430 protein-coding genes, 7 tRNA genes and 2 pseudogenes (2 of these 439 only partly in view) are annotated in these 458,582 nt (G+C 63.3%); 169 read left to right on the top strand and 270 right to left on the bottom strand.

The window, feature by feature from the left end; all coding sequences use genetic code 11:
* The 11 genes from parC to rpoZ all read right to left on the bottom strand — a co-directional run.
* Positions 1-1,961, bottom strand: the 5' portion of a protein-coding gene (gene parC / locus QA645_RS19215) for a DNA topoisomerase IV subunit A (RefSeq protein WP_254131963.1). It extends 298 nt beyond the left edge of the window; 1,961 of the gene's 2,259 nt are visible here — the first part of the coding sequence; it begins with the start codon at positions 1,959-1,961; its stop codon lies off the left edge, out of view.
* A 59-nt stretch (positions 1,962-2,020) separates the two neighbouring features.
* The gene (locus QA645_RS19210; protein ID WP_283052239.1) at positions 2,021-2,299 is read right to left on the bottom strand and encodes a hypothetical protein; all 279 of its coding nucleotides are present in this window, start codon (positions 2,297-2,299) and stop codon (positions 2,021-2,023) included.
* Between the two features lie 146 nt (positions 2,300-2,445).
* The gene (gene recO / locus QA645_RS19205; protein WP_254131965.1) at positions 2,446-3,198 is read right to left on the bottom strand and encodes a DNA repair protein RecO; all 753 of its coding nucleotides are present in this window, start codon (positions 3,196-3,198) and stop codon (positions 2,446-2,448) included.
* A 139-nt stretch (positions 3,199-3,337) separates the two neighbouring features.
* Positions 3,338-3,718, bottom strand: coding sequence for a hypothetical protein (locus tag QA645_RS19200; RefSeq protein WP_283052237.1), 381 nt, complete (start codon positions 3,716-3,718; stop codon positions 3,338-3,340).
* Positions 3,719-3,739: 21 nt separating this feature from the next.
* Positions 3,740-4,666, bottom strand: coding sequence for a GTPase Era (era, locus tag QA645_RS19195; protein ID WP_254131967.1), 927 nt, complete (start codon positions 4,664-4,666; stop codon positions 3,740-3,742).
* Entirely contained in the window at positions 4,656-5,564 is a 909-nt protein-coding gene (gene rnc / locus QA645_RS19190; RefSeq protein WP_254194044.1) for a ribonuclease III, read from the bottom strand. The genes era and rnc overlap by 11 nt, the downstream gene beginning before the upstream one ends.
* The gene (gene lepB / locus QA645_RS19185; protein WP_254131969.1) at positions 5,561-6,325 is read right to left on the bottom strand and encodes a signal peptidase I; all 765 of its coding nucleotides are present in this window, start codon (positions 6,323-6,325) and stop codon (positions 5,561-5,563) included. Before lepB ends, rnc begins: the two co-directional genes overlap by 4 nt.
* A 261-nt stretch (positions 6,326-6,586) precedes the next feature.
* Positions 6,587-7,006, bottom strand: coding sequence for a holo-ACP synthase (gene acpS / locus QA645_RS19180; RefSeq protein WP_254131970.1), 420 nt, complete (start codon positions 7,004-7,006; stop codon positions 6,587-6,589).
* Complete coding sequence (locus tag QA645_RS19175; protein WP_283052233.1) at positions 7,003-7,755, bottom strand: pyridoxine 5'-phosphate synthase; 753 nt, start codon at positions 7,753-7,755, stop codon at positions 7,003-7,005. The genes acpS and QA645_RS19175 overlap by 4 nt, the downstream gene beginning before the upstream one ends.
* A 42-nt stretch (positions 7,756-7,797) precedes the next feature.
* Complete coding sequence (locus tag QA645_RS19170; protein ID WP_283052231.1) at positions 7,798-10,089, bottom strand: bifunctional (p)ppGpp synthetase/guanosine-3',5'-bis(diphosphate) 3'-pyrophosphohydrolase; 2,292 nt, start codon at positions 10,087-10,089, stop codon at positions 7,798-7,800.
* A 210-nt stretch (positions 10,090-10,299) separates the two neighbouring features.
* Positions 10,300-10,692, bottom strand: coding sequence for a DNA-directed RNA polymerase subunit omega (gene rpoZ / locus QA645_RS19165; protein ID WP_014494742.1), 393 nt, complete (start codon positions 10,690-10,692; stop codon positions 10,300-10,302).
* A gap of 331 nt (positions 10,693-11,023) precedes the next feature.
* Between rpoZ and QA645_RS19160 the strand changes: the two genes are divergently transcribed.
* Positions 11,024-11,668: an NYN domain-containing protein gene (locus QA645_RS19160; protein ID WP_011087827.1), complete on the top strand. Its 645-nt coding sequence runs from the start codon at positions 11,024-11,026 to the stop codon at positions 11,666-11,668.
* Positions 11,649-12,323, top strand: a complete 675-nt coding sequence (locus QA645_RS19155) for a uracil-DNA glycosylase (protein WP_283052229.1) — start codon at positions 11,649-11,651, stop codon at positions 12,321-12,323. The genes QA645_RS19160 and QA645_RS19155 overlap by 20 nt, the downstream gene beginning before the upstream one ends.
* A 55-nt stretch (positions 12,324-12,378) precedes the next feature.
* Here QA645_RS19155 and QA645_RS19150 read toward each other — a convergent pair whose 3' ends face one another.
* Genes QA645_RS19150 through dapA form a run of 4 tightly spaced genes read right to left on the bottom strand, consistent with a single transcriptional unit; the run spans position 12,379 to position 14,877 of the window.
* Positions 12,379-12,972, bottom strand: coding sequence for a peroxiredoxin (locus tag QA645_RS19150; protein WP_283052227.1), 594 nt, complete (start codon positions 12,970-12,972; stop codon positions 12,379-12,381).
* Positions 12,973-12,980: 8 nt separating this feature from the next.
* Positions 12,981-13,454, bottom strand: coding sequence for an SsrA-binding protein SmpB (smpB, locus tag QA645_RS19145; RefSeq protein WP_035709956.1), 474 nt, complete (start codon positions 13,452-13,454; stop codon positions 12,981-12,983).
* Between the two features lie 59 nt (positions 13,455-13,513).
* A complete protein-coding gene (mscL, locus tag QA645_RS19140) occupies positions 13,514-13,927 on the bottom strand; it encodes a large conductance mechanosensitive channel protein MscL (RefSeq protein ID WP_283052226.1) in 414 nt (137 codons plus the stop codon).
* A gap of 59 nt (positions 13,928-13,986) precedes the next feature.
* A complete protein-coding gene (gene dapA, locus QA645_RS19135; RefSeq protein WP_283052223.1) occupies positions 13,987-14,877 on the bottom strand; it encodes a 4-hydroxy-tetrahydrodipicolinate synthase in 891 nt (296 codons plus the stop codon).
* A 296-nt stretch (positions 14,878-15,173) separates the two neighbouring features.
* Here dapA and QA645_RS19130 point away from each other — a divergent pair, with 296 nt between their 5' ends.
* A complete protein-coding gene (locus QA645_RS19130) occupies positions 15,174-17,615 on the top strand; it encodes a transglycosylase SLT domain-containing protein (protein ID WP_283052221.1) in 2,442 nt (813 codons plus the stop codon).
* A gap of 460 nt (positions 17,616-18,075) precedes the next feature.
* Here the strand turns inward: QA645_RS19130 and QA645_RS19125 are convergent, their stop codons facing one another.
* Positions 18,076-19,626, bottom strand: a complete 1,551-nt coding sequence (locus QA645_RS19125) for a porin (RefSeq protein WP_283052219.1) — start codon at positions 19,624-19,626, stop codon at positions 18,076-18,078.
* An 873-nt stretch (positions 19,627-20,499) separates the two neighbouring features.
* On the opposite strand from QA645_RS19125, the gene QA645_RS19120 reads away from it, so the two are divergent.
* A tRNA-Ser gene (locus tag QA645_RS19120) sits at positions 20,500-20,592 on the top strand.
* Between the two features lie 125 nt (positions 20,593-20,717).
* Here the strand turns inward: QA645_RS19120 and QA645_RS19115 are convergent.
* On the bottom strand, positions 20,718-20,927 hold the full coding sequence (locus tag QA645_RS19115; RefSeq protein ID WP_283052217.1) for a hypothetical protein: 210 nt from the start codon (positions 20,925-20,927) through the stop codon (positions 20,718-20,720).
* Between the two features lie 107 nt (positions 20,928-21,034).
* Positions 21,035-21,301: a hypothetical protein gene (locus tag QA645_RS19110; protein ID WP_234678771.1), complete on the bottom strand. Its 267-nt coding sequence runs from the start codon at positions 21,299-21,301 to the stop codon at positions 21,035-21,037.
* A gap of 394 nt (positions 21,302-21,695) precedes the next feature.
* On the opposite strand from QA645_RS19110, the gene QA645_RS19105 reads away from it, so the two are divergent.
* On the top strand, positions 21,696-22,406 hold the full coding sequence (locus QA645_RS19105) for a hypothetical protein (RefSeq protein WP_283052214.1): 711 nt from the start codon (positions 21,696-21,698) through the stop codon (positions 22,404-22,406).
* Positions 22,407-23,537: 1,131 nt separating this feature from the next.
* Here QA645_RS19105 and gatB read toward each other — a convergent pair.
* From gatB to QA645_RS19070, 7 genes are all read right to left on the bottom strand, one after another.
* Complete coding sequence (gatB, locus tag QA645_RS19100; RefSeq protein ID WP_254131980.1) at positions 23,538-25,016, bottom strand: Asp-tRNA(Asn)/Glu-tRNA(Gln) amidotransferase subunit GatB; 1,479 nt, start codon at positions 25,014-25,016, stop codon at positions 23,538-23,540.
* Entirely contained in the window at positions 25,013-25,315 is a 303-nt protein-coding gene (locus QA645_RS19095; protein ID WP_254131981.1) for a hypothetical protein, read from the bottom strand. The genes gatB and QA645_RS19095 overlap by 4 nt, the downstream gene beginning before the upstream one ends.
* A complete protein-coding gene (gatA, locus tag QA645_RS19090; RefSeq protein ID WP_254131982.1) occupies positions 25,306-26,781 on the bottom strand; it encodes an Asp-tRNA(Asn)/Glu-tRNA(Gln) amidotransferase subunit GatA in 1,476 nt (491 codons plus the stop codon). The genes QA645_RS19095 and gatA overlap by 10 nt, the downstream gene beginning before the upstream one ends.
* The gene (locus tag QA645_RS19085) at positions 26,778-26,990 is read right to left on the bottom strand and encodes a hypothetical protein (RefSeq protein WP_283052209.1); all 213 of its coding nucleotides are present in this window, start codon (positions 26,988-26,990) and stop codon (positions 26,778-26,780) included. Before QA645_RS19085 ends, gatA begins: the two co-directional genes overlap by 4 nt.
* An 83-nt stretch (positions 26,991-27,073) precedes the next feature.
* On the bottom strand, positions 27,074-27,361 hold the full coding sequence (gene gatC, locus QA645_RS19080) for an Asp-tRNA(Asn)/Glu-tRNA(Gln) amidotransferase subunit GatC (RefSeq protein ID WP_157330292.1): 288 nt from the start codon (positions 27,359-27,361) through the stop codon (positions 27,074-27,076).
* Between the two features lie 76 nt (positions 27,362-27,437).
* Positions 27,438-28,514, bottom strand: a complete 1,077-nt coding sequence (locus QA645_RS19075; protein WP_283052207.1) for a nitronate monooxygenase family protein — start codon at positions 28,512-28,514, stop codon at positions 27,438-27,440.
* Between the two features lie 17 nt (positions 28,515-28,531).
* On the bottom strand, positions 28,532-29,509 hold the full coding sequence (locus QA645_RS19070; protein ID WP_283052205.1) for a nitronate monooxygenase: 978 nt from the start codon (positions 29,507-29,509) through the stop codon (positions 28,532-28,534).
* A 96-nt stretch (positions 29,510-29,605) separates the two neighbouring features.
* Here QA645_RS19070 and QA645_RS19065 point away from each other — a divergent pair, with 96 nt between their 5' ends.
* On the top strand, positions 29,606-30,496 hold the full coding sequence (locus QA645_RS19065) for a LysR family transcriptional regulator (RefSeq protein ID WP_283052203.1): 891 nt from the start codon (positions 29,606-29,608) through the stop codon (positions 30,494-30,496).
* Here QA645_RS19065 and QA645_RS19060 read toward each other — a convergent pair.
* Positions 30,483-30,698, bottom strand: a complete 216-nt coding sequence (locus QA645_RS19060; protein WP_283052201.1) for a hypothetical protein — start codon at positions 30,696-30,698, stop codon at positions 30,483-30,485. The genes QA645_RS19065 and QA645_RS19060 overlap by 14 nt on opposite strands.
* A gap of 46 nt (positions 30,699-30,744) precedes the next feature.
* On the opposite strand from QA645_RS19060, the gene ruvX reads away from it, so the two are divergent.
* From ruvX to QA645_RS19045, 3 genes are read left to right on the top strand one after another with little or no spacing between them, the layout of a single operon-like run.
* Positions 30,745-31,224 (top strand): Holliday junction resolvase RuvX, encoded by a 480-nt coding sequence (gene ruvX / locus QA645_RS19055; RefSeq protein ID WP_254135435.1) that lies wholly within the window; start codon positions 30,745-30,747, stop codon positions 31,222-31,224.
* Between the two features lie 13 nt (positions 31,225-31,237).
* Positions 31,238-31,693 (top strand): hypothetical protein, encoded by a 456-nt coding sequence (locus QA645_RS19050; RefSeq protein ID WP_283052198.1) that lies wholly within the window; start codon positions 31,238-31,240, stop codon positions 31,691-31,693.
* Between the two features lie 4 nt (positions 31,694-31,697).
* The gene (locus tag QA645_RS19045) at positions 31,698-32,630 is read left to right on the top strand and encodes an AEC family transporter (RefSeq protein WP_283052196.1); all 933 of its coding nucleotides are present in this window, start codon (positions 31,698-31,700) and stop codon (positions 32,628-32,630) included.
* Here the strand turns inward: QA645_RS19045 and QA645_RS19040 are convergent.
* The 3 genes from QA645_RS19040 to QA645_RS19030 all read right to left on the bottom strand — a co-directional run bounded on the left by QA645_RS19040 (position 32,627) and on the right by QA645_RS19030 (position 35,123).
* Positions 32,627-33,385, bottom strand: a complete 759-nt coding sequence (locus QA645_RS19040; protein ID WP_283052194.1) for a type II CAAX endopeptidase family protein — start codon at positions 33,383-33,385, stop codon at positions 32,627-32,629. The two genes, QA645_RS19045 and QA645_RS19040, sit on opposite strands and share 4 nt — an antisense overlap.
* 149 nt (positions 33,386-33,534) lie before the next feature.
* A complete protein-coding gene (locus tag QA645_RS19035; protein ID WP_283052193.1) occupies positions 33,535-34,338 on the bottom strand; it encodes a type II CAAX endopeptidase family protein in 804 nt (267 codons plus the stop codon).
* 20 nt (positions 34,339-34,358) lie between these two features.
* Entirely contained in the window at positions 34,359-35,123 is a 765-nt protein-coding gene (locus QA645_RS19030) for a M15 family metallopeptidase (protein ID WP_283053256.1), read from the bottom strand.
* A 224-nt stretch (positions 35,124-35,347) separates the two neighbouring features.
* Between QA645_RS19030 and QA645_RS19025 the strand changes: the two genes are divergently transcribed.
* The 4 genes from QA645_RS19025 (at position 35,348) to QA645_RS19010 (ending at position 39,584) form a co-directional block, all read left to right on the top strand.
* Positions 35,348-36,295: an aspartate carbamoyltransferase catalytic subunit gene (locus QA645_RS19025; RefSeq protein ID WP_200515468.1), complete on the top strand. Its 948-nt coding sequence runs from the start codon at positions 35,348-35,350 to the stop codon at positions 36,293-36,295.
* A gap of 5 nt (positions 36,296-36,300) precedes the next feature.
* The gene (locus tag QA645_RS19020) at positions 36,301-37,602 is read left to right on the top strand and encodes a dihydroorotase (protein ID WP_283053255.1); all 1,302 of its coding nucleotides are present in this window, start codon (positions 36,301-36,303) and stop codon (positions 37,600-37,602) included.
* 53 nt (positions 37,603-37,655) lie between these two features.
* Entirely contained in the window at positions 37,656-38,252 is a 597-nt protein-coding gene (gene plsY, locus QA645_RS19015; protein WP_254135437.1) for a glycerol-3-phosphate 1-O-acyltransferase PlsY, read from the top strand.
* A 150-nt stretch (positions 38,253-38,402) separates the two neighbouring features.
* Positions 38,403-39,584, top strand: a complete 1,182-nt coding sequence (locus QA645_RS19010; protein WP_283052188.1) for a patatin-like phospholipase family protein — start codon at positions 38,403-38,405, stop codon at positions 39,582-39,584.
* On the opposite strand, the gene QA645_RS19005 is transcribed toward QA645_RS19010, so the two are convergent.
* On the bottom strand, positions 39,576-40,820 hold the full coding sequence (locus QA645_RS19005; protein WP_283052186.1) for an amidase: 1,245 nt from the start codon (positions 40,818-40,820) through the stop codon (positions 39,576-39,578). The two genes, QA645_RS19010 and QA645_RS19005, sit on opposite strands and share 9 nt — an antisense overlap.
* Positions 40,821-40,910: 90 nt before the next feature.
* Here QA645_RS19005 and dprA point away from each other — a divergent pair, with 90 nt between their 5' ends.
* Positions 40,911-42,053: a DNA-processing protein DprA gene (gene dprA / locus QA645_RS19000; RefSeq protein ID WP_283052184.1), complete on the top strand. Its 1,143-nt coding sequence runs from the start codon at positions 40,911-40,913 to the stop codon at positions 42,051-42,053.
* Here dprA and QA645_RS18995 read toward each other — a convergent pair.
* The gene (locus QA645_RS18995; RefSeq protein WP_283052182.1) at positions 42,050-42,460 is read right to left on the bottom strand and encodes a helix-turn-helix domain-containing protein; all 411 of its coding nucleotides are present in this window, start codon (positions 42,458-42,460) and stop codon (positions 42,050-42,052) included. The genes dprA and QA645_RS18995 overlap by 4 nt on opposite strands.
* Before the next feature lie 84 nt (positions 42,461-42,544).
* Here QA645_RS18995 and QA645_RS18990 point away from each other — a divergent pair, with 84 nt between their 5' ends.
* Positions 42,545-43,153 (top strand): NAD(P)H-dependent oxidoreductase, encoded by a 609-nt coding sequence (locus QA645_RS18990; protein WP_254131997.1) that lies wholly within the window; start codon positions 42,545-42,547, stop codon positions 43,151-43,153.
* Between the two features lie 57 nt (positions 43,154-43,210).
* On the opposite strand, the gene QA645_RS18985 is transcribed toward QA645_RS18990, so the two are convergent.
* Together QA645_RS18985 and QA645_RS18980 are read right to left on the bottom strand one after the other, a co-directional pair.
* Complete coding sequence (locus QA645_RS18985; RefSeq protein ID WP_254131998.1) at positions 43,211-43,393, bottom strand: hypothetical protein; 183 nt, start codon at positions 43,391-43,393, stop codon at positions 43,211-43,213.
* 172 nt (positions 43,394-43,565) lie between these two features.
* On the bottom strand, positions 43,566-44,339 hold the full coding sequence (locus tag QA645_RS18980) for an SDR family oxidoreductase (RefSeq protein ID WP_283052179.1): 774 nt from the start codon (positions 44,337-44,339) through the stop codon (positions 43,566-43,568).
* Between the two features lie 121 nt (positions 44,340-44,460).
* Between QA645_RS18980 and QA645_RS18975 the strand changes: the two genes are divergently transcribed.
* Both QA645_RS18975 and QA645_RS18970 read left to right on the top strand, forming a co-directional pair.
* Positions 44,461-44,928, top strand: a complete 468-nt coding sequence (locus QA645_RS18975) for a helix-turn-helix domain-containing protein (RefSeq protein WP_283052177.1) — start codon at positions 44,461-44,463, stop codon at positions 44,926-44,928.
* 92 nt (positions 44,929-45,020) lie between these two features.
* Positions 45,021-45,575, top strand: a complete 555-nt coding sequence (locus QA645_RS18970; protein ID WP_283052174.1) for a flavodoxin family protein — start codon at positions 45,021-45,023, stop codon at positions 45,573-45,575.
* 188 nt (positions 45,576-45,763) lie between these two features.
* On the opposite strand, the gene QA645_RS18965 is transcribed toward QA645_RS18970, so the two are convergent.
* Complete coding sequence (locus QA645_RS18965) at positions 45,764-46,003, bottom strand: hypothetical protein (protein ID WP_254132002.1); 240 nt, start codon at positions 46,001-46,003, stop codon at positions 45,764-45,766.
* 226 nt (positions 46,004-46,229) lie between these two features.
* On the opposite strand from QA645_RS18965, the gene topA reads away from it, so the two are divergent.
* Genes topA through QA645_RS18945 form a run of 4 tightly spaced genes read left to right on the top strand, consistent with a single transcriptional unit; the run spans position 46,230 to position 52,566 of the window.
* Positions 46,230-48,989 carry a type I DNA topoisomerase gene (gene topA, locus QA645_RS18960; RefSeq protein WP_283052172.1) on the top strand — a complete coding sequence of 920 codons (2,760 nt, stop codon included), beginning with the start codon at positions 46,230-46,232 and terminating at the stop codon, positions 48,987-48,989.
* A gap of 8 nt (positions 48,990-48,997) precedes the next feature.
* Positions 48,998-51,349: a ribonuclease R gene (gene rnr, locus QA645_RS18955; protein ID WP_283052170.1), complete on the top strand. Its 2,352-nt coding sequence runs from the start codon at positions 48,998-49,000 to the stop codon at positions 51,347-51,349.
* Complete coding sequence (locus QA645_RS18950) at positions 51,343-51,783, top strand: DUF983 domain-containing protein (RefSeq protein WP_254132005.1); 441 nt, start codon at positions 51,343-51,345, stop codon at positions 51,781-51,783. Before rnr ends, QA645_RS18950 begins: the two co-directional genes overlap by 7 nt.
* 33 nt (positions 51,784-51,816) lie before the next feature.
* Entirely contained in the window at positions 51,817-52,566 is a 750-nt protein-coding gene (locus QA645_RS18945) for an NUDIX domain-containing protein (RefSeq protein ID WP_283052167.1), read from the top strand.
* Positions 52,567-52,584: 18 nt separating this feature from the next.
* On the opposite strand, the gene QA645_RS18940 is transcribed toward QA645_RS18945, so the two are convergent.
* Together QA645_RS18940 and QA645_RS18935 are read right to left on the bottom strand one after the other, a co-directional pair.
* Positions 52,585-53,955, bottom strand: a complete 1,371-nt coding sequence (locus QA645_RS18940) for a metallophosphoesterase (RefSeq protein WP_349253185.1) — start codon at positions 53,953-53,955, stop codon at positions 52,585-52,587.
* 66 nt (positions 53,956-54,021) lie between these two features.
* A complete protein-coding gene (locus tag QA645_RS18935) occupies positions 54,022-54,561 on the bottom strand; it encodes a hypothetical protein (RefSeq protein ID WP_254132008.1) in 540 nt (179 codons plus the stop codon).
* Between the two features lie 203 nt (positions 54,562-54,764).
* Between QA645_RS18935 and QA645_RS18930 the strand changes: the two genes are divergently transcribed.
* The 4 genes from QA645_RS18930 (at position 54,765) to QA645_RS18915 (ending at position 59,827) form a co-directional block, all read left to right on the top strand.
* The gene (locus tag QA645_RS18930; protein ID WP_283052162.1) at positions 54,765-56,090 is read left to right on the top strand and encodes an LLM class flavin-dependent oxidoreductase; all 1,326 of its coding nucleotides are present in this window, start codon (positions 54,765-54,767) and stop codon (positions 56,088-56,090) included.
* Between the two features lie 124 nt (positions 56,091-56,214).
* The gene (gene rpmG, locus QA645_RS18925; protein ID WP_057756569.1) at positions 56,215-56,382 is read left to right on the top strand and encodes a 50S ribosomal protein L33; all 168 of its coding nucleotides are present in this window, start codon (positions 56,215-56,217) and stop codon (positions 56,380-56,382) included.
* Between the two features lie 213 nt (positions 56,383-56,595).
* Positions 56,596-58,449, top strand: coding sequence for a tetratricopeptide repeat protein (locus QA645_RS18920; protein WP_283052160.1), 1,854 nt, complete (start codon positions 56,596-56,598; stop codon positions 58,447-58,449).
* Positions 58,450-58,588: 139 nt separating this feature from the next.
* A complete protein-coding gene (locus QA645_RS18915) occupies positions 58,589-59,827 on the top strand; it encodes an acyltransferase (protein WP_283052158.1) in 1,239 nt (412 codons plus the stop codon).
* A 1-nt stretch (position 59,828) separates the two neighbouring features.
* Here the strand turns inward: QA645_RS18915 and QA645_RS18910 are convergent, their stop codons facing one another.
* The gene (locus QA645_RS18910) at positions 59,829-61,067 is read right to left on the bottom strand and encodes an MFS transporter (protein ID WP_283052156.1); all 1,239 of its coding nucleotides are present in this window, start codon (positions 61,065-61,067) and stop codon (positions 59,829-59,831) included.
* A gap of 141 nt (positions 61,068-61,208) precedes the next feature.
* On the opposite strand from QA645_RS18910, the gene QA645_RS18905 reads away from it, so the two are divergent.
* From QA645_RS18905 to QA645_RS18895, 3 genes are all read left to right on the top strand, one after another.
* On the top strand, positions 61,209-61,820 hold the full coding sequence (locus tag QA645_RS18905; RefSeq protein ID WP_283052154.1) for a TetR/AcrR family transcriptional regulator: 612 nt from the start codon (positions 61,209-61,211) through the stop codon (positions 61,818-61,820).
* A 273-nt stretch (positions 61,821-62,093) separates the two neighbouring features.
* Positions 62,094-62,507 (top strand): hypothetical protein, encoded by a 414-nt coding sequence (locus QA645_RS18900; RefSeq protein ID WP_283052152.1) that lies wholly within the window; start codon positions 62,094-62,096, stop codon positions 62,505-62,507.
* 324 nt (positions 62,508-62,831) lie between these two features.
* Complete coding sequence (locus QA645_RS18895) at positions 62,832-63,686, top strand: arylamine N-acetyltransferase (RefSeq protein ID WP_283052150.1); 855 nt, start codon at positions 62,832-62,834, stop codon at positions 63,684-63,686.
* Positions 63,687-64,112: 426 nt separating this feature from the next.
* On the opposite strand, the gene QA645_RS18890 is transcribed toward QA645_RS18895, so the two are convergent.
* Together QA645_RS18890 and QA645_RS18885 are read right to left on the bottom strand one after the other, a co-directional pair.
* On the bottom strand, positions 64,113-65,486 hold the full coding sequence (locus tag QA645_RS18890; protein WP_254132016.1) for a PleD family two-component system response regulator: 1,374 nt from the start codon (positions 65,484-65,486) through the stop codon (positions 64,113-64,115).
* Between the two features lie 14 nt (positions 65,487-65,500).
* Positions 65,501-65,866, bottom strand: a complete 366-nt coding sequence (locus tag QA645_RS18885; protein ID WP_008566616.1) for a response regulator — start codon at positions 65,864-65,866, stop codon at positions 65,501-65,503.
* A gap of 263 nt (positions 65,867-66,129) precedes the next feature.
* Between QA645_RS18885 and QA645_RS18880 the strand changes: the two genes are divergently transcribed.
* Together QA645_RS18880 and QA645_RS18875 are read left to right on the top strand one after the other, a co-directional pair.
* A complete protein-coding gene (locus tag QA645_RS18880) occupies positions 66,130-66,441 on the top strand; it encodes a DUF3572 domain-containing protein (RefSeq protein WP_254132017.1) in 312 nt (103 codons plus the stop codon).
* Positions 66,438-67,727 (top strand): DNA polymerase IV, encoded by a 1,290-nt coding sequence (locus QA645_RS18875; protein ID WP_283052145.1) that lies wholly within the window; start codon positions 66,438-66,440, stop codon positions 67,725-67,727. Before QA645_RS18880 ends, QA645_RS18875 begins: the two co-directional genes overlap by 4 nt.
* Before the next feature lie 16 nt (positions 67,728-67,743).
* Here QA645_RS18875 and QA645_RS18870 read toward each other — a convergent pair whose 3' ends face one another.
* The gene (locus tag QA645_RS18870; RefSeq protein ID WP_254194075.1) at positions 67,744-67,899 is read right to left on the bottom strand and encodes a hypothetical protein; all 156 of its coding nucleotides are present in this window, start codon (positions 67,897-67,899) and stop codon (positions 67,744-67,746) included.
* Positions 67,900-68,098: 199 nt separating this feature from the next.
* Here QA645_RS18870 and QA645_RS18865 point away from each other — a divergent pair, with 199 nt between their 5' ends.
* Positions 68,099-68,503: an ACT domain-containing protein gene (locus QA645_RS18865; protein WP_283052142.1), complete on the top strand. Its 405-nt coding sequence runs from the start codon at positions 68,099-68,101 to the stop codon at positions 68,501-68,503.
* A gap of 154 nt (positions 68,504-68,657) precedes the next feature.
* Here QA645_RS18865 and QA645_RS18860 read toward each other — a convergent pair whose 3' ends face one another.
* The 3 genes from QA645_RS18860 to QA645_RS18850 form a co-directional block, all read right to left on the bottom strand.
* Complete coding sequence (locus QA645_RS18860) at positions 68,658-69,068, bottom strand: NUDIX domain-containing protein (RefSeq protein ID WP_283052140.1); 411 nt, start codon at positions 69,066-69,068, stop codon at positions 68,658-68,660.
* Positions 69,069-69,079: 11 nt separating this feature from the next.
* The gene (locus tag QA645_RS18855) at positions 69,080-69,481 is read right to left on the bottom strand and encodes a RidA family protein (protein ID WP_254194078.1); all 402 of its coding nucleotides are present in this window, start codon (positions 69,479-69,481) and stop codon (positions 69,080-69,082) included.
* Between the two features lie 71 nt (positions 69,482-69,552).
* Positions 69,553-70,395: a cell envelope integrity EipB family protein gene (locus QA645_RS18850; RefSeq protein ID WP_283052137.1), complete on the bottom strand. Its 843-nt coding sequence runs from the start codon at positions 70,393-70,395 to the stop codon at positions 69,553-69,555.
* Positions 70,396-70,650: 255 nt separating this feature from the next.
* Between QA645_RS18850 and QA645_RS18845 the strand changes: the two genes are divergently transcribed.
* The 4 genes from QA645_RS18845 to QA645_RS18830 all read left to right on the top strand — a co-directional run bounded on the left by QA645_RS18845 (position 70,651) and on the right by QA645_RS18830 (position 73,662).
* The gene (locus QA645_RS18845; RefSeq protein WP_008130072.1) at positions 70,651-71,118 is read left to right on the top strand and encodes a RidA family protein; all 468 of its coding nucleotides are present in this window, start codon (positions 70,651-70,653) and stop codon (positions 71,116-71,118) included.
* 10 nt (positions 71,119-71,128) lie between these two features.
* Positions 71,129-71,881 (top strand): glycerophosphodiester phosphodiesterase, encoded by a 753-nt coding sequence (locus tag QA645_RS18840; RefSeq protein WP_283052135.1) that lies wholly within the window; start codon positions 71,129-71,131, stop codon positions 71,879-71,881.
* Positions 71,882-71,929: 48 nt separating this feature from the next.
* Positions 71,930-73,171 carry a GNAT family N-acetyltransferase gene (locus QA645_RS18835; protein WP_283052133.1) on the top strand — a complete coding sequence of 414 codons (1,242 nt, stop codon included), beginning with the start codon at positions 71,930-71,932 and terminating at the stop codon, positions 73,169-73,171.
* A gap of 65 nt (positions 73,172-73,236) precedes the next feature.
* Complete coding sequence (locus tag QA645_RS18830) at positions 73,237-73,662, top strand: HIT family protein (RefSeq protein ID WP_283052131.1); 426 nt, start codon at positions 73,237-73,239, stop codon at positions 73,660-73,662.
* A 3-nt stretch (positions 73,663-73,665) separates the two neighbouring features.
* Here the strand turns inward: QA645_RS18830 and tsaA are convergent, their stop codons facing one another.
* The 4 genes from tsaA to QA645_RS18810 all read right to left on the bottom strand — a co-directional run bounded on the left by tsaA (position 73,666) and on the right by QA645_RS18810 (position 76,334).
* Entirely contained in the window at positions 73,666-74,157 is a 492-nt protein-coding gene (tsaA, locus tag QA645_RS18825; protein ID WP_254132028.1) for a tRNA (N6-threonylcarbamoyladenosine(37)-N6)-methyltransferase TrmO, read from the bottom strand.
* A 32-nt stretch (positions 74,158-74,189) separates the two neighbouring features.
* Positions 74,190-74,540: an AzlD domain-containing protein gene (locus QA645_RS18820; protein WP_283052128.1), complete on the bottom strand. Its 351-nt coding sequence runs from the start codon at positions 74,538-74,540 to the stop codon at positions 74,190-74,192.
* Positions 74,537-75,277 (bottom strand): AzlC family ABC transporter permease, encoded by a 741-nt coding sequence (locus tag QA645_RS18815; RefSeq protein WP_283052126.1) that lies wholly within the window; start codon positions 75,275-75,277, stop codon positions 74,537-74,539. The genes QA645_RS18820 and QA645_RS18815 overlap by 4 nt, the downstream gene beginning before the upstream one ends.
* A gap of 100 nt (positions 75,278-75,377) precedes the next feature.
* On the bottom strand, positions 75,378-76,334 hold the full coding sequence (locus QA645_RS18810) for a lytic transglycosylase domain-containing protein (RefSeq protein ID WP_283053253.1): 957 nt from the start codon (positions 76,332-76,334) through the stop codon (positions 75,378-75,380).
* Between the two features lie 102 nt (positions 76,335-76,436).
* Between QA645_RS18810 and QA645_RS18805 the strand changes: the two genes are divergently transcribed.
* Both QA645_RS18805 and QA645_RS18800 read left to right on the top strand, forming a co-directional pair.
* On the top strand, positions 76,437-77,453 hold the full coding sequence (locus tag QA645_RS18805; protein WP_283052124.1) for a TRAP transporter substrate-binding protein: 1,017 nt from the start codon (positions 76,437-76,439) through the stop codon (positions 77,451-77,453).
* A gap of 72 nt (positions 77,454-77,525) precedes the next feature.
* Positions 77,526-78,164, top strand: a complete 639-nt coding sequence (locus QA645_RS18800; protein ID WP_283052122.1) for an HAD family hydrolase — start codon at positions 77,526-77,528, stop codon at positions 78,162-78,164.
* Here the strand turns inward: QA645_RS18800 and QA645_RS18795 are convergent.
* Positions 78,161-79,201, bottom strand: a complete 1,041-nt coding sequence (locus tag QA645_RS18795; protein ID WP_283052120.1) for a phenylacetaldoxime dehydratase family protein — start codon at positions 79,199-79,201, stop codon at positions 78,161-78,163. The two genes, QA645_RS18800 and QA645_RS18795, sit on opposite strands and share 4 nt — an antisense overlap.
* 27 nt (positions 79,202-79,228) lie before the next feature.
* A complete protein-coding gene (locus QA645_RS18790) occupies positions 79,229-80,245 on the bottom strand; it encodes a carbon-nitrogen hydrolase family protein (protein ID WP_283052118.1) in 1,017 nt (338 codons plus the stop codon).
* A gap of 196 nt (positions 80,246-80,441) precedes the next feature.
* On the opposite strand from QA645_RS18790, the gene QA645_RS18785 reads away from it, so the two are divergent.
* The 3 genes from QA645_RS18785 to QA645_RS18775 all read left to right on the top strand — a co-directional run bounded on the left by QA645_RS18785 (position 80,442) and on the right by QA645_RS18775 (position 82,871).
* A complete protein-coding gene (locus QA645_RS18785) occupies positions 80,442-81,398 on the top strand; it encodes a helix-turn-helix domain-containing protein (RefSeq protein ID WP_283052116.1) in 957 nt (318 codons plus the stop codon).
* Between the two features lie 104 nt (positions 81,399-81,502).
* Positions 81,503-81,730, top strand: coding sequence for a hypothetical protein (locus tag QA645_RS18780; RefSeq protein ID WP_254132037.1), 228 nt, complete (start codon positions 81,503-81,505; stop codon positions 81,728-81,730).
* A 115-nt stretch (positions 81,731-81,845) separates the two neighbouring features.
* Positions 81,846-82,871 (top strand): aldo/keto reductase, encoded by a 1,026-nt coding sequence (locus QA645_RS18775; RefSeq protein WP_283052113.1) that lies wholly within the window; start codon positions 81,846-81,848, stop codon positions 82,869-82,871.
* Positions 82,872-82,882: 11 nt separating this feature from the next.
* On the opposite strand, the gene QA645_RS18770 is transcribed toward QA645_RS18775, so the two are convergent.
* Positions 82,883-83,836, bottom strand: a complete 954-nt coding sequence (locus QA645_RS18770; protein WP_283052111.1) for a helix-turn-helix domain-containing protein — start codon at positions 83,834-83,836, stop codon at positions 82,883-82,885.
* Positions 83,837-84,108: 272 nt separating this feature from the next.
* Between QA645_RS18770 and QA645_RS18765 the strand changes: the two genes are divergently transcribed.
* From QA645_RS18765 to QA645_RS18745, 5 genes are all read left to right on the top strand, one after another.
* Positions 84,109-84,402, top strand: coding sequence for a hypothetical protein (locus tag QA645_RS18765; protein WP_283052109.1), 294 nt, complete (start codon positions 84,109-84,111; stop codon positions 84,400-84,402).
* 191 nt (positions 84,403-84,593) lie between these two features.
* Positions 84,594-84,998, top strand: a complete 405-nt coding sequence (locus tag QA645_RS18760; RefSeq protein ID WP_283052107.1) for a hypothetical protein — start codon at positions 84,594-84,596, stop codon at positions 84,996-84,998.
* Positions 84,999-85,065: 67 nt separating this feature from the next.
* Positions 85,066-85,227, top strand: a complete 162-nt coding sequence (locus QA645_RS18755) for a hypothetical protein (RefSeq protein ID WP_283052105.1) — start codon at positions 85,066-85,068, stop codon at positions 85,225-85,227.
* 148 nt (positions 85,228-85,375) lie between these two features.
* The gene (locus tag QA645_RS18750; RefSeq protein ID WP_254132043.1) at positions 85,376-86,797 is read left to right on the top strand and encodes an MFS transporter; all 1,422 of its coding nucleotides are present in this window, start codon (positions 85,376-85,378) and stop codon (positions 86,795-86,797) included.
* Between the two features lie 127 nt (positions 86,798-86,924).
* Positions 86,925-87,383, top strand: a complete 459-nt coding sequence (locus QA645_RS18745) for a PEGA domain-containing protein (RefSeq protein ID WP_283052102.1) — start codon at positions 86,925-86,927, stop codon at positions 87,381-87,383.
* Positions 87,384-87,452: 69 nt separating this feature from the next.
* Here the strand turns inward: QA645_RS18745 and clpA are convergent, their stop codons facing one another.
* The gene (gene clpA, locus QA645_RS18740) at positions 87,453-89,861 is read right to left on the bottom strand and encodes an ATP-dependent Clp protease ATP-binding subunit ClpA (RefSeq protein ID WP_254132045.1); all 2,409 of its coding nucleotides are present in this window, start codon (positions 89,859-89,861) and stop codon (positions 87,453-87,455) included.
* A 292-nt stretch (positions 89,862-90,153) separates the two neighbouring features.
* Positions 90,154-90,486, bottom strand: coding sequence for an ATP-dependent Clp protease adapter ClpS (gene clpS, locus QA645_RS18735; protein ID WP_015685564.1), 333 nt, complete (start codon positions 90,484-90,486; stop codon positions 90,154-90,156).
* 483 nt (positions 90,487-90,969) lie between these two features.
* Here clpS and QA645_RS18730 point away from each other — a divergent pair, with 483 nt between their 5' ends.
* Positions 90,970-92,625 (top strand): pilus assembly protein, encoded by a 1,656-nt coding sequence (locus tag QA645_RS18730; protein WP_254194094.1) that lies wholly within the window; start codon positions 90,970-90,972, stop codon positions 92,623-92,625.
* A 93-nt stretch (positions 92,626-92,718) separates the two neighbouring features.
* Here QA645_RS18730 and QA645_RS18725 read toward each other — a convergent pair whose 3' ends face one another.
* Complete coding sequence (locus tag QA645_RS18725; protein ID WP_148754857.1) at positions 92,719-93,057, bottom strand: phasin family protein; 339 nt, start codon at positions 93,055-93,057, stop codon at positions 92,719-92,721.
* A gap of 387 nt (positions 93,058-93,444) precedes the next feature.
* Here QA645_RS18725 and QA645_RS18720 point away from each other — a divergent pair, with 387 nt between their 5' ends.
* Positions 93,445-95,265, top strand: a complete 1,821-nt coding sequence (locus QA645_RS18720) for a serine hydrolase (protein WP_283052098.1) — start codon at positions 93,445-93,447, stop codon at positions 95,263-95,265.
* Between the two features lie 222 nt (positions 95,266-95,487).
* Here QA645_RS18720 and QA645_RS18715 read toward each other — a convergent pair whose 3' ends face one another.
* Positions 95,488-96,213, bottom strand: coding sequence for a DnaJ domain-containing protein (locus QA645_RS18715; RefSeq protein WP_254194096.1), 726 nt, complete (start codon positions 96,211-96,213; stop codon positions 95,488-95,490).
* A gap of 181 nt (positions 96,214-96,394) precedes the next feature.
* Between QA645_RS18715 and tehA the strand changes: the two genes are divergently transcribed.
* Positions 96,395-97,387, top strand: coding sequence for a dicarboxylate transporter/tellurite-resistance protein TehA (gene tehA / locus QA645_RS18710; RefSeq protein WP_283052094.1), 993 nt, complete (start codon positions 96,395-96,397; stop codon positions 97,385-97,387).
* Between the two features lie 4 nt (positions 97,388-97,391).
* Here the strand turns inward: tehA and QA645_RS18705 are convergent, their stop codons facing one another.
* From QA645_RS18705 to QA645_RS18695, 3 genes are all read right to left on the bottom strand, one after another.
* Complete coding sequence (locus tag QA645_RS18705) at positions 97,392-98,147, bottom strand: VWA domain-containing protein (protein ID WP_283052092.1); 756 nt, start codon at positions 98,145-98,147, stop codon at positions 97,392-97,394.
* Positions 98,148-98,273: 126 nt separating this feature from the next.
* Complete coding sequence (locus QA645_RS18700; RefSeq protein WP_254194099.1) at positions 98,274-99,134, bottom strand: alpha/beta fold hydrolase; 861 nt, start codon at positions 99,132-99,134, stop codon at positions 98,274-98,276.
* A 344-nt stretch (positions 99,135-99,478) separates the two neighbouring features.
* Positions 99,479-100,402, bottom strand: coding sequence for a division plane positioning ATPase MipZ (locus tag QA645_RS18695; protein WP_148754852.1), 924 nt, complete (start codon positions 100,400-100,402; stop codon positions 99,479-99,481).
* A 272-nt stretch (positions 100,403-100,674) separates the two neighbouring features.
* On the opposite strand from QA645_RS18695, the gene panC reads away from it, so the two are divergent.
* The gene (panC, locus tag QA645_RS18690) at positions 100,675-101,529 is read left to right on the top strand and encodes a pantoate--beta-alanine ligase (RefSeq protein WP_283052088.1); all 855 of its coding nucleotides are present in this window, start codon (positions 100,675-100,677) and stop codon (positions 101,527-101,529) included.
* A 73-nt stretch (positions 101,530-101,602) separates the two neighbouring features.
* Positions 101,603-102,352, top strand: coding sequence for a hypothetical protein (locus QA645_RS18685; RefSeq protein ID WP_283052086.1), 750 nt, complete (start codon positions 101,603-101,605; stop codon positions 102,350-102,352).
* A gap of 10 nt (positions 102,353-102,362) precedes the next feature.
* On the opposite strand, the gene QA645_RS18680 is transcribed toward QA645_RS18685, so the two are convergent.
* The 5 genes from QA645_RS18680 to QA645_RS18660 form a co-directional block, all read right to left on the bottom strand.
* Complete coding sequence (locus tag QA645_RS18680; protein WP_254132054.1) at positions 102,363-102,803, bottom strand: DUF1489 domain-containing protein; 441 nt, start codon at positions 102,801-102,803, stop codon at positions 102,363-102,365.
* Positions 102,804-102,845: 42 nt separating this feature from the next.
* Positions 102,846-103,841, bottom strand: a complete 996-nt coding sequence (locus tag QA645_RS18675) for a hypothetical protein (RefSeq protein ID WP_283052083.1) — start codon at positions 103,839-103,841, stop codon at positions 102,846-102,848.
* Positions 103,842-103,995: 154 nt separating this feature from the next.
* Entirely contained in the window at positions 103,996-104,199 is a 204-nt protein-coding gene (locus tag QA645_RS18670) for a hypothetical protein (RefSeq protein ID WP_148773938.1), read from the bottom strand.
* Positions 104,200-104,385: 186 nt separating this feature from the next.
* A complete protein-coding gene (locus QA645_RS18665; protein WP_254132056.1) occupies positions 104,386-104,754 on the bottom strand; it encodes a YidB family protein in 369 nt (122 codons plus the stop codon).
* 137 nt (positions 104,755-104,891) lie between these two features.
* The gene (locus QA645_RS18660; protein ID WP_254132057.1) at positions 104,892-105,554 is read right to left on the bottom strand and encodes a glutathione S-transferase family protein; all 663 of its coding nucleotides are present in this window, start codon (positions 105,552-105,554) and stop codon (positions 104,892-104,894) included.
* 123 nt (positions 105,555-105,677) lie between these two features.
* Between QA645_RS18660 and QA645_RS18655 the strand changes: the two genes are divergently transcribed.
* The 3 genes from QA645_RS18655 to QA645_RS18645 all read left to right on the top strand — a co-directional run bounded on the left by QA645_RS18655 (position 105,678) and on the right by QA645_RS18645 (position 109,041).
* Positions 105,678-106,394 (top strand): DUF599 domain-containing protein, encoded by a 717-nt coding sequence (locus tag QA645_RS18655; protein WP_283052078.1) that lies wholly within the window; start codon positions 105,678-105,680, stop codon positions 106,392-106,394.
* A 111-nt stretch (positions 106,395-106,505) separates the two neighbouring features.
* Complete coding sequence (locus QA645_RS18650; RefSeq protein ID WP_283052076.1) at positions 106,506-107,360, top strand: hypothetical protein; 855 nt, start codon at positions 106,506-106,508, stop codon at positions 107,358-107,360.
* Between the two features lie 301 nt (positions 107,361-107,661).
* On the top strand, positions 107,662-109,041 hold the full coding sequence (locus tag QA645_RS18645; protein ID WP_283052074.1) for a hypothetical protein: 1,380 nt from the start codon (positions 107,662-107,664) through the stop codon (positions 109,039-109,041).
* Between the two features lie 26 nt (positions 109,042-109,067).
* Here the strand turns inward: QA645_RS18645 and QA645_RS18640 are convergent, their stop codons facing one another.
* The 4 genes from QA645_RS18640 to mgtE all read right to left on the bottom strand — a co-directional run bounded on the left by QA645_RS18640 (position 109,068) and on the right by mgtE (position 112,888).
* Positions 109,068-109,967: a hypothetical protein gene (locus QA645_RS18640; RefSeq protein ID WP_283052072.1), complete on the bottom strand. Its 900-nt coding sequence runs from the start codon at positions 109,965-109,967 to the stop codon at positions 109,068-109,070.
* Between the two features lie 49 nt (positions 109,968-110,016).
* Entirely contained in the window at positions 110,017-110,835 is an 819-nt protein-coding gene (locus QA645_RS18635; RefSeq protein WP_254194105.1) for an aldo/keto reductase, read from the bottom strand.
* 109 nt (positions 110,836-110,944) lie between these two features.
* On the bottom strand, positions 110,945-111,256 hold the full coding sequence (locus tag QA645_RS18630; RefSeq protein ID WP_254132063.1) for a helix-turn-helix domain-containing protein: 312 nt from the start codon (positions 111,254-111,256) through the stop codon (positions 110,945-110,947).
* Between the two features lie 210 nt (positions 111,257-111,466).
* A complete protein-coding gene (mgtE, locus tag QA645_RS18625) occupies positions 111,467-112,888 on the bottom strand; it encodes a magnesium transporter (protein ID WP_254194106.1) in 1,422 nt (473 codons plus the stop codon).
* Between the two features lie 77 nt (positions 112,889-112,965).
* Here mgtE and QA645_RS18620 point away from each other — a divergent pair, with 77 nt between their 5' ends.
* Together QA645_RS18620 and QA645_RS18615 are read left to right on the top strand one after the other, a co-directional pair.
* Positions 112,966-113,772 (top strand): polysaccharide deacetylase family protein, encoded by an 807-nt coding sequence (locus QA645_RS18620; protein WP_254194107.1) that lies wholly within the window; start codon positions 112,966-112,968, stop codon positions 113,770-113,772.
* A 163-nt stretch (positions 113,773-113,935) separates the two neighbouring features.
* On the top strand, positions 113,936-115,192 hold the full coding sequence (locus tag QA645_RS18615; RefSeq protein WP_283052066.1) for a polysaccharide deacetylase family protein: 1,257 nt from the start codon (positions 113,936-113,938) through the stop codon (positions 115,190-115,192).
* 120 nt (positions 115,193-115,312) lie between these two features.
* Here the strand turns inward: QA645_RS18615 and QA645_RS18610 are convergent, their stop codons facing one another.
* Positions 115,313-115,687, bottom strand: coding sequence for a hypothetical protein (locus QA645_RS18610; protein WP_254132067.1), 375 nt, complete (start codon positions 115,685-115,687; stop codon positions 115,313-115,315).
* Between the two features lie 226 nt (positions 115,688-115,913).
* Here QA645_RS18610 and QA645_RS18605 point away from each other — a divergent pair, with 226 nt between their 5' ends.
* Entirely contained in the window at positions 115,914-116,171 is a 258-nt protein-coding gene (locus tag QA645_RS18605) for a hypothetical protein (RefSeq protein ID WP_254132068.1), read from the top strand.
* A 190-nt stretch (positions 116,172-116,361) separates the two neighbouring features.
* Here QA645_RS18605 and QA645_RS18600 read toward each other — a convergent pair whose 3' ends face one another.
* The 3 genes from QA645_RS18600 to QA645_RS18590 all read right to left on the bottom strand — a co-directional run bounded on the left by QA645_RS18600 (position 116,362) and on the right by QA645_RS18590 (position 117,129).
* Positions 116,362-116,436: a hypothetical protein gene (locus QA645_RS18600; RefSeq protein WP_283053252.1), complete on the bottom strand. Its 75-nt coding sequence runs from the start codon at positions 116,434-116,436 to the stop codon at positions 116,362-116,364.
* A gap of 224 nt (positions 116,437-116,660) precedes the next feature.
* Positions 116,661-116,745: transfer RNA gene (locus tag QA645_RS18595), tRNA-Leu, on the bottom strand.
* A 141-nt stretch (positions 116,746-116,886) separates the two neighbouring features.
* Positions 116,887-117,129, bottom strand: a complete 243-nt coding sequence (locus QA645_RS18590) for a FliM/FliN family flagellar motor switch protein (RefSeq protein WP_008141759.1) — start codon at positions 117,127-117,129, stop codon at positions 116,887-116,889.
* 82 nt (positions 117,130-117,211) lie between these two features.
* On the opposite strand from QA645_RS18590, the gene lipB reads away from it, so the two are divergent.
* Both lipB and QA645_RS18580 read left to right on the top strand, forming a co-directional pair.
* Positions 117,212-117,949 (top strand): lipoyl(octanoyl) transferase LipB, encoded by a 738-nt coding sequence (lipB, locus tag QA645_RS18585; RefSeq protein WP_283052065.1) that lies wholly within the window; start codon positions 117,212-117,214, stop codon positions 117,947-117,949.
* Between the two features lie 197 nt (positions 117,950-118,146).
* Complete coding sequence (locus QA645_RS18580) at positions 118,147-118,860, top strand: DNA helicase (RefSeq protein WP_254132070.1); 714 nt, start codon at positions 118,147-118,149, stop codon at positions 118,858-118,860.
* A 44-nt stretch (positions 118,861-118,904) separates the two neighbouring features.
* Here the strand turns inward: QA645_RS18580 and QA645_RS18575 are convergent, their stop codons facing one another.
* Entirely contained in the window at positions 118,905-119,327 is a 423-nt protein-coding gene (locus QA645_RS18575; RefSeq protein WP_283052064.1) for a 4-oxalocrotonate tautomerase family protein, read from the bottom strand.
* A gap of 111 nt (positions 119,328-119,438) precedes the next feature.
* Between QA645_RS18575 and QA645_RS18570 the strand changes: the two genes are divergently transcribed.
* On the top strand, positions 119,439-120,290 hold the full coding sequence (locus QA645_RS18570) for a LysR substrate-binding domain-containing protein (RefSeq protein WP_283052063.1): 852 nt from the start codon (positions 119,439-119,441) through the stop codon (positions 120,288-120,290).
* Between the two features lie 416 nt (positions 120,291-120,706).
* Here QA645_RS18570 and QA645_RS18565 read toward each other — a convergent pair whose 3' ends face one another.
* Genes QA645_RS18565 through QA645_RS18555 form a run of 3 tightly spaced genes read right to left on the bottom strand, consistent with a single transcriptional unit; the run spans position 120,707 to position 123,379 of the window.
* The gene (locus QA645_RS18565; RefSeq protein WP_283052062.1) at positions 120,707-122,143 is read right to left on the bottom strand and encodes a TIGR01777 family oxidoreductase; all 1,437 of its coding nucleotides are present in this window, start codon (positions 122,141-122,143) and stop codon (positions 120,707-120,709) included.
* Positions 122,140-122,805: a DUF4166 domain-containing protein gene (locus QA645_RS18560; RefSeq protein WP_283052061.1), complete on the bottom strand. Its 666-nt coding sequence runs from the start codon at positions 122,803-122,805 to the stop codon at positions 122,140-122,142. The genes QA645_RS18565 and QA645_RS18560 overlap by 4 nt, the downstream gene beginning before the upstream one ends.
* Positions 122,806-122,821: 16 nt before the next feature.
* Positions 122,822-123,379 carry a MarR family transcriptional regulator gene (locus QA645_RS18555; RefSeq protein WP_254132075.1) on the bottom strand — a complete coding sequence of 186 codons (558 nt, stop codon included), beginning with the start codon at positions 123,377-123,379 and terminating at the stop codon, positions 122,822-122,824.
* Positions 123,380-123,531: 152 nt separating this feature from the next.
* Between QA645_RS18555 and QA645_RS18550 the strand changes: the two genes are divergently transcribed.
* Positions 123,532-125,052 (top strand): PAS domain-containing sensor histidine kinase, encoded by a 1,521-nt coding sequence (locus tag QA645_RS18550; RefSeq protein WP_283052060.1) that lies wholly within the window; start codon positions 123,532-123,534, stop codon positions 125,050-125,052.
* A gap of 7 nt (positions 125,053-125,059) precedes the next feature.
* Here the strand turns inward: QA645_RS18550 and QA645_RS18545 are convergent, their stop codons facing one another.
* From QA645_RS18545 to QA645_RS18530, 4 genes are all read right to left on the bottom strand, one after another.
* Positions 125,060-125,359 carry an acylphosphatase gene (locus tag QA645_RS18545; RefSeq protein WP_254194115.1) on the bottom strand — a complete coding sequence of 100 codons (300 nt, stop codon included), beginning with the start codon at positions 125,357-125,359 and terminating at the stop codon, positions 125,060-125,062.
* Positions 125,356-126,222, bottom strand: a complete 867-nt coding sequence (locus QA645_RS18540) for an isocitrate lyase/PEP mutase family protein (protein ID WP_283052059.1) — start codon at positions 126,220-126,222, stop codon at positions 125,356-125,358. Before QA645_RS18540 ends, QA645_RS18545 begins: the two co-directional genes overlap by 4 nt.
* Before the next feature lie 183 nt (positions 126,223-126,405).
* Positions 126,406-128,421 (bottom strand): acetyl/propionyl/methylcrotonyl-CoA carboxylase subunit alpha, encoded by a 2,016-nt coding sequence (locus tag QA645_RS18535; RefSeq protein ID WP_254194117.1) that lies wholly within the window; start codon positions 128,419-128,421, stop codon positions 126,406-126,408.
* Between the two features lie 173 nt (positions 128,422-128,594).
* The gene (locus QA645_RS18530) at positions 128,595-129,677 is read right to left on the bottom strand and encodes a putative zinc-binding peptidase (RefSeq protein ID WP_283052058.1); all 1,083 of its coding nucleotides are present in this window, start codon (positions 129,675-129,677) and stop codon (positions 128,595-128,597) included.
* 226 nt (positions 129,678-129,903) lie between these two features.
* Between QA645_RS18530 and QA645_RS18525 the strand changes: the two genes are divergently transcribed.
* The 4 genes from QA645_RS18525 to QA645_RS18510 all read left to right on the top strand — a co-directional run bounded on the left by QA645_RS18525 (position 129,904) and on the right by QA645_RS18510 (position 135,546).
* A complete protein-coding gene (locus QA645_RS18525) occupies positions 129,904-132,369 on the top strand; it encodes a PAS domain S-box protein (protein ID WP_283053249.1) in 2,466 nt (821 codons plus the stop codon).
* Between the two features lie 120 nt (positions 132,370-132,489).
* Positions 132,490-132,930, top strand: coding sequence for an EamA family transporter (locus QA645_RS18520; protein ID WP_254132081.1), 441 nt, complete (start codon positions 132,490-132,492; stop codon positions 132,928-132,930).
* 65 nt (positions 132,931-132,995) lie between these two features.
* The gene (locus QA645_RS18515) at positions 132,996-134,273 is read left to right on the top strand and encodes an MFS transporter (RefSeq protein ID WP_283052057.1); all 1,278 of its coding nucleotides are present in this window, start codon (positions 132,996-132,998) and stop codon (positions 134,271-134,273) included.
* 22 nt (positions 134,274-134,295) lie between these two features.
* The gene (locus tag QA645_RS18510) at positions 134,296-135,546 is read left to right on the top strand and encodes an arsenic transporter (RefSeq protein ID WP_283052056.1); all 1,251 of its coding nucleotides are present in this window, start codon (positions 134,296-134,298) and stop codon (positions 135,544-135,546) included.
* Between the two features lie 165 nt (positions 135,547-135,711).
* On the opposite strand, the gene QA645_RS18505 is transcribed toward QA645_RS18510, so the two are convergent.
* The 4 genes from QA645_RS18505 to QA645_RS18490 are packed head-to-tail and all read right to left on the bottom strand — an operon-like array spanning position 135,712 to position 140,796.
* Positions 135,712-137,592 carry a TRAP transporter large permease subunit gene (locus QA645_RS18505; RefSeq protein ID WP_254194121.1) on the bottom strand — a complete coding sequence of 627 codons (1,881 nt, stop codon included), beginning with the start codon at positions 137,590-137,592 and terminating at the stop codon, positions 135,712-135,714.
* 4 nt (positions 137,593-137,596) lie between these two features.
* Complete coding sequence (locus QA645_RS18500; RefSeq protein WP_254194122.1) at positions 137,597-138,607, bottom strand: TRAP transporter substrate-binding protein; 1,011 nt, start codon at positions 138,605-138,607, stop codon at positions 137,597-137,599.
* A 38-nt stretch (positions 138,608-138,645) separates the two neighbouring features.
* Positions 138,646-140,010 (bottom strand): MFS transporter, encoded by a 1,365-nt coding sequence (locus QA645_RS18495; RefSeq protein ID WP_254194123.1) that lies wholly within the window; start codon positions 140,008-140,010, stop codon positions 138,646-138,648.
* Between the two features lie 24 nt (positions 140,011-140,034).
* Positions 140,035-140,796: a GntR family transcriptional regulator gene (locus QA645_RS18490; RefSeq protein WP_283052055.1), complete on the bottom strand. Its 762-nt coding sequence runs from the start codon at positions 140,794-140,796 to the stop codon at positions 140,035-140,037.
* 195 nt (positions 140,797-140,991) lie between these two features.
* On the opposite strand from QA645_RS18490, the gene QA645_RS18485 reads away from it, so the two are divergent.
* From QA645_RS18485 to QA645_RS18475, 3 genes are read left to right on the top strand one after another with little or no spacing between them, the layout of a single operon-like run.
* Positions 140,992-142,191, top strand: a complete 1,200-nt coding sequence (locus tag QA645_RS18485; RefSeq protein WP_254132088.1) for a mandelate racemase/muconate lactonizing enzyme family protein — start codon at positions 140,992-140,994, stop codon at positions 142,189-142,191.
* Positions 142,192-142,203: 12 nt separating this feature from the next.
* On the top strand, positions 142,204-142,971 hold the full coding sequence (locus QA645_RS18480; RefSeq protein ID WP_254132089.1) for an SDR family oxidoreductase: 768 nt from the start codon (positions 142,204-142,206) through the stop codon (positions 142,969-142,971).
* Between the two features lie 22 nt (positions 142,972-142,993).
* A complete protein-coding gene (locus tag QA645_RS18475) occupies positions 142,994-144,025 on the top strand; it encodes an L-idonate 5-dehydrogenase (protein WP_254132090.1) in 1,032 nt (343 codons plus the stop codon).
* Between the two features lie 17 nt (positions 144,026-144,042).
* On the opposite strand, the pseudogene QA645_RS18470 reads toward QA645_RS18475, so the two are convergent.
* Positions 144,043-144,474, bottom strand: a pseudogene (locus tag QA645_RS18470) (DUF2380 domain-containing protein); the annotation flags it as partial.
* Positions 144,475-144,661: 187 nt separating this feature from the next.
* Between QA645_RS18470 and QA645_RS18465 the strand changes: the two are divergent.
* Together QA645_RS18465 and QA645_RS18460 are read left to right on the top strand one after the other, a co-directional pair.
* Positions 144,662-146,047, top strand: coding sequence for a HAMP domain-containing sensor histidine kinase (locus QA645_RS18465; protein ID WP_283052054.1), 1,386 nt, complete (start codon positions 144,662-144,664; stop codon positions 146,045-146,047).
* Positions 146,044-146,697 (top strand): response regulator transcription factor, encoded by a 654-nt coding sequence (locus QA645_RS18460; RefSeq protein ID WP_254132092.1) that lies wholly within the window; start codon positions 146,044-146,046, stop codon positions 146,695-146,697. The genes QA645_RS18465 and QA645_RS18460 overlap by 4 nt, the downstream gene beginning before the upstream one ends.
* A gap of 12 nt (positions 146,698-146,709) precedes the next feature.
* Here the strand turns inward: QA645_RS18460 and QA645_RS18455 are convergent, their stop codons facing one another.
* Positions 146,710-147,693, bottom strand: a complete 984-nt coding sequence (locus QA645_RS18455) for a VOC family protein (protein WP_283052053.1) — start codon at positions 147,691-147,693, stop codon at positions 146,710-146,712.
* A 147-nt stretch (positions 147,694-147,840) separates the two neighbouring features.
* Between QA645_RS18455 and QA645_RS18450 the strand changes: the two genes are divergently transcribed.
* Positions 147,841-148,632, top strand: coding sequence for a DNA-binding transcriptional regulator (locus tag QA645_RS18450; protein ID WP_283052052.1), 792 nt, complete (start codon positions 147,841-147,843; stop codon positions 148,630-148,632).
* Here QA645_RS18450 and QA645_RS18445 read toward each other — a convergent pair.
* From QA645_RS18445 to QA645_RS18435, 3 genes are all read right to left on the bottom strand, one after another.
* Positions 148,629-149,807, bottom strand: coding sequence for a cytochrome P450 (locus tag QA645_RS18445; RefSeq protein ID WP_283052051.1), 1,179 nt, complete (start codon positions 149,805-149,807; stop codon positions 148,629-148,631). The genes QA645_RS18450 and QA645_RS18445 overlap by 4 nt on opposite strands.
* Positions 149,808-149,829: 22 nt before the next feature.
* Positions 149,830-150,978, bottom strand: coding sequence for an ABC transporter substrate-binding protein (locus QA645_RS18440; protein WP_283052050.1), 1,149 nt, complete (start codon positions 150,976-150,978; stop codon positions 149,830-149,832).
* 571 nt (positions 150,979-151,549) lie between these two features.
* Complete coding sequence (locus tag QA645_RS18435; RefSeq protein ID WP_254132097.1) at positions 151,550-152,149, bottom strand: TetR/AcrR family transcriptional regulator; 600 nt, start codon at positions 152,147-152,149, stop codon at positions 151,550-151,552.
* A 231-nt stretch (positions 152,150-152,380) separates the two neighbouring features.
* Between QA645_RS18435 and QA645_RS18430 the strand changes: the two genes are divergently transcribed.
* From QA645_RS18430 to QA645_RS18420, 3 genes are read left to right on the top strand one after another with little or no spacing between them, the layout of a single operon-like run.
* Positions 152,381-153,877 (top strand): bifunctional 3-(3-hydroxy-phenyl)propionate/3-hydroxycinnamic acid hydroxylase, encoded by a 1,497-nt coding sequence (locus QA645_RS18430; RefSeq protein WP_283052048.1) that lies wholly within the window; start codon positions 152,381-152,383, stop codon positions 153,875-153,877.
* A 24-nt stretch (positions 153,878-153,901) separates the two neighbouring features.
* Positions 153,902-154,753 carry a fumarylacetoacetate hydrolase family protein gene (locus QA645_RS18425; RefSeq protein WP_283052046.1) on the top strand — a complete coding sequence of 284 codons (852 nt, stop codon included), beginning with the start codon at positions 153,902-153,904 and terminating at the stop codon, positions 154,751-154,753.
* Positions 154,754-154,794: 41 nt separating this feature from the next.
* Positions 154,795-156,006 carry an ABC transporter substrate-binding protein gene (locus QA645_RS18420; protein WP_283052044.1) on the top strand — a complete coding sequence of 404 codons (1,212 nt, stop codon included), beginning with the start codon at positions 154,795-154,797 and terminating at the stop codon, positions 156,004-156,006.
* 4 nt (positions 156,007-156,010) lie between these two features.
* On the opposite strand, the gene QA645_RS18415 is transcribed toward QA645_RS18420, so the two are convergent.
* The 3 genes from QA645_RS18415 to QA645_RS18405 form a co-directional block, all read right to left on the bottom strand.
* Positions 156,011-156,853 (bottom strand): hypothetical protein, encoded by an 843-nt coding sequence (locus QA645_RS18415; protein ID WP_283052042.1) that lies wholly within the window; start codon positions 156,851-156,853, stop codon positions 156,011-156,013.
* 198 nt (positions 156,854-157,051) lie between these two features.
* Positions 157,052-157,534 (bottom strand): SRPBCC family protein, encoded by a 483-nt coding sequence (locus tag QA645_RS18410; RefSeq protein WP_254132102.1) that lies wholly within the window; start codon positions 157,532-157,534, stop codon positions 157,052-157,054.
* Positions 157,534-157,953: a metalloregulator ArsR/SmtB family transcription factor gene (locus tag QA645_RS18405; RefSeq protein ID WP_283052039.1), complete on the bottom strand. Its 420-nt coding sequence runs from the start codon at positions 157,951-157,953 to the stop codon at positions 157,534-157,536. The genes QA645_RS18410 and QA645_RS18405 overlap by 1 nt, the downstream gene beginning before the upstream one ends.
* 278 nt (positions 157,954-158,231) lie before the next feature.
* On the opposite strand from QA645_RS18405, the gene QA645_RS18400 reads away from it, so the two are divergent.
* Entirely contained in the window at positions 158,232-159,308 is a 1,077-nt protein-coding gene (locus QA645_RS18400; protein ID WP_283052037.1) for a serine hydrolase, read from the top strand.
* Positions 159,309-159,372: 64 nt separating this feature from the next.
* Here the strand turns inward: QA645_RS18400 and QA645_RS18395 are convergent, their stop codons facing one another.
* Positions 159,373-160,206, bottom strand: coding sequence for an outer membrane protein (locus QA645_RS18395; RefSeq protein ID WP_283052035.1), 834 nt, complete (start codon positions 160,204-160,206; stop codon positions 159,373-159,375).
* A gap of 275 nt (positions 160,207-160,481) precedes the next feature.
* Positions 160,482-161,186, bottom strand: a complete 705-nt coding sequence (locus QA645_RS18390; protein WP_283052033.1) for an SDR family oxidoreductase — start codon at positions 161,184-161,186, stop codon at positions 160,482-160,484.
* A 148-nt stretch (positions 161,187-161,334) separates the two neighbouring features.
* On the opposite strand from QA645_RS18390, the gene QA645_RS18385 reads away from it, so the two are divergent.
* Both QA645_RS18385 and QA645_RS18380 read left to right on the top strand, forming a co-directional pair.
* Positions 161,335-162,177, top strand: a complete 843-nt coding sequence (locus QA645_RS18385) for a GNAT family N-acetyltransferase (RefSeq protein WP_283052031.1) — start codon at positions 161,335-161,337, stop codon at positions 162,175-162,177.
* A gap of 155 nt (positions 162,178-162,332) precedes the next feature.
* The gene (locus QA645_RS18380; RefSeq protein ID WP_254194139.1) at positions 162,333-162,647 is read left to right on the top strand and encodes a hypothetical protein; all 315 of its coding nucleotides are present in this window, start codon (positions 162,333-162,335) and stop codon (positions 162,645-162,647) included.
* A 25-nt stretch (positions 162,648-162,672) separates the two neighbouring features.
* Here QA645_RS18380 and QA645_RS18375 read toward each other — a convergent pair whose 3' ends face one another.
* From QA645_RS18375 to QA645_RS18345, 7 genes are all read right to left on the bottom strand, one after another.
* On the bottom strand, positions 162,673-163,122 hold the full coding sequence (locus tag QA645_RS18375) for a hypothetical protein (protein ID WP_254132108.1): 450 nt from the start codon (positions 163,120-163,122) through the stop codon (positions 162,673-162,675).
* A 187-nt stretch (positions 163,123-163,309) separates the two neighbouring features.
* Positions 163,310-163,600 (bottom strand): hypothetical protein, encoded by a 291-nt coding sequence (locus QA645_RS18370; RefSeq protein WP_254132109.1) that lies wholly within the window; start codon positions 163,598-163,600, stop codon positions 163,310-163,312.
* A 20-nt stretch (positions 163,601-163,620) separates the two neighbouring features.
* Positions 163,621-163,959, bottom strand: a complete 339-nt coding sequence (locus tag QA645_RS18365) for a curlin (protein WP_254132110.1) — start codon at positions 163,957-163,959, stop codon at positions 163,621-163,623.
* A 149-nt stretch (positions 163,960-164,108) separates the two neighbouring features.
* Positions 164,109-164,519, bottom strand: a complete 411-nt coding sequence (locus tag QA645_RS18360; protein WP_254132111.1) for a curlin — start codon at positions 164,517-164,519, stop codon at positions 164,109-164,111.
* Positions 164,520-164,563: 44 nt separating this feature from the next.
* Positions 164,564-164,956, bottom strand: a complete 393-nt coding sequence (locus QA645_RS18355) for a curlin (protein ID WP_254132112.1) — start codon at positions 164,954-164,956, stop codon at positions 164,564-164,566.
* Between the two features lie 142 nt (positions 164,957-165,098).
* A complete protein-coding gene (locus tag QA645_RS18350; protein WP_283052026.1) occupies positions 165,099-165,491 on the bottom strand; it encodes a curlin subunit CsgB in 393 nt (130 codons plus the stop codon).
* Between the two features lie 166 nt (positions 165,492-165,657).
* The gene (locus QA645_RS18345) at positions 165,658-166,314 is read right to left on the bottom strand and encodes a response regulator (protein ID WP_283052024.1); all 657 of its coding nucleotides are present in this window, start codon (positions 166,312-166,314) and stop codon (positions 165,658-165,660) included.
* Positions 166,315-166,924: 610 nt separating this feature from the next.
* Here QA645_RS18345 and QA645_RS18340 point away from each other — a divergent pair.
* The 5 genes from QA645_RS18340 to QA645_RS18320 all read left to right on the top strand — a co-directional run bounded on the left by QA645_RS18340 (position 166,925) and on the right by QA645_RS18320 (position 173,161).
* Complete coding sequence (locus QA645_RS18340) at positions 166,925-168,355, top strand: efflux RND transporter periplasmic adaptor subunit (RefSeq protein ID WP_349253184.1); 1,431 nt, start codon at positions 166,925-166,927, stop codon at positions 168,353-168,355.
* Positions 168,352-169,077: an ABC transporter ATP-binding protein gene (locus QA645_RS18335; protein WP_283052019.1), complete on the top strand. Its 726-nt coding sequence runs from the start codon at positions 168,352-168,354 to the stop codon at positions 169,075-169,077. The genes QA645_RS18340 and QA645_RS18335 overlap by 4 nt, the downstream gene beginning before the upstream one ends.
* Positions 169,074-170,297, top strand: a complete 1,224-nt coding sequence (locus tag QA645_RS18330) for an ABC transporter permease (RefSeq protein ID WP_283052017.1) — start codon at positions 169,074-169,076, stop codon at positions 170,295-170,297. The genes QA645_RS18335 and QA645_RS18330 overlap by 4 nt, the downstream gene beginning before the upstream one ends.
* Before the next feature lie 53 nt (positions 170,298-170,350).
* Positions 170,351-170,668 carry a LuxR C-terminal-related transcriptional regulator gene (locus tag QA645_RS18325; RefSeq protein WP_283052013.1) on the top strand — a complete coding sequence of 106 codons (318 nt, stop codon included), beginning with the start codon at positions 170,351-170,353 and terminating at the stop codon, positions 170,666-170,668.
* A gap of 636 nt (positions 170,669-171,304) precedes the next feature.
* Positions 171,305-173,161: a nucleotide pyrophosphatase/phosphodiesterase family protein gene (locus QA645_RS18320; RefSeq protein ID WP_283052011.1), complete on the top strand. Its 1,857-nt coding sequence runs from the start codon at positions 171,305-171,307 to the stop codon at positions 173,159-173,161.
* 68 nt (positions 173,162-173,229) lie between these two features.
* Here the strand turns inward: QA645_RS18320 and QA645_RS18315 are convergent, their stop codons facing one another.
* Positions 173,230-173,808, bottom strand: coding sequence for a hypothetical protein (locus QA645_RS18315; protein ID WP_254132120.1), 579 nt, complete (start codon positions 173,806-173,808; stop codon positions 173,230-173,232).
* A gap of 392 nt (positions 173,809-174,200) precedes the next feature.
* On the opposite strand from QA645_RS18315, the gene QA645_RS18310 reads away from it, so the two are divergent.
* A complete protein-coding gene (locus QA645_RS18310) occupies positions 174,201-174,860 on the top strand; it encodes a peroxiredoxin (RefSeq protein WP_283052008.1) in 660 nt (219 codons plus the stop codon).
* A gap of 4 nt (positions 174,861-174,864) precedes the next feature.
* On the opposite strand, the gene QA645_RS18305 is transcribed toward QA645_RS18310, so the two are convergent.
* Both QA645_RS18305 and QA645_RS18300 read right to left on the bottom strand, forming a co-directional pair.
* Entirely contained in the window at positions 174,865-175,260 is a 396-nt protein-coding gene (locus QA645_RS18305) for a DUF2177 family protein (RefSeq protein ID WP_254132121.1), read from the bottom strand.
* 94 nt (positions 175,261-175,354) lie between these two features.
* Positions 175,355-177,085, bottom strand: coding sequence for a Cache 3/Cache 2 fusion domain-containing protein (locus tag QA645_RS18300; protein WP_283052005.1), 1,731 nt, complete (start codon positions 177,083-177,085; stop codon positions 175,355-175,357).
* Between the two features lie 170 nt (positions 177,086-177,255).
* Here QA645_RS18300 and QA645_RS18295 point away from each other — a divergent pair, with 170 nt between their 5' ends.
* Both QA645_RS18295 and QA645_RS18290 read left to right on the top strand, forming a co-directional pair.
* Positions 177,256-178,647 (top strand): deoxyribodipyrimidine photo-lyase, encoded by a 1,392-nt coding sequence (locus QA645_RS18295; RefSeq protein WP_283053247.1) that lies wholly within the window; start codon positions 177,256-177,258, stop codon positions 178,645-178,647.
* A 68-nt stretch (positions 178,648-178,715) separates the two neighbouring features.
* Entirely contained in the window at positions 178,716-179,000 is a 285-nt protein-coding gene (locus QA645_RS18290) for a histone (protein WP_283052003.1), read from the top strand.
* A gap of 57 nt (positions 179,001-179,057) precedes the next feature.
* Here QA645_RS18290 and QA645_RS18285 read toward each other — a convergent pair whose 3' ends face one another.
* The 3 genes from QA645_RS18285 to QA645_RS18275 all read right to left on the bottom strand — a co-directional run bounded on the left by QA645_RS18285 (position 179,058) and on the right by QA645_RS18275 (position 181,302).
* The gene (locus tag QA645_RS18285) at positions 179,058-179,801 is read right to left on the bottom strand and encodes a hypothetical protein (protein WP_283052001.1); all 744 of its coding nucleotides are present in this window, start codon (positions 179,799-179,801) and stop codon (positions 179,058-179,060) included.
* 88 nt (positions 179,802-179,889) lie between these two features.
* Positions 179,890-180,768 (bottom strand): DMT family transporter, encoded by an 879-nt coding sequence (locus QA645_RS18280; RefSeq protein ID WP_283051999.1) that lies wholly within the window; start codon positions 180,766-180,768, stop codon positions 179,890-179,892.
* Between the two features lie 87 nt (positions 180,769-180,855).
* Positions 180,856-181,302 (bottom strand): hypothetical protein, encoded by a 447-nt coding sequence (locus QA645_RS18275; RefSeq protein ID WP_254132126.1) that lies wholly within the window; start codon positions 181,300-181,302, stop codon positions 180,856-180,858.
* 299 nt (positions 181,303-181,601) lie between these two features.
* Between QA645_RS18275 and QA645_RS18270 the strand changes: the two genes are divergently transcribed.
* The 4 genes from QA645_RS18270 (at position 181,602) to QA645_RS18255 (ending at position 184,245) form a co-directional block, all read left to right on the top strand.
* Entirely contained in the window at positions 181,602-181,865 is a 264-nt protein-coding gene (locus QA645_RS18270; protein ID WP_283051996.1) for a hypothetical protein, read from the top strand.
* 431 nt (positions 181,866-182,296) lie between these two features.
* Positions 182,297-182,584 carry a hypothetical protein gene (locus QA645_RS18265; RefSeq protein ID WP_254194151.1) on the top strand — a complete coding sequence of 96 codons (288 nt, stop codon included), beginning with the start codon at positions 182,297-182,299 and terminating at the stop codon, positions 182,582-182,584.
* Between the two features lie 442 nt (positions 182,585-183,026).
* Positions 183,027-184,031, top strand: coding sequence for a helix-turn-helix domain-containing protein (locus tag QA645_RS18260; RefSeq protein WP_283051993.1), 1,005 nt, complete (start codon positions 183,027-183,029; stop codon positions 184,029-184,031).
* Positions 184,032-184,092: 61 nt separating this feature from the next.
* Positions 184,093-184,245 carry a hypothetical protein gene (locus tag QA645_RS18255; protein ID WP_187437379.1) on the top strand — a complete coding sequence of 51 codons (153 nt, stop codon included), beginning with the start codon at positions 184,093-184,095 and terminating at the stop codon, positions 184,243-184,245.
* 50 nt (positions 184,246-184,295) lie between these two features.
* Here QA645_RS18255 and QA645_RS18250 read toward each other — a convergent pair.
* From QA645_RS18250 to QA645_RS18240, 3 genes are all read right to left on the bottom strand, one after another.
* Positions 184,296-184,372, bottom strand: a tRNA-Arg gene (locus tag QA645_RS18250).
* Positions 184,373-184,526: 154 nt separating this feature from the next.
* Entirely contained in the window at positions 184,527-184,997 is a 471-nt protein-coding gene (locus QA645_RS18245) for a hypothetical protein (RefSeq protein ID WP_254132131.1), read from the bottom strand.
* Between the two features lie 162 nt (positions 184,998-185,159).
* A complete protein-coding gene (locus QA645_RS18240) occupies positions 185,160-185,717 on the bottom strand; it encodes a hypothetical protein (protein ID WP_283051989.1) in 558 nt (185 codons plus the stop codon).
* Positions 185,718-185,869: 152 nt separating this feature from the next.
* Between QA645_RS18240 and QA645_RS18235 the strand changes: the two genes are divergently transcribed.
* On the top strand, positions 185,870-186,256 hold the full coding sequence (locus tag QA645_RS18235) for a VOC family protein (RefSeq protein WP_254132133.1): 387 nt from the start codon (positions 185,870-185,872) through the stop codon (positions 186,254-186,256).
* A 50-nt stretch (positions 186,257-186,306) separates the two neighbouring features.
* Here the strand turns inward: QA645_RS18235 and QA645_RS18230 are convergent, their stop codons facing one another.
* Positions 186,307-186,795, bottom strand: coding sequence for a hypothetical protein (locus QA645_RS18230; RefSeq protein ID WP_254194156.1), 489 nt, complete (start codon positions 186,793-186,795; stop codon positions 186,307-186,309).
* A 263-nt stretch (positions 186,796-187,058) separates the two neighbouring features.
* On the opposite strand from QA645_RS18230, the gene QA645_RS18225 reads away from it, so the two are divergent.
* On the top strand, positions 187,059-187,412 hold the full coding sequence (locus tag QA645_RS18225; protein WP_254132135.1) for a GrlR family regulatory protein: 354 nt from the start codon (positions 187,059-187,061) through the stop codon (positions 187,410-187,412).
* Between the two features lie 8 nt (positions 187,413-187,420).
* Here QA645_RS18225 and QA645_RS18220 read toward each other — a convergent pair whose 3' ends face one another.
* From QA645_RS18220 to QA645_RS18185, 8 genes are all read right to left on the bottom strand, one after another.
* Positions 187,421-190,108, bottom strand: coding sequence for a PAS domain S-box protein (locus QA645_RS18220; RefSeq protein ID WP_254132136.1), 2,688 nt, complete (start codon positions 190,106-190,108; stop codon positions 187,421-187,423).
* 90 nt (positions 190,109-190,198) lie between these two features.
* Positions 190,199-191,113 carry an EamA family transporter gene (locus tag QA645_RS18215; protein ID WP_283051984.1) on the bottom strand — a complete coding sequence of 305 codons (915 nt, stop codon included), beginning with the start codon at positions 191,111-191,113 and terminating at the stop codon, positions 190,199-190,201.
* An 80-nt stretch (positions 191,114-191,193) separates the two neighbouring features.
* Entirely contained in the window at positions 191,194-191,988 is a 795-nt protein-coding gene (locus QA645_RS18210) for an NUDIX hydrolase (RefSeq protein WP_283051982.1), read from the bottom strand.
* Between the two features lie 4 nt (positions 191,989-191,992).
* Positions 191,993-192,946 carry a dihydrodipicolinate synthase family protein gene (locus QA645_RS18205; protein ID WP_283051981.1) on the bottom strand — a complete coding sequence of 318 codons (954 nt, stop codon included), beginning with the start codon at positions 192,944-192,946 and terminating at the stop codon, positions 191,993-191,995.
* 132 nt (positions 192,947-193,078) lie between these two features.
* Complete coding sequence (locus QA645_RS18200) at positions 193,079-193,957, bottom strand: SDR family oxidoreductase (protein ID WP_254132140.1); 879 nt, start codon at positions 193,955-193,957, stop codon at positions 193,079-193,081.
* A 165-nt stretch (positions 193,958-194,122) separates the two neighbouring features.
* Positions 194,123-194,983: a MaoC family dehydratase gene (locus QA645_RS18195; RefSeq protein WP_283051978.1), complete on the bottom strand. Its 861-nt coding sequence runs from the start codon at positions 194,981-194,983 to the stop codon at positions 194,123-194,125.
* A 207-nt stretch (positions 194,984-195,190) separates the two neighbouring features.
* Positions 195,191-195,580: an OB-fold domain-containing protein gene (locus QA645_RS18190; protein WP_028154920.1), complete on the bottom strand. Its 390-nt coding sequence runs from the start codon at positions 195,578-195,580 to the stop codon at positions 195,191-195,193.
* Entirely contained in the window at positions 195,580-196,737 is a 1,158-nt protein-coding gene (locus tag QA645_RS18185) for a thiolase domain-containing protein (protein ID WP_283051975.1), read from the bottom strand. Before QA645_RS18185 ends, QA645_RS18190 begins: the two co-directional genes overlap by 1 nt.
* Here QA645_RS18185 and QA645_RS18180 point away from each other — a divergent pair.
* Positions 196,730-197,059 (top strand): hypothetical protein, encoded by a 330-nt coding sequence (locus tag QA645_RS18180; RefSeq protein ID WP_283051973.1) that lies wholly within the window; start codon positions 196,730-196,732, stop codon positions 197,057-197,059. The genes QA645_RS18185 and QA645_RS18180 overlap by 8 nt on opposite strands.
* A gap of 119 nt (positions 197,060-197,178) precedes the next feature.
* Here the strand turns inward: QA645_RS18180 and QA645_RS18175 are convergent, their stop codons facing one another.
* The 3 genes from QA645_RS18175 to QA645_RS18165 form a co-directional block, all read right to left on the bottom strand.
* Complete coding sequence (locus tag QA645_RS18175; protein ID WP_283051971.1) at positions 197,179-197,649, bottom strand: hypothetical protein; 471 nt, start codon at positions 197,647-197,649, stop codon at positions 197,179-197,181.
* 126 nt (positions 197,650-197,775) lie between these two features.
* The gene (locus QA645_RS18170; RefSeq protein WP_283051969.1) at positions 197,776-198,462 is read right to left on the bottom strand and encodes a hypothetical protein; all 687 of its coding nucleotides are present in this window, start codon (positions 198,460-198,462) and stop codon (positions 197,776-197,778) included.
* 31 nt (positions 198,463-198,493) lie between these two features.
* Entirely contained in the window at positions 198,494-201,985 is a 3,492-nt protein-coding gene (locus QA645_RS18165; RefSeq protein ID WP_283051968.1) for an indolepyruvate ferredoxin oxidoreductase family protein, read from the bottom strand.
* A 281-nt stretch (positions 201,986-202,266) separates the two neighbouring features.
* Here QA645_RS18165 and QA645_RS18160 point away from each other — a divergent pair, with 281 nt between their 5' ends.
* Positions 202,267-203,493: a cytochrome c gene (locus QA645_RS18160; protein ID WP_283051966.1), complete on the top strand. Its 1,227-nt coding sequence runs from the start codon at positions 202,267-202,269 to the stop codon at positions 203,491-203,493.
* Positions 203,494-203,679: 186 nt separating this feature from the next.
* On the opposite strand, the gene QA645_RS18155 is transcribed toward QA645_RS18160, so the two are convergent.
* Positions 203,680-204,324, bottom strand: a complete 645-nt coding sequence (locus QA645_RS18155) for a trimeric intracellular cation channel family protein (protein WP_283051964.1) — start codon at positions 204,322-204,324, stop codon at positions 203,680-203,682.
* A 167-nt stretch (positions 204,325-204,491) separates the two neighbouring features.
* Here QA645_RS18155 and QA645_RS18150 point away from each other — a divergent pair, with 167 nt between their 5' ends.
* The gene (locus QA645_RS18150; RefSeq protein WP_283051962.1) at positions 204,492-204,914 is read left to right on the top strand and encodes a hypothetical protein; all 423 of its coding nucleotides are present in this window, start codon (positions 204,492-204,494) and stop codon (positions 204,912-204,914) included.
* Positions 204,915-204,974: 60 nt separating this feature from the next.
* Here QA645_RS18150 and QA645_RS18145 read toward each other — a convergent pair whose 3' ends face one another.
* From QA645_RS18145 to QA645_RS18135, 3 genes are all read right to left on the bottom strand, one after another.
* A complete protein-coding gene (locus QA645_RS18145) occupies positions 204,975-205,784 on the bottom strand; it encodes an isocitrate lyase/phosphoenolpyruvate mutase family protein (RefSeq protein WP_254194167.1) in 810 nt (269 codons plus the stop codon).
* A gap of 71 nt (positions 205,785-205,855) precedes the next feature.
* Complete coding sequence (locus QA645_RS18140; RefSeq protein ID WP_254194168.1) at positions 205,856-206,206, bottom strand: antibiotic biosynthesis monooxygenase; 351 nt, start codon at positions 206,204-206,206, stop codon at positions 205,856-205,858.
* A gap of 23 nt (positions 206,207-206,229) precedes the next feature.
* Entirely contained in the window at positions 206,230-206,538 is a 309-nt protein-coding gene (locus tag QA645_RS18135) for an NIPSNAP family protein (protein WP_254132147.1), read from the bottom strand.
* Positions 206,539-206,760: 222 nt separating this feature from the next.
* On the opposite strand from QA645_RS18135, the gene QA645_RS18130 reads away from it, so the two are divergent.
* The 3 genes from QA645_RS18130 (at position 206,761) to QA645_RS18120 (ending at position 209,020) form a co-directional block, all read left to right on the top strand.
* Positions 206,761-207,459 (top strand): winged helix-turn-helix domain-containing protein, encoded by a 699-nt coding sequence (locus tag QA645_RS18130; protein ID WP_283051959.1) that lies wholly within the window; start codon positions 206,761-206,763, stop codon positions 207,457-207,459.
* A 101-nt stretch (positions 207,460-207,560) separates the two neighbouring features.
* Positions 207,561-208,568, top strand: coding sequence for an alpha/beta hydrolase (locus QA645_RS18125; protein WP_283051957.1), 1,008 nt, complete (start codon positions 207,561-207,563; stop codon positions 208,566-208,568).
* 206 nt (positions 208,569-208,774) lie between these two features.
* A complete protein-coding gene (locus QA645_RS18120) occupies positions 208,775-209,020 on the top strand; it encodes a hypothetical protein (RefSeq protein ID WP_254132150.1) in 246 nt (81 codons plus the stop codon).
* A 185-nt stretch (positions 209,021-209,205) separates the two neighbouring features.
* On the opposite strand, the gene QA645_RS18115 is transcribed toward QA645_RS18120, so the two are convergent.
* Entirely contained in the window at positions 209,206-209,502 is a 297-nt protein-coding gene (locus QA645_RS18115; protein ID WP_283051955.1) for a twin-arginine translocation signal domain-containing protein, read from the bottom strand.
* Positions 209,503-209,753: 251 nt separating this feature from the next.
* On the opposite strand from QA645_RS18115, the gene QA645_RS18110 reads away from it, so the two are divergent.
* The 4 genes from QA645_RS18110 (at position 209,754) to QA645_RS18095 (ending at position 213,403) form a co-directional block, all read left to right on the top strand.
* Positions 209,754-211,712, top strand: coding sequence for an alpha/beta hydrolase domain-containing protein (locus tag QA645_RS18110; protein WP_283051953.1), 1,959 nt, complete (start codon positions 209,754-209,756; stop codon positions 211,710-211,712).
* Positions 211,713-211,763: 51 nt separating this feature from the next.
* Positions 211,764-212,222: a hypothetical protein gene (locus QA645_RS18105; RefSeq protein ID WP_283051951.1), complete on the top strand. Its 459-nt coding sequence runs from the start codon at positions 211,764-211,766 to the stop codon at positions 212,220-212,222.
* 193 nt (positions 212,223-212,415) lie between these two features.
* Entirely contained in the window at positions 212,416-213,060 is a 645-nt protein-coding gene (locus tag QA645_RS18100; RefSeq protein WP_283051949.1) for a glutathione S-transferase family protein, read from the top strand.
* A gap of 190 nt (positions 213,061-213,250) precedes the next feature.
* On the top strand, positions 213,251-213,403 hold the full coding sequence (locus tag QA645_RS18095) for a hypothetical protein (protein ID WP_254132157.1): 153 nt from the start codon (positions 213,251-213,253) through the stop codon (positions 213,401-213,403).
* A 9-nt stretch (positions 213,404-213,412) separates the two neighbouring features.
* Here QA645_RS18095 and QA645_RS18090 read toward each other — a convergent pair whose 3' ends face one another.
* The 3 genes from QA645_RS18090 to QA645_RS18080 all read right to left on the bottom strand — a co-directional run bounded on the left by QA645_RS18090 (position 213,413) and on the right by QA645_RS18080 (position 215,782).
* The gene (locus QA645_RS18090; RefSeq protein WP_283051947.1) at positions 213,413-213,760 is read right to left on the bottom strand and encodes a hypothetical protein; all 348 of its coding nucleotides are present in this window, start codon (positions 213,758-213,760) and stop codon (positions 213,413-213,415) included.
* A gap of 19 nt (positions 213,761-213,779) precedes the next feature.
* A complete protein-coding gene (locus QA645_RS18085) occupies positions 213,780-214,142 on the bottom strand; it encodes a hypothetical protein (RefSeq protein ID WP_283051945.1) in 363 nt (120 codons plus the stop codon).
* A gap of 107 nt (positions 214,143-214,249) precedes the next feature.
* The gene (locus QA645_RS18080; RefSeq protein WP_254132159.1) at positions 214,250-215,782 is read right to left on the bottom strand and encodes an acyl-CoA carboxylase subunit beta; all 1,533 of its coding nucleotides are present in this window, start codon (positions 215,780-215,782) and stop codon (positions 214,250-214,252) included.
* Between the two features lie 149 nt (positions 215,783-215,931).
* Here QA645_RS18080 and QA645_RS18075 point away from each other — a divergent pair, with 149 nt between their 5' ends.
* The 3 genes from QA645_RS18075 to QA645_RS18065 all read left to right on the top strand — a co-directional run bounded on the left by QA645_RS18075 (position 215,932) and on the right by QA645_RS18065 (position 218,159).
* A complete protein-coding gene (locus QA645_RS18075) occupies positions 215,932-216,336 on the top strand; it encodes a DUF4260 domain-containing protein (protein ID WP_283051941.1) in 405 nt (134 codons plus the stop codon).
* Between the two features lie 162 nt (positions 216,337-216,498).
* Complete coding sequence (locus QA645_RS18070; RefSeq protein WP_283053245.1) at positions 216,499-217,095, top strand: hypothetical protein; 597 nt, start codon at positions 216,499-216,501, stop codon at positions 217,093-217,095.
* A gap of 71 nt (positions 217,096-217,166) precedes the next feature.
* Complete coding sequence (locus tag QA645_RS18065; RefSeq protein ID WP_283051939.1) at positions 217,167-218,159, top strand: dienelactone hydrolase family protein; 993 nt, start codon at positions 217,167-217,169, stop codon at positions 218,157-218,159.
* Positions 218,160-218,302: 143 nt separating this feature from the next.
* Here the strand turns inward: QA645_RS18065 and QA645_RS18060 are convergent, their stop codons facing one another.
* From QA645_RS18060 to QA645_RS18045, 4 genes are all read right to left on the bottom strand, one after another.
* Positions 218,303-218,959 (bottom strand): carboxymuconolactone decarboxylase family protein, encoded by a 657-nt coding sequence (locus tag QA645_RS18060; protein WP_283051937.1) that lies wholly within the window; start codon positions 218,957-218,959, stop codon positions 218,303-218,305.
* A 77-nt stretch (positions 218,960-219,036) separates the two neighbouring features.
* On the bottom strand, positions 219,037-219,300 hold the full coding sequence (locus QA645_RS18055; RefSeq protein WP_254132163.1) for an EscU/YscU/HrcU family type III secretion system export apparatus switch protein: 264 nt from the start codon (positions 219,298-219,300) through the stop codon (positions 219,037-219,039).
* Positions 219,297-220,925 (bottom strand): flagellar hook-length control protein FliK, encoded by a 1,629-nt coding sequence (locus tag QA645_RS18050; protein ID WP_283051935.1) that lies wholly within the window; start codon positions 220,923-220,925, stop codon positions 219,297-219,299. Before QA645_RS18050 ends, QA645_RS18055 begins: the two co-directional genes overlap by 4 nt.
* Before the next feature lie 56 nt (positions 220,926-220,981).
* A complete protein-coding gene (locus QA645_RS18045; RefSeq protein ID WP_283051933.1) occupies positions 220,982-221,776 on the bottom strand; it encodes an ATP12 family protein in 795 nt (264 codons plus the stop codon).
* Between the two features lie 89 nt (positions 221,777-221,865).
* Between QA645_RS18045 and QA645_RS18040 the strand changes: the two genes are divergently transcribed.
* A complete protein-coding gene (locus QA645_RS18040; RefSeq protein WP_283051931.1) occupies positions 221,866-222,312 on the top strand; it encodes a hypothetical protein in 447 nt (148 codons plus the stop codon).
* A 140-nt stretch (positions 222,313-222,452) separates the two neighbouring features.
* Here the strand turns inward: QA645_RS18040 and QA645_RS18035 are convergent, their stop codons facing one another.
* Genes QA645_RS18035 through QA645_RS18025 form a run of 3 tightly spaced genes read right to left on the bottom strand, consistent with a single transcriptional unit; the run spans position 222,453 to position 226,457 of the window.
* Positions 222,453-223,667: an RluA family pseudouridine synthase gene (locus QA645_RS18035; protein ID WP_254132167.1), complete on the bottom strand. Its 1,215-nt coding sequence runs from the start codon at positions 223,665-223,667 to the stop codon at positions 222,453-222,455.
* Positions 223,668-223,719: 52 nt separating this feature from the next.
* The gene (locus tag QA645_RS18030) at positions 223,720-225,057 is read right to left on the bottom strand and encodes a replication-associated recombination protein A (protein ID WP_283051929.1); all 1,338 of its coding nucleotides are present in this window, start codon (positions 225,055-225,057) and stop codon (positions 223,720-223,722) included.
* Positions 225,054-226,457: a DegQ family serine endoprotease gene (locus QA645_RS18025; RefSeq protein WP_283051927.1), complete on the bottom strand. Its 1,404-nt coding sequence runs from the start codon at positions 226,455-226,457 to the stop codon at positions 225,054-225,056. The genes QA645_RS18030 and QA645_RS18025 overlap by 4 nt, the downstream gene beginning before the upstream one ends.
* A 316-nt stretch (positions 226,458-226,773) precedes the next feature.
* On the opposite strand from QA645_RS18025, the gene QA645_RS18020 reads away from it, so the two are divergent.
* Positions 226,774-228,387 carry an OprO/OprP family phosphate-selective porin gene (locus QA645_RS18020; protein ID WP_283051925.1) on the top strand — a complete coding sequence of 538 codons (1,614 nt, stop codon included), beginning with the start codon at positions 226,774-226,776 and terminating at the stop codon, positions 228,385-228,387.
* Positions 228,388-228,552: 165 nt separating this feature from the next.
* Entirely contained in the window at positions 228,553-229,566 is a 1,014-nt protein-coding gene (locus QA645_RS18015; protein ID WP_283051924.1) for a zinc-binding alcohol dehydrogenase family protein, read from the top strand.
* Positions 229,567-229,686: 120 nt separating this feature from the next.
* On the opposite strand, the gene hisC is transcribed toward QA645_RS18015, so the two are convergent.
* The 36 genes from hisC to rpsL form a co-directional block, all read right to left on the bottom strand.
* A complete protein-coding gene (gene hisC, locus QA645_RS18010; protein ID WP_283051921.1) occupies positions 229,687-230,751 on the bottom strand; it encodes a histidinol-phosphate transaminase in 1,065 nt (354 codons plus the stop codon).
* Positions 230,748-232,064 (bottom strand): chloride channel protein, encoded by a 1,317-nt coding sequence (locus tag QA645_RS18005; protein WP_283051919.1) that lies wholly within the window; start codon positions 232,062-232,064, stop codon positions 230,748-230,750. Before QA645_RS18005 ends, hisC begins: the two co-directional genes overlap by 4 nt.
* Positions 232,065-232,121: 57 nt before the next feature.
* Positions 232,122-232,418, bottom strand: a complete 297-nt coding sequence (locus QA645_RS18000) for a DUF1330 domain-containing protein (protein WP_283051916.1) — start codon at positions 232,416-232,418, stop codon at positions 232,122-232,124.
* Positions 232,419-232,508: 90 nt separating this feature from the next.
* The gene (locus tag QA645_RS17995; protein WP_283051914.1) at positions 232,509-233,297 is read right to left on the bottom strand and encodes an SDR family oxidoreductase; all 789 of its coding nucleotides are present in this window, start codon (positions 233,295-233,297) and stop codon (positions 232,509-232,511) included.
* 139 nt (positions 233,298-233,436) lie between these two features.
* The gene (locus QA645_RS17990; RefSeq protein ID WP_283051912.1) at positions 233,437-234,273 is read right to left on the bottom strand and encodes a c-type cytochrome; all 837 of its coding nucleotides are present in this window, start codon (positions 234,271-234,273) and stop codon (positions 233,437-233,439) included.
* 120 nt (positions 234,274-234,393) lie between these two features.
* Complete coding sequence (gene rplQ, locus QA645_RS17985; RefSeq protein ID WP_212324938.1) at positions 234,394-234,810, bottom strand: 50S ribosomal protein L17; 417 nt, start codon at positions 234,808-234,810, stop codon at positions 234,394-234,396.
* Between the two features lie 122 nt (positions 234,811-234,932).
* The gene (locus tag QA645_RS17980; RefSeq protein ID WP_254132177.1) at positions 234,933-235,964 is read right to left on the bottom strand and encodes a DNA-directed RNA polymerase subunit alpha; all 1,032 of its coding nucleotides are present in this window, start codon (positions 235,962-235,964) and stop codon (positions 234,933-234,935) included.
* A gap of 112 nt (positions 235,965-236,076) precedes the next feature.
* Complete coding sequence (gene rpsK, locus QA645_RS17975) at positions 236,077-236,466, bottom strand: 30S ribosomal protein S11 (RefSeq protein WP_007603045.1); 390 nt, start codon at positions 236,464-236,466, stop codon at positions 236,077-236,079.
* 122 nt (positions 236,467-236,588) lie between these two features.
* On the bottom strand, positions 236,589-236,957 hold the full coding sequence (gene rpsM / locus QA645_RS17970; protein ID WP_014494511.1) for a 30S ribosomal protein S13: 369 nt from the start codon (positions 236,955-236,957) through the stop codon (positions 236,589-236,591).
* A gap of 188 nt (positions 236,958-237,145) precedes the next feature.
* A complete protein-coding gene (locus tag QA645_RS17965; protein ID WP_283051906.1) occupies positions 237,146-238,024 on the bottom strand; it encodes an adenylate kinase in 879 nt (292 codons plus the stop codon).
* Between the two features lie 278 nt (positions 238,025-238,302).
* Positions 238,303-239,634: a preprotein translocase subunit SecY gene (gene secY / locus QA645_RS17960; RefSeq protein ID WP_254132179.1), complete on the bottom strand. Its 1,332-nt coding sequence runs from the start codon at positions 239,632-239,634 to the stop codon at positions 238,303-238,305.
* Between the two features lie 150 nt (positions 239,635-239,784).
* Positions 239,785-240,270 carry a 50S ribosomal protein L15 gene (gene rplO, locus QA645_RS17955; protein ID WP_283051903.1) on the bottom strand — a complete coding sequence of 162 codons (486 nt, stop codon included), beginning with the start codon at positions 240,268-240,270 and terminating at the stop codon, positions 239,785-239,787.
* 13 nt (positions 240,271-240,283) lie between these two features.
* The gene (gene rpmD / locus QA645_RS17950) at positions 240,284-240,478 is read right to left on the bottom strand and encodes a 50S ribosomal protein L30 (RefSeq protein WP_011088137.1); all 195 of its coding nucleotides are present in this window, start codon (positions 240,476-240,478) and stop codon (positions 240,284-240,286) included.
* Positions 240,479-240,503: 25 nt separating this feature from the next.
* Positions 240,504-241,097 carry a 30S ribosomal protein S5 gene (rpsE, locus tag QA645_RS17945; protein WP_194482266.1) on the bottom strand — a complete coding sequence of 198 codons (594 nt, stop codon included), beginning with the start codon at positions 241,095-241,097 and terminating at the stop codon, positions 240,504-240,506.
* Between the two features lie 47 nt (positions 241,098-241,144).
* On the bottom strand, positions 241,145-241,507 hold the full coding sequence (gene rplR, locus QA645_RS17940) for a 50S ribosomal protein L18 (protein ID WP_007603036.1): 363 nt from the start codon (positions 241,505-241,507) through the stop codon (positions 241,145-241,147).
* Between the two features lie 11 nt (positions 241,508-241,518).
* Positions 241,519-242,052: a 50S ribosomal protein L6 gene (gene rplF / locus QA645_RS17935; protein WP_254132181.1), complete on the bottom strand. Its 534-nt coding sequence runs from the start codon at positions 242,050-242,052 to the stop codon at positions 241,519-241,521.
* A 16-nt stretch (positions 242,053-242,068) separates the two neighbouring features.
* The gene (gene rpsH, locus QA645_RS17930; RefSeq protein ID WP_254132182.1) at positions 242,069-242,467 is read right to left on the bottom strand and encodes a 30S ribosomal protein S8; all 399 of its coding nucleotides are present in this window, start codon (positions 242,465-242,467) and stop codon (positions 242,069-242,071) included.
* A 14-nt stretch (positions 242,468-242,481) separates the two neighbouring features.
* Positions 242,482-242,787, bottom strand: a complete 306-nt coding sequence (gene rpsN / locus QA645_RS17925; protein ID WP_057745473.1) for a 30S ribosomal protein S14 — start codon at positions 242,785-242,787, stop codon at positions 242,482-242,484.
* Between the two features lie 46 nt (positions 242,788-242,833).
* The gene (gene rplE / locus QA645_RS17920; protein WP_011088141.1) at positions 242,834-243,391 is read right to left on the bottom strand and encodes a 50S ribosomal protein L5; all 558 of its coding nucleotides are present in this window, start codon (positions 243,389-243,391) and stop codon (positions 242,834-242,836) included.
* Complete coding sequence (rplX, locus tag QA645_RS17915) at positions 243,384-243,698, bottom strand: 50S ribosomal protein L24 (RefSeq protein WP_212235942.1); 315 nt, start codon at positions 243,696-243,698, stop codon at positions 243,384-243,386. The genes rplE and rplX overlap by 8 nt, the downstream gene beginning before the upstream one ends.
* Positions 243,698-244,066 (bottom strand): 50S ribosomal protein L14, encoded by a 369-nt coding sequence (rplN, locus tag QA645_RS17910; RefSeq protein WP_007603030.1) that lies wholly within the window; start codon positions 244,064-244,066, stop codon positions 243,698-243,700. Before rplN ends, rplX begins: the two co-directional genes overlap by 1 nt.
* 84 nt (positions 244,067-244,150) lie before the next feature.
* The gene (rpsQ, locus tag QA645_RS17905) at positions 244,151-244,399 is read right to left on the bottom strand and encodes a 30S ribosomal protein S17 (protein ID WP_057745481.1); all 249 of its coding nucleotides are present in this window, start codon (positions 244,397-244,399) and stop codon (positions 244,151-244,153) included.
* Between the two features lie 13 nt (positions 244,400-244,412).
* Positions 244,413-244,619 carry a 50S ribosomal protein L29 gene (gene rpmC / locus QA645_RS17900; protein ID WP_027535297.1) on the bottom strand — a complete coding sequence of 69 codons (207 nt, stop codon included), beginning with the start codon at positions 244,617-244,619 and terminating at the stop codon, positions 244,413-244,415.
* A gap of 5 nt (positions 244,620-244,624) precedes the next feature.
* Positions 244,625-245,038: a 50S ribosomal protein L16 gene (gene rplP / locus QA645_RS17895; RefSeq protein WP_027535296.1), complete on the bottom strand. Its 414-nt coding sequence runs from the start codon at positions 245,036-245,038 to the stop codon at positions 244,625-244,627.
* A 29-nt stretch (positions 245,039-245,067) separates the two neighbouring features.
* A complete protein-coding gene (gene rpsC / locus QA645_RS17890; protein WP_254132183.1) occupies positions 245,068-245,793 on the bottom strand; it encodes a 30S ribosomal protein S3 in 726 nt (241 codons plus the stop codon).
* Between the two features lie 18 nt (positions 245,794-245,811).
* Complete coding sequence (gene rplV, locus QA645_RS17885; RefSeq protein WP_057745488.1) at positions 245,812-246,201, bottom strand: 50S ribosomal protein L22; 390 nt, start codon at positions 246,199-246,201, stop codon at positions 245,812-245,814.
* Between the two features lie 10 nt (positions 246,202-246,211).
* Positions 246,212-246,490 (bottom strand): 30S ribosomal protein S19, encoded by a 279-nt coding sequence (gene rpsS / locus QA645_RS17880; RefSeq protein WP_008136357.1) that lies wholly within the window; start codon positions 246,488-246,490, stop codon positions 246,212-246,214.
* Between the two features lie 12 nt (positions 246,491-246,502).
* On the bottom strand, positions 246,503-247,336 hold the full coding sequence (gene rplB, locus QA645_RS17875) for a 50S ribosomal protein L2 (RefSeq protein ID WP_254132184.1): 834 nt from the start codon (positions 247,334-247,336) through the stop codon (positions 246,503-246,505).
* A 12-nt stretch (positions 247,337-247,348) separates the two neighbouring features.
* Positions 247,349-247,651, bottom strand: coding sequence for a 50S ribosomal protein L23 (locus tag QA645_RS17870; RefSeq protein WP_027535292.1), 303 nt, complete (start codon positions 247,649-247,651; stop codon positions 247,349-247,351).
* Entirely contained in the window at positions 247,648-248,268 is a 621-nt protein-coding gene (gene rplD, locus QA645_RS17865) for a 50S ribosomal protein L4 (RefSeq protein WP_011088150.1), read from the bottom strand. The genes QA645_RS17870 and rplD overlap by 4 nt, the downstream gene beginning before the upstream one ends.
* Before the next feature lies 1 nt (position 248,269).
* On the bottom strand, positions 248,270-248,986 hold the full coding sequence (rplC, locus tag QA645_RS17860) for a 50S ribosomal protein L3 (protein ID WP_254132185.1): 717 nt from the start codon (positions 248,984-248,986) through the stop codon (positions 248,270-248,272).
* A gap of 52 nt (positions 248,987-249,038) precedes the next feature.
* Positions 249,039-249,347, bottom strand: coding sequence for a 30S ribosomal protein S10 (rpsJ, locus tag QA645_RS17855; protein ID WP_002712302.1), 309 nt, complete (start codon positions 249,345-249,347; stop codon positions 249,039-249,041).
* Positions 249,348-249,429: 82 nt separating this feature from the next.
* Positions 249,430-250,620: an elongation factor Tu gene (gene tuf, locus QA645_RS17850; protein WP_212301602.1), complete on the bottom strand. Its 1,191-nt coding sequence runs from the start codon at positions 250,618-250,620 to the stop codon at positions 249,430-249,432.
* A 40-nt stretch (positions 250,621-250,660) separates the two neighbouring features.
* Positions 250,661-252,733 (bottom strand): elongation factor G, encoded by a 2,073-nt coding sequence (fusA, locus tag QA645_RS17845; protein ID WP_283051888.1) that lies wholly within the window; start codon positions 252,731-252,733, stop codon positions 250,661-250,663.
* Between the two features lie 30 nt (positions 252,734-252,763).
* Positions 252,764-253,234, bottom strand: a complete 471-nt coding sequence (gene rpsG / locus QA645_RS17840; RefSeq protein ID WP_283051886.1) for a 30S ribosomal protein S7 — start codon at positions 253,232-253,234, stop codon at positions 252,764-252,766.
* 15 nt (positions 253,235-253,249) lie between these two features.
* Positions 253,250-253,621: a 30S ribosomal protein S12 gene (rpsL, locus tag QA645_RS17835; RefSeq protein WP_007603006.1), complete on the bottom strand. Its 372-nt coding sequence runs from the start codon at positions 253,619-253,621 to the stop codon at positions 253,250-253,252.
* 667 nt (positions 253,622-254,288) lie between these two features.
* On the opposite strand from rpsL, the gene QA645_RS17830 reads away from it, so the two are divergent.
* Complete coding sequence (locus QA645_RS17830; RefSeq protein ID WP_283051883.1) at positions 254,289-255,527, top strand: NAD(P)/FAD-dependent oxidoreductase; 1,239 nt, start codon at positions 254,289-254,291, stop codon at positions 255,525-255,527.
* On the opposite strand, the gene QA645_RS17825 is transcribed toward QA645_RS17830, so the two are convergent.
* The 12 genes from QA645_RS17825 to QA645_RS17770 all read right to left on the bottom strand — a co-directional run bounded on the left by QA645_RS17825 (position 255,455) and on the right by QA645_RS17770 (position 273,791).
* Entirely contained in the window at positions 255,455-257,479 is a 2,025-nt protein-coding gene (locus QA645_RS17825) for an ABC transporter ATP-binding protein (protein ID WP_283051881.1), read from the bottom strand. The genes QA645_RS17830 and QA645_RS17825 overlap by 73 nt on opposite strands.
* 135 nt (positions 257,480-257,614) lie before the next feature.
* Complete coding sequence (locus QA645_RS17820; protein ID WP_283051879.1) at positions 257,615-259,675, bottom strand: FAD-dependent oxidoreductase; 2,061 nt, start codon at positions 259,673-259,675, stop codon at positions 257,615-257,617.
* A gap of 192 nt (positions 259,676-259,867) precedes the next feature.
* Complete coding sequence (gene rpoC, locus QA645_RS17815) at positions 259,868-264,064, bottom strand: DNA-directed RNA polymerase subunit beta' (RefSeq protein ID WP_254132190.1); 4,197 nt, start codon at positions 264,062-264,064, stop codon at positions 259,868-259,870.
* Between the two features lie 129 nt (positions 264,065-264,193).
* Complete coding sequence (gene rpoB / locus QA645_RS17810) at positions 264,194-268,312, bottom strand: DNA-directed RNA polymerase subunit beta (protein ID WP_254132191.1); 4,119 nt, start codon at positions 268,310-268,312, stop codon at positions 264,194-264,196.
* A 473-nt stretch (positions 268,313-268,785) separates the two neighbouring features.
* The gene (rplL, locus tag QA645_RS17805; RefSeq protein ID WP_212092210.1) at positions 268,786-269,163 is read right to left on the bottom strand and encodes a 50S ribosomal protein L7/L12; all 378 of its coding nucleotides are present in this window, start codon (positions 269,161-269,163) and stop codon (positions 268,786-268,788) included.
* Between the two features lie 54 nt (positions 269,164-269,217).
* Positions 269,218-269,736 carry a 50S ribosomal protein L10 gene (rplJ, locus tag QA645_RS17800; RefSeq protein WP_254194196.1) on the bottom strand — a complete coding sequence of 173 codons (519 nt, stop codon included), beginning with the start codon at positions 269,734-269,736 and terminating at the stop codon, positions 269,218-269,220.
* Between the two features lie 581 nt (positions 269,737-270,317).
* Complete coding sequence (locus tag QA645_RS17795; protein WP_283051875.1) at positions 270,318-271,271, bottom strand: 2-hydroxyacid dehydrogenase; 954 nt, start codon at positions 271,269-271,271, stop codon at positions 270,318-270,320.
* A 106-nt stretch (positions 271,272-271,377) separates the two neighbouring features.
* Positions 271,378-272,070, bottom strand: a complete 693-nt coding sequence (gene rplA / locus QA645_RS17790) for a 50S ribosomal protein L1 (protein ID WP_063682741.1) — start codon at positions 272,068-272,070, stop codon at positions 271,378-271,380.
* A gap of 6 nt (positions 272,071-272,076) precedes the next feature.
* Entirely contained in the window at positions 272,077-272,505 is a 429-nt protein-coding gene (gene rplK, locus QA645_RS17785) for a 50S ribosomal protein L11 (RefSeq protein ID WP_027554142.1), read from the bottom strand.
* A gap of 133 nt (positions 272,506-272,638) precedes the next feature.
* Positions 272,639-273,196, bottom strand: a complete 558-nt coding sequence (nusG, locus tag QA645_RS17780; RefSeq protein WP_092294124.1) for a transcription termination/antitermination protein NusG — start codon at positions 273,194-273,196, stop codon at positions 272,639-272,641.
* Positions 273,196-273,387, bottom strand: coding sequence for a preprotein translocase subunit SecE (secE, locus tag QA645_RS17775; protein WP_007611620.1), 192 nt, complete (start codon positions 273,385-273,387; stop codon positions 273,196-273,198). The genes nusG and secE overlap by 1 nt, the downstream gene beginning before the upstream one ends.
* 328 nt (positions 273,388-273,715) lie before the next feature.
* Positions 273,716-273,791: transfer RNA gene (locus tag QA645_RS17770), tRNA-Trp, on the bottom strand.
* A 165-nt stretch (positions 273,792-273,956) separates the two neighbouring features.
* Here QA645_RS17770 and QA645_RS17765 point away from each other — a divergent pair.
* Positions 273,957-275,189 (top strand): serine hydrolase domain-containing protein, encoded by a 1,233-nt coding sequence (locus QA645_RS17765; protein WP_283051868.1) that lies wholly within the window; start codon positions 273,957-273,959, stop codon positions 275,187-275,189.
* Positions 275,190-275,384: 195 nt separating this feature from the next.
* On the opposite strand, the gene QA645_RS17760 is transcribed toward QA645_RS17765, so the two are convergent.
* Both QA645_RS17760 and QA645_RS17755 read right to left on the bottom strand, forming a co-directional pair.
* Positions 275,385-276,152 carry an SDR family oxidoreductase gene (locus QA645_RS17760; protein ID WP_283051866.1) on the bottom strand — a complete coding sequence of 256 codons (768 nt, stop codon included), beginning with the start codon at positions 276,150-276,152 and terminating at the stop codon, positions 275,385-275,387.
* Between the two features lie 82 nt (positions 276,153-276,234).
* Positions 276,235-276,933: a histidine phosphatase family protein gene (locus QA645_RS17755; RefSeq protein ID WP_254132195.1), complete on the bottom strand. Its 699-nt coding sequence runs from the start codon at positions 276,931-276,933 to the stop codon at positions 276,235-276,237.
* Between the two features lie 134 nt (positions 276,934-277,067).
* Between QA645_RS17755 and QA645_RS17750 the strand changes: the two genes are divergently transcribed.
* Entirely contained in the window at positions 277,068-277,853 is a 786-nt protein-coding gene (locus tag QA645_RS17750; RefSeq protein WP_283051863.1) for an SDR family oxidoreductase, read from the top strand.
* A 393-nt stretch (positions 277,854-278,246) separates the two neighbouring features.
* Here the strand turns inward: QA645_RS17750 and QA645_RS17745 are convergent, their stop codons facing one another.
* Positions 278,247-278,741, bottom strand: a complete 495-nt coding sequence (locus tag QA645_RS17745; RefSeq protein ID WP_283051861.1) for an anthrone oxygenase family protein — start codon at positions 278,739-278,741, stop codon at positions 278,247-278,249.
* A gap of 93 nt (positions 278,742-278,834) precedes the next feature.
* On the opposite strand from QA645_RS17745, the gene QA645_RS17740 reads away from it, so the two are divergent.
* A complete protein-coding gene (locus tag QA645_RS17740) occupies positions 278,835-279,485 on the top strand; it encodes a TetR family transcriptional regulator (protein ID WP_283051859.1) in 651 nt (216 codons plus the stop codon).
* A gap of 104 nt (positions 279,486-279,589) precedes the next feature.
* Positions 279,590-280,777 carry an acetylornithine deacetylase gene (argE, locus tag QA645_RS17735; RefSeq protein WP_283051857.1) on the top strand — a complete coding sequence of 396 codons (1,188 nt, stop codon included), beginning with the start codon at positions 279,590-279,592 and terminating at the stop codon, positions 280,775-280,777.
* A gap of 72 nt (positions 280,778-280,849) precedes the next feature.
* On the opposite strand, the gene QA645_RS17730 is transcribed toward argE, so the two are convergent.
* The 3 genes from QA645_RS17730 to QA645_RS17720 all read right to left on the bottom strand — a co-directional run bounded on the left by QA645_RS17730 (position 280,850) and on the right by QA645_RS17720 (position 283,750).
* Positions 280,850-281,194 carry an NIPSNAP family protein gene (locus QA645_RS17730; RefSeq protein WP_254132200.1) on the bottom strand — a complete coding sequence of 115 codons (345 nt, stop codon included), beginning with the start codon at positions 281,192-281,194 and terminating at the stop codon, positions 280,850-280,852.
* 136 nt (positions 281,195-281,330) lie between these two features.
* A complete protein-coding gene (locus QA645_RS17725) occupies positions 281,331-282,389 on the bottom strand; it encodes a phosphotransferase family protein (protein ID WP_283051855.1) in 1,059 nt (352 codons plus the stop codon).
* A gap of 125 nt (positions 282,390-282,514) precedes the next feature.
* Complete coding sequence (locus QA645_RS17720) at positions 282,515-283,750, bottom strand: acyl-CoA dehydrogenase family protein (protein WP_283051852.1); 1,236 nt, start codon at positions 283,748-283,750, stop codon at positions 282,515-282,517.
* Positions 283,751-283,967: 217 nt separating this feature from the next.
* On the opposite strand from QA645_RS17720, the gene QA645_RS17715 reads away from it, so the two are divergent.
* Positions 283,968-284,630: a TetR/AcrR family transcriptional regulator gene (locus tag QA645_RS17715; protein WP_283051851.1), complete on the top strand. Its 663-nt coding sequence runs from the start codon at positions 283,968-283,970 to the stop codon at positions 284,628-284,630.
* A gap of 4 nt (positions 284,631-284,634) precedes the next feature.
* Here the strand turns inward: QA645_RS17715 and QA645_RS17710 are convergent, their stop codons facing one another.
* From QA645_RS17710 to QA645_RS17675, 8 genes are all read right to left on the bottom strand, one after another.
* On the bottom strand, positions 284,635-285,027 hold the full coding sequence (locus tag QA645_RS17710; RefSeq protein ID WP_283051849.1) for a RidA family protein: 393 nt from the start codon (positions 285,025-285,027) through the stop codon (positions 284,635-284,637).
* A gap of 153 nt (positions 285,028-285,180) precedes the next feature.
* On the bottom strand, positions 285,181-285,396 hold the full coding sequence (locus QA645_RS17705) for a hypothetical protein (RefSeq protein ID WP_148778652.1): 216 nt from the start codon (positions 285,394-285,396) through the stop codon (positions 285,181-285,183).
* A 166-nt stretch (positions 285,397-285,562) separates the two neighbouring features.
* Positions 285,563-286,441, bottom strand: coding sequence for a 3-keto-5-aminohexanoate cleavage protein (locus tag QA645_RS17700; protein ID WP_283051847.1), 879 nt, complete (start codon positions 286,439-286,441; stop codon positions 285,563-285,565).
* 216 nt (positions 286,442-286,657) lie between these two features.
* Positions 286,658-287,887 (bottom strand): CaiB/BaiF CoA-transferase family protein, encoded by a 1,230-nt coding sequence (locus QA645_RS17695; protein ID WP_283051845.1) that lies wholly within the window; start codon positions 287,885-287,887, stop codon positions 286,658-286,660.
* Between the two features lie 165 nt (positions 287,888-288,052).
* The gene (locus QA645_RS17690) at positions 288,053-289,261 is read right to left on the bottom strand and encodes an MFS transporter (RefSeq protein WP_283051844.1); all 1,209 of its coding nucleotides are present in this window, start codon (positions 289,259-289,261) and stop codon (positions 288,053-288,055) included.
* Positions 289,262-289,395: 134 nt separating this feature from the next.
* Positions 289,396-290,223 carry a 3-keto-5-aminohexanoate cleavage protein gene (locus QA645_RS17685; protein WP_283051842.1) on the bottom strand — a complete coding sequence of 276 codons (828 nt, stop codon included), beginning with the start codon at positions 290,221-290,223 and terminating at the stop codon, positions 289,396-289,398.
* A gap of 112 nt (positions 290,224-290,335) precedes the next feature.
* Positions 290,336-291,724, bottom strand: a complete 1,389-nt coding sequence (locus QA645_RS17680) for an MFS transporter (protein WP_254132209.1) — start codon at positions 291,722-291,724, stop codon at positions 290,336-290,338.
* Positions 291,725-291,968: 244 nt separating this feature from the next.
* On the bottom strand, positions 291,969-292,697 hold the full coding sequence (locus QA645_RS17675) for an NUDIX domain-containing protein (protein ID WP_283051839.1): 729 nt from the start codon (positions 292,695-292,697) through the stop codon (positions 291,969-291,971).
* A gap of 102 nt (positions 292,698-292,799) precedes the next feature.
* Here QA645_RS17675 and QA645_RS17670 point away from each other — a divergent pair, with 102 nt between their 5' ends.
* Both QA645_RS17670 and QA645_RS17665 read left to right on the top strand, forming a co-directional pair.
* Positions 292,800-293,843, top strand: coding sequence for an SPFH domain-containing protein (locus QA645_RS17670; RefSeq protein WP_254194212.1), 1,044 nt, complete (start codon positions 292,800-292,802; stop codon positions 293,841-293,843).
* Positions 293,827-294,762: a sugar kinase gene (locus QA645_RS17665; RefSeq protein WP_283051837.1), complete on the top strand. Its 936-nt coding sequence runs from the start codon at positions 293,827-293,829 to the stop codon at positions 294,760-294,762. The genes QA645_RS17670 and QA645_RS17665 overlap by 17 nt, the downstream gene beginning before the upstream one ends.
* Before the next feature lie 3 nt (positions 294,763-294,765).
* Here the strand turns inward: QA645_RS17665 and QA645_RS17660 are convergent, their stop codons facing one another.
* Both QA645_RS17660 and gmd (QA645_RS17655) read right to left on the bottom strand, forming a co-directional pair.
* Positions 294,766-295,722 carry a GDP-L-fucose synthase gene (locus tag QA645_RS17660; RefSeq protein ID WP_283051835.1) on the bottom strand — a complete coding sequence of 319 codons (957 nt, stop codon included), beginning with the start codon at positions 295,720-295,722 and terminating at the stop codon, positions 294,766-294,768.
* A complete protein-coding gene (gmd, locus tag QA645_RS17655; protein WP_283051833.1) occupies positions 295,703-296,773 on the bottom strand; it encodes a GDP-mannose 4,6-dehydratase in 1,071 nt (356 codons plus the stop codon). Before gmd (QA645_RS17655) ends, QA645_RS17660 begins: the two co-directional genes overlap by 20 nt.
* Before the next feature lie 339 nt (positions 296,774-297,112).
* Between gmd (QA645_RS17655) and QA645_RS17650 the strand changes: the two genes are divergently transcribed.
* Entirely contained in the window at positions 297,113-298,159 is a 1,047-nt protein-coding gene (locus tag QA645_RS17650; RefSeq protein ID WP_283051831.1) for a hypothetical protein, read from the top strand.
* A gap of 16 nt (positions 298,160-298,175) precedes the next feature.
* Positions 298,176-299,359, top strand: a pseudogene (locus tag QA645_RS17645) (TCR/Tet family MFS transporter).
* A 46-nt stretch (positions 299,360-299,405) separates the two neighbouring features.
* Here QA645_RS17645 and QA645_RS17640 read toward each other — a convergent pair.
* From QA645_RS17640 to xylB, 4 genes are all read right to left on the bottom strand, one after another.
* A complete protein-coding gene (locus tag QA645_RS17640) occupies positions 299,406-300,353 on the bottom strand; it encodes an ABC transporter substrate-binding protein (RefSeq protein WP_254132216.1) in 948 nt (315 codons plus the stop codon).
* A 94-nt stretch (positions 300,354-300,447) separates the two neighbouring features.
* On the bottom strand, positions 300,448-301,488 hold the full coding sequence (locus tag QA645_RS17635) for a ribose ABC transporter permease (protein ID WP_254194218.1): 1,041 nt from the start codon (positions 301,486-301,488) through the stop codon (positions 300,448-300,450).
* Complete coding sequence (locus QA645_RS17630) at positions 301,481-303,004, bottom strand: sugar ABC transporter ATP-binding protein (protein WP_254132218.1); 1,524 nt, start codon at positions 303,002-303,004, stop codon at positions 301,481-301,483. Before QA645_RS17630 ends, QA645_RS17635 begins: the two co-directional genes overlap by 8 nt.
* A 124-nt stretch (positions 303,005-303,128) precedes the next feature.
* On the bottom strand, positions 303,129-304,574 hold the full coding sequence (gene xylB / locus QA645_RS17625; protein WP_283051828.1) for a xylulokinase: 1,446 nt from the start codon (positions 304,572-304,574) through the stop codon (positions 303,129-303,131).
* A gap of 240 nt (positions 304,575-304,814) precedes the next feature.
* Between xylB and QA645_RS17620 the strand changes: the two genes are divergently transcribed.
* The 5 genes from QA645_RS17620 to QA645_RS17600 all read left to right on the top strand — a co-directional run bounded on the left by QA645_RS17620 (position 304,815) and on the right by QA645_RS17600 (position 311,180).
* Positions 304,815-307,190 (top strand): glucose/quinate/shikimate family membrane-bound PQQ-dependent dehydrogenase, encoded by a 2,376-nt coding sequence (locus QA645_RS17620; protein WP_283051826.1) that lies wholly within the window; start codon positions 304,815-304,817, stop codon positions 307,188-307,190.
* 723 nt (positions 307,191-307,913) lie between these two features.
* Positions 307,914-308,234 carry a Wzz/FepE/Etk N-terminal domain-containing protein gene (locus tag QA645_RS17615; RefSeq protein ID WP_283051824.1) on the top strand — a complete coding sequence of 107 codons (321 nt, stop codon included), beginning with the start codon at positions 307,914-307,916 and terminating at the stop codon, positions 308,232-308,234.
* Positions 308,231-309,301 (top strand): GDP-mannose 4,6-dehydratase, encoded by a 1,071-nt coding sequence (gene gmd, locus QA645_RS17610; protein WP_283051822.1) that lies wholly within the window; start codon positions 308,231-308,233, stop codon positions 309,299-309,301. The genes QA645_RS17615 and gmd (QA645_RS17610) overlap by 4 nt, the downstream gene beginning before the upstream one ends.
* A complete protein-coding gene (locus tag QA645_RS17605) occupies positions 309,282-310,265 on the top strand; it encodes a GDP-L-fucose synthase (RefSeq protein ID WP_283051819.1) in 984 nt (327 codons plus the stop codon). Before gmd (QA645_RS17610) ends, QA645_RS17605 begins: the two co-directional genes overlap by 20 nt.
* Before the next feature lie 195 nt (positions 310,266-310,460).
* Entirely contained in the window at positions 310,461-311,180 is a 720-nt protein-coding gene (locus tag QA645_RS17600; protein WP_283051818.1) for a transglutaminase-like cysteine peptidase, read from the top strand.
* Positions 311,181-311,215: 35 nt separating this feature from the next.
* Here QA645_RS17600 and QA645_RS17595 read toward each other — a convergent pair whose 3' ends face one another.
* The 3 genes from QA645_RS17595 to QA645_RS17585 form a co-directional block, all read right to left on the bottom strand.
* Positions 311,216-311,581 carry a helix-turn-helix domain-containing protein gene (locus QA645_RS17595; RefSeq protein WP_254194224.1) on the bottom strand — a complete coding sequence of 122 codons (366 nt, stop codon included), beginning with the start codon at positions 311,579-311,581 and terminating at the stop codon, positions 311,216-311,218.
* 535 nt (positions 311,582-312,116) lie between these two features.
* A complete protein-coding gene (locus tag QA645_RS17590) occupies positions 312,117-313,379 on the bottom strand; it encodes an oligosaccharide flippase family protein (protein ID WP_283051815.1) in 1,263 nt (420 codons plus the stop codon).
* A gap of 217 nt (positions 313,380-313,596) precedes the next feature.
* Entirely contained in the window at positions 313,597-315,909 is a 2,313-nt protein-coding gene (locus QA645_RS17585) for a polysaccharide biosynthesis tyrosine autokinase (RefSeq protein ID WP_283051813.1), read from the bottom strand.
* 217 nt (positions 315,910-316,126) lie between these two features.
* Here QA645_RS17585 and QA645_RS17580 point away from each other — a divergent pair, with 217 nt between their 5' ends.
* From QA645_RS17580 to QA645_RS17545, 8 genes are all read left to right on the top strand, one after another.
* Complete coding sequence (locus tag QA645_RS17580) at positions 316,127-317,476, top strand: O-antigen ligase family protein (protein ID WP_283051811.1); 1,350 nt, start codon at positions 316,127-316,129, stop codon at positions 317,474-317,476.
* A complete protein-coding gene (locus QA645_RS17575) occupies positions 317,449-317,592 on the top strand; it encodes a hypothetical protein (RefSeq protein WP_254132228.1) in 144 nt (47 codons plus the stop codon). Before QA645_RS17580 ends, QA645_RS17575 begins: the two co-directional genes overlap by 28 nt.
* 10 nt (positions 317,593-317,602) lie before the next feature.
* Positions 317,603-318,733, top strand: coding sequence for an FAD-dependent oxidoreductase (locus QA645_RS17570; protein WP_283051808.1), 1,131 nt, complete (start codon positions 317,603-317,605; stop codon positions 318,731-318,733).
* Positions 318,730-319,737, top strand: coding sequence for a hypothetical protein (locus QA645_RS17565; RefSeq protein ID WP_283051806.1), 1,008 nt, complete (start codon positions 318,730-318,732; stop codon positions 319,735-319,737). The genes QA645_RS17570 and QA645_RS17565 overlap by 4 nt, the downstream gene beginning before the upstream one ends.
* Positions 319,738-319,807: 70 nt before the next feature.
* Entirely contained in the window at positions 319,808-320,755 is a 948-nt protein-coding gene (locus QA645_RS17560; protein WP_283051804.1) for a hypothetical protein, read from the top strand.
* The gene (locus QA645_RS17555) at positions 320,752-321,585 is read left to right on the top strand and encodes a sugar phosphate isomerase/epimerase family protein (protein WP_283051802.1); all 834 of its coding nucleotides are present in this window, start codon (positions 320,752-320,754) and stop codon (positions 321,583-321,585) included. The genes QA645_RS17560 and QA645_RS17555 overlap by 4 nt, the downstream gene beginning before the upstream one ends.
* Positions 321,582-322,007 carry a GtrA family protein gene (locus QA645_RS17550; protein ID WP_283051800.1) on the top strand — a complete coding sequence of 142 codons (426 nt, stop codon included), beginning with the start codon at positions 321,582-321,584 and terminating at the stop codon, positions 322,005-322,007. Before QA645_RS17555 ends, QA645_RS17550 begins: the two co-directional genes overlap by 4 nt.
* A gap of 50 nt (positions 322,008-322,057) precedes the next feature.
* Positions 322,058-322,858, top strand: coding sequence for a glycosyltransferase family 2 protein (locus tag QA645_RS17545; RefSeq protein WP_283051798.1), 801 nt, complete (start codon positions 322,058-322,060; stop codon positions 322,856-322,858).
* Positions 322,859-322,893: 35 nt separating this feature from the next.
* Here QA645_RS17545 and QA645_RS17540 read toward each other — a convergent pair whose 3' ends face one another.
* The 4 genes from QA645_RS17540 to QA645_RS17525 form a co-directional block, all read right to left on the bottom strand.
* On the bottom strand, positions 322,894-324,486 hold the full coding sequence (locus QA645_RS17540; RefSeq protein ID WP_283051796.1) for a hypothetical protein: 1,593 nt from the start codon (positions 324,484-324,486) through the stop codon (positions 322,894-322,896).
* Between the two features lie 145 nt (positions 324,487-324,631).
* On the bottom strand, positions 324,632-325,651 hold the full coding sequence (gene galE, locus QA645_RS17535) for a UDP-glucose 4-epimerase GalE (protein ID WP_254135445.1): 1,020 nt from the start codon (positions 325,649-325,651) through the stop codon (positions 324,632-324,634).
* 285 nt (positions 325,652-325,936) lie between these two features.
* Positions 325,937-338,407 carry a filamentous haemagglutinin family protein gene (locus QA645_RS17530; protein WP_283051794.1) on the bottom strand — a complete coding sequence of 4,157 codons (12,471 nt, stop codon included), beginning with the start codon at positions 338,405-338,407 and terminating at the stop codon, positions 325,937-325,939.
* Between the two features lie 293 nt (positions 338,408-338,700).
* Positions 338,701-340,200, bottom strand: coding sequence for a substrate-binding domain-containing protein (locus QA645_RS17525; RefSeq protein WP_283051792.1), 1,500 nt, complete (start codon positions 340,198-340,200; stop codon positions 338,701-338,703).
* Between the two features lie 694 nt (positions 340,201-340,894).
* On the opposite strand from QA645_RS17525, the gene QA645_RS17520 reads away from it, so the two are divergent.
* The 3 genes from QA645_RS17520 (at position 340,895) to QA645_RS17510 (ending at position 344,024) form a co-directional block, all read left to right on the top strand.
* On the top strand, positions 340,895-341,821 hold the full coding sequence (locus tag QA645_RS17520; protein ID WP_283051791.1) for a peptidylprolyl isomerase: 927 nt from the start codon (positions 340,895-340,897) through the stop codon (positions 341,819-341,821).
* Positions 341,822-341,918: 97 nt separating this feature from the next.
* Positions 341,919-342,797, top strand: a complete 879-nt coding sequence (locus tag QA645_RS17515; RefSeq protein ID WP_254194236.1) for a WecB/TagA/CpsF family glycosyltransferase — start codon at positions 341,919-341,921, stop codon at positions 342,795-342,797.
* Positions 342,798-342,959: 162 nt separating this feature from the next.
* A complete protein-coding gene (locus tag QA645_RS17510) occupies positions 342,960-344,024 on the top strand; it encodes a glycosyltransferase family 4 protein (protein WP_283053243.1) in 1,065 nt (354 codons plus the stop codon).
* A gap of 59 nt (positions 344,025-344,083) precedes the next feature.
* Here QA645_RS17510 and QA645_RS17505 read toward each other — a convergent pair whose 3' ends face one another.
* Both QA645_RS17505 and QA645_RS17500 read right to left on the bottom strand, forming a co-directional pair.
* Complete coding sequence (locus QA645_RS17505; RefSeq protein ID WP_283051789.1) at positions 344,084-345,061, bottom strand: hypothetical protein; 978 nt, start codon at positions 345,059-345,061, stop codon at positions 344,084-344,086.
* Between the two features lie 38 nt (positions 345,062-345,099).
* A complete protein-coding gene (locus QA645_RS17500) occupies positions 345,100-346,227 on the bottom strand; it encodes a glycosyltransferase family 4 protein (RefSeq protein WP_283051788.1) in 1,128 nt (375 codons plus the stop codon).
* A gap of 218 nt (positions 346,228-346,445) precedes the next feature.
* Between QA645_RS17500 and QA645_RS17495 the strand changes: the two genes are divergently transcribed.
* A complete protein-coding gene (locus tag QA645_RS17495) occupies positions 346,446-347,234 on the top strand; it encodes a polysaccharide deacetylase family protein (protein ID WP_254194238.1) in 789 nt (262 codons plus the stop codon).
* Positions 347,235-347,384: 150 nt separating this feature from the next.
* On the opposite strand, the gene QA645_RS17490 is transcribed toward QA645_RS17495, so the two are convergent.
* From QA645_RS17490 to QA645_RS17435, 12 genes are all read right to left on the bottom strand, one after another.
* A complete protein-coding gene (locus tag QA645_RS17490; RefSeq protein WP_283051787.1) occupies positions 347,385-349,298 on the bottom strand; it encodes a hypothetical protein in 1,914 nt (637 codons plus the stop codon).
* A 360-nt stretch (positions 349,299-349,658) separates the two neighbouring features.
* Positions 349,659-350,408: a ChbG/HpnK family deacetylase gene (locus QA645_RS17485; protein ID WP_283051786.1), complete on the bottom strand. Its 750-nt coding sequence runs from the start codon at positions 350,406-350,408 to the stop codon at positions 349,659-349,661.
* A complete protein-coding gene (locus QA645_RS17480) occupies positions 350,405-352,147 on the bottom strand; it encodes an HAD-IIIC family phosphatase (protein ID WP_283053241.1) in 1,743 nt (580 codons plus the stop codon). Before QA645_RS17480 ends, QA645_RS17485 begins: the two co-directional genes overlap by 4 nt.
* Before the next feature lie 273 nt (positions 352,148-352,420).
* On the bottom strand, positions 352,421-354,358 hold the full coding sequence (locus tag QA645_RS17475; RefSeq protein ID WP_283051785.1) for a right-handed parallel beta-helix repeat-containing protein: 1,938 nt from the start codon (positions 354,356-354,358) through the stop codon (positions 352,421-352,423).
* A gap of 154 nt (positions 354,359-354,512) precedes the next feature.
* Positions 354,513-355,961, bottom strand: a complete 1,449-nt coding sequence (locus tag QA645_RS17470; protein WP_283051784.1) for an undecaprenyl-phosphate glucose phosphotransferase — start codon at positions 355,959-355,961, stop codon at positions 354,513-354,515.
* Positions 355,962-356,158: 197 nt separating this feature from the next.
* Positions 356,159-357,181 (bottom strand): peptidylprolyl isomerase, encoded by a 1,023-nt coding sequence (locus QA645_RS17465; RefSeq protein WP_283051783.1) that lies wholly within the window; start codon positions 357,179-357,181, stop codon positions 356,159-356,161.
* Positions 357,178-357,771 (bottom strand): hypothetical protein, encoded by a 594-nt coding sequence (locus QA645_RS17460; protein ID WP_254132249.1) that lies wholly within the window; start codon positions 357,769-357,771, stop codon positions 357,178-357,180. The genes QA645_RS17465 and QA645_RS17460 overlap by 4 nt, the downstream gene beginning before the upstream one ends.
* Positions 357,772-357,773: 2 nt before the next feature.
* Positions 357,774-359,564 (bottom strand): putative porin, encoded by a 1,791-nt coding sequence (locus QA645_RS17455; RefSeq protein WP_283051782.1) that lies wholly within the window; start codon positions 359,562-359,564, stop codon positions 357,774-357,776.
* 80 nt (positions 359,565-359,644) lie between these two features.
* Complete coding sequence (locus QA645_RS17450; RefSeq protein ID WP_254196270.1) at positions 359,645-360,358, bottom strand: energy transducer TonB; 714 nt, start codon at positions 360,356-360,358, stop codon at positions 359,645-359,647.
* A gap of 21 nt (positions 360,359-360,379) precedes the next feature.
* Positions 360,380-360,784 carry a biopolymer transporter ExbD gene (locus QA645_RS17445; protein WP_027559757.1) on the bottom strand — a complete coding sequence of 135 codons (405 nt, stop codon included), beginning with the start codon at positions 360,782-360,784 and terminating at the stop codon, positions 360,380-360,382.
* 4 nt (positions 360,785-360,788) lie between these two features.
* On the bottom strand, positions 360,789-362,732 hold the full coding sequence (locus QA645_RS17440; protein WP_283051775.1) for a MotA/TolQ/ExbB proton channel family protein: 1,944 nt from the start codon (positions 362,730-362,732) through the stop codon (positions 360,789-360,791).
* Positions 362,733-364,361, bottom strand: coding sequence for a ShlB/FhaC/HecB family hemolysin secretion/activation protein (locus QA645_RS17435; RefSeq protein WP_283051773.1), 1,629 nt, complete (start codon positions 364,359-364,361; stop codon positions 362,733-362,735).
* A 452-nt stretch (positions 364,362-364,813) separates the two neighbouring features.
* Between QA645_RS17435 and QA645_RS17430 the strand changes: the two genes are divergently transcribed.
* Positions 364,814-365,473 carry an RNA polymerase sigma factor gene (locus QA645_RS17430; RefSeq protein ID WP_283051772.1) on the top strand — a complete coding sequence of 220 codons (660 nt, stop codon included), beginning with the start codon at positions 364,814-364,816 and terminating at the stop codon, positions 365,471-365,473.
* A 277-nt stretch (positions 365,474-365,750) separates the two neighbouring features.
* Here the strand turns inward: QA645_RS17430 and QA645_RS17425 are convergent, their stop codons facing one another.
* The 13 genes from QA645_RS17425 to QA645_RS17365 form a co-directional block, all read right to left on the bottom strand.
* Positions 365,751-366,623 (bottom strand): transglycosylase SLT domain-containing protein, encoded by an 873-nt coding sequence (locus QA645_RS17425; protein ID WP_283051771.1) that lies wholly within the window; start codon positions 366,621-366,623, stop codon positions 365,751-365,753.
* Positions 366,624-367,219: 596 nt separating this feature from the next.
* On the bottom strand, positions 367,220-368,320 hold the full coding sequence (locus tag QA645_RS17420) for a polysaccharide biosynthesis/export family protein (RefSeq protein ID WP_254194251.1): 1,101 nt from the start codon (positions 368,318-368,320) through the stop codon (positions 367,220-367,222).
* 340 nt (positions 368,321-368,660) lie between these two features.
* Positions 368,661-368,873: a hypothetical protein gene (locus tag QA645_RS17415; protein ID WP_283051768.1), complete on the bottom strand. Its 213-nt coding sequence runs from the start codon at positions 368,871-368,873 to the stop codon at positions 368,661-368,663.
* 382 nt (positions 368,874-369,255) lie between these two features.
* Positions 369,256-370,020 (bottom strand): hypothetical protein, encoded by a 765-nt coding sequence (locus QA645_RS17410; RefSeq protein WP_283051767.1) that lies wholly within the window; start codon positions 370,018-370,020, stop codon positions 369,256-369,258.
* A gap of 137 nt (positions 370,021-370,157) precedes the next feature.
* Positions 370,158-370,706: a type II secretion system protein GspM gene (gene gspM / locus QA645_RS17405; protein ID WP_254132259.1), complete on the bottom strand. Its 549-nt coding sequence runs from the start codon at positions 370,704-370,706 to the stop codon at positions 370,158-370,160.
* Positions 370,707-370,711: 5 nt separating this feature from the next.
* The gene (locus QA645_RS17400; RefSeq protein WP_283051766.1) at positions 370,712-371,785 is read right to left on the bottom strand and encodes a PilN domain-containing protein; all 1,074 of its coding nucleotides are present in this window, start codon (positions 371,783-371,785) and stop codon (positions 370,712-370,714) included.
* A complete protein-coding gene (locus tag QA645_RS17395) occupies positions 371,782-372,714 on the bottom strand; it encodes a type II secretion system protein GspK (RefSeq protein ID WP_283051764.1) in 933 nt (310 codons plus the stop codon). Before QA645_RS17395 ends, QA645_RS17400 begins: the two co-directional genes overlap by 4 nt.
* Positions 372,711-373,370, bottom strand: coding sequence for a general secretion pathway protein GspJ (locus QA645_RS17390; RefSeq protein WP_283051762.1), 660 nt, complete (start codon positions 373,368-373,370; stop codon positions 372,711-372,713). Before QA645_RS17390 ends, QA645_RS17395 begins: the two co-directional genes overlap by 4 nt.
* Before the next feature lie 44 nt (positions 373,371-373,414).
* Positions 373,415-373,825 (bottom strand): prepilin-type N-terminal cleavage/methylation domain-containing protein, encoded by a 411-nt coding sequence (locus QA645_RS17385; protein ID WP_283051761.1) that lies wholly within the window; start codon positions 373,823-373,825, stop codon positions 373,415-373,417.
* The gene (locus QA645_RS17380) at positions 373,791-374,306 is read right to left on the bottom strand and encodes a prepilin-type N-terminal cleavage/methylation domain-containing protein (protein WP_254132264.1); all 516 of its coding nucleotides are present in this window, start codon (positions 374,304-374,306) and stop codon (positions 373,791-373,793) included. The genes QA645_RS17385 and QA645_RS17380 overlap by 35 nt, the downstream gene beginning before the upstream one ends.
* Positions 374,251-374,721, bottom strand: coding sequence for a type II secretion system major pseudopilin GspG (gene gspG, locus QA645_RS17375; RefSeq protein WP_254132265.1), 471 nt, complete (start codon positions 374,719-374,721; stop codon positions 374,251-374,253). Before gspG ends, QA645_RS17380 begins: the two co-directional genes overlap by 56 nt.
* A 16-nt stretch (positions 374,722-374,737) precedes the next feature.
* Positions 374,738-375,955, bottom strand: coding sequence for a type II secretion system F family protein (locus QA645_RS17370; protein WP_283051759.1), 1,218 nt, complete (start codon positions 375,953-375,955; stop codon positions 374,738-374,740).
* A gap of 4 nt (positions 375,956-375,959) precedes the next feature.
* On the bottom strand, positions 375,960-377,513 hold the full coding sequence (locus QA645_RS17365) for a GspE/PulE family protein (RefSeq protein ID WP_254135448.1): 1,554 nt from the start codon (positions 377,511-377,513) through the stop codon (positions 375,960-375,962).
* Between the two features lie 496 nt (positions 377,514-378,009).
* On the opposite strand from QA645_RS17365, the gene gspD reads away from it, so the two are divergent.
* From gspD to QA645_RS17345, 4 genes are all read left to right on the top strand, one after another.
* Positions 378,010-380,334, top strand: a complete 2,325-nt coding sequence (gene gspD / locus QA645_RS17360) for a type II secretion system secretin GspD (RefSeq protein ID WP_283051757.1) — start codon at positions 378,010-378,012, stop codon at positions 380,332-380,334.
* Positions 380,335-380,350: 16 nt separating this feature from the next.
* Positions 380,351-380,848 (top strand): tetratricopeptide repeat protein, encoded by a 498-nt coding sequence (locus QA645_RS17355; RefSeq protein WP_283051755.1) that lies wholly within the window; start codon positions 380,351-380,353, stop codon positions 380,846-380,848.
* Between the two features lie 717 nt (positions 380,849-381,565).
* Positions 381,566-381,748 (top strand): hypothetical protein, encoded by a 183-nt coding sequence (locus QA645_RS17350; RefSeq protein WP_166815552.1) that lies wholly within the window; start codon positions 381,566-381,568, stop codon positions 381,746-381,748.
* Between the two features lie 539 nt (positions 381,749-382,287).
* Entirely contained in the window at positions 382,288-382,458 is a 171-nt protein-coding gene (locus tag QA645_RS17345) for a hypothetical protein (protein ID WP_283053679.1), read from the top strand.
* Between the two features lie 390 nt (positions 382,459-382,848).
* On the opposite strand, the gene hemA is transcribed toward QA645_RS17345, so the two are convergent.
* Genes hemA through QA645_RS17315 form a run of 6 tightly spaced genes read right to left on the bottom strand, consistent with a single transcriptional unit; the run spans position 382,849 to position 389,416 of the window.
* Positions 382,849-384,078 carry a 5-aminolevulinate synthase gene (hemA, locus tag QA645_RS17340; RefSeq protein WP_283051751.1) on the bottom strand — a complete coding sequence of 410 codons (1,230 nt, stop codon included), beginning with the start codon at positions 384,076-384,078 and terminating at the stop codon, positions 382,849-382,851.
* The gene (locus QA645_RS17335; RefSeq protein ID WP_283051749.1) at positions 384,075-384,518 is read right to left on the bottom strand and encodes a heme-binding protein; all 444 of its coding nucleotides are present in this window, start codon (positions 384,516-384,518) and stop codon (positions 384,075-384,077) included. Before QA645_RS17335 ends, hemA begins: the two co-directional genes overlap by 4 nt.
* A 48-nt stretch (positions 384,519-384,566) precedes the next feature.
* Positions 384,567-385,889, bottom strand: coding sequence for a cytochrome c (locus QA645_RS17330; RefSeq protein WP_349253192.1), 1,323 nt, complete (start codon positions 385,887-385,889; stop codon positions 384,567-384,569).
* 11 nt (positions 385,890-385,900) lie between these two features.
* The gene (locus QA645_RS17325; protein WP_283051745.1) at positions 385,901-388,060 is read right to left on the bottom strand and encodes a xanthine dehydrogenase family protein molybdopterin-binding subunit; all 2,160 of its coding nucleotides are present in this window, start codon (positions 388,058-388,060) and stop codon (positions 385,901-385,903) included.
* An 8-nt stretch (positions 388,061-388,068) separates the two neighbouring features.
* Positions 388,069-388,533 (bottom strand): (2Fe-2S)-binding protein, encoded by a 465-nt coding sequence (locus QA645_RS17320; RefSeq protein ID WP_283051743.1) that lies wholly within the window; start codon positions 388,531-388,533, stop codon positions 388,069-388,071.
* Positions 388,534-388,591: 58 nt separating this feature from the next.
* The gene (locus QA645_RS17315; protein WP_283051742.1) at positions 388,592-389,416 is read right to left on the bottom strand and encodes a type 1 glutamine amidotransferase domain-containing protein; all 825 of its coding nucleotides are present in this window, start codon (positions 389,414-389,416) and stop codon (positions 388,592-388,594) included.
* A gap of 383 nt (positions 389,417-389,799) precedes the next feature.
* Here QA645_RS17315 and QA645_RS17310 point away from each other — a divergent pair, with 383 nt between their 5' ends.
* Positions 389,800-390,816 (top strand): aldo/keto reductase, encoded by a 1,017-nt coding sequence (locus QA645_RS17310; protein WP_283051740.1) that lies wholly within the window; start codon positions 389,800-389,802, stop codon positions 390,814-390,816.
* Between the two features lie 317 nt (positions 390,817-391,133).
* The gene (locus tag QA645_RS17305) at positions 391,134-391,634 is read left to right on the top strand and encodes a DNA starvation/stationary phase protection protein (RefSeq protein WP_283051738.1); all 501 of its coding nucleotides are present in this window, start codon (positions 391,134-391,136) and stop codon (positions 391,632-391,634) included.
* A gap of 190 nt (positions 391,635-391,824) precedes the next feature.
* Here the strand turns inward: QA645_RS17305 and QA645_RS17300 are convergent, their stop codons facing one another.
* From QA645_RS17300 to QA645_RS17280, 5 genes are all read right to left on the bottom strand, one after another.
* Positions 391,825-392,583 carry an alpha/beta hydrolase gene (locus tag QA645_RS17300; protein ID WP_283051736.1) on the bottom strand — a complete coding sequence of 253 codons (759 nt, stop codon included), beginning with the start codon at positions 392,581-392,583 and terminating at the stop codon, positions 391,825-391,827.
* Positions 392,584-392,817: 234 nt separating this feature from the next.
* Positions 392,818-393,375, bottom strand: coding sequence for an FUSC family protein (locus QA645_RS17295; RefSeq protein ID WP_283051735.1), 558 nt, complete (start codon positions 393,373-393,375; stop codon positions 392,818-392,820).
* A gap of 52 nt (positions 393,376-393,427) precedes the next feature.
* On the bottom strand, positions 393,428-394,084 hold the full coding sequence (locus tag QA645_RS17290) for an NAD(P)H-binding protein (protein ID WP_283051734.1): 657 nt from the start codon (positions 394,082-394,084) through the stop codon (positions 393,428-393,430).
* A gap of 68 nt (positions 394,085-394,152) precedes the next feature.
* Positions 394,153-395,586: an NAD-dependent succinate-semialdehyde dehydrogenase gene (locus tag QA645_RS17285; RefSeq protein ID WP_283051733.1), complete on the bottom strand. Its 1,434-nt coding sequence runs from the start codon at positions 395,584-395,586 to the stop codon at positions 394,153-394,155.
* 108 nt (positions 395,587-395,694) lie between these two features.
* A complete protein-coding gene (locus QA645_RS17280) occupies positions 395,695-396,360 on the bottom strand; it encodes a sensor histidine kinase (RefSeq protein WP_283051731.1) in 666 nt (221 codons plus the stop codon).
* Positions 396,361-396,629: 269 nt separating this feature from the next.
* Between QA645_RS17280 and QA645_RS17275 the strand changes: the two genes are divergently transcribed.
* The 7 genes from QA645_RS17275 to QA645_RS17245 all read left to right on the top strand — a co-directional run bounded on the left by QA645_RS17275 (position 396,630) and on the right by QA645_RS17245 (position 404,147).
* Complete coding sequence (locus QA645_RS17275) at positions 396,630-397,220, top strand: AraC family transcriptional regulator (RefSeq protein ID WP_283051729.1); 591 nt, start codon at positions 396,630-396,632, stop codon at positions 397,218-397,220.
* 83 nt (positions 397,221-397,303) lie between these two features.
* Complete coding sequence (locus tag QA645_RS17270) at positions 397,304-398,404, top strand: HlyD family secretion protein (protein ID WP_283051727.1); 1,101 nt, start codon at positions 397,304-397,306, stop codon at positions 398,402-398,404.
* The gene (locus tag QA645_RS17265; RefSeq protein WP_283051725.1) at positions 398,401-400,035 is read left to right on the top strand and encodes an MFS transporter; all 1,635 of its coding nucleotides are present in this window, start codon (positions 398,401-398,403) and stop codon (positions 400,033-400,035) included. The genes QA645_RS17270 and QA645_RS17265 overlap by 4 nt, the downstream gene beginning before the upstream one ends.
* A 166-nt stretch (positions 400,036-400,201) precedes the next feature.
* Complete coding sequence (locus QA645_RS17260) at positions 400,202-401,590, top strand: cytochrome ubiquinol oxidase subunit I (protein WP_283051723.1); 1,389 nt, start codon at positions 400,202-400,204, stop codon at positions 401,588-401,590.
* Positions 401,587-402,594 (top strand): cytochrome d ubiquinol oxidase subunit II, encoded by a 1,008-nt coding sequence (locus QA645_RS17255; protein ID WP_283051721.1) that lies wholly within the window; start codon positions 401,587-401,589, stop codon positions 402,592-402,594. Before QA645_RS17260 ends, QA645_RS17255 begins: the two co-directional genes overlap by 4 nt.
* A 29-nt stretch (positions 402,595-402,623) precedes the next feature.
* Positions 402,624-403,775, top strand: a complete 1,152-nt coding sequence (locus QA645_RS17250; protein WP_283051719.1) for an NADH:flavin oxidoreductase/NADH oxidase — start codon at positions 402,624-402,626, stop codon at positions 403,773-403,775.
* 63 nt (positions 403,776-403,838) lie between these two features.
* Positions 403,839-404,147, top strand: a complete 309-nt coding sequence (locus QA645_RS17245) for a UBP-type zinc finger domain-containing protein (RefSeq protein WP_283051716.1) — start codon at positions 403,839-403,841, stop codon at positions 404,145-404,147.
* Position 404,148: 1 nt separating this feature from the next.
* On the opposite strand, the gene QA645_RS17240 is transcribed toward QA645_RS17245, so the two are convergent.
* Positions 404,149-405,705, bottom strand: a complete 1,557-nt coding sequence (locus QA645_RS17240) for a winged helix-turn-helix domain-containing protein (protein ID WP_283051714.1) — start codon at positions 405,703-405,705, stop codon at positions 404,149-404,151.
* Positions 405,706-405,918: 213 nt separating this feature from the next.
* On the opposite strand from QA645_RS17240, the gene QA645_RS17235 reads away from it, so the two are divergent.
* Both QA645_RS17235 and QA645_RS17230 read left to right on the top strand, forming a co-directional pair.
* Positions 405,919-406,548: a response regulator gene (locus tag QA645_RS17235; RefSeq protein ID WP_283053238.1), complete on the top strand. Its 630-nt coding sequence runs from the start codon at positions 405,919-405,921 to the stop codon at positions 406,546-406,548.
* A 42-nt stretch (positions 406,549-406,590) separates the two neighbouring features.
* The gene (locus QA645_RS17230; protein WP_283051712.1) at positions 406,591-406,944 is read left to right on the top strand and encodes a response regulator; all 354 of its coding nucleotides are present in this window, start codon (positions 406,591-406,593) and stop codon (positions 406,942-406,944) included.
* A gap of 22 nt (positions 406,945-406,966) precedes the next feature.
* Here QA645_RS17230 and QA645_RS17225 read toward each other — a convergent pair whose 3' ends face one another.
* From QA645_RS17225 to QA645_RS17210, 4 genes are all read right to left on the bottom strand, one after another.
* The gene (locus QA645_RS17225) at positions 406,967-412,501 is read right to left on the bottom strand and encodes an ATP-binding sensor histidine kinase (protein ID WP_283051708.1); all 5,535 of its coding nucleotides are present in this window, start codon (positions 412,499-412,501) and stop codon (positions 406,967-406,969) included.
* A gap of 293 nt (positions 412,502-412,794) precedes the next feature.
* Entirely contained in the window at positions 412,795-413,004 is a 210-nt protein-coding gene (locus QA645_RS17220) for a hypothetical protein (RefSeq protein WP_349253183.1), read from the bottom strand.
* Complete coding sequence (locus QA645_RS17215; RefSeq protein ID WP_283053235.1) at positions 413,001-413,225, bottom strand: hypothetical protein; 225 nt, start codon at positions 413,223-413,225, stop codon at positions 413,001-413,003. Before QA645_RS17215 ends, QA645_RS17220 begins: the two co-directional genes overlap by 4 nt.
* A gap of 75 nt (positions 413,226-413,300) precedes the next feature.
* Positions 413,301-413,513, bottom strand: a complete 213-nt coding sequence (locus tag QA645_RS17210) for a hypothetical protein (protein ID WP_283051706.1) — start codon at positions 413,511-413,513, stop codon at positions 413,301-413,303.
* A 784-nt stretch (positions 413,514-414,297) separates the two neighbouring features.
* Here QA645_RS17210 and QA645_RS17205 point away from each other — a divergent pair.
* The 6 genes from QA645_RS17205 (at position 414,298) to QA645_RS17180 (ending at position 421,190) form a co-directional block, all read left to right on the top strand.
* Complete coding sequence (locus QA645_RS17205; protein WP_283051704.1) at positions 414,298-415,479, top strand: PAS domain-containing sensor histidine kinase; 1,182 nt, start codon at positions 414,298-414,300, stop codon at positions 415,477-415,479.
* The gene (locus QA645_RS17200; protein ID WP_283051702.1) at positions 415,476-415,931 is read left to right on the top strand and encodes a response regulator; all 456 of its coding nucleotides are present in this window, start codon (positions 415,476-415,478) and stop codon (positions 415,929-415,931) included. The genes QA645_RS17205 and QA645_RS17200 overlap by 4 nt, the downstream gene beginning before the upstream one ends.
* On the top strand, positions 415,928-418,348 hold the full coding sequence (locus tag QA645_RS17195; protein WP_283051701.1) for a PAS domain S-box protein: 2,421 nt from the start codon (positions 415,928-415,930) through the stop codon (positions 418,346-418,348). The genes QA645_RS17200 and QA645_RS17195 overlap by 4 nt, the downstream gene beginning before the upstream one ends.
* Positions 418,349-418,554: 206 nt before the next feature.
* Positions 418,555-420,117 carry a sensor histidine kinase gene (locus QA645_RS17190; protein ID WP_283051699.1) on the top strand — a complete coding sequence of 521 codons (1,563 nt, stop codon included), beginning with the start codon at positions 418,555-418,557 and terminating at the stop codon, positions 420,115-420,117.
* Positions 420,114-420,503, top strand: coding sequence for a response regulator (locus QA645_RS17185; protein WP_283051697.1), 390 nt, complete (start codon positions 420,114-420,116; stop codon positions 420,501-420,503). The genes QA645_RS17190 and QA645_RS17185 overlap by 4 nt, the downstream gene beginning before the upstream one ends.
* Before the next feature lie 267 nt (positions 420,504-420,770).
* On the top strand, positions 420,771-421,190 hold the full coding sequence (locus tag QA645_RS17180; protein WP_283051695.1) for a tautomerase family protein: 420 nt from the start codon (positions 420,771-420,773) through the stop codon (positions 421,188-421,190).
* Between the two features lie 247 nt (positions 421,191-421,437).
* Here the strand turns inward: QA645_RS17180 and QA645_RS17175 are convergent, their stop codons facing one another.
* The gene (locus QA645_RS17175; RefSeq protein ID WP_283051693.1) at positions 421,438-422,133 is read right to left on the bottom strand and encodes an alpha/beta hydrolase; all 696 of its coding nucleotides are present in this window, start codon (positions 422,131-422,133) and stop codon (positions 421,438-421,440) included.
* A gap of 377 nt (positions 422,134-422,510) precedes the next feature.
* Between QA645_RS17175 and QA645_RS17170 the strand changes: the two genes are divergently transcribed.
* Positions 422,511-424,133 carry an inorganic phosphate transporter gene (locus tag QA645_RS17170; protein WP_283051692.1) on the top strand — a complete coding sequence of 541 codons (1,623 nt, stop codon included), beginning with the start codon at positions 422,511-422,513 and terminating at the stop codon, positions 424,131-424,133.
* Between the two features lie 110 nt (positions 424,134-424,243).
* Here the strand turns inward: QA645_RS17170 and QA645_RS17165 are convergent, their stop codons facing one another.
* Positions 424,244-429,733, bottom strand: a complete 5,490-nt coding sequence (locus QA645_RS17165) for an ATP-binding sensor histidine kinase (RefSeq protein ID WP_283051690.1) — start codon at positions 429,731-429,733, stop codon at positions 424,244-424,246.
* Positions 429,734-430,041: 308 nt separating this feature from the next.
* Here QA645_RS17165 and QA645_RS17160 point away from each other — a divergent pair, with 308 nt between their 5' ends.
* Complete coding sequence (locus QA645_RS17160) at positions 430,042-431,010, top strand: amidohydrolase family protein (protein ID WP_283051688.1); 969 nt, start codon at positions 430,042-430,044, stop codon at positions 431,008-431,010.
* A 255-nt stretch (positions 431,011-431,265) separates the two neighbouring features.
* Entirely contained in the window at positions 431,266-432,603 is a 1,338-nt protein-coding gene (locus tag QA645_RS17155; RefSeq protein ID WP_283053233.1) for an extracellular solute-binding protein, read from the top strand.
* A 407-nt stretch (positions 432,604-433,010) separates the two neighbouring features.
* Here QA645_RS17155 and QA645_RS17150 read toward each other — a convergent pair.
* Positions 433,011-433,084, bottom strand: a tRNA-Gly gene (locus QA645_RS17150).
* A 358-nt stretch (positions 433,085-433,442) separates the two neighbouring features.
* A complete protein-coding gene (locus tag QA645_RS17145; protein ID WP_283051685.1) occupies positions 433,443-435,839 on the bottom strand; it encodes an ATP-binding protein in 2,397 nt (798 codons plus the stop codon).
* Positions 435,840-436,174: 335 nt separating this feature from the next.
* On the opposite strand from QA645_RS17145, the gene QA645_RS17140 reads away from it, so the two are divergent.
* The gene (locus tag QA645_RS17140) at positions 436,175-436,888 is read left to right on the top strand and encodes a transporter substrate-binding domain-containing protein (protein WP_254132270.1); all 714 of its coding nucleotides are present in this window, start codon (positions 436,175-436,177) and stop codon (positions 436,886-436,888) included.
* A gap of 9 nt (positions 436,889-436,897) precedes the next feature.
* Here the strand turns inward: QA645_RS17140 and QA645_RS17135 are convergent, their stop codons facing one another.
* The gene (locus tag QA645_RS17135) at positions 436,898-437,083 is read right to left on the bottom strand and encodes a hypothetical protein (RefSeq protein ID WP_254132271.1); all 186 of its coding nucleotides are present in this window, start codon (positions 437,081-437,083) and stop codon (positions 436,898-436,900) included.
* A 205-nt stretch (positions 437,084-437,288) separates the two neighbouring features.
* Here QA645_RS17135 and QA645_RS17130 point away from each other — a divergent pair, with 205 nt between their 5' ends.
* Positions 437,289-437,675 carry a YciI family protein gene (locus tag QA645_RS17130; RefSeq protein ID WP_254132272.1) on the top strand — a complete coding sequence of 129 codons (387 nt, stop codon included), beginning with the start codon at positions 437,289-437,291 and terminating at the stop codon, positions 437,673-437,675.
* A gap of 9 nt (positions 437,676-437,684) precedes the next feature.
* Here the strand turns inward: QA645_RS17130 and QA645_RS17125 are convergent, their stop codons facing one another.
* Positions 437,685-438,275 (bottom strand): TMEM175 family protein, encoded by a 591-nt coding sequence (locus QA645_RS17125; RefSeq protein ID WP_254132273.1) that lies wholly within the window; start codon positions 438,273-438,275, stop codon positions 437,685-437,687.
* A 129-nt stretch (positions 438,276-438,404) separates the two neighbouring features.
* Between QA645_RS17125 and QA645_RS17120 the strand changes: the two genes are divergently transcribed.
* The 3 genes from QA645_RS17120 (at position 438,405) to QA645_RS17110 (ending at position 442,630) form a co-directional block, all read left to right on the top strand.
* Positions 438,405-440,462, top strand: a complete 2,058-nt coding sequence (locus QA645_RS17120; RefSeq protein WP_283051681.1) for an ATP-dependent helicase — start codon at positions 438,405-438,407, stop codon at positions 440,460-440,462.
* A gap of 56 nt (positions 440,463-440,518) precedes the next feature.
* Positions 440,519-441,499 carry an NADPH:quinone oxidoreductase family protein gene (locus tag QA645_RS17115; RefSeq protein ID WP_283051679.1) on the top strand — a complete coding sequence of 327 codons (981 nt, stop codon included), beginning with the start codon at positions 440,519-440,521 and terminating at the stop codon, positions 441,497-441,499.
* 96 nt (positions 441,500-441,595) lie between these two features.
* Positions 441,596-442,630 (top strand): LLM class flavin-dependent oxidoreductase, encoded by a 1,035-nt coding sequence (locus tag QA645_RS17110; RefSeq protein WP_283051677.1) that lies wholly within the window; start codon positions 441,596-441,598, stop codon positions 442,628-442,630.
* 109 nt (positions 442,631-442,739) lie between these two features.
* Here the strand turns inward: QA645_RS17110 and QA645_RS17105 are convergent.
* Positions 442,740-442,825: transfer RNA gene (locus QA645_RS17105), tRNA-Tyr, on the bottom strand.
* Positions 442,826-443,032: 207 nt separating this feature from the next.
* Between QA645_RS17105 and rlmB the strand changes: the two genes are divergently transcribed.
* Entirely contained in the window at positions 443,033-443,863 is an 831-nt protein-coding gene (rlmB, locus tag QA645_RS17100; protein WP_283051675.1) for a 23S rRNA (guanosine(2251)-2'-O)-methyltransferase RlmB, read from the top strand.
* Positions 443,864-443,916: 53 nt separating this feature from the next.
* Here the strand turns inward: rlmB and QA645_RS17095 are convergent, their stop codons facing one another.
* Positions 443,917-444,408 (bottom strand): hypothetical protein, encoded by a 492-nt coding sequence (locus QA645_RS17095; RefSeq protein ID WP_283051673.1) that lies wholly within the window; start codon positions 444,406-444,408, stop codon positions 443,917-443,919.
* 44 nt (positions 444,409-444,452) lie between these two features.
* Complete coding sequence (locus QA645_RS17090; protein ID WP_283051671.1) at positions 444,453-444,938, bottom strand: hypothetical protein; 486 nt, start codon at positions 444,936-444,938, stop codon at positions 444,453-444,455.
* 317 nt (positions 444,939-445,255) lie between these two features.
* On the opposite strand from QA645_RS17090, the gene QA645_RS17085 reads away from it, so the two are divergent.
* Complete coding sequence (locus QA645_RS17085; protein ID WP_283051669.1) at positions 445,256-445,708, top strand: hypothetical protein; 453 nt, start codon at positions 445,256-445,258, stop codon at positions 445,706-445,708.
* A 171-nt stretch (positions 445,709-445,879) separates the two neighbouring features.
* Positions 445,880-445,954, top strand: a tRNA-Thr gene (locus QA645_RS17080).
* Between the two features lie 1,875 nt (positions 445,955-447,829).
* On the opposite strand, the gene QA645_RS17075 is transcribed toward QA645_RS17080, so the two are convergent.
* Positions 447,830-448,084, bottom strand: coding sequence for a hypothetical protein (locus QA645_RS17075; RefSeq protein WP_283051667.1), 255 nt, complete (start codon positions 448,082-448,084; stop codon positions 447,830-447,832).
* Between the two features lie 156 nt (positions 448,085-448,240).
* Here QA645_RS17075 and QA645_RS17070 point away from each other — a divergent pair, with 156 nt between their 5' ends.
* Entirely contained in the window at positions 448,241-448,474 is a 234-nt protein-coding gene (locus QA645_RS17070; RefSeq protein WP_283051665.1) for a helix-turn-helix transcriptional regulator, read from the top strand.
* A 3-nt stretch (positions 448,475-448,477) separates the two neighbouring features.
* Here the strand turns inward: QA645_RS17070 and QA645_RS17065 are convergent, their stop codons facing one another.
* Both QA645_RS17065 and QA645_RS17060 read right to left on the bottom strand, forming a co-directional pair.
* Positions 448,478-449,032: a hypothetical protein gene (locus QA645_RS17065; RefSeq protein ID WP_283051663.1), complete on the bottom strand. Its 555-nt coding sequence runs from the start codon at positions 449,030-449,032 to the stop codon at positions 448,478-448,480.
* A 63-nt stretch (positions 449,033-449,095) separates the two neighbouring features.
* Positions 449,096-449,512, bottom strand: a complete 417-nt coding sequence (locus QA645_RS17060; protein WP_283051662.1) for a hypothetical protein — start codon at positions 449,510-449,512, stop codon at positions 449,096-449,098.
* A 294-nt stretch (positions 449,513-449,806) separates the two neighbouring features.
* Here QA645_RS17060 and QA645_RS17055 point away from each other — a divergent pair, with 294 nt between their 5' ends.
* Positions 449,807-450,661 (top strand): DUF3800 domain-containing protein, encoded by an 855-nt coding sequence (locus QA645_RS17055; RefSeq protein WP_283051661.1) that lies wholly within the window; start codon positions 449,807-449,809, stop codon positions 450,659-450,661.
* Between the two features lie 43 nt (positions 450,662-450,704).
* Here the strand turns inward: QA645_RS17055 and QA645_RS17050 are convergent, their stop codons facing one another.
* From QA645_RS17050 to QA645_RS17035, 4 genes are all read right to left on the bottom strand, one after another.
* Complete coding sequence (locus tag QA645_RS17050) at positions 450,705-452,417, bottom strand: hypothetical protein (protein ID WP_283051660.1); 1,713 nt, start codon at positions 452,415-452,417, stop codon at positions 450,705-450,707.
* 68 nt (positions 452,418-452,485) lie between these two features.
* Positions 452,486-454,636 carry a hypothetical protein gene (locus QA645_RS17045; protein WP_283051659.1) on the bottom strand — a complete coding sequence of 717 codons (2,151 nt, stop codon included), beginning with the start codon at positions 454,634-454,636 and terminating at the stop codon, positions 452,486-452,488.
* A gap of 81 nt (positions 454,637-454,717) precedes the next feature.
* Positions 454,718-456,469 carry a hypothetical protein gene (locus tag QA645_RS17040; RefSeq protein ID WP_283051658.1) on the bottom strand — a complete coding sequence of 584 codons (1,752 nt, stop codon included), beginning with the start codon at positions 456,467-456,469 and terminating at the stop codon, positions 454,718-454,720.
* A gap of 158 nt (positions 456,470-456,627) precedes the next feature.
* Positions 456,628-456,948: a hypothetical protein gene (locus QA645_RS17035; RefSeq protein WP_283051656.1), complete on the bottom strand. Its 321-nt coding sequence runs from the start codon at positions 456,946-456,948 to the stop codon at positions 456,628-456,630.
* Between the two features lie 14 nt (positions 456,949-456,962).
* Between QA645_RS17035 and QA645_RS17030 the strand changes: the two genes are divergently transcribed.
* Positions 456,963-457,196, top strand: coding sequence for a hypothetical protein (locus QA645_RS17030; protein WP_283051655.1), 234 nt, complete (start codon positions 456,963-456,965; stop codon positions 457,194-457,196).
* Between the two features lie 463 nt (positions 457,197-457,659).
* On the opposite strand, the gene QA645_RS17025 is transcribed toward QA645_RS17030, so the two are convergent.
* Positions 457,660-458,582 carry the 3' portion of an AAA family ATPase gene (locus QA645_RS17025; RefSeq protein WP_283051654.1) on the bottom strand. It continues 508 nt past the right edge of the window, so only the last 923 of its 1,431 coding nucleotides appear in the window; its start codon lies beyond the right edge, outside the window — the gene reads right to left on this strand; the stop codon is at positions 457,660-457,662.

The following is a 458,582-nucleotide window of genomic DNA, read 5'->3' as shown; positions in this document are numbered from 1 at the left end:
AGCACCTCGGTCACCGTGCGCGCCTCGTTCGGCATGTCGACGTTGAGGATCTGCTTGCCCTTCTTGGTGGTGCCGACGCAGTCGTCCTCGTTGACGACAAAGCCCTGGCCTTCACTGCTTGCGACCAGGAATTTGCGACCACCCTTGTTGACGAACAGAGCAACGGGCGCCGCTTCCTGTTCGAGTTCGATGAACAGGCGGATCGGCTCACCATGACCGCGACCGCCCGGGAGCTTCGCGACATCGAGCGAGTAAAACTTGCCGTTGGTGGCGAACAACAAGAGCTTCGAGGTCGTCTCCGCGAAGAACGCGAAGCCGAGCTTGTCGTCCTGCTTGAAGGCCAGCCCCGAGAGATCCTCGACATGGCCCTTCATGGTGCGGATCCAGCCCTTGTCGGAGACGACCACCGTCACCGGCTCGCGCTCGACGAGGGCTTCCTCCATCGCGGCGAGATCGTGCTCGGGTGCGTCGGCGAAAGTGGTACGGCGCTTGCCGAGCGGCGTCTTCGGTCCGAACATGTCGCGGACCTTGCCGACCTGCTCGCCGACCTTCTTCCACTGCTCGGGTTCCGAGGCGAGCACCGCGTTGATGCCCTTGAGCTCGGCGCGGAGGTTCTTGTCCTCGGTGCGGATCTCCATCTCTTCGAGCTTGCGCAAGGAGCGCAGGCGCATGTTGAGGATGGCTTCGGCCTGCACCTCGGTGAGCTTGAACGCCTTCATCAAGGCCGGCTTTGGCTCATCCTCGGTCCGGATGATCCTGATCACCTCGTCGAGATTCAGATAGGCAACCAGCAGGCCGCCGAGGACTTCCAGCCGGTGCTCGATCTGCGCCTTGCGGAAGTTGGTCCGCCGGATCAAGACATCGCGCAGATGGTCGAGCCACTCGCGCAGGCACTCCGCGAGCCCCACCACCTTGGGGATGCGGCCCTTGATCAACACGTTGAGGTTCAGCGGAATCTTGTTTTCGAGCTCGGTGAGCCGGAACAGCGATTCCATCATCAGGGCCGGGTCGACGTTCTTCGACTTCGGCTCGATCACGATACGGACGTCTTCGGCCGACTCGTCCCTGATGTCGCCGACCAGCGGCAGCTTCTTCTGGTCCAGCAGCTCGGCGACCTTCTCGATCAGCCGCGACTTCTGCACCAGGAAGGGAATCTCGGTGACGACGACGACCCAGGTGCCGCGTGCGCCCTCTTCGTGCGACCACCTGGCGCGGACTCGGAACGAGCCACGGCCGGTCGTGTAGGCTTCAGCGATGGCCTGCTTGGAATCGACGCAGATGCCGCCGGTCGGGAAATCGGGTCCCTTGACCCACTTCATCAGCGCCTTGGACTTCGCGTCGGGCTTCTCGATCAGATGCAGCGCGGCGTCACAGAGTTCGGCGGCGTTGTGCGGCGGGATCGAGGTCGCCATGCCGACCGCGATGCCCTGCGCACCATTGGCGAGCAGGTTCGGGAAGCCGCCGGGCAGCACGACCGGCTCTTTCGACTGGCCGTCGTAATTGGCGCGGAACTCGACGCCGTCCTCGTCGATGCCCTCGAGCAGAAGCCGCGCGACATCGGTCATGCGCGCTTCGGTGTAGCGGTAGGCGGCCGGATTATCGCCGTCGATATTGCCGAAATTGCCCTGGCCGTCGACCAGCGGATAGCGCGAGGAGAAATCCTGCGCGAGACGCACCATGGCGTCGTAGATCGCCTGATCGCCATGCGGATGGAACGAGCCCATCACGTCACCGACTATCTTGGCGGACTTCTTGAAGGCCGTGCCGGGATCGAGTCTGAGCAGGCGCATGCCGTAGAGGATGCGCCGGTGGACCGGCTTCAGGCCGTCGCGCGCGTCGGGCAGCGCGCGATGCATGATGGTGGAGAGCGCATACGCGAGATAGCGCTCTTCCAGCGCGTCACGCAGCGGCACCTCATGAATTTCAGCCGGTTCTTCCGGAGGAACGATTCGTTTTCCCATGCCGCCCGGTTAAACCGTGGAAGCGAATCGGGCAAGGATGGATTGTTCCCCGAGGGCTGCTACTGCCCTCCCCACCCGGCCGTTATGGTTGGCTGGACCTTGGTCGGGGCCGTCGCCGGCATATTGGCGACACAGCGGCGGGCGGCCTCGATTTCGGCTTCGGTGGCACCGTGGGATCGTGCCCATGTCTCTGCGGCCGCAGCGGAATATTTCGCCACATAGTACCGGACGACCGTGCAGGAGGCCCGGCGAAACACGCCAGGTTGCGGCTCGCCGGCCATTGCGTCAGGCGCAAAAGCAAGCAGCGCCGCGGTCAGCGCAAAACCCCTGATCAACATTTGGGCTGTCCCCGTTGTGGAACCAGCCCGGCCAACGCAGCCAGTCGGACTTGGTTCCCGGGGGAACTTCATATTTTTCTGGCGATGCTGCGGCGCGATCAGCTCATGATGCTGGTCTTGTTGCCTTTTTTGGGTGCAGAAATCTTTTAGGGTGCAGGAAGCGCCGCCCTGGCCTGCTGCCGCGTCAGGGCATTGATGAACCCGGCGCGCGCATCGGAATGGACCTGCCCCCGCGGCTCCAACACATGGCGCAGCAGGAACAGGCCGGTCAGCCGAAAGCCGTCCTGGAGATCCTCGTCGGTGAGGTCGCTCGCGGCTTCGCCATGGCGCAGGAATGGCGGCAGCCGCAACAACCGATCGCGCCACGGCTCGCCCGCGCCGCGCGACACCGCGCCGCCGGATTTGGGCGATACGTAGATCAGATCTGTCGTCTCCCCCGTCACCGCGCAGTTTTCGAGCGCCAGCCCGAAGCCGAGCTCGGAGAGCATCGCCAGCTCGAAATGAATGAGGTGCACGGCAGCGCTGCCGATGTCGTCGAAATCGTCGAGCGAATGCTCGAGCAGCGAGAAGATCTCCTCGTGCGGATCCCGTTCGGGAAGAAGCCGTGCAATCGAGGCCAGATGGGTGACGCCATAGACGCCATGGGACGAGCCCAGCAGCGTCGCCGCCCGCAGCTTCAATCCCTCGATCGCGTAGGTGCCGAGATGCTCGTCGAGCCGCGCCCGCCACACTGCGCTGACGCTGTTGCCGGGTTGAAGCAGCGGCCGCAGCCGCGAGCTGGCACCGCCGCGCACGAGACCGAGATGCCGGCCGTGCTGGCGCGTCAGCAGTTCGACGATGGCGCTACTCTCGCCATGCCGCCGCACGCCCAGCACGATGCCTTCGTCGGTCCATTCCATGGGGTGAAGTCTAGCGGATTTCGAGGTGCCGTAGGGTGGGCAAAGCGAGGCGTGCCCACGATTTTGATCGACAATGCGATGATGGCGGACACGGCGCGCAAGGGCGCGCCTTTGCCTCCCTACGGCATCGCACCCAGCCTCAGGCGTTGAACCAGCCCTGCGCGTCGCCGGTGAACGAGAAGTACAGCCCGAACATCGTCAACACGCAGGAGACGATCTCGATGACACTGTCGAGCTCGAGGCCCTTTTCGCCGATGATCTGACCGAGCGAGATCACGGACAGAACCAGCGCAGCCGCCAGCACCCAGCGCGGCCAGTTCTTGCGCCAACGGGCAGCCAGCCAGACGAAATAGACCAGCAGCAGGATCATCCCGCCGGCGAGCAGCGTTGCCGTCATGATCATCTGGTCGGTCATCTCGATGGTGGGCGTGCGGTCCTGCACCGCCACCGACACTGCATCCAGCATCAGCGATGCATAGAGCAACGCTTCGAAGCGCCGGACGTTCGTAGGCACGCTCATCAAATACCGATCTTTTCTTGCTTATTCCTTGGGAAATTCCAGGCCCATCTCGCGGTAGCGATCGGGATCGTCACCCCAGTTCTCACGCACCTTGACGAACAGGAACAGGTGCACCGGCACGCCGAGGATCTCGGCGAGCTCCTTGCGCGAGTCTGCGCCGATTGACTTGATGCTGGCGCCGCCCTTGCCGAGCACGATCTTGCGCTGGCTTTCGCGCTCCACGAAGATCGTCTGCTCGATGCGCACCGACTTGTCCTTGCGCTCCTCCCACTTGTCGGTCTCGACCGTGGACTGGTAGGGCAACTCCTGGTGCAGCTTGCGATAGATCTTTTCGCGGGTGATCTCGGCCGCCAGATGTCGCATCGGCGCATCCGACATCTGGTCCTCGGGATAGAGGAACGGACCCGGCGCCACCATCTCGGCAAGCGTGCTGCGAATGTCGTCGACACCATCGCCCGAGATCGCCGAGACCATGAAGGTCTTGGTGAAGGGCATGCGCTCGTTGGCGGCCTGCGCCAGCGCCAACAGCTTCTCGCGCTGGACCAGGTCGACCTTGTTGATCACCAGAATCTTGTCGTGATTGACGCTCGCGACCTTGGTGAGGATCGCCTCCGCCTCCTCGTCGATACCGCTTTTGGCATCGAGCAGCACGCAGACGAGGTCGGCGTCATGCGCCCCGCTCCAGGCGGTCGAGACCATGGCGCGGTCGAGCCTGCGCTTGGGCAGGAAGATGCCGGGCGTGTCGACCAGGATGATCTGCGCGTTGTTCTCGATCACGATGCCGCGGATCAGCGCGCGCGTGGTCTGCACCTTGCGCGATACGATCGTGACCTTGGCCCCGACCAGCGCATTGACCAGCGTGGATTTGCCGACGTTGGGCGCGCCGATCAGCGCGACAAAACCGCAGCGCGTCGTGGCAGGCGTCTCGCCGCTTGTTTCAGCCGTCATTGCCGCCGCCAACACCTTCACGTTCAATCATCACCGAAGCAGCCACCTTCTCCGCCGCGCGTTTGCTGCCGCCGATGCCTTCGGCCGGCGCGAGCCCTGGCAGGTCGACGGCTACGCGGAACTGCGGATCGTGGTGCGGGCCGGTGCGCTCGACCTCGCGATAGACAGGCGTCGGCAGCCCCTTCCCCTGCGCCCATTCCTGCAACACGGTCTTGGGATCGCGCAGCGGCCGCCGCGGCTTGTGCATGCGCTCGGTCCAGTTGCGTTTGACGAACTCGTCCGCCGCAGCATGGCCGCCGTCGAGGAAGATCGCTCCGATCACGGCTTCGCAGATGTCGCCGAGGATGGACTTGCGCAGGCGCGCATCGGCGCTGGAGCCGACCGAACCGAGCTTGATGTCGTCGAGCAGACCGAGCGACTTGGCGACGTCGGCGCAGCTTTCCTTGCGCACGAGCTCGGCAAGCCGCTTGGACAACTCGCCCTCATCGGCATTCGGGAAGGCATGATAGAGCATGTCGGAGACGACGAGCCCGAGCACGTGGTCGCCGAGGAACTCCAGCCGCTGATAGCTATCGCCGCGCTTGCGTCCGGACTTCAGCGCCGAGACGTGCGTGATCGCCTGCATCAGCAGGTTCGGATCGGCGAAGCTGTGGCCGATGCGCGCCTCGAGCGCCGCGTTCGCGTCGGCTGCCGCCTTGGCCTTGTCCTTGGCCTTGCTGCTTCGCGTCCGCTTCTTCGCAGGCGTCTTGGTTTCAGCAGATTTGGCTTCAGCAGATTTGGTTTCAGCAGTCTTGGTATCAGGCGTCTTGGTCGCAAGCGTCTTTGTTGCAGCTTCGCCCTCAGGAGCGGCTTGCGCCTCGATTGGTTGGGTCGCGATGTCCTTGGCTTCGTCTTTCATCGGACGATTTTGAAGAACCGATTCCAGCGCACCGCCCAGGGCCAGCGCCAGAACATCCAGGCATGCTCGCCTTCGGCGATCGAGAAGAAGATCATCTGGGCGCGGCCGATCAAATTCTCCTGCGGCACGTAGCCGACCTGACCGAGGAAACGGCTATCGGTGGAGTTGTCGCGGTTGTCGCCCATCATGAAGAAATGGCCGGGCGGCACGGTGTAGACGTTGGTGTTGTCCATGTAGCCGTTGTCGGCGCAATCGAGCGTCTCGTAGGAGACACCGTTCGGCAGCGTCTCCTTCCAGCGCTTCACGCGCGAGATGCCGCCGCCTTCGGAGCCGCAGGGATCCTCGCCGACATACTCGCTCATGCGCTGGCGCTCGACCGGGGTGTCGTTGATGTAGAGCAGACCGTCCTTCATCTGGATGTGGTCGCCGGGCAAGCCGATCACGCGCTTGATGTAATCGGTGGTGTCGTCCTTCGGCAGACGGAACACGACGATGTCGCCGCGGTTCGGATCCGAGCCCCAGATCCGTCCCGAGAACAGCGGCGGCGAGAACGGGATCGAGTAGTGGCTGTAGCCGTAGGAATATTTCGAGACGAACAGGTAATCGCCGACCAGCAGCGTGGCCTTCATCGAGCCGGACGGGATGTTGAATGGCTGGAACAGGAAGGTGCGGATCACCAGCGCGATCAGGAGAGCATGGATTACGACCCGGATCGTTTCGCCGACGCCGCTTTCAGTTTTCGTTCCCGAAGTCACGCTCATTGCTCTCTCAATTCCGGCCGGCGATCACAGAACGCCCTCCTCCCACGAACGGCCCACCGGTTCGCGGTCCAAGGAGATTGTCCTGATTCTGATAGTGAGGGCCAATTCCGGCGTAAAGCCGAATTCGCCCAGCCTGATTTGCGTCCGCGGACTTTTAGACGGTTGCCGCAGGCCACGCAATCAAGGATCGCATCAAAAACCCGTAAGACGTTGAATTTCAACACGAATTATAAAATCGCCACCCCACCCCCGAGGAATCGGTCAGGGCTTGGCCAGCGGCACGGCGGAAATGATCACGAAGGCCTGCGCCAACGGCCAGTCGTCGGTGATCGACAGATCGATCTGGGCCTCGAATCCCTCCGGCGTCAGGGCCTGGAGCCGGGCCAGCGCCCCGCCGGTCAGGCGCATCGACGGCCGGCCCCCGGGCAGGTTCACCACCCCCATGTCGCGCCACCAGACGCCCTGCCTGATGCCGGTGCCGAGCGCCTTGGAGCAGGCTTCCTTGGCGGCAAAGCGCTTGGCGTAGGTCGCCACCACCATCTTCTCGTTCTTGGCCCGCCGCTCCGCCTTGGCCCGCTCTGCCGCGGTGAAGATGCGGTCGAGGAAGCGCTCGCCGTGGCGCTCCATCACCTTGCCGACGCGTGTGATGTCGATGAGGTCTGAGCCGATGCCGATGATCATGCCCGGCTCCGTCCGACATCCATCGCCGCGCGCATCTTGCGCACCGTCTCGCCGAGACCAACGAAGACCGCCTCGCCGATCATGTAGTAGCCGATGTTGAGCTCCATGATTTCAGGCAGTGCGGCAATCGTCTCGGCGGTCGCGTAGTCCAACCCGTGGCCGGCATGGACCTCGAGCCCGGCGTCCTTGGCGACCTTCACGCCCGCCACGATCCGCCGCCATTCGGCCTCGGCCTTGTCGGCGTGGCCGTCGACCACGGCGTCGCACCAGGCGCCGGTGTGGATCTCGATCACGGGCGCGCGCAGCCGCGCCGCCATCGCGATTTGCGCGGGGTCCGCAGCGATGAACAGCGAGACGCGGATGCCGGCATCGTTGAGCCGCGCGATATAGGGCGCAAGCGCATTGTGCTGGCCGACAACGTCCAACCCGCCTTCGGTCGTCACCTCCTGGCGCCGCTCCGGCACCAGACACACCGCATGCGGCTTTGTGGCGAGCGAGATGCGCATCATGTCGTCGGTCGCCGCCATCTCGAAATTCAGCGGCTTGGAGATCTCCGCCTTCAGCCGCGCCATGTCCTCGTCGCGGATATGGCGGCGGTCTTCGCGCAGATGCGCGGTGATGCCGTCGGCGCCGGCCTCGATCGCAAGCAGCGCCGCGCGGACCGGATCAGGATGGCGGCCGCCGCGTGCGTTACGGACGGTCGCGACATGGTCGATATTGACGCCGAGGCGGAGCGGAGGTGCGGGCATTTCAGGACTCACGAGATCGGAGGAACAGGCGACGACAGAGGCCTATCCATTAACACGTTCGACACGGGCGACGACCGCCTTGGCGCGCAGCTGGGCCAGGATCGCGCTCAAATGCTTGAGATCGTAGACTTCGAGATCGATCGTCGTCTCCGTGAAGTCGGGCGAGCGGCGCTGCATGCTGATATTGTCGATATTGCCGTCGTGCTCGGCGATCACGGTCGCGATCTGCGCCAGCGCGCCGGGTTCGTTAACGTTCTCGACCTTGATGCGCGCCGGGAAGCGTTGCGGGGCGGAATCCTCGATGTCCCAGCGGGCGTCGAGCCAGCGCTCCGGCTCCTCCTCGAAATCCTTCAGCGCCGGCGACTGGATCGGATAGATCGTGATCCCCTCGCCCGGCGTGACGATGCCGACGATGCGATCGCCGGGCACGGCGCCGCCGTTCGGCGCGAACTTCACCGGCAGGTCGGAATTGTTTCCGCCAATGGGGATCGCAACCGGGCTGCGCGACGGCTCCAGCGCCTTCTCCTTGAGCTTGGCGGCAAGCCCCTGCCCCTTCTTGACGCCGTAGCGCGCAACGCGCTCCTCCTTGTAGTCGGGATACATCGCGCGCGCGACGTGGGACGCCTTGATCTCGCCCCGGCCGACCGCCGCCATGACGTCCTCGATCGAGGTGCGCGCCAGCCGCGGCAGCGCGCCCTTGAGCTTGTCGTCGGCATATTCGATCTTGGCGCGCTCGAACAGGCGCTCGACGATGCGCCGGCCGAGGCCGACATATTGATCGCGCACGGCGGTGCGGGTGGCACGGCGGATCGCAGCGCGCGCCTTGCCGGTGACCGCGAGCGTCTCCCAGGCCGAGGGCGGCGCCGACTGCGCTTCCGAGGTCAGCACCTCGACCTCATCGCCGTTCTGGAGCTCGGACGACAGCGGCGCGAACTGGCCGTTGATCTTGCAGCCGACCGCGCTGTTGCCGACGTCGGTATGCACGGCATAGGCGAAGTCGATCACATTGGCGTGGCGCGGCAGCGCGATCAGCTTGCCCTTCGGAGTGAAGCAGAACACCTGGTCGTGGAACAGCTCGAGCTTGGTGTGCTCGAGGAATTCTTCGGGGTTGGCGCTCTCCGAGAGGATGCCGATGGTATGGCGCAGCCAGGCGAACGCGGTGGATTCGCGCTTGAGGAACTCGGTCGGCGAGCCTACGCCTTCCTTGTAGAAGACGTGCGCGGCGATGCCACGCTCGGCGATCTGGTCCATCGCCTCGGTGCGGATCTGGAGCTCGACGCGCTGGTTGCCGGGGCCGATCACGGTGGTGTGGATCGAGCGGTAGTCGTTCTGCTTCGGCGTCGAGATGTAGTCCTTGAAACGCCCCGGCACGACCGGCCAGGTGGTGTGGACGATGCCGAGCGCGCGATAGCAGGCCTCGATGTCGTTGACGACGACACGGAAGCCGAAAATGTCGGACAGCTGCTCGAAGCCGACCGATTTGCGCTCCATCTTGGTCCAGATCGAAAACGGCTTCTTGCTGCGGCCATAGACCCGCGCACCAAGGCCCTTGTGGCGCAGATTGTTGGAAAGCTGCGCCTCGATCTCGCCGATCAGATTGCGATTGCGTTCGGCGAGCGCGTCGAGCCGCTGCATCACCACCGAATAAGCATCAGGATCGAGGGTGCGGAAGGACAGATCCTCGAGCTCCTCGCGCATCTGCTGCATGCCCATGCGTCCGGCCAACGGCGCATAGATGTCGAGCGTCTCCTCGGCAATGCGCCGGCGCGATTCGGTCGGCACGAAGTCGAGCGTGCGCATGTTGTGCAGGCGGTCGGCGAGCTTGACCAGGAGCACGCGAACATCGTCGGCAATGGCCAGCAACAATTTGCGCAGGTTCTCGGCCTGCTTCGCCTCGCGCGACACCAGCTCGAGCCGCTTCAGCTTAGTCAGGCCCTCGACCAGCGCGCCGATCTCGGGGCCGAACAGCTGGTCGATCTCCGCCCGCGTCGCTTCGGTGTCCTCGATCGTGTCGTGCAGAAGCGCGGCGACGATGGTGGCGTCGTCGAGCTTGAGGTCGGTGAGAATCGCCGCCACTTCGAGCGGGTGTGAGAAATACGGATCGCCCGAAGCACGCGTCTGCGAACCGTGCGCCTTCATGGCGTAGACATAGGCGCGGTTCAGCAGGTCTTCGTCGGTGTTGGGATTGTAGGATCGCACGCGTTCGACGAGGTCATATTGACGCATCATCCGCGCGCGCGGCTTCGCTGGCCGTGCCACCGGCGCAGTCGGGGCCACGGCAACCGATTCGGTTGCGCCCTGCATCTGCGTGGATCTGCGGCGTCGATACACCATTCCGTCCTGCCTTCAAACGGACCACGAAACGGCCCGTTGTATACATCCTAAGCTCCGATCGCGGGCGCGGCCGATCAATTCGATGACAGCCGCGCGGCGCAAACCGGCAACGCTATGGTAACCACGAAAACGCCAACAAAAGCAAAGGCCCGAACGCGGGTTCGGGCCTTTGATAAGATCACAAGAAGTCGACGATCGCGAGTAAGACGATTACTCGTCCTCCTCGGGCTGCTCTTCCGGCGGCGCGAGGCCTTCGAGGCCCTTCAGGAGCTCCTCTTCGGTCATGCGCTCAACAGCAACTTCGGTATCGTCGGCATCGACGCTGGCGCCGGCGGAACCGATCAACGGCACCGTATCCGGCTCGGGCTCGTCCACCTCGACGAACTTCTGGAGGGAGTGCACCAGCTCCTCGCGGAGATCCTCCGGCGAGATGGTCTCGTCGGCAATTTCGCGCAAAGATACAACAGGGTTCTTGTCGTTATCGCGGTCAACCGTTAGTTGTGAACCGGACGAAATCATGCGGGCACGGTGGGCGGCCAGCAGGACCAGGTCAAACCGGTTGTCGACCTTGTCGATACAATCTTCTACGGTGACGCGAGCCATAGACTGTCGCTCCGTTGTGGGTGGGACGAAATATGTGGATGATCGGGGCTAGTTATAGGGGCCGAGGCGGTTTCGCAAGGCAAATTTGTGATTTGGCCTCGCCAAACGCCTCTGATACCTCCACATTGGGGCTGGGACGGGTGGTTTCCCGGGTTGCCATTGAGGGCAGCGCCGGGTGTAGGAAAGTCCGCCATAACTATACCTTGATTGCCCCGACTTCTCCGGATTTGCGGTTTCGACGGGTTTCGGCAGCACTTTGAACTGCGCGGTAGGCTGCCGTCGCGCCAACAATAAAACGATCAATCACGAACACACTACGCGAGCAAACTGAATGTCACCTTCCCCTACCAACAAGATCGCGCTCTTCATCGACGGGGCCAATCTTTACGCAACGGCGAAAACTCTAGGCTTCGACATCGATTACAAGCGCCTTCTGAAGGAATTTCAGAGCCGGGGGACGCTGCTGCGGGCGTTCTATTACACAGCGATCATCGAGGATCAGGAATATTCCTCGATCCGTCCCCTGATCGACTGGCTCGACTACAACGGCTACACCGTCGTCACCAAGGCGACCAAGGAATTCATCGACGCCTCCGGCCGCCGCAAGGTCAAGGGCAACATGGACATCGAGCTCGCGGTCGATGCCATGGAGCTCGCCGAGCACATCGACCAGATGGTGCTGTTCTCGGGCGACGGCGACTTCCGCTCGCTGGTCGAAGCTGTGCAGCGCCGCGGCGTGCGGGTGACCGTGGTCTCCACCATCGCCAGCCAGCCGCCGATGATCGCCGACGAGCTGCGCCGCCAGGCCGACGTCTTCACCGATCTCGTCGAGTTGCAGTCCAAGCTTGGCCGCGACCCGTCCGAGCGCCCCGCCCCGCGTGACCGCGGCGAGCGCGAGGCACGCCACCACGCCCCGCAGTTCCTCCAGCGCGCGACCACGATGGCGCCGAGGGGCGATGACGACTTCGAGGAGTGAGGCGGCCCGGTCCAGCCGCCAGGCCCCCACCCTCGTTCCCGACCGTGACTGCCCGCTCTGTCCGCGCCTGGTCGCCTTTCGCGAGGCGAACCGCGCGCGCGAGCCGCTGTGGCACAACGCGCCGGTGCCGCCGTTCGGCGATATCAAGGCACGCCTGTTGATCGTCGGCCTTGCGCCGGGAATGCAGGGCGCCAACCGCACCGGCCGCCCGTTCACCGGCGATTATGCGGGCGACCTGCTCTACGCCACGCTGCTCGAATACGGTTTCGCCAAGGGCACCTACCAGGCGCGTCCCGACGACGGGCTGAAGCTTGTCGACTGCCGGATCGCCAATGCCGTGCATTGCGTTCCGCCACAGAACAAGCCGCTGCCGATCGAGATCAACACCTGTCGCCCGTTTCTCGTCGCCAACCTCGAGACGATGCCGAACTTGCGCGCGATCGTGGCGCTCGGACGCATTGCGCACGACACTGTGCTCAAGCCGCTGAAGCTGAAGGCCTCGCAAGCGCCCTTCGGCCACGGCGCCGAGCACCAGGCAGGCCGGTTCAAGCTCTACGACAGCTATCACTGCTCCCGCTACAACACGAACACGGGCGTGCTGACGACGGACATGTTCCGCAGCGTGTTCGCGAAGATAAGAGCCGACCTCGACTAGAGCGTTTTCGAGCGAAGTGGCCACCGGTTCGCGTAAAGAAAACGCGTCAAAATAATCAACCCTTTGCCGGAGTCTTTGCGGGATTGGCCTTCAGCCAGTCAAGCACATCGCCGGCGTTCCGATCGGGAGGGAACACCGGATAGAACACATGCGTGATCCTGGCGTCGTCGACGATCAGCGCGAGGCGCTTGATCAGCGTCAGGCCCGCGACCTCCATGGTCGGCAGATTCAGCGCGCGCGTGAGCGCAAGCTTCTCGTCCGAGAGTACCGGGAACGGAAGATGCAGCCGCGACGCCATCTCGGTCTGATAGGCGTTGCTCTGGGTCGAAAGCCCGTACACCTGGCCGGCGCCCGCGGCTTTCAGATCGGCAAACAGGTCGCGAAACGCACATGTCTGCGGCGTGCAGCCTCGCGCCCCCGGGATCATGTCCCAATCGTCGACCAGCGCGATCTTGCCGGGCTCGCCGGTGCGCGGATAGGCGAACACCACGGTGCGGCCCGGGAGCGCCGACAGATCGACCGAATTGTCATCGGTCGCACGCAGGCCGATCGCAGGCAGCGTCAGCCCCTTCAGATGCGCGGCACCGCCATCGTCGGCGGGTGCCGGGATCTGGCTCCAGTCGACCTCGAGCAGGTTTTTCTGAGACATCCCGTCCTCTACCCCCTCGCCCGCATCAGCCGGCCCTTCTCCCGGCTCCAGTCGCGCTTCTTCTCGCTCTCGCGCTTGTCGTGCAGCTTCTTGCCCTTTGCTACCGCGAGCTGCAGCTTGGCCCGCCCGCGCTCGTTGAAATAGAGCTTGAGCGGGATCAGCGTCATGCCTTCGCGGTCGACCGCGCCCATCAGCTTGTTGATCTGCCGGCGGTGTAGCAGCAGCTTTCGCGGCCGCTTGGGCTCGTGGTTGAAGCGGTTGCCCTGGAGATATTCGGGAATGGTGGCGTTGATCAGCCAGATCTCGCCGTCCTTGGAATCGGCGTAGGACTCCGCAATCGTGCTCTTGCCGTTGCGGATCGACTTCACCTCGGTTCCGGTCAGCGCAATGCCCGCCTCGATCGTATCCTCGATCGCATAGTTGAAGCGGGCCTTGCGATTTTCCGCCATGACCTTGATAGGACGTTCGTTCTTATCGGCCATGGCACAGAAACCTGATCGAGATACGCAGCGACGCTAACAGATTGGATGAAGCGCGCGCGTCACTTCTTGAGGAGATCGCGGATCTCGGTCAGCAGCACGACCTCGGCCGACGGCTTCGGCGGCTCCGCGGGCTTGACCTCTTCCTTGCGCTTGAACTGGTTCATGGTGCGGATGACCATGAACAGCACGAAGGCGACGATGGCAAAGTTCACGACCAACGTGAAGAAGCTGCCGTAAGCCAACACGGCCCCCTGCTTCTTGGCATCGGCGAGATTGTGCTCCGTGACCTTGCTCGAGAGTCCGACGAAATAGTTGGAGAAATCCAGGCCGCCGGTGATCGCGCCTATGATCGGCATGATGATGTCGTTGACCATCGACGTCACGATGGCGCCGAAGGCGGCGCCGATGATGACCGCAACGGCGAGATCGACGACATTGCCTTTCATTGCGAAATCGCGAAATTCCTTGAGCATGCGCATCCCCTATGTTTCGACGCCTTGCATTGAATTCGCTACGGCAGCCCCCGATCGCCTCAGTTGATCAGTCCGGCGTGCACCATGGCGCTGCGCACGGCAACGCGCGTCGATTCGGACACCGGCACCATCGGCAGCCGCAGCGTCTCGTCGAACTTGCCGAGCAGCGACATCGCGTACTTGATCGGCGCCGGATTGCTCTCGATGAAAAGGTTGTTATGCAGCGGCATCAGCTTGTCGTGGATCGCGAGCGCCGCCTTGGCGTCGCCCTTCTGCCAGGCGGCGTGGAACTCGGCGCACAGACGCGGCGCGACGTTCGAGGTCACCGAGATGCAGCCGTGGCCGCCATGCGCCATGTAGCCGATGATGGTGGCGTCTTCGCCAGAGAGCTGGTTGAAGTCCTCGCCGAGTGCCGCGCGCTGTTGCGACACGCGCACCATGCTGGCGGTGGCGTCCTTGACGCCGGCAATGTTCTTCAGCTCCCACAGACGCTTCATGGTGTCGACCGACATGTCGATCACCGAGCGCGGAGGGATGTTGTAGATGATGATCGGAATCCCGATCGCATCGTTGATCGCCTTGAAGTGCTGATACATGCCTTCCTGGGTCGGCTTGTTGTAGTAGGGCGTCACCACCAGCACGGCGTTGGCGCCCGCCTTCTCGGCGTGCTGGGCCAGCTCGACTGCTTCCTTGGTGGAGTTGGAGCCGGCGCCGGCAATCACGGGCACCCGGCCCTTGGCTTCCTCGATGCACCATTCGACGACCTTCTTGTGCTCGTCGTGGGAAAGCGTCGGGCTCTCGCCGGTGGTGCCGACCGGGACCAGGCCGTTGGTGCCCTCGGAGATCTGCCAGTTGACCAGGGAGCGGAACGCGGCTTCGTCCAGCGAGCCGTTTTTGAAGGGCGTGACCAAGGCGGTGAACGACCCCCGGAATTTCGTCTTGGCTGCCATGGACTTCCTCCGTACGCGGCGAGATTTTAGAGCAAGCCCCATTCTTATCGGGTCTATCCGGCCGGTAAAAGACCTGCTGCCGACTGACGCACCGTTTAGGCCGCGATTTTGCCGCGGTAGTGGTGCAAACCGGGCGAAGGTAAGCGGCTGTTGGTATTTTGTCCGCATATTCAATCAAATACAGCCAGATCTTGTACAGACAGGTCTTGAGCCAATTGACTGATTCGGGGCGACGAACCTCCGTGACCTCCTTTCCGCGTACCGCATGGCGATCCGCCGGTCTGGCCATATGCCTGATGGCCGGCCTGTCGATCGGCTGCGTCGCCCTCGCCAAGTCGAATGAGACCGCCGACGACGCCGCGAAGGAACCGGCCAAGCAGGCCGCCACGGGAACTGACAAGGGAACTAATAATAAGGGAACTGACAAGGGAACTGCGAAGCCGGCTGCCAAACCGCCCGCGAAGGACGCTTCGAAGGGATCGGCCAAGGACACAGCCAAGGGCGCAAGCAAGGGAGCAGCGGCTCCCGCCCCGGTCAAGAATGGCGCGACGGAAGCGGCGAAGAAATCCGCCAAGGATTCCGGGAAGGATGCTGGCAAGACCGCCAGCAAGGATAAGGACAAGCCGAAGCCCGCCGCTGCAGCCACCGCGCCCAAATCACGTCCAGCCGCCAGTGCTCCCGCCTCCCACGCCGCGCCGGCGGTGACGGCCACCGTCAAACCTTCCGCGCCCGCCCCCGCGAGACCGGTCGCAGCGCCGGTGCTGGCACCGGCGACCCGCCAGCACGCCGCCCCGCGCAAGCCGGTGACGCCGGCCGCCGTTGCGGCGACATCGTCGACGTCGCAAGCCGACAAGGACACGCTGGAAAACGTCATTGAGCTCGTGCGCAAGCGCAAGCCGGGCGATGCCAGCAGTTACGCGGATTCGATTTCGGACCCCGTTGCGCGGAAGCTCGCGGAATGGATCATCCTGCGCAGCGAGGACAATGGCGCGAGCGTTGAGCGCTACCGCGCCTTCCTCTCGGCCAATCCGAGCTGGCCGTCGCAGACCTTCCTGCGCCGGCGCCTGGAGGCCGCGATGTGGGACGACAGGCGCGACGATTCCGTCGGCTGGTCGTGGTTCGAGAACGAATCCCCCGTTTCGGCCAAGGGCCGCTTCGTGCTGGCCAAGGCGATGCTGGCACGCGGCGACCGCGCCAATGCCGAGCGCCTCGTGCGCGAAGCCTGGCGCAGCGATCCGATGTCGGAGGATACCGAGAACAACGCGCTCGACCAGTTCGGCGCCCTGCTCACGCCGGGCGACCAGAAGGCGCGGATGGATACGCTGCTCTATGGCAGCGAGACCGAGGCAGCGCTGCGCGCCGCGAGGCGCCTTGGCGCCGGCTATGTCGCGCTCGCCAAGGCCCGCATCGCGTCCTTCAAGAAGGCGCCGAACACGCGCGCTCTGCTCGAAGAGGTGCCGCGCGAGCTGCACAGCGATCCCGGCTTCATCTTCAGCAAGATCCAGCTGCTGCGCCGCGAAGAGAAGTTTCCTGAGGCGGCACAGCTCATGCTGGCGGCGCCGAAGGATCCGAACCGGCTCTACAATCTCGACGAATGGTGGATCGAGCGGCGCCTCCTGGCGCGCAAGATGATCGACACCGAGGACTTCCGCAGCGCCTATCTGATCGCACGCGACGCGGCGCTCCCCTCGCGCGACATCTACAAGACCGAGCAGGAATTCACGGCGGGCTGGATCGCGCTGCGCTTCCTCAATGATCCCGCGGCAGCCGCCCAGCACTTTGCCCGCATCGGCGTCGGCAGCGTCAATCCGACCACGCTGGCGCGTGCCGGTTACTGGCAGGGCCGCGCCGCGGAAGCCGCGGGCCGCCAGCAGGAGGCGCGCAACGCCTATGCCCGCGCTGCCGAGCAGTCGACGAGCTATTACGGCCAGCTCGCGCGCGCGAAGCTCGGCTTGCCGCAGATCGAGCTGAACAGCCAGCCGCGCGGCCGCGGCGCCGAACGGCTGGAGATCGTGCGCGCGGCGCAACTGCTTTACGAACTCGACGAGCGCGAGATGGCGGTGCCGATGCTTGCCGATATGGGCGAGAACGGCGATCCCGAGGCGCTCACCGGCCTCGGCGAACTCACCCAGCGCTACAGCGACGCGCGTGGCATGCTGCTGGTCGGCAAGGCCGCGCTCAACCGCGGCCTGCCGTTCGACTTCTACGCCTACCCCGTCAACGGCATTCCGCAGTTCACGCAGATCGGTCCCGAGGTCGAGCGCAGCATCGTCTACGCGATCGCGCGGCAGGAAAGCGCGTTCAATCCGGCCGTGGTCTCGCCCGCGCAGGCCTATGGCCTGATGCAGGTGACACCGGACGCCGCGCGTTACGTCTGCAAACGGCACGGCGCGACCTATGACCTGTCGCGGCTGAGGAACGATTCGTCCTACAACGCCACGCTCGGGGCAGCGGAGCTCGGCGGCCTGCTCGAGGATTATCGCGGCTCCTACATCATGACCTTTGCGGCCTACAACGCGGGCCGCGGCAGCGTGAAGAAATGGATCGACCGTTACGGTGACCCGCGCGAATCCAAGATCGACGCGGTCGACTGGGTCGAGCTGATCCCGTTCTCCGAAACACGCAATTACGTGCAGCGGATCATGGAGAACCTCCAGGTCTACCGCGCTCGCTTTGGCGGTGGCACGCGGCTCCAGATCGAGGCCGATTTGCGCCGCGGCGCCGGCAGCGTGGAATAACCGGCCTTCTCTCTCGCGCGTAAGAGGCTGCTCCCGCGACAACGGACGTGCGCCTCGCTCAGGCCGAAACGATCGTCGCCTTCGCAGCAACGAGCGTGAAGACCCGTGCCGCCGCACTCTTGCCGCGCCTTAGCCTCCAGGCCTGCGAGCTCTCCAGAACGATCTCGAGATTCTCATCCTCGGACCGGCGCCGCCCGCCGGCTCGTGTCCGCCATGTCGAGCCGTTCGACTTGGGCTCTCTTGTTCGGTGTTTGAACCCGCCCGCTTGACTGAGGCCGCGAGCCCACAATGGTGCCGGTTGATGGACCACGCTTGAAGGATAGACCTTCAGGCTTCCGAAACTCGCTCGACGACAGTCGAGTGTCGGACCAGGCTCTGCCCCAGGCACGCCACATCGCCCAACAGAAAAAGCCCCCGGCGGTTTCCCGCCGGGGGCTCTCTACCGATCGTTAGATCGATATTAGAAGGTGCGCTGAGCGCGGAGCAGCAGGGTCAGGGAGTTCTGATCCTTCAGCTCGTACGTCGCAGCCGGCTTCGCGAAGGCCGAGATGGCCGGGATCGCGATCGTGCCCGAGTACTTCTGATCCAGGCGCGACCAGCTCAGGTCAGCCGTGAAGGCCAGGTTCTTGACCGGGGTCCACACGGTGTTGACGCCGATAACGCCGAAGTTGAAGTCGGGGTTACAGGTTGCAGTGGCGGCACCGTAAGCGGCAACGAAGTTGGCGCAGATCAGAGCCTTGCCCGTATCACCGTACTTCAGCTGAGCGTAGCCACCGTAAATGGCGCTCGCCCAGTAGGGGCTCCAGTTGTGGGTGTAGCCACCACGAACGCCCCAGGTCTTGACGGTATCGATACCGGTACCGGCACCGAAGACGCCATCAGCAAGACCCGCGAAACCGAGGCTCTGATAGGCGCCGACGCCCGAGCCGCTGTACATCGAGAACTGCTGCGGGAACAGAACCTGGAAGTTCTGGCGCGTGTCGCCATCGGTGTAGACGGCCTGCAAGTTGATCGAGTCACCCGCACCAGTCGGGATGTTCTTGATCGACAACGAACCCTGGACAGCCCAACCCCACTTGTCGGAGGGATGACCGGTCGGCTCGGTGGTGCCGTAGTAGCCGGGATGCAGGTCATGCGCGGCGACCGAAATCTGGGCAAGACCCCAGGCCTGGTCAACACGAACAGCACCGACGATGTCGGGCGAGCGCGTGCCACCCCAAGCGTTGACGCCGTACTGGCCCTGGACCAGCGCGTTGCCAGCGTTCGTAGCAGCCGAGGTCGTCACGATCGCGCCAGCGCCGCTAACAGCACTGGAGGCCGTGAAGCCGTTGACGTTCCACAGGTTGCCCGCACCGTTGGACTGGGTGTCGGGGCTTTCCAACGCCAGCGAACCGGTGATGCCCTGACCGAAGTCCGCGGTGTAGGCGAACTGGTTGATACCGGTCACGTGGTTGGAGCCGCCCGGAATGGTGTCGGGACCGCCAGCCGGATAGCTGTTCCACGGAGCGTCGAAGATCGAGACGGTACGGCCCATGGTGAACCCAGCGAACTGGATGAACGCATGGTAGAGGCCGAGGCCGGGGTTGGTGCCGTTGAACGTCGCCGGGCTGCTGCCGGTGACCTGGCTCGTATCATAGCTGAAGATCATGTCAGCGTAGGTACGGACAACGCCGTATTCAGTCGCCGTGCGGGTATCGACGTTGAGGTCCATACGAGCGCGGGTGTAGTAGTAGTTCGTCAGACGGTTGTTCGAACCACCGTTCGCGGTCGCCTGGTTGTTGTTGAAGCCGTAGTCGTTGGCGCCACCGGCAACCATGTCAGCACGGACGTAACCACCCAGCTTGATGCAGGTGTCGGTGCCCGGGATGTAGTAGAAACCCGCACCGTACAGGGAGCAGATCTTCACGTATTCGACCGCCTTGGCCTTCACGGGGAGATCGGCTGCCTGTGCTCCGCCCACGGCGATCAGACCCGCCGCTGAGCCGAGCAAAAGGCTCTTAACCAACTTCATGTTAAACCTCCAAGTTGCTCTTCAGGGAAGGTCACTGACCCGAATGGCCAATTCCCCAACCCCCTTTAAATCCCCGCCTTGGTCACCTTCGCGTCTTCGGACACACCCGCATGAACGCGAGGGACTTAAGCGAAAGACCTAAACGGGACGACCTTGGGATGCCCCCCTCCGTCGCCCGATCACAATTACCGAACGTCCTTGCACACACAACAAGAGAACGCTCCGAAACGGCCCTACGACGTGTGTTTTCCGATGGGTGTTGCACAAATAACACGCAGATGTGATCGGAAGGCGCCTGCAACATATTGTTTTTACTATATTTTTTTGAGCGGTTCCATTTGCCGCCGAAATTCCCGATCCGAGGACGCGCGCGTCGGCTTACACACAGAGGCGGCTCTGACGCGCGCGAATCGTGGAATCGGGACGCAGACTCAGGGGATGTGTAACGCGCCGTAACTCTCGGTGATCCCCGGCAGTTCAGCCCCCTTTATGGTGCTGAAGTCACTTGGCCGATTGGGGAATCGGGCCGGCCTCCCCGCTGGCGAAGACCAAAGGTTCGCCGTCGATGCCTTATATAAGTGGCGAACGGCGCGGCGAGCCGGCCACTTGCCTCGCAGAGCCGGCCGCCGCAGGAAACTTCGAGTGAATTCAATTGCTTGATGGCGCAGACGCGGCGTCGCCCGCCGACGCTGTCTCTGTCACCCCTGCTCAACGCTTTGGTCCTGCACCCGCTCTTCCGGCGTGAAGTGTCTCGACCGGAAAGCAAACCATCGTTATCGGCGCGCAGCGCTGCGGAAATCGTTGGGAATTCGAGCAAAAACACACGCTTCGAAATTGACCGGCCCAAGCAATTAGATGCATAAGGCTCGCACCGGAGAGGTGGCCGAGTGGCTGAAGGCAACGCTTTGCTAAAGCGTCATACGGTCTCAAGCTGTATCGAGGGTTCGAATCCCTCCCTCTCCGCCACCCAGCAGAATCCAGATCCATTCATCTGAAAGCGATCGTCGCACCGGCTGCGACAGCCTGGCGCAAGGATTCGCGCAGCCGAGCCCAGCCCGATTCGCGCGCTCCTTATATATGTGTGCCCGCGCCTAGACGCCGGATCGCCAGATCCGCCAATGCGAGGGTGATATCAGCACCGCCTCGCCGGCCCAGACATTGAACCAGACGCCGGCCCTGCGCCGACACGGAAAGGTCAGCGGAAGAATGCCGGTCTTGTGCGGCCGTCCGAGTTCCAGATCGCAATCGTCGGGCGCGATCTGAATCGGCAGCCATTCGTCATGCTTGTCGATGTCGCTCATGCCGCGGGTCTAGGCGGCGGCGCGACTCATTGGCTTGATCCAGCGCAATCGCGTCGACCCATGAAAACACGGGCCAGTTGCGCGATTAGATTGGCGCCAGTGCCCGCTCAGTGCGCGGACACCCACGCCCTCGCGTCACGCTGCGCGGCCGAGATCTCGGACTCCGACATCTGGCCGGCCACTTCCTGGCGCAGCGCGACGGCGTCCTTGCGGCCCTTCAGCGCAGCGAGGTTGAACCATTTGTGCGCGGCGACGAGGTCGACCAGGCCCGAGCGGCCGCTCGCCCAATAGATCCCACGCTCGAACAGAACGTCCGACAGCGCGCTTGCATCGATCGGCGTTGCCGCATCGAGATCGAAAGTACCCTGAAACATAACGCATCCCCTTTTTTCTTATGCCGCCTCGTTCCCCCGAGCGCGGCTCCCGTCCAACTCTGATTTGCCTGACCCCTTCTGGGATCGTGCGCTGTTCAACTCTTCCCCAATGCCGTTTGCCGGCTTGTTGGAGGCGATGATGGCGGGCAAATTTGAATGGCAGTTTAAGTATCGCGATGAAGCAGACGTAAACGGAAGCGCCTGCCGCGCGCGCAGGGAATTCAAGAAGTCCCTGATTTGCAGGCACTTCTGCGATTCGTCAGATTTGGTTTACCGTGGGATTTTTGGACATCGATAACCATCGCGCGCAGTGGCGCGTGCCCTGTGGTTACAATTTGTGGGAGCGGCGGCGCTGGCGTGACCGCAGCCGCCTGTCGTTCCCCACGCAGGCGGGGTGATCCAAGCGGACGCCTACAAGGACTATGAGGCGCTGCGCCGGATCGGTCAGCTCCATGACGTAAAGGCCGCCATCACCGGCATGGCGGCTAACGGCGTGTGGCAGCTCGCCTGGAACACGCCGCCCCGATCCTCGCCGATCTCAAGAATGGTTCGAGGTGCAGCAGCGGCCGCTTTCCTCGAAGACCGCGCTCTACAAGGCGATTGGATATGCGGTGACGCGTTGGGATTCGCTCATCCTCCACGTCGCCGGCGGGCACGTCAGCATCGACAACAATTTGGCCGAACGGTCCCTGCGCGGGATCGCGCTCACCAGAAAGAATTTCCTGCTCCTGGCTCCGAGGGCGATGGCGATCGGACGGCCGTCCTGTACACCGTGCTGGAGACGGCGAAGCTCAACGGGCTCGACCCGATGGAAGGAGCGGTTCGATCTCCGGAGAGTTTGATGTGGACCCACGCAGACAGCTGGTCAAAGGCAGCTGAGGCGCCAGGCGTTTCGGTTTCCGGCCCTCTGATTCTGGAACTTGAAGGCGGTTCAGCTATCTCGGTCGATATGCTCGTGAGGGATTTTGGAGCGCCGCGCGGTACAGCGGTTTGCACGAGTTACGAATCCATTCGACCGTACATCGGCCAAATGCGTGAGCCGGCTACACGTTCTCTTCCTTTGGCCCTGGAAGAGAGGGATATGAGTGTTCTTGCGCTGACTTGATTGAGGTCTTGAGCGAATGGGGTTGGTGCGGGGATGGTCCAGCCCCGACATGGATCGCCCCTGCAGACGCTGAAGGCGAAGCCTAATCTCCACCACCAAATCAGGTCTGTCCCGCTGACCGTGGATCCTGGCTGACGCTTAGCGTCATTGTCAGATCAGCAATGTAGGAAAAGGGAATGCCGGCAATACCCCGGCCTCAGGGAACGAGGGCGTCGGCGAACACGTCAGGGCCAAATTCCAAATAAGCCCAAGGGCCGTCTGTGGAATTGCGGAGCCCTTGTTCAGGGAGCCGCACTGAACGAAGAAAACTTGTTTCTTCTGCCGGACCGGGCTTTGACGAGCGAGCCCGTGAAAGCTGACGATCCGACCGTTGACCTGATGTCTCGCCGACACCCTCTATCGTCGACCAGAACCTCTAGGAGGCGCTGATGACGTGCCGGCTGCGAGAGCCGGCAACTTCAGAAGCGAAGTTACTTCTTCTTCTTCGCGACCTTGCGGGTCTTCTTCGCAGTCTTCTTCACTGCGCTCTTCGCCTTCTTCGCCTTCTTCGCTTTCTTGGCCATGTTGCCCTCCGATGTGTGAGATGGCTTTAATCGCTGCGCGCATTCGGGGATCGAATGTGCACTCACCCCGAATACACCAACACGACGAAAAAAACATCTTCTCACTTAAGGAAGTGTTGACGACGCAGCGCGCGTGCGCCAGCCGCGCTTGATTTGCCGACGCGCAGAGACACGCGTCTGCAGTTGCAAATGCTTCTCGCAACATCGACGTCGGCAACAGCCGCGATTGCAAGAATATCCTATGCAGCAAGTATTATTCTGCGCGCGCACATCACGCGCGATCAACGTGATGACGTACGCTGCAATGCGCGCGAGCGCCTCGCGGAGGCGAGTCGCGGACTCTGAGTCGCGAATTTTGGCAACGAAATTATTTTCATGCTTAACGGCGGAAGCGCTCATCGGAGCGCGTGTAAGTCGCCGCTTTGTGCGAATCGCGCCCCCGCGATTCGCAACTGCATCGTGACCTCAGCGGGGTGAAGTTTGCCATCTGCGATGCGCGCGCGCGTCTCGTCTCGACGTCGCGCGAGGTGACGGCGAGCGTCTCGCCGTCTCGTCCGAACGCGTGACGTCAGACGCCGAGCTTGGACTTGAGCAGCTCGTTGACCGCCTGCGGGTTCGCCTTGCCGCCGGATGACTTCATCACCTGGCCGACGAACCAGCCGAGCGACTGCGGCTTGTCCTTCACCTGCGCGGCCTTGTCGGGATTGGCCGCGATGATGTCGTCGACAACCTTTTCGATCGCCGAAAGATCCGTGACCTGCTTCATGCCGCGGCTTTCGACCAGCGCACGGGGATCGCCGCCCTCCTGCCAGACGATCTCGAACAGATCCTTGGCGATCTTGCCGCTGATCGTGCCCTCGCCGATCAGGTCGACGATTGCAGCGAGCTGCTCGGAGGTAACAGGGGAGCCCGTAATATCCCGGCCTTCCTTATTGAGACGACCGAACAGCTCGTTGATCACCCAGTTCGCCGCCATCTTGCCGTCGCGGGCGCGGTTGGCGAGCCTGTCGAGCACCGTTTCGTAGAACACCGCGCTCTCGCGCTCGGCGACCAGCACGCTCGCGTCATAGGCCGACAGGCCGAAGTCGGCGACGAAGCGCGTCTTCTTCTGATCCGGCAGCTCCGGCAGCTTCGCCTTCAGCTCGTCGACGAAGTCTTGCGAGAATTCCAGCGGCAGCAAATCCGGATCGGGGAAGTAGCGGTAGTCGTGCGCCTCTTCCTTCGAGCGCATCGAGCGCGTCTCGCCCTTGTTGGGGTCGTAGAGCCGCGTCTCCTGGTCGATCTGGCCGCCATCCTCGAGGATCTCGATCTGGCGGCGCGCTTCGTACTCGATCGCCTGGCCGATGAAGGTGATCGAGTTCATGTTCTTGATCTCGCAGCGGGTGCCGAGCGGCGCGCCCGGCTTGCGCACGGAGACGTTGACGTCGGCGCGCAAGGACCCCTTCTCCATGTCGCCATCGCAGGTGCCGAGATAGCGCAGGATCGAGCGCAGCTTGGTCACGTAGGCCTTGGCCTGCTCGGCGTCGCGGATGTCCGGTTTTGATACGATCTCCATCAGCGCCACACCGGAGCGGTTGAGGTCGACATTCGACATCGTCGGCGACCGGTCGTGCAGCAGCTTGCCGGCATCCTGCTCCAGATGCAGCCGCTCGATGCCGATGGAGACACTGCGCCCACCGTCGAGCTCGACGACCACTTCGCCCTCGCCCACCACGGGCGATTTGTACTGGCTGATCTGGTAGCCCTGCGGCAGGTCCGGATAGAAATAGTTTTTCCGGTCGAACACCGAACGCAGGTTGATCCTTGCGTTGAGGCCAAGCCCGGTCCGGACAGCCTGCCTGACGCATTCCTCGTTGATCACGGGCAGCATGCCCGGCATCGCGGCATCGACCAGCGACACGTGGCTGTTCGGCTCTCCGCCGAACGCCGTCGATGCGCCCGAGAACAGCTTCGAGTTCGACGTCACCTGGGCATGGATCTCCATGCCGATGACCATCTCCCAGTCGCCGGTCGAGCCCTTCAGAAGCTTGTGCGTGGCCGTGCTCATGTCTTGCTCCCGAGCAGCGTGGCAGCGATCCGCTCCCACTCCGCTTCCAATGAATCCTTTGCCGCAGGCTGGCCGGCCTGGCGGTACCAATAGCCGGCATTGCCGAGATCGCCTTCGACGCGGTGCAAGTATGCGTGCACCCAGGCGGCGTCGCGGCCATTGTCGTCCTGGACGATCTTGTGCGCCTCGTCCCAATCGCCCTTCGCCGCCCACCAGAGACCGGCGAGCGGCGCGCTCAGGCCAGGCGCGGGCGCCGCGCCGCCGAGGCTCGCGATGAAATCAGCGACATTCACCACCACCTCGCGGGCGTGAAGCGGCCGGCGGCCTGCTCGATCACCTCGCCGAGCGAGAACAGCGTCTCCTCGTCGAAGGGACGGCCGATCAGCTGCAGGCCGAGCGGCAGGCCCTGCGCGTCCTTGCCGGCGGGCACCGCAATGCCCGGCAGGCCCGCCATGTTCACGGTCACAGTGAAGATGTCGTTGAGATACATCTCGACGGGATCGGCGCCGCCCTTCTCGCCGATGCCGAAGGCCGCCGACGGCGTCGCCGGCGTCAGGATCGCGTTGACGCCCTTGGCGAAGCAATCCTCAAAGTCCTTCTTGATCAGCGTGCGCACCTTCTGGGCGCGCAGATAATAGGCGTCGTAATAGCCGGCCGAGAGCACATAGGTGCCGATCATGACACGGCGGCGCACCTCCGCGCCAAAACCTTCGGCGCGGGTGTTCTCATATTGCTCGATGATGTTCTTGCCCTGCTCGCGCAGGCCGTAGCGGACGCCGTCATAGCGCGCGAGGTTGGAGGACGCCTCCGCCGGTGCCACGATGTAATAGGCCGGCAGCGCGTACTTGGTGTGCGGCAGCGACACTTCGACGAGCTCGGCGCCGGCCGCCTTCAGCCAGGCGGCGCCCTCGCTCCAGAGTTTCTCGATCTCGGCCGGCATGCCGTCGAGACGATACTCCTTGGGAATGCCGATCTTGAGACCCTTCACGGACCTGCCGATCGCAGCCTCGTAATCCGGCACGGCAACATCGACCGACGTCGTGTCCTTCGGATCGTGCCCGGCCATCGAGCGCAGCAGCATCGCGGCATCGCGCGTGGTGCGTGCGATCGGGCCGGCCTGGTCGAGCGAGGACGCAAAGGCGACGATGCCCCAGCGCGAGCAGCGGCCATAGGTCGGCTTGATGCCGACGGTCGCGGTGAACGCGGCCGGCTGGCGGATCGAACCGCCGGTGTCGGTCGCGGTCGCGCCCATGCACAACAGCGCCGCCACGGCCGAGGCCGAGCCGCCGGACGAGCCGCCCGGCACCAGCGTCGTGTTGCTGCCATCGCGCCGCCAGGGATTGCCGACGGGGCCGAAACACGAGGTCTCGTTCGCCGAGCCCATCGCGAACTCGTCATTGTTGAGCTTGCCGAGCATCACGGCACCGTCGCGCCAGAGCTGCGAGGTGATGGTGGACTCGTAGGTCGGCACGAAATTGCCGAGGATCTTCGAGCACGCCGTGGTGCGCACGCCCTTGGTCGCGAACAGATCCTTGACGCCGAGCGGGATGCCCGCGAGCGGGCCGCCCTCACCCTTGGCGATCTTCTCGTCCACGGCCTTCGCCATGGCGCGCGCCTGGTCGGGCGTCTCCATCACGAAGGCGTTGAGCACGCGCGCGGCTTCGATCGCGTTGAGATGCGCGTCGGTCAGCTCGAGCGACGTGAAAGTCTTGTCGGCGAGACCCTTGCGGGCCTCGGCGAGCGTCAGCGATGTCAAATCGGTCATTTATTGATCGGGCTGCAGAAGAACGGAGACAGGGTCTTGTCGGTGGCCGGATCGTCGTTCTTGGCAGCGGCATTCGCGGCGGCCTGAAGCTCGTCGAGCACGGCATTGACGGCGACATTGGGGTCGGCGGCCTTGCCCTGCCGCTCCATCTTGTCGAGGTAGTTCATGTAGGCCTGATAGGCCTTCTCATCGTCGCAAAGCATGCACATCGGACAGCGTCCTGAGACTCTTTAGTTTGACGCGTTTTCTTTACGCGAACCGGTATCCACTTCGCTCGAAAACGCTCTGAAAACTATTCAACAACCTTGGGCACCAGGAAGAAGTGACCTTCGGTCGCAGGCGCGTTGGCAACGATATCGTCGGCGATCTCGCCGTCATTGACCACGTCTTGCCGCTTCTTCATCTGCATCGGGGTCACCGAGGTCATGGGCTCCACGCCCTCGACATTGACCTCCGAGAGCTGCTCGACAAAGGCGAGCATGGCGTTGAGCTCGCCCTGCAGATGCGGAACTTCGTCCTCGGACACCGCAATGCGCGCCAGATGCGCGATGCGGCGGACGGTAGTGGCGTCGACGGACATTATATAAGGCCTCTCACGGCAAAACCTATGTGCCGTATAGCAGAGGCCGGTTTTGCGCCGCAACCGGCGCTGGGACCTACCCCGCCATCTGGCGGAGGCGTGCCAAGGCCGATTTCGCGAGATCCCGGGTCAATTCGGCGGCGGGAAGCTCCCTCCCCATGCCAATGGCCTGTCCGGCCCAGAGATTGGTGAAATCCACCCTGCCCTGCTTTTCGGCAGCCGTCTTCAGCGGCCCCAGCGCGGTCGCCGCATGGGGAAATGGCGGTGCATCCGGCGAGATCGGGCCCGCCTCGCGCATCAGGCGGTTCTGGACGCCACGCGCCGGGCGGCCAGTCATGACATTGGTGATGACGGTGGAATCGTCCCGCGCCTCGGCAAGCGCCTTGCGGCCACCGGCGCTGACCTTGGACTCCGGACAGCGCAAATAGGCGCTGCCGATCTGCACGCCGGAGGCGCCGAGCGCGAAGGCTGCCGCAATGCCGCGCCCGTCGGCGATGCCGCCGGCCGCGATCACCGGTACCTTCACGGCATCGGCGACCTGCGGCACCAGCGCAAACGTGCCGGGCTGCTCGGCAATCTTGTCGGTCAGGAACATGCCGCGATGGCCGCCGGCCTCGGCGCCTTGCGCGATGACGGCATCGACGCCGCGCTGTTCGAGCCAGACCGCTTCCTTCACCGTGGTCGCCGACGAAATGACGAGACAGCCCGCCGCCTTGACGCGCTTGAGCAGCGCCGCCTCCGGCAGACCGAAATGGAAGCTGACCACCTCCGGCTTCAGCTCCTCGACGACCTCGCAGAAAGAGGCATCGAACGGCGCGCGGTTCGCCGCATTGATCGGTGCCGACGGATCGAGGCCGTGCTCGGTGTAATAGCCCGTGAGCCGTTGCTTCCAGCGCGCTTCGGCTTCCGCCGTGAGCTCAATCGGCGTGTGGCAGAAGAAGTTCATGTTGACCGGCGCCTTCACACGCTGGCGAATGATGTTGACCTGCTCGCGCGCCTTCTCCGGCGACAGCATCGCACTCGGCAACGAGCCAAGTCCGCCGCCTTCCGCCACGGCGATCACCAGCTCCGCATCCATCACGCCGGCCATCGGCGCCAGCACGATCGGGAATTCGGTCTTGAAGAGATCGATCAGTCGACGGTCAGGCCACATGGTGTGTCTCTCCTGGTTCAGGCGAGCGATGCGAGCGAGTTGCGCCGGCCGGCAAGCAACTGCTCGGCTTCGGTCGCAATCCGTTCGACGATCTCGGCCGCCGGTGGAATATCATGGATCAGGCCGACCGCTTCTCCCGCAAAGACGGCCGCAATTTCGAAATCGCCCGCCATTTTTGCCGCGGCATAGTCCTTGGCAATCTGGTCAGCGCGCTGCAGCAGCTCGACCTCGCGGCCGGTCCAGCTCTTGATATGGGTGTTGATCAGCGTGCGTGCGGTGAACGGCGCCGGCCAGAACAGTTTTCGCGACCAGTCGGGAACGACGCCGCGCACCGTGTTGTTTGCATCGGACGTGCGGATGCGCTCCTTCGCTTCCGCAGCGCCATTGGCCTCGACGCTTGCGTAGAAGCGCGTGCCGATCAGCACGCCGGATGCACCCAACATCATCATCGCCGCGAGGCCGCGACCATCCGCGATCCCGCCGGCCGCGACGACCGGCACGCGCCCGGCGGCGAGATCGACGATCGCGGGCACGATATCGACGGTGGTGCGCGATGCGCCGTGGCCGCCGGCTTCCGTCCCCTGCGCGATCAAGATCTCCGCGCCGGCATCGAGCGCCTGTTTCGCCATGTCCTCGCTCTGCACCTGGCAGATCAATCGCGCGCCGCTCGCCTTGATGCGCGGCGCGAACGGCGCGGGATCGCCGAAGGACAGCATGACCGCCTGTGGGCGGGCATCGAGCGCGATGTCGAGAAGCTCGGGCTGCTTGGCCAGGCTCCAGGTGATGAATCCGATCCCGAACGGCGCAAAGCCCTTCAGCTCGGCCGCCTCGGCCTGAAGCCGGGTCCGGTCGCCGTAGCCGCCACCGAGAATCCCAAACCCACCGGCCTCGCTGACGGCGCGCGTCAGCCGGCTGCCCGCGATCGTGTCCATGGGCGCCGACAGGATCGGATGCCTGATCCCGAGAAGCTCCGTCAGCGGCGTGGTGATCGGCATGGGGTCTTCCACTCTGGACAGGGACATTAGGCGCAACTAGCATTCTCGAAAAATGAATTGTTGCGAACGCTGCCATCACAAAAGCGAAACGACGCCATGGAACTGAGCGACATCCAGACCTTTGCCGCGGTGGCCCGGACCGGCGGCATCACCCGCGCCGCCGAAGAGCTCAACACGGTGCAATCCAATGTCACCCAGCGCATCAAGGCCCTGGAGGCCGAGATCGGCACACCGCTGTTCGAGCGTCACAGCCGAGGCATGGCGCTGACGGGCGCCGGCAAGCGCCTTTTGCCTTACGCCCAGCGAATGGCCGCGCTGTCGCATGAGGCGGTGCTCGCGGCGCGAGACGATGGCGAACCCAAGGGGCCGCTGTCGATCGGCTCGATGGAGACGACGGCAGCCGTGCGGCTGCCGCCGCTGCTCGCCGACTTTCATCGCCGCTTCCCCGCCGTGCGGCTGAGCCTGCGCACGTCACCGACAGCCGATCTCGTCGCCGGCGTGCTCGAAGGCACGCTCGATGGTGCCTTTGTCGCAGGTCCCATCGCGCATGCCGATCTCAACGCGGCCAGCGCCTTCCGCGAAGAGCTGGTGCTGGTCAGCGCACGGCGCTGGGCCTCGCTCGCCGAGCTGCGCGCCGGCACGCCGGAGTCAGGCCCGACGGCACTGGCGTTCCGCGCGGGCTGCACTTACCGCCAGCGCCTCGAGCAGATCTTTGTCGAGTTCGGTTGGCCCTCGGCCGCGCGCTTCGAGCTCGGCACCCTCGACGGCATGATCGGCTGCGTCGCCGCCGACATGGGCGTGACGCTGTTGCCGCGCGCGGTGGTCGAGCGCAGCGCGATGAACGGCAGCGTGACGATGCACACGCTCAATCCGCAGCATGCGCGCGTCGAGACGCTGTTCATCCAGCGGCGCGCCGGCCATCAAACCAGCGCGCTGAGTGGCTTCTTGTCGTGCCTGACCAAGGACGACGAAATCATCGCGGCCTGATCCACCATCGCCGCAGCGCAACCAAGGCCCAGATCGCCTCGACCAGACCGAACGGCCAGGCGCCCTGCAGGAAACCGTAGGCCGAACCGAGCGCGCAGGAGGCCGCGAACAGCAGCACGAACCAATGGCTGCGATCCTCCAGGGCATAGCAGACCAGCATCGCGCTGACGGCAAACAAGCCGAATAACGTCAGTGCATCCATTGTTCCGGGTTCACTCCGCTGCGCGACGCGTGATATGCGCTACATCATGCCGGCTCTTATCCTGCCTCTCGTCGATGCTGCAACCCACTGGCCCGAACGCGGCGGGCTGATCGGCCTTGACCTCGGCACCAAGACCATCGGCGTTGCCGTATCCAATCCGGACCGCAGGCTCGCCACGGGCGTCGAGACCATCCAGCGCAAGCAGTTCAAGCAGGACGCCGCCCGCCTCCTTGCGATCGCCACGGAGCGCAAGGTCGTCGGCTTCGTGCTCGGCCTGCCCATCAACATGGACGGCAGCGAGGGCCCGCGCGCGCAATCGACCCGCGCCTTCGCCCGCAATCTGGCCAATCTGACCGCGCTTCCCATCGGCCTCTGGGACGAGCGCCTCTCGACCGCCGCCGTCGAGCGCGAGCTGATCGGCATGGACGTCAGCCGCGCCAAGCGCGCCGAGGTGATTGACGAGCACGCCGCCATCTTCATCCTGCAGGGCGCACTCGACCGGCTCGCCAATCTTCGACAAGGCTGATTGGAAGCGACGAATGCAATTGCCGGCAAGAACAAGAATATCGATCGGCGCCCTTCTCCTTGCTCTGCTCGCCGTCCAGGCTTCCTTTGCCACGGAAGATCATGCCGCCTCGGAGCTCAAGGGCATCTGGTCCGGGACGTTCAATCAATATTCGCACGACATCAACGACAGCTTCGCCGTCAAAGTGACCATCGACGCGATCTCGGGCAATGAATTCACCGGCATGATGGAGTGGCCGACCTTCGACACGACGACAAAAGTGAAGGGAGCGGTCGAGGGCTCGCTGATCAAGTGGACCGAAACTGGATACATCAAGGGCGATGACGCCGTCCTCGATGGGCTCTATGTCGCCCACTTCACCGCCGCGGACGAGATCACCGGCGACTGGATGGACCCGAAGCACACCATCACGCCAAAGGGCCCCCGCTTCGGGACGCGCGGGGCCGATTTCGTGTTGAAAAAGGAATAGGCGCATGGCCGTCGTGATCGCGGCTCTGCTGCCGGTCTTCATCCTCATCGTGCTCGGCGTGGTGCTGCGGCACAGCCTGATGCGGCTCGACACGCAATGGCACGGGCTGGAGCGGCTGACCTATTTCGTGCTGTTTCCGATGCTGCTGATCCAGACGCTGGTGAAGGCGGACCTCTCACAGGCGCCGGTCGCCGGCGTCGGCGGCGCGCTGCTGCTGTCGGCGCTCGCGATGTCGCTGCTCTGCCTCGCACTCCGTCCGGCGCTGTCGCGGCTGGACATCGATGGCCCCGCTTTCACCTCGATCTTCCAGGGCGCGACGCGCTGGCAGACCTATGTGGCGCTGTCCGTATCCGCCAATTTGTACGGCGACGTCGGGCTGGCGCTGGCCTCGGTCGCGATGGTCGCGATCATCCCGCTGGTGAACGTGTTCAGCGTCGCCGTGCTGGCGCACTACGCTTCCCCCGAGAAGCAGTCCACGCGCGCGATCATCATGACGGTAGTCCGCAATCCCCTGATCTGGGCCTGCGTCATAGGTCTCGTCATCAATGTCATCCATCTGCCGCTGCCAAGGATCTGGCACGAGGTTGCGGACGCGCTCGGCCGCTCTTCGCTCGCCATCGGCCTGCTCGTCACCGGCGCCGGCCTCCAGCTCAAGGGCCTGCTTCGCCCGAGCCTTGGCGTGACCCTCGGCGTGGCGTTCAAGCTGGCGCTGATGCCGGTGCTCGCGCTGGCGCTCGCCGTCTGGTTCGGTCTGACCGGCACCAACCTCGCGATCGTCGCGATCTGCGCCGCCGTGCCGACCTCGCCGAGCGCTTACGTGCTGGCCCGCCAGATGGGCGGCGATGCGCCTCTATTGGCACAGATCATCACGCTGCAGACGATTTTGGCGGCGATCACGATGCCGATCGCGATCGTTCTTGCTGGGGCCCGTCTTTAAACAGAGACCGGAGTGATGAATAGGACGAAAATATTCATCGCGGAATGAGCTATCACTGGTAGCCAAGTAGAACCGGTGCGGGCTCGAAAGTGCCCAAACGCAAGTCCAGAGATAAATAAGCAAAAGCGGCTGTACCAATCGTATTGGGTATGCTGCATCGCCCATATTGCCGACGCCAGAACTATCGTACCAACAGGACCGAGAAACGATTGAGACCAACCTCGGAATATAAACCCGCGAAAGAGGAGTTCCTCGATGATCGGTGCCCCGACGCACGTTCCGACGAACCAAACGATTAGGCCGACAACTCCTCCGGCAACGATAGTTCTCTGAACCGGGCTTGTCGGCACGTTCAGTTTTGCTGTTACGAACAGTTCAATGGCGAGAATCATCGTCATTATTGACAACGCTCGGATTACCTCGCCCGCACTCGGCCAATTCAATGCAAGGTATTCCGCAAATCCTCTGCGGGCCATCCGAATGGCAATCCAGAGCACCCCGATCGAAGCCGGGCCTCCAAAAAACACTCCGGAGCTTTGCCATTGCTCGTGTAGCCAGAGCGCTTGAACCTCTGCCGGAGATAGCGTCCTCGCCGCACCAGATGCGGCAAGCAAAAAGCTAAGCGCTAGTCCCCCAGTTAGAAGGTACGCAGCGGTCGCGATCAAGGCAACGAGCAGTGTCTCCCAAAAATCCCACGTCCGAGGCGCGGCCTGCGAAGCGGAGACAGGATTGCCCGTGTTTTTGAGATCTTTCATAAAGGAATTTGCGACAACTTTTCGCGAGTAGAGAAGAAAAACTCTACCCAGAGTATTTGGGCGCGTTGTCGATCGTCAACAACAAACGGCTCACGCAACGGCGGTACGCATGCGGCGCCAGGCAGAAACCCTGAGCGGCGGGACCTTGGCTACTCTCCCAGCCACATCGTCAGCACCACCGCCGTCATGTTGTTCAGCGCGTGCAGCACGATGGTGAGCCAGAGCGAGTTGGCGCGGTGGCGCATGTAGCCGAACCAGAGGCCGATGGAGAACACCTCGGCGAGGAAGTACAGATCGTATTGCAGGTGCACCGCCGTCCACACCAGTGAGGACAGGATGATCGCGCCGGGCACGCGCAGGAAGCTCGCCGACCAGCCGCGGAACAGGAAGCCGCGCGCGAGCACCTCCTCCGACATCGGTGCCGCCACGCTGAAGGCGAACAACAGCGACAGCGCCGCGCCCTTGTCGCGGCCCGATTTCAGGAGATCGGTCATGAAGCCCGGCGTGGCCTCGCGGCCGAGCGATCGCGATACGATTTCCCAGGCCATCACGACCAGGATGAGGCCGGCGGCGCCGAGCAGGAGCTGCCTCCAGGCCGGCCAGCGCAGCGCGAGATAGTCGACGAAGGATGCTTTCTTGATGCGGATGGCGAGCCACACCGCAGCTAACGTCGCAGGCAGGCCCATGATGACGGACAGCGCCAGTGCCTGCGGCTCATGACCGACCGACTGGATCGAGGCCATGTCGAGCGGCAGGGCGCGCAGCGCGACCAGCAGCAGGATCGCCCCGACCTGCCCGACGAACATCGCGACGAAGACGAGCAGGCCCCACAGCGCCGTGCCCCAGAACTTCCAGACGCGCAGCGGCGCCTGCTCCGCCGATGTTGCGGTGAGCGCCGGATGGACGGGATCGAGGGAATTGACGTCGTCGGTGATGATCGCGGGCTCTGTCATGGTGCTTCCTGCGGCCGGAATCAGTTCCGCCGCGGCTGGATCGGGAAATCATAGGCCGCCCCGCCCGCCCCCGGCAGGGAAAAATGCCACCACTCCTTCGAATAGTTCACAAAGCCTTGCTTCGCCATCGCAGCCACCAGCCGCCTGCGCCAGGCGCGCTGATCCTGTGTGATCGACGGTGCTGCGGTATGCCCCATCGCATCGGTGCAATCATAGCCGGTGCCCATGTCGACGCTGCCTTCCGGCAACCGCGCCGCGACCGGCGCCGTGCAGTCGGCGTAGGATTTTGACGGATCGATCCTGGCGGAATTGTCGGCCTTGAGATCGACCAGTGTCAGATCCAACGCCGCACCCGTAGAGTGCTGCGAGCGGCTCGCGATATAGCCGAGGCGAAACAGCTCGGTCTTGGCGATGCGCGGATTGTAGCGCCGGTCGGCGGCGGTCTCGTGGCCGTTCTGCGACCATTTCACCATATCGAGCGAGGCGCGCGCCGGCCGGTAGCAGTCGAACATCTTGAGCGACAGATTCTGTGCTGCCAGATCCTGCTGCACGGCTTTCAGCCGCAGCCCGACTTCGCGCTTCACCACGCATTCGCCGGCGCCGTAGCCGGCGATCGGGCGGCCGATGAAATTGTTGGAGCTCGCGTAGCGGATGTCCTGGATGATGGTGGGATCGACGTCGCGCAAATAGACGAAGCCGCCGGGAAGCGATTGGGCGTGGGCGGATGAGAATGTGGTTATCGCAATGGCCGCAATTAAAAATGATTTCACGAGATCTGCCCCCATCGTCATGGCCGGGCTTGTCCCGGCCATCCACGCCCTTTTTGCGGCGCCGAGGCAAGAACGTGGATGCCCGGGACATAGGCTAGCGGAAGCGACGCCGTCCTTCGAACGGCTATGCCCGGGCATGACGGAAACAATGAACCCAAACCGACAGATCGGGGGATAACTCCCCGCCCCGGCATTGGCCCTTGCTCCCCCCGCCATCCACGCCTATAGCTCTCGCTTTAATGACATCGAAATCGACCTTCGTCCTCGGCCACCGGCATTTGCTGGGCATCGAGGGCCTTTCCGCGGCCGACATCAGCGGCCTCCTCGACCTGTCCGAAGAATATGTCGAGCTCAACCGCCAGGTTGACAAGAAGCGCACCGTCCTGCGTGGACGGACGCAGGTAAACCTCTTCTTCGAGGCTTCGACCCGAACCCAGTCCTCGTTCGAGCTCGCCGGCAAACGCCTCGGCGCCGACGTCATGAACATGTCGGTGTCCTCCTCGTCCATCAAGAAGGGCGAGACGCTGGTCGACACCGCGATGACGCTGAACGCCATGCACCCGGATATATTGGTGGTGCGCCATCACGCCTCCGGTGCGGTGGAACTGCTGGCCCGCAAGGTCGACGGTTCCGTGATCAATGCCGGCGACGGTGCGCACGAGCACCCGACCCAGGCTCTGCTCGACGCGCTCACCATCCGCCGCAACAAGGGCCGGATCGAGGGCCTCGTGGTCGCGATCTGCGGCGACGTGCTGCATTCGCGCGTCGCGCGCTCCAACATCATCCTGCTCAACACCATGGGCGCTCGCGTCCGCGTCGTAGGCCCTTCCACGCTGCTGCCGCCCGGCATCGAGCGGATGGGCGTCGAGGTCGCGCGCGACATGCGCGAAGGGCTCAACGGCGCGGATATCGTCATGATGCTGCGGCTGCAGCGCGAGCGCATGAACGGCTCCTTCGTGCCGTCGACCTCCGAATATTTCCACTACTTCGGGCTCGACCAGAAGAAGCTCGGCTACGCCAAGCCGGATGCACTCGTGATGCATCCAGGCCCCATGAACCGCGGCGTCGAGATCGACACGGCCGTGGCCGACGGCGCGCAGTCCCTGATCCGCGAACAGGTGGAGATGGGCGTCGCCGTGCGCATGGCCGTACTCGAAGCGCTCGCCCGTAACCTGCCGAACGCGTGATGCCCATGCTGACCGACCGCCGCCCGATCCTGCTCGCCAACGCCCGCGTCGTCGATCCCTCCCGCGATTTCGACGGAACCGGCGACGTCCTGATTGCCGACGGCATCATCCGCGAGACCCGCCGCGGCATTGGCGCGGCCGGCGTCCCCGAGGGCACCGACGTCGTCAACTGCTCCGGCAAGATCGTGGCCCCCGGCCTGATCGACATGCGCGCCTTCGTCGGCGAGCCCGGCTTCAGCCATCGCGAGACCTTTGCCTCCGCGAGCCAGGCGGCCGCGACCGGTGGCATCACCACCATCATCTGCCAGCCCGACACCTCGCCCGTCATCGACAACTCCGCCACCGTCGATTTCGTGATGCGCCGCGCGCGCGACACCGCGATCGTCAACATCCAGCCGATGGCGGCGCTCACCAAGGGCATGCGCGGCGAGGAGATGACCGAGTTCGGCCTGCTCAAGGCCGCCGGCGCCGTCGCCTTCAGCGACGGCGACCGCAGCGTCACCAATTCGCAGGTGATGCGGCGTGCGCTGACCTACGCGCGCGATTTCGACGCGCTGATCGTGCATCACACCGAGGACCCCGATCTCGTGGGCGAAGGCGTGATGAACGAGGGCGAGTTCGCCTCGCGCCTCGGCCTGATGGGCATCCCGAAGGCCGCCGAGGCCGTGATCCTCGAACGCGACATGCGTCTGGTCGCGCTGACCGGCGGCCGTTATCACGCCGCGGCGCTGTCCTGCATCGAGTCGCTCGAGATCCTGAAGCGCGCCCGCGACGCCGGCCTTGCCGTCAGCGCCTCGGTCTCGATCAATCATCTGGCGCTGAACGAGAACGACATCGGCCCCTACCGGTCCTTCCTGAAGGTGTCGCCGCCGCTGCGCACCGAGGACGATCGTCGCGCGCTGGTGGAGGCGGTGGCCTCCGGCCTCGTCGACGTCATCATGTCCGACCACAATCCGCAGGACGTCGAGGTCAAGCGCCTGCCGTTCGCGGAAGCAGCCCCCGGCGCGATCGGTCTGGAGACCATGCTGCCGGCGGGCCTGCGGCTGGTCCACAATGACGAGATCGACCTCAAGACGCTGATCCGGGCGATGTCGACCCGGCCGGCCGAACTGCTTGGCCTGCCCGGCGGAACCCTGCGCACCGGCGCACCGGCCGACGTCATCGTGATCGACCCCGACGTGCCCTGGGTGGTCGATCCCGCCGACCTCAAATCGCCCTGCAAGAACACCCCGTTCGACGAAGCCCGCTTTACAGGCCGCGCTATCAGGACCATCGTCGGCGGGCGAACGGTTTTCGAGCATGTCTGACGTGCGGAGGGACAGACATGGGCGCTGGCTATGTCAGCCATGGAGACACCGCCATGGCGCTTGATGCATTCCTGCCGGTGGCCTTCGTCATCGGCTATCTGCTCGGCTCTGTACCGTTCGGGCTGGTGCTGACCAGGCTCGCCGGCACCCAGGATCTGCGCTCGATCGGCTCCGGCAATATCGGCGCCACCAACGTGCTGCGCACCGGCCGCAAGGGCCTCGCCGCCGCCACCCTGCTGCTCGACGCGCTCAAGGGCACCGTAGCCGTGGTGATCGCAGGCTACATCGGCGGCCCCAACGCCGCGATGCTGGCCGGCCTCGGCGCCTTCCTCGGCCACCTCTTCCCGGTCTGGCTCAAGTTCAAGGGCGGCAAAGGCGTTGCCGTCTATATCGGCATCATGCTCGGCCTGTTCTGGCCCGGCGCGGTGGTGTTCTGCCTGATCTGGCTCGCGACCGCCTTCACCACCCGCTATTCCTCGCTCTCGGCGCTGGTGGCGGCCTTCATCACGCCGCTGTTCCTGTGGTGGTTCGGCCAGCTCGCGCTCGCAGCGCTCGGCGCGGTGCTGACCATGCTGCTGTTCTACATGCATCGCGAGAACATCAAGCGATTGCAATCGGGAAAAGAAGGCCGGATCGGCGAGAAGGCGTAATTCCGGAAAAAGTACGGATACCGCCGCAAGGCCTCCGCATTATATGCCAAATCCTGTTCGCAACTCGTCGCCGGCTCGCCGGCGATAGTGGCGAACGGGTTCCATGCCTGTCATCCTGACAGCGGAGATGGCGTTACGCGGTTGCTCAGAATGAGCGAGAAGATTGACGGCACGCATGACGACGGCGGCTCGCAGGGCACTGCGGCAAGCCGGCTGCTCTCTTCGACCAACATCTGGTCCGATGCGCCCGTGCCGCCGCCCGCACCAAAACCTATCGCCGTTTCGACACCACCCGCGCCCGTCTCGCAGGCTCCTGTCCCGGTCGAGATCGTCACCGCCCCCGCGCGTGCTGCGCCTGCTCAGCTGCACGCCGATCAATGGCCGCCGCCACGACTGTCACTGGCGCTTCAGGGCGGCGGGACTTTTGCCGCCTTCACCTGGGGCGTGCTGGAGCGGTTCCTGGAAGAGCCGTCCATTGAATTCGACACGATCAGCGGCGCCAGCGCCGGCGCCATCAACGCGCTGCTGCTCGCGGGCGGTCTTGCCGAAGGCGGCCGCGAAGCGGCACGCGCGCGGCTGAACCGGTTCTGGCTCCGGCTGATGCATGAGGCCTCGTTCCGCTCGCTGATGCTGATCGGCGGTTTCTCGCCGGCGGGGAGCTCGGTCGCGTTCGGGCCGACGCTGCGCTCCGGCCAGTTCGATCCGTTCGATCTCGATCCGCTGCGGCAGGCGCTGTCGCGCGACATCAATTTCGCGGGCTTGCGTGATGCCAAATGCCCAAGGCTCCTGATCGCGGCGACGCGGATCCGCGACGGCCAGCAGCAGATTTTCGGCAATGACGCGATCACTGCCGACGTCGCTCTCGCCTCGACCTGCCCGCCGCTGGTTCACTGCGCCGTCGAGATCGACGGTGAAGCCTATTGGGATGGCGGCCTTGGCGGCAATCCGCCGCTGATAGCACTGGCGCAGCAATCGACGACCGCCGACCTGCTGCTCGTCCAGGTCACGCCCGCGCGCGACAGCTACGTACCGATCACGCTCGCTGCGATCGATCGCCGCCTCGACCAGATCGCGTCCAACGCCGCGCTCAAAGCCGAGATCGCGGCGATCGCATGGGCGCAGTCGCACGCAGCCCCCGCGCTGAGGCTCTCGACGATCGCCGCGGAAGACTCGATCGAGGGCCTTGCACAGCGCTCATCGACCGATCTCGGCCGCGGCTTCATTCGCCTGCTGCACCGGAGCGGCCGCGAGGCTGCCGAGCGCTGGCTCGGGCAAGGCGCCGGCGTCTCGCAGCCGGCGCGCGCACGCGCCGCCGAGCCGGTGCTAGCCTGATTTCGCCAGCGCGTTCTCCAAGAACCACGCCGCCGCCAACGCGACGGGATCGTTGCCGAAGCGCGCGATCACCTGCACGCCGATGGGCAGGCCACCGACCTTCATCACCGGCACGTTGACGCAGGGATTGCCCATCAGCGTCCACAGCCGGTTGTAGCGGGGCGAGCCGGTCGAGGCGAGCTCCTTGGCCGGCGCTACGCCCGGCGCCGAATAGGTCAGCAGCACGTCGAAACCTTCGAACAGCTCGCCGAGCTCGCGACGGCCGCGGCGGGCGATCCGGCGCGCGTCGTCGTATTCCTTCGACGTCAATCCGACGGTCGCATCGAGGCTTTCGCGCAGCATCGGTGCGATCTCGTCGTGATGCTGGTCAAACTCCCAGGCGAGCGCGCGATGTGCCTCAAAATCCTGGATGATCGGATGGATGCGCCAGGCCTCCTTCACCGACTCCGGCAGATCGATCGTCCGGACGCTGGCGCCGGCCTTCTCGGCCGCCTTGATCGCCGCCAGCAACCCCTCTTCCGCCGCCGGCTCGACGGCCTCGGCAAACTCCTGCCGGACCACGCCGATGCGCGGCGCCTTCGCGGGCGCAATGCCGTCGAATTCGGTCCGCCCGGTGATCCCCAAAAGTCCGCGCGCGAGATCCTCCGCACGCGATCCGAACAGACCGACCGTGTCGAGCGCCCACGAATAGCATTTCACGCCGATGGTCGGCAGCATCCGGAACGACGGCTTGATCGCAGCAGCGCCGCAATAGGCGGCGGGCCGGATCACCGAGCCGCCGGTCTGGGTGCCGAGCGCCAGCGGGATCATGCCGGCGCCGACGGCTGCCGCCGAGCCCGAGGACGAGCCGCCCGGCGTATGGCCCAGATTGTGCGGATTGAGCGTCGGCGTCGGATCGCGCGAGGCGAACGCCGTCGTCGTGGTCTTGCCGATGATGGTGGCGCCTGCCCGCTTCAGCATCATCACGACCGGCGCGTCCGCGCGCGGCTGCCAGCCGCGATAGATCTCCGAGCCCATCTCGGTCGGCATATTGGCCGTGTCGATGATGTCCTTGATGCCGACCGCGATGCCCCGCAACGGGCCGGTGGCCTGGGCTTTCGCCGACTTGTCGTGACGGACGAAGGCACGGACGTCCTTCTCGCGTGCCTCGATCGCCGCGTGCGACTGGGCGACCGCGTCATCCGGCGAAAGCTCGCCGCTCGCGATGCGGCGCTGGAGGTCGGCAAGTGAGATCATGGCAAAATCCTTCTTATTGGGACCGCTTTTAGCATCGCGACGAGGCCGTGCAAGCGCACGCTGCTGTTGCCCACGCCCTCAGGTTGTTCCATGCTGCCGCCACAAGGAGACGCCGTGGACGCCATCAACCAAAGCGTGGAGCTGACCGAGGCTGAACGGATCGACCACCTGCGGCTGATCCGCTCCGACAATGTCGGGCCGCGCACCTTCCGTTCGCTGGTCGATCACTTCGGCAACGTCCGCGCCGCGCTTGAGCGGCTGCCGGATCTGGCGCGCCGCGGCGGTGCGTCGCGATCCGGGCGCATCTGCAGTGTGGACGAAGCAAGCACCGAGCTCGCTGCGAGCCGCAAGTTCGGCATCGCCTGGCTCGCGCCCGGCGAGGACGGCTATCCGACGCGGCTCGCGACACTCGACGATGCGCCGCCGCTGCTCGCCGTGCGCGGTGACAACGCAACGCTGATGCGCCCGATGATCGCCATCGTCGGCTCGCGCAATGCCTCCGGCGCCGGCTTGAAATTCGCCGGCCAGCTCGCGCGCGAGCTCGGCGAGGCCGGCTTCATCATCATCTCCGGACTTGCCCGCGGCGTCGATCAGGCCGCGCATCGCGCCAGCGTCGACAGCGGCACGATCGCGGTGCTCGCCGGCGGACATGATTGCATCTATCCGCCCGAACATGGCGATCTGCTCACCGCGATCCTCGATCACCAGGGCGCGGCGATCTCCGAAATGCCGCTCGGCCACGACCCGCGCGCCCGCGACTTTCCCCGCCGCAACCGGCTGATCTCGGGCGCCTCGCTCGGCGTGGTCGTGGTGGAGGCCGCGCATCGTTCAGGTTCGCTGATCACCGCACGCATGGCCGCCGAACAGGGCCGCGAAGTGTTCGCCGTCCCGGGCTCGCCGCTCGATCCGCGCGCCGCCGGCACCAATGATCTGATCAAGCAGGGCGCGACCCTCGTCACCGAAGCCTCCGACATCATCAACGCGGTCCAGCCGATCATGGAGCGGCCGCTGATGAGTCCTGCGAGCGAGCCCGACAGCGAGCCGTTCGAGAACGATCCGCAAGGGCACGACCGCGACCAGATCACGAGCCTGCTCGGTCCCACGCCGATCTCGATCGACGATCTCGTGCGGATGTCCGGCGCCTCGCCCGCGATCGTGCGCACGGTGCTGCTGGAGCTCGAGCTCGCCGGCCGGCTCGAGCGCCACGGCGGCGGACTCGTCTCGTTGCTCTAACCGCCGTTGCGCTCGTCGAAGCGCGTGCGTGCGGCCTCAATTTGCATCAGATGGCCCATCGCCCACTCGCCCAGCGCCTTCACCGGCTCCTGGAGTCCACGGCCGAGATCGGTCAGCTCGTAATCGACGCGCGGGGGAATGGTCGGGAAAATCGTGCGCGTGACGAGGCCGTCGCGCTCCAGCCCGCGCAGCGTCAGGGTCAGCATCCGCTGCGAGATGCCGTTGATCATCCGCTTCAGCTCATTGAAGCGCTTCGGTCCGTCGCTCAAGTTCATGATGACGAACACGCTCCATTTGTCGCCGACACGCGACAGCACCGAGGCCACGCCGCGACAGTCGGAATGGTCGGGGTTCGGCACCCGTGGGGCAGGAAAATCGGTGTGTGCAGGTCTCAAAGATGTGCCCATGGCTCAAAAAAGTGCGTTCTTGCGGGGGTTTTGATAGTCACTCATGTAGTGCGGGTTACAAATCTATACCATGGGTGACCCCAAATGAAACTCCTCCATATCGACTCCAGCGTGCTCGGCCCCCACTCCGTCTCCCGGCAGGTTTCCGCCGCCATCGTCGACCGGCTCAGACAGGCGACGCCCTCGCTCGAAGTGGTCTACCGCGATGTGACCCAGGTCCCGCTCGCCCACCTCTCAGGACCTCACCTGGCCGTCGCACAGGGCGCACCCGCGCCTGCCGAACTCGGCCCTGACCTCGCTGCCGGCGCTGCCGCGCTGGACGAGTTCCTGGCGGCCGACATCGTCGTGATCGGCGCGCCCATGTACAATTTTACGATTCCGAGCCAGCTCAAGGCGTGGATCGACCGTGCCGTCGTCGTCGCAGGAAAGACGTTCAGCTATGGCGCGAACGGACCGCAGGGCCTTGCCGGCGGCAAGCGCGTGATCCTGGCGATCTCACGCGGCGGCTACTATGGCGCGGATACGCCGATGGCCGCGCTCGAGCATCTCGAAACCTATCTGCGTGGGGTGTTCGGCTTCATCGGCATCAATCCTGAATTCATCGTCGCAGACGGAATCCAGGTCGGTCCCGATCATCGCGAAAAGGCGCTGGCCGGCGCGCTCCAGGCGGCCACCAGCTTGCGCGCGGCGTAAGGTAACGCCGACGACAGCCGCTGCCGGACTCCGGCGGCGGCTGACAGTTCGAATGGACTAAAACCAGGCGCCCTGCACGCCCAGGATCACGGCGAGAAGCGAAATGAAAAGCCCGATGCCGGAGAAGATGGCGACCCCGATGAACTCGGACGTGTCGGAGTGCTTGGCGGGAACTGCTGAACGTTCGGTGTAAATACGCGGTGCTGAAATCGGAGAATAAATGCGTGCTGCTTTTGGCATAACGGGCTCCCTTAAATGGGTCTTATGACCCTGCCCGTAAGAAGGTCTTGGCAACCTGCGCGAAGGTTCAACGCATCACGCAAGCTTCAGAAAACATGTCTCGCAAGATGTGGGAACCGGCCGACGCAACCGTGTCTCGCGCGCCGACCGATTCAATTTTCGCAAACGTCGATCAACCGCGATAGATCGGTGCGCCGCTCGGCGACGCAACCGCGCCGCCATCGACGAAGATCTCCTGGCCCTGAATGTGACCGGCATCGTCGGAGGCGAGGAACAACACCGTCTTCGAAATGTGATCCGGTTCACCAATTCGCCCGAGCGGCGTCGACAGCCCGATACGCTTCTCGAAGGCCTTCTCCGCTTCGGGCGTCGCGATCGCAGCGCCCCAGATCGGCGTGCGGATCGCACCGGGCGCAACGACATTCACGCGGATGCCGCGCGGCGACAGTTCCGAGGCCATGATCCGCGCCATCGCCCGCACGCCGGCCTTCGCCGCGCCGTAAGCCGAATAGCCGGGAATGCCGAGCACGGAGATCACCGAGCCGTTGAGGATGATCGAGGCGTTGTCGTTGAGATAAGGCAGCGCCGACTGCACGGTGAAGAATACGCCGGTGAGATTGGTGCTGATGACTTTCTCGAACACATCGAGCGTCGCCGATCCCAGCGGCGTGCCGCCGGGGATGCCCGCATTGGCAAACAAGATGTCGAGCTTGCCGAACTTTTCGGTGCCCTTCTTGATCGCGGCCTCGGTCGCGGCGATGTCGGTGGCATCGGCGACGAGTGCGATCGCATTCGGTCCGAGTTCCTTCGCTGCGGCCTCCAGCGTCTCCTTGTTGCGCCCGGTGATGATGACCTTGGCGCCCTCGGCCACGAACAGCTTTGCCGTCGCCAGTCCAATGCCGCTGTTGCCGCCGGTAATCAGCGCCGTCTTGTTCTTCAGCCTCATGGTCGTCTCCATTGGTTGCATTATGAAACTATGTTGCCATCTAGGCCGAATGGTTTTATGATGCAACCACACAAGCGCGTGATCGGCGCCGAAATCGGGCGAACGCGACAGGACCAGGACGATGGTGAAACGAACGAGTTTTGAGGGCGACGGCTGCCCGGTCGCGCGGTCGCTGGAGGTGATCGGCGACTGGTGGACGCTCCTGATCATCCGCGAAGCGATGCTGGGCCTGCGCCGCTTCGGCGAGTTTCAGAGCAAGCTCGGCATGGCCAAGAACATCCTGTCGGTGCGGCTGCGATCCATGCTCGACCACGGCATCCTGGCGATGACCCCCGCCTCCGACGGCAGCGCCTATCAAGAGTACGTGCTGACGCCGAAGGGACGCGGCCTCTTCCCGATCCTGGTCGCGCTCCGGCAGTGGAGCGAGGAGTTCGACGACAGCCCTGAAGAGATCGACACCATCATGATTGATCGTGCCAAGGGCCGTCCGGTGAAGAAGCTCGAGCTGCACGCCGAGGATGGCCGGTTGCTCAGCCTGGCCGATATCACCTTGAAGCCGCGACCAGCACCGCGGCGACGGTCGGCGTAATGAAGGCAAAGCGCTCGCAATGACGACGCCGAGGGACTTGTACAAAACATAGACGACGTCGAAGATGGCTCGACACCCAAAGTGGCGCCACCATGCCCCTGCTCGCCGTCGTCTACTTCTCCATCTCCGGCACCACCGAGAAGCTGGCGCATGCAGTGGCGCACGGCGCGGACGGGCTGACGGAGGTCGCGCTGTGTCGGATCGCCGGCGACGACATCGTGTCGGGCCGCTTCCAGAATGGTCGATTGCTGGAGACGATCGACCGCGCCGACGCGGTCGCGTTTGGCAGCCCGACCTACATGGGCGGACCATCGGCGCAGTTCAAAGCCTTCGCGGACGCTTCAAGTGATCGATGGAGCGAGCAGCGATGGGCCGACAAGATCGCAGGCGGCTTCACGACGGGCGCATGTCCAAGCGGCGATCAACTGCACACGCTGACGTATTTTTCCATTCTGGCGGCCCAGCACGGCATGCTCTGGTGCGGGCTGGATGTCCCGGGCGGAGAGGATCCGGGCGGTCGCAATCGCCTCGGCAGCCAGCTCGGACTGGCGACGCATTTGATCGACGATGCCTTGCCGCAGAGCGATCTGAGCACGGCCGAATATCTCGGCCAGCGTTTGGCGAAGATGGCTGGGCGCAACGGCTAACCACGTCCGTGAGAGCGGCGCGCTCAACTATCTCCCCGTCACCCTGAGGTGGCCGCTTCTTCAGCGGCCCTCGAAGGGCGACGGCCTGGCTGCATCTCGGCCGCGCATCCTTCGAGGCTCCCGGCGCGATGCTTCGCATCGTGCCACTCGCACCTCAGGATGACGGGTCTGATAAAAGCACCAGCCCCTCACGACAGCTTGCGCTTGCTCCGCAGCCGCAAATGCTCGTCGGCCTCGAGCTTGGTCATCCCCAGGAGATAATGCAGCACGTCGAGCTTGTGCCGCTCGGCGAGCTTGCGCAATGCGCCCACCTGCTCGGCGATGAAGCCCACGGCCTCATCGACCCCGCCCTCCCCCGGTTCCTCGTTGCGCGAGCCTCCCCGCACGCCCGTTGCGGCGCGCGCCCGTTTCTTTCCTGGCTTTGCCACCAGCCCCACCCGAATCCATGCCCCGCAGAAACATTACGCCGACACCGGCCACAACTCCAAGGTGGTATTTCGCAACTTTCTCGATATGAAACTTTTCCCATTTGGCGGGCTTTCAACACCCTTCGATTTGACAGCGAGGGCCTCACCACCCATGTTCGGGTCGAAAGGGCCGATCCGAATCTCGTCGATTTCGGCCCCATATTTCCCCGTAAGTTACTGGAACTACATGAATATCGTCATTGTGGAGTCGCCGGCGAAAGCCAAGACGATCAACAAGTATTTGGGCTCGTCCTATGAGGTTCTGGCCTCATTCGGGCATGTCCGCGACCTGCCGGCGAAGAACGGTTCCGTCGATCCCGAGGCCAATTTCAAGATGATCTGGGAGGTCGACCCCAAGGCGGCCTCCAGGCTCAACGATATCGCCAAGTCCCTGAAGGGTGCCGACCGCCTGATTCTGGCGACCGACCCTGATCGCGAGGGCGAAGCCATCTCCTGGCACGTGCTGGAGGTGATGAAAGAGAAGCGCGCGCTGAAGGATCAGAAGATCGAGCGCGTGGTGTTCAACGCTATCACCAAGCAGGCCGTCACGGACGCGATGAAGCATCCGCGCGAGATCGACGGTGCGCTGGTCGACGCCTATATGGCGCGCCGCGCACTCGACTATCTGGTCGGCTTCACCCTCTCCCCCGTGCTGTGGCGCAAGCTGCCGGGCGCCCGCTCGGCCGGCCGCGTGCAGTCGGTCGCGCTGCGGCTGGTCTGCGACCGCGAGCTCGAGATCGAGAAATTCGTCCCGCGCGAATATTGGTCGCTGATTGCAACGCTGCTGACGCCGCGCGGCGACGCCTTCGAGGCGCGTCTGGTCGGCGCCGACGGCAAGAAGATCCAGCGCCTCGACATCGGCACCGGCGCGGAAGCCGAAGACTTCAAGAAGGCCCTGGAACTCGCGACCTACGCGGTGACGTCAGTCGACGCAAAGCCCGCGCGCCGCAATCCGCAGGCGCCCTTCACCACCTCGACCTTGCAGCAGGAAGCCAGCCGCAAATACGGCTTTGCGCCCGCGCACACCATGCGCATCGCCCAGCGCCTGTATGAAGGCATCGACATCGGCGGCGAGACCACCGGACTCATTACTTATATGCGTACCGACGGCGTGCAGATCGCCCCCGAGGCGATCACCCAGGCGCGCAAGGTGATCGGCGAGGATTACGGCAACGCCTACGTGCCGGACGCGCCGCGCCAGTACCAGGCCAAGGCCAAGAACGCCCAGGAAGCGCACGAAGCGATCCGCCCGACCGACATGTCGCGCCGCCCCGACAGCATGAGCCGCAAGCTCGATGCCGACCAGGCGCGGCTCTATGAACTGATCTGGAAGCGCACCATCGCCAGCCAGATGGAATCGGCCGAGCTGGAGCGCACCACCGTCGACATCACGGCGAAGGCAGGTGCGCGCACGCTGGAGCTGCGCGCCACGGGCCAGGTCGTCAAGTTCGACGGTTTCCTCGCGCTCTACCAGGAAGGCCGTGACGACGAGGAGGACGAGGATTCCCGCCGTCTGCCCGCCATGAGCCAGGGCGAGGCGATCAAGCGGGACTCGCTCTCCGTCACCCAGCATTTCACCGAGCCGCCGCCGCGCTTCTCCGAAGCGTCGCTGGTCAAGCGCATGGAAGAGCTCGGCATCGGCCGGCCCTCCACCTATGCCTCGATCCTCCAGGTCCTGAAGGACCGCGGCTACGTCAAGCTGGAGAAGAAGCGCCTGCACGGCGAAGACAAGGGCCGCGTCGTCGTCGCGTTCCTCGAAAGCTTCTTCAACCGCTACGTCGAATACGATTTCACGGCCAATCTGGAGGAGCAGCTCGACCGCATCTCCAACAACGAGATCTCCTGGCAGCAGGTTCTGAAGGACTTCTGGACCGGCTTCATCGGCGCCGTCGACGAGATCAAGGATCTGCGCGTCGCCCAGGTGCTGGACGTGCTCGACGACATGCTGGGCCAGCACATCTATCCGCCGCGCGCCGACGGCGGCGACATCAGGCAGTGCCCGAGCTGCGGCAATGGCCGGCTGAACCTCAAGGCCGGCAAGTTCGGCGCCTTCGTCGGCTGCTCGAACTATCCGGAATGCCGCTACACCCGTCAGCTCGCCGCCGACAGCGAGACCACCGCGGACCGTTCGCTCGGCCAGGACCCCGATACGGGTCGCGATGTCTGGGTCAAGGCCGGCCGCTTTGGCCCCTACATCCAGCTCGGCGAGCAGAAGGATTATGAGGAAGGCGAGAAGCCGAAGCGCGCGGGCATCCCGAAGGGCACCTCCCCTTCCGACATCGAGCTCGAGCTTGCGCTGAAGCTGTTGTCGCTGCCGCGCGAGATCGGCAAGCATCCCGAGACCGGTGAGCCGATCACCGCGGGCCTCGGCCGCTTCGGGCCGTTCGTCAAGCACGAGAAGACCTATGCCAGCCTCGAGGCCGGCGACGAGGTCTTCGACATCGGCCTCAATCGCGCCGTGACGCTGATTGCCGAGAAGGTCGCCAAGGGGCCGAGCCGCCGCTTCGGCGCCGATCCCGGCAAGGCGCTCGGCGATCATCCGACGCTCGGCACCGTCACCGTGAAGAGCGGCCGCTACGGCGCCTATGTCACCGCCGGCGGCGTCAACGCGACCATCCCCGCAGAGTTCGAAAAGGACACGGTGACGATCGCACAGGCGATCGCGCTGATCGACGAGCGCGCGGCCAAGGGCGGCGGCAAGACCAAGGCGAAGAAGGCGGCCAAGCCGGCCAAGGCTAAGAAGGCCGCGGCGAAGGCCGCCGACGGCGACGACGCCGCGCCGAAGAAGAAACCGGCCGCGAAGAAGGCGGCCAAGACCAAATCCGATTCCACCAGCAAGGCACGCGCAGCCGTGTCGTCGACCGCCAAGACTTCAGCAGTCAAGACGTCGCCGACCAAGGCGTCCGCCGCCAAAGCTCCGGCCAAGAAGAGTGCCGGCACGACTTAAGAGGTTAAGTGAAACGCAAGAATGACCATGGCTTTCCCGACAGGCAAGCCATCGTCGCCTTCATCAAGGCACATCCAGGAAAGGTCGGGACCCGCGACATCGCGCGCGAGTTCGGCCTGAAGAACGCCGATCGCATCGAGCTCAAGCGCCTGCTGCGCGAGCTCGCCGACGACGGCACCATCAAGAAGAAACGCCACACGGTCTCGGAGCCGGACACTCTCCCGGCGACGCTGGTCGCCGACATCACCGGTCGCGACGCCGACGGCGAACTGATCGCCTCTCCTGCCGAATGGGACGAGGTCGAGAGCGGCGAGCCGCCGAAGATCCTCATCATCCTGCCGCGCCGGCCGAAGCCCGGCACCGCAGCCGGCGTCGGCGACCGCGCGCTGCTGCGGGTCGAGCCGACCAACGAGAGCGAAGGCCCGGCCTATCGCGGCCACATCATCAAGGTCTTCGACAAGACCAAGAGCCGCATCCTCGGCGTGTTCCGTGAGCTGCCCGACGGCGGCGGACGGCTGATCCCGGTCGACAAGAAGTCCGCCGACCGCGAGCTGAACATCGCCGCCGCCGACACCAAGGGCGCGCAGGACGGCGACCTCGTCAGCGTCGACATCGTCCGCACCCGCAGCTTTGGCCTCGCCTCAGGCCGGGTGAAAGAGAAGCTCGGCTCGGTCAAGTCCGAGAAGGCGATCAGCCTGATCGCGATCTACGCCCACGACATCCCGCTGCAATTCTCCTCCGCCGCCGAGCGCGAAGCGGAGGCCGCAGAGCCGGCGAACCTCAGGGGGCGCGAGGACTGGCGCGACGTCCCCCTCGTCACCATCGATCCGCCGGATGCGAAGGATCATGACGACGCGGTGCACGCGCAGCCGGATCCCGATCCGAACAACAAGGGTGGCTTCATCGTCGATGTCGCGATCGCCGATGTGAGCTTCTACGTCCAGCCGGGCACCGCGCTCGACCGCGCCGCGCTCGACCGCGGCAACTCGGTCTACTTCCCCGACCGCGTCGTGCCGATGCTGCCCGAGCGCATCTCCAACAATCTCTGCTCGCTGGTGCCGGGCGAGCCGCGCGGCGCGCTCGCGGTGCGGATGATCATTGCCCCGGACGGGCGCAAGCGTTCGCACTCGTTCCATCGCATCCTGATGCGCTCGGCCGCCAAGCTGAGCTACGCCCAGGCGCAGGCCGCGATCGACGGACGGCCGGATGACACCACCGGCCCTCTGCTCGATCCGATCCTGAAGCCGCTCTATGCAGCCTACGCCTGCGTCAAGCGCGCCCGCGACGAGCGCGATCCGCTCAATCTCGATCTGCCCGAGCGCAAGATCCTCCTCAAGAGCGACGGCACCGTCGATCGTGTCGTCATTCCTGAACGGCTCGATGCGCACAAGCTGATCGAGGAGTTCATGATCCTCGCCAACGTCGCGGCGGCCGAGATGCTGGAGAAGAAATCGCTCCCGCTGATCTACCGCGTGCATGACGAGCCGACGCTGGAGAAGGTCCATGCGCTCCAGGAATTTCTGAAGACGCTCGACGTCCCCTTCGCGAAGGGCGGCGCACTGCGCCCCGCGCTGTTCAATCGCGTGCTGGCCCAGCTCGAAGGCCACGACCACTTCCCGCTGGTCAGCGAAGTCGTGCTGCGCGCGCAAGCGCAGGCCGAATATTCGTCGGAGAATTACGGGCATTTCGGCCTGAACCTGCGCCGCTACGCGCATTTCACCTCGCCGATCCGCCGCTATGCCGACCTCGTCGTGCATCGCGCGCTGGTCCGCGCGCTTGGGCTTGGCGAAGGCGCCCTGCCCGACAGCGAGACGGCGGAAACCCTCGGCGAAGTCGCCGCCCATATTTCGCTGACCGAGCGGCGCGCGATGAAGGCCGAGCGCGAGACGGTCGACCGCCTGATCGCGCATCACCTCGCCGACCGCATCGGCGCCAGTTTCCAGGGCCGCGTCTCCGGCGTCACCCGCGCCGGTCTGTTCGTCAAGCTGAGCGAGACCGGTGCCGACGGCCTGATTCCGATCCGATCCCTCGGCACGGAATATTTCAACTATGACGAGGGCCGTCACGCGCTGGTTGGCACGCGCAGCCGCACCATGTACCAGCTCGGCGATGTCGTCGACGTCCGCCTGATCGAAGCGGCCCCCGTCGCGGGCGCGCTTCGTTTTGAGCTGCTGTCGTCGGATAGCGCAACTGCGCCGCGCGACCGCAGGCAGGCTGGCCCGCAACGCCGTCCCTCGCTCAAGGCGCACCCCGGACGCAGCCCGGACAGAAAACGCAAGCCGTCGAAGCCAAAATCCGGCAAGCCGAAGAAGGGCAAAGGCAAGAACAAGGGCAAGAGCAAGAAGGGCAAGGCATGGTGACCATGAGCACAGCCCCGAAGATCTGGACGCGCGAGACCGGCCTCGTCGAGAAGCGCGATGTCTGGGCAGCGATGAAGCGCGGTTTTCGCAGCCGCTGCCCGCGCTGCGGTGAAGGCAAACTGTTCCGCGCCTTCCTGAAGACCGCGGACAACTGTGCGACATGCGGCCTCGACTTCACGCCGCATCGCGCCGACGACCTGCCCGCCTATCTCGTGATCGTCATCGTCGGCCACATCACCGTGCCTGCGATCCTCTGGATCGAGACCAATTACACGACGCCGGGCTGGCTGACCTTTGCGGCCTATCTGCCCTTCACCTTCTTCGCGTCCCTCGGGCTGTTGCAGCCGGTGAAGGGAGCTGTGGTCGGCTTGCAATGGGCTCTGCGCATGCACGGGTTTGACGAGAACCCGCCGGATGGTATTCCGCCTGTGTAAGCAAAATAAGCAAAAAGCGGTTTGGGTGAGGATATGAGCGATACGGCGCAGACGGCCGAGAAGGCCAAGGTCCACGAGGAAAAGGAAGCCGACCACCATCCCTATTTCCGTCCCCGGGATGCGGCGACACTGATCCTGGTCGATCGCAGCGGCGCCGTTCCGAAGGTGCTGGTCGGCAAACGCCACGACAAGGTGGTGTTCATGCCGGGAAAATTCGTCTTCCCCGGCGGCCGCGTCGACAAGGACGATTATCGCGTGCCGGTTGCAGCCCCGATCACCACCGAGCTGGAGGCCAATCTCGCCAAGGGCAGCCCGAAGACGCCGGCCTCGCGCGCAAAATCGCTGGCGATCGCCGCGATCCGCGAGGCCTGCGAGGAAACCGGCCTCTGCCTCGGGCGCAAGTCCGAGGGCAAGGCGAAGCTCGAAGGCCCCTGGAAGCCGTTCGCGGACGCAGGCCTCTTGCCTGATCCGTCCAGCCTGTTCCTGATCGCGCGCGCGATCACGCCACCCGGCCGCGTCAAGCGCTTCGACACACGCTTCTTCACCGCGGATGCATCCGCGATCACCCATCACGTCGAGGGCGTGATCCATGCCGATGCGGAGCTGGTCGAACTGGTCTGGGTCGAGCTCGGCTCAAAGCCGCTCGCCGATCTGCATCCCATGACGCGGAATGTGCTCAACGAGCTCGACACCCGCCTTGCCACCGGCCCGCTGCGCCACGACGCACCGGTGCCGTTCTTCCATTTCTATGGCGGCAAGATGCAGAAGGATATTTTGGGCTGACGTCGCCGCACGCCGCCATCAATTCCCGTCTGACGCGATGAGGACGCTCAGCGCAGCGCCTCTGAAGGCACGATCTTCGCGGCCCCCTTGTCCGTGGCCGATCGCCCAATGCCGGGGCCATGACAGCTGCTCCAGCCCCTGCGCCGTCGCGGAGGTGAAGGACGACCAGCGCGCGGAGTCGTGACGGCGATACAACAGACCGCCCGGACCCATGTCCGGGTACATCGTGACGTAAATATCGAAGCCCTCGCCCGGCGAAAGATCCGGTCCGAACCAATAGGTCGGGCTTCGCCCCGGCTGACGACCCACGATGGCTGTCAGGGTTTGCCGCGGTCCGCGCGTGCCAAGCCAGAACGGCGCGATCGAGCTGGGTTCGAAGGCCGTGAAGATCGTCTGCGCCGTTGCAACATCAGCCGCAGCGCTTTGCCCCACGAGCCTCAGCTTGATCCGGCGCCCGCTTTTCACCTCTCCGCTGAAAGGCGCTTCGACATTTCCGGGCTGTAGCTCTCTCCACCCGGCGGGATCAGCATCGGGCAGCGGCCATTCCAGCCTCTCCCTGACGACGCCGTCGGTATCGAGCACCTGGTAGCGCAGGCCTTCGTCGTCGAGCGCGGCCTGGATGCAGTGCAGATACTCCACGCCTTCCGGCATCCTGTGCGCCGTTCCCGCGCCTGCAGTACAAATCTGGAGAACGCCGCGATGTGCCTGCACGTCGAAGGCGAGGATGTGGCTGCACAGATAGGCCAGCACATTTTCGTTCACGAGGATGTTCCAGAACGGGCGGGAATATTCGTGGCCGATCTCGCGCTGATACGTCCCGGTAAAGCCATTGATGGGAAACACCGGATGATGGCCCAGAACGAGCTTATGCCGGGCATCGCGATGGTCTCGAAGCGTGGCCTCGAGCCACGCGAGTTCGACATGGCCCTCACCGCCAAGGCCGCTCCAGAGCGTGTGGACGAACACCATCAGGAGGTCGCCGCGCCGCACGAAGTACGAAAGACCGGTCTGCCCCGGTGGCCCATTGTCCGGCAGGTCGAGCACGTCGCGAAACATCGCCTCGCTCATCACATCGTAGGTCGTGTGATTGCCGGTGGTGTGCCACATCGGAATGGCGGCACGGTCGAACCAGGCCATTTCCGTGTCCAGCCAATATCGCCACTGCGCACGCAGGGCGTCCGGATCAGGCGTAAGTCCGATGATCTCGTCGCCCGGAAAGAGAATGAAGTCAGGCTGCGGCCTCAGGCGCTGTACGACTGCGTTGACCGACGCGAAGGTCTTTTCGTGCAAGGCGCCAGGCACGCCCGAACAGGCATCGCCATACAACAGAAACTGGTGGCCCTTGCTGCGCGGCAGCAGCGCGGGAATGAAATTTTTGGCGGAGGTCATGGTCTTCCATCGCGGATTCTGCCGCGAGGATGTCAATTTCCGGAATGGATCGCAACCCGGCCTTGATCACTCCGCGTCCGGCTCGGTGCCGACATAGTCGCGCGCCGGCAGTTTTAAGACGCGGCCGATCTCGCTCGCGAGCTTGTCCGCCTCCTCGCGCTTGGTAAAACTCTGAAGCGTGATCGGCTCGGTGCCCTTGTTGCCGCAGAGATTGACGTCGTAGGTCGTCAGCTCGGGATCGTAGTCGTCGGTGATGCTGATGAAGTGATAGTCGGCGAGATCACGCTGCTTGCGAATATTCAGCGGCCCGAACTGCCGCGTGATGACGATCTGGCGCAGCGCCTCGTTGAGCATGACGTAGGTGCGGAAGGTGAGCAGGATCACGCCGGGGATGCCGACGAGCAGCCCGAGCCCCGTGAACACCAGCACCGGCACGAGGTCGTCGGCGAGCCTGCCGAATCCGGAGAAATCCTGGCGCAGGCCGAGCCCGACATTCCACAGCAGATAGGCGCTCGCCGCCAGCAGCGGCAGCGACAGCAGCCGGCCGAACCAGGGCATCGGCCGGTCGATCCGGACGATGCCGTCCACGGTCATTGCAACTGCCATTGAAGTCTCCTCACGGGTCATGGCTTGGTCGGGCTGAGCGGCGGGATGGTTCGACCGCCACCGCCGCACGCCGCCCCGGAATGACGCGATTGTGCTGAGCCTGTCGCGAAAAACAAAAAATTCTTCCCGCCTGCCCCGATGGCGGAGTTCCCGAGCGTGCCTATGTCTTTGCCCAACGACACCAGAACAGGATTTTGGGCGCGATGGCACAACGGCAACTCAAGCTTGGCGCGTTCATGCGCCCGATCAGCATCCATACCGGCGCCTGGCGCTATCCCGGGGCCTGGCCCGACGCCAATTTCAACTTCGGCCACATCAAGACGCTGATCCAGAAGCTCGAGGCCGGCAAGTTCGACGCCTTCTTCATGGCCGATCACCTCGCCGTGCTGAACATGCCGGTCAACGCGCTCAAGCGCAGCCACACCGTGACTTCGTTCGAGCCGTTCACGCTGCTCTCGGCGCTGTCCGCCGTCACCGAGCGCATCGGCCTGATCGCGACGGGATCGACCACGTTCGACGAGCCCTATCATGTCGCCCGCCGCTTCGCCTCGCTCGACCATCTCAGCGGCGGTCGCGCGGGCTGGAACATCGTCACCACCTCGAACCCGGATGCGGCGCTGAATTTCGGCCTCGACGACCATATGGAGCACGCCGAGCGCTACAAGCGCGCCCGCGAGTTCTACGACGTCGTTACGGGCCTGTGGGATTCCTTCGCCGATGACGCCTTCATCCGCGACGTCGAGAGCGGCTTGTTCTTCGATCCCGCGAAGATGCATGTGCTCGACCACAACGGCAAATATCTGAAAGTCCGCGGCCCCCTCAACATTGCCCGCCCCGTGCAGGGCTGGCCGCTGATCGTGCAGGCCGGCGCCTCCGAGGACGGCAGGCAGCTCGCCGCCGAGACCGCGGAAGCCGTCTTCACCGGCGGCGGCAGCCTCGCCGACGGACAAAAGCTCTATGCCGACATCAAGGGCCGCATGGAGAAGGTCGGCCGCGATCCCGAGCACCTGAAGATCCTGCCCGGCGCCTTCGTCGTGGTCGGCGACAGCGTCGATGAGGCCAAGGAGAAGCGAGCCCTGCTCGACAGCCGCGTGCATTACGACAGCGCCATCGCCTCGCTCTCGGTGATCCTCGGCACCGATGCCTCCGGCTTCGATCCGGACGGACAGCTGCCTGACATCCCCGAGACCAACGCCAGCAAGAGCGGCCGGCAGCGCATGGTCGACCTCGCCAAACGCGACAAGCTCACCGTGCGCCAGCTCGCCCAGCGCGTCGGCGGCTATGGCGGGCTGTCCTTCGTCGGCACCGCGAAAACCATCGCCGACCAGATGGAGGAATGGCTGGTCGGCCGCGGTTCGGACGGATTCAACATCATGTTCCCGTTCCTGCCGGCCGGGCTCGATGATTTCGTCGACAAGGTCGTCCCGGAGCTGCAGCGGCGCGGGATTTTCCGGAAAGAGTATGAAGGGGCCACTTTGAGGGAGAATCTGGGCCTTCCCCGGCCGAAAAACCGCTTCTTCGAGGCCTGATGAGCCCGATTTGAGTGGTTTTCAGGGTGTAAAACCTTGACATCAGGCGGTTTCTGGCTAGGTTGCCGGCCAACGCGGGCCGTTTGGCCGGCTCCAGATTCCCCAATATTCTGAGGTTCAGAACATGGCCAAAGCGGTCACCATCAAGGTCAAGCTCGTGTCCTCGGCCGACACCGGCTTCTACTACGTCGCCAAGAAGAATTCGCGCACCATGACCGACAAGCTGGTCAAGAAGAAGTACGACCCGGTCGCGCGCAAGCACGTCGAATTCAAGGAAGCCAAGATCAAGTAAGATCTCGGACCACTGAAGACTTTTGCGGGGCCCTGACGGGCCCCGTTTTCGTTTGGGCCCCTCTCTCTCCACGCCGTCATTCCGAGGAGCTCTCCGCGCGCTGCGGGCTCGACGACGCACCGCCGTCAGCCTCGCGAAATCCTGGCGTGGTTAGAGGGAAGAGCCTCGCTGGCTTCAATTGCGAGGCTGCCTCGGATCAATCCCCAGCCGTTCATGAATCTCAGAGAGCGCCCCGCCGCGGCCACACCATCCGGACAGGTGACGCCCGCCGCGCTGTGCCAGGCGGGCCTCGCACATCTTCAATCGGGACGGATCGCCGAGGCCGAGCTGTGCTGCCAGCAGGCGCTGACGCTGGACGAGCAGCACCCGGATGCCCTTCACCTGCTCGGCGTGCTCTGTCTTCACGCGCAGCAGCCCGACGCCGCCGTGGAATGGATCGGGCGCGCCGTCCAGCAGTCGCCGAAGGCAGAGTACCTCCTGAGCCTCGCCACGGTGCTGGAGCGGCGAGGTAAGCTCGAGGACGCACGGCAGTACTATCGCCGGGCGTTGAGCCTCAGGCCTGATGATGCGGTCCTCCAAAATCACCTCGGCAATCTGCTCTGGCAACTCGGGCAGAACGACGAGGCCGTGCTGCACTATCGGCAGGCCCTGAAGCTCGATCCGCAATATTGGGAGCCGGCGCAAAACTGCGGCATGCTGCTGCTTGAGCTCGGCCGGCATGCGGAAGCCCTGGAATGCTTCGATATCGCCGAGCGGCTCAATCGAAACTCCGCAGCCCTGTACCAGATGCGGGCCGTCTGCCTCTCGAACGTCGACCGCTTCGAGGACGCGCAAGCCGACTACGAAAAATCCATCGCGCTGGACCCGAGCCTCGCCGAGACGCACAACAATCTCGGCCTGCTGCATTGGCGATTTGGCCGATTGGAGCAGGCCTTTGCCTGCTTCGATTCCGCACTGGCGCTTCGCCCCGATTTTCATGCCGTGCTCAACAACAAGGCCGTGGTGTTGCTGCATCTGCAATTGCTGGATGAGGCGTTCGCGACGCTGCACAGATCGCTCGCGGCCGCCCCCAACGATGCACAGACGCTGTTCTATCTGGCGACGCTGCAGCTCTTGACCGGAGACTTCGCGCGCGGCTGGCTCGCGCGCGAGGCGCGTTGGCGGCTTGCCTCGGTCGGCCTGATCGATCGCGGCTTTTCAAGACCGCTCTGGCGTGGCGACCTGCCGATCGCAGGCAAGACCATTTTGTTGCACTCCGACGAGGGACTGGGCGATGCGATCCAGTTCGCGCGCTACGTGCCGATGGTCGCCGCGCTCGGCGCCAAGGTCATCCTGGAGGTCGAGCCGCCGATCCAGCAGTGTCTCGGCGGCATCGCCGGGGTCGCAGACTGTGTCGGCCGATCGTCGACGCCGGCGTTCGACCTGCACTGCCCTCTGGGAACGCTGCCGTTGGCGTTCGGGACACGACTCGATACGATCCCTTATGCGCACGGCTATGTGCCTGCGCCCCCGGCGGCGCGCGTGAAGGCGTGGCAAGAGCGGCTTGAAGATCGGCTTGGCCCCCGCCCCCGCTTCCGCGTCGGCCTGGTCTGGGCGGGCAATCCCGAACACAAGAACGACCACAACCGATCGATGGCGCTGCGCGCGCTTGCACCGCTGCTCGATTGCGACGTCCAGTTCGTCTCCTTGCAAAAAGGGGGCCGGGATCAGGACCGGACCTTCCTCAGCGAACGCCCCGACATCGTCGACCTCACGCAACATCTGACGGATTTCAGCGAAACGGCCGCGCTGATGTCGTGCCTCGATCTGGTGATCTCGGTCGACACCAGCGTTGCCCACCTCGCCGGTGCGCTTGCAGCGCCCGTCTGGACGCTGGTGCCGTTCAATCCGGACTGGCGCTGGCTGCTCAAGCGCAATGACAGCCCGTGGTACCGGTCAATGCGGCTGTTCAGGCAACCCGAGCGCGGCGACTGGACGAGCGTCGTAGACGACGTTCGCGTCGAACTCGAGAAGCAGGTCGCCGCGTGGCGTGCCAGGCAGGATCGGTCGTCGCTCCTGACAGCCTGATCCGGATGCGGGCTGCGTCCGGGGCACGAGAGCTGAACCCGCCGCCCGAGCGACGAAGCAAGTGTGACCCACGTCAAAGAGCGTCATGAGGCGATCCAATATCTCCAGCGGGATCGTTGCATGAATCTGGTTCATTCCCGTGAAAAGCCATTTGCCGTTGCTGGATCCGCTGCGCTTCGCCGCCGCCCTCGGAGTCGCGATTTTTCACCAGATGTTCTGGTCCTGGGCCTGGACTTCGATCGGCGTCCCGGGTTTCGAGCGCACCGTCGCCGCCGATGTTCTGTACCCATCGGCTGCGCCCTTCACATGGTTCGGCTGGGTCGGCGTCGAGATCTTCTTCGTCATTTCCGGCTTCGTCATCGCGAACTCCGCGAGCCAGTCTTCGCCGGGCGAGTTTCTTCTGGGGCGCGCGCTCAGGCTTTATCCGGCGGTCTGGGTCTGCGCCACCGCGACTTTCCTCGTTCTGCTTCTCTTCGGAAGCGGACCGGCATCCGAACTCGTTCTGCCCTACATCCACGCCATGCTGATGGTTCCCAAGGGCGTCACGGGTGAATGGCTCGACGAGGTCTACTGGACGCTGGCGGCCGAGACCGCGTTTTATGGCCTCGTGTTTTGCGCGATGCTAACAAGGAAGATCACCTTGCGGCACCTCGCCTGGGGTCTCACCATCTACAGCGCAATTTTCAACGCCGTCGCGCTGCTGGTCGCGTCATGCACGACGCCGTCCGACCTGCCCTATCTCGTCATCTTGATGTTTCGGGTGCCGTGCGCGGCGTTCCTGCTGAGCCATGGCTGCTTCTTTGCGCTGGGCATCTGGCTGTTCATTTCCGCGAACAGAGAACTGACGGCGCTCGAACAGGTCGCGATTGCCGTCACCTGTGTTTCGGGCGCCGTCGAGATCTATGTCTTTGCCTCTTTCTTTTTGACGTCCATACCCGCCATCGCGGATCAATCAGCTCTTGTGCCGATCATGGTCTGGGCCGCCGCGGTTCTCCTCATTGCCCGTGCCGCGCACCGGAACAGGCGCTCCGCGAGCGCTGCTCCTGCCGAAGCACCAGCCTATTTGCGAACGCTTGGACTGATCACCTATCCGCTCTATCTCACCCACAACGTCATTGGCTCCGCGATCATCCGAGCCCTGGTCGAGGCCGGGGTGGATGCCACCTCGGCCGTATGGGTCGCACTCGGCATGCTCGCGCTGGTCTGCTGGTTCATTTGCGCGAGGATCGAGCCAGCCATCAGGTCCGCGCTGATGCAGACCCTGTCGCGTTTCGGACAGTTGCCGAAGCGGCAGCCGGCCTTCACGCGCCCGGCGCTGGCCCGGGGACTGCGCCTTCCGCTGCCCGTCCCTGCGAAGGTGAACGTCGTGGCGTCGTAACTTACGCCGCCTTCAACACCGGCGTCGGCGGCTGCGCCGGCCGGATCAGGGCGAAGGCGACCTGGATGATGCCGCCGGCAAGACCGAGCGCGACGCCGATGCGCCAGGCCATGTTGTAGGAGCCGAGTGCGTCGTAGATCACCCCTCCGCCATAGGCGCCGAGGAAGCTGCCGATCTGGTGGCTCATGAAGGCGAGGCCCTGGATCATGGCCTGCCAGCGCAGGCCGAACATCTCGGCGACGGCGCCCGCGACCAGCGGGCCGACGCCCATCCAGAGGAAGCCCATGATGGCGCCGAACAGCAGCGTCGAGAATGGCGTTGCCGGCAGCATGAAGTACCAGGCCAGCGCGAGCGAGCGCAGGATGTAGATGCCGCCGAGCAGCGCGAGCTTGTTCCAGCGCTGGCCGGCCCAGCCGAAGAACAGCGAGCCCAGCACGTTGAAGCCGCCGATCATGCCGAGCGTCTGCGCGCTCAGCATCGGATCGAGGCCGCAGATCGCCAGATATGACGGCAGATGCGTGGTGAGGAACACCAGCTGCATGCCGCAGACGAGATAAGCACAGGTCATCACCACGAAGGAGGCATTGCCGAATGCTGCCTTTGTCACGGACGCGGCCGTGGCGTCGCCGATGTCGTCGGCGGCCGGCTTCGGCAGCGGAACGGCGTCGACGCGCCCGGCATACCATGCGGCCGGAATCATCAGCACCGACATGACGACGAAGCCGGCGAGCCCGATGCGCCAGCCAAAGCCCTCGTTGAGCATCTGCCCGATCGGCGCCGACAGCAGCGCGCCGAGCGAGCCCGCGCCGGAGACGATGCCGAGCACGGTGGAGCGCACCGTTGCCGGCACCGCACGCGCCGCCACCGACATCGCGATCGCGGCCGCGGTGCAGGCCAGCGAGGTGCCGATCAGCACGCCGGCGCCGATCATGATGCCGACGAGCCCGTTCGCGGTCGCCATCAGGATGAGGCCGACGATATACATGAGCGCGCCGACGATCATGATCGGACGGAAGCCGTAGCGCACCGTCATCGCGCCGGCGAGCGGCTGCAGAAAGCCCCAGGCGAGGTTTTGGACGGCCAGCGCCAGCGTGAAGTCGGACACCGAGAGGTGGATGTCGTGCGTCAGCGGCTGCATGAAGATGCCGAGCGATTGCCGCAGGCCCATGCTCAGCGTCAGCATGATCGAGGCGCCGATCAGGATCGGCAATGTCGGGCGCAGGACCTGCAACAGGGGCATTTTTCTTCTCCCTCATGGGCGCTGGACGCGCGCCGGCATCTGCAATTGACGTTGATTTTGATTACACAGACCTGTGTAATTAGTCTATAGATGGCAGACGCTGTCAAGCTGAGAGAACGTAAAGAGGATGTTCGTCGCCGCATGGCTCCCCCGCCCGCCCCACAGACGATGAAAGAGCGGATCCTAGAGACCGCCGACAAGCTGTTCTATCTGCAGGGCATTCGCGCCATCGGCGTCGACACCATCGCGGCCGAGATCGGCATCAGCAAGCGCACGCTCTACAACCACTTCCCGTCCAAGGACGCGCTGATCGCGGCCTATCTGGAGCGCCGCTTCGTGCATGCCCGCCCCTCCGACAAGCCGCCGGCCGAGCAGATTCTCGGCACCTTCGATTCGCTGGAGCGGCGCTTTGCAGCGAAGGATTTTCGCGGCTGCCCGTTCGTGAACGCGGTCGCCGAACTCGGGCCCACCGACCGCGCGGTGAAGAAGATCGCCATCGCCTTCAAGGAAAGCCGCCGCGTCTGGTTTCGCGAGCGGCTGACCGAGCTCGGCGTTACGGAAGCGGACGCGCTCGCCACACAGCTCGTGCTGCTGGTCGACGGCTCGATCGCGCAGGATCTCGTCCGCGACGACCCCGCGATGGCGCGTGCGGCGAAGGAAGCGGCGAAGGTGCTGCTGCGGAATGCGGGAGTGGATGTGGGTGGTGATGCGAAGCCGGTACCTGTGAAAGGCAAGCGCGCGCCGCAATCATAGCCGTCGTCCCGGCGAAGGCCGGGACCCATACGCCGCAGCAACAGCTTGGTGAAGACTCGGAGTGACCAGCTCGCTCCATAACCCCTCCCTGGGGTTATGGGTCCCGATCCCCCGTGCGCAATTGCGCACTAGGCCGGGACGACAGCTGAGTGTGAGGCGCTGGTATTGATCTCACAACCAGTGCGCGATTGCCAGAAAGTCCTTGACGCAACAGAAGAGCATCGATTTGGATCAGTCGGGAGACCTTGATTGGTCGATAGACGGAGCCGACCCGTGAGATTTTTACTGAGAATTGTGCTCGCAACCGCTCTCGTGAACATTGCTCCAGCCGTCGCCCAGGCGCCAAAGAAAGCCGTCGCTGCTCCTGCCTTGCAAAAGGAATTCGATGGCTTCATCGAGAAGTTTCGCGCGGCGCTGAAAGCAAACGATTCCGCCGCCGTCGCTAGTATGAGCCGATTGCCGTTCATGAACGACAAGGAAATTCGCGACGCCGCGCAATTTCGCGCCAAGATCTATCAGACCGACTTCACGGCAAAAAATCGCGCGTGTATCCAGCGTGGCAAGGCGGTCTACGATCGCGATCAAGAGAACAACGACAATTACGGCATCTTCTGCGGCGACACCATCTTCGTCTTTACCAAGACGCCGGCGGGATTCCTCTTTACGGACATCGGCGTGAATGACTGATCAGACAGCTACGCGTCAGGGCTTTTGCTTGAACACGGGGGTGTAAGTGACTGCCCCTTGGAATTTCGGGCGCTCCAAAGCACTGCCATCCTCGCGCGTGGCTTTGACCGGCTCGTAAATCCAGGTGCCGATCAACTGATCCTTGAGAGACTTTGCTTGAGAAAAGCTATCGTTCGGCAATGCGATAACTGAAATCAATGCGGTGGAGCGATGCCGCTACTTCCCAGAGAAGGACCACTTTCGGACGTCACCCATCTTACGTGCCGATTGCTCACGGAACGAAGCGACCCTAGGATGGCCCCAGTCACCAGGCGGGGGCTCGCGATGTCCGACACGGTATTGGATCAGAATGCGTGGCTTGAGCGCATCGGTATCTCCAGCCCGCTTCCGCCGACGCTTGAAACGCTTAATCGGCTGATCTTTGCACACGCGCATTCGATTGCCTACGAAACACTCGACATCATGCTCGGGCGACCGCCAAGGCTCGATGTGCCAACTCTCCAGCAAAAGATGATCGCCGGCAAGCGCGGCGGATATTGCTTCGAACAGAACATGCTGTTTCGAGCCGGACTTCGATCACTCGGCTTCAAGATCACCAGCTTACAAGGGCGCGTCGTCCGCGGGCTGGCCATCGATGCGCCGCGCCCCGCAATCCATATGCTGCTGAAAGTGGATTTGCCGGAAGGTGCCTATCTCGCCGACGTCGGCTTCGGAAACCTCGCGCCGACCTCCGCCCTCCTGCTTGCGCCGCAGATCGAACAGCAGACACCCCATGAGCTGATGCGGTTCATCGATGTCGACGGCGAACTGACGCTGCAGGCAAAGCTCCGTGAGAATTGGCACCACATTTATCGCGTAATCCCGCATCCGCGCTACGATGCCGAATACGAGATCACGAACTGGTACACCGCGACGCATCCGGAGACGCCTTACCAGGGAAATATCATCGCGGCGAAGCCGGGACCAAACAAGAGCCGGATCACGATGTACAATACCCGAGTCACCGTACGCGACGCGGACGGTCTCGCCGAGAAGCGCTGGCTTGCAACAACGCGTGAATTCAAAGATGTTCTATGTGGCGAATTCGGGCTGAACCTGTCCAATCAGGAGATCGAGGACTGCATTGCAGTCATGAAACACAAAGGGACAGGGGACACTCCGCATCCGTTCTTTGCGTAGGTCTTCAAAGTTCATCTCTGGGTCAATTGCGTCGGTTCGGTCCGATCGAAGTGGCGTCCGGCTACCCCCGCGAGCCAGTCGCGATGGGCCAGCAGCAAACACGGCCCCGCGTCTGGATACGGGCTCGCCGCCTAGGTTTCGTCCGTGACGACCCCGCGGCGCGTGCGGCGAAGGAAGCGGCGAAGGTGCTGTCGCGGAATGCGGCGGGATGTGGATGGTGATGCGAAGCCGGCACCTGTGAAAGGCAAGCGCACGCCGCAATCATAGCCGTCGTCCCGGCGAAGGCCGGGACCCATACGCCGCAGCAACAGTTTGACGAAGACTCGGAGTTACCAAGTCACGCAATAACTGCACTACGTGATTATGGGTCCCGGCCTTCGCCGGGACGACAGCTGAGTGTTAGGCGTGCACCAACGTCCCCTTAGCTCACGCCGCCTGCGACACCACGCGATTGCGTCCGTCGTGCTTGGCGCGGTAGAGCGCGGTGTCGGCGCGCTTGAGGACGTCGGCCACCGCCTCGCCCTTCTGCTCCAGCGTGGTGAGCCCGATCGAGATCGTGACCTCAATGCGCTTGGTGCCCTTGTGGACGGCGAACGGCTCGCCCGCGATCGAGCGGCGCAAACGCTCGGCGACCATGCCGGCGACGTGCAGATCGGTCTCCGGCATCACGATCACGAACTCCTCGCCGCCGTAGCGGCAGGCGAGATCGATGCCACGGATCGACTTGCGGACGCGCACGGCGAACTCGCGCAGCACGTCGTCGCCGGCATCATGCCCGTAATTGTCGTTGATCGACTTGAAATAGTCGATGTCCAGAATCATCAGCGCCAGCGGCTTGCCGCGCGTCGAGGCCTGCTCGGCGAGCGTTGCCAGATGGCTCTCCATGTAGCGGCGATTGTGCAGGCCGGTGAGCGCATCGGTGATCGCCATCTCGATCGAGTTCTGCACGTTGTCGCGCAGATGATCGGTGTAGCGGCGGCGGCGGATCTGGGTGCGGGCGCGCGCCAGGAGCTCGGTCCTGTCGATCGGGCGCAGCAGGTAGTCGTTGACGCCGATCTCGAGGCCGCGCAGCAGCCGCGTGGCGTTTTCCGCTTCCGCGATCGCCAGGATCGGAACGTGGCGCGTGCGCTCCAGCGAGCGCGCCTGGCTGCAGAGCCGCAAGCCATCGAAATTGTTCAAATCGAGCGAGACGATCAGCAGATCGTAATTGCCCTCGGCGGCGTGGAACAGCGCTTCGGTCGGATTCGGCTCGACGTCGATGGTGTGCTCGGCGGCGAGGATCGTCGCCAGCCGCTCGTAGGACGACGGCCGGTCGTCGACCAGCAGAATGCGGCCGCCCTTGCCCGCATCGGCGATGGCACTGCGCTCGGGCGCCTGCATGCCGATCTCGAGCGAGGTGATGGCGCGCATGCGCAGCTCGTCCGTCATCATCTTCAGCCGCGTCAGCGAGCGCACGCGCGCGATCAGCACGACGTCGGAGACGGGTTTTGTCAGGAAATCATCGGCGCCGGCTTCCAGTCCGCGATTGCGGTCGGACGGACTGTCGAGCGCGGTGACCATCACGACGGGAATGTGGTGCGTGGCCGGATCGGTCTTGAGGCGGCGGCAGACTTCAAAGCCGTCCATGTCGGGCATCATCACGTCGAGCAGGATGATGTCGCATTCGGCGCGGCTGGCCAGCGCCAGCGCCTCGGTGCCGTTCGAAGCGGTCATCACGTCGAAATATTCGGCGGAGAGACGGGCCTCTAACAGTTTGACGTTGGCGGGAACGTCATCGACAACCAGGATACGCGCGGACACTGTGAACTCACTTCCTATCCGATAAAACGCCGGACCGTCTCAATGAATTTGCCGACCGAGATCGGCTTGGACAAATAGGCTTCGCAGCCGCCCTCGCGGATGCGCTCTTCGTCGCCCTTCATCGCGAAGGCCGTGACCGCGACGACGGGGATGGCGCGCAACTCCGGATCGTCCTTGATCCAGCGCGTCACCTCCAGGCCAGAGACCTGCGGCAATTGGATGTCCATCAGCACGAGGTCGGGCCGCATCTTGCGCACGAGGTCGAGCGCCTCGTAGCCGTTGCTGGTTCCCGAGGTCTGGTAGCCGTGCGCCTCCAACAGGTCGCGGAAGAGCTTCATGTTGAGCTCGTTGTCTTCCACGATCAGGACGGTCTTAGCCATCCCGCCCTCCTGTTTGGTCCTGAAGACCGATGCATGTGACGCCTGAGGCACCGCTTTCCGGCGCTTCGAAAACTGGATTCAAACTAGCCTCAGATTCGCTCTAGTTTCGTTAAACCCGAGGGGCCACTTTCTGCGATGTGGTTTCCAGTTGCTTGTCTGAGGCGGCAAGACTGAAGCCCAAGACTCAATCGAAGACTCAGTCCCAAGACTCGGGCATATTCCAAAGTAGACACCGAAAGTTAACGGAAAGGCAAACCGGGCCCGTGAAAAAGCCTGTTCACAACCCTCGCGAAGTCGCTGAAATCGTTGCGATTCAGGCGCTCTCCTTCGTGGCCGGCGAGCCCGAGCGGCTGGGCCTGTTCCTGGCTGAGACAGGGGTCGGCCCGGAGACGCTCCGGAACGCCGCCTCGAACCCGAATTTCCTGCTCAGCGTGCTCGATTTCGTGCTGCGCGATGACGACACCGTGAAGGCTTTTGCCAAGGTTTCGGAACTGCACCCGACCAACGTTGCCGCAGCGCGGCAGGTGCTGGGCGATGCGCTCGGCGACCGGACCTGGGAGCGCGACGTGCCGTGAGCGCCGCCGACCCGGCCGGGCCCCGCTGCTTCTGCCGGGATTGTCTGGCCGATCTGGATGTGGCCGTGCGGCGCTGTTCCGCCTGCGGCTCCCCTCGCCTCGTCCGCCATCGCGCGCTCGCGAACCTGACCATCGCCCATGTCGATTGTGACGCCTTCTATGCGACGGTCGAGAAGCGCGACAACCCTGATATCGCCGACAAGCCCGTCATCATCGGCGGCGGCAAGCGCGGCGTGGTGTCGGCGGCCTGCTACATCGCACGCACCTATGGCGTGCGCTCGGCGATGCCGATGTTCAAAGCGCTGGAGGCCTGCCCGCATGCGACCGTGATCCCGCCTGACATGGCGAAATATGTCCGGGTCGGACGCGAGGTGCGCCAGGCCATGCAGGCGCTGACGCCGCTGGTCGAGCCGCTCTCGATCGACGAGGCCTTTCTCGATCTCTCCGGCACCGAGCGCGTGCACGGCATGATCCCGGCAAAGGTGCTGGCGCGCTTTGCGCGCAACGTCGAGCGCGACGTCGGCATCTCCGTCTCGGTCGGGCTGTCCTGCAACAAGTTTCTGGCCAAGATCGCCTCCGATCTCGACAAGCCGCGCGGCTTTGCTGCGCTCGATCAGGAGGAAGCGCGCGAGATGCTGGCTTCGAGGCCGGTCGGCTTCATCTTTGGCGTCGGACCTGCGACGCAGGAGCGCCTCTTGCAACGTGGCTTCCGCATCATCGCCGATTTGCAAAAGGCCGATGAGATCGAGCTGATGCGGCAATTTCCGAGCGACGGCCGCCGGCTGTGGCGGCTCGCCCGCGGCATCGACGACCGCCGTGTCGAGGCCGATCGCGGCGCCAAGACGATTTCGAGCGAGACCACGTTCGAGACCGACATCCGCGATTTCGCGTCGCTGGAGAAGATCTTGTGGCGGCTGTGCGAGAAGACGTCGTCGCGGCTCAAGAGCAGCGAGCTCGCCGGCTCGACCGTGACGCTGAAGCTGAAGACCGCGGACTTCCGCCAGCGCACCCGCTCGCAATCGATCGCGGCGCCGACGCAGCTTGCCGCAAAAATCTTCTCGATCTGCCGCGAGATGCTGGCGAAGGAGATCGACGGCACCGCCTTCCGCCTGATGGGCGCCGGCGTCAGCGCGCTGCGCGACGGCTCCCCCGCCGACGACACCGACATGCTCGACCGCCGCGCCGCCCATGCCGAGCGTGCCGTGGACACCCTGCGCAAGAAGTTCGGCAGTGCCGCCGTGATCCGCGGCATCGCCTATGAGGGGCCGGAGAAGGCCGAGGAGTGATGGCCTCCTGCTCAAGTCAGTCGCGTTCGAAGATCAGCGCACCCGGATAGGCGCGCCGGGCATATTGAACGACCAACTGCCGATCCTGGGTTTCCAGGAACGGGGTTCGGATATGACTGGACCCGACGACGAGGTGCCACAAGCCGTTGAGCTTTCGAATGACGACGTTCATTTGAGCTTCCTCGCAGTGACCCGCGTGGACTCAGATTGTCAGAATCTTCCGCCGTCGCTCAATTGTACCAGCGTAAGATCAGCGCATCAGAAGGATTACAGAGGATATACAAAGGTATGTTGCATCTCGCTTCAACGGCCGCTGGCGCCAATCGCTTCGCAGCGGCTCAAACGATCTTGCCGATCTGGAGGCCGGCACCGTGACGGGCGAACGCGATCTCGATGCGCTTTTGAACAACATGAAGCCGGAGCTGCAGCCGGGCACATTCGTATTCTGCTCGATCGCGCCGAACGCCCCCATTCCCGCAGCACTCAATCCGCGGCTGACGTTCCGCGAGCAGGAAGGGACGACGCTGGTCGTTCTGCGTGAAGAAGCCGAAGCGGCAGGATTGCCTTACGCATTCCCCTCCAGCCTGATCACCCTCACGGTTCACTCCGCACTCGACGCCGTGGGATTTCTAGCGGCGATCACGGCGCGCCTGGCCAAGGCCGGCATCAGCGTGAACGCGGTTTCGGCGTTCCATCACGACCATCTCTTCGTGCCTGTGGATCGCGCCGACGAGGCGATAACCATGCTGCAAGCGATATCCGGGAACGCTTCGTAGCCCGGGTTCTCACCGCTTTCGGAAAAATGCCAGCATGACATCATGCCCCTGTTTTGCCCGACGCGTCAAATAGAATTCGCCAAACACGAAATCCGCGCCGGACCGCGCCTCTACTGTGCATGGGGTTGTTTTCCAGTTTTTGCTGGAGCGGAGGCTACGGGGCCGGCCGCGCGCACAGCGGGAGCAGCTTGTCGCGTGTCAGCGGTGCGAGCTTGACCGATCCAGGCGCGTTGGGGTCCAGCCAGAGAATTTCCTCGATCTCCGCGCCGGGATTGACCGACCGCGCGATGGCGATGCGAAAGATTTCCGCATCGACCAACCGGCCAGGCTCGTGCGCGGCAGGCGCGAAATATCGTCCGACATAGGTCATCTCACTCGGATCGACCTCGATCCCGAGCTCCTCGGACAATTCCCGCCTGAGCGCGGCCTGCGGATGCTCACCGGCCTCGATCTTTCCACCCGGCTGCATGAAGCTTTCCGTGGCACGCTTCCTGACCAGCAGGACATGCCCATCGCTCCGGCTCATCAGCGCTGCCGCGATCCGGATCGAATCTTTCGACATCATGGTCTTCCCACTCAATCCGTGACTGCGATCGCCTCGATCTCGATCAGCCACTCCGGCGCCGCAAGCGCGGAGACGCCGACGAGCGTCGAGGCCGGCGGCTCCATGCCTTCGAAGAAGACCGAGCGGGCCTTGCCGATGATCGGGCGCAGCTCGGGCTTGTAGCCGACGACGAAGGTCGTGATCTTCACGATGTTGGCATAGCTCGCGCCGGCCGCCTTCAATGCATGACCGAGATTCTGCATCACCTGCGTGGTCTGCGCGGCGATATCGCCCTCGCCGACGATCCGCCCCTCCTCGTCCACCGACACCTGGCCGGAGATGTAGATCGTGCGCGCACCGGAGGCGGTGACGACGTGGGAATAAGCGGGATTGTGGTGCAGGCCGCTGGGACGGAGATGGTCGAGCTTCGGCATGGGCTGGCTCCCTGAAGTTTGTCGTTAGGGGGAGCGTAGCTGGAGACGCTGTCGAGGGCTAGCCTCGGCGCTCAATTGCAGGGCTTGCTGTCCTTGACGTCGAACTTGCCCATCGCACCGGAAATGACGAAGTCGTTGTAGTCGAGCACGAGCTGGCGGGAGACGCCGTTTTCGTAGAGCTCGAACGACATCGCATAGACCGGCGTCTGCTCGCCTTCCTTCTGCTGAACCTCGCGGTCGAAATAGCTGACGGTGACCGGCCAGCGCTTCAGCGATTTCATGTGCTCGTCCGACGTCGACGGATCGGGCGACGCGGCGCGGTCGGCGGGGATCGCCTGACCGATCACGGTCAGCGTGTTGTAGACCTTCTGGCCATCGTCGGAGCCGTCATAGACGGAGAGCTCGAGGAGCGATTTGCCCTCCTTGGCGGCTGCAATGATGTGCTGGATCTGCTCGGTCGGAAACACGATCTTGCCGTCGAGGGTGAAATTCTTCGGCGCCGGCAACTTCAGCTTGACGTTGATGTGGTCGCCGTCGCGCTCGGCCGAACCGTCGACCAGGCCGGCCTCGGTCTCGTTCATCCGCGTCTCGATCTTGAAGCGGTAGCTTTTCCCTGTGGCGTCCTCCCAGGAATTCGAGCGAAGATCGCTGAGCGTGATCTTGCCCTCGCCGCTGTCGAGCTCGGAGACCTGGCGGAATTCGGAGGTGTAGCCTTCGCAGCTGCTGCCGGCGAAATTGTAGAGGATGCGGCCGCGCGCGCTGTTGATGGAATTGGAGCGCGATTTGACCAGGCTCAGATCGTAGAGCGCCTGATGCGCGAGGAACGGACCGTTCGCGGCATGGACGCCGCTGGCGCTGAGCGCGGCCGCCGCGAGCGCCATCACACCGAGTGAAGTCCGGAAAAGGTGCACCATGTCTGTTCCTTGGGAGGACGCGCAGATTCGACACTTTAATGACCGTTCCATTGCGTCGCAACTGCGGCGGTTTCACGTAAAGTTGCGCCTCTCCGTTGAACCTCCTGACCTGCCACAAGAAAATGCAATCCACCCCGGCGTCCGACCGCCCCATCGGCTTGCTTGCATGTGGCGGCATGATGGGCGAAACAGGGCGCGCCCGGCCGTCACCAGACGTGCCGGTGCGGATGATTTTTCAGACATCGAGGTCGAGACATGGCGGGCACGGTCGAGCAGAAACTGGCGGAACAGGGCATCAAGCTGCACGAGGCCCCCACCCCCGTCGCCAACTACGTGCCGTTCGTGCGCACCGGCAATCTGCTGTTCGTCTCCGGCCAGGTCTGCTTCGATCCCGCCGGCAAGCTGATCGCCAAGGGCAAGCTGGGCGCGGGCGTCTCGATCGAGGAAGGTGCTGCGGCCGCGCGCGGCTGCGCCGTCAACCTGCTCGCACAGGTCAAGGCGGCGCTTGGCGATCTCGACAAGGTTGTGCGTGTGGTGCGCCTCGGCGGCTTCATCAACTCGGCACCGGACTTCCTGGACGGGCCGAAGGTTCTCAACGGTGCCTCCGACCTGATGGTCGCGGCCTTCGGTGACAAGGGCCGCCACGCCCGCACCACCGTCGGCGTCGCTTCGCTGCCCGCTGATGCGGCGGTCGAGGTCGAAGGCGTGTTCGAGGTCGCCTGAGGTCAGCATCGTGCGTGCTCCGGATTGGCTGACAGCGCGGCCGGTCGCCCATCGCGGCCTGCATGACATTTCGCGTGGCATCGTGGAAAACATGCCGGGCGCGGTGCAGGCGGCGATCGCCGGCAACTTCTCGATCGAGGTCGACATCCAGCTCTCCGCCGATGGCGAGGCCATGGTGCACCACGACCATGCGCTCGGCCGCCTCACCGAGGCCAGCGGCCCGGTGGTCGCAAAGACCGCGGCCGAGCTGAAGGCCATCACCTTCAGGGATACGGCCGAGCGGATGATGTCGCTCGGCGACCTCTGCGCCATGGTCGCCGGCCGGGTGCCGCTGGTGATCGAGGTGAAGAGCCATTTTGACGGCGACCGCAAGCTGGTGAAGCGGATGGCCGAGGTGCTGGCGTCGTATCAGGGTCAAGCGGTCGGGATGTCCTTCGACCCCGACCAGGTGCTGGCGCTGCGCGAGCTGCTGCCCAACCGCCCGCGCGGCATCGTCGCGCAGCGGAGTTATGAGGACGAATACTGGGCCTACCTGACGCAAGCGCAGCGCGACAGCATGCTGTACCTGCGCCACGGCTTCCAGACCCAGCCGCATTTCGTCGCCTTCAAGGTCGACCACCTGCCGGCGCCCGCCCCCTGGATTGCGCGCAACGTCTTCGGCTGCGCTCTGCTCGGCTGGACCGTACGTACCCCGGAGCAGCGGACGCGGGTCGGGCAGTATGCCGACCAGATGATTTTTGAGGGGTTCGTGCCGCAGGCTTGATGTTCCCAACCCTTGAAGTCGCTGCTGCAATGCACGATCTTGGGCGCAATGGCATCATCCGACATCACGCTGGAGGCCGTACCGTCCATTGGCGAAGTATCGCCGGAGGATTGGGACGCCTGCGCCAATCCTGGCAGAGCCTGCAACGGGCATGGTATGGGAACCTCATCCGGGCTCCCAGGCGATTCGCTCGGCCTTTTAAGGCCCGCCTATAACCCATTCGTATCCCACGCGTTTCTTTCCGCCGTCGAGAAATCGGGTTCGGCCACGATCCGCACTGGCTGGGGACCGCGGCATCTGGTGGCCAAGATCGACGGTCGGGTCGCCGGCGTCGTGCCCTGCTATCTGAAATCGCACAGCCAGGGCGAATATGTCTTCGACCGCGGCTGGGCCGACGCCTATGAGCGTGCCGGTGGACGCTATTACCCGAAGCTGCAGGTCTCTGTTCCCTTCACGCCGGCAACGGGGCCGCGGCTCCTGGTCCGCGACGGCGTCGACCGTGAGCGCATCACGGAGGCCCTGGCAAGCGGGCTGGTGGCACTGTGCGGCGTCAGCAAGGCCTCCTCTGTCCACGTCACCTTCGCCCGCGAGGCAGAGTGGAAGCTGCTTGCCCAGCACGGCTTCCTCCAGCGCACCGACCAGCAGTTCCACTGGCGCAACGAAGGCTTTGCCACCTTCGACGATTTCCTGGCGACGCTGAACTCGCGCCACCGCAAATCGATCAAGCGCGAGCGACGTGACGCGCTTGCCGCGGGCATCACGATCCACTGGCTCACCGGCAAGGACATCACCGAGGATGCCTGGGACGCGTTCTTCATGTTCTACATGGAGACCGGCTCGCGCAAATGGGGCCGACCTTACCTGACGCGCGAATTCTTCTCGCTGATCGGCGAGACCATGAGCGATGACGTGCTGCTGGTGATGGCCCGCCGCAATGACCGCTGGATCGCGGGCGCGATCAACTTCATCGGTTCGGACACGCTGTTCGGTCGCAACTGGGGTGCTGTCGAGCATCACCCATTCCTGCATTTCGAGGTCTGCTACTATCAGGCGATAGATTTCGCCATCAAGCGCGGCCTCACACATGTCGAGGCCGGCGCTCAGGGCGAGCACAAGATCGCGCGCGGCTACCTGCCGCGGACCACGCACTCCGCCCATTTCATCGCCGATCCCGGCCTGCGTCGCGCCATCGACGATTACCTCAAGCGCGAGCGCGCCTATGTCGCCGAGGCCGGACGCGAACTCGCCGAGCTCGGCCCGTTCCGGAAAGGCATCGACGAGGCGCCTTGACGGTTTGCCTTCGCTGGTGACAGTAAGCGCAAAACTAAGCTCGAAAATTCCTGGGAGCCGCCGCCATGACCGCCTACGACCCGAACAACATCTTCGCAAAGATCCTGCGCGGCGAGTTTCCCTGCCACAAGGTCTACGAGGACGAGCATGTCTTCGCTTTCCTCGACATCATGCCGCGCGTGCCCGGCCACACGCTGGTGATCCCGAAGGCGCCTGCCCGCAACATCCTCGACATCAAGGCCGACGACTATGCCCACGTCGCCCGCGGCGCGCACAGAATCGCGGCCGCCGCGATGAAGGCGTTCAAGGCCGATGGCATCACCGTGCAGCAGTTCAACGAGGCCGCCGGCGGACAGGTGGTGTTTCATCTCCACATGCATGTGATGCCGCGCCATGACGGCGTGGCGATGCTGCCGCCCGCGAGCCGCAAGGAAGACGTCAAGGTGCTGGAAGAGAATGCGACCAAGCTGATCGCAGCGCTGAAGGCCTGATCGTCACTCCGTCTGAAAATCCCCCGGCTGCGGCGCAGCCAGTGGCGTGAATTCGCAGCGATCGGGCTTGATATCGATCAGCGGCGTGTTGTCGAGGCAATCGAGGCCGCGCACCAGGATCGTGCCGCCCTCGATACCGACGAGCTTCACGATCGAGGTGCCGATCGGATTGGGCCGGACCGGCGAGCGCAGCGAAAACGTGCCGCGGGTCTTCTCGTTGTTCTTCGGGCTTTGCAGCACGATGTCGCGGCGCGACTTGTCGAGCCAGTAGAGCACTTCGAGATTGCTGTAGAAATCGACGCCCTTGATCGCAGGCAGGAAGGGCTCGAAAATCTCGAGGCGACACACCGGACCGTCCGCGCGACCCTGGCGCGGCGTTTCGAGCCGCGAGGTCCAGGGCGTGCGGATGCGGCCGATGAAGACGAGGCCGGCATCCTCCGTCGACGGCAGCTCGATGGCGACCTCGCCCTCGCGGAGTTCGTTTTCGCGAACCATGTGTCCTGTTCCTTGGCTGTTCGGCGGCGGTTTTAGCCCAACCACCACCTGCCGGCCAGCAGGAAGACTTCGCCGGCGACAACGCCCGCAAAGATCGAGCGGCGGGTCAGCAGGAACACGACGAGGCCGGCAGCGACCGCGCCGTAGCGCAAGCCGTCCGGCACGCTGGCGAGCGCGCCTGGCGGCTCGACCACGATCTGGGCGATGACGCCGGCCAGGATCGCGGTCGCGACCGCCCTCACCCAGACCAGCAGTTCTGAGCCCTCGTCGATGCCGCCGCCAAACCAGAGGCCGAGCATGCGCCATATCTGGTTGGGAATGACGCCGGCGACGAACAGCACGACCAACGCCTGCCAGTCGCCGATGAGTTGCGCGGCACTCATGCGCGCACCTCGCGCCACCAGTGCACGCCATAAGCGATTGTGCCCGCCGCGAGGCCGCTGACGAGGATGTCGAGGCCGGAGTTCATCTTCGCAGCCAGCGGATAGAGCAGGACCCCAAGCGCGAGCGCGACGACATCGGCGACCTCGCGGCTGTTGCGCGCGGTCGAGAACAGGAAGGACAGCGGCGTCAGCAGCAGGATCGCCGCACCCAATGTCTGAGTCAGGTTGGCGGCGAGGAAATAGCCGATCGTGTTGGCGGTCAGGCACACCGAGACCAGACCGAAGCCAAGTCCATTGACGAAGGCGATGCGCCGCTCGCGCGGCACCTGCGGCAGGAAGCGATGACATTCGACCCACAGCGTCACGGCCGTCAGATGCGCCGCGAAGAACAGCTCGCGTCGCTTGGTCGTCGGCGTGCGCATCAGCGGCAGCACGGAGACCACCATCGGAAATAGCCGGATCGCGCTGACGGTGACCGCGATCGCCGACTGGATGACCGTCGCGCCCGAACCCAGCGTGGTGATCAAGATGATCTGGGCCGGCCCGGCCCAGACGAACAGCGTCGAGCAAAGCGCCCAGACCAGGCTGAAATGGCTGTCATGGGCAAGCGCGCCGATGCCGAGATAGGTCGCGAACAGGACGAGCGTGAGGATCGTCTGCGTGATCGAGCGCAGCCCCCAGGTAAAGGCACGCCACGGACTTTGCCATTGAGGGGAATCGAGCGGAGGAAGCGCCACGTGACGGCCGGCTGAGGTTTGCGGAATCGTGCCTGCATAACGGGCAATGCGGGCGGCCGCGTCAAGGAAGCGCGCGGCGGGGCTGGCATGCGCGCGCTCCCTACCCGCTCACGCCCCGGTTCTTCAGCACGAAGCACGCCCCACCCGCCTTCCGGATGCGATTGCAGAGATCGTCAGCTTCGGGGCGTGTGTCGGTGCCGATGCGTACCTGATAGAAGGCGTGCGAACCGCGGCTGCGCATCACCGAACTCAACAGGCTGGGATCGCGCTCACCGATCACCGCGCTCAGCCGCGTGACGGCGCGGGAGTACATCGCCAGCGCCTTGTTGCGATCGAATCCGGCGGCGAGCTGAACGCCCCAGATCTTGGCGGCGGCAAGCTCCACATGCTGCTCCAGCTCGGCAACGAACGGATTCGGCGCACGCTTCAACAGCGCCATCAGGTCGCGGCAGCTTGTCGGCGGTGAGCTCGGCGGCCCCTTGCCGGTGCTGCCGGCCTTGGCCCATGCGTCAACCGTAGCACCCGTGATGGCGTAGACGTAGTTGCGGGTCTGCTCCGGCATGCCGCCGGTGCCGGCGAGCCATTCCTGCACCCGCCGCGGGCCGGCATTGTAGGCGGCAGCGGCGAGGCCGAGATTGCCGAACTGGTTGCGCAGCTCGTTCAAGAACTCGGCCGATTTCGGAAGGGCCTGCACAGGATTGAAGGGGTTGAGAAGCCCGCGCTCGCTCGCGGTGCCCGGCATGAACTGCGCGATCCCCTGCGCGTGCTCGCCGCTGCGCGTCATCGGACCCACCGCATCGGCCTGGAAGCGGCTCTCCTGCCAGATCACGCGGGCGAAGAATTCCAGCGGCAGATTGGCATCGCGCGCGGCCGCCTCAACGATCAGGCAGATCGATTCTCGGGTGTCGCTCTCGCGCGCATCGGGCCTCTCCGGAGGATGTGCGAGCTCCTCCACGCTGGGGACGGCGACATTGGTTTTAGCCGGTGAGCTGTCCCATGCGATCGCCTGCGTCGCGGACACAAGCAGTGCGGGGATGATGCGTGATGCAATTCGCATCAGCCGTGCCCAAGTATCGCCGTGGCACATGCGGGCGCGGCATGCGACAAGATGATCTGCCATGTCGTGGCATCGTGCCATGGTTCGACGAGTTGCCAATAAATGCTGCCTGACCTGCTTCTCCCAATGCGCTTCCCCGCCAAACGGATCCGCGCCCTCCTTGCCCTCGCCGCACTCATCCTGTCCGCCGCGCCAGCTGCGGCGCAAGTGAACTGGCGGATGACCACCGAATATCCCGAGAACAACATATCCGGGATCGGGCTCAGCAGTTTCGCCGATCGCGTGGCCGCGCGCACAAACGGTTTCGTGAGCGTGACCAACGCCTTCGACAATCAGCTGAAGATCAGCTCGGGCGAAATGCCGCGCTCGGCGCTGGACGGCCGGATCGCCGGCGGCGACGCCTTTGCGGGCGCGCTTTCGGGCCTCGACCCCGTGCTCGGCCTCTCGACGCTGCCCTTCCTGGTACAATCGGTCGACATCGCTCACGCCGCCAATGCGCGCGCACGACCGCTTTACGAAAAAGCCCTCGCCGCGCGCGGCCTCAAGCTGCTCTATCTGACGATATGGCCGGCCACCGGCCTATGGTCGGACCGGTCGCTTGCAGGCGCCGACGACCTGCCGAAACTCAATCTGCGCGCTTACGATACCAATTCCAGCGAGGTGATGACGGCGGCCGGTGCCAACGCGCAGTTCCTGCCGATGGACAAGGCGCTTGTGGGCCTGAAGGAGCACCAACTGAACGCATTCCTCACCTCCGGCGACGGCGGCGCGGGGCGTAAGCTCTGGGACTTCCTGCCCTATTTCACGGCCATCAATTACGCGATGCCGGTGTCGATCGCCTTCGTCCGCACCGACGCATTTGCCGCGCTGCCAGAGCCGATGCAGCGCGAGGTGCTGGCGGCTGCAGCCGAGACCGAGCAGAGCCAGTTCGCGCTGCTGGCCCACCGCACGACCGAGAATTATGCGCGGATGCGCGACAACGGCGTCAAGATCGCCGAGCCAGCGCCGCAATCTCTCATCGCGGCGCTGCGAACGGTAGCAACGCCCACAATTGCCGCCTGGGAGGCGCAGGCGGGCGCGGAGGCCACCGCGATCGTCGAATGGGCCAAACAGCAATGAGGCGATGGGTCTTGACTTGAGACCCGATCCGACTAGCAACGGGCCGTCAATTTCAACGTGGGCCGGCTCCTGATGGCGACAATCTTCTTCGATCTCGACGGCACGCTGACCAACCCCAAACCGGGAATCACCCGCTCCATCCAGTACGCCCTGGAGCGGCTGAGCCTCGCAGTGCCGAGCGAGGACGAATTGACCTGGTGCATCGGACCGCCGCTGCATGCCAGCCTGAAGAAGCTCACCGGAACCGACGCGCTGGCCGACCAGGCGCTGCTGCTCTACCGTGAGCGCTTCAGCGACATTGGCCTGTTCGAGAACGAGGCTTATGCCGGCATCATCGACACGCTGACGACGATTGCCGCGACCGACCAGCGCATGTTCGTCGCGACCAGCAAGCCCGCTGTCTACGCCAGTCGCATCGTCGAGCACTTTGGCCTGAAGCCGTATTTCGAGCGCGTGTTCGGCTCCGAGCTCGACGGCACCCGCGTCGACAAGCGCGACCTGCTGCGCTACGCGCTCGATGAGACGGGTGTCGATGCGAGCACGTCCATCATGATCGGCGACCGCAGCCATGACGTCGTCGGCGCCCGCACCAACGGCATGACCGCGATCGGCGTGCTCTACGGCTATGGCAGCGAGGCCGAGCTCAGGGACGCCGGCGCCCATCACATCTGCGCCGCACATCCGGAGCTGCTCGGCCATTGCGTGGCCTAGGCGGTGACCGTCTCGACCGCCGCAAGCATTCCCGTCTTCGGATGGCAGTTCAGATATTCGAAGAACTGCTCATCCGCGGCCGCCACCGTAACCTCGTGATACAGCCGCAGCTTCGCTGACGGCCCCAGCGTCGAGAGATATTTCATCGCCGCACCGAAGATCTTCACGTGGGTCGGATGCGATTCCGCCCAGCGCTCCAGTGCGGCGAGACTTTTCCACCAGCTCTGGCCGTAGGATTTTTCACTCGCCTTGCCGTCAGCCGAGAGCACCTGCATGTAGCGGTTGGCATAGCAGCCGATCGCGAGCCCGTCGTCGCGCAGGAAATCCATGCCCTCGCGGAGTACCGGCTCGACATCGTCGAGATAGAGCTTGCGCTCCGACGCCTCGGTATCGCTCCAGTCCTGCCCGGAGCGGATCAGGCAGAGATTGTCGTTTGCCTGCACACGCAGCCTTGCACCATCGCGGATCAATTCCGGATGGCCGCCCGGCGACATTGGATCGGTCTGCGACAGCGGAATGCGATCGCGCATGCCGCCCCAATAGGCGTGCTCCTGCACTTCGCCGCTCATCCCGTCGGCGATCACGGCGACACCTTCGGGCCTGCCGAGCGAAGAGAACAGCGTCTCGTGCCGCGCCACCGTGGGACGCAGCGCCTCGATGAAGGTGCCGATCCCGTCGCGGTGCTTTCCAGTCCACGCCTCGCGTGCCCGCACAAACCAGGCGTCGAAACGCGCGATGTCATCCCAATACGCGACCGAGACAATGTTCGCGTGGCCGGCTTGATCGACATAGTGCGCACGGTCCCAATGCGAGGGACCACCCTCGCCGGCGAACAGTCCGGCGATTTCAGCGAGCGCTTCCGTCGCAGCCGCCGGCGTCGCCCCACGATACTGCACGCCGAAATAGGCCATCACGACACGGCCGACCGCGGGCTTGTAGCGGGCCACGAACGACGGATACGGCGGCTGGTAATCGTCCGGCACGCGCTTGTGGCGCGTGCGCTGGGTTTCGAGATGCAGAGGAATTGCGGACTCCATGATCGTGCCTCCTCTTGATCCCGGCGATCAGCTCGCTGCAGCGTTGATGTCTGTGGGCTCAATGGCGTCCACCGGCAGCGCAAACTGCTCGACGCGCTTGTACGGCTTCTTGTTGAGCAGCAACCGCGTGACGTCGGGCCGCGAATAGTGCCCGGCGGGATCGGCAGCATTCTTGGCGACGCCGATGGCGCCGAGGTCGATCTCGGCGATCAGCAGCCCCTCCTGGTCTGGCGCCAGCTTGTCGCCGATCTGACTGCCATCGGGCCCGTAGATCGCCGCAAAACCGCCGCCCACATGCAGCAGCGCGTTCTTGTCAGGCCGGTCGCAGAGCTCGTCGATCATCGCCTGAGAGACCGTCGCGCAAGGTGCGAGCACGAAGCAGGAGCCCTCCACCGCATAGACGCGCGAAGCGGCGTTGTTGACCTCGGCGCCGAGCGCCGGCGCGAAGGGATCGTAAAGCGAGAAACTCGGCCACGCCGCGACATGCACCTGCTCGTTCTGGGCGTACATGGCGTATTTCGACAGCGGCTGGAGATGCTCCCAGCAGCACAACGCACCGATACGGCCGATGTCGGGGCGCGCATGGACCGCAAGATCGCTGCCGTCGCCCTCGCCATAGACGGTGCGCTCGGCATGGGTCGGCCGCAGCTTGCGGCGTTTTGCGATCGTCTCGCCATCCGGCCCGATCAGCCATTGCGCCAGATAAAGACTGCCGCCGTCGCGCTCGGACAGGCCGATCACGGCCGTAAGCTTGGCTTTCCGCACCGCATCGCGCAGCTTCTCGGCCTGCGAGCTGTCATAGGACAGCGAATTATCGAAATAGCGTTGCACAAAGCCGCGGCCGATCGCCCAGGCAGGCGAGTCCATCCAGATGTGCCAGGGGTAACCGGGGATGAAGGCTTCCGGAAAAGCGATCAGCTTGGCGCCTTTCTCGGCCGCTTCCTTGATCAGCGCGATCGACTTGTCGATGGACGCGTCGAGGTCGAGCCAGGCGGGCGCCGCCTGCACCACTGCGACCTTGTATTTCGGATGTTCAATGCCCATTGCCGCCTCCATTGCCGGTTGATCCAGGACCACGTCCGATGCAGTCTATTGGGCCAAGCCGGGCGGCCGCGCGCTCGACCACGGCGGAACAAAAACTCGACTGGAAGGGATCGCGCCCCGGTACGGAACTTGCCTGCGGTCAGGCCGGATCTGCACCACCATGCGGTTTTGCTGGATGTGAAAGGGAGGCCTGCCGATGACAATCCAGTTCACGACAGACGGCAGCCCCGGCTACCGCCGGCTCGCCCTCTGGCAGGACATCGTCTGCGACGTCTTCGTCGGGCTCGACTGCAAGTCGGACCTCGGCAGCGCCTTTCACGGCTCGGTGACGCAGGCTTCGCTGGGCAAGGCCGTCTGCTCCGAGGTCTGCTCCGACCGTCAGCACGTTTTCCGCACGCCCTCGCGCATCGCGCGCTCGGATCAGGACTATGTTCTCGTTGCGCTCGGCCATCGCGGCGATGGCGGTGTGGTGCAGGATGGCCGGGAGACCGTGATCCATCCCGGCGAGTTCGCGCTCTACGACACCACGCGTCCCTATGAGCTGAAGTTCAAGGACGCGTTCTCCCAGACCATCTTCAAGGTGCCGCGCGAGATGTTGCAGCGCCGGCTCGGCGGCACCGAGACACTCACCGCGATCACGTTCGGAGCTGATGTCCCACTCGAGCGGCTCGCCTATGACTTCATCTTCCGCCTCTGCCAGAGCGCGGACCGGCTCGCGCCCAACAGCGCCGCTGCCCTGTCCGAGCAAGCCGTCGACCTGCTCGCGATGGCGCTGAGCGAACGGCTTGGCGGAACGTCGCTGCCGTCGTCGACCCATCGTTCCGCCCTGCTCTACCGGCTCAAGGCGCATATCCGCACACGCCTCGCCGACCCCGACCTCTCGCTGGCCGAGACCGCCGCCGCGCTCGGCATCTCCTCGCGCTACGTCAACGATCTCCTCGCCGACGAGGACACCTCGTTCCAGCGCCATGTGCTTGCGGAGCGTCTCGCCCAGTGCAAGCGCGACCTTGCCTCGCCGGTGCTCGCCCAGCGCCACATCAGCGAGATTGCGTTCGCCTGGGGCTTCAACGACCTCTCGCATTTCGGCCGCGTTTTCCGCGAGCATTTCGGAATGTCGCCGCGCGATTTCCGGCAGAGTCAGCTGCGGCACTGAGGGCCATTCCAGTCAGCCATCATTGCAAGCCTTCGTCCCAGGCGAAGGCATTGCTCGGCAATTCCAGATTGTCAGGTCGTGCAGTCTGCATCAGGCTAGCATGTATGAGGACTCACGCGACGATAAGCGGGTCGGAACTGCTGCTGGGCGTGATCGCAATTCGCCTCGCGGTGCTGGTCCTGGTGGGCTGGGGCCTGACGTTCCTGCCGCGGCAGGCCCGTGAGCCAGTCTGCGTTTCGTCCGCCACGAGGATCGAAACGCCCGCTCCTGCGACGACGATCGGTGCGCGCGTCGCAGATGCAGCATTCGATGACATGCGTCTGCACGACTAGGCCATTTTCCAAGCAAGGCGGGTATGTCAGCGCGCGGTAGGACAACGCGGCTGCTTGCATTACGATCTGCCTCCAAGGCCGCGCCAATCAATCAGCGGCCGTGAGGAGCAGTTCGATGGAATACCGACGCTTGGGCCGGTCCGGCCTCATGGTGCCCGCTTTGAGCCTTGGCACGGGCACGTTCGGCGGCGTCGGCCGTCTCGCGGCTTGGGGAACGACCGACGCCACCGAAGCGCGGCGCCTGCTGGACATTTGTCTCGAGGCCGGCGTGTCGATGTTCGACACCGCCGACGTCTATTCGCTCGGTGAATCCGAACGGGTTCTCGGCGAAGCCATCAAGGGCCGCCGCGACAAGGTGCTGGTCTCGACCAAAGCCACCTTCCGCTTCGGGGACGGCCCCAACGACATCGGCTCGTCGCGGCAGCATCTGCTCGCCGCCATCGACGCTTCGCTGGGTCGGCTCGGCACCGACTATATCGACCTGTTCCAGCTCCATGGCTTCGATGCCATGACACCGCCCGAGGAGGTGCTGAGCACCCTCGATGTGCTCGTGCGCGCCGGCAAGATCCGCTATGTCGGCGTCTCGAATTTCTCGGGCTGGCACCTGATGAAGTCGCTCGGCGTCGCCGACAAGCACGGTTTTCCGCGCTACGTCGCCAACCAGACCTACTATTCGCTGGTCGGGCGCGACTATGAGTGGGAGCTGATGCCGCTCGGTCTCGACCAGGGGCTCGGCGCCGTCGTCTGGTCGCCGCTCGGATGGGGCCGTCTCACCGGAAAGATCCGCCGCGGCCAGCCGAAGCCCGAAGTCAGCCGCCTGCCCCAGACCGCCGATTTCGGGCCGCCCGTGCCGGACGAACACGTCTACCGCGTCGTCGACGCCATCGACGAGGTCGCCAAGGAGACGGGCAAGAGCGTCTCCCAGATTGCGCTGAACTGGCTGCTGCAACGTCCGACCGTTTCGACGCTGATCATCGGCGCCCGGAACGAGACACAGTTGCGCGAAAACCTCGGCGCGGTCGGATGGTCCTTGACCAAGGACCAGATCGCGAAACTCGATGCCGCGAGCAAGGTGACGTTGCCCTATCCGTACTGGCACCAGCGGGGGACCTTCTCCGACCGCAATCCACCGCCGGTGTAAGTGCGCCGCACCTAGCGCAGATTGGCACGAAGCTCGCGCACGCCTCGCCCGAGCCGCTCGCGCAGCAGCGTGCGTAACGTCGCGCCGTCGACGTAACCGACCTCGGCGGCGATGGCGTCGAGGTCGAGCCCGCTGCCGTGAAGCAGGGACTGGGCGCGCTCGACCCGGAGATCCTGGAAATAGGATAGCGGTGATTTGCCGAGTACGGCCTCGCAGCGCCGCTGCAAGGTGCGTGCGCTCGTCGCCAATGCGTTCGCGGCCTTTTGCAGCGAAAACCCCTCCTTGAGGTGATCGCGCGCCCATCGCTCGAAGCGAAGGATGAGCGGATCGGCCTGCGCCAGATGATTGGGGATGATGTAGGGCGCCTGCGAAGAGCGGATGTCGGCAAGCAGATAGCGCGAGACCAGCGTCGACAGTTCCGGGCTCGCCTTGCGGATCAGCCAAAGCGCCAGATCGAGATGCCCCAGCGCTGCGCCTGCCGTGACGCCCACGTCCGTCGGCACCAGCATTCGGGATTCATCGAGCCTGACGTTCGGATAACGCTGCCGAAACAGTGGCGCGAGCCACCATGTCGTCGTTGCCTCGCGATGATCGAGCAGTCCGGCCTCGGCCAGAAGAAACGTGCCGATGCAGGATGCCGCGATCTGCGCACCTTCGGCGTGCCATTTGCGCAATTGCGCCTGCGCCCGAACGACGTCTCGGCGCTGGAGCGCCGCAATCAGCGGCTCGGGCCTGCCCGTGTTCAACGCCGGCACGACAACCCAGTCCGGCTTCAGGTCCGGCGATACTGGCAGTGTGGGGATCGAGAGACCCTGGCCGGACCGAACCCGCCGCCGCATCCCCACGATCGACACGTCGAAACGCGGTGTGCCGTTCGCGAAATTGTTGGCGAGCGTGAACGCATCGAGCAACACGGTGAGCCCGGTGTCGAACAGATCATCAAGCGCGAGGATCGCAAGACGCATGGCGTGAATGACCTTAAAGTTGGCAATTACGACGATACCGAAATCAGCGCATCGCGCCTACACCAATCCTGCGCAAGGTTGAAACGGCGCAGCTCGACATGGCCGAAACCGCGGCACTATCGCGTGGATAATGCCTGCTTTTCCGCCCGTCCAGCCGTCCAACCTCTCGCGGCGTAAATGACGCCAAAATTGTCGTTTCCGCCTCCATCAACGAGTCGATGGATCGGCCCACCCGATCCTCACCCGCACCTGGTCACAGAAGGAGATCACCGATGAAAGTCATGGCTGTCGCATCGATCACCAAGCCGCTCTCGCCGGAGCAGCGGCAGCAGATCATGCCGAGCGAAGTCCCCGCGACCCTCAAGCTCTATCTCGACGGCAAGATCGAGCAGTTCTGGTATCGCCAGGATGCTCCGGGCGTGATCTTCCTCATGAACGTCGAATCCGTCGAGCAAGCCAAGGCAACGATCGAAGCGCTGCCGCTGGTGACCAACGGATTCGCGAAATATGAATTCATGCAGGTCGGCCCCCTCGCCCCGCTCGGTCTGCTCATTCAGGCCAAGTGACCGGCGCCTCGGCGTCACGTCTCAGGCACAACACGCGTCGCCGCTCTTGTTCGGCGGCGACGCGACGACGACGGTCCGAGGACAGGATGGACACGTAGACTTGACAGGTTCGCGCGTGGCACGGCTCTGGTCCAGACGTCTCTTGAAAAGCACATCAATGACTCTGAATGCACGTCCCATCGGGAGGACACATGCAAAAGTCTATCACTTTCGCCTTCATCGCCTTGGTCCTGAGCTTGGCAAGTCCAATTGCCGGACATGCCCAATCCGCCAATCCACCGACACCGACAACGCATATCCTCGCGATCGGAACGCTGAACCCCGGCGCCGATCCCACGGCCGCGCGCGCGATCCTGCCGACGGAAGTCAAGGAAACCGTGAAGCTCTATCTCGATGGCAAGATCGAGCAGTGGTATTCGCTGCAGGGACGTCCCGGCGTCGCCTTCATCCTGAACGTCACGGACCCCGTGGCGGCACACGAGATGTTGGAGAAGCTACCGCTGGGTCAGGCCCATCTCATGAGCTTCGAGCTTATCCCGCTCGGCCCGCTCAATCCGCTGCGGCAGTTGCAAGGCATGGCGCCGGGCTCGCCGTAGGCGGCTTGAGCTGCATCAAGCCGGCCTCGATGGATCGTGGCATCGTGCGGCCTTGCGAGGCAGCCCGATGCGCCGATTTGCCATGAAGGCCCTGTTCGCCGTCCTCAATCTCGATCGCGCCGAGTGGACGCGGATCGATTGGGATCGCACCGCCATCGTCGTCTCCACGGCGGTGACGCTCGGGCTTGTCGCGCTCTACGTCGTCGGCAAGGCGACCTCACGCTGGTGAGCGTGCGAACGGCCCGCCGATCCATGCCTGTGGCGCCGGGAGGCCTGCTTCCGGCACAGGAACCGCCCGTGTCCTGCCGGGTTGCGATGGATAGCGCAATTTCCTAATCCGGAGAGCATTCACGGCTCGAATCAAGCACGCTTTCATTATGTCGTCTGTCCCGATCGAGCATGCCGACGGCTTGCCACAGCCCCAGCGCAATCAGGCGATCCTCACCATTGCGCTCGGCATCCTCATGGCCGTCGTCGACAGCGCCATCGCCAATGTCGCGCTGCCGACGATCGCAACCGACCTGAACGCGAGCCCGGCCTTCTCGATCTGGATCGTCAACGGCTATCAGCTCGCGATCACGATCTCGCTGTTGCCGCTGGCGTCACTCGGCGAGATCGTCGGCTATCGCCGCGTCTACCTGGTCGGGTTGGCACTGTTCACGCTCGCATCCGCCTTCTGCGCGCTGGCGCATACGCTGCCGTTGCTGACGATCGCGCGCATCATCCAGGGGTTCGGCGCGGCCGGCATCATGAGCGTCAACTCGGCCCTGGTGCGCTTCACCTATCCGCGCAACCTGCTCGGCCGTGGCATCGGGCTCAATGCGCTCGTCGTCGCCTTCTCCGCCGCGGTCGGGCCGACGCTCGCCGCCGGCATCCTCGCAGTCGGCAGCTGGCCCTGGCTGTTTGCCATCAACGTTCCGCTCGGCGTGGTCACGCTCGTACTCGGCCTGCGCAGCCTGCCGCACACGACGCCCGCGAGCCATTCCTTCGACTGGCAGAGCGCGGGGCTGTCGGCGATCACCTTCGGCGTCGGCATTGCCGCGATCGACAGCGTCGGCCACGGCGAGGCGCCGATCACCTGCCTCGTGCAGTTCGCGATCGCGATCGCCGCCGGCGCGCTGCTCATTTATCGCGAAACGCACATGAAGTCGCCGCTGCTGCCGGTCGACCTGTTGCGCATCCCGGTGTTCGGGCTCTCGATTGCGACCTCGATCGCCTCGTTCTGCGGGCAGATGCTGGCGTTCGTCGCGATCCCCTTCTACCTCCAGAGCCGCTTCGGCTATTCGGCCGTGCATATGGGCCTCTTGATCACACCGTGGCCGATTGCGGTGGCGTTCGCGGCGCCCCTCGCCGGCCGCCTGGTCGAGCACTATCCCGCCGGCCTGCTCGGCGGCATCGGGCTGACGCTGTTCGCCGGCGGCCTCGCCGGTCTCGCCTTCCTGCCCGCAAGCCCGACACCGCTCGACGTGGTCTGGCGGATGGCGCTGGCGGGCTTTGGCTTCGGCCTGTTCCAGACGCCCAACAACCGAACCATGATCGCAGCCGCCCCGCGCGAGCGCTCCGGCGGCGCCAGCGGCATGCTGGGCACCGCGCGCCTGCTGGGCCAGACCACCGGTGCTGCGCTGGTGGCACTGTTCCTCGGCCGCTATCCGGTCGAGGGAACCCGGATCGCGCTCCTCACCGGCGTTGGATTTGCTCTCTGCGGCGCCATGCTGAGCATGCTGCGGCTGTCGCCGGCGGGTGCACGCGGTGCCGAGCACGTCCGCGTGCAGGACGACCAGCGCCTGCGGGGCGAATAGCGGCACCGACCCTGGTTACCACGCCCCCAACGCGCAACCTGTGCGTGGCTTAACTATCTGTACGAATGACGTATTGCCCTCCCGCTCCGGTTGCGCTTGATTGGCGGCGGGGAACCAGGGGCATTTCATGCGTTTATTTGGAATAGCGGCGCTCAGCGTCATGCTGGGCGGCTGCGCGTCTGTCACGCGCGGGACAACCGAGAATATCAGCATCTCGTCGACACCTTCAGGCGTTGAGGCTGTCGTCAGCGGGATGGAGGTGCCAACCACCTGCACGACGCCTTGCTCGGTGGTCGTCAAGCGCAACGCCGACCTCTCCATCACCTTCCAGAAGGAAGGCTATGAACCACAGATCGTGCCGCTCAGCCGGGACATCCAGACCGGAGGGGCCGCGGGCTTCGCCGGCAATCTTCTGCTTGGCGGTGTCGTCGGCATGGGCGTCGATGCAGCGACGGGCGCGGCAACCGACCACAAACCAAATCCGGTCATCGTCACGATGCAGCCGTCGGCCCCTCCCCGCGCACGACCGCCCACCCCAAGGAAGCCGCGACCGCCGGCTGCGGCGGCTCCCGAAGCCGGCACCTAGAAGTCGGCACCGCGACGCAAACAAAAAGGCCGGCTTTTCAGCCGGCCTTTTCGATTCATGATGCGCCGATCAAGCCTTGACCAGCGGGCCCTTCGAGGTCGGCCCCTTGGAGCCGCCGGGGCCGCCCGGCTTGTTGGGCTTGCCTGGCGGGCGCTTGCGCGCTGGCAGCTTTTCCTGCTTCGGCGTGACCGGGCCCTCGACGAACTCGAAACCGATCTTCTCCTTGGTCTCGTCAGCCTCGTCCTTGACCAGGACGACGCGGACATGACCGCCGCCCTTGAGCTTGCCGAACAGCACCTCGTCAGCCAGCGGCTTCTTGATGTGCTCCTGGATGACGCGGGCCATCGGCCGCGCACCCATCTGCTCGTCATAGCCGTGCTGGACCAGCCAGGTCTTGGCGGGCTCCGACAGCTCGATGGTGACGTCGCGGTCGCCAAGCTGCGCTTCGAGCTGAAGCACGAACTTCTCGACCACGGTGCCGATCACCTCGACGCTGAGATGGCCGAACGAGACGATGGCATCGAGACGGTTGCGGAATTCCGGCGCGAACTGCCGGTTGATCGCCTCGTGGTCGTCGCCCTCCCGCTTCGAGCGGGTGAAGCCGAACGCCTGCTTGGCGAGATCCGAAGCACCCGCATTCGTGGTCATGATCAGGATCACGTTGCGGAAGTTGACCTGCTTGCCGTTGTGGTCGGTGAGCCGGCCGTGGTCCATGATCTGGAGCAGCACGTTATAGAGGTCGGGATGCGCCTTCTCGATTTCGTCGAGCAGCACCACGCAGTGCGGATGCTGGTCGACGCCGTCGGTCAGGAGACCGCCCTGGTCGAAGCCGACATAGCCGGGAGGCGCGCCGATCAGGCGCGACACGGTGTGACGCTCCATGTACTCCGACATGTCGAAGCGCAGCAGCTCGACGCCGAGCGTCGCCGCGAGCTGCTTGGCAACCTCCGTCTTGCCGACGCCGGTCGGGCCCGAGAACAGGTAGCAGCCGATCGGCTTCTCCGGCTCGCGCAGGCCCGCGCGTGCGAGCTTGATCGAAGCGGCAAGCGACTCGATCGCCTTGTCCTGGCCGAACACGGTGCGCTTCAGGGTCTGCTCGAGATGCTTGAGCACCTCGGCGTCGTCCTTCGACACGCTCTTCGGCGGAATCCGCGCCATCGAGGCGATCGTGGTCTCGATCTCCTTGATACCGATGGTCTTCTTGCGCTTGTTCTCGGCGACCAGCATCTGCGCCGCGCCGGACTCGTCGATCACGTCGATCGCCTTGTCGGGCAGCTTGCGGTCGTGGATGTAGCGCGACGAGAGCTGCACCGCGGCCTCGATCGCCTCATTGGTGTACTTCAGCCGGTGGTAGTCTTCGAAGTACGGCTTGAGGCCCTTGAGGATCGCGATCGCGTCCTCGACGGTCGGCTCGTTGATGTCGATCTTCTGGAAGCGCCGCACCAGCGCGCGGTCCTTCTCGAAGTGCTGGCGGTATTCCTTGTAGGTGGTCGAGCCCATGCAGCGGATCGTGCCCGAGGCAAGCGCCGGCTTGAGCAGGTTCGAGGCATCCATCGCCCCGCCCGACGTCGCACCCGCACCGATCACGGTGTGGATTTCGTCGATGAACAGGATGGCGTTTGGATGGGCTTCGAGCTCCTTGAGCACCTGCTTCAGGCGCTCCTCGAAGTCGCCGCGATAGCGCGTGCCGGCGAGCAGCGTGCCCATGTCGAGCGAGAACACGGTCGCAGCCGCCAGAACCTCCGGCACCTCGCTGTCGACGATGCGCTTGGCCAGGCCCTCCGCGATCGCGGTCTTGCCGACACCGGCCTCGCCCACGAACAGCGGATTGTTCTTCTGCCTGCGGCATAGCACCTGGATCGCGCGGTTGATCTCGGAATTGCGTCCGATCACCGGATCGATCTTGCCGTCACGCGCCTTCTTGTTGAGGTTGACGCAATAGGTCTCGAGCGCCTCGCCCTTCTTCTTGGCGTCCTCGGCACCCTTGGTCTCGGTCTCCTCGTCGACGCCGCGCACCGGCCGCGCCTCGGAGACGCCCGGCCGCTTGGCAATACCGTGGCTGATATAGTTGACGGCGTCGTAGCGCGTCATGTCCTGCTCCTGCAGGAAGTACGCGGCATGACTCTCGCGCTCGGCGAAGATCGCGATCAACACGTTCGCACCGGTCACCTCTTCGCGACCGGAAGATTGCACGTGGATCACCGCGCGCTGGATCACGCGCTGGAAACCGGCAGTCGGCTTGGCGTCGTCGGCGCCGTCCGTCACCAGATTTTCGAATTCGGTCTCAAGATAATTGACGAGGCTCGTGCGGAGCTTGTCGAGATCGACGCTACAGGCACGCATGACGGCGGCTGCATCGGAGTCATCGATCAAGGAGAGCAGGAGATGCTCGAGCGTCGCATACTGGTGATGACGCTCGTTGGCGATCGCCAGTGCACGATGCAGGGATTGTTCAAGGCTTTGGGAAAAAGTCGGCATTCGCGTCCTCTATGGCCCCCACCATCATGATCGCCATCGCCCGGTCAGGCAACAACAACCTTTGTCACATATAGTTATACAAGACCGCGGCAAAAGACCGGTTCCGCGACTCGATAGGCATTACGCGCCCACCGCATTCTCGATGCAAAACCCGTTCCGATTTGGGCAAAACTACCCATTTGGGCAGGATCGGCGTCGGCGCTGATTTTCGCCGGATCGCGCAGCGGTATCCGCCGGCATCACACACGCACGAACAGAACCGATCTAAAGAACGCGGGACTCGAACGCGCAGTTACTTCTTTTCCATCACGCATTGCAGCGGGTGCTGGTGCTTGCGGGCGAAATCCATCACCTGCGTCACCTTGGTCTCGGCAATCTCGTAGGTGAACACGCCGCACTCGCCGATCCCGTGATGATGGACGTGCAGCATGATCTTGGTCGCGGCCTCGACGTCCTTCTGGAAGAACTTCTCCAGCACGTGGACGACGAATTCCATCGGCGTGTAGTCGTCGTTGAGGATCAGCACGCGATAGAGGTTGGGCCGCTTGGTCTTTGGCTTGACCTTGGTGATGACGGACGTGTTCGGACCCGTCGGGCCACCGGAACGGTTCTCATCATTGCTCATCCGGGGAGCGTGGGCGGCGGCGGCCGCGGACAGGTCGAGTCTGGAAGTCAGTTGCGGCATGGCTCAGGCGTTCAAATTCCCCACGGAAGCGTATGACGGTTTACCGCGCGGTCCCGCACCGGGAGCCTCGCACGGACGCGCCGCCTTGTTGGATCGCCGCTTCCAACCGGCCCGGTCGAAGCCGGATCGATTTCAGGGAATATGGGCCCGCCCCCGGCCCGCCGCAAGCATGCAGGGGCTCAGCCGATGCGGCCGCGACGGTCCCGATTCCCGTCCGGACGATCCGGGCCAAGGTTAACCAATCCAGACTGATTTGCCAAAAATTTCCCGCTGGCCCGTTCAGAAGGTGTTGACCAGGAACCTGACGCGGGCGTGACCGCGGCGGTTTGGCGCGGGATTTCCCCGTTTTTCTACGGCCTAATTTACCCGACATTCAAAGCTGTGGCGTGAAATCGGGCAAAACCACAGATCTCGGGGCTCGTCATGTTTCGCCTACCCGCCGACTCCCGCTTCGGCCGATTGCTTGCCCGCTTTGTGTCCGCCGAGCAAGGCAACATCGCCGTCATTTTCGCCATCACCCTGCTCCCGATCCTCTGCATGGTCGGCGCCGCCGTCGACTACTCTCGCGCATCGCGCGCACGCTCGTCGATGCAGGCCGCCCTCGACTCCACCGCGCTGATGCTGTCGAAGGATTTGACGGCGGGAACGATCACGACTTCGGACATTAGCACGAAGGCGCTGAGCTACTTCTCGGGTCTCTATACCGATACCGAGGCCAAAGGCGTCAACATCACCCCCACCTACACGGCCGCGACCACGAGTGCGGCAGCCACCCTGCTGCTGACTGGCACCGGCTATATCACCTCCGATTTCATGCAGATTGCCGGCTTTCCGACGCTCGGCTTCAATACCACCTCGACCTCCACCTGGGGCAACGCGAAAATGCGCGTTGCACTTGTGCTCGACAACACGGGATCGATGGCACAGGACGGCAAGATCACGGCACTGAGAAACGCCGTGGCCGGATCCGGCGGCCTCATCGACCAGCTCAGCGCCCTCAGCAAGAACAGCGGCGATGTCTATATCTCGGTCATCCCGTTTGCCAAGGACGTGAATGTTGGATCCAGCAATTACACGCAGAGCTGGATCGATTGGACGAGCTGGGAAGCGGAGGCACCGGACCTCGTGTCGTCTAAGCCCTCGAATTGGGCGAACATCGGACCGGGCTCCAACTGCCCGTGGTCGATGTCAAATAACGGCTTCACTTGCGTGAATGGTCCGGGCAGCACATCGGCGGTCAGTACCATCCCGAATTCGGGCTCGAACAAAGGGCTGATCTGCCCCGGTACCAATGGCAGTGGCTCGTACAAGTACCACTATTTGATCAATGGCTGCTATAACAGCGTGGCGTCGGGCTCGACGTATACGCACACGTGGCAGCCGAATTCCCACTCGACGTGGAGCGGATGCATTACGGATCGGACCCAGCCGTACGACGCGCAGTCCACGGCGCCGAACTCAAGCACTGTCGCCACCTTGTTCCCGGCAGAGCAATATTACGAGAACAGCACTTCCTTTTGCAGCAGCAGCGCTTCGACCCAGCTCGAGCCGATCATCCCGCTGAGCTATAATTGGAGCACACTCAAGACCGCGGTCAACGCAATGCAGCCAACCGGCGGCACCAACCAGGTGGTGGGTCTGGCCTGGGGGTGGCTGTCGCTCTTGCAGAGCGCTCCGTTGAACGCGCCGGCGGAAAGCGGCACCAACGGCACCACCTACAACAGGGTCATCATCCTGCTATCCGACGGCCTGAACACCGAGAATCGCTGGCCGGCCTACGGCGACGGCAGCAGCCAGACCACCACCTACGGCAACAGCACCTTCCCCGGTTCGATCGACGCCAGGCAGCAAGTTCTGTGCGACAACCTGCACAACGCCAGGGACTCCGGCGGCGCACCGATGTACACGATCTACACGATCCAGGTGAACACGAGCTCGCCCGCCGATCCCACGTCGGCGATCCTGAAATACTGCGCGAGCAGTCCGGACAAGTTCTACATGCTCACCAGCTCGAGCCAGATCGTGACCACGTTCAACACGATCGGGACTGCTCTCAGCAAGCTGCGGCTGGCGAGATAATCCTGCACAATTTGCAAAGAGAAAGCCGGTTTGCAAAGAGAAAGCCGGGCTGAACCAGCCCGGCTTTCTTGATTCCAAAACCTGTCGCGCGAATTACTGGGCGGCCGGGGTGAACTTCGACACGACCGTTTCGACCGGCTTGAACGCCTGTTTGGCGAGGTCGCTGTAGAGGCCGGCGATCTTCTGCGATTCCGCGACGAAGGTCTCGTAGGCGGAACGGGCGAAATCGGTCTGGGCTTCCATCGCCTTGTCCAGCGACTTCACGCCGGAAAGCTTCTCGACGAAGGACTTGGTGTCTTCAAAAGATTTCTTGGTGTAGTCGCCATAAGCGCTGGCGATCGCCTGGAGGCCGTGCTGCACCGAGGTCGCGGAAGCAACGCACGTCTCGAAATGCTCTTTCCCGTAGTTCTGAAAGTCTTCAACCTTGAACATCTTGGAATCCTTTTCCCTGGCTCGCGTCCGGAAGCCCCGGCTCCCTGACTCTGCCCACAATTAGTGCAACGCACAAAAAAGTCAAGAATCTTGTGCGTCGCACAAAAGTCGGTGCAAGTTACGGAAATTCCCGGGCTTTCCCGCAAGGGTTTCTTAAGCTTTTGGAAACCGCGGCGCCCTACCTTGATTCCCTGGACGTGTTCACTTCCGCAGACGGTCAAAAGCCGTTTGAGAACATCACCTTAGCCAGAACAGCGGCTCAGGCCCAACGTTTCCCGCGGCGATCACCAGCGGAGAGACAGCCTGAGCAGGTAATGATCCCGGGTCCGCAGGGCACAATTTCGCCTCACGAGCCGGTGATCAAGTCACAAACGGGGACGGGGTTCCATGCTTCGTAACAACTGGTCTTCCTCGCGCTTGGCGCGGGTTGGCGTTTTCGGGCTTCTTACGGTCACCACAGCCGTCATCTTCACGACCGACGCTGCCGATGCGCGGCGCCATCGGCGCCACTATGCGCACCACCGGGTGCAGCGTGAAGCGTCCGAGAGCTCCAGCCCGAAATTCGCGTCGATCATCGTCGACGGCAATTCGGGCACGGTGCTTCAGTCGAACAGCCCCGACGGACTGCGCCATCCCGCCTCGCTCACCAAGATCATGACGCTTTATCTGCTGTTCGAACGTCTCGAGTCCGGCAAGATGAAGCTCGATACCGAGATGCCGGTATCGCAGCACGCCGCCGACCAGGATCCGACCAAGCTCAACCTGCGTGCCGGCCAGACCATCCGCGTCGAGGACGCGATCAAGGGTCTCGTCACCCGCTCCGCCAATGATGCTGCCGTTGTGATCGCCGAAGCGATCGGCGGCGACGAGGACGATTTCGCCGCGATGATGACGCGCAAGGCCCGCGCGCTCGGCATGTCCAAGACGGTCTACCGCAATGCCAACGGCCTTCCCAACGACGAGCAGGTGACCACTGCGCGCGACCAGGCCACGCTCGGCCGCGCCATCCAGGAGCGCTTCCCGCGCTACTATCGCTTTTTCTCGACCACCTCGTTCACCTGGCGCGGCGAGCAGATCCGCAACCACAATCATTTGCTCGGCAGCGTCGAGGGTGTGGACGGCATCAAGACCGGCTACACCCGCGCCTCCGGCTTCAACCTCGTGACCTCGATGCGCCGCGGCAACCGCCACCTGATCGGCGTGGTGCTCGGCGGCCGCAGCGGCGGCTCGCGCGACGCCATCATGCGCAATCTGCTGGCGGAGAACCTCGAGAAGGGCGCGACCACCCACACGGTCGTGGCGGTGACCGAGCGCAACAGCGCCGACACCAGCACCGACGTTGCCGACGCTTCGGATACCCCGGCCCGTCCGGCTACGCCGGTTCAGGTCGCGGCGGCCCCTGCTCCCGAGGCACCCGCACCGCGTCCCGCCTCGCGCCTGTCGGCCCTGGCAGCTGCAACCGCCGCAATGCCGCCGGTCCAGCCCAAGCCCGAAGCCAGGCCCATCGAGTCCAAGATCGAGCCCGCGCCGCTCACCAATGGCGTGATCTCGAGCCAGCCGCTCGCCCTCATTCCAGGCTCGTCCGAGCCAATGAAGCCGGTCCGGGTCAAGACGGTTCAGGTCAAGGCCGGCGCGGTCAAGGTCGCCTCCGCCGCCCCCGCCCAGGTCGCGCCCCAGGTCACCAACACGATTTCGTCCCGCTCCGACGTCGCCGAGACCTCCGGCGCCGTCGTCGCCAGGGCCGACATCATCAACAAGCCGGAGCCCGCCCGGGCCGAGGTTGCCCGGACCGAGATGCCGCAGCAGCCGGCGGGCTTCGGCACCGGCAACGGCATCCTCGGCGTGCTGCCGGCGACCACTGCCGCTGCCCCGGCGCCCGCCCCGGTCGCCAAGCTCGCTTCCGCCGATCCGTCACCGCAGCCGATCCAGATGAGCGCCGCCACCAAGCCGGTCGCTACCCATAGCGGCTGGATCGTCCAGGTCGGCGCGCTCGAGAGCGAGAGCGAGGCCCAGCAGCGCATTGAAGCCGCGCGCAGCTCGGCCCGCGGCCTGCTCAGCAAAGCCGATCCGTTCACCGAGCCTGTTGTCGCCAGGGACAATCGCAAGCTCTACCGCGCCCGCTTCGCCGGGCTCGAGCGCGACCAGGCCGAAGCGGTGTGCAAGGCGCTCAAGCGCGCCGACATCTCCTGCATGACCGTCCGCAACTGATCTTCCTGCCCCTCCAAGCAAAATGCCCGCGCCCTGCGCGGGCATTTTTGTTTTTGGGATGCGGTGGCGCTCGAGGCTGTTCCGCGACAACCTCTCGTCAAGGATTTACGGTTAAAACTTTACTCAAGGGATCGACCACGCCGACAATGGCGGGCATCGGGCGACGGCAGACAGAGCAAGCGGAGCTTACGCGGTACGGGCGTTTGTGGCGTGGTGCCGGAGTTAGCCGTTATGCGTACGAAGCAGAGTATCCTTGGCCTCGTTTACACGGGCAGCGAGGTACGTCGAGCCCCCCTGGTCGGGATGCAGTTTCTTCATGAGGGATTTGTGCGCCCGGCTGATGTCGTCGCGCCCCGCTCCCGGCTGCAAGCCAAGGATCTGATAGGCTTCCTCCGCCGTCATTTTGCCGCTCGACGCCGTGCGGCGCTGCCCCCCTGCCGCGTTGCCCTGCGCGTTCTGACGCCAAGCGGGAAACCGGCGGTCCAGATAGCTTTCAAGTAAGGCCACGCTCTCGGCGTCGAACGCCGGGACCATCGCCAGCAGGCTTGCAAGATCGAACTCGTCGAGGCCACGCCCGGCATGAGGTCCGGCGACGATCTGGCCTGAGAGCTGGCCGGACTCGTGATCGAGCCGCATGTCCAGGAATTGCGAGCGTACGCGCGAGCTCTGGTTGGGCGAGCGCGCAGCGCCGCCGCCGAACATGCCCCCGATATTGCCGAAGCCGGCGTTTGCCAACGGCGTCCAACCGAGCAGTCCGGCGCCAAATATCCCGAGCGGGATCGCCACCGCCAATTCACCCCTTAAGCCCGTGAAGGCCGCCACCGCGAGCGCGACCACGCCGCCCCCGACCTTGATGGCGCGCGCCAGCACGGCTGGATTGGCGGCGCGGAACATCTGGAGCAACAGATAAAGCGTGATGATAGCGACAAGGCCGGCAATCAGGGTCATGGCGGGAATATAGTCGCCCTCTTGTCAAAAAGCATGGTGTCCTTCCTTCCCGCCACGATCGGAAGATGACACGCCAGGCCGTTTTGCCGATAAGCAATCTGCCCCATCTCTCCGGCACGCGCGGCCGTAACGACGATCGCGCCATCATCGTAGGAGCGATGGCAAGGGTTTGGGGAAGACGATGAGCAGCGGATTCAAGCCACCGATCGTGCCGGCCGGGTTCTTCGGCATCGTCCTTGGCCTTGCGGGTCTCGGCAACGCCTGGCGTGCCGCGCACCAGGTCTGGCACTTGCCGGCGATCGTCGGCGAAATCATCTTCGCCTTCGCCTCGATCGTCTGGGCGGTGCTGATCGCGCTGTTCGCGCTGCGCTGGATTTTCGCGCGCGCGGAGTCGCTCAGCGAAGCCCATCACCCGGTCCAGTGCTGCTTCATCGGCCTCGCCGGCGTCTCCACCATGCTGATCGCGATTGCCGCGGAGCCCTATTCGCACCTCGCCGCCATCGTCCTGTTCAGCCTCGGCGCCGCATTCACGCTCGGTTTCGCACTGTGGCGGACGGGACTGTTGTGGCGCGGCAATCGCGACCACACGGCGACGACGCCGGTCCTCTATTTGCCGACCGTTGCGGGCGGCTTCGTCACGGCTGGCGTTTCGGCGGCCCTCGGCTACCCCGATTGGGGACAGCTCGCGTTCGGCGTGGCGCTGTTCTCCTGGTTCGCGATCGAATCCGTGCTGTTGCACCGGCTCTATACCGTCGAGACCCTTCCCACCGCGCTGCGTCGGACGCTCGGCATTCAACTCGCACCGCCCGTGGTCGGCGCGGTCGCCTATCTCGCGATCAATGGCGGTGTCCCCGACATGTTCGCGCATATTATGGTCGGTTACGGGCTGATGATGGCGCTGCTGCTGCTTCGGCTGCTGCCCTGGATCATGGAGCAGCCGTTCTCGGTGTCCTATTGGAGCTTCACCTTCGGTGCGACCGCACTTGCGATCGCGCCGATCCGCATGGTCGGGCACGGCGATACCGGCGCGATCGCAATGCTCGCGCCCTATCTGTTCGCGGCCGCCAATATCGTGGTTGGACTGATCGCGCTTGGCACGCTGCGCCTGATCGTGCAGGGTCGATTGCTGCCGCCTGTCGCCGCACCGCCCGCGGCGCAGGCCGCACGGGCCTGACCTGCTACTTCATCTGTCCGATCAGCTGCGCCGCGCCGCTCGCCGTCTTCGCCAGCTTCAACAATGCGTCGCGACCGCCGGCGGCATAGGCCGCAGCGGCCCGCAACAGCTCGCGCAGCTGCGCCGCCGCGCCCGGATCGAACCGGCACCAGGCGCCGCCGGTCAGGCGCGCGATCTCGCGAAACGCCTGTTCGGCGATCGCATCATGGCCTTCCTGAAACAGGAACACCGGCACCTTCAGCATGCCGAGCTCGCCGGCCTTGGCGCAAAGTGCGTCGACCTTCTCCTCCATGGCGTCGCCGACGAAGACCACGGCCCGCACACCCGATGCAACCGCCTCGCGCCGGGCGTCGGTCAGCACCCTGCCGATCTGGGTGTCGCCGCCACGGCAATCGATCTTGCTCATCAGCGTCGCGAGCTTGCTGCTGTCCGAAATCCACCCGGTGGCACGGCATTCGTTGAAGCCGCGATAGTAGACGAGCCGGATGTCGAGGCTGCCGAGCGATGCGGCCTCGCGAAACATATCCGCCTGAAGCGCACAGGCCATGTCCCAGGTCGGCTGCCGGCTCATTGTCGCATCCAGCGCGAAGATCAGGCGGCCCTTTGCGCCGGGTGCATGCGGCGACAACGCACGCGCCTTGGCGACGAAGGCGGCGACGTCGTCCGCGGTCGAGGTCTTCGCCTGCGGCAACGCGCCGTCGTCTTCGGCTCGCGCCGAGACGGCATCGCTACCGCGCGGTTTAACGGGGTCGCCGGACATCTGGGGTCGCACTCGGTCTCACACCACCAATGTGGATAGCGTGCCCTGCCCGGTCAATGCACAAAGCCTCCGCAGGCCGAAGGCCAACGGAGGCTTTGAAAGTAGTTCCAGCGATCGTCTGGCTGATCAGCTCTTGGCTGGCGACATCAGGGCCACGGGACCCGGCTCGAGCACCTTCGGCGGCGACGTCGAGGTATCGACCGGTGCGATCGCGCTGTCGGTGTCGCTCAGGAATTTATCGAGCATGCCCTGGATCGAGTTCTTGGCCGCATCCGGACCGGTGTCGCGCATGTCGTTGTGCTGGAATTCGGTCTTCACGACCTGAATGCCTGCCTTCTCGCACTCCTCATCGGTCGGGATCACGCCCGCGTCAGTCTTGAACTGCGGATCCTGCGAACGGAACGACAGGATCTTGAACTTGCCGGCGGTGACGAAGGGCACGCGGAGATTGTCCAGCGTCACGACCTTCTTGACCTCGTCCGGATACTGCTTGGCGAAGTACATCGTGATGTCGCCGCCCATCGAATGGCCGACCATCGTCACCCGCGAATAGTCAGCGTTGGGCTGGACCTTCTTCATCTCCTGCATCGCCAGATGGATATTGGCGACACCGCGCAGGATCTGCGGCAGGCGGCCGACATAGATTTCGCCGGGCTTGGTCACCATCGGCGGATCGGTCGGCAAATCATGCTGCGGGCTGACGACGAGATAGCCGCGCGCGGCGAAGATGTTGGCGAGGAAGCCGTACTCGGTGTTCTTGACGGTGTTGCCGTGATTGATCACTGCGACCGGCATGGTGATCAAGCCGGCATCGGCCTGCATTTCCTTGTCGCGGCGGATTGCGATGTCGACAGGCACGGGACGGTTGTCGCGGGACGCGTCGTAGAAGGTGATGGTCTCGTGCTTGATGGCCCACTTGCTCGCCGTGAAATAGGCGACGCCGCAGAGGGCTCCGACAGAAACCAGAACGGCAATTCCACGCTTCATTTTCGTCCTCAGCCTCAGGTCTTGCGACCTGATCCCTGTTGAAAATCGTGTTGTTCGAGGAGCTCTTCGGCCCCTTCGCGCCTATTCCCTAATATATGTCACAGCCGCGTGACAGGAAGGCCAAATATTGTGAACTGGCAGCCCTTTCATTGTGCGGCGCACACGTTTCTTGGGCATCCCGTTCTCACAAGGCTACGTCAGGGTGTAGGTCACCATCCGACGCAACCGGTCTAGATTGGGTTCAATTTCGCGGTAAACGTGGGATGAAAACGGTCGAACACGGCCGCAGTTCCCGCGGGAACCGGTGACTTTGATCGACTGGAAGTAGCGCTATACCGCCCGGGTCAGGCGCCGAGGATGTCGTGGACCTCGAGCGGCTTGTCGACCTGGCTGAACCACTCGGCGCGATTTGCCGCACGGCGACGGCCGCGCTCGTCGAGCGGCAGCTTGAGCTGGCGGAGCAGGCTCGTCACCTCTTCCCGCGCGGTGAGATGTCCGAGATTGGGCCGCATCCCGAGCGTGGCCTCGTCGATCTCGTCGAGCGCCGTCAGGCCGCGCGGAAAAAACTCGCGATAGACCACGCGCTCGGCGAAGCCGTCGACGTAGCGGAAGCCGAGCCGCAGTGACAGATCCTTCAGCCCCTCGGCGACGAGCTGCTTGTTGCGGGAGCCGAGCATCGACAGGCGGTTGCGCACCACGATCCAGTCGGTGGTCGAACCGTCGAGCTGGCGGCGCTTGCGCCTGACGTCGCGCACCATCTCAGCGTAATGGCTTTCCCCCGTGACCGCGTAATTGGCGGGGTCGACGGTGCCGAGCACGTCGAAATCGAGGAAGCTGTCGTTGATCGGCGTGACCAGCGTGTCGGCCATCGAATGGGCAAGCCGCATCAGATAGCTGTCGGTGCCGGGCGTATCGATGACGATGAAGTCGAAGCTGCTCTCGACCGCCGAGACTGCCTCCATGAATTGAAGGAACTCGGAGTTCTCGTTCTCGGCGACCTGCATCGTCTCGCCGAGCTTGATGCAGCGATGCATCGGCAACTCGAGGTCGAGCTTGGTGCGGCGCGCCCAGGCGGAGCGGTTGTTGATGTAGCGGGTGAAGCTTTGCTGGCGGCAGTCGAGATCGATGGTGGCGACACGCTGGCCGGCCTTCAGGAGCGCAACTGCGATGTGCAGGGCGGTGGTCGATTTGCCGGAGCCGCCCTTTTCATTCCCGAGCACGACGACATGCGCCGAGCCGGATTGGCTTTGGCTAGCCTGCACAAGCATAGCGATCCTCAACACCCCTGAACAATATCTTCGAGTTGGCCGCGTCTGCGGTCAAGTGAAATGCGTGACAGGATGACGAAATCAATGTGCACTGGTCGTCATCATGAATCGCATCGCGGTGTCGCCTCTGTAATCCGACCGCAATGGCGCGACATCCTCGCTGCGGAGGATGCTGTGCCGCATGTCGATGCATGGCGTCCACGACCGCCGCTTGTTAAGGTTAGCCGCAAGCGCGGCAGACCGCGCCCACCCCCAACGATTCCCGAGTCTTGATGTCACGAAGCCCCTTGATCACCCGCACGGTGCCCACCCTGCGACGCGCCGTCGACAATCTCCGCAAGCGAAAGGCCACGGTCGCGCTGGTTCCGACCATGGGCGCCCTCCATGACGGGCATGTGTCGCTGGTGCGCCTGGCCAAGCGACGCGCGAGCCGCGTCATTGTGTCGATCTTCGTCAATCCAACCCAGTTCGCCCCGACCGAGGATTTCGGCGCTTATCCGCGAACCTGGAAAGCCGACATCGCCAAGCTCGCGGCCGAGGATGTCGACATCGTCTGGCACCCCGGCGTCGAGGCGATGTATCCGGAGGGCTTTGCGACGCGCGTCGTTCCAGAGGGACCGGCACTGGCCGGCCTCGAGGACCGCTTCCGCCCGCACTTCTTCGGCGGCGTCGCCACCGTCGTCGGCAAGCTGTTCACGCAGTGTCGGCCGGATGTCGCGATCTTCGGCGAGAAGGACTTTCAGCAATTGCGCGTGGTGACGCAGATGGCGCGCGATCTCGACCTTGGCGTGAAGGTGATCGGCTCCCGCACGGTGCGCGAACGCGACGGGCTCGCGATGTCCTCGCGCAATGTGTACCTCTCACCCGAGGAGCGGCAGACCGCCACCACCCTCTACCGCGCCATGAAGGACAGCGCTCGCCGGATCCAGGCCGGCGAGACAATCGCGAGCGCGATGGCGCGCGGCGCCGAGATGATCGAGGCGACCGGCTTTGCGCTCGACTATTTCGAAGCGCGTCATGCCGAGACGCTGGCGCCTGTCACCTCGCGCAAGGATGGGCCGTTGCGGATTCTGGTGGCAGCCAAGCTCGGCACGACGCGGCTGATCGACAATATCGCGGTGCGATAGCCGAGGTTGATCTTGAACCTCGTCTCAACCCTATGGATGATCGTGGCGAGGGAACAAGCCAAGCGACAGGTCCATGTCATCGATCCGCACCATCATCGTCGGCTGCCTATGGGCGCTGATTGCCGCCACCGCTGCGCAGGCGCAGGAGCGGCCGCCGATCGGCGTGTACGGCTCCCCGCAGGACGCGATGATCTTCTATGTCGCCCACGGCCCCACCGGTGCCTGCGGTCCGGGCTGCTCCGACTGGATTGCAGCCGAAGGCACCGTGCAATGGGACAGCTGGAAGCGGTTGATTGCGATCCTCGACCGTCAGCAGGGACGCAAGCTGCCGCTGCTCATCCATAGCTGGGGCCCTTCCAACCTCAACGTCGCGACCAGCATGGGCCGCATCCTGCGCGAGCACGGCCTGGATGCGACGGCGGGCGCGACCGAGGTCGAGGCCTGCGCCGGCCGGTCGGAGGCCGATTGCTTTGCCGTGAAGCGTCCGGGCGGCCCGCTCGACGCCACGGTGTCGGTGCCGGACCCGGCTTGCGATCTGGCCTGCGTCCTGGTGCTGGCGGGCGGCGTGCATCGCAGCCTGCCCGAGGGCGCCAAGGTGGTGCTGACCGGCCGCTCCATCCACAACCGCCGCGCGCCCAACGTCTCGGCCGAGCAGCGCGAGAGCCTGACGGTGATCTTTGGCGAGCGCTACCGGAAATACCTGCTCGAGATGGGCGTCGAGCCCGGGCTGGTCGACATCGTCGACAGTCTCGACGAAGGCAGCCGCCCGTTCATAGTGCCGCCCGCCGAAGTGGCGCGGCTGCACATCGTCACGCCGCCCTGAGCGGCATTCCTCAGAGCAATCCGAGATCGCGCAGCTCGCGCCGCATCGGCTCCGGCATCGCCGCGATGGTGCCTGCGGCGGACTTGCCGAGATCCGGCGGCACGGAATCGTCGGTGAGATAACGCCAGCCCTGGAACGGGCGCATCGGCCGCGGCGACACCGAGATCACTTTCGGCTGCATCACGATCCGGCAACGCCCGATACCGTCCTTGTCGCGGAACGGCTCGATGCCGATGATCTTTTCGCGCGCCGCGATCTCACCCTTGATGACCCAATAGAGCGATCCGCCCGACAGAATCTCGGCGTCGCGCTTGGGCACCATGCGGGTGACGTGGATGTGGTGTTGCGGCAGGCCTTTTTTCTTGGCCGTCTGCATCCGCTCGGCGATCCACCCCTTCAATTCCTTGACGGAGTCGCAGCCGACGGCAAGCTTGATCAGATGAAGTGGCATGGCCCAGCATTAGCGGGCCGGCCGCAGGTTTTCAAAGCCGAACTAGTCGTTATCCGCAGCCGCGGGAGCCGAGCCCGGCGGCGGCGCGAGCGGAACCGGCGCCGGCGGCGCGGCGGCGGGTGCGCGCGCAGCCTTCGGCGCCGGCGGCTTCTTCGCAGCCGGTGCCGCGGGTGCCGCGGCCTGTGCCGAGGTCGCAGCCGGGGCACGTGGCGCCGGCGCCGCAGCCGCATTGGCGGCCGGTGACTGGCGCGCGGCCGGCTCAGGATTCATGATGCTCACCGGCGGCGTCGACGAGGCGCTCGGGAACTCCGCATTGGTCGGTTTGCCCGTCGGCATCGACGGCGGCAGCCCGGCGATCGCACCCAGGGGTGCAGTCCCCGCCGGCGCCGCGGCGGGCGCGTTCCACGTCGGCGCATAGCGCGCGACCAGCATGTCGTAGAGATGGGAGTCCATGTTGGCGGCGACCTGCTGCTGATCGGTCAGCGAGCGGAAGGTGGCACAGTCGAACTGGGTGCAGCCGTCGCGCACGACCAGCACCTGGGCAACGAGGCCGTAGCGATCGCGCTCCAGCGACTTGCGCAGCACCTTCGTGTCCACCGTCAGGCTCTTGTCGGCGGTCGCGGCGTCGCCGAGCGCAGTCAGCCGATCGATCCGGGCTGCCGTGTAAGCGACGGCGGCAGCCGCCGCGTCAGGCGCACCGAACAGCGCCTTCTCGCAGCCAGCGGCGACGGCATCGCCGGCGAGGTCGTCGAGGCAGGACAACGCCGGCAGGCTTGTATTCGCCACGGCCAGCGCACGCGCTTCACTCGGCGCGGCCTGCCCTGCGGGTCCGTAGACGCGCATGGTGGCGGCCACCGCAATGCTGATTGAGAGTAGCGTGATGACGGTGAGCGCACCGTTGGCGACCGATCTTTCGGCCCGCAGCAACGTGATCAGCAGGATCAATCCGAAGAAGCCGGCAGCCGCCAGCGTCATCCACATCGGAAAGGCCGGCGAGCGCCAGATTTGGTCGAGCGACGAGGCCGATGCCCAGTCCATGCGCGATGTCCCCTCACGCGAGCCGAGTGCGAATGGTCAAGCGAGCACCGCGAGTCGGCAACTGCCCCCGCCCACCTTGTCGAGGCGAAGCGGGCCTTTTAACGGCGGGCGAGCGAATTCGCCCGCAATATCAATGCGTGGTGCCGTCAGCGCATTACGAGAGTGCGAGCTGGCTTTCCTTCGCGACTCGTTCGAAGGCCTCGGTCGAGCTCTTGATCCGGTACTGGCAGTCGTCACCTTCCGTCGGCAGCAGGCGAATGACCTCGTACGAACCACTCGCAGCCGGGCGCGCGACGTTGCTGGCAGTGAACAGTACGCGCGTTCCAATCGGGAATTTGTGCTTCAACACCCTCTCCATCACTCAAACAACGCCTGCCTCGCCCGTGGTCCCACTGCGAGGCCGGCTGGAAACCCAGCCGCTGTATAGCACGCATGCGGCGTTTTTGACCAGCCTCATGCGAGCATGGCGAACGTGCCAATTTTGAAGTCTTTTCAGGACGATAACGGGAACAGAGCCGGCCTGGACGACCGCTGGAACCAGGCCTCAGGCGCCATGAGGCAGATGGCCCTGCGGGCTTGCCTGATCCACCGCCTTGGGCAGCTCCTGGGCCAGGATCTCGCCCAGCTGGTCGACCGGGATGTTGTAGCGCGCGGCAAGCTGCCGGACGGTGTCGTTGCCGAGCACGGCGCGGAGCTGGTCGGCGGAGATCGGCAGGTTCTGGCCGTTACCGAGCCAGGATTTGACCTGGTCGCCGAAGCCCGCCTGCTGGAGCTTTGCGACGATCGCGCCCAAACCGCCCTGGTTGTTGCTACCGAACACCTCGTTCATCACGGCCGGCAGGACGGCGGCGCCGAGCTGGCCAAGCGCGCTGCGCAGCGCGGGATTGTTCTCCAGCGAGTCCAGAATTCCCATGGCCGTCCCCTCTTTCGTTGTTCCCTGTGATTGAGCGCCGCGAGCGGCCGTGCCGTCAAGCTGCGCCCATTCACATTTTCAAGTGAGCATGATCTCGCCGGAGAACCGGTGTCCGCTTCTCCGGATCATGCCCGCAATTACACAGTCTCGAACTTTTCGATGACAAGCGTTTCGGCGAGTCCATCGCGGGTCCACTCCTGGAACGCCGGCATCGCGAGCATCGTGTCCATGTAGGCTTTGGTCTCCGGCGTGACCTCGATGGCGTAGGTCCGGAAGCGATGCACGACCGGCGCATACATCGCATCGGCCGCGCCGAAGCGGCCGAACAGGAACGGGCCGCCGGCACCGTAGCGGGTCCGGCACGTGCGCCAGATCTCCTGCACGCGCGCGACGTTGGCCTTGGCATCCGCCGACAGCGTCACGGGACGCACGGGACGGTGCAGGTTCATTCCGCATTCGCTGCGCAGGGCCATGAAGCCGGAATGCATCTCGGCGCACACCGAACGGGCAAACGCGCGGGCCGCGACGTCATCGGGCCACAGCTTCACTTCCGGATAGCACTCGGCGACATACTCGATAATGCTCAGCGAATCCCACACCGTGATGTCGCCGTCGACCAGCACCGGCACCTTGCCGGCGCGGCTGAAGGACAGGATCTGCTCCTTGTCCGCGGGATTGTCGGTGTAGAGCGGGATCACGGTCTCCACGAACGGGATGTCGTTGGCGCGCAGCGCAAGCCAGGGCCGCATCGACCATGACGAGTAGTTCTTGTTGCCGATCGCGAGCTTGAGCGCTGCCATGTCACGGGTCCTTCGTTAAGTCCTCTGGATACGGCTGCTTTTAACGCCATCGCCTGCCGCCAATCAATCGTTGCCGCGACCCATCATGCATGGCAATCGTTGCGACCTCGCGAGGAGAGAGACATGAGCAGGCATTGGGTCGACATCACCGCCGTCGGCTTCTTCATCATCGAATGGCTGGCCTATGCCGCAACCCTCGAGCACTCCGCCTATGGCCGCGACAGCCTGTCGGCGCGGATGAATCGCTACCGCGAGGTCTGGGTCCGCCGGCTGCTCGATCGCGAGGCACGCATGGTCGACATGCAGATCATGGCCTCGCTCCAGAACGGCACCGCCTTCTTCGCCTCCACCAGCCTGTTCGCGCTTGGCGGCGCGCTGGCGCTGCTGCACGCCACCAACGACGCCATCACCATTCTGGGCAAGCTGCCGATCGACCTCAGCACCTCGCCCGCAATGTGGGAGCTGAAATGCGTCGGGCTGGTGTTGATCTGCGTCTATGCGTTTTTCAAATTCGCCTGGGCCTATCGCCTGTTCAACTATGTCGCGATCCTCTACGGCGGCATGCCGCCGGCTGCGCTGCGCGATACGCCGGAGGCCGAAGCCCATGTCATGCGCACCACGCGCGTGTTCGAGTCCGCCGGCCGCCATTTCAACCGCGGCCAGCGCGCCTTCTTCTTCGCGCTCGGCTATCTCGGCTGGTTCGTCAGCCCCTGGGTGCTGTTCGTGACCACGGCCGCCGTGGTGATCGTGACCTGGCGACGCCAATTTGCGTCCAGCGCATGGGCGGCGATGGCGCCGGATGTGGTTGATGACGACAAGGTGACGAAGCGCGGTCATTGAGGACCTCATGTGAAGGTGCGAGCGACGCGGCGCGGTGCCGTAGGGTGGGCAAAGCCGCAACGCGCACGCGCCGCTTGACATGGCGTGCACGTTTCCTCGACAACTCACGCCGTGATCAGTTTTCCCAAAATTGCCGACCTGCCGACCACGCCCTTCTCCGGGGTCGATGTGGTTCGGGGCGTCGAATGCGCGGCGTCCGATGGCGACGGCGCGGGACGCGTTTTGGTCGAGGTCGACGGCAAGCCTGACGTCCTCGCGTTCTATGGCGCGGCGCCCGAAGGCGCGCCGGCCGATCCCGTCATCTTCCTGCGCGGCGATGCCGTCGAGAAACGCGATGACGACGTCGTGGTGGCCAACGAGTGGTACGTCGCGGCGACGGCCTACGACGTGCAGGCGCTGGCTGAACAGTTCAGCGCCTGCTTCCATCGCCCCTATGTCCACCTGGCGCGCCCGGGTATCCTGGGTTCGACGGGGCACCATCTCGACCGGCGCCGGCCGCGCGAAGTTGCACTGGTCGATGCGGCGCTGACCCGGCTCAAGGCGCATTTCGGCTGGCGCCGCCTCAATCTCGTCGGCCAGTCCGGCGGCGGCCATCTCGTGGCTGCGCTGATCGCGTGCCGCGACGATATCGGTTGCGCGGTGATCACCTCGGGGAATACGGCGGTGGCCCAGCGCAATCGCGAGAACGGCTGGGCCGCCGACATCACCGGACACAGCGACTTCCTCGACCCGATCGACCATGTCGCCGAGGTCGCGCGCCATCCGCCGGAGAAGATCATCGTGCTGACGGACCCACAGGACCGGCGCGTGTCGGCGTCCGTCCAGACCGCCTATGTCGAGGCACTGCGCCGCGCCGGCGCCGCCGTGGACCACCGCCTCCTGCCGGCCTCCGGCAAGCTTCGCCACGATCTGCAACTGCCGGGAATTTTGGCAGCCTTCACCTGGCTCGCGAACCAAAGCACCTAGCCCGGACATACCGGTCGCTATTGACGCGGGAAAATTTCCCACATATCCCTGCCGTCGCGAATTCAGCGGCAGCCGGACGTAAATGCATCCTGACCTTCGGCCGGCACCGGCACACACTGCAATCGAGCCGAAACGATCGGGAAACGCCGCCTACGCCGGGCTGCTGGCATCGATCATCGCCGTGGTTGCAGCCGGCCTCCTGGTGCGGCTGAATTCATTCCCCGGCTTGCACGGTGACGAAGCCTGGGTCGGACTGCGCGCGCTGGAGCAGCAGGCCCGCGGAATGTTCACGCTTCGCGGCATGAACGGCTATACCGGATCACTGTTCCCCGAAATTACGAGCCTGGTCTTTTCGATCATCCCGGCGAGCGTCGGCAGCCTGCGACTGGCGGGCGCGATCTTGAATGGCCTTGCCCTGGGCTTGACCGCGCTCGCCCTCTGGAAACGCGGCGCGGCCGCGCTCTATTTCGCGCTGGCGATGGGATCCTCGCTGCTGTTCCTGTTCTACAGCCGGGTCGCCTGGGAGGTGAACGCGCTGCAGAACCTCCTGCTGGCGCTCGTGCTGCTCGCTCTCCCACACCTGCTGGAGCGAGGTCGAAGTCTTCATCGCTGGCTTTTCCTGCTCTTGCTCGCCTTCTCATTGGGGTGCTGGAGTCACGCCATCTTCATTGCCGCAGCGCTGTCCTTTGCTGCCGCGACGCTCCTCGTCGCGCTCACATGGCCTGGCGAAAGCAGCGCAAGGCTGCTGCTGATCGGCCAGCTGAACGTTCTGGTCCAGATCGTCCTGTGCGGACGGCATTTTGTCGGCGACGGCGCATTCGCGACCCGGGCCTTGCCGGCGATGCTGGCCGGCCTCGGCCTGATCGCGCTCGCAACCCGTGCCTATGTCCATGTCGAGGGCCATCTGCTTCCGCACACGATCAGAGCCTTGACCGATCGGCGTGTCGCAAGGCTTGTAAACGTCGTTCTCGTCGGCTTCGTGGTGCTCTCGCTCGCAGCGTCGCCGATCGGCGATGTCAGCTTTTTCGGCACGGTCTCAGGCGTGATCCTGCTCGAGCGTGTCGTCTCCTACCTGCCCGGCCCGATCGAAATGATCGCGCTGCACATGCGCATGGCGCTGCTGCTCGTATTGTTCGCGGCGGCTGCACTGCGATCCCTCCGCGCCAAACCGAGCGCGCCGGAGCAGCTCCTGCTGCCGCTATTCTGCCTGTGGACGATCGCCTATTTCCCGGCGCTGCGGCTTTCGATCGCGAGCGTTGCCGATCGCTACTACATCATCCCGCAGTTCCTCTTTTTCGTTTCGATCGCGCTCGCCATCGACGGCCTTCGCGCAAGCTGGAAAATGCCTGCCTTAACGCTGCTGCTCGCCGGCTTCATCCACGCGCAAGTGACGATGGTCCGCGAAGCCTTTCGCGACGAGGACCGGCCGCCGTTCGAGCTGTTCGACTATGCCGGCTATACCGACACCTCTCGCCATTTCATGAAGCTCCATGCGCTCACGAATGAGCTGAAGTTACACGCCACTTGCCGGGTGGAGTCATCCAGCTTCTTCATCGCGCAGCCGATGCGCTTCCTGATGGCGGTGGGTCAGCCCTGCTCGGGCAATGCCGGGGTGCGGGTGGAATATTGTGCCGCGTGTCTCGCACCGGTTCGTGGATTCGAGCTGCAATTGCAGGAATAGCCGGTCATCGGTGCGTAACGCGGCCGCTACCCGCCAAAATCCTGCGGCGCGAACGACAGGTCCATCACCTTCCATTCGTCGTACTTGTCGACGGGCAACATCTTGTAGGGCTGGCAAGCCTGCAGCGCGCTCATCGCTGATTGCACGATGGCGACCCCCTTGGTCGACGGCGGCGCCTCGATCAGGATCGGCGGCCGCGCCAGCGTGCCGTCGGTGGCGAGCACCGCACGCAGCCTGATGTGAACGGCATCGGTCGGTGCAACCCCGGCCGGAAGTTTCGAACAGCTCCTCAAGTGCCGGCGAAGCTCGGCAATGACCTCGGGCGGCAACTTGGCGCCGATCGAATCCTTGGCATCGCCGCCGTCATCCTTGGGCGCGTCTTTCGGCACGGGCGGCAATGCCGGCGGCAGGCCCAGCATCACGCCGTATTTGACGGTGACGTCAGGCTCCGGCGTCCGATAGGCGGGGGGCGCGGCCTGCGGCTGCGGCATCGCCGGAGGTGGCTGCTGCGCCGCCTGAGGCTGAGCCGGCGGCTGTTGCGGTGGCGCTTGCGATGGCTGGGGCTGCGGCTGCTTCTGCTGCGGTTCCTGCGCGGCCTGCTGCGCCGCCTTCTCTGCTGCCTTCTCCCTGGCCGCAGGTTTGGGCGCTGCATCCGCCTTGTCCTTGTCGGTGAAATCCAGCTTCGGCAGCTTCAGGTCAGGGAGCGGCTCCGGCGGCTTCTCCTTCGCCTCCTGTTGGGCCTTTTCCTCCGCCTTGGCCTCCTCCTCCTTCACCTGCTCCGGCGTAACGATATCGACCGCGACGGTCTCGGGCGGTGCGGAATGAAACGGATGGACCTCGCTGATCACGATGATCAGCGCCACCAGCGTCAGATGCGCGATGGCTGACGCCGCAATGTCCGTCCGTATGATCTTCCGCCGTTCCATCGCCCGATCTTGGGTTGCCGACCTGCTCCTAGCATACCGGAACAGCCCCTCAATCCCATTTCGGCGCGAAGCCAAAATCGGTCAGGCGGCCCCTGGGGCTGGCAAGCGCGGCGACCTCCGCCATCTCGTCGTGCGAGAGCTCGAAATCGAAGATCTCGATATTCTCCGACAGCCGCTCGACACGCGACGTTCTGGGAATCGCGGACACATTCTGCTGCACCAGCCAGCGCAGGCAGATCTGTGCCGGCGTCTTGCGATGGGCGCGGCCGATTCCCGCGAGTGTCGGGTCGGCCTTGATGCGGCCCTTGGCGATCGGGCTGTAGGCAACGAGGGCCATCCCATGCCGGTCGCAGGCCGCCCTCACCTTCGCCTGATCGAGGTAGGGGTGATATTCGACCTGGTTGCAGACGAGCGGCTCGGGTGACAGCGCGACCGCCTGCTCGATCAGCGCCACCGTGAAATTGGAGACGCCGATGTGGCGTGTCAGGCCCATCCGCTTGGCGTGCGCCAGCGCACCCAGCGTCTCCTCCAGCGGCACATGCGAATTGGGCCAGTGCAGCAGAACCAGGTCGACGGCGGGAAGCCGCAACCGCACCAGGCTCTCCTTGACCGATCGCTCGAGATCGTGGGGTGCGAAATGGTTGGTCCAGACTTTTGTCGTGACGAAGATGTCGTCGCGACGGACACCGGAGGCGCGCAATCCGTCGCCGACCTCGCGTTCATTGTCGTAGACTTGGGCGGTGTCGATGTGGCGGTAGCCGAGCCGCAACGCCTGCTCGACCACGCGCGCGCAGGTCCGGCCGCTCAGCTCCCAGGTCCCCAGCCCGATCGCCGGAATTTTCGCGCCATTGGCCTCGACGAACAGCATGAGGAATCCTCTCTGTTGCGGCAGCCCCAAATGTCATCACCGGCGTCATTATGGACCCGGTCCGCCAGAGTGCAACGAAGGATGCTAACGTGAGGTTCGTGTCAGGCGTTCAGGCTTTGGCGAGCGCCTGGAACACCGTGTCGGGCGCATGCGCGATCACGGCCAGCAATGCGCGCGCGGGTCCGCGCGGGGCGCGCTTGCCCTGCTCCCAGTTGCGGATGGTCTCGACGGGCACGCCGAGCTTGGCGGCGAACTCCATCTGGGTGAGACAGGCGCGCCGGCGCAAATCGCGCACCGCGAGCGAACCGGCCTCCGCCGCCGGAGTCTCGGCTGCAGACGCGACCGGCTGGACGGGAAACTCTTGCCCGTCCCGCAACTCAACGACCCGTCCGTCCGCCTTCAGCCGCAACCGCATGCTCATTCCCCCAAGCGGGAGGGATCATGCGGCAGCACGCTTAAGGTGGGATTAAAGGTGGTCTCGTGCCCCGGCCGCTGCGCAGCACGAAGTGATGCGCTGCAGAGCCGGGGCCCATCGGACCGCGGAGTTTGTCGCCTCATGGGTCCCGGTTCTGCGCAGCAACGCAAAGAGCGTTGCAGCGCGCCCGGGACACGAGAGCGTGGTTGGCGCCCCCTACTTCAACCCGAACCACAGCGTGGCGATGCCGAGGAAGGAGAAGAAGCCGACGACATCCGTCACCGTCGTCACGAACGTGCCCGACGCCACCGCCGGATCGGCCCTGACGCGTTCGAGCGCCATCGGGATCAGGATGCCGCCGAGCGCGCCGGCGACGAGGTTCACGATGATCGCGAGCCCGATGACGACACCGAGGCCGGGGATCTTGAACCAGGCCACCGCGGCGACACCGGTGATCACGGCGAAGGCCACGCCGTTGATGAGACCGACCAGCGTCTCGCGGATGACCACGCGCCAGGCGTTGGAGGAGCCGAGCTCGCGGGTCGCGAGCGCCCTCACCGCGACCGTCATGGTCTGGGTCGCGGCATTGCCGCCCTGGCTCGCGACGATCGGCGCCAGCACGGCGAGCGCCACCATCTGTTCGAGCTGGCCCTCGAACAGGCCGAGCACGGAGGACGCCAGGAAGGCCGTGGCCAGATTGATCAACAGCCAGTTGAAGCGGCCGCGCGCGATGGTGAGAAACGTGTCCGACAGCTCTTCGTCGCTGGTGACACCGCCGAGCGCCTTGAGGTCCTCGTCCGCCTCTTCCTCGATGACGTCGACGACGTCGTCGACGGTGATGACGCCGACGAGGCGGTCCTGGGTATCGAGCACGGGTGCCGCGACGAGGTTGTACTTGCCGAACATGCGCGCCACCTCCTCCTGATCCTCCAGGACGGAGACGCGGCGACGATCCTCGTCGGTCAGCTCGGTGAGAGGCACCGGGCGGCGCGCACGGAGCAGCACATCCAAGGGAACCGCGCCCTGCCAGTGCCGGTCCTTGTCGACGACGTAGATCTCGTAGAAGCGGTCCGGCAGATCGGGCGTGTCGCGCATATAGTCGATCGCCTGCCCGACCGTGAAATCCTGCGGCACCGCGATGAACTCGGTCTGCATGCGCCGTCCGGCAGAGTTTTCCGGATATAGCAAGCTGCGTTCGAGGGCGACGCGCTCCTGCAGCGGCAGCTTCTCGAGGATCTCCTCCTGCTCCTCCTCGTCGAGGGTTTCGAGCAGTTCGACCGCATCGTCGGATTCCAGCTCGCGGACGCCCTCGGCGACCGTCTCGGGCGGCAGCTCGTCGAGGATCTCCTCGCGGACGGTCTCGTCGACCTCGTTCAGTGCGGAAAAGTCGAAATCGGCACCCGTCAGCTCGACCAGGCGGACGCGGTCGTCGGGCGCGAGCGCCGCGATGAGATCGCCGAGATCGGCCTCGTGCAGGTCTGCGACGCAGGCCCGCAGCGCAGCGCTGTCGCCGGCCTCGATCGCATGGGCGATTTCCTCGACGAATTCGTGCCGAATTTCGCCCTCTTCATTGCGCATCGGGACGTGGTCGAGTACCAATGCCTCGGCGGCCGCAGCACCATCGATATGTTCATCCATGGAACGCCTCGCCGTTGAACAGGTTGGTCATTTTGGGCTGACGGTCAGCCAATACCCTCAACGTAATCGGGAGCGCAATGGCAAAGATGCAGCGGCCGAAATGGACCTCGATCACGATGGGCGTAGCTCTTGCCGCCCTCACCGCGATCGGCTCAGTCAAGGCCGCGGACTGCCCGCGGAGCGATGCGCTCGGCACTTCGCGGATCCTGAGCGTCGATGCCAAGACCACGCCGCGTGTCGGCCTGAAGAGTTTTCCGCAGACGCTGCCGCTCGCTGATCATGAGGTGGTGCTGACCTTCGACGACGGCCCGCGTCCGCAGACCACCTCGAAGGTGTTGGCGGCGCTGGCGCAGGAATGCGTGCGCGCGACCTTCTTCCTGGTCGGCCGGAGCGCCGCCGAACATCCCGACATGGTCAAACGCATCGCCCGCGAGGGTCACACCATCGGCCACCACACCTGGTCGCATCCATACATGGGCCGGATCCCGGCCGATGCGGCCAAATACGAAATCGACCACGGCATCGCCACCGACGAGATGGCGCTGCACGGGGTCGCGACGACGACGCCGTCGACGCCGTTCTTCCGCTTCCCCTATTTCGAGTCCACGCCGGCCCAGCTCGATCTGCTCCAGTCGCGCGGCATCGTCGTGTTCGGTGCCGATCTCTGGGCCAGCGACTGGAACGACATGACGCCGGAGCAGGAATTGAAGCTGATCAGCGACCGCATCACCGCTGCCGGCAAGGGCATCATCCTGTTCCATGATGCCCAGGCGCGTACGGCGGCGATGATGCCGGCCTTCCTGCGGTTTTTGCGGGAAAACGGCTTTCACATCGTCCATATCGTCCCGGCGGATACACCCCAGAAGAACGCCGACGCGCATTGATGCCGGAATGTCACGCCGGTGCAAAATGGGGTGATTTGAGCCCTATTAACACTCTGTTCATGCTACCCCATGCAAAGATTGGAGGGTGTTGCGCCTGAACCGTTTCCGGGCGTCTCCGACCTACGGATATGGGCGCAATCGCAGACGAGGACTTACGAGCTTCATGATCGGCAGTAGCGTTGTTTTTCGGACGCGATCGTGGACCGTCCTGCTCCTGGGGTTCCTGACCACGGCATCGCCCGCGGCCTTCGCTGCCGAATGCCCCGGCCATCCGGACGCGCTCGGCACCTCACGCACGCTCGTCGTCGATCCGCATGAGCATCCGCGCATCGGCACCATGCAGTACCGCGAGACGCTGCCGCTGAAGGACCACGAGGTGGTGCTGACCTTCGACGACGGCCCGCTGCCGAAGTATTCCAATCAGGTGCTCCAGATCCTCGCCGACGAGTGCATCAAGGCGACCTTCTTCATCATCGGCGAACAGGCCAAGGCGAACCCGGAAGGCGTGCGCAAGCTTGTCGCGGCGGGCCACACCGTCGGCACCCACAGCATGAACCATCCGCTGACAATGGACCGGATGCCGCTCGACAAGGCCGAGGCGCAGATCAACGGCGGCATCGAGTGGACGTCGGCTGCGATGAGCGATTCGTCCAAGCTCGCGCCGTTCTTCCGCATTCCCGGCCTGATGCGCGCCGATGGCGTCGAAAACCTCCTGATCTCGCGCGGCATCCAGGTCTGGAGCGCCGACTTCCCGGCCGACGACTGGCGCCACATCTCGTCCGATCGCGTCTACCAGCTCGCGATCCAGCGGCTGGAGGCCAAGGGCAAGGGCATCCTGCTGCTGCACGACATCCAGGCGCGCACCGTGGCGGCGCTGCCCAAGATCATCCGTGACCTGAAGGCACGCGGCTATCGCATCGTCCATGTGGTGCCAGCGACCGCCGACCGGCCGGCGACGCCGACCACGGCCGTGGAGTGGCTGCTGCACCCGCCGACGGAAACGACGCCGATCGCACGCTGGCCTGCCGTGCCGAACTTCGTGTTCGCGCAGACCGCAACGCTGCCCGCGCCTGGCCTCGCCGATCTCAACACGCAGACCGCGCTCCAGCCGCAGGTGTTGCCGCACAAGACCAGGGCGCAGGACGATGTCGCCGCCACGCTGCCCGCGCCCGGACGCGACCTCTTCGCGATCCCCGAGGGCTCGGTCGAGGTGCTGCTGTCGACGACCTTGTCGCGGCGGGCCGCAACCCGGCTTGCAATGGCAGCCGAAGCACCGCGTGCGGGCAAAGGCAAGGCGGCCAAGATGCAGGCCCGGCGAACCGCGCATGCTGCACACGCAGCGCCGAAGCGCGCCGCTCAGGCCAAAAGCACGGCGCCCCGCCCGACCCGCGTCGCCACCAGCGTGAAGAAGCGCGCCTGAAGCGCGACGAGATCATCGCGCTTCAGGTTGTTGTTTCGAGCATGATCTCCGCGCAAACGCGTTCCGCGTTTGTCGCGAGGGAAAACCGCTGCACACTTTTCCGGATCGTGCTTCAAGCTGTCACTGCCGCATGATGTTGGCGACGCAGAGCAGCACGATCAGCGCCAGGAAGAACAAATCCATATAGGATTTGAGCTCGCCGTCACGGCGCAGCCGCGCGACATCCATCACGATCTGCTTGCGCCCGCTGGTTCCGCCCGAGCCGTCATTGATCGGCGCCTGCAGGCGCTTGGTCTCGGCTTCCAGCTTCTCGATCTTCTGGAAGAAGTAGAATGCGCGGAGCGTCGAGGCCGCGCGCATGCCGCTATAGACCAGCACCAGGATCGCGAGGACCGCGCGGTTCTGATACTTTTCCATGAAATTCAGACTGAAATAGACCAGCGCCATGAATGCGAAGTTGGTCAGGAAGCGGTAGACGAAGCTTAGAAAGACCATGCTGGCTCCAGCCCGAGAGAGGTCGTGCGAGGCCCGTCTACGCCGATTTTGTTTCAACAAAGATACCAGCGCCCGCGTGCCGCCGCCTTTTAGCCACGCGCCGCCATAATGCAAGCGAGAGCGGGGCCGCCCGTCCGCGCAGTCCGCGGCTCGATGGAGATTCGACCGAAGCTACGGTAGACTGCTGCCGCTGCCATATCTGAGGTCTGCGGATTGGGGTCTGCCGATGCCGAAGAAGGGAATCACGGGCCACGACGACTGGGTCCTGACCGAGGCGCTCGCAACCGCGCTGGTCGCGCTGGAGCAGCTTGAGGCCAAGCACCAGCCGAGCGCGCATATGGACGACATCCGCAAGCTGCTCTCGAACGGCAAGGAGCCGTCCGCGGTGAGCCTGCATCTCGCCCAGGCCAAATGCCGCCTGTTCCCGGAGACGGATCCGCTCGAGATCTACAAGGAATACGGGATCGGCGAGGAATATGGCTAGCCGCCCATTGAGCGGTGCCATCCAACGCGATTTCAACGAGTTGCCGACGGTCCTTCAGGCTCAGGCTTCACCTGAGCCGCGACCGGCGCCGCCATGCCGCGCGGAGAATCGAATTGAAAGCCTTCAGGACCACGATCACAAAGAGGCAGACCGCTTTCAGCAAGGCGAGTTAGCGTGCCAGCTCGCACGGCTACTTCGCCGCCGACGTGATATCGCCCGCCGTTCCCGTTCCGCCTTCCTGTCCATCCGAGCCGAGTGAAAGGATCTCGTACGGATCCTTCGCCCCGGGCCGTCAGGATCCCGGCCGGCGAACGCGATGGCATTCCACCCTTCGCGATTCCTGACGCTTCGGCACTCCGTGGTTGGCGCGCAGTCCGACCGGCGGCGGCCCTGTGTGCCACGCCGGTATATCCCTGTGGATAGCCTGTGGAGAGGTCGCGCCAAGACGCGCCCTGCGGACCGCAAAACTTCAACAATTTCAGGAGAGTGTGGTGCGCTCGGAGGGACTCGAACCCCCACGATTTTACTCACTGCCACCTCAAGGCAGCGCGTCTACCAATTCCGCCACGAGCGCTTTGGGGATGCCGGCTTAGGGCTTGAGGCCTGCCGGATCAACGGCGCCGATCTAACAAATCCGTCAGTGGGGTACAAGCCTGCAAAGGCCCCGAATTCCACAAGCTTGGCAGGAAAATTCCCGCCCCTCCCCCGATCGGCCTTATCTGGTGCCTTGCGTCCGCGGCAGCATCTGCTTGACCTCGACCGCGATCCGGTTGCGGTCGACCAGCACGACGCCGGAGGCCACGGGCAGATTGTTGGCGAGAACCTTGACCTCGTCGGCCTCGGTTGCGTCCAGCTCGATGATGGCGCCGCGGGAAAGACGCAATACTTGATGGATGGGCATGGTGGTCGTCCCGAGGACGACCATGAGATCCACGGTGACTTTGTCGAGAGTAGGCACTGTCAGCACCACCGCAACTGGAGACTTACGCCAAAGGACTTGGCATTTGCGCCTGCAATCATCACCACGTTATGGTTAGCCAATGGTTAATTCGCCCCAAAACCCCCGCCAAGAGCTCGATTTGACGTCGTTTTCCGCCGCAGGCGGCGAACCCGTCGAATGGCGAATCTCGGACGCGCCCGTGCCCTATCCGGAGGCCGTGGCCGCCATGGAGGCCCGCGTCGCCGCCATTGCGGCGGGCGAGGCACCCGAGCTGGTCTGGCTGCTCGAACACCCCCCGCTCTACACGTCTGGAACCTCCGGCAAGGCTTCCGACCTGCTCGATCCCCGATTCCCGACCTTTGCCACCGGGCGCGGCGGCCAGCTCACCTATCACGGCCCGGGCCAGCGGGTGGCCTACATCATGCTCGACCTCAAGCGGCGCCGGCCGGACGTCCGGGCCTATATCGCGAGCCTGGAGGAACTGATCCTGAAGACGCTGGCCGCCTTCAACGTCCGCGGCGAGCGGCGCGAGGATCGGGTCGGCGTCTGGGTGAAACGGCCCGACAAGGGGCCTGAGCACGAGGACAAGATCGCGGCGATCGGCGTGCGGCTGAAGCGCTGGGTCTCGTTCCACGGCATCGCCATCAATGTCGAGCCGGAGCTTTCGCATTTCGCCGGCATCGTCCCCTGTGGTGTTGCCGATCCCCGTTACGGCGTCACCTCACTGGTCGATCTCGGCCAGCTCGTGACGCTGGCCGATGTCGACGTCGCGCTTCGGCAGGCTTTTGAAGAGCTGTTCGGGCCGACCCGTGCCCTGCTGCCGGAGGTGGCGGTCTAACTCATTCCTGTTGGACGCACACCGATCGCGTTCTCGATGAGCGCGAATCGGTTACGCTTGGTTCAGGTGCCGCCCACGCCTCCCCCCTCCGCCGGGAAAGCAGACCTCATGCCGGGCGACTAAACCATCGGACCGACTGTTCGAGCACTGGGCATAAGGAGGGATTGCGTTATCTGCTCGCAATGGGAGGTTTTACGATGAAATTGTCTGCGCCGATCTATCACCTGAAGCGAAAAGCAAAGCGCCTCTCCCGCGAGGAAGGAATTCCGCTCCACGACGCGCTTGATCGCGTTGCCACGACGGAAGGGTTTTCCGCCTGGAGCATGCTTGCTGCGAAAGCCGCCGCACTGACGCCTGCCAACAGACTGTTCCCGCAATTCAGGCCGGGCGATCTGGTGCTGGTCGGCGCGCGCCCTGGTCAGGGCAAGACCTTGATGAGCCTCGAACTCGCCGTGGAGGCCATGAAGTCCGGTCATCGTGCCGCGTTCTTCTCGCTCGAATACACCGAGAAAGACGTGCTGGACCGTTTGCGTGCGATCGGCGTGGAGCCGGCGGAGTTCGACAAGCTCTTCGAGGTCGATTGCTCCGACGCCATCAGCGCCGACTACATCGTCAAGCAAATGGCCACGGTCCCCCGCGGGACGGTCGTGGTGATCGATTATCTGCAACTGCTCGACCAGCGGCGGGAAAACCCTGATCTGACCGTTCAGGTGCGCGCGCTCAAATCCTTCGCGCAAGACAGGGGGCTGATCGTCGTCTTCATCTCCCAGATCGATCGCTCCTATGATCCTTCGATCAAGCCCTGCCCCGATCTCGGCGATGTCAGACTGCCGAACCCGCTGGATCTAGGGTTGTTCGACAAGACGTGCTTCCTGAACAATTCCGAGGTTCAGTTCCGCGCGGCAAGCTGACAAGAAATGCCGCGGGTGAGATCCCTCACCCGCGGCTCGCGTCCTCACGCCGCCTTCAGCGACACCTCGAGCTTGCCGGCGATGTAGCGGCGCTCCTGGGTCAGGCCGCCGAAGCCGTAGGCATCGCCCTTGACCTCGTCGACGTGCAGGTAGGTCTCGGGATGCAGCGGGCCAAGAATCTCGGCCATGCGCTTGAACATTGCGGCGAGATAGGCGGCCTTCTCGTCCTTGGTGTTGGTGCCTTCGGTGATGTGGATGTCGATCCAGTAGCTCGCGAGCTTCTCGTCGGCGAGCGACTTGCCGCCGGCGAACCAGTCACCCGGATCGACCGACTTCACGATGATGGCGGTGACCTTGGGATCCTTGTGCAGGATCTTTGCGGTGAGCTCGGACACGGCGCTCGCGATGTCGGCCTTCAGCGACGGCGACCGGCGGGACGAAGTATAGGACACGGTGATCAGGGGCATTGTCGTTCTCCTCAAGAAGCTGCGCTGTTTGCGCGGCGTTAGTGAGAAGCTAGACCTTGCCTCATCATTTTGGTATCTTATCTGCTCTGATACCAGTGATAAACGTCCATAATGACAGCCACACTCGACATTGCGACCGTCCAGGCCTTCCTGCTGGTCGCCGACCTCCAGAGCTTTACCCGCGCCGCCGAGGCACTCGGCACGACGCAGGCGGCCGTCAGCCTCAAGCTGCAACGGCTCGAGACCTTGCTGGGCAAGCGTCTCGTCGAACGCTCGCCGCGCGCCGTCCGCCTCACCGCCGAGGGCGCGACGTTCCTCGATCGCGCCCGCGCGCTGATGGCGGCGCATGACCGTGCGCTCTCGGGCGAGGCAGCGGCTGCGCAATCGCTCTCGCTCGGCATCTCCGATCATGCCGCGGGCCCAGAGCTCGTGCCTCTGCTGGAGCGGCTGCATGCGATGTCATCGAACCTGACGCTGGCCGTCACCATCGGCTTCTCGCGCGAGATGCAGGATGCCTATGACGCCGGCGAGCTGGATGCGGTGATCGTCCGTCAGGAAGGCAGCCGCCGCGGCGGCGAAAAACTCACCGAGGACGAGTTCGGCTGGTTCGCATCGCGACGCTTCGCGCTACCGAAGGGCGAAGCGCTGCCACTTGCGACGCTCGCCCCGCCCTGCGGTGTCCGCGCCATCGCCGTGCGCGCGCTCGACAAGGCCGGCGTCGCCTGGCGCGAACGTTTCGTCGGCGGTGGCGTCACCGCGGTGGTCGCAGCCGCTCTTGCCGGGCTCGCGATCGCACCGCTGGCCCGACGTATCGCGCCTCCCGGACTGATCGACATCGGGCCTGCGCAAAAGCTGCCAAAACTCGGCAGCTCCAAGGTGATGCTGCATTCGAAGGTCAGCGATCCGGCAAAACTGGCGGCTCTTCGTGCGGTAGCGGCGACGTTCCGGAGCGCAGCGACTTAATGCCTCGACCCTCCACGCTCTTCGCCGGCGTATCGGCCTGCGATGGACCAATAGACCGTTCCGGCGATTGCCCCCACCACGACAAACAAAGCACTCAGCTGGGGGAGGATTCGAAATATAAGCGCGCCGCTCATCGCTCCAATCGCGGCACCACCTGAGATATAGAACAGCCTCGAGCGTACTCGCAGAGCTTCAGCGAAACTGATCAAGAGCGCGGCGGGAAGCCCCGTGAACAAACACACGAGAACGAGGGTGAACGGGAACCCCACAACCATGGAAGGAACAGCGCTTAGGGATTGCTCCAACCAGAGCCGGACTGCGAGCATAACCGAGTCCAATGCAAAAGTTGCCGTCAAGCATCCACGAAACCAGCCGCTCGTAACGCGGGGACATGCAGCGCAGGCCATGACGTCACCTCACAGGATCGCCTCGAACGCGCTGCGCAGTGTCTCGTGCCGAAACACAAAGCCGCGGCTCAGCGCCTTGTTCGGCAGCACGCGCTGACCGCCGAGCAGGAGCTCGTCGGCAAAGCCGCCGCCGATCCGGCGCAGCAGGCCGCCGGGAATGCGGAACACCGCGGGCCGGTGCAAACGGCGACTGAGTTCTTCCGTGAACTTTGCGTTGGTGACGGGGATCGGCGCGGTGGCGTTGACGGGACCGGCGAGATCGGGCGTTGCCATCACATAGGCGATCAGCCTGATCAGATCGTCGCGCTCGATCCAGGACATCCACTGCCGCCCGGTGCCGAGCGGACCACCAAGCCCGAACTCGAACGGCGTCAGCATGCGCGTGATGAAGCCGCCTTCCGTGCCCAGCACGAGGCCGATACGCAAATTGACCACGCGCACGCCGAGCTCTTCCGCCGGCCGCGCCGCACTCTCCCAGGCTGCGCACAGTTCGTGGCTGAAGCAGGCGTGAGATTTCGCTGACTCCGTCAGCACCTGGTCGGCCCACAGGCCATACCAGCCGATCGCAGAGCCGCTGACGAGCACCTCGGGCTTGCGCTCGAGTCGCGCTATCAGTTTTACGACCTCACCAGTCATGTCGACGCGCGAGCCGATGATCTTCGCGCGCTTCGCCTCGGTCCACAGGCCGTTGCCGATCGGCTCGCCGGCGAGATTGACGATGGCGTCGATTGGCGTGTCCGCGGCAAGCTGATTGAGGCTGGTGATCAGCGTCACCGGCGGCGGCAGCATCTCGGCCTTGGCGGGGTTGCGGATCAGCGCGATGACGTGATGCCCTGCCCCACTGAGACTCGCCGCGAGGCGGCTGCCGATGAACCCGGTGGCGCCGGTGATCAGCACGGTCTTGCGGCCGGAGATCTTCTCAACGAGTCCTTGCGCAGGCACGCTCTTCATCCGGCCGAGCCGACGCATCGCGGCAAAATCCCTGACGCCGCAAAGTGCTGCACCAACCGCGCAGGCAGTCGCGGCGAAGCTGAGCAAGCCCTGATGCACGACCTTCACGCCGAACGGCTGCATCGCCCAATCGATCAGCACGGGCAGCAGCAGCACGAGAATCGCACCGTAATTGATCGCGAGCAGCGTGTGATTGATCCGTTCGCTCGGCGGCAGTTTCCGGCTCAGATCCTCCTCGACGAAATCCATCAGCGTGATGACGATCTCGGCAACGAGGACCGCGACGATCACGAGCGCCAGCACGCCGTAGACCTCGAGCCACCCGAGCAGCAGGAACAGCAGCGCGTAGAGCATGTTGCGGATGCCGTGCAGCTTCAGCTCGAAGCGCTGCGACGGACGCCAGGCGAGGCGCTCGGTGAATTCGTGGTGATAGAAGGTGTCGAACACACCCATCACGATCTGGATGGCGATGAGCGTCCACAAGAGCGGGGTCATGACACGGCCTCCCTGAACACGGCGGACTGGTGGATCAGCGCGCCGTAACGCGGATGAATGACATCGAGGGTGAAGCGGAACGCGCCCTCGCCGAGATCGGTATGCGTCACCGTGAGATCGCCCGGCGTGAGCCATTGCGGCAGCGGAATCCACAGCCTTCCGAGCTGCAGTCCATAAGCAGCGCTGCGGAAAGTCAGCACCTCGCCTTCAACCGCGATACGCAGCGCCATCGAGACGCCGAAGCCGACATATTCCTCGAGCCCGGTTGGGCCGGCGAAACGCTTGGCGGAATGGATCACCTGCGGAAAGCCGCGCTTGCGCGCGCAAATGCGGGTCCAGGTCTGGCCGCCGGTGGCGCCATCCTCGGTGACGGTCACGATCATCGGCACGCCGGTGTCGCGGCCGGTCGGCAATGGCCCGCCGATCAGGCGCGCGGCCTGCGCAAACCACCAGCCGATGTCGCTGAAGGAGACCTCGTCGACGACCCCGACATAGACCACGCTGTCGCCGTCAGCGACGCGCTTGGAAAAGCGCCGCCAGGTTGCAAGCGGCAGCCGGCCCCAATCCTCGTCCGACAGCAGCGCGCGGAAACGGCGGTCGTCGAGCAGTTTGATGTGAGCGGAGGGAGTTGCGTTGGAGCCTGATAATCTCGCCGACGTCATCACACCCTCCTCGGAACTATTTGGCCTTGCCCAGCGGCAGCAGGTTGGCGATCTTCTCGCCAAGCCGCATCAAGGCGACCAGCCGCGGCCGCGGCACTTTCAGCATCTGCATGAACCAGTGGTCGGCGAGCTCGGTGAAGGCGAGCATCTCCTTCAGCCGTTTGCTCGCGACCGGATTGATGGTCGGATCGTCGGCAGCATCGGTCACGCAGGCCCGCAGCGCCGTGATCGCCGGATCGAGCTCCCGCTCCTTGCGCCGCGCCGCAATCCTCGCCGCAACCTCCCAGATGTCGGTCTCGGCCTCGTAATGATCGCGGCGGTCGCCGAGGATCGGCACCCGCCGGATCAGGTTCCAGGCGAGCAACTCCTTCAGCGAATTGGAGACGTTGGAGCGCGCCATGCCGAGCGTTTCGGCGATGTCCTCGGCCGTCATCGGCGCTTCGGCGAGATAGAGCAGCCCGTGGATCTGGCTGACCGAGCGGTTGACGCCCCACTGATCCCCCATGTCGCCCCAATGCAGGATGAAGCGCTCGACGGCGGCTGGAAGTTTCTTCTTTCCGGTTATTTCTGTCATAACAGAAATATCTGACGAATGCGATTGCGTGTCAAGTGCCGGACGACGGCTTGCAACGTGCATACCGGTGGTCGTATTTGCCTAAAAAACATCCGAGCAACGGGAACCAAACGCCTGCTGGAGCGTTTGCACCCGTTAAGGCGGGGTCCGGAATGTTCAAAAAGTCCAGTCAACAGAGAGACTTGTTCGAGAGCGAGCGGAGTTTCCGGCTGTTGGTGGAAGGAGTCGCGGATTACGCGCTCTACATGCTCGACCCCACCGGCATCATCACCAGCTGGAACATCGGCGGCGAGCGGATCAAGGGCTATTCGCCCGAGGAGATCCTCGGACAGCATTTCTCGCGCTTCTATACCGAGACCGACCGTGCCAACGGCAAGCCTGCCCGTGCGCTCGGCATCGCGCGGGACCAGGGCCGCTACGAGGAGGAAGGCTGGCGGGTCCGCAAGGACGGCACCTTTTTCTGGGCGAGCGTCGTGATCGACCCGATCTATGAGGACGGCAACCTCGTCGGCTTCGCCAAGATCACCCGCGACATCACCGAGCGCCGCAACACGCAGGTCAAGCTCGAGGCAATGCAGACGCAGCTCGCCGAGTCGCAGAAGTTCGATGCGCTCGGCCAGCTCACCGGCGGGGTCGCACACGACTTCAACAATCTGCTGATGATCATCAGCGGCAGCCTTCACATTCTGAAGAAGGGCGACCCCGACGATTCCAAGTTTCAGCGCGCAGTCCTGGCGATCGAGACCGCCACCAAGCGCGGCGCCGCGCTGACCGGACAGCTTTTGACTTTCGCAAGACGCCAGAGCGTCAACCCGCAGGCAATCCATTTCGGCGACCGCATCGAGGCGATCCGCGAGGTTCTCAGCGCCGGCCTCGGCAGCGCGGTTCGTCTCGCCTTCGACATCGATCGCGAGGTCTGGCCAATCCGGGCCGACGTCTCCGAACTCGAGACGGGGCTGCTCAATCTCGTCATCAACGCCCGCGATGCCATGCCCGACGGCGGCACGGTGACGATCGGCGCGCACAACGTCGTGCTGCACGATCCGCTCCGCAGCGGAGAGTTCGTCGCGATCACGGTGGCCGATACCGGGCTCGGCATCCCCTCCGACGTCGTCGACAAGATCTTCGAACCGTTCTTCACGACCAAACCGGTCGGGAAAGGCACCGGCCTCGGCCTGTCACAGGTGCACGGCTTTGCGCATCAGGCCGGCGGCACGGTCAAGGTCGCAAGCGAGCTCGGCAAGGGCACGACCTTCACCATCCTGCTGCCGCGAGAGACCGGAGCCACACCGCGCGAGGCGCCTGAGCCCGCGCCGATGCGCGGCAGCGGCACGGTGCTGCTGGTCGAGGACAATCCTGATGTCGCCATCGTCAGCATCGGCTTGCTGGAGCAGCTCGGCTACCGCGTCCGCCGGGTTGCCGACGCAGAAGCCGCGCTGCGCGAGCTCGAGCACAACGGCGTCGACTTCGTGTTCTCCGACATCGTCATGCCGGGCAAGATGGATGGGCTCGGCCTTGCCCATCACCTCCGCGAGGTCCACCCCGAACTGCCGATCCTGCTCGCCAGCGGCTACAGCGAAGCCGCCGCCGGTGTGCGCGGCGATTTCCCGATCCTGCGCAAGCCGTACGAGATTCACGAGCTCAGCGAGGCGATCTCGAAGCTGCCGAGGTAATGGACGGCTACACCGTCGCCAGAACCGAAAACGCTTCCCCTGCCCTGCGCAGATTCAATTCATCCACACTGGCCGTTTCACTCGTCACGCTGTCCACCCGCGATGACGGCGGACCGTGGCGGCACAGCGCGACCATGTCGGCGACGTGCGTCGGCGCTCCCGCGAACAGGGCCTCCACGCTGCCATCGCGGCGGTTGCGGACCCAGCCTTCGAGGCCGCTCGCCGTCGCCTGGTATTCGACCCAGGCCCGATAGCCGACGCCCTGCACGCGGCCGCGGATCATGACCTGGAGGATCGCCCGGCTCATTTTTTCAATCCGAGAAGGTCGGCGCTGCGCGCTTTTACCTCGGCTTCGCGCGTGACGCGATTGGTCAGCTCCGCTGACGGCAGTCCCTTCAGCGCTTTCGGCGCCGTGCCCTCTCGCAATGCCTTCTGGACGTCGTAGACGGCTTGCGTTGCGGCCGCGATCGGCGCGTGGCCCTGAAGGGCGATGCGGACGCGTTGGCTGGCAAGATAGTCGATCGCGTTCAATTCGTCCGGCGCCCCACCAAGCACGATCGGCAGGCGCGTTGCGGATACGATGGATTCGAGCTCGGCGCGCGACTTGATGCCGGTGAAGAACAGCGCGTCGACACCGGTGGCTTCATAGGCCCTGGCGCGGCGGATCGCGTCCTCGATCGAGGTAATCGAGGCAGCTCCGGTGCGGCCCATGATGACCAGTGTGGGATCGCTACGGCCGTCGAGTGCAGCCTTCATCTTGCCGACCCCCTCCTCCAGCGAGATCAGCTGCGCCTTCGCTTCACCGAAAGCAGCAGGCAGCAACGTGTCCTCGATGGTGAGACCGGCCGCCCCTGCCGTCTCGAGCTCCTGCACCGTGCGGCGCACGTTGAGCGCATTGCCATAGCCGTGATCGGCATCGACCAGCACCGGCAGCGCGGCGGCACGCGACATCCGCCGCATCTGCTCGGCGAGCTCTGTGAGCGTGATCAGGGTGACATCGGGATCGCCGAGCACGGCAAGCGAGGCCACCGAACCGCCGAACATGCCGAGCGGAAAACCGAGATCCTCGGCAATGCGGATCGAGATCGCGTCATAGACCGAGCCGGGATGGACGCAAGCCGTGCCGGACAGGATGGAACGAAGTTTCTCGCGGCGGGAACGAAAGGCCATGGTGCCCTCTCTCAGTCGGAATGCATCCCCAGCGTCGTCCCGGCGAAGGCCGGGACCCATAGCCCCAGGAAGGAGTTCGGCGAAGGCTGGTCGCCAGAGACATTCCAACGCCGCTGACACCGCACTTTACCGATAGATCACGCGGTATGGGTCCCGGCCTTCGCCGGGACGACACAGAGACCCTTACGCAAACTCCAAAATCAGCGCGTCCACCGCGAGCGTCGCGCCGGCGCTGGCGTGGATCTTCTTCACGGTGCCGTCCTGCTCGGCGCGGAGCACGTTCTGCATCTTCATGGCTTCGACCACGGCCAGCGTCTCGCCGGCCTTGACCTCCTGCCCTTCGGTCACTGCGATCGAGACGATGAGGCCGGGCATCGGACACAGCAGCTTCTTGCCGCTGTCGGACGCCGTCGTCACCGGCATCAGCCGCGCCGAGGCCGCTTCCGCTTCGGTCCAGACATAGACCGGCACCTCGACGCCCTGATGTGCGAGACGGATGCCGTTGGCGATCGGGCGCGCCTGTACCGCGATGAAGTGGCCGTCGATGGTGCCCTGCCAGACCGGATCGCCCGGCTTCCATGCCGACTGCAGCAGATGCGCATTGCCGGCCTTGCCATCGGCGTCGATGAAGCGGATCGCGATCGCGTCGCCCTCGCGGGCGACCTCGAGCAAGATCTCCTGGCGGTCGAGCCACACCGCGCGACGACGCTCGCGCTGCACGATCCGTCCGCCCATCTGGCCGGAGATCTGCCGCTTGCGCTCACCGAGCACGTGATCGATGGCGGCGCCGACCGCGGCGATGCGACGTGCAACCTCACCTTCGGGCACGCGCACCGCAAAGCCCTTCGGGAATTCCTCGGCGATGAAGCCGGTCGAGAGATTGCCCTCGCGCCAGCGCGGATGATGCATCAGCGCCGACAGGAACGGGATGTTGTGGCGGATGCCGTCGACATAGAACGAATCCAGCGCGGTCGCCTGCGCCTCGATCGCGGCCGCGCGCGACGGCGCATGCGTGACGAGTTTTGCGATCATCGGATCGTAATGGATCGAGATCTCGCCACCCTCCTGCACGCCGGTGTCGTTGCGCACGGTGATGCCGTCCTTGCTTAACTCCGCCGGCGGGCGATATTTCACCAGCCGCCCGATCGAGGGCAGGAAGTTGCGGAACGGGTCCTCGGCGTAGAGACGCGATTCCACCGCCCAGCCGGTGAGCGTGACGTCCTTCTGGGTGAGCGCAAGCTTCTCGCCGGCGGCCACGCGGATCATCTGCTCGACGAGATCGACGCCGGTGACGAGCTCGGTGACGGGATGCTCGACCTGGAGGCGCGTGTTCATCTCCAGGAAGTAGAAGCTCTTGTCCTGGCCTGCGACGAACTCGACCGTGCCGGCGGAATCGTAGTTCACGGCCTTGGCCAGCGCGACCGCCTGCTCGCCCATCTTGCGGCGGGTGGCTTCGTCGAGCAGCGGCGACGGCGCCTCCTCGATGACCTTCTGGTTGCGACGCTGGATCGAGCATTCGCGCTCGCCGAGATAGATCACGTTGCCGTGCTTGTCGCCCAGCACCTGGATCTCGATGTGGCGGGGATCGACGATGAACTTCTCGACGAAGACGCGGTCATCGCCGAACGAGGCCTTGGCTTCGGCCTTGGCGAGATTGAAACCTTCCGCGACCTCGGCCTTCGAATGGGCGATGCGCATGCCCTTGCCGCCACCGCCGGCGGAGGCCTTGATCATCACGGGATAGCCGATCTCGTCGGCGATCTTGACCGCGTGCTTGTCGTCCTCGATGACGCCGAGATAGCCGGGCACGGTCGAGACCTTGGCTTTCGCAGCCGCCTTCTTGGATTCGATCTTGTCGCCCATCGCGGCGATCGCGCCGGGGTTCGGGCCGATGAAGACGATGCCGGCGGCCTCCAGCGCGCGCGGAAACGCCTCGCGCTCGGACAGGAAGCCGTAGCCGGGATGCACGGCCTCGGCGCCGGTCTTTTTGCACGCCTCGACGATCTTCTCGATCACCAGATAGCTCTCGGCCGCGGCAGGCGGGCCGATCAGGACGGCCTCGTCGGCCATCTCGACATGGAGGGCGTCGCGGTCGGCCTCGGAATAGACGGCAACCGTCTGAATTCCCATCTTGCGGGCGGACTTGATGACCCGGCAGGCGATTTCGCCGCGGTTGGCGATCAGAATGCGTTTGAACATGCTTTTCTTGAGTCTCGACCTTGGGCGGGACCCATCCCTGGCCGTTGGGGCCTATGAAACGGGCCGTGTGGCTCCCGTGGTACATCAAAATGGGCCGGAGGCAACGGTCTAAATCCGGCCCCGCTGGCGTACCAGCGCAAGACCGATCGGGCCTGGCGAACCCCTTGGATGACCTAGGGCTTCCCGGCCTTGGCCCTATCCTTGGCCACGTCCCGGACAAGGCTGTGAATGAAGCCCAGTTTCGTCACCACCGCGGGCGAGAGAATGAAGGGATAAAGGTCGTGCAGGCCCATGGCGCGGTTGACGCTGTTCATGGCGAAGGTGAAGGGCAGCCATGCGTCGACGATCGCCTCGACGCCTCTCGCCTCGTAGGGGTTGAACCGGATCCGCGTCGACAACTCCCCGTCACGATCGACCTTGGGCCGCACCTCCATGCCGAACTCTGAAGCCATCTCCAGCGTATCGATGATGTGGAGGTAATGCGCCCAGGTCTCGGCGAAGTCTTCCCAGGGGTGCATCGTCGCATAGGCCGAGACGAAATTCTGCTGCCAGTCCGGCGGCGCGCCTTCGGCATAGTGGCGCTGCAGGGCCTCGCCGTAGTCAACGGAATCGTCGCCGAACACCGCGCGGCATTCATCCAGTTTGCCGCCGTCGCGCACCAGTACGTCCCAGAAATAGTGACCGACCTCGTGCCGGAAATGCCCGAGCAGCGTGCGATAGGGCTCGCCCATCTCCAGCCTGCGCCGCTCACGCTCGATCGTATCGGTCTCGGTCAGCGCGATCGTGATCAGGCCATTATCATGGCCGGTCAGGATTTTCTGGCCGCTGTTGGGATCATCGGCGAGGAAATTGAAGATCAGGCCGTGCTCGGGGTTCTCCTGCCGGGTCTGGAGCGGCAGCTTCCAGCGGATCAGGGAGTAGAACAGCCGGTGCTTCGCCACCTCCAGCTCGCGCCAGCCGGCGAGCTGCACGGGATCCGACAGATCAGGCACGATGCCGTTGTGGCGGCAGGCGCGGCAATAGCCGGTGGTATCGCCGGCATCGGTCAGCCAGTTGCAGGCGTCATACTCGGCATTGCTGCAGAGCATGCGGCGTTCGCCCTTGTCGGCCAGCGTCTTCCAGCCCTCGCCGTCCGGCTCGATCGCCGACATCGTCTCCTTCTCGGGCAGGAAGGCGACCCGGTGACCGCAACGTTCGCAGGCGCGGTTCTCGAAATAGAGAACATTGCCGCAGGACTGGCAGACAAAGAGCTTCAAGATTTAGCCTCTCGGGAAAGGGAGCCTTACGAATATCAGTTGTGGCGCCTCGCAGATACGCGGGCCGACGGCCGGTCGTTCCAATATCAGGAACAAATAACCAGACCCCGCGTTCGTTCATACCCGCCAAACGTCGTTCGGTGGGCGTTTCCCGATCAATTCCCTTTTGAGCAATGGCTATCACGCTTTGTCTGTGTGAATATCGGTTCGGCACGCGCGCTCCCGCATCACAACGGCCGACGCCTTGAACGATCCTTTGCCCGAGACCCTTGCTGCCGAAAGGCTGCGCCAGCACCTCCAAGACATCGCGCGGGAGCGCGATGAAGCCTATCGCGCGCTTCAGGAGCGCGAGGCCGAGCTTGCGCGCATTCAGCGCATCGGCAAGGTCGGTGGCCTCGAGGTCGACTTCCGCGAAGGCTTCAAGAACCGCCGCTCGCCAGAATATTTAATGATCCACGGGCTGCCGCCCGAGGCTGCGGACGAAACGCACGAAGACTGGGTCAGCCGCATCCATCCCGATGACCGCGACGCGACCGTCAAACACTTCTTCGAGGCGCTGGCCGGGACCAGCGAGGACTATACCGCCGAATACCGCATCGTCCGCCCCAGCGACCGCGAGACCCGCTGGATCCGCGTCGTCGCCAAGATCGAGCGTGACGGCGACGGACGCGCCATCCGCCTCGTCGGTGCCCATATCGACGTCACCGACCAGATGCTGGTGCGCGAGACCTTGCGCGAGAGCGAGGAGCGCTTCCGGCTCATCGCCGACAGCGCGCCGGTGCCGATCTGGGTGACCAAGCTCGACCGCACGCGTTCCTTCGCCAACCAGGCCTATGTCGATTTCGTCGGCCTGCCCTACGATCAGGCCATCGCCTTCGACTGGCGCAAGGTGCTGCATCCGGACGACCTGCCGCATGTGCTGCAGCAATCGGTCCAGGGCGAAGCCTCGCTCAAGCCGTTCGTGCTGGAGGCGCGCTACAAGGATGCGTCCGGAAGATGGCGCTGGCTGCGCTCGGAATCGCAGCCGCGCTGGGACCCGACCGGCAAGCATATCGGCTTCATCGGCGTTGCCCACGACATCACGGTCGCCAAGCAGGCCGAGATCGAGCTGCGGAGCCTCAACGAGACGCTGGAAGAGCGCATCGCGCAGCGTACCACCGAGCTCGAATCCAACGAGGCGCGGCTGCGCGCGATCTTGGAGACCAGCAACCAGTATCAGGGGCTGGTCAACCTTAGGGGTGAATTGCTCTACGCCAACAAGACTGCGCTCGACGGCATCAGGGCGAACTCCTCCGACGTCATCGGAAAGCCGTTTTGGGATACACCCTGGTTCACCGGCACCCACGGCATGAGCGCGACCGTGCGCGAGGCCTTCGACACCGTGCTCAAGGGCGAAGCGGTGCGGATGGAGATGCGGCTGCGGCTGCCCATCGGCGAGCGCGATTTCGAGTTCGGCATGCGCCCGGTGCTCGACCGCCACGGCAACATCACCGGCGCGGTGCCGGAAGCCGTCGACATCACCGAGCGCCGCCGCGGCGAGGAAGCGTTGCGGCAATCGCAGAAGATGGAGGCGATCGGCCAGCTCACCGGCGGCGTCGCGCACGATTTCAATAATCTGCTGACCATCATCCGCTCGGCGACCGACTTCCTGCGCCGGCGCGAGCTGCCGGAAGAGCGCCGCCGCCGCTATGTCGATGCCATCTCCGATACTGTCGAGCGCGCCTCGAAACTGACCGCACAGCTGTTGGCCTTCGCGCGACGGCAGCCGCTGAAACCACAGATCTTCAATGTCGGCAGCCAGGTCGAGGGCGTGGCGCAGCTGGTCCGGCCATTGGTCGGTGGCCGCATCGAGATCATGGTCGAGATCGACGACGCCGACTGCTTTACGGTCGCCGACATCGCGCAATTCGAGACCGCGCTGATCAACCTTGCCATCAACGCCCGCGACGCCATGGATGGCGAAGGCCGCCTCACCATCGCCGTCCGCAAGGTCCAGGGCATCCCGAACCTGCGTGCGCAGTCGGCGCGTGGCGGCGACTATGTCGCAATTTCGGTGGCGGATACCGGCACCGGCATCGCGCTTGAAAACATCGACGCCATCTTCGAGCCGTTCTTCACCACCAAGGAGGTCGGCAAAGGCACCGGCCTCGGCCTCAGCCAGGCGTTTGGCTTCGCCAAACAGTCCGAAGGCGACATCGCCGTGACGAGCACGCACGGCCAGGGCGCGACCTTCACGATCTACCTGCCGCAGGCGCAGAGCCCTGCCGCCGAGAAGGAATCCGCATCGCTCACCAGCGAAGGCTCGACCACCGGGCGCGGCTACCGCGTGCTCGTGGTCGAGGACAATGACGATGTCGGCCAGTTCTCGACCGAGCTTCTGGAGGACCTCGGCTATGTCGTCCGCCGCGTCGCCAATGCCAATGCCGCGCTCTCCATCCTCGGCGAGAACGAGTTCGCGGTCGATCTGGTGTTCTCCGACGTCATCATGCCCGGTATGAACGGCGTCGAGCTCGCCGGCATCATCCGCGAGCGCTATCCGGGCCTGCCGGTGGTGCTCACCAGCGGCTACAGCAACGTGCTCGCCGAGAACGCCCATCGCGGATTCGAGCTGATCCAGAAACCGTACTCGGTGGAGTCGCTCTCGCGCATTCTGCGCAAGGCGATCACGGAGAAGCTGTCGGTGGCAAGGTGAGTGTTGGGCCACGCAACGCGATGTCGTCCAGGACAAGCGAAGCACGGATCTGGGACGACGGCGGTGGTCTGAGCTCCGCCTTCAATGCATGAATTCCGTCAAACCTGATCAGGTATCCCGATGAAACCCGCCCTCTTCTCAGCCTGGCAGACCTGGGCGCTTCTCTCCGCCTGCTTCGCCGCGCTGACCGCGATCTTCGCCAAGGTCGGCGTCGAGAACATCAATCCCGATCTCGCCACCTTCATCCGCACCATCGTGGTGCTGCTGGCCTTCTCGGTGCTGCTGTTCTTCACCGGCCAGTTCGCCGTTCCCTCGGCGGTCTCGTCGCGAACATGGCTGTTCCTGGTGCTGTCGGGGCTTGCAACCGGTGCGTCGTGGCTGTGTTACTTCCGCGCGCTGAAACTCGGGCCCGCAACATTGGTGGCGCCGATCGACAAGCTCAGCGTCGTACTGGTCGCCCTGTTCGCATTCGCTTTTCTCGGCGAGCGCCCGACAGCGCAGGGCTGGGTCGGCATCGCCATGATCGGCGCCGGCGCGGTTCTCCTGGCCGTGAAGTTTTAGGGCGGAACAAAGCGGCCTGAGATCGGTTTCTGCCGGGGCGCTTCCCAGCCTCGATCGAGAGACCGATGTCGCGCGAAAACCCCGATCAGGCAAAGCAGGCCGGCCGCGCGCTGGACGCGGCGAACTTCTTCCTCGCCGACGTCCGCGACGGGCTCGGCCCCTATCTCGCCGTCTATCTCCTCACCGAGCAGCACTGGGACGAGGCGCGGATCGGTCTCGTGATGTCGATTGCGACCATTGCCGGCATCGTGGCGCAGACGCCGGCCGGCGCGCTGGTCGACGCGACGCGGGCGAAACGGATGGTGATGGCGATTGCCGCCGTGATGGTCACCCTTGCCTCGCTGTCGCTACCGCTGTTTCCGACCTTCGGACCCGTTGCAATCTCGCAAGGCATCGCCCAGGCCGCCGCCGTCATCTTTCCGCCGGCCATCGCCGCCGTCTCACTCGGCATCTTCGGCCATGCCGCCTTCACCCGGCGGATCGGCCGCAACGAAACCTTCAATCACGTCGGCAATGCGGTTGCGGCCGGTCTCGCCGGGCTCTCCGCCTATTGGTTCGGCCCCACTGTCGTGTTCTACCTTCTCGGCGCCATGGCGGTCGCGAGCCTCGCCAGCATTCTCGCAATTCCCGAACGCGCCATCGACCACGACCTTGCGCGCGGGTTGGACGACGCCGATGCACAGAGCGAGCAGCCATCCGGCCTCGCCGTGCTGCTGACCTGTCGCCCGCTGCTCGTCTTCGCGATCTGCACCGCTCTGTTCCACCTCTCCAACGCAGCGATGCTGCCGCTGGTCGGGCAAAAGCTCGCTCTCCAGGACAAGAACATGGGCACCAGCCTGATGTCAGCCTGCATCGTGGCAGCCCAAATCGTGATGGTGCCCTTCGCAATGCTGGTCGGAGCCAAGGCCGACCAATGGGGCCACAAGCGCTTCTTTCTCGCCGCGCTCCTGATCCTGCCCATTCGCGGCGCGCTCTATGCGCTCTCGGACAATCCGTTCTGGCTGGTCGGCGTGCAGTTACTCGACGGCGTCGGTGCCGGCATTTTTGGCGCGATCTTCCCTGTGATCGTCGCCGACCTCATGCGCAACACCGGCCGCTTCAACGTCGCGCAGGGCGCCGTCATCACCGCCCAGAGCATTGGCGCGGCGCTGTCGACGACCCTCGCCGGCTTCGTCGTGGTCGGTGCTGGTTACAGCGCAGCCTTCGTCACGCTCGGCGCGGTCGCCGCGATCGGCGCCGTGATCTGCCTCCTCGCTCTCCCCGAGACGCGGCGAAGCGCAGACGGCGGTCCGCGCCCACAGGGGAAGACAGCGGCCTCGGCTTCCGCTATCGCTGCCAAATGAACTCACGCCACAAGGATTGAACGTGCCGTCTGACGCCATCTGGGCCTGGAGCATCATCGTCGCCGCGACCGCGGGCGTCATCATCCGCCCCTTTCGACTGCCCGAGGCGATCTGGGCCGTGCTCGGTGCCGGCGCCCTGGTGCTGCTCGGCTTCCTGCCATGGCAGGATGCGCTCACCGGCATCGAGAAAGGCGTCGACGTCTATCTCTTCCTGATCGGCATGATGCTGATCGCCGAGCTCGCCCGGCTCGAAGGCCTGTTCGACTATCTCGCTGCGCTTGCGGTCGAATATGCCGCCGGCTCGCCACAACGGCTGTTCCTGCTGATCTATGTCGTCGGCACGATCGTGACCGTGCTGCTCTCAAACGACGCGACGGCGATCGTGCTGACGCCGGCCGTCTATGCCGCCACGCGCGCGGCGGGCGCAAAACCGCTGCCTTATCTGTTCGTCTGCGCTTTCATTGCGAACGCCGCAAGCTTCGTACTGCCGATCTCCAACCCCGCCAACCTCGTCGTGTTCGGCGCGCGCATGCCGCAGCTCACCGAGTGGCTGCGCCTGTTCGCCCTGCCTTCGGCCGCCTCGATCCTGCTCACCTATATCGTGCTACGCCTGACCCAGCATCGCGCGCTGAAAGACGAGACCATCGCGCGCAGCGTGCCGCATCCCAAGCTCAGCCGCGGCGGCAAGCTGACGGCCGTCGGCATCATTGCCATCGGCGCCGTACTGGTCACGGCATCGGCGCTCGACAAGCAGCTGGGCCTGCCGACCTTCATCTGCGGCGTGGTGACGGCCGCCATCGTGCTGCTGATCAACCGCCAGTCGCCGCTCCCCGTGCTCAGGGGCGTGTCCTGGAGCGTGCTTCCGCTGGTCGGCGGTCTGTTCGTGATGGTGGAGGCGCTGGTGAAGACCGGCGTGATCGGACAGCTCAGTGCGCTCTTGCACGAAGCCGTCGCACACTCCGTGACGCACGCCGCCTGGAGCGTCGGCATCGCGACAGCGCTGGCCACCAATATTGCCAACAATCTGCCCGTCGGCCTTGTCGCGGGCTCGGTCGCCGCCAGCGATCATCTGCCGGCCCCTGTCGTCAGCGCCATCCTGATCGGCGTCGATCTCGGACCCAATTTGTCGGTCACCGGCTCGCTCGCGACCATCCTCTGGCTGGTCGCGCTGCGGCGGGAGAAGATCGAGGTCGGCGCCTGGCCGTTCCTCAAGCTCGGCATTTTGGTGACACCGCCCGCCCTGATCGCCGCGCTCGCGGCCGCGATCAGGTGAGCGTGGTCAGTCGATCTCAAAATATCGAAAACAACCCCATGCAAAGTAGCCGACCACCGTCCGCGCGTCGCCATGCGCATTTTCCGAACCCGTTTGACACGTCGGGCAAAACAGAGGCACAATGTCATCATCGGCGACACGACACTGCGGCCCATTGGAGGGCCGTCAGTATCCCAACGCCCTCGGCAGGGCCGTGCTGATCTCCGGGACAAAGGCGATCAGGATCAGGCAAAGGAAGAGTATCCCGAGATACTTCAAGATCGGCACGATGGTGTCCTCGAGCCGCACACCGCCGATGAGGCACGCACCATAGAGGCCGAGACCGAGCGGAGGTGCAAATAGCCCGATCCCCATGCCCACGACAAGGATGACCCCGTAATGGAGGGGATCGACGCCGAGTTGCCGTGCCACCGGCATCAGCAGCGGCGCGAAGATGATCAGTGCAGCGGCTCCCTCCAGAACGGATCCCATCACGATCAGGATCAGGACAGAGAGAAGAAGAAAGACCCAACGCCCGTGCTGGGCGGTCAAAGCCACCAGGACATCCGCAATCGCGTGCGGGATCTGCTGGAGCGTCAGGACATAAGCCAGGCTCTGGGCGGCCGCTACGATGAAAAGAACCATCCCTGAGCGCACGGCCGCGTGCCGCATGACCGAGCCGACTGCCGTCCAGGTCATCTCCCGGAATAAGACCCACCCGACGGCCAGTGCATAGACAACCGCAAAAGCAGAAATCTCCGTCGCAGTTGCAAAGCCCGATCGATAGCCGCCGAAAATCAGCACGATCAGGCCGAACGCCGCGACGCCGCTGGTCGCCATGCTCGTCATGGATTCGCCGGCGCCGCCGACAATCGCGGCCTGCGTGGTGCGACGCCCCGCGACCACAGCCGTGAGAATGAGGGCGAGTGCCATCAGCGCCGAAGGGAGCAGACCCGCCATGAACAGGCCGCCGATCGACAAGTTCGCGACAAAGCCAAGGATGATGAGATTCACGCAGGGAGGAATAGTCTCTGCCATGACCGCCGAGGCCGCGAGCAGCGCGACCGCGTCTCCCGGCTTCTGTCCGGATTTGCGGGCCGCTGGCACCAACACGGAGCCGACGGCCGCGATGTCAGCCATCTTCGAACCGGAGATGCCGGAAAAGATCACCATCGCGAGGACCATCACGACGTCGAGGCCCCCGCGAATCCGGCCAGCACCTCGTTGCAGAAGTGAGATCAGACGGACGGACATGCCGTTCGCCTCCATCAGATAGCCGACCAGGATGAAGAACGGCACGGCAAGCAGCACAAAGTTGTCGATGCCGCGCGCCATCTGCTGGGCAAGGAACTGGCCCGGCAACATGTCGCCGCACCAGACAAAAACCAGCGCGGAAAGCGCCAGAACGAAAGCGATCGCGACACCGGCCACCAAAGACGCGACAAAGACGAGACCCATGATCCACGGCAGTCCTGGCGTGGTGTCTGGCGAGAGCGACAGCCAGGCCGTCCAGAGGGCGGCCAGGATCGCATAGCCGGCGACCGCCGCGACGGTATCCCGCCGGCGGAAACGCAGGCAGGTATCGATCGCAAAAAGCGTCATGGCAGCAGTCGCAACGCAGAGGGGAGCAAAGAAGACTTCCTGTGGCACCCCGGCCCCGACCGTCTGACCCGACGTTTCAACCAGTAACTGGGTTGCGTAGTAGAACGACGCAGCCGTGATGATCACAACAAGCGCAGCCACCGCGGCATCGAGTTGTTCGCGCCGGCGCGGCGCAATTCGATCGACAAAGAACGTCACGCCGGCATTGTCGCCGCGCGCCAATGCCGCAGCCGCGCCGAGAAAGGTCACGGCAAGGAGCAGCGCGCGAGCAACATCGTCGCTCCACTCCACCGGCGTGTCGAACAAATGCCGGGCGAGGACCGATCCGATGACGACAAGAAGATCAGCCGCGAGCAGAGCCGTTGCCGTCCACTCGAGAACAAGCAGCAGGCCCTTCAGGAAAGCCGGCCAGATGCCTTCGACCGCTAGTTGTCCGGTTCGCGCCACGGTGACAGGCGTCGTCATCGATCTAGCCGTTTTCGGTCTGGCGGATCGCATCCAGCAGCGGCTTCGCGGCGGGTGTTCGCTCGGCGAAGCGATCCCACATCGGTCGAACGTGCTCCCGGAACGCGCCACGATCGCATTCAGAAATGGTCACGCCGAGCTTCTTCAATTCCGCCGTCGCGTCCGCCTCGATCTGACCGGCTTTGGCAAAGTGTTCATCCGTGGCCTGCTGGATGGCCTTGATCAGGCCGTCGCGCTGCGCCGCGGGCAGTCTGGTCATGGTGCGGTCGCTGATGAAAGCGCCGAAAGGCGTGTGAATATGCTTGGTCAGCGTGAAATTCTTGGCCGTTTCATAGAATTTCGCCGAGATGATCGTCGGGGCATCATGCTCCAGCCCGTCGATCACACCGGCCTGAAGTCCGGTGTAGATCTCGCCGAACGCCATCGGCGTTGCAGCGGCGCCCATGAGCTTGACGGTCTCCGTCACCACCGGATTCGGCAGGCAGCGAATCTTCTTGCCGGCGAGCTCGGCGGGCTCCTTGAACGCGAACTTTGTCATGAAATTGCGGGCGCCGAGATTGCGCCCCCAGGCAGGGAAATGCACACCGGCCTTTTTCACCAGGAGCTGTCGCACGGCCTCACCCCCTGGTGAGGATGCAACTCTTCGCATGTGATCATAGTCCGCGAAGATGTAGCCGAGATCGAACGCGCCGATCTCGGGCACGACGTTGGTCCAGATCGACGTGCCGACAAGCATCATGTCGACGACGCCCAACTTGACCTGGTTGACGACATCGGCCTCCTGGCCGAGCTGATTGTCCGGGAAGAATTGTGTCGCAACCTGCCCGTCGGTCGCCTCCTTCAGCCGCGGCAGAAAGAGATCATACCAGATCCGGGCCGTCGAAAATTTCGGGTCATTCGGAAACGACGTCGAGACTTTGAGCGTCGTGGCAGCGGCTGCCGGCCTGATCAGGGCCGGAGCTGCAAGCCCTCCTGCGATACCCGCCAACATCGCGCGGCGCGAAAACTTCGTCATGATGCCTCCCCTTCGGTTTGTTGCTTTGGCGTTATCCGTCAGTCGTTCTCGTAGCCGTAGACTTCCGGCAGGATGAAGATTGCGGCGAGCAATCCGATCAGCGGGAAGATCGCGACCATCAGGGTGGCACTGGCCTGCCCGACTGCAGCGAACACCGTCGGGAACAGGAAGATCGCCAGGAACGACGGCAGCTTCACGAACATGTAGGCGAAGCCGCTCGCCGTGCCGCGGTACTTCGGCTTGGCGACCATGGTCGGGATCGTCATGCAGTTCGACGCGTCCCAATAGTGACCCCACAACATGGCGGCCGCCGCGAACGGCAGCAGGATCTTGTTGTCGGTGTAGAGCGCGAAGGCTGCGACCAGCAGCGAGGCCAGCACGATCGAGAAGCCGGCGATCGCGATGCCGCGGTGGCCGATCTTCGGCGTCAGCAGCGGACCGACCCAGCCGGACAGAGCCGCGAAGCAGAACAGCGCCATGGTCACCAGGTTGATCCCGAGCACGCTCGACACGCCGACCATCACGAACAGCACGGGCAAATAGAACGCGAAGGTCGAGAACTCGCTGCCTTGGGCGAAGCAGGCGATCCAGCCGTAGACCGTCGCACGCCAGCGGATCGGGTCCTGCTTGAGGTCGGCGAGGAAGGCACGAGTCGAGACCTTCGGCACCGGAACGTCCTGGTCCGGCAGCATGGCGAGGTCGTCGTTGAACATCTCGCGCGCGACCTGCTTGGCCTCACGATAACGCCCCTTCTGCACCAGCCACACCGCCGTCTCCGGCACGTCGTGGCGCATGATCAGGATGATCAGCGCCGGCACCGCACCGAGGCCGAGCGTCACGCGCCACAGCATCTCGTGCTGAATGTCGAGCAGCAGGAAGATCACGATGACGCCGATGGTCAGCACTTCGCCGACGGCGAACATGAACTGCCAGCGATTGCCCATCACCTCGCGCTCACCTTTCGCCATGGATTCCATGATGTAGGTGTAGCCGGTCGAGATATCGGAGCCGAGCGGAATGCCGAGCAGGAAGCGGATCACGACGAGCCAGGCGACGCTCGGCACAAAAGCCTGCGCCAGCGCCAGCACGATGAACATCACCATCGTCACCAGGAACATCACGCGGCGGCCGATCTTGTCGGACAGCCAGCCGCCGAGCAGCGCGCCGATCAGCGCACCGCCTTGCGTGCCGGCCGCGGCAAGGCCGAGCATCAACGGATCGGGATTGTACTGCTCCTTGATGAAGATCAGCACGAAGGCGATCGAATAGAGATCCCAGGCCTCGACCAGGATCGAGGCCATCATCAGCCAGCCGACCTTGTTGCCCTTTGGACTGTAATTGGTGATGAGATAGCGGACCGCGGCTTCGCTCGCGGTCGGTTGTGGCACGGCCATCGTTGACATGTTGGTCCTCTCTTCGAAATTTTTCTACGCGTCGAGCAGCGGCTCGATGCTGCAATCGAGCAGGCGCGGATCGATCCCCGCCTCCATGCCGACGAATATCGTATCCATGAAATCGATCAGCGCGTCGCTCGCATTCACCGCAGCTTCAACGCGGCGTGTGGCGATCGCATTCAAAATGTCGAGATGGCGATCGATGGTGCTCGACAAGTCGGTCCGCCCCGGCATGTGGCGGTGATGGATGAAGCCGATGCGCCGGTAGAGCGTGTGCAGTGGCCGCATCGTATGCGCGAGGAAGGGCTCGCCGCCGGCCTCGAGGATCAGCGCGTCGATTCGGCGGTCGAGGTTGTTGAACTCGTCGAGCGTCAGGTTGGCGCGTCGCTCGCGCAGCACACGCTCGATATGCAGGGCTTGGTTGCGATGCGAGAGGCTGGCGCGATCAGCAGCCAAGCGGATCACGAAGCGTTCCATGTCGCGGCGCAGGCCCAGCAGCATGCGCTCACGCGCCAGATCGATCGGGGCGACCTGCAAACCATGGCGCGGACGGATAATGATCAGCGTGTCGGCGGCAAGCGTGTTGACGGCATGGTGTACCGGTGTGCGGCCAAATCCCGTGATGTGCTGCAGCTCCAGCATGGTCAGGAACTGACCCGGCCTCAGCTCGCAACTGACAAGAAGATCCTCGATCTTCTGATAGGCAAGCTCGACGAAATTGACGCGGTTGCGCCTGCTGATGGCGCCTTCGCTCTCCGCGTTGACCAACTCGAGCGCGCGTTTGCGCCGCACCATGCTGTCCTCCCCATCGCCCTCGCCTCGTCTTGGGCCAGGTCGCATCATTGTTGTGACATGCTTAAAACATGTTGTGATATATTACAAGTGCGCGTATGACGGCGTCTCCAAGGCTGCGGAGCGGCCAAGGAAGAACGACCAAGGAAGAACAACAAGACGGGCGCTAGCCGCGCTCACGATGGGAGGACAATTGCCGTGAAGATCACGTCGATCGAGACGCTGCGCACCGAGGAATTCTCCAACGTCATCTGGGTGCGCGTCCACACCGATGCCGGCGTCATCGGCTTGGGTGAGACCTTCTATGGCGCGGGCGCGGTCGAAGCGCAGATCCACGACACGTTCGCCGGCCGCCTGCTCGGCCGCAATCCCCTCCACATCGAGGCGATCCATCGCGACATGCTGAACCTGCCGATGGCGCAGTCATCGACCGGCGTCGAATATCGCGCCGCATCGGCGATCGACATCGCGCTGTGGGATCTGTTCGGCAAGGTCTGCAATCAGCCGGTGCATCAGATGCTCGGCGGCCTCTGCCGCGACAAGCAGCGCATCTACAACACCTGCGCCGGCACGCAATATGTGCGCTCCACCAATATCAGCCCGGTCTCCAACTGGAATCTCGGCGCCTCCAAGGGCCCCTATGAAGACCTCGACGGCTTCATGAACCGCGCCGATGCGCTCGCCGAAAGCCTCCTGGAAAGCGGCATCTCGGCGATGAAGATCTGGCCGTTCGATCCAGCGGCGCAGGAGAACAAGGGCCTCTACATCACGGCCGCCCAGATGAAGCAGGCGATCGAGCCGTTCGAAAAAATCCGCAAGGCCGTCGGCGACAAGATGGAGATCATGGTCGAGCTCCACTCGCTGTGGAATCTGCCGACCGCAAAGCAGATCGCCCGCGCGCTCGAGCCCTACAAGCCGACCTGGTACGAAGACCCGATCCGCATGAACTCGCCGCAGGCTCTCGCCGAATACGCCCGCTCGACCGACGTCTGGGTCTGCGCCAGCGAGACGCTGGGCTCGCGCTTCCCCTACAAGGACATGCTCGACCGCGACGCCATGCATGTGGTGATGGCCGATCTGTGCTGGACCGGCGGCCTCACCGAGGGCCGCAAGATCGCGGCGATGGCCGAGACCTATCACCGCCCCTTCGCGCCGCATGACTGCATCGGCCCGATCGGCTTCATCGCCGCCATCCACATGTCATTCAGCCAGCCCAACACGCTGATCCAGGAATCCGTGCGCGCCTTCTACAAGGGCTGGTACAATGAGCTCGTCACCACCATGCCCACGATCAAGGACGGCTATGTCTTTCCGATGGAAGGCCCCGGCCTGGGCGTCGACCTTCTGCCCGCCGTATTTGAGCGCTCCGATCTGACCGTGCGCCGCTCCAACGTCTGAGGATCTTTTGAGATGAGCACCGCCCTCTTCGACCTTTCCGGCCGCACCGCGCTGGTAACCGGCTCCTCGCGCGGGCTTGGCCGGGCCATCGCCGAGGGCATGGCCAAGGCCGGCGCCAAGATCATCATCAATGGCGTCGATCCGAAGCGTGTCGAGCAGGCTGTCGCCGAGTTTCGCGCCGCCGGACACCAAGCCGAGGGCGCGGCGTTCAACGTCACCGATGAGCCCGCGATCGTGGCGGCCTTCAACGACTTCGACAAAAAGGGCATTGCGGTCGACATTCTCGTCAACAATGCCGGCATCCAGCACCGCAAGCCGCTGGTGGAATTCACCACCGACGAGTGGCGCAAAGTGATCGAGACCGACCTCACCAGCGCCTTCGTGATCGGCCGCGAGGCCGGCAAGCGCATGATCCCGCGCAAGCGCGGCAAGATCATCAACATCGGCTCGCTCGGCAGCGAGCTGGCGCGGCCGACGATTGCGCCCTACACCGCGGCCAAGGGCGGCATCAAGAACCTGACCCGCTCGATGGCGGTGGAATGGGCCCAGCACGGCATCCAGGCCAATGCGATCGGCCCCGGCTACATGCTGACCGACATGAACGAGGCGCTGGTCAACAACACCGATTTCAACAACTGGCTGATGGGCCGCATCCCCTCCAAGCGCTGGGGCAAGCCGGACGAGCTGGTGGGCGCGGCGATCTTCCTCGCCTCGGATGCCTCAACTTATGTCAATGGCCAGATCATCTATGTCGACGGCGGCATGATCGCCGCGATGTAATCGCGAAACAGGGAACGAAACCATGCGCGCTGTCGTCATTCACGCCCCGAAAGACCTGCGGATCGACAACTATCCCGATCCGGCGCCCGCCCCGGGTGAAGTCCGCGTCAAGATCGCCAACGGCGGCATCTGCGGCTCCGATCTGCACTATTACCACCACGGCGGTTTCGGCGTCGTCCGCATCCAGCAGCCGATGGCGCTGGGGCACGAGATCGCCGGCGTGGTCGCGGCCGTCGGCGACGGCGTCACCAGCGTGAAGGTCGGGACGCGCGTTGCGGTCAATCCGAGCAAGCCGTGCGGCCAATGCCTGCATTGCCAGGAGGGCATGCGCAACCAGTGCCTCGACATGCGCTTCCTCGGCAGCGCGATGCGCTTTCCCCACGTGCAGGGCGGGTTTCGCGAGTTCATCTCGGTCGACGCGACGCAGGCCGTGCCGATCTCCGACAAGCTGTCGCTCGCCGAAGCCGCGGTCGCCGAGCCGCTCGCGGTGTGTCTCCACGCCGGCAAGCAGGCTGGCCCCCTCCTCGGCAAGCGCGTGCTGATCACCGGCTGCGGCCCGATCGGCGCGCTGATGATCCTGGTGTCGCGCTTCGGCGGTGCGTCCGAGATCGTCGTGACCGATGTTGCCGACGCGCCGCTCGCGGTCGCCAAAAAACTCGGCGCAACGCATGCGATCAATGTCGCGACCAATGCGTCCGCACTCGATCCCTGGCGCACCGGCAAGGGCGTGTTCGACACGCTGTTCGAGGCTTCCGGCAATCAGGCCGCCCTGCGCACCGCGCTCGACGTGCTCCGTCCCGGCGCGACGCTGGTACAGCTCGGCCTCGGCGGCGAGATGACGCTGCCGATCAACTCCATCGTCGCCAAGGAATTGCAGCTCCGCGGCACCTTCCGCTTCGATCCCGAGTTCGAGCTCGCGGTGCGGCTGATGGGCGAAGGCCTGATCGACGTAAAGCCGCTGATCACGGCGACCATGCCGTTCGAGAACGCGGTCGCCGCGTTCGAGCTCGCCAGCGACCGCTCGCAATCGATGAAGGTGCAGCTGACGTTCTAAGCCCGGCCTCAGGGCTGTGCCAACGCGGCCATGACCTCGCGGGAGACGAAGATTTCGGCACGCTCCCACGATTCGTCGTTGTCGCCGCGGAAGGTGTAGAGCTTGTCCATCACGACCTTCCTGGCGCCAACGTCGATCACCGCGACCTTGGCCCATTGCACCAGCGTGCTCGTCTTCTGGATGCCGCCGATGACCTTGAACGCCGCCCCCTCCTGCACGGACGGCGCAAGCCGGTAGCGCGGGTCGGCGGCGATGTCCCGCCGGAGCGCGACCATGAACGCCTGCAGCCGCCGCTCGTGGGCGGCACTCTGGTCGTTCGGCTCGGCCGAGGTGTCGGTGTAGCTGAAATCGTCGAGCGCAATGGCGGTGGCCTCGGCGGCCAGGGCCCGGCCATCCGGCCCGGCCGCGAGAACAACAAGGAAAGACAGCAACGACAGGGCACGGCGCATCGCGAACCTCGCATGATGGAAAGGCCGCAAGCTAGGCGGACGTTTCCCGCACCGCAGCCGGGGTGATCCCGACCAGTTCCGGGAAAATTTCACGACGTTGCACCGCGGTAAGGGTGTCGCTTTGCGCCGGTCCCGTTCTGCCCTTTAATGCGGAGGCGACAATTCCGTTCGCGCCAGGTGCACGCCGATGTGGAACCGCCCGAGATTCGATCTCAAGGTCCGCCTGACCTTGCGCGTGGCCGCCATATCGGCCGCCTGCTTTGCCGCGATCTCCGCCTATTTCCTGATCACGGCCGACCGCGCGGCCCATGCGCGCATCGACGGTATCGCCGCCATCGTGGCGAAGACGCTGGAGTTGCAACAGGGCAAAGTGCTGTGGGCCGCGAGCCCCCGCTCCGACTTTCCCAACCTCGATCCCGTTTCGGCCTATGTGATGACGCCCGGCCTGTGCCTGGCTTTCCGCGGCACAAGCGGCGAGATGCTGCAGCGCTTCTGCAGCGGCGCGCCGATTCCGGAGGACCCGCCGCCGCAGATTTTTACGGCGTTCTATCATGGCCTGTTCGACCCCGGTCGCGAAGCGGCCCGGCCCGTGATCCTGCGCGGCACGAAGCTTGGCGAAGCGGTGGTCTCGGTCGATCCGGCCGTGCAGACGGCCGAGGCCTGGCATGAGGCCGGCCGCCTGATGCTGGCGCTCGCGATCGCCCTGCCGCTGTTGTGTGTCCTGGTCTATGCCGCGCTGGCCCGGGCGCTGCGTCCGACCCGCATGATCCGCGCCGGCCTCGAGCGGGTTGCCGCGGGCGACCTCACCGCGCGGCTACCGCCGTTCGATCTTGCCGAGCTGTCCGCGGTGCGCGACGTCTTCAACCATCTCGCCGAGAGCCTCGATACCGCCCTTGCCGAGCGCGCCGAGCTGACGCGAAAACTGATCGCGCTCCAGGACGAGGAGCGCCGCCATCTCGCGCGCGAGCTGCACGACGAGTTCGGCCAGTCGCTGGCCGCCATCCGGGCGCTCGCCTCCTCCGCCCGCCAGACGGCCGCGCAGGACTGCCCCTCCTTGCTTGGCGAGTGCGACGGCATCGCGCGAACCGCAACCGGCATGATGGAGACACTGCGCGGCGCGCTGTTCCGACTGCGTCCGCCGGATGTCGAGGAGCTTGGTCTTGTGGCCAGCCTCGAAGGCCTTGTTGCGGGCTGGAATGGACGCAGCCGCGGCGAGACCCGTTTTTCGATCCGGTTCGACGGCACGTTCGAAACCCTGCCCGCCACGATCAGCGCCAATCTCTATCGCATCGTGCAGGAAGCGCTCACCAACGCCGCCAAGCACGCCGGCGCCACCAAGGTCAGCATGGAATTGGCGATGCATGCCGGCGAGATCGCACTCGCCATCGACGATGACGGGCGCTCGACCGATCCTGCGGCAAAATCCGGCATGGGCCTGCTCGGCATGCGCGAGCGCGTGGCGGCGCTACGAGGCCGTCTGAGTTTTGAGCCCGGCCCCGCCGGTGGCTCCGCGCTGCGCGTCGTCATTCCGCTCGCAGCCGCAGGTCCGCAAGCGCTGGAGCACGCGGCATGACCGCGACCATTTTGCTGGTCGACGACCATTCCGTCGTCCGCGAAGGCTATCGCTCCGTGCTCGAGAAGCAGCCGGGCCTGCGCGTCATCGCCGAAGCCGGCGACGGCGCTGAGGCCTATCGCCTGTTCAAATCCGAGACGCCCGATCTCGTCATCATGGATCTCAGCATGCCCGGCATCGGCGGCGTCGAGGCCGTCAGGCGGATCAGGCAATGGGACAAGGGAGCAAAGATCCTGGTCTTCACCATGCACGAGAATGCCGGTTTCGCCGTGCAGGCGATCCGCGCCGGCGCGAGGGGCTACGTCACCAAGACCAGCCCGCCGGAGACGCTGGTGCGCGCGGTGATGGACGTGCTCGCCGGCAAGATCGCGATCAGTCCCGATATCGACCACGAGCTGGCCCTGAGCCGGATCAGCGGCGAGAGCTCGGCCGCCGACGTGCTGACGCCGCGCGAGTTCGAGGTGCTGCGGCTGCTGCTCGCCGAGAACACGACGGAGGAGATCGCCGAGACGCTCCACGTCAGCCCGAAGACCGTGGCCAACCTGCATTCGCTGATCAAGGACAAGCTCGGCGTCGGCTCCGACATCGAGCTGGTCCGACTGGCGCTGCGCCAGGGCATCCTGACCGAGCCCAATCTCGGCGACGCCTGACGCCGACGCCGATCATTCGCGCGCGACCACCTGGTCCAGCCACGCGCAATTCAGCGGCGGCACGCGCGGATCGGCGACCCGCACGCCGCGCGCGGCCGCATCCATCCGCATGTCGCGCAGGCGCTTGCGCTGCTCTTCGGGCATGTTGAGCCGTTCGTGCCCCCACAGCGACGGACCGTCAAAGGTCTCGTGCGGCTGCCATGTCGCGGGATCGATGATGCGCCCGCCCCAGCCATATTCGATGAAGAAGCCGGACGGCGTGTTCACATAGAACGACGTCATGTGATCGTTGGTGTGCCGGCCCAGCGTATAGACGACGCGACCGTCTTCGAGCTGCGCGAGATCGTAACCCTGCCCGACATCGTCGAGACTGCCGAGCTCCACCATGAAATGATGCAGCGCCTTGCGTCCCGAGCCGACCATCGCAAAGGAATGATGGCGTCCGTTGACGTGGAAGAAATAGAGCCCGTAGGGCTTCAATCCGAAATCGGAGACGTGAAAGCCGAGCACATCGCGATAGAACGGCACCAACGGCTCGACGTCTTCGACATTGAGCACGACGTGCCCCATGCCGAGCGCGCCGGTGCGAAAGCCCGAGATCGGGCGGCCCGGCTTGAAAGGCTCGGTCGCGAGCTCGGGGTTGCAGAACGCCTCCAGCCGATTGCCGGCGGGATCGGCGAAAGTGATGAGCTCGGCCACGTGCCGTTCATCGGCGAGCGCGCGCGATCCGCGCGTCACCTTGACGCCGTGGCTTTCCAGTCGTCCGGCCAGCTGGTCCAGTTCGGCCCTCGAGCAAACTTCCCATCCCATCACCGCAAGGCCGGCGTCGCTGCTGCCGTCGACGATCAGGCGCTGCTTGCGATCGTCCATGCGAAAGGCGCGCATCTTGCCGCCGCGATCGACCTGCTGCATGCCGAGCAGTCCGGTCGCCATCTGGCCCCACTGATCGAGCTGTGATGAATTGATCCCGACATAGCCGAGCGCGGTGATTTCCATCGACGTTCTCCCAAGGGCCTCGCACCCGCTGCACTGCGGCGAACTTGATACCGGCCGCGCACGATCCTACGGTGTCGTCCCGCAATCGCTTCGCGTTCGCAGAGACGATAGTCGACGGGCCATGCGCCACAAGGGAGGAAATACGAAGTGTCCAAGGAGCGGACGCGGAACGGCCAGCCGCGGCAGTCGGAGGGCGTCCGCGCCTTCAAGCGTGGGCTGGACGTGCTGCAGGAGGTCAACCGCTCCGGTGGCATCCGCGCCGGCGACGTCGCCCGCGCGCTCGATCTGCCCCGCCCGACCGTCTATCGCCTGCTCGAGACGCTGGAGGAACTCGGCTATGTCGCCCGCAGCGCCAGCGACGACCGCTTTCGCGTCACCCGCCTCGCCCTGAGCCTCGGCGATGGCTACGACCCCGGCGTGGTGATCTGCCAGGCGGCCGCGCCTTATCTCGCCGAACTCAGCAAGACCCTGGTCTGGCCGGTCGATCTCTCCACCTACGAGAATGCCGCGATGGTGGTGCAGGAAACCACCCATTCCCGCAGTCCGCTCTCGATCGACCGCGGCATGATCGGCAAGCGCCTGCCGATGCTGCGCACGTCGGCGGGCCGCGCTTACCTCGCCGCCTGCCCCGCACGCGAGCGCGACCTCATCGTCGGCCATCTCCGCCGCATCGACGAGGCCGACGACCGCCCCTTCCTCGACCAGGGCCGGCTGGACCAGATGATCGCCGAGACCACCAAGCGGGGTTACGCCATCCGCAGCGAAGGCGAGTACAATCCGAAGACGGCGTCGATCGCCGTGCCGATCGTCCGCGACGGTGCCGTCTACGGCTGCATCTCCATCATCTGGATCCGCTCAGCGTTGGCGATCGAAGACGCCATGGCTCAGTTCGTCGGCCCATTGCGCGATACGGCCGAAGCGATCCCGGTCAGCCCCTAGCTCACTCTTACCGGCAACGATGCAAGGCCTCGCAGCACGTTGTTGAGCGCCAGCACGGGCTCGCCGATCTCGAAGCGAACCACCTTCTCGACCAACACTTCCAGCAGTGCGGTCATCTCCAGCCGGGCCAAATGCAGGCCGGCGCACATATGCGTCCCGTTGCCGAAGCCGAGGTGGTCGCTGGCGCGCCGGCGCACGTCGAATCGTTCGGCGTCTTGCCACTTCCGTTCGTCGCGGTTGGCCGAGGCATAGAGCAGCAGCACCCGGCTTCCGCCCGGAATGCTCATGCCACCTATCGTCGCTTCCGTGGCAAGATGGCGGGTGAAGCCGCGAATGGGCGATTCCAGCCGAAGCGACTCGTTGATGGCGTTGGGGATCAGCGTGGGGTCGCCTCGAACCAGATCCCATTGCGCGGGATATTTGCCGAACAGCATGATCAGGTTCGCGGTCGCAAAGATCGTGGTGTCGAGGCTTGGACCGAGATAATCGCGCATCAATACCGGACAACGATCCGGCTCGACCTCACCGCGTTCTCCGGCCTGGAAAATACGATCTCCCCAACTGCCTGGCCGCAAATGCGCGCGAATGCTCGTGCCGCCGAGATAGCCGCGCATTTCCTGTACGTCGGTCATGGCGGCACAACCACGTGCGTTCATCGTCCCGAGCACGTTGAACGTGGCCGACGCCCAACGCAGCATGCTGCCGCGGCCATAGTCTTCCAACCCCACCAGCTTGGACACGATCGTGAGCGGCAGGTGCTGCGCAAGATCCGTCACTGCATCGAATTGTCCGCGCATCACGAGGTGGTCAACCAGCCGCCGCGCCTCAGCGCGAATCTGCGGGCCGATCTCTTCGAGCGCGCGCGGCAGCAGCGGCGCGGCAATGATCGCACGCAACCGGTCATGCAAAGGTGCATCGCTCGCGAGTGTTGTGCCACGCGACATCTCGTTGACGTGATCGTTGGCGGCAACCCCTTGCGCGGATGAAAACACACCGGGGTTGCGCAAGGCGGCGCGGACGTCCTCGAAGCGGCTGACCGCATAGAGCCCGTTGTGCGGCAGCCACACCGCTGCGCCCAGATCGCGCAGCGCCCGGTAGTGCGGATAGGGATCGTGCAGGACATCGTCGCCGTAGAGATCGACGTCGTAGACCGGGCACTCCGCTATCGCCGGCATGACCCCTGCTCCGTTCTGCTGCTCAGCGCACGGCAATCCATTCACCCTTATCGAGCTTGCCGAGCGTCAGCGCGCTCTGGTCCAGTCCAGTGTGGTCGTTCGGCCCGTAATTGTAGACACCGCGCGACCCGGCGATGCCCTTGAGCCCCTCGATCGCGCTCCGCAGACCCTCGCGAAATTCCGCGGTTCCGGGCTCTCCCGTCTTCAATGCCGCAGGTACCGCACGCTCGATCAAGATCACTGCGTCGTAGGCCGAGCCTGCAAAGATGTTGCGGCTCCCGGGTCCGAACTTGGCCTCGTAGCGCTGGATGAACTCAAGCGCTGCCTTCTTCGCGGGATAGTCGTCCGGGAAGGACGCGGCGCCGACCGCCGGGCTCAGTGGCACGAAAATGCCCTCGCCCTGCGCGCCGGTCAGCTTGCGGAAGTCGCCGAATGTGGCGCCGAGCGTGCCATAGATCTGGCCCTCATAGCCCTTCTCCCGCAGCTGCAGCAACGGAAGGGCCGCTGGCGCACCCGAGGCAGCAATCAGAACCGCATCCGGCCCAGCCGCCATGATCTTCAGGATCTGCCCAACCACCGTGGTGTCCGTCCGTGCATATTTCTCATCGCCGACGAGCTCGATCCCTGCGGCCTTGCACATATCGGCGCTGACCTTGCTCCAGGCATCGCCATAGGAGTCGCCAAAGCCGATCAGCGCGAGCTTCTTCACGCCGGTCTTCTTCATATTCGCAAACAGCGGCGTCGCCTCGTGATCGTCATTGGTCGTGGTCTTGAAGATCCAGCGCCGCCTGGCATCGACCGGGGCGACCAGCGCGTTGACAGGCGCGAGCGTGATCACCGGCAGTTTGTACTCGACCGCCGGATCGATCGCGGCAAATGAGCCTGGAGTCGAGGTCGGCCCGACCAGGATGTCGATCTTGCTCTCCTGATATAGCTTACGCAGCGCAGCAACCGCCGCCGTGCTGTCGGAAGCCTCGTCGAGGAAGAGATAGTTGACCTTTTTGCCGGCAATCTCTGTCGGGCCGAAAATCGTGCCGTTCCGCTCGGCGTTGCCAATTGCGGCGGCAGGTCCCGTCGCCGACAGGATGATCCCGACATTGATATCGGCGGCAAAGCCTGGTGCCACAAACAATTGCATCGCAAGGCACACGCCCAGCACAGATCGCGGCATAGCTCTCTCCTCCCGCCGGCCGCCTGGTGGGCAGCCTGCATTTTATTGCCTTTGACCCTTCCCTAGCCAAAATGAGCCCGCGGCGCGTAGCGCTATCGCCGAGTTGTCCGGCTGGCGGACAGCAGGCCGACAGTGAGATCTCGTGTCCCGATGATCCCCCATCCGCTGGGCGGACGCTTCGGCCGGCGCCGTTGAAGCGGTGGCATCACTGCGCGAGACGGCGGCCGCTATCTCGATCGAGTCCCAGCGCGCCTTCTACGGGATCTTGGATCCGGCACGCCGCTGCGAATTCAAGGCCTGGGAGGACGCATCAAAGACAACGCGGCATTGCGGACTGAGCTGATCGCGCTGAGCCGCCATGCAACTCCTGATCTGGGCGCGGTCGGGAACGTAGGCGGCGCAAAGCCGAAGAGCATCTCCCATGCAGGCTTGCCGCTGGTCAGCCTCGCTCGGCCCGGACTGAGCAAGGGCCGGCGTGATCATTGCCGTCAGCAAGGCAAGAACAAGACGAAATTTCGTGGGACTCACTCTCAGGTTGGGATTTCAGCGAGGCGGGCGATGCCATCCAGCATCATCGTGGAAGGTGAAGAAACGTCGCGATGGTCGTCTCGATCAGCAGATCGCGAGAGGTTTCTGGATCGATCTCCGGCGCGATGCGATTGAGCAGCATCGGAAACGCTGGCGGCTGGTTCAGCGCGGCATTGAGCAGAGCGAAAAACAACGCCGGATGGCGACTGCGGATGATGCCTGCTTCAATGCCTGCGGAAAACAGCTCGCGAACCGTCGCGTAGGCGGGATGCAGAAGCCGATCCAGCACCAGTACGGCCCGCTCCGGCGCGTCCGTGGCATGCCGAAGGACGAAATCCCTGACATCCGGATGCGCAGCATAGAAGGCAGCGATCTCGGTGATCACGCCGCGAAGCCGTTCTCCCAGCGGGCGGGCAGAATCGCAGGCGATCTTCTGCACGCCGGCCATGGCGGGAAGCCCGATCGACACCACCCGATCCAGGCAAGCCTCCCAGAGCGCCGCCTTGTTGCCGAAGTGAACGCGAACCAGATTGGCGCTGACCTTGGCGGCAGCGGCAACGCTGCGCAGATCTGCGCCATCGAAACCATGGCAGGCAAACGCGTGGGTGGCCGCCGCCAGGAGCGCCTGGCGACCATCCGGCATATCCTTGCTCCGCCGCCCTCTCGGGCGCGCCGGCACAGCACTCTTCCTGGCCTTCGCCATCACCACCTGCATATATGTTCATATGTACATATACTCGTCGCTGGCCCATTGCAAGCCCCGATCCCGCGCACGCTTGTCCCGCCGGGGCGTCAGCGAGCCGAGTGTCCGCTGGACGGACACTCGGCGCGGCGCCGTTGAAGAGATGGCACCGCTTGGGGAAGAGATAGCCCCATGCAGGACAAATCCGCCCCCGAGGAATTCGACGTCGTGATCGTCGGCCGTGGCCCGGTCGGCGCGACGCTTGCCAATCTGCTCGGCCTCTGCGGCCTGCGGACGCTGGTGCTGGAGCGCGAGGCGCGGACCTATCATCTGCCGCGCGCGGTGCATTTCGACGACGAATGCATGCGCATATTCCAGACCATCGGTCTTGCGGACGCGATCCTGCCGCACGTCACCCTGAGCCCCGGCATGCTGTTTCTCGACGCCGACGGCAAGATGCTGCTGGACTGGTCGCGGCCGCAGACGCTGACGCAGATGGGCTGGAATCTCAGCTATCGTTTCCATCAGCCCACCCTGGAGGATCAACTGATCGGCGGCCTTGCGCGCTGGCCGCATGTCAGCTTGCGCAGCCGCTGCGATGTCTTCGCGCTCGATCAGGACGAGCGTGGGGTGCGCGTCCGCTACGAGGATCTTTCCAGCGGCAAACTCAGCGAGGTCCGCGCCGGCTATGTGATCGGCTGTGATGGCGCACGCTCTCTCGTCCGCCGCTTCATGGGGTCCGGGATGGACGATCTCGGTTTCCATGAGCGCTGGCTGGTGGTCGACGTGCTGCTCAAGCGCGCCCGCGACGACCTCGGCGACTATAGCATCCAGCATTGTGATCCGCACCGACCGGCGACCTATGTCCGTGGCACCGGCACACGGCGGCGCTGGGAGATCACGGTTCGTCCGGACGAGGATTCGAACGACGTCGCGCAGCCGGCAAAAGTCTGGGAGTTGTTGTCGCGCTGGATCACGCCCGACGATGCGGAGCTCGAGCGCGCCGCGGTCTACACCTTTCATTCCGTCATCGCGCAGCAATGGCGCAACGGCCGGCTGCTGCTTGCCGGCGATTCCGCGCACCAGACCCCGCCCTTCCTCGGCCAGGGCATGTGCGCCGGCATCCGCGATGCCGCCAATCTCGCCTGGAAACTCGCGAGCATCATTCGCGGGGGCGCATCGCCCGATCTGCTCGACACCTATCAGAGCGAGCGCGGGCCGCATGTACGCGAATTCATCGAGCTCGCCATTCGCTTGGGCGGCGTCATCAACACCAAGGCGATCGAAGCCGGCCTTGCCGCCGGTGAAGCGCGCGAGAATGCGCCGGTCAAGCTTGAGGTGAAAAAGCCCCTGCTCGGCCCCGGGCTCGCGCTTGGCGACCTCCCGCTCACCGGACATCTCGCGCCGCAATTCAAGCTCGAGAACGGCGCCCGCAGCGACGACCTCATCGGCTACAGCCACGTGCTCCTTGTCGAGAGCGCGGCACGTCCCGCGCTTTCGCAGGCCGGGATCAAAATTCTGACCAGCGACGATGCCGAAGGTATCGGACCCTGGCTGCGCCAGCACGGCATCACCGCCGCGCTGGTTCGTCCCGACCGCTACGTCCGCGGCACCGCCCGCGATGATGCCGAGCTCGACAGGCTCGTCGCCACCATCATGCCTCCAACCCACGTGCCGTCCGCGGCCTGACCGAACAAACCTCAGGGATATCTCATGAAGCTGCTCTCTTTCATCGCCAACGGGCGCGCCTCCTTCGGAGCCGTCAAGGACAATGGCGTCGTCGATCTCGGCACACGCATGGCCCCCTGCACCACCCTGCGGCAGTTGCTTGAGGCGGGCCGCATCGCCGAGGCGGCAAAGCTGATCGCATCCTCGTCGCCCGATCATCCTCTCGACGCCATCAGCTTCGCCCCCGTCATTCCCGATCCCGGCAAGATCATCTGTGTCGGCCTGAACTATCGAGATCATGTCGCCGAAACCGGCCGCACCGTGACCGAGAAGCCGGCGCTGTTCGTTCGCTTCCCCTGCAGCCAGGTCGGCCATCTTCAGCCCATCTTGAAGCCTGCGGTGAGCGACGACTTCGACTATGAGGGCGAACTCGCGCTCGTCATCGGCAAGCAGGGCCGCCACATTCCCGCGAGCCGTGCGCTCGACCATATCGCCGGCTATGCCTGCTACAACGAGGGCAGCGTCCGCGACTGGCAGCGTCACACCAGCCAGTTCCTCTCCGGCAAGACCTTTGCGGAGAGTGGAAGCTTCGGCCCGTGGCTGGTGACGACGGACGAGATCCCCGATCCGTCGAAGCTCACCCTTCAGACCCGCTTGAACGGCACCGTCGTGCAGAACACGACGACGGATCTGCTGATCACCGCCATCCCCGAGCTCATCGCCTACATCTCAACGATCTGCCCGCTCGTCCCCGGCGACGTCATCGTCACGGGCACACCGGGCGGCGTCGGCCTCAAGCGCACGCCGCCACTGTGGATGCGCCCCGGCGATACCGTCGAGGTCGAAATCTCCGGCATCGGCATCTTGCGCAACGAGGTCATTGCCGAGGCGGCCTGACCACCGCGCCCGATCCATCAACGATAAAATCAGGAAACGCCATGGCCATCATCCGCACGACATCCACCGCCATCCTGCTGACCACGCTGGCGCTCGCGGGCTCCCCTGCGCGCGCCGAGATCAAGGGTGACGCCATTCGCGTCGGCGTTCTCACCGACATGAACGGCATTTTCGCCACCGCGATGGGCCCGGGTTCGGTCGAGGCGGCGCGGATGGCAGCGGAGGAGTTCGGCGGCAAGATCAACGGCAAGCCGATCGAGATCTTGCAGGCCGACCACCAGAACAAGCCGGACCTCGCGGCCTCGCTCGCACGAAAATGGTTCAGCGACGGCGTGCAGGCGATCGCGGATGGCGGCAGCTCCGGTGCGGCACTCGCCGTGCAGGAGCTGGTGCGCGGCAACGGCAAGATCTTCCTGGTCTCCGGCGCCGGGGCCAACCAGCTCACTGACGATGCCTGCGCGCCCAGCAGCGTGCAGTGGACCCAGGACGCCTATTCCACCGCGACTGCGGTTGTCTCCGGCGTCATGCAAACCAGCAAGGAGCCGTGGTTCTTCATCACCGGCGATTACGCCTTCGGCCATTCGATCGAGGCGACCGCCCGCGACCGTATCGCCGCGCTCGGCGGCAAGGTCGCCGGCAGCGTCAAGGCCCAGCTCGGCACGCCAGACTACTCGTCGTTCCTGCTCCAGGCGCAGTCCTCGGGCGCAAAGATCCTCGCGATCAACGTCGCCGGCGATAACGCCACCGCGATCAAGCAGGCCGAGGAATTCGGCCTCGCCGACCAGGGCATCAAGATCGTGCCGATGTCGTTCCAGAACGTCGATATCGAAGCCGTCGGCCTGAAGGCGACGCGCGGCGATCTTATCGTCACCTCGTTCTTCGAGGACGTCTCGCCGGCCGCGCGAAAGTTCTCCGATGCGTTCTACGCGCGCCGCAAGGCGATGCCGTCACAGATCCAGGCCGGCGTCTATTCTGCCGTGCGCCACTATCTGCAAGCCGTGAAGGACACCGGCTCCGATGACAGCGCAACGGTGATGGCGAAGATGAAGGCGACGCAGGTCGCGGACGCCTACACCACCAATGGCCGCATCCGCGAGGACCAGCGCATGGTGCACGATCTCTATCTGGTGCAGGTCAAGACACCGGAGGAATCCAAGGGTCCGTGGGATTTCGTCAAGCTGGTCGCGACCATCCCGCCCGATCAGGCCTTCCGCCCGCTCGACCGCAGCAAGTGCGGCCTGGTTGGGAAGTAAGCAATCAGGCGAGATAGCGCGTGAGATAGCCTTCCATGGCGTAGAGCGCGCAGAGCGCGAGGCTCGACCAGACGGCGGCGCTGAAATACAGGAACATCCAGGTCAGCTCGCCCTTCCAATGCGCGATGTCGTGGGTCACCACCCAGCGCGTCGAGACGTCATGCAGGCCTTCGAGGAAGCCGAGGAACCGGCCACCCTCTTCATGACCGGCCCGCCAGCGGCTGAGATACATGGGCACGTCGACGGTGACGAGGAAGGCGAGGAAGCAGGCGATGCCGACGATGCCGGCGGTCAGCGCCCAGCGCACCGGGCCCTGGAATTCCGGCATCAGGCGGCACAGTGCGATGCCGGCGAGGAAGAACGTCACCGCCCACAGCGAATTCTCGATCGCGTTGAACAGGAAGTTGGTGGTGACCACCGCGTACCAGGAGAAGCACTCCGCGATGATGATGATCGGTACGATCACCAGCGCGATGTTCACCGCGGTCTCCGCGCCAGTCATGCGACCGAGCTGATGCAGGATGATCGCCCATTGCGCGGCGAAGCAGACCTCGGCCACGGTCGCCACCGTGCGGCCGATGAAAACACTCGACAGCCACGTGTCGAACAGGCAGATGCGCTGTACGTCGGCGCGCGGCAACACCGAGCGGAAGGCGCAGCCGAACACATAGCCCGCGCAAAGCAGGAACATGAGCCCGATATCCGAGCCGCCGCCGACGCTGCCCGCGACGGTCGGGTAGAACTCGCGGTACAGCATGAACCAGACGAGAATGTTCGCCGCACTGACAAGCGTCAGGGACCCCCACCACCACGCAAGGGGATTTGACCTTGCCTGCCACTGCAACATGAATCGCTCCGCTGTAGTCAATATGACATCCAACGGTAGCAATTCTGTCATAAATCAGCAGCACGGCGCGACAAAAATCTGCGTGACGGCACTGTCATAATTCGCCTGCGCACTGTCATAATCCGCAGAAGCGCCAGCGTTTTTCGGGCTGATTTCGGGGACGCCATGTCGAGGGCGCCCCCGAATCACGCAAGGCCCTTATTTCTTCAGCCCGCCGACATAGGCCGCAAGCTTGTCCAGCGTCTGATAGCCGTATTCGACGGCGCCGAAGCCGATCATGCCATCGCGCTGCTCGGTGCTCGCTGCCAGCTGCCGCATCATCAGCACGGTCTTGCCGTTGGCCTGCTCGGCAAAGGTGATGGTGAAGCGGAACATGCCGGGGTCATCGTCCTGGTCATCGCCGTGGTACATCTCCATGAACGACGGCCGCTCGATGCGGAGGAAGCGCATGCGGTTCGGATAGACCGTGCCGTCGGGTCCGATCATGTTGAAGCGCCAGACGCCGCCGACGCGCACGTCGATCTCGAAGGTCTCGATCTTGAATCCCTTCGGCCCGAACCATTGCGGCAGATGCTTGGGATCGGACCACGCCTCGAAGACGAGATCGCGCGGCGCATCGATCACGCGCGACATCACGATCTCGCGGTCCATCGACCATTGCGACAGGGCAGCGTTCAACATCACTCAGTACCTTTCCGTTTGCTTGGTTTGTTGGTGGTCTTCTCGGTCGTCTCGTCAGATCTCTTGGACGGCCGCTTGGCGGCCGCCCTCTCCTGCTTGAGCTTCAGCACGTAAGCCTCGAACCGGTCGAGCCGCGCCTCCCAGATCGCGCGCTGGTGCTGGAACCAATCTTCCGCACCGACGAGCGCCTCGGGGCTAAGACGGCAGGTGCGCACGCGGCCGGACTTCTCCGACTGCACGAGCCCGCTCAGCTCCAGCACGTGGATGTGTTTCATGAAGCTCGGCAGCGCCATCTCGAACGGCTCCGCGAGCTCGCCGACCGAGGCCTCGCCGGCGCACAGCCGCATCACGATGGCCCGCCGCGTAGGGTCGGCGAGCGCTGCGAAGACCTGGTCGAGTTGGGGTAATTGGTTAGCCATATAGCTAACTATAGAGACACCTCGGTCCGGCGTCAACGATTGTTAGCCCATAAGCTAAGTAATTCTTCCGATATGGAACCCATCACGCGCAATCGTGAATTGGGAGACCGCCCTCGCCTCACTAAAACAGTCAGCGGGGGCGCACATCACCATCGTCAGAGCACGTGCAGCCTATTGTCATCTCACCACAAATCACCCGGCGGGCCCTCGCCGGCGCCGCGCTGGGCTCCTTTGCGGCCGCGCTCGTCCGGCCACGCGGCGCATTGGCGGACTCCGACATGATCGCGCAAATGCGCGACATCGTCGCCGCCGAGCTTGCGCCGACCGCAACGCCAGACCATCCCGGCGGCCTCGCCGCCGCGCTGTACGCCGGCCGTCACATCGAATTCTTCACCTACGGCTTCGCAGACGACGCCACCAGGCGGCCGGTGACGCCGGACACGCTGTTCAACCTCGCATCCCTGAGAAAACCGTTCGAGGCGACGTTGGTGGCGCTCGGCACGCTCCGCGGCGAGCTGCGGCTCGACGATCCCCTGCCGAAATATCTGCCGGAGCTCGACGGCGACTATATCCGCCGGGTCACCGTGGGCGAGCTCGCGACGCACACCTCGGGCCTGCTGCTACCGACCGATCACCCGCCCTGGCCGAACGAGTCCTACTCGCAGGCGCAATTCATCGCGATGCTCAACGCCTTCGCGCCGCCCGCGGGCGTCGCCCCCGGCAAGCAGCGCATCTACAGTCACGCCGGCTACGTGCTGCTTCAGCTCGTGCTCGAGGGCTGCTATCGCGCGCCGGTCGCAAGATTGATCGAGAGCCGCATCCTCACGCCGCTCGGCATGCACGCCACATCCATTCCCGAACGTGGACCGGACAACCGCGCGATCATGGATGACGCTGCCATGCGACGCGTTGTGCAGGGCTATTCCGACCAGGGCACGGCCATCGGCCCGGTCGGCAACCAGCAGAGCTATTTCGACTTCCCCGGCACCGGCCAGATGTTCTCGTCCGCACGGGAGCTTGCGACCTTCGTTGCAGCGAACGCCGATGGCCGCTCAATCGATCCACACCTGCGCGAGGCGCTGCGCATGACACAGCACGAGAGTTTCCACGTCGACCAAAAGTTCGAGCAGGCCACGTTCGGCCAAGCCATGGCCTGGGAGACCGTGCACCTTCCCGGCGTCACCGTCGTCGACAAGCCCGGTGGCCTCAACAACGCCTCTGGCTATATCGGCCTGGTGCCTGCGCACCGGATCGGCATCGTGCTGCTCGCCAATCGCGGCGAATATCCGCACGAGATCGCCCGCTACAAGATCCTGCCTGCGCTGGCGCGTCTGCTCGCCTTGCACGGCGCCTGAGCGTCGAAACAGAAAACCCCGGCCAGGCCGGGGCTTTCCTCACCAAATCGGAACAAGATTCAGCTCAGTATCTGGCGACAACCGGTCCGCCGAACTTGTAGTTCACGCCGACGCGCACGATGTTCGACTTGATGTCAACCGAGTGCGAGTAGACGTTGCTGGGGAAGGCAATGGCCGGCGTGAAGGCGGCCAAATTGGTGCTTGTCGTGCTGGCGCGGCCGAGATCGACATAGAGGTATTCGGCCTTGAACGACCAGCCGCCGCCGAAAGAATATTCGGTGCCGGCGCCAGCAGTCCAGCCGACGCGGGTATCGCGGATCGCGGCCGACTCGGTTGCTGTCGCGAATGTGTCGGTGAAGTTGAAGTTGCCCTTCACGTCGGCGATCGCCGCACCGCCCGTGGCGTAGAGCAGCCAGCTCGGCGTGGCGAGGAAGCCGATGCGGCCGCGGATCGTGGCGAGCCAATCGGCCGAGACCTGCGACGACACGGTAAAGGCGGTCGGGGCGCAGCAGGGATAGACCGCCGAGCCCGACGCACTGCCCTTGAAGCCGAAATAGTTGATGTCGCCTTCAAGGCCGAACACCGCCTGATTGACCTGCCAATTGTAGCCGGCCGTGAAGCCCCCGGTCACGCTGGAGCTGTTGACATTCTGGGCGCCGACCGCGCCGATCGCGGGAACGCTGCTGGTCGCGAAATAGCCGGTCGGAGAAAATACGGTCGATGTCGTCGGATCGGCACTGCCCCACTGCCCGCCGAGATTGGCGCCGACATAGAAGCCGGTCCAGTTATAGGCCGGCGCCATCATCGGCGCCTTGGTGTATTGTGCCGCGAGGTCGGCGGCCTGCGCGGACGCGGCGCCCAAAACAACCATCGCTGCCGCCAGCAAAAGCTTCTTCATTGCAGTCTCCTTTGCCCCACGCGATCGAAGCCCGCGTTTTTCGAATGCACCGGCGAGGTGTTTCCGGCACGGGTCAGGCATAGGCGGTACACCGCGCAGCGTCTTGGGCTGCCGCGAAGTTCGCTGGGACTGCGACGTAGTATGCGCGCGACGTCGTGCGAACGCATGAGAAGTGTGACCTGGAGGCCACACACTTTTCTTCATCTGTGACGCGCGATGCAGCGCCGTGTCGCATCAGAACAAGACAACGAGAACGCGACTCGGATGAACGCGCCTCAGACCGAGCGCGTCAGCCCGCCGTCGACGCGGATGTTCTGGCCGGTAATATAGGCGGCGCCGTCGGACGCGAGGAACGAGACCGTCGCGGCGATCTCCTCGACCTTGCCGTAGCGCTTCAATGGCACGCTGTCGCGGCGCGCATCGGTTTGCGGCAGGCTGTCGATCCAGCCGGGCAGCACGTTGTTCATGCGGATGTTGTCGGCCGCATGGGTATCTGTGAAGATTTTCGTGAAGGCGGCGAGGCCTGCGCGGAACACGGCCGAGGTCGGAAACATTGCGCTCGGCTCGAACGCCCAGGCGGTCGAGATGTTGATGATGGCGCCGCCCTTCTGCGCCTGCATCACCGGCATCACCAGCCGGGTCGGACGGATCACGTTCAGCAGATACGTGTCGAGACCGAGGAGCCATTGCTCGTCGGTGATCTCCGTGATCGCCGCGCGCGGGCCGTGGCCGGCACTGTTGACGAGCACGTCGATGCGTCCCCACTTCGCCAGCGCACCATCGACGAAGCGCTTCAGGTCGTCATTGGACTTGTTCGAGCCGGTCACGCCGAAGCCGCCGAGCTCGGCCGCGAGCGCCTCGCCCTTGCCGGAGGACGACAGGATACCCACGCGGAAGCCATCGGCTGCGAGCCGCCGCGCGGCCCCTGCCCCCATGCCGCTGCCGCCTGCGGTGACGAGTGCGACCTTCTCTGCTGCCATGACCGATCATCCCTGTGATAGCGTTGTGGCGAGCCCAAGATTCCAAGATTCAGTCTGCCAAGGCTCCGCCTGTCGTCAGGCCTTCTACAACCAGACTTGCCCGCAAACCAGACTTGCCGACAAGCCCACCGCCACGAGGCCACGCGAGATGAGCGATTTGCAGATCCGCAATTTGCAGCCCGACGAGATCTCCCTCGCGATCGACTGGGCCGCGGCAGAGGGCTGGAATCCCGGCCTGCGCGACGCCGCCTGCTTCGCCATTCCGGACGCGAACGGGTTCTTCGTCGGCGAAATCGACGGCGAGCCCGTCGCGACCGTCTCCTGCGTCAATTACGACGACCGCTTCGCCTTCCTTGGCTTCTACATCGTGCGCGCAGGTTTTCGCGGCAGAGGTCACGGCCTGCGCATCTGGAACGCCGCGATCACGCATGCGGGCTCGCGCGTGATCGGGCTCGACGGCGTGGTGGCGCAGCAGGACAATTACCGAAAATCCGGCTTCCAGCTTGCTTACGCCAATATCCGCTATGGCGGCACCGTTTCCGCACCACCGAAACCGCCGGCCGACGTCGTCGCGCTCGACACGATCCCGTTTGCGGATGTCGAAGCCGATGACGCCACGGTCTTCCCGGCTCGGCGCAGCGCCTTCCTGCGCGCCTGGATCAACACGCCCGGCCATGTCGGCCGCGCGCTGCTGCGCGACGGAAGGCTCGCCGCATGGGGCGTGATCCGGCCCTGCCGGAGCGGCTGCAAGATCGGCCCGCTGGTAGCAGATAACCGCGCTGCGGCGGACACCATCCTCCAAGCTTTGCTGGCGAGCGGCGGAAGCAGCGAGATTGTGCTCGACATCCCCGCGGTGAACCGCGATGCTATAGCGCTTGCGGAATCCCTTGGCCTAAAGCCGACATTCGAAACGGCACGAATGTACACTGGAGCAGTCCCGTCACTGCGGCTCGACCGCGTGTTCGGCGTAACCAGCTTTGAACTGGGCTAGTACCAACTCGTAATCTGCCGCCGGCTTGAAATTTGTAATCTGTTTCACGCTCCCGCTGCGATGCAGCGGGTATGGGTGTTGTATCCGGCGATTTTTGTCGGGCCGCTCGACGATCATTTTTCTGACCATCGATATTTCATGCGAGAGAGGATTTCATGACCGAAGCCAGAAGCAAGGCACGCGCTTCTCATCACACGGCCGACGAGATGCAGCGCCCCACAGTTGCGGTTGCGCTGGTGCTTGCCGTCGTGACGGCCTTCGCCCTTCACGCGCTCGTCGCGGCGCCCGCGCTGCGCCAGGCCGCCGAGGCGGAGCTCGCGCGCGTCATTGCGGATGAGGATCGGGATGTCTGCGGCCAGTTCGGGCTGCGCCCTGGCACGTCGTCGTTTGTGGCTTGCAGCCGCGAGCTCGCAAATGTCAGGCGGAAGCAGTCCGACCGCGACCAGGCGGCCGCGGCAGGAATTCTGTAACGCAGTCTCTCGCGCGATACGCTGCTCAGTAGCAGCGCATGATGTTGACGGTGTGCTCGCCACCGCCGCGGCCGGGCACCGTCACGGATTCCGTCGGGCAGCTCGGCACATAGGGGCGGTCGGACGGCACGACGTTCGGCGGGAAGCGATGCGACCAGTCCCAGGGAACGTCATAGGTGTAGGTGTAGCGCACGTCGGTGGAGGCCGGCTGCCCGGCATCGACGAAAGGCGGGCTGTAGCCCGCATTGTCGTAGGCGAACGCGCCGCCGCCCGGCCAATAGACCCAGGGCGTGTTGCGGCCGCGGAACCGCGCGCCCGGCGCGATCGGCGGACGTACGGCGGCCGGCGGTGGAGCTGCGGTCACCATGGCATGCGGGGCGGCACCGCCCGGTCGTGCAAAACTGTCGCCGGGGCTAAGGAGCAGCGCGGCTGCGCTGAGCGAGGCGAGCAACGCCCCATTTGATCTGGACATCATGATACGCACCAACTCGTTTGGCTTCGCGAATAGCGGCTCCCCACCGCACGCTAGGCCGGGCTGTCGCCCACCCGCAAACGTATAATTAATTATTGGTTAAGGCACGGGATTAACGGGGAACCGGCTGCGGCAGAACGCCCGGAATCTTCATCCGGCGTCAGACCTTCGTTCCCGGGAATGCGGCGCGTCAGCGACCCTGCTGCTTGCGCAGCCAGTCCAGCATGTCCTGCGCATTTCCGCTGCCCTGCGACACGATGGCGGTATTGCCGCCGCTGCGGCGGTAGACGGTGGTGCGGCCCGGCTCCTTGTCGACCTTGACCTCGGCCTGCGCCGGATCGCCGCTTTGCGTGATGATTGCGGTTCCGTTTTCGTCCTGGACCACGGTGGTGTGGCCGTCGCCGGTCTCCCCGGCGCCGGCTGGCGACATCGCAATTGCACTCATGAGGGTCATTCCGGATGCGAGCAGGAGGAACTTCATGTCACACCTCTTCATCTCGATCATCGCCCGAACTGAAATATCGCAGCCCAATTGAAGCGTCCGAACTGCCTGACCGTTCCCGTGTTCATGTCGCCGACCTGGAGCAGCAGCGCATTGGTCGAATTGCCGACCTGGGTGATGTCGGCGATGTTGCTGACGCCCGATTGGCCGATCAGCGCATTGGTGGTGTTGCCGACCTGAATCAGATCGACATAGTTGTGCATCCCGTTCTGGACAATCGTCGCATCGACCGTGCCGGTCCCGATTTCGATCACTCGCGCGATGTTGATGAGGCTGTTCTCGACGATCGTGACCGGCTGCGGGTTGTTGCCGGATTGCACGACCGTCTCGATGCTCACATTCCTGTTGATCCAGGAGAGCGCGGGGCCGGCAATGTTTGGCGATTGCCTGGATCCTGCGGATGCCTCGGACGCAACGCTGATGGCGGCGAGCAACGCCGCCAAGGCCAGAAACCCTCGACCATATCTCATCGCCCTGCCCCATCAGCTCACGGACCGGTCTGGATCACCGTCGACGAGTTGACCGCGCCGAATTGCGCGATGGCTCCCGTATTCATGGCACCGAGCTGCGACACGATGCTCGTCGCCGATTGGCCCGTCTGGCCGACGAAGGCAAGATTGTTCATGCCCGTCTGGCCAACCGACGCCGATGTCGTTCCACCGAATTGCAAGATGCCGGTTGCGTTGTTGCTGCCGTTCTGCGTGACGGTCGCGCTGGGCGTGCCGCCAATCTGGAATACGCCGACCATGTTGAGCGAGCTGCTCTGGTTCACGACCACGGGCGGCCCGTTGATCGAAACGATCGTCTTGATGTCGGCGCCCTGTGCTCGCGCGGGTCCGTTCGCGGTGAAACAGGAGACGAGAACCGCCGTTGCGACGACCAGAAGATGCTTGTTCATCATATGCCTCCACAATATCTGCCGAGTCACCACACGATCCCAGGTCAAGGAGCCTGCTGCAGAATCGTGGAGCCGTTCAGAATGCCAAGCTGGGATACCCCGGCGGCGTTGTTCAAACCGATTTGGCCAATCAAGCTCGTGTTGGCGCCTCCGACTTGGCCAGCCGTAGCGATATTGGTCGCGGTGGCTGTCGTGCCGCCCTGTCCAATCGTCGCCGAATTGACCGAAGACAATGAACCGAGTTGCATGCTCGATGCCTGGTTGAAGGCCCCGAATTGCAGCGTCGTCGCGGTATTGTTCACCGGGCCGGTCTGCGTTGTGGACGAGAGATTTGTCGTACCAAACTGCAACACGCTGATCGTGTTGGCGGCTTTGGCATCGACAGCGGTCAGCGCGCTCAGCGTGACGACGGCCGTGATGAGAAATTTCGTGCGCATGTCATATCCTCCGTAAAATATCAGCCTTCGACCCGCGGCCCCCGCTCAGGCAATCTGATCGCGGTCATTTCGAGCATGCCGTGTCGAGTATCGCCCGGACGCGCCGCTCGATGGACGCGCCCGGGCCGACACCGGGGCTGGCTTAGTGCTGCGTGATGGTGCTGAGGTTGATGCCGCCACCCAACTGCCCAACGCCAGCGGAGTTGTTCGGCGGGAGGCCGAACAGCGTGGACTGGCTGATCCCGCTCGTGTTGTTGCCGGTGGCAACCTGCCCGGTGGTGGCCGAGTTGCCAAAGACGCCAATCTGGGTCACCGAGCTGACGTTGTTGAGCGACGGAGAGGTCGTGCCCTGCATCGTGCTCGCGCTGTTCACGAGGCCGAGTTGGGACGTGGTCGAGGTGTCATTCACGTGGCCCTGCTGGTTCACGGTGGAGCCGTTTGCGAGACCAATCTGCACAGTGGTCGCGGTGTTGGCAGCCTGAGCGGCAGACGACAGGGCGAACACGGCGACGGAAGCGAGGAGAAATTTGCGCATGGAGTATCCCTTTCGGTTCAAGTTGTCTAACCAGTTTACGGATGCCGTCTTGGAGGAGGTCGACATCGTGTGATGACTCTGAACCGATCGTGCTCCGTGCGACAGACTGCAGTTCATGCTAATCGGTAAGGACTAGACTTTGTGCGGCAAGCCGCCGCGCGAAAGCCTAGCTGTGCGGTGGTCCGGCAGCCGCGCGCGTCGCCGCATCGCGCTCCATGTTGTCGACGAGCCGCACCACTTCGATCGGCGAGCGCAATTCCAGCTTGCGCATCATCCTGGCGCGATGAACTTTCGCCGTCACTTCGCTCACGCCAAGCCTTGCCGCGATCTGCTTGGCGACGAGCCCCTCGGCCATCAACAGCAAGATCTCGCGCTCCCGCGCCGTCAGCGCCTCGACGCGCTGCCGCGCATCGCGCACGGCGTCTTCGCGATGCATTCGCTTGCGGTCGCGCTCGATGCCGTGCCTGATCGCGTCGAGGATTTCCTGCTCGCGAAAGGGTTTCGGCAGAAACTCGACTGCACCGCGCTTCATGGCCTCGACCGAGACGCGGACGTCGGAATGGCCGCTGATGAAGACGATCGGAATGGATACGCCGGTCTCGGCCAGCCGGCGCTGAAGCTCGAGGCCGGTGGGCGACGTGCCGGGAAAGCGCACGTCGAGCACGAGACAGGATGGTCCGACGGACAACTCCTCCTCGAGGAACTCGTCTGTCGAGGCAAACAGCCTCACCTGATGTCCGGTCTCCTCGCAGAGATTGCCAATCGCGTTTCGTACCTCAATTTCGTCGTCAACGACATAAACTGTGGCTTGATTTGAAATCATTGCAACAGACTCCCGGACTCAACGCTCGATGATCCAGCAACGAGCCATCCATTGTTCTTGCAAGCGATAACAAGGTGCTTGAATGCATGCGCGATGACCTAGCGAATCTCCTCGGTCCGCAGCTCTCACGTCTTAGGGCCAACAGCCCCTCGAGACGAGTGAAGGCGTTCACATATCTGGTTTCGTGATTGAAAGGACCGGGTACCGCCAAAAGCGGCATCACGCCGAGATACCATGTCAGGGATGTGACAGTCCGGCGCTGCAGCCCTGATATCGCCCACTGCGTCATGGCGTCGCCATCCATGCGCCGACGTGAACGCCAACAATCCGCAAACAGACGGGACGTTCAGTCAGCTGTCGAGTTTCGATACCGCGCGCATCTTTTTGAATACGCCCGGTATGCGTTCCGCGCAAATCACGAAAGGTCGCAGCCCGCGGACTTTACTTCTGGATCATGGAGCGCGCCCGTCCGTCGCCCTAAGAACAGCGACATACTGCCAAGCCACAGATATCGAATTCGATGAAATACAACCATTACGAGAATACAACCACTGCACGATTTTGAGCTTCTGCCGCCAACGCAATCATTTTCAAGAGGGCGGGTTTTGATATGCGATTTGTGCCAGTTATTGCCTTGCTGGGAACTGCATGCGGCCTCGCCGCGATCTACGCCACGGGACCGGCCGCCATTGCCGGCGCCGCCGGCAGCGCGGCCGACAAGGCCGCGCACGCCTATGCCTCGACGAAGCGGCTGCTTGTGCCAGCGACAAGCGAAACTCCGACCTTCGGATCGGACGCCCCATTGTTCCGCTATGCCGCGATCCAGCGCGGCAGCATCGAGCAGACCGTCACCGTCACGGGCGCCTTGCAACCCGTCAAGACGATCGAGGTCGGCTCACAATTGTCCGGGCAACTCGCCCGCGTCTATGTCGACTTCAACGACACCGTCAGCAAGGACCAGCCGCTTGCCCTGATCGATCCCCGCAGCTTCGCGGCCAAGGTCGACGAGGCCAAGGCGGCGCTGGCCGTCGCTGATTCCCTCGTTGACATCGAGCGAGCCAAGCTCGATCGCGCCAGGATCGATCTGCAAAACGCCAAGGGCAGCCGGGACGTGCTGGTCGCCAAGCTCGACAGCGCCCAGGCCGTCAAGGCATCGGCGCAGAAGACCCTGCAACGCAAGCTGGCGCTTCAGTCGCAGAACGTCGTGGCCACGTCCACCGTCGACGATGCGCAGACGGACTTCGCCGCGCGCGTGGCCCAGGAGCGCGAGGCCGAGGTGATGATGTCCCTCAATGCCTATTCGGTTGAGGGCGCGCAGGCCGACGTCCGCCGGATCGAGGCCGAGCTCGACCAGGCCAGGATGGCTGTGCCGGAGAAAGCCGCCGTCCTTGCGGCGGCGCAGGCTGATCTCGACCGCACCGTGATCCGCTCGCCGATCGACGGCGTCGTGGTCGGCAGGTTCGTCAATGAAGGCCAGACACTCGCGGTAGGCCTCGAATCCCGCACGACCTTCGTGGTCGCCCACCGCCTCGAGGACATGGAGATCCACGCGCAGGTCGACGAAGCCGACATCGGGCGCATTGCGCCCGGCCAGCGCGCTCACTTCACGGTCGATTCCTATCCCGACCGCCGCTTCGAAGCCGCGGTGCGGCAGGTGCGCAAGGCGCCGCAGAACCAGCAGCACGTCGTCACCTACACGGTCGTCCTGTCGACCTCCAATCTCGACGGCGCGTTGCTTCCGGGCATGACCGCCTTGGTCAAGATCGTGATCGAGCAGCAGGACAACGTGCTGAAAGTTCCTCTCGCGGCGCTGCGGTTCCAGCCTTCGGGCGCACGGACAGACACAGGCCCTGGACGCAGCGGAGTCTGGGTCCGCACCGCCAGCGGCGCACTTCAGCGGGTCCCCGTGACCGTCGGCGCGGCGGGTACGGAACAGGTTGCGCTCAAGAGCGGAGAGCTCGTCGAGGGCAGCCAGGTTGCCGTCGGACAGGCGATCCGGCCTGCCGGCATGGAATTTCTCGGCATCAGGTTCGGATCATGACAGCCACCCTGCCCCTTATCAGCCTCCGATCCGTCGGCAGGACGTATCGCACGGACGGAGTCGCAGTCGCGGCGGTACGCAATGTCAGTTTCGACGTCGATCGGGGCGAGATTCTCGCGGTGATGGGGCCGTCCGGCTCGGGCAAGTCCACCTTGATGAACATGATCGGATTGCTCGACCTCCCGAGCGAGGGATCGATCTATCTCGAGGGCACCAACGTTGCCGATCTTTCGGAAGACCGCCGATCGACCTTGCGCGCCCGCAGTATCGGTTTCGTGTTCCAGTCCTACAATCTGCTCGCGCGCCACAACGCGATCGAGAACGTCGCCCTGCCACTGGTCTATTGCGGCGTGGGCCACAAGGAACGCCTCGGCCGCGCCGAGCAGAGCCTGGCGGCTGTCGGCATGCTGCACCGGGCGCATCACTTCCCGCGGCAATTGTCGGGCGGCGAGCAGCAGCGCGTCGCCATCGCGCGCGCGCTGATCGCCTCTCCGCTGATCATCCTCGCAGATGAACCGACCGGCGCGCTCGATAGCCGCACCGGCGCCGAGATCCTTGCGCTGTTTGCCGCGCTCAACCAGTTCGGTCAGACCATCGTGATGATCACGCACGATCCCGGCATTGCGACCAAGTGTCGCCGCACCATCCGCCTGCACGACGGCGAACTCGTCAGCGACGAGACGATAGTGCCGTTACTGCCCAAACGGAGCGTCGGGTCATGACGATGTTTCAGGGCTTTCAGATCGCTCTGCACGCCTTGCGGCTGAACCCGTTGCGCAGCTTCCTCACGATGCTCGGCATCGTGATCGGCGTCGCTTCGATCGTGACGGTCTTCGCGATCGGGGCCGGCGCGCAGTTGCGCCTCCAGGAGCAGATCCGCTCGATCGGCGCCAACGTGCTGATGATCATACCCGGCGCGGTCTATCAGGGCGGCGTGCGCCTCAAGGACGGCACCAAGCTGACGATGACCGAGAGCGACGTGCAGGCCATCCTCGAGCAAATTCCGGAAATCCAGGCCGCAGCCGGCTCGATCGCCGGAACGGCGCAGGTCATCCACGAGAGCAAGAACTGGAACACGACGATCAACGGCACGACGACCGGGCACTTCATGGTGCGCGACTGGCAGCTTTCCTCCGGGCGCTACTTTTCCAGCGCCGAGGAAGCCGCCGCCGGCAAGGTCGTGATCCTCGGCAGCACCGTTGCGCGCGAGCTGTTTGCGCCGGGCGATGATCCCATCGGCGCGCAGATCAGGATCATGAAGGTCCCGCTCGAAGTGGTCGGCGTTCTCGACGCCAAGGGACCTACGCAGGATGACGTCGCCTTCGTCCCCCTCACCACGGCCAAGCTCCGCTTCCTCGGCAGCGCCAGCAACATCAACCGGGATTCGGTCGCCTACATCATTGCCAAGGTGGCCGCCGACGGTCAGATGGCCGGTGCGCGATCCGAAATCGAAAGCCTGCTGCGGGAGCGGCATCGTGTCCCGGCCGGTCAGGAGGACGACTTCAAGGTCCAGGACCCGGCCGCCGCCATGGAAGCGCAGCAGGGAGCGATCCGCACCGTCGCGCTGCTGCTCGTCGCCATCGCCTCCGTCTCGCTGCTGGTCGGCGGCATCAGCATCATGAATGTCATGATCGTGTCGGTGACCGAGCGCACCCGCGAAATCGGCATCCGCCGCGCGCTCGGCGGGCGGATGCGGGACATCCGTCTCCAGTTCCTCTGCGAAGCGCTCGTGCTCTGCCTGCTCGGCGGCGCCATCGGCGTCCTCAGCGGCGTCACGCTGTCGATGACGGTCGCGCGCATGGCCGGCTGGATCACGTCAATCGACGGCGATGCGATTGCCCTGGCCCTCGCCTTCTCAATCGCGACCGGCCTGATCTTTGGTTTCTATCCTGCACACAAGGCGTCCAAGCTCAGTCCAATCGAGGCGCTCAAGACGGAATGAGAACACGCTGGGTTTGCCACGACATCAAACCAGAGGCCTGGGAGGAGCAAGTCATGAGCCCGGATTCGACAGATTTGATTACGCCGACGCCGCGTGAGCGTGAGCTGATGATGCTCATTGCGCGCGGACTGCAAAACAAGAACATCGCCTACGAGCTCAAGATCTCGGAGAACACGGTGCGGGCGCATATCGGCAACATCATGCGCAAATACCGCCTCCATAACCGAACCCAGATCGCGATCGTCTATGCCCTCAAGGCGGCCCCGCTTTCACCACGGCACGATCCAGCCAGGAACGGAGCCAGCCCGGCGAAGGTCAAGCCGGTCCAGACGCTCGCACAAGCTCCGCTGGCGCCGACCGTACCGGAATGACCGTCGCGGCCACAATCCCTTGCGTGACCCGTCGGGCAAAACACCGAAGCCCGGGGTCAAGAGCATGGCGACAAAATATTTCTCTTTATTCGAATTCGGAATTTTGTTAGACAATAATCACTCCGGCCCAAGGAAGAGGGGCGTATCGCGATCGTCACGACGCCGGCACCCGGTCTTCCCTGCGCCCTCTTTCAATGGAGGGTGAGGCGATGAAAGCAAAGCTCGGGCGAACAGCCACGAGAACGCGAAGGTGTGTCTACGGGGGCGTAGGATGGGTAGAGCACTTGCGAAACCCATCATGTTTCCGCGCGGAGAAAGCGCTGATGGGTTTCGCTTCGCTCTACCCATCCTACACCTCCGTCATTGAGAGGAGCTCTTGCGACGAAGCAATCCAGGATCTGTCCGCGGAAAGACTCTGATTGCTCCGCTGCGCTCGCAATGACGATGTTGCGACAGTTGTGCGCCCACACCACCCTTTCTTCACCCCGCAATGACAAATGCGTGGACGCCGGGCCACCTCCCCGTCACTTCTGCATGCCAATCCGCTTCTGTAACAAAACTGTCATACAGCAAAACTAAACGATTGCCGGGGGCCGCGGTTCGGCGGCCAAGCCGCCTTACCGCTAGGAGATTACGATGCGCCGTTCACTGGTGTTGCTGTCAGCCGGACTGACAGTGCTGTCCACCGGATTTGCCTCCGCCGAGAATAACACGCCCCGCAACCTGATCCTGTTCATCCCCGACGGGCTGCGCGCGCTGAAGATCACCCCCGAAACCGCACCGGCAATGGCCGAGGTCCGCGACAAGGGCGTCAATTTCAAGAACTCGCATTCGCTGTTCCCGACCTTCACCATGGCCAATGGCTCGGCGATGTCGACCGGCCATTATCTCGGCGATACCGGCGTGTTCTCCAACACGATCTGGACCAACTACACCTCGGTCCCTGCCGGCGACACCGTGGTCCCCTTCATCGAGAACGACTCCGTGCTCGGCGACATCGACGAGCATTTCAAGGGCGACTATCTCAACGAAGAGACCGTGTTGAAGATGGCCCGCGACAAGGGCCTGAGCACGGCCGCGATCGGCAAGGTCGGCCCGACCTATCAGTGGGACCACACCGACAAGCCCGAGAAGCCGGGCAAGCACTCGATCGTCATCGACGACGCCACTGGCAGCAAGGCCGGCGTGGCGCTCTCGGACGAGATGAAGGACGCGCTGACCAAGGCCGGTCTCGCCCTCACCGCCCCCGGCCGCGGCGACAACGGCAAGGCGGGCGACGCCAAGACGCCCGGCACCACCACGGCCAACGTGGTGCAGCAGGCCTATTTCGCCGACGTCGCCACCAAGGTGGTGCTGCCGATGTTCAAGGCGCGCAACAAACCGTTCGTGCTGGTGTTCTGGTCGCGCGATCCCGACGGCACCCAGCATAACCAGGGCGACAGCCTCAACCAGATCCTGCCCGGCATCAACGGCCCGAGCACGATGGCGAGCATCAAGAACGTCGACAACAACCTCGCCCAGATCCGCAAGGCACTGGACGAGCTTGGCCTCGCCGCCAACACCAACATCATGATCCAGGCCGACCACGGCTTCTCGACCATCTCCAAGGAGAGCAAGACCAGCCCCTCGGCCAAGCTCAGCTATGACGACACGCCGAAGGACTTTTTGCCGATGGGCTTCCTCGCCCTCGATCTGGCCAAGGCGCTCGACCTGCCGCTGTTCGACCCCAACGACAAGAACGCGGCCGTCACCGGCAATGCCCATCCGAAGGCCGGCAACGGCGTGCTCGGCAAGGATCCGACCAAGCCCGACGTCGTCGTCGCCACCAATGGCGGCTCGGACCTGATCTACCTGCCGAACAAGGACAAGAAGCTGGCGGCCAAGACCATCAAGGCGCTGATGGAGCAGGACTACATCTCCGGCCTGTTCGTCGACGACCAGCTCGGCCGCTTCCCCGGCACGCTGCCGCTGTCGAGCATCAATCTGCGCGGCAAGGCGGCGACACCGACGCCGGCGATCGTGGTCAACTTCCGCTCCTATGCCAGCGAGTGCGGCGAGGCACCGACCAACTGCTCGGTGCAGGTCGCCGACACCGTGCTGCGTCAGGGCCAGGGCATGCACGGCAGCTTCAGCCGTGGCGACACCTACAACTTCATGGCCGCGATCGGTCCGGACTTCAAAGCCGGCTTCGTCGACGAGCTGCCGGTCAGCAATGCCGACGTCGGCATGACTGCCGCTCAACTCCTCGGCCTGCGCGGCTCGGAGAATGGCGGCCTGGTCGGCCGTGTGATGTCTGAAGCGCTGCCCAACGGCATCGTACCGAAGGCATTCAAGGCCGTGGAGAAGTCGAAGAAGAAGTCCGAGAATGGTCTCGAGACCGTGCTCAACGTCCAGCGCGTCGGTAGCCAGCGCTATTTCGACGCCGCCGGATTCCCCGGCCGCACGCTGGGCCTCGAGCCGGAAGCCGGCAAACAAAAAACGGCGGGGAAATAACCCCGCCGCTGTCTCTCGCGCCTCGAAAGGGGCGCGAGAATATCTCCGATGTTACGTGCCCGGATCTTTTACATTCCGATGTCGAACACGTTCGGCAATTGGCCCGCCAGAGGCAGCGCGGTGGCGCCCAGGAAGGTCGCCACCATCGCCATCAGACGACGGTTGTTGTGGCGCTTGCCGCGCATCTGGCCGGCGATCCACTCCAGCATCTCGCTGTTGACCTTGGACGCATAAGACGGTGCCCAGCTCTCGATGTCCTGCGCCAGCGCGACGTTGCGCGGCGGCACCTTCAGGCCGGAGGCGCTCGCGGCGTAATGAGCCACCGCCTTGGTCAGCAAATCGTCGAACCGGCCGCCATCGGTGCGCTCGGTCGCAGCTTCGTTGATCTCGAACAGCGCTTCGGCTTCGGCGCGGCTGATCGGCTGGTCGTTGACGGCGGTCGCGGTCAGGATGCGGGCGCACCAGGCGGTGTCATCGGCATCGAGCGAGCGGGAAAAATGCACCCGCCCCTTGGTGGTCGGGCCTTCGCCCGTGATGACGCCATCGCGCACGACAGAGAGTGCATGGGCCGCGGTATCGCGGCAGGACGGTTCGAGGGACGGCGCTTCAACGGACTTTTGAGCGGACTTGGGCAGTGCGGCGGACATAGTTCACTTCCAGATTTCTTCTGATCGACCAGCATTTTCATGCGGGCGTAAAGGGGTGGTTAATGATTCGATATGGGGATCGCGACTTTTCTCAATGGTTGCCGATTAGTCGCTACGAGGACCGTTTCGGTTCCGGAGAGCGTCGGGCGGGCGTGATGCGGGTCATAAAAGGCTTTATCGGGGCAATCCAGACCGTGAAGCCCCGGTGGAGATGTTTCGCCGCAGCTGCCGCCGTAACAAAAATGTGCTGACAAATCAGCCCTTCAGAGGAAGAATTCACATTTTACTTGAAGCAGTTCAGTTGCCGTTCACTTGGGGTCATCAAGCCCCTATACTTCCGGCGACGGCCAGGCAGGAATTTCCGTGTAAATTCAACGCGATGAGGTAAAACCATGACACTCCCGATCGGCACCACCGCCCCCGACTTCGAAGCCGAGACCACCGAAGGGAAGATCAAGTTCCACGACTGGATCGGCAACAGCTGGGCTCTGCTGTTCTCGCACCCGAAGGATTTCACGCCGGTTTGCACCACCGAGCTCGGCGCTATCGCCAAGCTGAAGCCCGAGTTCGACAAGCGCGGCGTCAAGCTGATGGGCCTCTCGGTCGATCCTGTCGACCGCCACTCGAAGTGGTCGGAGGACATCAAGGAGACGCAAGGCGCCGCGCCGAACTACCCGATGATCGGCGACACCGATTTCAACGTCTCGAAGCTCTACGGCATGCTGCCGGCGTCGACCTCGGGTGATCCCCTCACCCGCACGCCGGCCGACAACCAGACCGTCCGCAACGTCTTCATCATCGGGCCGGACAAGAAGATCAAGCTGGTGCTTGTCTATCCGATGACGACGGGCCGGAACTTCCAGGAGATCCTGCGCGTGATCGACTCGCTCCAGCTCACCGCGAAGCATCGCGTCGCGACGCCGGCCGACTGGTCGCAGGGCGAGGACGTGATCATCGCGGGTTCGGTTTCCAACGACGAGGCCAAGACGATCTATCCGCAGGGCTGGAAGGAACCGAAGCCCTACATCCGCATCGTGCCGCAGCCGAAGTAACGGCCTATCCGGTTACACGATCCGCCACCAACAGACCCGCGGTCGACGAGACCGCGGTCACCACCGCGCCCCAGCCGATGTCGAGGAATGCGACCGGCCAGCTCCAGTGCTTCAGGAGCGCGAGCGCAGTGAGATCGAACGTCGCGTAGCAAAACAGCCCGAACAAGGCGCCATAGAGCAGCGTCGATTGCCACGTTGCGCCAACTGAGCCGCTGACGAAGATCAAAACGCCGCCGACATAGAGCAAATAGAACAGGATCGCCGGCAAAGGCTTCAGCTCGCCCAGCATGTCGCCAACCTCAGCGGTGAAGAAGCCCTTGGCGACCAGTCCCAGGAACAGGAAATCCAGCCCGGTCAGGATGACGAGGGTTGCGAGATAGAGCACGACAAGGCGGTTCACTGGCGGCCTCCCTGCCCGCAGGCCTCGCGGGCAGTCACATCATGCCGTCAGTTACGTCACGGCAGGCCGATGGTTTCAGCCCGCCAGTCCCCGATCAAGCCGCCTGAACGCGATCGAGGAAGCTGTCGACCTCGGCCTTCAGATGCAGGCTCTCGCCTGACAGCGCCTGGGCAGAGGCAAACATCCGGCTCGAGGTCTCGCCCGTCTCGCTGGCGCCCTCGGCCGCATGACGGACATTGACGGCAACATCGGCGGTGCCCGAGGCCGCGGCGCGAACGCTGGCGGCGATGTTGTGGGTGGCGCTGCGCTGCTGCTCGACCGCGGCCGAGATCGAGTTCGCGATGCCGCTGATACGCTCGATGGTCTCGGTGATCGCCTTGATCGCGGTCACCGACTCCTCGGTCGCAAGCTGCATGCTCGCGATCTGGGTCGAGATCTCGTCGGTCGCCTTGGCGGTCTGGCCGGCGAGCGTCTTGACCTCCTGGGCCACCACGGCAAAACCGCGCCCCGCATCGCCCGCGCGCGCGGCCTCGATGGTGGCATTCAGTGCCAGCAGATTGGTCTGCTCGGCGATCGAGGTGATCAGCTTGACGACGTCGCCGATGCGGGAGCCTGCTTCCGACAGCTGCGCGATGCGCTGGTCGGTGGCCTCGGCCTGCTGCACCGCCTCGGCGGAGATCGCGTTGGATTCCTGCACACGGCGGGTGATCTCGGAGATCGATTGAGACAGTTCGTCGGAGGCGGACGCCGCCGAACGGACGTGGTCGGAGGCCTGCTCGGACGCGCCGGCCGATTTCGCCGAGAGGTCGGCGGTGGACCGGGCGGTGTCGGTCAATTGCCGCGCCACGCGCTCGAATTCGCCCGAGGCGTGCAGCACCTTGTCGAGGATGCCGCCGACACTGCCGCGGAACTCGGCGACGAAGTTGCGCAGATCGGCCTTGCGCTGCTCGGCCGCCGCAGCCGCGGCTTCCGCCTGCTCGCTGCGCATGCGCGCCCGCTCCAGCGAATTGCTCTTGAACACCGCAACCGTGCGGGCGATCTCGCCGATCTCGTCGGCACGGTCGTCGCAATCGATCGCGACGTCGCTTTGGCCGTTGGCGAGCGCCGTCAACGAGCGCGTGACCGAGGTGAGCGGCCGGGTGACGCGGCGGACCACCAGCATGGTCAGGACCAGAACCAGCAACGCGGCGATGCCGGCCGCCACCGCCATGCTCTCGATCGCCTGGGCCAGCATCGCCTCGAACTGCGCCATGGGGATGCCGACATAGAGAATGCCGACGACCTTGCCGCTTGCATCCGCGATCGGAAAATAAGCGGTCATGAAGGACTTGCCGAACAGCGTGGCCGGCCCCTTATAGGCTTCACCACGCCGCAACACGGCCTGCGCCGGATGGTCGGCGGCAAGCTGGGTGCCGACGGCGCGGTCGCCGTTCTCCTTCTTCACATTGGTCGAGCGGCGGACGAACTGCCCGCTCGCATCGTCAAACACGAACAGGGTCGCGTTGCCGCCCACATAGGACACCGCACGATCGACGATGGCGTGATCTTTGAAGTCCGGCATCTTGGCGATCTCGGCACGCGCCACCGCGCCATCCCGCATCGTGATCCTGGCGTCGGGAACGGTCTCGGCGAAGGCCAGGGCCAGCGTGCGCAGGCTGACCTCGATGTCGCGCAGCGCGCGATCGTTGAAGGCGGAGGTGAGCGACCAATAGCCGGCGCCGACCACCAATGCGGTGTTCATCGCAATCAGCAGGACGGCACACAGGACGGCCTTGGTACCCAGCTTGAATTGCGGCACGAACTTCGCCGTTAATGAGTTGGTCATGAATGGAACTACCCCCGGAATTCCTGCATATTCATGCAATCCGCTTACGACCCCATTAACGACGGTTCACAGCGCCCCGCGCGGCATCCTTTCCAGATCGTAAACGAGGACATTCCCTGACCCCGCCAAGCCCCCCGCCTGTCATCGTCTGGTTTCGCGACGACCTCCGTCTGTCCGATCATCCCGCGCTCCACGCCGCCGCCAAGACCGGCGCGCCGGTGATCTGCCTCTACGTCCTGGACGACGCAGCCGGACGGGCACCCGGCGGCGCAACGCGATGGTGGCTGGCGCAATCGCTGCGCGCACTCGGCGCCGATATCGCGGCGCGCGGCGGATCGCTGGTCCTGCGCAAGGGACCGGCTGCGAGGGTGATCCCCGACGTGGCACGCGAGAGCCACGCCGGCGCGGTCTATTGGAATTCGATCGCTCAGGCCCGACATCAGGCCGTCGAGAAACAGCTCGAAGCAGCGCTGGCAAAGCTCGGCGTGGACTCGCAAAGTTTTCCCGGCGACTTGCTGGTTCCGCCCTCGGCGATCCGCAACAAGGAAGGCCGGGGCTTGCGCGTGTTCACGCCGTTCTGGCGGCGGGTGCTCTCGCTCGGCGATCCGCCCAAACCGCTGCCCGCACCAAAGGAGCTTCGCCCAGCCGCGAAGATCGCGAGCGACAGCCTCGAGAGCTGGAAGCTCGAGCCGACCAAGCCAGACTGGGCCGGCGGCCTGCGCGAGAGCTGGACACCCGGCGAAGCCTCGGCACGTGCCCGATTGCGCGACTTCCTCAAGCACACCGCGCGCACCTATGTCGGCGACCGCGATCGGCCGGATCGCGAGGGCACCTCAGGTCTCTCGCCGCATTTGCGGTTCGGCGAACTCAGCCCGCGCCAGGTCTTTCACGCCGCGCGGTTTGCCGCGGCGGAGAATCCGGCGATCGGATCCGGCATCGACAAGTTCCTGAGCGAGCTCGGCTGGCGCGAGTTCTGCCGCCACCTGCTCCACGATCATGCGAACCTCGCCACCGAGAACCTGCAAGACAGCTTCGACGACTTCCCCTGGAAGTCCGACAAGAAGGCGCTTGCCGCCTGGCAGCACGGCCGCACCGGCTATCCCATCGTCGATGCCGGCATGCGCGAACTTTGGCACACCGGCGTGATGCACAATCGGGTCCGGATGGTGGTCGCCTCGTTCCTGGTCAAGCATCTCCTGATCGACTGGCGCGACGGCGAAGCCTGGTTCTGGGACACGTTGGTCGATGCGGATGCCGGCAGCAATCCGGCCAACTGGCAATGGGTCGCCGGCTGCGGCGCCGACGCCGCGCCCTACTTCCGCGTGTTCAACCCAACGCTCCAGGGCGGGAAGTTCGATCCCGACGGAACCTATGTCCGACGCTGGGTGCCGGAGCTGAAAGACGTGCCGTCGAAGCTGATCCACCAGCCCTGGCAGGCGACACCGATCGAGCTTGCGAGTGCCGGCGTCACGCCCGGCAAGACCTATCCGCAACCGATCGTCGATCATGCCAAGGGACGCGAGCGCGCGCTCGCCGCTTACGCCAAGATCCGCAAAGGTTGAGCGTTGCTTTGACACAATGATGAAACCCGCTATCGTCATCGCTCCATACAAACCGTGGGGGACACGATATGGACGACGATAAGCCGATCACCGAGCAGGCGATGGAGACGATCACCAGCGCCGTGGAAGCGACCAAGGACGCAGCGGTCACCGCCGTGAAGAAGGTGAAGAAGGCCGCCAAGAAGGTCGCGCCGAAGAAGGCAAAGAAGGCTTCCAAGAAGAAGGCCAAAAAGGCCGCCAAGAAGTCGTCGAAGAAGGCCGCCAAGAAGTCCGCGAAGAAGGCCGCGAAGAAGGCCGCCCAAAAGACCGCTAAGAAGGCTGCCAAGAAGAAGGCCAAGAAGGCCAGGCGCTGATCGCGGCGCGACGAGGTCTCCGGGTGCGGGCGCCCGGAGATGTCTGCTCTCGAGGCCCTAGCCTCTCCGCTTCGACGCGCGCCGGCCCGGATGGTGCTTTCCCTTCGGATCGCGAAACTCGCTGCGATGGCCGCGCCGGTCTTCAGCGTTGAAGCGCCGCCGCTTTGCGGGTGAGCCGAACGCCTTGATCACCTTCCTCCCGTTGACCTTCTTGATGACGTAGCCACCCTCGGTCATCGAGAACGGCGCCTTCAGCGTTCCCTTGTGATCGAACTTGGTACCACGGGGATGCTTGAATGGCTCGAACCAGGACGGATAGACGAAGTTCGACATCGGCAAGCCGTCGACGTCGAAGGAGTCCTCCTCCACCGCGTCGCAGACCTCATAGGCATATTGGGTATTCGGATTCTTGTCGGCCCAGAGATTGGCCATGGGGTCGAGCACCATCTCGAACAGCTCGTGCGAGGCCGCCACGCTGATCGGCTCGTCGCCCAACGCCTTGACGAAGATCTTCGAGATCGGCTGGCCACGGTGGGTCAGCTCGTGCCGGCCGAGCATGTTCTTATGCAAGGCATCGTCGAAATAGACCAGTTGCCAGTCGGTGGCCTTCGGCTTGCGCGTGACATAGAGGTCGACCGGATAGCCCCACACCGGCAGGAAATGCTTGTCGTAGCACCTCTGGAGCGCCGCCGTGAGCCGGCTCATATCGCGATCGCCGATGGCCCCCCTGGCGTAGTTGATGCAGGCAATCCGAACCGGCCTCAGGGACTTGCCGAGCAGTGCGCGCTTCGCTTTCTTCATGGAAATCACCGCGTGAAAGGACAACTGAAATGCGGCAAGCCTAGCACGAACGCGACCCGCACGTCAGGGATGTATTCCGGCAACGGGCCTACGCGCCGAAGCGCCGGTTGACCACGAACACCGCGGCCGCGCACATCGCCATGCCGCCGATCGCCAGCGCATCGAGCTTCTCGCCGAACAGCAGATAGGCCATCAGCGCGGTCACCGCAGGCACCAGATAGAACAGGCTCGCAACCGACGTCGCCGCCGCGTGGCGGATCAACCAGTACAACAGCCCGATCGACCCGATCGAGAGCGCGACCGCAAGCCAGCCGAGCGCAAGCACGAACTCACGCGTCCAGTGCACGACGCGGTCCTCGAACAGGAAGGCGCCGACCGTGAAGAAGATCGTGACGGCCACATACTGGACGAGGTTGCCCGCGCGCCAATCGATGTGATTGCAGTAGCGGCGCTGATAGAGCGTGCCGAGCGTGATGCTGATCAGCGAGACCACCGAAGCGAGCCAGCCGAGCCCCGCCTCGCCGGTCATGGGACGATTGTGCAGGATCAGTGCCACGCCGCCGAGACCGAGCAGCAAACCGCCCCATTGCACCGTCGTCACCTTCTCGCCGAGCCAGCGGTTGGCGATGGTCGAGGTCAGGATCGGCTGCAGGCCCGGAATGAGCGCGGAGAGCCCCGCCGGAATCGAATGCGCGATCGCAATCGCGGTGCCGCCGAGATAGAAGCCGTGAACGAGAATACCGGCGACGGCACTGTGCGCGATGCCGATGCGGTCGGGCCATTTCGGGCGGGCAATCGCCGCAATGATCGCCATCAGCACGACCACCACCGCCATGCGGATGGCGAGATAGGTCAAGGGATCGGCGTTGTTGATGACGTATTTGGTGCCGATGAAGCCGGTGCTCCACAGCAGCACGAACAGCACCGGCGCCGCCCGCGCGGCCAGATTTTCCTGGTTATGATTCATTGCCGCCCTCATTGCCCGAGTGGTGGCGGTGCGGCAATGCGAATTTGGATGCTGCGCTGCGAGGGAGACGCGGCTCAGATCAGCCGATCACCATTCTTCCGGACAGGGATCGATGATCTTCCAGAGCTCGACCCCGTTCTTGATCTTCTTCATGTCGGTGGTGAGCCCGCCATTGCGGCGGATCCAGTCCTTCACCGTGTCAGGATAGTAGGACATCAGGTCGGACGTCCCCTCCGAGCTCGTGACCTTGATGCCGAAGGTGAAGGCCTTGTCGTAATAGGCTTGGTGGAAGCCGAGGCTCGCGCGCGGCGTCACGCAGATCTTGTTCATCGGCACGATGCCGAGCACCAGCGTGCAGGCCGAGTTGCAGATGCCATCGATGATGACCCGCTCGCCCTTGTCGCGGACGCGCTTGTACTTGACCTTGTACTCCTCGACGTAGCCGCCATGGTCGCGGGTGATGTGCAGTTCGGCGCGCGCTGGCGTGGCAGCAGCGACGAAGAGCAACAGCAGGCTGAGGAGCGTGATGCGCATGGCAGCGTGACGACGAAACCCTTGCAGGAACGAACCGGCCGCGACGAGCCCCCAAGGAAAAACCCCGGGCCGGGAGGAATCTTAAACCGAATTCTCTTTGGCCATACTTGTGTGGGGAATTCGTTAAGCATCCCGAAAAGGCCAAAAATGGGCAGGCTTCGACCCCGGTTCCGGCAATTCTGTCACACCCAACCGGGAATCTACCCGATCTGCCCCGATTTCCGGGCCTGGGACGGGTGCCCCGGCGGCCCGAAATGGCTATAGATGGGAGACTTATTCGCGGGTTCCGGAGAATCGAGATGAGCAAGTTGAAGCTTGTAGCCGCGGTTGCTGCCCTGTCGGCCGCAATCCTTGCCCCTGGCCTTGCGGAGGCACGGGGACATCACCGGCACCACCGTTACTACGCCAACCCGCTGCCCTACCCGATCAGCTATCTGCACAATTACGGCCCGGGCATCACTCCCGGCACCTTCGCCTTCTATGACGGCCCGTCGACCAACCACTGCTACCAGAGCGCGGCCGCCTATGTCGGCCAGGACCGCCGGCGGCACCCCTGCTTCTGAGGGCGCGGCTGCGTTGTCTTGCGGCGGGCGGCCTCACCGGTGGCCCCCGCAGCACCTGCTTCTCGATCTGATAGACCGTCCGCTTGACGAGGTTCTTTCCCACCTCGTCCCGGAGCGCCGAGCGTCCGCTGCACACGACGATCCAATCCTGACAAGCCCACTCTTCGAATTTGGCGGAGGATTGCCCGTGACGACAAGGTTACGGATGAAGCCGCGCCGCCGGATTGCGTAGAAGCAAGGATACCAATGGATGTCCTGCGGGTCGTCGAAGCATTGGTCACACGCGAGAACCTGGGATACTCTTGCTGAGTTGAGGTCAGGCCTGCGGCGGGCAAGCTGAAGATTTGTTCATCAGCATTACATTTCGGTTCTGCCACAATTTGATCAGAACAACTTCGATACCCTGTATCGCGTAAGCGGAGGAAGACATTATGAAGCTTAAGATCGGCCTCGTCGTCGCGTCCCTTTTCGGTGCCATCGCGGCATCGCCGACGGCGTCAGCCATGCCCGTTGCGCCCGCGCCTGCGGCACCGCAGGTTTCAAACGTCGAACAGGTCCGTATGGTCTGCGACGCCTGGGGGCGCTGTTTCTGGCGTCCGAATTATTATGGATATTACGGCGCGCCGGCGCCGTATTACGGCCCCCGATATTATGGACCGCCGCGCTATTATGGCCCGCGTGTCTATGGGCCCGGCTATTACGGCTATCGCCGCTGGTGAAATCTGAAGGGGCCCTCCGGGCCCCTTCGCATTTGCGAGATCGCGGTGGCGCTCTCGCCTGGAGCAATTCCAAAACTGATCTAGATCAAAGATGAAATTCGTCGCGCAGCCATTCTGTGCCGATGGCCGATCTGATTGTTTTCCGGTGCCCGCAGACGGGCATGAACGTGCAAACCCATCTCGAGAAGCGGCAGGGACGCGAGGGGCGAAGCTTCGAGTCCTTCGCCTGCCCTGCCTGCACGCGGCTCCATTTCATTGACCTCACATCGGGTCAACCGATGAGCCGAGACCGTTGACGGTGACATCAATCCGATCATCCTCGTGGGATGATGTCCGCAATATTACGGCATGGAATCCTGTTTACTGAATCGTCCTGTTTCGCCATTGATGGCCATGTACTGACGTTCATTTTATTGTCACATTGCAGCATCCGGCCAGACGCATGTTCTTCGACGCTCTCGCCCCATCCTCCGCGCTCCAACTGACCCGGTTCACCGACGTCGACGCGTTTCGACCGGCTGAATCGCTGGAAGACGCCCGGAGCATTCCGCTCGACGTCGCCAATTTTGCTGCGGCGCGAGCGATCGTGAATCTGCCGGCCTGCCGCATCATCGTGGCGCGGTCGTTTGCACGCATCCTGGAGACCACCTATCGCGCACCGGGCGGCATGGTGATCCTGCCGATGAGCGATGATCTGCGCGCCAGTTCGAGCGGCATGGATCTCGACGCGCGCTTCTTCGTCGCCTTGCGCGGCAATCATCACTGCCATTTCGTCGAGCCCAAGATCAATCATCATGCACTGATCATGTTCTCGACCACGCTCAGGGATCGCGGCTGGTTCGATCGCGCCGACGCGTTATGGGTTCGCATCGCCGACCCGGCTGCGCATCTCTATGCGCGGCAGCTTGTGCTCGACATTCTCAGGACCGCGTCGTTCGCGCCGCACATGTTCGAGACCACGGAAGCCGCCAGCCATCTCCAGGAGGGGCTGTTGCTCGCTTTCGACGACCTGTTTCGAACGAACCCGTTGTCGGAGCGCAGCGCCCCGAATGCGGGTGCGCGATCCGCCAGGCTCGTGCAGCAGATCGACGACTACGTCGCAGCCTATCCGACCGCCCCGATCTATACGGCCGATCTCGCCGATGAGTTCGGCGTCTCGATCCGGACCCTCGGCGGTGCGGTAGCCAAGGTGCGCGGGATGAGCCTGCATCAATACATCCGCCTGAAGCGGCTGTGGGCCACCCGCACGCAGCTCCTCAGGAGCGGTGGCGCGTCGGTCGCCTCGTGCGCGCGCGCCCAGGGCTTTCATCACCTCGGCGAGTTTGCCGCAGCATACCGCGCGACCTTCCACGAGGCGCCCTCGGACACGCTGGCGCGGGCCCGCTCGCGCACGGCTGCTCCGGAACAAGTGCTGATGAACCACGTTGCCAGTGCCGGACAGTTTTGAAGCCACGCACGTGCTGCACGGCGTTTCTTCACTGTCAGCAACCTTGGTTCAAAGGAAACGGATGTCCATTAGCCGCAATCTGTTGTTTCTCATTATTGGCGCATTGGTCGTGACGGCGGGGGTACTTGGCTACAATCTCTATCAGGCGAAGAAGCAGCCTGACGGCCTCCAGATCAACGTTGGCCCCAACGGGCTCAAGATCCAGGGCAAGTAGGCGAGATTTACGGATTGCGTGGTCAGGCCTGAAGGCTGTGGCCTGACAAATGGCGCGCTCGGAGAGATTCGAACTCCCGACCCTCGGAATCGAAATCCGATGCTCTATCCAGCTGAGCTACGAGCGCCCGGGCCCCGGTCTTGGGCCACAAACCGAAGCGCCCGCTGACGCTGACTGGCGGGCCAGTTGGCTGCGACGCTCGGATCGGTTCGAATTAGCAGAGAGACCGGACAATAAAAAGCCCTCCCCGCCTTTATCGAGGCGGAGCAGAGGCGCGCTTGTTACCAGGTCGAGTTGAAAAAACCGAAATGCGGCTGCTGTGCCACCAGCATCATCGGCTGGCCGCGCTGCGGCGCCGGACGCGCCCGGGCCACCTTCCGTTTGGGCTGAACGGGGGCCTGAACCTGCGGAGTCTGCGTCGTTTGGGCCTGAGCTTTCGGCGTGAACTGAGCGAAAGTCTCGCGCACCCGCGCCTTTGCCGAGATGTCAGCCAGCGGGTCCGGCTGCGCAGTCGCCTGAGGCGCCGCGGCGGCGGCCGTCTGCACGACCGGCACGGCGACGGTCGGCTGGCTGGTGTCGAGCACGACACGATCAGGCAGATGACGATCGGACCGGATCCGGATCAGCGGCTGGTCATAGCCTGCAGTCGCAACCGCTTGTCCGGCCGGCGACGTCGGCCAAACGAAATCAGCCGCAAACAACAGTGCGAGCAGCGCTCCACCGACGAACATGAAATACCGAAAGATGGGCATTGGCCGCGCTCCGCCCCCCGCAATCCCCGCGTGGGCTCTTCGCCTCAACCGGCGATCCTCTAATTGGTTCCTGCACCCTGCCCTTTGGTTCAAATGGGAACGCCAAGATTCTGGCCAAGGGCCAAGGACGGTAACTTTTCCGCTAGCGGAATGTCTGGCTCCTTAGGCGCGCCGCGCCGTCACCAGCGAACATGTCGCCTGATCGGCATTCACGTTGACGAATCCGACCGGGACGCGCGCAAAGGTCTTGCGACTTTTCATGCCGACAATGTCGGCCAGCACGCGGCCGCGGTCAGTCAGATGGCTGCCGTCGCGCCGCGTGAAGGCGCAGACGATCTCGACATCCTTAACGGCATAGTCATTGTCATTTCGCACGGTGAAGGTGACGAGCGCCTTCGAGCCGAGCCCGCCGCGCCGCCAGGTCTGCGATGAAATCTTCATCCGGTCGAGCCCGGCCGGCTCAGCAGCGGAGGTATCTGAGGCGGTTGTCGGAGCAGCTGGATCGATGCTTGCCAGCGCCAATTTGGTCGGCTCGGTCGGCGCGACATTGCCTTCGGAGGGCGGCATCAACAGCCAGACGGCCCCACCAACCACGAGCGCCGCCAGCAGCCACAACACGCCTCGCTTGAGCCAGACGCTTGTTGGGGAGCGGAGCCGCGGCGGCCCCTCGCCATTCCCGGCGAAGCTTCCCAATCCGATCCGGCCAAACCCTGCGTTCATGGGTGCATCACTCGCCTCCTTCCTCAATCCGCGAAAGGAACTAAGGTTCCCGCAACGGCGCGAATCTCGGATAGGAGCCATGGTGGCGATCGTCGATCGGGATCGCTAACATGCGCTGCAACATCGCGAAGACCCTATCGGGAGGAATTGAAATGCCAGTCGTCGTCACTTGGGATCACATCCATCTGCGCAGCCCTGATCCGGAAGCGACCGCGGCCTGGCTGCGCGACATCCTCGGCGGCGAGATCGTGCGCGCGCCGGGACGCATCGACGTGAACCTGGGCGGCGCCAGGATCTTCATCGCATCGCTGGAAGGCGAGAACGCCGTCAGCGCGCCGCCGCCACACCCTCATCAGGGCCTCGACCATTTCGGGCTCACGGTGAAGGACATCGACGCTGTCGCCGCCGAGCTCAAGGCCAAGGGCGTGACGTTCACCCGCGAGCCGACCACGATCCGGCCCGGCGTCCGCATCTGCTTCATCCGCGGCCCCGAAGGCATTTCCATCGAGCTGCTCGAGCGCGACAAGAAATATACCTGACGCGACTCCGCATCCGACATCGAGGCGAAGCCGGGCGAGCGCTCGCCCCGCTAAGTCATGCTACCGGGCATAAAGCATCGGATCGTGACGCCCGTGTAGCCGTAGATCGGCCAGACCATGGTGCGTCCGACCCGGTTCGGCTCCGAGATCACGGCCTCCTCGGGCACGTCGACCCAGACGAGCTCCTGCTCCCGGCCTTCGATCACGTAGCCAAGGCGCGGGATACGCACGCGATAGTGCCCGTCCTTGCTCTCCCAATCGGAGTCCGAGATCGCCGAACCGTCGGCATCGGAGCAGCATGGCCCCTTGCCGCTGCGCAAGCCGTCGAACCAGGCTTTAAGCTCCGTACTGGTATTGACGAACTGGCCGCGGTCGCGTGCGTGCCCGAGCGGGGCAATCAGCGCCAGCGCGCAAGCAAGACTTGCCGCGCTTCGCCACCGTGTGGGACGGCCAATCTGCCATCGTCGTGTTTCGCAGTTCGTGGGACGCGCACTGTACAGACGCGGCTCAGCGCCGCCGGAATCGATCCAGTTGCTCACGTTCGTCTTGCTCCAGCACCCCGCGGCCAGTGCAACAATGGTTATGCATTTCGCGGGCCAACTCTGATTCGCAACGACTGGCCTCGCAGCGTGATGAGACCGTCATAACCGTGTCACACACAAGCCGGGACAATTACGGTTAGCAGTGCCGGCATGGGACACCATCGCTGGCGAAACTGCCGCGTTGCGCGAGTGGTTGCGCTTTGGCATAAAAGCTACACCGGTTACGCCATTGGGCGATGGTGGCCGGCAGACGGGGCGTGATGAAGAACGGCCTCTATTCGATTCACGTGAGCCTGCTCGATGGTCGGGTCGGTAAGGGCAGCGGCGTGATTCTTTTTCGCGACGGCAAGATCCTTGGCGGCGATGCCTACCTCTATTACACCGGCAGCTACGTGGTGAAGGACGACCACACCTTCAAAGGCGAGGTGCTGGTGCAACGGCACACCTCGCCGCGAGGTGATGACAACCCGCTGTTCGGCGGCCCGGCTCCGGTCGGCATCGGTGTCAGCGGGACCTACACGGACACCCGCGCGGAGATGACCGGAACGGCGCTGGTCGGCAAGGCCAGCCTGATTTTCGGCGCCACCCTGCACAAGCTCACAGAAGCTGATTAGCGACTGAACTATTCCGCAGCCTGTTCCAGCGGCGCTGTGCGCGGCAGGATCATCTGGATGCGCGTGCCTTCGCCCGGCTCGGAATCGAGGTCGAGCCGCCCGCCGAGCCGGTTGGTCACGATGCTGTAGACGATGTGCAGCCCAAGACCGGTGCCGCCCTGATCGCGCCGCGTCGTGAAGAACGGATCGAAGGCGCGCCGGCGCACGTCGAGGCTCATGCCGCAACCATTGTCGGCGACGATGATCTCGACATTGTCCTTGCCTGACTCGCGCACCCGGATGTCGATGATCCCCGGACGTCCATCCGGGAAGGCGTGCGCCACCGAATTCAGGAACAGATTGGTCAGCACCTGGCCGTACGGGCCGGGATAGCTGTTCATGGTCAGGTTGGGCTGGCACTCGACGTTGAGCGTCAGGTTCTGCTTGCGCAGGCCCGGACGCAGGCTCATCACCACCTGCTCGGTGAGGTCGGCGAGGTCGAAGCTGCGCTGGTCCGAATAGTTGCGGTCGGCCGCGACCTGCTTGAACGACTGGATCAGCTCGGCCGCACGGTTGAGATTGGAAACGAGCTGCGAGGACGCATCGCGGCTCGTGTTGAGGTAATCGTTGAGCGTCGAGCGGCGAAGCTCGCCGCGCTCGACGTCGGCGCTGAACATCGCCGTCTTGCGCTCCAGCGCGGAGGCAACCGTGAGGCTGATGCCGACGGGATTGTTGACCTCGTGCGCAACGCCGGCGACCAGGCGTCCGAGGGCCGCGAGCTTCTCTGCTTCGATCAGAGAGGCCTGGGTCTCGCGCAGGTTGCGCAGCGCGGTTTCGGCGGAGTCCTTGGCCTTGCGCATCTCCTGCTCGCCGCGCTTGCGCTCGCCGATGTCGAGCGCCACGGTGACGATCCGCTCGATCTCGCCCTCGGCATCCAGCAGCGGCAGCTTGTTGACCAGCCATTGCCGCATATTGCCTGAGGAGTCCTTGTACTCCTCCTCGTAGAAGCCGAGCCCCTTGCGGAGCCTGAGCACGTTCTTGTCGTTCTCGTCGGTCTTGGCTGCGCCATAGCGCGACATCAGATCAGCGGTGGTGCGGCCGAGCGCGTCGCCGGGCTCGATGCCGAAGATGCCGGCCATGTAGCGGTTCATCAGCACGTAACGGAGGTCGCGGTCCTTGACGTTGATGACGGCCGGCACGGTGTCGATGACCTGCTGGAGCAGGCGCCGGCCTTCGGCGATGGCGTCTTCCGCCCGCTTCTGATCGGTGATGTCGCGCAGCGTGCCCTCGTAGCGGACGATCCGGCCCTGCTCGTCCCGTACGCCCGTCGCGCTGTCGGAAAGCCAGAGGATGTTGCCGCTGCGCTGGCGCACCTGATACTCGAACTCACGCACGATGCCGTCGCGGTGCATCAGCCGCTGGTACTCCTCGCGCGCCGCGGGATCGACGTAGATGGTGTGGGCGATGTCGTTGATACTGTCGATCAGATGCTGCGGGCTGTCATAGCCCATCATCCGCGCCAGCGCCGGATTGGCGTTGAGGAGATCGCCGGCCGGCGTCGTCACGTAGATGCCGTCGACCGAGCCCTCGAACAGTTTGCGATAGCTTTCCTCGGCTAGCCGCTGCTCGGTGAGCGCCCGCACCGCCGCCTCACGCGCCGTGTCGGCCTCCTCCAACGCACGGCGGAACACCTCTGCCGCGCGCGCGATGTCGCCGATCTCGTTGTCGAGATCGGCCGACGGGATCGACGTCCTTTTCTCACCGGCCGCAAGGGCCCGGATCGAGCGCGCGATCTGGGCCAGCGGTCGCACCGTCCGACGCACCACGAAGCCGGCGGCTAGGATGCCGATCAACACACCCATGCTGCCGAGCACGATGCTCTGCCAGCGCGCCTCGGCAAGCGTCCGGGCAAAATCGCGCGACAGCACATGGCCACGGCGGTCGCTGACGTCGCGGAGCAATTCGGTGACGCGGCCGATCAACCGGCCCTCGGTTCCCAGCACCTCGCGGTCGATATCGGCGATCTGGCGTTCGCGGACGGCGACCGCGATGATGGCATCGGCGTAGCTGTCCACGGCCGACTTCAGCCGGGCATCGCTGATAGCCATCGCTCGCATACCCTGCGCGGCCTGTTCGGCAGCCGACGGATTGCGTGCAAGCAGCCCGAGCGCAATCCGGCTCTGCGCTTCCGACAGGCGGGCGGCGAGATCGCGGTCCCCACTTTCGGAGACCGCGGCATCGAACTGATCGCGCAGCGGCGGCAGCCCGGCGAGCAACTCCGCACGGCGATCGATCAGGGTCGAGATCCGCTGCAGCCCGCTGCGGTAAGTCGCAAGCCGTTCGGAGACGCCGTCGATCATGTCCTGTTGCTCGGGGGCAAGATCGATACGGGTCTTCTTGAGGATGTCGCTCAGGGTCGAGGCGGCCTCGCCCACCTGCTTGAACTGGATACCGGCGCCGGGATCGGTGACGAAGTCACGCGCGGCGAGCCGCAGATCGTTCATGCGGCGGTCGATATCTTCGGCGAGATCGCCGACGCTCTGGAGCCGCTGCAGCTCGGCGAAGGTGGCGTCGATATGCCGGATCGCGATCACGCTGGCGGTCGAGGTGACGATGATCACCGCCAGCACCAGGATGAAGCTGCCGAACGTCATCTGGCCGATCGACAGCGAGAACGATCGCTTCGGCGGCGAATTCGGTGGCGTTTCGACGGGCATTGGGGCGGAACCGGACTCCATACCCGCCCAATATACGCTGTATCGCCCCTCCGGGGGAACATGCCTCCGGCAGCCGGAAGCGGCTGTTTTTCATGATGGTTTAGCGACAGCCGGGCGCCGGGCCGGGATCGTCATGGCGGCGACGCCGAGGACGACGCAGGCGAGGCCGATCCAGGCGGTCTGGCTCAGGGTTTCCCCCAGGAAGGCGACGCTGATGGCGACCCCGATCGGGACGCGAAGATAGGCCTGGGCGGTGGTGCCGACCGAGCCGAGGGTCTGGATCAGGCGGAAATAGATCGCGAAGGCCGCCGCGGTCGAGAACACCGCGAGCGCCAGCAGCGCCAGGACCGAGCTCAGCGACGGCGAAAGCGTCCAGGGCTGCTCAAGCACGAGCGACGCCGGGATCAGCACGGCCGCGCCCGACAGCAGCGACCCGGCAGCCGGCGCCATGGGATCGAGGCCCTTGAAGCTCCGGCCGAAGATGGCCGCGCAGGCATAGCAGATGGTGGCGGCGACGATGGCCGCTTCCGCGACGAGGCCGCTGCCGATGTCGTTGAACGCATCGACGCCGACGATCAGCAGGATGCCGGCCATGCCGGCGACCACGCCGAACAGTTTTCGCGGGGTGGTGGCCTCATGGCGGGTGACGACCACTGTGAGCAGGAAGGTGAAGATCGGCCCGGCCGAGTTGAGGATGGTTGCCAGCGCTGCATCGACATGGCGCTCGCCCCAGGCGATCAGCGTCCAGGGAATGACGCTGTTGAGCACGGCCTGGAAGGCGAAGCGCTGCCAGGTCTGCCCATCCGTTGGCATCCTGATGCCCCTCGCCCACATGACGGCAAGCAGCAACAGGCCCGCGATCGTCGTGCGGGCGGCGATCAGCGTGACCGGCGGGATGGTGGCGACGCCGAGCTTGATGAAGGTGTAGGAGCCGCCCCAGAGCGTTGCGAGCGCGACCAGCAGCGCCAGCTCGACGGCGATATTGGTGTCCTGCCGGTTGTCCATCGGATGCGTTCTATCCATTCGTGATGGACGGAATTTAGCGCATCCGCGGCCAGCGATACTTCGCTCGATGTCGAAGTGTCCTAGCCGACGGCGCCGACCTCGAACACCTCGCCGTCATAGCCGGCCTCGCGGGGAATGCGGAGCTGACGGCCGGTCTCGGTCTTGGTCATGACCGGCATCACCGTGACGATCGACAGGCCCTTCGCATGGTCGAGCGCAGACTTCACCGTCGGCTGCTTCGCCAGCCGGATCAGATTGCGCGTGGTCGGGAACGGCAGCTTGAAGCGGCCGCTGTCACCGCCCTCCACCGCGTCGCGTGCTGACAACCAGATCGAGTCGGTCGACTCCCGTCCGTCATGCGCGCCGAGTTGGTCGGGCGGTGCCGCCGCCAGGAAGAACCAGGTGTCGAAGCGCTTTGGCATACCCTCCGGCGTGATCCAGTGCGCGTAGGGCACGAGCGTGTCGAGCGCGAGCTGGAGGCCGTTGTTGGCCAAAATGCTGAGGAAGCTGATCTTGTGCTCGTTGAGCGCGACGCGATGCGCATCGGCGATCTCGCCGGCACGCTTCGCATCGATCGGCGTATTGGTCCCCTTCGCGCGCGCCAGCAGGATGCCGCTTTCCTCAAATGTCTCGCGGATCGCGGCGATGCGGAAGCCACGATCCGCCTCGCTGAGACCCTCGCCGCCCGAATACAGGTCGGACCGCTTGACGATCTCCTGATCGCCGGCATCGACGCTGCCGCCCGGAAACACCAGCGCGCCCGAGTTGAACTCGATCTGATGATGGCGAACCATCATGAAGATCTCGACTTCCTTCGCGCCATCGCGCAGCAGGAGGATCGTCGAGGCCGGGCGTGATGCTGATGTCTCGGGCATTCAACTAACCTGCGGCGCTGGATTGCGGGCCGAGATTGGCGCGCTTGTCGACGCGGGCGACGCGCGACAGCAGGTAATCGACCTCCGCCTTCGCCGCCGGCGTGATGGTCGCACCGGGCTTGCGCTGGGCGCTGGAGGCGATGATGCCGCGCTTCTGCAGCACGTGCTTGCGCACGGCAAGGCCTGCGCCCGGCTGCTGCTCGTAGCGGATCAGCGGCAGATGGGCGTCGAACAGATCATGCGCGGCGTCGCGCTTGCCGGCCTTGGAGAGATTGACGACGTCGATCAGAAGCTCGGGGAAGGCATAGCCGGTCATGGCACCGTCGGCGCCGCGCTCCATCTCGAAGTCGAGGAACATGCCGCCATTGCCGCAGAGGATCGAGAGCGGACGGAGCGAGCCATCCTTCTGGAAATTGCGCAGCGTCGAGATCTTTTCGAGGCCCGGCCAGTCCTCGTGCTTGAGCATCACGCAGTTCGCATTGTCCATCACGATCTTGCGGATCACCGCAGGCGTGAAGATCACCGAGAGCGTCAGCGGATAATCCTGGAGGACCCAGGGCACGTCAGGACCGATCGCCTCGGCCGCCTGCTTGTAATAGCCGATGATCTGGTCGTCGGTGCGGAGCGAAGGCGGCGGCGCGATCATGACGCCGGCGGCGCCTGCGTCCATCGAGGCCTTCGCCAGCGAACGCATGGTGGCAAAGCCCGGCGCGGAGACGCCGACGATCACCTGCATCTTCTTGGCGCGCTTGACGAAGCGCACCGCCACCTGCTCGGCCTCGGCGGCGTCGAGCTTCGGCGCCTCACCGAGGATGCCGAGCACCGTGACGCCATCGCAGCCGACCTCTTCGTAGAAATCGGTCAGGCGGTCGATCGAGCGCTCGTCGATCCGTCCGTCATCGTGGAACGGCGTCGGCGCGATTGCGAAAGTGCCCTTGGCGTCGGCGGTCAGTTTCATCGTCTTTCCTGTCTCTCTCTATTCGTCATTCCGGGATGGCCCGAAGGGACAGGCCCGGAATCCATAACCACAAAGTCGGGGTTATGGATTCCGGGCTCGCGACTTCGTCGCGCCCCGGAATGACAGTTTTGGCTAAAACCGCCGCGCGCCCATCTTGATCTGCTCCTCGGAGAAGAAGATCTCCTTGGCATGCTCAACGACGTCCTGGGCCTTCCAGCCCGTGTGCGGCGGTTTCCAGCCTTCCATCTCCATCATCCGCATTTCGCGCACGCCGCGGGGCCCGGACACGCCCAGCACCTTGCCGGTCTGGTCGCCCGACAAATCGCTGACCATGTATAGCACGGCCGGCGCGATCCCGTCCGGCCCCAGCGCCGCACCGGGGTTCTCCTTATAGCGGGGCAGGTCCGCGGTCATGCGGGTCAGGGCCCCCGGGGCGAGCGTCCAGATCCGGATGTTGTACTTGCGGCCCTCGATCGCCAGCACGTTGGACAGGCCCCAGATGCCGCCCTTGGCCGCGCCGTAATTGGTCTGGCCGAAATTGCCGATCAGGCCGGATGTCGAGGAGGTGTTGACGATGACGCCCCCGCCGTTTTCCCGCATCCAGCGAAACACCGGCATCGTGCAACAAAAGGTGCCCTTCAGATGCACCTTGATCACCTTGTCCCAATCGGACTCAGAGGCCTTGGCGAAGGTCTGGTCGCGCAAAATGCCGGCATTGTTGACCAGGATATCGGCGCGGCCGAAATGCTTGATGGCGTCGTCGAACACCGACTGGCCGCCCTCCATGGTCGAGATGTCGGCGCCATTGGCGACGGCCTTGCCGCCCTCGGCCTTGATCGCGTCCACCACGAGCTGCGCCATCGACTTGTCGGCGCCGGAGCCGTCGCGGGGTCCGCCGAGATCGTTGACGACGATCGAGGCCCCTTCCCGCGCGAACAGCTTTGCATAGGCCTCACCGAGTCCCCCGCCCGCGCCGGTGATCAGCGCAACCTTGCCGTCGAGTAGTCCCATGGTGGCTTCTCCCTGTTTTGCTTTCTTGTGTCCCGGACGCGATGCAGCGTGCAACGCTGCTTCGCAGAGCCGGGACCCAGATCTTTGTCGCGGCACTCTCTGGGCCCCGGCTCTGCGGCGCACCGCTGAAGAGCGCTGCGCTGCGTCCGGGGCACGAGAGCGTCCCTAACCCAGCACCGTCTTGCCGTTCTTGATCACTGTGACGCCGCGTGACTTCACCTTGGCTTCGAACGAGATCGTGTTGCCGTCCTTCCAGAGGTCCATGGTCACGGTCTCACCGGGATAGACCGGCGACGAGAACCGCGCGACGTGCTGGCGGAACGCGCTGGCATCGTAGTCGGCATAGGTCTGGAGCACGCCGCGGCAGGTGATGCCGTAGGTGCACATGCCGTGCAGAATTGGACGCGGGAAGCCGGCCTTCTTCGCAAACTCGGGATCGCTGTGCAGCGGATTGCGGTCGCCGCAGAGGCGATAGACCAGCGCCTGGTCGGGACGCGTGACGATGTCGATGGTCTTGTCCGGCGAACGCGTCGGGATCTTGTGCGGATCGGGCTGGATCAGGGTCGGCCCGCCGAAGCCGCCGTCGCCGCGGGCGAAGCGCGAGGCGACGAGAGTTGCGAGCTTCTCGCCCTTCTCGTTCTTCAGCACGGTCTGGTGGCTGATCACCACGCCCTTCCCCTCGCCCTTGTCGTAGACTTCGAGCACGGAAGAATCGGCGGTGATGTTGGCAGCGACCGGCAGCGGCTGATGGAAGGTGATGTCGCGCTCGCCATCGACCACCATCACGCGGTTGAGATTCATCTCGCCCGGCCCCGAGCCCCACGCGGCGACCGAGGCGAAGGTCGGCACCACTTTGAGCGGCCGCGGCGTGAACGTGCCCTCATTGACGAAGGCGAGCTCGTTCTCGTCCATGGGATCGGCGCCGAGGCCGATGCCGTAGGCGTAGAGCATGACCTCGCGATCGCCGTAGGAATATTTCTGGCCGATGTTTTTCAGGCCTTTGAGTTCTTCGTATCTGGCGGACATTTTTCTGATTTCCTCCCGGCATTTCCCTTAGCGAGCAGCGGCGCCCGTTGATGTGCCCTCTCCCCTTGCGGGAGAGGGCCACGAGAGCCGTGCGGCAAACTCGTTTGGGTGAGGGGTTGCCTCCGCAGTGAACAATCTCGACGCGGAGAGAACCCCTCATCCGGCGCTTCGCGCCACCTTCTCCCGCAAGGGGAGAAGGGAAGAATCTCAGGCCGGCGTGAAGAACGGCAGCGGTGCGCCATCCGTCGGCTTGAACACCACCTTCACCTTCTGACCGATCTTCAGCTTCTCGAGATCGCAGTCGACGAAGTTGGTCTGCACCGACGGTCCCTCCTTCAGCGTCACGTAGCCGATGGCGTAAGGACCGGTCGGCGACTTCCGCATCAAGCTCCAGGTGTAGATCGTGCCCTCGCCTGACGCCTCTTCCCACACCGTCTTGTCGGAGTAGCAGAACGGGCAGATCGAGCGCGGGAAGTAATGCGCTTCACCGCACGCGGTGCAGCGCTTGATCATGAACTTGCCTTGCTTGGCCGCGTCCCAGAACGCGGCGGTCTCCGGATTGGTCACCGGGGCCGGATACTTTTTTGCTTCGCTCATCACACGCGCTCCAGAATGGCCGTCGAGGCGGCGTGGCGAACACCCAGAAGGCCGCCGGTACCGTGGGCGATGGCGAGATCGCAATTCGGAACCTGCACCTTCGGATGCGCCTCGCCGCGCAACTGCCTGACGGCTTCGATGATCTTGGTCATGCCGCCGCGGTTGACGGGATGGTTGCTGCAGAGGCCACCGCCATCGGTGTTGAACGGCAGCTTGCCGACGCCCGAGATGAGGTTGCCGTCGGCGACGAACTTGCCGCCCTCGCCCTTCTTGCAGAAGCCGAGATCCTCGAGCTGCATCAGCACCGTGATGGTGAAGCTGTCGTAGATCGAGGCGTATTTGATGTCCTTCGGCGTGATGCCGGCTTCCTCGAACGCACGCGGACCGGACCAGATGCCGGCGGAGTAAGTGAGATCGAGATCCTTGCCGCCGCGCGGCCCCTTCATCGCCTCGCCATGACCGATCAGCTTGACCAGCGGTTTCTTCAGGCTCCTGGCGATCTCCGGCGTCGTCACGATCAGCGCACCGCCGCCATCGGACACGACGCAGCAATCCATGCGGTGCAGGGGATCGGAGATCATCGGCGAGTTCAGGACGTCCTCGACGGTCACGACGTCCTTGAGCATCGCATGCGGATTGTATTGCGCATGGTGCGAGGCCGCGACCTTGATCCAGGCGAGTTGCTCGCTGGTGGTGCCATAGTCGTGCATATGGCGCATGGCACACATGCCATAGGCATTATGCGTGGTCGCGCCGTAAGCGGACTCGAAATCGGCTTCCGCGCCCGCCGCGCGCGGCGGCATCACGCCGGTCCGCGGCTTGCCGGCGAGCGTGATCAGCGCGATCGAGCACTTGCCCGCCGCGATCGCCTCGGCGGCATGGCCGAGATGGATGATGTAGGAACAGCCGCCGGTCTCGGTGGAATCGACGTGGCGGAGTTTCTTGGTGTTCAGGCCGAGATAATCGACCATCGGCCAGGCACCGCCGGGCGCGTCGCCCGCGCAGAAATAGCCGTCGACATCGTCCTTGCTGATCCCGGCATCCTCGATCGCGCCCTTGGCGACCTCGGCGTGAAGCTGGGCGGTGGATTTGTCCGGCGCATGCCGGGTCGGGTGTTCGTAGATCCCGGCAATGTAGGCCTTGCCCTTGATGGTCAAAACAGAGGTCTCCGCTCGCGTTTCTTCTTGGCTCTTTTTTCTGAACCGCACCGGGCTGCTTGGCAAGCGCGGAAATATTCCGTCGGGCGAGAGGGCAGCGGGTTGGCGCAAGTGCGGCCCAATCCGTCTGCCTCTCCACCGTCATTGCGAGCGCAGCGAAGCAATCCAGAGTCTTTCTGCAGACGCATTTCTGGATTGCTTCGCTGCGCTCGCAATGACGAAAGAGGCAGCGGAAATCCTAAAGGTGTTTTGCCCGACGGCGCAAGCGATTTTCGTTTTATCGAAAGAACCCGCTTTACGAAAACAACCCCATGCACAGTAGAACGGTGGTTGATTTCAAACGAGAAATCGTAGGGTGGGCAAAGCGAAGCGTGCCCACGTCTTTTGCGCAATTTTCGGCGAGATGGTGGGCACGGCGCAAGTGCGCCTTTGCCCCTTTGACTACACGGGTCGCATCTCGCGGCCCGTTGGATCCATCTCGAGTATCGATTCATGCAGCCCGCCCATGACCACCGTCGGTCTCTCATCCTCGTCAATTTGAAAAAGCCGCCACGCAACGCCTCTCGCTTCCTCCTCCAGGGAGCCAGGATCATCGAGCAACCGGCAAAGTCCGAATAGCAGTCGCCACTGCATTGCCCTTACCACCGCGGTGAGATCGCTTTCTGCTGCGCCGGCGGAGAGCAAACGCTGGAGGGCAGGACCAATCTCGCCGCCCGGATTGCTCGAAACATCATTGATGCGATCACATATCCAGCCTGCTCCGTCATCCGCGACGACAAGCTTCCAGGCCTCGCGCAAGAACAGGAACCGCGCCAACTGCGGAAGGTCCTCGTCGAGCTGAGATCGCGCCCAGTCTGCGGGATTGCGAGCCCCTAGTCTCCGGAATAGTTCTGTCAGTTCATCGGGTTTCATATCGCTCTTCCACAGAATGCGCTCGACACTCCAACTCGGTGTCGCAATTGCAAGCGTGCCAACTCTGGTTCAATCCCGGTGACATGGTCGGCACCGTGCCATGCGCATTCGCCCGTGGATCCGGCACTACTGGCACGGCTCGGGCTCGAGAACCATGGGCTTCATCCCCAGCGACAAGTGGATGATTTTGCCCGCTTTCGTGGTGAAGAGGATCGATCGCTCGTGATCGGGGCTCTCCACCTCGACCTCGTACTCAGGAGAATCCTCACCCTTGGCGTTCTTCGAATCCTGCTCCGCCTTGGCATCGACCGCATCGTTCTCGCCGCGATAGTAGAAGCCGAGACTCTTCTTCACCGGCCCATAAGCGCTCAGGATGGCGTCCTCCGCGGAGCCTATTCCGAGACCGTGCGCATCCGCGACGTCAGGCGCCTTCCCGTCTGAGTCATAGACCTGGATGACGGTGATCCTGCCGTGCTCAAGGACGTAGGCAAGGTCCGGCTCCTTTCCGTCGGCGCGCCAGGTCAAGTAGCACTGGTCATCTTCGAAGGGGGGCTGTCGAGGGAGCAGCTTGGTCTTCAGCGCCTTCTCAGCCGCTTTCACATCCATGCCTAGGCGAATGGGGCCGACGCCCTCCCAAGACAAGGTTTCGGCAGTAGCCGGACTCGTCAGCAGCAAGGCTGCCATCATCAACAACCCACGCCGCATTTCGCCACCCCAGAGCATAGTATCGATCGTGCCCCACTTGTAGCCGTGATAGAGCAAAGCGGCCCACGTCTTTTGCGCAGTTTCGGCGAGATGGTGGGCACGGCGCAAGTGCGCCTTTGCCCACCCTACGGCACCTGACCTACTCCGCTGCGATCTGCCTCGGCGCCGGCGGCGGGCTCGCGAGGTCGGCGGCGAGCTGGGCGTAGCGGGCCTTGGCGTCGGCGACCGCCTTCTCCTTCACCGGGCCGTAGCCGCGGATGCGGTCGGGCAGCGAGAGCAATTCGACCGCGGTGTCGACCGTGACGGGCGACAACAGGCCGAGCACGGTGGCGACGTCCTTCTCGTAGCCGACGATCAAATCGCGCTCGAGTTTGCGGTCGGCGCTGCGGCCAAAAATGTCGAGCGGGGTGCCGCGCAGGAATTTGAATTTTGCCAGCACGCCGAACGCTTTCAGCATCCACGGGCCGAAGGCACGCTTCTTCGGGCGGCCCAGCGCATCGACGCCGGACGCCAAAATCGGCGGAGCCAGGTTGAAGCTGAACTTGAAGTCGCCTTCGAACTGATCCTGGAGCTGCTTTGCGAAGGCGCCGTCGGTGAAGAGACGCGCAACTTCGTACTCGTCCTTGTAGGCGAGCAGTTTTGCGTAGTTGATCGCGACCGCGCGCGGCAGCGCATCGCCGTAGCTTCCCTTCACCGCGGCATCGCGGACCTGGTCGACCAGCTTGCGATAACGCTTGGCCAGGCGGCCGTTCTGGTAGGCGGTGAGATGCTTGGCGCGATGCTCGATGACCTCGTCGAGCGTCATGGCGTCCAGCGTCTTGGGCGCTTCGACCTCGTCCGTTCCCTTCAGCATGTCGGCAAGGCGCGCGGGGTCCGCGACGGCAAGACGCCCGAGGCGGAAGGCCTCCTTATTCATCTTGATCGCGACGCCGTTGACCTCGATCGCCTGCTCGATCGCCTCAGCCGACAACGGGAACAGCCCCTTCTGATAGGCATAGCCCATCATCATCATGTTGGTGGCGATGCTGTCGCCCAACAGCTGCTCGGCCGGCTTGGTGAAATCGAAGAACACGGAGTCCTTGTGCAGCGCCGTTTCCAGCAACCCATTCAGCTTGCGGGTCTGGAAGTTGAAGTCACGGTTCAGGACGAAGTCGGCGGTGGGAATGACGTGGCTGTTGATGATGCCGTGGGTGCGACTGGAGTCGCAGAGCGAGATCGTGTCCTTGGCGACGGCGACCACCTCGTCGGCGGCAAGCACGACGTCGGCCGTGCCGGTGACGATGCGCGAGCATGTCACTTCCGCCGGGTGATCCGACAGGCGGACGTGGCTCAGCACCGCCCCGCCCTTCTGCGCCAGACCGGACATGTCGAGGATCATCGAGGCCTTGCCCTCGATATGCGCGGCCATGCCGAGCAGCGCGCCGATGGTGAGGACGCCGGTGCCGCCAACGCCGCCGACCGCGATGTTGTAGGGCTTGTCCAGCGCCGGACGCGACGCCGGCTCCGGCAGCGCGCCGATGTCGGCCAGCTCCGCCGGCGCGCGGTGACGCGGCGCGCCGCCGTCGATGGTGACGAAGGACGGGCAAAAACCCTTCAGGCAGGAATAGTCCTTGTTGCAGGACGACTGGTTGATGGCGCGCTTGCGGCCGAACTCGGTTTCCAGCGGCTCGACCGAGATGCAGTTCGACTGCACGGAGCAATCACCGCAGCCTTCGCAGACGGCCGGATTGATCATGATGCGACGCGCCGGATCTTCCATCAGGCCGCGCTTGCGGCGGCGGCGCTTCTCGGCAGCGCAGGTCTGCACGAATACGATCGCGGACGTGCCCTTGTACTCCCGGCACATCTTCATGACGTTCTGCAGTTCGTCGCGATGATACAGCTTCACGCCCGGCGCGATGGTGTCGGCCGGATAGGCGTCGGGCGCCTCCGAGACCAGATAGATCTCGCGAATGCCTTCGGCGTGGAGCTGGAAAGTGATCTGCTGCGGCGAGAGATCGCCGTCGTGACGCTGGCCGCCGGTCATGGCGACGGCGTCGTTGTAGAGGATCTTGTAGGTGATGTTGGTCTTGGAGGCGACTGCCTGCCGGATCGCGAGAAGGCCGGAATGGAAATAGGTGCCGTCGCCGAGGTTCGCAAAAATGTGGTTCTCGTCTGTGAAGGGCGCGATGCCGACCCACGGCACGCCCTCGCCGCCCATATGCGTGAACGTCTCGGTCGAGCGGTCCATCCACAGCGCCATGAAGTGGCAGCCGATGCCGGCGAGCGCGCGGCTGCCTTCGGGGACCTTCGTCGATGTGTTGTGGGGGCAGCCGGAGCAGAAATACGGGGTGCGGGAGACCGGCGCCGTGGGGATCATCTGGGACGCCTGGCGGCCGTTGAACCAGTCGGCCTTGGCGCGGAGCATCTCCGCAATCTCGGGGTTGAGATCAAGTCGAAGCAGCCGTTCGGTGAGCGAGGTCGCGAGCGAGGCAACACTGAGCTCGGCGGCGAAGGTCAGGAAGCGCTTGTCGTGCTCGTCCATCTTGCCGACGATGCGCGGGCGGACGTCGTCGCGCCAGTTGAACAGCACCTGCTTGACCTGGTTCTCGACGATCTCGCGGCGCTCCTCGACGATGAAGATCTCTTCGAGGCCGACGGCGAATTCGTGCACGCCTTCCGGCTCCAGCGGCCAGGGCATGCCGATCTTGTAGAGGCGAAGGCCGATCTTGGCGGCGACCTCTTCGGTGACCCCGAGTTCGCGCAGCGCCTGGCGCACGTCCTCGTAGCTTTTGCCGGACGCCATGATGCCGAAACGGGCGTTCGGCGAATCCATGGTGACGCGGTTGACCTTGTTGGCGCGCGCAAAGGCGATCGCGGCAAAGCCCTTGTAATCCTGCAGGCGGCGATCCTGCTCGAAACGGTCGTCCGGCCAGCGCAGATTGAGCCCGCCGGGCGGCAACTCGAAATCCGGTGGGATGATGAAAGGCTTCATCTCGTCGGTGAGGTCGATCTCGGCGGTGGTCTCCACCGTTTCCGTGATCACCTTCATGCCGACCCAGCAGCCTGAATAGCGCGACATCGCGATGCCGAGCAGGCCCATCTCGATCATCTCGTGGATGCTCGAGGGATAGAGATACGGCATCAGCGCCGACATGAAGGCGTGGTCCGACTGATGCGGGACGGTGGAGGATTTGGCGCCATGGTCGTCGCCGGCCAGACACAGCACGCCGCCGTTCTTGGCGGAGCCGGCGGCATTGCCGTGGCGGAAGACGTCGCCGCAGCGATCGACGCCGGGGCCCTTGCCGTACCAGATGCCGACGACGCCGTCGTATTTGGCGCCGGGCGAGAGGTTGAGCTGCTGCGAGCCCCAGACCGCGGTCGCCGCCAGATCCTCGTTCACGCCAGGCTGGAACTTGATGTTGTACTGCTCGAGGTGCTTTCGGGCGGCGAAAAGCTGCTGGTCGTAGCCGCCGAGAGGCGAGCCGCGATAGCCGGAGATGAAGCCCGCGGTGTTCAGGCCTGCGGCGCGGTCGCGGCGAATCTGGGCCATGGGCAGGCGGACCAGCGCCTGGATGCCCGTCGTGAAAATATGACCGGTGTCCTGGGTGTATTTTTGATCGAGACTGATCGGACCCTGGTTGATTCCCATGTTGTCCTCTTTCGCCCTTTTGAGCGTTTGGCTGCTTAAGCCGTTGCCTGCCCGTTGTTTTTAGCTAGGGCGCGCCGACCACCTGCGCCACTCTATGTCGGATATTTAACGCGGCGCATCACAAATCTGGCGCTTCCGCGGCGGCAGGAAAAAAACGCAATTTCGTGGCCGGAAAGGCATGGGCGATTTTCAATTTGTGTCACCATAGCCCTGCGTCGCGAAATGACGTGACGTCCGTATGATGCGACAGGGCTGATGAGTCGCAGCAAGAAGGGTCGACGATGCGGAGGATTCTGGCTGGCCAGGCTCTGGTAGGTTTGGTCTTGTGCAGTGCGGTTGCGAGCGCGGCCCTTGCCGCCGAACCGTCGCCCGAGCTGATCGCCTACGGCAAGACGCTGGTCGAGGCCGGCGACTGCGCAGGCTGCCACACCGCCGATCCCGCAAAGCCCTTCGCCGGCGGCAAGCGCATCGACACGCCCTTCGGCGCGATCTATGCGCCGAACCTGACGCCGGACCGCGACACCGGGATCGGTGCATGGACTGACGATAATTTCACCCGCGCCGTGCGCACCGGCACCGCGCCGGACGGCTCGCTTTATTACCCGGCCTTCCCCTACCCCTACTTCACCCGGATGACCAAGGACGACACGCTGGCGATCCGCGCCTATCTCGGCACACTCGCGCCGGTCGCCAGCCGCAACAAGCCGCCGGAGCTGCGTTGGCCATTCGGCTATCGCGGCCTGATGCGAGCCTGGAACTTGCTGTTCTTCACGCCCGGCCTGTTCGAACCGGACCAGAGCAAGAGCGCGGTGTGGAATAGGGGCGGCTATCTCGTCACAGGGCTCGGCCATTGCGGCGCCTGCCACACGCCGAAGAACTATTTTGGTGCCGACAAGGCCGCGCAGGCCTTGTCCGGCGGCGATCTCGGCGGCTGGTATGCGCCGCGGCTCGATGGTGCCGCGCGCACCGGATTGCAATCATGGAGCGCCGACGACATCACCGAATATCTGCAGAGCGGCCGTAACGCCAAAAGCCATGCCGGCGGGCCGATGGCCGAGGTGATCGTCAATTCAACCTCGAAGATGAGCGATGCCGATGTACGTGCGATCGCGGTGTACTTGAAGAGCCTGCCGCCGGTGCGCCGGGAAACCATCGTGACGCCGCCCGACGAGACCGAGATGCAAGCGGGCCAGGCGGTCTACGCAAAACTCTGCGTCGCCTGCCATGAAGCCGACGGCTCGGGCGCACCGCGCATCTATCCGCCGCTGCCGGGCAATGCCCTGCTGCAATCGATCAACCCCTCCTCGACCTTGCGCATCATCCTCGACGGCGCCCATACCGTGACGACGCCGCGGGCGCCGAACACCGGCGAGATGCCCGGCTACGCCAAGCAATTGTCCAACGATGAGATTGCGGCGGTGACGAACTACATCCGCAATTCCTGGGGCAATGCCGGTCCGCTGGTGACACCGGCGCAGGTGAAGAAGGCAAGGAAGCAGGAGCCGTAGCTACTGCGCCGCCGCAAAGACGGCGCGCTCCCTCGCCCCGTTCTTACGGGGAGAGGGTTGGGGTGAGGGGCTGCTTCGGCAGAGACGGCGTCAGTTAGACTCGCGGAGACTCCCCCTCACCCGGATTGCATCTAACGATGCAATCCGACCTCTCCCCGCAAGCGGGGCGAGGTGACGAAATCAGCCCTACTGCTCCTCATCTCCCGTGAACACGAACTTCGGCATCTCCCATTTGTAGCGCACCGCGAGCAGGCGGAAGCTGATGCCGAGGACAAACGTCAAAATGGTCCAGAGCTCGGCGTTGAGGCTGAGCCCGAACGCGGTCGCATAGAACAATCCCGTCACCACCGAGACGCTGGCGTAGAGCTCGGAGCGAAACAGCAGCGGCACGTCGTTGCAGAGCACGTCGCGCAACACGCCGCCGGCGCAGCCCGTCACCATGCCGGAGACGATGACGATCGGCAGCGAGGCATCGGTCTGCCAGGCGACGTCGCAGCCGGTCATAGTGAAGACCACGAGACCGATGGCATCGAGCACGATGAAAGCGAGCTTGAGCCGATGCACGAGCCGCGCGAACAGAATGGTGAGAAAGGCCGCGCCGCCTGCGAGCGCGAGGTAGATCGGGTTTTGCACCCAGGACAGCGGATAGTGCCCAAGGAAGAGATCGCGCAGCGTGCCACCGCCGAGCGCGGTGATGCAGCCGAGAAAGCAGACGCCAAGCCAGTCCATGCTGCGGCGGCCGGCCGCCAGCGCGGCGGTCATGCCCTGCGCGGCCACCGCGATCAAAGAGAGGAAATGCAGCACGCTATCGCTCGGCGGCAGGCTCCACATCGCTTCTGTTCCCTTCTCCCTGCGATGGAACTTACGCACAAGGTTCCCGCATGAACAGGTTCCCGATTCCTCGCGCGAGGGCAACATGCGACGAAAGCATAACGCGCACGGAACAGAATCTCGCAGCTGAGGGTTGTCAGGGGGCAATCAACGAGGAGACCCAATCGATGGCTGACGACCGTTTTCCCAACGATCCGTACCGCCCGAACCTCGCCGACGATGAGTATCTTCGCGCGGCGCGCCGGGATGCCGACCTTCAGGCCGATCCCGAGCTGGGTGAAGGCCCCGCCTCCAGCGGCAAGGTCGCGCTGTTCGCAGTGGCTGTCGCAATAGTGCTGGGCGCCGTGTTCTATGGCTTGAACAACACCAGCACGACGGGCAACCAGGCGAGCAATGCGCCGACCACGCAGACCGCGCAGCAGACGGCTCCGGCCAATCCGGCCGCGCCTCCCGGCATGCGTGACGTGACGCCGCGCAACAACACCGCGCCCGGCGTGACCACGGGTGCTGCCCCGAGCAAGCCGGCCGCTCCGGCGGATATGCCTGCGGCAAAGCCGGATCCGGCTCCGCCGGCTGAGGGCGCGAAGTAACGATTTACAACAGATTGCGACGGCGGCGGGATCGAAAGGTCCCGCCGCTGTTCGTTTGGTCTAGCTGAACATCTTGTTGAGCTCGCCGCCGGAATAGCCGCTGCCGAGTTCGGTGAACGTTCCCTTCTCCGCCATCTCCTTTGCCGCGCGCATGAAGCCGCCCCAGGCGGCGCGGGCGAGCGAGCCGCCGACGCTGATCCGGCGCACGCCGAGATCTTCGGCTTCCTTCAACGACAGGCCGGAGCCACCGATCAGCAGGTTGAACGGTCTGGGTGCGACAGCCTTCACCACGGCCGCGATGTCCTCACGCGTCTTCAGGCCCGGCGCATAGAGGCAATCGGCGCCGGCGTCCGCATATGCGGTAAGCCGGTCGATGACGAGCTTGAGATCGGTCACGCCCCACAGGAACGCCTCGCAGCGGCCGACCAGCAGGGTGTTGCTGTCGCCGATCGCCTTGCGCGAGGCCTTGATGCGCTCGACCGCCAGCGCGCGGTCGTAAAGCGGCTTGTCCTTGTCACCGGTCGAATCCTCGATCGAGAGGCCTGCGACGCCCGTGCGCACGCCGCGCTCGACATTGTCGGCGACCTTGTCCGGTTCGACCGCGAAACCACCTTCGAAATCCGCATTGACGGGAATGTCGACGGACGAGCTCAGTGCTGCCAGATGCTGACAGACGTCCTCGACGGTGACGCGATTGTCGGCCTTGCCGATGGTCCAGGCGAAGCCCGCGCTCGATGACGCCAGCGCCTTGAAACCGAGATGCTGCAACGCCTTGGCGCTGCCGACATCGACCGGATTGGGCAGGATGAAGCAGCCGCTCTCGTGCATCTTCCTGAACGTCGCGCGCTTGTCAGCAGTTGTCACATGCATGTTTCTCTCCCTTGTTGGCCGCGCAGACATAGGCACGCGTTTTGGGCAGCGCTAGTGCGCGCCCGGCAGCGCTAGTGCGCGTCGTGCACGGCGCGGCTGTCCTTCGGTGCCTGCTCGCGATCGGTCATGCCGTAGTCACGGACGACGCTGGCGATGCGCAGGTGATAGTCGGCGAAGATCTTGGCCCTGCCCTTGGCCTGGGTGCGGCGGTGCTCCATCGTGTTGCGCCAGGCCTGGACTGCGGCCTCGTCGCGCCAGAACGACAGCGACAGGACCTTGCCCTTCTCGGTCAGGCTTTCAAAACGCTCGACCGAGATGAAGCCGTCGATGGTTTGCAGGATCGGCTTCAGATCGGCCGCGAGGTCGAAATAGTCCTGGCGATGTTCCGGCTTCGGCCAGACTTCGAAGATCACGGCGATCATGGGCGGCTCCTGCTGTTGGTTCGTTACAGTACCACCTTGCGCAGGAAGGTGCGCTCTTCCGCGAGGATGAATTTGTTGTCCTCGGCGAAATGGAAATTGGCCATGCCCTCGGCATCCTGACGCAGTCGCGCGCGATAGGCCTCGTAGGCAGCCAGGCTTTCGAACGTGATCAGCGCGAACGCGATGTTGTTGGTGCCCTCATGCGGCATGAAATAGCCGATCAGGTCGCCGCCGCATTTCGGGATGATGGTGAGCCAGCGCTTCGAATACTCCTCGAACTGCGCGCGCTTGAAGGGATCGAGCTGATAGCGGATGAAGACGGTGACGGACATGCTGGGGTTCTCCTGTGTGTGCTCCTCATCCTGAGGAGCGCGGAACGCGCGTCTCGAAGGATGAAGGCCCGGCCGGTGGCCTCGCCCTTCGAGACGCGCGCAAGAGCGCGCTCCTCAGGGTGAGGATCGGGCTTGCTGTTTCGCTTCGCTGTTCGTTCGCAACAACGATGTGAGACACGCTACGCCCTTGCCCGACCACAATGCTTCGGCTACCATCGAAGCATGAAATCAGGTCCCGACATCGCCATGGTCGCCGCGCTGGTCGGCGATCCCGCCCGCGCCAACATGCTCACGGCGCTGATGAACGGACGCGCGCTCACGGCAAGCGAGCTCGCGCAGGAGGCCGGCATCACGCCGCAGACCGCGAGCTCGCATCTGGCAAAGCTCGAGGCCGGCGGGCTGGTCGAGCCGGAGAAGCAGGGCCGCCACCGCTACTACCGCCTCACCGACGACGACGTCGCCGGCGTGCTCGAAGGTCTTGCGGGGCTCGCCGCACGCACCGGCCACATGCGCGTGCGCACCGGGCCGAAGGATCCCGCGCTGCGCCGCGCGCGGATCTGCTACGACCATCTCGCCGGCGATCTCGGCGTGCAGATGCTGGATTCCTTGCGCGCACGAAACCTGGTCAGGCAGAAAAAGCAGGACATCGAGCTGACCGCCGAGGGCGAGCGTTTCCTCGCCAAGAATGTGCAGATCTCGCCTGACATGCTCAGCCACCCGCGCCGTCCCGTCTGCAAGGCCTGTCTCGACTGGAGCGAGCGGCGTCACCATCTCGCCGGCACGCTTGGCGCCGCGATGATGCAGCGTTTCGCCGAGCTGAAATGGGCCGCACGCGACGCCACACCCGGCAGCCGCGTGGTGAATTTCACCCGCACCGGCGAGAAGCAGTTTGCGGCGCTGTTCGGCGGTGAGAAAGACTGACAACACGTTTGCGTGTGGACACTCACAGTCGTCATGGCCGGGCTTGACCCGGCCATCCACGCGGTTATGCGAACGTCATTCCGTGACCGCCAGAGACCTCCATGATCCGCATCCTCCCGGCCGCCCTCGCCGCCGCCCTGCTCGCTTCCCCGCTCATCGCGCACGCCGCCGACACGCCCCAACGCGAGCCCTATGGCATCGCGCTCGAAGGCTTTGCCTATCCCTATCCCGTGCACCTGCTGCCCGTGGTCAATGACGGCGAGCAGCTCAGCATGGCCTATATGGACGTCGCGCCGGCGCAGCCGAACGGCCGCACCGTGGTGCTGCTGCATGGACGCAATTTCCCGTCGAGCTATTGGGCGCCTGTCATCAAGATGCTCACCGACGCCGGCTATCGCGTCGTGGTGCCGGACCAGATCGGCTTCGGCAAATCGTCCAAGCCCACCGGCGAACTGCATTTCGACAATCTGGCACGCAACACCATCGCGCTGCTCGATCACTTAGAGATCAACAAGGCCGATGTCGTCGCGCATTCGCTCGGCGGCATGCTGGGCGTGCGCATCGCGCGTGCCTATCCCGATCGCGTCGCGCATCTGGTGCTGACCGCGCCAATCGGGCTCGAGGATTATCGCCTCTACGTGCCGCCGACGCCGACCGAAAAGATCATCGAGACCGAGGACAAGCTCACCGCCGACGACTACCGGAAACAGCTCCAGACCAATTACGCGATCAAGCTGCCGGGCGACGCCATCACGCCGTTCATCGACGCCCGCTTCAACATCAAGGGCAGCCCCGATTATCCGCGCTGGCTGCGCGCCTTCGTCTCATCCGGCCAGATGATCTATCGCGAGCCGGTCGCGCATGAGATTCCGCTCATCACCGAGCCGACGCTGTTCATCATGGGCGCCGACGACCACAACGCACCAGGCCGGCCGAATGCGCCTGAGGCGCTGCGGCCCAAGATGGGGCAGAATGCCGAGCTGGCAAAAGCGTTCGCGGCGAAGATGCCGAATGCGCGGGCTGAAGTCATTCCGGACACGGGCCACCTCGTCTTCCTGGAGGCGCCCGACAAGTACAAGGAGCTGGTGCTGGGATTCCTCGGCCACTAGCGCCATTCATGTCGCGCGAGGCCGTACGCGGACAATGTTCATGCCGCATTCAGGTCATGATTGGCAGGTTTGGATCGCGCCGTGCCGACATGTCGCAAAAATTAACATGTCGAATCGTATGGTTTGATTCATTGTGCGCCGCAAGCGCCAAGCCCCCTAGTCTACCCTCAGAGACTTTGCCCCCCAAGGACCAGAAGGAAGATCACATGAAATATCTGTTTGCCGCCGTGATGCTCGCCAGCGCGGTCGTCGGCTTCAGCGAGGCGGCCAGCGCCGCCGGTGGCTGCGGCCCGGGCTGGTACCGCGGCCCCTATGGCGGCTGCCGTCCGATGGGTGGTCCCGTGGTCGTGGCCCCCGCCCCGGTCGTCGTCGCTCCGCCGGTCGTCGTCGTGCGTCCGCGCGTGTGCCCCTATGGCTTCCGCTGGTACGCCGGCCGCTGCCGCCCGTTCTGATCTTTCGCACTTGCGAAATGGCCGCGCGGGATCAGCCTGCGCGGCCATTTTCGTTTGAGAGGCTTGGTTCGTTTGAGAGGCTTGGCGCAAGGAAACTTGGCACATGAAAAAAGGGGATCGCCATCGCGATCCCCTTTTTCAGTCCAGGCTTTTTCAGTTCAGGCCTTTTCAGTTCACGCGTGGCTTTACCAGTGACGCCAGTGGCGGCGGTGCCAGCGTCGGCGCCAGCCCCAATGACGGTGGCGCCATCCCCAGTGACGGTGATGCCAGCGACCGCCGCCATGCCAGTGCACCTGCTCGGGCTTGAGCTGGGCTGCTTCCTCGCTGCTGGTGACGGCGGGATGAGCGTTTGGATTGGCGAGCGGCATGCCGCCATTACCGAGCGGCTGCGGCGCCAGCGGCGCGGCCTGCGCGGCGGCAGAGAATGCGGCCGCACCGGCCGCGACGCCGATGGCGAGTTTCAGAAAATTGCGGCGTTCCATGACTTCTTCCTCTCGGGCGAGCGTTGCATGATGCAAGAGGAAGTCTCGGGCTCGCGACATGAACTGCCGCTGAATCGCGCGTTCAGGTTCATTGCAATGCTGTCAGAGAGGCGCGCTACGTCGCAAACCAGCGCATCGCCTTCCAACATCGCGTCCTGTTGTTTGGCCGCAGCATAGCTGGTTATAGTGCCGGCAACAAAAAGCCAGCGCGACGGAACATGACGAGCGCGCGACATCAGGGAAGGACCGCCATGCGCAGGATCATCACGGGCATCATCGCGATCGCTGGCCTCCTTCCCCTCGCCTCGCGCGCCGAGATCGTCCGATTCGATATCACCGAGCGCGTGCCCGCCTTCGCCGGGCGCAGCTTCGGCAATGTCGGCACCTATGAGCGCATCACCGCGCGCGCGACCTTCGCGCTCAATCCGGCCGACGACCGCAACGCCGTCATCACCGATCTCGCGCTGGCGCCGCGCAATTCCGACGGCAAGGTCGAGGCCACCGCCGATGTCGTGATCCTGCGGCCGACCGATCCTGCGCACGGCAACGGCACGCTGCTATTGGACGTGCCCAATCGCGGCAGAAAACTCGCGCCGCAATTGTTCGACGATTCCGCCCAGCCCGGCGCCAACAATGCCGACAAGGCCGAGGACGCCGGCATCGGCTTCCTGCACCGCCAGGGCTTTACGATGGTCTGGGTCGGCTGGCAGGGCGACATCCCCTCCAAGCCGGGGCAGCTCGCGATGAGCGCGCCGGTGATCAAGAACATCAGCGGTCCTGCGCGCGAAGAGTTCGTGTTCGACACGACGGCGAGCCCGGCGCGCGCGACGCTGACCTGGCCCGCCGCGGACGCCGCCAACCTCAACGTCACCGTCCGCGCCGCCTGGGCCGATGCGCGGCAGACGCCGCCAGGTCTCTCCGCAAAGCTCGTCGATCCCAACACCGTGGAGATCACCCGGCCCGACGGCTTTGACGCCGGTGCGCTCTACGAGGTCACCTACACCGCGCGCGATCCGGTCCCGCTCGGCATGGGCTATGCCGCCGTGCGCGACGTCGTCAGCTTCCTCCGCCACGACGAAACGCAGGCCAACCCGCTGCTCGACGGCCTGCATCCGTCGGTCAGCCGCGCCATTGGTTTCGGCGTCTCGCAATCCGGCCGCTTCCTGCGCGACTTCCTCTATCTCGGCTTCAACGAGGATCTTGGGGGCCGCATGGTGTTCGACGGCTTGATGCCGCATGTCGCGGGCACGCGGCGCATGGCCACCAATGTCCGCTTCGGCCAGCCCGGCCGCAACCCGCGCCACATGCAGGATCCGGCGTGGCAGGCCGATCTCTTTCCCTTCACCTATGCGACGCTGAGCGATCCCTATTCCGGCAAGACCGACGGCGTGCTGCGCCGCTGCTCGCTCTCCGTCACCTGCCCCAAGGTGATGCAGACCGACAGCGAGCACGAATGGTGGGCCTCGCACGCCTCGCTGCTGGTCACCGACCTCGCCGGCAACCACCTCGACCTGCCCGACAACGTCCGCGCCTACATGATCGCGGGCACGCCGCATTTCGCGGAAGCGACTGATGTAATGAAGAAGGGCCTGCCGGCGATGTCGCTGCCGCAGAACCCGATGCATGCAGGCATGCCGATGCGCGCGCTGCTCACCGACCTCAACGCCTGGATCAGCGACGGCACCAGGCCGCCCGCAAGCCGCGTCCCCATGCGCGCGCACGGCACGCTGGTTGCGGCGAAAGGCGCCGTGCCGACGGATATCCCCGGCCTGCCCTATGCCGGCATCCACACGCTCGCCGCCTTCTCCGACCAGAGCGTGCTGCCGCCGAAGGAGATCGGCCACTATCCCGTGTTCGTGCCCAAGGCCGACGATGACGGCATGGCCATCGCAGGCATTCGCCAGCTCGCGCTCGCCGTGCCGCGCGCGACCTACGCCGCATGGAATCCGCGCGCGATCGGATTTGGCCCGACGGCGCTCTATCCCTTGCAGGGCGCGGTCGTGCCGTTCGCACCGACCGAGGCCGCGCGGAAAGAGGTGCGCGATCCCCGGCTGTCGATTGCGGAGCGCTACGCCGATGACGGCGCCTATGTGGCGGCGGTGAAGCGGGAGGCGGCGCGGCAGGTGGCGGAGCGGATATTGCTGCCGGAGGATGCCGAGCGCGCGGTGGAAGCCGCCAAGCAAGGCAAGCTCGCGAAGCTTGGACAATAACGACGCATCGCGCACGACATCAATTTCCACCAACCTCATGAGGAGACCGCTTTGAACAAATGGAAGCGATTGACGCGAGCGCTTGGATTTCTTTGCATGTTCTGTTGGCTGGCGGGACATCAGGCTTACGCCGACGGCTCCGTATCGTCGCTGCACATGGGCTACGGCGCGGCCACTCCGGCCGAGTTTGATCACTTTCTCGCGGTGATCCAGCAGTACAACGCGTCGGGCGAGCGCTTCCGCATCGACAGCCACTGCCAATCCGCCTGCACCATGTTCCTGTCGATCCACAATGTCTGCGTCACGCCAGGCGCGACCTTGTTGTTTCACGCCGGCGGCTCCATGAAAAAGGGCATCCTCAGCCCCGCGCGCACGCAACAGATGGCCAGCACCTACAACGCGGCCTTGCGCCAATACGTCACTGAGAACCATTTCATGGACACCTTCGCGTTTCATTCGATTTCGGGAAGCGACATCGTCAAGCGTTTCGGCTACCCGGCCTGCCGATAGCGCGGACGGCGCCCCGTAGGGTGGCAAAGGCGCACTTGCGCCGTGCCCACGATCTTTTAGCCGTCGGGAGAAGTCGTGGGCACGCTCCGCTTTGCCCACCCTACGGGTTCCGCCCGTGGAGAAAAACATCTCTCCGTTGTCGGAACGCGGCGCCTCCATCCGTCCTATGCCTAGGACAGCACGGAGACGCCACATGCCCGACCTCACCTTGATCACCTACGACTGGGTTCCCCCGCCGCCGCGCGGCTATGTCCGCGACCTCAGGGTGCGCTGGGCGCTCGAGGAAGGTGCCCTGCCCTATCGCGTTGCCAGCACGCCGTTCGACGACCGCGGGCCTGCGCATCTGGCGCACCAGCCGTTCGGCCAGGCGCCATGGCTGACCGATGGCGATCTCTCGATCTTCGAGACCGGCGCAATCCTGCTGCATCTCGGCGGGCTCAGCGAGAAGCTGCTGCCGGCCGATCCGCGCCGCCGGAGTGAAGCCACGGAATGGGTGTTCGGCGCGCTCAATTCGGTGGAGATGGCGACCCTGCCCTGGACGATGCTGAAGTTCATGGGCGAGCCGGGATCGAAATTCTTCGACGACTTCCTCACGCTTCGCCTCAAGCGCATGGAGAGCGTGCTGGCCGACCGCGAGTGGCTGGCGGGATCCTTCTCCGTCGCCGACATCCTGATGGCGGACGTGCTGCGCATCGTCGAACGTTTCGACGGGCTCGCCGACAGCCCCGCCTGCCGCAACTACGTCGCGCGCGCGACGGGCCGTCCGGCGTTCGCCAAGGCGCGGGACGACCAGATGGCGCATTTCGCCGCGGGAGATAAGGCGCGTGCCCACGCGTAGGGCGGATTAGGCGAAGCCGTAATCCGCCACCTTCGTCATAGCGAAAAGACGGCGGATTACGCTTCGCTAATCCGCCCTACGCACCTGCGCCGCGTGACCCACCGCACACAATTAACCCGCCGTTTGCCATACACTCACGGCCACTGGAACGAAGCAATTTGCCTCAAATTATCCCGGCGGAAGGTGACACATGGCCCGCATCGATTATCTCAGAGAGCAAGTAGCCCGCGCCGAGCGTCTCGCGAAGGCGATCCTCGACCAGCAAGCCGCCGAACGACTGCAGGCGTTCGCCGCCGAATGCCGCGCGGAAATGCAGGTTCTGTCGCTCAAGACTGCTGCGTAAGGCAGCGCGCTACACCAGCTTCATCGGCGTATCGGCAACCACGCGCAAATCGATCCTGCCGATCAACGCCGAACGCCGCGCCTCCGCAGCACCGATCGCATCGTCCGTCTGCCGTAACGTGCTGATGTTCGAGCCCAGCGAAACGATGCCGCCAAGCACCAGCGCGATCGAACCGAGCGCAGCGGTCTGACCGAGTCCAAACAGTCCGAGGATGGTGACCAGGAGCAGCACCGCGCCGCTGCCGATCGCGATCTTGGACGCCAGGATGTACTTCCGGCATCGCTCGGCAATCTCGGCGAGGCGCTCGATCCGGTCTTCGATGTCGGAGATTTCGTCGGTCGGATCGGATTCGGTCATTGCGTTTCAACCGGCTGCGCTAGCGAAGATAAGGCAAAGGCTTGGCCATGCCGGCATCGACCAGCTGCAAATATTCTTTCTTTAGCACCGGGCCCAACAAGTCCCACGCCCACTGCGCATCGCCCAGATTCAGGTGCTCGACAAACGAAACGCCGACCGCATTCCGCAATTCATTGTTCCCGTCCCTGCAATATTTCTCGACGAACTTGAAGCACGACACGGCGTCTTTTTTGGCCCCCGCGGCGATGGCTCGTCGCGCGAAGTCAGCCAACACGTGCATTTCCATATGCAACAGGCCGTGCTGCGCGTTAACTTCGGCTCTCAGATCCGGAAAGGTATCTTTCAGCTCCTTCAGGAAGACGCTTCGATGAAGGTCGCCCACTTGATGTCCTCAAGGTTCACGTTGGATTTCTGCCGCGACAAACCTCGCTAGCAACAGTCAGCAGATAACCCGGATTTCGCTACGCTCCATCCGGGCCACGCTTCTTCTCACAACGGCAAATTGTCGTGCTTCTTCGCAGGCATCTCGACCTTCTTGTCCTTCAGCATCGCCAGCGCCCTTGCGATGCGCTTGCGGGTCGAGTGGGGCATGATGACGTCGTCGATGTAGCCGCGCTCGGCTGCGATGAAGGGCGACAGGAAGCGGTCTTCGTATTCCTTGGTGCGGGCGGCGATCTTGTCGGGGTCGCCGATATCGCTGCGGAAGATGATCTCGACCGCGCCCTTGGCGCCCATCACCGCGATCTGGGCGGTCGGCCAGGCGTAGTTCATGTCGGCGCCGATTTCCTTGGACGCCATGACGTCGAAGGCGCCGCCATAGGCCTTGCGGGTGATGATGGTGACGAGCGGCACGGTGCACTGCGAATAGGCGAACAGCAGTTTTGCGCCGTGCTTGATCAGGCCGCCGTATTCCTGCGCGGTTCCGGGCAGGAAGCCCGGCACGTCGACGAAGGTGACGATCGGGATGTTGAAGGCGTCGCAGAAGCGGACGAAGCGCGCGGCCTTGCGCGAGGCGTCGGAGTCGAGCACGCCGGCCAGCACCATCGGCTGGTTGGCGACGAAGCCGACGGTGCGGCCCGCGATGCGGCCGAAGCCGGTGACGATGTTCTTGGCGAACATATCGGCGATCTCGAAGAAATCGCCCTCGTCCACGACCTTCAGGATCAGCTCCTTCATGTCGTAGGGCTTGTTCGGATTGTCCGGGATCAGCGTATCGAGCGACATGTCGATCCGGCCGATGTCGTCGAAACTCGGCCATTCCGGCACGCCGTCGCTGTTGTTGGACGGCAGGAAGTCGATCAGGCGACGCATCTGCAACAGCGTCTCGACGTCGTTCTCGAAGGCGCCGTCCGCGATCGAGGAGCGCGTGGCGTGCACCGAGGCGCCGCCGAGCTCTTCGGCGGTGACGACCTCGTTGGTCACCGTCTTCACGACGTCCGGGCCGGTGACGAACATGTAGCTGGTGTTCTTCACCATGAAGATGAAGTCGGTCATCGCCGGCGAATAGACGTCGCCGCCGGCGCAGGGGCCCATGATGACGGAGATCTGCGGGATCACGCCCGAGGCGAGCACGTTGCGGCGGAACACATAGGAATAGCCGGCGAGCGCGGCGACGCCTTCCTGGATGCGGGCGCCGCCCGCGTCATAGAGGCCGATGATGGGCGCCCGCGCCTTCATCGCCATGTCCTGCAACTTGGTGATCTTCAGCGCGTGGGTCTCGGACAGCGAGCCGCCGAACACGGTGAAGTCTTTCGCGAAGACGAACGTCTTGCGGCCGTTGACGGTGCCCCAACCGGTGACGACGCCGTCGCCGGGCACCTTGTTCTTCTCCATGCCGAACTCGGTGGAGCGGTGCTCGACGAACATGTCGAACTCCTCGAACGATCCCTTGTCGAGCAGGAGCTCGATGCGCTCGCGGGCGGTCAGCTTGCCGCGGGCGTGCTGCGCCTCGATGCGCTTCTCGCCGCCGCCGAGCTTTGCGCCGGCACGACGGTCTTCAAGGGCGTCCAGGATATTCTTCATTTGCTCCCGCCAGTTCTTAGCCTAAATGCGATTGCCGGGGGTTCTAACACGGCATTTTGCAGACCGGGAAGCGGCTTTCGGCGCCGCAGGGCTGCCTTGCCGCAGCGTGAAAGCGCAAGGAATTACAAAGTTTTGCCTGGGAGGCGACCATGGACGAGAGAGCGGCCGAGACCGGGGCTGCAACCGGCGGCGTCAACATCATGCTGCGGCTGGAGGGCCTGACCCTGTTCGCAGGCATGGTGATGCTCTACGCGACCTGGGGCGGCTCCTGGTGGGTGTTCGCCCTGCTCTTCTTCGTCCCCGACCTGAGCTTCCTGGCCTATCTGTCGGACGCCAAATTCGGCGCGCTGGTCTACAACGCCGCCCACAGCTACATGGCGCCGGTGGCGCTGTTGACGTTCGGTTTCGGCCTCGCCTCGCCGCTCACCCTGTCCATCGCCCTGATCTGGCTTGCCCATATCGGCATCGACCGGGCGCTGGGCTACGGCCTGAAATATTCCGCAGGGTTCGGCTTCACCCATCTGGGGCGGATCGGCCGGCAGAAAAACGCCTGACCTGCGCGGCACCCGCGGCGGGATGAGCGCGATTTGCCCGTGCTGATCGGTTGACCCGGCGCGGCGATTCAGGCTTGCTCGGGCTTACGATCAGGCGCCGAATGTTGCGTGAGCTCAGTCGGTACGGCGGCGGTCATCACGTCCGGCTGCAAGCATCATCTCATGTCCGCCAAGGTCGTTCCCCTGCCTCCGAACAGTGCGTCCGAGACCACCGACTTCCTGCGGCGGATGGCCAGCATGGTGTCGGGGCGGAACGGCGAGATGCTGCTGCGCGCGGCAAGCCTGATCGAGTCGCTGGCGCAGCGGGCGATGTCGGCCGAGCGGCTCTATCATCAGCAGCAGGAAGAGAACAAGCGCCTGGTGGAGCTGCGCGAGGCCACCGAGCTCGCCTCCGACGCCATGGTCAGCCAGATCGCGGCGCTGCGGGCACAACTCGCCGAGGTCACGGCAGCTGCGGCCGCCGAACGCACCGCATTCGACAGCGAGCGCGGCAAGCTGCTCGACCTGATGCAGCATGCGGAAAGCCACATCGGCAAGCTCACCACCGAGCTCGGCACGCTGCGCGCCTCCGTCGACGCCTTCAACGAGACCGTGATCTCGGTGCCGATCGAGGTGCTGCGGCTGGCGCGCACCCAGTTCGATTATCTCTCCAGCGGTTTCGCGCTGAAGGGCGACGTGATCTCGCAGGCGATGAGCGAGATCGGCGGCTTCGCCATCGACCAGGCGCTGACCGCAAAGAAGCCCGCCGACAAGGCGTGACGCGCCCGCGCGAAAATTGACAGCGCGCATTCCGGTTGATCTACTTCCTAAAAATCATAAGGGAGGATCCGATGCCGACGGCATTCCGCGTCGTTGCCACGCTCGTCGCGCTCTGCGTTTCAACCGCGCTTGCCGGTGCTCAATCGCTTCCCAAGGATGCCCCGGCGCGGACCGAGATCTTCCCGATCCCGTCGCTCACCCTTTCCGACCAGCAATTCCTCAGCGGCGACGCCGCGGCCGGCAAGCCCGTCACGGTGGCCGGCGAATTCCGCGTCGCGCAAGGGTCGGGCAAGATGCCGGTCGTGGTGCTGATGCACGGCTCGAGCGGCGTCGGCGCCACCACGGAAGCCTGGGTGCACGAATTCAACGCCATGGGCATCTCGACCTTCGTGATCGACGGCTTTACTGGCCGCGGGCTGACGGTGACCGGGCCGAACCAGGCCCTGCTCGGCCGGCTCAATTTGATCATCGACATCTACCACTCGCTGGAGATTCTGGCGAAGCATCCCCGCGTCGATCCTGACCGCATCGTGCTGATGGGATTTTCGCGCGGCGGCCAGGCGACGCTCTATGCCAGCCTCGATCGCTTCAACAAGCTCTGGAACAAATCCGGCGTGCAGTTCGCCGCCTACATTCCGTTCTATCCGGATTGCTCGACGACGTATCAGACCGACACCGAGGTCGAGGCGCGCCCGATCCGCATCTTCCACGGCACGCCGGATGACTACAATCCCGTGAAGAGCTGCAAGGCCTTCGTCGAACGGCTCAAGGCCGCCGGGCGCGACGTGGTGCTGACCGAATACCCCGACAGCGCCCATGGTTTTGACAGCGGCCTGCTCGGCGTCAATACGGTCGCGGTGTCCGCCAACGCGCAGACCGTGCGCAATTGCCATATCAAGGAAGGTGACGGCGGCGTGCTGATGAACGGCGATACGAATGCGCCCTTCACCTACAAGGACCCTTGCGTCGAGCTCAACCCGCATGTCGGCGGCAATCCGACGACGGCGGCGGAGTCGCGGAAAGCGGTGGTGGAGTTCTTGCAGGCGCTGTTCAAGCTGGGATGAGAGCCCGCCAAGCGGGCGGTGCCGTAGGGTGGGCAAAGGCGCGCAGCGCCGTGCCCACGATCTCTCTCCGTCATCCGCAATTCGTGGGCACGCTTCGCTTTGCCCACCCTACGAGATCTCGCTACGGGATCTCGCATGGGGCCCTACGGCTCACCCGGCCTGAACGGCTCCTGCTTGTCCGGCGGCACCGTTTCCTCGGCCATCGCGAGCAGCATCGCCACCATCACGTAATTGCCGGTGAGCGACGTAAGGTCGACGATCTGCTGGTCGTTGAGGATTTTCTTGGCGCGCGCATAGGTCTCGTCGGAGACCTTCTTCGTGGTGGTGAGCTCGGTGACGAAGTCGTAGACCATGGCCTCGTCCTCGGCCATGTTGGACGGCCGCTTGTTGGCCTTGAGTTCGGCGATGATGTCCGTCGACAGGCCGGCCTTCGCCGCCAGCGGCGCATGCGCGAACCATTCCACCTGCGAGCGCCATTGCCGGCCGATGATGATGATCGCGAACTCGTTGAGCTTGGTCGGGACCGAGGTTTCCCAACGCAGATAATGCCAGAGGTCGAACAGACGCTGGCCGAGCACCGGGCTGCGGATCAGGGGATTATAGGGTCCGCCGATGCCGACGCTCGACACCTTCATGATCTGCTCGCCGAGCGGCTTCTGCGTGGCGTCGAGCTGGTCCATGGTGAGCTGCGGAAAGCGCGGCTCCTTGCTGGTGGCGGGTGCTGCAAACATCGTCGCGGCGAACCAGCCGCCGGCCGCGGCCAGCGTGAGCGACGACAGCCAGAGCGGCGTTGATGTCATGAGTGTCCTCCCGACCTTTTCTTGTGCTTGGTCGGAGGATGCTAGTCGAGCCGAACCTTGCGCGCCAGCTTGATGCGCTACCGCGCCCGGCCCGACAGCCGCAGCACGAAGACGAGGACCTCGGCCACGGCCTTGTAGAGATCAGGCGGAATCTCCTCGCCGAGCTCGACCTTGGAGAGCGCGCCGGCCAGAATCTCGTTCTCCTCGATCGGGATGTCGTTGGCCTTGGCGATCTCGACGATCTTTTCGCCGATCGTACCCTTGCCCTTGGCGACGACGACGGGCGCGTTGGTGCCCTTCTCGTAATGCAGCGCAATGGCAAGCTTTGATGGATCGCTCATGTGGCGCGATCCAGGAAATGACCGGCGCGGGCCGGCGGTGCTTGCGGCGGCGTGCCGTCGCGCACGATGATGTCACCGGGCTTGAGCTCGGCCCTCGTCAGCGCCTGATTGAGCTCACCGATCCCGGCGCGGAGCTGCTGCGCGGTCGCCGGCCGCTCGGCCCACATCCGCACAAAGGTCTTGTCGCCGTTGAGCGTGATCAGCGCGTGCACAGGCCCGCTCGGCTCGACATTGAGCGTGAAGCGCGCGCGCCAGGCGCGCTTGGCGGGATCGGCTTGCTCGTTGCCGCCGTCGCGCGAGATCTCGAACTGCGCCATCGCGGTGCCCTGCTGGGTCGCGAACGGAATCTCAAAATTCCACTGCGGCACGCTCGGATCGATCCGATGGCCGCTGGCATCGGATCGATCGGGCAGCGAGGCGACCTGCAATAGCGTCTGCCGCGCAATCGCGGCATCGGTATCGTCGAGCAGGCGATGCACGGTCGCGGCGAGCGGCGTGTCCGGCGTCAGCGATGGCGAGGCGATCGCCTGCGGCGACGGCAATGCGCCACGAAACGGCGGTGGCGCGGTCGTACGCGCGGCCGCTTCGAAGGCGTGGCCGTCAGGCACGGCCTTGGTGGCGCCCGGAACATTCCCGATCAGGCGCGGCAGGTTTTGCGTGACCTCTTGCAGCAGGGTCGCGGCCAGACTTGGAGAAATCGTCCGCGGCAGCGCCGCCTGCGGCGTTTCGCCGGCTATATCCGCGAGCACGGCGGCCACGACATTGGCGTTGCGCTGCATTTGCGGCGGTGGGGCCATCTCTGCGTCAGGCACCGCCGCCTGCACTGCGTTGCCGGCAGCTTGAGCCGGCGAGCTTGCGGCCTGCGGCGTGGCGACGGCGCTCGTCGCAACCGCAACGGCCGGCGTCGGTGGGGCGGCAGTTTCAAGCGTGCTTGATGTTGCTGCCAGGGTCTGACGCAGGACCAGTAGCGCGGCCTTCAAATCCGGCACCACGCCCGACGGTGGCGTCGTGCCTGCGGCAAGCGAGGCCTCGAGAAACAAGCCGGACTTCTGGAAGGCGGATTCGATGTCGCCGCCGTCCAGAGCCGTGTTGAGCGGTGTCTGTTGCGCCAGCACGTCCAGCACGGCCTGCTTCAAGCCGGCCGGCAAATCGCTGCCGGTCACGACGGACGCCAGGTTGGCGAACAGCGGCGCCTGGCTGCCTTGCTTGGTCACCGCCTCGGCTGAAGCCACGGTGACGGCGATCTGCTCCGTCGGCGTCAGCGGATTACGCGCCGTGGCCGCAGTTGGCGCAAGCGACGGGCTGTCGACCAGCGACGCGGCGGTCGGCGTCAGCGTGACCTGATCCGCGCTCGCCCCGCCTGCCCCGTTGACGACGGCCAGCCGGATGGTGCCGTCGTTCTGCGATACCGCGAGTTGGAGGTTTTGCCCTGGCGTCAACGACACCTCGGACATGACGTCCATCGAGAGGTTGGCGATTGCGATCCGCACTAGGTTGTCGGCGAGCACGCTCACGACCCTGGCGTCGACCACGCTGCCGGCCTGGAGCACAAGATCGGGCGTCGCCGCATCAGCCACGGGGCTGGCGGCACTGACGGGTATGATCGAGCTTATCGGCGTCGGCATCTTGGGCAGCCCGGGGAGCGCTACTCCCACCCTAGGGTCCCGTCGTAAACCTCTCGTTAAGGACCTTCGGCCCCGGGCGGATTAACCGCCGCCAGGACCGCCACGGCAGCGTCGAAATCCCGCAACCGGGTCACCCGGCGGGCAGCCGCCTCCTCGTCCACGCCCCATTGGTCGATGTTCCAGTCCTCGTCGACATGGGCGGCGGCCCAGACCTGGCCGGCGTCACGGACGCCATGGGCCAGCGCCAGCGCCAGCAGCGCCGAGCCGGTCAGGGTCGTGACGATATGGAGGGCGGCGACTGACCAGGGATCCCCCGGCAGCGCAGCGCGGGCGGCCCGGAGCGCCTCGTCCGGCTGCTTCACATGCATGATGCCCTCGGACAGGATGAAATGCGCCCCCAGCGCCTCCGCGGCCCAGAACAGCACCGGGTCCCAATGCGCGGCCTCGCGGGCGACCAGCCCTTCGGGATGGCCGGCGCGATAGAACAGCAGGTCGGTCTCGAAGTATTTTGCGAGGTCATCCGTGACGAGTCCGACGCGGTCGACCACCCCCTCGACCACGCTGTTGGCGATCCGCGTCAGCGGCATGGTCACGGGATCGATCGCCTCGCCCTGCGCCGCCCATTCCGCGGCCACGGCATCGGCGAGCGCCCGCACGGGGATAACCACCTGACGGGCGGAGGGCGTGCGGATCGGCTTGCCGTCGAGCGTGATGGCAAAGCCGCCCTCGGCCTCGGTCACGCCGGCCTCCTTGTAGAAGCGCTTGCGCAGCGGCGTCCGTGCCGACGCACGCGCCGATTCCCGCGGATCCGGCGGGGGTTGGCCTGCTGCTTCTTCGAACAATTCGCGCATGTGAGTTTTCGGTCTCCGCCGCTAAATGCAGGCTTTTAGAGTAAGATCGGCTTTTAAGGTAGGATCGGCGGCCGATAAAGCGAGCGGGCATGAGGGAACTTGCGGGCATTGCGGCCCTGTTCGCCGGGCTTTGGCTGGCCGCGGCCGAGGCCGGCTTTCGCACCCCGGAATCGCTGGTCCGCAACATCTACGCCTATTATGGCGAGGGCGCGCCGGAGCTGTCCAAGGGCCTGCCGCGGGACGAGGCAACCTCCCGGCAGTTCTTCGACCCCTCCTTGCGCAAGGCGTGGTCCGCCCCACGCACCGAGCCCTACGATTTCCTGGTGCAGAGCCAAAGCTGGAAGCTCGGCCCGGTCGTAATCGCAATCATCCGCAGGCAATACGACAAGACCTATGTCGCGGCGAACTTCGACAATCACGGCCGGCCGGTGACGTTGAACTTCATCCTGGTCAACGGGCCCGAGGGCTGGCTGATCACGGATGTCGAGAGCCCGCACGACAGTTTGCGGATGTTTCTGGAGCAGTTTCGGAATTAGGCTGGCACTGCGCCCTCAACCACCGCTGTCATGCCCCGGCTTGACCGGGGCATCCAGTACGCCGCGGCATCTCGGTTCGATCACGGCTGTCTCTGGAATACTGGGTCGCCCGGTCAAGCCGGGCGACGACAGTGGAGTGCCTACTCCTCCGGCGCGTTCTCGATCGGGTCGAACCGGCTCGCGTCCAGCCCGAGCAGATTCCACGACTGCTGCATGTGCGGCGGCAGCGGCGCGGTGGCATCGATCACGCCACCGCGCGGATGCGGGATGACGATGCGGCGCGCCAGCAGATGCAGGCGGTTTTGCAGGCCGCCCGGCAACTGCCAGTTCTCGATGTTGAAATATTTGGGATCGCCGACGATGGGATGGCCGATATGCTCCATATGGGCGCGCAGCTGATGGGTGCGCCCCGTCACCGGCTTCAGCGACACCCAGGTCAGCTTGTTGCCGGCGGTCTCGACCACCGCGTAATACGTCACCGCGTGGCTGGCGCCCTCGTCGCCATGCTGCGCGATGCGCATGATGGTGTCGTCCTCGCTCTCCTCCTTGGCGAGGAAGGTCGAGATGCGACCCTGCTTCGGCTTCGGCAGGCCCGGCACCAGCGCCCAATAGGTTTTCCGTGCCGAGCGGGAGCGGAAGGCGCCGGTCAGATGCGAGGCGGCAAATCGCGTCTTGGCGATCAGGAGACAGCCCGATGTCTCCCGGTCGATACGATGCACGAGGCGCGGCTTCTGGCCCTTGGAATCGCGCATCACCTCCAGCATCTGGTCGACGTGGCGCGTCATGCCCGAGCCGCCCTGCACGGCGAGGCCAGCCGGCTTGTTCAGCACGAGGACGTCGTCATCCTCGTAGATCGTCATTTCCTTCAGCGTGGCGAGCGTCTTTTGCGCGCCTTCCGACAGCTCGCCGACAGCCTTCGGCGTGTCGAGCTTCAGCGGCGGGATGCGGACGCTCTGCCCCTCCTCCAGCCGGTCCTTGCTGTCGACGCGTTTGCCGTCGACGCGCAGCTCGCCTTTGCGGACGACGCGCTGGATGTGGGAGAACGACAGGCCGGGAAAGCGCGCTTCGAGGAAACGATCGACGCGCATGTTGTTCTCGTCGGCCGTGACCTTGACGGTCTGCACCTTGGTCGGCAGCAGCGCCTCGACCGGTTTTGCCGGCGCGGCCTTCTCCAGCTCCGCTCTGGGCGGACGCCGTTCAGCGCGCTCGGCCGCAAAGCGCGGCGGCTTACTACCGGGCTTGCCGCCCGGACGCGGCCCGGCTTTCTTCGCGGTCCGTGCCTTGAACGGACGCGATTCCTTGCGCTCATCGCGCGAACGGGGCTCTTGATTGGTTCTTTTGATGCGGCGGCTCATGCTTGCCTGCCTACCCTAAAAGCCGGCTCCCGTCACGGCGAAATGGCCGATTCTAGCGCGAGCCGCCCCGCTCCTTGCGCAGCTTGGCCCAGTAATCCAGCCGCTTGCGGATCTCCCGCTCGAAACCGCGCTCCGGCGGGTCGTAGAAGGTCTGGCGGCCCAGCGCTTCCGGGAAATAGTCCTGGCCGGAGAAGGCGTCGGGCGCGTCGTGGTCGTATTCGTAGGCTGCGCCGTAGCCCTCCGACTTCATCAGCTTGGTCGGCGAGTTCAGGATATGCTTCGGCGGCAGCAGCGAGCCGGCCTGTTTGGCGACCTGCATCGCCGTGCCGAACGCCGTGTAGACCGCATTCGATTTCGGCGCGGTGGCGAGATAGACGACCGCTTGCGCGATCGCGAGCTCGCCTTCGGGATGGCCGAGGAAGTCGAAGGCATCTTTCGCCGCATTGGCGATCACGAGCGCCTGCGGATCGGCGAGCCCGATGTCCTCGACCGCCATGCGCACGACGCGGCGCGCGAGGAACAGCGGATCCTCACCGGCATCGAGCATGCGGGCAAGGTAATACAGCGCGGCATCGGGATCGGATCCGCGCACCGATTTATGCAGCGCCGAGATCAGATTGTAATGACCGTCGGCCGATTTGTCGTAGATCGGTGCGCGGCGTTGCAGGATGTCCTGCAACTGTGCGGCGTTGAAAATCTCATCCGCCCGCGCCGAACGCCAGACCTCTTCGGCGAGCGTCAACGACGCACGGCCGTCGCCATCGGCCATGCGCACCAGCACGGCGCGCGCCTCTTCATCGAGCGGGAGCTTGCGACCCTCGACCTCCTCGGCATGCGCGAACAGCTTTTCGATCGCGGCGGCATCGAGCGAGTGAAACACCAGCACGCGCGCGCGGGACAAAAGCGCCGCGTTGAGCTCGAAGGACGGGTTCTCGGTGGTGGCGCCGACCATGACGACGGTGCCGTCCTCCATCACCGGCAGAAACGAATCCTGCTGGGCGCGGTTGAAGCGATGCACCTCGTCGACGAACAGCAGCGTGCCCTTGCCCATCTCGCGGCGGGCACGCGCGGCGTCGAATGCTTTCTTCAGGTCAGCGACGCCGGAGAACACCGCGGAGATCTGCTCGAAATGCAGATCGGTCGCATCCGCCAACAGCCGCGCCACCGTGGTCTTGCCGGTGCCGGGCGGCCCCCAAAACACCAGCGAACCAAGCGTGCGCGTCTCCAGCATGCGCGTCAGCGCGCCGTCGGGGCCGAGGATGTGATCCTGGCCGACGACCTCCGACAGCGCACGCGGCCGTAAGCGGTCCGGCAGCGGATGCGGGGCCTCGTGATCGAGCCCCGCCGCGGCAAAGAGAGTTGGCGTCTCCTGTGGTCGCTTCGGACTCATCCGCCCAGCGTGACGTTGATCTGCTGACCGCCGCGCACCAGCGTGATGCGCCAGAGCCGCTGGCTTACGCCTGCCGCCTTCTCGAGGTCGCCGGTCTTGCCGATCTTCTGGTTGTTGACGGCCAGGATGATGTCGCCCTTCTGGAAGCCGACCTGAGCGGCCGGCGAGTCATCACCGAGCTCGGTGATGACGACACCTTCGGTATCGGCATCGAGATGCAGCTCGTCGGCCACCGCAGGCGTGATACTCGCGACCTTCGCGCCCTGGAACGGCGAGCGCGCGGTGACGACGAGCTCGTTGCGGCCGGTATCGGGCGCGGTCTCGAGCGCGATCGTCAGCTTGAGCGGCTTGCCGCTGCGCTGCACGTCGATCTGCGCACTGCCGCCGAGCGGACGGGTGGCGAAGCGGTAGTCGAACGCATTGGGATCGTCCACGGCCTGGCCGTCGATCCCGGTGATGAGGTCGGAGGATTTCAAGCCCGCCTTCGCGGCCGGCCCGTTGGCGACGACGCTCGCGACCAGCGCGCCAGACGGCGAGCGCAGGCCGAGGCTCTCGGCAATCTCGGGGGTCACCGCCTGCAGCTTTGCCCCCAACCACGGCCGCTTCACCGCCTTGCCGCCGCCCTTGGCGGAGGCGACGACGACGCGCACCATGTTGGCCGGGATCGCAAAGCCGATGCCTTGCGAGCCGCCGGAGCGCGAATAGATCGCGGTGTTGATGCCGGCGAGCCGGCCGTTCATGTCGACCAGCGCGCCGCCGGAATTGCCGGGATTGATCGCGGCGTCGGTCTGGATGAAGAACTGGTAATCGGTGATGCCGACCTGCGTGCGCGCCAGCGCCGAGATGATGCCGTGGGTCACGGTCTGGCCGACGCCGAAGGGGTTGCCGATCGCCATGACGACGTCGCCCACCATCAGCTCATCCGAATTGGTGAATTCGAGCGCCGGAAATTTCTCCTTGGTATCTTTCAGACGCAGCACCGCGAGATCGCTGCGGGAGTCCTTCAGCACGATTTCGGCCTCGAACTCACGCTTGTCCGACAGCGACACCTTCACCTGGTCGGCGCCCTCGATGACGTGGACGTTGGTGACGACGAGCCCGGAGGCATCGACGATGACGCCCGAACCGAGCGACCGCTGTACCTGCTCCTGCTGCTGGCCGCCGCCGAAGAAGCGGCGGAAGATCGGGTCATCCAGCAGCGGATTGCGGTTCTGCACCACCTTGGCGGCATAGACGTTGACGACGGCCGGCTGCACCCGCTGCACGATCGGTGCATAGGACAGCCGGAGCTCGGCCGGCGACGACGGGACGCGACGGTCCTGCGCCGCAGCCGGATTGAAGTGGGCCGAAAAGGCTATGCACAATGCCGTGACGATGGCGGTCCAGTTCGCTCGAAACATTCCTACCTCTTGGAAAAGACGCCGGAATATAGGCGTGTTCGCCCCCCAATAGAAGGGCGCCGGGCGGCAATATTCGGCCCCTTACCAGTGTGGCCGGGACGCAAGCTCCGCGTGCAAAATGACAATTTGGGAGGCGCCGCACATTGGCATGATGCACGTCATCTTGCATGCTGTCCAATGGCGGATTCGGCTGCGGCGAATTTGCATCAGGCGGAACCATTGCAGCCGTGGCGCGCCGTCGCGGGACAGTCATCGATCCTTCTTAGGCTCTCCCGTTACGACTTGGGGAAGTTGGTCTAACCGATGGAGTGGTGACGTGAGCAGGACAAGAATAGCAGCCGCAGCGATTGGTCTCGCCGGCGCGCTGGCGGCCTCGCAGGCCCAGGCACAATCAGCAAGCAACAGCGATCAGGAGATCGCGCTTCTGAAGCAGCAGCTGAAGATGCTGGAGCAGAAGCTCGACAAGCTCCAGAACCAGACCGCCGCGAATACGGCGGCCGCAGCAAAGACGAGGGCAGAGGCGAAGGCTGAAGCAAAGGCCGAGGCGCGCTCGGAGGCGAAGGCGGTCGTCGCCAACGCAAATGCAGCCATTCCGGTCAAGGGGCCAGTCGCACCGTCCGGCGTCGTGGTGACGATGCCGAACAACCGCCCGACCATCTGCACCGCAGACGAGCAGAACTGCGTGGCCATCACGAGCCGTGTGCACTGGGATGTCGGCGGCTACAACTACCGTCCCAACACGGCAGCGACGACGCCGCAACAGCTCGATAACGGCGAGAACCTCCGCCGTGCGCGCATCGGCGTCGTCGGCAAGTTCTTCGGCGACTGGAACTATGCCCTGATCTACGACTTCGGCGGCTCGGCCGACGGCTTCGGCGGCGCGGCGGCCGGCTCACTGCCAGGCGGAGGGACATCGGGCGTCGAAAATGCCTATCTGAGCTACACCGGTCTCAAGCCGTTCGGCGGCAAGATGGCGATCGAAGCCGGTATCATGGATATCGCCTGGACGATGGACGAATCCACCAGCTCGAACGACATCATGTTCATGGAACGTGCGTCGGCCGGCATCATCGCGCAAAACATCGCAGCCGGTGACTTCCGTTCCGCCGTCGGCACCCGCTGGTGGAATGACCAGCTCTGGATGGGCGCCTATGTCACCGGACCGACCACGGGCCAGATCCACTCTGCGTCGAGCGTCACTCCGCCCGGCTCCAGTGAGCAATATGGCGCGGTCGCGCGCATCGCCGGCAACCCGATCAGCGGCAACGGCTACTCGGTGCATATCGGCGCGGACGCGGAATGGCTGATCCAGCCGCCGCGCAATCTCGTGACGCAAGCGCAGACGCTCACGCTCAGTGACCGGCCGGAGCTTAGGATCGATCCGACCACGCTGATCTCGACCGGGGCGATCGCCAACGTCTCCGGGGCTCAGGTCTACGGCGTCGAGGCGGCTGCGACCTATGGCTCGTTCATCGCACAGGGCGAATATTACTGGTTCAACGTCGACCGCACCGCCAATACGGGCCTGCCGCCGTTCGGCGCGTCGAGCCTGAAATTCGACGGCGGCTACGCGCAGGTCGGCTACGTCCTGACCGGCGAGAGCCGTGCCTACAATGCTGCGAACGCCGCCTATGGCGGGATCAAACCGGCCAATCCCTTCTCACTGGCCGGCGGCGGCTGGGGTGCCTGGGAAATCGCCGGACGCGTGAGCACGATGAACCTGAACGATCAGCTCGCGACCGCAGCCGGCATCGCGGGTGGACGCCAGACCATCTACACCGCCGCGCTGAACTGGTACGTCAACAACAACGTCCGCTTCATGCTCGACTATCTGCATGGCGACATCTCCAAGCAGGCGAGCGCCGTCTCCGCGGTGAACACGGGCTCGACGTTCAACGCGATCGCAATGCGTACGCAGGTCGCATTCTGACCTGACGTGGCGTTCTGACGAAAAGCGCCGGGAGCGGCACAGGCTGCTCCCGGCGTAATAGTATCCAACCGGATACTATGTTCCCGAACTTGCAGTACTTGCCAAACAGGAGCCGGGGCGACAGTTAGAGCGGCAGGCGAATACGCCATCTGATGGAGACAAGCCATGAAGGCCGTCGGCTACAAGAAATCGCTTCCGATCGAGGATCAGGACTCGCTGATCGATTTCGAGACCACCAAACCCGAGCCCAAGGGGCGCGATATCCGCGTCGCGGTGAAGGCGATCTCGGCCAATCCGGTCGATTACAAGGTGCGCAAGCGCGCAGCCCCGCCCGCGGGCGAGACCAAGATCCTGGGTTATGACGCGGCCGGCGTGGTCGATGCGGTCGGGCCCGAGGTCACGCTGTTCAAGCCCGGCGACGAGGTGTTTTACGCGGGCTCGATCCTGCGCCAGGGTACCAATTCCGAATTCCACCTGGTCGACGAGCGCATCGTCGGCAACAAGCCGAAATCGCTCTCGTTCGCCCAAGCAGCCGCCCTTCCCCTCACCTCCATCACCGCCTGGGAGTTGCTGTTCGACCGGCTCGGCGCGGTTCCCGGCAAGAGCGTCGATCCGCGCACGCTTCTCATCACCGGCGGCGCCGGCGGCGTCGGCTCGATCCTGATCCAGCTCGCGCGCCGCCTCACCGGTCTCACCGTGGTCGCGACCGCGACGCGACCGGACTCACAGAAATGGTGTCTCGATCTCGGCGCGCATGCGGTGATCGACCACGGCAAGCCGATGAAGGAACAGATCGAAAAGCTCAAGCTGCCGCCGGTTGCGCTGGTGGCGAGCCTCACCTACACCGACCAGCATTACAAGAGCATCGCCGAGTTCATGGCGCCGCAGGGCCGGTTCGGCCTGATCGACGATCCGCCCGAGTTCACTATGGGCACGTTCAAGGGCAAGGCGATCTCGGTGCACTGGGAATCGATGTTCACGCGCTCCTCGTTCCAGACACCCGACATGATTGCGCAGCATCACCTGCTCAACGACGTCGCCGATCTCATCGACAAGGGCGTGCTGCGCACCACGCTCGACCAGACCTTCGGCACGATCAACGCAGCCAACCTCAAGCGCGCGCACGCGCTGCTTGAGAGCGGCAAGTCGCGCGGCAAGATCGTGCTGGAGGGGTGGTAGCGACGGTCTCGTAGGTCGAGTTCCCGTAGGGTGGGCAAAGCGAAGCGCGCCCACCCACTGCAACATTCGGTCAGAGATGGTGGGCACGGCGCAAGCGCGCCTTTGCCCACCCTACGATTTCTATTGTTGTCTCAATATCGCGGGCAACGCCGACAACAGCCGGTCGATCTGCTCATCCGTACCCACGGTGATCCGCAGATAATCCGAGATGCGCGCTGCGGAAAAATGGCGGACGATCACCGCCCGCTCCCGCAGCGCCGCCGCAAGCGCGGCACCCTGATGCGCGGGATGGCGCGCAAAGACGAAATTGGCCAGCGACGGTAGCACCTCGAAGCCGGCAGCCTTCAGTCCGCGGGTCAGCCGCTCTCTGCCCTCGATCACGCGGCCGCGGCTCTGCTGGAAATAGGCGTCGTCTTCCAGGGAGGCGATCGCGCCCGCCTGGGCAGGCCGGCCGAGCGGATAGGAATTGAAGCTGTCCTTCACACGGGTCAGCCCATCGATCAGATCGGGGTCGCCGATCGCATATCCGACCCGAAGCCCGGCCAGCGCGCGCGATTTGGACATGGTTTGCACGACCAGGAGATTCCGATGCGACGCCACCAACGGAATTGCGGTCTCGGCGCCGAAATCGACATAGGCCTCGTCGATGACCACAGGCACATCCGGATGCTGCTCCAGCAGTGTCGTGATCTCGGCGCGAGACAGCGCGATTCCCGTCGGCGCGTTCGGATTGGGGACGATGATCGCGCCGGCCGGCCTGCGATAATCGGCGATGCGGATCTGCATGGCCTGGTCGAGCGGCACGGCCTCGTAGGCGATGCCGAACAGGCCGCAATAGACGGGATAGAAACTGTAGGTGATATCGGGAAACAGCAGCGGCGCATCATGCTTCAGCAGCGCGACGAAGGCATGCGCCAGCACCTCGTCTGAGCCATTGCCGACGAACACCTGCTCGGGTCTCACGCCATGATACCCGGCCAGGGCGGCCCGCAGCGCGGTCGCCTGCGGGTCCGGATAAAGACGCAGTGTGTCGGCTGCCGCGTCGCGGATCGCCTCCAGCGCACGCGGAGACGGACCGAGCGGGTTCTCATTGGTGTTCAGCTTGACCAGATCCGCCATGCGCGGCTGTTCGCCCGGCACGTAGGGCTTCAAATCGTGCGTCAAGCTGCTCCAGAAACGGCTCATTTTTCTTCCCCCTCACGCGGACGCGTCGCCCGCTCGACGAAGCCTTTTGCGAGCGCGTGATAGATACCTTCCTCGCAGATCATTCGCGAGACGAAATGCGCGATCAGCGCGGCCGCCATCAACGGCACGACCATGCCGTGATTGTCGGTCATCTCGGTCACGATCACGAAGGCGGTGATCGGCGCCTGCACCACGCCGGCAAAATACGAGACCATGCCGAGCAGCATGATCGCACCGAGCGGCGCGTCGTGGAACAACGCCGCGATGTTGCAGCCGATGCCGGCCCCGATGGCCAGCGACGGCGCGAAGATGCCGCCCGGTATGCCGCTGATCGCAGCAAAGGTGGTGGCCAGAAGCTTGAGCACGCCAAAATCTCCCGGCAGTGGCGAGCCGTGCTCCAACGCCATCTTCACCTGTTCATAGCCGGTGCCGTAGATCGTATCGCCGGACACCAGGCCGCAGATCGCAACAGCAAGGCCGCAGGCGAATGCAAACCACAGCGGGTGGCCCTTGATCGCGCGGCCGAGCGGGTTCTTGAAGCCGCGCGCCATGGCGATAACGACGCGGCTGAACAGGCCGCCCGCGAGGCCACCGGCCACGCCACAGAGCGGAACGGCCAGCCAGTCGGCGCCGCGCGCCAGCGACATCGCGCTGCTGCCGAAATAGGCGTAATTGCCGGCCAGCGCGAGCGAGGTCAGGCCGGCCGCGATGACGGCCGCAATGATGAGGCTGGACGTGCGGGTCTCGAAGGCGCGGCTCATCTCCTCGATGCCGAAGACGATGCCGGCGAGCGGTGTGTTGAAGGCCGCGGCCACGCCTGCGGCGGCGCCGGCCAGGATCAAGCCGGGCTGACGGCGTGGCGAGACGCGGCCAAGCGCGAACATGATGGAGGCGCCGACCTGAACGGTCGGCCCTTCCCGCCCGACCGAGGCGCCGCAGAGGAGCCCGAACAGAGTGAGGATCATCTTGCCGATCGCGATCCGGATCGAGACCAGGCTTTCGCGCGCCGCCTGATCGGTCAGGTGCCGCGCGGCAATGGCCTGCGGGATGCCACTGCCCTGGGCATTCGGAAACAGGCGGATGGTCAGGTAGGCCGAGAGCATAAAGCCGAGCGGCGTCACCGCCAGCACGGCATAACGCGATTTGGCCAGGAGTAGCGTAAAGGCGTGTTGAGCGAGATCGGCAAGCTGCGCCAGCGCGACCGCCGCGGCGCCGATCCCGATCCCGCCAAGCAGAAAGATCGCCCGCCGCTGCCATCGCGCGGATGTCAGTCGGAACAGGCGTTTGTGGCGGGTCGAGAGGGGCCAGAGCATGGAGCCCCCGTTTTAGCCTGTCCGGACCCGAATTGAAGCGGCAAGTGGGCAGACCAGCTAGGTCGGAACCACGCCCTCAACAAACAGCAGCCGGCGCTCCAGCGCACCGGCGCGGATCTTCAACGCCTCGGCATATTCCGGCGAAGTGTACCATTCCTTCAGCCGCGCCATCGACGGAAATTCGACGATGACGATGGCCTTCGGCGGAAGGTTGCCCTCCGCCAGCTCCGCCTTGCCGCCGCGGACGAGGTAATGCCCGCCATACTGCGCAATCGTCTTTGCAGCGAGCGCGCGATAGGCTTCGAAGCCATCGGGATCGCGCATCTCGACCTCGGAGATCACATAAGCCGTCATGCGCGCAGGCTCTTCTTTTTGAGCATGATCCTGTCGGACAACCGCTTCACACTTTGCGCTAACGCGGCCCTTCGGGTCCGGATCATGCTCTTACGCAATCGTATTGACGATGCCGCCCTCGGCCCGCAATGCCGCGCCATTGGTTGCGGACGCCTCCTTCGAGGCGACGTAGACCACCATGTTGGCGATCTCGTCGACGCTGGCAAAGCGCTGGATCAGCGAGCTCGGACGATGCTGCTTGACGAAATTGGCGGCCGCCTCGTCGACCGATTGACCGTTCTGCTTGGCGAGATCCTTCACAAAAGTCTCGACGCCCTCGGACATGGTCGGACCCGGAAGCACCGAGTTCACGGTCACGCCGCTCCCCCGGGTCAGCTGCGCCAGCCCGCGCGCGACCGAGAGCTGGGCCGTCTTGCTCATACCGTAGTGGATCATCTCGACGGGAATGTTGAGCCCGGACTCCGACGAGATGAAGACGATGCGGCCCCAGTTGCGCTTGAGCATGCCCTTCATGTACACGCGCGACAGCCGCACGCCGCTCATGACGTTGACCTCGAAGAAGCGGCTCCAGTCCTCGTCCGGAATCTCGAAAAAGTCCTTCGGCTCGAAGATGCCGGCATTGTTGATAAGGATGTCGACCTCGGGCAGCGCCGCAACGAGGGCCTTGCAGCCGGCAGCGGTCGAGACGTCTGCGGCGATGCCGCGCACTTTGGCCCCCGTTCCTTCCAGCTTGCGCACGGCCGCATCGACCTTGTCCTGGCCGCGCCCGTTGATCACCACGCTCGCGCCCGAGCCGGCGAGGCCCCTGGCGATGGCGTGGCCGATGCCGGCGGTCGAGCCGGTCACGAGGGCGGTCTTTCCGGAAAGGTCGATCTTCATGAGTCGTCTCCATTGATGTCAGAGCGGATATCGTGCGCTGTACAGGCACGTGCAATCGCCGCTCACCGATGCGTGAGGATCAACCGCGTGAGTTTGGGGATGGTGGGCACGGCGCGCGAACAACGCGCCTTGGCCTACCCTACGATTTCGGCGGCAACGTCCGGACGAACGCGACGATGGCATCGAGATCCTGCGGCGACATGGTGGCGTACCCAGCATAAGCCATCGGCGGCTTCAGCTTGTGGCCGTCGCGCGCGATGCCTTGCGTAATCGCACGTTTGATTTCGTCGTCGCTCCACTGCCCGAGACCAGCCACGGGATCCCCGGTGATGTTGGGCGAGACGGACTCGCCCCACGGTCCCCGAAAGGTCCGGCCGCCCTTGCCGCTGGCGCCCGCGAAATCGTGCACTGCGGATGGCCCTTCCGGCGTATGGCATTCCAGACAATGGGCGATGGTCAGGAGATAGCGGCCACGAGCGAGCTTGTCGGACAGTTCCGCCTCGGTTGCCTGCTTGCCGGCATAGGTCGGCATCTCCGGCTTCAGCGCGACCTTGTATTCCGGCGCCGGCGTCTCGTGGCGCACGGACGGCACGGAACGCAAGTAAGCCGTGAGCGCATCGAGATCGCGCCCCGTGAGCACCGTGTAGAAGACGGTCGGCATGATCGGCGCCACGGCCGATCCGTTCGGCCTGATGCCGCTGACGAGGAAATGCTTCAGCTCGGCATCGCTCCAATTGCCGATGCCGGTGTCCTTGTCGGGCGTGATGTTGGAGGCGGTGACCTTGAAGGCGGGTTCGTCAAAGGTCTGCCCGCCCGAGAGCATGCGCGTCATATCCAGGCCCTGCGGCCCGCGCGGCGTATGGCAGTTGTTGCAGACCATCACGCTGTTGATGAGATAGGCGCCGCGCTCGACCAGCGTCTCGGCGGCAGCCGGCGACAACAGCAGCGCCAGCACGATCCCAAACACAATCCTCATCAGAGCCCCCCGGCCAGAATCGCGTTTCACCACAACGATGCGCGGCATGAGATATCGCCGACGCATACAAAAAAGCGGCGCCCAGGGGCGCCGCTTTCGAAGATCTCTGTACCGGCCGGCTTACGCCGCCTCGGCTTCCTTCGCCTGCACCGGACCGGAGTCCTGGCCCTTGGCATCGACGTCGCGATCGACGAACTCGATCACGGCCATCGCCGCGTTGTCGCCGTAGCGGAAGCCCGCCTTGATGATGCGGGTGTAGCCGCCCTGGCGATCCTTGTAGCGGGGCGCCAGCACGTCAAACAGCTTCTTGACCTGGTCCTTGTCGCGCATCTCGGAGATGGCCTGGCGGCGCAGGGACAGTCCACCCTTCTTGCCGAGGGTCACGAGCTTCTCGACGATCGGACGAAGCTCCTTGGCCTTGGGCAGCGTGGTGACGATCTGCTCGTGCTTGATCAGCGCGGCGCACATGTTGGCGAACATCGCGCGGCGATGCTCGGCCGTGCGGTTGAGCTTCCGATGAACCTTGCCGTGACGCATATGTCTATTCCTTACGTATGAACTGCCGCGACGGTTCGTCGGATCAGTTGCTCAGGTGGGCTGCCTGCGTTCGCCCATAAAATTGACGGCCGGAAACTCCGGCCGTCACGGTGAAGTACGGATCAGTAGTGATCCTCGAAGCGCTTGGCGAGCTCGTCGATGTTCTCCGGCGGCCAGCCCGGCACTTCCATGCCGAGGTGCAGACCCATCTGGGCCAGCACTTCCTTGATCTCGTTCAGCGACTTGCGGCCGAAGTTCGGGGTACGGAGCATTTCCGCTTCCGACTTCTGCACGAGGTCGCCGATGTAGACGATGTTGTCGTTCTTCAAGCAGTTGGCCGAACGCACCGACAGCTCGAGCTCGTCCACCTTCTTGAGGAAGGCCGGGTTGAAGGCGAGGTCCGGGATGATCTCCTGGGCGACTTCCTTGCGCGGCTCTTCGAAGTTGACGAACACGTTGAGCTGATCCTGCAGGATGCGGGCGGCGTAAGCCACCGAGTCATCCGGCGAGATCGCGCCGTTGGTCTCGATCGTCATGGTCAGCTTGTCGTAGTCGAGGATCTGGCCCTCGCGGGTGTTCTCGACCTTGTAGGAGACCTTGCGGACCGGCGAGTACAGGCTGTCGACCGGGATCAGGCCGATCGGTGCGTCCTCGGGACGGTTGCGCTCGGCGGGCACGTAGCCCTTGCCGGTGGAGACCGTGAACTCCATGCGGATCTCGGCGCCCTCGTCGAGGGTGCAGATCTGGAGGTCCGGGTTGAGCACGGTGACGTCGCCAACCGTCTGGATGTCGCCGGCGGTGACAGTGCCCGGGCCCTGCTTCTTCACGACCATGCGCTTGGGGCCTTCGCCCTGCATCTTGATCGCGATGTCCTTGATGTTCAGCACGATGTCGGTGACGTCCTCACGGACGCCAGCGATCGAGGAGAACTCGTGCAGCACGCCGTCGATGTGCACCGACTGCACCGCCGCGCCCTGAAGCGAGGAGAGCAGGATGCGACGCAGCGCGTTGCCGAGCGTCTGGCCGAAACCGCGCTCGAGCGGCTCGGCGACGATGGTCGCGAAACGCGAGGGGTCGCTGCCGGGCTGCACCTGGAGCTTGTTCGGCCGAATCAGTTCTTGCCAATTTTTCTGGATCGTCACTGTTTCACCCATACAGGCCAGTCGATTTGAAAATTCAAATACTGGCGTTGGAGAAAGGCCGCAGATCAAACCCGCGGCTTCTTAAAAAAAGCATCGCGGGCGACGATGCGCCCGCAACTTCGTGTCAGACGCGCCGACGCTTGCGCGGACGGCAGCCGTTGTGCGGGATCGTGGTCACGTCGCGGATCGAGGTGACGGTGAAGCCCGCGGCCTGCAGCGCGCGGAGCGCCGACTCACGGCCCGAACCGGGACCGGCGACTTCGACTTCGAGCGTGCGCATGCCGTGTTCCTGCGCCTTCTTGGACACGTCTTCGGCGGCGACCTGCGCGGCATACGGGGTCGACTTGCGCGAGCCCTTGAAGCCCATCGTGCCGGCGGAGGACCAGGCAATCGTGTTGCCCTGCGCGTCGGTGATGGTGATGGTCGTGTTGTTGAACGACGAGTTCACGTGCGCGACGCCGGAGGCGATGTTCTTGCGCTCACGACGACGAACGCGGGTGGCTTCCTTGCCCATAGACTACCTTTCCTGGAGATCTCAAACGCCGCCGTAATGCCAGCGGCTACACCTGATGGAACGAAAGGCGCGTGGCGAACGGGTTTCCCCTGTCGCCACACGCCGCGATTGGATTCGAAAACTTACTTCTTCTTGCCGGCGATGGCCTTGGCCGGGCCCTTGCGCGTACGCGCATTGGTGTGGGTCCGCTGACCGCGCACCGGCAGACCGCGACGATGACGCAGGCCGCGATAGCAGCCGAGGTCCATCAGACGCTTGATGTTGATACCGACCTCACGACGCAGATCGCCCTCGACGAGATAGTCGCGGTCGATCACTTCGCGGATCTGGAGCACTTCAGCATCGCTGAGCTGATTGACGCGACGATCCTCGGGGATCTTCACCTTTTCGAGGATCTCACCAGCGATCTTCTGGCCGATGCCATGGATGTACTGGAGCGCGATCAGCACGCGCTTGTTGGTCGGAATGTTCACGCCGGCAATACGGGCCACGGCCTTCTCTCCTGTTGCCGATCCCTCGTCAGGAACCGGGCTTTAAGTGCTTATGTTTCTCGGGCAGGTGTTCACAAACGCGAACACGACGCCCACCCCTGGTCTTCCTGGGGCCCGGCATCGTTTGAAACTATCCGACTTGGATGCGGGGCTTATTAAGGGATTCAGGGGGCTTTCGTCAACCGCCGCTAGCGCTTGGCTCGCTTTTTCGTGACCTTTTTTGGACCCTTCTTCGAACCTTTTTTGACGGCCTTTTTGGCGGCCTTTTTGACCGTTTTCTTGACGGTCTTCTTGGCTGCCTTTTTGGCGCCCTTCACGGCCTTTTTGGCGGATTTGGCCGATTTGGCAGCCTTTTTGGCCGCTTTCGCCGGCTTTTTGGCCGTTTTCTTCGCGGCCTTGGCCTTCGCCTTAGCCTTCTTGGCCCCCGTCTTGGCCGGTGCCGCCTTGGCCGCGCTGCGGGCATGGGTCTTCGGCTCGACCGCGCCGAGCGCCAGGAGCTGGCGGTGGATGGCGCGGGTGACCTCGTCGATGGCCATCATGCCGTCGATGGTCGAGAGCTTCCGACGCTCGGAGTAGTAGTGAATCAGCGGTTCCGTCTGGCTGCGGTAGCTGGCGAGCCGCTTGGTCAGGACCTCGGGCGTGTCGTCGACCCGGACCTCCTCCCCGCGCTCCCGCATCTGGGCGACACGGGTCTCGACGCGACTCAGCAGCGCGCTCTCGTTGACGCGGAGCTCGATCACGGCGTCGAGCTTGAGATGCTTGTGCCGGAGCAGATCGTCCAGCGCTTCGGCCTGCGGCACGGTGCGCGGGAAACCGTCGAGGATGAAACCGTTCTTCGCGTCCGGCTGGTCGATGCGATCGGAGATGATCCCCACCACGACCTCGTCGGGCACGAGCCCGCCGCCGGCCATGATCTCCTTGGCTTTCAGCCCGACCGGCGTTCCGGCCGCGACGGCTGCACGCAACATCTCACCGGTCGAGAGCTGGACGATGCCATAGCGCTGCACCAGCAGCTGCGCCTGGGTCCCCTTGCCCGATCCTGGCGGTCCCAGAAGTATAATTCTCATTGGCGTACGCCCCCCGGATTGGTGAGCGATACGTCGCGCACCTGTGTTTGAAAGTTCAGTAACAGTGCAAATCATAATCGGCGCCGCACCGCTACCCATATCATAGGGGAGCAAATGCCCGGACGCCAAGAAGGCCTTTGAAATCAGTGATTGCGCTGCAGTGAGAGCAGCTCTGCCGCCGCGGCCGAATGACCAGCTGATCGTCTCGGCGCGCGCCGCGCGTCACTCGCGCGGCGAATCGGCGGCACGGGCGCGCCGCCGGAAGAGGACGCCGCGTCTTAGCGGCGGCGGCCCCGGAGCTTCGACTTGCGGATCAGGCCTTCATACTGATGGGCCAGCAGATAGCCCTGCACCTGCGCAACCGTATCCATCGTGACGCTGACGACGATCAGCAGCGAGGTGCCGCCGAAATAGAACGGCACCGAGGCGTAGGAGATCAGGATTTCAGGGATCAAGCAGACGATCGCCAGATAGATCGCGCCGAGCACGGTGATGCGCGACAGCACGTAGTCGATATATTCCGCCGTGCGCTCGCCCGGACGGATCCCCGGGATGAAGCCGCCATGCTTCTTCAGGTTGTCCGCGGTCTCGGTCGGGTTGAACACGATCGCGGTGTAGAAGAACGCGAAGAACACGATCAACGCGAGATAGAGGATCAGGAACAGCGGACGGCCGTGGCCGAGCTGCGTCGTGATCCACTGGAACCATTCCGGCCCACTGCCCGCGTTGAAGTTGGCAACCGTGGTCGGCAGCAACAGCAGCGAGGACGCGAAGATCGGCGGAATCACGCCGGAGGTGTTGAGCTTGAGCGGCAGATGCGAGGACTGGCCCTCGAACATCTTGTTGCCGACCTGGCGCTTCGGATACTGGATCAGCAGCCGGCGCTGGGCGCGCTCCATGAACACGATGAAGGCGATCACGGCGACCGCCATCACGATCACGACCAGGATCAGGCCGGTCGACATCGCACCCTGACGGCCGAGCTCGAGCATGTTGGCGAGCGCCGCCGGCAGCTCGGCGACGATGCCGGAGAGAATGATCAGCGAGATACCGTTGCCGATGCCGCGCGAGGTGATCTGCTCGCCCAGCCACATCAGGAACATGGTGCCGCCGGTCAGCGTGATCGCGGTGGAGAGACGGAAGAACATGCCGGGGTCGCTGACGACATTGCCGGCGCCTTCGAGGCCGACCGCGATGCCGTAGGACTGGAACGCGGCCAGAATCACCGTGAGGTAACGGGTGTACTGGTTCAGCGTCTTGCGGCCCGCCTCACCTTCTTTCTTCAGCGCCTCGAGCTGCGGCGAGACGGTGGTCAGAAGCTGGATGATGATCGAGGCCGAGATGTACGGCATGATGTTCAGCGCAAAGATCGCCATGCGGTGGATACCACCGCCGGCGAACATGTTGAACATGCCGAGGATGCCGCCCGCCTGCGACTTGAACACCTGCTCCCAGATGTTGGGATCGATTCCGGGCAGCGGGATGTAGGTCCCGAGCCGATAAACGAGTAGCGCACCCAGGGTGAACCAGATGCGCTTCTTCAGTTCGTCGGCCTTGGCAAACGCGCCGAAATTGAGGTTGGCTGCCAGTTGTTCCGCTGCTGAGGCCATATTGGACTTTCTCCCGCCGCCTTTTGCGCCGTCATACCCGCGGCCGGGCTAAATTAGCGGACGCCGGACATTATCTGGGGCTTCGGCTTCGATAAGTCCATCGTCCCGCATGCGTAAAGGCCCGCGAGCCGCGGGCCAATGACGCAGTTGTTACGCCGCCTCGCCTTCTTCCTTGGCAGGGGCGAGGATCTTCACCGAACCGCCGGCCTTCTCGACCGCTTCGATCGCGGTCTTGGTGGCGCCATGCACTTCGATGTTGAGCTTGGCCTTGAGCTCGCCGCGGCCGAGTAGCCGCAGGCCGCCCTTGGCGCGGCGCAGCACGCCGGCCTTCACCAGAGCCTCGACGTTCACGACGCTGCCGGTCTCGAGCTTCTTGGCATCGACCGCGTCCTGGAGCCGGTCGAGATTGATCTCGGCGTACTCGACGCGGAAGATGTTGTTGAAGCCGCGCTTGGGCAGACGGCGATGCATCGGCATCTGGCCGCCTTCGAAACCCTTGATGCGCACGCCCGAACGCGCGGTCTGGCCCTTGCCGCCGCGGCCGGACTGCTTGCCCTTGCCCGAACCGATGCCACGGCCGACGCGCATGCGCTTCTTGCGCGAGCCGGCGTTGTCGGCGATATCGCTGAGCTTCATCGCCCTGCTCCTTTTACTTCTCGTCGACAATGCGAACGAGATGGTGAACCTTTTCGATCATGCCGCGGACGGCCGGGGTGTCCGGCAGTTCGCTGGTGCGGCCGATCTTGTTGAGCTTGAGCCCGATCAGCGTCGAACGCTGCGAGTGATGGCGGCGGATCGCGCTGCCGGTCTGCTCAAGCTTGATCGTCTTTGCGGCCTTGGCCATCGTGGTCTACTCCGAAAAGCGTTCGTTAGTCCGCAGCCGCCTCGGCATCGCCGCCGACGCGACGACCCTGAAGGGTGGACACCTTGATGTTGCGGCGCGCCGCGACCGAACGCGGGCTGTCCTGGTGCTTCAGCGCATCGAAGGTCGCGCGAACCATGTTGTACGGGTTCGACGAGCCGATCGACTTCGCCACCACGTCCTGGACGCCGAGCGTCTCGAACACGGCGCGCATCGGACCGCCGGCGATGATGCCGGTACCGGCCGGGGCGGCACGCAGGTAGACACGGCCCGCGCCATGACGGCCGGCGATGTCGTGATGCAGCGTACGGCCCTCGCGCAGCGACACGCGGGTCAGGTTGCGCTTGGCGGACTCGGTGGCCTTGCGGATCGCCTCAGGTACTTCGCGCGCCTTGCCGTGACCGAAGCCGGCGCGGCCCTTCTGATCGCCGATCACGACCAGCGCTGCGAAACCGAAGCGCTTACCGCCCTTGACGACCTTCGCCACGCGATTGATGTGGACGAGCTTGTCGACGAACTCGCTGTCGCGCTCCTCGCGCTCCTTGCGCTCACGTCCGCCGCCGCGCTGATCGCGTCCACCACGCTGTTCGCGTTCTGCCATGGTTTTTCCAATCCTTCAGAGGCTTACGCCTCAATCCTCAAATTCTGTTAGAAGCTCAGCCCGCTCTCACGCGCTGCGTCGGCAAGAGCCTTGACGCGCCCGTGGTAGAGGTAGCTGCCGCGATCGAACACGACTTCCTTGACGCCCTTCTCGGCGGCGCGCTCGGCCAGCAGCTTGCCGACCGCCTTCGCCGCATCGATGTCGGCGCCGGTCTTGCCGCCGTCGCGCATCGACTTCTCGAGCGACGAGGCAGAGGCCAGCGTCTCGCCCTTCAGGTCGTCGATGACCTGGGCGTAGATGTGCTTGGACGAGCGGAACACCGACAGACGCGGACGACCACCACCGGAGCGGCGCAGCTTCAGCCGCACACTCCGCTTGCGCCGGGCATTGGTAACCTTGGCTTTGGACATGACCGGCTCCGTTACTTCTTCTTGCCTTCCTTGCGGAAGATGAATTCGCCAACATACTTCACGCCCTTGCCCTTGTAGGGCTCCGGCGGGCGATAAGAGCGGATCTCAGCGGCGACCTGGCCGACGCGCTGGATGTCGCTGCCCGTCACCGTGATCTCGGTCGGCTTCGGCACGGTGATCGTGATCCCTTCCGGGATCGCATAGACCACATCGTGGCTGTAACCGAGCGCGAGCTGCAGGTTCTTGCCCTGCATCGCGGCGCGGTAACCGACGCCGGTGATTTCGAGCTTCTTCTCGAAGCCCTTGGTGACGCCTTCGACCAGATTCGCGACCTGGGCGCGAGCCGTACCGTACAGCGCGCGCGCGCGGTTGGTCTCAGCCCGCGGCTTGACCTTGACCTGGCCGTTCTCGAGCTTCACCTCGACGTCGTCATGAACGACGAACTGAAGCTGGCCCTTCGGCCCCTTCATCTTGACGGTCTGCCCGTCGACGGTCGCGGTCACACCCGACGGCACCGCAACCGGCCTTTTGCCAACACGTGACATGGATCAAAAATCCTTCTCAGAACACCGTGAAGAGGACTTCACCGCCCACGTTCGCTTCACGCGCACTGTGGTCGGCCATGATCCCCTTCGGCGTCGACAACACCGAAATACCGAGTCCGTTATTGACCCGCGGCAGAGCCTTCACCGAGGCGTAGACACGACGCCCGGGCTTGGAGACTCGTTCGATCTCGCGGATGACGGGCTCGCCGTCGAAATACTTCAGCTCGATCTCGATCTCGCTGCGGCCCGAGGCGTGCTCGACCGTGGCGAAGCCGCGGATGTAGCCTTCGCTCTTCAGCACTTCGAGCACGTTCTCGCGCATCTTCGAGCCGGGCGTGGAGACCTTGCTCTTGGAACGCAGCTGCGCATTGCGGATGCGGGTGATCAGATCGCTGATTGGATCGTGCGTAGACATCTAAACGACCCTCCTTACCAGCTCGACTTCACGAGGCCCGGGACCATGCCCTTGGAGCCAAGGTCGCGGAGCGCGATACGGGACAGCTTGTTCTTGCGATAGTTCGAGCGCGGGCGGCCCGACAGCTCGCAACGCAGACGGATGCGGGTGGCCGACGAATTGCGCGGCATTTCCGCCAGCTTCAGGGTCGCGGCGAACCGCTCTTCCATCGGCAGCGTCTTGTCGGCGATGATCGCCTTCAACCGCTCGCGCTTCGGGGCGGCGTTCTTCACCATCCGCTTGCGCCGGTTGTTCTTCTCGACTGAACTCTTCTTTGCCATGCTTGGCTCCTGGGTATCCGCGTTTGAGAGGCTTTAGGTCAGCGTCTCACTGCCGGAACGGGAAATTGAAAGCGGTCAACAAGGCCCTCGCCTCTTCGTCGGTCTTGGCCGTGGTGCAGACGGTGATGTCCATACCGCGGGCTTCCGTGACCTTGTCGAAGTCGATCTCGGGGAAAATGATGTGCTCCTTGATGCCGAGCGAGTAGTTGCCGCGGCCGTCAAAGCTCTTCGGGTTCAGGCCGCGGAAGTCGCGGACGCGCGGCAGCGCGACCGTCACCAGGCGATCGATGAACTCGTACATGCGGGCCTTGCGCAGCGTGACCTTGCAGCCGATCGGCTGATTTTCACGCAGCTTGAAGGTCGCGATCGCGATACGCGAGTAGGTCACGATCGCCTTCTGGCCGGCGATCTGGGTCAGTTCGGCAGCGGCGGTCTCGGCCTTCTTGCGGTCGTTGACGGAATCGCCAACGCCCATGTTCAGCACGACCTTGTCCAGGCGCGGAACCTGCATCACGTTCTCATAACCGAACTTCTCGGTCATGGCAGTGCGGATCTTCGCGTCGTATTCCGCGCGCAGGCGCGGGGTGTAAGCGGCCTCAGCCATCGATCTCAGCTCCCGAGCTCTTGGCGATGCGGACCTTCTTGCCGTCCGCCAGAATCTTGAATCCGACGCGGGTCGGCTTTCCGTCCTTGCCGACATACGCGATGTTGGACAGTTGGATCGGCGCCTCTTTCGAGATGATGCCGCCCTCCTGGGCCTGCGTCTGCTTCTGGTGACGCTTGACCATGTTGATGCCGCGCACGAGGGCCGTACCGGCCTCGGGGCGCACCTCGAACACTTCGCCGCTGCGACCCTTGTCGCGGCCGGTCAGCACGACGACCTTGTCGCCCTTGCGGATCTTCGCAGCCATCACAGCACCTCCGGCGCGAGCGAAATGATCTTCATGTGGTTCTTGGCGCGCAGCTCGCGCGGCACGGGCCCGAAGATACGGGTGCCGACCGGCTCGGACTGATTGTTGATCAGAACGGCGGCGTTGCGGTCGAAGCGGATGACCGAACCGTCAGCGCGGCGGATGTCCTTGCGGACACGCACCACGACGGCCTTCATCACGTCGCCCTTCTTCACCTTGCCACGCGGAATGGCTTCCTTGATCGAGACGACAATGATGTCGCCGATCGTGGCGTAGCGGCGCTTGGAGCCTCCGAGCACCTTGATACACATGACACGGCGTGCGCCAGAATTATCGGCCACGTCGAGGTTGGTCTGCATCTGAATCATTGATGCACCTCGTCCTCTTTCTCTTTGCGCCAGCCTAGCCGGCGCTCAACATTTCCCTGAAGTCAGTCGGCCAAGGCCAACAGATCAGGCGCTTTTCTTGTGTTCGCCCCGGATCACGATCCAGCACTTCAACTTCGAAATCGGCTTCGTCTCTTCGATCCAAACCATGTCGCCCGGCTTGAACTCGTTGTTCTCGTCGTGCGCATGGTAGTTCTTCGAACGGCGGATCGTCTTCTTGTAGATCGGATGCGTGAAGCGGCGATCGACGCGCACCACGACGGTCTTGGCAGTCTTGTCGCTGACGACCACGCCTTGCAAAGTACGTTTCGGCATATCCGTTAGCCCCTTACTTCTTCTTCGCACGCGCTTGCGCGGCGACGGTCTTGATCCGGGCGATGTCACGACGGGCCTCGCGCAGGCGCGAGGTGTTCTCGAGCTGCCCGGTGGCACGCTGGAAGCGCAGGTTGAAGCGCTCCTTCTTCAGGTTCAGGACGGCGTCGTCCTGCTGGTCGGGGCTCATCGCGCGGATGTCTTCGATCTTCATCTGGGCCATGACCATTACTCCGCAATGCGCTCGACGAAGCGCGTCTTGATCGGCAGCTTGGCGGCCGCGAGCGTCAGCGCTTCGCGCGCCGTCTGGGTGTTGACGCCGTCGATCTCGAACAGCACCCGGCCCGGCTTGACGCGGGCGACCCACAGTTCCGGCGAACCCTTGCCGGAGCCCATGCGGACTTCGGCCGGCTTCTTCGACACCGGAACGTCGGGGAACACGCGGATCCAGACGCGGCCGGCGCGCTTCATGTGGCGGGTCAGCGCGCGGCGGGCAGCCTCGATCTGACGCGCAGTGACGCGCTCAGGCTCGGTTGCCTTCAGGCCGAACTGGCCGAATGCCAACGTCGCGCCCGAAGTCGCAACGCCGTGAATCCGGCCCTTATGCGCCTTCCGGAACTTCGTTTTCTTAGGTTGCATCATGGCTTTAAGCCCTCAAATTCTCAGGTCGATCAGGCTGCAGCCGTGTCGCGGCGCCCACGGCCACCACGATCGCTGCTACCACCCGTCTCGCCTTCGGCCATTCTCTTGTCCTGGGCCATCGGATCGTGCTCGAGGATCTCACCCTTGAAGATCCAGACCTTGACGCCGCAGGTGCCGAAGGTCGTGAACGCGGTCGCAACGCCATAGTCGATGTCGGCGCGCAGCGTGTGCAGCGGCACGCGACCTTCGCGATACCACTCCATGCGCGCGATTTCCGCACCGCCCAGACGACCCGAGCAGTTGATGCGGATGCCTTCCGCGCCGAGACGCATCGCCGACTGAACGGCGCGCTTCATGGCGCGGCGGAACGCCACGCGGCGCTCGAGCTGCTGCGCGATCGACTCGGCCACCAGCGTCGCATCGAGCTCCGGCTTGCGGATTTCGACGATGTTGATGACGACGTCGGACGAGGTGATGTCCGCGACCTTCTTGCGAAGCTTATCGATGTCGGCGCCCTTCTTGCCGATCACCACGCCCGGACGAGCCGAGTGGATGGTGACGCGGCACTTCTTGTGCGGACGCTCGATCACGATGCGGGCGACGGCCGCCTGCTTGAGCTCCTTGTGCAGGATCTCGCGGATCTTGACGTCCTCGTGCAGCAGCTTGCCGTATTCCTGCTTGCCGGCGAACCAGCGGGAATCCCAGGTCCGGTTGATGCCGAGACGCAGACCGATCGGATTGATCTTTTGACCCATCGTTTTCTCCTGCGACCCTTAAGCCGCTGCTGCTTCGGCTTCGACCTGACGAACAATGATCGTCAGCTGCGAAAATGGTTTGTAGACACGGCCCGAGCGGCCACGGCCGCGGGCGGCAAAGCGCTTCATCACGAGGCCGTTGCCGACGAAGGCCTGCGCCACGACGAGATCGTCAACGTCGAGGTCGTGGTTGTTCTCGGCATTGGCGATAGCCGATTCCAGGCACTTCTTCACGTCAACCGCGATCCGCTTGCGCGAAAACTGCAGGTCGGCGAGCGCAGCGGAAGCCTTCCGGCCGCGAATGAGCTGGGCGACCAGGTTGAGCTTCTGCGGGCTCACCCGCAGCATCCGGGCGACCGCCTTGGCCTCGTTCTCGGCGAGGCTCCGTTCGCGCTTAGGTTTGCTCATCGTTTAATCCTCAAGCCTTCTTGGCTTTCTTGTCGCCGGAGTGGCCATGGAAGGTCCGGGTCGGCGAGAACTCGCCGAACTTGTGACCGACCATTTCCTCGTTGACGGCCACCGGCACGTGCTTCTGACCGTTGTAGACGCCGAAGGTCAGGCCGACGAACTGCGGCAGGATCGTCGAGCGACGGCTCCAGATCTTGATGACGTCGTGACGGCCGGACGCGCGCGCGGCATCTGCCTTCTTGAGCAGAGAACCCTCGACGAACGGGCCTTTCCAGACTGAACGAACCATGTCCGTCGTTCCTTACTTCTTCCGCTTGTGGCGGCTTAGGAGAATGAATTTGTTGGTCGACTTGTTGCTGCGGGTCTTCTTGCCCTTGGTCGGCTTGCCCCACGGAGTAACCGGGTGACGACCGCCCGAGGTACGACCTTCACCACCGCCGTGCGGATGGTCGATCGGGTTCATCGAAACGCCGCGGTTATGCGGCTTGCGGCCCAGCCAGCGGTTGCGGCCGGCCTTGCCGATCGAGGTGTTCATGTGGTCCGGGTTCGACACCGCACCGATCGTGCCGCGGCAACGGCCGTGCACCAGGCGCTGCTCACCCGAGTTCAGGCGGATGATGACGTAGTCCTGGTCGCGGCCGACCAGCTGCGCGTAGGTGCCGGCGGAACGGGCGAGCTGGCCGCCCTTCCCGATCTTGACCTCGATGTTGTGGATGATCGTGCCGACCGGCATGTTGCCGAGCGGCATGACGTTGCCCGGCTTCACGTCGACGTAGTTGCCGGCAATCACGGAATCGCCGACCGCAAGGCGCTGCGGCGCCAGGATATAGGCCTGGGTGCCGTCTTCGTACTTGACCAGCGCGATGAACGCGGTGCGGTTCGGATCGTATTCCAGCCGCTCGACGGTCGCCGGCGCATCGACCTTGTCGCGCTTGAAGTCGACGATGCGCAGGGTCTGCTTGTGACCGCCGCCACGGAAGCGCACGGTGATGCGACCGGTGTTGTTGCGACCACCCGAGGAGTGCTTGCCCTCGGTGAGCGCCTTGACCGGCTTGCCCTTGTAGAGGGCTGAACGATCGACCATGACCAGCTGGCGCTGGCCAGGTGTCGTGGGATTGAATTTCTTCAGTGCCATCGTCGTGCGACCTTACAGACCGGTGGTCACGTCGATCCGATGACCCTCTTCGAGGGTCACGATCGCGCGCTTGGTGTTCGACTGCGAGCCGAGATTGCCGCGGAAGACCTTGGTCTTGCCCTTGCGGACCAGCGTGTTGACGCTCTTGACCTTGACGTCAAACAGCTTCTCGATCGCTTCCTTGATCTGCGGCTTGGTCGCCTTCGCGGCCACCTTGAACAGAACCTTGTTGTGCTCGGACGCCAGCGTCGCCTTTTCGGTGACGACCGGTGCGACGATCACGTCGTAATGGCGAGCCTCGATGTTCTTCGTCATTTGAAGCGCGCCTCCAGCGCATCGATGGCGGCCTTGGTCAGAACGAGCTTCTGACGGCGCAGGATGTCATAGACGTTGATGCCCTGGATCGGCAGCACGTCCATGTTCGGGATGTTGCGGGCCGCAGCGGCAAAGCCGTTGTTGAGCTCGGCACCGTCGATGATCAGCGCGTTGGTCAGGCCGAGGCCCGAGAAGTGACCGAGCAGCGCCTTGGTCTTGGCGGCTTCCAGCGCGGCCTTGTCGATCACGAGCAGATCGCCGTCCTTGGCCTTGGCCGAGAGGGCGTGCTTGAGAGCGAGCGCACGGACCTTCTTCGGCAGGTCGGTGGCGTGCGAGCGCACCACCGGACCGAAGGCACGACCGCCGCCGCGGAACTGCGGCACGCGGGCCGAGCCGTGACGAGCACCGCCGGTGCCCTTCTGCTTGTACATCTTCTTGCCGGTGCGCCAGATTTCGGCGCGGCCCTTGGCCTTGTGGGTACCGGCCTGACGCTTGTTCAGCTGCCACTGCACGCAACGTGCAATGATGTCCTGGCGCGGCTCGAGGCCGAAAATGGCGTCGGAAAGCTGGACCGAGCCGGCTTCCTTACCTTCGAGCGTGGTGACCTTCAATTCCATCTCACGCACCCTCTTGCTGGGCCGCAGCCTCGGCTTCGCCGCCCGCAACCTTGAACTTGCCGGGCTTCGGAGCGTCCTTCGGCAGCGGCTTCTTGACGGCGTCGCGCACGCGGATCCAGCCGCCCTTGGAGCCGGGAACGGCGCCTTCGACGAGGATCAGGCCACGCTCGACGTCGAGCTGAACGACGCGGAGGTTGAGCGTGGTGATGCGATCGACACCCATGTGGCCGGGCATCTTCTTGTTCTTCCAGGTCTTGCCGGGGTCCTGACGACCACCGGTCGAACCGATCGAACGGTGCGAGATCGACACACCGTGCGTGGCGCGCAGACCGCCGAAGTTCCAGCGCTTCATACCGCCGGCGAAGCCCTTACCGACCGAGGTGCCGGTGACGTCGACGAACTGGCCGACGACGAAGTGGTCGGCGAGGATCTCGGCGCCCACGGGGATCATGGCGTCCGCGGAAACGCGGAACTCCTCGACCTGCCGCTTCGGCTCGACCTTGGCGACCGCGAACTGGCCGCGTTCTGCCTTGGGCATGTACACGGTCTTGCGGCTGCCAGAACCAAGCTGGAGCGCGACGTAACCGTTCTTCTCTTCAGTGCGGTGGCCTACGACCTGGCAATTGCCGAGCTTCAGCACGGTCACGGGGATATGTTCGCCGGCCTCTGTAAAGACCCGCGTCATCCCGACCTTTTGTGCGATCACTCCGGAGCGCATCGGCGTGCTTCCTGTTCTTTCTGTCCGCTAGGTGCGAACGTGATCCAAAATCTTAGAGCTTGATCTCGACGTCGACACCGGCGGCCAGGTCGAGCTTCATCAAAGCATCGACGGTCTGCGGGGTCGGATCGACGATGTCGAGCAGACGCTTGTGAGTGCGCATCTCGAACTGTTCGCGGCTCTTCTTGTCGACGTGGGGCGAACGGTTGACGGTGAACTTCTCGATGCGGGTGGGCAGCGGAATGGGTCCGCGGACCTGCGCACCGGTGCGCTTCGCCGTGTTCACGATCTCGCGGGTCGACGTATCGAGGATACGATGGTCGAACGCCTTGAGACGGATACGAATATTTTGGCCGTTCATTGCCGTGGTCTCTCTTCGTTGGGTGGCGAATAGCGAATAGCGAATGTCACCATTCGCTACTCGCCGGTCCCTATTCTCGTAATTACTCGATGATCGAAGCGACGACGCCGGCGCCGACGGTGCGGCCACCTTCGCGGATCGCGAAGCGGAGCTTCTCTTCCATCGCGATCGGCACGATCAGGTGCACTTCCATCGCGATGTTGTCGCCCGGCATCACCATCTCGGTACCTTCCGGCAGATGCACGACACCGGTCACGTCGGTGGTGCGGAAGTAGAACTGCGGACGGTAGTTGGTGAAGAACGGGGTGTGGCGACCGCCCTCTTCCTTGGTGAGGATGTAAGCCTCAGCCTTGAACTTGGTGTGCGGCTTGACCGAACCCGGCTTGCACAGCACCTGGCCGCGCTCGACGTCTTCGCGCTTGGTACCGCGGAGCAGCGCACCGATGTTGTCGCCGGCCTGGCCCTGATCGAGCAGCTTTCGGAACATTTCGACGCCGGTGACGGTGGTCTTCTGGGTCGCACGGAGACCGACGATCTCGATTTCCTCGCCGACCTTGACGATGCCGCGCTCGACACGGCCGGTCACGACGGTGCCGCGGCCCGAGATCGAGAACACGTCTTCAACCGGCATCAGGAACGGCTGGTCGATCGGACGCTCCGGCTGCGGGATGTAGCTGTCGACGTTCTTCATCAGCTCGATGATGGCGTCGTGGCCGAGCTTCTTGTCCGAATCCTCGAGAGCGGCGAGCGCCGAACCCTTGATGATCGGGATCTTGTCGCCCGGGAAGTCGTACTTGGAGAGCAGCTCGCGGACTTCGAGCTCGACGAGCTCGAGCAGTTCCGGATCGTCGACCATGTCGCACTTGTTGAGGAACACGACGAGCGCGGGAACGCCGACCTGGCGGGCGAGCAGGATGTGCTCGCGGGTCTGCGGCATCGGGCCGTCAGCAGCCGACACGACCAGGATCGCACCGTCCATCTGGGCGGCGCCGGTGATCATGTTCTTCACGTAGTCGGCGTGGCCGGGGCAGTCGACGTGGGCGTAGTGGCGGTTCGGCGTCTCGTACTCGACGTGCGCGGTCGAGATGGTGATGCCGCGCGCCTTCTCTTCCGGCGCCTTGTCGATCTGGTCGTACGCGGTGAACGTCGCACCGCCGGCTTCGGCGAGAACCTTGGTGATCGCCGCGGTCAGCGACGTCTTGCCATGGTCGACGTGACCGATGGTACCGATGTTGCAGTGCGGCTTGTTACGTTCAAACTTAGCTTTGGCCATTTGACTCTCCGTTCAATCGTCAGTTCGTGACCGACGACAATCAGGCAAACTTCTTCTGGACTTCTGCCGACACGTTAGCCGGCGCTTCTGCGTAGTGGTCGAACTGCATGGTGAAGGTCGCGCGCCCCTGGCTCATCGAGCGCAGGTTGTTCACGTAACCGAACATGTTCATGAGCGGCACCATCGCGTTGATGACGTTGGCGTTGCCGCGCATGTCCTGCCCCTGGATCTGACCGCGCCGGGAATTCAGGTCGCCGATGACCGAGCCGGTGTAGTCTTCCGGGGTCACCACTTCGACCTTCATGATCGGCTCGAGCAGGACGGACTTGCCCTTCTGCAGCGCTTCGCGGAAAGCCGCGCGCGATGCGATTTCGAAGGCGAGCGCCGACGAGTCGACGTCGTGATACTTGCCGTCGACGAGCTGAACCTTGACGTCGACCACGGGGAAGCCCGCGACCACGCCAGAGCTCATCACGCTGTTGAGGCCCTTTTCCACGCCGGGGATGTATTCCTTCGGAACCGCACCGCCGACGATCTTGGACTCGAACTCGTAGCCCTTGCCGGGTTCGTTCGGCTCGACCACGATCGACACTTCCGCGAACTGACCGGTACCGCCGGTCTGCTTCTTGTGGGTGTACTTGACCTCGGCCTTCTTGGTGACGCGCTCACGGAACGCAACCTGCGGCGCGCCGATGTTGGCGTCGACCTTGTAGGTGCGGCGGAGGATGTCGACCTTGATGTCGAGATGGAGTTCGCCCATGCCCTTGAGGATGGTCTGGCCGGACTCCTGGTCGGTCGAGACGCGGAAGGACGGATCCTCCGCAGCGAGCTTCGCCAGCGCCACGCCCAGCTTTTCCTGGTCGGCCTTGGACTTCGGCTCGATCGCGATCTCGATGACCGGCTCGGGGAATTCCATCTTTTCCAGGATCACCTGCTTGTCGGGATCGCACAGCGTGTCACCGGTGCGCGCTTCCTTCAGGCCGGCCAGCGCGACGATGTCGCCGGCGTAGGCTTCCTTGATGTCTTCGCGGTTGTTCGCATGCATCAGCAGCATGCGCCCGATGCGCTCCTTCTTCTCACGGGTCGAGTTCACGACGCCGGTGCCGCTCTGCAGAATGCCGGAGTAGATGCGGCAGAAGGTGATGGTGCCGACGAACGGGTCGTCCATGATCTTGAACGCGAGCAGCGCGAGCGGCTCCTTGTCGTCCGCCTTGCGCACGACTTCGTTGCCGGCATCGTCGGTGCCCTTGATCGCGGGCACGTCGATCGGCGACGGCAGATAGTCGACGACGGCGTCGAGCAGCGGCTGCACGCCCTTGTTCTTGAAGGCCGAGCCGCACAGCACGGGATAGAACGCGCCGGTCAGCACCGCCTTGCGGATCAGCCGCTTCAGCGTCTCTTCATCCGGCTCCTTGCCATCGAGATAGGCAGCCATAGCGTCGTCGTCGAGCTCGACGGCGGCTTCCACCATCTTCTCGCGATATTCCTTGGCCTGCTCGACCAGATCTTCCGGGATGTCGACATAGTCGAACTTCGCGCCGAGCGATTCATCGTTCCAGATGATGCCCTGCATCTTCACGAGGTCGACAAGACCCTTGAAGTTGTTCTCGGCACCGATCGGAAGCTGGATCGCGATCGGCTTGGCGCCGAGGCGGTCGACGATGTCGGCCAGGCACTTGAAGAAGTCGGCGCCGGTCTTGTCCATCTTGTTGGCGAAGACGATGCGCGGAACCTTGTACTTGTCGCCCTGGCGCCAAACGGTCTCGGTCTGGGGCTCAACGCCCTGGTTCGAGTCGAGCACGCAGACGGCGCCGTCGAGCACGCGCAGCGAACGCTCGACTTCGATGGTGAAGTCGACGTGGCCGGGGGTGTCGATGATGTTCAGGCGCTTGCCGGCCCAGAAGGCGGTGGTCGCAGCCGAGGTGATCGTGATGCCACGCTCCTGCTCCTGCTCCATCCAGTCCATCGTCGCGGCACCTTCGTGCACTTCGCCGATCTTGTGGCTCTTGCCGGTGTAATAGAGGATGCGCTCGGTGGTCGTGGTCTTGCCGGCATCGATATGCGCCATGATACCGAAATTGCGGTAGTTCTCTATGGCATGAACGCGAGGCATGGGCTGTTCCTTAGATTCCGTGTGTCGCCGTTACCAGCGATAGTGCGAGAAGGCGCGGTTGGCTTCGGCCATCCGGTGCACATCTTCACGCTTCTTGACGGCGTTGCCGCGGTTGTTCGATGCGTCGAGCAGCTCAGCCGAAAGGCGCTCAGTCATCGTCTTCTCGTTGCGCTCACGCGCAGCCGAGATCAGCCAGCGGATGCCCAGGGCCTGACGGCGCACCGAACGAACTTCGACCGGGACCTGGTAGGTCGCGCCGCCGACGCGGCGGGAGCGCACTTCGATCGTCGGCATGACGTTCTCGAGTGCCTGCTCGAACACGCCGAGCGGGTTCTGCTTGGTCTTGCCTTCGATGAGACCGAACGCACCGTAGACGATGCCTTCGGCGACCGACTTCTTGCCGGCGTACATCACCGAGTTCATGAACTTCGTGACGATGATGTTCCCGAACTTCGGATCGGGAAGAACTTCGCGCTTTTCCGCTGAGTGGCGACGAGACATTGAGCTGGTTCCCGCTTACTTCGGACGCTTTGCGCCGTACTTCGAACGACGCTGCTTACGGTTCTTGACGCCCTGGGTATCCAGAACGCCGCGGAGGATGTGATAGCGCACGCCGGGCAAGTCCTTGACGCGACCGCCGCGGATCATGACCACCGAGTGCTCCTGAAGGTTATGACCCTCACCCGGGATGTAGCCGATCACCTCGAACCCGTTGGTCAGGCGCACCTTGGCGACCTTACGAAGCGCCGAGTTCGGCTTCTTCGGGGTCGTGGTGTAGACGCGGGTGCAAACACCACGCTTCTGCGGCGACTGCTGCAGCGCCGGCACCTTCTTGCGCGACTTCTGCACTTCACGCGGTTGAGCGATCAGCTGGTTGATCGTCGGCATCCTGGCCTTACCCTTTGTTATCGCGGTCCCTTGCGGGTCCGCTGTCTTGCCGCGGCCCGTTCCCGGGACCGCAAATTCTTGTCGCACTACCCGTTCGACGGGGCCCACCTCGCACGGAACAATCCGCACAAAGCGAAATCGCGCCAACCGCTCATTGCTGAGTGGAAAGCGCTTCGACGCCACAGAGGACCGCAGTATTGAGGCCGATCAGCGTAAAGCCGCGGCCCGCGCACTGAGGTCATGCATCCGAATTCGGTCTCAGGAGAACATGCTCGAGAGGCCTAAAATCGCACTGGCATTGCCTAGCTATTATCGACAGCGTTTGAGCGGCATTCGTCGAGGTTGGTGCCCGCTTTAGCGACCCCTGGGGATCAACGGGTGGCCCGTTCCGACGTTGGCAATGCTCACCGCCTGTCGTTAAGTGAGGCGCTTTCTATAAGTGAGAATCGCTCAAGTCAAGGCGAAACGACAGTCCGAAAGCGCTTCTCGCGCCTGTCGAAATCGCTTGCCTGGCCCCTCACCGCGCCTCCCGAATATGGGAACGAAGCCCCGGTTCCGCCAGCCTCAACCGCATTTATACCCGGGAGAAATATACTTTTATAACCCGCGCTAAGGCTTTTTTTCCTCTTGATGCGTCAATCTGCCCTCTCCGGCAGAGACAGACGCCATGCGGTACACGGATATTGCCATCATTGGCGGGGGACTTGCCGGTTCGACCGCCGCCGCGATGCTCGGGCGTGCCGGCATTTCGGCGGTGCTGATCGACCCGCACGAGACCTATCCGGCCGATTTTCGCGTCGAAAAGCTGAGCGGTCATGGCCAGGTCGAGCGATTCCAGCGGACCGGAATCGCCGACTCAGTGCTGCGCCGGGCGACCTTCTCCTGTGAGAACTGGATCGCGCGGTTCGGGCATCTCCTCGACAAGGCGCCGAGCCGGCAGTTCAACATCCTCTACGATTCCCTGGTCAACGCGATCCGTGACGAGATTCCGGAAACCGTCGAGCGAATCTGGACCAAGGCGGTGTCGGTCGAGACCAGCCCGGAGCGCTCGCGAATCGCGCTCGCCAATGACGAGATGATCTCGGCCCGCCTGGTCGTGCTCGCCAACGGCCTGAATGTCGGCCTGCGCCATCAGCTCGGTATCACGCGAAATATCGTCAGCGCCTGCCATTCGATCTCGATCGGGTTCGACGTCGCGCCGGCCGGACGGCATTCGTTCGACTTCCCGGCGCTGACCTATTTCTCGGAGCGGCCGAGCGACCGCATCCCCTACATCACGCTGTTTCCGATCGGCACGCGGATGCGCGCCAATTTGTTCGTGTATCGCGGCTTCGACGATCCCTGGCTGCGCGAGCTGCGCCGTGCGCCGGCCGCGACGCTGGACGCTGCCCTGCCGCGGCTCAAGCACATCACCGGCGCCTTCGACATTTTGGGCGAGCTGAAGATCCGTCCGGTCGATCTCTATGTGAATGACGCCACCCACCAGAGCGGCGTGGTGCTGGTGGGCGATGCCTTCGCGACCTCCTGCCCGGTCGCGGGTACCGGCTGCGACAAGGTGTTCACCGACGTCGAACGGCTCTGCAACGTCCACATCCCGCAATGGCTGGCGTCCGACGGGATGGATGCGGACAAGATCGCCGCCTTCTACGCCGATCCGGTCAAGCGGGCCTGCGACGAATGGTCGGCGGCAAAAGCCTTCGACTTCCGCTCGGTGTCGATTGCGACGGGCCCCTATTGGACCGCGCAGCGCTGGGCGCGCTTCATGGCGTGGTCAGCCCAGGGATTGTTGCGGCGACTGGGAGGCGTGGTCCACCTGGAGCCGAACTTCCTCGGTCACTCCTCCTCGTCGTCCTCGTCCTCATCATCCTCGTCGTCTTCGTCATCATCGTTGTCGTCGTCGGCCTGAGCGGCCGCGCCGTGCGGCTGATGGATCTGATCGTTCCATAGCTTGCGATAGGTGCCGTTCTTGGCGAGCAGCTCGGCATGAGAGCCGCGCTCGATCGCCCTGCCCCCTGAAATCACGATGATCTCGTCCATCTCGACCACCGAGGTCAGGCGATGAGTCGACCAGATCATGGTGCGGCCCTTGGCGACCTTCAGCAACGTGCGGTTGATCGCGGCCTCCGTGGTCTGGTCGAGTGCCGAGGTGGCTTCGTCGAGCAGCAGCACGGAAGGATTGCGGATGATGGCGCGCGCGATCGCGATGCGCTGGCGCTGGCCGCCCGAGAGCGTATCGCCGCGCTCGCCGACCGGGGTGTCGTAACGCTGCGGCAGGCCCATGATGTAACGGTGGATCTCGGCCTTCTTGGCGGCCTCCTCCACCTCCTCGTCGGTCGCGCCTTCCTTGCCGAGCCGGATGTTCTCGCGGATCGACATGTTGAACAGCATGTTCTCCTGAAACACCACGGCCATGCTCCGCCGCAGCGAGTCCAGCGTCACCTTGCGCACGTCGACACCGTCGATCGAGACGCGGCCCTCATCCGGGACGTAAAGCCGCAGGATCAGGTTGAGCAGCGTGCTCTTGCCGGAGCCGGAGGGGCCGACGATGGCGATGCTCTTGCCGACGTTGAGCTTGAGGCTGAGATTGTCCAGCACCGGCGTCTGGCCGCCATCGTACTGGAACGTGACGTGGTCGAAGGTGATGTCGTGGGTGATGCGCGGCAGGTCGGGCGCGCCGGGACGATCGGCGCCGCGCGTGGGCTCGTCCAGCAACTCCTGGATGTGGCGGATCGCGGCGGCCGAGGAGATCGACACCGGGATGAAATGCATCACGTGGGCGATGTTGTAGGAGACCTCCCAGAACGCGCTCTCGAAGGTGACGAAGGTGCCGATGGTGATCTGGCCCTTGGTCGCCAGATAGGCACCGATCGCGAGCACGACGAGGTGCAGCAGCAGCACCGAGATGGTGACCGTCCGCTCCACCATGGTCGACAGGAACGCCGCCGCGGCGATCCTGTTGCGGGTCTCGTCGTTGCGGAAATTGAAGAAGCCGAACATCCTGCGTTGCAGGCTGAACGCCTTGATCACGGCCTGCGCCGCCACGTTCTCCTGCACCATGCCGAGCAGCGCGCTTTCGTTGAGCTTCTGCTCGTAATTGGCCTGCACCGCCTTCGGCGTCAGGATGCGCGGGCCGATCAGGGTGATCGGGAACACCAGCAGCGCGACCACGGCGAGCTGCCAGTTCAGGAACAGCATCAGGATGATGCCGGCGATCAGCTCCAGGAACGGCAGCGCGGCGCTGTTGGCAAAGGTCTTGACCGAGCCTTCGAAGGCCGAGAGATCGACCGAGAAGCGCGACAGGATCTCGCCGCGCTTGGTGCGGCCGAAATAGGCCGCCGGCAGGTCCTGGACGTGCTCGAACAGGCGCTTGCGGACGTCGGAGATGATGCAGGCGGCAAGCCGCGCGTCCCAGCGCTCGTACCAGACCGCGACGATCGAGGTGAAGATGCCGGCGGCCGCGAGCACGCCGAGGATCTTGTAGAGCGCCTGGAAATCCTCCTCGCCGAGCGCGTCGTCGATCAGGTACTTCAGGCTGAGCGGCATGATGACATTGAACAGCGTCTCGACCAGAACGCCGAACGCTACATAGCCCAGGATGCGCTTGTAGTTGGACAGGAACGGCTTGACGAAGCCCAGGATGGTCGCGAGCGCGCCGGCGGCTTCGCGCGCGGTAAAGACGACGAGCTCCTCGTCATCATCGTCGTCGAGCTCAAGCTCGTCGTCGTCGTCGTCCTCGTCTTCGTCTTCCTCGTCGTCTTCCAGCTCCGGCTTGTGATCCGCGGCGAGCTTGTCCTCGAGCTCGGCCGCCTCGTGCGAGGCGAGCTTCTGTTTGTCGGGAGAAAGAGGCTTGGACGCCATGAAACCAACCGATGCTGACGGCCGGCCTGACCGCAGAGAAACCAGAGAAATAGCGGAACGCCGCTACTGCCATCGATTCTATGCGATCAGGATGAATTCGGCAAAACAATTGGCGAATTCATCCGCCTTGTGAGGCTAGTCGTCGTCTTCGTCCTCGACCTTGTCGAAGAAGGAATAACGCAAGCTATCGGCGTCGGCATACCACTGGCCCGGGCCCTTGTTGGCGGCGAGCGTCGCCGCCCAGAGGGCATCGGTGCAATCCTTGCGGTGCATCGACAGATCAAAGCCGTTGCCGAAGAACAGTTCGGACCATTCCCACCAGGTGCCGAGCTTCTTGACCCCGCGCAGCAGATCGTAGCGGTCGATCACGGCCGAGGCCATGTCCGAGGTGATCGAGCCGAACACGAGGCCGGTCTTGACCACGCGGTTCAACTCGCGGATCGCGCGGACCACCTGCTTCGGGGCAACGTGGCAGAGGCTGGTCTCGAACACGTAGTCGAACGCGCCGTCCTTGAACGGCATGTCCAGGATCGATCCCAGCTTGTTGTACTTCTTCAGCGCCTTTGGCGTCCTGGCGTGGATGGCGCGGTTGTTCTCGATGCCCCAGGCATCGATGCCACGATCGCGCAGCGCACCGACCAGTTCGCCGCTGGCCGAGCCCGCGACCAGGAGTTTCGCGCCCTTCGTCTTCCCCCAGACGATGCCGATCAGCCTGGCAAGGTAGTCGGGATCGGTGAACTGCCGCCACGCTTCGCTGTAAGGCCCGACGCCGCGATAGTTCTCGAAATAGTCGCGGTCGATCTTGTCCGAAACCGGCTTGCCGTCCTGGGCGTGCTCGCGGCGCAGCCGCATCATCTCGGTCAGGATGATATCGGTCGCCGCGTCCGACGAATCGAGCAGGCCGTTCAGCGTGGAGTCGAACAGGTAATCGCCGACCACGACGATGCCGGGATGTTCCTTCGGTTCGGGCCGGTGATTGGTCATGACGTCGCGTACGGGCAGACCGCCCGGTATCGCGTTCACCGACGACAGCCAGCGGTGGATCTTGCCTTCCATGAAATGCGCACGGGCATCGCCGAGCGAAGCCGGCAGCGATTTCAGCGCAGCATCGATCAGCTCCTGGTCCGACAGATTGGCGAACGCCAGCGCATCGGAACCGGGAATCAGCCAGTTCAGGACGCCGTGCTTGCCGACGTCATGGCGCGCGCCCTCATTGTAGACGCAGCAGCCGCCGAACGCTTCCGACATGAACCAGGCGCCGGGAATCTTCTCTCCCCAGAACGGGGAATCAAACAGGATCGAGACGCGCAGGTAATGCGCGGGACGGTCGAAATAAGAGACGTGCTTGACCATCGACTTGCGCAGCTGCTCGCCTTCCCACCCCATCGTGGAGAGCCAGGAATGCGGCAGGCAGACCAGCACGAGATCGAAGTCGCGCGTCTCCGGTCCCTTCCCGTTCATCATCTTGAGCTGATAGCGGCCGGTCGGCGCCTTGCCGACGGTGAGCACGCGGTGATTGAGCTGGATGTCGGCGTTGACCTCCGACTGCAGGCATTCGATCAGCTGCTCGTTGCCGTTCTGGATGGAATAGAGGCCGATATAGCCGTCGACATCCATCAAATAGTTCTTGAGCGCGTTGAGGCCGTTGGTGTTGTGGCTCTCGGTCGCGATATCGGAGCGCGCCATCACCTTGAAGAAGCGCTTTGCGATCTCGTCCTTGACCTCCTCGTCGAGCACCTGCTCGGCGGTCTTGTAGGCCCAGGGGTTCTCGTTGTCGTGCGCGCCGACGCCCTCGTAATATTCGATCGGCGACATCTCGTCGGCGCAGCGCTTGCGGAACTGTTCGATCGCAGCCGCAGTCTTGGCGCCGTATCTGCGCCGCATGCCGGCGACGTCGTCGAGCAGCTCGCCGCCGAACTGCACCTGCTCGGCGTCCATCGGAATGGTCTGCAGGCCGAAATGCTGGATCAGCTCGCGCAGCGGATCGGGACCCGTCATCGAGTAGTCGTAGATCTCCGCGACGCCGGCCTCGTACATCGCCGGCGCGGAATCGAATTTGCGCGTGACGATCTTGCCGCCGAGGCGGTCGGAGGCTTCATAGATGGTGATGCGGCAGAGGTCACCGAGCTTGCGCTTCAGGTACCAGGCGCTCATCAGCCCGCCGGGGCCGCCGCCTACGATTGCGAGATCAAGCATGTCAGTTCCGTGGTCTCCGGCCCTGCCCCCGTCACGGGACCACCGGTCTAAGTTCCCTTAGCAGAAGCGCTTTTGCGCCTGAAGGAAAGATGAACAAAGGTTGATCCTGCATCGCAACAGGCAATCAAAGCAGCAAAAAGGCCGGCTTTCGCCGGCCTTTTCATTGTCCTCGGTATTCCTACGGATGAACCATCATTCCGCGGGCGGAAGCGCAGGAAGCTCGGCTTCCGGAGCGGGCGACACGACGGCCGCCTGCTTCTCGCGCTCGTCGAGGATCAGCTTGTCGCGCTTCATCGCGACTTCGCGGATCTTCGCCATGGAGGCGCCGGTGCCCGCCGGGATCAGCCGGCCGACGATGACGTTCTCCTTGAGGCCTTCGAGCGGATCGACCTTGCCGTTGACCGCCGCTTCCGTGAGGACGCGGGTGGTCTCCTGGAACGAGGCCGCCGAGAAGAACGAACGGGTCTGGAGGCTCGCCTTGGTGATGCCGAGCAGAACCGGCGTACCCGTGGCGACCTTCTTGCCCTCTTCCTTGGCCTTCTCGTTCAGCGCGTCGAACTCGATCTTGTCGACCTGCTCGCCGGAGATCATGTCCGTGTCGCCCTGGTCGGTGACTTCCACCTTCTGGAGCATCTGACGGACAATCACCTCGATGTGCTTGTCGTTGATGAGCACGCCCTGGAGCCGGTAGACCTCCTGGATTTCGTTGACCAGGTAGGCCGCGAGCTCCTCGATGCCCTTGACCGCAAGAATGTCGTGCGGCGCCGGGTTGCCTTCCACGATGAAGTCGCCCTTTTCGACGACGTCACCGTCCTGAAGGTGGATGTGCTTGCCCTTCGGGATCAGGTACTCGCGCGGCTCGTCGGTCTTGTCCATCGGCTCGATCGAGATGCGACGCTTGTTCTTGTAGTCGCGTCCAAACCGGATGGTGCCCGCGATTTCGGCGATGATCGCCGCATCCTTCGGACGCCGAGCCTCGAACAGTTCCGCCACCCGCGGCAGACCGCCGGTGATGTCACGCGTCTTGGCGCTTTCGGTCGAGACACGGGCGAGGATGTCACCCGGGTTGACCTTGGCACCGACGTCGACCGACAGAATGCCGTCGACCGACAGCATGTAGCGGGCATCGCCGCCACGGGCGAGCTTGAGCACCTTGCCGTCCTTGCCCTTGACCACGATGGCGGGACGCAGGTCCGCGCCGCCGCGGGTCGAGCGCCAGTCGATGACCACGCGCTTGGCGATACCGGTGGCCTCGTCCAGCGTTTCCGAGATCGACTGCCCTTCGACCAGATCCTCGAAGCCGATGGTTCCTTCGACTTCGGTGAGCAGCGGACGGGTGTAGGGATCCCACTCGACGATACGCTGGCCACGCTTGACCATATCGCCCTCGTCGACGTGCAGGCGCGCGCCGTACTGGACACGGTGCGTCGCACGCTCGGTGCCGTCGGCATCGACGATCGCCACCACCATGTTGCGCACCATCGCGACCAGGTGACCTTCGCTGTTGCGGGCGATGGCCTTGTTCCGGATCACGATCTTGCCGTCGAAATTGGCTTCGACGAAAGACTGCTCGTTGAGCTGCGCCGCACCACCGATGTGGAAGGTGCGCATGGTGAGCTGGGTACCCGGCTCGCCGATCGACTGCGCCGCGATGACGCCGACCGCTTCGCCGTGGTTGACCGGCGTGCCGCGGGCGAGATCGCGGCCGTAGCACTTGCCGCAGATGCCGTTGACGAGTTCGCAGGTCAGCGCCGAGCGGATCTTCACCTCCTGCACACCACCCTGCTGGATGGCGTCCAGATGGCTCTCTTCCATCAGCGTATCGCGCTTGATGATCACCTTGCCGGAGCTGTCACGGATGTCTTCGCAGGCCGTGCGTCCGAGGATGCGCGAACCGAGCGAAGCGACCACGGTGCCGGCATCGACGATGGCGCGCATCTTGATGCCGAGCTTGGTGCCGCAATCGGACTGCGTGATGATGCAGTCCTGCGCGACGTCGACCAGACGACGGGTCAGGTAACCCGAGTTCGCGGTCTTCAACGCGGTGTCCGCGAGGCCCTTACGGGCACCGTGGGTCGAGTTGAAGTACTCGAGAACCGAGAGGCCTTCCTTGAAGTTCGAGATGATCGGCGTCTCGATGATCTCACCCGACGGCTTGGCCATCAGGCCGCGCATGCCGGCGAGCTGGCGCATCTGGGCCGGCGAACCGCGGGCACCGGAGTGAGCCATCATGTAGATCGAGTTGATGTCGGCATCGGCTCCACTCGCCGTCTTCTTGGTGGAGGAGATCTCCTTCATCATCGCCTTGGCGATTTCTTCGGTCGCCTTCGACCAGGCGTCGACGACCTTGTTGTACTTCTCGCCGTGCGTGATCAGGCCGTCGTTGTACTGCTGCTCGAAATCCTTCGCCAGCGTACGGGTGGTGTCGACGATCTTCCACTTGGAGTGCGGCACGACCATGTCGTCCTTGCCGAACGAGATGCCGGCCTTGAACGCATTGTAGAAGCCGAGCGCCATGATGCGGTCGCAGAAGATCACAGTCTCCTTCTGGCCGCAGTGACGGTAGACCTGGTCGATGACGCCGGAGATCTCGCGCTTGGTCATCAGCTTGTTGATGATCTCGTACGAGATGCGCGGGTTCCGCGGCAGCAAATTGCCCAGCATGACGCGGCCGGCGGTGGTCTCGATCCAGCGCTTGGAGACCTTGCCGGTCTCGTCCATGCCTTCCCACCGATACTTGATCTTGGTGTGGAGGTGGATGACCTTCGCATGCAGGGCGTGCTCGAGCTCGGCCATGTCGCCGAACAGCTTGCCCTCGCCGGGCAGGCCTTCGCGCATGATCGAGACGTAGTAGAGACCCAGCACGATGTCCTGCGACGGCACGATGATCGGCTGGCCGTTCGCCGGATGCAGGATGTTGTTGGTCGACATCATCAGGACGCGCGCTTCCAGCTGCGCTTCCAGCGACAGCGGAACGTGCACGGCCATCTGGTCGCCGTCGAAGTCGGCGTTGAACGCGGAGCAGACCAGCGGGTGAAGCTGGATCGCTTTGCCCTCGATCAGCACCGGCTCGAACGCCTGGATGCCCAGGCGATGCAGCGTCGGCGCGCGGTTGAGCAGCACGGGATGCTCGCGGATCACCTCGTCCAGGATGTCCCAGACCTCGGGCCGCTCCTTCTCGACCAGCTTCTTCGCCTGCTTCACGGTGGTGGACAGGCCCTTGGCGTCAAGCCGCGAATAGATGAACGGCTTGAACAGCTCGAGCGCCATCTTCTTCGGCAGGCCGCACTGATGCAGGCGCAGCTCGGGACCGACCACGATCACCGAACGGCCCGAATAGTCGACGCGCTTGCCGAGCAGGTTCTGGCGGAAACGGCCCTGCTTGCCCTTCAGCATGTCGGCGAGCGACTTCAGCGGGCGCTTGTTGGCACCGGTGATGACGCGGCCGCGGCGGCCGTTGTCGAACAGCGCATCGACCGCTTCCTGAAGCATGCGCTTCTCGTTGCGGATGATGATGTCGGGCGCGCGCAGCTCCATCAGCCGCTTCAAGCGGTTGTTGCGGTTGATGACGCGACGGTAGAGGTCGTTGAGGTCCGAGGTCGCGAAGCGGCCGCCGTCCAGCGGCACCAGCGGACGCAGGTCCGGCGGGATCACGGGAACGACGGTCAGGATCATCCATTCCGGCTTGTTGCCGGAGTGGCGGAACGCTTCGACGATCTTCAGGCGCTTGGCGAGCTTCTTGTGCTTGATGTCGGAGTCGGTCTCCTGCATCTCCGCACGCAAGGTCAGCTCGAGCTTCTCGAGGTCCATGCCCTTGAGCAGTTCGCGGATCGCCTCCGCGCCGATCATGGCGGTGAAGGAATCCTGGCCGTACTCGTCCTGCGCCTTCAGATACTCGTCTTCCGACAGCAGCTGACGGTCCTTCAGCGCGGTGAGACCCGGCTCGAGCACGACGTAATATTCGAAGTATAGGATCCGCTCGAGATCCTTCAGCGTCATGTCGAGCAGCAGGCCGATGCGCGACGGCAACGACTTCAGGAACCAGATGTGGGCGACCGGAGCCGCGAGCTCGATATGGCCCATGCGCTCGCGCCGGACGCGCGACAGCGTGACCTCGACCGAGCACTTCTCGCAGATGATGCCCTTGTACTTCATGCGCTTGTACTTGCCGCACAAGCACTCGTAGTCCTTGATCGGCCCGAAGATGCGGGCGCAGAACAGGCCGTCGCGCTCGGGCTTGAAGGTACGGTAGTTGATGGTCTCCGGCTTCTTGATCTCGCCGTAGGACCAGGACAGAATCTTCTCCGGGGACGCGATCGAGATGCGGATCTGGTCGAAGACCTGAGCCGGCGTCGTCGGATTAAAGAGATTCATAATTTCTTGGTTCATCGTCTTCTCCTCGCGTACCGGTCGCCTCCGGCCGCAAATTCGAAAATCACTCAAGCGGGGCGCCCTGCCCTCAAGGCATCGGGAGGGGCGCCAATGCCCGGCCGCGAAGGCCGGGCATGAAAGGTCGTATTACTCGGCTGCTTCCGACGTCGGCGCCGGTCCCACCTTGGAATTGTGCAGATCGACGTTGAGGCCGAGCGAGCGCATTTCCTTGACCAGCACGTTGAACGATTCCGGAATACCGGCCTCGAAGGTGTCGTCGCCACGCACGATCGCCTCGTACACCTTGGTACGGCCGGCGACGTCGTCCGACTTCACGGTCAGCATTTCCTGAAGCGTGTAGGCCGCGCCGTAAGCTTCGAGCGCCCACACCTCCATTTCGCCGAAGCGCTGGCCGCCGAACTGCGCCTTGCCGCCCAGCGGCTGCTGGGTGACGAGCGAGTACGGACCGATCGAACGCGCGTGGATCTTGTCGTCGACGAGATGGTGCAGCTTGAGCATGTAGATGTAGCCCACCGTCACCTTGCGATCGAAGGCATCGCCGGTGCGGCCGTCATAGACGGTCGACTGACCCGAAGCGTCGAGACCGGCAAGCTTCAGCATCTCCTCGATGTCGGCTTCCTTGGCACCGTCGAACACCGGCGTCGCGATCGGCACGCCGCGGCTCAGGTTATGGCCGAGTTCAAGCAGCTCGTTGTCGTTGAGCGTCTTGATCGTCTCGTCCTCGCCGTAGACCTTCTTCAAGGTTTCCTTCAGCGGCTTGATGTCCTGCTTCGACAGGTAAGCATCGACCGTCTGGCCGATACGCTTGCCGAGGCCGGCGCAGGCCCAGCCGAGATGGGTCTCGAGGATCTGTCCGACGTTCATGCGCGAGGGCACGCCGAGCGGATTGAGCACGATGTCGGCGTGCGTACCGTCTTCGAGGAACGGCATGTCCTCGATCGGCACGATCTTCGACACCACGCCCTTGTTGCCGTGGCGGCCGGCCATCTTGTCGCCGGGCTGGATCTTGCGCTTCACCGCGACGAAGACCTTGACCATCTTCATCACGCCGGGCGGCAATTCGTCACCGCGCTGAAGCTTCTCGACCTTGTCGAGGAAGCGCTGCTCGAGCCCCTTCTTCGACTCGTCGTACTGCTTCCGCATGGCCTCGATCTCGGCCATCAGCTTGTCGTTCGGCGAAGCGAACAGCCACCACTGCGACTTCGGGTACTCCTCGAGCACCGCACGGGTGATCTTGGTGTCCTTCTTGAAGCCCTTCGGGCCCGCAATGCCCTGCCGTCCCTCGAGGAGCTCGGCAAGACGGTTGTAGACGTTGCGGTCCAGGATCGCCTGCTCGTCGTCGCGGTCCTTGGCCAGACGCTCGATTTCTTCCCGCTCGATCGCCAGCGCACGCTCGTCCTTGTCGACGCCGTGACGGTTGAACACGCGGACTTCCACGATCGTGCCCTGCACGCCCGGGGGAACGCGCAGCGAGGTGTCGCGAACGTCGGAGGCCTTTTCACCGAAGATGGCGCGCAGAAGCTTTTCTTCCGGCGTCATCGGGCTCTCGCCCTTCGGGGTGATCTTGCCGACCAGGATGTCGCCGGCGCGCACTTCCGCACCGATGTAGACGATACCGGCTTCGTCGAGGTTCTTCAGCGCTTCTTCCGAAACGTTCGGAATGTCGCGGGTGATTTCCTCAGGTCCGAGCTTGGTGTCGCGGGCCATCACCTCGAATTCCTCGATGTGGATCGAGGTGAAGACGTCTTCCTTCACGATCCGCTCGGAGAGCAGGATCGAGTCTTCGAAGTTGTAGCCGTTCCACGGCATGAACGCGACGAGCACGTTACGGCCAAGCGCGAGCTCGCCGAGATCGGTCGACGGACCGTCAGCGATGATGTCGCCCTTCTTGACGATATCGCCCACCTTCACCAGCGGACGCTGGTTGATGCAGGTCGACTGGTTGGAGCGCTGGTACTTCATCAGCCGGTAGATATCGACGCCCGACTTGGTCGGATCGAGATCTTCGGTGGCGCGGATGACGACGCGGGTCGCGTCAATCTGGTCGATGACGCCCGAACGGCGTGCCGCGATCGCAGCACCCGAGTCACGCGCAACCACGCCTTCCATGCCGGTGCCGACGAACGGCGCCTCGGCGCGAACCAGCGGCACCGCCTGGCGCTGCATGTTCGAGCCCATCAGCGCGCGGTTGGCGTCGTCGTTCTCGAGGAACGGGATCAGCGCCGCGGCGACCGAAACGAGCTGCTTCGGCGACACGTCCATGTAGTCGACCTTGTCCGGCGTCACCGGCAAGACTTCGCCGGCGTGACGGCAGACCACGAGATCTTCGGTGAAGCGGCCCTTCGGATCGAGCGGCACGTTGGCCTGCGCGACCGTGTAGCGGCCCTCTTCCATCGCCGAGAGGTACACGACCTCGTCGGTGACGCGGCCGTCCTTGACCTTGCGATAAGGCGTCTCGACGAAGCCGTACTTGTTCACGCGCGCGAAGGTGGCGAGCGAGTTGATCAGACCGATGTTCGGACCTTCCGGCGTCTCGATCGGGCAGATGCGGCCGTAATGCGTCGGATGCACGTCGCGCACTTCGAAGCCGGCGCGCTCGCGGGTCAGACCGCCCGGTCCAAGTGCCGACAGGCGGCGCTTGTGGGTGATCTCCGACAGCGGGTTGGTCTGGTCCATGAACTGCGAGAGCTGCGAGGAGCCGAAGAACTCGCGCACGGCGGCAGCCGCCGGCTTCGCGTTGATCAGGTCCTGCGGCATGACCGTGTCGATGTCGACCGAGGACATGCGCTCCTTGATCGCGCGCTCCATGCGCAGGAGGCCGATGCGGTACTGGTTCTCCATGAGCTCGCCGACCGAGCGCACACGGCGGTTGCCGAGATGGTCGATGTCGTCGATCTCGCCCTTGCCGTCGCGCAGATCCACCAGCGTCTTGATGACGGAGAGGATGTCTTCCTTCCGCAGCGTGCGCTGGGTGTCGGGCGCATCGAGGTCGAGGCGCATGTTCATCTTGACGCGGCCGACCGCGGAGAGGTCGTAACGCTCGGCGTCGAAGAACAGCGACTGGAACATCGCCTGCGCCGAATCCAGCGTCGGCGGCTCGCCCGGGCGCATCACGCGGTAGATGTCGAACAGCGCGTCTTCACGCGTCATGTTCTTGTCGGCCGAGAGCGTGTTGCGGATGTAGGCGCCGACATTGACGTGGTCGATGTCGAGCAGCGGCAGTTCCTTGTAGCCGTGCTCGTTGAGGGCCTTCATCGACTTGTCGGTGATTTCCTCACCGGCTTCGGCGTGGATTTCACCCGTCTTCGGGTTGACGAGGTCCTCGGCGAGGTAGTTGCCGACGAGCTCCTCATCCGACAGGCGCAGAGCCTTGAGCCCCTTCTCCTGGAGCTGGCGGGCGGCGCGGACGGTGAGCTTCTTGCCGGCCTCGAGCACGACCTTGCCGGTGTCGGCGTCGATCAGGTCGTTGATGGTCGAGTAACCGCGGAAACGGTTGGCGTCGAACGGAACGCGCCAGCCTTCCTTGGTCCGCTTGTAGAGGATCTTCTTGTAGAACGTCGACAGGATCGCCTCGCCGTCGAGGCCGAGGGCGAACATCAGCGACGTCACCGGAATCTTGCGGCGACGGTCGATACGCGCATAGACGATGTCCTTGGCGTCGAACTCGATGTCGAGCCAGGAGCCGCGATACGGGATCACGCGGGCAGCGAACAGCAGCTTGCCCGACGAATGGGTCTTGCCCTTGTCGTGGTCGAAGAACACGCCCGGCGAACGGTGCATCTGCGAGACGATGACGCGCTCGGTGCCGTTCACGATGAAGGTGCCGTTCATCGTCATGAGCGGAATGTCGCCCATGTAGACGTCCTGCTCCTTGATGTCCTTGACCGACTTCGCGCCGGTTTCTTCGTCGATATCGAACACGATGAGGCGCAGCGTCACCTTGAGGGGAGCCGCGAAGGTCATGCCGCGCTGGCGGCACTCGTCGACGTCATATTTCGGCTGCTCGAACTCGTAGCGGACGAATTCCAGCATCGAGGTGCCCGAGAAATCCGAGATCGGGAACACCGAGCGGAACACGGCCTGCAGGCCCTCGTCGAGGCGCCCGCCGACGGGTTCGTCGACCATCAGGAACTGGTCATAGGACGCCTTCTGAACCTCGATGAGGTTCGGCATCTCGGCGACTTCCTTGATGTGTCCGAAGAACTTGCGAACGCGTTTGCGACCGGTGAATGTCTGCTGCGCCATCGTGGCCTCTCATTTCGTCGCCCGCTCTGGGCGCGCCGTCCGGAACGCGGCTGCCACCGCTCCCCGGGTTGAATTTTTCGAACCCGTTTTGGGGGACCGAAAATCCAGTTTCAGGCCGTCATGTCCTGAATCTGTTCTTCAGACCTTCAAAACGCAAAACGACGCGCGGGGCGCATAGGCACGCCCGCCCGTCACAACGATCTTCTTCACGGACTGCAAAAGCCCGAAATAGCCTGCTCTCCCAACGGCTTACAGGGAAATCCGGCATCCCTGCCCACCGCGCTTTCGTGCTGCCGACCCGATATGGGGCGACAATAGTGGAGATTCGAGGGGTATACCCTCAAATCCCCACACATTTTCGTGTTCGGCCTGCGTCGGGACGATCCGTCGCACGCCTTTTGCATCCGGCCCACCCTTTTGAGGATGGACCAGGGTCCCGAGCCATGGCCCGGAACCCCGCCAGTAAGCGTTGCTTACTTGAGCTCGACCTTCGCGCCAGCCTTCTCGAGCTGGACCTTGATCTTGTCGGCCTCTTCCTTGTTCACGCCTTCCTTGACGGGCTTCGGCGCGCCCTCGACGAGGTCCTTTGCTTCCTTCAGGCCCAGGCCGGTGATGGCGCGGACTTCCTTGATGACCTCGATCTTCTTGTCGCCGGCGCTGGCGAGAACGACCGTGAACTCGGTCTTCTCTTCCGCCGGAGCGGCGGCAGCGCCACCACCAGCCGGGCCGGCCACGGCGACGGCCGCGGCAGCCGAAACGCCCCACTTCTCTTCGAGGAGCTTCGCGAGTTCGGCAGCTTCGAGCACGGTGAGGCTCGAGAGGTCGTCAACGATCTTCTGCAAGTCAGCCATTGTTCAGTTTCCTTGAGTGTAAGTCTGGTTCGGGTTTGAGTTTTGCGAAGGGCGTCAGGCCGCTTCGCCCTTTGAGGCATGAGCCTGGATGACGCGCGCGAGCTTGCCCGCGGGCGCGTTGGCGAGCTGAGCGATCTTGGTCGCCGGGGCCACAAGCAGGCCGACGATCTTGCCGCGCAGTTCATCAAGCGACGGCAGCGAGGCAAGCGCCTTCACGCCGTCGACATTCAGGACGGTCTTCCCCATCGAGCCGCCGACGATGACGAACTTTTCGTTCGCCTTGGCGAATTCGATGGCGACCTTTGGCGCCGCTACCGGATCGTTCGAAGTGGCGATCACGGTCGGTCCCTTCAGCATGGGGCCGATGGCAACGACGTCAGTGCCTTCAAGAGCAATTTTGGCGAGACGGTTCTTCGAGACCTTCACCGAGGCACCCGCCTGCTTCATCTGCTGGCGCAGCTTCTGCATCTGGGCGACGGTGAGGCCGGAATATTGAGCAACGACCGCGACGCTCGTGGTCTTGAAGACCCCATTGAGCTGTTCGACCGCTTCCTTTTTTGCCGCTCGTTCCACAGCAAGCTCTTTCCGGTTGGCGGTCATCGCGAAAGCGGGACCGCCGGGTTGCACCCATCGTCCCACCCAAAACCTGAACCTCTGGGCCGAAACCCATCGGACACGCGCCGGGCGAGACGACAATTCAAAGCCTGCCCTCCGGGAGCTCGCTGGAGCCCACGGCGTGTCGAGGTCCGAACCAAACTCCTTCCGCGACCACCCTAAAGTGGGAAGCGAAGTGAAATCCGGTCTTCACCCGTCTATGCAGGCCATGCGATTAAGCCGTTGAGAAATCGAAATTTCCCGCGGGCGCCTGCAGTCTTGGACAGGACAAGGCCAGCCGGCGAACCGCCTGACCTCTGCCCGCACCCCCACCGGCCGATGGATTTTCCTTCCTTTTCGGGCAAATCCTTGCGGACGTCCTGAAAAGGAATGATCTCCTGCGTGTCGGGTTTTCGGAATGCGTGCACGAACGCGCCAGCCAAGGCCGGCACGTCCGGAAGCGGTTCTTTAACCGCTCTCTGCCGGCTTGCCAAGAGCAAAATTCACACCAGTTCCAATCCGTTGCCGGCCGGGCCTGAGGCGGCCTGACAAGGGCCGATTCAGGCCGATTTGACCCCATAGGGCAGCGGCTTGCCCTCGAAAAATGCGCTGAGATTGGCCAGCACGCAGTTCTGCATGGCGACGTGCGATTCGAGGGTGTGGCCGCCGATATGCGGGGCGAACACCACGTTGGGGAGCGCGGTCAGGGCGTCGGGGGCATGAGGTTCCTTCTCGAAGACATCGAGGCCGGCGCCGGCGATGGTCTTGTCGGAGAGCGCTGCGACCAGGGCCTCCTGGTCGATGACCGAGCCGCGGGAAATGTTGACGACGTAGCCGTCGGCACCGAGGCGCCCCAGGATATCGGCGTTGACGACGTGCTGGGTCTCAGCCCCCGCCCGCACCGCGATCATCAGCACGCTGCACCAATCGGCGAGTGCTTCCAGAGTCGGGAAATATTGATAGGGCAGATCGTATTTGCTGCGGCTGAAATAGCCGACCTCGCTCTCAAAGGCGGCGCAGCGCGCGGCGATCTTGCGCCCGATCTCGCCCATGCCGTAGACGCCGATGCGGCGCCCGGGCATCCCCGCCTGCGGGCGCATCATCGGCGACTGCTTCGAGGCCGCCCAATCGCCGCTGCGGACATATTGGTCAGCGACCAGGATCCGCCGCGTCGTCGCCAGCATCAGGGTCATCGCGATGTCGGCGACCGAGGCGGCATTGGCGCCGGGGCTGTGGCCGACCGCGATGTTGCGGCTGGCTGCCGCCTTCAGGTCGACGCCGTCATAGCCGGTGCCGTAGCAGACGATCGCGCCGAGCTTCGGAAACAGGTCCATCGCCTCGGCGCCGAGCGGCGAGCCGCCGGCCGTCAGCATCGCACGGATGCCGCCGAGTTCTTCCGCCGAGAACACCTCCGTGGCCTTCTTGCCGCCGGTGTCGAGCAGCTCGAACCGCTCGGCGAAGCGCGCCATCATCGTCTTGGGAAAGCGCGAATAGATCAGGACCTTGTCAGCCATTGTTCTTGTTTCCGGTGAGTGCCGTCGAAAATGGAAAGGGGCGGAATCGGTCGCCCGATTCCGCCCCTCGCCTCATGCAATTTCCAAACCTCAGCCGAGGCAAGCCTTAGCCGAGGATCGTGCCCGGCTCGACCTTCACGCCCGGGCCCATCGTCGAGGACACCGCAACGCGCTGGATGTAGGTGCCCTTGGAACCAGCCGGCTTCGCCTTCGAGACAGCATCGGCCAGCGCCTTGATGTTCTCGACCAGCTTCTCCTCGGAGAACGAGGCCTTGCCGACGCCGGCCTGCAGAATGCCGGCCTTCTCGACGCGGAACTCGACCGAGCCGCCCTTGGCACCCTTCACCGCACCGGTGACGTCCATGGTCACGGTGCCGATCTTCGGGTTCGGCATCAGGCCGCGCGGGCCAAGCACCTTACCGAGACGACCGACCAGCGGCATCATGTCGGGGGTCGCAATACAACGATCGAAATCGATCGCGCCGTTCTGCACCTTCTCGACCAGGTCTTCGGCGCCGACGACGTCGGCACCTGCGGCCTTGGCTTCGTCAGCCTTGGCGCCACGGGCGAACACGCCGACGCGGAGCGTACGGCCAGTGCCGTTCGGCAGGGTCACGACGCCGCGGACCATCTGATCGGCGTGACGCGGATCGACACCGAGATTGATCGCGACCTCGATGGTCTCGTCGAACTTCGCCTTCGCGCGTTCCTTGACCATCTTGATGGCGTCCGCGAGCGGGTAAAGCTTTTCGCGGTCAACACCTTCGCGGGCTTTGTTCAAACGCTTTCCGATTGCCATAGCCGCTTACCCCGCCACTTCCAGACCCATCGAACGGGCAGAGCCCTCGACCATCTTCATGGCCGATTCGATGGTGTCGCAATTGAGATCCTTCATCTTCTTCTCGGCGATCTCGCGCACCTGCGCCTTGGTCACCTTGCCGGCCTTGTCGCGGCCCGGCGCCTTCGAGCCGGACTGGATCTTGGCAGCCTGCTTGAGGAAGAAGGACATCGGCGGCGTCTTCATCTCGAAGGTGAAGGAACGGTCCGCATAGATGGTGATGATCACCGGGATCGGGGTGTTCTTCTCTTCCTTCTGGGTCTGGGCGTTGAACGCCTTGCAGAACTCCATGATGTTGAGACCGCGCTGACCGAGCGCGGGACCGATCGGGGGCGAGGGATTCGCCGCACCGGCCGGGACCTGAAGCTTCAGGTATCCGGTCACTTTCTTTGCCATGTATCACTCCTGTTGTGCCGGCCTGGACCGGCGGTTTCAGGTTCGTGGTCTGGGTCGGATGCGGCTGGCAACCGCCCTCTCCCTCCCACGGCCTCTGCTTGCGCGAAGCCTTTCGACCTCGCGCCTTACCCGATCAGACCTTCTCGACCTGACCGAATTCCAATTCCACTGGCGTGGCGCGGCCGAAGATCGACACCGCGACCTTCACGCGCGAGCGCGCCTCGTCGATTTCCTCGACCACACCCGAGAACGAGGCGAACGGGCCATCGGCCACGCGCACGTTCTCGCCGATCTCGAACGACACCGACGCCTTCGGCCGTTCCACACCCTCCTGCACCTGGTGCAGGATGCGCATGGCTTCGTTCTCCGAGATCGGCATCGGCTTGTTCTCGGCGCCGAGGAAGCCCGTGACCTTCGGCGTGTTCTTGATCAGATGAAACGCCTCGTCGGTCAGCTTCATCTTAACCAGCACGTAGCCCGGGAAGAACTTGCGCTCGGCGTCGATCTTGCGGCCGCGGCGCACTTCCGTGACCTTCTCGGTCGGAACCAGCACCAGCTCGAACAGCTCTTCGAGCCCGCGCTGCTTGGCCTGCTCGCGGATCGATTCGGCGACCTTCTTCTCGAAGTTCGAATAGGCGTGGACGATGTACCAGCGCTTGTCGGACGATTGGGTTGCGGCGGCTGTTGCCATCAGTGAATGCCCAAAAGGAAGGTGATGAGGTAACGGATGATCTGGTCGGCGGCGAAGAAGAAGATCGAGGCCACGGCGACCATCACGAACACCATGATGGTGGTGATCGTGGTCTCACGACGGGTGGGCCAGGTGACCTTGGCGGTCTCCGAGCGCACTTCCTGCAAGAACTTGAACGGGCTGACTGCCATCGTTTGAGACGCCATTAAGAATTTCAGGGATCCGAACAGCCGCCTGTGGCCCAGCCCTCTGTCTCGAAGGATGAGCCGGAAAACCGGGCTCGATTGTTCGGGGGATTTCAAAGCCGCGCCGGAGATCCGCGTCTAACGGGCCGGCTGCGAGTGCCGGGTATCTACTGCGGATGGGGCCAAAGGTCAAGGTGCGGGCGGGCTGGAATCCACACCGGCCCGGCTGACGGACGTGATGCGGATCAAGGGCTTATGAGCCCCGCATGACCCAGCGCCCGAGCTATTCAGCCCGGCGCCGTCCTGCCTTCAATCCGGATTGTCTGGGATTAGCTGGCAGGAGTGGCAGGGCTCGAACCTGCGACCCCCGGTTTTGGAGACCGGTGCTCTACCAATTGAGCTACACTCCTGTGGACCCTCGCGTCGCCACGTGGATCAGGGGCGCTTTCAAGCACAGGGGACGGCCGGATTGCAAGGACGGATTGCAAGGGTGAAGCGCGCTGGCTTCGCTTGTTTGTGCAACGGCTTCTGGGCCACTCTCCGGTCCCGACAATCAAGAACAACCGGGAGTCCCCATGACTACCTTAGCGTCGACAGCCGCCGCCGCCCGCCCCTCGACAACGCCAAAAACCCCGTCTCTCCCCGAGGCCAAGCCGGAAACGCTGGGCCTGTCGCGGCCCCGCCTCCAGGCGATGTCGGACGCGTTCAAGCGCGAGATCGACAAGGGAACCGTTCCCGGCGTGACCGTGCTGGTGGCGAGGGGCGGCCAGGTCGGTTGGTTCGAGGCGCTCGGCAAGCAGAGTCCGGCGGGCCCGGCGATGGCGCTTGATTCGATCTTCCGGATCTTCTCGATGACCAAGCCGATCGTCTCGGTCGGCATCATGGCGCTGGTCGAGGACGGCTACCTCCTGCTCGGCGATCCCGTCGCAAAATTCATCCCGGAGTTCGCGGACCAGAAGGTCGGCGTCGTCAGCGGTGGCAAGCTGGAACTGGTTCCACCGAGGCGGCCGATGACGGTGCAGGACCTGCTCCGCCACACCTCGGGTCTCACCTACGAGCACCAGGGCGACGGCCCGGTGCACAAGCTCTACCAGGAGTCCCGCGTCCGCAGCCGCAAGATCACCAATGCCGAGCACGCCGCGCTGGTGGCGAGCTTCCCGCTGGTCTGCCACCCCGGCGACGAGTTCAACTACAGCCGTTCCACCGACATCCTCGGCCGCATCATCGAGGTCGTCAGCGGCAAGTCGCTCGGCACCTATCTCACCGAGCGCATCCTCGCGCCGTTGCAGATGACCGAGACCGGCTTCTCGACCTCAGAGGCCAACGCCGGCCGGCTCGCGCAGCCATTCGAAGCCGATCCCTGGACCGGTGACAAGGTCGCGCTGTTCAACATGCTCGAGCAGCCGGTGATGGAATCCGGCGGCGGCGGCCTGGTCTCCACCACGACGGACTACGCCCGCTTCGCGCTGATGCTGCGCAATGGCGGCACCCTCGACGGCAACAGGATCATCGGCCGCAAGACGCTGGAGCTGATGGCGTCCGATCACCTCGGGCCGCACGTCGTGACCAACGGCACGCTTCTTTCGCCCGGCCACGGTTTCGGTCTCGGCTTCGCCGTCCGCCGCGACGCCGGCATCGCGCCCTTCCCCGGCAGCGTCGGCAACTATTTCTGGAGCGGCATTGCCGGCACGTTCTTCTGGATCGATCCGAAGGAGGATCTGTTCACGGTGTTCATGACCCAGGGACCGGGACAACGTGACTTCACACGCACGCTGGTGCGGGATCTGGTTTACGCGGCGGTGGAGTGAGGGCGTTCGCTTAGTCGCGCGAGCCGCGAGGCCGCATCCACACACTCACCGTCATGCCCCGGCTTGACCGGGGCATCCAGTACTCCGTAGCGGCAGTTTGTTCGCACCACTTCGGCCGCGGAGTACTGGATCGCCCGCTTTCGCGGACGATGACGCTGATGCTGGAGTGAGCGTAGGTGCCCTTCTCCGCAAACCTCAACTAATCGTCGCGCCGCCGTCGATCACCATGGTCTGGCCGGTCATGAAGTCGCCGGCCGCTGATCCCAGGAACACCGCGGCACCCGCGATCTCGTCGGGAATGCCGATACGCAAGAGCGGCGAGCGCGCGGTCGAGGCCTTCAAATTCTCCGGATTGTCCCACAGCGCCTTGGCAAAATCGGTCTTGATCAGGCCGGGCGCGATGCAATTCACGCGGATGTTGTGCTTGCCGTATTCGCAAGCGAGATTGCGCGCGAGCTGCATGTCGGCCGCCTTGGAGATCGCGTAGGCGCCGAGAATGGTCGAGCCCTTGAGGCCGCCGATCGAGGAGACGATGATCACCGAGCCGTCCTTGCGCTCGATCATCTGCGGCACCACCATCGAGATCAGCCAGTTGTTGGCGACGATGTTGTTGTCGAGAATTTTACGGAACTGATCGTCGGAGATGCCGGCGAGCGGGCCGTAATACGGGTTCGATGCGGCGTTGCAGACCAGCACGTCGATCTTGCCGAAAGCGCGGTTGCTCTCGTCGACCAGATTTTGCAGATTCTCCTTCGACGAGATGTTGGCCGCGATCGCGACCGCGGTGCCCTTGCCGAACTTGTCGTTGATGCCCCTGGCGACCTCATCGCAGACATCCGCCTTGCGCGAGGAGATCACGACCTTGGCGCCGTGCTCCGCCATACGCTCGGCGATCGCAAGCCCGATGCCGCGCGTCGAGCCGGTGATGACGGCGACTTTCCCCTTCATGTCGAACAAGGTCATGTTTCTCTCCCAGATTGATCTTTGTATTCACATCGAGATTCCGGGCTCGGTCCTGCGGACCGCCCCGGAATGACAGCATAACTCAGGCGAGCTTCTTGACCTCAGGTCCCGCCAGCTGATGCATCTCGGCATGCGCATCGTCCGCGATCCACGGCTGCTGGTTCACCATCGGCAGCCGCCAGACCGAGCGCTCGGGGCTTGCGAAATAATCGAGCCGCGTGATCGAGACGTTGTCGATGTCGAACGACAGCGCCCGCTCCACCTGGCCGTCGAGTGCGAGACCGATCGCCGCCTTGATGGTGCCGCCATGCGCGACCGCGATCACGTCCTGCCCCGCCGCCTCATTGTTGATCCGCTCGACGGTGCGGCGCGTGCGGTTGTAGAGATCCATGAAACTTTCGCCGCCGGGCGCGGGCTCGTTGATGTCAGCAAACCAGCTTGAGCCGACGGGACGGCTGGCGATGAACTCGGCGCGGTTCATGCCCTGCCAGCGACCGAGATTCTGCTCGGCGAGGTCCGCCTCCCATTTCATCGACACGGGCCGCGGATAGCCCGCCTCCCAGATGGCTTCAGCCGTTTGATGCGTGCGCATCAGATTGCTCGAATACCACACCGCCTTACGTGGCAGCACCTTGGCAACAGCATTGAACACGTAGGTGTCGCTGGTGTCGCAGGCGAGATCGCTCTGTCCGTAGATGTTGCCGCCGTCATTGCGCACCGGCGCATGACGAACCCACCACCAGCGTGTCGTGACCACATTCGGCTTGTCTGCGGTTGCCATTGAAGCCCTTCCATCCCGTGTGATGTCGCTGTACGTCAGGTGTGAACGTGTCTCAAGACACTTTACCGTTTGAAATTCTGTTTGAAATTCCGTCGCGCGGCAAGCGTCGCACGGCATACCAAAGGGAGAAACCCATGGGCCGTCTGCAAGGCAAATCCGTCATCATCACCGGCGCCGGCAGCGGCATCGGCCGCGCGGCTGCACACCTCTTCACCAAGGAGGGCGCCAAGCTGATCGCCGTCGATCGCACCGAAGCGGTGAAGGAGACGGTCGACGAAGTGAAGAAAGCCGGCGGCGTTGCGGAGGCGATGATCGCCGATGCCGGCTCCGAGGCTGATGTCATCGCCGTCATCGACAAGGCGGTGAAGACGCATGGCCGGCTCGACGTCATCTGGGCCAATGCCGGCGTCTCCGGCGGGCTCGTTCCGCTCGGCGAGCAGACCGTCGAACAGTGGCAGGAGGTGCTGCGCGTCAATCTGATCGGACCGTTCCTCGCGGTGAAGCATGCGATGCCGCACATGGTGAAGCAGCAGTCCGGCGCGATCGTGCTCACCGCATCGGTTGCGGGCCTCAAGGCCGGCGCTAGCGGGCACCCCTATGCCGCCAGCAAGGCCGGCGTGATCAGCCTCGTGCAGACCACGGCGTATTCGCTCACCGGCACCGGCGTGCGCATCAACGCGGTCTGCCCGGGCCTGATCGAAACGGGAATGACCAAGCCGATCTTCGATCGCGCCAAGGAGCGCGGCACCCAGGACAAGATCGGCCAGCTCAATCCCTTGAAGCGTCCCGGCCAGCCGCACGAACTCGCCGCGATGGGACTCTTTTTGGCCAGCGACGAAGCGTCCTACGTGAACGGCCAGGCCTTCCCGGTGGACGGTGGCCTCACGGCGTCGATGCCGTATACGGGCAAGCCGGTCTGACAAAGGTCTCGCCTTTGGCTTCAGCAGCGCCACACTCTCAGTGTCGTCCCGGCGAAGGCCGGGACCCATAACCTCAGGGAGCAGTTTGGCGACGACTCGTCGATCGGTACTTTCACTTGAATGCACTCGATGGGTTCCGCGGTATGGGTCCCGGCCTTCGCCGGGACGACGGCGGAGAGAAATCGCGCATAACTGCATCAACATCGTCATTGCGAGCGCAGCAGATTGTAGGATGGGTAGAGCGAAGCGAACCCATCAACGCTTCCTCCGCACCGGAGCATGATGGGTTTCGCAAGTGCTCTACCCATCCAACGCCCCCGTTGACACGCCTTCTCATCCTCGCGGCGCATGTCGCCCGAGCTTTGCTTTCGGCGCCTTGCGCCTCTGCCCACCCTACGAGACCGATTGAGCCGCGAGCGCTACGATAAACAGCGCACAGCCTCCAATCGACGCAATCGTCCGCATATGATTCCAGAACACCCAATCCTTCAAATACGCCGCCCATACCGCGCCCGCCTCTGGCGATGACGGCTGCGCCGCGGCCAGCGCATCGTTGAGCGGCACGTTGAGCGCAACTGTCACGACGAACATGCCGATGATGTACAGGCCGCCGCCCGCGATCATGCTGGCTGCCCCCGGCTCACTGAAGCGCAACGCGCCCAACACAACCAGCGCTGCACCCGCCACCGTCGTGCCGAGGAACAACGGCATGAACAGCGAGCGCACGATGTCGACATTGATGGCATTCATCGCCGCGATACCGGCGGCCTGATCGAGCCGGCCGAGCGCGGTCATGATGAAGGTCGAGAACGCGAAATATATGCCGGCCATGAGGCCGCAGCCGAGCGCCGAGAACCAGAGCAATCCGCTCGTCAAAACCTGCCGCATGCTACGCCTCCTCAAATGCGATAAACTCTCGCATTTGATAAAGGCGATAAACTCTCTTATTTCTGGCGTCAAGCACAGATGGCGGAAACAACGATGCCGGAACGGAAGATCAGGGCGGGCAAAGCGACGCAGGCGGCCGGACGGCGCATGCCGCTGGTTCCGACGCAGGAACGTAGCCGGGAGCGGTTCGATCGCATCCTGACCGCCGCGAGCGAGATATTGACGGAAAAGGGCAGCGACGCCTTCCGGATGAGCGACATCGTCGAGCGCACCGGCATCGCCTTCGGCTCGCTCTACCAATATTTTCCGGACAAGAATGCCGTGATCGGGACGCTCGCCGAGCGTTGCAACGCCATCGGCCGCGAGTGCGTGGCGCGCGATCTCGCCGAGATGAAGAAACTATCCGATCTGCACGCGGCGCTGTGCCGCATTACCGACGGCTACTACCAGATGTTCCGCGATCACCCGGTGATGCATCACATCTGGCAAGCGACGCAAGGCGACCGAGCGCTGCAAGAGATCGACAGGGAGGACGTGGCTTTCCTGGCCGGTCTGTTACGCGAGGCACTCAAGCGTGTCGCGCCGAAACAGCCCGCCGCCGCCCTCACCTCCTTTTCGCACCTGGCGATGATCCAGATTGCCGCTGCGGTTCGTCACGCCATCGCCTTGCCGCCGGCGGAGGCGCGGCGTACGCTCGACCTGTTCAAGCGAATGCTGCCGAAGGATCTCTCCGCACTCGGCTGAGTCTCGGCGAAAGCAGCCTTCGCGATCGGGTTTGCCCGAACCGCCACTCCATTGGTATGTTTCGTGCAAGCGGCGATGCCATCCTCCATCTCATGAACGAGACAATGCCCAACCCGATTTTCCCAAGTTCCAGAGCCGATCGCATCCGCAACCTCCTCGCCGACCTGGTCGGCTTCGACACCATCAGCGATCGCACCAACTTGCCCCTGATCGCGCATATCGAGAGCTATCTCGCCTTCCTGGGCGTCAAGGGCGAGCGCATCACCGACGAGACCGGACAGAAGGCTTCGCTCTGGGTCACGATCGGCCCGGAGGACAAGCCCGGTCTCGTGCTGTCGGGACATACCGACGTCGTGCCGGTCGTCGGCCAGGACTGGAGCCACGATCCGTTCAAGCTGGTCGAGCGCGACGGCAAGCTGTTCGGCCGCGGCACCACCGACATGAAGGGTTTTGTGGCGGTGTGCCTCGCCATGGTGCCGGAGATGCTGGAAGCGAAGCTGACGACGCCGATTCATCTCGCCATCTCCTATGACGAGGAGATCGGCTGCATCGGTGTGCGGCCGATGCTGGCCGAGGTCGCGAAGAAGAAAGTTCGACCGCTCGGCGCATTCATCGGCGAGCCGACCGAGATGAAGGTCATCATCGGCCACAAGGGCAAGCACGGCGTGCGCGCGACGTTCCACGGACTTGCCCGCCATTCCTCAATCGCGCCCGACGGCGTCAACGCGATCGAATATGCCGCCGAGATGATCGTCGAGATCCGCCGCCGCGCGGTGAAGCTCGCAGGCCAGGTCGAGCGCAACAGTCTCTACGATGTCCCGCACTCGACGCTGTTGACCAGCATCGTGCACGGCGGCGCGGCGCTGAACATCGTGCCCGACACCTGCACCGTCGACTTCGAATGCCGCGGCATCGGCATCACCGAGTCCAAAGAGGTGACGGATGCGATCGTCGCCTGGGCCAAGGCCGAGCTCGAGCCCGCGATGAAGAAGCAGCATCCCGAGTGCGGCATCGATTTCGAGGAGATACTCGACTATCCCGCGCTCGACACCAAGGCCGACGCGGCGATCGTCACGCTGGCGAAGCAGCTCGCCGGCCGCAACGATCACGCCAAGGTCGCCTTCGGCACCGAGGCGAGCCTGTTTGCCAGCATCGCCGACATCCCATCAGTGGTGATAGGCCCCGGCTCGATCGCGCAGGCGCATACGCCGGATGAGTTCGTGGCGATGGCGGAGCTGGAGAAGTGCGCGGGGTTCGTGGAGAAGCTGATCGCGCATTGCGCGAAGGGGTAAGAGCGTAGGGCGGATTAGCGCAGCGTAATCCGCCATCTGCCTCGCGTCGTGTGAATGGCGGATTACGCTGCGCTAATCCGCCCTACGAAACTGCGACGGCGAATAGTCCACCGGCACCAGCAGGCGATCCTCGATCTGGCCGACCATCAGGCCGTGCTCCGCGTGGGTCACACGCTTGATCTCGCTCCACTCGGTGTCTGCCATGAAGGCCGCCCACGCGGACGTCTTCGCGGCCTCATCCGGCCACTCCAGAATGTAGGCGAACTCGGTACGCTCGCCGAATTTCGTCTCCCACATCGCCACGATCTGGAAGCCATATCTGGTCCGCATGATGCGCGCGGCGTGGTCGCGGAACCGTGCGTGAAAGGCAGTCTTGTTCTTTTCGAAGATTTCGTAGATGCGCAGTTGCTGGATCATGACCGTCTCCTTGCAGCGGAGATATGGTCAAGCATGGTGCGTGGACAAGGTACACGCGCTCTTCCTCGTCATTGCAGGAGCGAAGCGCGGCGTGCCAAAACAAAAGGCGCGGCCATGAGCCGCGCCTTCGTTGTTTCTACACCGCGCCCGCCTTCTGGGCGTATTCCCATGACGCCTTCGACAGCGGCACGGTGCGCTTGGCGGACTCCAGCGCCTTGGCGTTGGCGGCGGTGCCGTCGCGGACGCGGCCGGCGATGCCCTGCGTGATGCCGGCGAGGCGGAACAAATTGTAGGCGAAGTACCAGTTGAGATCCGGCACCGTCATCTTGGTGACGTTGCAATAGATCTGCGCGGCCTCCTCCACGCTCGGGATGTTGAGTGCCTTGAGGTCGGCACCGTCGAGGCCCGGCATGATCCACTGCATCAGCAGATAGGTGAAGTCTGCCATGGGATCGCCGAGCGTCGACAGCTCCCAATCCAGCACGGCCTGCACGCGAGGTTCCGTCGCGTGGAAAATCATGTTGTCGAGGCGGTAGTCGCCGTGGACGATCGAGACGCGCGCCTGCTCCGGCACGGTCTTGGGCAGCCATTCCGCCACCTTTTCGAATTCCGGAATGTGCTGCGTCTCGGACGCGCGATACTGCTTGGTCCAGCGGTCGATCTGGCGCGCGAAATAATTGCCGGGCTTGCCAAACTCGCCGAGGCCGATCGCGACGGGATCGTACATGTGGAGCTTTGCCAGCGTCTCGATCTTGCTGGTGAAGATCTTGCGGCGCGCATCGTTGTCCTGGCTCGGCAGCGTCGGATCCCAGAACACGCGACCGTCTTCCATCGACATGATGTAGAAGGCGGCGCCGATGATGCTGTCGTCCTGGCACAGCGCATAGGCGTGCGCGACCGGAAAACCCTGCTTTCCGAGGGCTGCGATGACGCGATATTCGCGATCGACCGCATGCGCCGACGGCAGCAATTTGCCGAACGGCTTGCGGCGCATCACGTAGGAGCGCTTCGGCGTGTTCAGCCGGTAGGTCGGATTGGACTGGCCGCCCTTGAACTGCAGGACGACCAGCGGGCCCTCATAGCCTTCGACGTTGTCGCGCATCCAGGCTTCGAGCCGCATCTCGTCGAAGCGATGCCGCTCCTCGACCGGCTTGGTGCCCGAGAACTCTTCGTCTTTCCTGACGCCGTCAGCCACGGTGACGCTCCCTCTTCAGTCCGAACGTGATCCTAATCGGTAACCGCTGACGCACTTGCGTCAAGCGGTTACCCAATCACGTCCTGTCGTTTCTTCAAGTCAGGAGCGCCGCTGGGCTCCCCCGCTTAATGCTTGGGAGAGTTGGCATACTTCCGAACTTCGAGCCGTGCAATGGCGCGATTGTGCACCTCGTCCGGACCGTCGGCGAGACGGAGCGTACGGATGTGCGCGTAGTCCTTGGCAAGACCGGCTTCGTCGGAGACGCCCGCGCCACCAAACGACTGGATCGCCTCGTCGATGATCTTCAGCGCCATGTTGGGGGCTGCGACCTTGATCATGGCGATCTCGGCCTGCGCGGTCTTGTTGCCAACCTTGTCCATCATGTCGGCAGCCTTGAGGCAGAGCAGACGCGTCATCTCGATGTTGGTGCGGGCATCGCCGATGCGCTGCTCCCACACCGAGTGCTCGACGATCTTCTTGCCGAAGGCGGTGCGCGAGGTCAGCCGCTTCACCATCTTCTCCAGCGCCTCCTCGGCCTTGCCGATAGTGCGCATGCAGTGATGAATACGGCCGGGACCAAGGCGGCCCTGCGCGATCTCGAAACCGCGGCCTTCGCCGAGCAGGATGTTCTCCTTGGGAACTCGCACGTTCTCGAGCAGCACCTGGGCATGGCCGTGTGGCGCGTCGTCGAAACCGAACACGGGGAGCATCTTCTCGACCTTGATGCCGGGGGTGTCGAGCGGAACCAGGATCTGCGACTGCTGCTGATGTTTTGCGGCGTTGAAATCGGTCTTGCCCATCAGGATCGCGATCTTGCAGCGGGGATCGCCGACGCCGGACGACCACCATTTGCGGCCGTTGATGACGTAGTGATCGCCATCCTTCTCGATGCGAGTCTCGATGTTGGTGGCATCCGAGGACGCGACGGCCGGTTCCGTCATCAGGAAGGCGGAGCGGATCTCGCCGTCCATCAGCGGACGCAACCATTTGCGCTTCTGCTCCTTGGAGCCGTAACGGATGAACACTTCCATGTTGCCGGTGTCGGGCGCGGAGCAGTTGAACACTTCCGAGGCCCAGGTGATGCGGCCCATCTCTTCCGACAGCAGCGCGTATTCGAGATTGGTCAATCCCGCGCCGCGGAATTCGTCGTCCTCATGCTCGCTCGGCGGCATGAACATGTTCCAGAGGCCTTCGGCCTTCGCCTTCTTCTTGAGGTCTTCGAGGACCGGGATCACCTTCCAGCGCTCGCCGCTGTGATCCTGTTCATTGTAGATCGGCACCACCGGGCGCACGTGCTTGGCCATGAAGGACTGCACGCGGTCGAGCCATTCCTTCTGCTTGGGGGACAGATCGAAATCCATGGGACGCTCCTCGGTCTCGCTTTGAAAGCCTGTTTTGCGCCGGACTGTCCTCCCGCAATGCGCGGCCCGCAAGCGCCATTCGGCGGATCGCGGCTGCGCGGAACTCGCGCCGCTCTCAACAGCGACGCAATTCCATCATGCGGATTGACTTTCTCCGGCCTTCAAACGATAGTTTCATACAAGTGTTTGAATTGCAACTCCCTCCCTGAGGGCATCCATGGCCAGCGATCATACGAGGTCTGCCATTCTCGCCGCCGCCGAACGGCTCTATGCCGATCGCGGCTTTGGCGACGTCACGCTCCGCGACATCGTCGCGGAGGCCAATGTCAATCTGGCTGCCGTGAACTATCATTTCGGCTCGAAGGACGAGTTGATCGCGGAATTATTTGTCACGCGCTCGATCGCGACCAATCGCGAACGCCTGCGCGAGTTGAGGGCCGCCGAAGAGCAAGGCGGCGGCCGCGCACCGATCGAGGTGATCTTGCGCGCACTAGTCGGCCCCACCTTGCGCGGCTGCCTGGGCCCGGAAAACCAGCGCTCCACCGCGGCGCGCTTCATGATCCGCGCCTCGATCGAATCCGTGCCGCCGATCCGTCGCATCAAGAACCGCGAGATCGACCACTTGCGGAAATTCGCAGGCGCGATGCGACGGTCCCTGCCCGACCGCAGCGATGTCGATATCTATTGGGGCCTGAATTTCGCGCTGGCGATGGCGCACCACACCATCCGCGAGAGCGAGCGCCTGACCAAGCTGTCGGAAGGGAAATGCGATCTCGACGACGTCGAGGACGTGGTCGCACGCGTCGTCAGCGTCGCGACGATGGCGCTGACGGCGGGCAAGGCCGAAGCCAAGGCGCCGTCAAGGGTCGCTGCGCGGTAGCGCCTCACATCATTGCGATGCAGTCGATCTCGACGTCGAAGGGGCCGAACCATTCCGGCGTGACGACGAAGATCCGCGCCGGCGGATCGACCGGGAAGTAGCGCGCATAGATCGCGTTGAACGTGGCGAAGTGTTTGGCCGAGGTGCCGTAGACGTTGCACTTCATGACGTTGTCGAGCGAGGCGCCGGCCGTCTCCAGACAGAGCTTCATCTGCTCCATGATGATTTCGCTCTGCCGCTCGATTCCCATCCCGCCGATCTCGCCCGTCTCGGGGTCGAACGGCGGCAGGCCGGCGACGAAGATCATGTTGCCGGCCCGCGTCACCGGCGAGGTCGGCGCCTTCACGCGATCGAGAAAGGACGAGATCGGTTCGACGCGGAGCGCTTCGCGTATCATGGGCCACCTTCGGTTCGAGCGAGACTGGCGCCTGACTACATTATTCTGCAGCCGGCATGTTTCGCTTCTGATCGAAGTGTGTTCGCTCCTGCGGGGCTTTTATTTGAGCATGATCTTGCCGGAAAACCGCTGCACACTTTTCCGGATCATGCTCTAGGCCCGCTGCGGCATCTCCTCGGCCTCTTCCTTGGCGAGCAGCAGCAGCATCTCGATGCCCATGTCGCCTTCCTGCGGCGAGCGGATGAACTTTATTTCTTCGGCACTTTGCCGCAGCGCGGCAATGATCGCGACAGCCTGGTTGGCCGTCGCCGCCTCGGTCGCCAGAATTGCCTTCTGGTCTTTCGCTTGGAACCCGATCGTGTAGGACATGCACTTGTCTCCCAATCCCAGTGGGAGAGATCGAATCTGAGTCGCGCGCGAAGCGGAAGCCGGATGTACTACGGACCGGGTTTATCTGGGGATTGCGCGCAAGCCCCGCACAAGGCCGCGAGATCGTCATGCTTCCGTCAACAATCGAGCGACGACGGCGTGGCTTCTACGCCAGCCCGAGCATCGCGCGCGCCTCCTGCGCACTCGCAACACTGGCGCCAAGGCTCTTCAGAATGTCCGCCGCATGCGCGACCAGCTCCGCGTTGGTCTTCGCCAGCACGCCCTTGGACATATAGAGATTGTCCTCCATGCCGACGCGAACGTGGCCGCCGAGCAAAAAGGCCTGCGCCACCATCGGGAATTCGGCGCGGCCGATGCCGAAGCCGGACCAGATCGCGCCTGGCGGCAGCAGGCTGCGGGCATAGAACATCGTCTCCGGCGTCGCGGAGAAGCCGTACTTGACGCCAAGCACGAGCGAGAACAGGCCCGGCCCCTTCAGTGAGCCGTCGGCGAGCATGTCGCGCGCCAGATGGCAGTCGCCGGAATCGAACAGCTCGATCTCCGGCAGCACGCCGGCCGCCTTCATCCGCTCGGCCATGATGCGGACATTGCGCGGCGTGTTGATCACGACCTCGCCGCCGGAATTCATGGTGTTGAGGTCGAGCGTGCAGATGTCGGGCTTCAAGAGCTCGATATGCTCGACGCGCTTCTCGGGTTGCAGCAGCGTCGTGCCGGGGCCGGCGATGCGGGGATCCTCGACCGAGGGCACGAAGCGCCCGCCGGGCCCGGTCGTGAGATTGATGACGAGGCTCTTGTTGCGGGCGCGGATGCGCTCCACGACGTCGCGGTAGAGGTCGACCGACATCGACGGCCGCCCCGTGGCGGGATCGCGCACATGGATGTGGGCGATCGCAGCACCGGCTTCGGCGGCTTCCAGCGCGGAGGTCGCGATCTGCTCGGGCGTGATCGGCAGATACGGCGACTGCTCGGGCTTTGTCAGGTTGCCCGTGATGGCGCAGGTGATGATGGTTTTGCCGGTGCTCATGCGATGTTGCCTCTGCCCGTCTATCTCAATCCGATCGCGGCCTCTTTGCTTCTCCCCTTGCGGGAGAAGGTGGCGCGAAGCGCCGGATGAGGGGTATCTATCCGCTCGCAAGATCAATCGTGAGGATAGATACCCCTCACCCGTCTCGCCGCCTTGCGGCGATCCACCCTCTCCCGCAAGGGGAGAGGGTAAGAGCGCGCGCCGCTTCGTAAGGCGCTAGATGATCCCCTGCTGCTTCAGCTCCTCGATCTTCCCGGCATCATAGCCGAGCTTGCCGCCGAGGATCTCCTGCGTGTGCTCGCCGAGCAGCGGCGGGGCGCGGTAGGTCTCGACCGGAGTTTCCGAGAAGGTCAGCGCGTTGCGGATCAGCGACAGGTTGGGCTCGAAGGGATGGTCGACCTTCACCCGCATGCCGCGCGACTGCACGTGCGGATCGGAAAACACCTGCTCGAAATTGTTGATCGGACCCGACGGCACGCCGGCCTCCTCGAGCTTGTCCAGCCAATAGGCCACCGGCTTCTTCAGGAACAGGCCGGCGAAGATCGCCATGATCTCCTTGCCGTGCACGACACGGTCGTTGTTCTTGACGAAGCGCGGATCGCTCGCAAGCTCCGGCTCGCCGAGCACGGCGCAGGTCTTCCGGAACTGGCCGTCATTGCCGACCACCAGCATCAGCTCGCCGTCGGTGCAGCGGAACACGCCGGCCGGCATGCCGCCATTGCCCCAGGTGCCGCGGCGCGGCGGCATCTTGCCGTTGACGAGGTAGATCTGCAGCCAGTGCGACAGCGAGGCGATGACGGTGTCGAACAGGCAGACGTCGATGTGCTGGCCCTGCCCGCCGTTGACGTCGCGATGATAGAGCGCCGACAGCAGTCCGATCGAGGTGTTCATGCCGGTCATGTAGTCGACGATCGACGGGCCGACCTTCATCGGGCCCTCGCCCGGCTCGCCGTCGATATGACCGGTGACGCTCATCAGGCCGCCCATCGCCTGCAGGATGGCGTCATAGCCGGCGCGCGGCGCATAGGGGCCAGTCTGGCCGAAACCAGTCACGGAGCAATAGATGATCCTCGGATTGATCGCCTTGATCGTCTCGTAGTCGAGGCCGTAGCGCTTGAGATCGCCGACCTTGTAGTTCTCCATGAAGACGTCGGCGTCCTTCGCGAGCTCGCGGATGATCGCCTGCCCCTCGGGCTTGGCGATGTTGACGGTGACCGACTTCTTGTTGCGGTTGGCGCAGAGATAGAACGAATTGTTGTTGTTGGCCTTGCCCTCGGGATCGGTCAGGTAAGGCGGGCCGAAGGCGCGCGCGTCGTCGCCGGTGCCGGGCCGCTCGATCTTGATCACCTCCGCGCCGAGATCGCCCAGCATCTGGGCCGACAAGGGCCCGGCGAGCACACGCGTGAGATCAAGGATCTTGATGCCTGAGAGCGGCAGGGCCGACATGTCGATTTCCTCCGGGGGAACTGGATCTTGGCGCAGCGGCGATGTCGCGGACCGCGCTTCCTGCGGATACACCATTTTGCGGTCCCGAGCACTGCGCGCTGGGCATACGGCCATCCCCCGCCCCGCAGCAGCGGTAGGCTGCGGCGGCGAATTCCGCGTTGCGAATTACCCGGTCGCAGGTGCTGCGGCCAGATGCGGACGACGCCGGCCCAGCAGGATCAGGATCAGCACGGTCGCACAGGAAAAGGCCAAAGTGAGCCCAAGCGCGCCGCGGCTGCCGAACTGGGTGAGCAGGCCGGCCAGAAGCGGCGGCGAGATCGCGGACGCCAGATTGAGCGGCAGTGCGATCATCGACATTGCCTTCGCGAACTCGGCCTGGTCGTAGAACACGAGCGGGATCGTCGCCCGCGCCACCGCCATCGCGCCGCTGCCGGCGCCATAGAGCAGGATGAAGGTCGCCACCGCCCAGGTCGCCCCCTCGCTCAGCATCAGCAGCACCATGGCGACAGGAAGCGCGGTGCCGGCGACGAGCCCGGTGGTGATGCCGTCCCACCGGCCACCGCCGAGAAAATCGAGGCCGCGGGCGCTGACCTGGATCACGCCCAGCATCGAGCCGAAGGCAAGCGCCTGCGCCGGCGCAAGGCCCTCCGCCCGCAACAACTCGATCAGGATGGCGCCGATGCCGAAATTGACGAAGGCGTTCATCGTGATCACGCAGACGACCAGACCGAAAGTGCTTCTCGGAATCGCAGGCGGCGGCTCAGCCTGGGCTGCCTCGCCGCCATCATCCGCCGCAATTTTCCGGCGTGGCGCGATAAACGCATAGAGCGGAAGGTTGATGGCGAGCAGCATCGCCGCGTAGACGAGACAGGTCCCGCGCCAACCGAGCCAAACACTGAGAAACGACGTGGTCGGCCAGAAGATGCTGCTGGAGAGTCCCGTCACCAGCATCAGCCCGCCGATGGCATTCTTGGCGCCCCGCCCCGCCACCTCGTTCAGCATGATATAGGCGCCGGTCGACAGCGTGGCGCTGCCGCCCATGCCGAGAATGACCCAGCCGGCGAAATAGAGCACCGGGTCGCGCGCGAAACACAGAACGACGTAGCCCGGCACGGAGACAACAGTACCCACCATCATCACCTTGCGCGCACCGTGCCGCGCAAAGGCCTTGGCGAGCCAGGGCGCGCACAGGCCCATGGTGACATAAAGCACTGAGCTGCCCGCAAACACCGCCGGCAAGCTCAGCCCGAGATCGGCCCCGAGGTCGCGGCCGACCACGGCCGGAAGGCCGATCGTCCCCCATCCGATGAGTTGGGTAATTGCCAGCACCAGCAGGACCCCGATGAGCCTGCTGTCAGATTTCAAGAACCGCATTCCACTCGTCGCCTGCCCGGCAGGCGCCGATCACGCCTGTAGGCCTGTCTTACCCGGAGACTCAGCTCACGGGAATGTCGGTTCCGAATGGCAGAAGGCAGCCAGAAGCATGTCAGGAGCAGGCAGTAGCCCTACTATCCCGCGAGCCCGAGCAGGGACCGAGCCTCGGCCGCGGTCGCAACGCGCCGGCCGTGGCGTGTGACGGCCTCGGCGGCGATGGTCACGAGTTCCGCGTTGCTCGCTGCGAGTCGCGTCTTCTCGATCCTGACATTGTCCTCGAGCCCGGTGCGAACCGCATCGGCGCCACGCTTGAGCGCCCAGTCCATGACCTCCGCCTGATGGCGTCCAATCCCGGCCGCAGTCCAGGTCGCCTGCGGGATCAGCCGCCTGAGCTCAGCCAGCAGGATGTCGAGAACATGTTCGTCTGCCGGCATCGCGTTCTTGACGCCCATGACGAATTGCACGTGCGGACGCGCATCCATCAGCCCGGCCTCGATCAGGCGGCGCGCGCCATGCAGATGCGACAGATCGAAGATCTCGATTTCCGGGCGGATGCCATTGGTCTTCATCCCGGTCGCGAGCGTGTCGACCAGGGCTGCGCTGTTCTCGTAGACAATCGTCGGAAAGTTCACCGATCCCGTCGAGAGCGAGGCCATGTCGGGCTTGAGATAGAGCGACGATCCTCGCGCCGAAGGATCGCGGCCCCGCCCGCCGGTCGAGAACTGCACGATCATTGCCGGACAATGCTTCCTGATCCCCTGCTGCACCAGGGCGAAGCGCTCCGGGTCGGACGACGGCGTCTCGTCGTCGTTGCGGACATGGATATGGGCGAGCGTGGCGCCGGCTTCGAAGGCTTGCTGCGTCGACTCGATCTGTTCGGACGGCAGGATGGGCACCGCCGGATTGTCCTTCTTGCGCGGAACGGAGCCGGTGATGGCGACAGCAACGACGACGGGGTTCATCCCTTGACCTCATGATGATCGCGCTCGCGCGCACAAAGTTCGAATATGTAGTCACATAAGGCCCTGCCGCTGCAACACGATCGATTGCAGCGGCATTGCCTTCAGCCGTTTATCAGGTGGGGACTGCGGTCGCACCGCTCGCGGCTCCCGCACGCTGCCGCTCATAGTCGGCCCGCGGCATCGGAACGGCCTTGGGATTGCCGAGATCGTCGATGCTGATCCGGTAGGTTTCCCGCGCCGAGACGGCCGCCAGCGCCGCGATGACCGTGATGCCGAAGGCGATCGCCCCGACCGTCAACGGAATGTTGGCCGAGCCGGGAGGCGCCACGGTCGCAAACAGGGCCGGGAGCAATGCCGTGATCGTCGTTCCGATGTTCTGCGAGATCGCCATCGCCGACACACGGGTGCGGGTCGGAAACAATTCCGGGTAGAAGCTCGGGAAGATCGCGTTGTAGCCCTGATAGACCACGCCCCACATCAACAGTGACAGCAGGATCGCGAGCGGCACGTTCTTGATGCTGATGGCATAGAGATAGCCGAAGGCGAGCAGACCGGAGAGCAGCGCGCCCACGATGATCGGCGGCTTGCGGCCGACCTTGTCGGAGAGATTGCCGACGAAGGGAATGACGAACACGGCCAGCATGTTTCCGAGTACCGGGATCCAGAGATAGACGTCCTTGGCAAAACCGATGCCGTAGGCCGGCTGCACCGCATAGGCCGCACCGAAGATGGTCGCCACGACCGGAATGACGTTCATCAGCGCCATGCAGATGACCCTGAGCATGTCGCGCCAGCTCAGCGTGATGGCCTGAACAATGGGCGCCCGCGGCGTTTCTCCGCGCTCGCCCTCGCGGGCAAAGGCAGGGGTCTCGTCGACTTCGCGACGGATGATGTAGCCGGCGACGATGACGAAGAAGCTCAGCAGGAACGGAATCCGCCAGCCCCAGCTGTTGAAGGCGTCGTTCGGCATGTAGGCCGCCAGCGGCAGGAAGACGGCGGCTGCGAGGATCTGTCCGGCCTGCACCCCCTGAAGGGCGAAGCTCGCATAGAAGCCGCGCCGGCCGAACGGCGCGTGCTCCAGGATCATCGAGCTTGCGCCGGAGATTTCACCGGCCACGGCAAATCCCTGGATGAGGCGCAGGACGACGAGCAGGATTGGCGCCAGGATGCCGACCTGCTGATAGGTCGGCAGGATACCCACGGCCATGGTCGAGATGCCCATCAGGAACATGCAGACGATGAGAACCGTCTTGCGGCCATGGGTGTCGCCCCAATGCCCGAGGACGAAGGCACCGATTGGACGGGCCACATAGCCGACGCCATAGGTCGCAAGCGAAGCGACGATCGCGACGGTGGGATTTTCCGACGGGAAGAAGACTTGCGGGAAGACCAGCGACGCGGCGGTCGCGTAGATGAAGAAGTCATAATATTCGAGAGCCGACCCGATCCAGCCGCTCGCAGCGGCCTTCCTGGACTGACTCATGTCTTGGATCGCGGTCATCTCAAAATTCCTCCACTGGTTTGCTGGTGTCCCTTGGCGGGCTTCTTGGAGAAATTGGGCAGCACATTCCGCGCGCTCTGCGGACTCTCCGCAAGCGTTTGTCACTGCCGATAGCTACTTGATTGAGCGCGACAATAGGCTTTCGCCGGGCTAACACAATTACCCAGTTATGCGATAAACCTAACATGATGTTAGCTGTGCCGGAGCGCCCGGTCCGCGGCCGTGCGCGCGAACCCTCAGCGCGCTACTCCGGCGGATTGAAGGTCCGCACGAAGTACACGGGCTCCCTGCCCTTCTTCAGGCGATAGAGCTGCGCCGGGCGGTTCGGGCCGCGCCGCATCTTTGCGACGGGCTCGATCATGTCGGCCGACAATATCCGGGTACGGAAGGCGCTCTTTTCGAGCGGACGGTCGAGCACGATCTCGTAGACGCGCTGCAGATCCGGCAGCGTGAACTCGGCAGGCATCAAATAAGCGGGCAGCGAGGTGTATTCCACCTTGTTGCGCAGGCGCTGGATTGCGGTTGCGAGGATGTCGCCGTGGTCGAAGGCGAGCTTCTCCTTGAGCCTGCCGTCTCGAATCGGAAACCAACGCGCATCAGGTGTGAGTACGCCCGCCTCTTCCGGGATGAGCGCGAAATAGGCGTGGGTTGCCGACCAGCCGCGCGGGTCGCGCGCAGCGCTTCCCCAGCTTCCAAGCTGCTCCAGATAAGGGCTCGTGACGCCGGTCTTGTCCTTCAGCTTGCGCGCCGCGCAGGCTGCGAGATCGCGGTCTTTCGCGACGTCGACGAAGCCGCCCGGCAGCGCCAGGCTCAGGGGGAACGGTTCACCGTCGCCGGCCGGACGCTGCACCAGCAGCACCTGGAGCCTCTCGTCGAGAATCGCAAAGATCGCGACGTCGACCGTGGTCAGGGGTCGCGGGAAGTCCAATTGTCCTGCTTTTCCAAGCCCTTCGACCCGAGCTTCACCCGCCATAGGCGACCTCCCCTGTTCCGGCTTGACAGTAGCATACTTAGTTGTACAGTCCAACTTACTTAGTTGCCCAGACCAACTTATAGTCAATGACAGGAGTAAGCCATGTTCGGCCTCAGGTTCATCAAGGCGCAGCCCACCACCTATCTGATGAAGTACCGCGCCGGCGCAGTCGTCGCCGAGGGCACCGGCCTCTCCACGTTCTACTATGGCCCGGTGACCACGCTCGTCGCCGTGCCCGTCGGCAGTCGCGACGCCTCCTTCATCTTCCAGCAGATCGCGCGCGACTTTCAGACGCTGACCGTGCAGGGCCATGTCACCTATCGCGTCAGCGAGCCGAAGAAGGCGGCTTCGATGCTCAACTTCACCCTGAAGTCCGACGGCAAGACCTATGAGACCGACGATCCGGAAAAGCTGCCGGAACGCATTCTCGGCACGGTCGAGGTGCTCGCGCAGCAGGCGATCAAGGAATTGACGCTGAAGGACGCGCTGCAGGCTTCCGACCGCATCGCCGATATCATCGCGGGCGGCTTGCGCGGGCGCGCCGACATCGAAGCGCTCGGCCTCGAAATCCTCGGCGTGTCGATCCGCGGCATCAAGCCGGCGCCTGATACCGCAAAGGCGCTGGAAGCCCAGGCGCGCGAAGCCATCCTGAAGACCGCGGACGAGGCGATCTTCGCCCGGCGCAATTTCGCCGTCGAGCAGGAGCGCGCCATCCGCGAGAGCGAGCTCGACACCGAGATCGCCGTCGAGCAGAAGAAGCGGTCGATCCGCGAGACCCAGATGGATGCCGAGGCGAGCGTCGCCGCCAAGCGCAACGAGCTGCGCCAGGCCGGCATGGCCGCGGACATCGTGCTGGAAGGCAAGCGCAAGGATTTCGTCGGCCTCAATGCCGAGAACACCAGGACGCTGGCCGACGCCGAGGCCTATCGCGTCGGCGCGCTGATGAAGATCTTCGAGGGCGTCGACACCCGCGTGATCCAGGCGCTCGCCGCCGCAGGGATGCAGCCGGGACAGCTGATCGCACAAGCCTTCTCCGGCATCGCCGAGAAGGCCGAGAAGATCGGCCAGCTCAACGTCTCGCCGGACCTGCTCAGCCAGCTGATCGAGAAGCCGAAGCCGGAGGCCGCCAATGCCCGCCGCCAATGACCGCAAGATCGTGCTGGTGACGCGCAAGACCAGGTTGGAGGACCTGGTCGCGCGTTACCTGACGGCGGCGCAGGCGCGCTTCTACGTCGAGCATCTCGGCGCCGACTTCTCCGACTATGAGCGCGAGCACGAGGTCTATCATGCGCAGCGGCATGCGACGCTGCAGGTGCTGGAGCAATGGGGGCGCTATCAGGTCATCGAGCGCGGCTTCCTGCCGACCTTCATCTTCGCGCCTGACGACATCGTGGTCGCGCTCGGCCAGGACGGCGTCGTCGCCAATACGATGAAATATCTCGACGACCATCCGCTGATCGGGCTCAACCCGGACCCTGCGCGTTACGACGGCATCCTCCTTCCCTTCGCGCCGGGCGACCTCGCGAAACTGCTGCCGGAGGTCGCCGCCGACAGGCGCAACAGCCAGGCCGTGACCATGGCCGAAGCACGGCTCAGCGACGGCCAGGTGCTGCACGCCGTGAACGATCTCTTCATCGGCGCCCGCACGCATGTCTCGGCGATCTACGAGATCGCGGCCGGCGGGACGACGGAGCGTCAATCCTCGAGCGGACTGATCGTCGCGACCGGGCTCGGATCGACCGCCTGGTTCAAGAGCATCGTCACCGGCTCGCTCGCCATCGCCGGCAGCTTCGGCCACCCTCCCCCGCTGGCTGGCTACGACGCCCTGCCCTGGGACGCCCCCGAGCTGCGCTTTGCCGTGCGCGAGCCCTTCCCCAGCCGGCACTCGCAAACCAATCTCGTCTGCGGCCGGCTCGCGGTTGAGGAGCAACTGCGCATCCGCTCATTGATGGCGGAGAACGGCGTCATCTTCAGCGACGGCATCGAGGCCGACCGCCTTGATTTCAACGCGGGCGCCGAGGTCACGATCGGGATCGCCAGGCGGCGCGGACGGCTGATCGTGTGAAGACTATTGCGCGGGAACCGAGGCCGCAGCCTGATACGCCGCATAGGCACGCTTTAGGCCATCTTCGAGCGACGTCGTCGCGCGCCAGCCGAGCCTTTCCAGACGGCCAATATCAAGCAGCTTGCGCGGCGTCCCGTCCGGGCGCGAGGTGTCGTAACTGATCTCGCCGCGATAGCCGACGATCCCGGCGACCACGCGTGCGAACTCTGCAATGGCGATGTCCTCGCCGGTGCCGATGTTGATCAGGTCCGCACCGGAATAGGTCTTCATCAGGTGCACGCAGGCATCCGCCATGTCGTCGACATAGAGGAATTCGCGCCGCGGCGTGCCGGTGCCCCAGACCACGACGCTGTTCGCGCCCGAGACCTTTGCCTCGTGGAAGCGACGGATCAGCGCGGCGACGACGTGGCTCAGCTCAGGATGATAATTGTCGCCGGGGCCATAGAGATTGGTCGGCATCACGCTGATGAAGTCGGAGCCATACTGACTGCGATACGCCTCCGCCATTTTGATGCCGGCGATCTTGGCAATGGCGTAAGGCTCGTTGGTCGGCTCCAGCGGGCCGGTCAGCACAGCATCCTCGCGCAGCGGCTGCGCTGCGAGTTTCGGATAGATGCAGGACGAGCCGAGGAACATCAGCTTCTCGGCGTTGTTTTGATGCGCGGCCTGAATCACGTTCGCCGCGATCGCGATGTTGTCGTAGATGAACTCGGCGCGCAGCGTGTTGTTGGCGACGATGCCGCCGACTTTGGCCGCGGCGAGGAAGATCACCTGCGGCCGCGCCTTCGCAAACCAGTCGAACACCGCGGCCTGGTTGCAGAGATCGACCTCGCGCCGGTCGACCGTGACGAGGTTCACGTCCTCCCGCGCCAGCCGGCGCACCAGCGCGGCACCGACCATGCCGCGATGGCCGGCGACATAGACGCTTTTACCCTTCAGCTCAAACGGTACGCTTGCCATTTGCAATGTCCCGTTTGGCCTCGGCCAGATCGCTCGCCACCATCTCTTCGACGAGCTGCGCAAAGGTCCGCTTCGGCTTCCAGCCGAGCACCGCGCGTGCCTTGCTGGCGTCGCCGATGAGAAGATCGACCTCGGTCGGGCGGAAGTAGGTTGGGTCGATCTTCACCACCGTCTTGCCGCTCTTGGCATCGATGCCGGTCTCCTCGACGCCAGTGCCGCGCCACTCGACGCGACGGCCGACCTGCGCGAAGGACAGCTCGACCATCTCGCGCACCGAACGCGTCTCGCCGGTGGCGAGCACGAAATCGTCGGGCTTGTCGGCCTGCAGGATCATGTGCATGCCCTCGATATAGTCCCGGGCATGGCCCCAGTCGCGCTTGGCCTCGAGATTGCCGAGATAGAGCGTCTCCTCGAGACCGACCTCGATGCGCGCCACGCCGCGCGTGATCTTGCGGGTGACGAAGGTCTCGCCGCGGATCGGGCTCTCATGATTGAACAGGATGCCGTTCGAGGCGAACATGCCGTAGGCTTCACGGTAGTTCACCGTGATCCAGTAGCCGTAGAGCTTTGCGACGCCATAAGGCGAGCGTGGATAGAACGGCGTCGTCTCCTTCTGCGGGACCTCCTGCACCAGGCCGTAGAGCTCGGAGGTCGAGGCCTGGTAGAACCGCGTCTCCTTCTCCATGCCGAGGATGCGGATCGCCTCCAGGAGACGCAGCACGCCGATGGCGTCGGCGTTGGCGGTGTATTCGGGGCTTTCGAAGCTGACGGCGACGTGGCTTTGAGCGGCGAGGTTGTAGATCTCGGTCGGCCGGATCTGCTGCACCAGGCGGATCAGATTGGTCGAATCCGTCATGTCGCCGTAATGCATCAGGAACGGCACGTTACCGACATGCGGATCCTGGTAGAGATGGTCGACACGCGCGGTGTTGAACGAGGATGAGCGGCGCTTGATGCCGTGGACGACATAGCCGAGCGACAGCAGATGTTCGGCGAGATAGGCGCCGTCCTGGCCGGTCACACCGGTGATGAGAGCGACCCGCTCAGCCATATCAGTAACTGCTCCCAAAATGCCCCGGCGGGGCGCCGGCTTCCAGCTCAGTCCGAGAAGCCGTCCCTCTCTCTGACATATCGTTCGCCGGGGTCAACCCACTATGGCGGTACACCGTTCTTTTTCCGAGGAATTTGGCCCCGCGCGGGCGAGGATGCCGCCGGTCGCTGCAGGGAAACCTTGAGACGCTGGTAACACTTCTGTGGTGAGATTTTCCCGCATGATTTGACGGGTTTTGAGGTTCAAGTGACGTTCCGGGAAACAGCAGCAGTCACCGATCCGCGCGGGGCCAATCCGCGCCCCTTTCCCCGTGAGCACGGAGATATCCAGACTGCCGTCGTGAACCTCGTCGACGGTCTGGCCTCCATCATCCCCGTCGCGCGCCAGGTGGATGTTGCGCGCGAGATCGCAAGCGTGATCGCGCAACTCCCGAGCACGATGCGCGACAACATGTTTCTGCGCCAGAGCATCATTCGCCGCGGCACCGCGACGCCCGATCAAGTGATCGACGGCTTGGCGGCCTGGGTCACCGTCCTGTTCGACCTTGCCAATCTGCAGCAGGATCGCGACAGGGCGATGAGCCTTGAAGCGAAGATCCCGAAGGCGGCGCTTGGTCGTCTCGCACGGGCGCTCTCGAAATCCCGCAATGGCTGCATCATTGCCGTGCCCCACATCGGCAGTCTCGAACTGTTCGCGGCCCACCTCAGGGATCGCAGCTTCAACGTCGGCTTCGTCTATTCGATCGGTCGCCAACCGACGCCGACTGAACGCTGGATCTATGCGGGGCGAAGCGCGACCGCGGCCACGCCGATTGCGTTTGCAAGGCGCAATACCGGAGCCGAGATCTCCAGGGTGCTCCAGAACAACGGCGTCGTCTTCATGGTCGTGGATGTCTACCCCAGCGCCAAATACGCCGGCATCACCGTCAAGACCCACGATTCCGACTTCCGCTATCCACCCGGACCGGCGCGCTATGCGCGAACCGGCACACTGGTCCTGCCCGGCTTCGCCTCACGCCGCGACGCGGCGGGCTTTTCGATGAACATCCTCGCTCCGATCGAGTACCGGACTTGGATGCCGGCCGAGGCCGCCGCGTCCGAGTTCACACAAGAGATTGCGGCCCACGTCGATGGCTTCACCGTAGAGCAACCCGCGGCCTACTGGCTCTGGCACCCGATCCCCAACGATCCCTACCTCGCAATCGCGCAACGCCAGCGCCCGGACCTTCTGACTGCGATGGCGCCTGCAGACGACGAGGCCGTCGCTCGAACGGTGGAAGCAGCACACGCCAAATGGGCGGCACCTGATCTGATCGATCCCATCCACCGGACAGAGGCCCCACCGCTTGCACCGTCCGCGCTGGCGGAAGGTGTGTCGGCTGACTGACGGGCGAAAGAATCCCATGAGCCGGCCGCTCGCAGCGATCCTCGCCTGCGCCGCCCTCGAGGCATCAGGCATTGCGCTGATCTTTCCGACGCTGCCAAATCTGCTGCGTGCGATGGCCGGCACCGACAACGTGTCCGCGCTCTACGGGACGCTGCTGGCGCTGCACGCGTTCACGCAATTCGTCGTCACCCCGGTGCTCGGCGTCCTGTCGGACCGGCTCGGCCGCCGGCCGGTGCTGCTGCTCGCCCTCGCCGGCTCGACCATCGACTATCTGGTCATGGCCTTCTCGCCCTATCTATGGCTCCTGTTCGTCAGCCGCACCATCGCCGGCCTGACGGCGGCGGGCGTCGCGATGATCACCGCGACCATCGCGGACATCACGCCGGAGGCGATGCGCGCCCGCCGCTTCGGCCTGTTCCACGCCTGCTTCGGCGCCGGCTTCGTCATCGGACCTGTCATCGCGGCATGCTCGGCGACATCTCGCTGCGCGCACCGTTTCTCGCCGCTGCCGCGTTGAGCGGCGTGAACGTCCTGATTGCGCTGTTCGTTCTCCCGGAGACCCACCGCACCGAGCGCAAGCCGTTCGAATGGCGGACGCTGAACCCGTTCGCCCCGCTGCGCTGGGCGATGAGCTTTCGCACGCTGATCCCGCTGCTGCTCGTGTTTCTTCTCGTCAGTCTCGTCGGGCAGACCTACAGCACGGTCTGGGTGCTCTTCGTCACGGATCGTTTCCAGTGGACCGCGACCGATATCGGCATTTCGCTCGGCATCTTCGGCGCATTGGTTGCCCTGGTGCAGGCCTTCGCCATTGCGCCACTGACGGGATGGCTCGGTGAACGCGGCACATTGCTTCTCGGCATCTGCTGCGAGGCCATCGCTCTCCTCGTGCTCGCCTTCGCGCAAGCGGGCTGGATCGCGTTCGCGCTGATTCCGCTGATCGCGTTCGGCGGCATCAGCGCGCCTGCACTGCGCGCGCTGCAGTCGAAGGCCGTCGATGGCGAGCGCCAGGGCCAATTGCAGGGGGTCGTCGCAAGCTTCGTCAGCCTCGCCGCCATCTTCGGCCCGCTCGCCTTCGGCGGGATTTATGCCCTGTCCCGGCCGGGCTGGACCGGGCTCGTGTGGATCATGGGCGCCGCGATTTTCGCCGTTGCGGTGCCGATGGTCCTGACGGTGCCGAAGCGGGCGATCCAGCGAGGGTAAGTGGACGGCGATCTCGTCGCAAGATCGCCGCCCCTTGCAGCTCGTGTTACTGCGTACGGTCCGAGGTCCAGCCCTTGTAATCCTTGATATTGTCGCGGGTCACGAGCTTCGACGGCAGCAGCTCGACGGTCGAGGCCGGCTTCTGCCCGTTGAGAATGCCGACGCCGACCTGAACGGCGCGCCGCGCCATGAAGAACGGGTCCTGCGACGCCGACGCCTGGACCTGCGGTGACGCCGGATCCTTCAGCGAGGCCTCGATGTCAGGCGCGCCGTCGACTGCGGTGATGATGATGCCGCTGCGGTTTTGCTGTTTCGCCGCAAGGTCGGTGCCGATCGCCTGCGGATCATTGATGGCGAAGATGGCGTCGATCTTGGGGAAGCGGGTCAGATAACCTTGCGCAACCGTGAGGCCGCCTTCACGCGAGCCCTTGCCGTCCTGGTCGCTCGACAGCACCTTGATGCCGGGATTCTTGCCGAACACATTCTTGCAGCCGGTGACGCGGTCGATGACGGCGGAGACCTGCGGGCCGTTCTCGATGACGACATCGCCCTTGCCGCCCAGCTTGTCGACGATGTATTGGCAGGAGATCTCGCCGGCCTGGACGTTGTTGGTCGTCACCGTGGCATCGGCGCCCTCGGCCGCGGTGTCGACCGCGACGACGACGATGCCAGCTGCCTGCGCCTTCTTGATGGCCGGCCCGATCGCCTTGGGATCGCCGGGGTTCAGCAGGATCAGGTCAACGCCGGCGGCGATGAAATTGTCGATCTGAGTGACCTGCTTGCCGAGGTCGTATTCAAAGCCGACGGTGGTGATCTTTACATTGGGATTGGTCTTCTTGGCCTCGAACTCGGCGCCCTTCGACAGCGCGACGAAGAACGGATTGCCCATCGAACCGAGCGAAACGCCGATCGACTTGAGCTCCTTGGCAGAGGACGGAACGGTGGTGAGAGCGAGCGCCATCGCGGCGCCGGCAAGCGAGATCGTCTTCAACATTGGCTTCCTCCCTGGTCTGTCTTCATCCCCGGTACGGCAGACCAGTTGCCGCAACCGAATCTCACACCGCGCGCTCAGATGCGCGCAAAGCCGTTTAGGTCCTGGCTGAGCCTTGCAGCCGGTAGCGATCCAGCGCCACGGCGCCGATGATCACGAGACCCTTGATCACATATTGCCAGATGTCGGAGACGCCTGTGAGGATCAGGCCGTTCGAGAGCACGGCGATGATCAGCGCGCCGACCAGCGTCCCCCAGATCGAGCCGATACCGCCGACGAAGGACGTGCCGCCGAGAATGACGGCGGTGATGGCGTCGAGTTCGTAGCTTTGCCCGAGCTGCAGACCGTTGGCCGCGTAGAGCCGCGCGGCCTGCATGGCGCCGCCAAGGCCGGCCAGCAACCCCGACACGCCATAGACGAAGATTACGACGGCCCAGACCTTGATGCCGGCCAGCCGCGCCGCGCTCTCATTGCCGCCCACCGCATAGATATGCACGCCGAGCACGGTCCGGCGCAGCACCAGCCAGGAGACCAGGATGACGAGCAGCGCGATCACCGAGAGCCATGGGATCGACGCCACGCCGGGCACGAGCGTCAGCGATCCGTTGCCGATGAAGGCGTAGGGAATGGATGGATTGAACACCGTGGTGTCGGCGCCGAGCAGCCGCGCCAGGCCACGCACGGCAGTGAGCGAGCCCAGCGTGACGATGAAGGGCGGCAGGCGCAGCAGCGCAATCAGCGCGCCATTGACGATTCCGAAGCCGAGGCCGGTAAGAACCGCGGCCGGCAGCCACAGCGCACCTAAGTCGGGCAGTTTCGACATCGTCAGGCCAGCCATCGCCGACGCCGCCAGGATCGAGCCGACCGAGAGATCGATGCCGCCGGTCAGGATGACGAAAGTCATGCCGGCAGCGAGCACAGTGTTGACGGCAGCCTGCTGCAGGACGATGCCGAGATTCTGTCCGGTGAAGAAACGGCCGTCCGACAGATAGTGAAACCCGGCGCACAGCAGCAGCAGCACCGGCAGCATGCCGGCCGCGCGGATCAGAAGCCTGATGCGCTGTCGCTTGGTCTCCTGCGCGGCGGCAAGGCCGTTTGCCGTGGCGGCCTTCGCCGGCGTCGATCCGTTGTCAGGCATCGAGATGCTCCGTCCCCGTGGCGAGGGCCATGATGTCTTCCTGGGTTAATGGCGCCGTCTCGGTTCGCCTGACTTCGCCCGCGACATGTCCCGACCGCATCACGATGACCCGGTCGCAGATGCCGATGATTTCAGGCAGATCGGACGAGATGACGAGGATCGCGGTACCGGCCTTGGCAAGATTGTCGATGATCGAATAAATCTCGGACTTGGCGCCGACGTCAACGCCGCGGGTCGGTTCGTCGAGGATCAGGACCTTTGGCGCGATGGCGAGAAGCCGCGACAGCAGCACCTTCTGCTGGTTACCGCCGGAGAGGCCACCGGCGGGCACGCCGACATTGGCGGCGCGGATGCTGAGCCCCGCAAACGCCCTGTCGGCACGCTCGCGCGCCTTGTCGCGATCCAGGAACCAGCCGAGCTTGGCATCGCGCCCGAGCACGGCGAGGTTGATGTTGTCCAAACACGACATGTCTAGAAACAGACCAAGCGCTTTCCGGTCCTCGGTCAGATAGGCGATGCCGGCGTCGAGCGCTTCGCCGGGCGTGCGGATCTCGATGGGCTGGCCTTCGAGTTCGAGACGCCCCGAAAGTCTTGGCGCCGCGCCGATGATGAGGTGTGCAAGCTCGGTGCGGCCGGCGCCGATCAGGCCGGCAAGCCCCACCACCTCGCCCGCATGCACGGTGAGCGAGCAACCCCTGACGCGCAGCCCGTCCGCCATGTCGATAGCGCTGAGCACAGGATGCCCCTTCCCGGCCTCGGGATCATGATCCTTCTTGTAAAACGACGAGACGTCGCGCCCGACCATCATGCGAACGATGGCGTCGGCACGGATGTCCTGCTTGTCGAGCGAGCCGACCAGGCGGCCGTCGCGCAGCACGGTGACGCGGTCACCGAGCGCATAGACCTCGTCCATGCGGTGCGAGATGTAGATGATCGCAAGCCCCTCGGCGCGGAGCTGACGGATCAGCGCAAACAGCCGCTCGCTTTCGCCGGCCGACAGCGCGGTGGTCGGCTCGTCCATGATCAGGATCTTCGAGCGCGCGTGCAGCGCACGCGCGATCTCGACGAGCTGGCGCTGGCCCATGGAGAGATGCGCGACCAGTGTCGACGGCAGGAAGTCCGCCCCCAGCCGCTCCAAGATCGGTCCGACACCCTCGCGCATGGCACCGCGCGCCAGCAAACCTGAACGCGACATCTCGCGGCCGAGATAAATATTCTCCGCAACGCTCAGATTGGGGGCCAAAGATAGTTCCTGATAGATGATCGAGATGCCCGCGGCACGGCCGCCAAGCGGGCCTTCGATCCGCGCCGGCTTGCCCTCGATGCGGATCTCGCCGCCGGGATCGGGCCGGTAGGCGCCCGACAGGATCTTCATCAGGGTCGATTTGCCGGCGCCGTTCTCCCCCATCAAGGCATGAATCTCGCCGGCATAGACGGTCAGGTCGACCGCACGCAGCGCCTTGATGCCGAAGAAGGATTTTGAGACTCCCCGCATCTCGAGGATCGGATCGTTCATCGTGCCTCCCGGCGCACAATGCGTTTCCTGTCCGCGTTCGTTTTCAAGCGCGGTTCATCCATTAAACAAAAGCCCGTCGCGCAGGGCAACAGCGAACAGGCCAAAATGCGCAACCAAAGCGATGCTAGTGGCGCGGCCGATACAATTCATTCCAGGCGGGACGCCGTTCGGCGTAGGCCTCGACCAGCACGCGATCGGGCTCGAAAGTCTCCACGCGTTGCGGCGGCGTGCAGACGGTTTCGATTGCCTCGCCGGTGACAGCAAGCCGCCCCAATCTCGCCGCACCGAACGCCGCTCCGGTTTCCCCGTCGGCAAAGCGATGAATCGGAACATTGAGAACATTGGCCAGCACCCACAGCCAGAACCGGGACCGCGATCCGCCGCCGATGACATCGGCCTCCGCAACCGCGATGCCGGCGTCGCTCAGCGCGTCCCGGCAATCGGCGAGCGCGAAGGCGACACCCTCGAGCACGGACTGCACGATCGCGGTGCGGTCGGTGCCGTGGCTCAAGCCATCAAGCATGCCGCGCACGACCGGATCGTCATGCGGTGTCCGCTCGCCGGCGAGGTAAGGCAGGAAGCTGACGGGAGACGGTGCCTGCGGGCGCGCGCCCAGAGGCGCCAGCAACTCGCCTTCCGCGACGCCGAACAACCGCGACGCCCAGGCCAGACACGAAGCCGCCGAGAGGATCGCACCGGCCTGAATCCACATTCCGGGGATGGCATGGCAGAATGTGTGGACCACGCGGTCCGGATTGGCGGCGATATGGCTGGTCGGCACCAGCAAGGCGCCTGAGGTTCCCAGCGAGATGAACGAGGTTCCGGGCTTGATTGCGCCGATGCCGACGGCACCCGCTGGATTATCGCCGGCGCCGCCCGCGATCATCGGGCACCGCGCCATGCCCCAGCGCTGCGCCAGCTCGCTGCGCAATCTGGCTGCGGGCGCGCATCCCTCGACCAGGCGCGGCATGTGCGCGCGCGACAGGCCGGTCGCGGCCAATGCCGCATCCGACCAGTCCCGGCGCGCCGCGTCGAGCCACAGCGATCCCGACGCGTCCGAGACATCCTCGATCGCCTCGCCCGATAGCACCAGCCGCAGATAGGCCTTCGCCATCAGGACCCGTGTGGTCGCCGCAAAAATCTCCGGCTCGTGCGCCGCGATCCAGAGCAGTTTTGGCGCGGTGAACCCGGGCATCGCCTTGTTGCCCGTGATCGCGCGCAAGGCGGGCCAGCGCTGCTCCAGGATGCGGCACTCCTTGGCGGAGCGTCCGTCGTTCCAGAGAATGCAGGGCCGCAACGGCTTGTCGTTCGCATCGAGCAGCGTGGCGCCATGCATTTGCCCGGACAGTCCGATGCCTTCGACCGCCGCCAGCTGTTTTCCGTGCGATGCCCTCAAGGCATCGAGCGTGGCAAACGTCGCCTCGATCCACTGCGCCGGATCCTGTTCGTAATAACCGGGCTGCGGCGAGGCAATCGTCAGCGCCCGGCTCTCGCTCGCAATCACGCGCTGCGCGCCATCGACGAGAACGGTCTTGACTGCAGAGGTGCCGAGATCGATGCCGAGATACATGACGGAGGTGGCTCCCGAGGTCGGCGTCGCTGCGGACGCGCACGTCAAACATGGCGTGCGTATTTATAAGAACTTTGCGTCCGCGGCCTAGTGCGTCGCGGCTTTGCGCGCAGATGTTACATGAATGCAGCAGTTGACGGTTGCGAGTTCTGGTTGATTGGACCACAGTCCTAGAAAGTGGACGTCGTCTGTTGCGCTTGCGCTGCACAGGCGCAATACCTTTTGTGCGCCGGAGCAGCCATGCAGCGATCCAGGGCAGTCCTTATCACGGGTCTCGTCTACGCCTTGATCGGCTTGGTCCTCGCGGGAGGCGGCCTCTGGCTCGCCACACTGGGCGGATCCATCTTCTACATCGTTCTCGGCGTCGGCATTATCGCCACCGGCGCGTTGTTGCTGGCGCAGCGCCGTTCGGCGCTGTGGCTGTTTGCGATCGTGCTGGTCGGCACACTGGCGTGGGCCCTCTCCGAGGTGCAATTCGACTGGTGGCCGCTCGCATCGCGCGGCGACATCGTCGTCCCCATGGCGCTCTGGATGCTGACGCCGGTGATCGTTCGCGCCCTGTTGCGAGACGAGCCGGTGTCTTACCTCAGCGCGACGCTGCCACTCTGGATCGGCGTAGCCGCTTCTTCGGTCGTACTCGTCATCGCCCTTCTGTCGAGCTATCACGACATCAACGGTACGATCGCCGCGTCCGGCGCGGCCGTACAGCAAAGCGAAGCCGATCCTCAGCCTGATGCCGATTGGCGTGCGTATGGTCGTACGCAATTCGGACAGCGCTATTCGCCGCTGAAGCAGATCACGCCTGACAATGTCGGCAAGCTCCAGGTCGCCTGGACCTTCCGCACCGGGGACGTCCCGACGCCGGAGGATTCCGGCGAGACCACCTTCGAGGTCACGCCGATCAAGGTACGCGACACGCTTTATCTCTGCTCCCAGCACCAGGTGCTGTTTGCGCTCGACGCCAGGACCGGCAAGGAACGCTGGCGATACGATCCCAAGCTGGTGTTCAACAAGACGTTCCAGCACATGACCTGCCGCGGCGTCTCCTACCATGAGACTGCGGCAGGCGCCGTCGACAGCAGCGGCAGTCCCGCGCCCGCCGAATGCCCCAGGCGAATCTTCCTCCCCGTCAATGACGGGCGCATGATCGCGCTCGATGCCGACACCGGCAAGCTCTGTGAGAGTTTCGGCGATCATGGCAGCCTCGACCTCCAGCAGGGCATGGGGATCAAGACGGCGGGCTTCTTCGAGCCGACGTCACCGCCGGTCGTCAGCGACAAGATTCTCGTCGTCGCCGCCGCGGTGATCGACAATTATGCGGTCGAAGTGCCTTCGGGCGTGATCCGCGGTTTCGACGTCTACACCGGCAAGCTGGTTTGGGTCTGGGACTCCGGCGCGGCGGACGAGAATGAGCTGCCGTCGCCGACGCGGCACTACACCAACGGTTCGCCGAATTCATGGATCGCGGCCTCGTTCGATCCGAAATTGAACCTGGTCTACATCCCCACCGGCAACAACGGACCCGACATCTGGGGAGGCAACCGCAACGCGCTGGTCGAGCGCTATTCGAGCTCGATCGTCGCGCTCGACGTCAACACCGGCAAGCGCGCCTGGTCGTACCAGACGGTGCATCACGACCTCTGGGACATGGACGTGCCCTCACAGCCGAGCCTGGTCGACGTGACCACGGCCAAAGGCGTCGTTCCCGCGATCATCCAGCCGACCAAGGTCGGCAACATCTTTGTGCTCGATCGCAGGACCGGCGAGCTGATCGTACCGGCGCCGGAGCGCCCGGTGCCGCAAGGCGCCGCGCTCGGCGACCGCACCGCGCCGACACAGCCGTTCTCCGAGCTGACATTCCGGCCCGAGGCGAAGCTCACCGGCGCGGACATGTGGGGCGGCACGATCTTCGACCAGCTGCTATGCCGGATCATGTTCCACCGGCTGCGTTACGAGGGCACATTCACGCCGCCGTCGTTGCAGGGCACGCTGGTCTTTCCGGGCAATCTCGGGATGTTCGAATGGGGCGGCATCGCGGTCGATCCGGTGAGACAGATCGCCATCGCCAACCCGATGTCGTTGCCGTTTGCCTCGAGGCTCATTCCGCGCGGTCCACAAAATCCTCCCGCACCAACGGCCGAGAAGCCGGTCGGCAGCGAGGTCGGGACGCAGCCGATGTATGGCACGCCGTTCGGCGTGGATATCTGGAGCTTCCTCTCGCCGCTCTCCGTGCCGTGCTACCGGCCGCCCTGGGGATCGATGGCCGCGATCGATCTGAAGACGATGAAGATCGTCTGGCAGCATCCCAACGGCACGATCAGGGACACCACGCCGCTGCCCCTTCCCTTCAAGATGGGCGTGCCGATGCTGGGGGGGCCGATCACGACCGCCGGCGGGGTCGCGTTCTACACCGGGACCTACGAGTACGCGATCCGGGCTTACGACGTGCGCGACGGCAAGGTGATCTGGGAAGACCGCCTGCCGGCCGGCGCCCAATCAACGCCGATGAGCTACGAGGTCGACGGCAAGCAATACGTCGTCACCGCGGCCGGCGGCCACGGCTCGTTCGGCACCAAGCGCGGCGATTACATCATCGCCTACGCGCTGAAGGATTGAAGCGGGGCGAAGTCGCCTTTGGGTCATAAGCGGGCTTCGCCGGGTTGCCTCTCAATCGTCCGCTAATGGTTCGAAAGCCGTCACCAACAGAGTCGGATGCGAAGGTCCCCAAGGGCGCAAAATGGTTTCGGGCTGACTGTCGTTATCGATTCTGTTCGTCGCGGATACCGGTAACTTGCAAACGTGGGTTTATGGCGCGCTCGGAGGGTGGTCGGATTTCTAGCGATTTCAATAGGTTGCATAGGTCCGTCAACGCATGAGGTGCCTTTCCAACCCAAAAGTGTCTTAGAAAAGGTGGCGCTTTGAGATCATCCCATCTCACCTCCGCGCCTACCAATCCGTTCGGAAGTTCCTTGGTTTCGGTCGAATGTCTGGTCGACGGCTCGCCCGGCGAGACTTCAAGCGAGCTTTCGAAGAACAGGTCAGAACGGACGAGACGCGTTCGGCATACCCGAGTGCTCTGGGCATTCCGGCAAATGAGTCGGGTTTGGCGCGGCGAAGGACGGTGCGGAATATCCAGCGCCATCCAACACGATAACGCACAACATACTGGACGAGGCACCTACATCACTTCATATCAAACTGTTGCAAAGGTGTATTGTTTGTTCGCTACAGAAGGCAATCAACGTTACGGGGCTGGCGTCACGGCGCAGCGGGCGGTGCTTGGTCACGCCAAGACCATGAGCCGAGATACTCCTAGCCGGTAGAGTTATGCGACTGTCAATGGATATGCCGTCGCACAGAATCCGTATCGGCTACAGCGGTGGGCGGGACGAAGCTTCGTCCTCGATATCGGCCTTGATCGACCAGCCGTCCAGACTGGCTCGGCGGCAATATTGGATCATTGTCATCGTGCCTGCCGCGACAATAGCCATCGGCCTGCTGTACCTGCTCGTCACCCCCTCGCAATACACCGCGACAGCTACGCTTTTGATCGACGGCAGCACGCTGCGCGTCATGCAGAACCAATTGCAGCCGCAGGCGGATATTCCGCTCGACACGCTTCAGGCGGGCTCGCTTCGGCGGGAGCGAGCTGTAGGATGAATAAACCTATCGCTCTCATCACCGGTGTGACCGGCCAGGACGGCGCCTATCTCGCCGAACATCTGCTGTCGCTCGGCTATGTCGTCCACGGCATCAAGCGCCGCTCATCCTCGTTCAACACCGCGCGTGTCGACCATCTCTACCAGGATCCGCATGTCGGTAACGTGCCGTTCCTGATGCATTACGGCGACATGACGGATTCGACCAATCTGATCCGCCTGGTGCAGCAGATCCGGCCGACCGAGATCTACAATCTCGCCGCTCAAAGCCACGTCGCCGTCAGCTTCGAGAGCCCGGAATACACCGCCAACGCCGACGCCATCGGCGTGCTGCGTCTCCTGGAGGCGATCCGCATCCTCGGCATGGAGAAGGAGACGCGGTTCTACCAGGCCTCGACTTCCGAGCTCTACGGCCTGGTGCAGGAGGTCCCGCAGAAGGAGACGACGCCGTTCTATCCGCGCTCGCCTTATGGCGTCGCAAAGCTCTACGGCTACTGGATCACGGTGAACTACCGTGAAGCCTACGGCATGTTCGCCTCGAACGGCATCCTGTTCAATCATGAGAGCCCGATCCGCGGCGAGACCTTCGTCACCCGCAAGATCACGCGCGGCGTGGCGCGCATCGAGGTCGGTCTCGAGCAGACGCTCTATCTCGGCAATCTCGAGGCCAAGCGCGACTGGGGCCATGCCCGAGACTATATCGAGGGCATGCACATGATCCTGCAGGCCGACAAGCCCGACGATTTCGTGCTCGCCACCGGCGAGACGCGTTCGGTGCGCGAGATGGTCGAGCTGTCCTTCGCGCAGGTCGGTCGTCGCGTCGAGTGGCGCGGCACTGGCGTCGAGGAGACCGGCATCGATGCCAAGAGCGGCAAGACGGTGGTGAAGATCGACCCGACCTATTTCCGCCCGACCGAGGTCGATCTTCTCATCGGCGACGCCAGCAAGGCACGCGCGGTGCTCGGCTGGAAGCCGAAGCGGACCTTTGCGCAGCTCGTCGAAGAGATGGTGGCGAGCGATCTGGCCGAGGCCAAACGGGACATTGCAAATGGCAAGCGTACCGTTTGAGCTGAAGGGTAAAAGCGTCTATGTCGCCGGCCATCGCGGCATGGTCGGTGCCGCGCTGGTGCGCCGGCTGGCGCGGGAGGACGTGAAACTCGTCACGGTGGACCGTCGCGAGGTCGATCTCTGCAACCAGGCCGCGGTGTTCGACTGGTTTGCGAAGGCGCGGCCGCAGGTGATCTTTCTTGCCGCGGCTAAAGTCGGCGGCATCGTCGCCAACAACACGCTGCGCGCCGAGTTCATCTACGACAACATCGCGATCGCGGCGAACGTGATTCAGGCCGCGCAACAGAACAACGCCGAGAAGCTGATGTTCCTCGGTTCGTCCTGCATCTATCCAAAACTTGCACCGCAGCCGCTGCGCGAGGACTCCGTGCTGACCGGCCCGCTGGAGCCGACCAACGAACCCTACGCTATTGCCAAGATCGCCGGCATCAAGATGGCGGAGGCGTATCGCAGTCAGTATGGCTCCGACTTCATCAGCGTGATGCCGACCAATCTCTATGGCCCCGGCGACAATTATCACCCTGAGCTGAGCCACGTCGTCGCCGCGCTGATCCGTCGCTTCCACGAGGCAAAGGTCTCGGGCGCGAACAGCGTCGTGGTCTGGGGCACCGGCACGCCGCGGCGCGAGTTCCTCTATGTCGACGACATGGCGGATGCCTGCGTGCACCTGATGAAGACCTATTCCGGTGCGGACCTGATCAACATCGGCACCGGCGAGGACAACACCATCGCCGAGTTCGCGCGCGTGGTGGCCGAAATCATCGGCTATCGCGGCGAAATCACCTACGATACCTCGCGTCCCGACGGCACGCCGCGCAAGCTGCTCGACGTCTGCCGTCTCGCCAAGCTCGGCTGGCGCGCGACGACGTCGCTTCACGATGGCCTGAAGCAGGCATACGCGGCGTACCTGTCGGATCATCCAGCCGCGACACGTCTAACCGTCTCAAGTCTTGCGCTGGACTAGTGAGGAAGAGGGCGGCCCGGAGGGGCCGGTTCTGGCGCTCGCCGCGGCGTCACGGTCCGCACCTTAACTGAAATCACACCATGGCGCCCCCGCGAGGCTGCTTTCGCGGAGATCCATTCAATTTGAAGCAATCGCTTAGCGGGATCGCGAGCTGTCTCTGCCAGCCTTCCATTCGGAATCTGATGGGGAACGGGCATGACGAGATTCTGCATGGAGGGGCGGACCGCCGCCACACGGCTTCGCGCATGGACACTTGCCGCGATTGCCGTGGCCGCCGTCTTCGCGTTGGATGCTCTCCCGGCTCGCGCCTTCCTTGCCCGTCCGGCGCTGTTCGCCGCGGTCGGCGGGGCGACGAAGGCGCCCGGCGGATGGTTGCAGCTCTGCGCCGCAGATACCGACGAATGCAAGCCCTTGGCCGATCAGGCGCGCGAGGTGACCCTCACGCCGGATCTGCTCCAGCAGCTTTACGAGATCAACAAATACGTCAACGACCGCGTGACCTGGACTAGCGATTCCGAGCTCTACGGAAAAGCTGAACGTTGGGCCTACCCGCTCGACCGAGGCGATTGCGAGGACATGGTTCTGCTCAAACGCCGGCTGCTCGCCAAGGCCGGTTGGCCACAGGGCTCCTTGCTGATCACCATCGTCGAGGAGCGCGGCCAGGAGAAGACGCGTCACGCGGTGCTGACCGTCCGGTCCGACCGCGGCGAAATGATCCTCGACAACCAGACCCCGGAAATCCTGTTCTGGTACGAGACCAGCTACCGCTATCTATCACGGCAGAGCGCCGACGACCCGAATGTCTGGGTGTCCTACGGCGCCGGCCAGACCAAGCCAGCGATCGCGGTAGCGAGTTCGGCTCCGGTTGCGCCCTCGCCCTACCCCCTGCCTCCCCCGTTGGGGATCAAGCCCTAAAGCGCGAACGCGGCCCTCCATGTGCGGATCAAGTTTTAGCCCTTCTCGGGACGCCGAGGCCGCGGCTCATGCCGTGCACGAAGTTCCTCTTCGTACTTCAGCTTCTCCAGCAACATGTCAGTAACAAGACGTCGCAATTGGGCGTTTTCGAGCTCCAGCCGCTTGATCGTATCGCCAGACGAGGCATCGCGCGGTCCACCCACGCTGCTCATGATGTCGTTGTCAGCGTCATCCGCCCCCGCATCAGGAGATTTGATCATCTTCTTCCAGCGGTGATAGGTCATGACACTCACGCCAAGAGCTTTCGATATTTCGCGCTGAGTCTTGCCTCTGGCCACGAGTTGATCTGCCTGGGCCAGCTTGGCCGAAATCTCCTCCGAGGCATGCCTTTTGCCAACCATATAGTGGCCCTCTCCGGCCGATTCTTGCCCACCAAGAGCTAGTAATCGCAAATCGTAAACCTTTTCAATAGGCCGACGATACCCCTGGACCAGCTATTCGTCGCATGGCGACCTTGGCGCTGCGATCGCTCGCACGGGGTACATGAGGCGACAAGCCGAGCAACCAGGGTCAAAATGCCAGACAGGCCACTTAAAACCGTTGCGAGCCCGTTTCGCGACGCATGCTCGCCTCGATATGCGTCGGGCGATCACATCAACTATCAGTACGATATCGAGCGTCAGGCTCCGGGCATACCATAGCATAGACCGAGCGCGGTCACGCCGGCATCGATTATCCGCGCCGGCCAAGCGGGCAAGATGAGCCACGGCTAATCAGCCGTCTCGGGCGCTGTCGGAACGGCGCTACCAACGCTCAGAACATCGTCAGCGATCAATAACATCCAAGCCGATCATATTCGGCGTGGTGGATTCATGACGTCGAAATTCGTAGAGATCAACCTTGGCAGGAACGATGACCTTGGGCAGATCGTAAATTTCAGCGCGTCGCTCTCAGCACTTCCTGACCCGAGATCATAGCGGTCACCACGCTGGCGACGACAAGCCCCCAAACGACTCCGGTCAACCCTGACTCCCGTTGCAGGATCAACGCCGAGCCGAGGAATGCGATCAAGCCTGCGGCCCGGACAAACATAATCGCGCGCGTCCGGTTCAGCGCCAGCAGCGCTCCCGCCATCCCCTGATTGACGGCTTCGGTCACGACCAAGATTGCAAATGGCCACATCAAAGGAGCAGCGGCAACGATCTCGGCTCTCCTGTAGAAGAATTCCAGGACCTGGACAGGCCATCCGACAAGAATGATCGAAAATCCGGATGCGAGAAGCACGAACACTGCCGTCACGGCCGATACGCGCTTGCGCATGGCGTGGCCATCCGATCGGGTCGCAGCTTCGGCAAGCCGCGGCACGGTCAACTGATTTATGGCAACGTTGATCTGACTGACTGGCGTGACGATGTTGAACAGCGCACGCAGGGCTCCTCCAGCGGCTGGCCCGGCAAACGTCGCCACAAGCGGAATGACACCCTGGCTGCCGACCCAGGAGATCAAAGACGCGCCCAGCAACCAACGGCTGGACCGAAACACGTCGCGAGCCACCTCATAGATGGCTGCACGCGAGACGACATCGACCGGCGATATCCGGGCCGCGACACCTAAAATCACAGCTGGAATGCTGGCCGCCGCCCAAACGAAAATCGCCATCACCGGCGTAAGCCGGTCAAGCAGAACGAGACATGCGAGGAGCCCGAAAATCGTTAACGCATAACTCACGCCGCTCAGCGCGGCGATGTCAACGCGATCTTCGATGTAGCAGAGACGACGAACAAATGATTGGAAGCGCTGAACCGGATTTACGACGGCCAGGCAAAGCAGAATTGCGCCGAGCTCCGGCGACCAATACAAGATCGTGATGCCCGCGGCGGCGACGGCAACGCTCGTCAATCCGCCCAATCCTATGCTGATCCACGCGACCGCGCTCCTGAAGTCCCCACGCGGGCCACGCACCCGCGTACTGGCGAATGCCGGCAAGGCGTCGTTAATCAGCGCGCCCGTCACGGTCTCGGCCAATATCGAGGTCGTCCAGGCAATGCTGTAATAGCCAAAACTTTCCAAGGAAACGTGGTTGGCCAGCACGATCGTGAAGAGGAAATTCGACAGGCTCACACAGCCCTGATCAACGAGCGCGAACAGCGCGCGGCCTTTCCATCGACCGGCGACGCGCAAGGCACTCGTCAGCATCATTGCTCCCCCACGACCGCGTTGGCCGATGAGGCAGTCCTTAACCGGCCTTTGGAACAGGTATGCGACAAGCCGGGCTGCTTTCCGAAGAACCGTGTCAGAGTTCGATATTGGCGAGACACAAAGCGCTCGAACGAGCAACGCAGCGACGGGCGCGATCGGTTGATTTGCCTACAGCAACTGCTGTGCTTCAATGTGACGCCACTCGATCGTCGGTTGCTCAGTGGGCGTAGTCGGGTTGCGCGTAGTAGCCGACCACGTGATGTTCGTGGCGGCGAAATGCGTTCATGTCGACCTTGTTGAGAACGGCTCCCAGCAGCCGGTCGTGAACCTCGGGCGCCGCCAACATCTGCTGTCGAACGGCCACCAGGCTGGTCCGTCCCCACTCTATTACGTAGACATAGGAATCGACGAGGCTGGCGCTCGCGCGCACTTCCGTGACAGGCCCCAGCGGAGGCAGGTCGACGATAATGGTATCGAACTGCTCCCGCAGGCGTGTAATCAGCATCCTGAACGACTCCGAGGCGAGAACCTCCCGCGACGGCGCGAGCGGGGAGCCAACAATGGCCGGGAGAAACGCCAGCCCAGTCGTTGCATCGGTGCGCACCGCATCGTCGAGCTCGACCCTTCCGTCCAGGACCTCAAGCAGGCCGTTCCCCTCCTGTGCACCGGCGACGCGGCTCAACGACGGATTGCGCACATCGATATCTATCAAAATGACCTTCTTACCAGCCTGGGCGATCAATTCGGCAAGATTGCTCGCCACCGTCGACTTTCCTTCCGCCGCGTAGGTCGACGTGACACCGATGACCTTGCAGGGCTGGCCGCGTCTGCCGATATCCGCTGCCACCTTGATCGATCTGATCGCGTTCGCAAATGGCGACAACGGCGCAAAGACGACGAACCGGAAAAATTCGCCTCGTCGGGGCGGCAGATGATTTCCCGCTTCTGCGGCCTTGGGCCATGGCACGCGCCAGCGCCGACGCGGGTGCGGCTGCACACCGGGCATCAACCGCGGCACGACGGCGAGGCAGCTCGTCTGCAGGATCTCATGCACCTGCCGGGTCGTACGAAATACGCGATCAAGCACTTCCCATGCAACGGCAACGATGACGCTCAACCAGAGCCCAACGAGGATAGAGCCCCCTAGCACGGAGAACGTCTTCGGCCCGCTTTTTGGCGCTCGCGGATTCGCCGGGCTGACGAGGCGGGCCTCGGTGATCGGGAACGACTGCTGTTGAATCGCTTCCATGTAGCGCGTCAGAAAGTTGTCGTAGATGCTGTGATAGGCTTGAGCGTTGGTTTCGAGCTCCCGTAGACCGATCCGCTCGCGACTGGTCGTGCGGGCGTCCGACACCATGTCGGCGAGCTTGGTCTTGAGCGTTTCCTCCCGAGCCTTTGCGATCTCGTAATCGCTCGTGTTGCTCTCCGCGATGCGGCGAAGCTCGGCCCCGATCGACTGGCGGATCTGGTACATTTGTTCGCGTAGATTGATCGTGGCCTGGTGGTCATTGCCATAACGGGTCGACAAGAGTCCCTCCCGCGCGGCGAGGTCGAGGTACTGGTTGCGCAACCGGATGACGACTTCGCTCTTGATCGATTCCGCCACCCCCGCGTCAGGGATATCCTGCTTCAATATCTCCTGGATGCGATCGACCCGCGTCTTAGCATCGCTGCTCGCCACGCGAGCGGCGCTCAGCTGGCTTGCCAGGTCCCCCAGCTGCTGCTCCTCGAGGGCGCGCATGCTTGTGCTCGCGCCGCCTGGCGAGGAGGCGATCCCAATGTCGACGATATTGTTGTTTTGCTTGTAGTCGAGAACCGCGCGATCGACGGCGGTGGCCTGCGTCCGGAGCTCAGTCATTCGCTCTTCGAGCCATTTACTGGCTCGTCGCGTCGCCTCGTATTTCGCGTCAAGCTGATCGACGATGTAGGCCTCAACAATGGCATTGGCAATTTCGGCTGCCTGGGCCGGGCGCCGCGAGGTGAAGGCAACGTCCAGCGCGTAGCTCCGCCCGACACGTGTGATAGCACGCTGACGAAGGAAGCTGTCGAGAGCAACCGCAATGCGCTCGTCTTCCGAATGGTCCGGGCCCCGCATGTCGTCGCCGCCGAACAGCCAAATGGAGGGCGTCAAGAGCGGGCGCCAGAGCCCTGCCCGCACGAATTCAGGATCGTCCATGAGGTGCAGGTCCCTGACGACGGACTTGGCGACCTTGTCGGACTTGAGCAACTCGACCTGGGATTCCACCTGGGCCGTGTCAAGCGGGACATCGGCCGGTGAGGGCTGCAGCGCCCGCAGCTTGCTGGAGTCGATCATCAGAACCGCATGGGCGGTGTACTCGGCCGGAGCCGTCAACAGATAGACAAGACCAATGCCGGTAGCGAGCCCGGTCACGATCGCGAATATCATGTAGCGGCGCCGGAGAAAGCCGCTGATCCGCTCGACGAGGTCGGAAATGGACACGGATAGGCCCGCCAGCTCGCGCTCGGACAGATCAGCCCCTCTCTCGTGCAAGTGCGTTCGGGTATCCATGTTTGCAGAGTCCAGATTCCGTTGCGCTCGCAGGGAACCACTCGCAGTCACCCCTCCCCCCACTGACATGATAGCTTTACAGTATCATGACGTTATATCTTATCATCATGATAAGACCTTCAAACGCACACGACGGGTCATCATGTTGATAACATTACCGACTACGCTTGCCGGCGCTCGATCAAGCCTGATGGAAACCCGAACAGGCGCCGAAACGATGCTGAAAGGCGACCATGCCTGCGAGTGGGAATTTGCTGGAAACAACCGGATGAGAGGCCGCGACCAAGCATCCAGGCTCGAGATGTATTTCGCCACCGCCCTGCTCGTCTTTTCTTCCGGAGTGGTATACGTCGCATTCTTGCCGGACCCTGCTGGCGAAACATTCGTCGCAGCCGGCGAGTCCGTTGTGTACGGGGCGTTATGGGCAGCTGGATACCTGGTATTGGCCTTGTTCATCGGCCTGCACTTCCGCGGTGTTCTAACGGTATTCACGACGCATTGGCCGATGCTGGTCTTACTCTTTGCGCACCTACTGCCGGAACTCATCGAATCTCATTCCTGGCCACGTCTCGTGCTGCTGTTTGCCACCGTGACGTTTTGCGCATGGATGGCGTCTCGCTTTTCTCCGCGCCAGATGATTGTCACGCTAACCTACGTCCTGCCGATCGTGATCATCATCCATTCCTTGAGCCCAATCGTGAATACGACTTACGAAGCTGATCTGGCCGAACGGGAAACCCTTATCGGCTCTATAGCCTATGCCGGCCTGTTTTCACACAAACAGCAGGCGGCAATGACATTCAGCATCTCATTCATTTTCTACACGTTGCTGATCTTTGCATCGCGGGTTTCCTGGCAATGGAACTTGCTGGGCGCTGCGACGAGCCTTCTTTTTCTCCTTCTCAGCGGATCGGCGAACGGGATCGTGGTGACCTTGGTGACGCTCGACGTCTCGCTGTGTCTGTGGGCGCTCATAAGAAACAGGACATACCTCTTCTATGTCAGCGCGTTCACTTCCATCGTCATGGCGACGTTGCTGTATGTCCAATCAGACCTGCTGTTCGGAGCGCTGGACCGCTCGTCTGATCTGACCGGGCGGACGACCCTGTGGGAGCAATGGCCTGGATTCTTCTATGACCGCCTGCTCACCGGGTACGGCTACTCTGGCTTCTTTGTAGAAGACGGCCCGGCCGAACGACTGTGGGCCCTGGATGACTATTTCCGTGCCCCGAACTTCCACAATTCATTTCTCGATGTCGGCATAGCGGCGGGCGCACCCGGTTTGCTTTCGCTGCTGCTGATTTTGTTGTTCGGTCTCATCGGCACCTGCTCGGCGGCCTGCAGGTCTCGCCGGTCGTTCGTCGTGATCTTTTTTGCACTGTTCCTGGCGGCCTGCCTGTTCGGAATAGGCGATGGCTCGCTGTTGGTTCACAATAACTTCGTTACGATCTGTTTCGTTACGATCTATTTCAAGTTCGGGATCAAGTTGCGCGCGCGGATCACCCCTGAATTTGCAATTCCACTTCGACGAGAGGACGCATGGCCGCTTCCGCGCGCGGCGGAGTGAAGCAACACGACATCGCGGACGAGGCCAACGACGGATTGATTGTCCGCGAAGAGCGAGCGCTTTCAGGCTGGGATGAGCCACATTTCGAGGCCAAGCCGAGTGAAGCATGGATGTAGGGACTAGAGCGTGCGCCGGCAGCAGTTCGTAGTAGTGGGCGGAGGATTCTTCGGTTTGTATCTATCCGAATTTCTTGCCCTAAATGGCCATGCGGTCCTGCTTTGCGAGCGCGAGCCCGATTTCATGCGGCGAGCGTCACATAACAACCAGGCCAGGGTTCACAACGGCTACCATTATCCGCGAAGCGTTCTGACCGCGCTGAGATCCCGTGTATCGTTCCCTCGTTTCGTGGCCGAGTTTCGGGATTGTGTTATTTCCGATTTTCACTCGTTCTATCTGATCGGCTCGAAACTCGGCAAAGTGACCCCAGCGCAGTTCGCGAAATTTTGCGAGAGGATCGGGGCACCATACGAAGTTGCTCCGAACTGGCTGCGGAGCCTGACCAATCCGAATTTCATCGAGGCATGTTTCTCTGCTGTGGAATACGCCTTCAACGCCGACGCTCTACGGTCAGTCATGCACCGCCGCATCGCGTCGGCTGGCGTCGAATGGCGGCTGCAGACCACAGTCGAGAAGGTGCGCATCGAAAGGGACCGCCTGGCAGCGACCATTCGAAATGCCGATGGCTCGACCGAGGACGTCATAGCCGATCAGATATTCAATTGCGCTTATTCCAACATCAATCATTTGCTGACTAATTCTGCGCTTCCCGCGATCGCACTCAAGCACGAAATGACCGAGATGTGCATCGTTCAGGTTCCCGAGGTGCTCCAGAACGTCGGGGTCACCGTGATGTGTGGTCCATTCTTCTCGGTGATGCCGTTTCCTCCGCTGGCGCGGCATTCATTCAGTCACGTGCGATACACGCCTCGCTACGAGTGCTTCGAGGAACCAGGTGGTGATCCGACCAGGCTCTGGACCGCGAAGCCGTCTGCCAGCTCCTGGGAATTCATGCGCCGCGACGCCGCTCGGCACATGCCCATCCTCGGTGACTGCCGCCATGAAGACTCGCTGTGGGAAGTCAAGACCGTGTTGCCTCGGAGTGAAACCGATGACTCCAGGCCAATCCTCTTCCGTCCCAATCACGGCCTCCCAGGGTTGCACAGCATACTCGGGGGCAAGATCGACAATGTCTACGATGTGATTTCAGTCATTGAAGCGCAGGGCCTCGTGACACGAACCGGGAGCACGCAGCGGTGAAAAGTGACGCCTTCGTTTCCGTCATCATCATCGTCGAGCGCCCGGATGACTCTTTGAGGAGCGGCGTGGCGGCGGTATGGGACGAACTTAATACGCGGTATTCGGATTATGAGCTCATCCTGATCGTACAAGGACCGGCGCGGCGTCTCGTCGACGCCCGCCTCGCCGATATTCTTGCCACAACGCCGGGTCTTCGCCTCATTCAACTGGCCTACGCGGTGGACTACGAAGTCGCCTGCAGCGCTGGGATCGACAACGCCATCGGCGATTTCGTTGTCATTTTTGATCCGATCGTCGACCGCCTGAAGTCGATCAGCGATGGGGTCGTCGCCTGTCAGAAGGGGACCGACATCATCATTGGCGTCAACAGCCGCCCGCTGCCGCCGCTCTATGGTTTGACGCGCAGCTTGGCCAGCCGACTGCTCGCCGCAATCGATTACCAAATCCCGGCGAATGCGACTGGATTTCGTTGCGTGAGCCGGCGAGCGATCAACGCTGTCATCGAAACCGGTCGGTTCCACCATCAATTCGCCCAACGCCTCCAGAAGACCGGCTACTCGTCAGAAGCGCTGGTTTATGAAACCAAAGTCGACGTGCATCGGCAGCGATCGCTGTTCCGCGCGGCCAGGAGATTTCTCCGCCTGCTCGTCTTCAATTCGTCACGACCTCTGCGGTGGATGTCGGGCGTCGGGCTGCTAGGAAGCTTTCTGGGCTTTTCCTTTGCTGTCTACGTTTTGCTCGTCCGCCTCTTGAAGCGCGGCGTGGTCGAAGGTTGGACGACGACGGTCCTCTTCTTGTCAGTGCAGTTCATGCTGTTGTTCGTCATTCTCGCTTTCATCAGCGAATACCTCAGTCGTTTGCTCGAGGAGCAACGGGGGACGAGCGACTACGCCGTCATATATGAGAAGCACAGTCCGGTTGGGCTCGGCGACGCACGGGTAAACGTCCTGTCGCAATCGACGTCTACGGAAATCAATGAGGTTCAGACGGCAATCGGTGCATAGCTCGTTTGGACAATGTGAGGTCCTGGCTTGCGGATCTGGATTTGAAAGCGGCGCAAGGCGCGGAGAGCGAATGGCAAACGCACTAATTGGTCATACCGGGTTCGTTGGAACAAATCTCCTTCTGGCCCACGAGTTCTCGGCCCGCTTCAACTCGCAAAATATCTCCGATATCGAGGGCAAGCGGTACGAACTGGTAGTCTGCGCCGCCGCGCCCGCGTCGATGTGGGCCGCCAACAAGGACCCGGACGGCGACCTGGCCAATATCCGCAGGCTGCTGTCCCATCTTGAGAAAGTCACCGCCGAGCGTTTCGTGCTGATTTCGACCATCGCCACGCTCGCCGAGCCAACCGGCCTCGATGAAGACGCCAACCGCTTCGAGGCGAACAAAGCCTACGGCTCCAATCGTCGTTTCCTTGAAGAAGCGGCGGCGGCGCTGTTTCCAAAGATACACATCCTGCGCCTGCCGGCACTCTACGGCGTCGGCCTGAAAAAGAATTTCATCTTCGACATCGCCAACCCGATCCCCTCGTTCCTCACCGAAGCGAAATTCGCCGAACTGAGCGATCGCCTTCCCGGGCCGGCAGCTGCGGTTCTGCGCGCCGTCTATCACCACGATGCAGCATTGGGAATGCTGCGCTGCGACCGCAAGGCGCTCGTCGGCACCGGCCAGATCGCGTTGACCGACGCCCTCTTCGACGCCGGCTTCTCCGCGGTACACTTCACCCATGCCGACAGCACCTTCCAGTACTACGGCCTCGATCGCCTTTGGCGGGACATCGAAGTCGTCGTCGCGAACGAATTGCCAATCGTCCATCTCGCTCCGGAGCCGTTGCGGGCCCGCGACATCCACCAGACGCTGACCGGGCGCCCCTTCGACGGCAGAACCGCTCCTCTCTATCATGAGGACATGCGAACGCGTCACGCGACCTTGTGGGACGCGAAGGACCCATACCTCGTCAACTCCGCGGGTGTGCTGCACGATCTCAAAATCTTCTTCGAGAAAGGCGCGATGTCGTGAAGTTTGCCGTTTCCAACATCGCTTGGCTCTACGCCGAGCGATTAGACGCTTACGCGGTCCTTCGCGACCACGGCTTCTCCGGCCTCGAAATTGCGCCGAGCCTGCTGTTCGCCGAAGAGAACGATCCCTTTGCCCCGTCCGTGCAGGCGGTGGGCTCGCGCGTCGCCGAATTCGAACGGTTCGGTCTGGAGTTGGTTTCCGCCCAGTCGCTGCTTTTCGGTGTCGATGGCGCGGATCTGTTCGGCTCTCCGTCAGGTCGGGAACGTTTCGATACCGGCCTTGCACGCGCGATCGAGTTCGCCGGACGCCTCGGCATCCCCAATCTCGTCGTCGGATCACCGAAACAGCGCATCGTGCCCCCAGGCCTCTCGGAGGACGACGTGACGGGCCGCGTGAGGGACGCGTTCTGCCCGCTGGGCGATCTCGCAGCCGCAAACGGAACGCGGCTGGCGATGGAACCCAACGCTGTGGGCTACGGCACGAACTTCATGACCACCGTCGACGAGACGATCGCCGCAGTTCGCAAGATTGGCCATCCGGCAGTGACGCTGAACTTCGACACGGGCGCACTGTACATGACGGATGGCTACGACGACATCGCCGCCAGCGTTGCTGAAGCCGCGGCCTATATATCCCACGTCCACGTCTCTGCTGCGAATCTAGCGCCCTCACCGGTAAGTGAAGCCGACGCACACTCCCTGCTCGATGCCCTCGCCGACATTGAGTACGATCGCGCCGTATCGATCGAAATGAAAGCCGTTGCGGATGGTCTTAAGACACTGAAGGCGTGTGTCGTCCGCCTGCGCGCCGCGGCCGAAAGCTGGTCATGAAGATCCTGGCGTTTCCATCTTGGGAAATGCTGCGTTTCGCGGCCGTGATCGTCACTGGACTAGCCGTGGACCTAACGACGGCCTTCGGCGTCACCGCGGCTCTCGGCCTGCCCATGGCGGCGGGAGTGGCCGCTGGCTTCTTCGTCGGAGCGTTGTTCAACTATGTCTGCCACGAGCTCTGGACGTTCCGCGAGAAAGGACGCGCGCTCTCGGCGCATCGAGCGTCGCTCTACCTGATGTCGGCCGTCCTCGTCCTCTGCGTACGCGTTCTCGTCGCCTCTTCGCTATCGCCGTGGGTGGCGAGCCTAGCGTCGCGCTTCGCCGTGCTGATCGCGGCGGCCGGCGTCTCATTTGTTGTGAATTATCTACTTAGCCGTTTCATGGTGTATCGCCGCGTGTCGTCACGCTGCGAGACAGTCTGATGCAACGCGGCGCTCAGGTTCCAGCACGGTGTCGAGAGGTCCAAAACGGAATGGAAGTCATTACGCAGGAGCCATCGACGGCTCGCCAAGTTCCCGCCTTCGACATCCATCTCTACAATCCCAAGCGAAGCCGCCACGCGCTGGTCATTCCCGTGATCAACGAGGGCGAACGAATACGCCGGCAGCTACGGATGATCGCGGACGTCGCTCCCCCCGTCGATGTGATCGTTGCCGATGGAGGCTCCACGGACAGTTCGGTCGATGCGGAATTTGTTTCGGCCCTTCCCGTCCGCGCCGTGTTGGTCAAGACTGGGCCGGGTAAACTCAGCGCACAGTTGAGAATGGCTTACGCTTGGTGCCTCGACGAAGGTTACGAGGGAATCATCACGATGGATGGCAACGGTAAGGATGGCGCGGAAGCGATCGCCTCGATGTGCACCAAACTCGCCGAGGGTTACGATTATGTCCAGGGCTCTCGATATCTTCCAGGCGGCAAGGCAGAGAATACGCCCCTGGAACGCACCCTCGCGAACCGCTGCATCCACGCGCCACTGCTGAGCTTCGCCGGACGGCATTGGTATACTGACACGACCAACGGCTTCCGCGGGTACTCCCGCCGTTATCTTCTGGATTCCCGGGTTGCGCCTTTCCGGGATGTGTTCCAGCGGTACGAGTTGCTGTTTTATCTCACGGCACGGGCCGGTCAGTTGGGGATGAAAGTCTGCGAGGTGCCGGTTCGCCGTAGCTATCCCCTCGGCGAAGCGCCCCCCACGAAGATCGCCGGCTTCAAGGGCAAGCTCGCCATGCTCGGCGAGTTATTCGACGTCGTCAGGGGCGTCTACGTCCCGTGAAGCAACGCGTCTCCCTGTTCACTCGTGCAGAGCGTTCACAGCGATCCGAGAGGCAGCTTGCCGCTCGATACCTCCGCAGGTTTTTCACCCCAATTTGCGGACAGACGACATTTTGAATCGACGATGCTCGCCAGTCCGAGAGGAATGTATAGCAAGTACCACAAAACGAAATCGATATGCGTATGAATGTACGAATGGCCTTTAGCCAAGACGAACCAGGAGGCAGAACATAGGAAGCTTGCCAAGGTAACTGCGGAGAGGCTCGATCGACGCTTCACCAAGGTATGAAAGACCGCGAGGTTGAACGCCAGAAACGCGAGCACGCTGATCCCGGCTGAGGCGATGGACACTATCAAGGATCGGTTCATGCCGTCCGCGATGCGCACCACGCCTTGCATGCTGTGAGATGCGATTGCAATCTTAAGCTCGTGCGCGAGCGCACTGATCTCGCTCTTTTTTTCCTCGGACATGTCAGAAAAATAATCGATCCACGGCACAAAATGCTGCATCAACAAATACCTTGGGATCATCTTGTAAACGGATGTGCTGAGAGATGCCTGTAGTCGTCCGACACAGATCCCTGTCTTCTCTTCGGCGGATTTGGCACCCTCGAATTCCGTTGCGCATGCGGCCTTGATACATGCCTCGTCGCAATACTTGGCCGACAAGCGTTTCGCGGCCACTTCGGTGACCTGGCCCAAGCCGGACGCCATGTCGGGTCCGATCACTCGCGCATGAAGCATGACCGCCGTCGCGAACGCCAGCAACGATATGCATCCGACTGCAACAACGAGCGCCAGAATGCGCCACGCCGAAACGCGCTCTCGAAGGCCGTGCAGGAGCAAGAATACGAAACTTGCGAGAACGACCGTGGAGGCGAACTCGTAGCCGCTCAAGAGCCTTAACAGGAAGCTCGCGAACATAAGGATGCAGAGCAGCGCGAACCAACGTAGAGAGAGGTACGCTCGGCCGCCCATCAAGAGCGCGATCAACGCCGGAAGAAACCACGTGAATTCGACCCAGTACAGGTTTGCTGCGAATGCCGCGACCCATGGGGAAATCAACAACGGTAATGCAAACGCAAGCCCGAGCGTATCGGTTGAGATCGACGCGATGCCGACAAAGAAGCCGCAGACGACCGCTGCCATGAGAGCGGAAGCCACCAATTGCATGACCCGGTAGTCACGGCTGACATATTTTGAGAAATGGAAGAAGAAATAATACTGCATTCCGAATTGCGACGTGTATCGGCGGAATTCTCCAGACGTATCCCGATCAACATAAAGCTTCCGCTCGATACCGGGCGAAATGTCGATTAGCCTGTTATACCGCCCAATCATCGGGGTACCATTTTCACCGTGCAGAATTCCATCCAGAATCAACTCCTCTGAATCAGCATTCGTTTGCGCGAAGAATGATGGATCCGCGACGCGGAACAAATTCCAATTGTACGAGGCGATTCCGGCGGAGAAGATCAAGAGCACGAGCAATGTTCTGCGCATGGCGATAGACAGGATCAAAACGCCCTCCATTTCTTCATTGTCGTGAGTACTTTGCATAGTGCCGCGACAATATGGTGAATCGGGAACTTCCACCGAGCGCGCGTGCGGACGACTTTGCACGACCAAGCTATCTCCGAGGACGCGACCTCATGCGACAGTTGCCGCCGGACGCATACGGTCGCAAGGCGTCTTCCGCGGTGGGCACTCGCGCGGGGGGCATGGACCAGCGGCAGCACGTCAACGATTTCGTTGATCGGCTGATCACAATGATTTAGGAGGCCTCAGCGCCGTAACCATCCCGGTTCGATTGTTGCCAGCGCCAATGGTCGATGCACATTTCCATGATCGACCGTTTTGCTTTCCAGCCGAGCAGCCATTCGGCGACGGTGGCATCTGCATAGGAGGATGCGACGTCACCGGGGCGGCGCGGACCAAACATCACGGGAATATCCCGGCCGCTTGCTTTCGAAAAGGCCTCCACGATCTCCAAGACGCTTGTCCCCGTCCCGGTTCCCAGGTTCACCGTCGTGATTTGTGGAGACTGCAACTTGTTCAACGCCATGAGATGGCCAACCGCAAGATCGACCACGTGAATGTAGTCGCGGACCCCCGTGCCATCCGGCGTCGCGTAATCCTTTCCCCAGACGTTGAGGTACTCTCTGCGACCGACGGCGACTTGGGCTACGTAAGGCAGCAGATTGTTCGGCACCCCCACGGGACTCTCCCCAATCAACCCGCTCTCGTGCGCACCGACTGGATTGAAATAGCGCAGGATTGCGATCGACCAGTCGGGCGTCGCGACAAACTGATCGCGCAGTATCTCCTCGATCATCAGCTTGCTGCGACCATAGGGATTCGTGGCCGACAACGGGTGATCCTCACCGAGTGGCAGCCTGTTTGGCTCGCCGTAGACGGTGGCCGACGAACTGAAGACGATCTTCTTCACGCCGACCTCCTGCATCGCTGCGAGGAGCTGAAGGGTACCGCCGACATTGTTATCGTAGTAGGCCACCGGCTCCTGGACAGAATCGCCGACCGCCTTCAAACCTGCAAAATGGATCACTGCGCTGACCTTATGGGTCCGCATCAAGTCCTTCAGCAAAGCGCGGTCCCGAATGTCACCTTCCCGAAACTGCAACGACCGGCCGCATATCTGTTCGACCCGGCGGAGAGAAACTTGACTCGAATTGCTCAGGTTATCGACCACGATGATGTCTCGGCCGGCTTTCAGGAGCTCGACGCATGTGTGCGAACCAATATAACCTGCGCCGCCTGTTACCAGTATCATAATCGCTCCAACGATCGACCAAGCACCATCAGAGTGGCGAGCTGAACCGGTTGATTTGGTATCATCAAATCCAATTGTTATTATGATACTACGATTTCATTTCTGGATTGAAATGGATCCCGATCTTGAGCGCTATGACCGTGGCGCAGCACGACGCTCGCCATCGTCCGCGACGTCAGTCGCGAGATGGCGTTTGAGTTTTCTTTGGCCGAACCAGCCAGATCCGCTCACAGCCGCATCACCAGCACGGAATGGAAGAGACTCTCGAGTCATCCTCGTCTGCAAACGCTACTGACCCTGGCGCTTGGTATTCTCCTCAGGATTCGCACTCTCCCCGGAGTTCGTGCTCGCTCCGGAAGGAGTAGCTTCGGAACTGCCGTCGCCGCCGCCGTAGCCGACCACTTCCACGATGAAGACCGAGGCCCGGTCCCCCCCGCCCGAGGCAGTCGGCGTTTCCGCGCTCTTCGCCGCGGCACCCGCTGTATTCGAAGCCGCGCTGAGCGCACCCACGTTCGGGACGGAGGTAATCTGAACGCCCGTCGTCGAGCCTCCGACCTTGACGTTGAACGCATTGACCACCTGAACGGCGGCAACGATCAAATTGCCAGAAACCCGGATTCCCGCGGTCCCCGCATCCACGGTCCCACGCGGCGCAAGAAGATAAAGGTTCGAGGTCGTCGCGGCGCTGGAGGTCTGGAGCACCGCGATGCCGGCGCCGGTCACCAGACCGCCGAGATCAGTCGACGCGTAATCATCCTGGTCGAAATGAACCTGAATCGGCGGCAGCGAGAGAGTCGTCTTGGCACCCCGGCCAGCATCGAGATCGCCGTTCGAACTCCACATCAGGATATCGCCGCCCTGCTCCGTGAACACGCGGCTCGAATTGACGCGAACGCTCTGATCCGTGAACGTGTCGATGGACCCGCCCGCAAGCGTCATGATGCCGAGGTCGTTGAGCTTCAGAAGCTGGTTCGGCTCGGTCGCCAAAGAGCCGACCCGAATGTTTCCACCCGGGCCCATGATGGAGACATTGCCTCCCTGCTGAGTCTGGATGGTCGCATGCAGCATGTCGAGATCACCGGTCGCGATCAATTGATTGGCGCCATTCGATCCGCCACCCAGCGCGTTCGCCGTGTAGCCGAGGCCGGCCGGGAAGAGAGTGTTGATCGCCTGGTAACCGCGCTGGTAATTGCCGGATGAATTCGTTTGAGCTTGTCCGACCGCCTTGAGCTCGGCGTAGAAGATCTGGTCGGCGAACGCGTGCTGCAGATCCTTCGAGAGGCCCTGGAACGTGGTCCAAGCCGAACTTGCATCGGCCGCTGGGTGACCGATGCGAGCCAGGAAGGATTGAAGTTCGCTCGTGTAATTATGCGCGGCCGGCGTCGTCGAAGCCGCCTGATAAGTACCCAGCACTGCAGTTTGCGTCGTGCCCGGATTCGCAGCCAGAAACTGCTTCAACTGGACCGATAGCGCCGAATAGTCTCCCGAAACAATCGGATCGATCGAGCCCCGCGCCGGATTCAGATATGCGTCGATGACGCCCGGATAGTAGACGGGTTGATTGGTCAGCGGGTCGAGTTTCCAGAACCCGTCATAGTTGATTCCGTTGGCCACCCCGAACTGCACGATCAAATCAGCGCCCGACTGAGCGAGTAAGGGATTGCGTTGTTTCGGCGTCTGTCCGGTAGGTCCGAGCAGCAACGGATCATACATTCCGGAACTCGCTTGAACGACATAGCGATTTCCAACCGGCGTGAAGCTGGCGTTGCCGACAGCGGTGATGCCCTGCTGCATGACGGCTTCGCTGGCGTTGTCGTGGACCGCCGGAAGCAACGGCCCGAGGTCTCGTCCGGCCTGCACGACGAAGAACCCGGGACCCGCAACCTGCAAACCGCCGGCCAGATTGAAACCTGTGTAGTAGATGTCGCGACCGGCATCGACTTTGCTGACGTCCGACTCGGAGATATTCTGCACGATCAGGTTCAGGTCCACGATGTCGCGGCCGGCATGGACCTCTGCCGGACTGTTGATCTCCACTCTCTGGATGTCGGAGATGCTGACCTGATTGTTGCTGATGCTGGACTTGACGGTGCCGACGCCGACGATATCTCCGGTCATCGCGTAGATGTGAGCGACCTCGGTGTCGTCCTGATGCGCGAGCACTTCGCTGCTCAGCCTGTCGCCAAACCCGTTGTTCGGCCGGAAGGGATTGAAGGCCGTATCCAGCAATGACGGCCCGGCGGAGAAGGTCGGTCGATTGAGGCCGGAGGTCGGGGTGTAGCCGCCCGTCAGGTCGATCGATCCCTGCGCCAGCAACTGGAATGAGCCGCTGGTCGAGCCGCTCAGCATGATGCCCGAGTTTTGGACGGACGTCATGCCGGTGGTCTTGATGTCGCCGCTCAGCGCGACGGCCTCGAAGCTCGACGGATAGGCCAAGTCACGACCGCCATAGAACACTCCAATCGGAGCGACGCCGATCGTTAGGTCACCCCCGACCGCCAGGATCGAAGCCGCACTGTTCCGTCCATAAGTATCCATGAAAACAGCAGCAGAGCGTCCAAGCGGGTCGCCATAACTTCCGGATTGAGAGTGAATGGCGGCGGGATTGATCACACCGGCAGTGGTGACGGATCCAGTTGCGGCAAGCGCGATTTGCCCGGAGTCGACGGCGAGCAGCGGATAATTGACGGACGATCCGTTGCTGGCGACCAGGTTTCCGGCTTGCCCGACGGAGCCGCGCACCACGACGCTCGCGTGACCGGAACCCTCATACAGGGCGCCGCCAAGCAGGTTGCGTCCCACCTGAACGCTCAAATTCCCGCTGCCATAGACATGGGTCTGCGGCGTGCTGGCAGTGGAGAGGCCGCCACTCACCCGCCCGGTCGTCGGGAGGGAGACGGAGACGTCCACCATATCCCGACCGACCGTCAGCGTGACATCGCCGCCCGCGCTCAGGACGCCTTGCTGAAAGCTGCCATACTGGATCCACCACGCGGATTGCGAGGCGATGCTCGTGCCCGTCGGTGCGAAAACGCCAGCCCCCATCAGGCGGGTGCCGGTGTTAACGGGGACGGGAGTCAACTCCGCCTGCGCCAGCAGCCACGGCGCGAAGTACTGGAAGCTCGTCTGGTTGCCCGATGTCGTCGTGGTGTTGAAGCCGATGAAATCGCGTTGCGCCACGATGTCCACGTTCCCACCGTTCTCCGGGAAGGCCGCGGCAGTGGGCGGACCGTAAAGGGTCGTATTGGCGACCCTGACATTGCCATTGTACGCCAGAACTTGCGGCTCGAAAAAGCCGTCCGGATTTTGGGCGCTCACCGTCGTCCCGCCCAACTGGTATTGCGGGTCGGCAAGCCGCGCCGTGTTCACGCCGGCCGAATAGATCGTTCCGGGAGCCGTCGTGTCATTCAGGACGACGTCGCGGGCAGCGGCGATGCTGATGTCGCCTGTCCCGGTCCGCACCATCGTCGCAAGATTGACTGAACTGCCAGCGCCCGATTGGGACTTCGGCTGGTTGTACGTCGTATGATGATCGATGATCACGCTGCCGCTGACAACGGTCGCGAGCGACTGCATGGCGATGGGATTGGCGCTCGCCACGTCGGCGCCTGCCGTGAAGCGGTACGTCCATGACCCGGGGTCGACCACCGAAACCTTGGTGCCCCAGCCATTCCCGCAGTAAGTCTGACACGTCAACAGGCTGTGCGGGAACAAATCCGCGGCAGCAAGCGCATCCGAGCCGGGGCTGATACCGTTCGCCGCCTGGTTGTAGGGAGCGATCGGCACCTTGGATTGTGGGTTGAATCCGTTCAGTAGATACAGATAAACATTTTGCCCGGTGCCGCTGAGACTTCCGTCCATCCCGCGGACCTGGCCTGAGCTTGCGAGATTTGCAAGATAGGTCGCGACTTGGCTGACGTACGTCGGATCCAAATAGTTGCTGAACTGGAAGAAGCCATCGGAGATCGACGCATTGACGTTGATGTTCCCGCTGGTCCGCAGCGTCAGCGCGCCCGGGCTGCTGACGCCGAACAGCGCACCAACGTTGGCACCATACACGTACGGCGAAAGACGATAGTCGAACTTCACGGAACTGCTGTTGTAGTCGAAGTAAGTCACGCCCCCGCTCGTTTTCAGGTCATAGGCGGTGCCGGAGGCCAGGTTCCAGTTGCTGGCAATCGTGATGTCGCCGTTGTTGACGGACTTGTTGTTATTGATCAGCTCGAGCCCGGGTTGGACAGTGACCATGCCCGCCCCGAGCTGTTGCGCCAACGGGGTGAGCCGGGCGAAGGTGCCGGCGAAGCCGTAAATCGTCTGGCCCTGCACATACGACGCGATGAGGTTGTAGAGGAACGGGTCGTTGGCCGGATCGATGATTCCGTTCCAGTGGTACCAGCTTCCATTCAGGCCGATGCTGCCATCGGAGGAAAGAGTGACGTACGGCTCCACGGTCACTGCGCGCATGCCGGTCATGCTGGAGTTGAGGGCGGCAATTCTGACGTCACCTTGTCCAAGGGCATTGCCCATGATGATCGGTGCACGCAAATGAATGGTGCCGCCCACTCCTCCCTTCGGACCGGAGACGTTGATGCCGCCTCCTCGAAGATCAATATAGCCGGCTGCATTCGTGCCGATGCCAAGCACGACGTCCCCACCCCGCTCGTTGCTATGCGCGGTTGAAGCGTCGATATTCGCGCCCGCAGTCAGCACGACGGCATTGTATCCGTAGAGGGACGCCTGCCCGCCTGCCTGGCCAGATCCGTCGATCGTATCGGTGGCGGAGCCGCTTGCGTCAATCTTGCCAGAGATGATCACCTGGCCGTTGTATCCGTCGGTGCCATTCCAGCGCTGATCATCGGCCGTGAGCACGACGCTGTTGGCCTTCAGCGTGGATCCCGCGGACAGAACCAGATTGCCCGTGCGCGTGTGAATGTCCACCGAGCCATTGAGGCCGCCGGCACCGAGCGTGCTCGCCAAGGTGTCAAGATCGGCCGCGCCCAGGATATCGAGCTTGAAGGTGCCGCCAAGTCCCGTCCCTCCGGAGCCCATCAGCGCGCCCGCGACGACGGCGTTGCCGCTCCGCGCCGTCACGTCGATCTCGCCGCCGTGGCCGAGACCTCCGACGGGCTGCCCGACGTCCACAACGCTGTTCTGGCGCATGTTGACGTTGCCGGCGTCGGACTGGAGAACGACCTTGCCACCTGGAGCATATGTGGTCACGTCGATGAAGGTCTTTTCGTAGCCTCCGGCAGCGATATACGCGCCCGGATTGAGGGTGACGTCACCACTGGTGGCGTGCAGCGTGATGTTGCCGGCCTGCGCCTGAATGATGCCGCCAGCCAGCACCGGCTGGCCGTTTGCATCGACTTCGCCGAGGCGAATGCTCGCCGCCGTGACTGCGAGATTGCCGCCGAGATCGCTGCTGTCGTCCGGCCGGGATACGAGGGCCCTCGGGTCACCGGGCCGAGTGAACGTAACCGTGCCGTTCGTCGTGAGAGCGAATTGCGCGCCGGTTGCGGCTCCAGTCTGACCGCTTACCTGAACGAGCGGTGTATTGATGTTGATGTCGACGGCGGCGGCCTGGCCGGTGGCACCCAGAGCAAGCGAGCCGGGACCGGCAATGTTGAGCTGCTTGGCAGCCGTCAAGTTGACGTTCGAGAAGCCGGCGATTGTCTGCGTCCCGCCTCCAAGTACGATCTTGCCGGCGTCGAGTTCGAAGGTTCCTGAGGTCGACGTGATCGCAGCCTCGCTCGCCGACGAACTGCTGACCAACGTAGCGGTGCCGCCGATGGCAAGCCTGACGTCGCCACCGGTTCCGGCGATCGTGCGAGCGTCCAACGTCAGGTTCTGCATCGCTCCGCCGGGTGTGAAGGCAACATCGCCATAGAACGTCACCGGGCCGGAGAGCGCCTTTAGCGTCAGGCTCTGCGCGCCGGCGAGCTGGCCGAAATTGGTCTGCGAGAGCAGCAGCGACTCCGTCCGGGTCGGGCTCAGGTTGCTCTCGAACCCGATGCTGCGCGCGGTGATGTTGATCTGTTTTGCGTCCAGCACCGCGGGCGGAGCGGCGGGATGGGCCGTCGTCGAGGCGTTGAGGACGACCGCGTTGGTGTTGCTGGTCGCCTGCAGCGACAGGTTCTGGGTCGAGATCCGGCTACCGGCCTCGATCAGGACCTGGCCGGCGAATGGCAGGTTGACCGTACCGGTCACGGCGGCGCCTCCCGCCGCTGCGACGGGCGCGAAGCTGATCGTCAGGTCCGGCCGGTTCGCGGCTGGACCTGTCACCGTCAGGCTGGAATCGTTCGAGGCGACAAACAGCGCACCTTGGCCGATTGCGAGCGCCGCCAGTTGGCTGGGTCCCACCGCTCGGCCGTCGGGAAGGGTCAGGGGGAGTCTCGTGAGATCGGCGTTGCTGATCTGCGTCCCGTTCAGCGTGCCTCCCAGAGCAGTCGCGAGTTGTTGCGCCGTGACAGGAGTTGATGGCGCAAACACATAGTGACGACCGAAGCCCGACTGAATGGCGCCGGTGGTCTCGATCACGCTGCCAGAGGCAATCGTGACCCCGCCGCCGCCAGCCGGGAGCGTGACCTTGACGTCGCCGAGGCCGGCGACGTTCACGGTCTGCACAAGAGAATTCGCGGGTTGCGCCGCGAGCACGAGCTCTGGAGCCGTCAGCGCCGCGCCCCTTGTGTCGATCGTGACCTGACCAGCAGTCGGTGTGATCAATGTGTCGCCGCTGGCCGTGTCCGTGCGCAGCCCGCCGAGCAGCATGCTCTCCAATCCGAGCGTGTTGAGCTGATCGACCGAAAGCCAGACCCAACCATCGCTTGACGCATAGGTTGGTTCAACGCCGATCGGATTCGTCTGGCTCACGACCAGCTTGCTCGCGGAAATGTCGAGCTCGCCTCCGCGACCGCCTGGCGCCGCTTGCGCTGCGATCGTGCCAGCCAGGTCAAGCGACTGCGATGCAACCGCAGCAAGCCGTCCGGCATCGATGGGCAATCGGGGCGCCAAGACGCCATCATGTGCGGCCTTGGCGACGAAATAACTGTTCGCCGAACTCAGGGTGTATTCGCTGTACTGCTTCCACACCGCACCGCTCTGCACCGCGAACAGCTCCTGGCCGGCCGACCGCGTTCCCGGTTGCGTCGACGAGGTGTAATAGCCCGTCGTCAACACGGTGCCATCCGGCAGGGTCGTCCCCGACGCGAGGTTCTTGCCGACATTGCTGCCGTAATCGACGACACGCAGCGCGCCCGGAAGCGTGGCGTAATGACCCGGATAGAGCGTGTAGGTTCCCGCCGGGATGCCGTTTCCGCCATCGATGTAGATCTGCTTGCCGGCGAGCGGATAGGCATCGGCGGCGGTGATGGTCTTGCCGCCGTCCAGGCTGCGCGCGGTCGTGAAGTGAATGTCGAAGGCCGCGACCCCATCGTTGCGCGACGGCAGCAACGCATACACGGTTTGTCCGGAGGGTGTGGTGGCGAGCACGTCGCGGCTGCCACCCTTGCCCGAGACGAACTCCATGGCCTGCAGATCGCCGCCGCCCCTCAGGTCGATCTTGGCTCCCGACGCCACTGTCACGTTGGCGCTGTCGAGCACCAGTCCCTTCGACGGGAGCACCGGAGACGTGCCGTTCGGCTCAACGACAGCGCTTCCATCTGCGTTGCGCGCCTGGAGCGGATAGAGGCTGGCGTTGTAGTACCAGTTCGTACCGTCTGCGGTCTCGCCGTATGGAACCAGCGTATCGGCGAGCGTCACGGAGGTCAGACTGCCCGGGACGAGATCAATCTTGCCCGTCACGACCCCGCCGGTGTTGCGCGCGGCCGTTCCGTCATCGCCCAACGTGATTTTGCCGAGCGGTGCGAACAGGTTTCCGCCCTGCTCGATGCTCGCCGCATACACCGAGATGCTGCCACCGGCCGAGAGCGGGATCTCGAGATTGCTGCCAGCCGAAGCGCTGAAAGTCACGCTCTTCGGCGTTCGAATGAAGAAGTCGACGGAGGACACCGGATAGATCCGCTGCGCGTCGAGTGTGATATCGCCGGAGCTATCCAGGAAACCGCGATAGGTGGTGGTATCCTGCAGTGCCTGCGGTAGCCCGGATATGAGGCCGTCCGCAACCTTCGGGGTACTCAGGCGGATGTCACCTGAACTGCTCAGCCTGACCGACGAGAAACCGTTGAAGGCTGCCCCCTCGATGTCGATCGTTTGCGCATTCTTGACATCAAAAGTGCTGGCGCCCGCGCTTGTTGTTCCGTTGCCATTGGGGAATCCACCCGTGAGCAGGACGTAAGGCGCTGCGAGCGTGACCGAGCTTTGCGGCGTCGCGCTGCCAGGCGTCACCGATCGAATCGAGCTCGCGGCGATCTCCAACCGACTGGCTATGTGCAAGTCGAGCGTGCCATCGACGACGAGTTCGGACAGGCTCGGGGCGACGATGTTGTAAGTGCTGCCCGACAGATCGGTGAAAATGCGCCCGGGTCCGCCGGCGGATGTCCCGCTGTAGAGGAACACATTGTCGAACGCGCCCAATCGGCTCGAGTCGGCGGCAGCGACGATCGACACCGAGTGCCCGGCTGCCGCAGTCAGTTGCGTCAGAAGCGATTGTGACAGGGTGCCTAGATTCGCCAGCGACGCCTGACCGACGTTGGACAGCGCGGCCGTGACGGCGGTCGAGTCCTGCCGTAAGGATATTGCGCCTCCCCCGAGCATGAGGGTCCCACCCTGGGCTCGCGGATCGATCGCGCGCGCCACGAAGGTCCCTCCCCACGCGAACGCGCCGACGTCGATGCTGACGGAGCCAGCGTCGCTCCACGAGCTCATCAAGGTGAATGTCGACGGACGCGTGCTTCCCGAATTCGCCACCTGGAGCGTGCCGGCGGCGCCGGATACGTCGACCTTGGCGCCTGTCATCGCAACAAGTGCGGTTCCCGACAAATTGGGATTCGTGCCTTTGACACTCGGATCCGCCGCCTCGACAATCAGGTTACCCCCGGCCAGAACCGTGCCGCTCACGGCAGGCCCGCCGCGGCTGCCGAACAGAGCGTTCGTTTGCAGGATTCCCGACAAGTCGATCAAAGCGTTCTGATCGAGCCAAGTTAACGCGGCGTTCACCGACACCGTTCCCGAATGGTCGATGATAGAACCGCGCAACAGCACGTTCGCTGCCCGCTGCGACGTCTCCCCTGACGTTCCCTGCTGTGCGGGTGTCCCGGCGATCGTGATCACGGCCCCCGGATCGGTCTGTATCGTTGCTCCTGCGTCGAGCAGAATGTTGTCCGACTTGAGCGTCAGGTTGACGGGCGTACGCTGACCGTCCGGCACGGTCACCACGGGCGCGATCGCGGCGATCTTGGTGCCGGTCGCCACCGCGCTGTAATCGGCAAGACTGCTCAAGCTTTGCTTTTGCAGCTTGAGAGAGGTCCCGGCCGCAACAACGATCGTCCCGGGCAATACGACCTGGGCGTTGGGTGCCCAACCACTTGGCGCGGACTGGATCACGAAGGCGCCGAATCCATTGTTCGCGAACAACGAAACCGGGAGCGTCGCCAGCCTCCCCCCGATCAGTATCCCCGACGCGCTGTCCGGCTGAGACGTATTGCCGATCGTGATCGTTCCCGCGGCTGCGAGCGTGAGGGTGCCGCTGTCGGCGAACCCATACCCCCGCATAGCGCCATCGAGCTGAAGGACGGCGGTGCTTCCCGACGTTGGGGGGACGGGGGCGCCCACTGCGTTCGGATCGAAATTCGCGCCTTGGTAGACCTTCAGAGAAATGCTGCCAGCGGCGCCGGCCATCAGGCCGCTCGAGACCGTCTTCGGCGTTCCCTTCGCCGAGATGTATCCTCCGCTGGAGACGTCGAGCAAACTCCCCGACGCGAGCAGAATGCTTCCCGTGGTGTCCAGACCGTTGCTGCTGTTCTTGTTCGTGGAAATCGTAATGGTGCCGCCGTTGATATAGCCCGGACCCGACGCATCGTTGCCGAAGCGACCCGTGTCGTTTGTCCATTGCCCGCTGACATCAAGGACGCCTGAAACGAACACGTTGGCAGGCATGGCGGCGCCCGAGAGCGTCACGGATGGCTTGAACAGATTTTTCAGCGGTGAACTGGTGCCAACTACATAGCCATCTGTCTTCAGATTGACCTTGCCGCCGGCTGCCTGAACCGTTCCGGCAACGTCGATCGCGCCACCCGTCGTGACGGACAACTGCCCGCCCGCCGCCAGACGGAGCGTGCTGCCCTTGGTCACGACCAGATCGTTGGACGTGATGGAAAGCGCGCTGAGCCCGTAGCCCGAAAGCTCGTCTGCCGACAGGAACGTCTGGTAAGCGCTCGTCGACGCGAAATTATCCGAGGACACGAGGTCTGTCGCGTTGGTCGGATTCGGCGGGAGCAGCGCTGTCCCCTTGCCGATCAGCGTTCCATTGGCCGAATAGATATTCTGGTTGTATCTGGAATCGAAATCGGCAGGCAGCGACGTCGCGTTCGCTCCGATCACGACGGTCGATGGCGTGGTGAGCGTCAGATAGCCCTGCGAGGGCAAACTGCCGGACGCGATCTGGCGCTCGCCGGCGACCGAGCCGAACAGCAGCGTCCCCGCCAGCACCGGGTTCACCGTGCTGACGGCAACGCCGCCCGCACCCTGCCCGTCGGTATACCCCGAGACCTGCATCGTGGTGTTGGTGTTCCAGATCTGCTTGTACGTGTCCCCCCAATGCGAATGAGCGGAAGTGAACACGCCGGCAATCCCGACATAGGTCATGTCGGGACTGGCATTTTGCATGCTGTATCTGCGGCCGTCGCTGCCCAGAAGGATTGTAACCGGAACCGTTCCGGGCAGATAACGAATGCTGCCGCCTGCCGTGTTGATCACAGACCCGGACTGAAGCACCACCTCCTGGCCCGCAGCATTGAGTTGGGGCGTGGTCAGCGACACATTGCCGCCGGCCGTCATCAACTGGAAGATGCTCCGGCCGACCGCATTGACGACGTCGTTCGCGTTCGCGAGCGGTGTGCCGAGCCACGTCGTGCCGTCGCTGCGCGTTCCGGACGCGCGAATATCGATCCACAGCGGCTGTCCGTACAGCGCGCCGCTGCGCTGAAGCGGCATGTCCGCAAACTCGTTGGTCGGCGTAAAAGAGATGAAATTGTAGCTCGCCGGAAGCTCGACGTTCTGCAATCCGGCCACGTCGATGGTGGCGCCGGGCGCGAGCAGCACGCGTTGCGGGCCCGACAGCGATGCGTTCACCGATACATCGCCGAACAGGGTTCTGCTGCTGCCCTGACTGCCTGTCAGGTCCGCGACATTGATCGAAATCGACGCGGCAGGAGCCGACACGAGGCCGCTCGATTCGACGGTGACCTGACCTTGTGCCGTCGCTTCGACGTAGGCTGGCATGAAGCTCTGGACGTTGCTTCCCGCGCTGCTCGACTGCGGAAGCGTCGCGCCAGTGTCGGACGGGAGCATGCTGATCGTGCCGCTCAGGTCGACACTCGTCGCCGCATGAAGCAGCACCATGCTGGGAAGGCTGATGCTGGTGTCCGCCGAAATGACACCCTGGGCGCCGATGCTGACCCGGTCACCCGCCATCTCGACGATGCCGCTGCGTGTTTCGATCAGCCCGTTATTGGCGACAGAGCCTGTCCCCGACAAATACGGACCACTGGGGGTTCCAGCGAAATTGTATGAGTTTGCATATGGCGAAAGTTGGAACCCGGTCCCGCGGAACGTCACCTTCGCCGGCAGGACAGCAGACGGAAAACTAGCGGCGGCGTCGCTGTTTGGCGTCAGAAAGATAGCACGCGCCGAAATCAGGGCTGCTTCCCCGTTCGGTACACTGATCTCGCCGTAATTCGCGACGTTCGAGCCGAACAGATAGGCGAACCCACCCGGCTTATCCGGGCCCGGATCGTCGATCTGTATCGTGGCGCCGGCCTGAACGACCACGCCACCGCCGATCGCTTTCGTCTGCTTGTCTTCCCCTCCGATCGAAAAGCTTTTGACGGCAAGCGTTCCATTGGCGATGCCGGTGCCGAGGAAGAACTGATCGCGGTCGAACCGCGTCTGCCCGAGCGTCCCGACATCGAGATCAGAAGCCACCAGCGCGTGAACATTGATCTGGGAGCCGCCGCCGAAGATGATGCCGTTCTGGTTGATGATGTAGACGCCCCCCTTCGCGCTGATCTGCCCGAGGATCGTGCTCGGAGAGGCAGACGGGTCCGAGACCCGGTTCAGGACCGTCCAGTCGCTCGCCTGCTGATCGAAGGTGAGCGTGGTGTTGCGGCCGACGTTGAACGTCTTCCAGTTCAGGATCGCCTTTTGCTGTGTCTGTTGAATATCGACCAGCGTCCGGCCATTGGCGACGGTTTGGGTGGGCGCCAACGCGCCTTGCCACAAGGTCGGGTCACCGGCGATTCCATCGGCCGGCATCAGTCCGTTGGTCGTGATGCCGTCCGGGACCCCACCCTTCAAGGTCGATGCCAGCGATTTTGCCGATTGCTGCGCAGCCCGCGCCGCCTGGAGTGCCGCGGCTGCACGGGCAAGCGATTGCGACGATTGCTGCGCCGCCGCGGCAGCCTGTATCCCCGCAGCCAATTGCGCCGCGCTGGCGGCGTTCGTGAGCGAAATGCTTGACGAGCTGTTGAGGCTGCGCGCGCCGGCGGTACCGCCGCCCGCCAGCAAGGCGACAATGCTGACGCCACGGAGATAGGTCGAAACGGCGGCGGCGCCCTGGCCACGAAACGCTCGAAGGATTGTCACGCGCAACACCCTGCAGTGAACATATTCAAACTCCTCGGCTTTCACCCGGCGCCTGGCGACGGTTGCCGCGTGGGACGCCCACGGCTTTCGCCTGGGATCCCAATTGTCCGCATATCGTTACGCTAACGTTTATACAATGTTAAGCAACATTGATGTGTCAGTTTTGATGTATTGCCGGCAATCCACCACCTGTGGATCGGGAACCCGCGCGCATCCTTTCGGCGCCAAAAAAAATGTGCACCCGGTTTCCCGGGTGCACACAGGTCTCGGTTCAGACGAGACGAAGCGTCGGATCAGGCGCCCGACTTGGCGTTGCAGACGCCGCCGTCGCCGGTGTGGCCGAACGGCGAAGTCGTGGTGATCAGCTTCTGGATCTCGTTGACCCAGGGAGCCGGGGGAACCGCCATGCCGTTGTCGGCAAGGACGCTCGCCGACAGCGCGTTCGCGTAGTGGAAGTTGAGATACTGCGGGATGACCGCAGCCACATCCGCGCCGGCGTAGCACTGGTAGAACAGGAACCACGAGAAGCCCGCGATCGGGTAGGAGCCCGGCAGCGCCGGGTTCGGAACCGTACCTTGAGCCGCCCAGTTCAGCGGGTTCGAACGGCTGGTGTCATCAAACACCGGGGTCACCGCAGCCATGGCTGCCTGAGCACCAGCAGCGGTCGGGAGATGATACAGGCCGGTCGCGTTGTCGATGTCATACTGCGACTGCAGCATGGCGACCTGCGGACCAGAGGCAACGATCGGCTGCACCTGGTCGGCCGTGTTGTACCCGATCGCACCGTTGACGGACTTCACAGTGCTCGCAACGCCGCCGTTGCCGTTCTGGCCATTGAACACGCCACCACCCGGGTTGGAAATCGCGTGGCCGCACTGGTCGTTGACGCCTGAATCGGGCCAGTTGTTCTTGTTCGCACCAACAGCCGGCAGCGCCGGGCACTGGGCGACCGCAACACCGTTGTCGGTCCAGGGGAACGAGTACAGCACCAGCGTCGAGTCGGACTCGTTGTTCGTTCCGAACACGGACCGGCACTGGTTGGCCAGCGCGTTCGTCGTCAGGAAGTTGGTGCCGCTGCCGTCCGTACGGTGAACGACAGTGATCTGACCGGTGCCGACGGTGGTGCCGTTGTCCGCGGTGATCGAGGCGTTATCCCACTTCGTGATGTGGCCGGAGAAGATGCCGCAGACCGACTTGCGCGACAGCTTGATGGTGTTGGCAGGCACGGCCCACGCGTTGTTGCTGCCGTCCTTGGTCGGGTTGATCGAGATAGCCACCGGGCCGATGACTGCCGGCATGAACAGGATGTTGCCCCAATTGGCAGGTCCGTTGTTCGTGTTGTAGGCCGAGACGTCGCTCGGGAGCAGAAGGTCGTCCGAGCCAGCGAACTGGATGCTGGCATACGGCCAGGTGGGAGCAAACGTGTTGTCGGCGTACGGGACGTTGCCCGACACCTTGGCAGTCCAGTTGTTGCTGCCGCCGGGGCTGGCGGTGTGAGCCACGAAACCGGCCTTGCCGGCGCCCGAACCAACCGGCGCGTACAGGAAGAGATACGCATCATGCGGGAAGTTCGGGCCAATGCCGACGCACGAAGCCGAGAGCGGCTGCGTCACGCCGGCGGGGGTGCTGAAGCTGGGGCCGAAGGGCTGGAAGGTCGCGCAATCGAACAGATTGCGATAGGCGATTGAAGGGAAAGTAGCGCCGCCGCCCCGGATGACCGTTTGCGCGCTGGCTGCATCGGCGGCGAACATCGCCCCCAAGGCAACCGACGCCAGGACAAGACTCTTTTTCATTTTCCAACTCCAGTTGGGTTCAGTTTGCCGCAACGGCACCTCGCCAATTGCGCGGGGCACTCATAAATGCCGCGAGTGAAGCTTTGATATTAATTATGTGAACTAACATTGCGGCGATATCATCCCACCAATGATCTGTGGATAAGGATGCGGTCCACCGAAGAACAAGCCCGAATTTCTATCGGTGTGGCTCGCGCAAACCATGCATTCAAGCGAGCGACGACAGCGCTGGCACAGCCCCTCGAGCGCGCACGTTCTGATGTTCGCCTGAGAGGATGCTACGCCGCGCACAGCACCAACGTCCGGCCTAAAAGCGCTGAAATCGCAGACGGACCCGCAAGAATTGGGGCGAATTTGTCGGCCTCTCGCGACAACCGATCGCTGCGGCGCGGCTGATAAATTCAACCCGGCGGGCTGCTCCATTGACCGTGCGATGCGCTGCATCGAAGCCGGCCGACGCTCTCATTCGAGCATTTCCCGCACGAGCTCACCGCATCGCGCCTGTGAGACGTCATTGCTTCGTCTCACCTCATTCATCATAACGTTAATAACACAACATACCTACACCGATAACATCTTCCTTCGCATAACTCCGAGCTGTGCCCAACCGCTCCGATCGAGCGGCTTTCGTCTTGGGGCCCCGGGTATGCGAACCGCGCGAGATGTTGGGCTTGCAGAGATCAGGATTGTTCAAATGATAGGTCTACCGCGTCTTTCTCCGATTGCGCCGATTGCGGCAGCCGGGCGGCGTCGCACAGCAGCTTCGACGACAGCCCTCTCGACGATAGTTCTGTTGGGCTCTTTGGCGATCGCCTGCACGTCGAGTTTCGCGCAGACACCGGCGAGCGACCCCGTCGTCGGCGTCGTCGGAGCGACCGAGCTTCACCAGAGCGATATCCAGTTGGCCGAGGAAGATATGGGCAAGATGCTTGCCGGCCTCGATGAGGAGAGCAAGCGCCTCTATATCGCGACCTATCTCCATGACCTCGTCATCCTTTCCAAAGCCGCCAAGGATAAGGGCCTGGTCGACGAGGCCGATCTGCAAAGACGCATGGCCTACACCCGGAACAAGGCGCTGATGAACCGGATGTTGCAGGTTACGGCGGATAACGTGACCGATGCGGATGTTCGCAAATTCTACGATGACGCGATCCGGAATACAAAACCCGAACGCGAGCTTCATATCCGCGCGATCATCTTCAAGTTCTCCAACCCCAACGACGAGGCGGCGATTGCAGCCGCGGAAGCGAAAGCAAAGAGCGCTCTCGAACGCGTCGCCAAGGAAGATTTCGCCGCGGTCGCCCGAGATATGACCGACGCCGAAAATGAAAAGAAGAACGGTGGAGACCTGGGTTGGCTCTCGGCGGCTCAGATGGGCAAGGAGTACGCTGACGTTGCATTCACCCTCGGCAAGGGCGGCGTTTCGAAGCCGATAAAGACCGAGTTCGGATGGCACATCATCAAGATCGAAGACGAGCGGACTCGCAAGCCCAACGAATTCGCTGCCGTACGCGAACAGGTTGAGAACGTCGTTCGGCGCAAGGCCCAGGTGGAGCTTGTCGACAAATTGCGCGCCGAAACGCCGATCGCGTGGCGCGACGACAAGATCAAACCGCAATAGCCCCGCGAAACACGCCGCCAAAAATCAGCGCCCAATCCTGCGGCGCCGCAGAAGCAAAAATCCGGTCGTTTCGCGTATCGGAGGGAGAGCCGACGTCATGTCTGTTGTGTCCGACCAATACGCACCTGTCGTCGGAATGGTCCCCGCGGGGACAGCCATCGCCGAATTGGCAGATCGCCCCAATGACCGGGTGACCGAGCGCTTCTGGATTGTCGGAGCTCCAGTGAGCGTCGTTGACATGGCATCCGCGACAGCGATTGTCCGCGAGTGGATCCAGGAGAAGAAGAGCCGTTACATTTGCGTTACCGATGTGCATAGCATCATGCTCTCTCGGTGGAATCCGGCTCTCAGCCGCGCCCTGAAAGGCGCCGACCTCGTCATCGCGGATGGTACACCTCTGGTTTGGACCGCATGGTCGCGCGGTGTGAAATCGATCGGTCGTGTCCCCGGCCCCGATTTCATGCAGGAGCTTTGTCGTCTGTCTCCCGGGGATTGGAGCCATTTTCTGCTGGGCGGCGCGAAGGGCGTTCCTGATCGGCTGGCCCAGACGCTAACGACACTCAATCCCCGGCTCACGATCTGTGGCACCGAATCGCCGCCGTTCCGGCCGCTCACAGATGATGAGGACAACGAACTGATCGAGCGCATCAACGCATCGAAACCCAACATCGTGTGGATTGGGCTTGGCTGCCCGAAACAAGAGATTTGGATGTCCCAGCACACAGGAGCGATTCCCGGTGCGATCATGATCGGTGTCGGAGCGGCGTTCAATTTTCTGTCCGGAAATACGCCGCGCGCGCCGCTCTGGATGCGGAACAATGGCCTAGAATGGCTTCATCGTCTGGTGACAGAGCCCCGGCGTCTTTGGAGACGCTACCTCGTGATCGCCCCGATATTCGTATTTCTGTCCCTCTTCGAGACGATCGCAATTCGGTTCCGGCAATCTCAAACCCCGAAGAAGCTCCATCACGTTTAGCGCGCCGCGACCGCAGCGCGGCTCACGCGACCGCATCGGGACATTGCGCGATCGAGGTTGGCTTTGAAGATTCTGGTCATTCACAACATCTATCAGGAGGCTGGCGGCGAGGACACGGTCGTCAACCAGGAGATCAATCTTCTCAGACAGCGCGGCCACGACGTGCAGACCGCGTTCTTTGACAATTCGGAGATCAGGAACACCGGCGACCGCATCAGGGTGACGCTGCAGGTTGGACGGAACGGCACCTCGGCTGCCCGCCTGGGCGACATGATTTCGACGTCTCGTCCTGATGTCGTGCATGTGCACAACTTCTTCCCCCTCGTGTCGCCGGGCGGATTGGACGTGATTGCACGCGAAGGCATCCCGGTGGTGCAGACGCTACATAACTTTCGTACGATTTGCCCCGGCGGAATCCTCATGCGCGACGGACAGCCGTGCGAATCCTGTGTCGGCCGCAACCGATGGCCAGCGGTCCGGTGGAGGTGTTATCGGGGATCCGCCATCGGCTCGGCTGCTGCAGCCTATATGGGTCACGTGTTCCGGCGAGTCCTGGATCGCCATCGCGCCCGCATCACGGTCCTGACCATGACGCAGTTCGCAAAGTCGCGATTTCTCGCCGATGGTTTCACGGAGGACCAGATCGTCGTGCGCCCCAACTTCGCGCCGGATATCGGGCCTGGACTGCCATTACGCGACGGGCGCCTGGTCTATATCGGCCGGTTGAGCGAGGAAAAAGGCGCCGATATCGTTGTGAAGGCGGCCGCAAAGGTGCGTGGCGACGTCGAGATCGTGGGCGACGGCCCGGAAACGGATCGCTTGCGGTCGATCGCCCCCCCGAATGTCACCTTTGCCGGACGCATCGCCCGCGAGGAGGTGGCGAGCAGACTGCGGAGCGCGAGCGCGGTCCTCGTTCCGTCGCGCTGTTATGAAGGATTCCCGATGATCGTCGCCGAAGCGATGGCGTGCTCCACCCCGGTCATCGCCAGCAGGATCGGCGCGCTCGCAGAAATCGTGGAGGACCGCAAGACCGGACGATTGATCGCGACCGACGACATCGACGGATGGGTGCACGCCATGAACGAAGCGATCGACGATCCCGGTCAATTGGCGCAATGGGGCCGGTCCGCGCGTCAGGCCTATATTCTCATGTGCAGCGAAGACCGCGGCTACGACAGCCTGATCGGTATCTATCAACGCGCGATCGAAAGGGCTCGCGCCGCCTGATCAAGCGCGCTGATGCCTCAGCGAACTGTCCGCGTCAGCCCGGCGAGCTCTTTCTGCCATCACAGCACAGCGTCGGAATACAGCGCGGTGACGCTCGCGGGGGCCGCGCCGGCCGATCTGAAGACATGAGGGCGCGGCTCGGCCAGCCTGACCGCGATCATCGGCCGGCTCGGTAGAAAACGCGGCTGGCAGAGTGACGCCCAGCAGCCGTCGAGTGTGCGGTAGGTCGACAGAAACAGCGTCATCCATCGACGAAAGTGGCCGTAGTCGCTGAGATAGATCGGAATCGAGAGCGCAATGCCCTTGCGCGTTTCGATCGTATGGACCGACAGGCACCATTGGCTTCCGTCCGTCACCAGCACAAATCGGCCACGGCTCCCCCTGCCGTGATCCGACATGATGCGCTTGTGTCGCTCATCGACGATCGCGAATATCTCGTCGAATGAGGTGAGCACGCGCAGCTTGCGTGTCGCGAACGAAACTCCAACGTTGGGAAGCAAGTAGACATGGTCGTCGAGTTTCTTCCAGCCCAGGCCACAGACGATCTTGGCGACCTCCCTGATCGGAGAAAATCCCGTCAGGTTCAACTCCTTCTGCGCCATCATCGCTTTCATGAGACGCAGGCTTTCCCTTCGGTAAGCAGGCTTCACGCACCAATGCGCCAGGTTGGCGAACCGCTCCACCCTGCCCTCAATCATCTGCTCGGAGTGGATGACGATCAGGACGCCGACCACGCCCTCGTTCGGACGAACCAGCGCTATGCCGTAGTCCGAATTCGGTTGCAGCCAGGGATAGCGGAGCATCGATTTCCAGCCTTCGACGGAAATATCACCGTTCAATTCGTGATGGAGGAATTCGCAGGTCGCCGGCAGGAGGTCGTCGGTGATCCGAACCAGTTGCGAGCGCGACGGCGCCGCGGAACCGCTTCCTTTGGCACCATTTGCTGTCCCATTGTCGGCGCCCGCCGGCGCCGCATCGGATATCACGCTGTCAGCCACCTGTCCGTCCTCGCTCGTCGACATCCTGGAATAGTTCATCCTGGCTTTCTCAGTCAGGGGCGAACATCGGCACCGCTTCAGGTCGCGGACGCAAGCTTCCTTGCGGCCGGCGGCGGGCCCGCTGCCGCGAAGTTCAACCCGTCAACGTACCTGCGCGCCGATCGATTGAGGTTGAATTGCGATGCGACCTGGATCGCGGCCTGCGACATCGCCGACCAGCGCGCGGGATCGTCGACCAGCCGCGAAATCGCGGCCGCCCACGGCTCGACCTCGAGCGGGCGCACCAAACCGCAGGCGTCGTCGATCACGAGTTCGTCCGCTGCCCCGACGAATGGAGAGACGATGCATGGCGTGCCGCATTGCATCGCTTCGTTGCAGACCAGTCCCCATGCGTCCGACTTCGACGGCAAGGCGAGCACGCGCGCGGTGGAGAAGACCGACGCAATCTCCTCCGGCGGGACATGCGAAGTATATTCGAATGCGACATCCGCCGCAGAGAGCTGGTCGAGCTCCTCGGGCCTCGACGGACTATCCGCGATGATGCGCACCGACAAGGCCCGCAGGCGTCCCTTCAGTTCAAGCACGAGCTTGACGAAGAAGGGCCAGTTCTTTCGCTCGTCATTCACCCGTCCGCACCACAGCAGGTCATAGCGGCGCCGGGCGAATTCCGGAATGTCAGCTGGTCCGCCCCAGGCCGGAACGATGTTCGCCACGAAGATCTTCTCCGGGTCCGCGCCCTGCTCCACGAAGAAGTCTCTGCCCTTCGCGCTCGCGCAGATGATCGCCCGGCAACGGTCGACGACCGCCGGTCGCGTCAGGCGATGATAGATGCTTTGCGGCATCATGATCGCCCACCCGTCGGTCAGAAACACCAGCGGTTTCCTGTGGACCCGGCTCCAGGCCGCGGCGACCAGCATCGTCGGATAGACACCGTTGATGGCGACGAGATCGGGAGACAGACGGCACAGCGTGCTCCACATCCCCACATTGATATGCGCCGACCTCGATCCGGGCAGATCGAACTCGATTCCGCGAAGCAGGATGTGGTTATACCGTGCGGCGTACCGTTCCGACCACTGGCGGTTCTTCTCCCGGGCGGCACACGATATCACCGTGAGATCGAGCCCGTGACAATCGATCATGTGATTGAAGAGCCGGTTCGTATACGGCGTGACCATGTTGTTGCAGATCGCGATACCCGGCATTGATTCTGCCCAACAGTCGAACTAACAAAGCCGCCAGATTTCAGCTCGCGCATTGGCCGCCGAAGCGGCCTTCGCCGCAGCCTGGGTGTTCCGGGCCGACGATTTTGAATAGTCAGCAACTATAACGACGTGATGACCAATAACATTTGATCGGCTGCGGCTTATGGCTTCGTTGCCTGTCACAATCAAACGAGATTTCGAATGATAAGAATTTTGTCATGACGTATACTGCAACGCGGCTCCGCGCTTCTATTGGCGCGTTTCACAGAGCGTTCCTGCGCCGGCCTCTTCCGGACAAGCTGGCGCTTTATCTCCATTCGTTGAGCGGACGGGCCTCGGCCGTGGAACAGCTGATGCGGCGGTTTGCCGACCTCGGCTACAGCTTCGTCGGCCCGAACGAATTCCTGACCGGATCAGGCCGGATGATCATGCTGACGCTCGATGACAACTACCAGTCATGGTACGCCTGCCTGCCGATGTTCGATCGGCTCGACGCGAAAGCGACCTTCTACGTCAATACCGTTTCGTTTCGTGACCGCGCTGACGAAGCCGAGCTCCGACGGTTCTTTTCAAGTATTTCCGCGGAGCCCGAGCCGACGCTGACTGTCGAGGAATTGAAATGCATTGCCGCGGCGGGACACGTCATCGGCGCGCATACCCACACACACCCGAATTTGGCGGCCATTTCCCTGGAGAAGGCGAAGCACGAGATCAGGACCAGTAAAGCCATCCTGGAAGACATCCTTCTCGAGCCCGTGATCCACTTCGCCTATCCGTTCGGCATGCGCAGGCATTTTTCCTCGCCCTTGAAACAATACTGCTTCGAGATCGGGTTCAAGACCGTCGCAACCGGCCTTCCTGCCCTGCAGTATGTGAAACCGGAGAGTGGCGTTATTCATCGTTCCGTTGTCCAGCTCGATGTGCCGTTCGAGCGGTATGTCGAAAACCTTCAAGTCGATGGGCGGATTTTCGAACGGATCACCGGCCGCAACCCCGTCGCGGTGTGAGTGCGACGACTTTCATCATGCACGGACTTGTCCTGGGCATCGACGTCTTTGCATTCTGACAGCCTGGCGAAGACGTGGATGGCCCGGCCATGACGAGAGCTTCATACCGCTATGGCAGCGCGATTATCGATTGCCAAATGCGCGAACCAATCAAGGCTTGAGAATGAATATCGGCGAGTTTGTCAGCGTGACCTGGTTGCCGGTTATCGTAGTGATGCTACCCGACACATCCTGGTATCGGCTATAGCCCGGACTGAGCGGAAGAACCGTCGGGTTTCCGCTCGAGTCCCAGGCCAGTATCACGGAAGATCCGTCCGCGCGCGTATAGGTCCCCTGCCAGGTGGTGCCATTGTCGATGCTCGGCCGGGCCAGTCGGAGGGTGACGTCGACCGGCTGTCCCGCGCTATAGCCGAACGCAACCGTCGGCACCACGAACGCGCAATACGGGCTCTTGGTGATCGCCATGATCGGATTGTGCTGGAGCGCATAGTCCAACGACGTCGCCGGGGCGTTCTGGCCACTGGTGAAGGTTATAGGTTGCTGAGAGCCATTGTACTCGACGAGGCCGGTCCAGACCGTGACATTGTTGTAGGATCCCTCGATCAGGCTCTGGTTGAAGCCGCCGAACCATTGAGTGCCCTGCACGGACGCGATCGTGCCGGGGGTTTCGAATTCGATCCGGGCAAAAGTACGCGTGGTCGTCGGCGTCCCCTGGATGCGGAAGTCGACAGCGTCGCCCGCGACATTGACGACGTTAATCGCGAGGCCATCGGCGGCAATGACCCGCCAGGACGTCGGGGTCGCTCCGGGAGAGCCGACCATGGCTCCGCTCGCGGAGGGGTTGCTGATCCGGTTCGTGGTCGCTTGACGCGCGACCGGTGTGGCCGGCGTCGTACCGACCAACTGGCCCAGCAAGGCGTAGGCTGTTCCCGTCCCGTTGAGGCTCGTTCCCTGCCCACCCCAGAGATAACCGAGAGCGATATTGTCGTAGGCATACCAGTACGAACGCGCCAGCCCGCCGGCCTGCATCAGCATCGTTGTCTTGACAACATACTCGGCGGACAATTGCCGATTTTGCAGATAGATGGGATTCGTCAGGCAATCCACTGCCTGACAGGACGGGAGCTGTCCGTCGATTCCGTAGTTGTTCTTAAGCCAGACACCAAGGCCGCCCTCGGTGCTCCACACGGCTTCGAGGCCGTAGGTTGAGGCAATGTTCTTGTATTTCTGGATGTCAATGATGGCCTGTTCGCCAAGAAGCGGGTAGCTCGCCGGATCGATAACGCCCAGATAGATATTGCCTTCACCAGTCTGGATGGTGCGCTGGCTCATGAGCGTCTGGTCGCCGAGCTCCGCCCAATTCACCGGATAGCCGTGATAGGCTAGAATGTCCGCGCACGGCGGCGCCGTCGTGCTCCCCGCCGGCGGCACGCTGCACTGCCTGAGAAACTCCATCATCCACGCGACGCCGTCGGTCGCAATCGTGCCGCCCGTGGGATCGGAATAAACAGCCGGCGTCAAGACCTTCGCGGTTGGATCGATACTCTTTATCGTCTGATAGGCCTGCCGCGCCAACGCTACCATCGTCGGAATATCGCCCCTCCAAAAGCCGCCGTCGTTCGGCTCGTTCCATATTTCCCAGAATTTCACCCTGCCGGCGGCATGAGTCACCGCCGCTGAGATCCAGGCTGCCCAATATTGCGTCTGGGGCGCCACACAATTTCCATTAAAGCCCCATGCACATGGACCCGCGCTCGGATTGGACGATGCCCATGCCGGGGAGCCTCCCAGATCGAAAACAACGTCGGCACCACTCGTCGTTGATCTCGCCACGATGGCATCGAAAGCTGTCCAATCGTATTGACCAGGGCCAGCGCTGATGTCCCACCAATTCGCATTGACTATCATGCGGCGCGAGCCGATTGGCAGCGCCGGCCATGGATTGGAATCGCTTAGAATGTGCATTCCGAAATAAGAGAGGGGAATCGGTGACTGGGCTGAGGCGGTTGCGCTCAGAAGCAATATCACAAGCAGTAGGCCAAGTCGGATCAGCAAGGTCGACATCGCCAGCTCCGTGCTTCTCGTTGATCCGTTGACGGAATGGGTTCGAATACGTTCGATGACTGTTCTAAAATGCAGCTCAGCTGTTCGCGATTCCCACACCCATTTCCGTTGCCCGTCTCCGTCTATGGCCTTCCGCTATCGGTCCAGGTCGGACTGACCAGCAAGTCCGCGTGACCGACCGTCAACTCGAAATAAAAAACTCGGAAACTCCCGCCGTTTCTCGACCTTGCGGACGGAGGATCACCGATACGCCCAGCATCGTCGTACGACTCTAGAGTCCGCGGACGACGCACTCTACTTAACATTGTATCATGTTAGCATCATGTCGCCGTGCGGTAACGTTGGTCCACCAGCGCAAAATTAGAGGTCAAGATAACTGATCATGGCCACGTCGCGGCCGAGGACGCCTCTCCAGTCGCCCTCGAGCAGACGCGTCTCATCCGTAAACAGCGGACTGCCGGGATGGCACATCAATTCGACCGTGCCGGTCCAGGGGCACCCGGCGACGACCCGCTCATAGAGCGTCGCAAATTCGGTGAAGGCGTTGGTCGTCTGCGTGGGAACGATCGTGGTGAACGCCGCGTTCCACGCCGTTGTGGCCGCTCGTATCGCCGGTCGCCGGCGGCCGATGTTGAAGATGTTGCGCCTCAGGCGCGCCTTGCGAATGTTGAAGCGGAGCTGGACGCGCTTGAACACGGCGAACAGCGCCGGATGGGTATGGACGTGATGGTGCGAGTCGAGATGCGACACCGGTACGCGCAGGTCGAGAGCGCGCTCGACTTGCGCGCACCATTCCTGGAACACCGCGTCCCTCGTTGCTCCGCTCAACGCCAGCTTCTTGACCCAGCCTGTCGCCAGCGCGCCGCTCTCGTCGCACAAAGCGTCGAGCACGGCACCCCTTGTCAATGGCGGAAATTCAGTGACGTTGAGGTGAACCCCGAACGACGCCCGTGGGAAGTCCTGTAGCCGGGCCACCGCCGCCTCAACGGCCGGCCCATTTGTCAGAATGGTCGCTGAGGTCACGCTCCCGGCTTCGATGAACCGGAAAATGTCCTCGTTCACGACGCGGTCGTACCCGAGATCGTCGGCGTTGACGATCAGGCGCCTCATGCAGCGACTTTGTCGCCGGCCAAATCGCTCGCATCCAGAGCAATCACTGCCCCGTCCTCGAGGTCGGCAGTCGCCAGATCAAGCGCCAGCAGGACCCTGCCCGCTTCTTCCTTCTCGGTCGAGAAGCGCATGTCCTCGAACACCTTCAGCAGCGGCTTGTTCTTGGACGTCGGCCGCAGATCGGCCAGCAGCTTCCGATGTCCACGTTCGCGCGCGCGGCGCGCCAACCAGCCGAACACGCTGTGTTCGACACGCTTCTGCGCCACGCGGCAGGACATGACGAAATCCAGCAGCGTGGGTTGCCCGGCGTCTTCGACGACGCTGGCAAACCCGACGATCCCGTAGTTGCCGAAGCGGTCTTCGCACTCCATGGCAAGGCAGAGATTGCCGGGAGCGCGGAGCAGCCGGTCGAACGCCTCCGCATCGTAACTCCGGCCGGAAAGGTTGAGCTGATTGGTGCGCTCGATCAGTTCGAGGCAGCGCAAGGTCTCCGCGGCGGTCGATGGCTTGAAGATGCGCAGTTTTATCGCGCATGAGCGGAGGAAGTCGAGATAATCGCCCCCGAAGACCTCGCGGGCGCGATCGCGGTGCACTTCGGTGAGATAGGACAGCCGCCGCTGGCGGCTGGCCGACGTCACGGGTACATCGAACTCCGGCCGGTCAAGCACGGATTCGAGGCCCTGCTCCGCATAGACCCGCACCATCGGCAGCGCGGTCCCGACCTCCTGCCTTTCGAAGGGAGAGTCGTCGATCAGCGCGAACGTGTCGATGTTGATGTTGAGGCGATCGGCGATCTGTTGCAGGTTGGCGCTCTTCTGGCCCCAATTGATCGCCGGATAGAGGAAATAGTCGCTCAAACCAAAATTGGCGATGACTGTCATGGCGTCGTCGTGATTGTTCTTGCTGACGACGGTCTGAATGATGCCGCGGGCGTCGAGCTGCTCGATCAACGCGGCGGCCTCCGGTCGCAGCCTGAGCTTGGCAACACCGTCCTCGACGAGGATGCCGTGCCACAGGGTGTTGTCGAGATCCCAGGCGACGCATTTGACCTTGCGTGCCGGGCCGCGCACCTCCCCGCCAACAACCGGGAGGTTCGCACCCTGGCGCAAGGCGACGAAATCAAGCCATGTGAAGATCACCCGAACCTCGTGATCGACTTCAGGCTCAATCGTCAGAAAATACTCCCTTTCGGCGAGATCGTGCGGAAGCGGGACAGGAATGGAGAAGAAGTTCGGTCCCGGCGCCACCTCGACGGCATGGCGAAAGATGGTCGCATCATCGACCCGCAAATTGACCGCCAAGCGAAACGGCGAGCTTTCCGGGCTAAAGCATTCGATGGCGAAGGCGTTGTATTGAGCGTGAGCCCGGCCCAGCCGGCGCAACACCCGGCTGCGCAGCCTGGCCAAGAGGTCATGGGAGACGCTGCGCGTCGAATCGATGTGCCGGATCGCCGCATGGGCCGCGCTCACCGCGCCGCTGGCGGCGGCGTCGAACCGCTCTATCACCTGATGTGACCGGGTCGAGACAAGGCAGCCGGTCAGTTCGGTCTCGAGCTTGGCCCAGCGGCGGAAACGAATGTCGGCGCCGAAGCCGAGCCCGCCAGTCGCGGCGGTGTTACGAACGATACCATAGGCAAATCGCGCACAACGGCCATCGCCGCGGGGAACGTACAGGCGGCACGTCGAATAGCATTGCGGCACGGCGCATTCGACGCAGTGCTCCTGCCAGTGCAGCAGCATCACGCCAGCCACATCCGCCACCGGGAGACGCGAGCGAAATTCCGGGATTGGCGCCTCGGTGCACGCCGAGAGGTCGGCCCGCGCCCATTCAGACTGATACATGCCCTTACTCGACCTCCCCCGAGGCGCGCTGGACGTATCAGCGCCTCAGCGAGGCTTAGTGGAAAAACTTGTCAGCGAGATGACTGTTAACATAACGACTAACACGCTTATCACGAACCGTGATGGCCGCCCGCCGACCCGCCTTCCGAGGCCCCGGAAGGCTTGCGGCGATCATTCCGCCGGTGGACCGCGACGGCCAGCAATGGATTGCGGCGGGCAGGCCTGCCCGTTCGCTTCGTTCAATTTCTGTGGGGTGGTCAGCACCAGCGCGCGCAACGCCGGATCCTCCAGCACCACGCCTGCGCCGCGAACAAATGTGTTTCCGGAAATCAGGTTGTACCTCGGTTGTCCGGGCTGCTCCTGCAGCAGCTCAGCCAGGTGCGGATAGCGCGAGCGGTAGGGCTCGCGGTCATAGGGAACAGCGACGAGCCTGCGGCGAATCTCGGATGACGGATCGTTCACCGAGGCTTTGGCCCAGCTCAGGCCGCGCCCGTCGAGCAGGACCCCGAACTGATCTGCATCGGTGATCGTATTTTCCATGACGATATTATCGCGGCCGCCGCCAACCAGGACTCCCCGCCGCAGGCTCACGATTGCGTTGCGCCAGACGACGATTCCGCTTGCGGCATCGTCGAGGTAAATGCCGCTCACGTCCCGATCGGGTGCCGGCGTAATTCCGTGGATGACGTTGCCGTCGATACAGGTACCGCGCGCGCTCCAGTCCCTGCCCGTGTAGATCGCAGCGCAGTCGCCGCACTCCGACATGGTGCGCGAGATGTCGTTGTGCCGGATGAGATGATCGTTGCCCTGGAAGCCGATCGCCTGCGACGGCCCGTTGCTGAGGACATTGTCTTCGACGACGATACCGACGCCATCGATCCGGATTCCATCCCGTCCGCTGCGGATGCGCCGCCCAAAGCGAAACAGAGTGTTGGACAGGATCCTGTGCCCGGCAGAGACGAGGTTCTGCCGGTCCCCACCCGTGACCCAGGCGCCTTCGTCGCCGGTATCGTGGATCACGGAGTTTTGCAGCAGAAAGTCGTGGCCGCCCTCGACAGCGACCCCGCGCATCCCGGCGTCCGCGACCTGGATGCGATCCAATTGCACGTCGTCACTGTTGACGACCCGGATGGCGTCACCACGCACGCCCAGCACGCTGAGCCCTTCGATCCGCACGTGCCGCGCGCCCGTCATCACGATCGCGTTGGTCAGGATCGAGGCCTGAATGGTTCGCGCGTCGTTGACGGGCGCCCAGACCGCGAGCACGCGATTGGCGCGATCGAAATAGAACTGATTGGGCGCGCTGAACAGAGTTGGCGGGCCTTCCAGCGCGGCGAAATCGCGCCATCTCGGTGGGTAAGAGAATGGGCGAACGGCCCGGATGACACCCGAGACGGGATCGACATCAGCTACCTGTACACGCTCGTAACCCCACTCGACGCCGGGAAATCCCGCGAACCAGACGTCGGTGCGACCGGCAACGGCGGAAAGCGGCGCGTCACGGATCACGACCCGCGATCCATCGACGGCGCGCATGATTTCCGAATAGCCTGTGGCGGGCCACCGGGCCGGGCTCAGGGGCGTATCGCCGAGGAAGAATTCCATCTCCGCCGCATGGCGCGGCAGCGAGTGCCCTCGCGGCAGCTCCACCCCGAGATCAGGAAACTCGGATTGCGGCAGAGCGTAATATTTTATCTTGCCGCGCGCGATCGCGGGAAGCTGGTCTTCGATGTCCTTCGCCGGAGGAATGATACTCTCGACTTTTTTCCAGCCGACGAGGCGCACGTCTGCACCAGGCTTTGCCTTGAGCGTGATCCCGCCATCGCCTGCGAGGCGCGCATCGATCACGATAGGCTTGTCCAGATCATAGGTTCCAGGCTGCAATTCGAGCTCGAGCGGCGTCGCGGCATCGGCAACGCGCCGCCTGGTGGCTTCCTCCAGCGCGGCGCCCAGGCTCAGGGGTCCATTCGGCGACTGGCGTGTGTCGGTGCCACCGTGGGGAGCGACCAGCAGTCGCTGCGGCTGCCGATCGGCCTGGACCGCTTCTTCGCCAACCGACGAACCAACGGTCGCGAGCAACGCCCACACCGCGATCGATGGTGCAGCCATGACCAATCGTCGGAATAACATGTGGTCCAAACCTTGGATGTGGTCCCGATCACCGCGCGGCGCGGAGAGCCGTTGCGCGCGAAACTAGCCAGCCGTGGCTACTACATCAAATGAATGACAGTCAGTCATGATGCGCGACTTGAAACCGGTCCGGTCAATACGCATTTTGCGCCCGGACCAGTTCAAAAACCGTCCTCAGGATGATCCTGATATCGAGCACAACGCTCCAATTATCGATATACCAGAGATCCAGCGCAATTCGGCGTTCCATGAGCTCCAGTCGCGGCGTACCGCCTCGATATCCGTGCACCTGCGCCCAGCCTGTAATTCCCGGCTTCACGTGGTGGCGAAACGAATAGTTCGCGATCATGCGTCCGTACTCGTAGTCATGGACCAAGGCATGCGGACGCGGCCCGACGACGGACATATGCCCTTGCAGCACGTTCAATAATTGAGGGAGTTCGTCGATGCTGGTCGAGCGGAGCACACGTCCCACGCGGGTGACACGTGGATCGCTTGTCGTGGCCTGCACCACGGCAGCGCCATCCTCCTGGACCTTCATGGTCCGCAGCTTGTAGATGGTGAAGGACCGGCCATTGAAACCATGGCGCTGCTGCCGGAAGATGATTGGCCCACGTGATTCAAGCTTGATCGCAATCGCCGCCGCGAACAACAGCGGCGTCAGCAACATCAGCGACGTCGCACCGACCGTCACGTCAAGCATCCGCTTCACCCCACGCTCAAGCGTGGTCAGTGGGGTGCGCTGCAACTCGACCATATACAATCGCTGCGGCATCGAGGTCTGGCGCTGAAGCACCGTCGACACCGCGCGATCGGGAAGCAGGCGAACCGGAAGCGGGACCGCCCTCAACTGATCGAGCAGCCACTGAATGTCTTCCGGGCCCGACCACGACAATGCGAGGACGATCTCCTCTGCCGCGGCCTCCCGTACGCGATCCAGCACCGTTTCGGCGTACGCTTTCGATTTCGAGGACGGCGGCAAGAATACGCGCCCGACTTCATCCAGACCGAACCTGACCAGAAGATCGCGCCGCCCGAAACAAGCCAACTCGCCTTTCGTTCCAATCACGATCGCCCGCCGGCCGCGAATGGCGCCTGTCATCAAAGCCGCACGCAGGCGACGCTTGGCCAGCCTCCGTGCGAGAACGAGACCGATCCCTCCAAGAACGAACAGGCAAACGATCGCGCCGCGCGAGGTTTCCGCACTGGACTTGAAGAGAAACAGGATGACGGCGAGAACCGGAATTGCCACGCTCCAGCAGGTCCAGATCCGCCCGCTATCGTACTCGCGCTGGAGCAAATCGTTCAGCCGATAGAGACCAAGACAATGCGCCGCGAGCACATAGGCCAGGCTCGCCACCAAACCCAAGCCAGCACAGACGCCGGGATCGCCGGTCCCGGCGCCGAGCACGCCGTGATATAACAAGCCACCCAACGCGCCCGCTGCGACGATGACCAGGACGTCGGCCAACGCGAAAAGCGGCTCGATCAGGCCGAACGGAACGCTGATGCGCGGCCTTGATGCACTCTCGAAGGTTGTCGACGCTTCGATTGCGTCGCTTCGGTCGGTTACGTCGGTCACGGCCCACCCGTTTTAATGGCGTTCCCGCGTAACACGTCGTTCATATCATAATTATGATACTTACCCAATTATTAACGCTGTGCACACCAGGGTAATTTCCGCCAACGTCACCCAGAACCGTCGGATCCAGAGCGGATGCCCGGCACAATACGGCCGGGCCCGTTGGATCAAGCCCGGCATGTGTTCTGCCGTGCGCACTAACGCGCCGGCTGCGCCTCTGACTTTGTCTGGAGTAGTTTCGACAGCGCGATTTCGTTCACGACCGGCGGGGTTTGCTTAAGCAATTCCGTCACATAGGCGCGGCGGTTGGCCTCGACGCGTTCAGCCCGCATGCGCTGGATCAGCGCGTCCCTCACCTCCGCATACGGCCGGGTGTGGGCTGCCTCGGTATCCAGCAGCTTCACGATGTGCCAGCCGTCGTCGAGCCGGACGGCGTCGGTGATGCCTGACTTCGGCAGTCCCGTGACCTGGCCACGAATTTCGCCGCGCAGATCAGGCTCGTTCACCCAACCGATGTCGCCGTCATGCTCCGCCGACACAGACTCGTCCGATGAGCTACGCGCAATCGCTGCGAAATCTGCGCCCGGCTGCTTGACCTTCTTCACGACGTCATCGAGCTTCTTCCGCGCGGCGTCCTCGGCGGCCTTGTCCGCATCCTTCGGCACGGCGACCAGGATCTGGGCCAGGCGGAACCGACGCGGGACGAGCAACGCGCTCGCGTTGGCCTCGTACACGCCCTTGATCTCGGCCTCGCTCGGGAAACTGTCCGGCGGCGTTGTCACGGATTGGAGATAGCTCTCGACGATCAGGCTTTCGCGGGCGCGAGCCAGCTGGTCGACGACGGCCGGCTGCTGCTCCCATTTCTTGGCCATCGCCTCCTTGAGCACGAGGCGATTGGCGAGGATCGCCCGCACCGTCTGGCTGAGCAGAGCCGGATCGCGTGCCAATGCGGCCTGCTGGCGCGCATCAAGCAGCTGGATCGTCGCACGCACCTGGTCCGCCGTGACGTCGCTGTCACCGACCCGCGCGATGACCTCGCCTGCCTTGGCCACGCCCGAAGTCTCCTCGGCGGCCGCCGGCCGCGTGGGAGCTGCCGGAGCGGGGCGCGCTGGCGTCGGCGTCGGCTGCGGAGCGTTGCGGGTCTGGGCCATGGCCACGGACGAGGTCGCAAAGAAGAGCGCGCCCGCAAGCATGGCGGTCTTGAATGCATCATGGGTCATGGCTTGGCCTTCTGTTCGATGATCTTGTCGCGGTAGTCCTGGGCGGCATTCTGATGCTCGACGCGCTTCAAACCAAATACGGGATCGTGGTCGAGAACCTTCTCGAACGGATCCATCGCCTCGTATTTGGTCACGACCTCGTTGGCCGTCTTCACGAGCTGAACGTTCTTGGCCTCGCAGGCCTTGGTGCTTGCCTTGAATGCGGTCGCTTCAGCCTCGAACTTGGCGCGCTCGGCATCCTTGGCGCGCGCCACGCCGGCCGCCTCGGCATAGGCGACCTTCCACTTCTCGAGGGAATCATCACGCTCGGTGAGACGCTCGTTGAAGTCCTTCACGGCCTGGCGATAGGCTTGCTCGGCTTCCTTGACCTGGGCTCGATAGGCCTCGTTCTGCTTACGCAGACGTTCTCGTTCCTGCTCGGCTGCCGTCAGCTTGGCCTGGAGAGCGGCACGCTGGTCTTCGGCCGCACGCGCCTGCGCGGTAGCGGACCGCAACGCCTCGCGCAGACGATCGCCTTCCTGGTCCGCATGCGCGGTCGAGCAGACCATCAACCCCAATGCGACCAGGGAGGAAACACGCAACAGCCGCATGATCAGAACCTCGCGTTGAGATCGAGCTGGACGACGTCGACGGCGTAAGGCAGCCCGGCAATGCTGTTGGCGCTCATCCAGCGCACTGAAGCCCAGACATTCTCGGCGAGGCCGACATTGCCGCCGATGAAGTAACCCTTGAGATTTGTGCCGCCGAGCCCGAAATCGGAATCGACGAATGCGTCGACCGTTGCGTCCGACTGGAGATATTTGTAGCCGACATGGGCATTCCAGTCCCAGAGATGCTTGATCTCCTTGTCACCCACGGTGAGACGCGCGAGCCAACCCTGGTTGCCACCGTTGAAAGGGCCAGCCGCGCCGGTCGATGTACCGGCAAAATTGTTCACCGCAACGGCTGCCACGGCTGCGCGATCGAATGCCGTGTTCCAGACGTATTCCGCATCGAGAGTAATGTGGATCGGATTGAACTGGGCGAAGTCGAGCTGGGCACTGGCGACAACCGGCCGGAAGTCGGTAGCCAGCCCATAGAACTGGTAGTCCAGCGTGGTGACGGGCGTCGTCAACGTCGGAATGTCGCGTAGCCGCATGTAGGTGTTGCCCTTCTGCGCGAACAGGGGACGCAACAAATCTGTGTCGCAGCTGTCAATGACGGTAATGACCAGGCAGGAGCTCGACAGCTTGCCGCGCAGGTTGGTGAAGTCGTAATAGGCCACCGCCAGTTTCAGGTTGGTCTCGGGATCAAACCTGGCGCCGAAGCCGGTCTGCGCACCCAACAGCCATCTATCGCGGCTGGGAGACTTGATCGGTCCGTTCAGGTCGACGGTGTTGAGCCCCGCATTCAAATCTGTGTTGAAGATCGGAAAGGCACCGCCGACAAAGAAGGGTGTGAAGCCCTCGTCGACTTCGTGCTTGGCCTGGATCGCAAATCCGTCGAAACCGAGATCCTTGTACCAGGCGAGATCGGTCGGCGACCAGAACGGGTTGTCGAACCGGCCGACAGTGGCAACGAAATCCTGCACCGGCTGGTACCTGATGAAGGCGCGATCGAGCCAAAGCGCGTATTTGGAGAAATTCCCGCCATTCCCGCCAAACGTCTGGTTGGTGGAGACCGGTGAGCTGCTATCGCCCGTTGCGATCCGCAGGCCCGCCGAGAAGCCGTCGGACAGATCGACGTCGGCGCCAAGACGGGCGCGGAAGCGGAAACGGTTTCGATCCTGGGTCACGTTGTAGAACGGCGGGAAATAGAGATTGGGTGGGAAGTTGCCATTCTCCTCTTGAAACGGGTTTCCCGTGTTGATCGCGTTGTAGTTCTCCTGCGGCAGGTTACCAGCGGGAAAATGATCACCTTCATATCGCGCACGGATGTCGCCGTAGAACCGAATCCGCTGTGCCCATTCCGGATATTTGCCTGGAGACGCCCAGTTCTCCTTCTCCGCCTTCGCCATGACCTCGGCGCGAATTTCGTCGCGCAGCTGTTTCTTGACGATCTCGGGGACATAAGTGACACGCTTCGTGCCGGGCGGAGAGACCGCGTCCGTCGCGGTCGTGGCTGCCTTCTCGGCACCCTCCGCTTTGGTCGTGGCGTCGCGCGTCGCCTGGCGGGCGACATAGGCCTCGTCGTCAGCCTGCTTGATCAGAGCCGCAGCCTGATCCTCGCTCAGCGTGCCCTGCTTCACCAGGAGGTTGATCAAATTGACGGTCGCATTCGACGACGGCGGTGCGTCGCGCGAAACGGTGGGACGCTTGCCCGTCGGTGTATCGTCCTGGGCCGACGCGGGAACGGAAAGCGCAAGCAGGATAGCCGCGGTTCCCGCAAGCTGTCGCTTTGTCATCTCTGCACGCCACATAGCATCAACCCTTCTTCACTCTTCAACTCGTTTGCGGCGACGGCTCTCGCCGTTCCGCCCTCTTCTCACCCCGGACTATGCGCCGTGACTTGCATCACGATCGGCATCGGCATTTCCTTCGGCGGCGGCTCACGCAACGTCATGCCGTTGAGCACCTGGTCGCGGATCACGGCGTCGAGCTCGTTGTTGCCGGTCGAAGACACCAGCTGCACGCGCGTGATCCGGCCGGTCGCGTCCGGCCACAACCGGACCCTGACCCGCATCACGGCGTGACGCGTCTTGTCGTTGGCGCGCAGCGCCGCCTCGATCTGGGCCTGCACGATGCTCGCGTACCAACCCCATTTGCTGCTGCCACCACCACCGCCGCCACCTCCGCCGATCAGGCCGCCCTTGCCGCCCTTCAGCGTGCCCGGCCCCGCCGTGTTGGCTTCGAGCGAGGGCGGAGCGTCCATCGGCGTGTCGGGCGCATCCGGCGGCGCTTCCTTGGGGATGTCGACCGGCTTCTCCTCGATCATCTCCTGCTTGACAGGAGTCTGCTCGACCACCTTGTCCTCGGGCTGCTTTTCCGGTGGCGGCGGTGGAGGCGGAGGTGGTGGCGGCGGCAAGATCATCGTGACCTGGAGCTCGTTCACCTTGCGCGGCGGATTCTTGTCGCCGCTCATCAGCACCATGATGCCGCCGACCATCAGCGCGATGACGAGCAGACCGCCACCGCCCAGCAGCAAATAGCGCCGCCAGGCCGGTCCTTCGTTTTCCTCGTTGGTGTCGCGCGGGTCCATCGGCGTTACATGCGCTCTCGTTCACCGCGCCACCGGCTTGGTCGCCATGCCGACCTGGGTGAAGTTGAGGCGGCCGAGCATGTCGAGCACGTCGACGACGTTCTGGTACTGGGTCTGGGCGTCGCCGCGCACCACGATCGGAAACTCCGGCGTCAATGCGCGCTGCTGCACCAGCCGCTGCTCGAGCTCGGGCAGCGTGACGGGAATGGTGTCGAGGAACAGCTTGCCGTCATTGGCGACCGTGATCGCCTTGGTGGTCTGCTGTGCGAGCGACGGCGCCGCGCTCGCCTTCGGCAGGTTCACCTTCATGCCTTGTACGGTCGCCGTGGTCATGATGATGAAGATCACCAGGAGCACGTAAGCGAGATCGAGCATCGGCGTGATGTTGATGTCGTCGTACGGCTTGCTCTCGGATTGGACTTGCATGGATCTACTCCGCCGCCTGTTTCACCGGCTCGTCCGGCAGCTCGTAGGATTCCGCGATCCGCGTGATGAATTCGTCGACGAAGACCTGCATCTCGCTGGAGACGTCCTTGATGCGGATCGTCAGATAATTGTAGGCAAACAACGAGGGGATCGCGACGCCGAGGCCGGCGACGGTGGCGACCAGCGCGGCCGCGATGCCCGGCGCAATCGCGTTAACATTGACGTCGCCGCTCGCTGCGATCGCCGCGAAGGTGATCATGACGCCGACGACGGTGCCGAGCAGGCCCATGAACGGACCGCCTGAAATCGCGATGGTGAGCATCACCATCAAGCGGTTGAGGCGCTGGCTCTCCCGCACGAAGCCGCTGTCGAGCACGGCGCGGATCGACTGGATCGCCTGCGGCGACAGCCGGCGATAACCGCCGCCAGCGAAGCGACGCCGGATCTCCTGCGCGCCGGCTGCGAACAGGCGATACAGCGGCGCGCCGTGGACCGCCTTGCGCTGCTTCTTGCCCATCTCACCGCCGAAGCTCGGATCGTTCTCCTCGCTGTCGAGCTGCAGCAGCCCGCCGATATCGGTCGAGGTCTGGCGGAAATGCCCGAGGAACAGCTCGTTGCCGCGTGAGACGCGATTGAGATACGAGATGCGATCGACCATGACGTACCAGCTGATGAAGGCCATGATCGCGAGCAAGCCGATGACGACCCAACCGTCGAGCGTCACCGAGCGCAGGATCACGCCGAAATAGCCGCCGCTGAACCAACCCGACGTCTCCTCGTCGACGCTGAACGAGATCAGCTTGGCTTGATCCGGCCCCTGCCCGATCGCCTCGAGCTTGATGAAGCCGGCAGGACGCGCGACCTTTGCGATCTGGAATTCGTCGACGTCGCCGGCAAAGCCGACGGCCGCAATCGCCGGTGCAGGCGCTGGCGTCGCCGCCGCATCGCCTGCGGCCGGAGCCGCCGCGGCGTCCGCAGCAGGGGCTGCTGGCGCGGCCGCAGCCGCACCGAGTTGGGCCACACCCGTCATGGTCGGCAGGCTTGCCGCCAGCGTTGCGGTCTGGCTGCCGTCAACATAGAGCGCGATCTGTCCGCCCTTGGCCGTAAAGGCGACCTGATGCCAGCCGGCGGCCGCAATCGCCGCGCCGCCGGCGCTGCGCTGCGTGTTGCCGCCATTCGCGACCTGGACAAACGCAACACCGTTGTCCAAGCCGACCGTGAGGGCGTTCGCCCCCTCGGTACGGGAGAACAGCACGGCGCCCGGCTGCGGCGCAGTCATCTTGACCCAGATCGACCAGGTCAGTTCGCCGCCTTCCGCGAGCACGAGCGAGGGAGAGCCGGGAAGCGCGATCGCGGTCTGCCCGTCGAGGCGCGCGCCCTGCCCGATGATGGCACCGTCGGCCGCGGGCACCGCGTTCTGTGCGGAGTTCGCCCAGGCGGTGATGTCCTGCGCCGGCGTGCCGCGGTCGTTGAAATGATAGACCAGCAGCGTATCGGGATCGTAGGTGCCCTTGGCGTCGACCGCGGCCGGCGCCTTCTGGTTTCCGTAGTAGAGCCAGATGTCGTTCTTCGTGCCCGGCTTCAGATCGGGAACACCGACCCACACCAGCGCCTCGCCGAGCAGAGAGTCGTATTTCTCGACGTGATGCTTGAGCGGCGTCTTGTCGTCCCCGGCGATGAAGCGGAGATCGCCGCCATCCTCCTTCGCCGCGCCGAAGCGGAAATTACCGACATGCAGGCGCACCAGCACCGGCGCCGAGCCGATGGCGTCGCTGATGCCGGCGCCTGACTGGCCGGTGTCGATCGTGATCTTCTTGCGCAGCGTCCACTGGTCGTTCCACCACGCGGACGCGGGCTTCGGCCACAACACTGCCATGAGAACGAGAAGCAGCATCACCGGTGCGCTCAGGCCGTGTCCACGGCGTGATCCAAAGCGAAGGAGCGACATCTAGAATTCTCCCCAGACCCGAAAGCTGAACCGTGGATGGTTGGCGACGGTGACCTGCTGGCTGGTCAGCGGCATACCGACGAAAATAATGCTGTTGAGATAGCGAAGAGATTTCATCCGCATGCCGACACCATAGCTGGCGAGGTCGAAATGCGACTGCTGGTCGATCAGCGGCTCAAAGATCCGGGCGTTACCGCCGTCGACGAATGCGAAGAAGCGCCATTCGTCGAACGCGTTGTACTTGATGGATTCACCGAGCGGGTTGGGCAGCTTCTGCTGCATGTATTGCGCGAGGTTGGGCGTGCGCAGCTCCAGCGTCCCGGCGACGCCGTAATCGCCGAGTACCTCGGATTCGAGATAGCCGCGCACCGTGTCCTGTCCGCCGAGGCTGAGCTGCTCGCTCGACACCAGCGGCTGGTCGGCCGCCTGGCCCTGGAGCTTTGCGTAGAGCTGGAAGCCGCCGGCGAAATCCTGGGTGTGCGAGATATCAGCGTGCAACGTGATGAAGCTCGCCGTGGCATCGAAGCGCTTGGCGTCGAACTCATCGCGGCTCGAGCCAACGCCACGCAGACCGGTGGTGACGGTGGCATTAAGCTGCGTCAGATGCCCCTCGCCCTGCCAGGTCGCACCGTAGCTCGCGACCAGCGGCACATAAGTCACCGGCGAGTCGAAGGCGTCGCTGCCAAGCTTCAGCGATTGCTTGAAATCCTTGTAGTCGACGCCGAGTGACAAGGTCTGAAACAGGTCGCCCTTCGTGGGCAGTGTCAGTACCGCGCGTCCGCCGATCACCTGGCCCGGGCCGACCACGTTCGCGCCGCCGACGGTTGCCACCGAACTGTCCGAGACCAGGCCGTAGACGAGAACGCTGAGCCAGTCGATCTCGGTACGCGCCAGATACGAGCCGGAGACCACCATCGCGTCCTTCGGATTCATCGGCGCGACCTGGTAGGTCCAGGTCATGGAATGACCGAGTTGCCAGAGGTCGTCATAGTGCATCGAGACGCTGGTCCGCAGCGGCGTCGTGCTCGGGCTCTGCTTGTTGTTGAGCTCGACGCTGCCATGCAGCGGAAGGGTATCTTCGACGTTGAGATCGACATCGACCGTGCCGGGCGCCACGCCTGCGCGCAGCGCCGGCGTGATGCGCCGGTCGGCCCAGCGATTGAGCGCGACGATGTCCTTCGTCACATCCTGAAAGTTCGGCAGCGTCCCCTCCTTCAGCGAGGGGGCGTTGTCCTTGATGTTCTTGAGGTCGAAATAGCGCGAGCCCTTGACGCGCAGACGCCCGACACGGCTCTCGGTGACCTTGAGCACGATGAATCCGCGCTGGGCGTCCTGCTGCGGGACACCCACGCTCACGGTCTGCAGACCCTTGTCGTGATAGGCCTTCTCCACCGCGGCGCGTGCCTTCTCGACGTCCTGTGCGCTCTTGTTCGGACCGAGGAAGGGATAGACCGCCGCCTCGACCTCGATCTGCGGCAGATTGTCCGCGCCCTCGACGCGAAACTCGTCGATATCGAAATGAGCCTCCGGAGCCGCCGGTTTGCCTGGCTCCGTGGCATTCTTGGCCGGCGTGCCCTCTGCGGGCTTCGCCGGAGCAGGCTTGGCGGCGCCGGCCTCGGTCTTCGCCACCGCGGGCCTCGCACAGACCGCGCAGATCAACAGACCGCAGAGAACGAGCTGCGAAGCGCATGCGGCGGCCGACCGGCTTCTCCGCACATCGCGCAACCGAAGACGCGCATGGCGACGCGCGCTCCTCTCATACAGACCACGCGAATTCACCACAGCCTCGATATCGTTCTCGCATTGCGGCCAGCCTGTGCCGACCGCAGTGATGTTCGGACAGCCCGAACCAACCGGGATGCACCAGTGTGCCGGGCCTTATCCGGTAGACGTCGCGTTCGCGGCGGTTGCGAAAAGATTCTCGCGCTGCGCGACGCGTCGCGATCATCGGTGTGGTGATTTCACGCAACATAACACGACTATCGTTAGACATCTGTTATTGACTAACAGTTCGTCACATTACCGTTGTGCGCCCTCTCTACCGTCCCGCAAAATTCGGGGTTTAATAAGTGGGGCGTAACATGACGATCGACATCATCTCCAACCTGCGCAGCCTGCTGCTCGCCGAATATGTCGACTTCGACCGGCGACTGACGCGCCGCCTCGGCTCGCCGGACCTCGCCTCCGAGGCCCTCAACGAAACCTATCTCCGTCTCGCCGGCATGCGGGAGATCGGGACCGTGCGCAGCCCCAAGGCTTATTTGTTTCGGATCGCCCTCAATATCGCCACCGACCGCCGCCGCGCCGAGAAGCGCCGCCTGACCTCCGACGAAGTCGATGCCGTGCTCGAGATCCCGGACGATCGGCCGGATGCTGCGCGCGTGATCGAGGATCGTTCAGACGTCGAGCAGCTCAAGCGCGCAATCGCCGAGCTGCCGGAGCGCCGGCGCCGCGTCCTGATGCTCTCGCGCATCGAGGGCCTGCCCAACCGCGAGATCGCGATCCTCCTCGGCGTCACGGTCCGGACCGTCGAGACCGATCTCAAGCAGGCGGTCGAGCATTGCGCCGAGCGCCTCAAACGACCCGTACGCGGCAAATTCGGTTTTCAGCGCGCCGAATCGTCTCACCTACAGAGATATGTCGATCGGGGCCATCCGCTCGTGACCGGCATGGGCGGGAAAGCGCTGGGTCGTGACGAAACGAAACCATCAGGTCGATCACTTAGATCCGTTAACCCGTGAGGCGTTGTCATGGATCATGCGTCTCAAATCGGGTGAGGCGACGATTGCGGATGCCGAACAGCTGATGGACTGGCGTGGCAGAAGCACCGCCCATGAACATGCGTTCCGCGATGCTGTAAAATGCTGGCGCGCGATTGGCCAGGCGCTATCGACCAGCCGTCCGACGCCTGCGGTGCGGCGTCGGCGTCCGATGGGCGGCAAAAAGCGGGCATGATACCCCGCGCTTGATCCGGGACCGCCAACTTATCTCAGCAGTATGAGATCGATAAACGCCTGATCAACGTAGATCGGAGGGCAATTTTCGCTCGGCTGCGCTGCGCAGACGCGTGTTGAGCTCTGCGAAATTGATCGTACTGCCGACGGCGGTCCGGATCCGGCCACGGCTGGCGCCGCCATTACTCCCACCACCAGCGCTGGCGGACGACCTTCCGAACGTCGGCTGCGGAATAGAGCCGGTGATGGCAACGCCGTTTGCTGCCAGATGCGCGCGAACACGCGTGCAATATTCGACCGACAAATAGGAGAACCGCGTCTCGCCGTGGCCGGCACGATATTTCATCGTCGCCGTGCACAGATCGCCGCCGGCCCTGCGCCAGGCGCCGGCGAGGTATTGGACGCCATAGTGGACGTTGACTTCGGGCGTGGCGAGCTCCGATGGTGTGCCGGCAAATCCCATCATCCGGGCCGTCGGCAGCATCACCTGCATCAATCCGACCTCGCCGTCCAAGCCGACGACGTTCGGATTGTACCTGCTTTCGACGGCCATCACGGCATCAACAAGTGCTGGCGGCAGGCCAAACGCGAGCGATTCACGCTCGATGAGTTGACGATACTCGGCACGGCCGGCGCGCCAGTCGCGACCAAATACTGCGCTGCTTCGGAATGAGTAGTTCGCAAGCAGCGGATTGGCCGGCGGAAAATCGGCAGCCGTGAGCGCACGCGGCGCGAACCGCTCGAGCGCCAGTGGTTCGAACGCGCTGTCGTCCGCATCCACCGGCGGAGCGCCGCTGATTTCGGTGCCTTGGCCGGCTTCGTCCTGTTGTGCCCTCACCTGCTCGCTCAGAATGGCGAGCAGGCACACCGCGATCGAGGGCCACAGCAATTGACGTGCGGGCGTCGCGGCCCCGCTTTGGGGAGGAGATTTCGACATCAGCGATGCGGCAGCACATTAGCGATGGGCGGCGGACGATAGGGAGTGATTGAGCGACCGTAGTTGGACCCTAACTGTTGGCGGACAGACGCCTCGTTGCCAAGGCCCACGCGCACGTCGGATGATCGCGCATCGATCGGAGGCAGGTTGAGCGACGGATTGACCCTGTCCACCTCTCGACGAAGCTTCTCATTCAGACAGCCGAATGCGCTGTCGCCTCCGATCTGAACATCAACGCAACGTTGAACGGTGGAACTGGGGGTCGCGCCACCGACAATCGTGCCCGCCCCAGGTCCAGCCGGCGAATTGGCCGGCAAATTAAGCGGACCTGGCGCCTGTGCCATCGCTGGGATCGCCATGGTCGCGACGAGCCAAGCCGCCAGGCCGGCCCGACGGAGAAATCTAAACCTCGACAGAGCATCGCCCATGCCGCGAAGCCTCCATTAGCCAGCGTGCCTGATGCCGGGGAGCCGAGCGATGATATCATTGCCGAACACCGCCCCGGTTGAGACTCTCATGTTAACATGACTCGTCGAAAATGACGCGTTCCCATTTCAGAAAGGCGCGCGCCTTCGGCCTGTTGCGCCCGTCATCACTCAGAGCCTGCTTCGAACCACCTTGATATCGTTGACGAGGAGCGCCCCGTTGTCGGCCGTTCCGACCGCCGTGTTGATGAAATTGAGAACCTTGGTGATGTCGACCTGAGGCGCATTGGCGGCATAAAGCACGTCGAAGGGACGCATCTGCATCTTGGTGGCGACGAAATAGCCCGCAGGGTCCTGGAAATTGACGTTGAAGATAACAGGAACGGTCTCGCCGTCGTATTTTGAACAGTCAATGCCGAGCTGACTTGCGACATCGCGCGGCTCGCGGCGATAGAGAAACACCGAGGCCGGGTCGGCTTGCAGGTCGAGCAGGCCTCCGGCCTTGGCGACGGCCTGCGTCAGATTGATACGCCATGCGTCGAAGTTGAATTCACCCTGCTGGCCGGTCGCGCCAAAGGCGACGAACTTCATCGGCTCACGATAGAGATAGATGCGGTCCCCCGGCTGCACGAAGACGTTGCTTGCGGGGAAATAGACAAGGTTTCCGAACGGTAGCGTAGCGCGCTTACCGCTACGCTCGAGGACAACCCAGGTTTCCCAGCCGGCGCCGCTGATGCCGCCTGCACGGGTGATCGCGTCGGTGATGCGATCCTGCGCGCCGGCAGCCGGCATCGGGAAGCGTACCGGCGTCCTGACCTCGCCAAACACGCTGACCAGCGATGAGCGCTGCTGGCTCGATGTGACGACAACTTGCGGATCGATCGCGCGCTTCTTGATCTGCGCGAGGATGTCATCCTGGATCTGCACGTTGGTACGACCCGCCGCGCGTATCCTGCCAGCATATGGCACCGTGATGTTGCCATCGTTGTCGACGGCCTGATCAGGGAGGTTGACGAAGTTGCCCGGCCGGACGCCGGCTTCGAGCGGGATGTACAGACCGCCGGCCGACGCCTCAAAGATGGTGACGCTAACGATATCGCCGATGCCGAAACGGATGCTGGAGGGAGGACGGGCATCCGTTAGACCGCCAGGCAAACCGCTCGGCTCGAACTTCTCCAGCTTATGCACGATATCGGGGGTGAGCTTGACCATGGCGAACGGCAGGACGCTCGTATTCTCCGCCTTGACGTCGACGCTCGCCGGCCCTGACATCGAAACAAATCCGCAGCCGCCCAGCAGCGTGGAACAGATCAGATAACACGCGATCGCTAGACCATCTCTCAATCGCATGATCGTTTCGTACTCAGCCTGCGTACCGCTTGCTGAGCCTGCAAGGCGCAGCGCGCGCCTGCACGCTTTCCGCGACCAATTGCGGATCAGCTTGCGTTTCCTGCTTCATAGACGCTGCAGGTGCGGCGACCACGAAAACAAGATGTACGATATTGTTCGGAGAGTGCGCGGGAAACCTTCAGAAAAGCAGCCGCGAAATAGTGAACGATCGACGCACCGGCGGCTCATGGCAACATCGGCCAGCCGAAACGCGCAGCGATCTTCAGGTGCCGGAGAGGAGTTCGCGTAGGCGCTCGACTTCGAGCTGGGTTTGCTCGAACACGAGCGTCAGAAGCGCGTTCTCACGCTTGAGGTCTTCGATGCGGCGAAGGCGGCTTCTTTCATCCTGTTTCAGGCCGAGATCGTAGACGTTCTCGTTGGGATCTTGCGCCGCGGACTCAAGGCGAGCCAGATCCGTCGCATTTATCGCGCGCATGTCTACCCCCGAACAAAAACACACGCTCAAAACGTCGAGCGCTCGCGAGGACAGCAGCCCGCTGCCTAGCGACGCATATTTGCCATCGTTGTAAGAATGTTTCTTATCGTTGCTGTGACCGATACTAAAAACAATTTCAGATTTGCGAAGAAAAGCGATCGTTATGTTGGAAAAAATGCGGTCATTGCGTGACGACGGTGCAATTTCGATCGATTGTCGCGAATTCCCAGCCCGGAAATAGCGACAGTCCGAGCACGTGCGTTCGAGATACGGCTGTCATCTCTGCGGCCGCCGCAACGACACTCGGGTCTGGCGCTATTATCGCTAGCATTCAGATCAGGCGAAGACGCTCGCCCGCCGCCGGTGCGACACGGTTCACTGACTACCGCGGCCACTGCTGCGCGAATGGATTGGCTAAATTGGCCGGAAGCTGTCCGCGCTGCATGTTCGCATTCGTTGGCGTTGGCGGAATACCCGGCGACTTCGCGTTGACGGCGAGCGCCGCCGGCGAAGGTGGCGGCGGAGCCGCAGCGAGCGCCGCTGGGGGGCCCGGCTTCAGGTCGGGAGGCGGCATGTCGAGAACTGTACTGTCCAGCCCCTTGGCCAACTCGACCTGACGGGGCCGCACCTCGTGCAATGTCCATCCCTGATGGTTCTGTCCCCGCTTTAGCCGCAGCACGGCCTTGCTGGTGGGGTCGATGAACAATCCGATCCTCTCACGCGATCCGGCGACCGTGCCCAGCAACGTGAGCTGCGGCTTCTCAGGCTCTTGCCGCGGTGGCGCAGCGACCGGCGCCGGAGCCGGGCGCGCCAGCAGTTCGGGGCGCGGCGCCGGACGGCGCGACGGCGCGAACAACGGTTGATCGCGGGTCGCGGACAATCGCGCCATGGGAATTGACCAGAGCGGATTTCCGCTCGTGATGTGCTCATTCGATTGCACAGCCGCAGCTGCGGCAGCAGGCACTGCGGGCGGCGTCGCGGCGGGCAACGCAGCCACAGCCGGCGTTGGCTCCACGGACCTAGGCGTGAACAGATCGCCGCCACCGGGGTCGACGGCCTGCGCATCCATCGTCAGCGGCGTATTCGCGGCCCGCGCCGAGGCATGGCCGATCAGCAACGAACCAATCAGCAGTGCAAGTGCGCGCATTTCCACGCATTTCCCCGTATCGACTTGACGGCGATCAATAACGTTCGCATCTCTCTGAAATGCGACACTATGATAATAATGATATCGCCGCAACTTGATCAAGCCCGATCTCGTGAACAATGATCGTAATGGGCGCCCTACTTCTGGCTTTGCCGCTGCCCGGAGACGCCGAGCACGATGCGTAGCTTTCCACCCTGCGTCGATGCCGACGGCGCCTGGATGACCAGCTCGTCGATGAACAGAAGCGGCATACCCGCCTCGAGGTCGTAGAGAAGCGGTTGAAGCTGGACAGGATCGATTTCTAGGCTTGAGGTTGCCGTGATGAAGCCTGACTTCGACTTCGGCCCAAGGAGATCGACCTGCGACGACAGTGTATTGCCGCTTACCCGCTTCGTCGCGGCCGCTAGGCGCTGGAGCAACGCGGCGCCGGCGAGCGAGGCGCTGTTGCCCTCGAGAAAGGGTGAACCCGGCGGGATATTGACGTTGGCTCGCGCGGCCGGCACCCGCTCCGCGCCCCGCACCTCCAGCCGATCGAGGATCTCGGCGGCCGCCCCAACTGCACTACGCCGCTCCAATATGTCGAGCGCTGTACCGATCGTGGCAAACAGAAACAGAGCGATCAGAGCGAGATAGGCGGCAGCCGCCGCGATCGGAAACCGTCCGAGGAGTGCCTGGATTTTCTGCATGCCCATCATGTGCCGGACCCGAAATATGCCTTGAGCTTTGTTTCAATGTGAAAGCGGTCGCCCGGCTCATTGGCGGCGTGTGTCGTCGGCGCAAAAAAGCCCGCGCTGGAAAAGTGTGGCGACTGCTCCAGGATCGAGATCAGCGACGGCGCATCGCGGGTAACCCCGACGATCTGCAGTTTGTCCCCTTCGATCCGGACTTCGGTCGCATAAGTATCCTGGGGCAGCAGCGCCGACAGCGCATCAATCACAATCACGCTGGCGGGTGTGCTCTGCTTGCGGCGGATCAATAGCTCGAGCGGGCTGCCGCCCGCGCCGGTCTGATTGCCCCGCATGATCGCGCGCCGCTCCGAAATCCGCTGTTGGATCTGCTGGGCTTGCATGTCATAGGAATCGGCGACGAACCCGCCGAACCCAAACGACAGCATCGCCAGCACACCGGTCGTCGCGAGCGTTGCGACGAGGCCGGTTCGCAGCCGGCGGTTTTCGGCCTGCTTGCCGCCGCGCTGGTCCAGCACGACGATCCTCCCGTGATCCGATGTCACGGTCGAGATCTCGACAGCGGTGGCGCCCAGATCGGAGAACGCCTGCGCCAGAGAAGCCGCCGCCGCGCGCCCGGTCGTCACCACCGTGGTTTCGATGCGATCACCGCCTATGTCACGCGGTGGCGTCCAATGGAAGAGCGCTTCGCTCGCGTTCCAAGGAGTGATGCGATCGATCTGCGCCCGAATGATGCCGTCGAGGAACTCGGCGGCGCGACCGGGCAGCTCGATCGGACGGAACACGAAGCGGGATGGCTGTAACCGCAATTCGACCACACTACCGCGAACCGCGGCGGCCCATAGCGGAGATAGCTCCTTGCCGATGGCACCGTCCGCCATCTCGATCGCAAAGGGAGCAAGATCGCCGTCGGTGGTTTTCGTTCCTGATGAGAGCCGCATTGCGAAGGCGCCGGCCTCATCCTCAGCCACCTCGATGCGACGTACCGGTTTCACATGCGCAAGCCGTGCGCTCACGATGCCGGCGACCGTGTCGATCCACATGGATAGCGCTGCTGTAATATCACTCGCCAGGCTCATCGCTGCGCCGCTCCTGTCGCTGGATCGATTTCGTCCCGCCAGGTGAGCACCCGATAGGCAGTCTTCGCGCCGGGGCCGGAAAGCATAATGACGCCTTCCGATATGCTCTTTCGCCCGTCGGGCAAGATGATCTGCATCCGAACGCGATAAGCATCGCTCCCGGCCACCGACGCACCGGCCACCCTGCCGCCGAGCGCACCCAGCACGAATTCCGGATCGGTCGACGGCAATGAATCGCGCTGATTCAAGAATGCGTCGAGCTTTGTGGAGCTCATCTCGGGCAATGCGGAAATAACTTGCGGAGCGGCGTCCAGCACGTTGATCGCCGCAGTTCCGCTATACACCGTCAAGTATGGCCGTGCCTGCTGCAAAAGCGTCGCAGGCGCACCCAGCAAGAGTGCGAGTTCATCGACGCTACTGAAGGGAGCATGGCGTGGCAGGTAGTTCAGCCCGGCGGCGACGTACAGCGCGTCTTCGCTGTCCTGCCCGTTGTGCCGGGGCGCGCTCCGCCACGCGACCACTCTGTTGGCAAGTTGACCGGCCGTATCGGGCTCTATGCCGAGGGCTGAAAACAGGCCACTGATCATGGACTGAGGAGCCATGTTGAGATTAATGCGTGCCGACTCCGCCTGATACTCGATCGTCACGCTCGCGTTCGCCAGCCGGAAGGCAAATCCGCCATGCGTCGGGCGCGAAACCGCAGCGGGAGCCGAGAGCCTGTAAGCGGTCATTTCGACGCCGGCCGATGATATCATCCCGAGCTGCACGGGCGCATCGAGCGCGGCGAGCGAAATCGCCGACTGCGTCATGTACGCCGAGCTCACCAAGGCAAGCGCTGCCAGCGCAGCGAGCAGCCACAGGGCAGCGACAACAATGAACCCGCGCTGACCGGAGCGCGAACCTTGGATCGTTGCGGAGGTCTTGGTCACCTTGCCTCCGGCGCATTGTTATTCGGTTTGACTTGAGCCTCCGCAGGGGCAGCGTCATCGGCACGGTCTGGCTGCGGCGCTCCCATCTCAGCGCGTATACGGACGGCGGTCGAAAGTACGATTCCGCGGTCACCGTCACGAATGTCGAAGCGAACTGCGGCAGGCATACTGGCCCAACTCGGCCACTTGCCGGTCCACCCCCCACCGGCGCCGTCATACGCAAAGGTGACGCGGAATGGCGCGCGCAGCAGCACGACCGGATCCGCGAACGGTATCGGATCAACCAGCGGATCCCCAGTCGGGAGCAGGACGAAAGGTGCGCGCGATCGCACCAGCACCCGACCCTTGCGGTCGCTCGTTTCGGCAATCCGCACGATCTCCAGGCCCGAGCGGTTGTTCGGACCCAGTGCTGAGCGCACGAAGGTGACGGCGGCCTCGTCACCTCGAAACAGCGCCCTGTTGCTGGTTCGATCAGCCGTGACGAACTCGGCCGCGGACAGGTCGGCCGCCAGGCGATCGAGCGCGATCGTCATCTGCTCGTTGCGCTGGGTCTGGAGCAGGCCCCGATTCCACGGCGGCAACCACTCGCCCGTCACACTCGCCAGCGCGCCGAGAACCAATCCCATCAAAGCAATGGCGACGAGGGCTTCGAACATGGTGAAACCCGCAGTCAATCTCCACGCTGAGCGCCGGAGCGGCCTCATTGGCGCGGCTCCTCGCGATATTGCAGGCGCACGGTCTCGAGCGAAACGATCGCACCGGTTGGCGACTGCACGCGCAGCTCGATGCGGCGCGGGATGAACGGTGAATCCGGAACCGCTGTCTCGTCATCCACGAATGGCGAGATCCGCATCTGCCAACGATAGCCGGCCTCCCTGCCCCCAAGCTCGGTCGGAAGCGGCTGACCGCCCTGCGGCAGACGTGATGCGATCAGCCGCGCCGTCTGCATCAACGCGGTATGCTGCTCGAGCTGCTGCGCGCCGCGCACGTTCCTGGCGACGAGTGAGCCGATCGCGGCCAGCACGATCGACACCAGCGCCAGCGCGACCACCGCCTCGATCATCGTGAAGCCGGCTTCACTGTGACGCCTGGACGATATCCTGCGCGACAATGTCTACCCCTCCCGTCAACCAGTTCACCCTTACATCGAATCCGCTTCCGAGCCGCGTCAGCCGTATCGCTCCGCCACAGGACATCCCGCTCGGCAGAAACGTGATGGTCGACGGCACGTCGCGCCCGTTGCAGCGCTGCGGCAGCAGCGCGTCGAACTCAACATCGTCAGGCACCCTGACGATGCTCGGGCTTGAGCCCGCCCTGATCGTCCGTCCCGGCGCATCGACGACGGCGCCGACCGCGAGCCGGCGTCCCAGCGCCGCATTGCGGTCGGCCTTGAGCAAGGTCGCGATCTGGATCGCGTAGGCTTCCAGCTTCGGCCGCGACGTCGATATCGGCATGCGCGGCAGCGCGATGGCAACGAGCAGCGCCATGATCGCGAGAACACAGACCATCTCCAGCAGCGTGAAGCCGGCCTCGCCGCTATTTCGCGACTGAAGTGATATCGCCCGCCGTTCCCGTTCCGCCTTCCTGGCCATCCGAACCGAGCGAACGGATTTCGTAAGGATCCTTCTCACCGGGCTGCTTGTAGACATAAGGATTGCCCCATGGATCGTTGGGAACGCTGCCGCCCTTCACATAGGGACCATTCCAGGAGTTCACGCCGCTGATCGGACGCGCGAGCGCAGCCAGACCTTCCGAGCTCGTCGGGAAGCGGCCGGCATCTAGATAGAACAGGTCGAGCGCGCTGCCAAAACTCTGGATCTGGATCTTTGCGGCCTTGACGCGGGACTCGCTGAGATAATTGAGCACGCGCGGGCCGACCAAGGCCATGATCATGCCGATGATGGTGATGACCACCAGCATTTCGACCAGCGTAAAACCCTCCTCCCCGCGACGGCGCCGACGACGCCGCGGCGGAGCGAACAGGCTCCCCCTCGAAAAACGGATCATGCGTGCCCTCCTCTGTTCATCCGACAACTTGCGTAACCGACAACAGCGCCGTCATGACCGAGACGATCAATCCGCCGACGACGACACTGATGAGGATGATCGCCGCGGGGCCGATGATGGCCACGACGCGATCGAGCTGCCGCTGAAGCTTCTCCTCGTAGAATTCCGCGACCCGGCCTGACAGCGTCGGCAGCTGGCCCGTCTCTTCGCCGAGCCGCAGCATGCGCACCGCGACCGGCGGCAACACGGCCGAGGCGGCCAGCGCTTCGGCGAGCCGACCACCGTGACGGACGCGATCCGCCATCGCCGCCCAGGCCGGCACGTCGCCGGTGGCGGTCATGATGTCGATCAGGATGCGCAGCGTCGCCGTCAGCGTCACGCCGCTGCCGAGCAGGATGCCGAGATTGCGCGAGAACAAAGCGGCGCGATGGAATTCCACGACCGTGGAGATCACCGGAAGCCGCGCGAGTTGCGTCACGACACTGGCCCGGACCCCGGGCCTGCGCCAGGCCAGCCAACTGCCGATGACAACGATGCCGACCACGGCGCCAACCTCGAGGCCATGGCCGCGCAGAATATCGGACAGCGTGAGGAACACCTCGATGACCGGGTCCGTCTTCGCATTGAAGTCACGCAGCACGGCGGAGAATTGCGGCAGCACGAACGTGACGAAGAAGATCAAGACGCCGCCGGCCGCGAGCAGCACGAAGGCGGGATATTGCAGGGCGCCGGTGACCTTGCGCCGCAAAGCCTCGGCCCGCGTGCGCTCGATGCCGATCGTCTCCAGGATGTGATCGAGCCCGCCGGACATCTCCCCGACCCTGACGAGGGCGACATACATCGGCGGAAACAGCGTCGGCTCGCGCCCGAGTGCCTCGGCAAAGCTTTCGCCCGACAGGATCGCGTTCTTGATCTCGTTGATCACGGGCCGCAGCCGGCCCACATCCATATCGTTGGCGAGCAGCTCGAGCGCGTCGTTGAGCCGTGCCCCGGCCTTCAGTAGCAGCGCAAGATCGCGGGTGAAGATGGTGACGTCGGCTGGGCCCGGCTTCGACAGTGTCAGCGAGGCCAGCGACAGCGACCAGCCCTTGGCTTCCTCCTCGGGGCCCGCATCGATCGCGACCAGGCCGAGATATTCGATGCGCTGGGCGACCTCGGAGAGATCGGCCGCGGTGATCGAGCCGGAAACGACTTCGCCCTTCTGTGTCAGGGCGCGATAGCGGAAGTTCGGCATCTCGTCACCGCACGGTGGTCACGCGAAGGATCTCCGCCGCCGAGGTCATGCCCGACAGGCATTTTGCAAGGCCGTCCTCGATCATCGTCGTCATGCCGTTGCGGATGGCGACCTTGTCGATAGATTCCCAGTCGGACTGCTCCTCGACCAGCGCGCGGACCTCTTCGTTCATCTCCAGCACCTCGAACACGCCAATACGGCCGCGATAGCCGACGCCGCCGCAACGCTCGCAGCCGGCCGGTTCGAAGATGACGTTACCGACGGACAGACCCACCGCCGTGTAGCGCGGGTCGGCTTCGACGTCGGCATGGGTCAGCGGCCGGCTGGTCTTGCAGCGGTCGCAGAGCTGACGCACCAAACGCTGCGCGATCACCGCGCGCAAGGTCGAGCGCAGCAGGAATGCCTCGACGCCGAGATCGAGGAGACGCGGCACAGCGGCAGCCGCCGTCTCGGTGTGCAGCGTGGTCAGCACGAGATGGCCGGTGAGCGCGGCGTGGATGGCGACATGCGCCGTCTCGGAATCACGGACCTCGCCGACCATGATCACATCAGGGTCCTGACGCACGAAGGAGCGCAGCGCGGTCGCAAAGGTCAGGCCGATCGACGGCTTGGCCTGAGATTGCGAAATGCCGGGGATTTCGTATTCGACGGGATCCTCGATGGTCAGGATCTTCCGTGTCGGCTCGTTGAGCAGCGACAGCACGGTCGCGAGCGTCGTGGTCTTGCCGCTGCCGGTCGGTCCGGTGACGATGATCATGCCGTGCGGCAGGGCCAGCATCCGGCGCAATTTGCCCTGATCGCTCGCCAGAAAGCCCAGCTTGTCGATCGACAGCAGCGCGCGATCCCGCGGCAGCAAACGGATGACGGCGGACTCGCCATGCTGCGTCGGCATGATCGCGACGCGCACGTCGATCTCCGATCGCGCCGCACGTACGCGCGCTCCACCGTCCTGCGGCAAACGGCGCTCGGCAATGTTGAGCCCCGCCAGGATCTTGATGCGGGAGATCACCGCCGCCGGCGGCACGCCGCTCGGCGTTGCCACATTGCGCAGCAGACCATCGACGCGCATACGTATGGTCAGAGACGAGCGACCCGGCTCGATGTGAATGTCGCTGGCCCGCAGCTCCACCGCCGTCTCGAACAAGTCGTTGACGGCCCGGACGACCGGCGCGCCGCTGGCGAGGTCGCGCAAATTGTCGATGTCGTCGTCCTGCACCGTGGCATTTACGGCGTTGTCGGTGGCTGCAGCGTCCTCCTCACCAAGACGCTGATCGAGCACGGTGCCGATATCCTCGAACGAGGCCACTTTAATAATAGGCGCCGTCCCAAGTACGATACCCGCCGCCTGGATCGACGCGCGATCGGTCGGGTCGGCCAGCACAAGCACCGGCGATCCCCCGGCCGGCTGACACGGAAACACCGCCATCTCGCGCAGAAACCGCCGCGAGAACTGCTGCACCCGGGATTCCGCCGCCATCATCTCCTGCAGCGTGACCCGCGGCAGCTCGAAGAACAGCGCGACCTCGTCGGCAAACTCGCTGGCCGACAATTCGCTCATTTCCCAGAGCTTGCGCAGGCCGCCCTCGGCGGGACCGGATCCGTTCAACCTGCCGAGCTTGTCCGCATCCGCCTTCAGGCCGGTTTTCTGGCTGAAACGAGCTGCAAACTCGTGCGCATTCGGGGAAGCCATGAACGTCTACCGGCAAAACTCTGACAGCCGCTCAAAGCGGCGAGCGCGCCGTTTACCTTACTTGTCCGAATGGAAATGTGACGGTGCGATTGCCCGTGCCGGCGCCTCCGGCTCGGTCCATCGGGACGACACTCAAGGACGTTGATATTCCAGCGCGATTTTCTCCGCCACGCGATCACATAACATTTTGATCACATTCGTAGCATCATCGGCAACATTGATAACACATGACTGTCACAGGACAGCGTTAAGCAGTCGCCCATTCGGCCCGCCCCGCCTCGCGGCGGCAACGGGCAGCGCGTGAGTGGGGTTGATTGTGGGCCGAACAGCATTCCGGATCGGCTTCGTCCTTCAATGCGCACTGATGTCCGTGCTACTCGGGTCGTGCAACACTGTGAGTAACATCGAGGCCGACTACAATAACAACAAGGACCCCGACGTCTTCGACAAGGTCCGCTCAGTCGACCTGATGCCGCGTTATCCGAACCAGTTGCCGCAGCGGCAGCTCAGCACTGGCCCCAAGGCCAAGACTGCGATCTATGCAGCCGATCCCGGCGACGATACGCCGATCGCGACATCGGCGCAGGCCGCCACGGCGAGCACGGACAAGTTCGAGTTGAATTTCGACAATTCGCCGATCGCCTCGGTCGCCAAGATCGTGCTCGGCGACATCCTGGGCGTCGGCTACGTCATCGACCCGCGCGTCCAGGGCAATATCAGCCTGTCATCGGGCCGGCCGATCCCCAAGACGGATGTCGTGTTCGCGCTCGAAAACGCGCTACGCCTGGTCGGTGTTGCGCTGGTGCGCGACGACACCGGTTACCGGTTGATGCCCCAGTCCGACGCGGTCGGGGTCGGCTCGGCGGATGCGGCCGACCGCATGGTCCCCGGCTACGGCATCACGGTCGTGCCGCTACAATATGTCTCCGCGCAGACGGTCATCAAGCTGGTCGACAGCTTTGCCACCAAGCAGGGCATGATCCGCGCCGACACCAGCCGCAATCTCATCCTGGTTCAGGGCACTGGAAGCGAGCGACGTAACGCGGTCGATCTCGTGCTCTCCTTCGACGCGGACTTCCTGAAGGGACAGTCCGTCGGCATCTTCCCGGTGCAGAACAGCAATCCGGGACCGATCATCGCCGAACTCGACAAGATCGTGGATTCCGGCGAAGGCGGCATGACCCAGGGCGTCATCAAGTTCCAGTCGATCGCCCGCATGAATGCGGTGCTCGCGGTGACGCGGAAGCCGGAATTGCTGAGCCGCGTCGAGACCTGGATTCACCGTCTCGACACCACCAATACCGGACGATCGGCAGTCCACGTCTATCGGGTGAAATTCGGCGATGCCAAGCAGATCGCGCGGGTGCTGAACGACGTGTTCGGCGGCAGCGGCTCTTCAGGCTCCTCCTCGTCACCGCTCGATAGTCCATCCGGCCAGGTCGCGCCGGGCTCCGGCATGTCGGCGAGTTCGAGCGGCGGCTCGGCACTCAATCGCCTGTCGGCCTCGCCGACCGGCCAATCCGGCTCCGGAGGCTTCGGATCGAGCGGACGCAGCGGCGGCAGCAGCAATGCATCGGCCGACGCCTCCTCCGGCAATCAGGGCGGCTATGGATCGAGCGCCGGCGGCGTCCAGGGCGGCGGTGGCCTGTTCGACAACTCCGCATCCGGCCAGAGCGGCGGACGCTCCGGCCCTGGCGGGGCCGGCGTGCTCGATGGCGTCCGCATCACCGCAGACAGCGTCAACAACACGCTGCTGATCTATGCAAGCCAGGAGCAGTACCGCACTATCGAACAGACCATCAAGGAAGTCGACCAGCCGCAGCTCCAGGTCGCGATCGATGCAACGATAGCCGAGGTGACACTGACGGACGACCTACAGTACGGCGTGCAGTCCTACATCATGAGCCGCGATCTCGGGCTCAAGCCTGATACCGGCTCGTTCGGCTACAATGGCGCCACCTCCGTCGTCGCCGCGGCGGCCGACGTCGCGCTCCAGCGCGCCATTCCCGGCTTCAATTTCCTCGTCGGCAGCGCTTCGACGCCGCGGGCCGTGCTCAACGCGCTGCACTCGATCACTGACGTCAAAGTCCTGTCGAACCCCTCCGTCGTCGTGATCGACAACCAGATCGCGACGCTGCAGGTCGGCGACGAAATCCCGATCCAGACCGGAAGCGCAACCGTGCTGACCGGCAGCAACACCATCGCCAACACCACCGATTATCGCAGCACCGGCATCATCCTGCGCGTGGTGCCGCGGATCAACGCCAACGGTAATGTCAGGCTCGACGTCGAGCAGGAGATTTCCAATCCCGTGGCCGCCTCGCCGTCATCGAGCTCGTCCTCGACCTCGACCAACTCGCTCACCCCGACCGTGTCGACCCGCAAGGTGCGCAGCTCCGTTGCGGTCGCGAGCGGCCAGACCGTGCTGCTGGCGGGCCTGATCAGCGACAGCCAGACCAAATCCCGCGCGGGCATTCCGGGGCTCGACCAGATCCCCGTCCTCGGCGAGGCCGTATTCGGGCAGACCGACAAGCAGATCAAGCGCACCGAGTTGATCATCTTCATCCGCCCGCAAATCATCCGTGACGGCGCGGACGCACATTTCGTCGCCGAGGAGTTGCGCACCAAGCTGCGAGGCACGATCAACGCGATCGGGCCGAAGCAGATTGCACCCACCACCTACCGCTGAACCTCGGAGCGGATCTATGATCAAGTCGGGCAGACTCCTCTTGCTCATGGCCGTCCTGGGGATCGCCACAACTGGCGTTGCCCACGCGGATACGCTCGGCGCCGGAAACGCTGCATTCTCCCGTGGCAATTACAGCGGCGCCGCACGTCTGTTGCTGCCGCTAGCCGAGCGAGGAAACGCCCGCGCTCAGGCCATGGTCGGCTTCATGTACGCGACAGGACAAGGTCTTCCGCAGGCCTACGACGCCGCGGGCTATTGGTACCGCCTGGCAGCCGAACAAGGCGATGGTACGGCGCAATATCTGCTGGGCCTCGCCTACGACAAGGGCCAGGGCGTTCCGCAGGACGACGTCGCCGCCTACAAATGGCTCAACCTGGCCGCGGCGCATGCCCCGAAACGAAACCGCGAGAATTTCGCGAAGCTGCGCAACGCGGTCGCCTCGAAAATGAGCCGCGGCCAGATCGCAGCCGGCCAGTGGCACTCGCTGCGATGGCCTGTGGCCTCGCCGTTCTGAGCAACCCGCAAGCGAAACCATGTCGCAGTCGCGCCCTCACAGCGGTTCACCCCGCCTGTGTGATCGCATGGATAATATTCAAGTAACATAACCGGACGGGAGTAACGTTACCTGCACGATGACGATGAAGCAAAGCAGGATGCACAAATGAAACGCATCAAGCGGCGAGTCAGGCAAGCGAAGGGAAAGTGAACGTTTGTCAGAATGAAAAAGCGCGCTCTGTCAGAATTAGACAGACTTGGCAGACTAAGCCATTGAAAACACTGGAGCGGGTGAAGGGAATCGAACCCTCGTATTCAGCTTGGAAGTCTCAAATTACGCCAGCGTTTTTTTTCTTTCGCTCTGACATTTAAATAACCCATTACCTATTGAGATCATTAGAAAATTTATCATTATCAGAATGACGGATTGGGTACCGCAAACCTTTCATTAACCATGCGGCGCCAACCTCCCCTCCAACTAAGGGAGTCGCAAAATGGCAATGTTTCGAATTCAGCTCGCCGATGGCGAGCGGAACCTGAAGACTGACCTCAAAGCTTTGAACGAGGACTCAGCTCGCAGCGCCGCGGAGAAATGGTTCGACGGCGCTCGTTGGCGCATCGTCGCGATCCGACGCTTGTCCGACTGAGGCTGGCGGGTCACGGTCGGCACTCGCCATGGCTTGAACAGTCCGCACGACTCACGCCAAATCCGCCGCACGGGGGATATTAAACGATCATGCACCAGCGCCTTCACGACCTTCCACTCGAAGGGTTCGCGATCATTGTAGATGGCCACGCCAAAACGACGTTCTCCACCAGAGAAGGCGCGCACAGAGCGGCCATCGAGCTGAAGGACCGGTTTCCGGCCATTCAAATCAAGGTCTACGACGCCGCGGCACGGCAGGCCGAATTCACCTGACCGTATGCCGGTCACAGTCGTTCTAGTTTGAGGCCGCCTTAGCGGTCATAAGGCGACCTAACTATCCAAGTCGGGCCGACACAAGTGAGATCGGATTTCCTAGTTGTGTAGGACGGTTGCTCAAGCAACCGAACTAGGCCCGCGCCAATGAGCGGGGGAAGGCGGTCAAGGGCGCCGCGCGCGGCGCTCGCATTGCCCTTGACCGCCGTGGGGTCGCAGACCCCAACTGCGTGCGCCACAGGCGCATCGCGACAACAAAATGGCCCCCGCAAAAGCGTGAGCAATAGCGACGTCTTCGCAATAGCGGGGACGGCACGCGGGACCGAGCGCAGCGACGAGACCGCTTAATTGCGGCACCCGGGACTGGGGCAGTGATAGCAATCGCCGACGGCGAGCCCCTTTTCCGAGTGCCCCCGGCGAGGAGCTCAATATCTCTTGGGCGAAGGGTCGCAACCGAAGGGCCAAGACAAATTGGCTCGGCAAACGCAGCGCTTAGAGCCTTGCCCGCCTTGCGGACGCGCCCTCTTGGAGAATTTTTGATGGTCATTATTGACCGTCACGCGACGGACGAATTTCTCGCATTCCTTGGGCAGCAAGGCATCCCGTTCGAGCAGTTTCGTATTCAGCGTCAGCCCGCCTCGATCGCTCACAATCAGGGCGAGACACCGCTCTTGGCAGCAAGCATCGAACGGGCAGTCCTGCGGCACTAGTGAGCTTGTTCACGCATTGCAATAGGAGGTTGTTACGCCGACACTTGTGATCATGGGGACTATCGAAGTCGCGCCGGAGAAGCAGGACGAAGTTGGCTCTCCGTTAATAGTTCACCGGGCGCGTTGCCTCAAGGATGAGTCTGTACCTTAGATGTTGCCGCCAAGGGACGTGCTGCTACAAATTGTCGTTGCAGACCCGCGCCCAATCATTCCGTGAGCAGATGATTGCTGCAATCCAGTGTTGGAAGTCCTTGAACTGGCGCTTATCAACTGACGGGCAGATCTTGCGCCATCCAACGTTGCGTCACGAGCGTCTTCCGCTTCGCTCGTGAAGGTCACACGACGTCTCAACGACGTGAAACCGCGCACCGTGCGACGACGCTACGCGTTTCACTCTGCCGCGACGGCGTGCTGTCGCAGCGGTAAACCAAGACGACTCCACACATTGACCAGCGCTTCAGCCAGCGCCTCGATCAGGACATCGTCATGGTAGGGTGTTGGCGTAATCCGCAGTCGCTCGGTGCCACGCGGGACGGTCGGATAGTTGATAGGCTGGACATAGATACCGTGCTCGCTAAGCAGGAGATCGCTGGCTGCTCTGCATTTTTCGGGGTCTGCTACCATCAGCGGGACGATGTGCGTCTCGCTGGACATGACGGGCAGGCCAGCCGCATCCAGCACGGACTTGACGCGCGCCGCACGCTTCTGATGGCGGTCACGCTCCCATTGCGACGTTTTGAGATGCCGGATCGCCGCGGTCGCGGCGGCGCAGACCGCCGGCGGCAGCGCGGTCGTGAAAATGAATCCCGGTGCATAGGAGCGCACCGCATCGATGACGTCGGCACTTCCCACAATGTAGCCGCCAAGGCAGCCGAACGCCTTCGCGAGGGTACCCTCGACCACGTCGATGCGATGCAGGACGCCTTCACGGGCCGCAATGCCGGCTCCGCGCGGCCCGTACATTCCGGCCGAATGGACCTCGTCGATGTAGGTCATCGCACCATAGCGCTCTGCGAGCTCGCAGATGCGCTTTACCGGCGCGACGTCGCCGTCCATCGAGTAGATCGCCTCGAACACGATCAGCTTCGGCCTCTCGGGCGCCTCCGCCGCCAGCAATTCCTCGAGATGCCCGACATCGTTGTGAAGCCATCTCCGCCTCTCCACGCCGGCGCGCCGCACGCCCTCGATCATCGAATTGTGGTTCCAGGCGTCGGACAGGATCAAGCAGTCCGGCAACAGTTTTGCGATGGTCGCAATGCCGGTCTCGTTGGATACGTAGCCCGAGGTGAAGACCAGCGCGGCCTCCTTGCCGTGCAGATCGGCCAGCTCGCGCTCCAGTTCGACCAGCGGATGGTTGGTGCCGGAAATGTTGCGGGTGCCGCCGGCGCCGGCACCCATGCGGGTTGCCGTTTCGACCATGGCGCCGATCACCTTGGGGTGCTGGCCCATGCCAAGGTAATCGTTCGAGCACCAGATCACGACCGGGCGCGGACCATCCGGGGAATGCCATATTGCGTGCGGGAATCGCCCGGCGATCCGTTCCAGGTCGGCAAACACGCGATAGCGCCGTTCTTCGTGGAGCCGCGCAAGTGCTGCGGAAAAGAATTGATCGTAGGTCATCGGGCAAGCTCTCCCTTCGGTTTGGGCCCAAGCGCCGATATCGCCGCCTCGGCAACCGCAATGTCCTGTTCGACTGTGCCTGCGCTGGTGCCGACAGCACCGACCACACGCCCATCAAACACGACGGGGATTCCTCCACCAAAGATCACGACCTTGCCGGCATTGCTCTGCTGGATGCCGAACAACGGCCTTCCCGACTGTGCGAGTTGCGCGAGGTCCGATGTCGCCTTGTCGAACAATCGCGCGGTCACCGCCTTGTCGATCGCAAGATCGATACTTCCGATCAGCGCGCCGTCCTGACGCAGGAACGCCAGGAGATGACCGCCGGCATCGACCACCGCCATATTGTACGCAATACCAAGACTCGTCGCCTTCGCTTCGGCGGCGGACAACATCTGCTTCGCATCCTCGAGCGTGAGGCAGTCGTATGAGCACGGCATGACAAGTCCCATGTCTCGAGCGGGCTATGTCTCGCTTCGCACTAGGTCCTAGTTCTGCGCCCGCAGGTCAGCAATATCGCGCGCCGTGAGCGACGAGCCCTTGGTTCCAAAGCGCGCGGTAACGTAGTTGACGACTGCGGCGATCTCGTCGTCGGAGAAGGCATGGCCGAATGAGGGCATCGACAGCGCGGCCTCCGGCGTCAGGCGCCTCGTGCCGCTGATCACGATCTGCGCCACATTCATCGCGCTCGGGTCGTTGACGGCGGCGCTGCCGGTCAGGGTTGCAAATTTCGAGACCACGCTCTCGCCGCTCCAGCCGTGGCAGCTCACGCAAGCGCCCTCGAACACCTTCTTGCCGAGCAGGCTGGCGGTCACGCCATCCTTGTGGGAGACCGGCGCGGGCACCGTCTTTGCGGAAGAGCCGGATGACGCAGCGGGAGGAACGCTCCGCAGGAACGTCACCATCGCCTCGATATCGGCCTTCGTCATCTTGCTGAAGGAGTGATCGACGGCCTCGCCCATCGGCCCCGACGCCGTGCCGTGACCTGACACATGCCCGGCCGCGAGATAGGAGGCGATGTCATCATCACTCCAGCCGCCGAGGCCGCTAACCTTGTTGGAGGAGATATCGGACGCGTGCCAGCCTGCGACCGGCGCCCCGGCAAATTTCTTCCGGTTATCCAGCGCAAAGCCGATATTGCGCGGTGTGTGGCACTCGCCGCAATGCGCCAGCGCCTCGGCCAAATAGGCTCCGCGATTCCATTTCAGGCTTTGCGACGCGTCAGGCTGGAAGCGTGTATCGGGATTGAACACCAGTGACCAGAACGTCATGGCCCAGCGCTGGTTGAACGGAAACAGCAGCGTGTTTGCCGGCGGCACGGCGCGCACCGGCGCCAGGCTGAAGAGGTAGGCCTTGATCGCGAGCGCATCGGCGTCCGTGACGAACGTATAGGACGTGTAGGGCATCGCCGGATAAAGCCGTGCGCCATCGCGGCGCACACCGCGATGCATCGCGTCGAGGAATTTCTGGTCGGTGTACTTGCCGATGCCCGTCTCCGTATCCGGCGTGATGTTGGTCGAATACATGGTTCCGAACGGGAGCTTGAACGCAAAGCCCCCAGCATATTTCTTGCCGCCCGGCCCGGTATGGCAGACCACGCAGTCCGCCGCCTCCGTGAGATATTTGCCGCGCTCGAGCAGGCTGGCCTGCCTCATATCTGCAGGCACGCCGGTCGGGTCGCCGTCCTTGTAGTCCGCCACGGCGACGTTCTTGCCGCCGGTGAACGCCAGCGGCCCCGGCCCGCGAACGTACCAGATCGCGCCCAGCCCAACGACGGCGCCGGCAATCGCGGCGCCGATCACGGATTTCACGACAATGGTTCTCACAACCACGACTTCTTCTCCGCGATCAATTGCCGGTCGATCGGAAGCCGGCGCAAGGCAACACCCGTCGCCGCATAGATGGCATTACGCAGCGCAGGAGGTCCGCCGACCACGCTGGCCTCGCCGATTCCGCCCGGCGCCTCCCCGCTTTTCACGAGGTGAACATCGATCTTCGGGATCTGGTCGATGCGCAGCATGCGATAGTCGTGAAAATTCGACTGCTGGATGCGGCCCTTCTCCACCGTGATCTCGCCATACAAGGCGGCGGTCAGGCCGAAGATCATGCCGCCCTGGACTTGCGCGACCACGGTGTCCGGGTTGACCGCGAGGCCGCAATCCACCGCGAGCGTCACCCGGCGAATGTAGACATCGCCGCCGGTGTCCACCTCCGCCTCGACGACAGTCGCGATCGAACTGTTGAAGGTCGGCTGCACGCTGATGCCGCGGCCGACCCGAGGCCGCAAGGGCTGGCCCCAACCCGACTTCTCCGCCGCGAGCTCCAGCACGTGCCGGATCCGCGGCGTCTTGCCGAGCATGTCGCGTCGAAATGCGACCGGATCCTTGTTCGCCTTACGCGCCAGCTCGTCCATGAAGCATTCGATCGCGAACACATTGTTGTTCGGACCGACGCCGCGCCAGAATCCGGTCGGAACGGCGGGCGGCTCGACGCGGACATAATCGACCTGGAAATTCGGAATGTCGTAGGGCATGTCGACGGCGCTGTCGACGGCGTCGATATCGATGCCCTTCTTGAAGGCGGACGGCAGCCAGCGCGCGATTACCGACGAGCCAGCGACGCGGTACTTCAAGGCGATCACCTTGTCGCCGGAGAGCCTCGCCGAAATGCTGTCGCGATAGACCGGACGGTAGAGGTCATGCTGGATGTCCTCTTCGCGCGTCCAGACGATCTTGACCGGCCCATCGACCTTGCTGCCGATCCGCACGGCGGCGGCGATCATGTCGACCTCGAGCCGGCGACCGAACCCTCCGCCGAGCAAATGCTGGTGGATCGTCACCTTGTTTTCCGAAAGACCGGCTGCCTTTGCTGCGACCGACTGTGCGCGCGCAATGATCTGCGTTCCCACCCAGACGTCGCAGGAATCCGGCGTGACATGGACGGTGCAGTTCAGCGGCTCCATCGTCGCATGGGCAAGGAACGGCATCTCGTAGGACGCGTCATGCGACTCGCCGAAATTGAGCACCTTGGCGACGTCTCCGACGGATTTTGCGACGACACCTTCACCTTCGCTGGCCGCGCGAAGATGGTCCCAGATGTCCCTGGAGCTGAGGTCGGCGTTCTTGCCTTCGTCCCAGCTGACCTCGAGTGCTTCGAGCCCGCACTTGGCGGCCCACATGTGATCGCCGACGACGGCGACCAGATCGTCCAGCGCGATGATCTGCCGTACGCCGGCGACTTTCCTTGCGGCTTCGTCGTCGACCTTCGCAACCTTGCCGCCAAACACCGGGCACTGCGCCAGCGTCGCAAATTTCAAACCGGCCATCATGGTGTCGATGCCGTAGATCACCTTGCCGTTGACCTTGTCCGGCGTATCGAGCCGCTTCAACGGCTTTCCGACCAGGACGAAGTCCTTGGGGTCCTTCAGCGCAACGTCGTCCGGCGGTGATAGCTTGCCGGCGGCCTCCACAAGCTCGCCATAGCCGAGCTTACGGCCGCTTTCCTTGTGAACTACCGCGCCCTGGATCGTGCTGCAGCTCTGAGACGCGACCTGCCACTGCTCGGCGGCGGCCGTGATCAGGATCGCGCGCGCGGTGGCGCCCGCTTTCCGCAACGGGGTCCAGAATGCGCGGATCGAGGTCGATCCGCCGGTGGCCTGAACACCCAGCAACGCGTTGGCATAGAGCTTCTCGTTCGGCGGAGCGTGCTCGAGCACGACCTGGGTCAGATCTGCATCGAGCTCTTCGGCAAGAATCGTGGCAACGCCCGTGTAGATGCCTTGGCCCATTTCGACCTGTGGCATCACCAACGTCACCTGGCCGTCGGCGTCGATCCTGATATAGGCGTTGGGTGCGAACGTTCCGCTGCCTGCATCCTTCACGGGCCCGGCGGTTCCGATTGGAACGTGGAAGGCGAACACAAAACCGGCTGCCAATGTGCCGCCGAGCATCCGGCGACGCGAGATATTCGGCGATGCGGTCATGACGTCACCTACGCCTTCTGAGCGGCCGCCGCCTGCTTGATGGCGGCGCGGATCCGCACATAAGTACCGCAACGACAGATGTTGCCTGCCATGGCGGCATCGATATCGGAATCGTCGGGATCCGGCGTCGCGGCTAACAGCGCGGCTGCCGACATGATCTGGCCGGACTGGCAATAGCCGCACTGCACGACCTCGAGATCGAGCCAGGCCTTCTGCACCCTGGCCCCGACCGGCGTCGCACCGATACCCTCGATGGTGGTAATGGTGCGGCTCTGCAGGTTGCCGACGGGCAGCACGCAGGAGCGCACCGGCTTGCCATCGACATGCACCGTGCAGGCGCCACACTGCGCCATGCCGCAACCGAACTTGGTGCCGGTGAAGCCGAGAATATCGCGCAACACCCAGAGCATGGGCATTTCGGCAGGCGCTTCGAAAGATCTGTCCTGGCCGTTGATGTTCAGCGTCGTTGCCATATGAACTCCTGCTATCTGCCCGGCTCGGCTCAGCGCGATCTGCGACGTCCGCGACCGGTCAGGCGGAAGCGGCGGCGCCAGGCTGACGTTGAGCGGTCGCTTGATCGAGCGCCTTGACCAGCGCCTCACCGACCGAATGATCGGAGCGCGGGTTCTGGCCGGTGATGAGCTCGCGATCGACGATCACGTGGGGCTCGAAATCGACCTTCGTCGTCACCACGTCGCCTCCCGCTGCACTGAGCGCCTGCGGCATGGTGAAGTACATCTTGCCGTGCAGGATTTCCTTTTCGACCCATATCTCTTCCGAGGCGGAAAAGATCGTCATCCGATAGCCGGCATATGGCCAGCTCTTGGCCAGGTCCTTTGCGTCCAGCTCGTCACCGGCCATCAAAGCCGCACGAAACTCGCGCGGACGCGCCATCGCCGAGACCAGGGCAATCGGACCATGACAGAGCAGCGCCGTCGGCTTCGCACGATCTTGGAAGTGACGAAGCACCTCGCCCATCTGCGGATCCTGCATCAGATCGACGACCGGCGCCTGGCCGCCCGGTACGAAGACCCCGGCGTAGCCGTCCAGTCCCTTTGCGATCACCGCAGCCAGCGGCTGGATCTGGTTCATCGCGGGATCATTGTTCCAGAACGCCTTTGCGCGGGCGTAGGCGGCGGTGTCGCCGCCGAAGTGCGCGGCCGAGTCAGAGGCCTTGTCCATGTGGGGCTTGGTGCCGTCCGGCGTGGCGAGCTGAATGTCGTAGCCAGCGCCGATCAGCGCCATGATCGGAACGACGGTTTCGTTGAGATAGTTTCCAGTCGGTCCCCATTTGCCTCCCTGGACTTCGATCTGGGTGGCATTGGATCCAACGACCAGCACCTTTGCCTTACTCATGGTATCAACCTTCCGTTCGTTCCTGTGTGTGAGCAGGGCAGCTCCGCTGCCGAAATGCGGGAGATCCGTTATCAACCAATGTCTCGTTGCGGATGAGCTCGACCACACCGACACCATTGTCGCCGTCACAGATAATCGGAAGCGCGAGCCGAAGCCCGTAAAGAGATGTAAAACGTCGGACAACGAGAGTGCCCGGCAGATACCCGAGCTGCACGGTCCCGCATCGCTCTTGCCGCGAGCAATTTTCCTCGATTTACAAATCGCTATTCGTCAGCGGCAAATCCGCGACATAGACTCCAATGGACAGGCGCTCTTGCCGGCCGGAGATCGATGCACTCCGCGCCACACCGGCAGCGCCAACGTCATCGTCACCGGAGGTTCAAATGAGAATCAGGGAAGCATTATTGGCAGGCCCGCTCGGGTTCGGAACAGCACCACTCGGCAACATGTATCGGGATATTCCCGAGGATGAGGCGCTTGCGACGGTCGACGCAGCGTGGGACGCGGGCACGCGCTTTTTCGATACCGCGCCCTTCTACGGAGCCGGCCTCGCGGAGATCCGCCTCGGCAAGGCGCTCTCCAGGCGACCTCGCGCCGACTACGTTCTCAGCTCAAAGGTCGGCCGGCTGATCCTCGACGAGGTCGAAGATCCGAGCGGCCGGGACCACGGCGACAAGGGCGACATCTTCAAACACGGCCGCCCCAACAAGATCGTTCCCGATTATTCGGCCGACGGCACGATGAAATCGATCGAGGACAGCCTCAAGCGCATGCAGGTCGACCATATCGACTTCGTCTGGGTCCACGATATCGCCCAGGACTTCTACGGCGACCGCTGGCTCGCAATGTTTGAAACCGCGCGCACGGGGGCTTTCCGCGCCCTGTCGAAATTGCGCGACGAGGGCGTGATCAAGGGCTGGGGCCTTGGCGTGAACAAGGTCGAACCCGTGGAGCTTCTGCTCGGCCTTACCGAGGCGACCCCGGATGCCACCTTGCTCGCCGGCCGGTATACGCTGCTCGACCATGAGCTGGCGCTGCAGCGGTTGATGCCTGCCGCGCAGCGCAAGAAGGTCGATATCGTGATCGGCGGCCCCTATAGCTCCGGCGTGCTCGCAGGCGGGCGCCACTTCGAATACGGGGCTGTGCCGCCGGCGATTGCCACCAAGGTCGAGAAGATCTCGGCGCTGTGCGCGGAATACAAGATCCCGATCAAGGCAGCAGCGCTGCACTTTTCCCTGGCACACCCAGCGTCGGCCGCGGTCATTCCCGGCGCCAGCAAGCCCGGGCGCATCCTCGAAGACCACTCCGCGCTCAGGACCAGAATTCCCGCCGAGTTCTGGCAAGCCCTGCGAAAGAAGGGACTTGTGGCCGCTGAGGCACCCCTGCCGATCGACAGATAAGGCGTCGATCGACGAGCATTCCTCGCCGGATAAATTCTGTACCCTGCGAGATTTTACGAGCCGTTACACCGATTTAGTTGAGCCTGATGCTGTGCGGTTCTACCCTTGTGACAGGTTCGGAAATACCTGACGACTTTGGCTTTCAGAAAGTCTGGCCTATCAGCGCACGTCCTTCCAAAGCCAATGCCATACGGATGGCGGCGCGCCATGCGTAGGTCGGGGCGCAATCCGCCCGAGTCCTCCCCTCGGAAGCGCCCCGATCGTCCTTTTTCATCACATTCCATCGCGGCTCGCCGCATCAAGGTCAGGAGACGACAATGATTCCAGCTCGCATTCCGACATCTGAGTCCGCGTCAGCCCTGGCGCTGCTCAACACCACCACGGCCGCCGACGCGCTCAATACGATCCTGGCGGATCTGCTCGCCCTCTATTTCAAGACCAAGAACTTCCACTGGCACATGGCTGGACCACATTTCCGTGATTACCATCTGTTGCTGGACGACCAGGCGACGGAGATATTCTCGGTCGTCGACGACATCGCCGAGCGACTTCGCAAGACCGGCAATACGACCCTGCGATCGATCGGAGACATCGCTCGCCGGCAGACGATCAAGGACAATGACGCGGAGTTCGTGCCTGCCGGCGACATGCTCGCCGAGCTGCGCGAAGACAATTTCGCGCTGGTTCGTGCATTCCGGGAAGCCAAGGCGCTCGTTGATGACGCCAAGGACAATGGCACTTCGGGACTGCTCGACGGCTGGACCGACCAGGCAGAGCGGCGGGCCTGGTTCCTGTTCGAGGCCACGCGATCAGCCTGATCGACCCATCTGAAGCCAGAGTCGTTAAACCCCTTGAGAGGCGCCGCCGGGAACCGGCGAGCGCCTCAACTGCGTTGCTGAGCCGACGAACGCGACCTTCCCTGCCAAGCATCAAGCCGCGCCAAACGGGCGCGGCTCCCAAAATTCGTCCGATCGGCGGGAAGCTATCCGTATCGGTAACGGCGCCGCATCACTCCGCTGCCTTGATGATCAGCTCGGAGACTTCCTTCGGGAAAGCCAGCATCGCGACGTGGCTCGAAGGCACCTCGATCGCGGTGGCTTTGGCCGCCTTCACCTGGTCCTTCTCCATTTGCGGCGGAATGATCGCATCCTTGGTCGCAACGACCATGAAGGTCGGCTTCTCTCGCCACGCAGCCTGACTGATCGTGGCGCCGAGCGTCCTGATGTGGAACGGTCCCTGTGTCGCGGCGACGACCGCCTGTTCCTTGGGCGCAAGGTCGGCCGCGAAGTATTTCCTGATCCCCTCCTCGCTGATCGTGAGATAACCGTCGGCATCCTTGACGAAGGTTTTCAAGCTCTCGGGATCGGGGTATTTCGAGGTCGCGCTCTTCACCGACTCGCCCTTGTCCGGCGCGTAAGCCGCCACATAGACCAGCGATTTGACCTTGTCGTCATTCCCCGCCTCGGTGATGACGGCACCGGCCCATGAATGGCCGACGAGAACGACGGGCCCTTCCGCATTCCGGATGGCCCGCTTGGTCGCCGCGACGTCGTTGTCCAGCGAGTCGAGCGGGTTCTGGACCGCAACGACCTTGAGCCCGGCCTTCTCGAGATACGGAATGACCTTCTCCCAGCTCGATCCGTCCGCGAATGCGCCATGGACAAGCACTGCGGTCTTGGCTTTCGGCTGGGCGGCCAAGACCGGCTGGCCGATCGCAACCATCGCGGTCAGGAGGCTCAAGCCCATAACGCCTTGGTACGATTTCATAGCTGCGTTCCTTCATCTGGTGGGGATATTGCCATGTTCACGATCGGCACGAGACAATCTAATGCTGCAGTCAGCGGCCTGATCATCGCCTTGCCCTGAAACGTTGGCTGCGACGGAAGCTTCGTCGTGATCTTCCTCTCAGGCCGGCGTTTTCCGCAGCCAGTAGAGGCGTGTGGTCGGAGTAAAACCAGTTTAAAGATGTAAAAGCGGCTAGACTGAACTGACCGAAGCTCATCATGCCCCGGCCTGCCCCGCCTTCGCGTGGAGCGCGTTGTCTGACATCGGGGCAATGCCGGCACGGGCCAGGGCATAAGACGCGGCCCATTTCGCCAGCATGCCGACGCCGATCCCGACGACCGTGTCGAGCAGGCGCAGCGGCGGTTGCGCCAGGGCATGCGTCGGGTCGATGGCCGCGACGACGAGCACGACCGTCGTCGTGATTCCTGTGGTCACGATGTCGTCGTGCCGTCCCAGCACCAGCATCGCGATGGTCCCCACGCCGATCACCAGACCGATGCCGGCTGCATTCACAGGAAGCAGAGCGATGTAGATGAAGCAGAGAACGAAGCTCACGAAGGTCGCGGCCAGCCGCGATATCCCCGCCGAGAGGCTCCCCTCGCGAGTCTCGCGGAAAACGAACAGGGTTGCGACCGCAGCCCACATGCCGCCGAGAAGCGTATCGCTGCGATCGATGAAGCCGCCGAGCAACTCCGTTGTCAGGAAATAGGAGACGGCACAGGCGATTGCCATGACGATAGCGTAGATCAATTCCCAAGCCGTGAGCCTCTTCATGACAATCGATCCCTCGTCTTGACGCCGCGCCGCGCGCGCAGGCCGCGCGAGGTCAGCCCTCGATCTGCATTCTGACGGCGCGCTCAATCGGCATCGCCCCCTCCGTCAATTCCAGGATCCTGCGTCGCAGGGCCGGCGTGTGAATCAGTTCCGCGATCGTTGCCGCGACGTCGTCGCGACGAATATCGGTGTGGAACTCCGCGGGCCCGAGGCTGATCGTGCCAACTCCGCTTTCATTGTTAAGGGAGGACGGGCGCAAGATGACCCAGTCGAGCTCGGTCCGGGATAACTCCACATCGGCGCGCTTTTTCACGGCCATGTAATGCTCGAAGCTTTCCCCCCATCCTTGTTGGCGCCCGGCTTCAGGAAACACCGAGACGAGGATGAAGCGCTTGACGCCCGCGCGCCGGGCGGCAACGATCGATTTGCTCACGCCGTCACCATCGATAGCGTCGATCATCGCGTCGCTGCCAGATTCGCCAGCGCCGGCTGTAAAGACGATGACGTCGCTCCCTGAAAAATGGGCTGCGAGCTTCGCCTCATCGATCCGAACGAGATCGCCGTGCGTACCGGCAACGCCGATGGAGCGGAGTCGTTCGCCCTGCTCAGCCCGGCGATAAAGGCCATCGACCTCATCGCCGCGCTGCTTGAGCAGGCGCGCCAGCCTGAACCCGGTCTCTCCGGAAATGCCGACAATGAAAGTCTTCACGTTCGTCCCCGTCAGAACGGCACGTCCAGCGTCAAGCTCCGGGCCACGCCGGGTTGAGTTCAACACGCCTACAGCTTCTCGACGAAAACCGTCTTGATGTTGCAGAACTCTCGAATGCCGAACTCCGAGACTTCCCTGCCGTAACCGCTGTTCTTGACCCCGCCGAAAGGCAGACGCGGGTCGGACCGGACGTTCTGGTTGACGAAGGCCGCCCCGGCGTCGAGATCCTCCGCCGCGATGCGCTCGCCGCGTGCGGTATCAGCGGTGATCACCGCCGATCCCAGGCCGAACTCGCTCGCATTCACGATACGTATCGCGTCCTGCTCGTCCTTGGCGGATATGACCGCAGCGACGGGGCCGAACAGTTCCTCGTCATGGGCCGCCTGGCCCGGCAGAACGTTCGTCAGAATCGTTGCCGGAAACCACGCGCCGGGGCGCTTCGGGGCCTCGCCGCCCAGCAGAAGCCTAGCACCGTTGTTGACGCTCTGATTGACCTGGCTTGCGATCTGATCCCGCGAATGCACGCTTTCCATCGGCCCGAGCAGCGTCTTGGGATCGCTGGGGTCTCCCATCTCGAAACGCTTCATCTCTTCGACCAGCGCGCGCTCGAAAGCCGGCCTGACGCTCTCGACCACGACAAAGCGCTTGGCCGCGATGCAGCTCTGCCCGCCGTTCACCATGCGCCCGCGCGCACAGATCCTGGCGGCGGCGATCGGGTCCGCATCCTCGAGCACGATATAGCCGTCGGAGCCGCCGAGTTCGTAAACACCCTTCTTCAGCACTGCGCCGGCGGTTGCGGCGACCGACTTGCCGGCGGCCACGCTGCCGGTCAGCGTGACCGCGGCGATGTGGGGGTCTTCGATCAGCGGCCGCAAATCCCTAGACGACAGCAGCACCGTTCGGAACAGGTCGATCGGGAATCCTGCCAACCTGAAGATTTCCTCCAGCGCCAGCGCGCATCCTGGCACGTTGGAGGCATGCTTCAAGACGCCACCATTGCCAGCCATCAGATGCGGCGCAGCGAACCGGATGACCTGCCAGAACGGAAAATTCCACGGCATCACCGCAAGGATGACGCCGAGGGGATTGAAGGTCGCAAACGCCTTCGGCGGCGCACCGGGGCCGGAATAGCCAGCACTCATATCGATCGGTATCGGCTTGAGAAACCCTTCCGCGGCATCCGCGAAATAGTCGCAACAGGTGGCACATTTCTCGAGCTCGGCAAGGCCGTCGGTGACAGGCTTGCCCATTTCCTCGGTCATAAGCCCGGCATAGCGCGAGCTGTTGTCGCGAATGACCTTGGCGGCGTTCTTCATCAGGGGAGCGCGTTCCCTAAACCCCACCCGGCGCCACGCGACCTGTGCGCGATGAACATTGGCGGCAATCGACAATGCGTGGTCGACGGTATGCCCGGGATAGGCAAGTCCCTTCTCAGCCGTCGCCGGATTAAATGTCTGAAAGAGGTTGGGTGTGGCCGCTACGAATGCCCTTGCTTCCGCCATCTCTCGCGCTCCTGCTATTCGGTGGGCTCTCTCGATCTGTGAACATCGGCCTCGCCTTGCCTGCGAGCAAGTAAAGAGACGTAAAGGCGACGCCCCGCTGCGCAATTCTCAGTGCAGGCCGCTGGGATTTCCGCCGCTGGGCATCGAGATCAGCGTGATGGCGCCGCGCTCGCCAAAGCCGCGGTTGAACGTGCCTCCGACGCTCTGCACCAGGGATTGCATGAGCTTCAAACCTAGTCCCGCTGGCTGCTTGCTCCGGTTGCGGCCATTATCGCAGACGCAGCACGTTACCATTGGCCCGTCCTTCGACAGTTCGATCCGGATAACGCCGCCTGCCGGGCCAAATGCGTGTCGACACGAATTGGTAATGAGCTCGGAGACGGCAAGCCCAAGCTTCCAGCAGCTTTCGGCCGCAAGAAACTGTGGCTCGGACTCGACGAGCAGCAGCTTGATGTTGCGATTCCTCAGTCGTGCAGCACTCACCGCGCCGCACAACCGCTGCAGATAGGCGCAGACTTCGATTGGTTGCCGGCCGGCCGGACACGTCAGCGCCCGATGGACATCCGACAACTGCATCAAAAGCGTTGCTACGTCGGTCAGCGCAGCCCGAACTGCCGTGCTCTGCGACTTGTGGGCGCGCAAGGAGATTGCATTGATGACGCCTGCATATTCGTTCTTGATCCGGTGGGACATCTCCTTCAGCAGGACATGGTCTTCGACATCCGAGACCGGCGTCTCCTTGCTCAGCTCCGCGAACTCGAACACATCTCTCATGTTGCGTGCTCCTGGCTCTCACGACTCCGTCTGCCAACCATTCTCAACGAAATGGATCCTAGCTATTCGGCGCCCGCTGCCTTGATCAGCACCGCCGAGACTTTCCCGTTTGTGCTGTAAAATGGAGGACAGAGCCGGCCAGAGGCTCCCTCCTCTTTTTACAACCTTTAACTTTCGCCTGGCGTGGCCCGCGCGCATGGTTCCAGCGCCAATTTCCAACCGGGTGAACCATGGATGGCTCTACCACTCTGTCTCGCGGCGCAGAGGCGATGCCGGCGCATATCGCCAGCAACATGAACGGTGATACGCCGGCCGAACCGTCTTCGCTTGCCTCTGCGCATACAATGATGGAACTGCTTCGGAGCGCGGATGCCGTCGTCGTCTCCGACCACGCCCGTGCCAGGCAGTTGATCGATTGCGTGATGGACATTTTGCGTGCGACCCTGGACGAGCACGCAGATGCTCCGTCCGCGAGCGCAGGTCGGCTGGCCCCCTGGCAAGAGCGCCGCCTGAAAACGCATATCGAAGCCAATCTGAGCGTCTCGCTGACGACAGCCGAGCTTGCCGGCGTGGTCAATCTCAGCCCCAGCTATTTTTCCCGGGCATTCAAGAAGAGCTTTGGCCAGCCGCCGCACTCCTATCTGACGACGAGGCGAACCATACGCGCCCAGGAGCTGATGCTCACGACCAACGAGCCGCTCAGCCAAATTGCAGTCGCCTGCGGCCTGGTCGATCAATCGGCTTTGTGCCGCTTGTTTCGCCGCACGGTGGGCCGCAATCCACACGCATGGCGGCGGGCGTTCAAGGGAGCCAGATGCAGTGGTGTGCTCCAATCGTCCCTGCTCCACTCCCGGCCATAGCATAACCAATCCGCGGGAGATCTCGCGCGCGTCGAACGACTGACCGGTGAGGGTCAATGCCAGTCGATTCAAAGGACATGTTGATGCGCGCGGCCACGCCCGAGCCGCTTCGCGCTCATCGTGCGATTGCGGCAGCCCGGTCCTATCTGCGGTTCCTGGCTCCCGCCTTTGTTCTGCTGATCGTTGTTGCGCTGATCGCCCTGGCTGCGAATCACTGGAACACCTGGACGGGTCAGGCCGCCATACAGTCGACGGATGATGCCTATGTGAGCGCGGATGTTACCCGCCTCAGCACACGCATCTCCGGTCAGGTCTCGTCCGTCGCTGTCGACGATTTCCAGTCGGTCAAGGCGGGCGACCTGCTCATTCAGATCGATCCTGCCGACTATCAGGCTCAGGTCGACCTGGCGGGCGCCACCCTGGCCGCATCGCAGGCGGTTCTTGCGATTCTTGGTGACCAGATCGAGCGCCAATATGCTGTCATCGCACAGGCCGAAGCGACGCTCCGATCGACAGAGGCCCTCGAGACCGAGGCGCGCCAGGAGCAGGAACGGCAGCAAGCGCTGTCGCAGACCGACGCAGGCACGCGCCAGCGCCTCGAGCAGGCTACCGCCGCTTACAGCAAGGCGCAGGCCGACACCCGCGCCAGCCGCGCGGCTGTCGCCGAACAACATCACCAGCTCGAGGTGCTCCAGGGGACAAGAAAGCAGCGTGCCGCGGATGTCGAGGGCGCCAAAGCGACTTTGGCCGCTGCGAGTCTGAAACTGGGTTATACCCGGATCCTCGCGCCGTTTGATGGCGTGGTCAGCGAACGGCAAGTTCAGCGCGGCGACTATGTCACCATCGGGCGCAACTTCATCAATGTCGTGCCGCTCCCCGACGTCTACGTCATCGCGAACTACAAGGAAACGCAGCTGACGCGCATCCGTCCGGGCCAACCCGTCGATATCGCCGTCGATAGCTTTCCGGACCGGCCGCTGCGCGGACATGTCGAGCGGATCTCGCCGGCGTCCGGCTCCCAGTTCGCGCTGCTCCCGCCGGATAACGCGACCGGGAATTTTACCAAGGTCGTTCAGCGCATTCCCGTGCGAATCGCCTTCGACAAGCATCAGCCGCTGCTCGCTCAGCTGTTGCCGGGCATGTCCGTCGTCACCCGTATTCATGTCGATGGTGGCGGGGGATGAGTGACGACGACGATCGGCACGGGCCCGTTTCGTTCGGCGGCATCACTCCGCAACCGCTGTTCGCGGTCGCAGCCGTCGTTCTTGGCTCCATTTTCACCAACTACGACACACGATTGATCGGCTACGGCCTCCCCGATCTGCGCGGCGCGTTCTCGCTCAGCTTCGACGAGGGAGCCTGGCTCTACACAGCCTCCGTCGGATCGCAGATATTCGTCGCGCCGGCGGTGGTCTGGCTCGTCACGACCTTTGGACTGCGACGCATCCTGGCCGTGCCCAGCCTGCTGTTTGCCGTCGTCTCCTATGTCATCCCGTTAACGCGGAATTACGAGACGCTGATGGCATTGAGCATCGTCTACGGGATGTTGCTGGGGACCTTCGTGCCGGCGACGTTCATGATCATCTTCCGTCACTTGCCAAAGCAGTGGTGGCTCTGGGCAATCGCCCTCTATGCCGTGCGCGTTGGCCTGACGCAGGATATAGGCCTTGCCGCCGCCGGACTGTTTGCCGCGGACCTCGGATGGCAATGGTTCTACTGGCAAGGCGTCGTGATTGCGCCGCTGATGGCATTGCTGGTCTATCTCGGCACACCTCCATGCCAGATCAATCGCGGCCTCCTACGCAGGGCCGACTGGGCCGGCATGCTCTTGTTCGGCGCGTCGTTGTCGATGTTCTACGCGGGGCTCGATCAGGGCAACCGGCTCGATTGGCTCGGGTCGGGCATCGTGGTCGGTCTGCTCGCCGGAGGCGGCGCTCTGTTCATGGCCTTCCTTGTCAACGAAATTTACGCCGGCGATCCCTGGGCCAACATCAACGTGCTGTTCAAGCGCAACGTCGGATTGGGCCTCGCAACCGCTCTGTTCTACACCCTGACCAGCCTGTCCAATTCCGTCCTCGTGCCCGGCTTCCTCGGGACCGTCACGCTGCTGCGTCCCGAGCAGTATGGATCGCTGATGCTGGCGTATGGCGCCCTGCCGATATTGATGCTGATACCACTTTCGATCGTCGTCCTTCGACACTTCGATGCCCGTTGGGTCGCTGCCTTCGGACTCTCGGCTTTCGCCGCAGTGGGTCTTCTTGGCATGCAATTGTCCAGCGATTGGGCGCCGCCGGACTTTCGTCTGATCGTCCTCCTGCTGTCGGTCGGCCAGGTCTTCACCTTGACGCCGGTCATTCTTACCCTGGTCGCAAACTCGGATTCGTCGCGCGCAACCGCATTCTCCGCCTATATCCAGGTTATCCGCGTGGTCGGCGCGGAGGTCGGTGTGGCCTTGATGACGACATGGCTACGCGTCCGCGAGCAGATCCATTCGAACTATCTCGGACTTCATGTTGCAGACGGTGATTCCGAGGTGAGCCATCGGTTGACCGCGCTCGCCGATCATCTCTCGGATCGTGGTGCGGACGCGGCCTCGGCACGAGCGATCCAGGTTTTTTCGGAAACCGTCGCGCGCGAGGCCAATGTCCTGGCTTTCATCGACGGCTTCTCGCTCTGCTTTTGGCTCGCGATCACCGGCCTGTTCTGCCTGTGCTGGATCACGCGGGCACCACCAGGGCCGTTCACGCCCGCGCCGTTCGGCTTTGCCAAAGCGTTGCTGCGTCGGTGCGGTGTCACTTCGGCGACGCAGGCCTGAGAGTAAGGCTCTGCGGCCGCGATCGGCGCAAGATACGGCTCGATGCAGACAAATGGGGGCACGCTTTCACAATATTTGTTGGAGCCGATACGACACACTGAAGGATGTGCGGACAGCCCCCTCCTGCTCGCTGGAGCCGTCAAATGTCTGCCGATGGAGTGCGCCGATGGATCCTGTGATTCTTTCACGACTGCAATTTGCGTTTACGATCGGCTACCACATCCTGTGGCCGGCCTTTTCGATCGGGATCGCATGGTTCATCGTCACCTTGAATGCCTTGTGGCTCCGGACCGGCAAGCCGGCATACCACCAGCTCGCGACTTTCTGGACCAAGGTCTTTGCGCTCGCATTCGGGATGGGCGTCGTGACCGGCGTGGTCATCTCCTACGAAATCGGACTGAACTGGTCGCGATATGCCCGGGTCACGGCTGACGTCATCAGCCCGCTCCTGACGCTCGAAGTCCTGACGGCGTTTTTTCTCGAGGCCGGCTTTATCGGGATCATGTTGTTCGGCGAGAAGCGCGTCGGGAAATGGGTCCACTTCGCGGCGTCCGTGATCGTGGCAACCGGCACGGTCATCTCCGCCTTCTGGATCATCGCGGCGAACTCCTGGATGCAGACGCCGGTGGATTTCACCATGACCGGCGACGGCCGGTTCGTCACCACGGATTTCTGGGGCGTGGTTTTCAATCCCTCGATGCCGTACCGGCTCGCACATATGCTGCTCGCCAGCTTCATCACCGGGATTTTCGTCGTTGTCGGCGTGTCCGCGTTCTGGCTGCTGCGCGGCCGGGCGAAGGAGCAGGCGCCTGCCCGCGCGGCCTTCTCGCTCTGCCTCTGGATGGCAACGATTTTGGTACCGCTGCAAATCTTCGTGGGCGATCAACACGGGCTCAACACCCGTAAATTCCAGCCGATGAAGCTCGCAGCCATCGAAGCGCGATGGGAGACGGCGAAATCGGTGCCGCTGACGGCCATTGCCTGGCCCGACGAGAAGGCCGAGCGCAACGACTACGCCATCGAAATCCCCTGGTTGGGCAGCATCATTCTCACCCATTCGCTCAACGGCGAAGTCAAGGGCCTGAAAGAGGTCCCTGCGAGTGAGCGTCCGCCGGTCATTCCCGTCTTCTTCGCCTTCCGGATCATGGTTGGCTGCGGAATGCTGCTGCTCGGCCTCGCGTTGGTCTCTCTCTATCTCCGCTGGCGTCAGCAGCTGTTCGACACACATTGGTATCTCTACGCATGTCTGGTCGGTACACCGCTCGGCTTTGTCGCAACGCTCGCAGGCTGGACGGTGACGGAGGTGGGACGGCAACCTTACGTCGTCTACGGGCAGTTGCGAACGGCCGACGCGGTCTCCCCGATCGCCGGTGGGGCCGTATTCGGATCGCTTGCGGTCGCGCTGGTGCTCTACAATCTGCTGCTGCTCGGCTTCTTCTACTATGGCGGTCGGCTGGTGTGGCGCGGCTTCGAGACCGAGACACCAACAACGCCCGTCGGCCGGCCACTCGGCGCCATCCATGCAGCCATCGCAGCAGGAGAAGTGATCAAATGAGCATTCTGGGCAATCTCGATCTGCCGGTGGTGTTCGCCGTGTCTGCGGCCTTTGTCATCGCGCTTTATGTCATCCTGGATGGATTCGACCTCGGGGTCGGGATCCTCCTGCCGTTCGCGCCGCGCCCGGCCGACCGCGATATCATGATCCGAACGCTGGCACCGACCTGGGACGGCAACGAGACGTGGCTCGTGCTCGGCGCGATGGTGCTATGGACGGCCTTTCCCGGAGCCTTCGCAATTCTCATCCCGGCGTACTACGTGCCCCTCGCCTTGATGCTGTTTGGCCTCGTCTTGCGCGGCGTTTCGTTCGGTTTCCGCTCCCAGGGCGGACCGTTGCGGGTGCTATGGACGACTGCGTTCACTGCGGGCTCTGCGATCGCAGCTTTTTGCCAGGGCGCCATCCTGGGATCATTCATCGGCGGGACAATTCGCGTTGTCGACGGCCACTTTGCCGGCGGTCCGCTGGACTGGATCACGCCATTCTCGGTCGCAACCGGTCTCGGGCTCGCAGCCGGTTATGGCCTGCTCGGCGCATGCTGGTTGATATGGAAGACCGAGGGAACGACGCAGGCCTCCGGCCGCAGGTTCGCGCTCGTGACGCTTCTTCTTACGGGGGCCGCGATCGCATTGATCAGTCTGTGGACGCCGTTGAGCGTCCCTGCGATCGCCGACCGCTGGTTCACGCCCTCCCATTTGCTGTCGCTCTCGCCGCTTCCCCTCATCGCCGCGGCGGCGTGGGTCGGCGCTTTGCGGTCGTTGTCCGGACCGCGCGATTGGATGCCGTTTCTCTGCGCGATATTGCTGTTCCTCGCCTCGCTGGGCGGCCTCGGCGCGAGTGTCTGGCCCTACGCCATTCCGGGCGTCATGAACATCTGGGACGCAGCATCCGAACAGCGCACCCAGGTGATCTCGTTCTTCGCGATCGCTGGAATTGTCCCGATCATCCTGGCTTATGTCGGCTTCAGCTACTGGACGTTTCGGGGAAAGGTCGGCGCCTCCTGAGCGAGGAAAGACAACGGAGGACAATCGCCATGACGCATCGGCCTGCCATCTTCGAACCCATACGGGTCGGTCCGCTCGAATTATCCAACCGGATCATTATCGCGCCGATGTGCCAGTATTCGGCAGAGCACGGCTGCATGACCGACTGGCACCTGATCCATTTGGGGCACCTTTCGCTCTCCGGCGCGGCTTTGCTCACGATCGAGGCCACGGCGGTGCTGCCGGATGGCCGCATCACGTGGGCCGATGTCGGCCTCTATGACGACAAGACGGAAATCGCGATGGGCTCGACGATCGATCGTATCCGACGCTGGTCGGGCATTCCCATCGGCATTCAATTGAACCACGCAGGCCGCAAGGCGTCCACCGAGGTGCCGTGGATCGGCGGAGCCCAGATCGCACCTGGCGCGCCGGATGGCTGGCAGACGGATGCACCTTCAGCCATACCTTATGCCGCAGGCCAGGTGTCTCCGCGGATGCTCGATCGCGATGGACTGCGAGCCATACGCGATGCGTTCGCAGCAACGGCCAAACGCGCCCGGCGCATCGGCGTCGATCTGATCCAGCTTCACTGCGCCCACGGCTACCTCCTGCATCAATTCCTGTCACCGCTCTCCAACCGGCGCGACGATCGGTACGGCGGATCGCTGGAAAACCGCATGCGTTTTCCGCTTGAAGTCTTCGAGGCTGTGCGCGAGGCCGTGCCGGACAGGCCGGTCACCGTCCGTATCTCCGGCACCGATTGGGTCGACGAAGGGTGGGACATCGAACAGACCTGCTCCTTCGCAGCGAAGCTGGAGCGTGCCGGCTGCGATGCAGTCCACATTTCGAGCGGCGGTCTCGACCCCGGTCAGAAGATTCCGGTGGGACCAAGCTATCAGGTGCCCCTGGCTCGCGCCGTCAAGGCCAGCGTGGGAATTCCGGTCGTCGCGGTCGGGCTGATTACGGGATTCGATCAAGCCGAGGCGATCGTGGCGACCCGCGAAGCCGACATGATCGCGCTGGCGCGCACCATGCTCTACGATCCGCGATGGCCCTGGCACGCCGCAGCTGAACTGGGTGCTCAGGTCCAGGCCCCCAACCAATATCTCCGGTCGCAGCCTCGGCGGTTCAGGGATCTCCTGGTCGGGAGCAGCCCGAAGATATCCGGCCGCCCCTCCCTTGCCGATCGACGTCTGTAAGGTCATACAAGGTCAGTTGCGAGCTCGCACAAGCCCACTATTTCGTTGGCATGGAGGTGCCTGGTGTCTGCTTCCTGTTCCCATCAGAACCAGATAAGGACCGTGACACCCAGCGCACGAGGCTGCGAGGAATGTCTGAAGACCGGAAGCTGGTGGGTCCACCTACGTGTCTGCCGTTCCTGCGGACATGTCGGGTGTTGCGATCAATCGCCCGGCAAGCACGCGACCAGGCATTTTGAGGCTACGGAGCATCCCATCATCGAGGGTTACGATCCGCCGGAAGGTTGGGGCTGGTGCTTTCTCGACGAGACGTTCATCGAGCTCGACCATCCCACGCCACAACTCGGTCCGATCCCGCGTTTCGTGCCGTGACTTAGCAAGACAACGCTCGCGCCGGGCGTTGCAGCGAACAAGCGACACTCGCGGCATAGGCCCGCGTGGTCTCGAGCAAACGAAACATCGGCGCTTCGCTTGCCGTCTCGACGGCGAGAAACGACTTGTCCAGGAGGCTGTAGAACACGTCGGAGGGGCTCCTGCAGGCGCTGCCAGTACAGCTTGCTATGGCGCGTTCGGCCGTAAACGAGCCGCGCAACGCGGCGAGGCGCACCAGCATCCGCTGCTCTTCCTCCGAGAGCAGGCCGTAACTCCAGTCGAACGCAGCTGCCAGGGTTCGATGCCTGGGCAACGCGGTCCGGCGGCCTCTCGTGAGGATGGAAAAACAGTCATCGAGGCGGGCGGCAATCTCGCGGAGACCGAGTTCCGCGACCCGCGCGGCAGCAAACTCCAGCGCAAGCGGTATGCCGTCGAGCCTTCGGCATATCTCCGCGATCTTGGGCAGATCCCGCCGGCAGGGTTCGAATCGCGTCGATGATCTGACACGATCGATGAACAAGGTCACCGCTGAAAACTTCGCGAGATCTTTCTCTTCGATCTCCTCCCCCTCCGCCGGAAATGTAAGCGATGGCAGGCTATGACTCCATTCTCCAGTGGCACGGAGCGCCTCTCGACTGGTGACGAGCAGCCTCAGATTGGAGCAATGACTGAGCAATCTCTCCGCAAGCACCGCGACGGGCTCTACGATGTGCTCGCATGTATCGAGTATCAAGAGCGTCTCGTTCCCGCCAAGATGCTTGCACAGCGACTCCAGCACGTCGTGCTCCGCCGACACGTGCAAGACTTCCAATATGGCCTGAGCCGCGCCCGCGCCGTCGGTGACGCTCGAAAAATCAACAAAGCTGATGTCCCCCTGGAACTTCTGCGCGTACAGCTTCGCCGTTGCGATCGCAACCGTCGTCTTGCCGATACCGCCCGGCCCCGTGACGGTTACAAGTCGATTTTGGTCTAGAGCATTTTCGATGATCTGAATTGCATCGTCCCGCCCCACAATCGTGTTGGCGAGAATCGGCAGCGCCGGATGCTTGGCGACTCTGGAGCCGGCCGGCACGCCTCCGTTTGCTTGATAGCGGACGGGCAGAACGAAACAATAGCCGCGATTCGGCACGGTATTGATGGCACCGTTCGCTTCGTCCCATTGCGACAGGATCTTTCTCAGGATGTTCATCTGCACGCGAACGTTGGCCTCCTCGACCGTAACATTCGGCCACACCAGACGCATCAGATCGCCGAAGCTCACGACATTCCCGGCCCGCGACACCAGCAACGACAGCAGATCCAGTGCCCGCCCGCCAATCGCAATGCGCTCACCGTCATGCAGGAGCGCCCGCCGCCTGGGATACAATCGAAGCCCCGCGAATTCGTAGCATTCCTCCGACATCATCCCGGCCCCAAACACGGACACGCCGTCGACGAGGGGAGCGACGCCGCTCGCAACCCCGATTTCCGCTCCGGACGCGAGCGGCTTGCGCTCGTCCTGATCCATAATGGCTGGGATTGATCGGACTGCGGCAATGCCGCTGAGGCGCGTGTTCATCAAAGTTTCTCCTTGCTTTTGCGAGCAGAGCGTCAGAACACTTGGCCGTGGTGACCGGCAGTATGATGCCGGCAATGTCTCCGGCCAACATCGCAAGGGTCTCTAAGACCCACACCTTGGTATGGTCGCGTGTTGGCGACGCCGCACCTTCGTTTAGTGCGGCCCGACGCAACTTGTGGTATTGAGTTCAATCTGCCACTGCACGGCATGCGTATGGCTCAACCATCCGACGACAGACCTATCGTGCACGTCATCGATGACGACGATTCAGTGCGCTTGATGCTTGACAGCCTGTTACGGTCGGTCGGACTAAGCGTACGCAGCTACAGCAACACGCAGGAATTTCTGAAGGCGATCCGCTCAGAAGGACTTGGCTGCATCGTTCTCGACATTCGCCTTCCTGGAATCAACGGACTGGACTTCCAGGAGCAGCTTCAGGAGATCGGGGTCGGACTGCCCGTCGTGCTGATGACCGGGCACGGAGACATTCCAATGTCCGTGCGAGGCATGAAAGCCGGCGCGGTCGATTTCCTGGCCAAGCCGTTCCGGGATCAGGACATGATCGATGCGGTGACCGCGGCAATCAACCGGGATCGCGCTCGTCGAACCAACGAGGGCTGGGCCGTTGCAGCAGAAAATCGATTTGCCACCCTTTCGGCGCGCGAGCGCGAGGTGATGCTGCTGGTCACGTCCGGAAAATTGAACAAGCAGATCGCGGGAGAACTCGGCCTAAGCGAAATCACCATCAAGATGCATCGCGGTGCCGTGATGCGCAAAATGGAAGCTCATTCCCTTCCGGATCTGGTTCGAATGGCGGATACGCTCAAAAACAGGACGCGCTGACAAAGATTCAGCACTTCACTCATGCTGGGCAGGCGGCGAGAGATGATATCCATAGTTGATGACGACGACGCCGTGCGGGAGATGTTGGTCTCGTTGACACGATCACTTGGATACGATGCCACAGGCTTCGCGTCCGCCGAGGAGCTTCTTGCATCTGCCGCCCTCGACACGTTTTCCTGCGTGATTACGGACATACATATGCCGGGAATGAGCGGCTTTGAACTTCAGGAGCAGCTTCGTCAATGCGATGAACCGATCCCGATCATCATGATAACGGCTCGCACCGAACCTGATCTCGAGAGACGGGCTATCTCCGGCGGGGCAATAGGCTTACTCCGCAAGCCACTTGATATCGAAATGCTGGTCTCCTTCATCGAGAAGGCATTGGGGAGCTGACGCCCAATCCAATCGGAACTCTTCAGGCTACGATGCTGTCATCGAATTGCGGGACGGTAAAATGAAAAGCGGCGCCATGCGGACGCTCCGCCGTTGCCCATATCTTTCCTCCGTGGGTCTCCACGATCGAGCGGCAAATCGATAGTCCCATTCCCATGCCACCCGGTTTGGTCGTGTAGAACGGATCAAAGAGCCGCTCGAGCTCATCGGCGCTGATACCTGTCCCCGAATCCCGCACGGATACGAGCACTCCGCGAGATCCGTTCACCTCGGTGCTGATGAACAGTTCGCGCCGGACTTCGATGTTACTGAGAGAGTGCACCGCGTTGACAATCAAGTTCAGGATGACCTGCTGCAGCTGAATCCGGTCAGCCCCGACCGACGGCAACCCTTCCGCAAACTGCGTCTGTACCGAGATGTTGTTCTTCGCTGCTTCGGCACGTGTCAGTCCAATCACCTCGTCGATCGCTTCGTTGATGTCGACCCGGTCCATCCGCAGCGGCGCCTTCTTGACCAGATTCCGAGTTCGGTCGATCACATTGCCGACACGACGACCGTCCTTGGCGATCCTTTCGAGCAATTGACGAACCTCCCCCAGATCCGGCGGCTCGTGATCCAGCCAGCGCAGCGACGCCCCGGCATTGCCGATCATCGCGGTGATGGGCTGGTTGACCTCATGCGCGATCGAGGCGGTCAGCTGCCCCATGGTTGCGACCCGGTTCGCGTGCGCAAGCTCCATCTGGGTCTCGCGATAGCGCCGCTCGCTTTCGCGCGCCTCCGATTCCGCCCGCCTGCGTTCGGTCAGGTCGAGAACGAAAGAGACACCCTGGTTGTCAATCTGGGAAAGACGCGCCGCACCGATCAGGACCGGGACGCGACTGCCGTCCTTCCGAAAATACTCCCTCTCATATGGCTTTATTGTCCCAGTCTTCTTTAGAGTTTCGAGCGCCTCGGCAGACCGGCCACGCCATTGCGGCGGCGTCAACTCAATCCAGTTCAGATCGCCACGCACGAAATCATCTCGATCGAAACCGAGCATGCGGAGAAACGTATCATTGGCCTCGACAATACCGCCTTCGAAATCCCAGATGATGATCCCAATGATGTTGGCGTCCACCAAGTGCCGGATCTTTGCTTCTCGTTCCTGAAGATCGCCATAGAGACGCGCATTCTCCAGGGAGATCGCCGCCTGTGACGTAAGCAGCTTCAGTACGGCGATCCGGGTCGGCGCGAAGACCCGAGGGATCAGATTGTTCTCGAGGTAGAGCACGCCAATGAGCTTGGCCTGATTGATCAGGGGCAGGCAGAGAATGGAGCGGGCCTGATGCTGTCGCACGTAGGCATCCCCCGAGAATAGGCCTTCTGCCGCGGCGTCGTCGAGAATGATGCTTTCTTGCGTGCGCAGGACGTGATGAAGGATCGCTTCGGGCAGCGTTTCGATCGTGACGGGACCATTGCACAGATCGACCACGACCATGTCGGCGTCGACCGTCGCCTGGGCCACAATTCGCGGCTCGTCCCCACGCAAGAGGATCAGCAGTCCGCGCGCGGCCCCCGCGTGCTCCATTGCGGCGCGCATAAGCGTGTCGATCAGTTTATCCAGGATGACCCCGCTGGACACGGCTTGTGAGACTTTGATGACGGTTGCGATATCCAAGTGGGCGATCGTCTCCTCGATCGTGCTCGATGGCCCGGACGGCTGCTTCTCTTCCCTGAGGTATGGATAGAGCTGCTCGAGCTGCCGCACCTTGCCGTCGGCGCCCCAAACGGCATATCCGTCGCGGGCGTCCCGCAGGTAAACACGAGCAATCTTGTCGAAACCGTGCATCGCGTAGAAGCGACCGGCGATCTCGTTGGCGAGCGCTTCGCTATGCACCAGTCCGCCGGTTCGGGCCGAACGTATGGCCTGCTCGTAAAGCCGTTCGGCGTCGAACTGCCGCCCTTCGAGGCGAGCGATCTCGCCGGCGATCAGCGCAGCACTGCTCTCAAAGTTTTCCGGGCAATTCTTCGCCCACTCATGCAGGCAACGATGATGAGCCGCCAGGGCCTCAAGGTGCTTGGCACGCGCGGCGGCGGATGCCGTGTCACAATGTGCAGCGCGCGCGAGCGCTGAAAAGAGATGGTAATCGACCAATTCGAAATAATAGGACGATGTCCAGAGATGGCGCTCGGCGTTTGCGGCAGCTTCCAGCGCGGCATCATATGCCCCGGCGAAAAAGCGGGCCTGCAGCTTGCGATTCCAATACCGGCACGCAGCGGTCGCGAGTTGCGGCACGTCCAAGCGCTGCTCAAACTGAGCTTCATCGAACTCGTTATCGTTGAACGAGGTGAAGTCGGGGGTCAGGCCGCGCAGGGTGCGGATGATTCTCAGCTGCGCGGTGATACGGTCAATAACGGGGCCAAAATGGGTCTGACGCGCACAGTCGAGCCCGGCTTCGGCCTCGCGCTGAACTTCAGCGAGCGGCTCTCCGGTGGCAAGAAGACTTGTGGTCAGGTTCTCGCAGCTGAATGCAACAAAGGTGAGATCGCCGTTTCGGTTGGCGGCATCGAAGCCGCGCCGGACCAATGGTCGGCCGGTGCGGATCGGTTTCGTCCAGGGAATGACGCGGTGCCCGAAGATGACGCAAACCCGAGCCTCGAAGCGACGCAGCCCGCGCTGCTCGACCAAGTCCAGGCCGAGCTTGCCGAAGCGGAATCCAGCCTGGTAATCGCCAAAATGCGGCCCAAGGATTGCACCAAGCCAGGCGTAGGCAAAGCAAGATCCGTCACTATTGCCACGCTCCAGGCTGATATTTGTCATCCGGCAGATCACGAGACAATGCAGGTTCTCGTCGGTAAACAGCGCGGCCGTTACGACCGTTGCAAGGACGTCCATGGTCGCGCGGCAACCGGGATCGGCCATTGCCGGCAAATCGACAAGGTCTTCGATCGAGCGACGCCCGATCTGGTGCCAAAGGCGCTCATATTCGCGTTGGATCTCGTCCTTGGTGGGGTGCGCCGACCACTCGATGCCGACCCGCCGTAGATAGTCGAGGCAGACCTCAATGGCGCGGTCGTTCTGGCCGACCGTCAGCAGGAGCTCCTGTCGCAGCCGGGTAACGGCGGCAAAATCGACGAGCGGGCCGGCACAGCGAGATAGCATCGCCAACCGCGCGTCAGCCGCCACTAACGCGCCTGTGAGGAATTCGCACTCGGCAGTCTGGAACTCGAGGGCAAAGGTAAGCGCGTTGCACCGGTCCCAGCAATCGTCGGGCAGCAGAGCGCGCCCGGCAGTGAGATAGGTCAGCGCCGAAGCATAGGCTGTCGATTGTTTCGCGCGCTGACCCGCGATGAGGTTCAGCTCGGCGACCTGCTCCCGCTCCTCGATCGAGCTGATCAGTGCCGTGCCACGGTTCAGATGGTTTGCAATTTCAAAAATCGCTTCCTCTCGCTTGTACGGCGGCGTGTGCGCCACCAGCAGTCTGCCGATCGCCAGATGCTGGACCGCCCTCTCCTCTTTTGAGCTGAGAGCATACGCCGCCTCCTGAACCCGATCGTGCAGGAACCGGTAGGTCCCCTCCTGCCGCAACACCAGCTCCGCTCGCACGGCGGCCCACAAAGCAGCGTGAAGTTCTTCCTCGCTCCGGCCGTGGACCAACGCCAGGGTGCTTATCGGCGCGCTGTTGCCCAGACAGGCCAACCGCTGCATGGTCTCTCGGGTCTCGGCCGGCAGGCTGCACAGCTTGCCCAGCATGAGGTCCACCACATTGTCGGTGTAGCCCTTCGCGTGGATTTTTTGGAGATCCCAGGTCCACCGCGCCGTATCCTGGTCGAGCGTAAGGAGTTCCTGCTCGGCGAGCGCCGTAAGAAACTGGATGATGAAGAAGGGATTGCCGCCGGTCTTCTCATGCACCAGACGGGACAGTGGGCCGGCGCGGGCCGGCTCACATTGCAGCGCGTCAACGATGAGCTGGCCCACATCATCAAGTCTGAGTGGGGCGAGAACGATTTCCTGCAATCGCCCGCCGGCGTCGCGGATTGCCGCGAGCCGTCGCATCAAGGGATGTACTGGGGTCACCTCATTGTCGCGATACGCGCCAACCAGGAGAAGGTGGCGCAACTCCGGCTGGGTTACCAGATGCTCGAGCAGGTCGAGCGTGGCCGCGTCGAGCCATTGCAGATCGTCGAGAAATAGCGCCAGTGGATGTTCCGGACGGGCAAACACGCCGAGCAACCGGCGGAACACCAGCTGAAAGCGGCGCTGCGCGTCCTGGGGCGGCAGCTCCGGTACCGGCGGCTGCGGGCCGATGAGCGGCTCAAGCTCGGGGATCAGTGTCACCATAAGCTGGCCGTTTGCACCTAGCGCCTCCCGAAGCGCTTCGCGCCAGGGCGTCAGTTCGGCATCACTCTTTCCAAGCAGCGGACGGATCAGACTCTGCAAGGCCTGCGCCAGCGGCACATAAGGGATTTCGCGCTTGTATTGGTCGAACTTCCCAGCAGCAAACGACCCATGGGGCGGCACCAGCGCACGGTGCAGCTCATGCACCACCGACGACTTGCCTATGCCGGAATAGCCGGACACGAGGACCATTTCCGGTCCGCCCCCGCCCACCACGCGTTCAAAGGCGGCGAGCAGGGTCTCGATCTCGCGTACCCGACCGTACAGCTTCTCCGGGATCAAAAGGCGATCAGGCGCATCGTGCTGCCCGAGCACAAATGGGGCGATGCGCGCGAGCCGCTCCCAATCAGCAAGGCAGCGTCGCAGATCACGCTCCAGGCTGGCAGCGGTCTGATAACGCTCCTCCGAGGTCTTCGCGAGCAGCTTCATGATGATTTCGGAAACCGGAGCGGGAACACTCTCCAGTCGTTCGTTCGGCGGCAGCGGCTTTCTGGCGATATGGCAATGAACCCATTCCATCGGATCGGCCGCAGTGAACGGCAGCGAGCCCGTGAGCATCTGGTAGAGCGTGACCCCAAGCGCATAGAGATCGCTGCGGGAATCGATCGAGCGATTGATTCGCCCGGTCTGTTCGGGCGCCATATAGGCAAGTGTGCCCGCAACGAGCTCGGGAGGCCCAGGCTTCTGCCGCTCACGCGGCAGCCGCGAGGCGATACCGAACCCCGTAAGCCGGACCCGTCCGTCCGTGCAGTTCACCAAGATATTGGCCGGCTTGATGTCCTTATGGACGAAGCCGATCTTGTGGGCGCTGCCGACTGATCCAGCGATACCTATGGCGAGGTGCAGAAAGCTCTCGATCTCCATTGGCGCACCGATCAAGTGCTCCAGCGGCTCGCCTCCTGGATCTTCAAGAAGCAATACGGTCCGACCGTTTTCATGAAGCAAGTCTAACGGACACGCGGCCCACGCGCGATCGAGTTCATCCTTGCATGCAAATTCATGGGCAAGGCGATCGAGAATTCCTGGATGAGGATGCTCCGAGGCGGGCCGCACTGCCAGAGCAGCAACCGGGCCGCTGTCGGAGGCGTTATGCCATTCCCGGCAGAAGACACGTTCGCCGTCTCTCCACGCAACGTGGAATCTGCCATTCGCGATTCCGGCAAAGCGAACTGCATCCATGTCAGCGACGGTTCACATCGGTTCGGTCGCGAATGACGCAGCAACGAGGTCAGCGCCGGTGCGACCCTAGGCAAGATAACCCATGGTACTACCGCCGATACCGACGCGTCCTGCAGAATTTTCGTGAACCCGCGCGCAACTCTCGTCGGGCAGGGCAGGAAACCGTGCGAAATGGCAATATGAGTGCGGCCGGTCCCGGGAGGGAAGAACCGGCCGCGACAGGCCGCGGCGAAGGGACGGGCGCCGAGGCCAAGGGGTGCAAGCGTCGCCTGCCCTTTCCCAGGGGCGGCCTCTCAAGCTCCTCTGCTACCCTGTCTGCCGATCACGCAGCGCCACGCCGCCAGGCGCTCCGCCGGATGTTGCTTCATCCAGTCGGCCAGCTGCGGAACGCCCATCAGGCATGACTGCACCGAGATGTCAGCCAAATCCGAGGTGGTGACAGTCTGCTCGTAGCAATTTGCCGGCGAGGACAGGCTACAGAGCACGGCGATAATCATGATCACGGGACGCTCCCCTCGCCCCGACGGGGGTCGGCGGCGCTTGTTGGCACATAGCCGCCCTGCGCCATGTCATCCTGTGTGCCGGGAGGGCCTGCCGGCGGGAAGATGCGATCACAGATCGCGCGGGCCTCTTGGATCAGGCGGGCGCGCTCGCGCTCCGGCTTCGAGACAAACCGGACAACCGCCTCCCTGCTCGCTCCAGATGCGCTCTGAATTCGGCGCATGTGCCTGCGGTGCTGGTCAAATTGAATGATCTCGCTCATGCTCGCTCCGCGTCAGCCATTCAACGATCGTCGTAACTACCACTCGCTCGCCGATGCGGTGGCCGTCTCGCGCGCCAATGCCTTGGCCGCATCGACTTGCGAGGCTCTCTCGGCTCGGCGTTCGTAATCGTCGGCGAGAGCCTTCAACTGTCCCGCGATGACCTCGTCGGTCATGGTTTGCGCTGCGCGTACCAGTGTGCGCGCCGTCTGCAGATACTGCTTGCCGCGCTGCGAAAGCTGAATGGTCATGGCACCCTCGTTCGAGGCTCTGGCAGTCCACCCAGACCCATCTGGATAGCGCTCAGCCAATTGCGATCACTTTCCCGGCGAGACCTGAAGCGATCGACGCACGCCTTCGTACAAAGCGGCGTTCGCCAGGAGTAATAACGGACAAGGCCGAACCTGCCGTTGCACACTGCACATCGCGTAGCTGCGCCATGTACCGGACGTTCCAAGCAACTTGCCATAGTTGCCTCCTGTGGTTTGTCGCAAGGGCTCGCCGAGCTTGCTTCCTTGACATCCACACGCAACGAACCCATGCGCTCCGATGCATGCAAGCTAGGACAACCAAGACAAATCTCAATTGAACCTAGGTAACCAATCAGCATCCAAAAGGCGCGACGACCCCACACGAAGGTCTGTACGACTTCATCCGGAAGCGTAACCTTCGACGCTCGCCGTCGTGCGAATTCGAAATTTGGCACTGTGGGCACTCGGGCAGATCGGCACGGACGAGCCGCAGTCGAGGACAGCCCGCGCTCGAGTGAATCGCGGCCTGCCGACCGGCTGAGCTTGGCAGCAAGTGAGACGCTCTATGCGGCCGAAAGCGAACCTGTTATGCTCAATTTGAGTGTTTATCCAATCCCAGCGGTCACTCGCCGCTACGAGCCGATCGCAGCCGTTGCAACGCGAGCTCGCTACGCTGGCAGTTGAGCAGCCGTCGAAGCACCTCAAGGAACCTTCACTCGCCGTAAAAGCTGCTAGACTGAACCGAATTGCCCAACACTGCACGGGGGTGCGTTGGAGTAAGCGCATGGCGTATTGGGATAGCGAATTTCAGCGAGTCCGATCGCCGATCCTGCGTTACGGATTCTCAGTCTTTTCGGTGATAGCCGCGACGGCGGTCGCGGTCGCGGTTCAAGACTTCCAGTTCCGTGATGTAGAGCTCCCGCTTCTGGTCCTCGTCATCGGCCTTGTCACCTGGTACGCGGGACCCGGGCCTGCCGTGGTCGCCGTTCTGCTCTCCACGGCGGTGTTCAACTATCTCTTCGTCGAACCGCTTTACACGTTCTACGTTTCCGCGCGTGAGATTCCCTACTTTCTACTTTTCGTGCTTTCGGCGATCATCGTTACCTCCTTCAGCATTGTCCGACGCCGCATCGAGGACAACCTCCGTCACGCGCGCGATCAGCTTGAAGACGAACTCCAGCAGCGTCAGCGGCGCGATGCTGAAATTAGCAAGCTCAACCACGAGCTCACACTGCGCGCCGCGGAGCTCGTCACCGCCAACAAAGAACTCGAATCGTTTGCCTACTCCGTGTCGCATGACTTGCGGGCACCGCTCCGCCATCTCGTCGGCTATTCGGAGCTGCTGCAGAAGCACGCATCGAGCTCGCTGGACGACAAGGGTCGTCGATATGTGCAGACCATTCTCGATTCAGCCAAACGAATGGGTAACCTGATCGATGATCTGTTGGCATTTTCCAGGATCGGGCGTGCTGAAACCAGGACCACGGCAGTCGATCTGCAGCAGCTGGCCGCAGATGTTGTTTCCGAGATTGGAGCGCAGGCGAAAGGACAGGACATTTCCTGGAAGATCGGCACACTTCCGGTCTGCCATGGAGACCGTCCCCTCCTCAGGCTTGTTCTCGTGAACCTGCTCTCCAATGCGGTCAAGTTCTCCAGCACGCGCAATCCGGCCCAAGTCGAGATCGGCGCCGCGGATGGCCCCGAAGGCAAGACGGAAATCTTCGTGAGAGACAACGGCGTTGGTTTCGACATGCGGTATGTCGACAAGCTGTTCGGCGTATTTCAGCGGCTGCATCGGGCCGACGAGTTCGAGGGCACCGGGATCGGATTGGCAACGGTTCAACGCATCGTTCATCGCCATGGCGGAACGGTGCGAGCCGAAGCGAGCCTGGATCAGGGAGCCACATTCTACTTTTCATTACCCAAAGCCAGCCCTGCCGCGGAAAGGACGGCGAACATGCCATGATTGAATTCGGACGCATTCTAGTCGTTGAGGACGATCCAAGGGATGTTGAGCTCACTCTTACAGCCCTTGACGAGTACAAGCTCGCGAACGAAGTCGTCGTTGTCCGCGACGGCCAGGAGGCCCTCGACTATCTGTATTGCCGCAAACAATTCGCCTCCCGTCCCGTTGAGAGCCCGGCCGTCATTCTGCTCGACCTGAAACTGCCGAAGGTGAATGGTTTGGAAGTCCTGCAACAGATCAGGTCGGACGAACGGCTCAAGATGATTCCCGTGGTCGTCCTGACGTCGTCCCACGAAGAAAGGGACATGGTGACCAGTTACAAGCTCGGGGTAAACGCCTATGTCGTGAAGCCGGTCGACTTTCACGAGTTTGTCAACGCCGTCAAGGAGCTGGGCATGTTCTGGGCGGTCATCAATCAGCCGCCCCCAGGAAGCGCAAAGAAGGTTCTATGAATTCGCTCGTCCGGATCCTTTTGCTGGAAGATGACTCGAATGATGCCGGGCTCATCGCGGAGATCCTTGAAGCCAATGATTTCACCTGTCGCATCCGGCGCGTTCAAGATCGCGTCGAATTTCTGGCGGCCCTTGAAGATGGCGCATTCGATCTGATCCTCTCGGATCACAGGCTTCCGTCGTTCGACGGCCTCTCGGCACTGCATCTGGCACTGAAGGCCCGCCCGGATATTCCGTTCATCTTTGTGTCCGGGACTCTTGGCGAAGAGGCCGCCATCGAAGCTCTCAAGGTCGGGGCCACTGACTACGTTCTCAAGGCCCGACTGGCCCGCCTCGTGCCCGCCGTCCGGCGCGCATTGGGCGAGGCGCACGATCGCGCCGCACGCAAGCGGGCCGAGGGCGCGTTGCGTCAAACGGAAACGGAGCTTCGCGATGTCATCGAGGCGATACCCGCGATCGCGTTTACCGCCCATCCCGATGGCAGCAGTATCTGGACCAACCGACAATGGGTGGAGTTTTCAGGGCTGTCCGTGCAGGAGACTTCTGGATCGAGTTGGCAATCCGCGATTCATCCCGACGACCTCGCTGAATACGCCGCCAAATGGCGTCATGCGATCGCAAGCGGCGCGCCGTTTGAGAACGAGGAACGGCATCGCAGCGCCAAGGGCGAATACCGCTGGTTCCTGGCGCGCGCAGTGCCGCTGCGCGATGACCGCGGCACAATTCTTAAATGGTACGGCACACTAACAGACATTACAGATCGCAAGCGCGCGGAGGATCGCCTCATCGTGCAGCACACGATCGGTCAGATGCTGGCGGAAGCGACCACGATCGACGAGGTCGGTCCGAGAATATTGCAGACGGTGGGCGATTATCTCGGCTGGGACCTCGGCGCGCTCTGGCGCATTGATCGGGAGGCCAGGGCGCTGCGCTGCGTCGAGCTTTGGCATAGGCCGTCAATAGACGTCCCTGAGTTTGCAAGAATCAGCCGGAATCTCGCCTTCGCTTCGGGCCAAGGACTGCCGGGCAGAGTGTGGTCCAGCCTTCAGCCTGAATATATCTCCGACGTCACCTCGGATGCGAACTTTCTGCGCGGGCCCATCGCCCGACGAGAGGGTCTGCACGCCGCGTTTGGCTTCCCCGTCCTGCTCGGAGGCGATCTCCTTGGCGTGATCGAATTCTTCAGCCGCGAGATCAGGCCACCCGATCAGGAACTGCTGAAGATGCTGGCCACCGTCGGCAGCCAGATCGGGCAATTCGTCGAACGCAAACGCGCGGAAGCTGAACTACGCGAATCCGAACAGAATTATCGCATGTTGTTCGAATCGATCGATGAGGGTTTTTGCACGATTGAAGTCTTGTTCGACCAGGACGAAAGACCGATCGACTATCGTTTCCTGCAAATCAGCCCGTCGTTCGAACGTCAGACGGGGATCGAGAATGCTGCCGGCAGACGGATGCGCGAAATCGCGCCGCAGCATGAGGAACATTGGTTCGAGATTTACGGCAGAATCGCCCTGACGGGGGCGCCGATGCGATTCGAAAACGAAGCAATGCAACTCGGACGCTGGTATGACGTCTACGCCTTCCGGGTCGATGGTCCCGACAGCAGGCGCGTCGGAATCCTCTTCAACGACATCACCGAGCGCAAGCGGGCGGAGGCCGAAGCGCGAGACAGCGAACGCCGCTATCGCGAAGTTCAGGCGCAGCTGACGCATGCGAGCCGGGTCGCTACGATCGGTCAGCTGATGACCTCGATTGCCCATGAAACCAAACAACCGATCGCCGCGGCCGTCGGCAACGCGCAGGCCGGATTGAACTGGCTTGATGCGCAGCCGCCGAATTGGGAGGAAGCCCGGCAAGCGCTTCGTTGCATCGTCAGGGACGGCAGGCGAGCGGCCGACGTCATCGACCGCATCCGGTCCCTCATCAAGAAGGCGCCGGCGCAGAAGGAGGACCTGGAGATCAACGAGGTGGTCCGCGAGGTCATGGCCCTGACCCGCACCGAGGTTTCGGAAAACGGTGTTGCGCTGGGCGCGGCGCTCGCGGAAGGCTTGCCGGTCGTCCGGGCCGATCGGGTCCAACTCCAGCAAGTGATCCTCAACCTGATCATCAACGCCGTTGAGGCAATGCGCGACGTTCGCAGGGAAGAGCGCGACTTGCTCATCAGCACCCGCAGCGAAGCGGACGGCATCAGCGTCGAAGTGCGGGATTCAGGGCCGGGCTTCGCACCGGGGGAGCTCGAGCGCCTGTTTGAGGCTTTCTACACGACAAAATCCAGTGGCTTGGGACTTGGGCTATCGATCTGCCAGTCGATCGTTGAAGCCCATGGCGGACGATTGTGGGCCGGTCCCAATCTTCCGCGTGGCGCCATTTTCAGTTTCACTGCGCCTGCCGGTCGGACCACTCCATCGTGAGCCCCGGAGCGCTTGCCATCCCCGGTCGAACAAGCGCTCGCCGTCCTTCCAGGCAAGGTGGGTGCCACCATTGACGGCGATTTACCTGCTTTTACGCCCCAACTCAGAGGATGCCGGCTAAGTTATGGAGTGCTTCAGCCTGCGTCGACGTCGGGCCAGCCGGAATGTTGTGAACGCCGACGCGGCAGGTACATCCGATCGACGGCATGTTCCGGTTCCGCGACACGACGCGAGGGAGTTGCACATTTGGTTTCCTCCCGGAAAGCGAGCTACTCGCAGGCGAGAGTTTGCCGATGCTTGGCCTAGAACCCAACTCGGCTTACGTGGAACATGGACCGCAACAGCCGCCTCCCGCTTCGCTCGAACTGCAGCTTCGCGAAGCGCTCGAGCGTGAAGCTGCGACTGCCGAGATACTGAGGGTGATCGCGGGCTCGCCTGCCGGATTCGGTCCCATCTTCGCTGCGATCGCGGAAAGATCCAATAAGCTCGTCAACGGGCTGTCCACAGCGGTCCTGCAATTGATCGAAGACCGATTGCACCTTGCCGCGTTCACTCGGCGGAGCGAGGTGGCAGATGCGACTCTCAACAATCTATTCCCCTTGAGGCTCGAAGACGTCGATTGGTATGCGACGACAATCCGGGAGACACGGCCAGTTCAGATCGAGGATTGCGAATTGGGGTTCGCAGGCCACCCGGGCTTGTTGGATCTCTCGCGCAAGCGAGGTTTTCGAAGCGTCGCTTTGATCCCGCTCTTCGGCCATACCGGCAGCATCGGCATCATCAGTGTGACCCGCGCGGAAACCGGCACGTTCAGGGAAGAGCACATACGGCTGTTGCGGACGTTCGCTGATCAGGCGGTCATTGCGATCGAGAATGCCCGGCTATTCAACGAAGTGCAGGCCAGAACCACCGAACTTGCGCAATCTCTGGAGGAGCTGCGGGTGGCCCAGGATCGCCTCGTGCAGACGGAAAAGCTCGCCTCCCTCGGTCAACTCACTGCAGGCATTGCCCACGAGATCAAGAATCCGCTCAATTTCGTCAACAATTTCTCGGCCTTATCGGTCGAGCTGTCGGACGAGCTCGACGATCTCCTGCAGCCAGAGACTGTCGCCGAGGAGATCCGTTCGAAAGTCAGCGAATTGACGCGTCTTCTCAGGGACAATCTGGAGAAGGTTGTCCAGCACGGCGAGCGAGCCGATTCCATCGTCAAAAGCATGCTGCAGCATTCCCGCGCGCACTCGGGCGAGCACCGATCAGCCGACATCAATGCGCTGCTCGAAGAGAGTCTCAACCTGGCCTATCATGGCGCACGCGCCGAAAATTCGGCCTTCGACATCACGTTGCATCGTGAATTCGATCCCGAGGCTGGAATGAAGGACCTCTGCCCTCAGGAGATCACGCGTGTGCTGCTCAACCTGATCTCGAACGGCTTCTACGCCGCGACCAAGCGAAAGGAGACGGCCGGCGAAGGTTTCAGGCCGATCCTGAGCGCCCGCACCAGAGGCGTGCGCGATGGGGTCGAGATCAGCATTCGCGACAACGGCGCGGGCATCCCCCCGGAGGTCAAGGAGAAGATCTTCAACCCCTTCTTCACGACCAAACCGGCGGGCGAAGGAACGGGGCTTGGGCTTTCGATCTGTCACGACATCATCGTGAAGCAGTACGGAGGCCGCCTTGATGTCGCAACCGAGCCGGGCGTATTCACCGAGTTCACCATCACGCTGCCGCGCATCGCGGTGGCTCGCACTCACAAGGAAGAGCGCAATTGACCGTCTATATCCTGGTCGTGGATGACGAGCCCGACATCGAAACCCTGTTCCGCCAGCGCTTCCGGCACGATCTGCGTTCCGAGCGCTTTCACATGGAGTTCGCAACATCGGCTCCGGCAGCCCTCAAGCGTGTTGCGGAGATCCGCGACGCCTCGCTGATCCTCATCCTGTCGGACATCAACATGCCCGGGATGAGCGGGCTTGAGCTGCTGCCGGTCATGCGCGCGGCCCGCCCCGATGTGCCGGTTATCATGATCACCGCCTACGGCGATGCTGATACGCACAGGAGAGCGATCGAACACGGTGCAGAGGGTCTACTGACCAAGCCGATCGACTTCGGACTGTTGCGGAAGGAGATCGACACACGGCTCGAGCACGCGACATGAAGGCGGCCAGCATGGCACCGCCAGGATCGAGCGCAGACAAGGACGGCGCTCACCCCTCGCTGGCCATCGACTACTCTAGCCAACGAGGTGCCATCGCCCGGGCCTTTGCAACGTTTTATCTCGATATACAACGTTCTCTCGCGAGACTGGACTATAAGAGTTTCCTCTAACTTCTGCGCCCTCTCGTCAGCCGCGCTTCGCTACACTCTCGGACCATAGCTTAGCTCGGTTGTCAGAAGGCGCTTGATCGAAGAGCAGGAGAATTGCATGCCCAAGATGTTCGTTCACGCCCCCAGTGGTGTTTTCACGGCCGAGGCTCGCGCCAGCGTCGCTGCCGAACTGACTGACCTCGGAATGGCGTGCGAGCGCCTTGACGACACGCCGGCAATCCGATCGGGTGTTTGGGTGCTCTTCGCCGAACACGAGCCTGGCAGCATCTTCAGCGGTGGAAGAGCCGCGTCGCACCCGGTGATCGTCCTGCTGGTCAACGCAATCAAGGGAGGCCTCGACGATCCCGCCAGGAAGCGGCTCATTGAGGAGGGTACTGCGATCCTCGGCAAACACGCTGCGATCGGCGAAGGCAGGGTGCCGGCATATGTCGCGATCCAGGAGATCCCGGAGATCAATTGGGGGATGTACGGGAAGCAGGTCGATCTCTCATCGATGCGCGCCCCAGCGACCGCCTGACGGCGCATGGGTCTTCGCGGCGAAAGGAGATGGAGTCAAATTCCCCCATGTCGACCACGACAGTTGCCCGGCGCACTCGCGTCACCGCAGCGGGTCATGAGCGGGCCTCGCCCGTTCGACCGTCGATGGTCAGCAAAGGGCCAATAACTGACTTTCACGAGCAGGAACGAACTCATGCTTCCTCAACGGCGACGTTGAGGAAGCACGGACGCCAAGAGCGACGCCAAGAGCAAGGGCTTCGCCGTTACTATGCGGCCTGTCGCTGGATGTTGCGGGCGGCGTCCCGAATAACCTCGTACACCCGCCGAGGCTGAGAAAGCATCGGCACGTGACTTGTTGCAAGTTCCGTAACCTTGGCGTTCATGCGCTTGGCCAGGAAGCGCTCCAACTCGGGCTGTATGGTCCGATCCTCAGTACCGACGATGTAGGACGTCGGCTTGAGCTTCCAGGCGGCACCCGGAACGGGTTGACCAAAGAGATCGGCCAGCGGCGCCATTTGCGTAGCCCAAACCAGTTGCTGCTCGGCCTCCGGCAGGTCGCCTGCAAACTCGGGAACTCCGGATGGACGAAGCCATATGCGCCCGTCTGTCACGTCGATGTGCTGGAAAATGGGCGTGGCCGGGTACTTGTTTTGGTCGACAAGCGTTGTGTCGCCGTCCTCCGGTGCAAACGCACAGATATAAACGAGCGCTGCTACACGGCTGTCGGTCCCAGCCGCCGTGATGACGGTGCCACCGTATGAATGACCGACGAGAACGACAGGGCCGCTGGCGCGGTCAAACGAGGTCCGTACTGCGGCCGCGTCGTCAGCAACGGTGTTGAGATGGTTTTGCGTCGAGATCACTTGAAAGCCATCGGCCAAGAGCAGCGGGATCACTTTGCTGTAACATGACCCATCAGCCCAAAGGCCGTGTGCGAAAACGATGGTGGGCTTGTCGGACATCTCTGACCTCCGAATGTTGACGAGACGGCGCGTAGCCAGGACCCTACCCTGTCCGCATCGGCGGTCCGCGCTAAGAGAAATAAAACGTCGTAAATCGTGGAACGCGACGTCAATCCCGCAGATCAGTGCCGCGACCAATCACGTTGCTGAATTAAGCCCGGTGTCTTGGATAATGCCAAGATTGGACACCGACAGAAGCTGACGCTCTACAGCCTGTTCAGGAGTCGCCAGCGGTTGTCGGCAATTGGATCGCCTCCCCGTGACGAGCAGACCGTCACGCACTTGTCATATATATGTCATGTAAACGTAGTTTTTTTGTCACCTTGAGAAGCGCTGCATGCCCGATTGATTTCATAGCCAATTTCAAGGGGTTAGCAATGAGCGATATCACTTTACCCGGTTCGATCGAGCCCGCCCTCCGCAAAGGCCCCGATCTTGAGAAAGGCTTTCACCCGCTGACGGGCATCATTTACTTAGGGGTGATCGCCGCCGCACTGCTGTTCGTGGCTTACAGCATTTATGCAGACGTCGACGCTACCGGCGCGGGAAAGACGTCCTACTTTGCCTTTCTGCTTCTATTCGTGGCGTTGCTGATCGCGCTCGCGTTCGAATTCGTCAATGGATTTCACGATACTGCCAACGCCGTTGCCACTGTCATTTACACGCGCTCGATGCCAGCCCACGTGGCCGTGGTCTGGTCCGGCATCTTCAACTTGATCGGCGTGCTGCTATCGAGCGGCGCGGTCGCCTTCGGTATCGTCTCATTGCTGCCGGTGGAACTGATACTGCAAGTCGGCAGCAGCGCGGGCTTCGCAATGGTGTTCGCGCTCTTGATAGCCGCCATCATCTGGAACGTGGGCACCTGGTATTTCGGGTTGCCGGCATCGAGTTCGCACACCCTGATCGGATCAATTATGGGTGTCGGTATCGCCAACGCGCTCATGCGCGGCCGCGATGGGACCTCAGGCGTGGACTGGTCGCAGGCCGTCAATATCGCCAAAGCACTGCTGCTATCGCCGCTGTTCGGCTTCGCGCTCGCGGCAGTACTGCTCTATGTCCTTAAAGGAGCATTGCTGCGCGTAACGCCAGCGCTATTTGGAGAACCCCAGGGCGATCAGCCACCTCCGGCGTGGATCCGGGGCATCTTGATTCTGACCTGCACGCTGGTCAGCTTCTTCCACGGCTCCAACGACGGGCAAAAGGGCATGGGCCTGATCATGCTCATCCTGATCGGAACGGTGCCGACGGCTTATGCGCTCAACCGCTCAATGCCCGCAAGTCAGATCGAACGGTTTGCCGCCAACTCTGTCGCTGCAAGCCAAGTCATCGAGAGCAAGGCCGCTGGCCGCCGCGTGACGGACAATCCTCGGCCAGCAGTGACCAGCTATATTGCATTGCGCCAGATCGACGACGCCACCTTCCCGTCGCTGGCAGTCCTGGTGCGCGAAATCAACGATCAAGTCGCGCAATACGGCTCCCTGGCGAAGTTTCCGGCTGACGCCGTCGGCAACACTCGCAACGATATGTACCTGGTTTCAGAAGCTCTGCGTCTGCTCATGAAGAGTAACGAGCATGGGTTCAGCGGCGCCGAAGTCGCCACCCTCAACAGCTACAAGGCGTCGCTGGACAGCGCGACAAAATTCATCCCTACATGGGTGAAGATCGCGGTTGCGATCGCGCTCGGCCTCGGAACGATGGTCGGCTGGAAGCGTATCGTCGTGACGGTTGGTGAGAAGATTGGCAAGACGCATTTGACTTACGCGCAAGGAGCGTGTGCCGAAATCACAGCGGCTGCCACGATTGCAGCGGCCGATGGCTATGGCTTGCCGGTGTCGACAACGCATGTGTTATCTAGCGGCATCGCCGGCACAATGACGGCGAATGGATCGGGTTTGCAATGGTCGACGATCCGCAACATCGCGATGGCTTGGGTGTTGACATTGCCGGTGGCCATGTTGATCTCCGGTTCGCTCTACTTCTTATTCTCCCATATCTTTTAACGGCTCGAGGCGGAAGAAGGATTTGAGCTGCTTTCTTCAGTCAATAGAGGAGCGATCCGATTTTACAGCGCCGTAGCACGAGCTCGGAAATGGCGGCCGGAAATGAGGAGCTATTGTTGCCGAGCCTTTGGGATGGTGAAGTGAAAGGCAGCGCCTTGCGGAAGATTTGCCTCAGCCCAAATTCTTCCTCCGTGGCTCTCTACGATTGAACGACAGATCGATAGTCCCATTCCCATGCCGCCCGGCTTGGTTGTGAAGAATGGGTCGAAAAGCCGGTCGAGTTGCTCCGGGTTGATGCCCTTCCCCGTATCTCGCACGGACACAAGTACGCCGTGCGAGCCCTTCATGGTAGAACTAATCAAGAGCTCGCGGCGCGCTTGGCCGACCTCTTCCAGGGCATGTACGGCATTGACAATTAAATTGAGCACCACTTGTTGCATCTGGGTCCGATCGGCTTCAACGAACGGCAAGCCGCTCGCCAACTGCGTACGAATAGAGATGTGACTCCGTGCGGCTTCGCCACGCGTGAGCTCAACGACTTCGGATACAAGTCGGTTGAATTCCATGCGCTCCGCGCGCAGCGGCGCCTTTGTTACGAGATTACGTGTACGATCGACAACGTTACCTACCCGACGGCCGTCTTCGGCGATCCTTTCCAGTAGTCGTTGAACTTCCGTTAGGTTTGGTGGCTGATGAGCAAGCCACCGTAGCGACGCTTCGGCGCTGCCGATTATTGCCGTGACGGGCTGATTGACCTCATGGGCTATCGAAGCCGAAAGTTGCCCCATGGTCGCGACGCGGTTCGCGTGCGCGAGCTCCATCTGAGTCTCGCGGTAGCGTCGCTCGCTTTCGCGCGCCTCGGCCTCTGCCCGCCGCCGCTCAGTCAGATCGAGAACAAAGGCGACGGCTTGATTCTCATTGTCGAGGAGAGCTGCACCAACCAGCACGGGCACGCGGCCGCCATCCTTCCGCAAATACTCCCTTTCGTACGGCTGCAACGTGCCAGCAATCTTTATGTTCTCGCTCTCCTCCGTAACTCGGTCGCGCCACTCCGGCGGTATGTAATCCGTCCAGGCCACACGGCCGGACATCAACTCCTTTCGATCGATTCCCAGCATGCGGAGAAAAGTATCATTTGCCTCCGTGATGCGACCATCGAGTTCAAAGAAGACGATCCCGATGATGTTGGCCTCAACGAGGCGCCGAACCTTCGCCTCTTGCTTCTGCAGATCGCCATAAAGTCGAGAATTCTCCAGGGAGACAGCCGCCTGCGACGCGAGCAGTCTCAGCGCTGTCATACGGCCAGGTGCAAAGGCGCTGGGAGTTAGGTTGTTCTCGAGGTAAAGCGCGCCAACGAGTTCGCCCCGGTTCACCATGGGCAGGCAGAGAACGGACCGCACTCCGCTATTGACGATGTAGGGGTCGGCTGCGAATGCAGATTGGGCGGCGTCGTCGAGGACAATGCTCTCTTGACCATGCAAGACATATCGGAGCACGGCCTCTGGCAAGAGGGCCTCCGTTACAGCCACATCGCGCAGATGCACAACCACCCGGTCATCGGCAGTGTTACCTTCTGCGACAATCCGTGGCGAAGCGCCACGCGCGAGAATTAGCAAACCCCGCTCGGCACAAGCCTGCTCAATGGCAATGCGCATCAGGGTATCGATCAACTTCTCGAGCACCAACTCGCTGGAGACGACCTGCGAAACCTTGATCACGGTTGCGAGATCGAGATGTTCGATCGACGCTCCAATCGTTTCCGTCGGACTTGGCGCAGGCTCTTGCGCCCTCAGATCCGGATACCTTTCCCCGAGTTGTCTCACCTTCCCGCCGGCGCCCCAGCGCAGGTAGCCAAAGCGGGCCTCCTGTAGATAGGTGCGCGCTATTTTTCCAAATCCGCGCTTCCCGTAAAAGCGCGCCGCGAGCTCATTCGCGAGCGCCTCAATATGAACGAGGCCGTTTGCTCCGGCGGAGGCAATCGCCTCTTCGTAGAGCTGCTCGGCGTCGAGCAGATGGCTCTCAATCCGAGCGATTTCAGCGGCTACAAGCGCAACGTGGCTCTTCAAACTCTCCGGGTAGACAGCGGCCGCATATGCCAGATGACCGCGATGGACCTTTAGCTCCTCTACGAGCGCGCCCCGCTCCTGGCTCGACACAGTCTCGGCGCCGGCAGCGCGCGCCAAGGCCGCATAGAAATGGAATTCGGATACCGCAATATGGGAGGGGACAGCCCACCACAGAAGCGGCTCGACCTTCCGCGCCGCAAGAGTCGCTCCCAGATGATCCCCCGAAAAGAACAGGCGTTGCAGCTTGCGTATCAAAAGCCAGGCGAGCTCGACTGTGCGGCCTGCATGTTTTCCCAGCGGCTCCTCGAAGCGCCCCTCGTCGAAGTTCGATTCGACGCCCCGGAGGGCAAGGATAAGACCGTGTTGCCCTGCGACGATATTTGCCAAAAGAGCGAAATGGGCGCTGTTCAGGTAATCGAGCAGTCGTTCCGCTTCTTTCTGGACATCCTGCAAGCGCTCCCCCGCCGCCAGCATCGCTGAGATCAGGCCGGACGCGGTATACCCGGCGCTATTGAGATCGCCGAGTTCGTTGGCGGCGTCGAAAGCGCGCCGAAGCACAGCCACCCGCTCCCGCGGATCGACGACATGCGAATATTCGCGGTAGACGCGTGCACGAAATCTATGCAACCCGCGTCTCTCCATCAGGTCAACACCAAGGCGACCAAATTCGATGCTCTCCCGTAGGCGGCCGAAACGCCCCAGCAGCTTGCCGAGCCAGACATAGGCCCAACAGGATACGTCCGTGTTTCCTTGCTCAATGCTGACGCTTACCGCCTTCGCCACGATCAGACCCGTCAGGTTTCCGTCTGCTGTCCAAAAGGCGGGTTCGCTAAGCGCCAGGAGGACGTCCATCTTGGCTCGCCCCAACGGATCATCCATGACGGGCAGGTCGATCAGACTGCTAATCGGACGAGAGTCAATGAGATCCCATAGGCGCCGGTATTCTTCATCAATCTCCTGTGTCGACGGATGAGATGACCAAACGATGCCGAGGGTACGCAGGCAATCAAGGCCAATTTCGAGACTTTCCTCTCTTCTGTCGACCGCAGCCAAAAGTCTCATACGCTGGCACGCGATGAGAGCCCGATCCCGCCCGTCTCGCGCAAGGCCGGTGAGGAGCGATAATCTGTTCTCCGCGACGCTGATTTCTCCGATAAGGAACTCGCACTCGGCTCGCAGTCGTTCGAGCTCGAATGCAACGTCGTAGTGCGTCCGCCACTGGCTTTCGTGAAGCAATTCGGTGCCAGTCGCGAAATATCCGATGGCCGCTGCGTGCGCGGCCGAGGCGTGCGCCCGCTTGCCTGCGATCAGATTGAGCTCAGCCAGACGCGCGCGCTCGTCCCAGGAGATGATAAGCTCCGCGCCCCGGTTCAGGTGATGGACGATATCGAAGATCGCCTCATCTCGCTTCTCCGCCGGTGTTTGAGCAATGAGCAGCCGGCCGAGCCTGAGATGGGCCGCCGTTCGCGCATCCCCGGGGATCAGCGCATATGCGGCTTCCTGCACGCGGTCGTGGGCGAACCTGTAAGCATTCGGCAGCCGTTCTATCAGCTCCTCCCGGAGCGCCCCCCACAACGCCGCGTGGACACCGTCGGGCGACAATTCGAGCGCGATCGCAAGCGTCGCAACATCCGCAACCGAGCCAGCGACGGAGAGTTGCTGCAACGCTTGTTGAGTTTTGTCCGGGAGGCGGGCAAGGCTTCCTGCCATGAGATCGGCTACGTTATCTGAGTAACGCTCGGAGCGAATACGGTTGAGGTCCCACGTCCAGCGTGCAACATCATGATCGAATACGAGCAAGCCCCCCGAGTTAAGCGCGTGGAGAAACTGGACGACGAAGAACGGGTTTCCGGCGGTCTTCGTATGCACTAGTTTGCCCAGCGACGCCGCGTCTTGCGGCATTGCATGAAGCGTGTGCTCAATCAGCAAGGTAACCTGCTCCTGCTGCAGAGGACCAAGCTTGATCTCGCTCACCTTCCCCACGGAGCTCCGGATCGCGGCGAGCTTTCGTGCCATCGGATGAGCTGCGTCGACCTCGTTGTCGCGATAGGCACCAATCAACATCAGATGCCCGACGTCTGTTTGCGTCAGCAAATCCTCAATAAGCTCGAGCGTGGCTGCATCCAGCCATTGCAGATCGTCAAGAAACAAGGCCAAGGGATGTTCGGGCCTGGCGAAGGCAGAGATGAAGCGACGGACCATGAGCTGGAACCGCGCTTTCGCCTGCTGCGGCTCGAGTTCTGCAACCGGCGACTGCTCCCCGATGATGAGCGACAATTCGGGGACGAGATCGGCGATCAGCCGGCCGTTCGAACCCAGCGCCTCCCCAAAAGCGTTCCGCCAGCCAGCTAACTCTGCATCGCTCTTGGCCAGGAGCAGTCGGACCAACCCTCGAAGGGCTTGCGCGAGGGTCGAGTACGGAATGTCACGCTTGTACTGATCGAACTTGCCAGATGCAAAAAGTGCCCGGGGTGGCACCAGCACCTTATGCAATTCATTGACGACTGAAGACTTGCCAATACCGGAATAGCCGGACACTAGCACCAGCTCCGGCACTCCGCCCTTGACGATGCGATCGAACGAGGCGAGCAACGTCTCGATCTCGCGCTCCCGTCCGTACAGTTTTTCTGGAATCACCAGACGGTCGGATGTGTCGTGTAGGCCCAGCGGAAACTCTTCGATTTGCCCCCAATCTTCGAGCTCTGCCAGGCAGTGCCGCAAATCACATGCGAGCCCAGCGGCGGTCTGATATCTGTCCTCGGCTGTCTTGGCGAGCAGCTTCATGATGATCATCGACAGCGCAGATGGGACACTCCCTAGACGATCAGTCGCGGACATCGGCTTTCGCGCGATATGGCAGTGCACCCAGTCCATGGGATCGGAGCCAGCGAACGGCAAGCTCCCGGTCAACAACTCGTACAGCGTGACGCCCAGTGCATAGAGGTCGCTGCGTGAGTCAATGGAGCGATTCATCCAGCCAGTCTGTTCGGGCGCCATGTACGCCAGCGTTCCCGCAATGGTCTCAGGCGGCTGGATAACTTGGCGTTCACGCCGAAGCCGCGACGCAATCCCGAATCCCGTCAGCCTGACTTCGTTTCTCGCGGGATCTACGATGATATTCTGTGGCTTGATATCCTTGTGAACGAGACCCCGCTGGTGGAGCTTCCCCACCGCAACAGCGATACTGATGGCGAGGCGCAAGAAACGTCCGACGTCCAAGGATGCACCGATCGAGGTGGCGAGCGGCGCCCCGCCGAGATCCTCAAGGACGAGGACAGTCCGACCGCCCTCTTGAAGGAGGTCGAGCGGACGTACCGCCCACGCCGAATCCAGTTCGCTTTTCCATCCATATTCGTGCGCAAGGCGATCGATGATGGCGGGATGGGGATGCTCAGAGGAGGGTCGCACGACCAGTATGGGGGCAAGGCGGCCGTCAGAGTCGCTGTGCCATCCCCGGTAGAAGACGCGCTCGTCGTCTTTCCACGCAACGTGGAAGCTGCCATTCGCAATTTTGGCGAAGCGAGCTGCATCCATTTTTGCGCCGGTCCCGAGTGAGGTGGCAAGATGTTGCGCCGTTACTCAGGCCTATTGTTACCTCTTTTACAAAGAATAGCGCCAGTGACCTCTACGATAGCATCCGAGGGTGAGAACAGATATGCAAATCTTGCTGCAAACAGCTTTGTACCAGCAGCCGAGTAAAGCGCCGTAAATTGAAGTAAAGGAGCGGACGAGAGGCCACGGACGTCACTTGGCCGCGCCTTGTGTTCCGGGGCGCGTATGCGCGCCGCGCTTCCCGTCCCCGTCAACCCTCGATAGACTACCTCTCAACGAGGGAGGAGATCATGTTGACGCGACGCGGTATCCTGCTTGCCTCCGTAGCGGCGGGAGTTGCCGTGAACGGGAAAGATGCATTCGCCACGGCCGCGCAGCCTTCGACACCGGTGAATTTCGACGTTCCCGCCGGCACCTGCGATTGCCATACCCACATTTTCGCCGATCCGACAAAATTCCCGTTCTTCGCCAGCCGCGTCTACACACCGGAGCCGGCCTCGCCGGAGGAGATGAGTGCGCTCCACAAGGCGCTGCATATCGAGCGCGTGGTGATCGTGACTCCGAGCGTCTATGGCCCCGACAATTCGGCCACGCTGTTCGGCATGAAAGCGCGCGGGCCGTCCGCGCGCGGGGTCGCCGTCATCGACGACAAGACCAGCGAGGCGGATCTCGACGTCATGGCTCAGGCCGGGTTCCGCGGCATCCGCCTCAATCTCGCAACCAGCGGCGTCAACGACCCCACTGTCGGCAAGACGCGGTTCTCGGCCGCGGTCGACCGTATGACGCCGCGCAAATGGCATGTGCAACTCTTCACGAGCCTGCCGATGATCGCGGCGATCAAGCCGCTGGTGCTTGCCTCTCCCGTGCCTGCGGTGTTCGATCATTTCGGCGGCGCGCGAGCCGAGCTTGGCGTCGACCAGCCCGGCTTCTCCGACCTGCTCGACCTCGTCAAATCGGGCAAGGCCTACGTCAAACTCTCAGGCGCCATTGGTGCCTCGAAGCAGCCACCTGACTGTCCCGATATCATACCGCTCGCCAAGGCGCTGATCGCGGCCAATCCCGAGCGCATCATCTGGGGCAGCGACTGGCCGCATCCGAATTCCGTCACTCCACCGGGAAAGCAGATCACCGACGTGACGCCGCTTCAGCAGATCGACGACGGCCGTTTGCTCAACCTGCTTCCGGTTTGGGCTCCGGATGCCGCGACGCGCAAGATGATCCTGGTGGACAATCCGGCGCGGCTGTACGGGTTCGCATAACCGAAGCAAGCGTGTTCGGGCGAACGCGTCACGGCCGGCTGCAGCGATCCCTGCGAGTGGGCGCGCAGCCAGTTGCCATAGGTGGCACTTCACCGCTTGCTTTCATACAATTTAGGGCATTGAATTCCGCGATATTACGCTGCCGGCACATGGCCGTAATTTCACGCAACGTTTTGGCGCGTCTCCGATCTCGTTGTTCGCGCTGCAAAACAGAGGGAATACAGAACAGCAACTTGATCAGCATGGAGTGAGCAAATATCACGAAAGCTCTCAAGGCGAGAATTCGTAAGCGCGACCGCCCTTTCGACAGCAGCGCTGATCACGGCGCCATATGTGCGCGGCGCGTATGCTGCCGGCAAATTGTCGATTGGCCTCTGGGACCACTGGGTGCCCGGCGCCAACGACACATCAACCGCCCTCGTCAACGAGTGGGCCGTGAAGGAGAAGATCGAGGTTTCCATCGACTACATCACGAGCCAAGGCAGGAAGATCGAATTGATCGTCGCGGCCGAAGCTCAGGCCAAATCTGGCCACGACATTCTTTATATGGATAGCTGGTGGCCGCAAGCTTATGCCGAGCATTTCGAGGCGGTGAACGACGTCGTTGAGCCTGCGATCAGGCAGCACGGTGAGGTGAACGGCACCGTGAGATATCTCGGTCAGGCAGCGGGCAGATGGCTCGCGGTCCCCGCAACGCCGGGAAGCCAGATCAAGGGGCCCTGCTCTCGCATCGATCTGATGAAGAGATATGCGGGTATCGACATCCAGGAACTGTACCCTGCGGGAGCGCCGCCCAAAGCCGACAGCTGGACCATGGATACGTTCCTGAAGGCGGCCGAAGCCTGCCAGAAGGGTGGCTTCATGTTTGGGATTGGCCTTGGCGAGACCCCAGACAGCGTCGACACGGCAGGTGCGATCTTCCAGTCGTTCGGCGGCGAGCTCGTCGATGCCAAGGGCGACCTCACGGTGAAAACGGATCAGGTTCGTCAGGCTCTCGAATATTACAAGAAGCTGATCGCCTTTCTGCCGCCCGGCGCGCCTTCATGGGACGATGCCTCGAACAACAGATGGCTGATTTCCGGACGTGGCGCGCTGATCATGAACCCACCGAGCGCCTGGGCTCTCGCCAAGCGGGACGCCCCGCAAGTTGCGGAGCAATGCTGGACCCACGGATTCCCGGCCGGCCCAAAGGGGCGCTTCGCGCCGTATGTACCCTCCTTCTGGGCCATCTGGGCATTCTCCAAGAACAAGGAGGCGGCCAAGAGCCTGCTCGCCCATTTGTCGAAACGGTCATCGATCGAGAAATTTGTCACAGCCAGCGGTGGCTACGACCTGCCGGCCTACGAGAACTTGGCGACACTCAAGACGTGGGCTGAGGAAGGTCCTCCGAAGGGCACGCTCTACCACTATCCGAACCCCTACAACCATCAGAAGCTGTCAATCGCGGCCGCTCCTGCGCCGCCAAAAATTGCGCAGCAGATCTATGCCCGAGCCACGCTGACCAAGATGGCGCTGCGTTACGCCAGGGGTGAGAAGATGGAAGACACACTCGATTGGGCACAACGCGAGTGCGAAGGGTTTATGCGGAGCTGAACGCCTGGATTGATTGGGCTGATTGTATTCGACCGCAGTTCCATCCTCTGGTGGCCGTCGCTATCTCCATCACAAGTCCGCATTGTTCGCTTGATGGGGCTGCGGCGCATTAATTTGCATGAGCCGGGGGGCAGCCCGCCACTCTCATGGGAGGAAAGGGTCGAAGCACGCCTAAAAAAGGTGTTGCCGGGGAATGACGCTGAGCTGACCAATATTGAGATCCTGGCGGAAAGCAGCGCACCTCCGTGAAGGTGTTGGAAAAACACGTCAAGCGCACCACGAAACAGATAGCGATCGGCGCCAAGCAAGGTGGTGCCGTGCGAACGAAAGTCGGACAATTGTCCGAATGAGCAACAGCGTGCTTGTCCGAATAGAAACGGACACCTGGAATAAGTAATTGGAATTGTTGGAGCGGGTGAAGGGAATCGAACCCTCGTATTCAGCTTGGAAGGCTGCTGCTCTACCATTGAGCTACACCCGCGACACCGGCTCCCTAACACGGCCGGGCGGCGGTCTCAACTGCCACTCACTCCCCTTGGACCGCTTTCGCCGGTTGTCCTGACCTTGCGCACAGGCCTGGTTCCGCTCCTCGCCGCGGCCCCTTAACAGCGTCGGCCTTCCTGCCTATATTGAGATCTCCCGCAATCAACGAAAGGAGGTGATCCAGTGTCTTTTACCAAGCGCTGTCACCTCGCTGGGATCGCCCGCTAAGCTCTCGATAAGGGCTTGGCATCGGGGCGCTCTCAGCCCTGGACCAGCGAGCAAGAAATCGGGCGCGACGGGGTCTCCCCGCCGCGCCTTTTTCGTGGTCGGGCCGCTTTCGCCGGTGCACGCTCTGCCTAGAGCGGCGGTTCGCCCGCGAGCATCTCGCGAATCTTCTGAGACAGGTCGGCCTTACGGTACGGTTTCGGCAGCAGCGCCACGCCGGGATCGAGATGTCCCTCGTGGACGATGGTGTTGTCGGTATAGCCGGAGGTGTAGAGCACCCGCACGCCGGGCCGACGGAGCCGGACCGCTTCGGCCAATTCCCGCCCGTTCATGCCGCCGGGCATGATGATGTCGGTGAACAGGAGATCGAAGCTCACCCCCTGGTCGACCAAGGCGAGCGCGGTTGCGCCATCGCTGGCAGTCAGCGTGCGATAGCCGAGGCTGCCGAGCTGGGCGATGACATAACCCTGCACGAGCGGATCGTCCTCGACCACGAGGATGGTCTCGTGCCCTCGCGCCGGCGCGGGCGCCGCCACCGGCCCGGTCCTCGTGGCCGCTTCGCCTGCCGATCGCGGCAGGAACAGCCGCATCACCGTGCCGTGGCCCTCCTCGCTCTCGATCGCAACGCTGCCCCCGGTCTGCTTGGCGAAGCCATAGACCATGCTCAGACCAAGTCCGGTGCCGCGACCGACCCCCTTGGTGGTGAAGAACGGCTCGAACACGCGGTCGCGGATGTCGGCCGGGATGCCGTGACCGGTGTCGGCCACGGCGACCATGACATAGGAGCCGGCATCGCCGTCGCCGCTGCTGTCGAGCTCCCGGTTTGCCGTCTCGAGCGTGAGCGTGCCGCCATCCGGCATCGCATCGCGCGCATTGACGGCGAGGTTGACGATCGCCGACGAAAGCTGCGACGGATCTGCCATCGCCAACCACGCATCGTCTGCGAGCCTAGTCACGATCTCGACATGCTCGCCGAGGATCGGCCGCAACAGCTTCGCCGTCTCGACCACGAGACCATTGACGTCGATCTCGCGCGGCTCCAGCGGCTGGCGCCGCGCGAAGGTCAGGAGCTGAGACGTGATCTCGGCGCCGCGCAAGGCGGCATCGTCGATGAGCTGGGCGATCGCGGCGAGCTCCGGCTTGTCGGCGAGCCCTTCCTGAATGATCTCGATGGTGCCGGTGATGACGGTGAGCACGTTGTTGAAGTCGTGCGCGACGCCGCCGGTGAGCTGGCCGATCGCATCCATCTTCTGGGACTGGCGAAGCCGCTCCTCGGTCTCGTGCTGCGCGGTGAGATCGGTGGAGGAGCCGCGATAGCCCATGAAACGCCCGTCCTCGGCGAACACCGGCTGACCGTTGACACTGAAAGAGTGCAGACGCCCCGTCCGATCGCGGCCGCGATACTCGAACTTCCGGAACGGCTCGTGGCGATCCAGCGTCGCCATGTGATTGCGCCATTTCTCCGCTTCGGCGTCGTGGTCGAAGGCCGCATCGGGACGACGCTTGCCGATCAGGGCCTCGCGATCCATGCCGAAGGCGCCGGCCCGGTCCGATATGTAGGTGAACACGTGATCCGGCCCGGTTTCCCAGAACCAGTCGGATGCGGTCTCCGCATAGTCGCGAAAGCGCTGCTCGCTCGCGCGCGCATCCTCTTCGGCGCGCCGGCGGATCTTCAGATCACGTTCGAGATTCGCATTGGCCTCGCGCAGCTCGCCGTAGGCACGGCCGAGGTTGGCGCACATGGTGTTGAACGCATCGATCACCTTGTCCAGCTCATCGGGATCGTAAGGAGGCCGTCGCTCCAGATGCAACGGCGGCGGCGGCCGCGCCAGGCTGTACTTGCTGACGAAGTCGGCGATGGCGACCAGATGCCGCGTCACCAGAAGATGAACCATGTAGATGATGAACAGCGAGACGAGGAACGTCTTCGCCGCCTGGCTTGCCAGGATGACGAGAGCCCGGTTCAGCAATTGCTGATAGACATCACTCAGCGTCGCCTCGACATGGAGCACGCCGATGGGACGCGCAGTCCCCTGCACGGTGGTGGTCAGGGGATAGTCGCGCGTCACGACCGAGCTGCTGCCTCGCTCGCCGACGGCGACACGGATGGGATTGGGGCGATCGGCAACCTCACGGACCTCGGCGGCGCGGATACTGGGCAGCCGCAGGATGCCGTCGAGCTGGAGCTTGAGCTGGTTCTGGTCGAGATTCCACAGGCTCTCGCCGAGGCTCGCCGTGCTGCTGCGGCCGACCTCATCGAGCCGCGTCTCGATCACGCCGACTTCGCGATCATAGTCCAGATAGAGCTGGAGCGCGGTCAGCGTCAGCGTCACGATCGAGGAGAACAGCAGCACAGCGGCAAGCAGGCGCGGTCCGATGCCGCTGCGTGACCAGTTGAAGATTCGCGACAGCAGCGCCGCGAGCATCGGGGACGTGAACGCGGATCTGATGCCGTTCAAATCCTGCTTCGCACCCGCCGGCGTAACAGCGCGGCCGCGATCGGGATTGCTGTCACCTGCGTTGCCCATGCACCCCGTCCCCGAAAATGGCGACACCTCTCCGGCCTGCCGGTCGCAGCCTCACACAATTCAACGGTTTTGAATCTCCCTCAGCACGTGATGCGCGCAGCAATCCTGTCGGCCCTTGAGCGATCTGAGGTCGGTGGGGTCATATCTTGCGGTCCGGCAGCGGGATCCTCGCGCAAGCTACCACTTCGCATGCTAGAATGACATCGGTGAAAATCGGGAGTTGCCCCGATGGCGGGCGAAGGGTCAGTGTTGTTGCTCCGCGCAAGCGCCATCTCCGGTAGATCGCGCGGGTACCAGAACCCAGTGGTAGCATGACCCGACCAGAGAGGCACCTCATGTGGCGGATAGTCGTCGTCTGCGTGTCGCTGTTCGCAGCCGGTTCGTCCTCCGCGCAGTCGGTGATTCGGCTCGCGCGGATCGCCGACATCCCCGATCAGTATGTCGGCGGCGAGATGCTGCGGGCCGTCTATGCCAAGCTGAACATCAAGCTCGAATTCGAGGATGTCCCCGGCAAGCGGGCGCTGGCCCTGTCGAGCGCCGGCGAGGTCGATGGCGAAATCCAGCGGATCGGAACGCTGTCGCGCGAATACCCGACGCTGCTGCGGGTGACGCCGGCGATCAACTACATCGAACCCGCAGTGTTCGCGACCAAACTCCATTTCGACGTGAACGGCTGGAATTCGATCAGGAACTACAGCATCGGCATCGTCCGCGGCGTCGGCTCGTCGGAAGCCGGGACGCGCGGCATGGACCACGTCACGGCGACCACGAGCCTTGAGAACATGATCAGGATGCTGGATGCCGATCGTTTCGACGTGATGGTCACCGACCTCTTCAGCGGGCTGGTCGCCGTTCGCAAGCTCAATCTACAGGGAAGGATCTATCCGCTCTCCCCACCGCTCGAACGCATCCGCATCTTCCACTATTTGCACGAACGCCACCGCGATCTCGTGCCGAAGGTTGGACAGGTGATCGAGCAGATGGAGACGAGCGGCGAGTTGGCGGCGCTGCGCGAGACACTCGTCAAGCAGGTTCTGAGCGCCCCCTGACAACCCGGCTCAGAAGCCGAAGATGGCGAGCACGGACGGACGCTTGCCGCGGCGGCTCTCGACGATGCGCTCTCCGCCACTCTCGGCCGAGCTGCCATAATAACGGTGATGGCCGGCCTGGTCGTGCAGATCGGCAGGTTCGGACTTCCCTGCCCGTCGTGCGTCACAGATGATCTTGATGGTCTGACCCGACATTGCCGCCTCCGATGAGCCTTAACTGCTCTTGTGGCAATCAGTCGCCCCGTCTCCGGACGGCGTTCACTCCGCCGGGTGGTAATCGGGTTTCAGGACCGTTTCGTCGCACACGCCGCGGCGCAATATTTTCCGGTCGGCCGTTGTCGGTCTCGGCGGCGACCATACGTCCTTCGGGCTGCGTGCCCGAAAAACAAACGAGGTGAAGATGCTTTACGCGATCCTGGCTTACCATGTGGAAGGCGAGATCTTGTCGTGGTCCGCGGCGGAGGACGCCGCGGTCGTCGCCAAGGTCATCGAGGTTCAGGCGCCCTTGAGGGCAAGCGGGCACCTTGGGCCGGCCGCCCGTCTGGACGACACTCACAAGGCCCGCACCTTGCGTGGCCCCGGCGCCGGCATCGTGCTGGACGGCCCGTTCGCAGAGACCAAGGAGCAGCTTCTGGGCTTCCACCTCGTCAACTACGACACGGAAGAGGAGGCCATCGCGGCCGCGCGATTGCTGCGCCAGGTCAATCCCAGTGCGGTCTACGAAATCCGACCGGTCAAGCTTTACGTGCCAGCCGATGGGTTCGGCGCGACCCCATCGAGCAAATAAGCGCGCGGCCTACGCGTTCGGGCCGCTCGGCGCCCCATAGAAGCGCCGGATCAGGAGCCCGCCGAAGGCAATGAACCAAAGGAAGGGCGCGACATGCGGCGCGAATGCCGCAACGATCGTGCCCGGAATGAACACGAGCAGCGGAAACAGCGACGCCATGGTCTCGCGCCGCCAGCCGCCCAGAATGATCCACCACAGCCACGCATTGAGGCCTGCAATGGCGGTCAGGTGCAGACCGTAGAGCACGGCCACCGCACTGCTCATGCTGTAATTGGTGTAGAGGCCGTTGGTCACCGGCAGCAGCACGATCGAGAGCAGGAAGAACAGATTGAGGATCACCATGCCGCGGCTGCCCACGGGCTGACGTGCCAGCCGCCGGTGATGACTGATCCAGAACAGGCCGGCGATGATGAAGCTGAGCGCAAAGCCGGAAAGCTTGCCGGAATAGGCCTGGGCGAGATCGCTCCAGTCCGGCGCGCTGGTGAACACCGCCGCTTTGGGCAGGTCGTAGGCCAACAGCGTCATGGCGACACCGAAGATGGTGTTGCTGAGCGATTCCAGCCGCCGCATCTCGAACTGGTCGGGCTTGAGCTCGGTCATGCAGGGCGCGCGCTCTTCGGGCTGGAACCTTGGGCCGTCTTTCCCCCTAAATCCTAATTCCGGTTCCGTCCAGCCGCATTGCGATTCGCGCCGGGATCGCCGACTCTCGGTCTTTCACCGGGGCGATTCGTGACGACCTATCTGGACACGCTCAATGCGGAGCAGCGCCGCGCCGTAGAGCATGGCGTGGCCGATGGCGCGACCGTGGGCGCGCCCCTGCTCGTCATTGCCGGCGCCGGTTCCGGCAAGACCAATACGCTCGCCCACCGCGTCGCGCATCTGATCGTCGCCGGTGCCGATCCGCGCCGCATCCTGCTGATGACGTTTTCCCGCCGCGCCGCCGCCGAGATGGCCGGCCGGGTCGAGCGCATCGCCCGAAAAGTGCTGGGCGAGAACAACGCCGCGATCATGCGCGATGCGCTGACATGGGCCGGCACCTTCCACGGCATCGGCGCGCGACTGCTGCGCGAATATGCCGAACGGATCGGCGTCGATCCCGCCTTCACCATCCACGACCGCGAGGATTCCGCCGACCTGATGAATCTGGTCCGGCACGAGCGCGGCCTGTCGAAGACGGAGAGCCGCTTTCCGGCCAAGGGCACCTGCCTGTCGATCTACTCGCGCTGCGTCAATGCCGAGATGGAGATCGAGAAGGTGTTGGGGGCGCACTACCCCTGGTGCGCGGGCTGGGCCGCCGAGCTGAAAGGTCTGTTCGCCGCTTATGTCGAGGCCAAGCAGGCCCAGCACGTGCTCGATTACGACGACCTGCTGCTGTACTGGTCGCAGATGATGAGCGACGCGCTCATCGCCGACGAGATCGGCGGCCGCTTCGATCACGTGCTGGTCGACGAATACCAGGACACCAACCGCCTGCAATCCTCGATCCTGCTGGCGCTGAAGCCTGATGGACGCGGGCTCACCGTCGTCGGCGACGACGCCCAGTCGATCTATTCGTTCCGCGCCGCCACCGTGCGCAACATCCTGGATTTTCCGCAAAGCTTCTCGCCGCGCGCGGAGATGATCACGCTCGACCGCAACTACCGCTCGACGCAAGCAGTGCTCGCGGCCGCCAACGGCGTCATCGGGCTTGCGCGCGAGCGCTTCACGAAAAACCTCTGGACCGACCGCTCCTCCGCGCAGAAGCCGCAACTCGTCACCGTGCACGACGAGGCCGACCAGGCCCGCTACATCGTCGAGCAGGTGTTGGCCAATCGCGAGCAAGGCGCGCTGCTCAAGCACCAGGCGGTACTGTTCCGCACCTCATCGCATTCCGGCCCGCTCGAAATCGAGCTGACCCGCCGCAACATCCCGTTCGTGAAGTTCGGCGGGCTGAAATTCCTCGACGCCGCGCATGTCAAGGATGTGCTGGCGCTCTTGCGCTTCGCCGAGAACCCGCGCGACCGCGTCGCCGGTTTTCGCATCCTGCATCTGCTGCCGGGCATCGGCCCCGCGACCGCGCAGCGCGTGCTCGACCAGATGGCCGAGAGCATGGACCCGCTGCACGCGCTCGCGCACCTCCCGGTGCCGGCGCGCACCGGCGATGACTGGACCGCTTTCGTCCGCACCGTCGAAAACCTGCGCTACTCGGAATGGCCCGTCGATCTCGAGCGCGTCCGTCTGTGGTACGAACCGCATCTCGATCGCATCCACGAAGACTCCGAGACGCGCCGAGCCGATCTGATGCAGCTCGAGCAGATCGCCAGCGGCTATTCCTCACGTGAAAAATTCCTGACCGAACTCACGCTCGACCCGCCGGATGCGACCAGCGACAAATCAGGGCCGCCCTTGCGCGACGAGGACTATTTGATCCTCTCCACCATCCACTCGGCCAAGGGCCAGGAGTGGAAGTCGGTGTTCGTGCTCAACGTCGTCGACGGCTGCATGCCCTCCGACCTCGGCGCCGGCACCAGCGCCGAGCTGGAAGAAGAGCGCCGCCTGCTTTACGTCGCGATGACGCGGGCCAAGGACGATCTGCATCTCGTGGTGCCGCAACGCTTCTTCGTCCACGGCCAGCAAGCCAAGGGCGACCGCCACGTCTACGCCTCGCGCACCCGCTTCATCCCGGAGCAGCTGGTCTATCTGTTCGAGCGCGCCGCCTGGCCGAAGGCCGCCGCGGGCGCGGCGCGCACCGGCGCGCAGGGGCCGAAGGTCGACATCGGCGCGCGGATGCGGGGGATGTGGCGCTAGACGCAAGAGGCTAGTCTCGGAATCTGCCAGAATGACTGGAACAACAGAGGTCTGAGATGAAAGCCGTCGTCGTCGAAGAATACGCCCCGATCGATCAGATCGAACTCAAAGAGATCCCGTCTCCGCGCATTGAGCCCGGACAGCTGCGCATCCGGGTGGAAGCGGCGGGCATCGGCTTTGTCGACGGCTTGAAGATCGAGGGGCGCTACCAGACCAAGGATCCCCTGCCCTTCACCCCCGGGACGGAATTCGCGGGCATTGTCGTGGAAGCTCCCGGCGCACCGGGCGGCTATCAACCCGGCATGCGCGTGATGGGCATGACGCGATCAGGTGCGCTTGCCGAGGAGATCGTCGTCAAGGCCGACGCGCTCCATCCCCTGCCGGACGGCGTCGCGGCCGAAGTCGCCGCCTCGTTTCGTGCCAATTACCTGACCGCCCTCTATGCGTTGAGCGCGCGTGCGTCGCTCTGCGCAGGCGAACAGCTTTTGGTGCTGGGCGCGGCCGGTGGAACCGGCACCGCGGCCGTGCAGATCGGCAAGTTGCTCGGCGCCCGTGTGATCGCGGCCGCGTCAACACCGGAGAAGCGCGAGTTCGCGCGGGCGCATGGCGCCGACGCCGACATCGACTACACGCAGACCGGGTGGCGCGACACGCTGAAGGAACTGACCGGGGGACACGGCGCCGACGTGATCTTCGATCCGGTCGGCGGCGACATCTCGGTGCAAGCTTTTCGCTCGATTGCCTGGCGGGGACGCCATCTCGTGGTCGGTTTTGCCGGCGGCGCGATCCCCGCGCTGCCGTTCAATCTGCCGCTGCTCAAGGGCGGCGCCCTGCTCGGCGTCGACCTCGCCCAGATTCCGACGCGCGAGCCTGAGGTGCAGAAGCGCCTGATGTCGGAGCTGATCGGCTGGCTTGCCGAGGGCAAGCTGAAGCCCGCGGTCGGCCGCGTCTTCGCGCTCGAAGACTTCCGCGAAGCCTTCAAGACGATGCAAACGCGCGCGGCGCTCGGAAAGATGGTCGTGCGCATCTCGAAATAGGATGCACAAACGGAAACCGAGCATTTCCGAAAGCCGCCTTGTGACCCGGCTGCCGTCGATTAAATCTGGTCGATCCTCCCCACAGAGACCTGATCGATGACCGCACCGCTCGAATTCGGACTGGATACCTTTGGCGACGTGACGAAGGACGCCTCCGGCGCCATGATTCCGCATGCGCAGGTGATCCGTAACGTCGTCGACGAGGCCGTGCTGGCCGACGAGCTCGGCATAGACTTCATCGGACTCGGTGAGCATCACCGTTCCGATTTTGCGATCTCCTCGCCCGAGACCGTGCTGGCCGCGGTCGCATCGCGCACCAAGCGCATCCATCTCGGCTCGGCCGTGACGGTGCTGAGCTCCGACGATCCGATCCGCGTGTTTCAGCGCTTTGCCACGCTGGACGCGCTTTCGAACGGACGCGCCGAGGTGATCCTCGGCCGCGGCTCCTTCACGGAATCCTTTCCGCTGTTCGGCTTCGACCTCCGCAAATACGAGGAGCTGTTCGAGGAAAAGCTCGATCTGTTCGCTGCACTGCTCTCGCAGAAGCCGGTGACGTGGCAGGGCAAGCTGCGCCCGCCGCTCAAGGATCAGCTCGTTTATCCGCCGGTCGAGAACGGCAGGCTCAAAACCTGGATCGGGGTCGGCGGCAGCCCGCAATCGGTGGTGCGCGCCGCGCATTACGACCTGCCTCTGATGCTCGCCATCATCGGCGGCGACCCCGAACGCTTCGCGCCCTACGTCGATCTCTATCATCGCGCCTTCAAGGAGTTCGGCCGCCCCGCGCAGCCGATCGGCGTGCACTCGCCCGGCTACGTCGCCGAGACTGACGAACAGGCGCGGGAAGAGCTGTGGCCCGACTACAAGGCGATGCGCGACCGCATCGGCCGCGAGCGCGGCTGGCCGCCGATGGGCCGCGACGAATTCGTCAGCGAAGCCGAGCACGGCTCGCTCTATGTCGGTTCACCAGAGACTGTCGCACGCAAGATCGCCAAGACGGCCAAGGCGCTTGGCATTGCCCGGTTTCAGCTGAAATATTCGGCGGGGCCGTTGCCGCACGAGAAGCTGATGAAGAGTATCGAGCTCTACGGGCGGAAGGTGGCGCCGATGGTGCGGGAGATGCTGGCGACTTGAGACGGCCCGCCTGCGCCCTTCGGGCTACGGCGCGGCAGCCTTCGCTAGCTTCGCATGACCATGATCTGGACTGGCTTGCCCAGCCGTAGCTCGCGAAGCGAGCGAAGGCTGGTGGGGGAGGCAGGACTCGAACCTGCGAAGCCATGAGGCGGCTGATTTACAGTCAGCTCCCTTTGCCACTCGGGACACTCCCCCGCTCGACGGCAGCACAATCGGGCCGGACCTTGCCGGCGGACCGAAGACGGCCATGGAACGTGAAGGCCGCGACAGCCCGGATGGGGGCGCGACCGGGCGCGGTTATGGGCGAAGCGATGGGGTAAAGTCAACCGAGGCGAACAGCTAAAATCGTCCTCTTGGGCGTCCAAATTGCCATATTCCGGGACCCGTGACACAAGCGAGGCTATGAAGGATCGAAAATTCATCCCCAAGGGCCCCCGGAGCGGGTCTAAGCCCTTCAACAGGCCCGGGAAATCGGCCGGCCGGCCGGCCTGGCGCGAGCGTGATTCGCATGCCGACGGGCCGGTCATCCTCTATGGCTGGCACACCGTCACCATGGCGCTCGCCAACCCCGAGCGGAACATCCGCAAGCTGACATTGACCGAGAACGCCGCAAAGCGCCTGGCGGACGACAACATCCAAACCCGGATCGCGCCCGTGATCGTCCGGCCGCAGGACATCGACCGCCTGCTGTCGCCCGACGCGGTGCACCAGGGTCTGCTGGCCGAGGCCGATCCCCTGCCCTCACCCGACGTCGAGGATTTGAAGCAGGAAGGCCTGGTGCTGGTGCTCGACCAGATCACCGATCCCCACAATGTCGGCGCCATCCTGCGCTCGGCCGCGGCGTTCGCGGTGAAGGCGATCGTCACCACCGCGCGCCACAGTCCGGAAGCGACCGGCGTGCTCGCCAAAGCCGCCTCCGGCGCGCTTGAGCTGGTGCCGATGGTCACGGTGCCAAACCTTGCGCGCGCGCTGACCACGCTGAACGAGATCGGCTTCCAGACCGTGGGCCTCGACAGCGAAGGCAGCGAAGACCTCTCGGACATCACACTGCGCGAGCCACTCGCACTGGTGCTCGGCGCCGAAGGCACGGGGCTGCGACGTTTGACCCGCGAGACCTGCAGCGTCGTGGCACGGCTCGACATGCCCGGCGAGATCAAGAGCCTCAACGTGTCGAACGCCGCCGTGCTCTCGCTCTATGTCGGCGCGAGCCGGCTTGGCTTGATGAAGCCCTAAAGAAAACGCCCGGCCGTGAGGCCGGGCGCTTCATCAACTCAATCGATCAGAGATCAGTAATAGCGGCGCAGCACGCGATGGCCGCCGTAATACGGCGCGTAGCGATGGGCGTAGCCATAGCGCGGGCCATAGCCGTAATGCGTGCGCGGCAGGTAGCCGTAGCGCGGACCGTAGCCGTAGCGATACGGACGGTAGTACGGGCGGTGATGATAGGCGTACGGTGCGACGGCAGCCGCGCGATAGCCATAGCCGTAGCCGTAATTGGCGGGCGCGACGACAGCGTCTTCCTGGTAGGTCGGGGTCGGCGCGAAGGCGCCCGGACCGGTGTAGGTCGGGCCCTGGTTGACGTAGTAGTACTGCGAGGTCGGCTCGGCGAGGCGCTCATAGCCGCCGTAGCCATAGCCGTAACCACCGCAACCGGTGTTGCAGCCGGAATAGACCGGAGCAACCGGCTGGCACGGGTTGAAACCGCAAGCCATGGCGGGCGCAACGCCCACAAACATCACGGCAGCCGCCGCGACCAGTCCCGAAATCATTTGACGCATTACTCTCTCCTGTTGATGTCCGTCTTGTTGGATTCTGACGTTTCTTAACCCGGCGGTTTGCCGGGCATTCCTGCACGCGGCCGTGGTCGCGGAGGCCGCGGACGGTCGTTGATCTCTGGCGCGAGGATCACCGGCGGCGGGTTGACCGGCACATCCATTTGCGGCGGCAGCGGCGCGGACGACGCACCCCAGCTCTCGTGATAGCTCTCGGCCGGCTTCGGCAATTTGCGGTTCGCCGGCGGCTCGATTTCGAGGCGGCCATAGCCGGGCTGCAAACCCATGCTCGGGTAATAATGGCCGACGTCGGGGGGCTGCCGTTCAGCCACGTAGCGCCCGCCATAGATCGTGGGCTGGACCTGGATGTTCTTGCCCAGGCCCCAAACACCTTCGACGACGCTATAGGACGCATCGATATTGTTGATGATGATGGGCACGCCGGGACGGCCGGGCACGACAATATCGAAGCCGCCGCCGGCGAAGGCCGTCGCGGGCAGTCCGATCAGAAAGGCCGCGAGCGCGTATGCGCGCATGGAAGGATCCCGGTTGTCCGGATCACAACCTAACGGATAGCGGCGTAGAGAGGGTTAAGGACAGCTGAGCAAATTCCGGTAAGCCTAACGCGTAAGGATCGCGCGCTGCTCAAATGCGGCGAAGCGCGCTAGTGAAGCGTTAACGGGAGAGACGGCCGTTCCGCCGCTGGCGCCGACAAGGTTGCCTGGCACAGGCTGCACATCCTGAGCGGGTTCACGTCGATGTGACCCCGCAGGCCGGAAAACGCGGCAGGAAACGCGGAACGACAGCGTCACGTTGCACTTAGCACAGGTCTCAACAACATGGAGGAAATGCCATGACGAGCCTGAAGCTACTTGGCTTGGCCGCGATCGTTGCGTCCACGCTCGCCACACCAGCCTTCGCGCAAACTGCGGCCGACAATGCGGCCCGCTGCAATGGCTTGTTCCAGGATCCCGCGTGCCAAAATCTCGGCCCCGGCAATCCCACCACCGATCGCGCCTATCGCCGCCGGCACATGGCCCATCAGCAAGTGAACCCGAATGATCAGGGACAATCGGGCTTCTGGCCGGTCGACACGGCGGGGGCGGTGGCGGGCGCCGCCGTCGGCACCGCAGCAGCGGTCGCCGCCGCGCCGTTCCAGGGCTGGAGCAATTCCTATGCGAGCTACGACCGCAGCGGACCCGGCTGGTACGGCAATTGGGATGCCTATGCAGCCCGCAACGGCATCGTGTGCAGGCCCGGCACGTGGTTCAAGGGTGACGACGGCCGGCAGCATCTCTGCCAATAAGCCCCAAAAACTCAGTCGAAATGGCTCAGGCGGCCCCGATCGGGCCGCCTGTTTCATGCCGGCGGACACCACCGCAGGTTCTGGCACTTCCCGGACAAGTCTGGTATTGCGACCGCGAACAAGCGGACATGCTGGCGCCAGCCGGCAACCCGCATGGGTTCCTTGCAAGTGGCCGGCTTAGCTCAGCGGTAGAGCAGCGGTTTTGTAAACCGAAGGTCGGGGGTTCAATCCCCTCAGCCGGCACCATTAATTTAGCCGACAAAACGGACTTACCTACACGGGGCGATCCGCCCCCCACAGATAAGGCCGTTTGAATGGCCTTAGGGCGCCCGATGGGCGCCCCAATCAATGCTGCCAGCCGGCCCCGGGTCTCCACCGAGTACGGCTCACCGGGCTTTCTAGGCAGCACCACGACGCTTTCGACCAATTCCCGAAAGCTGGCTGCGATCTGAGGGTCTATGCGATCCCCGGCTCCGGCGATTTGCTCCAAGTTCCGCTTAAAGCGGCTCACCGCAGTCGGATGAAGGTCGATAGACACAATGTTTTCGTCTGCGGCTGTCAACTCCTCTTGAAGCCGGGCTTTCTCCCCCCTCTGATGCTGCAACCGGGAAGCTATCTCTTCGGGTTCAAACTGCCCCTTCTCAACAGCTAGAATGAGGTTGTCGATTGCCTTCTGACAGCCCGCAATCTGCGCCTCGATCTTCGCCTTATCGCGGCGCGCGTTCGCTGACAGCGCACGCCTATCGGCTAGATAGGCTTCAACGTACGTTTCCATCCGCTTAGGGTTTTCGATCTGTGTTTTTAGTCCGGTCAGAACTAGCGTCTCGACTTTCTCGATGTAGTAGCGCGTGCCGTTGCTGCAGGAGCCGCTTTCCCGATGGCGCGTACATTGAATGCGCGGGCCGGAGCGATCATGGCCCATAAGCGACATGCCAGAACCGCAAGCACCGCAGCGAAGTAACCCGGACAGAAGGCGGGTGGACTTCGGGCGCTTACGTGATGCAGGCGTTCCAGCATCAAGCCGCCGTGCCCGAACCGCGTTGAAGAGTTCGTCGTCGATAATGCGCAGGTGCGGCGCTGCAGTATGGACCCAATCGGCTGGCGGGTTATCACGCCGAACCTGCTTACCTGTCCTTGGATTCTTGAAGTTCTTCCGCTTATTCCAAACGACACGCCCGGCGTATCGCTCGTTCAGCAAAATCCCCTGCCCGCGAGCGACGTTGCCATTGATAGTCGAAGCGTTCCACGCCCCGCCACGCGGCGAAGTAACACCCTCACGGTTGAGACTATCGGCAATCTTTCGCGGCGACACGCCATTTGCGTAGGCTTCAAAAATCCGCTTCACAACTTTTGACGTCTCTGGATCGACATCAAGAATCCCCGGCTCACCCTTGCGAACCTTGTAGCCATAGATATCTCCGCCCGGATTCCGACCGTCGTTGAGAACATCCTTCTGACCGCGACGCACCTTGTTAGCGAGGTTGTTGAGGAACATCGTGTTCATCACCCCCTTGACGCCAACGTGCATTTCATTGATTTGCCCGTCCGTACAGGTGTAAATCTCAACACCCTTGAACGTCATATCCTCGTAAAGTGCTGCGGTGTCGCGCTGACTTCTTGAAAGCCGATCCAAATCCTCGGACAGAACGATATCGAAGCGGCCTGCATCTGCGGCTTCAACCATCTTCATGAAATTCGGACGCCCTAACACTGAAGAGCCAGACTTAGCCCGGTCTTCAAACCGCTCGACAATTTGCCAGCCGTTTCTAGCCGCATAGGACTCGCAGAGGTCAATTTGCTGCTCAATCGACCGATCATTTTGCAGGTCGGACGAATAGCGCGAGTAAATCGCAACCCGCTTAGTGCCGAGTATTGTCATTGGCTGCCCTCATTGCTTCAATGTGGTCGATACGAGCTTGGTGACGGGCAAGAGCCACAACGAAGGCGTCAAGCGCCGCTTCGGTATCTTCGTCCAATGACAGCGCTGCGTTTCCCGCAAACAACTGAGCACGGTTGCTGTTTGCTGGTCTTGGCAATTGATTCATGTGCATAAAACGTCCCTCATCAAAAAGTAAAAACCGCCCCGACGATTGCCGGGACGGCGTTTGCTGCTACAATTTTCTAGATCGCGTGAAGAAGCCTCAACGTAAGCTGCTCCTTGAAGCTATCCGCAAAATCAATCTCGCCACCCTCGTAGAGAATGTCGCGAGCGATTATTTTGTCTTCCCGAGTACTGATCGAAGTGGATAATATCGCGGCTTCAGCCGCAAACACCTCGATCATGAATTTCTGTGCATCCTCTTCCGGTATATGCACGTTGCCAACAACATTCCACGCGGCTGCACGAACAGCCGCCAGTTCAGTGATGCTCTGCATGATAGGTTCTTTCCAGTTTCGTCTATGACGATTCGGAAGTCATCTTCCATGTACCAGACACTGCTTCATGCGGAATTCAGAGTCAAATATTTTATTTGACTTCGCTTGTAGCTGAAGTAGCTACAAGCCAGAACCGAAAGCCGATATCAAAAGATCATGACACCAAGCCAATGCCGCGCTGCTCGCGCACTCATCCGATTGTCACAGGCGCAACTAGCGAAAAGCGCGCGCGTAGGATTGTCGACCGTAATTGATTTCGAAGGCGAGAGCCGCGAACCTCGCGGAGACAACCTCGAAAAAATGCGCGCCGCTCTCGAAAAGGCCGGCGTTCTCTTTATCGAGGAGAACGGCGAAGGCGCTGGGGTGAGGTTGAAGAAGACGACGCGCTAATCCTCAAATCCGGTTGGCCGCTTCAAGGCCTGCGTCCGTGATTTGAAAGGTAGCTTTTCCATCTGCGTTGTTTTGCCCCTGCTTTGCGTAACCGCGCCATACAAGTTTTTCTAGACACGCAAAGCCTATCCCTTTGCCAATTCGTTCCAAGGGGACAAACTCACCTCTGTGTGGAGTTAACTCACGGAGGGCGCGCCGTTCGGTCGCCGCCATTGGCCTACCTAGAATGGCTTGCTTCTCTTCCTCTCTGCAATCCTCCAACCATATCTTAGCCTCCCCTTCGGTCAGCCACGTAGAGGAATCCGTCACAGAAAGCCCCCAGTTCGGCAACGCGCGGCGTTCCTCGATTGAAAGTCGCTTGCCAGTTAACGGTCCGGTTTCAAACTCAATGACTGCAGAATTCGTCTCCGTGCCGGATATGGCATCAAAGCATCTATCCAACTGCACCCTATCCCAGCGATCAGCGCCGCCGATCTTCTTCGGCTTAGGCATGGTCCCTACCTTCACCATGTCGTCGAACGTCTCAGGCGTTGCGCCGATATAATCGGCTGCCTCCAAGCGCGACATGCCACGGGGCCACCCTCGAATCGTATGCGAACGTGTCGTGGCCAATTGCGCGCTCTAAATCATTGGACAGTTTTGGTCTCCATCTGCCCACGACAATATGAGACCCTTATAGCGATCACTCGCCATCGTGTTGCCAGATCGCACAGTTAGCTTCGACCCGGTTGGGTCCTTTTCGACGCGGACGGACAGATAGTAGTTGCGCGCTCCCATGTTGATCATTGAAAGCGTTGTTTCGCCGTAACCGAGTTCAGAATATAGGTCTGAATCCACGGCAAAAGACGCATAGGCACCCACATTCCCGGCAAAGCAACGCTTCGCCGTTGTAGACACGCGCCGATAGATTTCTTGGTAGTTCTCTCGATACGTTTTAACGACGGGCGCCGCCTTTGCTTCAAGATCGGCTGGCGTCGAAGAGCAACCTGACAAAATCGACGCAACCGCCAAAACGGCCGCGCCGTAGACCCTCTGCATTTCAGCCCCCAGCCTAGCTACACTATCAACACATTGACGAAGCACTTGTTGCCTGTCAAACGCTTAAGTTGTAGCTGAAATCGCTACAGCCAAGCCGTACTACGGGGTGCTTTGTGTCAGAACGGATCGACGAAATCGCCCGCTGCGATCATTGCGAGGAAGAATACTCACCGGGAGAGTTGGTCATTCTTGACCCACCGGCCGGTGATGGCGAGTGGATTTGCGCAAGATGCATTGAAATCAAGCTGCGCAGAGCTATCGCGAAGCTGCCGCGTGAGAACTGAGCCCCGACAGATGGCACATGGCAACACGGCAAACTCAGTAGAATGCTATTTTGACGAAAGTGGATCGCACGACGGGTCACCCGTCTTATGTGTCGCTGGATACATATTTTCACGGGAAAGCCGCGAGGCTTTAGAAGTCAAGTGGAAGCAGGTCCTGAGCCAATATGGACTGCCCCATTTTCACATGGCGGCCTGCGCACAACGAACCACACCATTCAACACCATATCGCGAGATGCAGGAGCTGATGCGGAGAAAAAAGTCATCAAGTTGATAAACGACCATGCACTTTTGGGCTTGGCGATTGCCATCAACGAGCCAGACTACGATTACTTGATGACACGCCAAGATATCACGGGCGATGCTTACAGCTTCTGTTGCTGGCAGATACTTGCAGGTGTCCAGGCATGGATCGCCCGCAACAATTTCGAAGGCAGAATATCCTACTTCTTTGAAGCCGGCCACAAAAGCCAGCGACGCGCCAACGCGATAATGAAGCGGATCTTCGAAGATGAGTCGCTGCGAATTCGATACCGCTACGAAACTCACGGCTTCGTCGAGAAGAACGACTCAAGTGCGGTGCAAGCTGCCGACATACTTGCTTGGCAGCAGGCGACGCAAATGAAACGCTGGCTAAAGAACGAACACAGAGTGAGGGCCGATTTTCAAGCATTGGTGAAAAACCCTCCCCACGAATTGTTCATTGCGAATAGGAAGACACTGGGCGGCGTCATTGCGTACCAGCGCTATCTTGAGCGTCTGCCCATCACCGACGCGGCCACCGGACGCTTTGGTAATTTTTGGTTCTGGAGTCCTTTCGACGGAGAACCCGGAATTTCCTTTCGCGCAGCTCGCGGTCGATTCTAGGCGCAGGCCAACTGTGACCAAGCTGGGTAGCGCTCACCACTGACTATTCTTCTGACCCTTCGTCCTCCGGAGTGGAGGACTCTTCAATCGAGATTCCATATCGTTGTATACGAAGCTCGTTCAATTTCGACTTTCTGCCAATCGCCCGAAGAGCGGCTTCGGCTTTGGCGACTATCGTTCGCATGTTCTCTGTCGCATTAATGATCCGCCGATAGTCCAACGCAGACAGAACCGCGCGGCGTAGCTCTGTTCCCGTACGGGCCTCGAACAGTGCTTGATACTGCTCGACCGGTGCAGCAGCGACCTGAACGCGCCTATCCTCGTCCATCCTCTCAGCCGAAAGTACCAAGTCTTGTTCAAAATCGAACACCGGCTTCGCCACCTCTCGTCTTTTTGTCGTTAGTTCAAGCAACCTTGCATCTTTGATATCTCGTTCAAACGGATCGTCCGACGCCCAAAACTCGTTGCTCGCCGCGCTCTCAGCGAATTCGATCAGAGCATCTGCGTCGGCTGCCCGACCCAATTCGCGCAAGATACTCAGGACCTCGTCTAAATTGCGTTTGCTTAGAACATCGATGTTTTCTTTGAAGCCACGTACAAGCGCTATACATACCTCATGGTCATTTTCGCCGAACGAGTCGTGATAGACTCGCCACGCCTGTTCGAACGAAACAGCTTTCTTTAATCGCCTATGCTTCAACTGGGCTTCAGCGGCCGCCTTCTCGATCAACTCCCTATCAAGCAAGCTAGTTTCAACGAACTTCAACAGCGCAACATCGAAATCATCGAGGTTGCCCCAGTCATATTCCTCTAGAATTGTATCCCAACGGGATTCATCTGCGCTTGGCGCTTCCTTACTATTTTTTCGGTCTATGTAGCGCCCTAATGAGCTTTGCCGGATGTAGTCCATAGGCGGAGGCTTTGCACCAGCGTCAAATTTGCACCAACCAAACATCGCGATGGAATGCACAGCCTGCCGGGTAACCTCTTCATCAAGCTTGCTCAGAGTTGGCTCCATCATCCGAACCAAACGCTCAATCTTCTTGATTACCCTGATATTCGCGATTCGGAGCCGTTCGCAGTGCTCTCGAATGATACTGGACAGCCCATCATTGCCCTCGATGGCGATTGACACAGCGTCAGTTGACGACGGCGCGTATACGAGTTTGACGTCAATGACTTTCTCGAAATAGTCCGCGAACTCCGCCTTGCTGGTTTCATCTTTGTCCACCTGGGACTGGTTTAGAAGAAGGATTACCTTACACCCACGCTGCTCGCGCAGAAACGAAACTAACCCAAACACGTCCTTAACCGACAGTGACCCGCTGCGTCGCTCCAGATCATCAACGCATATGATCTGATTTCTGATCGCAGAAAATAGCAGCGGTTGCGCCTTGCCAACGTAGCTGCCAACGACCGGTATGGCGGAAGCCACACTGACAAGCTTCTTACTGTTCTTGAGCACACTGGAGCCGCCAGAAACGAGCCACTCATAACCAGCGCCTCCTTGCGGAGCGAGCACTTCCATGTTCTCGAATATCGCCGTCCGCATTACATCGAGTGAACCTACGCCGAACAACGACACATACGAATACCGCCAAAGCCCCACTTCTCGTTTAATTCTAAGGCGATCCAAAATCGATTGCCACATGTAGGTCTTGCCGACTCCCCATTCGCCGGTAATGCAAAGCACTTCCGGGTCCGGAGACCTCAGAAAGCGTTCAACCTCGGACCTTACTGCATCAGTGGTAGACATAGATTCACCCCATCATGAGGGCTTGGAAGATACTGACTTTCATCCAAGCCCCCAATAGTCAGATGGACTTATAGGCGCCGCGTCTGTTTGGCCTTCTGAACCGTAGAAACGATCGTGCCCGGCAGCGATGCCTTCAAGTCTGCAATCTGCGCAGTTACGCGCGCAAGCCCTGCTTCATCAGCACCACGCGCATCAATGGTTACATTGACTGGCGCCGTAACGCTGCCGGTATCCGGCAATACACCGTTTGGCAAAATTTTCGTGCCCTTATCGAGGTAGCGAAGTTCAGGGCCTTTTTCACCGACTATGCTCCAACCACCCGGTGCGTTGTCGGTGCCGTCAGCAAACATGGGGAACGATAGCCCACCTGTGCCAGCACCAAGGCCGGTGCCGCTCATTGTTGGAGACGAACCACCCAAGCCGAACAGGCCCATTAGACCGCTTCCCGTCGTGCCGCCGAACGCGTTAGACCAGAGCTTGTCGACTGACATCGATAACAATTTTTCACTGATTTTGTTGAGCGCATTTGAACCGGCCGTTGCAAACGATTGCCAGAAGCTTTCGCCACTCTGGCGCGCATGCAAAAGGTCGGTCGCGAAGCCGGTAATGTCCGTACGAGCTTCGTTGCTGAAGTCCTTGACCGCGTTGTTCATCCGCATTTGCGCGGCTTCAGCGCTGTTAAGCGCCGTCGTAACGTCCGGGTATATGTTCTTAAGCGACGTCGCAATCTGCACGTCTTGCGGCGACAACAGAGCCGTTTGATTGGCGAAGTTGATGCTATTGGCAACCTTCGCTTTCTCCAGCGCAAGCGCTGCGTCACCGGCACTTTGGGCTAGCTTCTCGAAACCTGCCCGTCGCTGGTCGGTAGCCCCGAGGCCTTCCCGCTCTGCGGCCGCTTCCAATTGGGCCATGGCGCGAAGATGCTCAACATTGTCTGCGGTCGTACCAACAGAGTCTGCAGCGGCGTTTTGCGTCTTTACGTATTTCTGCAGTGCCTCCGTTGCGCGGTCGAGTGCATCATTGCTGTTGTCCTTATCTCGCCCCGCCACCTTCGACGGTGTCAGCGACTCATAATCAGAAGCAGACAACCCGGCCAGCGGGTGTTCTCTTGAGCCCGGATCAGGCGGATTCGCCTTGTCAAAGGCAGCATCCATCTGCGCAGCAGTCGGATACGTCGGCTCTGTAATGCGCTGTGATGCGTAACCTGGAATCGTCGCAGCGGCGCTATCGCCGTTCTGAAACGAAAAGCCGTCCCAAATCGCGCGACCGAAATTCTTCCAAGTGCCGTACTCAAATACTGGCGAGTCGTGCCATTCCTTGAATGCGCCTTCTAGCTTGTCGGCGTTGATCGTAATAACGCCGTCGTCAGCCGGAATGCCAGTCGCCGCTTCGAACTGCTTAAAGCTTTCGTCGCTGGCCTTCTGGATTTGCGCCGGGTCAATCGATTTGATGAACTTGGCCGACTTCTCAATCAGGTTATCTAGATAGGGCAACGCCTCATCAAAGGCCGCTTTCATATACATAGACCACTCAACGCTAGATTTGCGCCAGCGGTCGTCGAATTCTGCAGCCTTCGCAATCGTCTCTTCGCTGACGACAACGCCAGCGTCTTGAGCGGCTGTCCTGATGCCGTCTAGGCCGTGCGCCGCCTGCTCAAGAAACGGAATCCATTCCTTTGTATAGCCCAACATCTGCGCAATCGCGATTTGGTCTTGCGGGGTCTGAGCCCGTCGCACAAGGTCGCCCGCAGTCTGCAAAAGCTGATTTTCGGAAATCAACTGCCCGTTGGCGTTCTTGATACTAAGCCCGTTGGCGTCGAATTCTTTTGACAGCGAATTTGCGTTACGCTGTGCGTCGTTGAGTAGTTGCGCCGACTTTGTCAGGCCGGAATTGATTTGATCCATGTTCAGGCCAGCAACTTGGCCACCGAACGCGACAGATTGGAAATCGCGAACCGACAAGCCAGCCTCACGGGCCGTAGTCTGCATGTCGGCAAGTTCTTTGTTTGCCTTGGCGATGTAATCGACAAAGCCGCTTATTGTCGCCACGGCGCCAACAGCGCTGGCGCCAAGCCCGGTAAGGGCTGCTAGTGATAGGTCTGAATTAGCGCCGACGTTTGAAAGTGCGTCGCTTAGTCCCTCAACAGAACGTGTCGTGCTGTCGATGCCTTCGCCTGTCGCAGTAATCGTTACCCTGCGGACGATATCGCCTTCGGCCATTATTTCCTTTCACGGGCCGCAGGTGCGACCCGGTTTGCTCTCAATGAATTTTTGAAATGAATCGTTACGACGTCGCGGCCATTACGAAAGCCTTCCGCGCGTATCAACCCAACCATTTGTTATGATGTAGAGTGAATTTCCAGACGCGCTACCGGCAACGGCGCTAATCTGCGCGGACGTGTTTGTCATGACAACAAACGCATTCGTAACGTATACGCCGGTAACCGAGTTGCTAAGCGTCCAGTTTCCAGCCGGGGTTCCGGCGGCTTGTGCTGAGCCATTCGGCGAATAAACGAGCGCAAGTGACTGTGCCGCGCTAGAGTTGGTATAATCGCCTTGCAAGATCGCATCAACGATTACGCCGGGAGGCACTGTAAGCGTGATCGCAGACACTGAGGTGGTGATAGCCAGCGCTGCCGCATCCGCAACGGGAACGTCCCAAAGAAACTTGTCTCCGAATTGAAAGAACTTAATCCAAAAACCCGAAAGGTTTATCTTCATCGCACCGATGCGACGAAACAAGGTGTAGCCGCTAGGCATCGTCGGCGCCGTTGCGGATAACGAAGACAGGATATCGACAGCTTGGGTAGTTGGATTTTTGATTTGAAAGACGTGATACCAAGAGCCCGCAACAGCAGAGCCGGTGTCGAGAGAACCGTTACCGCTACCAACGACAAACGGCGCATATGTCTTAGACATGGCGCTAGCTAGCGTCATCAAATCAACGTTGGTGCTGTCGACAGCGACGCCAGCAGCAACAGAGAACGAAGCAGAGCCCCCGGCAGTGGAGAGCGTAAGCCCCGATAGATATCCGCGCACCACAGGAACGCCGATGTTGGCCCGCGCTTGCGCTTGCTGCGATGCAGTCAGAGACTGCGAGGCATTGTAATTTACGCCATGAAGGTTACTGAGCGCAGTATCGGTGTTGGCGACGTCAGACAGGTTATTACCGCTCGAAAGATCGCCGGTGCCCGGCTGCCCTGCGACATTGAACGTCCAGCTTGACAGCGTGCCGCTACCGCTAGTCTTGTCCGACGTAATGGTAAGCGTAGTGCCGCTGTAAGTCGCAACACCTTCAAGCCAGTTTACGCCCGACGAAGCACGCACCCTAGCGCCAGTCGTGTAGGCAAGACCGGCTTGCGTAGTGAACACCTTAGACCCGGTGCCAATCGCTATAGACGTAGTCGACGTGCCGCCATAGCTGGCGCCTGTCGGGCCTGTTGCTCCGGTGTTGCCAATGCTGGCAAGCAACTGCCAGTAAGTCGCGTTAGGCGGCGCGTTGCCTGTCGTCGCAAGAATTGCAATATACGAAGAGCCAGCACTATAAACGACATCGTTTGCAGCATACGTAGCCCCGTTATCGTAGGCGCCACGGATATTGAAACCCTTGTAGACGCCAAGATATGACCACGCGCCGCTAGACTTGACCCACAGCTTACCCGTCGACGCCTGAAAGGCGTACTGCCCGTCGTTGCCGTATGAAGGGTCTGGCACGGTAGCCGTCGACGGCACGAACACATAGAAGCCGTTTGTTTCAAGCGCGCCCACAAGCGTAGACACGTCAGACATCGCCTGTCCGCCAGCGAAGCGGAGCGGCGAACGCTGAACGATCTTGTATGTTGCGCCTGCGGTAACAGCGCTGTACGGCCACGCGTCAATAGAGAGCGTCGCGGAGTCGACGACGTCAAGAACGATTACGGTGTGACCCGCAACAACGATATCGTCACCCGGCTTCGCGTTTACACCTGACCAATTGACGCCGCTTCCGACAATGGAAGTAGCTCCGGCGCCGATAGATACGGTTCCGGTCGAATAGGTATTAAAAGCAGTCATCGATTACTTCTTATCTTTCGTATTCGTTTCGCTGATACGCCGCCATTCACCTCTGACTTTTCGCCAGATCATTCCGGTGGAAGGCTGAAACGCGAAGTTGCCGCTAGAGTCGGGCGGCGGTGCCGTAAGGTCGGCCGGTAGTGCTTCAAGTTTGATCATTAGGACGTCGCAGCCAGGATTGTTCGCTTGTCGCCGTTGCGATTGAGTCTCACGAAGGTATCGACGCCGCGAACGGTCTTATTGGCTTTGTAGTCGCCCTCACCGCCGCCGTACGGTTTCGGCATACGCGGGTTCTTGATGGCGTTGGCCAGCACGGGGTGCATTGGCCTATCGCTTACCCGGCCGGTGACACGATCCCAATTGGCTCGCAGGTCGGCACGCGGGTTGAAATAGTCAGTCATCATCACTCCAATAAAAAAGGCAGCCGACTGGCTGCCTTGGATTGCCTGCAAGATGTCCGTGCAGACGTCGGGTTTCATTGATACGATGATGCATGACCCGCTTCATCGTCTCGGTAGATGTCGACACTGAGTCGGATTGCTATCTGACGCCTGCACGGTTTGAAGACGAGGCGGAAGCAATGGAGCACGCAATCGGAATTGCCCGATGGCTCCGCGAGGTTGGTAATCCGCCCGGTGTCTGGGTACGTGGCGAGGCGGAAGACCGTCTATGGACTGTAGAAGAGCTCTTCGCGTTCGATTGGTTAAATGGGCCGATCAACGACTGATCGGCCCATCAGAGATTCCCCATTTTGGGGATACGTAAGATTTCCCATGGGCCGGTTAGAGCCCGCCGGCTGCCAGAGATGCGACGCCCCCTACCCTTCGCAGTTGCAGAAAGAACGAACTCGCGTGTGGTGTACTTCACAACCGCGTCGTACAGCCCTGCCTAGACTTAGCCCCATGTGGAGCCTTGTCCTACGTGCCCTGATAGTTGTGGCCATCGCGTTGGTCGCGGTGACAGCCATGTATGACGGGCCGTTCAAGCCGCTGGCTACTGCAGCGATGCCGGCGGTGAATGTTCCCTGACAGTGCGCGCACGCAGCCCGTCCTAGCCCTGCGCAGCACCCCTATTCTTGCTGCACCCCATTTTTTGACATGCTGCACCGCTGCACCCCCATATAGGGGGGGGTGCAGCAGTGCTTTGCTATACCCTGCTGTACCTTTGCTGCACCTAGGGTGCTGCAGCTGTCACGACCTGATGAAGTCCTTCAAGACGCGATGCTCATCCTTTGCCCGGTACGCCTGAAGCTCGCCGGTCTCCACCCACGTTTCCAGCATCTTCGCGACCCGCTGCTTTTCGGCCTTCACGGTCACATCGATGTCCAGAATCTTCGCGACGGTGTGGCCCGCCCATTCCTTGGATTGGGGGTCTTTTCTATGACTTCCGAGCGACAGCAAGTTCTTGATGCCTTGCAGTTGGTCCCTAGTGACGTCGGATACGAACGATGCACTCGTTGGCCACTCCCAACGGGTACATACACCGACGCTGTCAGCGCGCATAAAGGCTAGATTGCCCTCTCCCGCATTGCCAAGGTCAACGCCTTCCATTTTGTACCAGTCCTTTAGGCCGCTCTTCGGCGCCAAGTTCTGCTTATCTCCGAAGCTGCTGAAATAGCCAACGTGGCTGGGTAGCCCTGCCTTCGCGGCCTCGTCAGGCAGCATTGGATTAAGCACCTGCACCGACCGACACGCCGCAATAAACGAGCCAGCACCACGCGCCGACATAGCTGTGGCCATTCCGGTAGCTGCATCCGCCTTCGTGGTGTGGTGGGCAATATCGACCGCGCATCCACCCTCGCGGGCGACGACCACCCATCCGTGTTTGACGATCGCATCAATAGCGCCGTTATCGCTCTCCGGGGCGTCATGGCTGCTAACGAACGGATCAACGATCAAGACGTCGATTCGCTGACACTTGATCGCATCTACGAGTCCGTCGATAACCGGTTGCCTGATTTTTGTCCCGTTGCGGTCCGTAGCGGTAAGGATTAGCGGCGTCTCGCCTTCGACGAAGAGATAGTCAGCGACATCTTCCGGTTTGATGTTGTGGTACATCATCGCTGCGACCAAGCGCCGGTCTAATTCGTCCCTATCGTCTTCCAGATTGAAGA

Origin of the sequence: Bradyrhizobium sp. CIAT3101, assembly GCF_029714945.1 — a bacterium.
Classification (GTDB): Bacteria; Pseudomonadota; Alphaproteobacteria; order Rhizobiales; family Xanthobacteraceae; genus Bradyrhizobium.
The sequence above is the reverse complement of the archived record's forward strand: the minus strand, read 5'-3'. Positions and strand labels throughout refer to the sequence as shown.

Coding starts and splice junctions, on each gene's coding strand:
- QA645_RS19210 (WP_283052239.1), bottom strand. CDS start 2,299: ATGTTGATCAGGGGTTTTGCGCTGACCGCGGCGCTGCTTGCTTTTGCG.
- recO (WP_254131965.1), bottom strand. CDS start 3,198: ATGGAATGGACCGACGAAGGCATCGTGCTGGGCGTGCGGCGGCATGGC.
- QA645_RS19200 (WP_283052237.1), bottom strand. CDS start 3,718: ATGAGCGTGCCTACGAACGTCCGGCGCTTCGAAGCGTTGCTCTATGCA.
- era (WP_254131967.1), bottom strand. CDS start 4,666: ATGACGGCTGAAACAAGCGGCGAGACGCCTGCCACGACGCGCTGCGGT.
- rnc (WP_254194044.1), bottom strand. CDS start 5,564: ATGAAAGACGAAGCCAAGGACATCGCGACCCAACCAATCGAGGCGCAA.
- lepB (WP_254131969.1), bottom strand. CDS start 6,325: ATGAGCGTGACTTCGGGAACGAAAACTGAAAGCGGCGTCGGCGAAACG.
- acpS (WP_254131970.1), bottom strand. CDS start 7,006: ATGATCATCGGCATCGGCTCAGACCTCATCGACATCACACGCGTCGGC.
- QA645_RS19175 (WP_283052233.1), bottom strand. CDS start 7,755: ATGCCCGCACCTCCGCTCCGCCTCGGCGTCAATATCGACCATGTCGCG.
- QA645_RS19170 (WP_283052231.1), bottom strand. CDS start 10,089: ATGGTGTATCGACGCCGCAGATCCACGCAGATGCAGGGCGCAACCGAA.
- rpoZ (WP_014494742.1), bottom strand. CDS start 10,692: ATGGCTCGCGTCACCGTAGAAGATTGTATCGACAAGGTCGACAACCGG.
- QA645_RS19160 (WP_011087827.1), top strand. CDS start 11,024: ATGTCACCTTCCCCTACCAACAAGATCGCGCTCTTCATCGACGGGGCC.
- QA645_RS19155 (WP_283052229.1), top strand. CDS start 11,649: ATGACGACTTCGAGGAGTGAGGCGGCCCGGTCCAGCCGCCAGGCCCCC.
- QA645_RS19150 (WP_283052227.1), bottom strand. CDS start 12,972: ATGTCTCAGAAAAACCTGCTCGAGGTCGACTGGAGCCAGATCCCGGCA.
- smpB (WP_035709956.1), bottom strand. CDS start 13,454: ATGGCCGATAAGAACGAACGTCCTATCAAGGTCATGGCGGAAAATCGC.
- mscL (WP_283052226.1), bottom strand. CDS start 13,927: ATGCTCAAGGAATTTCGCGATTTCGCAATGAAAGGCAATGTCGTCGAT.
- dapA (WP_283052223.1), bottom strand. CDS start 14,877: ATGGCAGCCAAGACGAAATTCCGGGGGTCGTTCACCGCCTTGGTCACG.
- QA645_RS19130 (WP_283052221.1), top strand. CDS start 15,174: ATGGCCGGCCTGTCGATCGGCTGCGTCGCCCTCGCCAAGTCGAATGAG.
- QA645_RS19125 (WP_283052219.1), bottom strand. CDS start 19,626: ATGAAGTTGGTTAAGAGCCTTTTGCTCGGCTCAGCGGCGGGTCTGATC.
- QA645_RS19115 (WP_283052217.1), bottom strand. CDS start 20,927: ATGAGCGACATCGACAAGCATGACGAATGGCTGCCGATTCAGATCGCG.
- QA645_RS19110 (WP_234678771.1), bottom strand. CDS start 21,301: ATGTTTCAGGGTACTTTCGATCTCGATGCGGCAACGCCGATCGATGCA.
- gatB (WP_254131980.1), bottom strand. CDS start 25,016: ATGAGCACGGCCACGCACAAGCTTCTGAAGGGCTCGACCGGCGACTGG.
- gatA (WP_254131982.1), bottom strand. CDS start 26,781: ATGACCGATTTGACATCGCTGACGCTCGCCGAGGCCCGCAAGGGTCTC.
- QA645_RS19085 (WP_283052209.1), bottom strand. CDS start 26,990: ATGTGCATGCTTTGCGACGATGAGAAGGCCTATCAGGCCTACATGAAC.
- gatC (WP_157330292.1), bottom strand. CDS start 27,361: ATGTCCGTCGACGCCACTACCGTCCGCCGCATCGCGCATCTGGCGCGC.
- QA645_RS19075 (WP_283052207.1), bottom strand. CDS start 28,514: ATGTGGCCTGACCGTCGACTGATCGATCTCTTCAAGACCGAATTCCCG.
- QA645_RS19070 (WP_283052205.1), bottom strand. CDS start 29,509: ATGCCGATCACCACGCCGCTGACGGAGCTTCTCGGGATCAGGCATCCG.
- QA645_RS19065 (WP_283052203.1), top strand. CDS start 29,606: ATGGAACTGAGCGACATCCAGACCTTTGCCGCGGTGGCCCGGACCGGC.
- QA645_RS19060 (WP_283052201.1), bottom strand. CDS start 30,698: ATGGATGCACTGACGTTATTCGGCTTGTTTGCCGTCAGCGCGATGCTG.
- ruvX (WP_254135435.1), top strand. CDS start 30,745: ATGCCGGCTCTTATCCTGCCTCTCGTCGATGCTGCAACCCACTGGCCC.
- QA645_RS19050 (WP_283052198.1), top strand. CDS start 31,238: ATGCAATTGCCGGCAAGAACAAGAATATCGATCGGCGCCCTTCTCCTT.
- QA645_RS19045 (WP_283052196.1), top strand. CDS start 31,698: ATGGCCGTCGTGATCGCGGCTCTGCTGCCGGTCTTCATCCTCATCGTG.
- QA645_RS19040 (WP_283052194.1), bottom strand. CDS start 33,385: ATGAAAGATCTCAAAAACACGGGCAATCCTGTCTCCGCTTCGCAGGCC.
- QA645_RS19035 (WP_283052193.1), bottom strand. CDS start 34,338: ATGACAGAGCCCGCGATCATCACCGACGACGTCAATTCCCTCGATCCC.
- QA645_RS19030 (WP_283053256.1), bottom strand. CDS start 35,123: ATGGGGGCAGATCTCGTGAAATCATTTTTAATTGCGGCCATTGCGATA.
- QA645_RS19025 (WP_200515468.1), top strand. CDS start 35,348: ATGACATCGAAATCGACCTTCGTCCTCGGCCACCGGCATTTGCTGGGC.
- QA645_RS19020 (WP_283053255.1), top strand. CDS start 36,301: ATGCTGACCGACCGCCGCCCGATCCTGCTCGCCAACGCCCGCGTCGTC.
- plsY (WP_254135437.1), top strand. CDS start 37,656: ATGGCGCTTGATGCATTCCTGCCGGTGGCCTTCGTCATCGGCTATCTG.
- QA645_RS19010 (WP_283052188.1), top strand. CDS start 38,403: ATGAGCGAGAAGATTGACGGCACGCATGACGACGGCGGCTCGCAGGGC.
- QA645_RS19005 (WP_283052186.1), bottom strand. CDS start 40,820: ATGATCTCACTTGCCGACCTCCAGCGCCGCATCGCGAGCGGCGAGCTT.
- dprA (WP_283052184.1), top strand. CDS start 40,911: ATGCTGCCGCCACAAGGAGACGCCGTGGACGCCATCAACCAAAGCGTG.
- QA645_RS18995 (WP_283052182.1), bottom strand. CDS start 42,460: ATGGGCACATCTTTGAGACCTGCACACACCGATTTTCCTGCCCCACGG.
- QA645_RS18990 (WP_254131997.1), top strand. CDS start 42,545: ATGAAACTCCTCCATATCGACTCCAGCGTGCTCGGCCCCCACTCCGTC.
- QA645_RS18985 (WP_254131998.1), bottom strand. CDS start 43,393: ATGCCAAAAGCAGCACGCATTTATTCTCCGATTTCAGCACCGCGTATT.
- QA645_RS18980 (WP_283052179.1), bottom strand. CDS start 44,339: ATGAGGCTGAAGAACAAGACGGCGCTGATTACCGGCGGCAACAGCGGC.
- QA645_RS18975 (WP_283052177.1), top strand. CDS start 44,461: ATGGTGAAACGAACGAGTTTTGAGGGCGACGGCTGCCCGGTCGCGCGG.
- QA645_RS18970 (WP_283052174.1), top strand. CDS start 45,021: ATGCCCCTGCTCGCCGTCGTCTACTTCTCCATCTCCGGCACCACCGAG.
- topA (WP_283052172.1), top strand. CDS start 46,230: ATGAATATCGTCATTGTGGAGTCGCCGGCGAAAGCCAAGACGATCAAC.
- QA645_RS18950 (WP_254132005.1), top strand. CDS start 51,343: ATGGTGACCATGAGCACAGCCCCGAAGATCTGGACGCGCGAGACCGGC.
- QA645_RS18945 (WP_283052167.1), top strand. CDS start 51,817: ATGAGCGATACGGCGCAGACGGCCGAGAAGGCCAAGGTCCACGAGGAA.
- QA645_RS18940 (WP_349253185.1), bottom strand. CDS start 53,955: ATGACCTCCGCCAAAAATTTCATTCCCGCGCTGCTGCCGCGCAGCAAG.
- QA645_RS18935 (WP_254132008.1), bottom strand. CDS start 54,561: ATGGCAGTTGCAATGACCGTGGACGGCATCGTCCGGATCGACCGGCCG.
- QA645_RS18930 (WP_283052162.1), top strand. CDS start 54,765: ATGGCACAACGGCAACTCAAGCTTGGCGCGTTCATGCGCCCGATCAGC.
- rpmG (WP_057756569.1), top strand. CDS start 56,215: ATGGCCAAAGCGGTCACCATCAAGGTCAAGCTCGTGTCCTCGGCCGAC.
- QA645_RS18920 (WP_283052160.1), top strand. CDS start 56,596: ATGAATCTCAGAGAGCGCCCCGCCGCGGCCACACCATCCGGACAGGTG.
- QA645_RS18910 (WP_283052156.1), bottom strand. CDS start 61,067: ATGCCCCTGTTGCAGGTCCTGCGCCCGACATTGCCGATCCTGATCGGC.
- QA645_RS18905 (WP_283052154.1), top strand. CDS start 61,209: ATGGCTCCCCCGCCCGCCCCACAGACGATGAAAGAGCGGATCCTAGAG.
- QA645_RS18895 (WP_283052150.1), top strand. CDS start 62,832: ATGTCCGACACGGTATTGGATCAGAATGCGTGGCTTGAGCGCATCGGT.
- QA645_RS18885 (WP_008566616.1), bottom strand. CDS start 65,866: ATGGCTAAGACCGTCCTGATCGTGGAAGACAACGAGCTCAACATGAAG.
- QA645_RS18870 (WP_254194075.1), bottom strand. CDS start 67,899: ATGAACGTCGTCATTCGAAAGCTCAACGGCTTGTGGCACCTCGTCGTC.
- QA645_RS18860 (WP_283052140.1), bottom strand. CDS start 69,068: ATGATGTCGAAAGATTCGATCCGGATCGCGGCAGCGCTGATGAGCCGG.
- QA645_RS18855 (WP_254194078.1), bottom strand. CDS start 69,481: ATGCCGAAGCTCGACCATCTCCGTCCCAGCGGCCTGCACCACAATCCC.
- QA645_RS18850 (WP_283052137.1), bottom strand. CDS start 70,395: ATGGTGCACCTTTTCCGGACTTCACTCGGTGTGATGGCGCTCGCGGCG.
- QA645_RS18845 (WP_008130072.1), top strand. CDS start 70,651: ATGGCGGGCACGGTCGAGCAGAAACTGGCGGAACAGGGCATCAAGCTG.
- QA645_RS18835 (WP_283052133.1), top strand. CDS start 71,930: ATGGCATCATCCGACATCACGCTGGAGGCCGTACCGTCCATTGGCGAA.
- QA645_RS18830 (WP_283052131.1), top strand. CDS start 73,237: ATGACCGCCTACGACCCGAACAACATCTTCGCAAAGATCCTGCGCGGC.
- tsaA (WP_254132028.1), bottom strand. CDS start 74,157: ATGGTTCGCGAAAACGAACTCCGCGAGGGCGAGGTCGCCATCGAGCTG.
- QA645_RS18820 (WP_283052128.1), bottom strand. CDS start 74,540: ATGAGTGCCGCGCAACTCATCGGCGACTGGCAGGCGTTGGTCGTGCTG.
- QA645_RS18810 (WP_283053253.1), bottom strand. CDS start 76,334: ATGCGAATTGCATCACGCATCATCCCCGCACTGCTTGTGTCCGCGACG.
- QA645_RS18805 (WP_283052124.1), top strand. CDS start 76,437: ATGCTGCCTGACCTGCTTCTCCCAATGCGCTTCCCCGCCAAACGGATC.
- QA645_RS18800 (WP_283052122.1), top strand. CDS start 77,526: ATGGCGACAATCTTCTTCGATCTCGACGGCACGCTGACCAACCCCAAA.
- QA645_RS18795 (WP_283052120.1), bottom strand. CDS start 79,201: ATGGAGTCCGCAATTCCTCTGCATCTCGAAACCCAGCGCACGCGCCAC.
- QA645_RS18790 (WP_283052118.1), bottom strand. CDS start 80,245: ATGGGCATTGAACATCCGAAATACAAGGTCGCAGTGGTGCAGGCGGCG.
- QA645_RS18785 (WP_283052116.1), top strand. CDS start 80,442: ATGACAATCCAGTTCACGACAGACGGCAGCCCCGGCTACCGCCGGCTC.
- QA645_RS18780 (WP_254132037.1), top strand. CDS start 81,503: ATGAGGACTCACGCGACGATAAGCGGGTCGGAACTGCTGCTGGGCGTG.
- QA645_RS18775 (WP_283052113.1), top strand. CDS start 81,846: ATGGAATACCGACGCTTGGGCCGGTCCGGCCTCATGGTGCCCGCTTTG.
- QA645_RS18770 (WP_283052111.1), bottom strand. CDS start 83,836: ATGCGTCTTGCGATCCTCGCGCTTGATGATCTGTTCGACACCGGGCTC.
- QA645_RS18765 (WP_283052109.1), top strand. CDS start 84,109: ATGAAAGTCATGGCTGTCGCATCGATCACCAAGCCGCTCTCGCCGGAG.
- QA645_RS18760 (WP_283052107.1), top strand. CDS start 84,594: ATGCAAAAGTCTATCACTTTCGCCTTCATCGCCTTGGTCCTGAGCTTG.
- QA645_RS18755 (WP_283052105.1), top strand. CDS start 85,066: ATGCGCCGATTTGCCATGAAGGCCCTGTTCGCCGTCCTCAATCTCGAT.
- QA645_RS18750 (WP_254132043.1), top strand. CDS start 85,376: ATGTCGTCTGTCCCGATCGAGCATGCCGACGGCTTGCCACAGCCCCAG.
- QA645_RS18745 (WP_283052102.1), top strand. CDS start 86,925: ATGCGTTTATTTGGAATAGCGGCGCTCAGCGTCATGCTGGGCGGCTGC.
- clpA (WP_254132045.1), bottom strand. CDS start 89,861: ATGCCGACTTTTTCCCAAAGCCTTGAACAATCCCTGCATCGTGCACTG.
- clpS (WP_015685564.1), bottom strand. CDS start 90,486: ATGAGCAATGATGAGAACCGTTCCGGTGGCCCGACGGGTCCGAACACG.
- QA645_RS18730 (WP_254194094.1), top strand. CDS start 90,970: ATGTTTCGCCTACCCGCCGACTCCCGCTTCGGCCGATTGCTTGCCCGC.
- QA645_RS18725 (WP_148754857.1), bottom strand. CDS start 93,057: ATGTTCAAGGTTGAAGACTTTCAGAACTACGGGAAAGAGCATTTCGAG.
- QA645_RS18720 (WP_283052098.1), top strand. CDS start 93,445: ATGCTTCGTAACAACTGGTCTTCCTCGCGCTTGGCGCGGGTTGGCGTT.
- QA645_RS18715 (WP_254194096.1), bottom strand. CDS start 96,213: ATGACCCTGATTGCCGGCCTTGTCGCTATCATCACGCTTTATCTGTTG.
- tehA (WP_283052094.1), top strand. CDS start 96,395: ATGAGCAGCGGATTCAAGCCACCGATCGTGCCGGCCGGGTTCTTCGGC.
- QA645_RS18705 (WP_283052092.1), bottom strand. CDS start 98,147: ATGTCCGGCGACCCCGTTAAACCGCGCGGTAGCGATGCCGTCTCGGCG.
- QA645_RS18700 (WP_254194099.1), bottom strand. CDS start 99,134: ATGAAGCGTGGAATTGCCGTTCTGGTTTCTGTCGGAGCCCTCTGCGGC.
- QA645_RS18695 (WP_148754852.1), bottom strand. CDS start 100,402: ATGCTTGTGCAGGCTAGCCAAAGCCAATCCGGCTCGGCGCATGTCGTC.
- panC (WP_283052088.1), top strand. CDS start 100,675: ATGTCACGAAGCCCCTTGATCACCCGCACGGTGCCCACCCTGCGACGC.
- QA645_RS18685 (WP_283052086.1), top strand. CDS start 101,603: ATGTCATCGATCCGCACCATCATCGTCGGCTGCCTATGGGCGCTGATT.
- QA645_RS18680 (WP_254132054.1), bottom strand. CDS start 102,803: ATGCCACTTCATCTGATCAAGCTTGCCGTCGGCTGCGACTCCGTCAAG.
- QA645_RS18675 (WP_283052083.1), bottom strand. CDS start 103,841: ATGGACTGGGCATCGGCCTCGTCGCTCGACCAAATCTGGCGCTCGCCG.
- QA645_RS18670 (WP_148773938.1), bottom strand. CDS start 104,199: ATGGAGAGGGTGTTGAAGCACAAATTCCCGATTGGAACGCGCGTACTG.
- QA645_RS18665 (WP_254132056.1), bottom strand. CDS start 104,754: ATGGGAATTCTGGACTCGCTGGAGAACAATCCCGCGCTGCGCAGCGCG.
- QA645_RS18660 (WP_254132057.1), bottom strand. CDS start 105,554: ATGGCAGCGCTCAAGCTCGCGATCGGCAACAAGAACTACTCGTCATGG.
- QA645_RS18655 (WP_283052078.1), top strand. CDS start 105,678: ATGAGCAGGCATTGGGTCGACATCACCGCCGTCGGCTTCTTCATCATC.
- QA645_RS18645 (WP_283052074.1), top strand. CDS start 107,662: ATGAACGGCTATACCGGATCACTGTTCCCCGAAATTACGAGCCTGGTC.
- QA645_RS18640 (WP_283052072.1), bottom strand. CDS start 109,967: ATGGAACGGCGGAAGATCATACGGACGGACATTGCGGCGTCAGCCATC.
- QA645_RS18635 (WP_254194105.1), bottom strand. CDS start 110,835: ATGCTGTTCGTCGAGGCCAATGGCGCGAAAATTCCGGCGATCGGGCTG.
- QA645_RS18630 (WP_254132063.1), bottom strand. CDS start 111,256: ATGAGCATGCGGTTGCGGCTGAAGGCGGACGGACGGGTCGTTGAGTTG.
- mgtE (WP_254194106.1), bottom strand. CDS start 112,888: ATGGATGAACATATCGATGGTGCTGCGGCCGCCGAGGCATTGGTACTC.
- QA645_RS18620 (WP_254194107.1), top strand. CDS start 112,966: ATGGCAAAGATGCAGCGGCCGAAATGGACCTCGATCACGATGGGCGTA.
- QA645_RS18615 (WP_283052066.1), top strand. CDS start 113,936: ATGATCGGCAGTAGCGTTGTTTTTCGGACGCGATCGTGGACCGTCCTG.
- QA645_RS18610 (WP_254132067.1), bottom strand. CDS start 115,687: ATGGTCTTTCTAAGCTTCGTCTACCGCTTCCTGACCAACTTCGCATTC.
- QA645_RS18605 (WP_254132068.1), top strand. CDS start 115,914: ATGCCGAAGAAGGGAATCACGGGCCACGACGACTGGGTCCTGACCGAG.
- lipB (WP_283052065.1), top strand. CDS start 117,212: ATGGTTAATTCGCCCCAAAACCCCCGCCAAGAGCTCGATTTGACGTCG.
- QA645_RS18580 (WP_254132070.1), top strand. CDS start 118,147: ATGAAATTGTCTGCGCCGATCTATCACCTGAAGCGAAAAGCAAAGCGC.
- QA645_RS18575 (WP_283052064.1), bottom strand. CDS start 119,327: ATGCCCCTGATCACCGTGTCCTATACTTCGTCCCGCCGGTCGCCGTCG.
- QA645_RS18570 (WP_283052063.1), top strand. CDS start 119,439: ATGACAGCCACACTCGACATTGCGACCGTCCAGGCCTTCCTGCTGGTC.
- QA645_RS18565 (WP_283052062.1), bottom strand. CDS start 122,143: ATGACCCCGCTCTTGTGGACGCTCATCGCCATCCAGATCGTGATGGGT.
- QA645_RS18560 (WP_283052061.1), bottom strand. CDS start 122,805: ATGACGTCGGCGAGATTATCAGGCTCCAACGCAACTCCCTCCGCTCAC.
- QA645_RS18555 (WP_254132075.1), bottom strand. CDS start 123,379: ATGACAGAAATAACCGGAAAGAAGAAACTTCCAGCCGCCGTCGAGCGC.
- QA645_RS18550 (WP_283052060.1), top strand. CDS start 123,532: ATGTTCAAAAAGTCCAGTCAACAGAGAGACTTGTTCGAGAGCGAGCGG.
- QA645_RS18545 (WP_254194115.1), bottom strand. CDS start 125,359: ATGAGCCGGGCGATCCTCCAGGTCATGATCCGCGGCCGCGTGCAGGGC.
- QA645_RS18540 (WP_283052059.1), bottom strand. CDS start 126,222: ATGGCCTTTCGTTCCCGCCGCGAGAAACTTCGTTCCATCCTGTCCGGC.
- QA645_RS18535 (WP_254194117.1), bottom strand. CDS start 128,421: ATGTTCAAACGCATTCTGATCGCCAACCGCGGCGAAATCGCCTGCCGG.
- QA645_RS18520 (WP_254132081.1), top strand. CDS start 132,490: ATGAAACCCGCCCTCTTCTCAGCCTGGCAGACCTGGGCGCTTCTCTCC.
- QA645_RS18515 (WP_283052057.1), top strand. CDS start 132,996: ATGTCGCGCGAAAACCCCGATCAGGCAAAGCAGGCCGGCCGCGCGCTG.
- QA645_RS18505 (WP_254194121.1), bottom strand. CDS start 137,592: ATGACGACGCCTGTCACCGTGGCGCGAACCGGACAACTAGCGGTCGAA.
- QA645_RS18500 (WP_254194122.1), bottom strand. CDS start 138,607: ATGACGAAGTTTTCGCGCCGCGCGATGTTGGCGGGTATCGCAGGAGGG.
- QA645_RS18495 (WP_254194123.1), bottom strand. CDS start 140,010: ATGTCAACGATGGCCGTGCCACAACCGACCGCGAGCGAAGCCGCGGTC.
- QA645_RS18490 (WP_283052055.1), bottom strand. CDS start 140,796: ATGGTGCGGCGCAAACGCGCGCTCGAGTTGGTCAACGCGGAGAGCGAA.
- QA645_RS18480 (WP_254132089.1), top strand. CDS start 142,204: ATGAGCACCGCCCTCTTCGACCTTTCCGGCCGCACCGCGCTGGTAACC.
- QA645_RS18475 (WP_254132090.1), top strand. CDS start 142,994: ATGCGCGCTGTCGTCATTCACGCCCCGAAAGACCTGCGGATCGACAAC.
- QA645_RS18465 (WP_283052054.1), top strand. CDS start 144,662: ATGTGGAACCGCCCGAGATTCGATCTCAAGGTCCGCCTGACCTTGCGC.
- QA645_RS18460 (WP_254132092.1), top strand. CDS start 146,044: ATGACCGCGACCATTTTGCTGGTCGACGACCATTCCGTCGTCCGCGAA.
- QA645_RS18455 (WP_283052053.1), bottom strand. CDS start 147,693: ATGGAAATCACCGCGCTCGGCTATGTCGGGATCAATTCATCACAGCTC.
- QA645_RS18445 (WP_283052051.1), bottom strand. CDS start 149,807: ATGCCGGCGATAGCGGAGTGCCCGGTCTACGACGTCGATCTCTACGGC.
- QA645_RS18440 (WP_283052050.1), bottom strand. CDS start 150,978: ATGCCGCGATCTGTGCTGGGCGTGTGCCTTGCGATGCAATTGTTTGTG.
- QA645_RS18435 (WP_254132097.1), bottom strand. CDS start 152,149: ATGCCGGATGGTCGCCAGGCGCTCCTGGCGGCGGCCACCCACGCGTTT.
- QA645_RS18430 (WP_283052048.1), top strand. CDS start 152,381: ATGCAGGACAAATCCGCCCCCGAGGAATTCGACGTCGTGATCGTCGGC.
- QA645_RS18425 (WP_283052046.1), top strand. CDS start 153,902: ATGAAGCTGCTCTCTTTCATCGCCAACGGGCGCGCCTCCTTCGGAGCC.
- QA645_RS18420 (WP_283052044.1), top strand. CDS start 154,795: ATGGCCATCATCCGCACGACATCCACCGCCATCCTGCTGACCACGCTG.
- QA645_RS18415 (WP_283052042.1), bottom strand. CDS start 156,853: ATGTTGCAGTGGCAGGCAAGGTCAAATCCCCTTGCGTGGTGGTGGGGG.
- QA645_RS18410 (WP_254132102.1), bottom strand. CDS start 157,534: ATGTTGAACGCTGCCCTGTCGCAATGGTCGATGGACCGCGAGATCGTG.
- QA645_RS18405 (WP_283052039.1), bottom strand. CDS start 157,953: ATGGCTAACCAATTACCCCAACTCGACCAGGTCTTCGCAGCGCTCGCC.
- QA645_RS18400 (WP_283052037.1), top strand. CDS start 158,232: ATGATCGCGCAAATGCGCGACATCGTCGCCGCCGAGCTTGCGCCGACC.
- QA645_RS18395 (WP_283052035.1), bottom strand. CDS start 160,206: ATGAAGAAGCTTTTGCTGGCGGCAGCGATGGTTGTTTTGGGCGCCGCG.
- QA645_RS18390 (WP_283052033.1), bottom strand. CDS start 161,186: ATGGCAGCAGAGAAGGTCGCACTCGTCACCGCAGGCGGCAGCGGCATG.
- QA645_RS18385 (WP_283052031.1), top strand. CDS start 161,335: ATGAGCGATTTGCAGATCCGCAATTTGCAGCCCGACGAGATCTCCCTC.
- QA645_RS18380 (WP_254194139.1), top strand. CDS start 162,333: ATGACCGAAGCCAGAAGCAAGGCACGCGCTTCTCATCACACGGCCGAC.
- QA645_RS18375 (WP_254132108.1), bottom strand. CDS start 163,122: ATGATGTCCAGATCAAATGGGGCGTTGCTCGCCTCGCTCAGCGCAGCC.
- QA645_RS18370 (WP_254132109.1), bottom strand. CDS start 163,600: ATGAAGTTCCTCCTGCTCGCATCCGGAATGACCCTCATGAGTGCAATT.
- QA645_RS18360 (WP_254132111.1), bottom strand. CDS start 164,519: ATGAACAAGCATCTTCTGGTCGTCGCAACGGCGGTTCTCGTCTCCTGT.
- QA645_RS18355 (WP_254132112.1), bottom strand. CDS start 164,956: ATGCGCACGAAATTTCTCATCACGGCCGTCGTCACGCTGAGCGCGCTG.
- QA645_RS18350 (WP_283052026.1), bottom strand. CDS start 165,491: ATGCGCAAATTTCTCCTCGCTTCCGTCGCCGTGTTCGCCCTGTCGTCT.
- QA645_RS18345 (WP_283052024.1), bottom strand. CDS start 166,314: ATGATTTCAAATCAAGCCACAGTTTATGTCGTTGACGACGAAATTGAG.
- QA645_RS18340 (WP_349253184.1), top strand. CDS start 166,925: ATGCGATTTGTGCCAGTTATTGCCTTGCTGGGAACTGCATGCGGCCTC.
- QA645_RS18335 (WP_283052019.1), top strand. CDS start 168,352: ATGACAGCCACCCTGCCCCTTATCAGCCTCCGATCCGTCGGCAGGACG.
- QA645_RS18330 (WP_283052017.1), top strand. CDS start 169,074: ATGACGATGTTTCAGGGCTTTCAGATCGCTCTGCACGCCTTGCGGCTG.
- QA645_RS18325 (WP_283052013.1), top strand. CDS start 170,351: ATGAGCCCGGATTCGACAGATTTGATTACGCCGACGCCGCGTGAGCGT.
- QA645_RS18320 (WP_283052011.1), top strand. CDS start 171,305: ATGCGCCGTTCACTGGTGTTGCTGTCAGCCGGACTGACAGTGCTGTCC.
- QA645_RS18315 (WP_254132120.1), bottom strand. CDS start 173,808: ATGTCCGCCGCACTGCCCAAGTCCGCTCAAAAGTCCGTTGAAGCGCCG.
- QA645_RS18310 (WP_283052008.1), top strand. CDS start 174,201: ATGACACTCCCGATCGGCACCACCGCCCCCGACTTCGAAGCCGAGACC.
- QA645_RS18300 (WP_283052005.1), bottom strand. CDS start 177,085: ATGACCAACTCATTAACGGCGAAGTTCGTGCCGCAATTCAAGCTGGGT.
- QA645_RS18290 (WP_283052003.1), top strand. CDS start 178,716: ATGGACGACGATAAGCCGATCACCGAGCAGGCGATGGAGACGATCACC.
- QA645_RS18285 (WP_283052001.1), bottom strand. CDS start 179,801: ATGAAGAAAGCGAAGCGCGCACTGCTCGGCAAGTCCCTGAGGCCGGTT.
- QA645_RS18280 (WP_283051999.1), bottom strand. CDS start 180,768: ATGAATCATAACCAGGAAAATCTGGCCGCGCGGGCGGCGCCGGTGCTG.
- QA645_RS18275 (WP_254132126.1), bottom strand. CDS start 181,302: ATGCGCATCACGCTCCTCAGCCTGCTGTTGCTCTTCGTCGCTGCTGCC.
- QA645_RS18270 (WP_283051996.1), top strand. CDS start 181,602: ATGAGCAAGTTGAAGCTTGTAGCCGCGGTTGCTGCCCTGTCGGCCGCA.
- QA645_RS18265 (WP_254194151.1), top strand. CDS start 182,297: ATGAAGCTTAAGATCGGCCTCGTCGTCGCGTCCCTTTTCGGTGCCATC.
- QA645_RS18260 (WP_283051993.1), top strand. CDS start 183,027: ATGTTCTTCGACGCTCTCGCCCCATCCTCCGCGCTCCAACTGACCCGG.
- QA645_RS18255 (WP_187437379.1), top strand. CDS start 184,093: ATGTCCATTAGCCGCAATCTGTTGTTTCTCATTATTGGCGCATTGGTC.
- QA645_RS18245 (WP_254132131.1), bottom strand. CDS start 184,997: ATGCCCATCTTTCGGTATTTCATGTTCGTCGGTGGAGCGCTGCTCGCA.
- QA645_RS18240 (WP_283051989.1), bottom strand. CDS start 185,717: ATGAACGCAGGGTTTGGCCGGATCGGATTGGGAAGCTTCGCCGGGAAT.
- QA645_RS18235 (WP_254132133.1), top strand. CDS start 185,870: ATGCCAGTCGTCGTCACTTGGGATCACATCCATCTGCGCAGCCCTGAT.
- QA645_RS18225 (WP_254132135.1), top strand. CDS start 187,059: ATGAAGAACGGCCTCTATTCGATTCACGTGAGCCTGCTCGATGGTCGG.
- QA645_RS18220 (WP_254132136.1), bottom strand. CDS start 190,108: ATGCCCGTCGAAACGCCACCGAATTCGCCGCCGAAGCGATCGTTCTCG.
- QA645_RS18215 (WP_283051984.1), bottom strand. CDS start 191,113: ATGGACAACCGGCAGGACACCAATATCGCCGTCGAGCTGGCGCTGCTG.
- QA645_RS18210 (WP_283051982.1), bottom strand. CDS start 191,988: ATGCCCGAGACATCAGCATCACGCCCGGCCTCGACGATCCTCCTGCTG.
- QA645_RS18205 (WP_283051981.1), bottom strand. CDS start 192,946: ATGAAACTGACCGCCGACGCCAAGGGCACTTTCGCAATCGCGCCGACG.
- QA645_RS18200 (WP_254132140.1), bottom strand. CDS start 193,957: ATGGGACTACTCGACGGCAAGGTTGCGCTGATCACCGGCGCGGGCGGG.
- QA645_RS18195 (WP_283051978.1), bottom strand. CDS start 194,983: ATGTCCGCCAGATACGAAGAACTCAAAGGCCTGAAAAACATCGGCCAG.
- QA645_RS18190 (WP_028154920.1), bottom strand. CDS start 195,580: ATGAGCGAAGCAAAAAAGTATCCGGCCCCGGTGACCAATCCGGAGACC.
- QA645_RS18180 (WP_283051973.1), top strand. CDS start 196,730: ATGGTCAAAACAGAGGTCTCCGCTCGCGTTTCTTCTTGGCTCTTTTTT.
- QA645_RS18175 (WP_283051971.1), bottom strand. CDS start 197,649: ATGAAACCCGATGAACTGACAGAACTATTCCGGAGACTAGGGGCTCGC.
- QA645_RS18165 (WP_283051968.1), bottom strand. CDS start 201,985: ATGGGAATCAACCAGGGTCCGATCAGTCTCGATCAAAAATACACCCAG.
- QA645_RS18160 (WP_283051966.1), top strand. CDS start 202,267: ATGCGGAGGATTCTGGCTGGCCAGGCTCTGGTAGGTTTGGTCTTGTGC.
- QA645_RS18155 (WP_283051964.1), bottom strand. CDS start 204,324: ATGTGGAGCCTGCCGCCGAGCGATAGCGTGCTGCATTTCCTCTCTTTG.
- QA645_RS18150 (WP_283051962.1), top strand. CDS start 204,492: ATGGCTGACGACCGTTTTCCCAACGATCCGTACCGCCCGAACCTCGCC.
- QA645_RS18145 (WP_254194167.1), bottom strand. CDS start 205,784: ATGCATGTGACAACTGCTGACAAGCGCGCGACGTTCAGGAAGATGCAC.
- QA645_RS18140 (WP_254194168.1), bottom strand. CDS start 206,206: ATGATCGCCGTGATCTTCGAAGTCTGGCCGAAGCCGGAACATCGCCAG.
- QA645_RS18135 (WP_254132147.1), bottom strand. CDS start 206,538: ATGTCCGTCACCGTCTTCATCCGCTATCAGCTCGATCCCTTCAAGCGC.
- QA645_RS18130 (WP_283051959.1), top strand. CDS start 206,761: ATGAAATCAGGTCCCGACATCGCCATGGTCGCCGCGCTGGTCGGCGAT.
- QA645_RS18125 (WP_283051957.1), top strand. CDS start 207,561: ATGATCCGCATCCTCCCGGCCGCCCTCGCCGCCGCCCTGCTCGCTTCC.
- QA645_RS18120 (WP_254132150.1), top strand. CDS start 208,775: ATGAAATATCTGTTTGCCGCCGTGATGCTCGCCAGCGCGGTCGTCGGC.
- QA645_RS18115 (WP_283051955.1), bottom strand. CDS start 209,502: ATGGAACGCCGCAATTTTCTGAAACTCGCCATCGGCGTCGCGGCCGGT.
- QA645_RS18110 (WP_283051953.1), top strand. CDS start 209,754: ATGCGCAGGATCATCACGGGCATCATCGCGATCGCTGGCCTCCTTCCC.
- QA645_RS18100 (WP_283051949.1), top strand. CDS start 212,416: ATGCCCGACCTCACCTTGATCACCTACGACTGGGTTCCCCCGCCGCCG.
- QA645_RS18095 (WP_254132157.1), top strand. CDS start 213,251: ATGGCCCGCATCGATTATCTCAGAGAGCAAGTAGCCCGCGCCGAGCGT.
- QA645_RS18090 (WP_283051947.1), bottom strand. CDS start 213,760: ATGACCGAATCCGATCCGACCGACGAAATCTCCGACATCGAAGACCGG.
- QA645_RS18080 (WP_254132159.1), bottom strand. CDS start 215,782: ATGAAGAATATCCTGGACGCCCTTGAAGACCGTCGTGCCGGCGCAAAG.
- QA645_RS18075 (WP_283051941.1), top strand. CDS start 215,932: ATGGACGAGAGAGCGGCCGAGACCGGGGCTGCAACCGGCGGCGTCAAC.
- QA645_RS18070 (WP_283053245.1), top strand. CDS start 216,499: ATGTCCGCCAAGGTCGTTCCCCTGCCTCCGAACAGTGCGTCCGAGACC.
- QA645_RS18065 (WP_283051939.1), top strand. CDS start 217,167: ATGCCGACGGCATTCCGCGTCGTTGCCACGCTCGTCGCGCTCTGCGTT.
- QA645_RS18060 (WP_283051937.1), bottom strand. CDS start 218,959: ATGACATCAACGCCGCTCTGGCTGTCGTCGCTCACGCTGGCCGCGGCC.
- QA645_RS18055 (WP_254132163.1), bottom strand. CDS start 219,300: ATGAGCGATCCATCAAAGCTTGCCATTGCGCTGCATTACGAGAAGGGC.
- QA645_RS18050 (WP_283051935.1), bottom strand. CDS start 220,925: ATGCCGACGCCGATAAGCTCGATCATACCCGTCAGTGCCGCCAGCCCC.
- QA645_RS18045 (WP_283051933.1), bottom strand. CDS start 221,776: ATGCGCGAATTGTTCGAAGAAGCAGCAGGCCAACCCCCGCCGGATCCG.
- QA645_RS18040 (WP_283051931.1), top strand. CDS start 221,866: ATGAGGGAACTTGCGGGCATTGCGGCCCTGTTCGCCGGGCTTTGGCTG.
- QA645_RS18035 (WP_254132167.1), bottom strand. CDS start 223,667: ATGAGCCGCCGCATCAAAAGAACCAATCAAGAGCCCCGTTCGCGCGAT.
- QA645_RS18030 (WP_283051929.1), bottom strand. CDS start 225,057: ATGAGTCCGAAGCGACCACAGGAGACGCCAACTCTCTTTGCCGCGGCG.
- QA645_RS18025 (WP_283051927.1), bottom strand. CDS start 226,457: ATGTTTCGAGCGAACTGGACCGCCATCGTCACGGCATTGTGCATAGCC.
- QA645_RS18015 (WP_283051924.1), top strand. CDS start 228,553: ATGAAGGCCGTCGGCTACAAGAAATCGCTTCCGATCGAGGATCAGGAC.
- hisC (WP_283051921.1), bottom strand. CDS start 230,751: ATGAGCCGTTTCTGGAGCAGCTTGACGCACGATTTGAAGCCCTACGTG.
- QA645_RS18005 (WP_283051919.1), bottom strand. CDS start 232,064: ATGCTCTGGCCCCTCTCGACCCGCCACAAACGCCTGTTCCGACTGACA.
- QA645_RS18000 (WP_283051916.1), bottom strand. CDS start 232,418: ATGACGGCTTATGTGATCTCCGAGGTCGAGATGCGCGATCCCGATGGC.
- QA645_RS17995 (WP_283051914.1), bottom strand. CDS start 233,297: ATGAAGATCGACCTTTCCGGAAAGACCGCCCTCGTGACCGGCTCGACC.
- QA645_RS17990 (WP_283051912.1), bottom strand. CDS start 234,273: ATGAGGATTGTGTTTGGGATCGTGCTGGCGCTGCTGTTGTCGCCGGCT.
- rplQ (WP_212324938.1), bottom strand. CDS start 234,810: ATGCGTCACGGCAAGGTTCATCGGAAGCTCAACCGCACGGCCGAGCAT.
- QA645_RS17980 (WP_254132177.1), bottom strand. CDS start 235,964: ATGGGTGAAACAGTGACGATCCAGAAAAATTGGCAAGAACTGATTCGG.
- rpsK (WP_007603045.1), bottom strand. CDS start 236,466: ATGGGCAAGGAAGCCACCCGCGTTCGTCGTCGTGAGCGCAAGAACATC.
- QA645_RS17965 (WP_283051906.1), bottom strand. CDS start 238,024: ATGAGAATTATACTTCTGGGACCGCCAGGATCGGGCAAGGGGACCCAG.
- secY (WP_254132179.1), bottom strand. CDS start 239,634: ATGGCCTCAGCAGCGGAACAACTGGCAGCCAACCTCAATTTCGGCGCG.
- rplO (WP_283051903.1), bottom strand. CDS start 240,270: ATGAAGCTCAGCGATATCGCCGACAACGCCGGCTCGCGCAAGAAGCGC.
- rpmD (WP_011088137.1), bottom strand. CDS start 240,478: ATGGCCAAGGCCGCAAAGACGATCAAGCTTGAGCAGACCGGCAGCGCG.
- rpsE (WP_194482266.1), bottom strand. CDS start 241,097: ATGGCAGAACGCGAACAGCGTGGTGGACGCGATCAGCGCGGCGGCGGA.
- rplR (WP_007603036.1), bottom strand. CDS start 241,507: ATGTCCAAAGCCAAGGTTACCAATGCCCGGCGCAAGCGGAGTGTGCGG.
- rplF (WP_254132181.1), bottom strand. CDS start 242,052: ATGTCACGTGTTGGCAAAAGGCCGGTTGCGGTGCCGTCGGGTGTGACC.
- rpsH (WP_254132182.1), bottom strand. CDS start 242,467: ATGTCTACGCACGATCCAATCAGCGATCTGATCACCCGCATCCGCAAT.
- rpsN (WP_057745473.1), bottom strand. CDS start 242,787: ATGGCAAAGAAGAGTTCAGTCGAGAAGAACAACCGGCGCAAGCGGATG.
- rplE (WP_011088141.1), bottom strand. CDS start 243,391: ATGGCTGAGGCCGCTTACACCCCGCGCCTGCGCGCGGAATACGACGCG.
- rplX (WP_212235942.1), bottom strand. CDS start 243,698: ATGGCTGCGAAGATCCGCAAGGGCGACAAGGTCGTCGTGCTGACCGGC.
- rplN (WP_007603030.1), bottom strand. CDS start 244,066: ATGATTCAGATGCAGACCAACCTCGACGTGGCCGATAATTCTGGCGCA.
- rpsQ (WP_057745481.1), bottom strand. CDS start 244,399: ATGCCGAAACGTACTTTGCAAGGCGTGGTCGTCAGCGACAAGACTGCC.
- rpmC (WP_027535297.1), bottom strand. CDS start 244,619: ATGGCCCAGATGAAGATCGAAGACATCCGCGCGATGAGCCCCGACCAG.
- rplP (WP_027535296.1), bottom strand. CDS start 245,038: ATGATGCAACCTAAGAAAACGAAGTTCCGGAAGGCGCATAAGGGCCGG.
- rpsC (WP_254132183.1), bottom strand. CDS start 245,793: ATGGGTCAAAAGATCAATCCGATCGGTCTGCGTCTCGGCATCAACCGG.
- rplV (WP_057745488.1), bottom strand. CDS start 246,201: ATGAGCAAACCTAAGCGCGAACGGAGCCTCGCCGAGAACGAGGCCAAG.
- rpsS (WP_008136357.1), bottom strand. CDS start 246,490: ATGGTTCGTTCAGTCTGGAAAGGCCCGTTCGTCGAGGGTTCTCTGCTC.
- rplB (WP_254132184.1), bottom strand. CDS start 247,336: ATGGCACTGAAGAAATTCAATCCCACGACACCTGGCCAGCGCCAGCTG.
- QA645_RS17870 (WP_027535292.1), bottom strand. CDS start 247,651: ATGACGAAGAACATCGAGGCTCGCCATTACGACGTGATCGTCGCACCG.
- rplD (WP_011088150.1), bottom strand. CDS start 248,268: ATGGAATTGAAGGTCACCACGCTCGAAGGTAAGGAAGCCGGCTCGGTC.
- rplC (WP_254132185.1), bottom strand. CDS start 248,986: ATGCGCTCCGGAGTGATCGCACAAAAGGTCGGGATGACGCGGGTCTTT.
- rpsJ (WP_002712302.1), bottom strand. CDS start 249,347: ATGAACGGCCAAAATATTCGTATCCGTCTCAAGGCGTTCGACCATCGT.
- tuf (WP_212301602.1), bottom strand. CDS start 250,620: ATGGCCAAAGCTAAGTTTGAACGTAACAAGCCGCACTGCAACATCGGT.
- fusA (WP_283051888.1), bottom strand. CDS start 252,733: ATGCCTCGCGTTCATGCCATAGAGAACTACCGCAATTTCGGTATCATG.
- rpsG (WP_283051886.1), bottom strand. CDS start 253,234: ATGTCTCGTCGCCACTCAGCGGAAAAGCGCGAAGTTCTTCCCGATCCG.
- rpsL (WP_007603006.1), bottom strand. CDS start 253,621: ATGCCGACGATCAACCAGCTGATCGCTCAACCGCGTGAAGTGCAGAAG.
- QA645_RS17830 (WP_283051883.1), top strand. CDS start 254,289: ATGCGGTACACGGATATTGCCATCATTGGCGGGGGACTTGCCGGTTCG.
- QA645_RS17825 (WP_283051881.1), bottom strand. CDS start 257,479: ATGGCGTCCAAGCCTCTTTCTCCCGACAAACAGAAGCTCGCCTCGCAC.
- QA645_RS17820 (WP_283051879.1), bottom strand. CDS start 259,675: ATGCTTGATCTCGCAATCGTAGGCGGCGGCCCCGGCGGGCTGATGAGC.
- rpoC (WP_254132190.1), bottom strand. CDS start 264,064: ATGAACCAAGAAATTATGAATCTCTTTAATCCGACGACGCCGGCTCAG.
- rpoB (WP_254132191.1), bottom strand. CDS start 268,312: ATGGCGCAGCAGACATTCACCGGTCGCAAACGCGTTCGCAAGTTCTTC.
- rplL (WP_212092210.1), bottom strand. CDS start 269,163: ATGGCTGACTTGCAGAAGATCGTTGACGACCTCTCGAGCCTCACCGTG.
- QA645_RS17795 (WP_283051875.1), bottom strand. CDS start 271,271: ATGGCTGACAAGGTCCTGATCTATTCGCGCTTTCCCAAGACGATGATG.
- rplA (WP_063682741.1), bottom strand. CDS start 272,070: ATGGCAATCGGAAAGCGTTTGAACAAAGCCCGCGAAGGTGTTGACCGC.
- rplK (WP_027554142.1), bottom strand. CDS start 272,505: ATGGCAAAGAAAGTGACCGGATACCTGAAGCTTCAGGTCCCGGCCGGT.
- nusG (WP_092294124.1), bottom strand. CDS start 273,196: ATGGCAACAGCCGCCGCAACCCAATCGTCCGACAAGCGCTGGTACATC.
- secE (WP_007611620.1), bottom strand. CDS start 273,387: ATGGCAGTCAGCCCGTTCAAGTTCTTGCAGGAAGTGCGCTCGGAGACC.
- QA645_RS17765 (WP_283051868.1), top strand. CDS start 273,957: ATGACTACCTTAGCGTCGACAGCCGCCGCCGCCCGCCCCTCGACAACG.
- QA645_RS17760 (WP_283051866.1), bottom strand. CDS start 276,152: ATGACCTTGTTCGACATGAAGGGGAAAGTCGCCGTCATCACCGGCTCG.
- QA645_RS17755 (WP_254132195.1), bottom strand. CDS start 276,933: ATGGCAACCGCAGACAAGCCGAATGTGGTCACGACACGCTGGTGGTGG.
- QA645_RS17750 (WP_283051863.1), top strand. CDS start 277,068: ATGGGCCGTCTGCAAGGCAAATCCGTCATCATCACCGGCGCCGGCAGC.
- QA645_RS17745 (WP_283051861.1), bottom strand. CDS start 278,741: ATGCGGCAGGTTTTGACGAGCGGATTGCTCTGGTTCTCGGCGCTCGGC.
- QA645_RS17740 (WP_283051859.1), top strand. CDS start 278,835: ATGCCGGAACGGAAGATCAGGGCGGGCAAAGCGACGCAGGCGGCCGGA.
- argE (WP_283051857.1), top strand. CDS start 279,590: ATGCCCAACCCGATTTTCCCAAGTTCCAGAGCCGATCGCATCCGCAAC.
- QA645_RS17730 (WP_254132200.1), bottom strand. CDS start 281,194: ATGATCCAGCAACTGCGCATCTACGAAATCTTCGAAAAGAACAAGACT.
- QA645_RS17720 (WP_283051852.1), bottom strand. CDS start 283,750: ATGGATTTCGATCTGTCCCCCAAGCAGAAGGAATGGCTCGACCGCGTG.
- QA645_RS17715 (WP_283051851.1), top strand. CDS start 283,968: ATGGCCAGCGATCATACGAGGTCTGCCATTCTCGCCGCCGCCGAACGG.
- QA645_RS17710 (WP_283051849.1), bottom strand. CDS start 285,027: ATGATACGCGAAGCGCTCCGCGTCGAACCGATCTCGTCCTTTCTCGAT.
- QA645_RS17705 (WP_148778652.1), bottom strand. CDS start 285,396: ATGTCCTACACGATCGGGTTCCAAGCGAAAGACCAGAAGGCAATTCTG.
- QA645_RS17700 (WP_283051847.1), bottom strand. CDS start 286,441: ATGAGCACCGGCAAAACCATCATCACCTGCGCCATCACGGGCAACCTG.
- QA645_RS17695 (WP_283051845.1), bottom strand. CDS start 287,887: ATGTCGGCCCTGCCGCTCTCAGGCATCAAGATCCTTGATCTCACGCGT.
- QA645_RS17690 (WP_283051844.1), bottom strand. CDS start 289,261: ATGCGGTTCTTGAAATCTGACAGCAGGCTCATCGGGGTCCTGCTGGTG.
- QA645_RS17685 (WP_283051842.1), bottom strand. CDS start 290,223: ATGAACCCCGTCGTCGTTGCTGTCGCCATCACCGGCTCCGTTCCGCGC.
- QA645_RS17680 (WP_254132209.1), bottom strand. CDS start 291,724: ATGACCGCGATCCAAGACATGAGTCAGTCCAGGAAGGCCGCTGCGAGC.
- QA645_RS17675 (WP_283051839.1), bottom strand. CDS start 292,697: ATGGCGGGTGAAGCTCGGGTCGAAGGGCTTGGAAAAGCAGGACAATTG.
- QA645_RS17670 (WP_254194212.1), top strand. CDS start 292,800: ATGTTCGGCCTCAGGTTCATCAAGGCGCAGCCCACCACCTATCTGATG.
- QA645_RS17665 (WP_283051837.1), top strand. CDS start 293,827: ATGCCCGCCGCCAATGACCGCAAGATCGTGCTGGTGACGCGCAAGACC.
- QA645_RS17660 (WP_283051835.1), bottom strand. CDS start 295,722: ATGGCAAGCGTACCGTTTGAGCTGAAGGGTAAAAGCGTCTATGTCGCC.
- gmd (WP_283051833.1), bottom strand. CDS start 296,773: ATGGCTGAGCGGGTCGCTCTCATCACCGGTGTGACCGGCCAGGACGGC.
- QA645_RS17640 (WP_254132216.1), bottom strand. CDS start 300,353: ATGTTGAAGACGATCTCGCTTGCCGGCGCCGCGATGGCGCTCGCTCTC.
- QA645_RS17635 (WP_254194218.1), bottom strand. CDS start 301,488: ATGCCTGACAACGGATCGACGCCGGCGAAGGCCGCCACGGCAAACGGC.
- QA645_RS17630 (WP_254132218.1), bottom strand. CDS start 303,004: ATGAACGATCCGATCCTCGAGATGCGGGGAGTCTCAAAATCCTTCTTC.
- xylB (WP_283051828.1), bottom strand. CDS start 304,574: ATGTATCTCGGCATCGATCTCGGCACCTCTGCAGTCAAGACCGTTCTC.
- QA645_RS17620 (WP_283051826.1), top strand. CDS start 304,815: ATGCAGCGATCCAGGGCAGTCCTTATCACGGGTCTCGTCTACGCCTTG.
- QA645_RS17615 (WP_283051824.1), top strand. CDS start 307,914: ATGGATATGCCGTCGCACAGAATCCGTATCGGCTACAGCGGTGGGCGG.
- gmd (WP_283051822.1), top strand. CDS start 308,231: ATGAATAAACCTATCGCTCTCATCACCGGTGTGACCGGCCAGGACGGC.
- QA645_RS17605 (WP_283051819.1), top strand. CDS start 309,282: ATGGCAAGCGTACCGTTTGAGCTGAAGGGTAAAAGCGTCTATGTCGCC.
- QA645_RS17600 (WP_283051818.1), top strand. CDS start 310,461: ATGACGAGATTCTGCATGGAGGGGCGGACCGCCGCCACACGGCTTCGC.
- QA645_RS17595 (WP_254194224.1), bottom strand. CDS start 311,581: ATGGTTGGCAAAAGGCATGCCTCGGAGGAGATTTCGGCCAAGCTGGCC.
- QA645_RS17590 (WP_283051815.1), bottom strand. CDS start 313,379: ATGATGCTGACGAGTGCCTTGCGCGTCGCCGGTCGATGGAAAGGCCGC.
- QA645_RS17585 (WP_283051813.1), bottom strand. CDS start 315,909: ATGGATACCCGAACGCACTTGCACGAGAGAGGGGCTGATCTGTCCGAG.
- QA645_RS17580 (WP_283051811.1), top strand. CDS start 316,127: ATGCTGAAAGGCGACCATGCCTGCGAGTGGGAATTTGCTGGAAACAAC.
- QA645_RS17575 (WP_254132228.1), top strand. CDS start 317,449: ATGGCCGCTTCCGCGCGCGGCGGAGTGAAGCAACACGACATCGCGGAC.
- QA645_RS17560 (WP_283051804.1), top strand. CDS start 319,808: ATGGCAAACGCACTAATTGGTCATACCGGGTTCGTTGGAACAAATCTC.
- QA645_RS17550 (WP_283051800.1), top strand. CDS start 321,582: ATGAAGATCCTGGCGTTTCCATCTTGGGAAATGCTGCGTTTCGCGGCC.
- QA645_RS17545 (WP_283051798.1), top strand. CDS start 322,058: ATGGAAGTCATTACGCAGGAGCCATCGACGGCTCGCCAAGTTCCCGCC.
- QA645_RS17525 (WP_283051792.1), bottom strand. CDS start 340,200: ATGAAAAAGAGTCTTGTCCTGGCGTCGGTTGCCTTGGGGGCGATGTTC.
- QA645_RS17520 (WP_283051791.1), top strand. CDS start 340,895: ATGATAGGTCTACCGCGTCTTTCTCCGATTGCGCCGATTGCGGCAGCC.
- QA645_RS17515 (WP_254194236.1), top strand. CDS start 341,919: ATGTCTGTTGTGTCCGACCAATACGCACCTGTCGTCGGAATGGTCCCC.
- QA645_RS17505 (WP_283051789.1), bottom strand. CDS start 345,061: ATGAACTATTCCAGGATGTCGACGAGCGAGGACGGACAGGTGGCTGAC.
- QA645_RS17500 (WP_283051788.1), bottom strand. CDS start 346,227: ATGCCGGGTATCGCGATCTGCAACAACATGGTCACGCCGTATACGAAC.
- QA645_RS17495 (WP_254194238.1), top strand. CDS start 346,446: ATGACGTATACTGCAACGCGGCTCCGCGCTTCTATTGGCGCGTTTCAC.
- QA645_RS17490 (WP_283051787.1), bottom strand. CDS start 349,298: ATGTCGACCTTGCTGATCCGACTTGGCCTACTGCTTGTGATATTGCTT.
- QA645_RS17485 (WP_283051786.1), bottom strand. CDS start 350,408: ATGAGGCGCCTGATCGTCAACGCCGACGATCTCGGGTACGACCGCGTC.
- QA645_RS17480 (WP_283053241.1), bottom strand. CDS start 352,147: ATGCTGCTGCACTGGCAGGAGCACTGCGTCGAATGCGCCGTGCCGCAA.
- QA645_RS17475 (WP_283051785.1), bottom strand. CDS start 354,358: ATGGCTGCACCATCGATCGCGGTGTGGGCGTTGCTCGCGACCGTTGGT.
- QA645_RS17465 (WP_283051783.1), bottom strand. CDS start 357,181: ATGACCCATGATGCATTCAAGACCGCCATGCTTGCGGGCGCGCTCTTC.
- QA645_RS17460 (WP_254132249.1), bottom strand. CDS start 357,771: ATGCGGCTGTTGCGTGTTTCCTCCCTGGTCGCATTGGGGTTGATGGTC.
- QA645_RS17455 (WP_283051782.1), bottom strand. CDS start 359,564: ATGACAAAGCGACAGCTTGCGGGAACCGCGGCTATCCTGCTTGCGCTT.
- QA645_RS17450 (WP_254196270.1), bottom strand. CDS start 360,358: ATGGACCCGCGCGACACCAACGAGGAAAACGAAGGACCGGCCTGGCGG.
- QA645_RS17445 (WP_027559757.1), bottom strand. CDS start 360,784: ATGCAAGTCCAATCCGAGAGCAAGCCGTACGACGACATCAACATCACG.
- QA645_RS17440 (WP_283051775.1), bottom strand. CDS start 362,732: ATGTCGCTCCTTCGCTTTGGATCACGCCGTGGACACGGCCTGAGCGCA.
- QA645_RS17430 (WP_283051772.1), top strand. CDS start 364,814: ATGACGATCGACATCATCTCCAACCTGCGCAGCCTGCTGCTCGCCGAA.
- QA645_RS17425 (WP_283051771.1), bottom strand. CDS start 366,623: ATGTCGAAATCTCCTCCCCAAAGCGGGGCCGCGACGCCCGCACGTCAA.
- QA645_RS17420 (WP_254194251.1), bottom strand. CDS start 368,320: ATGTCAGGGCCGGCGAGCGTCGACGTCAAGGCGGAGAATACGAGCGTC.
- QA645_RS17415 (WP_283051768.1), bottom strand. CDS start 368,873: ATGCGCGCGATAAATGCGACGGATCTGGCTCGCCTTGAGTCCGCGGCG.
- QA645_RS17410 (WP_283051767.1), bottom strand. CDS start 370,020: ATGCGCGCACTTGCACTGCTGATTGGTTCGTTGCTGATCGGCCATGCC.
- gspM (WP_254132259.1), bottom strand. CDS start 370,706: ATGCAGAAAATCCAGGCACTCCTCGGACGGTTTCCGATCGCGGCGGCT.
- QA645_RS17400 (WP_283051766.1), bottom strand. CDS start 371,785: ATGAGCCTGGCGAGTGATATTACAGCAGCGCTATCCATGTGGATCGAC.
- QA645_RS17390 (WP_283051762.1), bottom strand. CDS start 373,370: ATGTTCGAAGCCCTCGTCGCCATTGCTTTGATGGGATTGGTTCTCGGC.
- QA645_RS17380 (WP_254132264.1), bottom strand. CDS start 374,306: ATGGCCAGGAAGGCGGAACGGGAACGGCGGGCGATATCACTTCAGTCG.
- gspG (WP_254132265.1), bottom strand. CDS start 374,721: ATGATCCGTTTTTCGAGGGGGAGCCTGTTCGCTCCGCCGCGGCGTCGT.
- QA645_RS17370 (WP_283051759.1), bottom strand. CDS start 375,955: ATGCCGAACTTCCGCTATCGCGCCCTGACACAGAAGGGCGAAGTCGTT.
- QA645_RS17365 (WP_254135448.1), bottom strand. CDS start 377,513: ATGAGCGAATTGTCGGCCAGCGAGTTTGCCGACGAGGTCGCGCTGTTC.
- gspD (WP_283051757.1), top strand. CDS start 378,010: ATGTCCGTGCTACTCGGGTCGTGCAACACTGTGAGTAACATCGAGGCC.
- QA645_RS17355 (WP_283051755.1), top strand. CDS start 380,351: ATGATCAAGTCGGGCAGACTCCTCTTGCTCATGGCCGTCCTGGGGATC.
- QA645_RS17350 (WP_166815552.1), top strand. CDS start 381,566: ATGCACCAGCGCCTTCACGACCTTCCACTCGAAGGGTTCGCGATCATT.
- QA645_RS17345 (WP_283053679.1), top strand. CDS start 382,288: ATGGTCATTATTGACCGTCACGCGACGGACGAATTTCTCGCATTCCTT.
- hemA (WP_283051751.1), bottom strand. CDS start 384,078: ATGACCTACGATCAATTCTTTTCCGCAGCACTTGCGCGGCTCCACGAA.
- QA645_RS17335 (WP_283051749.1), bottom strand. CDS start 384,518: ATGCCGTGCTCATACGACTGCCTCACGCTCGAGGATGCGAAGCAGATG.
- QA645_RS17325 (WP_283051745.1), bottom strand. CDS start 388,060: ATGACCGCATCGCCGAATATCTCGCGTCGCCGGATGCTCGGCGGCACA.
- QA645_RS17320 (WP_283051743.1), bottom strand. CDS start 388,533: ATGGCAACGACGCTGAACATCAACGGCCAGGACAGATCTTTCGAAGCG.
- QA645_RS17315 (WP_283051742.1), bottom strand. CDS start 389,416: ATGAGTAAGGCAAAGGTGCTGGTCGTTGGATCCAATGCCACCCAGATC.
- QA645_RS17310 (WP_283051740.1), top strand. CDS start 389,800: ATGAGAATCAGGGAAGCATTATTGGCAGGCCCGCTCGGGTTCGGAACA.
- QA645_RS17305 (WP_283051738.1), top strand. CDS start 391,134: ATGATTCCAGCTCGCATTCCGACATCTGAGTCCGCGTCAGCCCTGGCG.
- QA645_RS17300 (WP_283051736.1), bottom strand. CDS start 392,583: ATGAAATCGTACCAAGGCGTTATGGGCTTGAGCCTCCTGACCGCGATG.
- QA645_RS17295 (WP_283051735.1), bottom strand. CDS start 393,375: ATGAAGAGGCTCACGGCTTGGGAATTGATCTACGCTATCGTCATGGCA.
- QA645_RS17285 (WP_283051733.1), bottom strand. CDS start 395,586: ATGGCGGAAGCAAGGGCATTCGTAGCGGCCACACCCAACCTCTTTCAG.
- QA645_RS17280 (WP_283051731.1), bottom strand. CDS start 396,360: ATGAGAGATGTGTTCGAGTTCGCGGAGCTGAGCAAGGAGACGCCGGTC.
- QA645_RS17275 (WP_283051729.1), top strand. CDS start 396,630: ATGCCGGCGCATATCGCCAGCAACATGAACGGTGATACGCCGGCCGAA.
- QA645_RS17270 (WP_283051727.1), top strand. CDS start 397,304: ATGCGCGCGGCCACGCCCGAGCCGCTTCGCGCTCATCGTGCGATTGCG.
- QA645_RS17265 (WP_283051725.1), top strand. CDS start 398,401: ATGAGTGACGACGACGATCGGCACGGGCCCGTTTCGTTCGGCGGCATC.
- QA645_RS17260 (WP_283051723.1), top strand. CDS start 400,202: ATGGATCCTGTGATTCTTTCACGACTGCAATTTGCGTTTACGATCGGC.
- QA645_RS17255 (WP_283051721.1), top strand. CDS start 401,587: ATGAGCATTCTGGGCAATCTCGATCTGCCGGTGGTGTTCGCCGTGTCT.
- QA645_RS17250 (WP_283051719.1), top strand. CDS start 402,624: ATGACGCATCGGCCTGCCATCTTCGAACCCATACGGGTCGGTCCGCTC.
- QA645_RS17240 (WP_283051714.1), bottom strand. CDS start 405,705: ATGAACACGCGCCTCAGCGGCATTGCCGCAGTCCGATCAATCCCAGCC.
- QA645_RS17235 (WP_283053238.1), top strand. CDS start 405,919: ATGGCTCAACCATCCGACGACAGACCTATCGTGCACGTCATCGATGAC.
- QA645_RS17230 (WP_283051712.1), top strand. CDS start 406,591: ATGATATCCATAGTTGATGACGACGACGCCGTGCGGGAGATGTTGGTC.
- QA645_RS17225 (WP_283051708.1), bottom strand. CDS start 412,501: ATGGATGCAGTTCGCTTTGCCGGAATCGCGAATGGCAGATTCCACGTT.
- QA645_RS17215 (WP_283053235.1), bottom strand. CDS start 413,225: ATGCGCCGAATTCAGAGCGCATCTGGAGCGAGCAGGGAGGCGGTTGTC.
- QA645_RS17210 (WP_283051706.1), bottom strand. CDS start 413,513: ATGACCATTCAGCTTTCGCAGCGCGGCAAGCAGTATCTGCAGACGGCG.
- QA645_RS17205 (WP_283051704.1), top strand. CDS start 414,298: ATGGCGTATTGGGATAGCGAATTTCAGCGAGTCCGATCGCCGATCCTG.
- QA645_RS17200 (WP_283051702.1), top strand. CDS start 415,476: ATGATTGAATTCGGACGCATTCTAGTCGTTGAGGACGATCCAAGGGAT.
- QA645_RS17195 (WP_283051701.1), top strand. CDS start 415,928: ATGAATTCGCTCGTCCGGATCCTTTTGCTGGAAGATGACTCGAATGAT.
- QA645_RS17190 (WP_283051699.1), top strand. CDS start 418,555: ATGTTCCGGTTCCGCGACACGACGCGAGGGAGTTGCACATTTGGTTTC.
- QA645_RS17180 (WP_283051695.1), top strand. CDS start 420,771: ATGCCCAAGATGTTCGTTCACGCCCCCAGTGGTGTTTTCACGGCCGAG.
- QA645_RS17175 (WP_283051693.1), bottom strand. CDS start 422,133: ATGTCCGACAAGCCCACCATCGTTTTCGCACACGGCCTTTGGGCTGAT.
- QA645_RS17170 (WP_283051692.1), top strand. CDS start 422,511: ATGAGCGATATCACTTTACCCGGTTCGATCGAGCCCGCCCTCCGCAAA.
- QA645_RS17165 (WP_283051690.1), bottom strand. CDS start 429,733: ATGGATGCAGCTCGCTTCGCCAAAATTGCGAATGGCAGCTTCCACGTT.
- QA645_RS17160 (WP_283051688.1), top strand. CDS start 430,042: ATGTTGACGCGACGCGGTATCCTGCTTGCCTCCGTAGCGGCGGGAGTT.
- QA645_RS17145 (WP_283051685.1), bottom strand. CDS start 435,839: ATGGGCAACGCAGGTGACAGCAATCCCGATCGCGGCCGCGCTGTTACG.
- QA645_RS17140 (WP_254132270.1), top strand. CDS start 436,175: ATGTGGCGGATAGTCGTCGTCTGCGTGTCGCTGTTCGCAGCCGGTTCG.
- QA645_RS17135 (WP_254132271.1), bottom strand. CDS start 437,083: ATGTCGGGTCAGACCATCAAGATCATCTGTGACGCACGACGGGCAGGG.
- QA645_RS17130 (WP_254132272.1), top strand. CDS start 437,289: ATGCTTTACGCGATCCTGGCTTACCATGTGGAAGGCGAGATCTTGTCG.
- QA645_RS17125 (WP_254132273.1), bottom strand. CDS start 438,275: ATGACCGAGCTCAAGCCCGACCAGTTCGAGATGCGGCGGCTGGAATCG.
- QA645_RS17115 (WP_283051679.1), top strand. CDS start 440,519: ATGAAAGCCGTCGTCGTCGAAGAATACGCCCCGATCGATCAGATCGAA.
- QA645_RS17110 (WP_283051677.1), top strand. CDS start 441,596: ATGACCGCACCGCTCGAATTCGGACTGGATACCTTTGGCGACGTGACG.
- rlmB (WP_283051675.1), top strand. CDS start 443,033: ATGAAGGATCGAAAATTCATCCCCAAGGGCCCCCGGAGCGGGTCTAAG.
- QA645_RS17095 (WP_283051673.1), bottom strand. CDS start 444,408: ATGCGTCAAATGATTTCGGGACTGGTCGCGGCGGCTGCCGTGATGTTT.
- QA645_RS17090 (WP_283051671.1), bottom strand. CDS start 444,938: ATGCGCGCATACGCGCTCGCGGCCTTTCTGATCGGACTGCCCGCGACG.
- QA645_RS17085 (WP_283051669.1), top strand. CDS start 445,256: ATGACGAGCCTGAAGCTACTTGGCTTGGCCGCGATCGTTGCGTCCACG.
- QA645_RS17075 (WP_283051667.1), bottom strand. CDS start 448,084: ATGCAGAGCATCACTGAACTGGCGGCTGTTCGTGCAGCCGCGTGGAAT.
- QA645_RS17070 (WP_283051665.1), top strand. CDS start 448,241: ATGACACCAAGCCAATGCCGCGCTGCTCGCGCACTCATCCGATTGTCA.
- QA645_RS17060 (WP_283051662.1), bottom strand. CDS start 449,512: ATGCAGAGGGTCTACGGCGCGGCCGTTTTGGCGGTTGCGTCGATTTTG.
- QA645_RS17055 (WP_283051661.1), top strand. CDS start 449,807: ATGGCACATGGCAACACGGCAAACTCAGTAGAATGCTATTTTGACGAA.
- QA645_RS17050 (WP_283051660.1), bottom strand. CDS start 452,417: ATGTCTACCACTGATGCAGTAAGGTCCGAGGTTGAACGCTTTCTGAGG.
- QA645_RS17045 (WP_283051659.1), bottom strand. CDS start 454,636: ATGGCCGAAGGCGATATCGTCCGCAGGGTAACGATTACTGCGACAGGC.
- QA645_RS17040 (WP_283051658.1), bottom strand. CDS start 456,469: ATGACTGCTTTTAATACCTATTCGACCGGAACCGTATCTATCGGCGCC.
- QA645_RS17035 (WP_283051656.1), bottom strand. CDS start 456,948: ATGAAACCCGACGTCTGCACGGACATCTTGCAGGCAATCCAAGGCAGC.
- QA645_RS17030 (WP_283051655.1), top strand. CDS start 456,963: ATGACCCGCTTCATCGTCTCGGTAGATGTCGACACTGAGTCGGATTGC.